Source organism: Peribacillus sp. GL_122, assembly GCF_057835005.1.
Genome location: NZ_CM174415.1, coordinates 3348332 through 3809704, shown reverse-complemented (window position 1 = coordinate 3809704; position 461373 = coordinate 3348332). Strand labels below are relative to the sequence as shown.

Genomic DNA, 461373 nt, shown 5'->3' with positions numbered 1-461373 from the left:
TTGAGGAGGAAATCAAGCGTGAAAAAAATTAAGGTGTGCGTTGTAGATGATAATAGAGAACTTGTTGGCCTTCTGGAAGAATACATTTCTGCACAGGAAGACATGGAAGTAATTGGGGTGGCACATAACGGTCAAGATTGCTTGGGGATGCTTGAAAGCGTTGATCCGGATATATTGATCCTCGATATTATCATGCCTCATTTAGATGGGTTAGGTGTACTTGAAAAACTTCGTGAAGTAAAACGGGGTGCTATGCCTAATGTGATTATGCTTACTGCCTTTGGTCAAGAAGATGTAACGAAAAAAGCTGTTGATTTGGGTGCGTCTTACTTTATCCTGAAACCATTCGATATGGAAAATCTGGCCAATCACATACGTCAGGTAAGCAGTAAAGGGCAGGCGGTTTTAAAAAATCATAGTCAATTTAGCTATCGTCCCCAAAATGAATCCAAGCCGAAGAACCTCGATGCCAGCATCACGAGCATCATTCACGAGATTGGAGTGCCTGCACATATTAAGGGCTATTTGTATTTAAGGGAAGCGATATCAATGGTATATAATGATATTGAACTATTGGGTTCTATCACCAAAGTTTTATATCCGGATATCGCAAAAAATACAATACTACAGCCAGCCGTGTTGAACGTGCTATCCGGCATGCGATTGAAGTGGCCTGGAGCCGTGGAAATATAGAATCCATATCATCTCTTTTCGGATATACCGTAAGCATGACTAAGGCAAAGCCTACAAATTCGGAATTCATTGCCATGGTTGCCGATAAGCTGCGCCTCGAACATAAAGCTTCTTGACAGGGGTAGGGAAAAACCAGTTGTAAGGATTCAGGGTAACAATTGACCATATAAAGGCTAGAGCCGCTAAATATAAATAGGAACTCTCCGTCTGGAGGTAAAGGACAGGAAGAAGTTGCTTCTTGATTTTTTCTAATCGGCAACTTCAAATTTTTTATGCCGGTTAAAAAAAATTAAACGCCTTTTATTTATTGGATTTTGAAGGAAATCCCATAAATAAAAGGCGTTTTTGTTTTGTGAAAAAGCGGTACAAATCATTTTAGACGAAGTAGGTGTTATATAGCTCCCTTTTCCTTAACTTTTAGATATATATAATTATGGGTATATATGACCACTGCGAAAAGAGGGGAGTTAATGGTTTATGAAAAAAATGAGCATTTTGTAATGGAGGCGGATAAAGATATGGTTTTTATCACCGTTTGTCAAAAAGGCTTTTCCATTCTTCAGTTGAATCCTATCCTATTGGATTTTTCGCAAATCATGCTTAGATCGTCAAAGACTTGAAGGATGCACTGACAGAGGCAAGCGGGGAAAGAATTCAATTGGGAAGACGGACGTTTACTTAGTTGGACATAGCGGCTGATAAAATGTCCGCAAGTGTAAAACTCAATTGTTCAGAAAACTACCTGAAAGAGAACCATTCAGTAATTATGGGGAATATTTTAGAGAGTCTTCAAAGCGAAGGAATTTCCGAAGGGATTTTAATGCATGTATTGCAAAATGAGCTGAGCATCAAAGAGCCAACAATTAACGCGAAAGGAACATTCTATGCAGAAAATAATCACCTGCATTTTGATTGAAGGATTGATTTAAATAAAAATAATTTGCTGTTTCTGTTCATAAAATTGGGATATAACAATTATTGAGAGAGGCGGCGTTTCATCATGACCTTAATCTTTGCGCATCGAGGCTCTGCAGGAACACATCCGGAAAATACGATGTCGGCGTTCAAAGAAGCTGCCCGTGTCGGGGCGGACGGAATTGAAACGGATGTCCAACTCTCGAAAGATGGAGAAGTGGTCATCATTCACGATGAAAAGCTCGATCGGACCACGAATGCCTCGGGGTATGTAAAAGACCGGACCTTGATGGAGTTGAAAACACTTAATGCTTCTGCAACCCATAAGGGTAAATTGAGTAAAGAAAAGATTCCGACGCTTGAAGAACTATTTATTTGGCTTTACGATAATCAGCTTTTTTGCAATATTGAATTAAAAAATATGCTTTTTCTGTATCCAGGCTTAGAAGAGAAAGTCATCCGGCTCATCCGTACATACGAAATGGAGGAAAGGGTAATCCTTTCTTCATTCAATCATTACAGTTTGGTCAATTGCCATCAATTGGCACCTGAATTGGAAACCGCACCGCTTTATAGGGATTGTCTATACATGCCGTGGATATATGCAAAGGCAATAGGCGGAAGTGCAATCCACCCAAATATCAGGGCTGCCCCTGATGCATTAATTCAAGCATCGGAGAGCATGGATGTTCCTGTACGGCCATATACCATTAATAAAGAAGCAGAGATGAAGCGGTTATTCAAACTGGGGTGCAGCGGCATCATTACCGATTTTCCCGAGGCAGCCGTACGGATCAGAGAAGGATTGAAATCAAGATAAAGAAAGAAGGTGCCATATGATACATGGCACCTTCTATTTACGTTTAAAATTTAGTGAACCTGCTTTGGACCTTATTTTGTTTTCGATCTCGATGAAGGACGAAGCCGGCGATAAAGGCTATTCCGCCAATCGTAATGAGCAGTCCTATTAAAAATTGCAGCCAAAGGAATGGATAGGGAGGCTGTAAAATACCGAACACCATGTCCCTCATTATTTTTATGCCATAGGCAGCAAAGGCACCAGGTATAAAAAGAATCAAAAAAGCGATTAAACGTTTCATGCGGTCAAATCCCTTCCGAAAATTCCGTCTTTAAAAAATGATAAAGGATATAAATTATTTGTCAAGTTTCGGGAATCTAGATAATGACTGGGAGTTGGCGGCTGTTTTTAAAGGGTACCGATATGGTAAAATGGTTGGGAGTATGAAAAAAATTGCAGGGAATGATCTATTAAAAGGGTTAATTATATCTTAAGGGGGATGGCTCATGCAAAAGGTCATGATAGTAGGGGGAGGAGTGGGAGGGACAACCGTGTTGAAACTCCTATCGGAAAGTGAAGTATTCTCCATTGTTTGTATGGCTGATACGAATGAATCCGCTGAAGGGATGCTTGCTGCAAAGGAACGAAGGATTCCTACAGTGACTGATTGGAGCATGGGATTGGAGCGGGATTTGGACATCATTTTTGATACGACCGGAGACCCATCTGTCTATAAAAAGATAAAAAGGGACATGGGCGAACAAACGATTCTCATTCCTGGAAGTGTCGCCCTCATTATGACTAAGTTGTTTGAAGAGAAAAATCGATTAATAAGTAAATTGGAAAATACCTCGGCAAAAATGGACTTGATCCTTAATACGACCAGTGAAGGAATGGTGGTGATTGATCATGAAGGATTCATCATCATGTTCAATGATAGTGCGGAACGTGCATCTGACACAAAGCGCGAAGATGTGATAGGCAGACATATCAAAGATTTCATCCCTTCAACTGGATTGCTGCGAGTGATGCAAACGAACCAAAAAGAAGTGAATCAGGAAATCACCCTTAGCAATGGGATGGAACTCATAACGACAAGGATACCTCTTGTGAATGCTGATAAGGAAATCATAGGGGCTTTTTCCGTGTTTAGGAATAAAACGGAAGCTGTACAATTGGCAGAGCAGATCACTGATTTAAAAGAGATACAGACGATGCTCCAGGCGATCATTCAATCCAGTGATGAAGCCATATCTGTTGTGGATGATCAAGGCAGGGGGCTTTTGATCAATCCGGCATATACAAGAATCACCGGCTTAACAAAGACCCAAGTAATCGGTAAGCCGGCTTCCATCGATATTTACGAAGGTGAAAGTATGCATATGAAAGTGCTTCAAACAAAAAAGCCTGTTCGGGGTGTCAATATGCGTGTCGGCCCAAAACATAAGGAAGTGATCGTGAATGTTGCTCCAATCATTGTGGATGGGTGCCTGAAAGGGAGCGTTGGCGTCATTCATGATGTATCGGAAATTCAAGCCTTGACCCACGAATTGAATCGGGCAAGACAGATTATCCGGACGTTGCAGGCTAAATATTCCTTTGATGATATAATTGGGGCTTCCGAAGAGATGAAGCTTCCCATTGAACAGGCGAAATTATCGGCAAGAACACCTGCTACTGTCTTATTAAGAGGGGAATCAGGGACGGGCAAAGAGTTATTTGCACATGCCATACATAATGCGAGTGATAGGAAATTCAATAAATTCGTACGGGTAAATTGTGCGGCCATCTCGGAATCATTACTTGAAAGTGAACTGTTCGGTTATGATGAAGGAGCCTTTACCGGGGCAAGCAGGGGGGGAAAGGTCGGTTTTTTTGAAGAGGCAAATCAAGGGAGTATCTTTTTGGACGAAATTGGTGAATTGCCGGCCAACATCCAAGCTAAATTACTTCGGGTATTACAAGAAAAGGAAATCATCAGAGTGGGGGGGACGAAGCCGATCCCCATCAATGTCCGGGTGATAGCCGCTACGAATATCAATCTTGAACAGGCCATCGCAAACGGATCATTCAGGGAAGACTTGTATTTCAGGCTGAACCGCATGCCTATTTTCATTGCACCATTAAGAAAGAGAAAAGAAGATTTGAGAGAATTGGCGGAGCATTTGATTAATAAAATCAATCAGGAGTATGGACGGAGCATAGAGGGAATTACAGCAGCAGCTATACATAAAATGCAAATTTACAACTGGCCGGGTAATGTCAGGGAACTGGAAAATATCTTAGGACGGGCAATCATTTTCATGAAATTGAACGAGACGGTCATTGATATACATCATATTCCGGATTTTATCGAAGAGATTCCATTAAAGCAGGAGAAATTATTAATGAAGCCTTCTGGCTACGTATCGGGGAAACCGCTCTCGGAGATAATAGACCAGTATGAAGCCGAAATCATTCAGCAAGCGTTCCATACCCACAAGGGAAATAAAACACTTACGGCAAAAGCGCTGGGGATTTCAGTTAGAAATCTATATTACAAAATGGAAAAACTAAAATTGTGAAAATTTTTGCACGCAAATATTTGCGTACTATGAAAAAAACTGCGTGGAATTTTCTGATTTATTTTAATTTAAGCGAGACTCCACTTCTAACATGAAATTTTTTTGAATTTGTTATAGGCTATAGTTGCCCAACATATTAACCAGCATCTCCTTTATTTGGATAAAAAGGCTCTCATTATGTATTTTATTGGCATGTTATTTGCATATTTAAAAGTGCATGGATCTTTCAAGGGAACCATTCCCCATGGGGAAAATATCATGCTAGTAGCGGATTTTATTTAAAATGAACGTAGTAACAAGTAAGAATGAGGAGTAATACAGTGTCCTCATATCTGACATGTATTAAAACATCTAGGGAGGATTCCTTTATGGAAATTTTTAAATATCTTGAGAAGTATGATTACGAGCAATTGTTATTCTGTCAGGATAAACAATCTGGTTTGAAAGCGATTATTGCCATTCATGATACGACATTAGGGCCTGCGCTTGGAGGCACTAGGATGTGGACGTATGCATCTGAAGAAGATGCCATTGAAGATGCCTTAAGGCTTTCAAGAGGAATGACATATAAGAACGCAGCTGCCGGCTTGAATTTAGGCGGGGGAAAAACCGTCATCATCGGCGATCCCCGTAAGGATAAAAATGAAGAAATGTTCCGTGCATTCGGAAGGTATATCCAAGGACTGAATGGGCGTTATATAACAGCGGAAGATGTAGGTACAACGGTTGAGGATATGGATCTCATTCATGAGGAGACGAATTTTGTCACTGGAATTTCCCCTGCATTCGGTTCTTCGGGAAATCCTTCCCCAGTAACTGCCTATGGGGTATATCGCGGTATGAAAGCTGCTGCAAAAGAAGCATTCGGAACTGATTCCTTAGAAGGCAAGGTGGTTGCAGTCCAAGGCGTCGGGAATGTTTCTTATAACTTATGCCGTCACCTTCATGAGGAAGGCGCCCAGCTGATCGTTACGGATATCAATAAAGAAAGTGTGGCCCGTGCGGTTGAATCCTTTGGGGCGACTGCAGTTAATCCTGATGAAATTTATGGAGTAGACTGTGATATCTATGCACCTTGTGCGTTAGGGGCTGTCATAAATGATCATACAATCAATCAAATCAAGGCGAAGGTCATTGCAGGTGCGGCCAATAATCAATTGAAGGAACCTGTTCATGGCGATCAAATTCATGAAAAAGGTATTATATATGCACCTGATTATGTTATTAATGCAGGTGGAGTCATAAACGTGGCCGATGAGCTTTTAGGATATAATCGGGAAAGAGCCCTTAAGAAAGTGGAAACGGTTTATGATACAATTGAAAGAGTCATCGAGATTGCAAAACGCGATCAAATCCCAACATATAAAGCAGCGGATAGGATGGCAGAGGAGCGAATTGCTCGCATGAGGAATTCAAGGAGCCAATTCTTGCAAAATGAAAAACATATCTTGAATGGAAGAAAATGATTGTAGTTTTACAAGCTAAAGATTCCTGTGTTTTTTTAAATAAACACAGGAATTTTCAACATGGATAACGTAATAAATATATGCCAAGTAAAAATGGTGACAAATAGTATGTATTTGTGAGGAGGAGTGGTTTTGGCTGAAGAATTTGACCTCGTTATCCTCGGAGGAGGAACAGGCGGGTATGTGGCGGCAATAAGGGCTGCTCAATTAGGATTGAAAACGGCTGTCGTGGAGAAAGGCAAGCTCGGCGGAACGTGTCTACATAAAGGTTGTATCCCTTCGAAAGCACTTTTAAGGAGTGCGGAAGTTTATCAGACTGCAGTGAAAAGTGAGGAATTCGGTATTGTTACCGGGGATGTAAAGGTAGACTTCCTTAAGGTGCAGGAAAGAAAGAATAAAGTGGTCGATCAACTCTATAAAGGTGTTCAGCACTTGATGAAACAAGGAAAGATAACGGTTTATGAAGGGTTAGGGCGTATACTTGGTCCTTCTATATTTTCACCGATGCCTGGGACAATTTCCGTGGAAATGAATAATGGCAGTGAAAATGAAATGCTCATTCCTCAGAATGTCATCATTGCTACCGGTTCGCGTCCGAAGACACTGCCCGGTTTAGCGATTGATGGGGAATTGGTGCTTACATCGGATGAAGCTCTAAAGCTTGAGAGCCTGCCAAAATCTATGATTATTGTAGGCGGCGGTGTTATCGGCATTGAATGGGCTTCGATGCTCAATGATTTTGGTGTGGAAGTGACAGTACTGGAATATGCAGATAGAATCATCCCGACTGAGGACCATGATATTTCCAGTGAAATGCTTCGTCTCCTAACGAAAAAAGGCGTCAAATTCGTTACAGGTGCGAAGGTATTGCCTGAAACCCTGAAAACGGATGTTTCAGTTTCCATATCTGCAGAAGTCAAAGGTTCGGTAGAGGGATTCACAGCTGAAAAAATGCTGGTTTCCGTAGGCAGATCAGCAAATGTTGAAGGGATCGGCATTGAAAATACGGAAATTATGAAAGAAAAAGGCTTTATTGAAACCAATGACTTCTTCCAAACGAAGGAATCACATATCTATGCAATCGGTGATTGTATTGGCGGTCTCCAATTGGCTCACGTTGCCTCTCATGAAGGCATTACGGCCGTTGAACATATCGCAGGCCAAAAACCGGAACGGCTGGATTATTCGCTCATTTCAAAATGTGTGTATTCAAGCCCTGAAGCTGCAAGTGTCGGTTTGACGGAAGAACAGGCAAACAAGGAAGGCTATGACCTTAAAATTGGGAAATTCCCATTCCGTGCAGTTGGTAAGGCCCTTGTATTCGGGGAAGCGGATGGCTTTGTCAAAATCATCGCCGATAAGAGAACGGATGATATACTGGGCGTTCATATGATCGGACCACATGTTACGGATATGATTTCAGAAGCCGGACTTGCAAAAGTGCTTGATGCGACACCTTGGGAAATAGGCAAGACAATTCATCCGCACCCAAGTCTTTCTGAAGCAATCGGAGAAGCGGCCCTTGCTGTCGATGGACGTGCCATTCATTCATAAAGAATAAGGTCAGGAGGTTTTATGATGGTAGAAAAACGTCATGAACAATTAGGCTTAAATGAGGAAACGGTTTTAGATATGTACCGGACAATGCTTTTGTCCCGCAGAATTGATGAGCGCATGTGGCTTTTAAACCGATCCGGGAAAATTCCCTTCGTGATTTCCTGCCAGGGGCAAGAAGCTGCACAGGTTGGGGCTGCGTTTGCGCTTGATCGGCAAAAGGATTATGTACTGCCTTATTATCGGGATGTCGGTGTGGTACTTACCTTCGGAATGACCGCAAAAGACTTGATGCTTTCAGGTTTCGCGAAAGAGGAAGATCCCAATTCCGGCGGGCGCCAAATGCCTGGTCATTTTGGTCAAAAGAAAAATAGGATCGTCACTGGTTCATCGCCTGTAACGACACAGGTCCCGCATGCTGTTGGAATTGCCCTTGCAGGGAAGATGGAAGGTAAGGATTTGGTGACATTCGTAACGTTTGGGGAAGGTTCATCCAATCAGGGCGATTTTCATGAAGGGGCCAACTTTGCAGGTGTGCACAAGCTACCGGTCATTTTCATGTGTGAAAATAATAAATATGCGATTTCAGTTCCTATTGAGAAACAGCTATCGTGTGAAAATGTTTCCGACAGGGCGATTGGCTATGGGATGCCTGGAATAACGGTGGATGGCAATGATCCATTGGAAGTGTATGCAGCGGTGAAAGAAGCGGCTGACCGTGCACGAAGGGGAGAAGGCCCTACACTTGTAGAAACCGTTTCATACAGGCTTACACCTCATTCAAGTGATGATGATGACCGAAGCTACCGGACTGCGGACGAAGTGGCCGAAGCCAAAACGAAGGATTCGATAATGACATTTGGAGCGTATTTAAAAGAAGTGGGAATCATGGATGATAACCTTGAGAAACAAATGAATGATGAAGTCATGAAGATAGTAAACGAAGCAACAGATTATGCTGAAAATGCTCCATATCCGAAGGCTGAAAGTGCTATGAATCATGTGTATGCACAAAAGTAAGGGGGTAATAGAATGCCAGTGATTTCTTATATAGATGCCGTGACAATGGCAATGAGGGAAGAGATGGAACGTGATTCCCGTGTGTTCGTATTGGGAGAGGATGTAGGAAAAAAAGGTGGGGTCTTTAAAGCCACTAATGGTTTATACGACCAATTCGGTGAAGCCAGGGTCATCGATACCCCGCTCGCTGAATCTGCAATTGCAGGAGTGGGAATTGGAGCCGCCATGTATGGGCTTCGGCCGATAGCTGAGATGCAATTTGCTGATTTCATCATGCCTGCCATTAACCAAATAGTTTCAGAGGCAGCCAAAATTAGATACCGTTCTAATAATGACTGGAGCTGTCCTATGGTTATCCGTGCTCCGTATGGAGGAGGGATTCATGGAGCCCTTTATCATTCACAATCGGTTGAAGCAATCTTTGCCAATCAGCCGGGCTTGAAAATTGTGATGCCTTCCACTCCGTATGATGTAAAGGGGTTGCTTAAAGCCGCCATTCGCGATGAAGACCCAGTACTTTTCTTTGAACATAAACGCGCTTACCGCTTGATCAAGGGTGAGGTACCGACTGAAGATTATGTACTTCCCATCGGTAAGGCGGAAGTGAAAAGGGAAGGGGAAGACATTACTGTCATCTCCTATGGCCTTTGTGTGCATTTTGCCCTTCAGGCAGCAGAAAAATTAGCTGCAGATGGAATTTCTGCACATGTTCTTGACTTGCGTACGGTCTACCCTTTGGATAAGGATGCTATCATAGAAGCAGCTTCTAAAACGGGGAAAGTATTACTGGTTACGGAAGATAATAAAGAAGGAAGCATCATGAGTGAGGTCGCAGCCATCATTGCCGAGCATTGCCTTTTTGATTTGGATGCCCCTGTAAAACGATTGGCCGGACCTGATGTACCTGCCATGCCATATGCGCCTACGATGGAAAAACAATTTATGGTGAATCCTGATAAAGTGGAAAAAGCAATGAGGGAATTGGCAGAGTATTAATGACTGTTAAGAAGGAGGAACGAATTATGGCTATGGAATTAATGAAGATGCCTCAACTAGGCGAAAGTGTCACAGAGGGAACCATCAGTAAATGGCTTGTGAAGCCTGGGGATCATGTCACGAAATACGACCCGCTAGCTGAAGTAATGACGGATAAAGTAAATGCTGAGGTTCCTTCTTCCTTCACCGGCATCATCAAGGAATTGAAAGCGGATGAGAATCAAACATTGGCAGTCGGGGAAGTCATTTGCTCGATTGAAGTTGAAGCGGCAAAGACGGATAACGGAAATGCTGGGCAAGTTTCTCATAGTGAGGAAAATGCTGATGCACCTGTTACAAGAGATGTGCAGCAAGCGTCGGCCGAACCATCAAGGAAATCTCGCTATTCGCCAGCTGTGTTAAAACTTTCCCAGGAGCATGGAATAGATCTTTCAAAAGTTAAAGGAACGGGGAATGAGGGACGGATCACCCGTAAAGATTTACTGAAACTTGTTGAATCAGGGAATCTTCCTAAGGCGGAGGAGCCTTCCGCAATAACCGATTCAGCTCCTGTAGAGATCGCCCCTCAAGTTAATCGTCAAACCAGTCCAGTAACAAACGTGCCGACTGTGGCTGGGGACAAGGAAATACCTGTTACCGGCATCCGTAAGGCAATTGCGTCCAATATGTTGAAAAGTAAGCACGAAATTCCGCATGCTTGGACGATGGTGGAAGTTGATGCAAGTAATATGGTGAAGTTGCGTGATAATCTTAAATCCGAGTTTAAACAAAAAGAAGGCTATAATTTAACGTACTTTGCCTTTTTCGTAAAAGCGGTTGCTCAAGCCCTTACGGAATTTCCAGAGCTCAATTCGATGTGGGCAGGCGAAAAAATCATACAAAAGAAAGAAATCAATATATCAATAGCCGTTGCAACCGAAGATGCCTTATTTGTACCGGTCATTAAAAATGCCGATGAAAAATCAATCAAAGGTATAGCAAGGGAGATACAGGAACTTGCATCCAAAGTAAAGGCGGGTAAGTTAAAAGCAGAGGATATGCAAGGTGGTACGTTCACTGTTAATAACACTGGCTCATTCGGTTCTGTCCAGTCCATGGGAATCATCAATTATCCACAGGCGGCCATTTTACAAGTTGAAACGATTGTAAAACGCCCAGTGGTCATAAATGATATGATTGCAGTACGAGATATGGTGAATCTCTGTTTATCACTTGATCATCGTGTTTTGGACGGACTGGTATGCGGACGATTCCTTGCAAGGGTTAAAGAAATCATCGAAAAGATTTCCAAAGATAACACTTCCATATACTAAAATGAAGAAAAGGAAGGCCGGAAGGTTATTCCTTCAGACTGTAGGCAAACTTGATGAAAATCGAGTTTGCCTACAGTTTTTTTGATTGGTACAATTTGAACGTTAGTTGGAACTCCAGGCACTCGATTTCCCGGGCGGGTCCGCCCTTGGCGCCTGTGGGGTCCCTCCTTGGACAAGCTATTCCCGCTGGAGTCTCACACACCCGTACCAATCACCTTTTTTTAAAAAAATTTGATAGAAACCATAACTATGGGATGATGGTGGTTCCTGATCATCATTTAGTCCAGCAGTTATTGATTCCCCCTTGCTTTTTGATTTGGTGAAAGATGCGTATGCCGAAGTCGATCGCCAAAGTTTAGACTCTGTCATTTCTCTTTTCCGTAGAAAAACATCGACAAAAATTTTATTTTTGCTATTATTTTATTAAGAGCTGTTCTAATACAGATCAGAGACTGTACTTGATTTAAAAAAAGGCGAAATAGGCTAGTGGTTTCCTTAATAACAGATTTGCTAATTTCTATTGTCTTAAATTTCAAGAAAATTATGGTAGAATGTTAGTATAATCCAGATTAAATTGACGGGAGGGTGGTTTTCTTATCCAAAACTGACTGAGCGTTCGTTCTCCCAAAGAAAGGACAGGGCGTATGAGGCGGCAGAAGATAAGAAAGCGATTACAGATGGAACTGAAAGATGTAAAAAACATAACCTTTCCAAAGCCTTCTTTTGAAGAGTGGAAAGAAGCTGCGGAAGCAAGTTTAAAAGGGAAAAGTGTAGAAAAATTAAAAACGAATACATATGAGGGCATCACTTTACATCCGCTCTATACAGAAAAGGCGGATTCAACGGAAAAAGTAGCTGAATTACCAGGATTTTTCCCTTTCACCCGAGGAACGTCCCCAACGGGATATCACGAAAAACCTTGGCTTGTCGTTCAACCTGTAAGCGGTATCACGGCTGAAGAAGCAAATGAAAAGATGAAGGCTTCATTCAAGCGCGGTCAAAATGTCGTGGCATACCCTGCACGATTGCTTGCCGAGGGCGCAAGGGCAGAAAAATTGTTTAAGGATATCCCATTAAAAGAAATCCCGATTTTCATTGACCTTAAGGGGAAACAAAAAGGATTATTCCCTCAATTCAAAGCTGTTGCCGAAGCACAAAATACCCAATTGACAGGCGTTATTGCTGAAGATCCCATTGCAGAATGGCTCATTTGCGGTCAGCTGCCAGAAGATACGGATAACTATTTTGCAGACTGGCTGAAGACGATCCAAGACTATCAGAATGTAGGCAGGGATTTAAAAACAGTTTTGATTAATACGGCAGTCTACCATAATGGAGGAGCTAATGCCGTACAAGAAATAGCTTACGGATTATCGGCTGCTGTCCAATATCTATTGGAAGGTCAAAAACAAGGGCTTTCTATTGCTTCGGTTTCCGAAAAAATAGTATTCTCTTTTGCTTTGGATTCAAATTACTTCATGTCCATCGCTAAACTGCGGGCTGCCAGAAGGCTTTGGGCAGGACTTGCAGAAGCTTTCGATACGGCATCGGACCATTTTAAAATGGCGATACATGCCGTTACTTCCGAGTTGACAGAAACGCTTTATGATCAGCATGTCAATATTCTTAGAACCACAAATCAAGCTTTCGCTGCAGCTATTGGAGGCATTCAATATCTTCAAATTCATCCATTCACACACGCAACTGGTGAAACCGATGATTTTTCAGAAAGAATTGCCCGTAACACTCACTTGATTTTAAAAGAAGAAACAAATATCACAACAGTGGCCGATCCTGCTGGCGGTTCATGGTATGTTGAGCAATTAACGGATGAATTGGCTGAAAAGGTTTGGGCGAAATTCCTTGAAATCGATGCAGTTGGAGGGATTCTTGAGCTAATTAAACAAGGCACGCTTCAGAAAGAAATAGCTGAAGTTTACCAAGGCAGAGTCCAAAATGCGGCCTTCAGAAAAGAAAGCATCATCGGAACCAATGTCTATCCGAATCCCGCTGATAAGATTAAAACCCCGACACGGAATAACCATGTGTCATATATGAAAGTGGAGAAGCCGGTTGGCATTACCCCGCTTGACTTGGATCGGGTATCCATTCAGTTCGAACAGATAAGGCTACGCAGTGAAAAGTATAAAGAATTATGTGGAACGGCTCCAACTATTGGTTTGATTAATTTGAAAAATCTCAAATCCTATAAACCTCGTGCAGATTTCGTAAAAAGTCTTGCTGCAGCAGGTGGTATTGAAACAATCGGCAGTAAGGGGTGTCAAACCGTTGAGGAAGCAGTCGATTATGTAGCTGCGACCAAGCTCCCTATCTATTGTGTTTGCGGCAGTGATGCGGACTACTCGGAATTAGCGCCATTAACCATTAAAGAAATTAAAAAGCAATTCCCTGAAATCACTATTTATAGTGCCGGTAAGCAACAAGAAGAATTGGAGATTACACTAAGTGAAGCCGGAGTCAAAGATTTTATCCATGTTAAAACGAATGCAATAGCCATTTTATCGGAATTATTGCAGAAGCTAGGGGTGAACTGAAATGAAAAAACCGAATTTTTCTGCTATAAATCCTGCTAAGTCTGAGATTAAAGGTACAGTGGAAGCATGGAAAAAGGAAGCCGAAAAAGCAGTTGGGAAAAACATTGAGGATCTTCTGTTTGAAACAAATGAACAAATAAAAATCAAACCGCTTTATGTTGAGGAAGATAATCGCGATTTGGAGCATATGGAAAGTGTGCCAGGCATCGCTCCTTTTACAAGAGGGCCGTATCCTTCGATGTATGTCAATCGTCCTTGGACGGTACGTCAGTATGCAGGTTTTTCGACTGCCGAGGAATCCAATGCGTTTTACAGGCGTAATCTGGCGATGGGGCAAAAAGGGCTCTCAGTTGCTTTTGATTTAGCGACACACCGCGGTTATGACTCCGATCATCCGCGCGTTGTCGGTGATGTGGGGAAGGCGGGGGTTGCCATTGATTCCATTCTTGACATGAAAATCCTGTTCGACGGCATTCCGCTTGATCAGATGTCCGTGTCAATGACGATGAACGGTGCTGTATTACCCATCCTTGCATTTTATATCGTGACAGCTGAAGAACAAGGCGTAACACAGGATAAGCTTTCAGGCACGATTCAAAATGACATCTTAAAGGAATACATGGTTCGGAATACGTATATCTACCCACCTGAAATGTCCATGAAAATCATAGCTGATATATTTGAGTATACATCCAAATATATGCCCAAGTTCAATTCCATTTCCATTTCCGGTTATCATCTGCAAGAAGCGGGGGCGCCGGCTGATATCGAACTTGCCTATACGTTGGCGGATGGGCTTGAGTATGCACGTACCGGAATGAAAGCAGGTATTGATATCGATAAATTTGCACCACGCCTGTCATTTTTCTGGGCTGTAGGAATGAACTATTTCATGGAAGTGGCGAAAATGAGGGCGGCTCGTTTCATTTGGTCAAAACTGATGAAACAATTCGAACCGAAAAATAATAAAGCGATGGCATTGAGGACTCATTCCCAAACCTCCGGCTGGAGCCTCTCCGAGCAGGATCCGTTTAACAATGTCGCAAGGACCCTTATTGAAGCGCATGCGGCTGCACTTGGGCATACACAGTCCCTGCATACGAACGCATTGGATGAGGCCATTGCCCTGCCAACTGATTTCTCGGCACGCATTGCACGTAACACACAGCTATATCTGCAGGAGGAAACCGGGATCACAAAAGTAATCGATCCATGGGCGGGTTCATACTATGTAGAATCGCTTACTAATGAATTAATCGAACGGGCTTGGGCTCACATAGAAGAAATCGAAGGTCTGGGAGGAATGGCGAAGGCAATTGAAACCGGACTTCCAAAAATGAGGATCGAGGAAGCCGCTGCAAAGCGTCAGGCTAAAATCGATTCTCAAGATGAAACGATCGTAGGCGTCAATAAGTATCGTTTGAAAAAAGAAGATCCTATTGAAATACTGGAGATTGATAATACAGTAGTTCGCGAAAGTCAGCTTAAGCGTTTAAGCGAATTAAAAGCGAAACGTGATCAGGCAAGGGTGGATGAAGCTCTTCAAGCGCTATCCATGGCTGCCAGAACTGGCGAAGGTAACCTTCTTGAACTGGCTGTGCAAGCTGCAAGAGTACGGGCTTCATTAGGTGAAATCTCCGATGCGATCGAAGAGGTGGCTGGACGTCACAAAGCAACGATCCGTTCTATCAGCGGCGTATATAGCTCGGCATACTCAAAAGAAGCGGAAATTGAGGAAGTCGTCCGCATGACGGAAGAGTTCCTTGAAAATGAAGGAAGAAGACCGCGTTTGTTAATGGCTAAAATGGGTCAGGACGGTCATGATCGTGGAGCTAAAGTAGTAGGAACGGGGTTTGCGGATTTAGGCTATGATGTCGATATCGGTCCATTATTCCAAACACCGAAAGAAACCGCCATCCAAGCCGTGGAAAATGATGTGCATGTTGTCGGAATGAGTTCCCTTGCTGCCGGCCATAAAACTTTGTTGCCGCAGCTTATGACGGAACTGAAGAACTTGGGCCGTGAGGACATTATAGTGATCGCAGGCGGCGTCATCCCTGCACAGGATTATGATTACCTAATGGAAAATGGGGCTACAGCCATTTTTGGACCTGGTACGGTCATTCCACAGGCAGCGAAGAAAGTGCTTCAGGAAATATACAATCGCCTCGGATATGAGGAAGTGGCCCAATAATGAGTGAAGACAAGAGGCCGGAATGGGTCGATCTTAACAATCAGGAAGGTTTTGCTTCTTCATTAAAGCCAGGTGTGGAATTAGCAGCCAGCCAAAACAAACCTTCAAAAAGCAAATTCGTCAAAAAACATAATGTAAACATACCGGTCCATGAACTTAAAGAGGGAATCATAAAAGGGGACAGGGCCAAGCTAGCTAAAGGGATTACATTGGTTGAAAGCAATGCATCCCACCACTTAGATCATGCACAGGAATTATTGCAGGCCATCCTACCTCATACAGGGAGCTCGATTCGCATCGGGATTTCCGGAGTGCCCGGTGCCGGAAAAAGTACCTTTATCGAGACGTTCGGAACCTACTTATGTGACAGGGGCCATAAGGTTGCCGTTCTAGCCGTCGATCCAAGCTCTTCGATCAATGGCGGAAGTATACTAGGTGATAAGACAAGGATGGAGGAATTGGCAAGAAACCCCCATGCCTTCATAAGACCCTCACCATCTGAAGGAACTCTAGGCGGAGTTCACCGCAAAACGAGGGAAACGATGTTGCTTTGTGAAGCGGCAGGATTTGATGTGATACTGATAGAAACTGTCGGTGTCGGTCAGAGTGAAGCCATAGTTCGAAGTATGGTCGACTTCTTCATGCTCCTTGTCCTAACAGGTGCCGGAGATGAATTACAAGGGATGAAAAAAGGGATTCTGGAACTTGTGGACGGAATTGTGGTCAATAAAGCCGACGGCGAGAACATTCCGCTGGCGATTAGGACGAAGTCCGAATATAGCAGAATCTTGCACTTCCTTCAGCCAGCAACAAAGGGATGGGCAGGGAAGGCATATGCTTGTTCCGCCATAACCGGTAAAGGAATTCCTGAGCTTTGGGATGTATTGAATGAATTTTCCGATATGACCAAGGAATCGGGTGTTTTTCAAGAACGGAGAAGAATGCAATCTAAGGAATGGCTTTATTCATTGATTGATCACCAGCTTAAAACGATGTTTTATAAAAATGAAACCGTCAAAGGTCTTCTCCCTATACTCGAGAATCAAGTGATGTCAGGGAATAAAACGGTCACTGCTGCTGTTAAGCAGGCCTTTGAATCTTTTACAGAAACATTTAAATCAAATTAAAAAAGAAATAGGATGGGGCAGCGTGGAATGTCTCCTAGCATGCCCCATCCTTTTGTAAGTCCTGTTGGTTTCACACGTGATTCTCGCTTCTATTTAAACATGTTCGGAACGGTTTATGCGGTTTAACAGGTAAATTTATTGAATCACGAAGTGGCAATTGTTATGATAGGATTGAAGAGAAAACTTGGAAGGAGCAAATGCCATGAATATGGATTTTAATTTTTTAATGAACGACGTAGTCAAACAGGCTCGCGATGAGATAAAGACTGCTGGATATACAGAATTGACTACTCCCGAGGAAGTAGAGGAAGTATTTGCACAAAAAGGAACGACACTTGTTATGGTAAACTCCGTTTGTGGCTGCGCTGGGGGAATTGCTAGACCTGCAGCTGCTCATGCAATCCATAATGATAAACGTCCAGATCAGCTTGTAACCGTTTTTGCTGGGCAAGATAAAGAGGCGACCGAGAAAGCCCGTGATTATTTCGAAGGGTATCCGCCGTCATCCCCATCATTTGCATTGCTGAAGGATGGAAAAATCATCACCATGATAGAGCGTCATGAAATTGAAGGGCACCACCCGATGTCTGTAGTAGAAAAATTACAAGACTACTTCGATCAATATTGCGAAGAAGTGTAAGCCCATAGCCATAGCTAAAAAAAACCGCCCTTTCGGCGGTTTTTTTTATTCATGATTTTGCATAAGTCAGGGGCATTTAGGAAAGAAGATAGATAAGGATGCCGATATATTCCCTTTGGAGCTCAAAGCGCGGAACTTAGAAATGAAATTATAGCAATATTCTGAAAAATAAATCTATTATTTACGTTATTGAATAATTATAAGAGTGTGTTAAAATACACATTAGTGTATGAATATTAGTTATTCAAATTTTAACTAAACCAAATTCAATAACAAGAGAATTGAAAATATCATTTTGGAGGAATAATAATGAAGTTGAAAAAGCAGTTAGCATTGTTGCTTACTTCTGTTTTATTAGTAGGTATTTTAGCAGCATGCGGAACATCCGGGAAAGAAGATAAGGACACAGCTGGTACAGAAGACAAAAAGGTCCTGGTAATGGGAACATCTGCGGATTATCCGCCATTTGAATATGTTGAAACATCTAAAAGTGATGAAATCAAAGGATTTGACATCGATATCGCTAAAGCAATCGGAAAAAAATTAGGTTATGAGGTTCAAGTGAAGGACATTGACTTTAATAGTCTTGTGCCTGCTCTGGAAAATAAATCGGTCGATTTCGTTATCTCTGGAATGACTCCAACAGAAAAACGTGAGCAATCAGTCGATTTCAGTGATATTTACTATACAGCTAAAAACATGATCATCACGACAAAGGACAGTAAAATCAAAACTGTTGAAGATTTAAAAGGGAAAACCGTAGGCGTACAGCTTGCATCCATTCAGGAGACATTGGCAAATGACTTGAATAAATCCCAAGATATCGGGATGAAAGTTGAAAAACGGAATCGTATTCCTGAGGTTGTTCAAGAAATGTCAACAGGACGTTTTGATGCCGTGATCATGGAAGATACTGTGGCAAAAGGCTACTTGAAAGATAATAAAGAATTGGTGGGCCATTTGATTGCATCTGGTGAACAAGATGCCGGTTCGGCAATCGCTTTCCAAAAAGGAAGCAAGTTAACTGAAGAATTCAATGCCGAGTTGAAAAAAATGATGGAAAATGGTGAAATGGAAAAATTAATATTAAAATGGTTCGGTGGCAGTGAAACTGAATAATACAGAGAGATGAAAAGCGTTCAGAAGAGATTAGTATGCCTTCTGAACGTTTTTCCGCGCTTTATTGTTATTAAAATGAAGCAGGAGGAAGGACCTAAGATAAAGGCCTTCATAAGAGAGGATGAATGGAGTGAATCTGGAATTTGAAAGGATTATACCTTCCCTTCCATATATCCTGGAGGGGATACCGACTACATTAAAGGTTGTAGCGGTAGCGGCAGTAATCGGATTTGTTTTGGGAATATTATTATCTATACTTAAAATCAGCAGAATCAAGCCCTTAAATTGGATTGCTGACTTTTATACATCCATTTTTCGCGGTACCCCTTTGGTGCTGCAATTAATGCTGATATATTTTGGTTCACCACAAATATTAGGGATTCAAATCGAAGCGTTCCAAGCAGCATTTTTAGCATTCGGGCTAAATTCAGCGGCATACATCTCTGAAATTATCAGGGGAGGCATTTTAGCTGTCGATAAAGGCCAACGAGAGGCTTCGCTTGCACTTGGGGTTCCCTATTCAGGGATGATGCTTAATATTATCCTTCCGCAGGCCATCAAGAATATCCTGCCGTCCCTTGTTAACGAATTGATTTCCTTAACGAAGGAATCAGCCGTTGTCACAATTATTGGATTAGGGGATATCATGCGCCGTGCTTATATTGTCGGCGGTGAGACATATAAATTCTTCGAGCCGATATTATTTGCCGGCCTCATTTATTATGTGATGGTCATGGTTCTCACCATCTTAGGCAAAGTGATTGAAAGGAGAATGAGACGCAGTGATTAAAATTGATGGACTCAAAAAAAATTATGGTAAGCTCGAGGTATTAAAAGGAATCAGCACCGAGATAGGGCAGGGTGAAGTGTTAGCGATCATCGGTCCTTCCGGTTCGGGAAAATCAACTTTCTTACGCTGCATCAATATGCTTGAAATTCCAACTGATGGTCAAATCAGGTTTAAAGATCAAATCATCACTGAAAAAAAGACCAATATCATGAAAGTGCGTGAAAATGTCGGAATGGTATTTCAGCATTTTCATTTATTTCCACATAAAACCGTACTGGAGAATCTGACATATGCACCTATGAAGGTGAAAAAACTATCAAAGGCCGAGGCTGTAAAACAAGCTCGTGAGCTCTTGAATAAAGTCGGTTTGTCCGATAAAGAATCGGCTTATCCGAATCGTCTGTCAGGCGGGCAAAAACAAAGGGTCGCGATTGCACGGGCATTGGCAATGAACCCGGAAGTAATCCTTTTCGATGAGCCGACTTCAGCGCTTGATCCCGAGATGGTAAAAGAAGTGCTCGAGGTTATGAAGTCACTGGCACATACGGGGATGACCATGCTGATCGTAACGCATGAAATGGGATTTGCCAGAGAAGTGGCCGATCGTGTACTATTCCTGGACGGGGGTCTGCTCGTTGAGGAAAGTGCTCCGGAAGAATTCTTTTCCAATCCGAAAAGCCAGCGTGCAAAAGACTTCTTGGAAAAAGTTTTATAAGCTAAAGAAAATAGTATATAATTGTGAAAAAAGGTAACGTTTAGGTTACCTTTTTTATTTTTTTCCTATAACGTATTTTTGCGTGAATGTATTTAGAAAAATTGGAAATTTAACTCGCAAAGGACTGTGAAAATTTCTGATTTCCTGATAGTATTATAATAGATAGAGAAAGAGCCAGGTGATACATAACAATGTTTAAAATCGGATACAGGACGATTAAAACTGCTTTGGGGGCTACCCTGGCAATTATTATTGCACAAATGCTTAATCTCGAGTATTTCTCTGCTGCGGGAATAATTGCGATCTTATGCATTCAAGTTACAAAAAAGAAGTCGGTGTATGCCTCCTGGCACCGGTTTTTAGCTTGTTTGATCGCAATGGCCTATGCATCCCTATTCTTTCATTTCATCGCATTCCATCCGCTGATAATAGGTTTGATCCTCTTGATTTTCATTCCAACGACTGTTGCCTTGAAGATTAATGAGGGGATTGTGACGAGCAGCGTCATCATCATGCATCTATACGGGGCGGGTGACATCACTTTTTCCCTGCTGATCAATGAAACGATATTAATCGCAGTTGGAGTTGGAGTGGCGCTTGTCATGAATCTGTACATGCCCAGTGTCGATGACAAACTGCTGGCCTACCAGGAAAGCATCGAAACGAACTTTAGTGCGATCTTGATGGGAATTGTCCGCTATTTAAGGGATAATGATCACACATGGGATGGTAAGGAAATCACTGAAACAGCCAATCTTCTTAATCAAGCCAAAAGCCTTGCCTTCAGGGACGTGGAAAATCATTTTTTAAGGGAAGAAGACCTGTATTACCATTATTTCAAAATGCGTGAAAAGCAATTTGAAATAATTGAACGAATTCTGCCCCTGGTCACGAATATTCCACTGGTCGTCAAGCAAAGCGGGATAGTGGCTGATTTTATAGAAGATTTAGCAGAAAACGTCCACCCACAAAATACGGCCATCCTTTATCTGAAGAAACTTGAAGAAATGGAGATTCATTTTAGGGGAATGGCACTGCCGCAGACACGGGAAGAGTTCGAATCCAGGGCCGCATTACTGCAGCTCATGAAGGAAATGGAGCGTTATTTATTGTTGAAGCATTCCTTCAAGGGACTACCCAAGCTGAACAGCAACCGAATGAAAAAGAGGCACTTGGCTTAAACTAAGCAAAAAAGTGAAGGAATTGATACAAATGAAATGGATCCTTTCTTTGTTGCTTATGCTACCTTTGTGGCCGTTGCAGGTACAAGCCCAACCTCAATCGGTTATGCCTGGCGATCCGTTTATCATCATCAATAAAGCTAACAATAAATTGGCGTTTATTGATGATAATGAGGTCAAGGAGATTCTGCCGGTCGGTACGGGAAAGAGTCAGGAACTTACACCCGAAGGGATTTTCACGGTCAAAGTAAAAGCAGTCAATCCATATTACCGGAAAAAAAATATTCCTGGCGGCGATCCCAGGAACCCTCTGGGGTCGCGGTGGATTGGATTCGATGCACGAAATACCGATGGGAGGATTTACGGCATTCATGGTACGAATCAGCCATCATCAATTGGTAAATACATTTCAAATGGCTGTGTACGGATGCTTAAATCCGATGTAGAGCGTTTGTACGAAAAAGTCCCCATCGGCACTAAAGTGTTAATCACCATATCGAACGAGGATTTCAAAACGTTGGCAAAGAAAAATGGAGCGATAAAATAAAGAGAGGGAAGCTTTGCTCCCCTCCCAATTACTACGGTTCTATTACAAAAGAAATGCGATACCTGATAATAAGCTCGTTAATAACATTGAGATAAGCATTAAATACACGACGATTTTTCTAATTTTCTTGTTTCCCATATGCTCTCTCCCTTAAAACAGTTTAATTGATTTTATTTTAACTTGAACATTTAGTAGAAACAAGTAAAAGTATAATGTTCATATTATTCCGAATCTTAAAAGGCTTTAATGCAAGATTAGTAGTATTTTAATGGAGTCATCCAATAATACATAGCATGGGGGTTTTTATGATGATTAAAAATATCGACCATATAGGTATTGCCGTCAAGTCACTGGAGGAAGCCTTGCCACTTTACACGGAAACGTTGAAATTGAAACTTGAAGGAATCGAGACAGTTGGGAGCCAAGGAGTGAAAGTGGCCTTCATCCTGGCAGGCAATACCCGTTTGGAATTGTTGGAAGCGTTGTCACCGGCAAGCCCAATCGCCAAATTCATCGAAAAACGCGGTGAAGGGATTCATCATGTGGCACTTGGCGTCGATGACATCGAAGAGAGAATAAAAGAAATCAAAGAATCTGGATTGCGCATGATTGATGATTCATCAAGAAAGGGAGCGCACAATGCGGATGTTGCTTTCGTTCATCCCAAGTCTACCGCGGGTGTATTATATGAGCTTTGTGAACAAGCATTATCAAAGGAGGAGCAGGAATGACAGACATATACGATACGATCAATGACCTATATGACAGACGCCGCAAAGTGGAAATGGGCGGCGGTGAAGAAAGAATCGATAAGCAGCATGAAAAGGGCAAACTTACTGCAAGGGAAAGAATTGAACTTTTAGTTGATCCGGGTACTTTCATAGAGCTTAATCCTTTTATCAAACACCGTAATACCAATTTTGGCATGGAAAAGGAAGAAGGGCCAGGAGAAGGGGTTGTCACCGGTTACGGAAAGGTCAACGGCCGTGACATTTATCTGTTTTCACAGGATTTTACTGTTTTTGGCGGCGCACTCGGTGAAATGCATGCTCTGAAAATTGCCAATGTTATGGATTTGGCAGCGGAAAATGGAGCCCCTTTCATAGGTTTGAACGATTCTGGTGGCGCACGTATTCAAGAAGGCGTGGTTTCTCTTGACGGATATGGGCAAATTTTTTACCGGAATTCCATTTATTCAGGGGTCATTCCGCAGATTTCGGTTATTATGGGACCTTGTGCAGGTGGAGCCGTATATTCCCCGGCAATAACCGACTTTGTCTTCATGGTTGAAAAAACGAGCCAAATGTTCATAACAGGTCCTAAAGTCATTGAAACGGTTACAGGGGAAAAGATTTCATCTGAAGGATTGGGTGGAGCGACAGTACATAATACCATAAGCGGTAATGCCCATTTCAAGGGAGCATCTGAGGAGCAAGTATTGGCGGACGTTAGACGTCTCCTGAGTTATCTTCCACAAAATAATCAAGAGAAGCCGCCTGTTTTGGAAGCCGACGATGAAGATGACTACCGTCCGGACTTAACGGATGTAGTCCCTTATGAAGGGATCCGTCCATATGATGTTCGGAAAGTATTGGAGCAAGTTGTCGATGAGGGTTCCTTTATGGAAGTTCAAGAGGGTTTTGCGAAAAACATAGTGGTCGGCTTGGCGCGTATCAAAGGGAAATCAGTGGGGCTTGTATGTAACCAGCCAAAGGTATTGGCTGGGGGACTTGATATTGATTCATCAGATAAGGCTGCCCGTTTTATTCGTTTCTGTGACTCATTCAACATTCCGCTAATTACGTTTGAAGACGTTTCAGGTTTTTTCCCTGGCGTTAAACAAGAACATGGCGGGATCATTCGCCACGGTGCAAAGCTGCTATATGCTTATTCGGAAGCAACAGTACCAAAATTGACGATCATTCTGCGTAAAGCATACGGAGGAGCTTACGTGGCTCTTAATAGTAAATCCATCGGTGCGGATCTTACGTTTGCATGGCCGAATGCTGAAATCGCGGTAATGGGTTCTGCTGGAGCGGCAAATATCATTTTTGCCCGTGAAATTCAAAATAGCCAAGATCCGGAAGCGACACGTGCAGCTAAAATTGAAGAATACCGTGAGAAGTTCGCCAATCCATATGTTGCCGCAAGTCTTGGAATGGTGGATGATGTTATTGATCCCCGTGAAACCAGGATTAAAATCATTCAATCTCTTGATATGCTACGCAACAAAAAAGAAACCCGACCATGGAAAAAACACGGAAATATCCCGTTGTGATACAACATTGCAAGGAGCCCAAACTATCTGTTTTGGGCTCTTTTCCATACTGGGGAAGATATCATTTTTAAAGAAACCATTTATAAGTCAACATTCACCTTTTTAAAACGACCTATTGGCAGGGAAATGACCAGCATGCCATTCTGGGGTCTTCCTTTTCACATTATTTGCCGAGGTGCCGCTTTTAGAAGTATAATTAAAGAGGAAAACTTTTTTGGAGGTTTTATTTTATGATAAATGAAGAACGTTTAGTTAATGAATTTATGGAGTTGGTGCAGATTGATTCCGAAACGAAAAATGAAGCAGCCATCGCCAAAGTGCTGAAAGAAAAATTGGGGGCACTGGGTGTAGAGGTTTTTGAAGATGATACAACAGCAGTTACTGGTCATGGTGCAGGGAATTTAATATGTACTTTAAAAGGAAATAAAGAAGGCGTAGATACCATTTATTTCACCTCCCATATGGATACGGTTGTACCTGGGAACGGAATCAAGCCTTCCATCAAAGATGGATACATAGTGTCAGACGGAACGACCATTTTAGGTGCGGATGACAAAGCTGGATTAGCGGTCATGTTAGAAACGCTTAAAGTGTTGAAAGAACAGAATATCGAACATGGTACAATCGAATTCATCATTACAGTCGGTGAAGAATCTGGCTTGGTAGGGGCAAAGGCATTGGATCGCTCCCTTGTAACGGCTAAATTCGGTTTTGCACTTGATAGTGATGGAAAAGTGGGCAATGTGGTTGTTGCTGCACCTACTCAGGCGAAAGTAACTGCAACCATTTTAGGGAAGACTGCTCACGCTGGTGTCGCTCCTGAGAAAGGCGTTTCGGCCATTACGATCGCTGCCAAAGCAATCTCTAGAATGCCATTAGGCAGAATCGACGAGGAAACGACAGCTAATATCGGACGTTTCCAGGGGGGACAGCAAACCAATATTGTTTGTGACCATGTTGAAATCCTTGCAGAAGCAAGATCCTTGATTCCTGAAAAAATGGAAATACAGGTAGCGAAAATGAAAGAGGCATTCGAGACTGCAGCCATTGAAATGGGCGGACGTGCTGAAGTTGAAGTTAACGTCATGTATCCTGGTTTTAAATATGGTGCTGGTGATCATGTAGTCGAAATCGCAAGAAAGGCAGCAGAGAAAATCGGCCGTCCTTGCGAGCTGGTTAAAAGCGGCGGAGGAAGCGATGCGAATGTCATTGCTGGCTTTGGCATCCCTACTGTCAATCTCGCAGTGGGCTATGAAGATATCCATACTACGAATGAAAGAATCCCAGTTGAGGAATTAACCAAGCTAGCTGAAATGGTTGTCACTATCATCAAAGAAGTATCAGGGGAATAATCACCCGAAATATGACAGGGAGATGGAGGGGAGTTTCCTGAGTAAATCGAAAATGGCTGACGTATTTCTTGCAGAATGACGATGAATATGCCTTGCCGATTGAATTCATGTTTCCATCGAAAGGCCTGATGCCTTGCTTGCCGGGATATCCTGCAACTAGGTAAATCAGCTCCCGGCTATGATGGTCAAAGGTGGATTGCAATAAAGACGGATATCCTCTCCATCAAACTATTGTCCAGGAACACGTGAAATCTTGATTTTATCGAATATATTCAAGGTGTTGCCGTTTGATTACGATCATTTATCAGCAAAAACTCGTATATATTTGCCAAGGTGTTAACAGTATTGAAGGAATATATTTACAGTCATCAATGACATGATGGCTGTTTTTCTTGGAGTGGAAGCATCTTTCAACGTGGTTACCAAAGATAAATAGGGGTACCTTAATAGAAGTGGTTTTTTATTGGGCCTATTATCCGGTATTTTTTAATTTTACAAGGATGTGACGGTCAAACATGAAGGACATGTATCCCAAAAATGGCAGGGTCATTCTCCATGTAGACATGAATAGTTTCTATGCTTCAGTAGAAATGTCATATGATGTTTCATTAAAAGGCAAACCGCTTGCCATTGCAGGCAATGTTGAAGAAAGAAGGGGCATAATCGTCACCTGCAGCTATGAGGCGAGGAAGTTCGGGGTTAAAACGACCATGCCGATTTGGCAGGCGAAAAAACTATGTCCTCAATTAATCATTCAGAAACCGAATTTCGAGCGTTATCGAAAGGCATCACTGGCTATTTTTGATGTTTTAAGGCAATATACAGAGATGGTTGAACCGGTTTCGATAGATGAGGGGTATCTGGATATTAGTGAATGCGCCGAATTGGGTTCGCCTTTAGATATAGCCAATAGCATTCAGGAAAGAATTTTTAATACGATGGATCTCCCTTGCAGCATCGGGATTGCCCCTAATAAATTTTTGGCCAAAACTGCTTCTGATATGAAAAAGCCAATGGGAATCACCGTGTTAAGGAAACGGGACATTTCGGAAAAGCTCTGGCCTTTACAAGTGGACCAAATGCATGGCATCGGGGATAAGACCTCGGAAAAGCTTCAAACTATCGGGATAATGACGATCAGGGACCTTGCACACGCCAATGATAGTCAACTTAAACAGCTTCTAGGGATCAATGGCATCCGTTTGAAAGATAGGGCTAATGGAATCGACCCAAGGGCAGTGGATCCCGAAGCGATTTTTGAGCATAAGAGCATTGGAAACTCGACAACTCTTCCGCATGACTCCACCAATCAAAAAGAACTGATAGGTGTATTGGATAAGCTTTCCGGAAAGGTAGCCGTCCGTTTGAGAAATAAACGCCTGCTTGGTCAAAAAATAGGTGTGACGATCCGTTACAAAGACCGCCGCACAATAACGAGAAGCAGAACGGTCCCTAATCCAGTTTTTGAAAAAAAGGATATTTTGGATGGAGCTATCGATCTCTTTATGAAAAATTGGAATGGGGAAGGAATCAGGCTTCTTGGTGTCACGGCCTATGATGTCATCGAAAAAGAGTCGGCCTTCAAGCAACTGGATATTTTCTCCTTTCAAGAGGATGCAGAAAAAGAACCTCTGTATGAAGCGATGGAACACTTGCAAAATAAGTACGGAGAAAATATTATTAAAAAGGGATTACCCTTGAAAAACCGTTCAATTGGAACAGACACTAGCTTCAGCAAAGATTTCTTTGGGCAATCCAGGAGGAATGATCCTTCTTTTGACAAAGAATAGCGTACAAGCTGTGTAAAGATATAGAGAAGGGAAAGATGAAGCATGACAAAACAACAGATTGGCGTTATCGGACTAGCCGTAATGGGCAAGAACCTTGCATTTAATATTGAAAGCAGGGGATATTCAATTTCCGTGTATAATCGCTCAGGATCAAAAACGGACGAAATGATGAAGGAAGCGGAAGGCAAAAACGTAACAGCCGCTTATACGCTTGAAGAATTCGTCAATTCTTTGGAAACGCCACGCAAAATTTTATTGATGGTTAAAGCCGGAGCGGCAACGGATGCAACGATCGAGCAATTAAAACCGTTACTTGAAAAAGGTGATATCGTTATTGATGGAGGGAATACCTTCTTCAAGGACACTCAGCGCCGCAATGAGGAATTAAGCAAGCTTGGCATCCATTTCATCGGTACAGGCGTGTCAGGAGGGGAAGAAGGAGCTCTAACAGGTCCATCCATCATGCCTGGTGGTCAAAAAGAAGCATATGAACTTGTTGCACCGATCTTGAAGGATATTTCAGCTAAGGTCGATGGTGATGCTTGCTGTACGTATATCGGACCGGATGGGGCAGGTCATTATGTTAAAATGGTACATAATGGTATTGAATACGGGGACATGCAATTGATTTCCGAATCTTATTTCCTTCTGAAAAATCTCCTTGGACTATCTGCTGAAGAATTCCATGAAGTCTTTACTGAATGGAATGAAGGGGAACTTGATAGCTATTTAATTGAAATTACTGCTGATATTTTCAAAAAATATGATGAAGAAACCGGCAAGCCGATGGTCGATGTCATTTTAGATAAAGCTGGCCAAAAAGGTACAGGGAAATGGACAAGTCAAAGTGCGCTTGATCTTGGTGTTCCGCTTCCAATCATTACGGAATCCGTGTTTGCACGGTTTATTTCAGCAATCAAGGACGAGCGTGTTGAAGCGAGTAAAATCCTTCGTGGTCCAAAAGCCGAATCATTTACAGGCGACAAAAAGGCTTTGATTGAAAATATCCGTAAAGCACTTTATATGAGCAAAATCTGTTCATATGCACAAGGATTTGCACAAATGAAAGCAGCATCAGAAGAAAATGACTGGAACTTGCAATATGGGGAAATCGCGATGATTTTCCGTGGCGGCTGTATCATTCGTGCACAATTCCTCCAAAAAATCAAGGAAGCGTACGATCGTGAAGCGAACTTGAACAATCTTCTTCTAGATCCATACTTCCAAGGGATCGTCGAAAGCTATCAAGGAGCTTTACGTGAGGTAGTGTCAACGGCTGTGATGAACGGAATTCCGGTTCCTTGCTTATCATCAGCACTTGCCTATTTCGACAGCTATCGCACAGAAACGCTGCCAGCTAACCTGATTCAAGCTCAACGTGACTATTTTGGAGCTCATACTTATCAACGCATTGATAAAGAAGGAACGTTCCATACCGAATGGATGGAAAAATAAAAAGTTCAAGCCGGCTTAAAAGGGGATTCCCCTTTATACCGGCTTTTTTTGGTTGTAATTTTCATCATGTTAAGGACCTCGAATGCACAGAAAAAAGGGCGCTTTTTTGCGCCCTCTTTTTTTACTATCTCCGATGCCCTACAAGATCAATGACCCCTAATACAACATGTGCCAAACCGAAACCAAAAACCGTATTAGCTACCATTTTGTTTGAACCCCGGGTCTGCTTCATTGCATAACCCGCAGCTGTCACGGCTGTGCCCAACGCTGTTGGAATTAATCCTTCACGAATGTCCATAAGTTTAATCCCTCCGCACCGAAGTTAGTGGTGCCGTCCTCTGGCACCTTTTCTAGTGTAACCTTAGCAAGGATTTAGCATTCTTTTTCCATGAGGGTGAAAATGGTAAAAATGAACTAGTTGTAAATAGTTCCAATTTATTTACCTTTTTTAGGGAAAATGTAGTATGATGTATGTCATTCATCCTTGCTTTTTAGGTTTAAACATCTGCGGAAAAAGGAATATAAACATTGAAAGAGTTGGACGGACCGTAGGATACAGTAGGCATAAAGAAGAGAGAAGGAGCGGAGACTTATGTTCATCATCTGGTGGGCTGTAGCCATTTTTTTATTTTTCATTGCCTTAGAATCTGGTGTTTCCTTTTGGCTTAATTCAGAAATAGAGGAAGAAATGTCTAAGCCCAAGGAAATGTTTGATATTATCCGGAATAAATTGCTGAGGAAGAGTGTTTCATGAATGAAGAAGGGATGCAGATTCAAATCTGCATCCCTTCTTCATTTCAATCTACATCATTTTGGTTATTCTTGATTTCCCACCAAATATGTCCATCTTCTTCCAGGAGTTCATCGGATGCCAGCGGACCTGTGGATCCCGCTTCATAGTTAGGGAAAGACTCGTCCTTAGTATTTTCCCATGCATTGGAAATGGTATCGACGAACTTCCATGATAGGGCAACCTCGTCCCAATGCGTAAAGTTTGTAGCATCCCCGCGCATGCTGTCAAACAATAGCTTTTCATATGCCTCAGGAGAATTGATGTGTTCGATGCCTTTGTTGGAGACGGTCAGCTTCACTGGCTTTGTATTGGATGTCGTCCCGGATTTCTTAACATTTAAGTACAGTGTGATACCTTCGTCAGGCTGGATATGGATAACGAGAAGATTCGGGTTCAGCGTTTCTTCCGTTTTATAATACAGATTCATTGGGATATCTTTGAATTGAACGACGATATTCGTTGATTTGACATCCATCCTCTTACCGGTACGGATATAAAAAGGAACACCGGCCCAACGGAAGTTATCAATCATCAATTTACCCGCCACATAGGTCTCTGTGTTGGATTCGGGATCTACGTTATGTTCATTGCGGTAGGCCGGAAGTGTTTGACCGTCTATCGTTCCTTCACCATATTGGCCACGGACGAAGTATTGATTGACTTCGTCCACTTTCATTGGTCGAAGTGAGCGCAATGCCCGCACTTTTTCGCTTCGAATCTCTTCTGTCGTCAAAGCGATCGGGGGTTCCATGGCAAGCAAGGCCACCATTTGCAGCAGATGGTTTTGGACCATATCCCTTAGGGCACCGCTGGTTTCATAATAACGCCCACGTTCTTCAACGCCAAGTGTTTCGCTTGAAGTAACCTGGATATTGGATATATATCTGTTATTCCAAAGCGGCTCGAATAGGGCATTTGAAAAACGTATTACCTCAATATTTTGTACCATTTCTTTACCTAAATAATGATCGATACGGTAGATTTCATCTTCAGCGAATGCAGTCCGAATCTGCTCATTCAATTTTTGTGCTGTTTCGAAACTGTGTCCAAATGGCTTTTCTATGACAAGGCGCTTATATCCATTCGTGTCGGTCAGGCCTTGAGCTTTAATCTGTTCGGCAATCGTTCCGAAAAACTCGGGTGCCATTGCCAAATAGAAGATCCGGTTTCCTTCTAATTGATATTGTCCGTCCAACTTTTCGGCAATGTCTTTTAACTGCAGGTATGATTCCGAACTGGAGACATCATGGGAGTGATAATGGAAATGGGAAATGAATTCGTCGACCTTTTCTTCCGCATGTCCGAACGTAAGTATGGAATCCTTGACACTTGTTTGGAACTCCTCGTTCGTCAAGGGCCTCCTTGCTACTCCAACGACGGCGAACTTATTGATTTTCTCTTTTTGAAATAGTCGATATATGGAAGGAAACAATTTCCTTTTCGCTAAATCTCCGGTAGCACCAAAAATCATGATCAATGCTGTTGGTTTATTATTTTCTGTCATGTTAAAACCTCAACTTTCCGTTAAATCTATCTATAAAGTTGGAATTCCCGTATGTGTACCAATTTCTAATTTTACGTTTAGCTTTCCCTCAAAGCAATCAATTTGCGCATTTTTTCTCATATTTCATTAAATGTTTAATTTGGTTTCGGTTTTAATGAGTCATAAATGAAAGAGCACCTTGGTTATGCTATAGTTAAGTCATAAAGTATTTGCAACGGAGGTAGTATGAGTGGATTTCGTTTTATTGGGTACAGGCGCTGGCGTTCCGGCTAAAGCGCGTAATGTGACATCAATCGCCCTTCAATTATTGGAAGAACGAGGGACGGTTTGGTTATTCGATTGTGGGGAAGCAACACAGCATCAAATATTAAAAACGGCGGTCAAACCGCGAAAGGTTGAAAAGATCTTCATCACCCATTTACATGGTGACCACATCTTCGGACTGCCTGGATTTTTAAGCAGCAGATCTTTTCAGGGCGGAGTGGATAAATTGACCGTATATGGTCCACAAGGCATAGATGCATTTATTAAGACGAGCTTGCAGGTGAGTGGAACTCATTTAAAATATCCCTTGGAAATCATCGAAATAGAAGAAGGCGCAGTGTTTGAGGACGAAAAATTCACGGTGACGGCCATGTCGCTTGATCATGGCATTTACAGCATCGGTTACCGAATTGTGGAAAAAGACCGTCCGGGAAGCTTACTGGTCGACCGGCTGCGGTCTGAAGGTGTGAAGCCGGGGCCTCTTTTTAAAGCATTGAAAAATGGACAAACGGTCCGTCTCGATGATGGCCGTGTTTTAAATGGGAAGGACTATCTCAGTGCTCCGCAAAAAGGCCGGATCATCACGATTCTTGGTGATACAAGAATGTGCAGCAATGCGCTCATTCTTGCTGAATCGGCGGATTACCTTGTTCATGAAGCTACATTTTCAGCGGAAGAGTCCGAAATGGCATCAGCCTATTATCATTCGACCACCGTTCAGGCTGCAGAAACGGCTTTGAAAGCGGGAGCTAAGCATCTAATCCTTACGCATATCAGCTCACGGTATACTCCGGAGGATGCCGAGAGGCTAAAAGAGGAAAGCAAAGCGATCTTTGCAAACACGATTATGGGTGAAGATTTAATGGCAATTAAAGTTCCTTTGTATTCAGAGGAATCGGGCAGCTGAAATCAAAGCCAATGTTTGGTATAATTAATCAATTGTTCATTGGATATTTAAAGGAGTGTAAATATGACTGACAAAAGTGACCTACATACTAAAGCAATGGATTTTCTCCTAAAAACAAGCCGTACTTTTTTCATTCCAATCAGCTATCTTCCAAAGGGATTAAAAGAGGCTATTGGAGCTGCATACCTTTGCATGCGCGCCATCGATGAGATCGAGGACCACCCAGGTCTTCCTTCAGATATTAAGGTTTCCCTTTTACAGGCTCTTAGTGAGCTGCTTGATGCGGATTTCAGGGAAGAAGACCTTAAATCGTTATTTGAACCATATAAGGATGATCTTCCCGAGGTGACCCTGTTTCTTTCGGATTGGATTGAATTTTGTCCTCCCGGTGCAAAAGACAAAGTCTTGGAGTCGACAAAGGAAATGGCCGAAGGCATGGCAAAATGGGTTACGAAGGACTGGCAAATCCATAATGAAGAGGAACTCGATGATTACACATATTATGTTGCAGGTTTAGTGGGGGTCATGCTGTCTGATATGTGGAACTGGTACGATGGAACCGAAACGGACCGTGAACTTGCCATCGCATTTGGCCGTGGTCTTCAAACGGTCAATATCCTGCGTAACCGTGAGGAAGATGCAGAACGCGGTGTAAACTTTTATCCGGATGGCTGGGGTTTCGACGAGATGCTTGCCCATACGGAACATAATCTTGCATTAGCCGATGCATACATTGGAGAGATTGAAACGAAAGAGATCATCCACTTCTGTAAAATCCCCTTGGAATTGGCAAAAGCCACATTGAAAGCCCTAAAAGAAGGCAAAGAAAAAATCGATCGTACTACAGTTACCGAAATTGTCAGCCAGGTTGTCGAACACTGATTTTTCATAAAGCTGCTGTGAAAGTTACCATACCTTTCACAGCAGCTTTTTTCATGTTTTACATTCAGAACTCAAAAAATTCTAAAAAGTTAAAAAATATATTGGAATAATTGGGACTAAACGATTATAATTTAGGAAATAAAAGCGAAAAAGTTGACGTCGCTAGAAAAAACCTAATCTTAAATAAGAAAAAAGCGGGGGGAAAATATGAAAAAGAAATTATATTCAACTGCAGCTATGACATTGGTCGCAGGGTTATTATTGGCTGGGTGTGGAAATGACAAGGAAAAAGATGCGGCAAAGGATGACAGCAAAAAGGATACCTTCAACATTGGGGTAACACAAATCGTTCAGCATGATTCGCTGGATCAGGCTTATGAAGGATTCCAGGCGGCATTGAAGGATAGTGACATCAATGCCAAATATGATCTTCAAATTGCACAGGGTGACCAAAATAACAGTCAAACGATCGCCAATAACTTTGTTGGGGATAAAGTGGATTTAATCTTTGCCAATTCTACTCCTAGTGCTCTTAGCGCTTTGAATGCGACAAAGGATATACCAATCGTTTTTACATCGGTTACCGATCCTGTAGCGGCGGAGCTCGTTACATCTTTGGATAAGCCAGGCGGAAATGTGACGGGTACGACGGATTCCCATCCTGAAGCCATTGCCAAATCAATGAAATTCCTAGCGGAAGAACTTGGCGCCAAGACAATTGGGACCGTTTATAATACAGGGGAGCAAAATTCCGTCGTCCAAATAAAAAACGTAAAAGCGGAAGCGAAAAAAGCGGGATTGAAAGTCGTGGAAGCATCCGTCTCCACTTCAGCCGAGGTTAAACAGGCAACGGAATCATTAATCGGAAAAGCCGATGCTTTCTATATCATTACTGATAATACCGTTGTCTCCGCACTGGAATCGGTCATTTCGGTGGCAAATGATAAAGATATTCCATTGTTTGTTGGTGAGCTTGATTCCGTGAATGCTGGTGGTTTTGCAGCATATGGCTTCAGTTACTATGATATTGGTTATGAAGCGGGGCAAAAAGCGGTTGAAATCTTGAAGGATGGCAAAAAGCCTGGAGATATCCCGGTTCAATATCCACAAAAACTGAAATTGGTCATCAATGAAAAGGCAGCAAAAGATATGGGTGTTGAAATAAAAGAAGAATGGAAAGCAGATGCTGAGTTTGTAAAATAAACTCTGCTTTTGTTCGGGGAAGGAAGAAAAAAAATGTTCTCAGCTTTATTCAACTCTTTTGAGTCGGGAATGATTTATGCGATCATGGCACTAGGTGTGTATTTAACATTCAGGATTCTCGACTTCCCGGATATGACAGTGGAAGGCAGTTTTGTGACAGGGGCCTCTGTGGCCGCCATTATGATCGTTAACGGTTTCTCGCCAGTCATGGCCACGTTTTGTGCCATGGTAGCAGGGTTCATCGCGGGGACAATAACGGGATTCCTGCATACGAAAGGAAAAATCAATCCACTTCTGGCAGGTATCTTAATGATGATTGCCCTCTATTCCATCAATTTAAGGATCATGGGTGCATCTAATATTCCGTTGCTTTCTCAAACGACCATTATCACGAATATCCAGGATGCCTGGGCTGGCACTGGTATGGACAATATGTTGAATGGTCTTTTATCGATCGTGGGCCTTGGTGATAGTTTGCCAAAAACGTGGGCCATACTAATTGTTATGTTGATCGTGGCTTTAATCATTCAAGCTGGAATGTCAGCTTTTTTAAAAACGGAAATCGGTCTTGCTTTACGTGCGACGGGTGATAATGAAGCAATGGTCAAGAGTTTTTCCGCCCATACAGGAAACATGAAGATCCTGGGCCTTGCGATCGGAAATGCACTTGTGGCGTTCTCGGGATCCTTGGTTGCCCAATATAACGGGTTTAGCGATATTGGCATGGGGATTGGAATCATCGTCATCGGATTGGCATCCGTTATAATTGGCGAAGCATTATTTGGCTCAAAAACGATTGCACGTGCGACCCTTGCGGTCATTGGAGGAGCAATCATTTACCGAATTGTCGTAACATTGGCGCTGCGCGTAGAATTCCTTGATACGGGTGATGTTAAATTAATTACGGCACTTATTGTGGTAGGGGCACTTGTCATTCCGAAAATTACCGATAAACAAAAGGAAAAAAGCCGAAAGAAAAGGCGTCTCAAAGAAATACAGATGCGCCATGGTGGGACTTTATCGAAAGGGGGAGAAGGATATGCTTCAGTTAAATCAGATTTATAAGGTCTTTAACGAAGGGACACCAGATGAAAAGCTAGCCCTTGGGAATCTGGAACTGCAGATGACAAAAGGCGAATTTGTAACAGTCATCGGGAGTAATGGAGCAGGTAAATCGACGCTGATGAACATGATATCCGGCAAAATTCTCCCTGATGCCGGTGAAGTCATCATTGATGGTGAAAATGTATCGGCCATTGAAGAACATGCCCGTGCTAAAATGATTGGCCGCGTTTTTCAGGATCCCATGCTTGGTACGGCACCACATATGACGATTGAAGAAAATATGGCGATTGCCTATGGCAGAACCAATAGAAGAGGTTTGGGCTTTGGGGTGACAAAAAAACGGAAAGAACTTTTTAAAGAATGTTTGGGTACCCTTCATTTAGGCTTGGAAAATCGGATGACTGCAAAAGTGGGATTATTATCAGGAGGGGAGCGCCAAGCATTATCATTGTTGATGGCGACCTTCACCGATCCTAAAATCCTGCTTCTTGATGAACATACAGCCGCTCTCGATCCTTCCAGGGCAGAGCTTGTTACAAATCTGACGAAGGAAATCGTCGAAAAGAACAAGCTAACGACATTGATGGTGACTCACAATATGCAACAGGCAATCGATCTTGGAAATTCCTTGATCATGATGGATAAAGGACAAATCATTTTTGAAGCAAGAGGTGCTGAAAAGCAGAAGCTTACCGTTGAAAAACTGCTTAACGAATTCCAGCGCATCAAAGGCGAAAAAATGCTCAATGACCGTGCAGTGTTGATTTAAGATGAGAAAAGGCCCGACCCAGGTGAGATTAATCCTTGGGTCGAGCCTTTTTATTTTTGGGGTGATTAATTAGATCAGGTCCTATTACTGAAGAAATGCTCGGCATAAGAAAAATGGCTATCGTGGGGTGCTTTTATGATCCATCTTGAATGATAATCGATGTTAATCGCTGTCGGCTGTGCTCCATGATGAACTATCGTTCTTTCTGTTTCCAAAAATCATTTTTATGAATGGCTTTTTCTTCGTCTTTTTAGTGGCAGCAGCTTCTTCAGCCGCAAGGAAATAATCAAACGGCTGACCCATTGGTGTTTCTAACGCTTCGATACGGGCTTCGAGTTTCTTAACGAGTTTGTGCATTTCTTCCATTTCACTTCTGTGCTGTAAAAGCTGATAGGATACAACATCGTCCGCTTTTGTTTTCAGACCATTTTCAAGCCTGGTGACCCGTTCTAGCAGTTGATCATGTTCTTTATCCGGTTCGGAGTGTTTCTGGATGGTTGCTTTTCTAATCTTTTTCTCTGAGATGCTGACCTTTTGGAGAATGATGCCCTCGTTCAGCTGATCTTGGATTTTTCTCAATAATGCAATGTCTTCTTCCGAAAACTGGTAGTGGCCAAGCTGATTCCGTTCTACTTCCATGTTCAATTGGGTGACCCAGCGTTGAATCGTACTATGGGAAACATTCAGTAACCGGGCAACTGCACTTGTATTCATCGAGATTCCCCCTTTTAGTTGTTGAATTCGATAAGTATGAGGGAATTCCTTTACAGATGACAAAACATGTATTCATTCGGCAAAGAAAGTGGAATTCCTACGTAATTTGCATAAGGAGCGTTGTTAGGAACTTTAAGAAGCATTTGTGATGGTGTGGCTGATGGTCAATCAAGCTATAAAGGGAAAAGTGATCCAGATGTCGAATTTACCCTTAAAACATTGAAAAAGGAGGACTAGTATGAACAGGATCAATATTATAACTTTAGGTGTCAGGGATATTACTGAATCATTAAGGTTTTACCGGGACGGGTTGGGGTTTCGTACATCGATTAAAGAGGACGAACCCGCAATCGTTTTTTTTAATAATGCCGGAACGAAACTTGCTTTGTATCCTTTAGAGGAGCTGGCCAAAGACATCAATGAGAAGGAACCGCCTAAGAAAAAGGGTTTCCCGGGTCTTACGCTCGCTTATAATGCTAAATCAATTGAAGAAGTGGATGATGTGATCAACAAGGCTGAAAAGGCTGGGGGAACAATCGAGAAATCACCTCAGGATGTTGTTTGGGGAGGATACAGCGGATATTTTTCAGACCTCGATGGTTACTATTGGGAGGTTGCGTATTCAAAGGATTGGAGTTTCGATGAAAATGATATGTTGATTATAAAGTAACGCTCACTCCGGAAGGATTACCCTTTATAGGATGTCCGGATCATAAAAAGGGCTGTTGCCTGGCCGCTGCCGTAGGAGTGGCCAGGCAACAGCCGATCATCATGCGGCTTACTGCGAAACTACATATTTGGCTAGTTCTTTACTTATTTGATTGCCCATTCGCTTTGATTGCTCTGTCGCTTCTTGTACACAGGCAATGAATGCTTCTTCCACTTGATGTGCTTGAAGTGCTTTCAGACCTGCTTCAGTCGTTCCACCTGGTGAAGTTACTTCCTTTCTTAGTACGGCAGGCGTTTTAGGTGATTTCTGTAACATATCGGCCGCACCCATCAGTGTCTGTAGAATCAATTGCTTGGCGGTTTCGGAATCGAGACCTATTTTTTCTGCTGATTTTTCCAATGCCTCGACTAAGTAATAAATATAAGCCGGACCGCTGCCTGATAAGCCTGTTACCGCATCTAGCTGGGTTTCTTCGACCACTGCCACCGTACCTACCGTTTCAAAAAGGGTAATCGCCGTTTGTAATTGCGAGTCTTTCGTATGACCGTTAGCCGCAAGGGCCGTTGCTGATTTTCCTACAGCTGCCGATGTATTAGGCATGGCACGGACGATCGAGAACCGCTTGTTGGCGATTCCTTCCAAGCTTGTTGTATGAACCCCGGCAACAACGGAAATGAACAGCATTTCCTCACGAATGTATTCTTTTATTGATTGCATCGTTTCTAAAATATCTTTCGGTTTCACCGCCAGTACGACAAGGCTTGCATCCTGTACTAATTGCTGCAGCGATCTTGTGGCAGTTACACCATATTGGTTCTTTAAATAATCAAACCGTTCATCATTTGATTTATTTGTTACAAAAATATTTGCTGGTTCAATTACCTGTTGGGTCACCAGCCCCGAAATGATTGCTTCTGCCATCGATCCAGCTCCGATAAACGCGATTTTTTTCATATCTCCCGCTCCTTTTTCTTTTAAATTTTCGGCCTTTTTTTAAAAAACAAAAAGACCCCTCATCCAATAAAGGACGAAAGGTCTAGCTTCCGTGGTACCACCTTTGTTCAACTTTTCCATAACAAATAAATAGAAAAGCTGCACTTGAATCCTCTAACGCGGGAATTACGTCAGGTTTTCCTGAAGGCTCATAAGGTAGGTTCAATAATGAGGGGGCGATGAAGCCTTTCAGCACATTCCGAGCTTCACTCTCTTTACGCCATCATAAATTTACTTGGCCTTAATCAATGCCACGCCGTCTTTAATTACTTGTGATTATGAAGGATATATCAGTACTCTGTCAATGATAATATATGCAAGGACGATAAAAAGTAGACATGAATTATGTGAAAATAATGACAGTGATTTAAAATACATGTAAAATGGTAATTATACATGATAAGTGTACTAGGAATCTTGTTTAGCGTATAAAAAGATTTATATAAATATAATTTTCTAAGGTGGAAAAGATTATGGCGAATTGGAATGGAGATATTGCAAAACTTGCTTTGCCCACGCCGTTTGCAGTGGGTGATGTGAATGTTTATGTAGTTAAAGGTGATGCTTTAACGTTATTCGATACTGGAGTGAAAACAAAACGATCAAAGGAAGCCCTGACTAACGGGCTTGGGGATTTGGGTCTGAAACTGACTGATATCGAACAAATCATTTTAACCCATCATCATCCTGATCATGCTGGTGCACTCGATTTCTTTGAAAAGGAAATCCCGGTTTATGGACACAAAAACAATCAGCGCTGGCTGACTATCAGTGATGAATTCCTTGAAACCCATAATCGTTTTTTCCTTGATTATGCCACAAAGTTCGGGGTGGCAGAAGAGTTGAAAAATAAACTGATCCATAATCGCGACGAAATCAGTTTCCTTAGTGAACGGAAGCTTCAAGGATATTTGGCTGAGGGTGATGAGCTCCCTGGTCTTCCAGGCTGGAAAGTGATCGAGACTCCAGGGCATGCTCAAAGCCATTTATCTTTTTACCGGGAAAGTGACGGTGTCATGATCGCAGGCGATCACTTGCTTGCCAAGATCTCACCTAATCCATTAATGGAACCACCTTTACTTCCCGGAGGCATGAGGCCTCGTCCGTTACTGCAATATAATGCATCACTTCAGAAATTATTGGATTTTTCCATATCCACTGTTTACTCTGGACATGGATCTGAAGTGGAAGGAGATGCGGTTGCCGACTTGATTCAATATCGATTTGAGCGGCAGCATAACCGTGCCATGCAGGTGAAAAGCATGCTTCAAGATAGGCCTTTATCTGCCTTTGAAGTGTGTCAGCAGCTTTTTCCGAAAGTATACCTTCAGGAAGTGGGCCTGACACTTTCGGAAACGGTCGGACAGCTGGACTATTTAGAAGACTTGGGTGAAGTCGAAACAGAAATCCAATCAGGGGTCATTCTGTATTCAATCGCTTAATGTTCGCAAGGAGGCTCACTTTTTTGAATAAGTTGCAAGGCAAAGTTATTGTTATTACCGGTGCTTCCGGAGGGATTGGCAAGGAAGTTGCCATTCAAAGTGCAAAGCAGGGAGCCCGTCTCGTCCTCTTGGCCAGAAGCCTGGATAAATTACTGCAGCTAAAGAATGAACTGATCACCCAATATGGGATTGATGCATATGCCTATAAGCTTGATGTTGCAGATACTGATCAGGTGACAAATGTATTTAATGATATCCATGCGCAAATAGGAGAAGTGGATGTGTTGGTCAACAATGCTGGTTTCGGCACATTTAAAGAAGCACAGGATACGGAATTAAATGAAACGAAAGCAATGTTTGCTGTCAACGTCATTGGATTAATGGCCTGCACAAAGCTGGTTCTCCCGTATATGAAGCAGAGAAAAGCGGGGCATATCATCAACATAGCTTCACAGGCCGGTAAAATCGCCACTCCTAAATCAACATTGTACTCTTCGACCAAGTTCGCTGTTCTTGGTTATTCAAACGCACTTCGGCTCGAGCTGATGGATGATCATGTTTTTGTGACTACCGTCAATCCTGGCCCTATAGAAACGAATTTCTTTAACATTGCGGATGAATCAGGTACATACTTAAAGAATGTTGAAAAATTCATGCTTAAGCCTGGAGATGTCGCTGCCAAAATCGTAGCGGCGATGCTGACCAATAAGAGGGAAATCAATCTCCCTGGCTGGATGAATTTAGCTGGGAAATGGTATAACATGTTTCCAAAGATCACTGAAACATTAGGAAAAAAAGCATTTTTTAAAAAGTAGGCTAGACCTTCGATACCGGAAAAGGAGAAAGTTGGTCTAATGATAGGCAAAGGGGAATGTCGATGACATTCCCCTTTTTGAAATGACCGAAGTTTTCTATGTTAAATAATTTGGTAACTATTTCAGGGGGAATTCGTCTATTTCTATTAGGAGGGATTTGTATGAAGATGATAGTGAACCTTTATATCTCTATATTCGTTGCCCTTATTCTGGGTAGCTGCCAATCTCCTGATTGGAACATGGAGGAAGTCATTGATAAGGGGGAAGAAGGTTTCATTACGGATCTGGACGATAAAAGGATTTTGATTAAAGGGACGTATTATAAGGTGACCAATGATACATATATTCAAGATCAACATGGTAATGACCTCGAGTATTCCGACCTGGAAATCGGGATGAAAGTGAAGCCATGGCACCGGGGCGGGGTGAAGAAATCATTTCCTGGGAAAGCGGAAGCGGAACTGATTCTTGTTTTGACGGATGAAAAAAGCTTAGCCGAACAAAGAGCGGTCACTGCTGCCATCAATCATGTCAGCAAAGCGGAAAGTCAGCGATTCATGGTTCTCGAAGTCGTCCATTTACCATTAGAGCATGTTTATAATATCGAAATGATGAATCGTTCAAACTTAGACTCTTCATTCATCGTGACAGTAGAGGATTTAACGGATGAAATATTATATATAAAATAAAACAACCGGACTGAATCACTTTGGTTCTGTCCGGTTGTTTTATGGGGATTCGCTTACAAGAATAAGATCTTGTCCTGATTTTATAAAGTTTTCGCACCTAAATATTTTGGTTTCCAATAAGAATTATCCATATCCGTGATGGTTATTCCTTTAGAAGACGTAGCACTAATGAATTGACCATTTCCGATATAGATCCCAACATGGGATACTCCTGTTCTTCCAGAAGAAGTATCAAAGAATACAAGATCGCCCTTAGCTGGTGAAGATACTTTTAAACCTGTATTGGAATAGAGCAATGATGTTGTACGCGGTAAGGTAATTCCTTGTGATTTCTGGAATACATAATAGACGAAGCCCGAGCAGTCGAATCCAGTCGGTGTCGTCCCGCCCCATTTGTAAGGTTTGCCTATTAAGGTTTTTGCATAGCTTACCAGGCTTGTATTATTGACATTATAAACACCAAGCGCATTAAATGTGCCTCGGCCGGCAATCCCATCGGCAGTTAACCCTTTGGCTTTTTGGAATTTTTTTACTGCAGATACAGAATAGGTGCCGTAATATGTAGTCAGTGAACCTGTATATGTGAAATAACCTTTGGTTTTTAAAAGTTGTTGTAGTTGTTTGACATCGCTGTGTGTCATTCCGGGTCTGAGGGTTTGATCTCCAATATTTGCAAAGGCTTGCAGTGGGGTTAGCATCATGGCAGATGCAACAGCAGCTGAAGCGATCCATTTCTTCATAATTTTCATTTCCTCTCTATCTATCTCTCTATAATTCTTAACAATATTATCCTACAATACCATTATGACAATTAGACATAGATTTGGTTACAGTTTCATTACAAAAAATGAGCAGTAAGACTAAAATATAAGCGGACGAAAGCCTGTTGAAAAGGGTGGACGAATTTAAAAAAACTGAGCATAAGGATCCATTAAAAAATATTCAAGCTACTAATGATTCTCTTTTAAAAAAACAATTTGGATATGGAGTTTAAATTTGGTATTTTATCCATTTTCAGTATCGATTATATTTTTCAAGGAAATTACAATAAAAAGTAGAAATTTGTATGAAAACTTCCATTGAATAAGAACGTATATTCGGTTAAAGTTATGAATATAATAAAAGCGAACGTATATTCTTGTTAGGGTGAAGAAATGATGGATTATGGAACGATGCCGAAACAATCAATTATGTGTATCGATATGAAAAGTTTTTATGCAAGCTGTTCAGCAGTCATGCTTGGTCTGGACCCGCTTGATTGTTATCTGGCAGTGGTTGGTGATTTGAAGAGGACAGGGAGCATTGTGCTCGCGGCTTCTCCAAAAATGAAGAAGGAATTTGGCATCAAGACAGGGTCGCGGATGTTTGAGATCCCGAATGATCCGAGGATTGTCGTCGTTGAACCTAAAATGGCGACCTATTTAAGGGTTTCGACGGAAATCACCCGCTTGTTCAACCGTTATGTGCCCAAAGAAGCGATTCACGTATATAGTGTGGACGAAAGTTTTGTGAAAGTCGATGGTGCCGCTTCTTTATGGGGAGATGCCCGGATGATAGCTGAAAAGATAAAGGATGAAATCGAACGCGAATTACAGCTCCCTTGTGCAATTGGAATTGGACCGAACATGCTTATGGCAAAACTTTGCCTTGATTTGGATGCCAAACATAAAGGGATTGCCGAATGGAAGTATGAGGATGTGCCAAGCAAACTTTGGCCGATTTCCCCGCTTCGTGAAATGTGGGGGATCGGCAGGCGCGTTGAAAAAACCCTTCATGGAATGGGGATATTTACAGTTGGGCAGCTTGCCAATTATGATCTTGAATTACTTGAAGCGAAGTTTGGAATTATGGGCAATCAGCTTTACCACCATGCGTGGGGAATAGATTTATCCGATATGGGGGCAGCGATCATCGAAGGGCAGGTAAGCTTCGGCAAAAGTCAAATCCTGCTGCGGGATTATAAGGAGGAGCATGAGGTAAAGCAGGTCATGCTGGAAATTTGCGAAGAAGTTGGAAGAAGGGCACGCACCCATCGCAAGGCAGGGAGAACGGTGAGCCTAAGCATTGGTTACAGCAAGGATGAGTTTGGCGGAGGTTTCCATCGTTCGCGTTCGATTAGCGAACCTACCAACATTACGATGGAGTTATATAAAGTTTGCCTGGAGCTTTTTCATGAGAACTATAAGCAAAAAACGGTTCGGAGCATAGAGGTCAGACTCTCGAATATTGTGGATGATAACGAAATGCAGCTGACTTTATTCGATGCTTCGCGCTGGAAGAAGCGGGAATTGAGTTACACGGTTGATCGAATCCGCCATAAATATGGAGCCAAATCGTTATTGCGTGCGGTTTCGTATACGGAAGCGGGTACAGCCGTTTACCGAAGCAGGCTGCTTGGTGGGCATAAGGCGTAAGGGTGACTTTGAAGGGAGGGAAAAGAATGATTCGTGATCGCGGCCGTATCAAATGGACATCGATGATGTTACCGGAGCATGTGAAGATGCTGCGGGATTGGGTGGTGGAGGATGGCTATGAAACGAAGCGCATCCTGGATGAGCAGCAACTGGAAGAAATGAATGCGGTAATGGGGGAAGCGATGGAGGAAAGAAAGGATGTTACGATTGCTCATTATGAAGGAAACCGGTATCAGCTGTTAATCGGCAGGATCCATTATTATAATGAGCCCACCCAAAAGCTTCATATCGTTGATCGGTTTCAGCAGGTTCACTATATCAGGCTTTCCGATATAGCGGATGTAAGGATAATGGAATGATGAGCGGAAAGGCTGTTCCAGGGGACAGCCTTTCATTTTCGAAACGGCATCGTGATGAAAGGGATCACGGGGCGTAAGAGAATCGGCATTGTTAGCACGGTCTTCGTGTGGCTGATCTTGCAAAAGGAAGCAGGCAGTTTCTTTAACAGAAGCGTTTTTATCGTTTATAATAGGGAAAGGAAAGACATCGGGAGGCGTGCAATCATGTATATTGAATGGACGGAAACAGCGGCTGAGAAAATAGTCGATAAAGTACAGGGACAAGAAGGATATTTACAGTTGAAATATGATACTGATGGCTGTGGCTGCGTGGTAAGTGGTGTGACCGCGCTATGGTGGGTCAACGAACCTGAAGAAGGTACCGAAAAAGTGGAAACAAACGGGATTCCTCTATATGTGGAGAAATCAAAAATGATTTTTCTTGATGAAGTCATGAAAATAGACTTTGTTCCGGAAGCGAACAGCTTTCAATTAAAAAGTCCGAATCAAATCTTAAATCCGAGGATGAGCTTTTTTAATAAAATCTAAATGAAGCAAAGAGGGAATCTTGGATTCCCTCTCTTTCTTCTCAGACAAGTTTTAAAAACTGATCGATTTGATCTTCATATTCTTTTGGATTTTCATTATAAGATTGAGCGTGGGCCCCTTTTTTAGCGATGTACAGCTGCTTTGGGCCCTCTTTTGCTGCATATAATTCCGCTGTCATGTAAGCGGGAATGAAACTGTCGTTTTCACTATGGATGAAGAGCACGGGGTTTCGGATATTTTTCATATAATCGATTGGTGATACTTCATTGGTCCAATACCCATCCCGGAGTTTGATGAACGTACGCCCAAGCGGAAACACGGTCCAAGAGGGAAGTGGGACTACATGTTTAAGCTGGTGTTTGATCTGATCCTCGAAATTTGAAAATGGACAGTCGGCAATGTAAAAATCAGCACCATCTTCAAGCATTCCGGCATATAAAAGCAGGGTTACAGCCCCCATGGATTCTCCATGAATGCCAATATGAAGGTCGGGACCTTTACGTCTTTTCAATTCATCGATTACGGCCTTCAGGTCGAATTTTTCATAATGTCCATAACTGCTCGTCTTGCCACCGGAATCCCCATGCCGGCGGTGGTCATAAATGATAGCATTGAAGCCCCGCTTAAGAAAAATATTCATGTACTTAATCGAATTGACTTTGTTCTCCGTCACACCATGAGAAATGACCACCCACTTATTAGTATCATGCGGTTCGATAAACAAGCATTTCAAGGAATATCCGGATGGTGACGATACCCAAATTTCCGTTTTAGGCAGATTATCAAAATCCTCCGTGATCAGGCGTTTAGCCATGATTTCACGATTCTGGATAAAATCATCTTCCTTCTTTTTCATGTACATGATCCGATTGGAAAAATAAATGCCGACGCCGATGATATACGATAGGATTCCAGCCAGTGTAAACCACCATTTCTTCATGAGAGGTCCTCCTCGGTTGATTTTCTTTATTTTACCATGAGGGAAATGGGAAAACACTGTTTGAAAACCATGACGAGGAAAACGGCAGTCGTGATATAATAATTTCATAAATGGCCAGGAGGTTTTAAGGGTGAAAAAGAAACAGCAGCGAAATCAAAATCAAAGCAAAAACCAAGATAAAGATTCATCTTCATTGAAACTTGGTGATATGATCAATCAAGATATCATGTCCCAGCTTCGTCAAAAGCAAAAGGAACTTAATGAGGCTGAACAAGAAAAAAGGGCAGCGGAAGAAGAAAAAAAACGCGAAGAAAGAAAGCGTCGGGAGAAGAATAAATCATTCGAAGAACTATTGGGTGAAAGCAATCTGAACTGGAAGAACTATAAATGAAGAACAGGGGGCAGTTTAAGTTTTAAGAGGGCTGGCTCCCTTTTTCCGTTCAGGAAGACCATTCCTTGCTGATATTCCTTTATTTTATAAAGTATAACGATTATATTAAAGATAAGTTCGATATGCTTTCATATCGGATGGACTTCAATTAGCTGGTGATATGATGCAAAGTAAAATAGAAAAAGTACTGGAAGACCAATTATGTTTCCTGCTTTATGCAAGTTCAAGGGAAATGACGAAGAAATATAAACCGCTGCTTGATAAACTCGAAGTGACATATCCTCAATATCTTGTTCTTCTTCTATTATGGGAACAGGATACACTTACAGTAAAAAAACTAGGGGAGCTCCTTGCCCTCGACTCAGGAACGCTTACCCCCATGTTGAAACGAATGGAGCAGAATGGCTTGATTGTCCGTGAACGTTCGTCTGAAGATGAACGGTCTGTCATGATTAAGTTGACGGAAAAGGGACTTGGTTTACAGGAAGAGGCCTGTTTCATTCCAGATCGCATTTCGGCAATGTCGGGTGATGATAAGAAGGTGGTTGAGGATTTAAAAGCTTCGTTGCTCCAACTATTGAAAACATTACAGGAATTTTAGCAAAGAAAAGACGCTTGGTGACCCTAAGCGTCTTTTTGTCGACAAAAGGAGATTCGGAATGGTCTGTACCCCGGACCATGACTATAAAAGAAGACTTGGTTATTCTTCAGAATTTTTACCTTTCTATATGGAATGAAAACTCACTGGATTGAAGAAATTTGCGACATTCCTGCCGAATAACTGGCTAGCCGAGACACCAAAGGCGCTTGCTTTGATGAGGCTTGGCAGACAGTCGGCGGAAAGGGAACGGATTTCTGAAAGAGGGTTTGTGAAATGATTTCCACTCCAGGCACTCGCTTTCCGCGTCCAGGGAGCCTCCTCGGCGCCTTTGCGCCTGCGGGGTCTCCCCTGGACGCGCTTTTCCCGCAGGAGTCTCGTACCTTTCATTCCAATCAACGTTGTTTTTCTTTTAGATAGAACACGAATAACCCTAAAAAAAACTGTAGACCGACAATAGAACATGCCTGTCTCAACTGAAATCAACTGCAACTTTTTTAAATAAAAAACTGCAGGCAAACTCGCTTTTCTTCGAGTTTGTCTACAGTCTGAGACACTTGGTAACCCCAAGCGTCTTTTTGTCGGATTTAATCTACATCTATTTCAAAGGCGACGTCCACATTGCCATTGATTGCTTTTGAATAAGGACACATTTGATGTGCTTTATGAACAAGAGTTTCGAATGTCTCCTTGTCGACCCCGGATTCCTTCACGGCCAAAGTTACAGCTAAGCTGTACTGATGCATCTCACCCATCAAAAGACTGACGCTTGCAGTGACTTTGGAATCGAAAGAAACGCGTTCAATTTTACCAACTGATTGCAAAGCACTATCAAAACATGCAGCATATCCAGCTGCAAAAAGCTGTTCCGGATTAGATGCTTCAGGCATCTGTTTAGCCCTAGGTGTTCCAGGCATCGCAATATCAACCGTGAAGTTGCCATCAGCAGAAATTGCCGTTCCTTCTCTTCCGCCATCAACTGTTACAGACGTTGTAAATAATGTTTTTGTCATCATTTTTTCTCCCTTATCTTCTTATTTTTTAATTGTGCACAATTGAATTGTACAATATTAATTTTGGAATGTCCAATGAAAAAGTTAAAACGTTGGTATGAAGTTAAATTGGTTTGGAAAGGGATTAGAATGATGGGAAACTTGAAAGCGGTACAGAAGCAGTAAGACGAAAAAAACGAAGGAACGGAAAAAGGCTGCCTATCACGTTGGTTAAACGGAGATAGTGCAGCCTAAAGGTTGTCCTGATATTCCTTTGAAACATTTAGTTTAGTTCTATTCTTTTTACTCCCGGTGACTTTCATATTTGTTCGCTTTGGTCAACCGCTTCAAGATATCCAACTCGGTTTTGGACAGTGAAGGGCTGTTAGCGGCCTGGCAGTTCTCACGGAGCTGCTGTACTGAGCTTGCTCCTGGTACAACGGTAGCAACGCTTTGATGTGACAATACATATTGAAGTGCCGTTTCATTCAACTTCCTATCAGAAAGTTTGTCCTTTATTTGCGGAAGCAAATCTTTAAGTTCGTGATAGCTATAGTCAAGGTATCCATCCTCATTTGCCTTTTCAAGCATTTTTTCACTGAGCAGCCCTTTGGCAAGGGGGCCACGGGCGATAATGCTGATCTGGTTGTTGGCCAAAAGGGACAGCCACTCTTCTGGGCGGCGGTCGAGTAGATTAAACTGCATCATCACGGAATCAAGCTCAGACTTTTCAGTGAATTCCTTGATTACATTCGGACGAATCGAGGAAATTCCATAATGTCGGATATAGCCTTCTTTTTTCAAATCTTCAAATGCTTCTACCGTTTCTCCGATATTGTCTGAAATGGTGCCGCCATGTAACTGATAAAGATCAATATAATCAGTACCCAATCGCTTTAAGCTATCTTTTACAGCCGTTTTAATATAGGCGCCAGAAGGATCCCAGCTCCAGGAATCTTTATTTTCATTCCAGCGGTTTCCGACCTTGGTGGCTATGTATACCTTATCGCGGACCGATTTTAAATTCTTTCCGACGATTTCTTCATTCATACCGAAATCATATAAGTCAGCAGTATCAAAATAATTGATTCCTTCATCTAAAGCGGCCTGTATGATTTCGGATGCCTGATTTTCAACAGTCCCCAATGACATGCATCCGAGACCGATTTCAGAAACTAGCAAGTCAGAATTTCCTAGTCTGCGTTTTTTCATGTTATCCACTCCCTTTACATTCATTGTAAAGGAGAAATCCATTTCACTCAAAGAATTCACTTGATCCGTTTTAGATGAGTGGGCGGCACCTGATCATGTATGTCGGCAATCCAATCATTGATATAGACATATTGATTTTGTAATTGTTTTAGTTTTTGAAGGATTTCCCAACTCTTTCCGGATAAAGTAACGCTTTTTTCCAATACGTAAACTTTCATTAAATCGCCCTCCATCTCTATTATGGTAAAATGTATGAGAAATCATGCTGCAATTAGAACAGAGGAGTGGTCAGGATGAAAAAATTTGAAGAAAAAACGCTGTCATCGAAAAAAATCTTCACGGGAAAGGTAATCAGCCTACAAGTGGATGATGTAGAGCTTCCAGATGGGAAAATGGGTAAACGTGAAATAATCAAACATCCGGGGGCGGTTGCCATCATAGCTCTCACGGCAGACAATAAAATCATCATGGTTGAGCAGTACCGTAAAGCGCTGGAGAGGAGCTTGGTGGAAATTCCTGCAGGAAAGCTGGAAAAAGGCGAAGAGCCGGTTCTGTCGGCTAAACGGGAGCTGGAGGAGGAGACAGGTTATGAATGTGAAAAAATGGAGCACATCATATCCTTCTATACATCCCCGGGTTTCGCCGATGAATTGGTCCACCTGTATGTGGCCCACAATTTGAAAAAGAAAGAAAATGCGGCCCCACTGGATGAAGATGAATTTGTCGAGATGCTTGAACTCACGTTGGAGGAAGCTCAAACTTATATGGATGAAGGGAAAATCCAGGATGCCAAAACGGCATATGCAGTTCAGTATCTGCAGTTGAAAAAGGCCATGACATCATAAATGAAAGAATTTTACGCTGACCTGCATATCCATATAGGCAGAACGAGAAGCGGAAGGGCCGTGAAAATAACAGGCGCTAAAACGCTAACCTTCAGCAATGTGCTGCAAGTGGCAAGTGAAAGGAAGGGCCTTGATCTAATCGGGATAATCGATTGCCATTCTCCTGAAATTATCGAAGAGATCGAAGCGGGGATTCTTGATGGCGAAATCACGGAAAAGATTGAAGGCGGACTTCAATACAAGAATACAACCATCATTCCAGGCTCGGAGATTGAAATTTATGATCAGAATTGTAATGGACCGATCCATGTCCTCGCCTATTTTCCCACTTTAAAAGCGATGAAGGAATTCTCCTCATGGATGAGCGGACATGTTAAAAATATCACCTTGAGCTCCCAAAGGATTTATTGTGATGGAAGAAAGCTGCAAAAGGTCGTGAAGTCACTGGGCGGCCTGTTTATCCCGGCACATGTCTTTACCCCATTTAAAAGCTTATATGGAAAAGGGGTGCGATCCAGTCTGACAGAAGTATTCGATCCGAAGCTAATTGATGCCATCGAACTTGGTTTAAGTTCAGATACAGAAATGGTCAAGGATATCGAGGAGTTGCACTCCTATGTATTCGTGACAAATTCCGATGCGCATTCGCTTGGGAAAATCGCCCGTGAATATCAAAAAGTCCTGCTTGAAGAACCAAGTTTCAATGAGCTGGCAAAAGCCCTTAAAGAAAAAGGGAATCGTAAGGTGGCCGTTAATTATGGATTGAACCCCTTATTGGGAAAGTATCATCAAACCGTATGTTCAGGGTGTTTACACCAGGTATTGAGGGATGATGAACAATGTCCCGAGTGTGGTAATAAATCCATTATTAAAGGGGTATCGTCAAGGATCGAAGAACTCTCCATTTCCGAGTTGGACGGAAGAAAAGGAAGGGAAAGGCCACCGTATATCCATCAAGTGCCACTCGATTTCATCCCAGGACTCGGACCGAAATCCATGGGAAAACTGCTGGCGGCATTTGGAACAGAGATGAATATCCTTCATGAAGTTACGCTTGAACAGCTCATGGAAATCGTTCCTGAAAAATTGGCGCGCTACATCGATTCTGCCAGAAAAGGGACGCTTTCTTTTGAAGTGGGGGGCGGAGGAAAGTACGGAAAGGTCAAAAAGGAATTAATCTGAAAAAAGTCCTGACAGATGAGATCTGTCAGGACTTTTTTAGTTTGTTGTTTTTGCATAAATGGAGGTGTCCCGCACTTCCTTGCCGTCTGCACTAAGGCAGTCATTACGCAAAATACCTTCAAGGGTATATCCCAGCCTCTCAGGAATCCGTTTGCTGGCAATATTATTAGGGTCACAGCGGATTTCGACTCTTTTTGCGCCATAATGGTAAAAGGCAAATTTAGTTAACTTTTCCACTGCCTCCGTTATGTAGCCTAGTTTACTGTATCTCGTATCAATCCAATAGCCAATTTCGAATTTAGGGATATCCCAGTTAATTCGGTGCAGACCAGTGGAGCCGAGGAATTGATCGTCTTCTTTCCTATAGATATGGAGTCTGATATCCTCTTTTAAAATAAAGTCCGCAAAGGACTTAAGGACGTTCTGTTCAGAAGTTTCCAACGAAACATCTTGATGTGCAAACGGCAGCCACTGTTTCAATTCAGGTTTAGAATGGACAATGGCTTCGTAAAGGTCCAGGCCATCGCCAGGCTGACAAGGTCTTAGATATAATCGTGGGGTTTCAATTTTTTCGGGAAAATCCATTAATATAGCTTTCATATCCTGCCTCCATATATCATTGATATGGAAAATTATAACACGAATTGGGTTCAAGGCGTTCGGCTGATGGGGAAAGTTTTCTTAGCATAAATGAGAGAGTGAAAACATAGATTCTAGTAAGCGGAGTTGGGAGGATGAAAGATGAAAAAAAAATCTGTCGTACAAAATGCCGTAATGAAACATATTAACGAACATTCCTCATTATATGTCTTTATCACTGTGCTTTTTTTGATGGGTGTCATTTTTGGGGCAATATTGGTGAATAGTTTGAGCTTTACCCAAAAGGAAGACTTGTTCTATTATTTATCGCAATTTTTCGGACAAGTATCCAAGGGTGAATTTGCATCTTCGCATGATATGTTCAGCCAAAGTATTATGCATAATATAAAATATATCGGGGTCATCTGGATTCTCGGAATATCGGTCATCGGTTTGCCTGTCATCCTGGTTTTGTTATTTATAAAAGGGATGGTTGTTGGATTCACAGTCGGCTTTTTAGTCAATCAAATGGGATGGAGCGGGTTCTTATTATCGTTTGTCGCTATTCTGCCCCAAAATATATTCATCGTCCCGATATTCATCGTAATAACTGTCCTTGCCGTCTCTCTATCAATGAAAATGATCAGCCGGATTTTCCTAAAGCAGGTTCGTGAACCGCTGAAGCCGATAATTTCGCGGTATATTTTCTCATTGGTTTTGTCGGGTTTATTTTTGATTACGGCTGCCGTGTTTGAAGCGTACCTATCCCCTTCTTTAATGAAAAATGTCGTAAGTTTATTGGGTCATTGATGAAAATTTACCGTTCCCGCAAATTTTTTTATCATTAACAAGAAATCTATTTTGACAGTTTTCCCTCTTTTGATATAATGGATAGGATAGCGGCGCGGGAGGGAATATTAGGTATGGAAATAGAAAACAGAATTGATAGGATAAAAAAGCAGTTACACTCGTCCAGCTACAAATTAACGCCTCAGCGAGAAGCGACCGTCCGCGTTTTACTTGAGCATGAAGAGGATCATTTAAGCGCAGAAGACGTTTACCTCCTTGTCAAAGAAAAGTCGCCGGAAATTGGATTGGCAACAGTTTACCGTACGCTAGAGTTGCTGACTGAATTGAAGATAGTAGATAAAATTAACTTTGGAGACGGGGTTTCCCGTTATGATTTAAGACAAGAAGGAGCTGCGCATTTCCATCATCATCTTGTTTGTGTGGAATGTGGTGCGGTAGATGAAATCCAGGAAGACCTACTTGAAGACGTAGAAGACATTGTGGAACGCGACTGGAACTTCAAGATTAAAGACCATAGATTAACCTTTCATGGCATTTGTCATCGATGTCATGACAAAGAAGAAAATTAAGGTGAATGAAGTCGGACCTTTTCCATTTAATGGAGAAGGTTTTCTGCGTTTTAAAAACCTATTTTCTCAAGGAAGAGCTGTTTTTGTTTTCTCCTTTCCGAAACACGTATAAAACTTGTCCTGTTGGGCATAGATTGATACAAAGGATCGAATGGGAGGGGAAAGATGATGAAAACATCATTATCGCTTGTTTTGCACACGGCTAAAGTGATGGTTCTCTTTGTTAGCTTCACTGTTCTTTTTTATATAGGAATGGTATGGTTAAATCAGGAATATCAAAGTTATCATCGTTATGATGAACCGAAAGGCATGGCCGTAAAAGTATCAAAGGCTGTTGATACGGGTGATGATGCATGGCTTGAACGCTTAATGTTGTTTTATTTAAACGGGGAGTAATGAATATGGAGAATCAAATTAGGGATTTCATTCATTTTTTAACCATTGAAAAAGGACTTGCCAAAAATACGCTCGTTTCGTATGAGCGTGACTTAAGATCATATTGGAGCTATCTGAAAGATGTTGAAACAATTGAAGCTTGGAATGATTCACGGCGGGTGAACATCCTGCACTTTCTCGTGCATTTGAAGGATCAAGGGAAATCATCGAAGACGGTGGCGCGTCATATAGCTTCCATTCGGTCTTTTCATCAATTTCTTTTAAGGGAAAAAGTATCCGAGCAGGATCCGTCCATACATATAGAAACGCCAAAACCTGAACGAAGCCTTCCAAAGGTATTAAGCATGGAAGAGGTGGAAGCACTATTGGAAGCCCCGAAGAAAATGGATGAATTCGGTTTACGCGATAAGGCGATGCTAGAACTGATGTATGCGACGGGGATGCGTGTCAGTGAGTTGATATCCATGGATGTGAGTGATGTCCATGCATCGATGGGTTTTGTCCGATGCGTAGGGAAAGGAAATAAAGAGAGGATCATTCCGATTGGACAAACTGCATTGGGTGCGATTGAACATTATATGGAAAGTTCCCGGGGGAAAATGGCCAGTCCCAAGCACAGGACAGATTCACTTTTTTTGAATCATCATGGAAACAGGCTGACAAGGCAGGGATTTTGGAAGATTCTAAAAAAACTTGTAAAATCGGCACAAATTGAAAAAGAAATTACACCGCATACACTAAGACATTCTTTCGCGACACATCTATTGATGAACGGGGCTGATTTACGTGCCGTCCAAGAAATGCTTGGTCATGCGGATATTTCGACAACTCAAATTTATACACATATTACGAACGTACGGATCAAGGATGTATATTCAAAATTCCATCCGCGAGCTTAAAAGAATAGTAGAATGATAGAAAAGGTTGTGAATTTAACTGCGAGGCAGTTGGAGGAGCAGCCTTTTTTCTCCGTTTGTACTTGACTGGTAAAAGGGCTGCAAATGATTCCAACGTGCATCTTAAGGCACTTTGTTTCATTCCGAAATATATTATTTGTCTCCATCATGGTAATCGTTTACAATGTAGAGAGGTCAGACTTCTGACGTTCTCAAACGATTTCATTTAAATGAAGAGTAACTGAGCAGAATAAGGGTATTATAGAGAGTATAAAAAGTGATTTACTATTTTAGGAGGAATGACTCATGAAAGGGAATTCAGCATTTAAACGAATATTTGTAATAGTTATGGATTCAGTTGGGATTGGCGAATCACCTGATGCAGATTTATTCGGCGATAAAGGGGCGGATACACTTGGCCATATCGCAGAAAGAATGAATGGATTGAACATGCCGACACTCGCAAAATTGGGTTTAGGCAATATCCGTGAAATCAAGGGGATTGATAAAGCTCAACAACCTCTCGCATACTTTACGAAAATGAAGGAAGCCTCTACAGGAAAAGATACGATGACTGGACATTGGGAAATCATGGGGTTAAATATATCGACTCCATTCCGTGTATTTCCAGATGGTTTCCCGGAGTTATTAGTCAATGAACTCGAGGCGAAGATGGGTCGGGGAATTATTGGGAACGTCCCGGCAAGCGGCACGGAAATCATTGAAAGGCTTGGCGAGGAACATATGAAAACGGGTGCGCTGATCGTTTATACATCAGCTGATTCCGTATTACAGATTGCTGCACATGAAGATATCGTTCCGATAGACGAATTATACAAGATTTGTGAAATTGCCCGTGAAGTGACGATGGCTGATGAGTTCAAGGTTGGACGCGTGATTGCCAGACCGTTCACAGGTGAACCAGGCAACTTCAAAAGAACGCCTAACCGTCATGATTATGCGTTGAAGCCTTTTAACCGGACAGTAATGGATGAATTGAAGGATTCTGGATATGATGTGCTCGCAATCGGGAAGATCTCTGATATCTTTGATGGGGAAGGCGTCACTGAATCATTGAGGACCGTATCCAATATGGATGGAATGGATAAATTAATCCAAACGGTAGAACAGGATTTCAAAGGGTTAAGTTTCCTTAATCTAGTCGACTTCGATGCTTTATACGGTCACCGCCGCGATCCAGAGGGATACGGAAAGGCATTGGAAGAATTCGATGCTCGGATGCCGGAAGTCCTTGATAAACTGAATGAGGATGATTTATTGATCATCACTGCCGATCACGGGAATGATCCGGTCCATGAAGGAACCGATCACACACGTGAATATGTACCATTATTAGTTTATTCCAAACGATTTACAGAAGGTGCCGAACTCCCGATAAGAGATACATTTGCTGATATTGGGGCGACGGTCGCTGCTAATTTTGACGTGAAAATGCCTGCCTTTGGGAAAAATATATTGGGCGATTTAAATTTAGGGGAGATTAAATAGATGTTTAATAAAATAGAGACTGCTGCGTCATTTATAAAAAGTAAAATTGAAGGCTCTCCGGAGATAGGGCTGATTCTTGGTTCCGGTCTTGGAGTATTAGCGGATGAAATTGAAAATCCGATAACTATTCCATACCACGAAATCCCGGAATTCCCGGTATCGACTGTTGAGGGACACGCTGGACAGCTTGTCATTGGACATTTAAGTGGTAAAAAAGTTGTAGCCATGCAAGGACGTTTCCACTTTTATGAGGGCTACTCCATGGAGAAAGTCACTTTTCCTGTACGTGTAATGAAGCTACTTGGTGTTGAGCAGTTAATTGTAACGAATGCTGCCGGAAGCGTTAATGAAAGCTATGAACCAGGTGACTTGATGCTCATTACGGATCATATTAATTTAATGGGGGCAAACCCATTGATTGGCCCTAATGAAGAGCGTTTCGGCCCTAGATTCCCTGATATGTCGGAGGCTTATAATAAAGACCTTCGGACACAAGCAAAAAAAATAGCAGCTTCACTAGGATTGGATATTAAAGAAGGTGTCTATATCGGAAATACAGGACCGACCTATGAGACACCGGCAGAAGTGAAAATGGCAAGGATCCTTGGCGGGGATGCAGTTGGTATGTCGACAGTTCCGGAAGTTATCGTAGCTAGGCATAGTGGTATGAAGGTGCTCGGAATTTCATGCCTTACAAATATGGCCGCAGGCATTCTTGATCAGCCTTTGTCGCATGAAGAGGTAATTGAAACGACTGAAAAAGTGAAAAGCAGTTTTCTTGAATTTGTTAAGCTTATCGTTAAAGACATATAAAACGAACAAAAAAATCCAAGTACACCTAAGAGAAGCGGTGTCTTTGAAAAAGTGGGGATTCTAATATGAGAATGGTAGATTTAATCGAGAAAAAGCGTGATGGAAAGGCTCTTACTACAGAAGAAATACAGTTCATCATCAAAGGGTTTACCGATGGATCGATTCCGGATTACCAAATGAGCGCTTGGTCAATGGCAGTTTATTTCAAAGGCATGAATGAGCAGGAACGTGCTGATCTAACCATGGCAATGGTCGAATCAGGAGATCAAATTGATTTATCGATGATTGAAGGAATTAAGGTCGATAAACATTCAACAGGCGGTGTTGGTGATACCACAACTCTAGTGCTTGGACCATTGGTTGCTGCTGTAGGTGTTCCAGTGGCAAAGATGTCAGGACGCGGTCTTGGTCATACAGGAGGAACGATCGATAAGTTGGAGTCTGTAAAAGGATTTCATGTCGAAATAGAAAATGACGAGTTCATTCGACTTGTTAATAAAAATAAGATAGCTGTCATTGGACAAAGTGGTAACCTGACTCCAGCCGACAAAAAGTTATATGCATTGCGCGATGTTACGGCTACCGTTAACAGTATCGGTTTGATTGCTGGCTCGATCATGAGTAAGAAAATCGCCGCTGGTGCTGATGCCATCGTACTTGATGTTAAAACGGGAGCGGGCGCTTTCATGAAAACTCTCGAAGATTCCGAAGAGTTGGCGCATGCAATGGTTAGCATTGGAAACAATGTGGGCCGAAACACGATGGCCGTCATTTCCGATATGAGCCAACCTTTGGGTTACGCAATCGGAAATGCTTTAGAAGTGAAGGAAGCCATCGATACGCTTAAAGGAGAGGGACCGGAAGATTTAACGGAACTTTCTTTAACACTAGGAAGCCATATGGTATACCTTGCCAAAAAGGCAAGCTCGCTGGAAGAAGCAAGAACCTTGCTGGAAAATGCGATTAAGGATGGTTCTGCACTTAACTCATTCAAGGTTTTCCTAGAAGCGCAGGGAGGCGATGGTTCGGTTGTGGATCATCCGGAAAAACTACCGCAGGCTGCTCATACTTTCGAGCTGGAAGCGAAAGAGGACGGATATGTATCGGAAATCATCGCTGATGAGGTAGGAACGGCAGCCATGCTGTTGGGCGCCGGGCGGGCAACAAAAGAATCAGAGATTGATTTGGCAGTCGGACTGGTACTTCGTAAAAAAATCGGGGAAACCGTGGCAAAAGGTGAATCCCTAGTGACGATTTACAGCAATTTTGAAGATGTTTCAAAGGTAAAGGAAAAATTGTATGAAAGCATTGCGATTTCAAAAGAGAAAATAGAAAAACCTACATTGATCTATAAAGAGATCATGGAATAAACATTTTCCAAAAAAAGGCCGCTTTTGAGCGGCCTTTTTTTACGTTTATCCCATTGAATGTTAAAAGAGGATGCCCATGCGCATCCTCTTTTAATTTGGTTCAATTTGTTACCCTATATCCAGTATATGTTTCAAAATTCATCTTTATTTGTATAAAAATGGGTTTAATGGAAAAAATAAAATCTATAAAGATTGGAGGGTATGGAGATGAAGCGGATTCTTTCTCTATTTTTAACCGTTTTGGTAGCATTGGGGTTTAGCATCCCGCATACAAAAGCAGCTGAAGAAAAAGGAGTCGAATTGGCGGCAAATGCTAAATCCGCTATATTGATTGAACGGGATACAGGTACTGTTCTCTATGATAAAAATGCAGACGTTCGTCTTTCACCGGCAAGCATGACGAAAATCATGACGATGCTGCTGATCATGGAAGCGATCGATAAAGGCGAACTTAGCATGAAGGAGAAAATCAGAACTAGTGAGTATGCAGCATCGATGGGCGGTTCCCAGATCTTTCTCGAGCCGGGTGAAGAAATGACCACAGAACAAATGCTCAAGGGCATCTCGATTGGTTCGGCGAATGATGCATCGGTGGCGATGGCTGAACATATAGCTGGATCGGAAGAAGAGTTTGTTAGGAAAATGAACAAAAAGGCGAAAGATCTCGGGTTGAAAAATACAAAGTTCCAAAACGCAACAGGCCTTCCTGTTAAAGATCATTACAGTTCGGCACATGATATGTCGATCATGGCAAAGGAATTATTGAAATACGATACGATTACAAGGTTCACGGGTACATATGAAGATTATCTCCGTGAAAATACCGAAAAGAAATTCTGGCTTGTAAACACGAACAGATTAGTGAAATTTTACCCTGGGGTCGATGGATTGAAAACAGGATTCACAAATGAAGCGAAGTATTGTTTGACAGCGACTGCTAAAAAAGGGAATATGCGTGTCATTGCCGTCGTTTTCGGAGCCGTTTCTCCAAAAGAACGAAACGCTCAGGTCACCAAGATGTTAGATTATGCATTTTCACAATACATCACATACCCGATTTATAAACGCGGCGAAGTGTTAGGTGAAGCCAAGGTAAGTAAAGGACACAAAAAATCCGTGGTGGGAGTCACAAGTGAACCGATTTCAGTTTTGACAGCCAAAAACGGAACGGCAAAGGACTTTACAAAAAAAATCACGCTTGATAAAGATTTGGATGCCCCGATTAAAAAAGGGGATGAAATTGGTACGCTTGAATTGAAGAAAAACGGTAAAGTGTATGTCGAATCTCCGATAGTTGCGAAGGAAACTGTTGAAAATGCCAGCTGGTGGCAATTGTATAAAAGGGCTTTCGGCATGTTTACCCAGGCGAAATAGAATAAATTGTCGCATTGCCTGTTAATCGTACTAATTTAGGCGAAACTCCACTAGTTTTGCTAATAAGGAGGAATCGGCAGGTGAAAAAGAGAATTTGACTCTTTATAAGACAGTGAAGGAGGCTGTATATAATGAGTCTTACGATTAATATGGAGGCGAAAAACAGCGTATTGTGCATTCGTCTCAAAGGTGATTTGGATCATCATACAGCAGAAAAATTGAAAAATCAGGCAGAGGCAGCCATTCAAAAGCATAACATCAAGCATATCATCCTTAACATGGAAGAATTGGATTTTATGGACAGTTCAGGGCTCGGAGTTATTTTAGGGCGCTATAAGCAGGTAAACAAAAAGCAAGGTGAAATGGTGGTCTGTGCAATATCTCCAGCAGTAAAGCGGTTATTTGAGATGTCAGGGTTGTTTAAAATTGTTAAAATGGAACTATCCGAAAAAAACGCTTTGCAAAGACTGGGGGTTGCCTGAGATGAAAAATAAAATGGAAACGAAATTTTCTGCACTTAGCCAAAATGAATCTTTTGCCAGGGTAACTGTTGCGGCTTTCATTGCCCAATTGGACCCGACGATGGATGAATTGACAGAAATCAAGACTGTCGTGTCAGAAGCCGTTACGAATTCGATTATCCATGGTTATGAAAGTGACCCGGAAGGCTGGGTCTACATTTCAGTGGTCATCGAAGACGATACTGTGGAATTGACCATCCGGGATGAAGGACTGGGCATTGAAGACGTCGAGGAGGCTAAACAGCCGTTATTTACGACAAAACCCGAACTTGAACGTTCCGGTATGGGATTCACCATCATGGAAAACTTCATGGATGAAATCAATATAATTTCCCACAAGGGCGAAGGCACGATCATTCGATTAAAAAAGCACTTAACTACAAGCAGAGCTTTGTGCAATTAAGGGAGACTTGCATATGGATGTGGAGGTTAAAAACGAGAAGAGCAAGAAAGGCCAGCCCCATTTAAAAGATGAGGAATTGCGGAATTTAATCCAACGCAGCCAGAGCGGTGACCAAGATGCGAGGAACCTGATTGTCAACAGCAATCTGAGGCTTGTATGGTCAGTGGTGCAAAGGTTCCTCAATCGAGGTTACGAACCGGATGACCTTTATCAAATAGGCTGTATTGGCCTGTTGAAGTCCGTGGATAAATTTGATTTATCGTTTGAAGTGAAATTCTCAACGTATGCTGTGCCTATGATCATTGGTGAAATCCAACGTTTTATCCGTGATGACGGAACGGTTAAAGTAAGCCGGTCATTAAAGGAAATGGCGAATAAAATTCGCAGGGCCAAAGAGGAACTTTCAAAGACGTATGGCCGTGTTCCGACTGTCAATGAATTGGCGGAACATCTAGAGCTGTCTCCAGAGGAAATCATCATGGCCCAAGAAGCTAGCAGGAGCCCTTCATCCATCCATGAAACGGTTTACGAAAATGATGGAGATCCGATTACTCTTCTTGACCAGATTGCCGACAATAATGAAACATCCTGGTTCGATCAAATCGCTTTGAAAGAAGCCATCCATGAATTGAATGAACGTGAAAGGCTGATTGTTTTCCTGAGGTATTATAAAGATCAGACGCAATCGGAAGTGGCGGCAAGGCTTGGCATTTCCCAAGTCCAAGTGTCAAGGCTGGAAAAGAAGATTCTTCAGCAAATGAAAAACCACATGAATCAATGATTCATGTGGTTTTTTTATTGAGCTGAAAATAAATCTTGATTTTAGGAAAAAGTAAAAGTGATTCCTTATCAGGTAAGGAGAAAATATGAATGGGGTCGAATTTTTAGTTGAATTTAGGAATAAAAACGAATATTATAGTAAAGGTCGCGTTTCTCATTCGTTTTTTTATATTTCTTTCAATGAATAACGATCAGGAAAAACGTCGATGCAGTACAATATTAGGACACCTTGTCTTTTCGTGCAAACGGTTGTCGGTGTTTCCTTTAGATCTGGAGGTCTAAAATATGTTTTTGGAAAAGTTTTTCTCCCTGAAAGAAAATGGGACGGATGTCCGCACAGAAGTCATGGCGGGTGTTACGACATTTTTAACTATGGTTTATATCCTTATTGTGAATCCGGCTTTATTGTCTTCAATCGGAATTCCATTTGAACAAGTTTTCATGGCAACGGTCATTTCAGCGGTGATTGGTACCCTTATCATGGGGCTTGTTGCAAAATACCCGATTGCGATAGCACCAGGGATGGGTTTGAATGCTTATTTTGCCAGCGTAGTGGGGGCACAGGGCCTTTCATACCAGACCGTATTCGGTACGGTTTTCATTGCTGGTTTGCTATTTCTATTAATTAGCGTGACAAGCTTGCGTAAAATGATAATTGATGCGATTCCTAACTCATTAAAATATGGCATCACATCCGGAATTGGTTTATTCATTGCGTTTATCGGATTGAAAAATGCTGGAATCGTAGTGCCTAATGAATCAACGATGGTGACGCTTGGAGATTTGCACCAGCCTGGAACCGTTTTAGCGCTGGCAGGTTTATTCATTACCTTGATTTTTATGGCCCGTAATATTAAAGGGGCAATTTTCATTGGTATGATCATTACGGCAATCATTGGCTACTTTATCGGTTTGCTCAACTTTGACGGGGTCTTATCTGTACCTCCAACACCGGTATTTTTCGATATCGATATTGCTGGGGTCTTCACGAATTCATTATATTCAATTGTTTTCGCCTTTTTACTTGTGACGATCTTTGATACGACAGGAACCTTGATTGGTGTGACGGAACAGGCTGGTCTAACGAAGGATGGGAAAATCCCTCGTGCCAAGAAAGCCTTTTTAGGTGATGCGATTGCGACGACAGTCGGCTCGATGTTTGGTACAAGTCCTTCGACGGCCTATGTTGAATCGAGTACGGGAGTGGCCGCAGGCGGACGTACGGGATTAACCGCTACTGTCGTGGCAATCTTGTTTGCTGCATCGATTTTCTTTTCTCCATTGATATCGGCAATTTCTTCAGTTCAAGCAATTACAGCTCCCGTCTTGATTATCGTAGGATGTTTCATGATGGAAGGACTGGCTAAAGTCAATTGGAAAATTTTCGATGAAGCATTTCCTGCATTTGCGATCATTTTAACGATGCCGCTTACTTCAAGTATATCTACAGGGATTGCAATTGGGTTCATTACATATCCCCTTATGAAGGTATTCAGTGGAAAAGGAAAATCGGTACATCCGCTCATTTATATTTTTGGATTGATATTTTTGGTTCAGCTGATTTTCTTCCCCACTCATTAATGTATGAATGTAAATCAAAAAGACATGCTGTCATTGCAGCGTGTCTTTTTTTGTTTTCAATTTAGTAATATTTGGACATGATTCACTTTCTGCATTTTCAATCAGTTTCCAATCCATACTACTAGCATAAGGAAATAAAAGGTCGGGATGTGATGATAGTGGCAGTTGTATATATCAGGATGAGGAACCGTGTACAAGTAAAGGGAAATCAAACGGTGAGGATAAAAGATATTGCAAGGATAATCGGACCTGAAGAAGTGATTCCCATTATTGAAGAAATCATATTATTAACGGTCAAGAAGGAAGATAGGAATATTATTGTCATTGATTTGGCTCAAGTTATCATGGCCATCCGCAAGATGGATCAGACTATTGAAGTGGAGACATTCGGGCCCTCCCAAACGATCATCGAAATCATCCTCTCGAAAAAGAAAATGTCATACCTGACATTCGCATTGGTTTGGTTTTTGTTATTTGTCGGCGGCGGGATGACGATCATGAATTTTCATGTAGATGTCAGCATGGGGGAAGTGCATCAAAAAATCTTTACTATAATAACGGGAAAAGTGGAAGATAAGCCGTTATTGATCCAAATCCCATACAGCTTCGGTCTTGGTATAGGCATGATTCTATTTTTTAATCACTTCTTTAAAAAACGCTTCAATGAAGAACCTAGTCCGCTCGAGGTTGAAATGTTCAACTATCAGCAGGATTTGGACAGTTATGTAATCATGAATGAAAATAAGGAGAACGTGCGCCGCCTTGATGACCGGTAAAATCATCTTCGGAATCTTTGTCGGTTTAGCCGGGGGGTTTGCGACAGGTGCTGGTTTTGTAGCGTTTTTAACTGTACTTGGGGTGATTCCGAGACTGACTCAGCTGACAAAAACAATGAAAATGATACATTACTACGAAGGAGCTATCATTGCCGGCGTTGTCGCAGGAACATGGTTAGGATTACAGGAAACGGAATTTTCCCTTCCGCATTTTTTATTAATTCCGATCGGTTTGGCTGACGGGATCTTTAATGGGATGCTTGCTGCTGCCTTAACTGAAGTCCTGAATGTATTTCCGGTTCTGTCAAAGCGAATCGGAATTCAAGAGAAAATCATTTATCTGTTAATGGCACTCGTATTGGGAAAAATAGCCGGATCATTATTCCAATGGATTTATTATGTCGATTTATAAGTTTATGAGGTAACTATTCCTGATGATGAAAGGTAGGCCCAAGATGGTGACCAAACGAAAAGTGATATTGATTACGGATGGAGATGAGTATGCGAAACGGGCTGTCGAGCATGTAGCCAAGGAAATTGGAGGAAGATGTATCTCCATGTCCCAAGGTAATCCATCACGATATACGGGCTTGGAGCTAGTTGAATTAATAAAAAAGGCGAAGTATGATCCTGTATTGGTCATGTTTGATGATAGCGGTTTTATCGGTGAAGGATCAGGCGAACAGGCAATGAAGGTGGTTGCCGGTCACCCTGATATTAATGTCCTTGGTGTGATAGCGGTCGCTTCGAAGACTAGAAGGGAAGAATGGACCAAGGTGGATATCTGTATTGACCGTGATGGTAACCTGACACCGAACGGGGTTGATAAATACGGCGCCGAAGAATTTGAACTCGGCAAGATAACTGGAGATACGGTGTATTGCATCGATCAATTACATGTTCCCATAGTAGTGGGGATAGGGGATATCGGAAAAATGTCCCATCAGGACGATTTTAAAAGAGGAGCACCAATAACGAAGCTAGCGGTTGAAATCATATTGGAAAGGAGTGGTCATGATGACTTCAGAAAAACCTGAAAACATGAAACCGATTCCGAGTAGGGTAGCGGAAGTTGACGCGTACATGAAAGAGAAAGTAGGTCTGGGCGTCAGCTTCGACTTAGGAGTAAGAAGGATAAAGGTTTTAAGAAAAGATGTGCATATTTACTATATAAACGGGCTGACGGATTCAGAGTACATCATTGATATCCTCGATTCTCTTATTCATAACAAAAATGCCGAAATCGTGTCTACTAAAGTTTTTGATGTAGTCAAAAACTTGCTCGTACACCAATCCGTTGAGGAAATAAAGACGATGGATGAGCTTGTTGATCAGGTATTATCCGGTTTAATCGTCGTTGTTGTCGATGGAAAACCAATAGGGTTGGTTGTGGATGTCAGGAGTTATCCCGGGAGACAGCCAGTAGAACCCGATACGGAAAAAGTCGTCCGTGGATCAAGGGATGGTTTTGTTGAGAATATCATCATTAACACAGCGATAACCAGACGAAGAATCCGGGATGAAAGATTACGTTTCGAAATGTTGCATGTAGGGGAACGATCGAAAACGGATATATCCATCGGCTACATTAAAGATATTGCCGATCCCGATTTGATAGAAATCGTTCGTAAGGAATTGAATAGTATTGAGGTTGATGGCATAACGATGTCTGATAAAACGATCGAAGAGTTCGTCGTTAAGCAAAGATATAACCCATACCCGCTTGTCAGGTACACGGAACGGGCAGATGTAGCTGCAACACATTTACTTGAGGGGCATGTCCTTATTTATGTGGATACGTCACCGAGTGTCATCATTACTCCGTCTACTCTTTTCCATCACATGCAACATGCTGAGGAGTATCGGCAGGCACCTACTGTTGGAACCTTGGTGCGCTGGGTACGTTTTTTGGGGATTTTCGTTTCGTTATTCTTACTGCCGATTTGGTTATTGTTTTGTTTAGAGCCTTCCCTCCTGCCGGAGAAGTTCGAGTATATCGGGCCGAATGAAAAAACGCATATACCCATTGTGATCCAAATCTTCATTTCCGATATTGGGATAGAATTTTTAAGGATGGCAGCCGTTCATACCCCGACCCCGCTTTCTACGGCAATGGGCTTGGTTGCGGCAGTTTTGATAGGACAGATAGCGATAGATGTTGGCCTTTTTGTTCCTGAGGTGGTTCTCTACGCTTCAGTAGCGACAATCGGTACATTTGTCACTCCAAGTTTGGAATTAGGGGTTGCAAATAAAATTTCCCGTTTAGTCCTGATAGTGTTGGTTGCTTTATTTAAAGTGCCTGGTTTAATTATAGGCATCACACTCTACATTATTATGCTTACTAGTATAAAAACGTTAAATACGCCTTATTTATGGCCGCTTCTACCGTTTCAGCCAAAGGCCCTGTCACATATAATATTAAGAAGACCTTATCCTGGTACTATAGAACGTCCGAGTATTGTACATCCCCAAGATCTATATAGGCAGCCGAGAAAATCTAAAGGTTGATGTTGTCGAAAAGTTGTGGTAATTTAATTTTATTCGGATAAAGAGGTATTGTTAGGCTTCACAAAGAGATAGAGCTACTATGACTCTTTGGAGTTTAAACCAATCTGTCTTTCCTTTCGAACTACCAAGCAGTCATAGAGAACAATATTTACATGGATATCGATTCGGATGAGGCTTGTTCATATAGAGGACCTTTTACAGCAGGGTTTCTTTATTTGAGGCTGCCTCATTTCTTATTAATCTTTAGTTTTAAGTCAGGAAGGTGAGGCTATCATGCATTTGTACGGAACCGGTGGTGTAAATGAACGTGGACATCTGGAGATTGGCGGAGTGGACACGATCGAATTGATCGAGCAATTTGGAACACCATTATATGTTTATGATGTAGAGCTAATTCGCGAACGGGCAAGAGGGTTCAAGAGAACATTTGAGGAATTGGGGATTTCAGCTCAAGTTGCTTACGCAAGTAAGGCCTTTTCTTCGATTGCCATGATCCAGTTGGCAGAGCAAGAAGGACTTTCTCTCGATGTTGTCTCAGCAGGGGAATTGTATACGGCAATTAAGGCAAATTTCCCAACAGAACGTATTCATTTTCATGGAAATAACAAAAGTGATGAAGAGCTACATATGGCTTTGGATCATGACATTGGCTGTATAGTAGTCGATAATTTTTCAGAGTTGACACTGTTGGAAGAAATTTGTACAAACCGTGAACAAAAGGTGAAAATCCTTCTTCGTGTAACACCGGGTATCGAGGCCCATACGCATGATTATATATTGACAGGACAAGAAGATTCGAAATTTGGTTTTGATCTTATTAACGGCCAGGCCGAAGCTGCTCTTCGGCAAGCGCTGCAAAGTGAATTCCTCGAAGTGCTGGGGCTTCACTGTCATATCGGTTCCCAGATCTTTCAAACGACCGGTTTCCTTCTTGCAGCCAAAAAAATTATCGGCAAGCTGAATGATTGGCACGGCTCGGTAGGGTTTCAACCAAAGGTATTGAATCTCGGAGGAGGTTTCGGGATTCGGTATACACAAGAGGACGACCCGCTACCGGCGTCTCAATATGTTGAGGAAATCGTTAGGGAAGTGCAGAACCTGATTGCGGATTCTGATTTAGTGATGCCTGAAATCTGGATCGAACCTGGCCGTTCATTAGTCGGTGACGCCGGTGTGACACTGTACAAGGTCGGTTCTGAAAAGGAAGTTCCTAATGTCCGTAAATATATTGCCGTTGATGGGGGCATGAGTGATAATATACGTCCCGCTCTTTACGAAGCGAAATATGATGCAATTCTTGCAAATCGGCCGCTTGACCCTGTAGAAGAGACAGTGTCCATTGCCGGGAAATGCTGTGAAAGCGGAGATATGTTGATTTGGGATTTACCATTGCCAAAAGCCGGCCGCGGTGATGTCTTGGCGGTATTTTGTACAGGGGCATATGGATATTCCATGTCGAATAATTACAATCGTATTCCAAGACCGGCTGTCGTCTTTGCCGAAAATGGAGAAGCCCGGTTGGTTATCAAACGAGAGACGTACGAAGATCTTATCCATTTGGATTTGGCCCTTCATGAAGCGGCAGTCGTCACTAAAGAATAGAAAAAAGGATGGCAGTTGCCATCCTTTTTTTATTTGAATCAGCTGAAAAGTGACTTGATCGCGTCTATTAAACTACTGAAGACTTCTTTCAATTTATCCAGAAATGATTGACCCTCTTCGGATTCAAGAAAATTTGAAAGTTTATCTTTAGCTGCAGTAAGCTGATCACCGACAGCGTTCCAATCAATATCCAATTCTTTTAGCTTATTGAATAAATCAATTAAACTTTGAGTTTGAGCATCATTTAAGGTGATTCCAAGGTCTTTTGCTGAAGACTCGACAACCTCGCGGACCTCTTCAGTATTGGCTGGTGGATTTGCAGCCATTTCCTCTTTGATTTTCGTAACCAGTGAAGAGGCTTCTTCTGTACCGATTTCGTCACCCAATTTTGCTGTTTTCACCATTTCTTCATTCGCTGCCTGTTTCACATCTTCAGGAATCTTCTTGTCGGCAGAGATTTCATAGGCTTTAATGACTCCTGTCAAAGCGGCTGTACCGGAAACGGGTATAGGTGCTGTGACATAAACGGTAGCATCTTTTACTCCAGCAGTAGCTAGTGCATTGATATACATTTCATCGGTAACCCAGTTAATGTTTTTCGACTCCAGTTTAAGTCCGGTACCTTTTTCCTCCAAAGTAATGGCAGAAGATGAAATCGCTTTTGTACCGATCAGACGGCTAGCGATATAGTCTCCTAAGTACTCATGTTCTTCCGCATTTGTAACCGTTAGAACCTCAACATCGTTTGGTGCTTTCATTTCTGATAAGATCATATTTTTTTGTTCATTTGTCAAATTCTCACCAAGTGTGACGATCATTTCACCAACAGCTGCATCTGCAAAAGCTTTATATGGCAATAATAGACATAACAAAATGGTCACAATGACCCATTTATTCATTTTTTTCATGATAATCCTCCTTAACTTTTCCTTCTGAATTGGGAATCTTTCAATAAAAGGGCGGCACTTTAAATCAGATTCATAGTATTTGACGAAACAAAGGATAAAAAAGATACATATTTTCCTGAAAAAAATTTATATAGCCCAAGATAAGCTACGTTTTTTTAACGAAAAAGTTTGGTGTATCTTTGTCTTTTATACCTAAGAGGGCACTCTATGAACCTAGATCACTTTACCAATGTAGTAAAATCGAAGCAAGATTGCAAGGATATTTGTCAGTTTGTGTTAAGTTATAGTAGAATGAATTCGTTATTTAAATATTTGGACCATTCATAAAGGGAGTATGGAATGAGGAAAAGTAATAAGGCTCTTTTACTTATGATGCTTATTATCGCTTTGATGTGGGGAATCGTATATTGGCTGTTTATCGCTTAGCACATAGCACAGCGATAAATCAAGTGCTGAAAGTGATGTTGAAACGAACGAGGTTTTTATGTATGATGTAAATGTTATATGTGAGGATTATTATTCAAAGCAAATTAATCGGAAACAGGAAGATAATAAAAACGTTATTTAGTAACGAGGGATATTATGTTGATTAAGTATAAGAAAAGTTATGAGAAGTTTGCCATGGGATTATTATCTTTCATGCCAAATGAAAAAGAGATAAAAACGCTTCGGAATACGATGAAGAATTATGAAACGGATGAAAATCTACAGCTGTTCTTATGGAAAGATGAAGAGATTACGGGCTTGATCGGGATAGAAGTCTCTCCAAACCACATTGAGATACAACATATATCCGTAAATCCATCCTTCCGGAAGCAAGGTATCGGTAAAACGATGGTCAGGGCCATCAAGGAGCAATATCCTGACAAAGAATTAAAAGCAAATGAGTTTACGGAAAGCTTTCTTGACAGGTGTGAAGATTTTTGAATAGGAAAGCTTGAATGGAGGACCACCTTTAAGGGCGGTCCTCCATTCTTGTTTTTCGAAGGGAAAGCTGCCGAGCCCTTTCGGAAATGACATCCGAACGGTCACGCATTAGATGCTTATCAACTATTGCTGAATTAGCCATGTCGCTAACTGTACCCCATATGTACCCTTCTTGCAAACAGATGGACTGGCATTTTTCAATCAAGCTTTGATCGGCTATCGGCAGATTAATGCTTTTATATGGCTTTTGTGATAACATTCGCTCATGGGTGTCCTCGAGCAATTTGAACAGTCGTTCTGGATCGAGTCCCAACTTCAGGAGCTCGGCCTTTTTAAGATGGAGATTTGCCAGGGCTTTAGACAGGGTCCTTGCAGCCCCTTTATTGTTTCCCCTGCGATCATGATACAGGGCAACCGCAATTTGAATGAGTCCGACCCAATGAGAGTCACGCTCTTTTGGTGCGGTTTCCTTCCAATATTCTTCAAGAATTTCATGACATTCGAAGTAATCCCTTGGCCCATGGAAATGGACAAGGAAAGAAAGGTAGTCTTCCGCGTAATTCAATAGGAGCACCCCTTTTGTTTGATGGAATCATCTAAAGTAAGGCAAAAAGCCATTTTCTTTTAGCTTAACACCCGCTATGTATACTCACTAAGTTTAGCATAGAATTTTTTCCAGGAAAATAAAGAAAGCCGATTGCAAGGCAATCAGCTTGATTCATCAGTCATGAATTAACACCATGAAGCACCGACGATAACTAATAATATGAACAATACTACAATAAACGCGAATCCGCCGCCGTGTCCAAAACCACCTGCACCCATAATGAGTACCTCCTTTGTTCTGCTATTCTTACATTTCTAGGTTATGTTGGATTTCGGAATGTGATTGGGCAACGACCCATTTGATGGTAATCCCAAATAAAAACTTTTCTAAGGTCAGTAAATTATTATTTGGATAAAGGGCGGCAATCCACTATACTTGATTAGTAAAAGAAATAGGTCTATATCGGCCAATTAGATTTAAATGAGGTAATTTAATGGGTTATAATATAAAAATTGACGCTTTCGAAGGACCGATGGATTTACTTCTGCATTTGATTAATCGCCTGGAAATAGACATCTACGATATTCCGATGGCTGATATTACAGATCAATACCTAAGTTACATCCATACGATGCAGCATCTTGAATTGGATGTCGCCAGCGAATATCTAGTGATGGCTGCAACGCTGCTAGCCATCAAGAGTAAAACGTTGCTTCCAAAGCATGAAGATGAACTAATGATTGATGAAGATGGGGAAATATTTGAAGAAGATCCACGTGATGAGCTTGTGGAAAAACTATTAGAATATAAAAAGTATAAAAATGCAGCCGAAGAATTTAAAGGGATGGAAGAAGAAAGAAGCTTGATTTTCACCAAACCCCCAAGTGATTTATCGGTTTATGTAAAAGAAGCGGAAAGTGATAAGCAAGAGTTGAATATAAGTCTATACGATATGTTGGGGGCTCTTCAAAAACTGCTGCGAAGGCAAAAAATTCAAAAGCCGCTTTACACGAAGGTAACGAAACAAGAGATATCGATAGAGAAACGAATGGATGAAATCATGATTGAGTTACAATCGATTAAAGGAAAGAAAAGTTTTTTTGAACTGTTCTCGCTCCCGGTTAAAGAGCATATCGTCATCACTTTTATGGCGGTGCTGGAACTGATGAAATTAAATGAAATCATCGTTGAACAGGAAGATAATTTTTCGGATATCATGATTGCTGCTAAGGAAGGTGTAGAACCAGTTGGAAGTTATTAATTGGAAAGGGATTCTTGAGGCATTATTGTTTGCTGCCGGAGATGAAGGGCTATCCGTCAAACAAATTGCCTCTGTCCTGGAAATTACGGAATATCAAGCAACGGACATCGTTGAAAGTTTAAAAGAAGAATATATATCGGATGTACGCGGGATTCAGGTAATCGAAATAGCGGGTGTTTATCAAATGACGACAAAGAAAGAGCACTCGGATTACTTGAAAAGGCTGGTGGAAACATCAAGCACTCAAGGATTGTCCCAGGCGGCTTTGGAAACACTCGCAATCATTGCCTATAAACAGCCGATTACTAGAGCTGAAATTGATGAAATTCGCGGAGTGAAAACGGATCGCCCCATTCATACACTTGTCACTAAAGTCTTAATAAAAGAGGTCGGACGTGCTGAAGGCTCGGGCCGGGCTTATTTATATGGGACAACAAAAGAGTTTTTGGATTACTTCGGCCTGAATTCCATTGATGAATTACCGCCTCTCGCCGATAATTCGGATGATGGCTTTGAAAATGATGAAGCCGATCTGTTTTTTGAAAAATTTCAGCAAACAATCGAATAACATTTTTCAATAAATTGTGATAATATAGAAAAAAATGAATGCGGGGGGATTGCGGGTGCGAATTGTAGCATGCAATGGATTTGGGCTTGAAAAGGAAAAGTCAAATTCACCTGAGGACTTCTTTAATCGATCCGTTATACAATACATAAAGGATGGAGAAGATAAGACGCTGAATGTACTGTATCTTCGCTATTTTGATGAGATGGTCACTCGTTGGACCCCATATCCCGCCAACCCTATATTCAAAAGCCCTAACAGAGATATTTATATGGCTGATATCATTGCAATGGTCTGTCTACTCAAAGACCCGAGCCTGGTTAACCGAAAACGTATTTATATAAATGCAGAAAAAGAGATGGCTGGTTATTTCGAAAATATAGATTTTGAAAAATTGGAGAAAGTGTTTATATCTATTGACCAAGCTAAACCATATGATATAGAGTCACATGTTGACTATTATATTCAATCTTAATCATTTTGAGGAGGGTTCACGGTTGGGGAATACATTGGTAAAATCTCAGCTTGAAGATGTAAAAGGGTTTTTAGAAACGACAGTGGCTCAACTAGAAGAATTTATGAATGAGACAACCTATTCTAAGCTGCAAGAGGAAAAAAGCGGGGATGAAACCTATTATAAAGGAATCCTTTCTAGTTTAAGAAGAATGCTTGTAAGTTGTGAAGAGGGCTTGGAGGCTTGCCAAATCGTTCTGAAAAATGATGTTTTCAATAAAGCTGCAGCTGAAAAGACGCTTTATAGAGTTTATCATCAATGTATCGAAGAATACTTTTCCCCAAAATCAGATCGGTGGTTTGAGGACAGCAGATCTGCCTATACAGGAAAAAACTCGATTAAATTTCACCAAAGTGTACCTGACAGCATAATATCCATTCTGAAGGCCGTGGAAAGTGGATTCCAGACCATGCGTGAAGAATTGGAGTTTTATGAAACGGATTACCGGACGAAAATGTTACAGTCAAGATAATGAAACAGCTGGGCTTAAGAGGCCTAGCTGTTTTTTTGCTATAAATGGAATCTCCGCTTAATCGAAACATAAAATACTTTGATGATTCATGTGCATAAAGGTTAAGAGGAGGTTGCAAGATGTCCGATGAAAGAGATTATGCTAAAGAGGTAAGTGATTGGGTTGATGGAGTGATGGAATATCTTGAGAAGATCGATATCACCGATTCGCCATTGCTGTCGAATATTGAACGGCTTTCCCAGTTGACAAAAGATATGGATGAGGAAGAAATGGATTATGAGGATATGGTCCTGATTGAAGAAGAGATGGCTCGGGTCTACGAGGAAATTGAAGAACTCGCTAGAGAATTCAGTATACAGGATAGGCAATCAGTGCCAATTGGGAATCATACGCTACCGCCGTTACCTTATGCCTATGATGCGCTGGAACCGACGATTTCAAGGGAAATCATGTATCTGCACCATGATAAGCATCATCAAGCATATGTCGATGGTCTGAATAAAGCGGAATTGATGATGAAAAAAGCGAGGGAAACGAAAGATTTTTCCTTGTTGAAACATTGGGAAAAGGAAGCAGCCTTTCATGGGTCAGGCCATTATCTCCATACGCTGTTCTGGGAAGAGATGATTCCGGGAGGGGGCGGACAGCCAAGGGGGGATTTACTCAATCAGATTGAGACGGATTTTGGAAGCTTTGCAGCTTTTAAAAGTCATTTTAGTGAAGCTGCCAAACAAGTAGAAGGAGTTGGCTGGGCGATTTTAGTCTGGGTTCCGCGTGCGCGGCGGCTAGAAATACTTCAATCGGAATTGCATATGGTTTTGACCCAGTGGGATACGATCCCAATCCTTGTTCTTGATGTATGGGAACATGCTTATTACCTGCAATATAAAAATAATCGGGCAGCCTATGTGGACAAATGGTGGGACGTTGTAAACTGGCCGAAAACTGCCGTAAGGTTCACCGAAGCGAAAAAGCTTATCTGGAAAAAGCAATAACTGATAAAATATAGGAAAGTCTTTTGAGAACCAATTGCAAATATACGAGCCGTGAAGGTTCGTTTTTTTTTGCCTGAAATATTGTATCAAGAATTTTTAGGGAAAATATGGGAAGGATAAGAAGGGGAGCTGCAAATTTTATTTTGGAAGCGACTTATGATTCTCATTTGGATATTATAATTAGATTGAAAAGGAGATGATATCATATCACGAAATAATGAGCATGTGTCTTAGTTAAATCCTTGAAATAACATTGGAAATGTGTTAAGTAGGCTACTTTGAAGTACTATGGGTTTTTAAAAATAATTAATTTATATCAATATAAAAACTGTGACCAATTTGTGAACTTAAAAATTATTAAGGTATATTTATTGACTAATTTCTATTTAATAATTATTATAAACAGGAGCAGATAAAAAAATTAGCTATTGGAGGAATTTATTATGTCATTGATCAATAAACAAGTTGAAGATTTTAAAGTACAAGCTTACCATGCAGGAGAATTCAAAGAAGTTACACTTGAAGATGTTAAAGGAAAATGGGCAGTATTCTTTTTCTACCCAGCTGACTTCTCTTTCGTATGTCCAACTGAATTAGCTGATCTTCAAGATAACTATGAAACATTCAAGGAAATTGGTTGTGAAGTTTACTCAGTTTCAACAGATACTCATTTCAGCCACAAAGGATGGGCTGATGCCACTGATACAATCGGTAAAATCCAATATCCAATGTTAGCTGACCCAGCAAACGTTTTATCCCGTCAATTCGGTGTATTGATTGAAGAAGATGGATTGGCTCTACGTGGAACTTTCATCGTTAATCCAGAAGGACAAATTAAAGCATACGAAATTAATGACCTAGGAATTGGCCGTAATGCTGAAGAACTTGTAAGAAAAGTTCAAGCTGCACAATTCGTAGCAGAACATGGAGATAAAGTTTGCCCTGCAAAATGGACTCCAGGTGAAGCCACTCTTGAACCAAGCCTAGACCTTGTAGGTAAACTTTAATTTTTAATGGGATGGTCCATTTCTACAGGTAATGGACATACCGAGCATTGATTACGATTACTGGGACAACTCGTCCAGCAAGATCTTATGACAAAAGGCACTTACCTAAAATAAGTGCCTTTTGTTTTTCAAAATAATCAGTTTAGCACGTATTATCATTCAGCAAGGAGTACAAAAGATGAAAAAAATATATGATTTATTAATTATTGGTGGCGGACCTGCAGGCCTCTCAGCCGGCGTTTATGCAGGAAGAGCTAAGGTAAAAACAATAATTCTTGAAAAAGGAACTGGCGGCGGACAAGCTGCAACTACATCGGAAATAGCCAATTATCCTGGTATCCGTCATATATCGGGCCCTAGGTTAGTTGAAGAAATGAAGCTTCAAAACGAAGATTTTGGCGTTGAATTCGCCAAAGCTGATGTAACGGGCGTGGATTTCTCCGGTGAGGTGAAAGTCGTTAAAACCCTTGGCGGGGATTACCATGCCCGCTCCGTCATCATTGCAACGGGTGCTTCTCCAAGAACACTAGGATTTCCAGGTGAAGAGGAATTTACTGGCCGCGGTGTAGCATATTGTTCAACATGTGATGGTGAATTCTTTGAAGGGTTGGAAGTTTTCGTTATCGGGGCAGGATATGCAGCCGCTGAAGAAGCTATATTCCTGACACGCTTTGCTACAAAAGTTACAATCATCGCCCGGGAATCAAGCTTCTCGTGTGCCCCGTCCATTGTGGATAAAGTAATGGCAAATGATAAGATTGAAGTGAAATTCAATACGGAGATCCTTGGGGTATATGGAGACGGGATGATTCAAAGTGCCCGTTTCATCAATAATGCGACTAAAGAAGAATTTGAATATAAGGCGAAGGAAGAAGACAGTACGTTTGGAGTTTTCGTTTTCATAGGATATGAGCCGAAAACAGAAATTTTCAAGGGCCATATCGAAATGGATCATGCTGGTTACATTTTAACCGATGATGATATGAAGACTAATGTGAAAGGTGTCTATGCAGCGGGCGACCTAAGGCCAAAATCCTTACGCCAGATTATTACAGCTGTATCTGATGGGGCGATTGCAGCAACGGATGCCGGTAAATATATTGAAGAAGAAAAAGATCGCCTAGGAATCAAAGATGAACCTGAAGTTGAAAAACCGGCGAAAAAAGAACAGGCCGCTGTCCCGGCAGGTAAGAGCGCTTTATTAAGTGATGCGTTACGCGGCCAATTAAAGGGAATCTTCGGCAAGATGGAGAGCGAAGTAACGTTGGTGTCCATCGTCGATGAAAGTTTGCCAAAATCAGTCGAATTGCGAGACTTCTTGTTGGATGTTGCGGAATTAGGAGACAAGCTGCATCTTGAGTTATACAACAAGGGAGAAAGTCCGGAAATTGAAGAAAAAATCAATGCAGATAAGTTCCCTGTCGTTTCCCTCTTAAATTCGAATGGTGAATACAGTGGCGTCAAATACCACGGTGTACCAGGCGGCCATGAGTTGAATTCCTTCATTTTGGCTATCTATAACCTGGCCGGACCTGGTCAAGCATTGGATTCAGTCGTATTGAATTCAATTAAGGGAATCAGTAAAAAAGCGAACATTAAGGTTATGGTTTCATTGGCATGTCACTACTGTCCAGACGTTGTAGTGGGTGCACAGCGCATTGCGATTGAAAACCCTAACGTTGAAGCTGAAATGGTCGATATAAGCAATTTCCAGGAAATCAAGAAGAAATATAAAGTCATGAGCGTGCCCGCCATGATCATCAATGATGAAGAAGTGGTATTCGGAGCTAAGAAAATCGATGAAATAGCCGCATTATTAGTATGATAGAACACTAAATCGATAGGGGGCCCCTATCGATTTTTTTTATGTTGAAAATCAATAGATATCATGAAGGTTTACATTCTTTTATTCATAACCCTTGTCCATTTGCATAAACTTGTACAAAAACAAGTAAAGAGACGAGGGGGCACTCATGCGTTTTCCATATAAAGGGTTATCAAGTTTGTGTATTGTCATTCTCCTGTTGTCTTTTATTGCACCCGTACAAAGCGCCAATGCAAATGTATCCGTAAGTGCCCATAGTGCGATTTTAATGGATGAGGATAGCGGAAGGGTCATATATGAAGTGAATGCTCATGAAAAGAACCGCATAGCAAGCATTACGAAAATAATGACGGCTATCTTGGCTATTGAATCGGGACTAATGGATGAAACAGTGAAGGTGAGCAGCACTGCCTTCGGGACGGAGGGCTCGTCACTTTATTTAAAAGAAGGAGAAAGAATTAAGCTCGAAGATTTGGTTTATGGCTTGATGCTTCGTTCGGGTAATGATGCAGCAGTCGCAATCAGCGAAAAGGTTGGTGGAAGCCTAGATGGATTCGTGTGGATGATGAATCAAAAGGCGGAAGAAATCGGGATGAAAAATACCCATTTTTCAAATCCACATGGTTTGGATAATACGAAGAACCATTATTCAACCGCATATGATATGGCCATACTCACTCGTTATGCCATGCAAAATGAAACGTATGCAAAGATTGCCGGCACAAAGGAACACAGGGCACCTAATTCCACAGAACAATGGGATTATGTATGGAAGAACAAAAACCGCCTACTTACACAATTGTATGAGTATTGCACAGGGGGGAAAACAGGGTATACCAAACTAGCAAAACGTACCTTGGTCACGACCGCAACAAAAAACGGGCATGACCTGATTGCTGTGACATTGAATGGTCCGGATGATTGGAATGATCATATTCAAATGTACGAATCCGCATTTAAGGATTATAAGCCAACAGAAATTTTACCTGAAGGCATGGTAAAGAATATGGAAAATAAAATATATAAAGGGCATGTCTACATTAAAAATGATTTCTCGTACCCACTGACAAAAGAAGAGAGAAAGTTGGTCAATGTGAAAATGAAATTGTTGAAGCCACAGAGGGCTTGGAAGGATAAAAGGAAAATCCCAGCAGTGGTCGGCAGAGCATCCATCTATCTCGATGGAAAGAAAATAGGTAGTCGTTCGATTTTTTATGGGGAAGCAAAAGAAAGCTTCAAGCAACAATCATTCCAATCTTCATGGGCTGAGGTATTTGAAGCGGTATTGGGAATCGGACGCAATGGTTAATTACATTTGGGTCGGGATGTTTGTGATCGGTATTGTCTTTGGCATGATTAATGGGACGATGGATCAGGTGAATGAAGCTCTATTTGTCAGCGCAAAGGAAGCGGTCACCCTTTGCCTGGGACTGATGAGCATACTTGTCTTTTGGCTGGGTTTGATGAAAATAGCGGAGGAATCGGGGCTGTTAGATAAACTATCCAATTTGTTCAAGCCGTTCATGAGATGGCTATTCCCTGAAGTGCCTCCTAATCATCCCGCTATGGGGTATATACTTTCCAATATGATGGCAAACACATTTGGATTGGGGAATGCAGCTACGCCTCTTGGTATAAAAGCCATGGAACAGCTAAAGAAACTAAATGGGGGAAAAGCAACGGTCAGCCGCTCGATGGTCACTTTTTTAGCCATCAATACCTCAAGCGTAACGTTGATTCCAACTACTGTCATTGCTATCCGCATGAATTACGATGCCCACTCCCCGACGGACATCGTTTTTCCGACCATAATAGCAACGGCCATTTCTGCAGTTGGAGGAATCGCGATAGATCGATATTTTTATTACAAGAGAAAGAGGAGCGGGAGGGAATAGGATGTTGCACTGGATGACCACCATTTCAATTTGGATGATACCGATTTTGATCCTCTGTATATTACTGTACGGCACATTGAAAAGAGTTCCCACCTATGAGACCTTCGTTGAGGGGGGGAAAGAAGGAATCAGCATGTCTTTTTCCCTCATCCCTTTCCTGGTAGGGATGCTAGTGGCGATTTCAGTATTTAGGGCATCAGGGGCCTTGGATTTTATTGTACAATCACTGCACCCCTTGCTTTCCTTTCTTCATTTTCCATCTGAGGTTTTACCCCTTGCGATTATTAGACCAATATCCGGAACAGCCGCTTTAGGAATAACCAGCGACCTGATATCTGTTTATGGACCGGATTCCTTTACTGGGCGATTGGCTGCCACGATTCAGGGAAGTACAGATACCACCTTCTATGTATTGACCGTTTATTTTGGAGCTGTCGGGATCAAAAAAATGGGTGATGCCCTAAAGGTCGGTCTTTTGGCAGACTTGATCGGTATCATAGCTGCCGTTATCGTCGTCACATTGGTTTTTGGTATGAATTAAAGACTAGGGAAATGGGCGATTCCATTTCTTTTTTTTTTGTCTTTTTTCTTAAACAATCGGCTATGTTAAGTTCTCCATTTTTAAACGAAATCGAACTTTCATCCAAAAGAAACATTTTTTTGTATGGAAAAATAAGCTATGTTACACTCATTATGGAAACCAACCCATTTAACCGTCCCATTATTGGTGTAATAATAAAAGAAAAGCTCTTATTCGCGAAAAACCTTTTGTTTTTGCCTCTCAATATGTAATAATTGTATGATTGTGTATGTATAGACAATAACAAACGAATGATTATACTATGGGGTGAAGATAGATGGAACGATTACAAAAGGTGATAGCACATGCTGGACTGGCTTCCCGCCGTAAAGCAGAAGAGTTGATTTTAGAAGGTAAGGTAAAAGTGAACGGCAAAGTAGTGAAGGAATTAGGTGTGAAAGTTGGGCCTAATGATAAGGTTGAGGTTAATGAAGTCCCGCTAGAAAAAGAAGCCCCAGTTTATTTCCTATTCTATAAACCGCGCGGCGTCATTTCGGCAGTTTCTGATGATAAGAATAGAAAAGTCGTAACTGACTTTTTCCCTTACATCAATGAACGGATTTATCCAGTTGGCCGCTTGGATTACGATACTTCAGGCTTATTGATTTTAACCAATGACGGGGAATTTGCAAACACGTTAATGCATCCGAAGCATGAAGTGGATAAAGTGTACGTGGCAAAAGTGAAAGGGATGCCTTTGCGTGAAAGCTTGAAAAAGTTGGATAAAGGTATCAAGTTGGAGGATGGCAAGACTGCACCAGCCAAGACAAGGGTATTGTCTACCGACAAGAAAAAGGAAACGGCGATAGTTGAAATCACAATACATGAAGGCAGGAACAGGCAAGTCCGCCGGATGTTCGAAGCAATTGGCCATCCCGTCATTAAATTGAAGAGGGAACAATATGGTTTCTTGACCTTGGACGGTTTAACAGCAGGAGATTCCCGGGAGCTGACTCCACATGAAGTTAAATTAATGCGGACTTTAGCAACAACCGAACCTAAACAGCGGAGAATGTAAGAAAGAATTTTCCTGTATTAATAGGTTGAAACCACTACCCCATTCTTCCCCTGGAGGAATGGGGTAGTGGAAAACAACCTGTAAATACCTTTTCCTTCATGAATCAGGAAAGAATGTCACAAAACCTTCAGAAATGTAAATAAAAAGGACATGGCGTTAAATGGTATAATGGTATGGTTAAATTTAGTGTGGCCTTAGGAGGATCTCTATGGATAAAAAGAAGCGACGCCTAATTAGCAGAACCATCATTCTCCTGCTTTTAGGTGCAGCTTTAGTGTTTGCCCTTTATACGAACTTCACTAAAGATAAGAATGAAAGTCTGAGAAAAGGATCAGATGCACCCAATTTCGTCTTGACTGATATGGAAGGCAAAGAGCATAAACTTTCCGATTACAAGGGAAAAGGCGTCTTCCTGAACTTTTGGGGTACATATTGCAAGCCGTGTGAATACGAAATGCCTTATATGGAAAATCAATATAAAAACTTTAAAGACCATGGCGTAGAGATATTGGCGGTTAATGTCGGGGAATCTGACTATGCTGTCAATAATTTCATTACAAAGCATGATCTGACCTTTCCTGTCATGATCGATAAAGGTAGGGAAGTGGAAAATGCTTATCGCGTGGATATATTGCCTGTCACCTTTTTGGTCGATAAAGAGGGGAAAGTGATAGATATCATCACCGGAGCTTTGACAGAAGAGAGCATCCAAAAGCATATGGAGAGAATTAAACCATAATATTGGGGAGTTTTTGACATGAAAGAAGTAAAATGCGATTGTGGTCATATAAATCCGTTTGGCACAAAGATTTGTGGTAAATGCGGGATGGTGCTTGGTAACGAAAAAGAAAACAAGCTTATTGATATGAGATATGAGGGAAGTGCCAGGCGTTCACAAACATATAAAAAAACGATCATCGATAAAATATGGAACTTCTTTTCTTCCGTTAAGGTAGGGGTAACGCTCATTGTCATTGCGTTGATCGCTTCAGCTATCGGGACGATTTTACCTCAGGAAATGTACATACCTTCAACAGCTACGCCTGCTGAGCATTATGAACTGGAATACGGCTGGTTCGGAAGAGTGTATTATGAACTCGGGTTTCATAACTTATATAGTTCATGGTGGTATTTGATTATCATAGGCATGCTGGGCATATCACTATTGATTGCCAGTATCGATCGGTTCTTTCCATTATATCGATCGTTAAAAAAACAAGGGGTCACACGTCATGACGGTTTCATGAAACGTCAGCGGATTTATGGGGTGACAAAGCTTGAAGACCAAGATATAAACCTTGAAGAAGTAAAGGATAGACTAAAAAGGCAGCGTTATCATATACGGGAGGAAAACGGTCATATACTTGCCGAAAAGGGTCGTTTTTCACGTTGGGGACCATATGTTAATCATATTGGACTTATCATTTTCTTAATTGGAGCATTATTGCGTTCTGTCCCTGGGATGTATATCGACAAAGTACTTTGGCTGCGTGAAGGCGAGAGAAAAGAAATCCCGGGTACAAATGGTGAATATTACCTCCAGAATAATGAATTTACCTTAGAGGTGTATGACAAAGAGAATCAAGAAGATGCGCAGTACAGTGCTGCAATCGATAAAACCGGTACGATCGCAAAAACCTATCAATCCGATGTTACGTTGTATGAGCGCAAGGGAGAAACCTTACCAGGGGAAAAAGTGGACCTTGAAAAACTTAAAGATTATAAAATCAAAGTCAATGAACCTCTGAAACATGATCATTATGCCCTCTACCAAGTAGACTATAAACTGGATGAGCTCAGTACGATGGCTTTTAATTTGATAAATAAAAAAACCGAAGAGAAATATGGAAGCTTAAAGGTTGATTTGAACAATCCACAAAAGAAATACGAGTTGAAAGAAGGATATTCCGTTGACTTGATCAGTTACTTCCCCGATTTCGAGTTCGATGAAAAAGGTGAACCTAGAACGATATCGAAGATTCCGAATAATCCGGCATTTATCTTTAAAATGCATACTCCGGATAAGCCAGAAGGTGAGGTCAGTTTCGTAGCGATTAAAGAGACTGTGGAGCCTTTAGGGGAAAACACTTATAAAATGGCTTTTAATGGTGTGGAAACCCAAGATGTCACGGCTTTGACCGTAAGGAAGGATTTAACGCTTTGGATCTTATTCACGGGTGGAATCATTTTCATGATCGGCGTTGTCCAAGGGTCTTATTGGAATCACCGGCGTATATGGATTAAGAGGAAAGATGATGAGATATTAATGGCCGGCCATACAAACAAAAACTGGCACGGTATTAAAAGAGATATAAAACAAGCGATAGAATCAACATCACTTTCCGAACCAATGGATCAACTTGAAGATGAGAAATCTTCTAGTAAGGGGGAAGTTTTAAATGGCTGAATTAAGCAGTAACTTTTTATATGCAGCTTTCTTATTATATCTTGTCGCAACCTTTTTATTTGGGGGATCGATCAAGGATAAACGCGGAGCGGAGGAAAAGAAACAAAACATATGGGCTAAACTGGGCATTTTCATCACCATTCTCGGTTTCGCGGCGCAAATTGGGTATTTCATCACTAGATGGATTGCTGCCGGCCATGCTCCGGTAAGTAACCTGTTTGAATTTACGACCTTTTTCGGAATGATGCTGGTCGGTGCTTTCATATTAATTTATTTCCTTTATAAAACACCTGCCCTTGGGCTATTCGCTTTACCGATTGCGTTATTGATAATCGCATATGCAAGTATGTTCCCTACAGAAATTTCGCCACTCATTCCTGCTTTGCAGAGCGATTGGCTTCATATTCATGTAACGACTGCAGCGGCAGGACAGTCGATCCTTGCCATAAGTTTCGTTACTGCCATCATTTATTTAATCAAATTCGTCGATCAGACACAATCAAGCAAAAGAACGTTCTGGCTTGAAGGCATCATGTTCACATTAGTCTGCACCATTGGATTCGTCATCATCACTTCTTCTTTTGCTGCGATGGATTATAAGGCGAATTTTGATTGGGTCGATAAACACGGAGCCGAGGTCAAACAGGAATTCAACTTACCGGCTTTGGTTGGTCCCAATGAAGGGAAACTTATCGAGACGGATCGATTTGAACCACTGGTGGACATGCCTCCACTGATCAATGCCAAGAAACTGAATACTGTACTTTGGTCATTCGGTATGGGGCTCGTCTTGTATGGTTTAATAAGGTTGATTGCTCGCAAAAGAGTGGCAGCATTGATTAAACCGATCGTTAAAAATGTAAATTTGAATTTATTGGATGAGATTAGTTATCGTTCGGTCCTTATCGGTTTTCCGATTTTTACACTCGGTGCCCTCATTTTTGCAATGATCTGGGCTCAAGTGGCCTGGACACGATTCTGGGGCTGGGATCCGAAAGAGGTCTGGGCACTGGTTACTTGGTTGTTTTATGCAGCTTTCTTACATCTGCGCATGTCAAAGGGATGGCAAGGGGAAAAATCAGCTTGGCTTGCCGTCATCGGTTTTGCCATCATTATGTTTAACCTGATATTCGTCAATCTTGTTATTGCTGGTTTGCATTCATATGCTTGATTCTGTATTGTAATATTTAGATGAAGGGGGTCTTTTGAAAGAAACATCGAGGAGTTGGCTTATCGATTTTTCTGGAGAATGATCCTTTTTTTCGTCACTCCCTTTAATTAAGGATATTTCGGTGAAATAGCATTCATGAACTTTTAGTGAGCGGTCGAAGTCTTTTTTTGTGACAAAATGGTGAAAGGTTCATGGAAGCCATGCAAAATAGGCTCTTTATCGTACTTTGTGCGGAAAAAGTATTAGTCATGGAAGTTTTCATTTTGTAGAATATATGATAGGAGGCTGATTACATAATGTATAATGCTATAAAAATTCTCGTGGTGGATGATGAGGAAAGAATCCGCCGGCTGCTAAAGATGTATTTGGAAAGAGAAGAATACATAATCGATGAAGCTGAAAATGGAGATATGGCTTTAACAAAAGCCCTTGAAAATGATTATGATTTAATTTTATTGGATATTATGATGCCTGGTAAAGATGGAATCGAAGTTTGCCGTGAATTAAGGGAAAAGAAAACGACACCGATTATCATGCTGACTGCTAAAGGGGAAGAAGTGAACCGCGTTCAAGGGTTCGAAGTGGGGACAGATGATTATATCGTAAAGCCGTTCAGTCCCCGGGAAGTCGTATTAAGGGTTAAAGCTTTATTACGTCGCTCTTCAAGCACTAGTTACATGCAGACGGAAACGACGGCAAAAGATGTGATCGTCTTCTCGCATTTAACCATTGATAATGATGCCCACCGAGTACTTGCTGATAACAAAGAGGTTTCATTAACACCAAAAGAATATGAATTATTATATTTCTTGGCGAAATCCCCAGATAAGGTTTTCGACCGGGAGCAATTGTTAAAAGAAGTGTGGCACTATGAATTCTTTGGGGATCTTCGAACTGTTGACACGCATGTTAAACGCTTACGTGAAAAATTAAACCGCATATCCGAAAACGCAGCCAAGATGATTGTCACTGTTTGGGGTGTAGGTTACAAGTTCGAAGTCATTAATGACTGATGCTATGGGGCAGTGTTGTAGGGAAGCTATGGGCAACGATCCTATTGCTCGTGTCGTTTGTATTAATTGTTTTAACCGTTCTGCTGGTCGAATTCTTTGAGAATTTCCAGATTGAAAATATTGAAAATGATTTAACCAAAACTGCTGAACAAATCATTAAGGTAACGAATGAACATCAGGGATCCAGCAATGAGGTTTTACAAATAGCTTCGGAATTAATAGGCAACGAAACGAAAATGATCATTCTTAATGATGACAAAATGATATTCTCATCAATCGGAGGAGATAATGAGTACGAAATCACGCCGGAACTCATAAAAAAAGATTCCGAATTGATCAAGGTTTTTACTGAAAGAAAGACTGTAAAAAAGGAAATGGCGCTATCCGATGATGCAGGCAATGAGGAATTGTCCGCAATCGTAGTAGGCATTCCACTTGAATTGAATGGGGAACAGGATGAAGTTTTCCTATTTCAATCGTTGGAGTCGATGGAAGAAACCACAAAATCGACTACACAGTTCATATTATTGGCAGCAGGCATCGCCATTATTTTGACAACGATTTTTGCTTTCTTTTTATCTACAAGAATCAATGCCCCATTGGTGAAGATGAGGGAAGCCGCACTAGCGATTGCCCGGGGGAAATTTGATACAAAGGTCCCGATCTTGACTCAAGATGAGATCGGCGAGCTTGCCATAGCGTTTAACCAGATGAGAAAACAGCTGAAATTCAATATGAATGCACTTAGTCAGGAAAAGGAACATCTCTCAAGCATTCTTAGCAGTATGGCAGATGGGGTCATTACCTTCAATAAAGATGGCACAATTCTTGAAACGAATCCGCCAGCAGAAAGATTTCTGCAATCCTGGTACTTTGAAAAGGGCTATAACCGGGAAGATAATGTCAATGTCCCATTGGTTTTGATGAATCTTTTTGATGAATCAGAGTCCTTCCATAAGGAGCAAGTCGGTGAAATTACTTTGCAGGGCCGTGATTGGGGATTCATTGTCAGTCCGCTATATACAAATGCCGACAATATTCGGGGAGCGGTGGCCATCATACGGGATATGAGTGATGAAAGACGTATGGACAAACTTAGGACTGATTTCATAGCGAATGTCTCCCATGAGTTAAGAACACCGATTTCAATGTTGCAAGGATATAGTGAAGCGATTGTAGATGACATTGCGAGCAGTGAAGAGGAAAAGGTGGAAATGGCCCGCATCATCTATGATGAGTCTTTGAGAATGGGCCGTTTAGTCAATGATCTCCTCGATCTAGCTAAATTGGAATCGGGTAAAATGAACCTTAGCTATGAATACGTACCTATTTCTCCTTATTTAAAGAGGATTACAAGTAAGTTTTCCGGGCTGGCTAAAGAAAAGGGGATCACAATATCAGCCAGCATGCAAGACGATCAAATTCAATGGCATTTCGACCCGGACCGCATTGAACAGGTTTTGACCAATTTAATTGATAATGCGATTCGTCATACTCCTCCGGGCGGTAACATTGATGTCATTCAGAGGACAAGTGATCGAAGGGGTCTGATCATTGATGTGAGGGACTCTGGATCTGGAATTCCCGAAGAAGATTTGCCTTTTGTATTCGAGAGGTTTTATAAAGCGGATAAAGCAAGGACCCGCGGCCGTTCGGGCACCGGTTTGGGTTTGGCAATCGTAAAAAATATAATCAATGCCCATGATGGCTTCATTTCGGTAAACAGTTTACCTAATAAAGGGACGACTTTCAGTTTTATTCTGCCTCGAATTATGGAAAATGCTGAATGACGGGTGGCTTGCCAAAAAATCTTGTTTCATGAGGAACTTAGAAGACAAAGGCAATTGGATTTCTTTCCAACTTGTCTTTGTTTTTTTTCGGAAACAAAATAAGAAGTCCCTGATATGTGGAAATTAACGGAATTTTATAATAAGATTAAAGCCGAAGTATGTAACTTTTGTTTAGGATTGACGACTATATTTATGAACGGATGTGGGGAAATGATGGATTCCGTTTTCCACGATCTATATGAAAAATATCATCAGGAAATATATCAATTCATTTTTTATATGACTAAAAATCGAGAAACGGCTGAGGACCTTGTTCAGGAAGTCTATATCCGGGTGATGAAGGCTTATGAACGCTTTGAAGGAAAAAGCAGTGAAAAAACGTGGATGTACTCGATTGCAAGAAATGTGACGATTGATTACTTTCGGAAACAAAAAGGGTGGAAAGAAAAAATCTTTCCTAACTTTGATTGGGATAGGCAATTGATAAAAGATAAAGAGCCCATTCCGGAAGAAGTGGCTATCATGAACGATGAAATCCAAGATATTTATCAATGCTTAAACCGGTGTACCACGAATCAAAGATCGGTCATCATTTTACGATATATTCAGGGATTGTCCATTACGGAAACTGCTGAAGTATTGAATTGGAGTGAAAGTAAGGTAAAAACGACCCAGCACCGTGCTTTGAAGGCTATTAAAAAGTTGATGGAAGATTTATCAGGAAAGGAGGGCCACCGCATTGAGAAGATCCCGTTGGAAAGAAAGCGAAATTGAAGACCTGCTGCGCGAGCTTCCGAAATTAAAAGATGACCGAACCAAGGCAGAGGTGTTTTCGAGAATACATGATAAGAAGAAAAAGAAACACTGGATACCTCTATTTGCGGGTGTTGCCTCCTTATTCTTAATGGTAGTTTTGGCATCATCTTTAATTATTGAAAAAAAAGGAACGACAAGTCAAGAGGACAGCGGCAGTAGTGGGAAATTATCTCTATCTGAAAATATGGAAATGGCAGATCTTGAACGGCAGGATGGAAGTAACAAAGAAAATCATTCAGCAGATAAACAGGATAATCAAAAGTTTTCGAGTAAGCAAGCGGAAATCGAATCTAAAGACAAGGTTTCAGAAATGGAACTCCGAAAAGGGGAAAAGGAAAAAACATTTGCACGAGCGATCTATCAAGATGACCTTAAAAATGCATCGATCATTACGATGGGTGTCCCAGATGATCAAATGAATTTCATCGTTCCCATTTCAATTAAACTCAAACATTATGACGAAAGTGATAAACTGAATCAGTTAGTTAATCAAATGTCCGATATGGATGAAGAGCAATATGGGCTATCTGACTATTTTCCACTTGATATAAAGATCAGCAAAGGAAATGATAGGACCACTGCTCATATTGATTTTCAAGAAAAAAGCCGACTATTGGATGAAGATACACTTTTTCTCCATTCGATGGAGGAAACGCTTTCATATAACAATATAGAGAAAATGACATTTTCTACAGATGGTAAGCAAGGTGCCATGTTTGCGCACGCGGGATATTTAAAGGAGGTGGACATACCTCATCAAAAAAATCGCACATACTTTCTTTACCAAAGGGATCAGTCCTCCCCAAGGTTCCTTGTTCCAAGCAATATGGGTTATCAGGACTTTGAGGAGGCGCTGCAAGCTGGAAAAGGGGAGGCGGACATCGAGGGAATTTCACCTGCAATCCCGCATGACCTGACATGGGAAAGGGTAAGCTCTAATGGAGATCTTGTGATCATTCAATTATCAGATCAAGCTGCCATTGAAAATAGTAAGGAATCCCTTCAAGCTTTAGAAGCCATACTTTTCATTGCCAAGGATTTTGGTTTTGAAAAAGTGAAGTTTGAAAATGCTCCTATTGAAGAGGTAGGCCAGCTGAATTTAACTGAAGACATAGTGGTGCCCAAAGCACCGAACCAAGTGAATTGATGGTGCGTTAAAAACACCCTGTCTATGGTTGGCAAAAGCCCCTTGCATTCACAGAAAAAGTGCCCGCGCTGGACGGGCACTTTTTTCTTCTTATAATGAGATACGGGCCATGAATGTAATTTCTTCTGTTTCCATTAAAAATTGTTTCATGTTGTCTTCTAATGGTAAATCAAAGCTCAAAACCATGATGGCTTCCCCGCCAGCTTCTTTTCGGCCAACCTGCATGGTGGCGATATTCACTCCGTGATCACCTAGGACCTTACCTACGTTACCGATTACACCAGGTTTATCGGTATGCTGGATATAAAGTAAATTCGGTTCTGGTTGAAAGTCGATTTTGAAACCATTCAAACTTACAATTCGAGAACCGTAATTTTCGATATAGGTTCCACTGATTGTTAATTCACGGTTGTCACCTTTTACTTTAAGGCTGATCAAATTCGAGTAACCTAAAGAGTCCGTAGAGATTTTTTCACCAACGGTTATGCCACGCTCTTTTGCGATCAACAAGGCATTCACTTCATTGACTGATGCATCAACTCTTGATCTGAAAAAGCCAGAGATTAGACTTTTTGTAAGAATCGCAGTATCGAAATCCAATGATTCTCCTGCATACGTAACGGAGATTTCCTGAATTCCTTCATTCATGCACTGAGAAGCAATCGATCCCATTTGCTGAACAAGTTGATAGAAAGGCTGTACTTTTTCAAACACTTCTTTAGATATGGCTGGAAGGTTGATTGAACTTGAGACTGGGTTTCCTTCAAAATAGGTCAATACTTCTTGGGCAACCTGTACGGCAACATTTAATTGGGCTTCTTTCGTGGAAGCACCAAGATGCGGTGTAGCAATGACGCTATCCAGTTCAAGCAGTTTATGGCCAAGTGGAGGTTCTTCGACGAAAACGTCCAGTGCCGCCCCTGCAACATGTCCTTCGACTAACATTTCATATAAATCATCTTCGTCTAGAATTCCACCACGGGCGCAGTTTAGTACATATACCCCCTTTTTACAGGTAAGCAGTTTTTCTTTATTGATTAATCCTCTAGTATCATTCGTTAGTGGTGTATGAACAGTAATGATGTCTGCTTTAGGAAGCAATTCATCTAACGGCAGGGCCGTTACGGACATTTTCTTTGCACGATCGACAGTCAGGAACGGATCATAGACAATGACATCCATGCCAAACACTTTAGCACGTTTTGCAATTTCCCCTCCGATACGTCCAAAGCCAACTATACCTAATGTTTTACCACGAAGTTCAGTTCCCGTATATGAAGAACGTTTCCACTCCCCATTCTTCAGTGAAGCGTAAGCTTGCGGAATGTGGCGCATTAATGAAGCCATCATCGCAAATGTATGTTCAGCTGTTGAAATGGTATTGCCGTCAGGTGCATTAACCACGACAATCCCGCGTTTTGTCGCCGCGGGGATGTCTATGTTATCAACACCGACACCAGCGCGTGCTATAATTTTTAACTGCGGCATACGGTTCATTAAATCTTCCGAAACCTTCGTTGCACTTCTCACAAGAATTGCATCGATCCGATCAAGTTCGTTTGCAGCTTCCTCTACGGTTTTCTGAATGAGATGAATATTGGATGCCTCTGATAGCGGTCCGAGTCCTTCTGGTTTAATGGCGTCTGCTACTAAAATCCGATACACGTCTAAACACCTTCCTAGGGAAAAGAATTATCTTAAATTTCAGTTAATTTTACAATTGAAATGCTGATTATGTCAATTTGGCTTAACTCGATGTAAGCGCTTAATAACATGATTATCATCTGATCATTTATTTAATATCGTGATATAAATGGCTTCGTCTTCGTTTGCATAGTATAAAAAAATTTTCGTTATTTGTTTTAAACCATTCACTGCGACGATCGATATTCATCCTAAACGCATCTACTGAGAAAAAATGCTATCAAAAAAAAGGAATTTCAGATATAATGGGAAGTATAAAAATTTTATAGGTCTATCTTCGGGGCGGGGCGCAATTCCCCACCGGCGGTGATGAAGGAATTTCTTCTTCTAAGCCCGCGAGCCTTACAAGGCAGGATTTGGTGTGATTCCAAAGCCGACAGTATAGTCTGGATGGGAGAAGATGGAGGTTCCTGAGTGCGTTTCAACAGTTATTTGCTGAACGTTTGTTTGATGTAACCTTTAATTTATCCCTTTAATTCTATTGGAATTAAAGGTTTTTTATTGAGCATCAACATATTTTGGAACCCAAACCTCTTTTTCAGGTAGATCGGAAAAGAAGGAGAGAGAACTATGAATAAGAACAAAGTGAAAAAAACGGTTACACTTGCGATGATGGGAAGCATTTCTTATTTATTGATGCTTTTAAATTTCCCGTTTCCAGGATTCCCGCCTTTTCTAAATGTCGATTTTAGCGACATACCAGCACTGATGGCGGCATTGATTTTCGGTCCGATGGCTGGAATTCTAGTCGAGTTCATTAAAAACCTATTGGATTTAGTCATGACAGGGACCTTGACTGCTGTACCTGTGGGGCATATCGCTAACTTTATAGCCGGAATACTGTTTGTCTTGCCAACTTATTATGTATTTAAGAAAATCAATTCAAAAAAAGGGATGACGTTCGCTTTACTTGCGGGGACAGTTTCCATGGCAGTATTCATGAGTGTTTTAAACTATTTTGTCTTTTTACCGGCATATACCTTCTTTATGGGATGGGATGCAATGTCGGCGCCCGAGTCAAGAAAGTTCGTCACGACGGCAATCTTGCCTTTCAACGTGATTAAAGGCGTACTCATCACATCTGTATTCATGTTGCTGTTCATTAAATTACAGACATGGATCAATAAGCAAATATTATATAAAAATGCTTAACGGCATTGACGATAGAAATGAAAAAACAACCGGATATCCATATTCGGTTGTTTTTTATGTTTGTTTTTTTGTATGAGGAGATGTAATCCAACATTGGCCAAAAGAAAAAGCCATTCTCGATTGAAAATGGCTTGTTCCGTTATTCGAATTTTAGTGCATCTCCGTCAAATGCCTCGTCAGCAACTTTAATGGAATCCGTTGGGCATCCTTCAAATGCATCCATCATGTCGTCTATAAGTACATCTGGAATTTCAACGATTCCCTCGTTATCGTCAAGGGTAACAAATGCAATCCCTTCGTCATCATAATCATATATATCTGGTGCCGCTGCTCCGCATGCTCCACAAGCTATGCATGTTTCTTTATCCACAATTGTAAATTTAGCCATGAATATAACCCCTCCTAAGTTGATTAACAACTGATAATCTTTTTATTTCAGATTATTATCTCTTTCTTATTGTAAGACCGAATGCCAAACTTTTCAATAGAAATTGTATTGATAATAACTATCATGTAGCTGAATGTCAACGAAAAACATCGAAATAATTAACTTGGTTCTCTCCATGGTTCGTCATTTAGTCACATAATTTCCCTTGTAATCATTAATAATAACGGCGATTTTTGCAGTTTTTTGTTACAATGGGGTTATTGGTTAAATGAAACAAGGATGTGAGTCCCATGAAGAATTATCTACAGGCCATCATTCTATATGCGATAAAAAAATTTCAAGGCGAACGTTCCATTTATGCTATATACCATATGCTGCAGGGTAAGAAATCGTCACAAACAATCCAGGATGCCCATTTATTCGGGTTAACTGATATTTTTGGGACAATACCCCGATTTACCCGTCAGCAATTAAATCAAAACATTGAACATTTACTTAAGCATGACATGATTAATTTAACGGATAAACCAGATGCGTATGAAATTAGTATGCAAGGTGAGAAAATGTTAGGCGATTACTTTAAAAGTAATCCTTTTCCGACGTATATAAATGGCTGGAAGTATCACAATATCACCCCGGTTTTCTGGGGAAGGTTAAACTTACTCATTCAAACTATATCCCATATTGTCCACAATGAAAGACGTTTTTATCCGATACAAAGAAATCCCAAAATCCAATTCTTCGTAAAGGAATTTTTACATGTCAATCGTGAGGATCGAGCGGTGATTGCCCAACATCTATATGATGAATTGATATCCCTTTTAGAAAGTCAAAGTGATATGAAACGAGATATTTTCATTTTGAGGTTAACCGGAATAAACAGGATTGGACTTACGTTTGAACAGATTGCAAAAAGGAAAGATGTAGAAGAAGAGTATGTTCGCTTTACATTCCTTGACTCATTGCATCAAATGCTTGCAGAAATGGAAACGGGAAAGGATTACCCTCTCTTGTCCTCATTAACCAATGATTGGAAAAGAAGTGGGAATCCTCAATTGACACAATCTACAAATACAACTTTACGATACATCCAGGAAGGGAAAAATCTGGGTGAAATAGCTGAAATCCGCAGATTGAAAGTCAACACCATCGAAGATCACCTCGTAGAAATTGTCTTATCGGAAAAAGATTTTCCGATTTCCGATTATGTAACTATCGAGGATGAGAGGGAAATTGCTGAAGCTATTAAGGAACTTGGTACGAAAAAGCTTAAAGCAATCAAGCAGATGGTCGATAATAAACAAATAAGCTTTTTCCAAATAAGACTTGTACTTGCGAAAATAGGTGAGTGATGATGAACATAGAACGAGTCCTCAAAGAAAAATTCGGATTTGATGAATTCCGCCCTGGACAAAAGGAAGTGGTTGAATCATTGATGTCCGGCCGTAATACCTTAGCGATGCTCCCAACCGGATCAGGTAAATCATTATGTTACCAGCTGCCTGCTTATCTTTTAAATAAGACTGTCCTAATTGTCTCCCCGTTATTATCTTTAATGCAGGATCAAGCAGATCAGCTAAAGATGAGTGGCGAAAAAAGTGTATTGACCCTCAACTCTTTTTTGACGCTAAATCAAAAAAGGAAAGCTTTCGACCGGTTACATAGTTATCGTTTTATTTTTTTATCTCCTGAAATGCTAAGCCTGGATGGCGTGATAAAATCCTTGAAATCCATAGACATAGGTTTGTTCGTCATAGACGAAGCACACTGCATCTCACAATGGGGGTATGATTTCCGTCCGGATTATTTAAATTTAGGAGAAGTGAGGCGTGAATTGAACAATCCGTTGACTCTTGCCCTGACGGCAACTGCAACCGATGAGGTCCGGAGGGACATCGTTGGTAAACTCAACATTGGGCAGGCCAAGGAAATGGTATCATCTGTTGATCGGGAAAATATTGCAATTATTGTCGAGCGAATGTTCAGTTACGATGAGAAGCTAGCCCGTGTACTGGAACTTGTCAGGAAATTTACCGGAAGCGGAATTATTTATTTTTCCTCTAAAAAAGTGGCGGAATCAGTCACTGGGTTTTTACAGGATAACGGGATCGATAGTGTCAATTATTATCACGGTGGAATGGAACAGGAGCAAAGGATGCTCATTCAGCAGCAATTCATTTCCGGCCAGTTGAAAATTATATGTGCAACAAGTGCTTTTGGAATGGGTGTGAATAAATCGGATGTCAGATATGTTATTCATTTTCATATCCCGTCCACGATGGAAGCATATCTTCAGGAGATAGGCAGGGCTGGACGAGATCGGAAACAAAGTGTGGCTGTCTTATTATATAGCGAAGGGGATGAAGGGCTTCCCCTGCATTTGATGGAGCAACAGTTGCCTACGGATTCGCAAATCGATGGTGTATGTTCTTTCCTTAATGCATCACACAAAAATATGGCGAATTTGACCCTCTCGGAAAAAGAACAGCTGTCTCAATCCTTTTCGTTGAACGAAATCCAGCTCCGTTTTTTTACGCAGCTTATCACGGGCAATAACCTAGATCAAATGGCAGAGATGAAAGAGTATTGTCAAAAGAGAAAATCAAGGAATCAGGAAAAGCTGCATAAATTCCTTCACTGGATTTATACACAGGAATGTCGCCGTTTAGGGATACTGGACTACTTTGGAGAAAAGCATCGGGAAGTGAACCACATCTGCTGTGATATCTGTGGGATGGATGTCGAAAAAATGGCTGATGTATGGCCGGAAGTCAAGGTGGACCCGGTCAATTCCTTTTCCACTTGGAAAAAAGAATTGGCTTATATCTTATTAAAGAAGGAAAATGGCAATGAAAAATAAGCAAGCTGAAATTATTAAACAACTTACAGATAAACAGTTGCTATATAATTTGTTTCTTACGCAAATTATTCTCTTAACGTTAGCCTTCTTTTTAGGTATTATTTTATTTAAAGACCGTTCAGCTTTTTTCGACTTATTTATCTTTGATGACCTGAACATTTTGCTTATTGGAATTCCCGCTGGAGTCATTGTCGTGTTATTTGACATATTGTTTATGAAAGTGACACCATCTTCCTATCAGGATGATGGTGGTATTAACGAACGCATTTTCAGTAATTTGTCATACCCGATGATTTTTGCCGTAACTTTAGTGGTTGCGATAAGTGAAGAAGTATTATTCCGTGGAGTGCTGCAAACACATTTTGGTTTGCTTCTTACGAGCCTCATTTTTGCAGCCGTTCATTATCGTTACCTTTTTAATTGGTTTTTATTTTTAAATGTTTTGGTTTTGAGCTTCTTTATCGGTTTTCTATTTGAAATGACCAATAATCTCATCGTGACGATAACAGCTCACTTTTTGATTGACTTTATCCTTGGTATTTTAATCAGGAACAAAAAGCAAAGAGGGTTTAGCAAGAAAGGGGGTGACTTGAATGAGCCGAGTGCAAAAGAATGAAAAAGAAAACGATCAGGCTGGTGAACTTCGTTCGCGAATTGAACGTCAGAAGGCTAAGTCCTCATTGCCCAAGCGGAGCAAAGTCCACCAGAATAAAAAGAAAAAAAGTAAAGTGAAGAAGTTCCCAATGATACAATTATTAGCATTATTTTTTATTTTACTTCCAATTGGATTTTACGCCCTTTATACATATCTGCAGGATAGGCCTGTACCTGTTGTGAAAAGTGACCAAGTCGTCTTTAGTGAGGAAGCTACTGAATCGATTCCAACTACAGCTACTGCAGATGATTTAAAGGAAAAAGAATCGGCAAAGGCTGAAGCGGAGAAAGAAAAAGAAGAAGCTGAGGAAAAAGCCAAAGCGCAGCAAGAAGCTGAAGAAAAAGCCAAAGTGCAGCAAGAAGCTGAAGAAAAGGCCAAAGTGCAGCAAGAAGCTGAAGAAAAGGCCAAAGCACAGCGAGAAGCTGAGGAAAAGGCCAAAGCGCAGCAAGAAGCTGATGAAAAAGCAAAGAAGGCAGAAACAGAAAAGAAAAAGGCTGCCGAAAATGTTCAAGCTGCGAAACCGGATAAAGAGGGATACAAAGTTGTCTTACATACTGTTCAAGGTGAAGAAACATTATTTCGAATTTCCATGAATTACTACAAATCACAGGAAGGGATTGCTCTGATCAGGGAGTGGAATGGGCTGAATGGCAATGAAATTTCCAAAGGACAGGTATTGAAAATTCCTATCAAGAAATAACGATGGCACTCTGTCTTTATAGGCAGGGTGTTTTTAAGATTGGTTGACTTAGTTCAGTGTGAAGGTAAACGTGACAGGTACTTTATCATTTTTTCCTCTACTCTTTCATATCATGATTTGAAAGAGTAGAGGAGGAAATGCGATGGAATCGACAATCATTTTATTGGATGAGAAGACGGATCAAGCAACAAAGCAAATGCTGCAGAATGTCGTGGATCGAAAGAAAAAATTCGAGGCACTTAAAAAGAAGCACCTTCAAAGCTTATGGGCAACCATGATTGTTGCTGCTCTTTTTATGATTTATCTATATTTTTATATCGTTGTACCTTATTCCTATTCCTTTTTCAGTATGTTTAGTGTTTTCGTCGACCATTTTAGTCATTTCCTTTTTTTGGCATCGGCGATTGGTCTATATGGATATATGGTATTAATTAAAAAAAAGCTTGATAAAGCTGAAAAGGAGTTTCAACTGCTACGCTGTGAAATCATTAATAAAAGTAAGCAATTGTGGGAAAAAGAGGAAGAATGGAAAAGCCGCCATAAGGTATTTGAAATGATGAAGAAGAATTATGATATTAACTTATATCATGAAAATAAATGATGATCGCGTTAAATCATATTTAATTGCGGGTAATATGGTTTTATGGTTATATGAAAGTACGTTTGGGATAAGGATGGAAAGAAGGTTTAACTAAGATGTTATGGTTATCTGGATTATTTTTAGTCATCATTCTGCTGTCATTTGCCACGATCTTTTACATGTGGCGTACGGCTATGCTAGATAGGGTGATTTCTCAAGACTTATATTTCAAAGACTTTCCTGAAGGCTTTGGAGATGTTCGGATCTTTTTTATATCCGATCTTCATCGGCGGATCGTTGCGGATAAATTAATTGAGGACGCTCGTGACAAGGCAGATTTGGTGATAATCGGCGGTGACATTAGGGAAAGCGGGGTTCCCTTAGAACGCGTGGAAAAAAATATATTGAAACTAAAAGAACTTGGTCCCCTTTATTTTGTTTGGGGTAATAATGATTATGAAGGAGACTTCCATGAACTGGATGCGACTCTTTTGAAACATGGTGTGAAAATCCTTGATAATACAGCTGTTTCTTTTGAGTCTCAAAATGGAAGCAAAATCGCTCTTCTGGGCATTGATGATATATCAGAAGAACGTGATAGGCTTGACCTTGCCCTGTCGGATTGCGGGAATGAAGATTTTCGGATTTTGGTGAGCCATAATCCATTGGTCAAGAAACAGTTGACTCCGGAACACCATATTAGTCTTGTCCTGTCAGGTCACACCCATGGCGGGCAGATTCGTATATTCGGATTCGGGCCCTATCAGATCGGCAGCATTGAAAAAGAGGGGGACTGTTTATATATGACCAGTAATGGCTATGGGACAAGCGCAGTGCCTTTAAGGCTTGAGGCTAAGCCGGAAACGCACCTCTTCACCCTGAAAAGGGGGACAGACACTGAAATAGGCGAAGCTGTGGAAAAGACCTATTAGGCTGTTATTAATCGAGCATATCGGAATTTTACAGACCATGAAAAATCCACTATAATTTCAACAAATGATCGTACAGTTATTGGAGGCCTTGTAAAACCATGCAAGAAGGTAAATATAATATAAAGGCAGTTTCAAAACTGCTGGACATTCAGTCGGGAACCCTTAGAGCATGGGAAAGGCGCTATAAATTTATCGAGCCTGTCAGGAATGAATCGGGGCACCGGCTGTATACTGAAAAACATCTGCAAATCCTTAAGTGGCTCATCAATAAAACAAAGCAAGGTTTTACAATAAGCCAAGCCGTTTCACTTCTTGAAAGTACTGGCACTCTAGCTCCTGGAGTTCCTGAAACGAACCGTAAGGATGAACAAGCGATTAAGTTTTCGGATGAATTAATCGAAGCTCTATTGAATTTCAATGAAAATAAAGCTCATATGCTGATAAGCCAAGCATTCAGTATGTATACAATCGAACAAACCATAGTTGATGTACTTGGCTCAATATTGGTTCAGATTGGGGATAAGTGGGAAAGGGGAGAAATTACTTCCGCTCATGAACACTTTGCGTCCAACATCCTGAAATCCAGGATCAGTTCAGTTATGCATACCATTCCGACTAATGGTTTTCTTCCGAAAGCCCTTACCGTTTGTGCTCCCGGTGAAAAACATGAATTTGGACTGTTGGTCTTTACCGTTTTTTTGAAGAGGAAAGGGTATGAAACCATTTATTTAGGTGAATCCATTGCTGATAATGACCTTTTCACCGTTTTAAACATCATAAAACCCTCTTACCTATTCATGTCATGTTCACTGGAAGAGAATCTTGATGGAACATTTAGGCTGGTTGAAGCATTAATAAAGGATTTCCCGGATTTGAAGGTGGGCCTTGGCGGTGCGGCGCTGAGCCTTATTTCCGAGGAAAACCGTACGGACTTCAGCGGAGTTTTAATGGGGGACACGCAATCGAAATGGGAGGAATGGCTGAAAGGTTAGCGGCGGCCGGCTTAAGAGAAATAATGGATATGCACCCTGCGACCAAGGCTTCATATGATGTATGAAGATGGTAACCAGGGGGCATTTTTTTATGAAGCTGGAGCGATTAACTAATAATAAAATCAAGATTTTTTTGACCCTTGATGATTTAATTGATAGAGGCATAACAAAAGAAGATATTTTAGGGAATTCCTTAAAGGTCCACAAGCTATTTCAGGATATGGTCGAAGAAGCGTGCGAAGAACTCAGCTTTAAAATGAGTGGCTCCATTGCAATCGAAATTTTCTCTTTGCCTGCACAAGGGTTGATAATCATCGTGACAAAGGACGAAGAGGAATTATTGACTGACGAAGAGGAATTCTTGGATTTACAAGTGAAAATAGATGACTTCCCCCATATTCTGTATGTATTCAATGACTTTGAAGATATCGTTCAATTATGTCGTAGATTATCTTTTCAAGGTTTGCTTAATAGTACTCTTTATCATTTTGAGGGAAGATACTATTTACTTATCGAAAATGTTAAAGACACGACGTATGACACGGTCATATCTTTAGCGGCTGAGTATGGCCATGCATCTACATTGACACTCAGCCGCATCAATGAATATGGAACATGTATAATCGAAAATGAAGCGATACATGTTTTGCTCACACACTTTAGCTGATGTAAAACAAATGAGACGAGGCAGCCACATTATGGTAAAAACAATGCGGTTTGCCTTTTTTGTCTCAACTTTCTGCCGAAGAAGATATACGCAAAAGGAGTAAGAAAACAGTTGATATGATAACGTTTTCATTTTTAGAATATTTCCAACTTTTAAATTCCCATTTTTACTCTTGCATTAATGTAACGAAGGTGTATACTAGCACATGAAGAGGACTATTTGTACATTATAATTTTATATATGGAGATTTTCTAGGAGGTACTTTTAATGGAATCGGCAAAAGGCAATAGCCATGTAAATGAAGAAGAAAAACACGACGTACTGAGGTCTACCCAAACTGTAATACATAAAGCCTTGGATAAACTGGGTTACCCGGAAGAAGTTTTTGAGCTGTTGAAGGAACCATTGCGTTTATTAACGGTGAAGATACCGGTCCGCATGGATGATGGCTCGGTTAAAATTTTCACAGGTTACCGTGCCCAGCATAACGATGCTGTTGGGCCTACAAAAGGTGGTATCCGTTTTCACCCTAATGTAACGGAACGTGAAGTGAAGGCATTATCCATTTGGATGAGCTTGAAATGCGGTATCGTTGATTTGCCATACGGCGGGGGTAAAGGCGGTATCGTTTGTGATCCTCGTAATATGTCATTCCGTGAACTTGAAAGGCTGAGCCGGGGCTATGTTCGCGCAATTAGCCAAATCGTGGGGCCGACTAAAGATATCCCGGCACCTGATGTATTTACAAATTCCCAAATCATGGCTTGGATGATGGATGAATACAGCCGTATGGATGAATTCAACTCGCCAGGATTCATTACTGGTAAACCGCTAGTGCTTGGTGGTTCTCATGGCCGTGAATCAGCCACTGCTAAGGGTGTGACGATTTGTATCAATGAAGCTGCCAAGAAACGCGGCATCGATATTAAAGGTGCACGGGTAGTCATTCAAGGTTTTGGTAACGCAGGTAGTTTCTTAGCTAAATTCATGCATGACGCAGGTGCTAAAGTTATTGGGATTTCGGATGCATATGGTGCTCTTCATGATCCTGAAGGATTGGATATCGATTATCTTCTCGATCGGAGAGATAGTTTCGGAACCGTAACGAAATTGTTTAAAAGCACAATTTCAAATAAAGAACTGCTTGAATTGGAATGTGATATTTTAGTTCCGGCTGCAATTGAAAACCAAATCACTGAAGAAAATGCTGCTGATATCAAAGCATCAATCGTTGTCGAGGCAGCTAACGGACCTACAACGATTGAAGCGACACAAATCCTAACGGATCGCGGAATCCTTCTTGTTCCTGATGTCCTTGCTTCTGCTGGCGGTGTAACGGTTTCTTACTTCGAATGGGTACAAAATAATCAAGGGTATTACTGGTCAGAAGAAGAAGTTGACGAAAAGCTGGAAAAAATCCTTGTGAAATCTTTTAATAACATTTATGAACTTGCACAATCAAGACGTGTTGATATGCGCCTAGCGGCTTATATGATTGGTGTAAGAAAAATGGCTGAAGCATCTCGCTTCCGTGGTTGGATCTAAAAGATTCGAATCATGTATTGATTTATAGTTAAAATCATGTTCATTGCATTATCATTGAAATGATTTGTAAAAACTCCTATCATGTATTGATAGGAGTTTTTATTTTTTATACGAACGAATTACATAGTGCATGGAAAGGCAGTGGAATAAAGATGAATGTTGAAGAAGTCATTATCATAGGTGGGGGCCCTTGTGGATTGGCTGCTGCGATTGCTCTTAAGGAAGTGGGAATACAGTCCTTGATCATTGAAAAAGGCAATGTGGTTGATTCCATTTACCGTTATCCGACACATCAAACATTTTTCAGTTCGAGTGAAAAACTCGAGATTGGTGATATTGCTTTTATAATCGAAAACCGTAAACCGGTCCGCAATCAGGCGCTTGCCTATTATAGGGAGGTAGTCAGAAGGAAAGAATTGCGGGTCAACACATTCGAAAAAGTGGAAAATGTGGAAAAACGAGAAGATGGGAAGTTTTTAGTCAAGACATCGAAAGGTGAGTATACAGCTTTGCATGTGATCATATCGACCGGTTACTATGATCATCCTAACTATATGTGCATACCGGGTGAACAGCTCCCTAAAGTGTATCATTACTTCAAGGAGGGCCATCCCTACTTCAATTGTGATGTTGCAGTCATCGGTGGCAAAAACTCAAGTGTGGATGCCGCTCTGGAATTGGTCAAATCAGGAGCAAGGGTTTCAGTCCTTTATAGAGGATCGGATTACTCTCCAAGTATCAAACCTTGGATTCTTCCTGAATTTGAAGCATTAGTCCGCAATGGAACCATCAAGATGGAATTTAATGCAAATGTTGACAGGATAACGGAAGACAGCGTCATCTACCATGTGGGGGATGAGGAAAAAGTCATTAAAAATGATTTTGTATTTGCAATGACTGGTTACCATCCTGACCATTCCTTTTTAGCTTCAATGGGCATTACTATTGATAAGGAGACTGGAAGGCCCGCATATAACGAGGAAACGATGGAGACGAACGTTAAAGGTCTTTATATTGCAGGAGTTCTGGCAGCCGGAAATAATGCGAACGAAATCTTCATCGAGAACGGCAGGTTTCATGGTGGATTGATTGCCTATCATTTGGCTGTTAAAGAAAAGTGAATTATTTAAATGAGGAGCAGTGACAGTATGGAAAAAATATCGTTAATAACGACTGGTGGGACTATTGCCAGTAAAGAAACTGTGAATGGTATGCTGGCCTCTGGTGCATTGACTGGCCATGAGTTGGCATCACTTTGCGAATTGCCCAACGATATCGAGGTAAAAGTGGTTGATCTTTTCCAGATCTCAAGCATGTCCATGTCCTTTGAGAAAATGCAACAGCTTAATTCAGCCATTCAAAAGGAATTGGAGGATCCCGAAGTTACGGGAATCGTCGTGACCCACGGTACGGATACACTTGAGGAAACTGCTTATTTCCTTGATGTCACGAGTATGGATCAACGACCTATCGTATTAACCGGCTCCCAACGTTCTCCTCAAGAGGTGGGCACCGATGTATATTCCAATCTTAGGAATTCGATATTATGCGCTGCGAGTGATCTTATTAGGGATGTTGGAGTAGTGGTCGTTTTTAATGAGCGGATCTATTCTGCAAAATATGTCAAAAAAGTTCATGCTTCCAATTTGCAGGGGTTCGAATCTTTTGGCTATGGATATTTGGGGATAATTGATAATGATGTCGTCAGCATCTATCAAAAACCTTTACATAGGGAGTGTTATGATATTCAGAATAGCATCCCAAGGGTGGATATCATCAAGTGCCATACAGGCGCTGATGGCCTCTTTATTGATGCTGCGGTTGCAAACGGTGCGAAAGGAATTGTGCTCGAGGGTGTAGGAAGGGGACAAGTTACCCCTGTAATGGTTACTTCCATACAAGCTGCAATCGATAAAGGAATTACGATCATCATGACTACAAGTGCAGAAGAAGGAAAAGTTTACCCAGCTTATGATTATGAAGGCAGCGCATTTGATTTAAAACAACGCGGTGTGATATTAGGAGCTGATTATGACAGCAAGAAGGCTCGAATCAAGTTAGCTGTCATGCTGGCAAGTGAAAACCCTATAGATGAGACCTTCTTTAAGTACTGAAGGATTAAATAAAATTTGGAAGACTTGATTCTTGGATTCAGTTTTTCTTCATTCCATGGTACGATTAAGGAAAAGAAGATGAAAAGAGGGTCAGCTAATGCTGGTCATGTTGTCAGCGGCTATTGCGCCAGGATTGGCGCTACTGAGCTATTTCTATTTGAAAGATCAATATGAAACCGAACCGATATCGGTTGTGGTCAAAACATTTTTATTCGGTGTATTTCTTGTATTGCCGATTATGTTCATACAGTATGTGCTCGAAACCGAACATATCCTGAATACTGATTTAGCAAATGCTTTTTTATGGGCTGCACTGCTTGAGGAATTCTTCAAGTGGTTCATACTCATTTATGTTATTTATCAGCATGTGGCATTCGATGAGCCATATGATGGGATTGTTTACGGAGCTGCAGTCTCCCTTGGATTCGCCACAATGGAGAATATTTTATACCTGCTGGCCAACGGGGTGGAACACGCTTTTCTCAGGGCGGTACTCCCTGTATCCAGTCATGCTTTGTTCGGTGTGATCATGGGATATTATTTGGGCAAGGCGAAATTTTCGGCTTCGAATAATAGGGTCTATTTATTATTGGCATTGATCATACCGATTTCGTTACATGGGGTTTACGATTATATTTTAGTTTCCCAAAGATTTTGGGTGTACTTTATTATGCCATTCATGATTTATCTATGGTGGTTAGGCATGAAAAAAGTAAAAAAGGCACGTTTGTTGTCTGACTTTCACGCGAAAAAACTTTCACAAAATCATTACCTTAGCAAATGACGAATACTATCAAAACGGAGTGCTGGCATATTTTGCCCGCTCCGTTTTTTTTATGTTTGGAATAAAAAAACCCGAAAAGAAGAAAATAGAATTACATTAATTCAAGAAAAAGAGGAGTGTTTTTGATGAAAGGAATTTCGTCAAAATGGAAATGGCTTTTGCTGTTTTCGTGTATAACTATATGTTTCGTAATTTACCCGGAAACAAGAACAAATGCCTTTTCGGGCCAAGTCATTCAAAAGGGTGCGGTTGGAGATGATGTAATTGAGCTGCAGGCACGCCTGCAAAACATCGGTTACTATAAAGGAAAGATTGATGGAGCCTATGGATGGGGCACTTATTGGGCACTTCGAAACTTTCAACAAGATTACGGGCTTCCAATCGATGGTTTGGCAGGGACAACAACAAAACAGAAGTTGACGAATGCGTCTAATTTCAATAAACAATTTGTTCACGAACAGATCAATAAAGGGAACGAGTTCACCTATTATGGGGGAGTCCCCATTGAAAAACAGGTAAAAGCGAAAGGAAATAAATCTACTTCCGGAGGGGCCGCTTCCGGAAAGGCCCCTTCCAAAACAACGACATCAGCCAATCTTCCAGGAGGATATTCTCAAAACGATATTCAGCTGATGGCCAATGCCGTTTATGGAGAGGCACGAGGGGAGCCATATACTGGTCAGGTTGCTGTTGCAGCAGTAATTCTGAATAGAGTGGAAAGCGCTGCCTTTCCTAATACCATTTCGGGAGTGATTTTTGAACCTGGGGCCTTTACGGCTGTTGCGGATGGGCAGATTTGGCTGACACCGAACGAAAGGGCGAAAGAAGCCGTGGTGGATGCTATCAACGGGTGGGATCCAAGCGGTAATGCAGAATATTACTTTAATCCTAATACAGCAACAAGCAAATGGATCTGGTCAAGGGAACAAATTAAAAGAATCGGAAAACATATCTTTTGTAAGTAAAGAGGTGAAGGAAAATGATCAGGAATATAGTGATTGCCCTGCTTGTTGTAGTTGTTGCGGGAACTGCATTCTGGGGCTATCAAGAACATAAGGAAAAAAATGCTATATTAATCAACGCGGAAAATACGTATCAGCGAGCCTTTCATGATTTAAGCTATCAAGTGGATTTATTGCACGATAAGGTCGGCAGTACTTTGGCCATGAATTCACGTTATTCATTAAGTCCGGCTTTAACAGATGTTTGGCGTATCACTTCCGAAGCCCAAAGTGATGTCGGGCAGTTGCCATTGACCTTGCTTCCTTTTAATAAGACAGAGGAACTTTTATCTAAAATTGCGGACTTCAGTTATAAAACAGCGGTGCGTGACCTTGAAAAAGAACCATTGAATGATAAGGAATATGCGACTCTCCAATCCTTGTACACACAGGCCGGGGACATCCAGGGCGAGTTAAGAAAAGTGCAGTATCTAGTCCTTAAAAACAATTTAAGATGGATGGATGTCGAAATGGCTCTTGCATCAGGGAAAGAAAATTCGGATAACACGATCATCGACGGATTAAAGACTGTAGAGAAAAAAGTATCTGGGTACGGGGAAACGAATGAGATGAATCCGACTTTTACTTCTGCACAACAGAGGGATGAAAATTTCAAAAATTTGCAAGGTGAAACCATTACGAAAGAAGAAGCAATTGCGACGGCAAAAAACTATGCACATTCAAAAAGCAAGAATTTGAAGGTGAATGTGGAAGAGAACGGAAAAGGTTCCGATTTTGGATTTTATAGTGTGAGCATCCTCGATAAAGATTCCGACACCGAATTGAATATGGATTTGACAAAAAAAGGCGGTTACCCTATTTGGTATATAAATAATAGGGACGTGAACAAAACAAATATTGATTTGAATCAAGCCTATACAAAAGCCGAAGATTTTTTAAAGGAACATGATTTCAGTTCACTTGAATTATTTGAAAGTGCTCAATACGATAATATCGCATTATTGAATTTCGTAACATCAGAAAATGGCGTCAAGATTTATCCAGATTCAGTCAAGATCAAAATCGCATTGGATGATGGATCCGTTATAGGGTTTTCAGCCGACGAGTATTTAAAATCACATAAAACCAGGGAAATAGGGAATCCGAATATATCCGAAAAAGAAGCTAAGGACAAAATCAACAATAATGTAAAAATAATGGAAGAAGGAAAGGCGTTAATTATCAATGATATCGGTGAAGAAGTTCTTTGTTATGAATTTCTCGGTACGATTAAAGATGATACCTACCGTATTTTCATTAATGCAGATACCGGTCAAGAAGAAAAGGTGGAAAAATTAAAGAACTCCGAACCGATATACGAGAATATAATTTAATTTTAAAAAATGAATCATTAGTTGTAGGGAAATGTGCTTGGTCACTTTCCCTTTTTCTTATTTCATGACATAATATTTTAAAAGATAATTGGATTATATCGGAAAAATAGTAGGTAATATTATGCAGTTTCATTCCGATCAAAAAGGACGTGGACGACGATGGTTAAAATTGGTGATATATTAATGCTCGAACCGAAATACTCACAACAGTAGGAAAAGTTCAATTGTATGGTTGTCGAAATGGGACCGGGTTGTGTATATACCGACTTTCCCATCAATGTAGGGACTGGAAAAATAGCATTTCTCATGGATGGGACGAAGTTCAAAGTCACATTTTCCAATGAAGGGCAGGCTGTTTATGTATTCGATTCAGAAGTGCTTGGAAAAGTGAAAGGTAGAATACCCATGATGCAACTATTGCTGCCCGAAGCAGAAACGTTTGTGAAAATCCAAAGGAGGCAATACGTGCGCCTGGATGTAACCTTGGATACAGCCATTCATCCAGAACATACCGAGTTTACCCCTTTTCGCGCATTAACGGAGGATATCAGTGCAGGCGGAGCTTCAATAAGGCTTTTAAAAGGAACTAATATTCAATCGGTTTCGCAATTATACCTGTGGATGGCGCTTACGTTAAAATAAGGTGAGATTCATTATTTAAGGCTAAAAAGTAAAGTCATTCGCATTGATCCTGCTAAAAATGATGTACAGACAGTAATGAGATTTATATTTGAAAAACAGGTGGATTTAAAGAAAAATGGCTTGTATGTTTAACATGATTGAATGAAAAACAGCGATTCCATCCATACTGCTAATATAAACGGATGGAGGGTGCGGCTTATGAAAACATTTGAAAGACTATTAATTAAAGTGATCGTCATCCAATTGGCCTGCTTATTTTTTTTCCAGTTCCTTTTGAGCAGGGAGGATCAAATCTTTGATTTGACCAAGCTCTCGAGGTATGAAGGTGTAACCAGCAATAATTATACGAAAATCATTGAAACATTCAATGGGACCCAAAAGTAAAGCGGTGATCCGCTTTTTTTGTATGAAGATTTTCAGGTAAAGGATAACTTTTGATGGCTGTAGCGATCAAGAAAAGAACAAAGGTTATTTTGAAAGTACACATCCCTTTTATTAATGATTTTTCCGCTAGTTGTGATAAAATGAAAGGGTACTAAATAATCAGCATGATTGTAGGATTCTTGGGAGGATTTATGGAAAAAAAATTATCAGTCGCAATCGATGGACCAGCTGCTGCTGGAAAAAGCACGGTTGCTAAAATTGTTGCAGAAAAGTTCAATTACATATATGTGGATACAGGTGCAATGTACAGGGCCCTTACCTATAAGGCCCTTAATCAAAAGATTCGCCTGGATGATGAACAAGCATTATCAGAAGTTCTCATCAATACGGAAATCGAATTAAGACCAAGTGAAAACGGACAGTTGGTGTTCTTGGATAATGAGGACGTGACAGCCCAGATCAGGAACAATGAAGTGACTGGTTCCGTTTCGGAAGTTGCAAAGCACCGGAGCATCCGGGAAGAATTGGTTCGCAGGCAGCAAATCTTTGGTGAAAATGGCGGTGTCGTCATGGATGGCAGGGACATCGGTACACATGTTTTGCCAAACGCCGAAGTAAAGGTATTTCTAATCGCTTCTGTGGATGAAAGGGCACAGCGGAGGCATCAGGAAAATATATCGAAAGGTTTTCCATCAGATATCGAAAAATTAAGGAAAGAAATCGCAACACGGGACAAGCTGGACTCCGAGCGCGAGGTATCGCCACTGAAAAAGGCAGCGGATGCTATCGAAATCGATACGACTTCATTATCGATTCAGGAAGTTGCAGAAAGTATCATGTCTTTAATAGAAGAGAGGAAAAGATGACATTGGATTTTTACACATTTGCCAAGAACGTCGTAAAAGGCATTTTAATGCCTTCGTTTAGGGTTAAAGCGCTCGGAAAGGAACATATCCCTAAAGAGGGCGGAGTATTGATCTGTGCCAATCACATTGATAATTTGGATCCGCCCATAGTTGGCATGACATCTCCAAGGGATATCCATTTCATGGCGAAAGAAGAGTTGTTTCAAGCACCTATTTTAAAGGGTATATTACCCAGAGTAAATGCATTTCCCGTGAAGCGGGGCAATAGCGATCGGGAATCCCTTAGAAAAGGTTTGAAGCTTTTGAAGGAAGGCAAGGCGATTGGTCTGTTTCCCGAGGGAACCAGAAGTAAAACTGGTGAATTGGGAGAAGGTTTGGCGGGGGCTGGATTTTTCGCGTTGCGGTCTGATGCCGTTATCATACCGTGTGCAATCATCGGCCCGTATAAATTTTTGCGTCCGTTGAAAGTCGTTTACGGTCCTCCAATAAATTTTACCGAATATCGCGAACAGAAAATATCAGCCGATGAAGCTACAAAAATCATCATGGACCATATTCGGAAATTGATTTCCGAGCATAAATAGTCCTTCATACTTGACAATTTTCTGTTTTTGTTAGAATTTATAAAATAAGGGTATTGTTCCTTATTGCAGATGAAAAGGAATATAACTTTATTACTCTAAAAAAACTGTTTTTATCTTTATTAGGAAAGTGTTTTTATTGAACCACTTTAAATAAAATATGTGGCCGATGAAGAGGAAATTTGCTGATCAGTCATGGGTTAAGGAGGAGTTAGTAATGACAGAAGATATGAACCAGGTAGAAGTGAACAATTACAAAGTAGGGGATCAAGTTAAAGCAACCGTTTCAAAGGTAGAAGAAAAACAGGTCATTGTCGATGTGGAAAACAGCAAGACGGATGGAATCATACCCATCAGTGAGCTTTCAAGCCTGCATGTCGAAAAGGCGTCAGATGCCGTTGCGGAAGGTGATGCATTGGAGCTGGAAGTCATTAAAGTCGAAGAAGAAGCTCTTATTCTATCAAAACGTAAAATTGACGCTTTAAAAGCATGGGATGACCTGGAATTGAAATTTGAAAATGGAGACGTATTTGAGGCAGAAGTTAAAGATGTCGTCAAAGGCGGGCTTGTTGTAGATCTAGGCGTACGTGGTTTTGTTCCAGCTTCTCTAGTAGAAGACTATTTCGTTGAAGACTTTTCTGATTACAAAAACAAAACTTTAACATTCAAGATCGTTGAGCTTGAGAAAGACAAGAATCGCTTAATCCTCTCACATCGGGCAGTGGTCCAAGACCAAAAGGAAAAGCAAAAAGCAAACGTTTTGGATAAGATTGATAGCGGGCAAGTGCTTGAGGGAGTGGTCCAAAGGATTACCGATTTTGGTGCATTCGTGGATATTGGAGGCGTAGACGGCCTTGTCCACATTTCCCAGCTTTCCCATCAGCATGTTGACAAGGCATCCGATGTCGTTTCCGAAGGGGATAAGGTGCAGGTGAAAGTACTATCCATCGATCGTGATAATGAAAGGATTTCACTTTCCATTAAGGATACCCTTCCGGGACCTTGGGCAGGCATTGCAGAAAAAGCGGCCAAAGGCTCTACACTGGAAGGTATCGTCAAGCGCCTTGTTTCTTTCGGTGCATTCGTGGAGATTTTTCCAGGGGTAGAAGGGCTTGTCCATATTTCACAGATTTCGCACAAGCATATTGCCACACCGCAAGAAGTACTTAAAGAAGGCCAGTCTGTCAAAGTGAAAGTGCTGGAAGTCAATGAAACGGATCAACGTCTATCATTGAGCATTAAGGAACTTGAAGAACCTCAATCCAATTACAACACATCAGATTATGAGCTCCCAGAAGAATCGAAGGGCTTTCAGCTAGGTGAAATGATCGGTGATCAATTGAAAAAACTAAAATAAGATAATAATGGTGATGGCCTTGGAGAGAAAACAACGAAAATTAGATCATATAGAATTTGCACTAAAGACAGGACAGCAGCATAAAACCGGGCTAGAAGATATTTCGTTTATTCACCAAAGCTTACCAGGTATTTCCTTGAATAATGTGAAACTCACAGCAGAAGTTGGCGAACTTGAATTAAGTTCGCCAATTTTTATAAATGCCATGACCGGAGGCGGAGGCCCTGAAACCGAGAAATTGAATGGTGACCTAGCCATTGCAGCACGGGAAACGGGAATCGCCATGGCGGTAGGATCGCAAATGGCAGCCATCAAGGATTCTGGCCAGCAAGCTTCTTTTAAAGTTGTAAGGAAGGAAAATCCTGATGGTGTGTTGATTGGTAATCTCGGTGGTGAAGCAACAGTCGAACAGGCTAAGCGGGCAAGCGAAATGATCGGGGCCAATGCCCTTCAGATTCATATTAACGTCATCCAGGAATTGACGATGCCTGAAGGGGACAGGGATTTTGCGGGCACCCTTTCGAGAATAGAAAAAATCAACAGAACGATCGGAATTCCTGTCATCGTAAAAGAGGTTGGATTTGGGATGAGTATGGAAACGGTGCGGCAATTACATTCCGTGGGTGTTTCGATCATTGATGTAGGCGGGTTTGGCGGAACGAATTTTGCTAAAATCGAGAACGAAAGACGAGCAAAAATACTCGGATATTTTAATGAATGGGGCATACCGACAGCCGCTTCGATTGTCGAAGCAGTTAATGTTTCACCACAGCTTTCAGTCATTGGGTCGGGTGGCATTCAAAGCCCTTTGGAAATTACAAAAAGCTTGGCATTAGGAGCGAAAGGAGTCGGATTGGCCGGACATTTCCTCAAGATCTATAAAGAGTTGGGCTTGGAACAATTGATTAAAGAAATACATTACATACATGAAGATTTGAAGGTCATCATGACTGCACTCGGGTGCGGTAATATCCCAGAATTAAGGAAATCGAAATTAGTCATCAAAGGAAATACCTATCATTGGTTATCTCAAAGAGGCATTGATTGTTCGGCGTATGCTAAGTGAATGACCACAAAAGGAAGCATCTCAATTGAAACGAATTGAGATGCTTCTTTTTGTTCAGGGACAGACTTAACTATTCCTTTTTCGTGCCTCTTCAGGGCCTTCCATTCTTGTAGCTCCTTTATGATCCAGTGATTGGTCCCTGTCGGACTCCACCCGTTTACTTTCTTTCAATTTCTTCTCTTGCCGATCTTTTCCCATGTTCACACCTCCTTTTAATTGATAGGGGGAAGGTTTTCCTCATTAAATGCCGTGCTTTATGTTTATACTTTGAATAAACAAGCCATAATGTTCCTAAAAGGGGGGACGTTGCATGGATGGAATTATATTTTATTGGATTTCATGGATAGTTTGGGTCATTGTCATGTTTTTTATTCCGAAAACGGTTCCCTTTCGTTTTGATTTTCTTTTTCATCTATTAGCCGTTATGATATTAGCGGGCTATAAACTGGAGGTTCCATTGGTTTCCGTTCATTTGAGCGGTCCGTACCTTTTCTTTATACTGTGTGTATATATTAGGAAGAAATCAATCATCAAGATGATGGAACTGATCAGCGGAAGTCTTATTATCACTCTCGCTTATGCCAGTTTTCAACTATTTTCTTTGCTTGATCCGATATGGCTCATCATGAAGCCCTCTTATCTTTTGTGTATTTTCCTGAATTATCTTATCCTATTACTTTTTAAAAATTGGAAATATCGATTGTTCGTCCTTTTAATTGGGATGATGATGGGAGATATCATATATTCTGGATTACTTGCTTACCACTCTTTACCTTATGTGGCCCTTGCTTACCCATGGCATGATGATGCAGTTCTGGTATTGGGCGCAAACATACTGTGGAGAATGTTGGAAATGGTTGGCCAATACATTTATTTAATATCCCAATCGAGATTTTTATCAAAACAAGGAAAAGAGAATTTTAATCAATGAAGTGTATGGTGAAAAATGGTATGGGGTATTAGCCGCTTTATCAAAAGGTAGAAGTATAAATGGAACCAATTGGAATTGGAAGGCTTTTATTCATACAATCATTGTTGATTGGCGAGAAATTTGTTACTATAGGATAGTTAGAGGTCTGTAGATAAATCGTAAAATGCTCTAAACAATTAAAAAGGAAGCCGTATGTCGAAGCTTTCTTCATTTTTTTGGGCTGTTTATAATCAAGTTTGAGCATGCAGGGGTTCGGCTTCACGTCACTTTAGGAACCGGGGCGTCAAGTGGACAAACTGCCCGTGAATTCTTGATGAGTTTTACTGAACATCAGTTAGGATTTTCTTACTGATAAAAGATTCCTTTAAATGATGATGGATACAGCCTTTTCCTTTAAAAGGAAATGATGAAAATCAATAATGCAAAGCAACCGTAATAAATGCATTCATGAATTTCGTGACTTTGACAGAGATATAGTAGCAGAAAGGGTGAATAGCAATGCCAAAACCGGTAATTGCGATAGTCGGTCGTCCGAACGTGGGAAAATCGACAATCTTTAATAGAATAGTTGGAGAACGGGTTTCGATTGTCGAAGACGTTCCTGGAGTAACTCGGGACAGGATTTATAGTTCTGGTGAATGGTTGACACATGATTTTAACATAATTGATACAGGTGGAATTGATATCGGTGACGAGCCGTTCCTGGAACAAATTCGCCAGCAGGCTGAAATTGCCATCGACGAAGCTGATGTGATAATTTTTATGACGAATGGTCGTGAAGGGGTAACGGCTGCTGATGAAGAAGTAGCTAAGATACTCTATAAATCGAGAAAGCCAGTTGTTCTTGCAGTAAATAAAGTTGATAACCCGGAAATGAAAGATCAAATTTATGATTTCTATGCGTTAGGTTTTGGGGATCCATTCCCGATCTCCGGGTCTCATGGACTTGGTCTTGGTGACCTTCTGGATGAAGCGGCCAAACATTTCCCTAATTTCAGCGGCCAGGATTATGCTGATGATGTCATTAAATTCAGTTTGATTGGAAGACCGAACGTAGGTAAGTCATCTCTGGTCAATGCATTGTTAGGTGAAGAACGTGTCATTGTAAGTGATATTGAAGGTACGACTCGCGACGCGATTGACTCTCCTTATAAATATAATGGCAAAGAATATGTCATTATTGATACAGCAGGGATGCGGAAAAAAGGTAAAGTGTATGAAAGCACGGAAAAATATAGCGTACTTCGTGCATTAAGGGCAATTGAGCGTTCAGACGTTGTTCTTGTGGTCCTAAACGCTGAAGAAGGTATTCGTGAGCAGGATAAAAAAATTGCCGGATATGCCCATGAAGCGGGTAGGGCGGTCATCATCGTCGTCAATAAGTGGGATGCCATCGAGAAAGATGAAAAAACGATGAAGGATTTTGAAGAAAATATCCGTGCCCATTTCCTATTCTTAGATTATGCGCCAATCATTTATCTTTCTGCTTTAACGAAAAAACGGACACATACATTAATACCGGTCATTGATCAGGCTAGTGAGAATCATGCTATCCGGGTTCAAACAAATGTCTTGAATGAAGTGGTCATGGATGCCGTTGCGATGAATCCGACACCGACTCACAATGGCAACCGTTTGAAAATTTATTATACGACTCAGGTAGCGATCAAGCCGCCAACTTTCGTTGTATTCGTTAACGATCCGGAGTTACTGCATTTTTCATATGAGAGATTTTTAGAAAATCGAATTAGGGATGCCTTTGGTTTTGAAGGAACACCAATACGAATTTTTGGACGCCAGAGAAAATAGTAAAGGTGGTTATATCATGGTGAAAGATAAAGAAAGTATCGCAGTGATTGGAGCTGGGAGCTGGGGAACTGCTTTAGCGCTCGTAATCGCCGATAATCAGCATGAAGTGAGATTGTGGGGACATAATCAGAAACAAATCAATGAAATAAATCAAAATCATACGAATGAAAAATACTTGCCTGGGATTGAATTACCTTTGGGGATTAAAGGTTATTCTTCCCTTAAGGAAGCGTTGGCCGGGATTGAAATAATTATTTTGGCTGTGCCGACCAAAGCCTACAGGGAAGTGCTTGGTCAGATAAAAGAGGCTCATGATAAACCATTGACAATCGTTCATGTGAGTAAGGGAATTGAACCTGATTCACTGCTTCGTATATCAGAAATGATTGAAGAAGTGTCTTCGGCTGAATGGCTTAAGGATATAGTGGTTCTTTCAGGACCGAGCCATGCAGAGGAAGTAAGTCTGCGTCACCCGACAACAGTTGCCGTTTCTTCAAAGAATATGAAGGCTGCCGAAAGGGTTCAGGACATCTTTATCAATAATAATTTCCGTGTATATACAAATCCGGACATGGTTGGTGTTGAAATCGGAGGGGCATTGAAGAACATCATTGCTTTGGCCGCCGGCATTACGGATGGTTTAGGCTATGGGGATAATGCCAAGGCTGCATTAATGACACGAGGATTGGCTGAAATATCCCGTCTAGGGGTGGCCATGGGGGCTAACCCACTAACGTTTTCAGGTTTAGCTGGGATTGGCGACTTGATCGTCACTTGTACAAGCGTTCATTCCCGTAATTGGAGAGCTGGGAATATGCTTGGTAAAGGGCAAAAGCTTGAAGAAGTTTTGGAAAACATGGGTATGGTCGTTGAAGGTGTCAGAACCACTAAAGCTGCCTATCAACTAGCCAAAAAGTACGAAGTGAACATGCCGATCACAGAAGCTTTGTACGATGTTTTATTCAATGGGGAAGAAGTGAAAAAGGCTGTTGACCTTTTGATGAATCGTTCAAAAACGAATGAGATGGAAGAACTTTACAACATATTGGATAGCAGGCAGCAGGATTAACCTCCAATTTGTTGATTTTCGTAAAAGAATTTCATTAAATTAGGCATTTGATGATGCGCCTTGCCGTGTATCAGCATACAATGCAACGAAAGTAAACTAGTAATTTGACCACGGCACGGGGGATTTAGTCAAATGAGCAGAAGATATTCAGATATCTTCTGCTTTTTTTTATGGTCAAAAAATCATCTGTTCTCTGTGGATTTATGCAATAGTGAATGGTTTATTCAGTATTGCATAAATCATTCTACATATTTCCTTGTTTTTAGTTAAAAATCGACTATTTTTTTTGGTATGAAAATTGCGAAGTGTAATATGACCAAAGAATTATAAGGGAGGCCAGAAAAGTTGGTTTACTTTTCTCGCTAAAAAAGGAAGGGGAATGATACATGCAAACAGGAAAACTGAAAAGGTCCTTAAACTTATGGCATATCGTATTGCTTGGTGTTGGATATATGACGCCGATGGTTGTTTTTGATACATTCGGGATAGTTTCCGAAAAAACAGGGGGGCATGTGCCAACCGCATATGTCATTGCTCTTTCAGCGATGTTGTTTACTGCATCCAGTTATGGAAAAATGGTGAAAATCTATCCACAGGCAGGTTCATCCTATACTTACACACAAAAAACGATTAATCCACATTTAGGCTTCCTTGTCGGGTGGTCTTCGTTACTTGATTATTTATTTTTACCGATGGTGAACGGCATTTTAACAAAAATATACTTAACTGCTCTTTTTCCGGAAGTATACCCGTGGATATGGGTGGTGGCATTTGTCCTTTTAATGACAGTCATTAACTTATTCAATGTTAATTTTGCAGCCAACTTTAATAGCTTCCTTGTTTTTTTTCAAATGTTGGTCATCGTTATTTTTGTGGCACTTGTCGTTAAAGGAGTCATGAGTGGAGAAGGCAATGGAGAGGTCTTGTCGGTTCAGCCATTCTTCGGGCCACATTTGGAAATGTCGACACTCATATCTGGTGCTACAATCCTTTGTTTTTCATTTTTGGGGTTTGACGCAGTCACTACTTTATCGGAAGAAACATCGAATCCATCCAAAACGGTTCCCCGGGCCATCTTTTTGACTGCCCTTATCGGAGGGGGGTTATTTGTGACGGCATCATTCTTTACACAGTTATTTTTCCCGGATGTTTCCCGTTTTAGCGATCCTGAAGCAGCTTCTCCCGAAATTGCCCTTTTCGTTGGCGGGAAGTTATTTCAGGCTTTCTTTCTTGCAGGAACCTTATGCGGTACCCTTGCCTCCGGTCTTGCATCTCATGCTAGTGTTTCTAGGTTGCTATATGTCATGGGGCGTGACCAAATGATCCCGAAAAAACTATTTGGGTTTATCCACCCCAAATACAACACGCCATTTTTTAATGTCATATTTGTCGGGTCCATATCAATGGTTGCCTTATTCCTTGATTTGGTTACGGCCGCTTCCCTCATAAACTTTGGGGCTTTAATCGCTTTTACCTTCGTGAATATTTGCGTAATCGTCCACGCAATAAGAAACAAAAGCTTCAGAACGATTAAAGGATTTCTTTCAACTATTCTTTCCCCGGTATTAGGCGCGGCTTCGGTCTTCATCCTTTGGCTTAATCTCGAGATGAGTTCATTAATTTTAGGAATTGTCTGGGCGGTAATTGGGATTGGCTATCTTCTGTATCGGACAAAATGGTTGACGGAATCCCCTCCGCTATTCCATTTTGAAAAAGCACAGTGAATCTATTGTATTCATGAAACAAGGGTGGTTGTTATATGGCTGATGAAAAAATGAAGAGGACGTTAATGCCCATGCCTGTTGTTCTAATTTCGTTCATGGCGTCAGCGACTTGTGTTCAGCATTTATGAGCAAGAATATGTCACTTGGTATGGTTCGGGGAGCCTGCTGGCTCGCTTTTATGGTGATGCTTTTCACAGCGTACAGTTATGGAAAAATCATTCCTTCGGCAGGTTTGGTATATGCGTACATCTGCCGGTTTTCTTGTAGGTAAGTCGATACTGATGGATTAATCATTCATTCGAATGGTCAATTAATTGTTGTTCCGCATTTTCTTTACAGGATTACTTCCGTACCGGCTTATGCATGGGTGTTGAATTTACTGATTATTGTGACGTTTATCAATCTCATGGGGATGTGGCTACGAAAGCAATTGCTATACTAACGATAGTCGCCTTGCTATTCATGGTCATATTCATCGTTTAATCCATCTGTGATATTACATATGGGGAACAAGGAAAAGTGTCGCTAGCAGAAGTTTTGAAAGCAAATACCATTAAGTTCTTATAGTGTTTTTAAAACTTTGCAAACAGGTATGGAACCGTAATGACGGTATTGTGGAAGCTGCCCTATCTTTATAAAAAACCTAGGGCGAGGACGACCATCCTCGAATCATAACAAGCAGGGGTTTGAAAAAGGCTAAGAAAAGGTGAGCGGTCCTTTATAAAATAAGTCTAAGGTGCATACCATATTTTTAGGTCAAAAGCGTCCGTTAAAGGACCCTTTTGCTGTGAAAAGAATAAAGGTAAATGATGGATATTGAGTAATGGTGCATGTTATTTTTTATCTTGCAATTCAGAATTGTGATAAAATGTAGGTTAGGTTACAAAAGGAGAGTGAAAATGTGTTATCTATTCCGGATGATAAAATAAGACCATTCATAACTATAACAATTGATCAGCCTACATTTTCAGACCAAAAAATTCATGAGATACAAGAACCTTTCTTCTTTCTTATGAAGGAAAATCAAGTGTTTGCGTATATCCGCATGGATGACCTCCCGTTAAATGAAAAAATAACGACAGTCGATCAGCTTTTACAGTATGCTTTTTCGATTGATAATGTCTGTAAATTGCACCCTAACATATCCTTGCCGCTTCTGTTTCAAATTATCGGTGAACCTATCGTGCTGATTAAAACGGATGAAGGCCTGCTAACCGGTTATGTAAAAAGGGAAGATGTATTAGCTGAATTATTCAAGCAGGACAGCAAACAAAATTTAGACCTGCTAAATGTGATTTTAACCTCCATTCCTATGGGGATTTTTGTGGCTGATAAAGAAAAAAATATCGTGAACTTTAATGAATCAGGCTTGAAGATGATAAAAAAGCCTTCTGATCAAGTCCTTAATGAACCTGCTGCGAACATCTTCAATAAGCAGCATATACATAGCGTGTTTGCCAGCGGGAGCAGTATTCTGAATCAGCTGGAGATTACTGATGTCATGAGTGTGCTTGTCGACTATAGCCCAATTCTGAACCATGAAAAGGAAGTCGAAGGCCTGATCATCATCGTTCAGGATTTACCGATGGTTGAGGAAATGGCCATGGAAATAGAATTGATAAAAAGCTCGAATAAAGACTTGAATGCCATTTTGGCGAATATCTATGATGAAATACTTGTAGTCAATCAAAAAGGAGAGCTGCTGCGCTATAGTGACAGCATCATCTCAGGATTCTGGGGGAAGAACTTAAAAGATTATATTGGGAAGAATCTCTTGCAATTAGAAGATGAAGGGATTTTTAATCCTTCGGTCACCCGGTTAGTCCTTGACCAAAAAAAGAAAGTATCGATTGTCCAGGATACGAAAATGAATAAGAAAGTCCTATCCGTGGGCACCCCTGTGTTCAATGAAAAAGGCGATATAGATCGAATAGTCATTGCATCAAGGGATATAACGGAAACGACCCAATTGAAATCGGAATTAAATGAAATGAGGAAAGAACTGGACTCTTTCAAAAAACAAGATCAATTTTATAAAGAGTTGGTTTTTGCAAGTCCTAAAATGGAGCAGATAATCAGCCAAGTCAAGAAAATCGCTCATTTTTCATCTACTGTATTAATCAATGGGGAGTCGGGAGTAGGTAAAGAAGTGATAGCCGAAGCCATCCATAAAATGGGCAGGCGATCTAAAAAGCCTTTCCTGAAGATAAATTGCGGGGCGATTCCGGAAAACCTCCTCGAAAGTGAATTGTTTGGTTATACGAAGGGTTCCTTTACAGGAGCGGATAAAAATGGGAAGGTAGGATACTTTCAACAGGCCAATAAAGGTGTTTTATTCCTTGATGAAGTGGGTGACATGCCAATACATCTGCAAGTCAAACTGCTGCGGGTCCTCCAGGAACAGGAAGTGATTCCGATTGGCAGCACTACGCCCATTTCCATTGATGTTCAAATTGTTGCAGCCACGAATAAGAGTCTGGAAAAAATGGTCGAGAAGGGCACGTTCAGAGAAGATTTATTCTATCGATTGAACGTCATACCCATACATGTGCCCCCTTTAAGGGAGAGGCCGGAGGATATACCACCGCTAGCCTTTCATTTCCTGCAAAAACTGAATGAAAGGTATCAGCGGAATTACCACTTTTCCCCCGATGCATTAAATATACTGGAAGTCTATACCTGGCCGGGGAACATTCGTGAGTTGCAGAACATGATAGAAAGATTGGTTGTTTCTGCAGATGAAGAGATGATCGATGCTGACTTCATTCAAAGGTTCATACCTGTAGGCAGTGACTTTAAACAAACGAAACCCATCATTACGAGAATTCTTCCATTGCAGGAAGCACAGGATCATGTCGAAGAACAATTGATCATGCTTGCCATGAAACAGTATAAAACCACGACCAAAGCGGCTAAAGCGCTCGGGATAAGTCAATCGTCAGTGAGCAGGAAGTATCAAAAAGTGTTAGCTGAACAGAGTAAGAAAATCGAAAACAATGCATTTTGAATAAAAGCCGTTGCCGAGTGATGAAAATCACTTGGCAACGGCTTTTATTTTTATTGACGGCATTAGGGAAGCTATTAATGATTTTTCAAGATGATTATGCAAAGTGAAATAATACTATGCATATTTGCATAGTATCGGAGTGATTTATCAAAAAGAAATGCGATTTTATTGGTTAATTAACTTGGCATGGTTCTTGCTTGATTAATAAGTATAAGAAAAAAGGGAGGTAAGCATCAAAGTTTCATAAAGAAGCAATCTTAATTAACCATCCACTAAAGTTATAAAAAAAAGGAGATTAAAAAAATGTCAATTAACGTAGAAAGTAAAAACACTCAAGCTAACCAATCAGCAACCCAAGATTATATTAAAAAAGTGCTTCAATTAATCGAACAAAAAGAAATTTCAAAAGAAGATGCACTGTGGGTAACGAAAGAAACGGTCGAGAATTTCCGTGACCATGTAAACCCAGGGTTTTTGGAATACCGTAAGACGGTCACTAAAGACACACAATTCGCTTCGGTTGAGTGGTCTGATCAAGATTCCTGTTTTACGGATGTAAATGGAAAAAATTATATTGATTGTTTAGGTGGATTTGGTATTTATAATGTAGGCCACCGTAACCCTAAAGTTGTAAAGGCTGTAACCGATCAATTGCAAAGACAAGCCCTTCATAGCCAGGACTTACTTGATCCATTACGTGCAATGCTTGCCAAGATCCTTGCCGAAATCACGCCGGGAGATTTAAAATACTCGTTCTTTACGAATAGCGGTACCGAGAGCGTGGAGGCTGCGCTTAAGCTGGCCAAAATGTACAGTGACCGACACACGATCATTTCCACGACAAAATCATTTCATGGGAAAAGCCTTGGTTCACTATCGGCAACGGCAAAGGGAATGTTCAGAAAACCGTTCATGCCATTGATCCCAGGTGTGCGTCATGTACCTTTTGGTGATGTGGATATGATGAGAAAAACGTTTGAAAGTTGTGCGTTGGTCGGTGAAGATGTTGCTGCTGTACTATTGGAGCCAATCCAAGGTGAAGGTGGGGTCATCCTTCCTCCGCAAGGTTATTTAAAGCAGGTTCGGGCATTATGTGACGAATATGATGCGTTATTAATATTGGATGAAGTGCAAACTGGAATGGGCCGTACAGGTAAAATGTTCGCTTCCGAGCTATATGATGTTGTTCCGGACATTATTTGTTTAGCGAAAGCATTTGGCGGCGGAGTAATGCCTGCAGGGGCTGTTGTAGCCAATGAGAAAGTGTTTAAAAGCTGGTTCGACAATCCATTCATGCACACTACGACATTTGGCGGAAATCCACTAGCTTGTGCTGCAGCCATTGCTACGATCGACGTACTTTTGGAAGAAAACTTACCGCAGCGTGCTGCAGAAGTTGGTGAATACTTCTTAAATGGGTTAAGGGAAGTGGCTGATGAGCACAAAGATAAGGTTTTGGAGATCCGCGGCCAAGGTTTGATGATTGGTATTGAGTTCCATAAAGATGAAGTGGGTTATGAATTCTCAAAAGCCCTCTTTGATAAAGGCATCTTGGTAGCAGGTACGCTCATAAATTCCAAAACAATAAGGATTGAGCCGTCATTGACTATTAAGTTGGATGAAGTCGATACAGTCATTAAAGCGTTTAAAGAGGTCTTGCCGACGCTTCAATCTTAATTTAAGTAAGAAGAAAAACAGCCTTTGGGCTGTTTTTTTTTGATTGGAGGAGGGGGTGTCGGGATTACTCACATATTTTTCGTTTTAGTACTGCACCTCAGAAGTTTTTTTTCATCAAAATGAGTCATGAAAACGGGAATTACACAGATTGGACAAGGATTTAATTCCTTTAACGTAATTTGGTATGTTATAATAATTTCTGGAAAAAGGAGTGATGAAGATATGACACCTGCTCTGCAAAAAATGTGGATATCCTTTATAGCTATGGGCTTTATGGTTATCTCTATATTTCTAATCTACTTAAGCCGTTATAAATTAAAAGGTTTTTGGAGAGTCTTGACAGCAATTATCGCATACATACTTATGATTCTAGCCGGCTTGATCATCCTTATCGTTGTTCTTAGCGGGCCAACCACTTGATAGGTGAGGAGAAATGATGAGAAATTTTTTCAAAATATTATGTTTATTATGCATCTCTGTATCATTATCTGGCTGCTTATATCCGGAGAAGCAAAAAATGCAAAACCAACTGCCTTATAAAGAGCAAATACAATCAGTCCAAAGTGCAGTGGATCAATTTCAGAAAGATGAAGGCGGCATACTGCCCATCGTTACAAAAGATGCTGAAACACCGATTTATCAAAAATATGTCATAAAATTTTCTAAGATTTCACCGAGGTATATGGCTGAACCGCCAGACAATGCCTTTGAATCGGGAGGCGTCTTTCAATACATCCTCGTAAATGTTGAAAAGAATCCGACTGTAAAGCTGTTGGATGTCAGGATGGCGCAGAAGATTCAGGATGTTTCCTTGAGATTGACTGCTTATCAGCAAAGCAACGGATACCCGCCATTTAAGGAAAGGTTATCCGATAATGTCTTCACTCTTGATTATGAGAAAATGGGCCTGAAGGAAGCTCCGACGGTCACGAGCCCATTTTCACAAAAAGACTTATATCTTGTAGTCGATGGTCAAGGCAGTATTTTTGTTGATTATACCCCGGATTTACTTGAGGCATTAAAGAAGCATGAGGGGGAAATTAAGCCAGGTGAAGATATCCGGGAACTGCTGGTTCAGAGTTCGGAGTTCGTCCCTGCCTATTCATTGCCATATACAATTGATGGAAAAACAAATAATCCAATATTTCTTACAAAATAGGCATAACCCTTCTTCTGCAAAATATATTGTAGGGGAAGGGTTATTTCTTTTATCTTTATTTCATCTTACTTTTAAAATAACAACCCTTATATAAAATTTCTGGTGGAGGAAGGGATTGAACCAGGGAAATAATTGGAATAAATTTTTAGGACAACATCATAGATATATAATGTCCTAAATAAATGCAAATGGATAAACGAAATCCCAAAACTCTAATTCGGGAGGGGATACCTTGGAAAAGGTAGATATTTTTAAAGATATAGCTGAACGGACCGGTGGCGATATATACTTGGGGGTGGTCGGTGCCGTCAGGACTGGGAAATCCACATTTATTAAAAAATTCATGGAGCTAGTTGTCATTCCGAATATTCCGTCAGAGGCGGACCGTGCCAGGGCACAGGATGAATTGCCTCAAAGTGCAGCCGGAAAGACAATCATGACGACGGAACCAAAATTCGTACCGAACCAGGCAGCATCGATTCAAGTAGCTGAAGGCCTCGACGTGAACATCCGTTTAGTCGATTGTGTCGGTTATACAATTCCCGGGGCTAAAGGGTATGAAGATGAAAATGGTCCCCGCATGATTCACACGCCTTGGTATGAAGAACCGATTCCGTTCAATGAAGCGGCTGAGATCGGTACCCGCAAAGTAATTCAGGATCATTCCACATTAGGCGTAGTCGTTACGACAGATGGATCGATAGGAGAAATTCCGCGAAGTGATTATTTAGAGGCCGAGGAAAGGGTTGTCGAAGAATTGAAGGAGGTTGGCAAGCCATTTATCATGATTGTCAATTCCGTTCAGCCCCACCACCCGAATACGGTAGCACTGAAGGAATCCCTGCAGGAAAAGTATGATATCCCTGTATTGGCCATGAGTGTCGAAGGAATGCGGGAATCGGATGTTTATAGTGTACTGCGCGAGGCCCTGTACGAATTTCCTGTTCTTGAGGTCAATGTTAATCTCCCGAGCTGGGTAATGGTTCTGCGCGAGGATCATTGGCTGAGGGAAAGTTACCAGGACGCGGTCAAAGAGACCGTCAAGGACATTAAACGCCTGAGGGATGTAGATCGTGTAGTCGGTCATTTCAATGAATTCGAGTTCATTGACCGTGCCGCGCTTGCAGGCATTGAGATGGGGCAGGGTGTTGCAGAAATAGACCTATACGCCCCTGATGAACTCTATGATGATATCCTGAAGGAAATTGTCGGTGTAGAGATCCGGGGCAAGGATCATCTGTTATCATTGATGCAGGACTTTGCGTACGCTAAAGCAGAATATGATCAGGTGGCCGATGCATTAAGAATGGTCAAACAAACTGGATATGGTGTTGCAGCCCCATCCCTTAATGATATGAGTCTTGATGAACCGGAAATCATCCGTCAGGGAGCCAGGTTCGGGGTTAGGTTAAAAGCCGTAGCTCCTTCCATCCATATGATCAAGGTCGATGTCGAATCCGAATTCTCGCCAATCATCGGTACGGAAAAGCAAAGTGAGGAATTAGTCCGGTATCTGATGCAGGATTTCGAAGACAATCCACTTTCCATTTGGAACTCCGATATTTTTGGCAGAAGCCTAAGTTCCTACGTAAGGGAAGGCATACAAGTGAAATTAGCGATGATGCCAGACAATGCGCGCTATAAATTGAAAGAAACACTGGAGAGGATTATTAATGAGGGCAGTGGGGGATTGATTGCCATCATATTATAGAAAACGTTTAAAAGCTGGACCAACTCCATTTATGGATTGGTCTTTTTGCATGGGATGAACGGCAGGATCGCAGGGAAAATATCATTTATGAATGCTAATATTTGAAATGATCTGCTGTTTTTTAGTATAATCTTGAAAAAACCCTGTGGTTAAGCGATTTTCAGCAATATAATAAGTTTAATTTCTATAAAAAAGGGAAATGATGAATAGCGAAAGACAAAATTTATAATATATACAATTATTAATGAAAAGATTCCCATTATTTTTTGAATTCCCTTGCTAAGCTAATAGGATTTGTGATAATCTACATACAGAAAACGCGTTATAACAGCGATTTCAACCTATTTATAAATTTCTGGATGAATTATTTGGAAATTAATCGGGCTTGGTAATCCATGATTGTCAGGGAATGAAAATTTTTTGACCGAAACTAATATCAAATCACTATTATAGTGTTGTAATAATGATTTTTTATAAAGATCCCTTTTGGGAGGAGGTGAATGGCATGAACAAAACAGAATTAATTAATGAAGTTGTTACAGCAACTGAAATTTCTAAGAAAGACGCTACAAAAGCTGTTGATGCTGTTTTTGATACAATCTTAGAAGCTCTAAAAAACGGTGATAAAGTCCAATTGATAGGTTTTGGTAACTTTGAAGTTCGTGAACGTGCGGCTCGTAAAGGCCGTAACCCACAAACTGGTGACGAAATCGAAATTGCAGCTAGCAAAGTGCCAGCTTTCAAACCCGGTAAAGCGCTGAAAGATGCAGTGAAGTAATTCTACCATTACATACGGGTGCTTAACCGAAAAGGGCCGCGTGAAAACGCGGTCCTTTTTTTGCTTCTTAATTTCCATCTGTGATAATATAAAAGACAGTGAATATTTTCGAAACGCTGCAGATGGTAAATCCGTCACAAGGAAATGACCATCCGAATACCGCTTCCGGCGAAACTGCCTTTAAATGGCGCCAATGTATGGGGGAAGAGTCGCTTTAATAATTGCAATTATGGATATCCGGGTGCAACGCCTTGGATTTTTTATCTGAATACATAATATTATTGATTTTTTAGGAGGTACAAAAAATGGCTAATGTTGATCATGCCAAATTAGAAGAAGCAGTTAAAATGCTTCTTGAGGCTGTAGGGGAAGACCCAACGAGGGAAGGACTGCTGGATACTCCTAGCCGTGTAGCCAGAATGTATGAAGAAATTTTTTCTGGACTTAATCAAGATCCAAAGGAATATTTCGATACTGTTTTTGGGGAGGACCATGAAGAACTCGTACTTGTAAAGGATATTCCGTTTTACTCAGTATGTGAACATCATTTAGTCCCTTTTTACGGGAAAGCCCATGTAGCATATATACCGAAAAACGGAAAAGTGACTGGCTTAAGTAAATTGGCACGGGCGGTTGAGGCTGTATCGAAGCGTCCGCAACTTCAAGAGCGCATCACTTCTACAGTTGCTGACTCGATAATGGAAAAGCTCGAGCCTCATGGTGTAATGGTTGTAGTAGAGGCTGAACATATGTGCATGACCATGCGCGGTGTAAAAAAACCCGGATCTAAAACAGTGACTTCAGCTGTAAGGGGAACGTTTGCGAAGGATCACCGTACTAGAGCTGAAGTGCTGGCATTCATTAAAGACTAAGGACATGGGGGCAGGAAAAAATGAATGAAAAAAAGATTCTGAATGATTTTGTCGTAATCAAAGCCATTGAGGATAGTGTGAATGTCATCGGGTTGACAAGGGGAACGGACACCAAGTTTCATCACTCCGAAAAACTTGACTCAGGAGAGGTGATGATTGCACAATTCACGGAACATACCTCGGCAATTAAAATCAGGGGCCATGCAAAGGTCTATACTCCATTCGGAGAGATAGAAAGTGATTCCAAAAAGAATTCTCCTGACAAATGATAGCTTCTCATTGCTTGGTTAATTAGTAAATCAATCATCTGATTATCGGGTTTAACAAGCTGTAAATTTCCCGCATCCATTTTTTGAAGGGCAAAAGACGATGGTTTCCTTATTTTTGGAAGTTTCATTTTATAAACGTTGACCATTTCATCTGATTGTTTTTATGGTATAATAATGTGTATTTTACACAGACAGAAACCAATATGTATAAAAAAAATTATCTTTCGGGGATGCAAGGGTGATCTCAATTGTTAAACATTACGGACGACATAAGGCAATTAAAACGATTAATAGAAACGAAAGCTCAACATCCATATTTATTGAAGTATATACAAAAGCCAAGCTTGGACGAAGATAAACTGATATTGCTTTGGGGATTGTTTAACGATTTGGACGTTACAAGCGAAAAACGGAATCAATATATCAGTTCAACCATGTTAGTGCAAATAGCTCTGGATACCCATGAAATCGTCTCGAATTCGGGTGAAGGAATCGAGTCGCCCGAGGTATTGAAAAATCGTCAATTACAAGTGCTTGCCGGAGATTACTATAGCGGCTTATATTATCAAGGGCTTGCCAGTGTAGGTAATGTTGATATGATCCGTATACTTTCAAGCGCGATAAAAAAAATAAATGATAATAAAATCATCCTTTACCAACAAGGGTCCATTAATGATGTACCAACGCTTTTAATGACGATAAAAGCGATCGAGGCTTCGCTGATTCATAAACTGGGGGATTATTATAGTGAGCCTGCCTGGATGGAACTATCGGAAGATCTGCTGCTTTTAAAACGGTTGCATGCCGAGAAGTGCAGTTATATGAAGTCGGGTCAATCGATAGTTTTTGATGTCCTAAGGGAAATGACTTTTGATGACTCGATTGGTGGGGAAGTTTCCATAAAAGAAGAACAGGTACGCACCCAATTCGACAAGTGCCTGTGGGATGCAAGGCAATCCGTAGAGCGCTCGATGCGGAAGCTTGCAAAGTTGGATGATGAGCTACTGGAAAGAGTGAAGGCCATCTTGGAACAAACAGAGAGTATAGCAAATTCATATGTGAAAGAAGGGTGAATCATGGAGCAGTCTAAAGAGCAAAAAGTTCATCATGTCTTTGAAAAGATCTACGGAAATTATGACAAGATGAATTCCCTCATCAGCTTTAAACAGCATCTTAAATGGCGGAAGGCTACAATGGCCATCATGAATGTCCCAAAAGGCGCCCATGCACTGGATGTATGCTGTGGAACAGCGGACTGGACCATTGCCCTTGCTAATGAAGTAGGACCAGAAGGAAAGGTTGTTGGTCTGGATTTTAGTAAGAACATGCTGAAAATCGGCGAACAAAAGGTGAATGAACTCAATCTAGATCAAGTTTCCCTAATGCATGGGAATGCAATGGAACTTCCTTTTGAGGATAATAGCTTTGACTATGTCACGATCGGTTTCGGGCTGCGGAATGTCCCTGATTACATGAAAGTGCTTAAAGAGTTAAACCGTGTAGCCAAGCCGGGTGGAATGGTCGTTTGCCTGGATACATCACAGCCAACGATGCTAGGCTTTAAACAGGGCTATTATTTTTATTTCCGTTTCATTATGCCCATGTTCGGCAAATTATTCGCAAAAAGCTATAGTGAATACTCATGGCTGCAGGAATCAGCCCGGGATTTCCCAGGCATGAAAAAGCTTGAAAACATGTTTAAGCAGGCAGGAATGGAAAATGTCAGTTATAAGGCCCATTTCGGTGGGGTAGCAGCAACACATTTCGGGTACAAGCCTTCAAAATAAGCAGAATAGCAATGGACAAAGCTGGGTGGAATGTATGAAATTTAAAATGATGTATTCATTTTTGAATGCAGATTTGCAATTAATAGAAAAAGAACTGGAAGCCGCAATTGAAGCGGATTCCTCGGTTTTAAGGGAAGCTTCCCTGCATTTACTGCAATCCGGTGGAAAACGGATCCGTCCGGTATTCGTCCTATTGGGTGCGAAGTTTGGCAACTATGATATTCATGTCGTAAAGCATGTCGCAGCGACTTTGGAACTCATCCATACGGCCTCCCTTGTACATGATGATGTTGTGGATGATGCGGATTTACGCAGGGGATCGGCTACCATTAAGTCAAAATGGGATAATCGTGTCGCCATGTACACAGGCGACTTCATTTTTGCTCGTGCACTGGAAATGATGGCGGTTATCGAGTCTCCGCTTGCGCATCAAATTCTCGCAGATACTATGGTTGAACTATGTCTTGGGGAAATTGAACAAATAAAAGATAAGTACAATTTCGAACAGAATTGGCGGATTTACTTTAGAAGGATCAAACGGAAAACGGCATTGCTCATTGCATCCAGCTGCCAGTTGGGAGCCATTTCAGCAGGTGTTGAAGAACGGGTTCATCAAAAGCTATTTAAATTCGGATATTATGTCGGTATGTCCTATCAAATCACCGATGATATATTGGATTTTACGGCTTCGGAAGAAGAGCTTGGGAAACCAGCCGGCAGTGATTTGATTCAAGGTAATATCACTTTGCCCGTTTTGATTGCTATGGAAGATCCCAAGTTAAAAAAGCTTATCGAAACAGTTCGGGAAGATACGCCAAAAGACGAAATGTCCCATATAATCAATGCGATAAAAACTTCCGGTGCCATTGAACAGGCAGCGAGGATCAGTGATATGTATTTAGAAAAGGCTTTTACTGAATTGAAAGGCCTTCCTGCCATTAAAGCTAGAAAAACTTTATCGGACATCGCGAAAAATATCGGAAAAAGAAAGTTTTGATAATGGGAGTTGCGAAACTCATCAAACAATGGTAATATTCTAAAAGTATTGCCTTATATAGGCAAATAACAATGATACATATTAGGAGTGACATTCATGGAAAGAACATTTTTAATGGTTAAGCCTGACGGCGTTCAACGCAATCTAATCGGTGAAATCGTTTCCCGTTTTGAAAAGAAAGGCTTCCTTCTTGCAGGAGCAAAATTAATGGTAATTTCTCAAGAATTGGCCGAGCAACATTATGGTGAGCACAAAGAACGTCCTTTCTTTGGCGAATTAGTGGACTTCATTACTTCAGGTCCTGTCTTCGCAATGGTTTGGGAAGGTGAAAACGTAATCGCTACTGCACGTCAAATGATGGGTGCGACTAACCCTAAAGATGCAGCAGCAGCAACAATTCGTGGCGATTTTGCCGTAACTGTCGGCAAAAACATCATTCACGGATCTGATTCAGCTGAAAGCGCTGTACGTGAAATCGGTTTATTCTTCAAAGAAGAAGAAATTGTTGAGTATTCTAAACTTGTAAGCGAGTGGGTTTATTAATTAATACGATCACTCTATAAAAAGCGGGTTCCATCGTCATTATGCGATGGAGCCCGCTTTTTTTTGTATTGCTTATTTAGTTTCCCGGCAAGGTTAGTTTAAAGAAAATATGGCACTCTCCGATATATAAAGGGAAGGACCACTTAAAATAATTATGTGCAGGGGAGTCGTAGGAATGCCTCAAGAATATGAAGAGTTTATTCGTAATATCAAAATGTTGACAGGCATTGATTTGGCATTATATAAGGAAGGGCAAATGAAAAGGCGACTAACAAATCTATATGAAAAAAGAGGGTATCATTCCTTTCGTGAATACTTTAAAGACATTCAAACCAATCCCGGAGTTTTAAATGAATTTTTGGATAGAATGACAATCAATGTTTCCGAATTTTATAGAAATGCGAAAAGATGGGAAGTGTTGGAGCGGAAAATCCTTCCTGGATTATTAGCAAGCAAAAAAAAGTTGAAAATTTGGAGTGCAGCCTGTTCAACTGGCGAGGAACCATATACGATTGCAATGATATTATCCAATCTGGTTCCACTTAGCCAGATAGAGATATTGGCGACGGATCTGGATGAAAATGTATTGGCGCGAGCAAAATTGGGGATGTATCCTGAACGTTCCTTAAATGAAGTACCTGAAGAAATCAAAAGGAAATACTTTGAAAAAAAGGCGGAGTTTTATCGTGTCGATGATGAAATCAAGAGTAGGGTGACATTTAAAAAGCAAAACCTTCTCGCTGACCGGTTCGAACTGGGATTCGATTTAATCATTTGCCGCAATGTTTTAATTTATTTCACTGAAGAAGCCAAAAATTTATTATATGAAAAATTCAGTGCATCACTAAAAAGCGGCGGGGTCTTTTTTGTAGGAAGTACAGAGCAAATATTCACCCCAGGAAAATATCAATTTGAAACGGTCGACACATTTTTTTATAAGAAAAAGTAAATACTTTGGATAAAAAGGGACTGATTCTGTACATGAGCATTCAGTCCCTTTTCGTTTGTCGTGTAATAGCAAATCCAGTAGAACTCAAATTTGAAAGATTAAACTATATCGAAAATGTTTAAGTACTTGTAAAATAGAGAGAAAAGTGATTAAATTCAAACAATATGGTTTTTACGTTTTACATATACCCACATTTCATAAAATTGTGGTATATTGATACATATACACTTTAAAGTGCTAAAAGGGGGCTGGAAGATGAGATATTTAACAGCGGGAGAATCACATGGTCCGCAACTGACTACTATCATTGAAGGATTACCGGCAGGAATGCCGATTTCGAATGAGGATATTAATCAAGAATTAGGGCGCCGGCAAAAAGGGCATGGACGTGGAAGAAGGATGCAGATCGAGAAAGATCAGGCATTTATTTCTTCGGGAATCCGACATGGCTACACACTCGGTTCACCGGTTGCTTTGGTGGTTGAGAACGATGACTGGAAGCATTGGACAAAGATTATGGGAAGTGAAGGGCTTTCAGAAGAGGAAGCTGAAGAAATTAAACGTAAAATCACCCGGCCTCGTCCTGGTCATGCCGACTTGAACGGCGGGATTAAATATGGGCACCGCGATTTGAGAAATGTTCTGGAACGCTCTTCAGCCCGTGAAACGACAGTAAGGGTGGCAGCAGGTGCTGTCGCTAAAAAGCTATTGTCATTATTGGGGATAGAAGTGGCATCGCATGTTTTGGAAATTGGCGGAGTGAAGGCAGAACCGCCAAAATACGAAACGATTCAGCAATTGCAACAAGTAACGGAAGAATCTTCTGTTAGATGTTTTGACAAAAACGTAGAGCAGCAAATGAAGGATGCAATTGATGAAGCGAAACAAAAAGGAGATTCCATTGGCGGAATCGTTGAAGTCATTGTAGAAGGAATGCCGGTGGGTGTGGGAAGTTATGTGCATTATGACCGTAAGCTTGATGCAAAACTAGCCGCAGCGATAATGAGCATCAATGCATTTAAAGGTGTGGAAATAGGTCTTGGCTTTGAAGCGGCCCATCTATTCGGCAGTGATGTCCATGATGAAATCGCATGGGACGAAGGTCAGGGTTATTACCGTAAAACCAATCGCCTTGGCGGTTTTGAAGGCGGTATGACAACTGGAATGCCGATAGTTGTACGCGGTGTGATGAAGCCGATCCCGACTTTATATAAACCTTTGAAAAGTGTTGATATTGATACGAAGGAAGTGTTTGAAGCAAGTGTCGAACGTTCCGATAGTTGTGCGGTTCCTGCAGCAGCAGTAGTTGCTGAGGCGGTAGTGGCATGGGAGCTGGCGGCTGCCATCGTTGATCAATTCCCTTCAGATCGGTATGAGCAATTAGCAGAATACATGAGATCATATCGGGAAGAAGTAAAGGGGTTTTAAATCATGGAATCCATCCAAATAAAAACGGCTTCCAAGCAATATCCGGTTTTAATTGGCAAGAAGGCAATAAATGAATTGCCAGAATTAATAACACATGAATTAAATCACCTAAACAAGATTCTGATCATAACTGATGAGAAAGTGGCGGCACTTCATTTGGAGACTGTGAAAAACGCCCTGATCAAGACCGGAAAACCGGTCCTGCATCATGTAGTGCCAGAAGGGGAGCATGCTAAAACTTTCGATGTGTTTTATGAATGCCAAAGCTTCTGCTTATCCCATCAGATTAATCGCAAGTCATTGATTATCGCCCTTGGCGGTGGTGCAGTCGGTGACTTGGCTGGATTCGTCGCGGCCACTTTTATGAGAGGGATTCCATTTATACAGGTTCCGACGACTATGCTCGCCCATGATAGTGCAGTGGGCGGTAAAGTTGCCATCAATCACCCGCTAGGGAAAAATATGATTGGGGCCTTTCATCAGCCTGAAGCGGTCATTTATGATCTTGAATTTCTTAAAACTCTGCCTCTTAAAGAATTAAGGTCAGGTTTTGCGGAAGTCATTAAACATTCCTTGATAGCAGATAATGAATTTTATCTATGGTTAAAGTCGAATATTATTGATTTAAATAATATAACGGATGAGCAATTCCTGACAATGATTACAAAAGGAATTGGCATTAAAGCTAAAATTGTCGAAGAGGATGAGAAGGAAAATGGCATTCGTGCCTTTTTGAATTTTGGTCATACGCTTGGACATGCAGTGGAAAGTTCAATGGGATACGGAAACTTTACGCACGGGGAATCAATTTTAATCGGGATGGTATATGCTCTTAAATTAAGCAGAAAGAAAGTGGATCTCGATTTTAAGCTAGATGAGTTTATTGGCTGGGTTTCTTCTTTAGGTTATCAAATAACCATTCCAACCCGACTTGAACATGCAATGCTGCTTGATTTAATGAAAACAGACAAAAAATCGGTCAATGATGCAGCTACCTTTGTTCTGCTAAACGAAGTGGGGTCACCGCTATTAATGGATTTAGCCGACTCTGAGCTGATAGAGGAAATGGCTGATATGATATAGAGTTCTGAAGAAGGGGGACTATGTGTGATAAGAGGAATAAGGGGTGCCACTACAGTAGAGAGAGACACAGAAATGGAAGTGATTTCAGCTGCCGAAAAGTTGATGGTAGAGATCATTCAGGTTAACGAGATTGATCCCGATATGGTAGCTTCTGTATTTTTTTCTGCGACGGAAGAGATTCGTTCTGTCTTCCCTGCCAAAGCCTTGAGGAAATTCGAAGGCTGGACTTATGTACCGGTTACATGCATGAAAGAAATACCGGTGAGCAATTCCTTGCCATTTTGCATCCGGGTCATGATCCACGTAAATACGACGAAATCTCAAAAAGAGATACATCATGTATACCAGGCAGGGGCTACGGTATTACGGCCAGATTTGACAAAGCAGATATAAGATGATTTTAAATCTATGAATATGATATACTATTCTCGCACTTTCTTACTTTAAAGTGATAAAAATATATAGAGGTGATTGACATGAAATGGAATGAAGCGGTCCTTTCCTTGAAGTCTTATCAACCGGGAAAATCCACTGATGAAGTGAAAAAATTATACGGGCTGGAAAAAATCACGAAATTAGCTTCAAATGAAAATCCTTTTGGCTGTTCGGAAAAGGTCAAGGAATCCGTTAGGAATTCAACCCATTCGTTTGCCATCTATCCGGATGGATATGCAACGATGCTTAGGGAAGCTGTTGCAAAACATACAGGTGTGAAAGAAACTCAGCTTATTTTTGGGAATGGATCTGATGAGAACATTCAAATCATCTCCAGGAGTCTATTGGGAGCTGGAAAGAATACGGTCATGGCAACAGGCACTTTTTCGCAGTATCGCCATAATGCCACGTTAGAAGGTGCGGAAATCAGGGAAGTTCCTCATATTGACGGTGCTCACGATCTAGAAGGAATGCTTAAAGTAATAGATGAAAAAACGGCGGTAGTCTGGCTTTGTACACCAAATAATCCAACTGGTAAATACATTTCGGAACATGACTTAGTATCGTTCATCGAAAAAGTGCCGGAAGATGTTCTTATCGTTTTGGATGAAGCTTATTGTGAATATGCAACGGCTGAGGATTACCCGAGAACGAATCAATGGATTAATAAATATAAAAATTTGATCATACTCCGGACATTCTCAAAAATTTATGGACTTGCCAGTTTTAGGGTAGGGTACGGTTTGGCGGATGAGGATATTATTCAGAAACTAGATCCATCCCGGGAACCATTCAATGTGAACACATTCGCACAGAATATTGCTATCGTCGCTTTGGAGGATCAAGCCTTCATTGAAAAATGCAAGGAAGAAAATCAAAAAGGGCTCAAGCGGTACTATGAATTTTGCAATAAGGAAAATTTAGCTTATTACCCGTCACAAGGTAATTTCATCTTTATCCATTTTAAACAGGATGCCGATGTGGTGTTTCAATATTTGCTTGAGCGCGGGTACATCGCAAGGTCGGGGAAATCTTTCGGTTTTCCTAACAGCCTGAGGGTAACGATTGGTTCAACTGAAGAAAATGAAGGAATGATTAATGCTATTAAGACTTTTTTGAATGAAGTTGAGGCACCTTCTGATTCGCTGCTTTAACGTTTCATCAAACCTAGAGGAGCATAAAAGATGCGGGGGAGAGAAGAGTGAAGGGTAAGGTTTTTGTAATAGGTCTAGGTCTAATTGGCGGATCACTGGCCATGGCTGTACGCCATGCACATCCTGAAGCTGTGATTGTTGGTACGGACCTAAGTGAAAAGAATATTCAACTTTCGATGCTATTGGGAATCATTGATGATTCTGTATCATCTTTGGAAGCGGGAGCACGTGAAGCTGATTTAATTCTACTTGCTGTGCCTGTCAATGAAACCGTGAAGATTTTAGCTCAATTGGCCGATATGGAGTTAAAAAGTGATGTCCTCATATCGGATGCAGGAAGTACGAAGGATACAGTCGTTAAGGCAGCAAAACCATTGATAGATAAAGGGGTGGCCTTCATCGGGGGGCACCCTATGGCTGGTTCCCATAAAAGCGGCGCTGGGGCAGCCAAATTGCATTTATTCGAACATGCATTTTATTTGCTTACTCCCGGAGATTCCATTGAAGAAGAAAAAGTTGAGCAGCTGAAAGGGTGGCTGCAAGGGACAAGAGCTAACTTTCTGGTTGTGAGTCCTGCCATGCATGATAAGCTGACTGGGGTCATTAGTCATTTTCCGCATATTGTCGCATCGGGGCTCGTTAAACAGGCAGAAAATTACAGTAAGGAAAACAAGTTGATTTCAAGGCTTGCAGCAGGCGGATTCCGAGATATTACAAGAATTGCTTCAAGCAGTCCGGAAATGTGGCGTGACATTTTGTTACATAACCGGGATGTGCTACTTGAATTAATGAATGATTGGCTGAATGAAATGGAGCATATAAAAGGTCTGGTTGCGAATGAAGATAGTGAAGAAATCCTTCGATTCTTTACCGATGCCAAGATTTTCAGGGATGATTTGCCAACACATGCAAAAGGCGCCATACCAGCGTTTTATGATTTATATATCGATATACCGGATTATGCCGGAATAATTTCTGAGATTACCGGATATTTGGCTCAAGAAGGTATCAGCATTACAAACATAAGGATCATTGAAACCAGGGAAGAGATATACGGTGTGCTGGTCATCAGCTTTCAAACGGACGTTGATCGCATAAAAGCTGCGGAGTGTATTTCTAGACATACAGATTATGAAACGATCCTGGCATAATATTGATAGGAAAGGATGGTTTTATGAATACAAAAAAATTACAAACGAACATCCAGACATTACGTGGTTCGATTGCCATACCTGGAGATAAGTCGATCTCCCATCGTTCGATAATGTTCGGAGCACTAGCCGAAGGGGAAACGACAGTCACTAATTTTCTTCCAGGAGCCGATTGTTTAAGTACGATTTCCTGTTTTAAGCAGCTTGGAGTCCATATTGAACAAGATGGCCAGAACGTTAAAATTGAAGGCAAAGGTTTTAATGGATTGAAGGAACCTGAATCTGTACTGGATGTCGGAAATTCTGGTACGACGATCAGGTTAATGATGGGCATTTTGGCAGGACAGAAATTTTCGGCCGTTTTGGCAGGTGATGAATCGATAGCCAAACGTCCAATGACCCGGGTAGTCAACCCTCTTCGTCAGATGGGAGCAGTCATTGATGGCCGAAAAGGAGCCGAATACACCCCGCTCTTCATAAGAGGTGGCAAATTAAAAGGGTTTCGCTATGAATTGCCTGTAGCAAGTGCGCAGGTAAAATCAGCGATAATCTTGGCTGGTTTACAGGCAGAAGGTGAAACGATCATTATCGAACCGGAAGAGACCCGTGATCATACAGAACGAATGATCCAAGAGTTTGGCGGGAAAATCGAAAAGGACGGTCAAACGATTAAAGTAAGCGGAAACCAAGTCTTCAAAGGGACCGCCATCCATGTGCCGGGTGATATTTCTTCGGCGGCTTTCTTCATGGTGGCTGCAGCGATTACGGAAAATAGTGAAGTGGTGTTAAAGAATGTGGGCCTTAATTCGACAAGGACTGGAATCATCGAAGTCATGAAATCGATGGGGGCGGATATTACGATAGAGAAGAAGACGAGCGAGGGTGAACCTGCAGGAGACATCACTGTCAGAAGCTCCCGACTAAAAGGGACGACCATCAGCGGTGATCTAATTCCCCGCCTCATCGATGAAATACCGGTAATTGCACTTCTGGCAACACAGGCTGAAGGGATAACGACAATCAAGGATGCAGCAGAACTTAAAGTGAAAGAGACGAATCGAATTGATACTGTTGCAAATGAGCTCTCCATCCTTGGGGCAGATATAACCCCGACAGCAGACGGATTGATCATCAAAGGACGTAAAGCCCTTAATGGAGGTATGGTTACAAGCCATGGAGATCATCGTATCGGGATGATGCTCGCTGTAGCGGCTTTGATAACGGATGGGGAAGTGGAACTTGCTGACCCTGATGCCATAGATGTATCATATCCACAATTTTTTGGGCATTTGAGCCAATTGATAAAGTAAATATAAAAAAAGTTTACATACCTTATTTGGTCTGTAAACTTTTTTAAATGCTTAAAAGTGTTGAAAGCGCTAACATCCGGGCTTTTTTTACCTGTATGGTCATGAAAATAATGAAAAAGGGGTTCATGATCAAAAAGGAGATTTACCGTAGCGTGGAGAATTAACTAGTAACCTTTTTTTAATGAGAATGGGAGGGGACTTCATCAATGGAATACAGGGCTACAGTATGGTAAACTAATGAATACTGTTTACTATGCATCTCGCGATTACATGGTATTTTGTTCTTAATGGAAGAATATGTTACATTATGGCGTGAGTGTGTATGACTAGGGACCAAGTCTATCATGCAAAAGGAAGGATTCAACAATGAATACAGTGGAACAAGTTATACAGCATTTAAAAAAAGGGGAATTAACAGAAGCTCTTAAACATATAAATCGAATTAAATCATCAGAGTCAGCAGAGGACATATTGTTGCTGGCCGAAGAAATGCTCCAGCTTGGTTTTGCGGAGGAGGCAAAGGATCTTTTTGAACATCTGCTGCAACTCTATCCCAATGAAGGAGAATTGATTGTTTCGTTGGCGGAAATCCTTATTGATATGGACCAGGAAGATGAAGCGATGCTGATGCTTGAAAAAGTAAGTGCAGATGATGAAGTATATCCAAGTGCTTTGCTTTTGGAAGCAGACCTTTATCAATTACAGGGGATGGATGAGGTCAGCGAACGGAAATTACAGCAAGCCAAGGAAATGCTTCCAGATGAGATCATCATTGATTTTGCACTAGCTGAACTGTTCTTTCATCAAGGAAGGGATCAGGAAGCCATTGCAAATTACATAAAGGTTTTGGAACATGAACAAGAAATCGCTGGTGTTAATGTCAATCAGAGGCTTGCTGAAGCATTAAGCAGTTCAGGGAAGTTCGAGGAGGCCCTTCCGCACTTTGAAAAGGCCTTACAGGATGGACTTGAAATCAATACCCTATTTGAATATGCATTTACAGCTTTTCAGGCAGGCCTTTATGAGACAGCCGTACGAAAGTTTATTGAACTGAAAGAATTAGATCATGAATACCATTCTCTATATTTGTACCTGGCAAAGAGTTATGAACATCTTGAAGATCTGGAAAATGCCTTGAAAACGGTCAAAGAAGGAATCAAGGCTGATGAATTCAATAAGGAACTTTACTTCTTCGGTGGAAAAATAGCCTTGAAAAGCGGGCTTGATGAAGAGGCGGAAAATCTATTTAAAGAAGCACTTGCCATTGATCCGGGATACCTGGAAGCTGCACTCACCCTATTGAAACTGTATATGCACCACGAAAGGTATGAAGATGTATTGGAGTGTATTGGTGAAGTAAGGCGATATGGAGAGGATGATCCGCAGTTTGAATGGATAGCTGCTGTATCTTATCAGCAAACCGAGCAATTTAAAGAGTCATTAACCAGCTATCATAAAGCATATAATTCATTCAAGAACAATCAAGATTTCCTTGAAGATTATGGTTTCTTTTTAATTGAAGAAGGAGACAGAGCCACATCTAGAGAAGTATTTAATAAGCTGCTTGAGATGAACCCGGCGAATGATGAGTATGCAATGATTTTGGAGCGGCTAGGTGAAAGCACGGATGAAATGTAGATAAGTGAAACAAAACTAAATCAAGACAGAGGAGGGAATTCATGGTGGCTGCCCCTGTTTCTGTGAATGAGAAGAAGGATTTTATTCGGTGGTTTTTAAATCATTATCAATTGAAACGAAGAGAATGCGTATGGATATTGAATTACTTAATGAGTCATGATCAACTAATGAAAAAGGTTCATTTTGTAGAAAATGCACAATATTGCCCACGTGGACTGATCATGTCGACACATTGTGTGGATGAAGTCCCTTTCAGGTTCTATAAGTCCAATATCATGACGACCGATGCAGAGAAATCTTTTCATGATATCCGTTTAAATCGGGATGAAGACATTTATATTCAGCTCAATTTTAAATCGTCTTACTCTTCCTATCAGTATGCAGCGGTACTCGAGCACAATCCCTTCATGCCGAAATCAACTGCATCGAATGAAAAAGATCAGCTGCTGGCTGAACAATTTTTAGAAAGAAGCATGTTGTATTTTCAAAGGGATCGACTGCTTAAGGAAATCGATGAAGCACTTGATAAGCATGATGAACAAGCATTTAAGAACTTAACAGAACAATTGAATCAATTAAAAGTACTTGGATAAAATAAATTGACCTTTCCGTAATCAGGAAAGGTTTTTATTTTTTATAAAACATTGATAAAATCCACATTTCTGTAAAGACTATGGGTATATGGTAAATATGTTATAAAAATAATGGTAAAATGAAAAGGAGTTGATTCAAAAAATCGGGAGTGAAGTAGACATGAAGTGGACAGCAAAAGATCTTGACATGTATATGCAGTCAAAAGAGTATGTGGATACCGTTTTGATTCCTTTGGTTCCCCTATCTTTTAAAGGTCAAATGAAGCAATCGGGCTCAATGAATGAATTTCTTACCATTCTAAGCTTGGAAATTGAAAAGCAGATGAAAGGAAGAATTCTTTTATTGCCAACATTTCATTATATAAGTGATGAAATGGATAAGGTTGAGCGGTTAAAGCGTTGGGCCAATGAAGTGAAAGAAAATGATTTCGAGCATGTTTTTTTTCTTACATCGGATTTTGAGTGGAAAAAGGAAGAGCGGGAATTAGAAAATAATTTAGTATGGATTCCTGCCATCCCCCTCGATGGGCTTGAAATTGAACAAGCAAGGGAAATGATTAACCAGCAAGTTCTCCAAATCCTTGATATTTTCTCTTATAATTGGAAAAATGAAAAAAAGTAGGATTTTTCGCAATATTTGACACATTGTTGCCACCTTTTGGGTTTTACAAATATTGACCTTGGTAAATTATTGAGATATCATGGAAATGTCCTAGTTTTATAGTGTCGCTATTTATTGGTCCTTTGGGCTCTCAGTATAGTAATAGAGGGGGGGAAAACGCATGAGCAAGCATAATGTTTCACGACGTCAATTCCTTAATTACACACTTACTGGCGTTGGTGGATTTATGGCGGCCGGTATGTTGATGCCTATGGTTAGGTTTGCAATTGATCCTGTATTATCAGCTGATAAAGGCGGGGATTACGTTGCAACTAAACAGAAGGTAAGTGAACTGACTACCGAACCAACCCGTGTCGACTTTAGTTTTAAACAGGTCGATGGGTGGTATGAGTCTGAAGAAACAAATACAGCATGGGTTTACAAAACGGATGATGGTAAGATCGTTGCTTTATCTCCAATCTGTAAACATTTAGGCTGTACGGTAGGTTGGAATACGGATAAGACTAATCCGAATCAATTTTTCTGTCCTTGCCATTATGGCAGGTATACGAAAGATGGGATGAATGTGAAAGGGACACCGCCGGTTTCACCATTGGATGTCTTTGACACGAAAGAAAAAGACGGAATACTTTATTTGGGTCAACTAAAACCGCATGGGGAGGCGTAAACATTGCTAACAAAGTTATATGACTGGGTGGACGAGCGTTTAGATATTACGCCATTATGGCGGGATATTGCTGACCATGAGGTTCCTGAACATGTTAACCCCGCACATCATTTTTCTGCATTCGTATATTGTTTTGGTGGGTTAACTTTCTTTATTACGGTCATCCAAATCTTGTCAGGCATGTTCTTGACGATGTACTATGTCCCGGACATTAAAAACGCTTGGGAATCTGTTTATTATTTGCAAAATGAAGTTGCCTTCGGTCAAATTGTCCGTGGTATGCATCACTGGGGAGCAAGTCTAGTTATCGTTATGATGTTTTTACATACTCTTCGTGTCTTCTTCCAGGGAGCTTACAAAAAACCGCGTGAATTGAACTGGATGGTCGGCGTATTGATTTTCTTCATCATGCTGGCATTAGGCTTGACTGGTTATTTATTGCCATGGGATATGAAAGCGCTATTCGCAACGAAGGTTACTTTAACAATTGTCGAATCGGTACCATTGATGGGACCGGCACTCAAGACATTGATAGCAGGAGATCCAACCATCGTTGGAGCACAGACATTGACACGATTCTTTGCAATTCATGTATTCTTCCTGCCAGCAGCATTATTTGCTTTACTAGCGGCTCATTTCCTGATGATCCGAAAACAAGGTATTTCAGGTCCACTATAAAAGAATGGTGAACCAAAAACCAAAAAAACCTTTTCATAAAGGAGGGGAATTGTTCAATGCATCGTGGGAAAGGTATGAAATTCGTAGGTGACTCGCGTATCTCCGCGGACCGTAAACCGAATATTCCGAAAGATTATTCAGAATATCCTGGGAAAACTGAAGCATTTTGGCCTAATTTCCTTTTAAAAGAATGGATGGTAGGAGCTGTATTTCTTGTAGGTTATCTTTGCCTGACAATCGCACATCCGTCACCATTGGAAAGGATAGCAGATCCAACAGATACAGGGTACATTCCGCTGCCGGACTGGTATTTCCTATTCCTTTACCAATTACTTAAGTATACTTATGCTTCAGGTCCTTATAATGCAATCGGGTCCATGGTAATACCTGGTTTGGCTTTCGGGGCATTGCTCTTGGCACCTTTTCTAGATCGTGGTCCAGAGCGGAGCCCGGCGAAACGTCCTTTTGCTGTAGGCTTCATGTTATTGGCAATGGCCGGCGTTTTCTATTTAACATGGGAGTCCGCAGCCCATCACGATTGGGAAGCTTCCAAGAAGCAAGGAGCAATCGTTGAAGGTGCAGACATTGATAAAGAGAGCGATGGGTATAAATTAATGGATTCTAATGGCTGTATCAGCTGTCATGGAGCAGAATTAACTGGTGGAGCAGGAGCACCAAGCTTAATTGACACTGGTTTAAAACCAGAAGAAATCTCTAAGATCGCAGTCAAAGGCCAGGGTGACATGCCAGCTGGCATGTTCAAAGGTACAGATGAAGAATTGAAAACATTAGCTGAATTTGTATCAGGTTTATCGACAAAATAATATAGCCATCAACAGATTTTCTTTCATATGCTGCAAAAAGAAGCTGACGACCACGGTTGTCGGCTTTTTTATTGGTAAATTGAAGTGTTAATGAGAAGAAATTGAAATGAATACTTGGTTTTCTGGTTGATGGCCTGTAAAATGAGTATACATAAGAATGTAAGTGAGGGTAAAAGAATGAATGTAATTTACAGTTGGCTTGCAAATCGGCAAATGCTCGCTTTGTTATTATTAATAAATATATTCGGAACTGCCTATGGATATTATTGGTACGGTAGTCAATTGGAAAACACTCCGGCGATTTTTTTGGCATTTGTACCGGATAGCCCGACTGCCAGCCTGTTTTTTGTATTTGTTTTAGTTGGGTTCCTATTAAGAAGGAATTTCGGACTTATGGAAGCATTGGCGATAATGACACTATTCAAATATGGCATATGGGCAGTTGTAATGAATTTGATGACCTTGGTGACAACAGGTTCATTGCCATGGGAAGGTTATATGTTAATGGCTTCTCATTTGGGGATGGCGATTCAAGGTGTATTATATGCACCATTTTATCGAATAAAACCTTGGCATATGATAGTGGCAGGGATTTGGACCATACATAATGACATTATCGATTATGTTTTTGAAATGATGCCAATATACCGTGATTTATTGGTATATATGAATTCGATAGGCTATTTCACTTTTTGGCTCAGCATACTTTCCATTTTTGTCGGCTGGTACTTTGGATATAGAAATAAGCGAATCACCCTATCCTTCATCCCTTAAAAGTTAACTCTAAATACAGCTTTGTAAAAGCAGGGTTAACTTTTTTATGTTGAACGAGGTCTACTCATGTTTTTTCTTTCATATCGTTTTAGTAGAGATATGAGGAGGGACGAGTAGCATGTTGAAAAAATTCATATTAACCATTGCTGTTTTATTTGTCGTCTTACATTTCCCTGTCTATGCAGCATCCTCTTCAAGTTTGGAGCAATTAGATGACATTTCCGATAGAGCCTTGGAAATGACCAAGTTGAAGCGATATGGAGATTCGGAAAAGATGCTGACGTTTTTTTCTGACCGGTTTTTAAAAGAGACAGCGAAAGAGCAGATTCTTGACATGGACGAACTTCGAATTATCACTGTAGCTCATAATGAGGCGTTGATGACAATAAAGGATATGAACAAGGGAGATTCCGAAAAGGTTAATTCTGTTACAAAGTTCCGGCTTGTTGTTGATGCGGTCAAGTCTACCCATCAGCCCCTTTGGACAGAGATGGAGGATCAAATGATGAATTCCTTCCAGCAAACAAAGAACGCCGCGATCAATCAAGACACAATTACATTCAATAGCCAATTGAACTTATTCCTATCACAATATGAAATGATATATCCAAGCTTGAAAGTCGACCTTTCTAAAGAAACGATGCAGCAACTGGACACGAGGATCCAATACATCAACCAATACCGTCCTGAGGTAATCAGTGATGGAGAAAGTCAAAAGGAACTGGATGCGCTGCAAAACGAACTAAGCACCATTTTTGATGAAATGGGGGAAGATGATACAGATCCTTCCCTTTGGTGGGTCATCATATCGACAGGCTCAATCATTATCATGACGCTTTCATATGTAGGCTGGAGAAAATATAAAGGTGATAGGGAAAAACCAAGGAAAGAGCATAATGATTAAAAAGACACGGGAAGAGAACACTATATTTGACATGGTTGCCTTCAATCCATAGAATTAAGAGTAATAATAGTTATAGGAGGATACCATGTATTTCATTTATTTGGCGATTATCATTTTAATCCCGATTTATGCACAAATGAAAGTGAAAAGCACGTATAAAAAATATTCAAAGGTATCGGCCTCTTCTGGTATGAATGGTGCTGAGACGGCGCGGGCCATCTTGGATCAAAATGGACTGTTCAATGTCAGGGTCGAAGAGACACCTGGAATGCTTTCAGACCATTATGACCCAAGGGATAAAACGGTGCGTTTATCATCTGATAACTATCACGGCCATTCAGTTGCCGGTGTAGCGGTTGCAGCCCATGAAGTTGGACATGCGATTCAAGATAAAGAAGCATATGCATTCTTGCGTTTCCGCCATGCATTAGTACCGGTAGCTAATTTTGGCTCTAACATATCTTGGATTTTGATTTTAATCGGGGTGTTAGCCAGAATCCCAGGCTTATTAATAGCGGGTATCGTATTTATGGCAGCTGCAGTATTATTTCAAGTAATCACGCTGCCGGTGGAGTTTAATGCTTCCTCTCGGGCGATGGATCAACTCGTTTCCGTTGGGGTCATCCGGAATGATGAAGAACGGGAAACGAAAAAAGTATTAAATGCCGCTGCGATGACTTATGTTGCTGCTGCTCTTGTAGCCGTTCTGGAATTAGTTCGTCTTCTGCTTATGTATACAGGAATGAGGGAAGAGGATTAATTTGAAAAAGGACACCATCTTGGGATGGGGTCCTTTTTTATTTTTAAAAGTATTTGCTTCACATTGCTAATAAAATTCAGTTAGTAGGGCAACATTCATAAGGATTGCATTCCATCTGTATGCCACAAATAAAAGGATTACCTTTCAATGGGATTCTTGTTTTCATCAAGGGTAAAGCCCTCACCCAATACATCATGCACTTCACTTACAGATACAAATGCATGAGGGTCCACCGATGTTATGGCAGTCTTTAAGCGGACTAGTTCATTTTTACCAACAACACAGTAGAGTACTTCCCGGTCATTGCGTGTAAAGGACCCATATCCCCTTAATACGGTTACGCCCCGCTCCATATCATTCATGATTTTTTCAGCAATTTGCTTGTTTTTATCACTAATGATCATTGCACCTCTAGCAGCATAGGCCCCTTCTTGCATAAAGTCGATTACTCTGGCACCTATAAATACGGCAACGAGGGTATACATCGCTTGCCGGTAATCAAGGTAGGTTAGGATGGACAGGCCAATGACGACGGCATCAAAGATGAACATGGTCCGTCCCATGCCCATCCCCAAGTAACGATGGGCAAAACGGGCGATGATATCCACTCCGCCTGTTGTCCCGCCGTAGCGAAAGATGATGCCCAGCCCGATACCAACAGAAACCCCGGCAAACAATGCCACCAGCATCAAATCGTTTCCGAGATCGATTTCAATTTCGTATCTCTCGAATATCCAAAGCCAAACGGAGAGGCCGACCGTGCCGATAATCGTATAAAAGAAAGATGTGCGCCCTAAATATTTCCACCCAATTAAAAATAAGGGAATATTCAAAATCAAATTAGAATAAGAAGGATTTATCCCGATAAGTTGATATATAATCAAGGTGAGACCGGTGAATCCGCCTTCGGCCAAGTTGTTCTGCATGTTAAAATGCACGAGGCCAAAGGCGAATATTCCAGCCCCAAAAAGGATGAATATAATATTTTTCAATTTTAAGCCCAAAAGCATGTCCCATACCTCCAAAGGTTTGCATATCATCAATTTACTTATTATAACTAATTAACCAACTATGGGCAATTTTGATTCGCGAACGTATCTGTTGTCTTCTGTTTCACTTTTAGCTAACATGGAGAAGGTATGATGTTTGAAAACGAAAATCAAGAATGGGTGACGATATGGAAAAGCATAAGACGATCCAACAAATGCAAGCGGAAGTCGACCAATACATAGGACAATTTAAAGAAGGATATTTCAGCCCTCTAGCCATGCTCGCCCGCTTGTCTGAAGAACTTGGTGAATTGGCTAGGGAAGTCAATCATTACCATGGTGAAAAACCAAAGAAGGCAACAGAGGAAGAGAATTCGATTGAAGCGGAATTAGGGGACATGCTTTTTGTGTTGATTTGTTTTGCCAATTCTTTAGGGATTGACCTTCAAAACTCGCATGATTTGGTCATGGAAAAGTTTACAACCCGCGATAAAGATAGATGGACAAGAAAAGAAGAGAAAATGGAGGAGGAAGGTAAAGATGAGTAAAGTGAAAGTGATTGTAGCTGGTCCACGTGGCAGAATGGGAAATGAAGCGGTGAAGCTTGTACATAGGACAGAAGGGTTTGAATTGGCAGCTGTCATAGATCGCAAGCATAACGGGGAAAGCATCTCCGCGATAGAAGGTTTTCACGGTATTGAAGCGCCGGTTTTTTCGGATATAAATGAATGTTTTTCTTCTATAAAGGCGGACGTATTGATCGATTTGACCACACCGGAAGTGGGGATGTTCCATACCGAAACGGCACTTAATCATGGTATCCGCCCTGTAGTGGGAACGACTGGTTTTACTAAGGAAGATTTAGCGAAACTGGATTCATTAACAAAAGAAAAGGGCATTGGTTGCATCATCGCGCCAAACTTTGCAATTGGAGCCATTTTGATGATGAAGTTTTCCCAAATGGCTGCAAAGTATTTCCCTGATGTAGAAATCATAGAAATGCACCATGATCAAAAACTGGATGCACCTTCTGGCACTGCTTCCAAAACGGCAGACATGATTGCAGCGGTACGTGAAACAAAACAACAGGGGCACCCTAATGAAAAAGAAACCATCCAGGGGGCAAGAGGTGCAAATGTAGATGGCATGCATATCCACAGTGTACGGCTACCGGGACTGGTTGCCCATCAACAGGTGCTTTTCGGAAGTGATGGAGAGCTATTGACGGTTCGGCATGATTCCTTTAATCGAGCGTCCTTCATGTCAGGAGTCAAACTTGCTGTCGATACCGTCATGAAATTGGATGTTCTTGTATACGGCCTGGAAAATATTATCGAATAGGGATCAGGAGGATTTACGATGAAAATTGCCTTAATTGCCCATGATAAGAAAAAAGAAGATATCATTCAATTTGTAACAGCCTATAAAGCTGTATTTGAGCAGCATGAATTATTTGCAACAGGTACGACCGGGAAAAGAATCATGGAAGAAGTATCACTGCCTGTCCATCGTTTTCATTCAGGACCTCTTGGCGGGGATCAGGAAATAGGTGCAATGATTGCACGCGGAGAAATGGACATGGTCCTATTTTTCCGCGATCCTTTGACATCACAGCCTCATGAACCTGATGTATCGGCGCTTATACGACTATCAGATGTATATGAAATTCCCTTGGCGACAAATATGGGCACAGCAGAAGTGCTTATACAAGGATTGAAACATGGGTATATGGACTGGCTAAAACTACGGCAAAAACAAGGTGAGATAAATGAAAAACAAAAGTAACATAGATATCCTGGCTTTTGGCGCACATGCGGATGATGTTGAAATCGGTATGGGCGGCACAATCGCTAAATATGTGCAACAAGGCAGGGAAATTGTCATTTGTGATTTGACAAAAGCTGAAATGTCATCCAATGGAACCGTTCCATTGCGGCAAGAGGAAGCGCATAAGGCTGCTGAAATCCTTGGGGTGACGAGGATTTCCCTTGATTTACCCGACCGGGGACTATACATGAAAGCGGAATACATAAATCAAATCATTACGGTCATTCGGCAATATAAACCTGCCCTTGTATTTGCCCCATTTTTGGAAGATCGCCATCCGGATCATGGTAACTGTGCCAAATTAGTGGAGGAAGCAGTTTTTTCGGCAGGAGTAAGAAAGTATATGGAAGAAGAAGGCCTGGATTCTCATCGTGTCCAAAATATGTACTATTATATGATCAATGGGTTTCACAAACCGGACTTCGTCGTGGACATCACTTCTACAATATCGAAAAAGCTGGATAGCCTTAGGGCATATGGCAGCCAATTCGAAAAAAGTCAAATATCTGTAGAAACACCGCTAGTTAATGGATATATCGAGACTGTAGAGTCACGGGAGCGGATGTTCGGTAAAGAAGTGGGTGTCGCCTATGCGGAGGGATTCATGACAAAAAAACCGTTACTGATCGATGCCGACTTGTTAGGAGAAAAATAAGCTTATGAAATTAAAAATTGGAATTACCTGTTACCCTACAGTTGGGGGTTCTGGTGTCGTAGCAACTGAATTAGGTAAGATGCTTGCAGAAAAAGGACATGAAATACATTTCATTTCTTCAAGCCTCCCTTTTCGCTTGAATAAGATGTACTGTAATATTTTTTATCACCAGGTTGAAGTGAACTCGTATTCAGTTTTTCAATATCCACCATATGACCTGGCTCTTGCTAGCAAGATAGCGGATGTCGTAAAACGGGAGAAATTAGATATCCTTCACGTTCATTATGCAATTCCACATGCTGTTTGTGCGATCCTTGCAAAGCAGATGTCAGGTAATGAAGTAAAGATCGTAACCACACTGCATGGTACGGACATAACCGTATTAGGCCATGATCCCTCATTGACCAATTTAATAAAATTCGGGATAGAGCAATCAGATGTCGTTACAGGAGTATCTAATTCCCTTGTTCAGCAAACGCACGAATTAATCGCGCCGGAAAAGGAAATCAAAACCGTCTATAATTTTATTGATGAGAGAGATTACCATAAATCTAATTCCGATTACCTTAAGGATGAATACGGAATCAGTGAAGATGAAAAAGTGATCATCCATGTTTCGAATTTCCGTTCGGTCAAGCGAGTGAAAGACGTTATCCAGGCGTTTTATTTAACTCAAAAGAAAATGCCTGCAAAGCTTCTACTTGTAGGAGACGGGCCAGAAGTGACAACCGTATTGAAATTGGCTAAAGATCTTGGAATCGATGATTCGGTCTTGTTTCTTGGTAAGCAGGATAACCTTGCCGAATTATATTCAATCAGTGATTTGATATTCCTGTTATCGGAAAAAGAGAGTTTCGGACTTGTGTTGCTTGAGGCGATGGCATGTGGAGTTCCTTGTATCGGGACGAATATCGGAGGAATTCCTGAAGTCATCGTTGATGGGGAGACTGGTTATATTTGTGAATTGGGAGATGTCAATATGGTTGCTGAAAAAGCGGTTGGACTTTTAAGCGACCCGATTTTACATAAACGCTTTTCTGAAGCTGCGATGGAAAGGGCCAATACTGATTTTCACTCCGATACGATCATGTCAGAGTATGAAGCCATCTACATTCAAGCACTTGAAGGTAAATCCATGGAATAGGGAGGGGATGCTGATGGATCGGTTATTCTTAAAATCAGTACCCATTCTTGAAGTGATTGAAGAAGCTGGATACGAGGCTTATTTCGTTGGCGGCTCTGTAAGGGATTATATCCTTGGCAGGCCCATAAACGATGTGGACATGGCCACTTCCGCAACACCCCAGGAAATCAAAAGGATTTTTCCTAATACGGCTGATATTGGAATCGACCACGGAACCTTGCTTGTCATTACGGATACGGGTACATACGAAATTACGACGTTTAGAACGGAAAGCGGGTATTCGGACTTTCGCAGACCCGATTCTGTACAATTTGTCCGTTCTTTGACTGAGGATTTGCAAAGAAGAGATTTTACGATGAATGCAATGGCAATGGACAAGACCGGAAAGATCATCGATCCATTTAATGGTAAGCGTGATTTGACAGAAAAAAGGATTATCACGGTTGGCAACCCGCATGAAAGGTTTCATGAGGATGCATTGAGAATGATGCGTGCTTTAAGGTTCGTCAGTCAACTTGATTTTGACCTGGATCAAGAAACCTTTGATTCCCTTAAAGAGAACGCCCAGATCATCAGTGAAATCGCTGTCGAAAGAATCCTGGTTGAATTTGAGAAGCTAGTGGCCGGCTCCAATAAGATAAGGGCTTTCTCACTCTTGCTGGAAAGCGGATTATATCAATACCTGCCTCTATTCTCCAGTAAAAAAGATCATTTAATGGACTTACTGAACCTGCCTCTTCATCAGCTAAAAGCGGCAGAAATATGGTCTATAATCATGGTTCACACAAAGGATCAGGAACTGGAAAAGGCTTTGAGGTCATGGAAGCTGCCATTGAAAACGATAAGAAACATTCAACGTACGATACAGCTAGTGAAGAAAGAACCATCAGCCATCGATGTATTTCAGGCAGGTCATGGCGTAACTGTACAAGCTGCTAAAGTCAAGGCGGCCCTGACTGGCGGTAATGTATCGGATGCGGAGGAGAATGCACATCGGCGCTACAATGAACTTATTATTAAACAAATGTCGGATCTTGCCGTTACGGGGACGGATTTATTGAATTGGAATCAAGAAAAGCCAGGTCCATGGGTCAAAGAATACTTGGAAAAAATATTGAAAGCGGTCTTGAATGAGGAATTAAGAAATGATAAAGAAGAAATTAAGAGGTGGCTGGTGAAATGCAATCTGAGTTAAGAACAAAGCTGATGGAAGCCCTCTCGAAAGCGGATGGTGCGTTCATATCCGGTCAGGAAATTGCTGAATACATTGGCTGTTCGCGCACAGCTGTCTGGAAGCATATAGAAGACCTACGCAGTGAAGGATATAACGTGGAAGCCGTTAGGAAAAAAGGCTACCGGATCATATCAGCTCCGGAAAAAGTGTCAGAGAGCGAAATACAACTTGGCTTGGAAACAAAAACGATCGGCAAGATGATCCACTATCAGGAAACTGTAGAATCCACTCAAAAAATTGCGCATCAACTAGCAAATGAAGGCGTTCAGGAGGGAACCCTCGTCGTTGCCGAGGAGCAGTTATCCGGAAAAGGAAGGCTAATGAGATCTTGGCATTCCCCGAAATTCAGCGGCATATGGATGAGTCTGATCCTAAGACCGAAAATCCCGATTCATGAGGCTCCGCAACTTACATTATTGGCAGCAGTCGCTGTGGCTCAGGCTATAGAGGATACCACTGATTTGAAGCCACAAATAAAGTGGCCGAATGATATTTTGGTGAATCGCAAGAAAGTGGTGGGCATCCTGACGGAGATGCAGGCGGAGTCAGATAGAATCCATTCTGTCATTGTCGGAATTGGAATGAATATCAATCAGCAATTGGAGGATTTTCCTGAAGAACTGCAGGAAAAGGCTTCTTCCCTTCTCATAGAAAGTGGAGGGACGGTTTCAAGGTCCAAGGTCATTCAACGAGCATTGTTCCGTCTCGAAAATTTGTACGAACTCTATTTAGATCAAGGCTTCATGCCAATAAAGGATTTATGGGAAAGTTATGCGATCAGTCTTGGCCAGGTTATCAAAGCCAGTACCGTTAATGACACAATTGTCGGAAAAGCATTGGGCATAACGGATTCAGGCGTTTTACTTCTTGAAGACGGAAAAGGAACCGTACACTCGATATATTCTGCAGATATTGAAATTCAGTAGATTTTGTCAAATTCGTAAAAATTAAATAGAAATTTTTAATTTGGCTTGATATAATGCAATTGGGCAGTATCTAATGTGAACTGCACCCCCATAAATACCAAATTATTTGAAAATCTGCCTTGATCCAGAGAACTGGACGGGGACGGAGGGATGAAACTTCTGATGAAACAAAGATTGACTAAAAGATAAGTCTGTGTCGATATTTGGCTTTTTAAGCCATTTTTCGTAGCGAAACAGATACTTTTTTAGTCAGTCTTTTTTTTGCGCATGAATGTATAGACACCAGTTTTCGCTGATGTTTTCATCTCCTCCATCAAAAGGAGGAAACGTAATGAAATTGTCCGGAGATTTTTTGAAGATGAAACAAAATCAAGAGAAAATTGTCATGCTGACGGCTTATGATTACCCGTCAGCAAAGTTAGCCGAACAATCAGGTGTGGACATGATTTTAGTCGGCGATTCTTTAGGAATGGTCGTATTGGGATATGAATCAACGATTCCAGTTACGGTGAATGACATGATCCATCATACAAAGGCAGTAAAACGCGGGGCACCAAATACATTTGTCGTGACGGACATGCCCTTTATGAGCTATCACCTATCTATGGATGAAACACTCAAGAATGCAGCCCGAATCATGCAGGAAGGTCATGCGGATGCCGTGAAGCTTGAGGGCGCGGATGATGTTGTTGAAAAAATATCAGCATTGACGAAGGCGGGCATCCCTGTTGTAGCCCATCTTGGCTTGACTCCTCAATCAGTCGGAGTTCTGGGCGGATATAAAGTGCAAGGAAAAGATGCCGAAAGTGCAGCACAGCTCTTGGAAGATGCGAAAAAGTGTGAAGCGGCAGGGGCGATGGCAGTAGTATTTGAATGTGTTCCACATCAAGTGGGGGAACTCGTCACACGGAACCTGGAAATTCCAACCATTGGAATTGGGGCAGGAGCAGAAACGGATGGTCAAGTCCTCGTTTACCATGATGTCATCAAGTATGGGGTAGACCGGCTAGCGAAATTCGTAAAAGTTTATGGAGATGCAAATGAACTGATTGGTCAATCGATTACAAGCTTTGTGAATGAAGTGAAATCTAAAGATTTTCCGTCGGAAGAACATACTTTTACAATGAAGGAAGAGCAGCTTTCTGAACTTTATGGAGGGAAAAGATGAAAACTTTTACATCAGCTGCTGATTTGCAACTGGCACTCAGAGAGGAAAAAAACAATCACAAAAGCATTGGCTATGTAGCGACAATGGGGTTTTTACATGAGGGGCATGCAACCCTTTTGGAAAAGGCCCGCAAAGAAAATGATATTGTGGTATTGAGTATTTTTGTGAATCCGATGCAATTTGGACCTAATGAGGATTTTGAAACATATCCGCGGGATTTGGAACGGGATGAAAATGTCGCAGCAAATGGCGGAGTGGATTATATCTTCTATCCAACAGTCCACGAAATGTACGGTGAAGAACCATCTGTGAAGGTTGTTGTCCAAAGCAGGACGGATGTTTTATGCGGGAGACAAAGGCCTGGACACTTTGATGGTGTAGCGACGGTCTTAACGAAATTCTTCAATATCATCCTTCCTGATAGAGCTTACTTTGGTAAGAAGGATGCCCAGCAAGTCGCCGTGATAGATGGACTGATCAAAGACTTTAATTTCCCTATCCAGCTTGTTGCTGTAGATACCGTTCGCGAAGAAGATGGGTTAGCAAAGAGCTCGCGAAATGTTAACCTATCAGATCAAGAGCGCATGGAGGCTAAAGAGCTGTACCAAAGTTTATTAAAGGCCAAAGAGGCGGTTGAATCAGGTGAAAGAAATGCAGCAACCGTCACGGCCTTAGTAAGAGAACATATTGCTGCCCAAACAAGTGGAGTGATCGACTATATTGAAGTCTATCAATATCCGGAACTTAAACCACTTGAATCGCTTGCAGGAAACGTCATCATTGCATTGGCTGTAAAGTTCAAGCATGCAAGACTAATTGATAATATCACCTTATATGTAGAATAATTCATGAAAATCAGGGGGAATTGAGATGTTTCGAACGATGATGAATGGAAAAATTCACCGTGCACGGGTAACTGAAGCTAATTTGAATTATGTAGGCAGCATTACGATTGATGAAAACATAATTGATGCGGTGGGTATTCTGCCTAACGAAAAAGTCGCCATCGTGAATAATAATAATGGTGCACGACTTGAAACGTATGTGATTGCGGGTGAACGGGGTAGCGGTGTAGTGTGTTTGAATGGAGCGGCAGCTAGACTGGTGCAGCCGGATGATATCGTGATAATCATTTCTTATGTAATGGTTTCAGAGGATAAACTGGGAGAGCACAAACCAAAAGTTGCGATCATGGATGAAAACAACAAAATCATTGATTTGATTTCAAACGAACCTGCAGCTACAATCATGTAAGCGGGGGGCCGGCACATGTGCATGAATCATGCATACAGTTGCCGGCCCTTTTAGTCTTTTGATGAACGGCTTGTTTCCTTTATTACGATTATTATGGTATAAAAAAGATAAGAGAATTCCATCAGGAAGTGGAGAAAGCGAAGTTTGAGGTGTACAATTCATGATGCAACGATATGTAGTGGTTGATTTGGAAACAACAGGGAATTCTCCGAAAAAAGGAGATAGGATTATACAATTTGCTGGCGTGGTCATCGAAAACGACCAAATTGTGGATGAATACTCGACATTCATCCACCCTGGACAGGAAATTTCCTTGTTTATTGAAGAATTGACCGGAATAAGCAACGAGACGGTAAAAAATGCACCTGACTTTGAAGATGTTGCAGAAAATATTGCCCGGCTTATAGAAGGGGCTTGTTTTGTTGCCCATAATGTTTTATTTGATTTATCTTTTTTACAGGAAGAACTAGTACGATGCGGGTTTGAGCCGTTTTATGGTTCCACCCTTGATACAGTAGAGTTAGCGAAAATATTAAAACCAACATCCGATGGATATAAGCTGCACCAGCTGGCTAAAGAAGAAAACCTGGATCATTCCAGGCCCCATCAAGCGGATAGTGATGCATATGCCACCGCTTTATTATTGTTGGAATTGAAAAAAAAGCTGATGAACCTTCCAGTCATGACACTTAAACAGTTATATCGATTATCTTATTCCTTACAAAGTGAGGTTTCCGAATTAATAGATGCTTGCATTGCAAGCAAACTTGCTAAAGCAGAAGTCCATTCACCTGATCTTATTACTTATAGGGGCCTTGCATTTAAAAAGGCCGAAGACGAAGGTAATCATAAAGACACGGAATCGAAATTCCCGCTCGATGATGAGGAAAAAATAGCCATGCTTCAAAGTGCATTCCCTGCCTTTGAAGCAAGAAGCGGACAACTTGATATGATGAACATGATTCACCATTCCTTCGAATCCAGCCAGGATGCAATCATTGAAGCTGGGACAGGTATTGGAAAATCCATAGGCTATTTGCTTCCGGCTGTTTATTTTGCAAAAAAACATCATAAACCTGTTGTCGTTTCGACGTATACGCTTCAGCTACAGGATCAACTTCTTCAAAACGAGGTTCCTAAGCTTAAGAAAATCCTTCCCTTTACATTTCAAGCTGTTTTACTTAAGGGGAGAAGTAATTATTTGAGCTTGGCAAAGTTCGAAAGGGCATTGCGTGAAAAGGAAGATAATTATGAAACGGCATTAACGAAAATGCAGATATTGGTTTGGCTCACTGAAACCGTAACAGGCGATAAAGATGAATTGAATCTCACTAGCGGCGGTCAGTTATTTTGGAATAGGCTTCAAAGTGATGGTCTTACATACGCCGGTTTAAAACAGCCCTGGCTTGAATTGGATTTTTTTGAACGGGCAAAAAGAACAGCTGCCAAGGCGGATATCATCATTACTAACCATTCGTTTTTAATGACGGATCTGCTTACAGAAGACGCCTTGATTCCAAAAAAAGGGTATTTGATTCTCGATGAAGCACACCATTTGGAACAGGCTGCATCTAAACAGCTTGGGAGCAGGCTTAATTACATTTCGGTGAAGACGGTTTTGAACAGACTAGGGACATCAGATCAAAAGCAATTATTATATAAATTGGACAGGATGCTCTTAAATAATGGACTGACGGATGGGAAGTCTACGCATGAATTAGATCAAAAGCTTAGTGATTTTTCGTATGAATTCGAACAGCTTTTTTATTATATCTCCAATCAGGCGGAAAAACTTTCACGTTCCATGAGTCCGAAACGGCTTTCATTCAAAATAGATGATGGAAGATGGGGTAAAGCGATTCTGGTCGCTGAGCGATTGGTGGATTTATTAGGATACATCATCACGCAGTTAGAGAAAAGATTGGCCCTTTTATTGAATAATGAGTCCCCCTTAGGAAAAAATTCATTATTTCACTTGAATGATATAGAGGTGCTGCTTGGAAATTTACAGGATACCAGGGACTCCTTGCATGAATTTTTCATCAAGCCGCATGAAGAAAATATTTATTGGCTTGATTATACGAATGCAGCACCCCAGCATGGGGTGACTTTGACGGTTCAGCCGATTGCAGGAAGTAAACGGCTATGGGATTCCTATTTCGGGCGCCAAAAGAGTGTGGTCATGACATCGGCAACCCTCGTGGTGAAGGATTCTTTTAAGTATTTTAAAGAACAACTCGGTTTAGAGAATGAGCCAATGCAGACAGCAAGTTTACCTTCACCCTTTCCATATAAGGAACTCGTAAAGGTACTGGTTCCAAATGATCTACCAGATATCAATTGCTTATCGGTGGAGGAATTCTCCGAAACAGCGGCAAATCATATTATTGCTGCCGCTCAGGCAGCGAAAGGGAGAATGATGGTATTATTCACCTCGCATGAAATGCTGCGGGCAACCTATCATTCCATCAAAGACAGTGGCGTACTGGATGAGTTCACGCTGTTTGCCCAGGGGATTTCTGGCGGAAGCCGGATGAGGCTGCTCAGGAATTTCCAAAACTTCGAGAAAGCCGTCCTGTTTGGGACAACCAGCCTATGGGAAGGCGTCGATATCCCCGGCGAGGATTTATCTTGTTTAATCATTGTCAGGCTTCCTTTTTCGCCACCGGATGAACCAGTGACAGCTGCAAAATGCCAACTTCTTGAGAAGCAAGGGCGCAATCCTTTCTCTGCGTATTCATTACCTGAAGCCCTATTAAGGTTCCGGCAAGGTTTCGGCAGGCTTATACGCACTCCAAAAGATAAAGGGATTTTGGTAATTCTTGATCGCCGCATCATCACTGCCAAATATGGACCTGAATTTCAAAAGGCCATTCCAGAAGTGGACTGGCACCAAGCCTCAATAACAGAAATGGCTGAAATGATAGAAGAGTGGATTTAAAGAATCTTTAAATCATTCTTAATCTAAAATGAATTTTTAAGAATTTATAAAGAAAAATAATCTTTGAGCTGGTATAATGTGATAGGTGGTAAAGCCTTCAAATCCTATTCATACCAGTGGTTGTTGACAAATTATTAAAATGGAGGGGCGTTTTCATGGAAAGTAAAATCGAAGTAATTTCAACAGTCAGGTTGCAACATTCTCCTGATCTGTATAAAATTGTGGATTCTTTGAATCGAACATTGAAAAAAGATGACTTAATGTTCGGCCTGGCACTGGATTCCCAAGATCAAGAAAAAGCGATATTTACAATTTATCGTACATAGAAAGAAGGAAAAGCAGCTTTGAAAAAATGGTTGATTATTGCTTCTATCCTGGTCCTTTGTTTTATCGGATTTGTCAGCGGGGCATATATTAAAGCGTTGCAGCCTAAAAAAGAGGCTGGTAATGAAGCTTTCAAAAAGGCAAAGGAAGAGGGCGGCCTTGTGACCATGGAAGAATTTTACCTTTATAATGGGCAGGATTCATACTCTGTAATCATTGGTAAGGGAGAAAAAGGGACTAAAAAAATAGTCTGGCTTCCTGAGGACAAGAAGAAAGAAATAGTAGTGGAAAACTATAAAGATGGTAAATCAAAACAAGAAATCTTAAACATTGTCAAAGAAAAGCTTAATCCCCAAAAAATTATTTCGGTTAAGCTAGGCATGGAAAAGAACGTTCCGCTTTGGGAAGTAACGTATCTTGATGAATCCGAGCGTTTTAACTATGACTATTATGATTTTAAAACTGGGGAATGGTTGAAGTATTATCGAAGCATTTAGAATGGAGGATTAAATTAAAATGAAATTAGCGAACCGCGTTCAGTCATTAACGCCATCAACAACATTGGCCATCACGGCAAAAGCAAAGGAACTTAAGGCCCAAGGTCTAGATATAATTGGTTTGGGTGCTGGTGAACCAGACTATAATACGCCCAAACATATCATAGATGCAGCACTGCTTTCCATGAATGAAGGTCAAACTAAATACACGCCATCCGCTGGTCTGCCGAAGCTAAAAGAAGCAATTGCGGCTAAATTGAAGCGTGATCAAGGCTTGGATTACAAGCCGTCTGAAATTGTAGTTGGCTCTGGTGCAAAGCACGCGCTTTACACATTGTTTCAAGCTATCCTGGATGAAGAAGATGAAGTCATTGTTCCGATACCATATTGGGTTAGCTATCCTGAGCAAATCAAGCTTGCTGACGGTAAACCAGTTTATGTAGTCGGTACGGAAGAAAATCAATATAAAATCACTAAAGAACAATTAGAACAAGCAATTACCGAAAAAACGAAAGCGGTTATCATCAACTCTCCAAGCAATCCAACGGGCATGCTTTATTCCAAGGAAGAATTGGCAGCTATCGGGGAAGTTTGCCTGGCTCATGATATCTTGATTGTTTCCGACGAAATTTACGAAAAATTGGTTTATGGAAATGCTAAACATACATCCATTGCAGAGATTTCACCTGAATTGAAAAAGCAAACGATCATCATCAATGGTGTTTCTAAATCGCATTCGATGACTGGCTGGAGAATTGGTTATGCAGCCGGTGATGAGTCCATCATTAAAGCAATGACGAACCTTGCAAGCCATAGCACATCCAATCCTACCACAACTGCTCAATATGGTGCGATTGCCGCTTATGAAGGCACACAGGAGCCTGTTGAAGAAATGCGTCAGTCATTTGAAGGCCGTTTGAATAAGATATATGATAAATTGGTTGAAATTCCAGGGATCAGCTGCATTAAACCACAAGGGGCATTTTATTTATTCCCGAACGTTAAACGTGCAGTTGAATTAACAGGGTACAGCAATGTCGAGGAATTTACGACTGCGTTGCTGGAAGAAGCTCAAGTGGCTGTAATTCCAGGTTCAGGGTTTGGTGCACCCGATAACATCAGACTCTCTTATGCAACTTCATTGGAGCTGCTGGAAGCAGCAGTTGAAAGAATACATTCATTCGTTAAATCAAAAATGGCATAATTTTTAAATAACCTGCAGACTACCTGGCTACATCAGGGTCTGCAGGTTTTTTTGTTTGTATTTCGATATGGCACTTTCGGGAAGAAGACATGATAAGCGTTTTAGCTCACTTCACTATGGAAAAGGAAAAGGTCATTATTTATGGCAAAACAAGCTTGTAAAGAAAAGTAAAAATCATATATGATTTTTAATAAAAATCGATTGCAATCATATATGATTTCATATATGATGAAAATATGGAAGAGAAAAACAAAAACCCCAGCAAAAAGCAAATAGCTTATGAGCACCTTCGTAAATTAATTTTGGATGGAACATATGGTTCTGGACAGCGGATCATTATCGATCAAACGGCAAAAGAACTTAGTTTAAGTCCGATTCCTGTCAGGGAAGCGATCAGACAACTGGAATCTGATGGCCTTATTCAATATAAGCCTTATAGTGGAGCGGTGGTTACAAGCATTAATGAGAGCGAATACATTGAAACTCTTTCTGTTTTATCTTTGCTTGAAGGATATGCTGCTGCCTTAAGTTCTTTAACTATGAATGATCATGATTTTGAAAATCTAATTAATTTAAACAAAGAAATGGAAAAAGCCCTCCATAACTTTGAATTAGAGCTGTTTGGTAAGTTAAACGAATGTTTCCATGCGGAAATTTATGAAAAGTGCGGAAATTCCTTTTTAAAGGAAGAAATTAAACAGGCGCAACAAAGAATGAATAGGGTCAGAAAGTCCATGTTCACCATGGTTCCGCAACGCGCAGTCCAATCGATTCGCGAACATGAAAGCATCATAAAGCTTCTAAAGGAAAAAGCATCTTTTGAAGAAATTGAATCATTGGTGAGAAAGCATAAACTGAATGCCATCAGCACATTCAAGCAGAGGGCGGAAACTAAACACGATCAGGCACTTTGATGACCTAGGCTTTGTTTTATAATAGTCGATCGATTATTCATAAAAGCAAAGCCGATTTTTTCACTTAAATTATTCCGAATATTCCAATAATTAAAAGGTGGTAGAAAAAATGTACGAGGAAATCAAAAGTCGTTTAAGAGGATCCATCGCTCCCGTTATCACTCCGTTTGATGAAAAGATGGAAGTTGATGTAAAGGCAATTGAAAATCTAGTAAACTGGCACATTGAAAGCGGTTCCCATGGAATCTCGGTTTGCGGTACTACCGGCGAGCCGAGTTCACTTACGATTGAGGAACGGGAATTAGTGATGGAAACGGCTATTAAAGCAGCAAAAGCCCGTGTTCCAGTTGCACCAGGTACTGGATCTGCCAATCAGAAAGAAACGTTGCATTTGACAAAAAGGGCACAGGAAATGGGCGCGGATGCTGCTTTAGTCATCGTTCCTTATTACAATAAACCGAATCAACAGGCACTTTACAATCATTTTAAAACGGTAGCCGATTCTGTTGATATCCCGCTTATCGTTTATAACATTCCCGGAAGAACGGCGACGAATTTAGAAGTGAAGACATTGGCACGTCTTGCTGAAGATTGTAAAAATATTATTGGTGTAAAGGAATCTAATAAAGATTTCGAACATGTGAACCGTGTCTTATTGAATTGCGGAAGGGATTTTCTCTTATATTCGGGCATCGAATTATTATGCTATCCAATGTTGGCTATTGGAGGGGCAGGACATATAAGTGCTACTGCAAATATCACTCCTAAAGAAGTTGCGGAAATTTATAACCTTTGGGTGGAGGGTGACGTGGATAAGGCACTTGACCTCCATTACAAATTAATGCCATTGAATGATGTCTTGTTTAAAGAAACCAATCCAGGACCATTAAAAGCTGCGATGGGGATGATGGGGAAAATCAATCCTGCATTAAGGCCGCCTATGGGACCGCCTTCGGAACCATTGGAAAAAGAACTGCGTGAAACCCTTCAATCATACGGGTTGATTGACCAAATAATCCAGTCATAATTGCTAGATTGGGAAGATTGCACAAATCTAATCGATTATTGTCATCTTCCCAAAATTATTTTTTAAAGGAGGATTTATCATGCAAACTTTTCCCGTGCAAGATGTCAAGCATTACATCAATGGTCAATTTGTCGATGGTATCTCAGGAAAAACATTTGAAAATCTAAGCCCTTTTAATAATCAAGCAATCAATAATGTGGCAGAAGGGTTTAAAGAGGATATTGATCAAGCGGTAGCTGCCGCAAGAGCTGCATTCGATAATGGCCCATGGAGAACGATGAAAGTGGAAGAAAGATTGAAGTACATTAATAGGATTGCTGATTTAATTGAAGAAAATGCAGAAGAAATTTCCTTTTTGGAATCCCTTGATACAGGGTTGCCGATTAGCCAGACAAAAAAACAGGCGGCAAGGGGAGCGGAGAATTTCCGTTTTTATTCTGAGATGGTGAAAAGCAGGCTAATAGGAGAGTCGTATCAAGTGGATGACACTTTCATCAATTATACGATCCATAAACCGATAGGAGTGGCAGGATTAATCACTCCTTGGAATGCGCCATTCATGTTAGAAACCTGGAAGATCGCCCCCGCCCTGGCTACAGGTAATACATGTGTCCTTAAACCGGCGGAGTGGTCCCCACTGACTGCCAATAAATTGGCACAAATCATTGACCAATCCGGTCTGCCGAAAGGCGTATTCAATATCGTTCACGGTTTTGGGGAAACAGCAGGGGCGTCCTTGGTTGCCCATCCTGAAGTCCAATTGATATCCTTTACCGGAGAAACGACGACTGGCGCTGAAATCATTAAAAATGGTGCGGATACAATGAAACGTTTTTCCATGGAACTCGGAGGTAAATCGCCAGCGGTCATTTTTGAAGATGCCGATCTAGAAAAAGCCCTGGATTCTGTGGTTTGGGGAATTTATTCATTTAATGGGGAGCGCTGCACAGCCAATTCCAGATTATTTGTCCATGAATCGATAATAGACCAGTTCGTTGCAGAGTTGAAGGAACGTGTTCACAATATCAAAATTGGAAACCCAATGGAGCCAGAAACGGAAATCGGACCGCTGATCCATCGTAACCATTTTAATAATGTCTCCCGTTATCTGGATATAGCAAAAGATGAAGGGGCGGAAATCGTAAGCGGTGCCATACCGAGTGCGTTCAAGGAAGGGAATTATATTGCCCCGACGCTTCTCTTGAACTGTACAAATGAGATGACGGTAGCACAAGAAGAGATTTTTGGGCCTGTCATGGCAGTCATTCCTTTCAAGACTGAAGAGGAAGTACTGAGAATGGCTAACGATGTAAAGTATGGTCTCGCTGCTTATGTATGGACCAATGATATGAAACGTGGACATAGATTTGCACAGGCTGTAGATAGCGGGATGGTCTGGGTGAATTCCCAAAACGTAAGGGATTTGCGGATACCATTTGGAGGATCGAAATATAGTGGGGTAGGACGTGAAGGTGGCCATTATAGCTTTGAATTCTATACGGAAACACAAGTTATCCACGTAGCAATTGGCGAACATCACATTCCAAAATTTGGAGACGTGAAACGGAATGCCGTTTCTTCTGCTGAAAAATAATCCGTGTTTCATTAAAGAAGGGGAGAATACTATGAATTTTTCTATTATTCGTGTTGCGAGAACGATACTTAATGTAACAGATTTAGATAAATCAAGAGCCTTTTATGTGGATGCTTTAGGTTTCATTGAAACGGAAAGAACGAATGATCACATATATTTACGTGGTTTAGAGGAAGCGCATCATCACTCGCTTATCTTGCAAAAGGCAGAAAAGCCAAGCGTTGAAGCAATAGGATACAAGGTTGAAAAAGAGGAAGACCTTGAAGAATTGGAATCTTTTTTCCTGTCCAAGGGAATGAAAATGAAGTGGATGCAGGAAGGAACACAGCATGCACTAGGCAAGTCGCTACGAGTTCAGGATATTTCAGGATTGCCAGTGGAGTTTTTCAGCAAAATGGATAAAGCCGAGAGATTGCTTCAACGATTCGATATGCATAGGGGTTCAAGGGTCCAAAGAATCGATCATGTGAATTGTTGTGTACCAAATGTGCAAAAAGCCCATGATTTTTATGTGAAAGAATTAGGTTTTGCATGCTCGGAAGACACAGTGGATGAATCGGGCAAATTATGGGCAACGTGGCTACATAGAAAGCAAACGGTCCATGACCAGGCATTCATGAACGGAATCGGTCCAAGACTTCATCATGTAGGCTTCTTTCTGCCTGACCCCCTTGCACTTATCCATGCCTGTGATGTACTGGCATCACTGGGATATGCCGAGTCCATCGAACGCGGACCAGGAAGGCACGGCCTATCCAATGCATTCTTCCTATATTTAAGAGACCCGGACGGTCACAGGATCGAATTATACAATGGGGATTACTTAACAGCTGACCCGGATACCGAACCAATTCATTGGGATTTGAATGACCCAAGACGCCAAACATTCTGGGGAGCCAAAGCGCCGGATTCATGGTTTGATGAGGCATCTGCCGTACTTGATATAATATCAGGTGAAGAAGTTCCTCTTAAAGAACCGATTCTGGCAAAAAGCAAGCCTGAATTCATCATATAGAAGCGGGATTTAGGATGAATGATCGAACGTTCTTAAAAACATACATTGACTCCCCTGGTCATTAGGATATGGCGCTAGTGCATATTCCAAGACCAATTGTCACCATTTAAGGGAACAGAACGGGTGAATGGTTGATGGAAACTGCTGGATTATGGAAGGTCCGTTTACAGAGTTTATAATGTAACCTTTCAAGAAGCAAAGGAAGGAAGATGGATTTGGATATCATTCATGTTCAGCACCCACTTTCCAGTATATATACAGCAGTAGCAGAACCGTGTGTGCTGGCTCTTGGATTTTTCGACGGAGTTCATCTTGGCCATCAAGAATTGATAAATCTAGCCAAAAGGATTGCCATACAGCAAGATTTGAAATTGGCAGTCATGACATTTTTTCCGCATCCAAAGCAAATCATAGGAAACGCTCAACCCCAAACATATATTACTCCTTTAGAGCAAAAAGCAAAAATCATGCAAGATTTAGGTGTAGAAACCTTGATAGTCGTGAACTTCGATTCCGCATTTGCCCATCTTTCACCTACTGGTTTTATCGAGGATTATCTATGTGGATTTAAATGCAAACATGCCGTGGCTGGATTCGATTTCCGCTATGGACATAAAGGGGAAGGGAATATGGAAACGCTGAAAATCGAAGGTAAGCGATTTTTTGAAGTGACGGAAATGAAGAAGTTTGAAATTGATCATGAAAAAGTAAGTTCCACTAAGCTTAGAAACTTGATTGCAGAAGGTCGGTTCGCAGATATCCCGTCATTCCTTGGCACATACTTTGAAAGTCAAGGAACAATCCATTCCAAGGAAAATCAACACGTCATCGTTACATTATCGGAAGCATTCCTGAAACCCCCGCCAGGAGTTTATTTAATCGAAATCCAGAACGAAGGAAATGTTTATGAGGGAATTGCCTATCAAACAATGGACGGATCATTTCATGAGAGTTGGCACTTACATTTCAATGATTCTCTTCCCTTGGAAGGAAAAAAGATTCATATCAAATGGAAAAGTGAAAGGATAATGAAGTCGAAACAGATGACGGATATGCGAGCCAAGTCTATTACGAAAGTGCAAGCCTTCTAAAAAAGATATGGTCTGGGACAGGGCAGCAGTGGGAACTTACTGCTGCCCTACCTGTGAGCGTCACGGTTAGACAAAAGGAGTACGGAAAGCTTAGGGAATGGGCTTTAGACCTCTTTGTGCAGATGAGTTTGTTTGGATTTTGGGATGGAGGGGATATGTGCCATTGAAGAAAGCGGCTGACATTGGAGAGACTCAACACTACTAGTACCGTCCTTGCAAAAATAAAAATCAGAAGAGGTGTGTAGAAATGGTTCGGTTGGAAAAAAACCTTGATGAATCGGAACAAACTAATCTAGTGGATTATGAAAAGATTGTTGCCTCCAAAGAGTTTCAGAATATGCTTTCCGATAAAAAGAAATTCGTTATCCCTTTTACGATTTTCTTTATGGGATATTCCCTGCTTTTGCCCTTCTTAGTTTTTTACACAGATATCCTGGATCACCCTTTCATAGGAGACATAACCTGGGCGTGGGTGTACGGTGTCTCCATTACGGTTATGTCTGTATGGGTTTGCAGCATATATGTAAGGAAATCAGAAAGAATCGATGAACAAATAAAAGAAATCATCGAGAAAGAAGGGCTTTGAATCATGAATTGGACAGTTATTATTCTCTTTGCGCTAATGTCGATAGGTACCCTTTTCATCACGTATTTCGCTTCCAAAAAAACTAAAACGGCAGGCTCTTTTTATACGGCCGGGGGAGGGTTGACCGCTAGGCAAAATGGACTTGCATTGGCCGGGGATTTTATGTCGGCCTCCACGTTTTTAGGGTTGATTGGGGCATTTTCCTTAACGGGGTATGATGGATTTTTCCTGATGTATGGAGCACTTGTTTCATTTCTTGTCGTGTTATTCCTAGTGGCTGAACCTTTAAGGAACTTGGGGAAATACACATTGGCTGATATGGTGACTACAAGGTTTAAATATAAACAGGTCCGGGGAGTGACCGCATTTAATACCTTGGTGATATCAGTCATGTACATGCTGGGGCAACTTGTTGCGGCAGGTGCTTTATTTAAATTGCTTTTAGACATCCCGTATAATATTTCTGTCATCATCGTAGGTATTGTCATGTTGGTATTTGTTCTATTTGGGGGGATGACGGCGACGAGCTGGGTGCAGATCATTAAAGCTATCCTGCTGATAGGCGGAGTGTTTATATTATTCATGATCGTCATGTGGAAATTGAATTTTAGTTTCATCGGAATTTTCACTGATATGAAAACGGCGACACCCATGGGTGCAGATTACCTGAAAGCAGGTATTAAATATGCCAGTGGGTGGGATGCAGCTTCCTTATCACTGGGACTAATTCTGGGAACGGCAGGTCTACCTCACATTTTAATACGTTTTTTGACTGTCCCGAATGCACGAGTGGCAAGAAAGTCTGTTGTTTGGGTGATGTGGATTATGGGTGCTTTTCATATCATGGTCATTTTTCTCGGATTCGGTGCTGCGAAGTTGGTTGGAACATCGAATATCATGGCCGCTAATCCAGCGGGTAACATGGCTGCACCTTTATTGGCAAAACTTGTGGGCGGGGACATCTTATTCGCATTTATTGCGGCCGTTTCCTTTGCAACGATACTCGCAGTTGTTGCGGGAATCGTTTTAACGGGTGCTACGGCTTTTTCACATGATTTTTATAATGAAATATTAAAAGATGGAAAGGCGACGGAAAAACAGCAAATGACGATGGCTAGATGGGCATCAGTTGGTGTTACTGCACTTGCGATCGTTTTATCATTAGGTCTGCAGGAATTCAATGTAGCGTTTCTGGCATCGATTGCCTTTACACTGGCGGCTAGTTCGAATTTGCCGGTAATCCTTCTTACGATCTATTGGAAAAAATTCAATAAAACCGGAGCGATAGTCGGTATGATGACAGGTCTTATTGGTACGCTTTTGCTCGTGGCTCTAAGTCCAAATGTCTGGAACCCGGCCCCCGGAGCCACCATTATGACAGGTGACCCGATTTTTCCTTTGAATTCACCAGGAATCGTTTCCATTCCGCTTGGGTTCCTCGCATGCTATTTAGGTGCCCTGTTCGGTAACCGCAGGACAGCGTTGAAAACGGTTACAGAAGACGATTATAATGAAATCCTCGTAAAGTCCAACACCGGTCATGATGTTAAGGGGGTTTTGCGACATTGAATGATGTGAAAGCATGCCTATAAATAAAGCGCAGGTCATCGCACTTATGAATGGATTTGAAAAAGCAGCCATCAAATGATAGGTTGCTTTTTTCTTTTCATTGGATAAAGAAATTCAAACAAACACTAAAGATTAGAAAGAGGTACAGATGAACTAATATACTAATATTCAAGGATAACTGGCCATTCATTCAGAAAATGTTTCTAGAAATTTGACGGCGCCTTTGGAAAGATAGCGTTCTTCGAGCCAAATAAGGGCGGCTTCCGATTGTACTTCACAATCTATCAATTCGATTATTTTAATACCTTGGGTTGAAAACGATTTGGATGTGGTTCGTGGCATGATGGTAGCGCCTATTCCTTCCTTCACCAAAGATAAAATCATTGCAGCATCAGGACATTCACATACAATCGTCGGTTCAAATCCATGTCTGAAACACTCATCCACTATAAGTTCATAAGTTCCCTGTCCGCTTACCCTATGCAGCAATAGGAGGGGATAATCCTTAATTTGTTTAAATTCGATGGAGTCTGGGATATCCCAATCTTTTGGGGTGACAAGCACAAAATCTTCCGGCGGAAGGTTAATCGATGAGAATTGCTTACCGTTAATTGGAAGCCGTACAATGGCCAACTCGATTTCCCTGTTTATTAAGCCTTCTGTCAAACGGAACGTATCACCTTCCATTAACTTGAAGCGTATGTCAGGGTATTTTACTCTAAAGGCCCTCATCCTTTGCGGAATGTAAGAAAAGCAAGTTTTTACTGACCCTATGGAAAGAGTGCCCTGTACCCCTTTACTGACTTCCTTAACTTCCAGTAGTGATTCTTCAAACTGGTTTAATAGAGCTTCGGCCTTTTTATATAGGACCTTGCCAGTTTCAGTGAGTTCAAGTTTCTTTCCATTCCGATCGAAAAGTTTTTCACCGATTTCCATTTCCATTAATTTAAGTTGCTGGCTAAGGGGGGGTTGAGCCATATGTAATTTTTTTGCGGCTTTGGTTACTTGTTCTTCCTGAACGATCGTCACAAAATACTTTAACTGCCGGATGTCCATTATATACACCTCATACATATGATTTACATATACATATTGAATTTTTTAAGTATTATATATATATCATAACATATGGTATATTTTGTTATAGGAATTAATTGAATTTTTGGAATTTATTTAATTGTAAGCGCTTCATTTAGATTGATACTAAAGGGGGATGTAAGCATGCCAGCTAAAACAGGTAAAGAATATATCGATAGGGTAGATAAAGCAAAGGCGAATGTATGGATCAATGGAGAGCAAGTAAAAGATAAGATCAGTCAACATCCAGCTTTTAAAGGGGTCATGAAATCACAGGCCGAATTATATGATTTGCAGCATGATTCCGCGAAAACTGACATCATGACTTATATTTCACCAACTTCAAACGAAAGAGTAGGGACTTCATTCATGCAGCCGCGGACTAAGGAAGACCTTGAAAAAAGGAGGAAAATGATTCAAGAATGGGCAAGGCATAATAATGGAATGATGGGACGTTCCCCTGACTATATCAACAGTGGGATGATGGCGTACGGTACTGCAGCTGATATGTTCGGCACTCAGGATTCGGCATTTGCTAAAAATATGAAAGATTATTATGAGCTCTGCAGGGAAAAGGATTTGTCGTTGACACATACCTTGATTCAACCCCAGGTTAATAGGGGAGTTAGTGCCGCAAAGCTTCCGGACCCTTACATCGCTGCACGGATTGCTGGCAAGAATTCAGAAGGGCTTATTATAAAGGGAGCCAGATTATTAGCTACACAAGGAGGAATAACGGATGAAATCATGGTTTTCCCTTCAACATTGCTTAAACAATCGGAAGAAGAAAATCCTTATGCATTCGCATTCTCCATACCAAATAATACACCAGGGTTGAAATTCATCTGTCGTGAATCATTCGACTATGGCAAATCACATTTTGACCATCCTCTTGGTTCAAGGTTTGAGGAAATGGATACGATTATCGTTTTTGATGATGTAGTCGTTCCTTGGAATCGGGTATTTGCATATGGGGATGTCGGCATTTGCAACCAGGCTTATAATGAAAGCAATGCAGTTGTTCATATGACCCATCAGGTGGTAGCGAAGAATATCGCCAAAACCGAGTTCATTCTGGGGATTTTGCAACTAATGGCGGAAACCATCAATATCGGGCAATACCAGCATGTTCAGGAAAAAATCTCGGAAGTCATCATAGCGCTTGAAACGGTAAAGGCTTTCATTACAGCTTCGGAGGCAAACGCGAAAGTGGATAAGTGGGGAATGATGACACCCGATTTCACACCGTTAAACATAGCCCGTAATTATTATCCGAAGATTTACCCTAGATTCAGTGAAATAATGCAGCTTCTTGGAGCTAGTGGCTTAATGGCGATACCAAATGAAGCCGATTTCAATTCGGAGCTTCGACCGGATTTGGATAAATATCTTCAAGCCGCGAATGGTGGAGCCTATGACAGGGTTAAATTGTATCGTCTCGCATGGGATGTATGCATGAGTTCATTTGGATCCAGGCAAACGCTGTACGAAAGATTCTTTTTTGGGGATCCGGTCCGTATGGCGAGCGCTTTATATAACGGCTATGATAAACAGGAATATGTGGACCGTGTCAAGGAGTTCTTGAACCGTACTGAAAACCTTGCAGAAATCAACTGAGCCCGGTAGCATTGGCAAAACATATTAATTTAAAGGCCTTCACGATAATGAGGAAGGCCTTTAAATTTGAAATATTGTTCATTAATTATATCGATCATGGATATTATTCTTTTTATATGTGCCAAAATCACTGAATTCAATAAGTTCCATGGAGAGGGCTAGATATCTTTTTGAAAAGAGGGATGCCAAATGGGATTCAATCGTTTCGAAAAGTTGGTCACATACTTTGGTTTTATCACTGTCTTTGCGTCCAGCGCCAATTTTTAGTATGGCATGAACAAAGGCATCATCCTCTGTACCATCGGCAACACGATAATGCTTCAATTCAATGGCCCGGGATCGAATGCCGCCAATCGGAAAGATGGAAGGATAGGATATCAGTACATCATTCACCTTCCTTAATAAGCCGTCAATCTGGATTTCATCTTTGATATTATCCGTATATTCAATAATGATATGAGGCATGTGATCAGTCCCTTCCGTTAATTATGGATTTTTAGATGCGGCCGATCCCCGCCTTCAGTAAATATATCGTCACCGACTATTGTGTTAACGAGTTTCCCGATACCTTCAATTTCAGTGATGATTTCATCGCCTACTGCAGTATCCGCCAATCCTTCAGGTGTGCCTGTCAATATGATATCCCCTGGGCTCAATGTCATGAAGCTGCTAAAATATTCAATTAAATCAGCAATGCCGAAAATCATGTCTTTCGTGTTGCCTTGCTGAGTCAATTTTCCGTTGACGTAAGTTTTTATGGCTAGATTCGAAGGATCTGGAATATCCTCGGCATCGACAAGCCAAGGCCCAATTGGGGTGCAGGTATCGCGATTTTTGACCTTTAGGTTAGGTCGGTAGTAATTCTCCAGATAATCCCGTATTGCATAATCATTTGCAATCGTATATCCACTTACATACTTAAAGGCTTCTTCCTTTTTTATGTTCTTCGCCTTTTTACCTACGACGACTGCAAGTTCACATTCATAATGCATATAAGCTGCATCAGCAGGCCGTCTTGTCTGTCCCCGGTGGCCGATAAAGGTATTGGGACCTTTTAAGAACGCAAGGGGTTCTTCCGGGGCTTTAAAAGCAAGCTCTTTCGCATGGTCTGCATAATTCAAGCCAAGCGCGAAGACAGTTCGTGGTTCCACAGGGGGAAGCCAGACAACATCCTGCTCATTGACAATCCTGCCATCCGCCAATTGGAGCTGGCCATAATATTCACTTGCTGAATGTATGGCACCTGCATAGGCTACACGTGCTCTCTTCATAAAATCCCCTCCAGTGATAGTTTTTTCTCGGAAATGATGGTATTTTCCAAATATCCGATTTCGTCTATTTCTATTCTGACATGATCATTGGCTTTTGCCAGCGGTGCATTCTCTGGAACACCAACTAGAAGGACGTCACCCGTACTCAAAGTCATGAAGTCAGTTACATCCTCAATAAGGCGGGATATGGAGCGAATTAGATTTGAAGTTGAATTTTCCTGTCTTAACTCTCCATTTATATATACACGAATTCCTAAAGAATCGGGGTTGGAGATGGATTCCTTGGATACGACCCATGGACCGATCGGGCAAAATCCATCACGGGCTTTATGGCGGATAGCAGGACGGAAAACGCTCTCATGCGGAATGCTAATATCATTGGCGATCGTAAAACCTTCTATATAATCTAATGCATGTTCTTTCTTGACTCTTGTGGCCGTTTTACTGATTACTATTCCAAGTGCGGCCCCGATTTCCAATTCATGTATGCCGTTTGGAAGGGGAACTGGATTTGAAAAAGACGAAAACGTGTTTCTAGGTTTAATATAAAGGATCGGCCCTTTAGGAGGTTCATTATAAGGAGGATGGTAGACCTTTTCCTTCAATGCTTCCAATGATCCTTTATAGTTTAATAATGTTCCATATACGGTTCCTGAAATAGGGTTATCCAACTTGATTTGTGATACCTCATACTTATCGCCGTTCATTAATATATAGCGGTTCGACAGTATTTCCATTTCTTCTGAATAATCTGACTTTTGGAGTTTCACTCTTGCTTTTGCCATGGACACTCACCCCTCGTTTTTATTATTAATCATATATGATATCGTATATGATTTATTGTTTAAGTTCAACATATTTAGATTATTCAGTATAATTAGACAAAAAATGTTAGAAAAAAGATGGGTTTCAACAGATAAATGCCTTGAACATTTAGTTAGTATGAAGCTAGGAATTCAAATTGAAAGATTGTGAATGGGGGATGTTCCGATGATGAATGGTAAAGAGTATTTAGAAAGTTTACGAGATGGAAGAACGGTATTCTTGAACGGAGATAAAGTAGATGATGTGACGACACACCCAGCATACCGCAATTCCGCCAGGTCAATTGCCCAACTATATGATGCTCTCCATGATCCGGTTACTGCACGGATTTTAACGGCCAAGACAGATGAAGGTCATACTACCCATAAGTTCTTCAAGGCCTCAAAGAACGCAACAGAGCTGCTTGAAGCAAGGGATGCGATAGCACAATGGTCAAAATTGAGCTATGGTTTCATGGGTCGTACCCCTGACTACAAAGCTGCTTTTACAGGATCATTGGGACCGTATAGCGATTTTTATAAGGGATTTGAAGATAATGCGAAAAGATGGTATGAAAAAACCACAAGGGACGTTCCCTTCTGTAACCATACAATTATAAATCCGGCAATGGACAGGAATAAACCGCTACATGAAAATAAAGAGGTATTTGTGCGTACGGTGGAAGAGCGGGATGATGGGATAATCGTAAGCGGAGCCAAAATGGTTGGAACTTCTGCAGCACTGACGAATTATAATTTTGTCGCGAATTATTCTCCTGTCGATCTTGGGGAAGGAGATAGAAGCCATGCATTGATTTTCTTTGTGCCGATGAATGCGCCGGGATTAAAAATGATCAGCAGACAGTCTTTTGAAGAAACGGCTGCCAAGTCAGGCACTCCTTTCGATTACCCGCTTTCCAGTCGGTTCGACGAAAATGACGCAGTCATCGTCCTTGATCATGTATTCGTCCCATGGGAGAATGTATTCGCCTATAATAATGTGGAAATTGCAAATGGGTTTAGATCCAAGACTGGGTGGATGAATCGATATACATTTCATGGCTGCACACGCTATGCGGTGAAATTGGACTTTATGGCTGGGCTTCTGATGAAAGCTACGGAAATGGCAGGAACGAATCAATTTAGGGGAGTTCAAGCCAATATAGGGGAAGTGCTTGCTTACAGGAATATGTTTTGGGCTATCTCGACAGCGATGGCTACGGATCCGATGGAAGGGCCGAATGGCACTGTTCTACCCAATAGCACATATGCAACTGCATATAGGGTGTTCGCACCAATGGTTTGGCCAAAGGTGAAACAGATATTTGAACAAGTTGTAGCAGGTAATCTCATTCAACTCCCATCAAGCTCCAAGGATTTTTTAAACCCTGAGGTCCGTCCGTATCTCGATAAATATTATAAGGGTACAGGCGGGGTTTCGGCAGTGGAAAGGGTAAAACTGATGAAACTTATATGGGATTCCATCGGCACGGAATTTGGTGGCAGGAATGAATTATATGAAATCAATTATGCAGGTAACCATGAAAATATTAGGCTTGAAACCATGAAAATGGCAGATTTAAATGGACAATCGGATAAATTCAAAGCGTTTGTGGACTTGGCAATGGACGATTATGACCTCCATGGCTGGACAAATGATAAGTGGATAAATGCATATGAAGGCATTAATGCTGATTTGATCCAGCTCCGAATGAATTAATCTGATTAAGAAAACGTGAAAAAAAATGGTTTGTATCGGACTCCCACCGGTTTTTCCGCCACTGCATGATATGAATGCGTTTACATTCATCTTGAAAGGAAAGGTATGGAAAAAGTATAATATTATGTAAAAGGAAAGCCGGAGGGAATCATGACGAATCTTTTGAATCTTAAGAATGATGATGGTGAAATTCATTTAAATGATGAGAGGATGATCCTGACTTCCTCTTCGATTTTCGGTACTTTAAGAAAGGACTTGATCGAGAATATTGGATTTGAAAGAATGAAGTCTTTTTTAATACGTTATGGCTGGAATATCGGAGTCAATGATGCTAAAAAGGCACTAAAAGGGAATATGTCAACGGTTAAGGAGATACTGAGGCAAGGCCCCATTTTACATATGCTGCAAGGTTATACAAAAGTTAATACTATGAATCTGGAATTATCGATGGATAGTCAAGCGGAAGTGCACTCTGTAAAGGTGGAAGGGGTTTGGGTGAATTCCTATGAAGCAGAGGAACATATCACCCAGACAGGCATCGCGGAAAAGCCAGTCTGTTATACATTGACGGGATATGCAAGTGGATTTTATTCAACGGTCTGCGGTCATGAAGTGATTTTCAAGGAAAGTGCCTGTAAGGGAGCAGGGCAATCAGAGTGTAGATACGAAGGGAAATCGATACATTTATGGGGCATGGAGATTCAGGATGAGTTGAAATATTATAAAACCGAACCGATTGTACAAGAGCTTGCCGAAACATATGAAAAGCTGCTGGAGGAACGCAATAGTTTGTCAAAAGTGATGGATATTCATAATTTGCTGACAGAAGAGTTAATTAACGGAAGAAGCCTTCAATCCATAGTGAGGATGGTTTATCAGAAAACAAAAATACCTTTGTTGATGGAGAATTTCAATGGCAATCAGGTTTATCATGCTGGCTTTCAGAAAGGGAAGGTGAGGGAAGTCAGGAATCAGCTTAAATTAATGAGGGAAAATGGCCCTGTCACTTTGGAGACCGGAAGAATCGTAAAAGATGGGATGGAGCTGCTTTATACTCCCATAACGTTACAAAATAAAACTTATGGCTATTGTGCCTTTGTGCAGTCTGATCGAGTCGAAGGAAAAACGAACCTGGAAATCAATCGAATGATTCTTGAGAGGGTTTCCATGACTGGTTCCTTATTCCTCTTAAATGAGAAAAGCAGTTTTGAAGCCCTTGAAAGGGTAAAAGGTTTATTTCTTGAACAAATATTAAATAGAGAATTTGCTTCTAGAGAAGAAATAATCAAAAAAAGCATGTATATAGACGCTTCATTGGATCATCCTTTCACCATTGCGGTGCTGGGCTATCATTTTTCCTCCGATCGGGGGACAGAGAATGACTATTTCATTCAGCAGAAAATCATCGAAGAGATATATAGTTTCTTTAAGAAGCGGAATCAAGTCGTCTTAACAGCATTAAGGGATGGTAATATCGTATTGCTTATACCATTGAGTCCTGGAAATGAATTTCAATTTCTAACCAAGGAATGCATCAATCACTTATATACTGTTTTCAGCGGATATAATTTTAAAATGGGACTTAGCACAACAAGTGATGAATTGGAACGGGCTCACGATGTTTTTCAAGAAGCTTTAACCGCTTTGAATATGAATGAAGGAACTCGGGATATTACCAAATTTGAAGAAGTCGATCTGCTATCCATTTTAATGCATACTGGTAGTACTCCAGCGGTCCTGCAAAAAGCTGAGAAAATGCTGGGTCCTTTATTGATGAAAGAAGATCCAAAAATGAATGAATTATTGAAAACGCTTTATGTATTTCTGCAATGCGGTGGAAATCTTGAATGCAGCATGAAAGAATTGAACATTTCAATGAGTGGTTTACGCTATAGGATCAAAAGACTTGAAGAGCTGCTTTCCTGCCAAATAAGAAACCCTAAAAGTGCTTTTCAATTATATGCATCATTTGAAACCTTGTTAAAGGCGAAAATGATTACCATTGGTTGATTGGATTCAATCCTTTGTTTAAAAGTAGAAATGTCGATCGATACATATACAGAGATGACTTTCCTGTAATAAGAGCATGGGCATTAGTGAAAAGTAATCTACCATACAATCTGGCGAATACGCGACAAAAACATAATAAGAGTGATTTAAAAGGGCATGGAACTTCCGCTTCAAGTGATTTATTTGCTTGTAAGCAGGGCTATGGGTATAATAAGTAGAGTAAATTCATTAGTAAGTTAAGCTATTTTTGGAGGTAAATTCCGTGAAAATTACAATAAAAGATGCTAGCAAATTCGTCGATCAAGAAGTTACCATTGGAGGCTGGCTTGCCAGCAAACGTTCCAGTGGGAAAATTGCTTTCCTTCAAATCCGTGATGGCTCTGGTTTCATTCAAGGTGTGGTCGTGAAAGCTGAAGTGGGTGAAGAAATTTTCGCTCGTGCGAAATCGATTTCGCAAGAGTCATCCTTGTATGTAACAGGTGTCATTCAAAAGGATGAACGATCGCCGTTCGGTTTTGAGTTACAGGTGAAAGATATTGAAATCATACATGAATCATTGGATTATCCCATTACACCTAAAGCTCATGGTCCCGAATTCTTAATGGATAACCGCCATTTGTGGCTGCGTTCAAAACGGCAGCATGCAGTCATGAAAATCCGGAATGAAATAATCCGTGCTACATATGAATTCTTTAATGAAGAAGGTTTCGTTAAAGTGGATCCCCCAATTTTAACTGGAAGCGCACCAGAAGGAACGAGTGAGTTGTTCGCGACTAAATACTTTGATGAGGATGCATACCTTTCACAAAGTGGTCAGCTCTATATGGAAGCGGCTGCCATGGCACTTGGGAAAGTATTTTCCTTTGGTCCTACCTTCAGGGCAGAAAAATCCAAAACAAGACGACATTTAATCGAGTTCTGGATGATTGAACCAGAAATGGCTTTTATCGAATTTAAAGAAAACCTGGAGGTCCAGGAGCAATTCGTTTCTTCCATCATCCAATCCGTATTGAAAAACTGTCAGCTTGAGTTAAATACACTGGGCCGTGATACAGCGAAGCTTGAACAAATTAAAGCTCCTTTCCCGCGGATTACATATGATGAAGCCATTAAGTTCCTTCATGAACAAGGATTTGATGATATCCAATGGGGTGATGATTTTGGAGCTCCGCATGAAACTGCGATAGCGGAAAGTTATGATAAGCCTGTTTTCATAACTCATTATCCAACCAAAATCAAGCCTTTTTATATGCAGCCAGATCCTGACCGGGAAGAAGTGGTTCTTTGTGCCGATTTGATCGCTCCGGAAGGTTATGGAGAAATAATTGGCGGTTCAGAGCGGATTCATGATCAGGAATTGCTTGAACAGAGAATCAATGAGCATGGCTTGAGCGAAGATGCTTACAAATGGTATATGGAATTAAGAAAATATGGCTCTGTACCGCATTCAGGCTTCGGTTTGGGATTAGAACGCACCGTTGCATGGATCAGTGGAGTCGAGCATGTCCGTGAAACCATCCCGTTCCCACGTCTATTAAATCGATTATATCCTTGATTCCGTAAATGAAGCGGTTATCTTGCCATATTTGGCAGATAACCGTTTTTTGTTAAAATTATAAACTTATTCGGAGAGCCTTATTCATGTTATACTTAACCAGAGGTGTCCAAATACATGAATAAAGAACATTTATATGCGTGGTTTAAGGAAGGAACGATAACGATTCCATCCTTTTTGTTGACTAACTATAGTACAATGGGGCTGAATGAACAAGAAATGGTCCTATTATTACAATTGCAAAGCTTCATCGATAAAGGTAACCATTTCCCTGCACCATCCCAACTTTCTGACCGAATGACATTGCAGGAAACGGAATGTCTATTCTTGATTCAGCGTTTGGTCCAAAGGGGATTTGTTGAAATGGTGGTTGAGGAGAGCCAAGAAATCGGACAGGAAAAATATTCGTTGTCCCCACTTTATGAAAAAATGATGGACTGTTTCTTGAAAACTTTGAAACAGTCAGAGTCTGCTGAAATCCAAAAAGCGGGGGAGAGCCTTTATACGATATTTGAACAGGAGTTCGGCCGCCCTTTATCTCCATTTGAATGTGAGACATTGGCAATGTGGATGGAAGACGACCATCAACCTGAGATCATTAAGTCAGCTCTGAGGGAGTCTGTCATTTCCGGAAAATTGAATTTCCGATACATTGATCGAATTTTATTCGAGTGGAAAAAGAATGGAATTAAAACCTTGGAACAGGCAAGGGAGCAAGGACAAAAATTTAGAGTTCACCAAAAGAGGGACCGAAAGACGGAGACTGCACAACCGTTGAAAGATGTGCCTTTCTATAACTGGCTCGAGCAGTAATGTAAATTGAAGGAGAACCAATATGTTGAATAAAGCTCAAATACGATATTGTCTGGATACGATGGGTGAAATGTTTCCGGATGCCCATTGTGAGCTGAATCACTCCAATCCATTTGAATTGGTGGTTGCTGTTGCCCTGTCAGCTCAGTGTACGGATGTATTAGTCAATAAAGTCACGAAGGATTTATTTCAGAAATATAAAACGCCTGAGGATTACATAAGCGTTCCGATAGAAGAGTTGGAGAATGACATTCGCTCAATCGGTTTGTTTCGTAACAAGGCGAAGAACATACAAAAGTTGTCGCACATGCTGATCGAAGAGTACGGTAAAGAAGTCCCCAGAGATCGTGATGAGCTAGTTAAATTGCCTGGCGTTGGCAGAAAGACGGCGAATGTAGTCGTTTCCGTTGCTTTTGATGTGCCAGCGATTGCTGTGGATACCCATGTAGAGCGTGTTTCCAAGCGTCTGGGATTATGCCGTTGGAAGGATAGTGTCCTCGATGTTGAGAAAACGTTGATGGCTAAGATACCAAAGGATGAATGGTCCGTTACGCATCACCGCCTGATATTCTTTGGACGCTATCATTGCAAGGCCCAGTCACCAAGATGTGAAACCTGCCCGCTTCTCGAGTTATGCCGTGAAGGTAAAAAAAGAATGAAAAGGAAAGAAGCCAATTGACGCAGTCCATATCATTAAAAGTTCCTAAAGAACTGGACCATTCTTTGTTTTTTCCTGAAAAGGAACCCATCTTGGAAAAAGAGCGATATGCAGGTTGGAGTGAAACGATCCCATTCGAGGCTTTCCCGTATGAGTTACTTTATTATAATAATGTAGAGGCGTATGCTCCTTGGAATAAGGGGGCAATGCATGTAAAGGAACTTCTGGAAATATGGAAGGGAATTGATTCAGAATGCAGTTTGCTATTTTCTGAGCGAAAAGTGGGACAGACTTTGGGACTCATGAAGAAGGGGATCGGTTTGTTTTTAACCGCAGTCTACTGGATGCATGGGAAGCCAGTGATATTGAATGATTTCCGGGTCCAAATAGAATCCTTTAACAATATTCCGGTAAATATGGATGAAAGGCTTTCATTCATCCTTGCAAGACCTGCTTTTTTTCATTCTTATAGACAGCTTAGTGAGTTGTTCCGAGAATTTGAAAAACAATATGTGAAGTTCATGATCAAAAATAAGAACAGCCAAAAAAACGTCTAAGCTAAAAGCTTAGACGTTTTTTTAGTCAATCTTTATATATTTATTCCGTATCTTTGTTTGGATCTGGGTCCGGGTTAGGGTCAGGTTCAGGGGTTTCGACTGGTTTTTCCTCTTCTACCGTTCCGGGGTCAGTGACATCATCCCCGCCTTCGACGTCCTCATCACCCTTATTGCCATTTCCGTCATCAGTGTTGTTGCCATTTCCATTCCCATTACCATTATTATCATTGTTGCCATTTCCATTATTTCCGTTATTGTCGTTATTGCCGTTTTCACTATTTTCGCCATTGTTATTTTTGTCTTTGTCTTTGTCTTTGTCTTGTTTATCCTCTTCGCCTTCTGCAGGAGCTTCTTGTTCCGGATTTTCACCTTCGGCAGGATCTTTAATCTCCTCGTCCTCAGTACCCTCAGGGACTTCCACTTCAGCAGGTATTTTGACAGATGTACTCGCAGGATCACTTTGTTGGTTATCAACTAGAGCTACCACTGAGAAAGTATATTTACTTCCAGGGGTTGGATTAGGGATCGTTAAACTAGTATCCTTCGATTTTTTTAATACGCTCTGTGCACCGCCGTCCACGGACATCTTAACCTCGAATTGGGTATTCCCATTACCTTTAGGATATGACCATGATAGATTGATTTCATTGCTTTCCTGGTTGTAAGAAGCGTTAATGCCAGGTGAGTCGATTTTTTCATATTCTGTCGTCACTTGTGTTGGCTCGTGGCCTTTAACATAATATTCATAAGTGATTTTACTGCTTGGTGTATATTCATTAGCTTTAACAGCTGGATTCGAACCTTTGATGACTCCAACCTTCACAACACTGTCAGGTTGATCAAAGTCTTTCGTTTCTTTTGATTGAGCCATATGTTCCATTAAATTCTTAAAGATGAATTTAGGGATCCTTTGAGATGATTCACCCAGATATTCCATTTGCTCACCAGATGCATTATCATAACCAGCCCAAACCGCGACTGTATAATTCGTTGTATAACCCGCCATCCAGCTGTCTTTTACACCGGAAGATGGGATGTTATTCGCTGCACGCTGTTCAGGCGTGAAGTTGGTTGAACCTGTTTTACCGGCTACCGGGAGACTAGGTATATTGGCTAACCTTCCTGTTCCATAAGGTTCTTTCATTACGCTTTTCAACATGTCCGTCACGATGAAAGCTGTTGAATCTTTCATGACAGGCTTTGATTCCGTCTTATTTTTGATGGTTGTTTTATCACGTAAAACAATCTTTTTCACACTATGCGGTTCATTATAGATACCGTTGTTTCCGAATGAACTGTATGCACCGGCAAGTTCAAGTGTAGAAACATCCTTACCGCCGCCCAATGCTGCCGATTCGGTAATTTCCTTGTCAAAAGGAATGCCAAGGTCAGTGGCAAAATCACGTGCCCGGTCCAATCCGACTGCTTGAAGCGTTTTTAAGGCAGGAATATTTAATGACCGTGCCAGTGCTTCACGAGTGGTTACAGTACCATAATGTCGTCCTGAAGCATTTTTAAGCGGTGTTCCATTACTGTAAGTATATTCCTCATCCTTGATTTGTTGGTAGGTGGACCAGTTTAAATATTCCACGGCAGGACCATAATCCAGAATCGGCTTAATGGTCGAACCAGGTGACCGCTTGGCATCCGTTGCATAATTCCAGCCGCGTTTAACCGTCGTGTTCCTGCCGCCGCCCACTGCTTTAATTTCACCAGTTTCTGTATCGAGTAATGTGACTCCTGCTTGGAGATCTTTACTTGGATAATTGATGATTTCATCACTGTTCAACATGTTATAGACATATTCTTGGGCATCTTTATCAATGGTCGTTTGGATTTCCAAACCGTCGGTAAAGACGTTATAGTCACCCATATCCCCGACTTCCTCAATTACCAAATCGATGAATGCATCGTATGCGGTCGTATCGATTTGGCTCTTATCGATTTCTTGAAGTCCTTCAGTTATATCGATGCTTTGTGCATCTTTCATTTCTGTTTCGGTGATATATCCATGTTTATTCATTAAGTGCAGAACAATATCACGGCGTTCTTTCGCACGTTCAGGGTGTTTATACGGGTCATACCTGCTTGGGCTTTGCGGTAATCCTACAAGCATGGCCGCTTCGTTCAATTTCAATTCGCTAAGATCTTTTCCATAATAAGTTTGCGATGCAGTTAAGATCCCGTTGGCGCGGTTTGCAAAGAATATCTTATTCACATACATTTCGAAAATTTCTTCTTTTGTATATTTTCTTTCAAGCTGAATGGATAGCCACATTTCCTGGACTTTCCTTTTAATGGTCTTATCAGGTGTTAAATAAGAACGCTTGATAACCTGCTGGGTCAATGTACTTGCACCCTCTGAGCCGAATCCGTTTTTGAAGTTAGCTATGACGGCACTGCCCAGACGTAAGAAATCGACCCCGTGGTGTTCATAAAAACGTGAATCTTCCGTTGCCAGGAAAGCTTCTTCGACTAAATCGGGAATATCTTCATAATTTACATAATCCCGGTTTTCCTTTCCGATTTCAGCTAGCAATTTACCATTTTCATCGAGAATCTTGGATGTGACCGGATCTTTCAAAAGCTTTTCGTCAAGTTTTGGAGCGTCGCTTATAAAGTAAGCCATTGCAGCTCCACCGGCAACAAGGCCTATTATTCCGATTGTAACAAGTATAAGGAAAATTCGCTTAAGCATATTGGTTGGCTTTTTAGGACCTTTATTCTGTCCGTTTTTTTGAGTCTGCCCCTGCTTTCGGCGTTCTTCTCTAGTATTATATTTTTCAGCCATTACAGCTAACCTGCCTTTCTAAAAAAACTAAAAATTTTCTGCGATGAGCGAATCTACTACTTTAATATAGTCAATTCTCGGTTGAAAGCCAAGAGTAATCTTTCGTGAACTGCTTTCAACCTCTTGAAGAGTTATAGATTTGCGTCCGCCTTCTTTCATTCTTTTCCAATAAAAACTCAGTTGTTCAGAACTCATTAGATATATATCTTCCATTGCGGAAAACCGGATGATGACAAACGCAATTCCGTCATGCTGAACGATATGTTTCATATGTTCAATTTGATGGTCATGAAAATTCTTCAAAGGGAACGAACTGCTGTTTTTCGTTTCCTTTGCTTCAAAATCAATGTACTTTCCTTTATAAACACCATTGTAATCGGTGGTCGATGCTTGTTTGAAATAAGCCTCTTTAATGACTGCAGCACTTCTTTTCGGATAGTGGACATCGACAATTTGAATGGGTGTCGGTTTTTTATGGATGACGGCAATGCCGTGTGCTAAATAATACTGATTGGTTTCGTTCAAATCGTCTTCCAATGTTTTTCCCCGGTTGCTGTAACTGATTTTTTTTAGTGGGCTTTTCTTTTCTTCCATAGCCTGCGGTACAAACTTTCGTCCATTGGGATAATGAAATGCCACTTTTACCCCTCCTTTTTTTTCACTTTTCTATATTAGCAAAAAAAGAATCCAATATGTGAATAAAAAGAATTGTTTCTTAGAACGATAGGATTTATGTACAACTATATGTCACAATTCATCGCTATGGAAAGGCTGGACTCATAGATGCGAATGTTAAAGACGGAAAAGCAATTGCTCCATTCCATAAAAGCCCAAACCGCTAAAGGGAATAGGGATAATATATCAAGAACAAAAGCATATGAACAATTTTTTAGAATGCATCCAGAAATACAATGGTCTTTTTTAGCTGGGATGGTTTCTAGGAATGCAGGCTGGAATATGTGTGATCTTGAAGGAATTTGGTTTTCCCATTTGCTTGGCCTTAAATATAGGCATCACTTATTCCTAACGTATGAAGAAGCCAACTGGAGAATATTCCAAGATGCGTATCCGCAATTACTTCTCTATCATTATTCGACGAAGTATGGACGTCCTTTGTTTCACTTATGTCATTATTTTTTTATTACCAAATTCATGAAGAACGAATGGTATTCCTTTTGGAAACATGGAGATCGTGAAAAATTAGTCACTGCGCTTATCATAAATGAACAAAACATCATTGAAGAACCGGTTATTAAAAAGCAATCTTTCGTTTTTCATTCTCTATTATTTTTCCTGCAGGACTGGATGCATTTTAGCACCGTTTTATTTCCAACTTGCAATGGAGAACTGTATGGCTCGTCGGTTTCGCATTTTAGAAATATAGATAAAAGGATTGAATTGGGGAAAAGGTTGGCTGGCCTTTTGTTTTCTGAAGATTTGTTTCCGCGCTTTTTTGAATTTTCCTGCAGGACTGAACCAACGGGTGCCAGATATGATTATGAACAATATCGAAAAAAGCCTAGGTACCATGAAACCCCGATGCTGAGGGGCGTATATCCTGTGATTCATCATCGAGCAGGGGAGACAGAGCAATGGGATATGAAAAAAAGGGTTAAAAAAAAATGGTTTATTGAACCCAAATGGGAAGAAGAGCCGTATTTGACCGATTGGTATGACCATAAACAAAAGCAGCTGCACACGGCAGCAATAATCAAAAATTTGATTTTATAATAGGAAACAGGGAAGGCGTCGATTAAGCCTTCCCTGTTTATCGTTCAGTATTTATGTCTTACGTAGAGGGGCGGTTTTCTCCACTAAGTTTCGGGTTTCCCGTTCCTGCCTTTTTAGTGGGCGCCTTTTGTCGTTTTTCGTTTTTTTGCTGTCTGCTTTCATTCGACTGCATAAAATCACCTCCTGTCTGTATTCTTGTTTAAAACTTCATTCTTCATTCTGCCATTGTTGTCGAAGGGCATAATAAATTAAGTGAATTGCACTTTCTTTGCCGATTCCCTTCTAGTTTTGTCAGTCATGAAGGGCTTTCAGATAAAAAAAAGAATAGTACAGGTAAAGAATGGGAGGGATCAGCATGGTCAATAAAAGTGTCGCAACAGAAGAGATATTAAGGATGATAGCTGAGATCAGTACCAGCCTGGATCGTTTGGAAATTTCATATGGGGAAACTGTAAATACAGTGCGGTGCAAACTATGGGCGGAGCAATATACCTTAGTTAATGAAGCCCAGGAAGCCATTGAGAAAGCCGAGGATTATTGGGTAAATGCTGAAGGTCCAAACCACTCCTTTTCCATTGTCCCGGAAAAAAGAATGATAAAGCACAAGGTTTTCACGGAATTGCCCGTATAAGCCAGAGGAATATCATTTTATAAAGAACTGGATTATACTTAGGGAAACAATTGTACGGAGGAATTTAATGTGCAAAAAGAAAAAATGCAGCTATTAACAGAACAATTAATACAATATACGGTCAATGCGGATGAGATTTATGAGGGTGTACGCAAGGAAGGAAAGGAAAAGGATTTCTTTTCGGAAGTCAAGCCGTTTGCAGACCTGGTCAGGACCGCATGCATCGAATGGGAAACCGGAATGAAGGAGTGGATGAAAGAAACCGAATTCAGGCATCTTTTCCCCGAGCAAATCGAACAAACCGCCCATAACCTTTCTGATGTGGCCGTTCAGGCATTTTTTCCTAAAACAAGTTATAAGCGATTTAAAAGCCACGTCCAATCGGTCGAATTCATCCTTAATAATGTAAAAATGGAAATCGATCGGATTTTATCATAAAAACACCTACACTATATTACCTCTTTTTTCATATATTATCAGAACCATGTAATGAAAAAAGAGGAGGGCTCATTGACATGATGAGATCCGGTTTTAACCAAATCTCCCCAAATCAAGGACAGTTTCCTCAACCAATGCCGGAATATTGGGGAGGGTACCAACAGCCAATGCCGTATCCTCCGCAAAATAATCATAATCTTGAACAATCATTTATGTATCCATATCATCTCCAGGATACAGGGGGCTATATGACGCCATATCATGATCCTTATCAGCAGGCTGCCTATCATCCATTCCAACAAGTCCAGCAGCAGGCGATGCCTGTGGGTGCTTATCCGGGCAACAGTGTAATGCAGCCAATGGCACAAATGCACCCAATCCAGTCCAATCAACAGCCGCAAGCTTTTAGTCCGTTCGCCAATCCGTTACAGCCAGCTAAAAGACCTCCAAGTCAGCAGCAGGCCCATAATCCATATCCTAAGCAGCAGTTCATGCAAAAACCCCAGCCATCGGGTTTCAAATCGGTCATGAATCAATTCAAAACACAAGATGGCTCCATGGATATAACGAAGATGATGAATACAGCCGGACAAATGATGAATACTGTTTCACAAGTATCTTCAATGGTCAAAGGTGTAGGGGGCTTCTTCAAAGCTTAGATGGTGAATAAAGGAAAAGCAGACTTATAAGTGACCAGCCACTTTTTTAAGTCTGCTTTTATTCATGCCTAATGAATTTCAATCCGATTCCCTCTGATTTTGGGTAGGTTAAGCGTGAGGATGCCATCGCGATGTCGCGCGGTCACATTTGCTTCATCAATCGGCTTTGGAAAGGAAATGGTCCTTGATAAAGTACCGGCTGCAACTTCCTTTTGGAACAATCCTTGATTTTTATGCTTTCTATCTACATGCTTTGCAGATATGGTTACGGCATGGGACAGTACATCAATTGATATTTGGCTGCGTGCAATTCCGGGCAGGGTGGCAGTAAGGGTATATTCTGAATGCGTTTCGTGAACATCAACCGGAAAGCTGCGTTCTTTCGCCGAACCGAAGAACTCGTCAAGAGATTGCAGCATGCCTTTAGGGGGCCTCTCGGAAAACAGCCGATCCATTTTGTTAATGAAATGGGTAAAGGGTTCTATTCGATTCCGATTATTATTTTTTTCAGAAGAGGTCATCACGGTGCTCCTTTCTAAAAAATCCTTTGCCTATAGGCTATGTGAGAAATGAAGAAATGTGAATGCACTGTTGGGTTTCAGATACAGGTCTATAGGGAATAACGTTACTGAATGATTAGTAAAGGAAATGAGGGGTTAATATGACAGATGGCAAGCTTTCCTACATAGACACCGGGAAAGGTAATGAAACATTGTTGTTTATCCATGGGTTTTGCGGAAGCCATGAATATTGGAGTGACATCATTGCTGAATTAAAGGGTGAATACCGGATTATTGCCGTTGATTTACGGGGGCATGGTGCAAGTGAGGAAATAGATGGATCTTTCTCGATTGAAGATATGGCTGCTGATATTGCTTCATTTTTGGAAGAACTGGAAATCGGGCAGGTCTATATGTTTGGTCATTCGCTTGGGGGATATATCACCTTGGCATTCGCAGAAAGGTTTCCTGGGAAATTGTCTGGTTTTTCATTGGTACATTCCACCGCTTTCCCGGACGATGAGACTGGAAAGGCTGGGCGCTTAAAGTCTGTCGAGAAAATCGAAAGTGAGGGAATCCCCGCTTTCATTGACGGACTTATACCAAAGCTTTTCGCTAATTCCGATGATCCCAATATTGACCATATAAAGGAAATCGGATATAAAACAAGTGAAATTGGTGCAATAGGGTCTTTACATGCTATGAGGAACAGAATTGACAGAAATCATGTACTCAAAGATACGGAGTTGCCAGTCCTATTGGTTGCAGGTGAACAGGATAAGGTGATTCCCGTTGATAAAACCTTCTCTGTAAAAGGGAGCCATATCAATGAAGTTATACTTAAGGGCAGCGGCCATATGGGAATGTTGGAAGCTCCAAGCAGGCTAATCGAAGAAATCATTCGCTTTGTCGAGAAGAATTAAATGAAAAAAGACCGAGCTGGAAACGAGATGGTGACGTTTCCAGCTTTTTTTTTTTGAAAAGGAAATAGTTTCCCTTTTGCATAGAACGTTCATTCGGTAGAATAGGAGTATGAGGTGGTCATATGAAACTGCGAAAAAATTTACAAGAAGTCATCAATGATTTAAAAACAAATGAGGATTTTAAAGATAATATAGCACATTGGCAAGTAATTGAAGCAAAAGAGGCAAAACATGTACCATTTCCCGATGCAATGAATGATAAAATCAAGCATGCTCTTGAATTACGGGGGATAAATGGATTGTATACCCATCAGGCAACTGCATTTGATACTGCTGTCGGTGGGAATAGCCTTGTAGCGGTCACACCTACTGCTTCTGGAAAAACATTATGCTATAATTTGCCGGTCCTTCAAAAAATACTGGAAGATAAAAAAACTAGGGCGCTTTATATTTTTCCGACAAAAGCGCTGAGTTATGATCAAAAGAGCGAATTGAATGAAATGATTCATGAAATGGATGCTGAGATAAATAGTTATACATACGATGGGGACACACCTTCAAATATCAGGCAAAAAATCCGCCAGGCAGGGCATATCGTGATCACCAATCCTGATATGCTCCATTCCGGAATCCTGCCCCATCATACGAAATGGGTCTCTTTGTTTGAAAACTTGAAGTATGTGGTAATCGATGAACTTCATATTTACCGCGGCGTTTTCGGAAGTCATACAGCCAACGTCATAAGAAGGTTAAAAAGGATCTGCAAGTTTTATGGAAGCGACCCTGTATTCATCTGTACATCGGCTACGATCAATAACCCAAAAGAGTTGGCAGAAGAGCTCACGGAAAAACAAATGGTCCTAATCGATAATAACGGAGCCCCAAGTGGTAAAAAGCATTTTGTGTTTTACAATCCCCCAATAGTAAATAAACCGCTGAACATACGAAGGAGCGCGGTTTTGGAAGTCCGGAAACTGGCAAATGAATTTTTGAAAAATAAAATTCAAACAATCGTTTTTGCGCGAAGCAGGGTTCGTGTGGAAATTCTATTGACATATTTACAGGAACTTGTGTCAAAGCAATTGGGGCCAAAGTCGATCAGGGGCTATCGCGGTGGATATCTGCCAACACAGCGCAGAGAAATTGAACAAGGACTCAGGGATGGTTCCATTTATGGAGTGGTTTCCACAAATGCGCTTGAGTTGGGCGTCGATATCGGCCAGCTTCAGGTTTGCATAATGACTGGTTACCCTGGATCCATATCGAGTGCTTGGCAACAGGCGGGACGAGCAGGTAGAAGGCATGGTGAAGCATTGATCGTCATGGTCGGCAGTTCTAGTGCCCTAGATCAATATATCGTACAGCATCCCGAATATTTCTTTACCAGAAATCCAGAAACTGCCAGAATCAATCCGGATAATCTTTTGATCTTGGTTGATCATGTAAAATGTGCAGCATATGAGCTTCCATTTAAAAAAGGCGATACCTTTGGGAAAACAGAGATTATGGACGTTCTTGAATTCCTTACGGAAGAAAGGGTCTTACACTTAAATGGGGACAAATGGCATTGGATGAATGATGCTTTTCCCGCAAGCAATATCAGCCTGCGTTCAGCGGCACAGGAAAATGTCGTGATCATCGACCAAACGAATGCACCGGTTAATCGGGTCATAGGGGAAATGGATACGTTCAGTGCAATGACCCTCCTCCACGATGAAGCCATCTATTTGCACCAGGGAATTCAATTTCAGGTGGAAGAACTTGATTGGGATGAAAAGAAAGCTTATGTACGTGAAGTCAATGTGGACTATTATACGGATGCCAACCTTGCTGTTCAGTTGTCTGTATTGGAAGTCGATAAACAGCGAACTTTCGCTTCCACAGCAGCTGCTTTTGGTGATGTCGCAATCCGGGCGATGCCTACGATCTTCAAAAAAATCAAATTCGAAACTCATGAGAATATTGGTTCAGGACCAATCAGTCTCCCGGAGATGGAACTGCACACGAGTTCAGCCATGCTTTCCATGGATCCCGATATATTTAAGTGGGACGAAAATCGGATAGAACAAGGAATGATAGGTGCCTCCCATGCTCTTAATTACATGATTCCGCTACATGTTATGTGCGATCCGCATGATATTCATGTTTATCCGCAGGTTAAGGCAGCACATAATGAAAAACCGACCATTTTTATCTATGATAGTTATCCGGGAGGCATAGGGTTAAGTGATAAAGTATATGAAAACTCTGAAGTCATTCTGCTTGAAACAATATCAATGATCGAAAATTGCGCTTGTGAAAGCGGCTGTCCTTCCTGTATCGGGACGGAATCCGCAACGAAAACAGCCAAGAGTGATGCCAAACAATTATTGGGTCAATTTTGTAAGCAAAAACATTAATAGATTACAGTGATAAGTGAAAAGAGGTGTAATTTTATGTCCTTAAAAAATAAATTGAACCGTATGAAAACGCATATGAACCTAGGGGAACATCCTACTCCTGTAAAAGAAGATGACCAGACAGTGAATGAAGAAATTCCTTACTATGAAAAGTGGCTGGAGAATGATACCGTTTCCTTTCATTTCGATGGTGACTATTGTTTCATTAGGGAAGTCCGCTACCCTATAAATCACAAACACGGGTTATATGCATTTTCCGAGCTGAAAAAGGTTGTAAAAGAGTGGAATCAAACTTCATTGGAGCATCCACTATCCGCTAGGGGCGTTAAAAGTGAAGATCTGTTTTTCTTCGATACGGAAACAACAGGGCTTGGAGGTGGAGCCGGCAATACCATTTTTTTACTTGGCTATGCATATTTAGAAGGTGAAGAAGTAGTCGTGAAGCAACATATCCTTCCGCAGCCTGGAAGTGAAATCCCGCTTTATCAAAGCTTTCTGGAAAACATCAATTACGAAACACTTGTCACATATAATGGTAAATCCTTTGATTGGCCCCAGCTAAAAACCAGACATACCTTGATAAAAGAGCATGTACCAAAACTACCGGAATTCGGACATTTCGATTTATATCATGCTTCAAGACGCCTTTGGAAAAACAAATTGGAACGAGTGAAATTATCAGCAGTTGAAACAGATATTCTAGGTGTTTATAGGGAGGATGATATTCCTGGATATTTGGCGCCGATGATTTATTTTGATTTTGTTGAGCGGAAGAATCCGGAAATTCTGTTTGGAATCATGAAGCATAATGAATTGGATATCTTATCACTGATCACATTGTATATTCATTTATCCCGAAAAATCCTCCAAATCGATGGATATACGGAAGAGTCCATGGAAATTGCACGATGGCTCGCTTATTTGGGAAAAAAAGAGGAGTCAGTTGAGACATATCAAAAAATATTGGAAGCAGGAAATGAGGAAGATCGGATAATCGCTGGCCATGCCTTAGCCTTCCAGAAAAAGAAGCAAAAACTATTCAATGAAGCTTTGGAGATTTGGAAGGAAGCCGCCTTAAAAGGAAATGTGCAAATAAGGATACAGGCACAGATTGAATGTGCAAAATTATATGAACATCAATTTAAGGACGTCGGTCTTGCTCTAAAATGTTCAATAATCGCACTTCAAGAGATGGTGAGCGAAGGGACCCTGCCAGGGAAAAAACAATCGGAATTGGAAAAGAGGATCCATCGGCTCGAAAAGAAAGAGCAATCTAAGGGTATTTCTATATAATATATGGGAATTGAATTGGTCTTTTAGTGCAAAAGGATTAAAATAAAAAATATGTATACAATTATTGTAGCCTTCAACTATTATGTGTAAAATGGAAAGAGTTGAGGGTGAAATTCTGAAGCGTTCATTTCATTCCTTTACATCATAAATTCAAGGTGAAAGCGGAGCGAAGAAATGTATAAAACGACTTTATTTCTATTTTTTGTTGTCCTTTGTTTAACAATTGTTTTATTTACTTCATTAAAAGACAGTCTCTATTCCTTTTTATAGAAAATTACCCTCAGTACATTTGAAGGGATAGCATTAATATAATAGTGTACTTATCGACAGCCATACATCGTTTTATACTTATTCTGTATAATTAGGTCATTTCATCAGTACACGTATCCCCTTTTTTTCATAGTCTGTAATGGTAAGACAAAACTTATCATGATGAAAGGGGACGTATTATAATGTATTTTCGTAATTGTGGAGGAAATAAACCCAATGTAATGGGAGCATACGGGAACGCACCTGGAGTTATGGGCGCATCAACCGGTAAACACCCCCACCACGTAATGGGAGCGTCAACCGGTAAACACCCTCACAACGTAATGGGAGCGTCAACCGGTAAAAAGTCTAACGTAATGGGAGCCTATAGTCCATCGGCTGTGTCTCCAGCGCAATATGGTCCATCGGCTGTGTCTCCAGCGCAATATGGTCCATCGGCTGTGTCTCCAGCGCAATATGGTCCAACACAAACATCTCCATCTCAAGTTGCCCCAGCGCAAGTCTCTCCGACACAGCAATTTGTCAATACGAATGTATCGAACACAGTGATTCCTGTCGTTCATCCATCACATACTACAAATGTCAATAAACATGTGAACACGTTTAAACATTATTTCCCGCATACTCAATCCGTGGTGAACGAGTGCTATAATCAACACTTGATTTGTGGAAGGCCGCCGCAAAACCCATGCTGTCCGCCTGGTCATTTCGGATATTAAAAAATAAGGGCTTATAAGCCCTTGTTTTCTTACATAAGATCATGTTAAAAGGAGATTAGCCAAGCGATGAAGGTTTTGTATATGACGGGCTATAAGGCTTTTGAATTCGGGATATTCAAAAATGACCATGAAGCCGTAAAATATATAAAGAAAGCGATGAAGCAGCGTCTCCTTCCATTGGCGGAAGATGGGCTGGAATGGGTGATCATCTCAGGTCAATTGGGTACGGAACTATGGGGTGCAGAAGTGGTGTTCGAATTACAGGAGGAATATCCTCAGCTTAAATTAGGGGTGCTTACTCCTTTCCTGAAACAGGAAGAGTCATGGAACGAGACGAATCAAGACTATTACCGATCCATATTGGCCCGTGCCGATTTTGTTGAGTCCATTTTCAATAAACCATATGAAGGGCCACAACAGCTGAAAATCAAAAATAGGTATATGGTCCATAAAAGCGATGCCATGCTCATCATTTTCGAAGCTGAAAAAGAAGGATCATCCCGATATCCTTATTTCGAGGCGATGAAAAAAGCTGAAACACAGCCATACCCCATCTTTCAGATAAACTTTGATGATCTGCAACTGGCTGCTGAAGAAGCGAGCTGGTCCGAAGAATGATGGAGTGAAAATAATTATGGATTAAAAGTTGTTTCTAAAGCATAATCATATTATTATGAAATTTAGATACAGATTTAATGGGAATACATATCGTTCACTAAACAGTATGCATACAAAATGGTGTTTCGTTGACAAACCCAAGCAGATTTGAAAAAATAATAAAAAGTCGATTGTATTGGCGAAAGTATTGAGGTGAAGTCTTATGCTATCCGATAAGATAAAATTAACGGCTAAAGATATTCTTGAAAAAGATTTTAAAACAGCCATGCGCGGTTATAAACCTGAAGATGTGGATCAATTCCTGGATCTGATCATTAAAGATTATGAAGTGTTCCATCAGGAAATCGAAGATCTTAAACAAGAAAATCTTAAATTGAAAAAACAAGCCGCCGAAGAGAGTACAAAACGTCCAAATCAACCTGCTCCAAGTGCCACTCCGGGAACCACTAACTTTGATATCCTTAAACGGTTATCCAACTTGGAAAAGCATGTTTTTGGTAACAAGCTTTTTGACTGAGATTTTGCATTGTAAAAAGTGAAAATTATTTTGGTATTGTTTTTTCATGAGTAATGGAGTATAATCAATTATGTTATGTTAACGTTTGGGTAATTGCTGCTGCATTTATGCAGTAGAGGAAAGTCCATGCTCGCACGGACTGCGATGTCCGTAGTGTTCGTGCCTGGCGAAAAAATAAGCTTGGGCAGCAATCTTGGATTGCTGACGGCTGGGAAAATGCCTAAGTCCTTTTGGATATGGCATGAATACCTATAAAAGTGCCACAGTGACGTAGCCTTTACAGAAATGTAAAGGGTGGAACGAGGTAAACCCCACGAGCGAGAAACCCAAATTAATGGTAGGGGCGCTTTCTTCCTTGGAATTGAACGAGGAGAAGGACAGAAGCATATGCTTCTGTAGATAGATGATTACCGCCGAAGTACGAGACGCGAGTCGCTTGCAGTACTGAGGAACAAAACATGGCTTACAGAACGTTATCATATTACACCAAAAGCACAACTCTCCTTTTAAAAGGGGAGTTTTTGTTTATGGAGATTGCCTGATTATAAAAAGATTGGGCATTTCCATTTATTTTTCGTTTTCTGAAACACCGCTGTGTTAAACTAAGAACTTGGCAAGTTTTTCATTCCATTTCGAAAAGTGTCAAGCGGAAAGAAAAATGGGCTTGAATGAAGTCAGTCGGTAACGTTTTAAAAAATAGTGTCGGAATGTAAAGCATTTCCTTGATTCTGGGTATCCTATTTTTAAAGGTTCCTTAACTCTTCTGTTAACCCTAAAATGAAGGTATCAAGACGGAAAACTTCAAATTTCAGGCTAATGAATGGGAAGCATACATAATTGGTTTTGATGATTTCAATCATATGATTGCAGCGTGTATCTTAAGGTACATGGATAATTGAGTAGTGCTGTATTTAATTATTGAATGTTCTCGCTACATGATCATGAAATAAGCTAAGCAAACAATGAAGAATTCTAACTGAAATATAAAAAAGCGGTGGACCTTTTAAATAAGGTTTACATGTAAAAAATCAATGCCTGATTCTTAAATACATAAATGAAGAAATTCGGGAAAAGGTGCCATTGATTTGGATTAATGGAAAGAAGGTGCAAGATTAATGAAACAATTCGATATTATCGCAACATCAGCAATGGGATTGGAATCAATTGTTGCCAAGGAGGTTAGGGATCTTGGTTACGATTGTCAAGTCGAAAATGGTAAAATCACATATAAAGGCGACCAATCCGCCATTGCCCGCTCTAATTTATGGCTGCGCAGTGCCGATAGGGTGAAAATTAAAGTCGCGGAATTTAAAGCATATTCATTTGATGAGTTGTTTGAAAAAACAAAGGCATTGAATTGGGAAGATTACTTATCAGCCGATGTAGAGTTCCCTGTGAGTGGAAAATCCGTTAAGTCAAAGCTTTACAGTGTCCCTGATTGTCAGGCTATTGTCAAAAAGGCGATTGTTGATAGATTGAAAAGTAAATATAAGCAAGTGTCTTGGTTTGCAGAGACTGGTCCTTTGTTTAAAATTGAAGTGTCTATTTTAAAAGATGTAGTGACACTTACCATAGATACTTCAGGTGCAGGTTTGCATAAACGGGGATATCGGACAGGGCAGGGGGAGGCACCCCTTAAAGAAACATTGGCGGCTGCCTTGATCATGCTGACCAATTGGAAACCGGATAAACCTTTCATAGATCCATTTTGTGGATCTGGAACGATTCCCATCGAGGCAGCCTTAATTGGGCAGAACATAGCACCTGGGTTTAACAGGGAATTCGTATCTGAAACCTGGGCATGGATGGACAGCAAGGTTTGGGATGAAGCACGGATTGAGGCTGAAGATTTAGCCGATTATGATCAGTACTTGGACATAACCGGTTGTGATATTGACCATCGAATGGTCGATATAGCTAAAGCGAATAGTTTTGAAGCGGGTCTTAGTGATCTGATTGAATTCAAACAAATGCAGGTGAGGGATATCTCGACAAGGAAAGAGTATGGTGTCATTGTCGGGAACCCGCCTTATGGAGAACGTCTTGGTGAGAAAAAAGAGGTTGAGCAGATGTATAGAGAAATGGGTCAAGCCTTCAAGAAGCTTGATACATGGTCAGTATACATGATTACCTCAAATCCTGACTTCGAACAGCATTACGGTAAGCCTGCAACGAAAAAAAGGAAATTGTTCAATGGTTTCATCCGTGCTGACCTTTATCAATATTGGGGGAAAAGGCCGCCAAGACAGCCTCAAGGTGAATAAGTAGGTAGAATATAGCGGAGGATTTTGTTGGTCAGGACGATTTATTCATAATAGGTTCCAGTCTTGCTTATCATTTCCTTTTCTGTTATTCTAATAATGAATTATTTTTGTTCAGATTTAAGGAATACCTTAATATTCTTTTGAGCAAGGATAGTAATATAATGTGTGGAGAACACACTAGGAGGCAACAAAAATGGAACAAGGTAAAGTAAAATGGTTTAACGCAGAAAAAGGTTTTGGATTCATCGAACGTGAAGGTGGAGACGATGTATTCGTACATTTCTCAGCTATCCAAGGCGAAGGTTTCAAAACACTTGAAGAAGGCCAAGACGTTACATTTGATGTAGAACAAGGTCAACGTGGACCACAAGCATCAAACGTAAACAAAGCTTAATTCAACCCTATATTATTTACAGACAGGCTCTCTTTTGGAGCCTGTCTTTTATTTTACGAATCGGGCAACCAGGCAGCATACATAGAAAAACAGACATAATACGCTTCATTTCTGATGGTTGGTAAATATCTTGACTATTAATATGAAATAAAGGATAATATACTTTTGCCTAGATAAGTAATGATTCGGATACTATATACTGATGATAGATAAAAGGGGAGACCATGATGCTTAAAACACTGCCTTTTTCGGTAACAAAGGAAGATTCTTTTTACGATAAGCTTTCAGAATGGATCGGTGATGTTTTTTACGATATTCTTCCCGAAAAAGGATTTGAGCTGCGTGACGAACAAATCTTCATGGCTTTTCAGTTAGAAAAAGCCTTTAAAGAAAAGAATGTAAGTTTTGCTGAAGCAGGGGTAGGGACCGGTAAGACTTTGGTCTATTTACTATATGCGATTTGTTATGCGAGATATACGAATAAACCTGCAATTATTTCATGTGCGGATGAAACGTTGATTGAACAGCTTGTCAAAGAGGAAGGCGACATCCAAAAAATCAAGAATGCTTTAGGTATTGAAGTGGATGTTAGGCTTGCCAAGTATCACGATCAATATGTATGTCTTAAGAAATTGGATTACGCAGTGAATCATGAAGATTCAGAGGGAATAGATCAGCTATATGATGAACTTCCCAAGTTTGTCCATGATAACTCATCCATGAACGCCTATACAGCGTATGGGGACCGTAAACAGTATCCATATTTAAATGATGAAGACTGGTCTAAAGTTGGCTGGGATCAGCTCCAAAACTGTTTTACTTGTGATAAACGCCATCGTTGTGGGCAAACCCTATCACGGGACCACTACCGAAAATCAAGTGATTTGATCATTTGTTCACATGACTTCTTCATGGAGCATGTATGGACTAAGGAAAAGCGTAAGCGAGAAGGACAGTTACCATTGCTGCCTGATCATAGCTGCGTTGTCTTTGATGAAGGTCACCTATTAGAGTTTGCTGCTCAAAAGGCTTTAACTTATAAAGTTGGGGAACAGACCCTTGCTTCGGTTTTAGAATTGCTTACAGCCAATCAGGTTCGTGAAGAAACGTTATACATCATTGAGGATTTAATTGATATCAATGAAGAATTTTTTGATTTGTTGGATGAAAAGGCGATACATGTCAGCGGATCTAATCGTTATGAAATTCCGATGTCCAAAGAAATTACAAGCTTCGCTCAAAAGCTTCACAAAAAGGTTGAAGAGTTAGAGGAGAACCTTGTTTTTGAAGCGGAAATGTACACGATCAATGACTATGATTTAAAAGTGACGGAAGAATATTTAGAGCAGCTGGGCTACTCCCTTTCTCTATTTGTGAAGGATGAACAGGCCGTTTCCTGGTTTGAAGAAAATGAAATGACCAAAACATTGGTCATCATGCCAAGGCTTGTACAGGATATTTTGTCTGAACAGGTATTCTCTAAAAAAATCCCTTACATTTTTTCATCTGCAACATTATCGGATAATAAATCCTTCCAATATATTGCAGATAGTTTAGGGATAGAAAAGTATGACAGCTTCTCCGTTGAATCACCATTTGATTACGATGAAGTCATGAAAATGAACATGCCGGTCTTCGAAAATGGAGATCAAATGGCAAAACTTCAATATACGATGAAGACAATCGAGGAAAATGAAGGTCGAACACTAGTGTTATTTCATTCGAAAGAAGAGTTGCATTGGTTCAAGGAAAACTGCCCAATATCTTCTTATCCATTTTATTTTGAAGGGGAAGCGGAAATCAGCGAGCTTGTTAAGAAGTTCCAAGAGGATGAGCAATCTGTCCTTTTCTCCTATCATTTATGGGAAGGGCTTGATGTTCCAGGTCCTTCATTACAAAATGTAGTGATACACTCACTTCCATTCCCGCCACGCGATCCAGTTTTCGAGGCCAAACGCAACTCGGTTACCGACGCATTCGAAGAAGTGGATCTTCCATACATGCTCCTTCGGTTGCGCCAGGGAATAGGGCGATTGATCAGGACGAGCAATGATTCGGGAACAGTCCAGATTTTGACTGAAAAGGATCTTTCGGAACAGGTGAAAGAGAAGATAGTATCCATTCTTCCTGTAACGCTTTAACTAAAGTCCAATCCAAAATAAGAGCCAAGGTGCCCCTTGGCTCTTATTTTATTTTAATTTATTAATCGAAGTGGTTCTGATATGAAAGATTTTTGTATAATATGGTAAAGTGTAGTTGGAAGGAGCAGTGAATATGAAAAAAAAGGGTATAGATCTGATAGAAAAAGAGTTTAGAGAATATGTAAAGAAAATCTCGGCCTATAATGAAGCTCTCGCGTTAATTTTTTGGGATTTGCGTACAGGTGCACCGAAACAGGGAGGTGAGCAGCGTTCCGAAGTTATCGGCGTGCTTTCCTCCGAGGTGTTTAATATGAGCACAAGTAAAGAAATGGAATCCTTCATTGCAGAACTTTCGCTGGAGAAAGCCACTCTTAGTGAAACGACGAATAAAATGGTACAAGAGTGTAAAAAAGAGTTTGAAAGGAATAAGAAAATTCCTGCCAAAGAATATAAGGAATTCGTCATTTTACAATCGCGTTCTGAAAGTGCATGGGAAGAGGCAAGGGAAAAAGCTGATTTTTCATTATTTCAACCTTATCTGGAGCAAATTGTAGCTTATACCCGTAGGTTCGTAGAGTACTGGGGATATGAAGGGACGAAATATAATACCCTTTTAGATATGTATGAACCTGGCATGACCGTAGATATACTTGACAGCGTATTCAGTGAGCTTCGGGCGAGGATCGTTCCATTGGTAAAACAGATTGCCGAAAGCGAACATAGACCTGAAACAGCGTTCCTTTATAAAGAATTTCCAAAAGAAAAACAGCATCAACTTAACTTGGAAATTTTAAAACAGCTAGGATACGATTTCAAGGCTGGCAGGCTGGATGAAACAGTTCACCCTTTTGAAATTAGAATAAACAGGGGCGATGTCCGGGTGACGACCCGATACGATGAAAATGATTTTAGGGGGGCAATCTTTGGTACCATCCATGAATGCGGACATGCCATTTATGAGCAGAATATCGCCGAAGAATTAACTGGAACACTTCTCGATGGCGGGACATCAATGGGAATCCATGAATCACAATCATTGTTTTTCGAAAACTTCATTGGACGGAACCATAGCTTCTGGAAAAATAAATTCTCCTTATTAAAAGAATATGCTCCCGAACAATTCAATGATGTGACACTGGATGAATTTTACCGGGGAATTAACGAATCAAAACCATCGTTCATCCGTATTGAAGCAGATGAACTGACGTATCCTCTACATATTATGATTCGGTATGAACTGGAAAAGGCTCTCTTTAATGGAGAACTTGAAGTGAAGGATTTACCGGAAGTCTGGAATGAAAAATACAAGGATTATTTGGGAATTGTGCCCGAAAATGATGCCATGGGCGTGTTGCAAGATGTGCACTGGGCAGATGGCAGCTTTGGTTATTTCCCTTCTTATGCATTGGGATATATGTATGCAGCCCAAATCAAGCAATCGATGCTTAAAGATTTGCCTGATTTTGATGGCCTGTTGGAAGCGGGTGATATTGCTCCAATTAGGAAATGGCTTAATGAAAAGATACATAAATACGGAAAAACAAAAAAGCCTCTTGAGATTTTGAAAGAAACGACAGGAGAGGGCCTGAATGTTCAGTATTTAATAACGTATCTTGAAAATAAATATAAAGAAGTTTATAAAATCAAATGAATTAATAGAAGAAGGACTTGGTTTAAATGCCAAGACCTTCTTCTTTTTTATGGGTCGCTACAAAAGTGACGTGTATGATACCAGTAAATGGAACATGAAGATGGAGTGATTTTTTCTTTTTGAGAGGAAAATCCCTGTTATTTAGGCTTTGTGATTTCGCAATTTTCTAATAATACGAATGATGATTTAATTTTTTAAATGAAAGTTCGGTTTTTATCAAAAATTACTTTTCAAATAGAGCCAGCGTTGTTATAATTCATATATTAATAAAATATAAAGTTTCACTCGTATAATAGCAGGGATATGGCCTGCAAGTTTCTACCGGATTACCGTAAATAATTCGACTATGGGTGAGTAATAGATCTTGTTGCATAATGAAGGCTTTTGCTGATTCATTTTTCATTCATGCCCAAGAAGTATTGCTTCACTCCAAAAAAGTGTCGCAATGTTTCTTGGGCTTTTTTATATGCCGGGAAATGATTGCGTGGTTTATGGGTCAATAATCATCCAACTTTGGGAGGAACCTTCATGCAACTTTTAAAGGAAAAAATCTTGTCCGAGGGTCAAGCTTTATCAGAAGATATCTTAAAAGTAGATTCATTCTTAAATCATCAAATGGATCCTATACTAATGAAAGAAATTGGTAAAGAATTCGTAAAACGTTTCGAACTAAAGGAAATAACGAAAGTGCTGACGATTGAATCTTCAGGCATTGGACCTGGTTTGATGGCCGCGTTGGAATTGGAAGTTCCGCTAATTTTTGCCCGTAAACGTAAATCACTTACTTTAACAAATGATTTAGTGTCCGCGTCCGTTCATTCCTTTACAAAAAAAGAAACCAATACTATTACGGTTTCCAATAAATATATTGAAGCTGGAGATAAGGTTTTGATCATCGATGACTTCCTTGCGGTCGGTCAGGCAGCCAGGGGCTTGGTGGAAATCTGTAGGCAGGTTGGAGCAGAAGTGGCCGGAATCGGCATCGTGATTGAAAAGGCATTCCAAAGTGGTGGTAAGGATCTTAGGGAACAAGGTTTTCAAGTCGAATCACTTGCGAGGATTGCTGAGTTGAAATTCGGTGAGATTACGTTCGCCGAGGAAATGGAAGGAGCAACCGTCAATGTCTAATCAATCACCTTTAAAGGTTGCTTCCTTAGGATTACAACATGTCCTTGCCATGTATGCCGGTGCAGTCGTCATTCCATTGATTGTCGGTGGGGCGCTGGGATTGACTGCAGCGCAGTTGACTTATTTAGTTTCAATAGACATTTTGATGTGCGGGATAGCAACTTTATTGCAAGTGTGGAAAAATAAATTCTTTGGAATTGGGCTTCCGGTCGTCCTAGGCTGTACATTCACAGCAGTTAGCCCGATGATTGCAATTGGTACGCAATATGGAATCAACTCCATTTATGGATCTATATTGGTGTCGGGATTGATCGTCGTTATCATTAGTAAATTCTTCGGAAAACTGGCAAGGTTTTTCCCACCCATTGTCACTGGATCGGTCGTTTTGATTATTGGCATAACGCTCATTCCTGTTGCCATCAACAATCTTGGTGGAGGTCAAGGTGCTGCTGATTTTGGAGACTTGAATAATGTAGCTCTTGGTTTTGGAACTTTGTTATTCATTATATTCATGTATAAATTCTCATCGGGATTCGTACGCTCCATTTCTATTTTATTGGGGCTGTTAGTCGGAACATTTGCAGCTTTCTTCCTTGGAAAAGTGGATTTTAGCTCAGTGGTCAGTGCCACTTGGCTGCATATGCCTCATTTTTTCTACTTTGGAGCGCCGACATTTAACGTCACGGCGATCATTACGATGACATTGGTGGCGATCGTCAGCTTGGTGGAATCGACTGGTGTTTATTATGCCCTTGGTGAAATCACGGATAAAGAGATATCAGAAGACGATCTGGCTCGCGGATATCGTGCTGAAGGTCTGGCCATCATGATTGGCGGTTTATTTAATTCGTTTCCGTATACGGCATTTTCACAAAATGTCGGATTGATTCAATTGTCAGGCATTAAAACAAGGAATGTCATATACACAACAGCGGGCATTCTCATTTTCATAGGATTTGTTCCTAAAATTGGTGCATTCACGACGATTATTCCTTCCTCCGTGCTTGGCGGTGCAATGGTTGCAATGTTCGGGATGGTAATTGCCGCTGGAATTAAGATGTTGAGCAAAGTGGATTTTGCTTCTCAAGAAAATTTATTGATCATCGCTTGTTCAGTAGGTATGGGACTTGGTGTGACGGTCGTTCCTGAACTATTTGCGCAAATTCCGGAAAGCTTTCAAATCTTAACGGAAAACGGTATTGTAGCCGGAAGTTTGACAGCCATTTTCTTGAATATCGTCTTTAACATCGTCCCTACAAAAGGGAAAGTGAAGGAAGCTCGTATTGAAGGGCAAAAAGTAGCCTGATTAAAAATAGATTCGGTAAACTTGATAGATTCAACCATTTAATGCCCAAAATCCTCAGGTGATGAGGATTTTAGGCATTTTTTCATTTATGCCGAAGCAAATCATTGATAATGAAATTGGAGTTTTGTCAGATAAAAGGAAACTCTCTTCACTTTTTGAATATATTGATAGTATATGTTCAGGAAAGTAGTGATAGGGATGGAGAAAAAATATTGTATTCATTGTCGAACCATTTTAAGCCAGGAGTTTAGGTGCAGCGTTTGTGGAAAAGAGGAGTTTCAAAATATCATTATTCAAGTTCAAAATCAATCTTCTGTAAAGAAAGAAGAATGAAAGCGCCCCCTTACCGATTTTAGGTAAGGGGGTTTAATATTTCATGATTACATTTCGATCATCAAGATGATATGAGGAGTACCTACGCCTTTTAATGACATGGGTAGATGGATTGCTTCATGAAACCCATACATTTTGGGCGTCCATATTGGCATGACAGGGGATATCCGTGGGAGAATAATGATTGAGTGAACAAACGGGGATGCATGAGCAATTTAGGTGAAAGCATGTTTTGCATGCCGTTAGAAGGTGAGATGCTAGAATCTGGATTCCTGTTCGAAAGGCTGTTTTATGTTTAGGCTTTGTTAAAGATTAATGTTGATTTTTGAACAAATAAAAGAGACCACCTAATAAGTGGTCTTCTTTAGTGCATCCGCACCTGTTAGTTCATTAAAGAATCGCGCCCTTTTCTTGAATAAGCAAGAAGCTCATATTAGCCGGTATTGTGGAGGCAATTAACTTATTCTTGCTGGTAATGTTAAATATCGTAGAAGAGTGAGATTACTTTGGATCAACTATTGTTTGATTAAAGTTATTCGTTAGCTCAAAGAAAGATCTGTGTAAACATCTCTCGATCCTCAACTAACGTCACCTTTTTGAAGAAAAAATGGATTACTCTTCTCTTGCCTATTTATAATGAATAACATTTCAAGAATACCAATAAAAAGCATAATCAGTCATAACTGAAGAATCACCCAACTGATGTAACATAGCTGAAATATTCCCTCTATGATAGGTTCCATGATTCACAACGTGTAAGACCATTTCAGATATACTTGTTTCTCTTAATCCTGCCCATGGATTATCCAACATTATTCTCCTTTCCATATCTTCCTGTCTGTTCAAAAAGGATTTAAACCGAGATGTTAAAGTGTGAAATTCCGTTTCTAAGTCTTCAATGGGCATTTTCTCAATCTTTTCTTGAATTTGAAATGAAGATTGCATTGCTTCATTCATACTCTGACCCTCGAGGGTATTAAGCCATCCATATTCCACCAAATAGAGATGAGATAAAACCTTTGAAACAGAAGAAAAGACACTTTTCATTTCCTTTTGATATTTCTCAGGAGAAAGTGTCTTAAGATGATCAATAATCCGTTGATTTGCCCATACATGATAGTTATATAGATTTTCTACATGATTTGCCATACAATCGCCTCCTTATCATCACGTTTTTTAATATTCTTTATCAGAATGAATTATTCCTTTAAATATTATTACTTATCTTATGAGATCTTCAACTAAATGGCCCAATTGTTGAACAAAGGTCAAAGCAATCTTCAACTAACCTGCCCCGTTAGTTCATCAAGAAAATCAACAACATCCTTTAACAGAGCCTATGTTTAAAGAGAAAGGAATAACGGACTTAACGGCCACGATGGTTCCATTTAACACTATTGTGATTATAGCGTTGATTCCATTTTCGTTCCTCCGCTTGTATGATCATGTTCTCTATGTTATCAATTTCTTAGTCTTTTTCATCTAGTTTTTTAAGAAAAAAGAAAAAATATTCTGAACCATCAATAAATATGACCGTTTATCGATAGGGCATAATTGATATCCTGGTGGGTATATTAACCATATCATGAATAATAAGGGGTGCAATCATGCCGTATTTATTATCTGCATCACATATAAAGCTGCCACATTTACTTTCTCAGGAGAAAATCATGGAATTTTCGAGAGAAATATTTGGAGCCTCATTTAAGAATATAGAACGGTTACTTAAAGCCTTTAAGAATGGACAAGTGGAAAATCGATATTTTTCTAATGATCTTGATTGGTTTAAAGAGGATCATTCTTTTGCTGATCGGAATGATTTATATATTCAACAGGCAGTCAAGTTTGGGAAAGAAGCTATAGAAAAATGCTTAGCCAACACAGAATTTTTAAAAGAAGAACTGCAGGCAAACGAGCTAGATGCTTTCTTCTTTATCTCAAGCACGGGTATTGCTACCCCGACCATTGATGCCAGGATAATGAATGAACTTCCATTTAGCCCGCATGCTAAAAGGATTCCGATTTGGGGACTTGGCTGTGCAGGGGGAGCAAGTGGCCTATCGCGTGCATTTGAATATTGCCAAGCATACCCCACGGCGAAGGTCATTGTTTTATGTGTGGAGTTATGCAGTCTGACATTTCAAAGGAATGATATCTCCAAAAGCAATTTAATTGGAACTTCTTTATTTTCTGATGGAGTAAGCTGTGTTTTGGTTTGCGGTGATGAGGTGCCTGATGAGCAATTTTCCAAAAAAGCAAGACATCTGCAATTTTTGAATTCGCAATCCACGCTAATGCCGAATTCATTGGATGTAATGGGTTGGGATGTTAAAGATCAAGGTTTATATGTGATTTTTTCAAAAGATATCCCTACAATCATCAAAGATTGGCTTAAACCGAATGTTCAAGAGTTCTTAATGGAGAATGGATTCGATCTCAGTGATATAAAAGATTTCATTGCTCATCCTGGAGGCAAAAAAGTAATTGATGCTTATCACGAAGCCCTCGGGTTCGATGAAAGCATGACGGCAGAGTCAATGAGCGTATTGAGGGAATTTGGTAATATGTCCTCAGCAACTATTTTGTACGTCCTGGAGAGGTTCATGCAGCGTGGCGGGAATAAAGATGAGGTGGGCTTGGCTGCTGCATTGGGGCCTGGGTTTTCGTCTGAACTTGTGTTAATGAGGTGGAAGTGATGATCTTTGCCATTTTCATTATTTTGATCGCTATACAGCGCATGTTTGAATTATATATCGCCAAACAAAATGAAAAACAGTTAAAGGCTGCAGGAGCAGTGGAATATGGTGAGTCCCATTACAGTTGGATGGTTCTAATGCACCTTAGTTTTTTTATTGTTCTCATTATTGAAGTGGTCGTGCTTGAAAGGGATGTGTCTGGACTTTGGCCAATTTGGCTGACCCTTTTTCTAATAGCACAGTCAGGCAGGATTTGGGTAATCCGTTCATTGGGAAAACATTGGAATACAAAAATCATAGTGGTTCCTGATGCCGATGTAGTCATTAAAGGTCCCTATAAATATTTCAAACATCCGAACTATATCATAGTGGCAACTGAGATAATAGTTATTTCTTTATTATTCAATGCATATTATACTGCTGTCATCTTTAGTTTATTGAATGTTTGGATGATGACGGTAAGAATCCCATTGGAAGAGAAAGCATTAAAGGAACATACGGAATATTCTACGGTTTTTAAGGGAAAATAATAAAAAATGTTAATTTCTTATTGAAAACGATTATCGTTCGTGATAAGATTCTAAATGAAGATGAAAATTATTCTCATTCGGATTTCGATAAATTTATTTTAATAACTAATAACTAAAAGCTAATCAATATATAAGAGGATGGTGTTGGTAATGGTTTGGGTATTCATTTTATTGACAATCGCTACATATGGTTTTGTGATGAAACATGTATTGAATAATATTCAAAAACCGGCAAAGGCTGTAAAACCTTATACCGAGTCACCAATGGAAAACCGAACTGCTTTTAACCCCACCCCTACAACCAGGTAAACATCCTGGTTTTTTTTTGCATTCAAAGTCAATATGAATAAAACTGCATGAATCCACCAATCGGTGGTTTTTTTTTGAACATGGCCAGTAATGAATCATATAGTAAAAATAAAGCTGATGGTATGAATAACAAACGAAATCGTTTACAATAAGAATATCAAAATGACGATAGATTAAGGGGTATGGATTCATGATTCAAGAAACATTAAAGCAACAGTCCAAATTGGGGATTTTGACTGCCATGTATGAGAAATTTCAATCGGCAGGTGATACAGGAAATGCGGATAAACTAAAACAGTTAATCATGAAAGTGAATAATGAAGAGTTCATCATTGCTTTTTGCGGGCATTTTTCAGCGGGGAAATCTAGTATGATCAACTTTTTCCTCGGTGATCAAGTATTGCCTTCAAGCCCGATTCCAACAAGTGCAAATACGGTAAAAGTCCAAAAAGGGGAAGACTATGCCAAAGTCTTTTACCATCATCAACCACCAGTCTTATTTCCTGCACCTTATGATTTTAAAGAGGTCAAGAAATTTGCCAAGGATGGAGATTCAGTATCGGCAATAACGATAAGTTCCAATGATTTTTCACTGCCGGATTCATGCGCGATCATGGATACGCCAGGAATTGATTCGACAGACGATGCACATAGAGTTTCTACGGAATCTGCCTTGCATCTAGCTGATGTAGTATTCTATGTCATGGACTACAATCACGTCCAATCAGAAGTGAACTTCCTATTCACGAAAGAATTGTTAGAGGCTGAAAAACCGACATACTTAATTATCAATATGATAGATAAGCATGATGAGAACGAGCTTAGCTTTCAAGACTTCAAGCTTTCCGTTTCTGAGGCATTTGCGAACTGGAATGTATATCCTGATGGTATTTTTTATACATCCGTAAGAGACTTGAACAATCCTGAAAATGAAATAGAAGTGGTCAAGCAATTCATATCTGATATTGCGGGCAAAGGTCTAAATGATGGGAAAGATGCCATCATGCAATCGGCTAATGCCCTGGTCGAAAGGCATCTTAATTGGCTGAAAGAGCAGTATGAAGAGGAACATGCCGATGATTTTGAAGTATTATCAGAACTTCCATATGAAGAGCGAATACACCTGACGAATCAGGTGGACAGCCTATTGAAGGAAAAAAAATCATTAACTGGACGTATAGAGGAAATCAAGGTCCAATATGCTGATGCATTAGAAACCATTTTGAAAGGTGCATACATCATGCCCGCGGCAACACGGGACCTAGGTAAATCTTTCTTGGAATCGGCTCAGCCGGACTTTAAAATGGGTCTATTATTTGCCAAGAAAAAAACGGATGCCGAACGTGAGGCACGTATTAAGGCGTTTTTGACCGATTTACAAGAAAAGGTGAAGACCCAGCTTGAATGGCATCTTAAAGAACTAGCCGTTAAAACGCTTAACCAAGCGGAGATTCATGATTCAACACTTGAAAGTAAGGCTCAGGCACTTCAGATCGAGGTAACGGAATCTTACATAAAAAACTCTTTGAAGCCTCAAGTAGATATTACGGGTGAATACGTTTTAAACTATACGAATGACTTGGCATCAGCCATCAAAAAGAAAGCACGTGATGTATCAGAAGGATTTTTGAATAATATGGTTACCGTTATGGAAGGGATAGTAGAACAGCAGTCCATATCCATCGATAAGGAACTTGAAGGTTTTTCCGAATTTGCGGAAGCCCTTAAAGTTACTGCTGCGATGAACGCGGAAATCGAGTACCAAACGGAACGATTAGAAGCCATTGCTCATCAAACTGAATCATTAGTCGAAGAGCGCGATATCGATATGCTTTTAACTCAATGGAATGAAGAGGAAAAAAATATTACAGTCAAAATCATGAAAACCGATACAGGAAGTAATTCAAGGTCCGTCAACGAACAACTTGAAACGGATCATGATAAAGAAAACAAGGAAGCTGTACCTTCCGTGACTGTTTCTTCATCTGATGCTACTGATTTACGCGGAAAAGAAAAGCTGATGGAGACTGCAACGAGTTTACAACAGGCTGCCAAGCTAATTCAACCTTTGAGAGGGTTTCAATCACTTTATAAAGAATTGAAAGAGAAGGCAAATCGCTTGGAACAGCAGACGTTCACGGTTGCGCTTTTCGGTGCATTCAGTGCGGGTAAATCTTCCTTTGCCAATGCGTTGATGGGAGAAAGCGTCCTTCCTGTTTCACCAAATCCAACAACTGCCGCAATCAACAAAATCATGTCTTCAGACGCTGAGCATCCACATGGAACGGCAACCGTCAAATTAAAGACGGAAGCGATGCTGTTGGAAGATGTAAGCCTGGCCTTGGCAGCTTTTGATAAATCGGCAAAAACTCTAGATGAAGCACTTCAACTGGCAGGACAAATCATTGCCAAGGCGGGGGAAGTTGATAAGGGGAAAACGCATTTATCCTTTCTAAGGGCTTTTCATCAAGGGCTGCCGGAGCACCAAAATGATTTAGGAAATGTGGTTACGGTAGATCTTGAAGGATTTAAACGTTTTGCTGCAGAAGAGTCCAAGTCATGTCTTGTTGATCTGATTGAATTGCGTTATGACTGTGAAATGACTAAGCAGGGGATGGTCCTTGTTGACACACCTGGGGCCGATTCAATAAATGCACGACATACAGGAGCAGCTTTCGAATATATTAAGAATTCGGACGCCATCCTATTTGTGACCTATTATAATCACCCATTTTCACGGGCAGACAGGGAGTTCTTGATACAACTTGGACGTGTGAAAGATTCTTTCGCTATGGATAAGATGTTTTTCATCGTCAATGCCGTCGATCTGGCACAAACCACTGACGAATTGGACGAAGTGATGGATTATGTCACAGATCAATTGAATGGATTCGGAATCCGTTTTCCAAAACTGTTCCCGCTTACGAGTAAGGGAGCATTGATGGAAAAACAAACGCCTGGTTCATTTAAGCATTCGTTCCTTCCTAATAGCGGAATCTCGGAATTCCAAGGTCAATTCGATTCTTTCATAGAAAACGATTTAACGGGACTTGCGATTGAATCGGCTCAAGCTGCTGTAAAAAGAACCGAAGAACTGCTACGAGATGTAATTACAGCTTCAAGGCAGGATGAGAAAGCGAAACGAAATGCACTGGAGACCCTTTCTCATGAGGCACAGTCCATTTCGGAACTGCTCTCAGTCATTAAAGGGGATGCCGAAAAGCAACGTTTGAAAAAAGAGATAGACGAATTGACTTTTTATAGTAAACAACGGGTCTTCTTCCGGTTTAATGATTTCTTCAAAGAATCGTTCAATCCGGCTGTTTTAAAGGATGATGGAGGCGATCTGAAAATTGTCCTCAAGCAATCTATGAAGAACTTATTGGATGCTTTAGGCTTTGACCTTGCCCAGGAAATGCGGGCAACGGCTTTAAGGACGGAAATGTTCGTAAATAAATTACTGAATGAGAAACAAAGCAGTTTGCTTTTGCAAATGCAAAAAATAAGAAGAAACCTTTCATTACAGCCATATGAACCTAATGAGAGGGAGTCCCTTGAATTTACAGGAGCTTTTGCCCAATTAGATACGGGGGAATTCAAAAAGGAATTGGCATTATTTAAGAATCCAAAATCTTTCTTTGAAAAAAATGAAAAAGCGAAAATGAGCGAAGGGCTTCAGAAGCGTTTGGATGATCCTGCCCTTGTATATGTAAAAGAACAGGGCGGACGGATTTTCGAAATGTATAATGAAGTCCTCGATCAAGAGTTACTTGCGATTCAAAAAGAGTTTAAGACGGAAATATCGGATATCTTTGCAGGTTTACGTGCAGCATTGGAGGAAACGGTCGATTTACCGTATTATGAAAATGCCGTAGCGGAATTGGCTAAAATGCATTCAAAATAGAAACGAGGTCTCGTTCATGAAAGAAAACCTTATTTCACGATTGAGATACCTGGAAAAGAAAGAAGATATGACCATTTTGATGGCTGCTGTTACTGGCAGCCATTCTTTTGGTTTATCATCCGGCCAATCAGATTACGATGTTCGGTTTATATATGTTCATAATGATAAGCGTTCATACCTTAGCTTGAGTCAGCCAGTTGAAGTCATTCAAATGAAAGAAGACCTATTTGACATGGAAGGCTGGGATTTATTTAAATCATCACGTCTTATCTTAAAAAGTAACCCTGCTCTATTTGAATTATTTCAGTCGCGAATCAAGTTGATTACGCATCCGGATTATTATAGGAAGATGAATCGATTGATAGCTGATTGCTATTCCAAAAAGGCACTGGGGCACCATTACTATCGGATGATGAGCGACAATCTTCAACAATTGACAAAAACAAGGGGGGCCGAAAGAAAAGAACTAAAAACATGGGTACAAGTATACCGTTCGTATTTAATCCTTGAATATATTATCCAACTGGGTTCGCTGCCACCTTTGTCGGTATGGGAATTACTTGATTTGGTTTCAATTGATCAAGAATTGAAAGACAGGATTACCCGGATATTTAAAGCAAAACAAATGGAGGAATATATAAGCAACAATGAAAGTGAAAAGAATCTTTCGATAATAGAAGGGAAATCACTTTCCTTAAAGAATGAGATAACTAGGCTACATCAAGGAAAGAAGATGGAAACGGAGCTTAATGAATTAATTTGGACCATTTTGGAATAGGGGGTTTTTCAGATGAGTTTTATAATTGAAAAAGAAGAGCTGTTGCCGATGTTGAATTCTCAAGATATCAGAATTTGTGACTGCCGCTTTCAGCTAGGTTCTCCTGATGCGGGGTATAATGAATACAAAAAAGACCATATTTCCGGCGCTGTTTATTTCGATCTTGAAAAGGACTTATCGGGGCAGGTTCAAGAACATGGCGGAAGACATCCTCTTCCTGACCTGGAAACCTTTAAATATAAATTGGAATCAAATGGAATAACCAATGATACGGTACTTATTGCTTATGATGGCGGGGAAGGTTCTTTTGCTTCCAGGTTTGTCTGGCTGCTCAGCTATCTTGGGCATCAGAAAGTTTTTGTTCTTAACGGGGGCTTTCGCGCCTGGAGGGATAATGGCTATCCAATTGACTCGAATCAAACGAAATATGTGCCAACAGAATATCATATCGATTTAAATGAGTCCGTTTTTGCATCTTTTCAAACAGTGAAGGATTACACTATGAATAGGCCTGACGACGATCTCGTATTAATGGATTCAAGGGAATCTAAGCGCTACGAGGGAATCGAGGAGCCGATTGATAAAAAAGCCGGACATATACCTGGTGCAGTAAATAAGGTGTGGACGAACGTTCTCGAAAATGGCTATTTTAAAAAGAAGGAAGATCTTCAGTCGAGTTTTACAGGCATCGGTAAGGATAAGGAAATCATTGTGTACTGCGGTTCAGGTGTAACGGCATCACCCAATTATATCGCCCTGAAAGAAGCTGGCTTTAAAGATGTGAAGATTTATATTGGCAGTTTCAGTGACTGGATCTCGTATGATGATAATCCAATTGAATAATATTTTTTCCAATTAAACGATCCTTAAAAAAGGGGACAGTTATGTTAAAATGGAAGTACATCATGATAGAGGTGATAATGTGTTAATGAAAGAAAACGAGCAGCATCCTTCCTTTATGCTTGTCGATGGGATGGCGCTTTTATTTAGAGCTTTTTATGCAACGGCAGTTACTGGTCAATTCATGATTAACTCAAAAGGCATCCCGACTAATGCCGTTCAAGGTTTTTTGAAGCATATGCTGACGGCGGTGAATCACTTTTCACCTAGTCATGTAGCGGTGTGTTGGGATATGGGCAGCAAGACTTTCAGAAATGAATTATTTGATGGATACAAGGCTAATCGATCAGAAGCTCCAGTCGAAATGATCCCTCAATTCGGCCTAGCGAAACAAGCGGTTGAAGCATTTGATATCCCTAACATAGGGCTCTCTGGATATGAGGCGGATGACTGTATCGGGACAATTGCCAAGGCATCTGCCCAACATAGCCGGGTGGGTATATTGACTGGCGATCAAGATATGCTTCAGTTAATAGATGAAAACATTTCCGTGCTATTGTTAAAAAAAGGATATGGTAACTATGAAGTTCATAATCCCGATAGCTTTTTTGAATGGAAAGGTATCACACCAAGACAAATGATCGATTTAAAAGCTTTAATGGGTGATACAGCTGATAACTATCCCGGAGTTAAAGGAATTGGGGAGAAGACAGCGTTGAAATTATTGATCCAGTATCAAAGTATCGAAGGGATTCTTGAAAATGTTGCTTCATTGACGAACGGGCAGCGGGCTAAAATTGAATCCGCCGTCGATATGCTTCATTTATCCAGAAAGCTAGCAGAAATAAAATGTGATGTACCAATTTCATGTTCTTTGGACGATGCGGTCTATCAGTATGATAGCGAGAAGGTCAAAAATCTGGCTAGGGATCATGAATTCAGGGCTTTACTGCGAATGATTTAATACTATAAGCGGAGCTTCCAATGGGAGCTCTTTTATTTTGTATGGTGATTTTTTTGTCGAAAAATGGATAGTCAAAATCTATGATATACGGTAAGATGAAAATAAGGCATGAAGTATGGAGTGGATGCAAAAGTGGCGAAGTCAACTGAAGAGTATGTTAGTTTTTTAGAGGGTAAGGGATTCACTTTTGGTAATGACGCTATTGGTTTTATTTATTTTGGTAAGCGCTACACGGATGCGAGTGATATTTTAGTCAATGCAGCAATAGAATTGACATTGAAGGTACAAAAGAACTTTGATGGCAGCTTTTATATCTCCTTTTTGGAAAACTTAAAACAAAATGGCATTGAAACGCGTAGTGCAGCGGTATCTTTTGCAAAAGAACAGGGGCTGCTAAAATAAATCGGACTTCGTAACTGGAAGTCCGATTTATTTTATTGGCCTTTTCAAGAAAAGTCCTGTGTCACGGTTTTCTTTTTCTTAACAGGCAGTTCAGCGAAAATCATCCCCAAGAATATGAATGCGCAGCCGATGATGGAGGCGGCAGTCAATTTTTCCCCTATCAATATGTATGAGGATAACGCGGCAAAAACCGGTTCCATTGAAAAGATAAGCGCCACTCTTGTAGGTGTCGTATAGGCTTGGAAGAAGGTTTGTGCAAAAAAGGCGAACGCAGTGGCAAGGGCTGCCGTAACCAATAAAGCAGTCCATACGTCCTTCTGTAACATGACCTCCGAGCTGAAGATGACGGAATGATTCTCTTTGAAAATGAAGGCTGAAACAAATGATAATAAGGATACGGTGGAAACCTGAATCAGCGTCAACGGTAAAGCAGGTAAGGTCTTGGCATATCTAGCGGTAGTAATAATCTGCATGGCAAAACTGATTGCGCATAAAAATACCAGTAAATCCCCGATATTCAAATTGGAGCGGTCAGCGAAAGTCATTAAATAAAGCCCGATGGTTGCGGCTGCGACACCAATTATTGTATTGCGGGAAAGCCTATGTTTTAAAAGCAGCAGGGAAAACACGGGTACCATGACGACACTTAATCCTGTTATAAAGCCTGTCTTCGCAGGAGTTGTATAATTCAATCCGATCGTTTGAAGCCCATACCCCAGAAAAAGCCAAACCCCAATATGAAACCCAGCCATAAAAAGACCCTTGTTCCAAGTTTTCCCCTTTTTGTGTAAAGTCGATATATAAGGGATGAGCAAGAAAACGAATGCCATGAAGAAACGGACCGCATTAAACGTGAAGGGGTCTAGAAAAGATAGGGCGTTTTGGACCATGACAAAAGTTACACCCCAGATGAATACAACGAATAATAACGAAAAATCAGCTGTCTTGTTCATGAATTTCCTCAGACTTATTCAATCGAATGGCTCGTCTCGCCAACTCATCCGCGGACTTGTTTTCGAGATTTGGAATCCATTTCATGAAAAATAATTCAAGCTCATCGGAAAGCTTTAGCGCCCGTTCCAACAAAATGGCATACTTATTCTTTGCAAATCTTTTTTCAATGGCCTGGTTGATGGCTTGGGAGTCAGTACGAAAAGAAACGATTTGATACTTATTGGCTACACAAATTTCCAATGCTTTGATTAAAGCATGGTACTCCGCTTCATGGTTTTCCATATTTCCAAGCGGAAAGGCATGCCGCTCGACCACACCATTATTATTTATGAAAACACCTGCGCCGCTCGGCCCTGGATTGCCTGCACTGGCACCATCAATATACACTTCGATCAAGATGTGCTCCTCCTCGAGTTTAACTGTCAATATGCTATGATAATAAAACGTTTCATATAAAATAAAGATTGAAACATGAGAATTTCAGGCTGATCTGGGAACTATAATTAAAAAAAGCGATACAAATGCTTACAATATATTATAAAGGGTAAGACGAAAAAAAGGTATGAAAATTGTTAGCTGTTCTGCATGAATGGTGAATGGATAAGGAGCTGGAAATCTTTGAAGGTAATTATGCAATGGACATATCATGCTTCAAAAAAACCATCTGCCGATTTCGTTTCGGATTGGCTTGATGCCGGAACTGCACTGGTCATTACGGAAGATCTTGAAAAGGCAGGAAGGCTGAAAGAAGTGGAGTTCAAGGATGAATTCGATACAACTTGGACAAAGAAGGAGCTAAAGAAACTCCTGACGGAAGTTGAGGAAGAACCGCAGGATGTGACTGTTTTTTTTGATGGCGGTTATCAAAAAGATGAAAAGGTGGCAGGAATCGGTGTTGCCATTTATTTTCGTCAAGGTAAGAAGTTCTGGCGGTTACGCACCAATGTGAAATTGGAGCAATTCGAATCCAATAATGAAGCGGAATATGCGGCCTTTCATGAAGCGGTCAGGCAGATGGACGAACTTGGAATCCACCATCAAAGCTGTGTCTTTAAAGGGGATTCTCTCGTTGTCTTAAATCAACTTTCCGGTGAATGGCCCTGTATGGAAGAAAACTTAAATAAATGGCTTGACCGCATTGAAGCGAAACTGGATAAATTAAAGATTATTCCTGTCTGCAAGCCAATTTCTCGAAAGGAAAACCAGGAAGCCGATCGCCTGGCAACACTTGCACTGCAGGGAAAAGCCATTTTCAGCAAAATGGAAATTGCTGAGTCAAAGGAGCCATAACAACAATGAACAGGAAAAAAATATATGAAGAAGTGGAAGATGTTCTCGCTTCATTTTGCCAAGATTGTTTTTTACGAAAGCATTTTCGAAAAGAGAAAGGGCGGACGTATGCCCATCAGTTCTGTATTTCAGAATGTACGGTTGGTGAAAAATTAAAACACCTGGGAAATGAACTTAGTGACCGATCTTAAGAGCCCAAAAATGCTTTCGTTATGACACAAGTGCATGAAGGATATGGTATTATAGGTAATAAATGGATAAAAGTGTGAGAGTAATGAAAAATAGAAGAGGGAAGCTGAATATTTAAAGCGAATACGCCTCTTACCATACCTGAAATTGATTTCATAATGGAAGAATTGAAAAAAGGTGAATCTTCTATAACGGAGAATCATGTACAACCTAACGTAAAGATTCATGAAAGAATCAACGAAGCTTCTCTTCAAATGAAAAACATCTTTCAAGATATACGTAAAATGCCGTTTTATAAGGTGATTGAGCAAATGAACCGCGACATGTTCGGTAAATTCAATCCGGAAATCCTGCTGGAATTTGTAAATCGTTTAATGGCCACATTGGTCGGAAAAGAAGTCATGCTTACTAATGAACGAATCGGGACGGTCGTTATGATCAATCCATACGATCCCCTTAAAGTTTTATTGAAAACCAGTATAGGAATCATGGATTTGCGAATGGAAAAGGAATGTCAGATCGAACGAATCTTCGGTTAATGAAAAAGAGCCCGATTATAAAAAATCGGGCTCTTCGTCATTCTTCTTTACCGAATCGAAATAGGTTTTGAGCATCACTTTATTTTCACTGAAGTCTGCAATCGTATATTGATCAAGGACCTTTAGAAAAGCATCCAAGGCATTATTAAGAACAAATTTCAATGAACAAACGGGAGAAATCACACAGTTATCGTGATCTTTAAAACATTCCACTAGATAAAAATCCTCCTCGGTTCGCCGTACAAGTTCCCCTACATTTATTTCTGCGGGTGATTTTGCAAGCCGAAATCCGCCATTTCTTCCACGAATCGTCTCAATATAGCCTAATTTTCCAAGATTATGAACAATCTTCATCAAATGATTCTTAGACAGTTGATAGACTTCAGAAATCTCTTTAATATTTGATAATTTGCTTTGGTCGTGGGAAGCCAGGTAAATCAACACTCTAAGTGAGTAATCGGAATAACTCGTCAACCTCATGTTTATCGCCTCACATTCTATCCCCATTTGACTATATCATAAATGTGAACATTTTATAAACATGAAAACTTATTTTTGAAAAAGATGTATTAAATATATTGCTTTTAATGCATTTAAGTTCTAATATAAACATGTATTTAAAATACTTGTTTATGAAGAGGGGTTTACCTATGCTATCCCAAAAGACTATTGACGTTATTAAATCTACCGTACCTGTATTAGAAGTGCATGGTGCAACAATCACAACTGTATTCTATAAAAATCTTTTCGAAGCACATCCTGAATTATTAAATGTTTTTAATCACGCCAATCAAAAAAAGGGGCGCCAGCAAAATGCACTAGCCAACACGGTTTTGGCAGCAGCTAAATATATAGATCAACTCGAAACGATATTACCTGCCGTGAAGCAAATAGCACAAAAACACAGAAGCCTTGCCGTTAAAGCCGAACATTATCCCATTGTTGGAGAATTTCTATTAGGTGCAATCAAGGAAGTGTTACAAGATTCAGCTACAGAAGAGATCCTCCAAGCTTGGGGAGAGGCCTATGGGGTCATTGCCGATGCTTTCATTAGCATCGAAAAGGAAATGTACGACGAAGCTTCCAATCAGGTCGGAGGATGGTCTGATTTCAAACGATTCACAGTGGTGGAAAAAGTACCGGAAAGTGACGTAATCACATCCTTTTATTTAAAACCGTCAGATGGAGAGAAGGTTCCATCATTTCTTCCTGGACAATATATTACCATTCGGATCGAGATACCGGGTGAACGCTATTTATTCAACCGTCAATATAGCTTGTCTGATGTTCCGGGAAAAGATTATTTCCGGATTTCCGTTAAAAAAGAAAAGCCGGGAACCTCTCCTGATGGAAGGGTCTCTAACTACTTGCATGAATCCATTCAGATTGGTGACAGTATTGACGTAACGGCTCCTGCAGGAGATTTCACCATCGATTTGGAAAAACGAACACCTGCAGTATTCTTGAGCGGAGGCGTTGGCATAACACCTTTCATGAGTATGGTCCATGCGATAGCTGAACAAACACCTGAGCGTGATGTACAATTCATTCATGCTTCCGATAATGGTCGGTTACAGCCGTTCAGAATGGAACTGACAGAACTAGCCCACAAGCTTACCAGCTATCAATTATCCTTTGTCTTTAAAAATCCGGGTGAGGATGATAAGAAGCTGCCGAATTTTAAAAAGGAAGGGTATATCGATAAGGAATTATTGAGCGGTTTTGTTAAACCTGAAGCTGATTATTATGTATGTGGCCCTGTTCCTTTCATGAAGGCCATCATTACTTATCTAAATGAGCTGGGGATAGATACGGATAAAATTCACTATGAGTTCTTCGGCCCGGCAATAGCGTTATAAGGTTTATTCATCGTAGGAATGTTATTGACATCAAGCAGATAATTTTGCATACTATATTAAAACAATGAACGTTGAGAGAAGATTAGTATGCGAGAATCACTGTGACAGAGAGCGGCGTCAATTGCTGGAAGACCCGCGACAGGAAAACGCAGAACCTGCTTCTTGAGTCCTATGCAAAACATAGGCGCAAATCCTGGCGTTATCAGGCAGAGTGGAATGCATGAACTTGCATTCAATGAAGGTGGTACCACGGAGAGCAGCCCTTTTCGTCCTTATTTCGAGGATGAAAAGGGCTTTTTTTCATGTCTTAGATATTTATTGGAGGAAGTAATCGATGGAAAAGAAACGCATCGTTGTAAAGATAGGAAGTAGTTCTTTGACCAACACAAAAGGTGAAATCGACCAAAATAAATTTTCCGATCATATCCAGGCAGTGGCAGCTTTAAGGAAAGCGGGACATGAAGTTGTCCTTGTTTCATCAGGTGCTGTAGCAACAGGTTTTCGCAAGCTCGGCTATCCTACGAGACCTGTCACTCTCAAGGGGAAACAAGCTGCTGCAGCGGTCGGGCAAAGCCTATTGATTCAATTATATATGGAACAATTGGGGCATTTTGGAATCGTTCCTGCGCAGATTTTGTTAACAAGGAAAGATTTCTCGAAAAAAGATAGATATAAAAATGCATATGCGACATTGATGGAATTGCTTGAACGCGGCATCCTTCCGATTATTAATGAAAATGATACAGTATCGGTCGAGGAGTTGACTTTTGGTGATAATGATATGCTATCTGCCTTAGTAAGCGGGCTGGTCCACGCCACCAACTTGATCATATTAACGGACATTAATGGGCTTTATGATTCCAATCCACAGACAAATCCAGGGGCGAAACGATTTGACAAGCTATCCGAAGTAACGGCGGATTTATTGCAAATGGCAGAAGGTGCAGGATCCAATGTCGGAACCGGGGGTATGAAATCTAAGCTGATTGCAGCGCAAACTGCATTGTCTCTAGGGGTGAAAGTATTCATTGGTTCTGGTTATGGGAGTGATAAACTTCTAACAATCCTTGAAGGCAAAGGTGATGGCACGTATATTGGGAATGATGTCTTGACGACGGTAACGAAAAACAAACAATGGATATCCCTTCATTCACAAGTATCCGGGAAAATTTTCGTTGATGAGGGTGCCGAAAAGGCCTTAGTTTCAAATGGCAGCAGTCTGCTGCCAGCTGGAATTTATGAAATTAAAGGAGTCTTCAATAAGGGGGATGTTGTCGAAGTCTTTGGTGCAAATGGATTATTGGGGCGGGGTGAGGTCCTTTACTCCGACGAAGAATTAAAGCAGGCGATGGGAAAGAGGACATCCGAGCTTGTGATCACTTCCATAGAAGTGATTCATCGCGATAAATGGGTGAAAGCATAAAAATCAATTTTAGTGAAGGAAAAGGGGGCATTTGGAAATGAGTGAAGTGACGGCGAAAGGAAAGGCAGCCAAAAAAGCCAGTTATCAGTTAATAGGATTGAGTACGGAAAAAAAGAACGAGGCACTTGGAAACATTGCTAAGCAACTCATTATCGATAAAGATTTTTTGATAAAAGAAAATCAAAAGGACCTGGAAGAAGGCAGGAAAAAAGGCTTCAATGAGTCTACATTGGATCGAATTATGTTAAATGTTAACCGTATTGACGACATGGCTGAGGCCATTATGCTTTTAATTGATTTAAATGATCCGGTTGGGGAACAATTGGAGACGATCGAAAAAGAGAATGGTTTATTAATTAAAAAGTTACGGGTGCCGATCGGTGTAATCGGGATGATTTATGAAGCCAGGCCTAACGTGACCATCGATGCAGCTACATTGTCCTTGAAAACGGGGAATGCCGTCCTATTAAGAGGCAGTTCGTCAGCCAAAAACTCCAATATTGCACTAGTCTCATCCATTCATAAGGCATTAGAGAATACGGAAATTCCTGTAGAAGCTGTTCAATTGATCGAGGATACGAGTCGTGAAACCGCTAAGGAACTTTTTCATCTTAATGAGTATTTAGATGTTTTGATTCCACGCGGCGGAAAGAATTTAATTGAAACGGTCATTAAGGAGTCCACTGTTCCCGTTCTTGAAACAGGAGCAGGCAATTGCCATATCTTCATCGATCAGACCGCAGATATCACGATGGTCGAGAAAATTGTCTTAAACGGTAAAACTCACCGTCCATCCGTATGCAATGCTATCGAGGGGCTTCTAATTCATGAAAAATGGTTTGAAGAAAATGGTGTGCGTATTTTGGAACTCCTGGACGAAAAGGGTATTGAAGTATATGGAGATGAAGCGGTTTGCAGCGCCTTTCCGAGAGCGAAAACAGCTACAGAGGAAGATTGGTCAACGGAGTACCTGGCTTTAAAAATCAGCGTTAAAACTGTAAAAGGTGTATTCGATGCGATTGAACACATTAACCGATACGGTACCAAGCATTCTGAAGCAATCCTGACGAGGGATGAACAAAACGCCTCCGCATTTTTGAATAAAGTAGACGCCGCAGCAGTTTATCACAATGCTTCCACCCGTTTTACCGACGGCTTTGAATTCGGTTATGGCGCAGAAATCGGCATTTCGACACAAAAGCTGCATGCACGTGGACCAATGGGTTTACCTGCATTAACATCAAGCAAGTACTTCATTTACGGCCAGGGGCAAATCCGGGAATGAAATTCATTTCTTTCATGGAAGGTTATTAAAACTCAATTAAGGGTATTGTATAATACATTACTTTTAAAGGAGCAGATACCATGGAGAAGAGGTTTATAGCAATATATGAAAATGCAAATGAAGCGACTTCAGCAGTCGAAAACTTAAAGGAACAAGGATATACATCCGATCAAATATCAGTAGTGGCAAAAAACATTGATAAATTACCTAGTGAAGCCGAGGAAGTCGGCCCGGCAAAGACTGATGGATTAGTAGCTGGGGCAGCAGCCGGCGGAGCTGTCGGATTAACAGGTCTGCTTATTGGAATGAGTGCATTGGCCGTACCAGGAATTGGTCCAATATTGGCAGCAGGACCGATTTTCGCCACTTTTGGCGGAGCCGCAGCCGGGGCAGCATCGGGAGCAGGCGGATTGAGAAAGCCATTATTGGATATTGGACTTGAGGAAGCCGAAGTCGAACAATATGTGGAGGATATTAAAGCAGGGAAAATCCTTGTCATCGCCGATCCTTTTTAAGTTCGTAAGTAAACCCACCTTGAATGAACAGATTTACGAAGTTAGATAACTGCTCAATGCCCGCAAAAACTCAAAATAATATTTATTGAAAAACCCCGTTCAGGATTTCTTGAACGGGGTTAATATGTTTGTAGACTAATTTTATTGTCAGTAACTATAAAATCAAAAGGAATTCCACATTTGTATGAAGAATTAAAGGAATATAGTCCTATTACCTAGAGAGGAAGGGGAATTACGGAAAATAAAGTAGATGACGATGCACTTAAGAAATTAAAGAGGATATTTTCTTGATGATTTTCACCTTTAGAATCATTATACTGATGATAATGTTAAAAAGCGTATTCTAGTGAAGAAAAGCAAGTTTTAATGTAATGACCTGGATGACCAGACTATTATGATATTAAATACCAATCGAAATCCTTATGATGAAAAAACCCACGATAAAGGGTTTTTTATTTTTCAAAGTCATTTTCTAAATTCTAATATCTAAATAAAATGCAGAATTACTTTTTTTAAGTCTCAATTGTACTCAAGATATTACATTTCTTATTGCGGCTAAACCAAAATGATTTACGTTGGAGGTGGGTGTTTTGATAAAAATAAAACTCGTTGTTCCTCGAAAAGGGTATATTACGGATGCTTTTGAAAGATTTGAGGAATTCAACAAGTTGGAAGAATCGGACAACAATGATAACGGTTCAGTGAAGTTTGTTTTAGAGGAGGTAGTTGAGGATGCCGATAAGATTGGGAAGTTGAAGCTGGATGCTGATGTGATCATCTCAAGGGGATTAATCACGAAACTATTAAAAGAAAGCAATGAATTCATTCCAATCGTTGATATACCTGTACAAGGTATTGACCTCATTCGTTCCCTGTATGATTGCAAGGCCCGTTTTGGCAGTAAAAAAGTGGCCGTTATAGGAGCGTTAAACATGATTTATGGCGTGGAGAACCTTTCGGATATTGTTGATTTGCCAATTCAGTCCTATATATTAAATGATATCGAGTCCTCAGTCAGTTTAGTGGATTTGGCAGCCAGAGATGGCTGTGAGGTGGTGTTAAGTGGTTTAAGTACCTGTAAATATGCTGAAGAGATAGGGTTGGGAGCCATTCTTGTTGACACTGGAAAGGAATCATTTCGGCAGGCGTTGATTGAGGCAAAAAGAGTGGCTCTTGTCAGCAGAAGGGAACAGGAGAAGACCAAGCGTTACCAAACGATTCTTAATTATGCCTATGAAGGGGTTATTGCTATAGATTTAAAAGGACAAATATCTGTATTTAATACGGCGGCTCAGGAGATATTATCCATTTCCAAGGGGAGCTTAATTGGAAATTCTATATACGATATAATAAAGCCCGGGAAATTTCGTAATATGCTTTTAAGCGACGATGAATACGAAAAAGATACCGTTGCTTACCAATCGATTCAATTATCGGTAAAAAAAGTTGGGATATTTTTAAAAGGTAAAAAAGTGGGGGATATGGTCGCCTTTCAGGATGTTACCCGCATTCAAGAGATGGAAGGGAAGTTCTTTAGAAAACTTCATTCACGCGGACATGTGGCTAAGTACACATTTGATGATATATTGTATCGAAGTCCCGAAATTAAGAGGACGATTGAAACAGCTCAACGTTATAGTGAAGTAGATTCAAACATTCTTATAATTGGAGAAACTGGAACGGGCAAGGAAATATTCGCCCAAAGCATACATAATCATAGCAACCGGAAAAATAACCCGTTTGTAGCCATTAATTGCGCGGCGCTTCCCGAAAATTTATTGGAAAGTGAGCTTTTCGGATATGCAGAAGGAGCTTTCACGGGAGCCATGAAAGGCGGAAAGCAAGGATTTTTTGAACTGGCTCATAGAGGTACGATTTTTTTAGATGAAATAGGGGAAATCTCCCCAAAAATGCAAAGCCGGCTGCTACGTGTCCTCCAAGAGCGGGAAATCATGCGCATCGGTGATGATAAAGTAATTCCGGTTGATGTGAGAATTGTGTCGGCAACGAACAAAGACCTCATGCAAATGGTGAAAAGCAATGACTTTCGGGAGGATCTGTATTATCGCTTGAGTGTACTGGACCTTGTATTGCCTCCACTTCGGGAACGCAGAGAAGATATTCCGTTATTGGTGAATTCTTTTATTCAGAAAGGTCATTCGGATCAAAAACAAATTAAGATTACGGATACTGCCATGAAAAAGCTGAGCGAAGAGAATTGGGAAGGGAATATTCGCCAATTGCAAAATTTTTGTGAGCGATTATGCGCTCTTTATAAAGACAAGTTAATTGATGTGTACGATATTGAATTGTATTTCCCCAATAGAAGTAAAAAGAAAATACAGCTGTTGAAACAAGACGAAGAGATGGATATGTCACCTGGGATGCATTTATCCGAGCGTGAAAGAATTGTTCAAATGTTAATTAAGGTTAATTTTAATAAAGGAAAAGCTGCCTTTGAGTTAGGGATGAGTCGCACGACTTTATGGAGAAAGATGAAAAATTTGAATATTGAAACAAATTGAAACGTAATGAAACTAATTAATTCATTTTGAAACAATTTGTTAACTTTATTTATGTCTTAATATATGAACTAATTGGCTTCTTTCCTTTATAAACTGATGTTTTTTATGTTGGCACAATAATTGTATATATAACAATGCAGTAGGAAAGATTTTTCCTTCAAGGTTAATATGAAAGGTTGGTGTTAAGGTGAGTCATTTAGTGTATATTCCTCAAGATATTGAGAAAGAGGGGAAAAGTTATTTAGTTGAAAAAGGCTATAAGATTAAAGTAGGGTCTGATCTATCGCAAGAAATTCTTATGCAAGAAATCAAGGGTTGTGATGCAGTACTAACGAGATCAACGGCTGTAATAAATAAAGAAGTTATTCAAGCAGCTGAAAACCTCAAAGTGATTGCCAAGTATGGTGTGGGCTTGGACAATATTGATATCGAAGCTGCTACAGAGCGTGGCATTTATGTAACAAATACCCCAGAGGCAAATGCGAATTCTGTAGCTGAACATGTAATGGCATTAATTTTATCATTGTCCAAAAACTTAAGCTTGGCTGATAAAGAACTGCGCAGCGGGAATTTTGCTATTCGTAATCAACTTTTTGGCATGGACTTGGAAGGCAAGACTTTGGGGATCATCGGACTGGGGAGAATCGGTAGAATACTGGCAAAAAAGGCTTACCAAGGCTTCGATATGAAAGTGATTGGCTACGACCCCTATGTTACAGCCAGAACGAATTCGGAGTTGGAGATAGTAACAGATTTAGAATGGGTATTCAGAAACTCTGATGTTATTAGCTTGCATCTGCCGTTAACGAAAACCACAAAAGAGATAATAGGAAGCCGTGAGTTTTCCTGGATGAAACCTTCTTCCTATTTTGTAAACGCTTCCAGGGGCGGTGTAGTGAAGGAAAGTGATTTAGTAAATGCTTTGCAAGCGGGCCAGATTGCCGGCGCTGGAATAGACGTATTTGAAGTTGAGCCTCCTGATAAATGGAATCCCCTTTTTATATTGGATAATGTGATTGTCAGTCCTCATAATGCGGCATTGACGAAGGAAGGCTCGATACGCATGGCTGTACATGCAGCAATGCAAGTGGAACAAGTTCTTACAGGCCTGAAACCGAATTGGGCTGTAAATGAGCCCTTAACTAAAGGGCTGTCAAGGTAATAACACTGAAAAAAATATCTGTTTTTTCAGAAAACGAAGGATTGGATGGTTCAAGTTTGGCATTTGTTGATAAGGATGGTGAACAAATGAAGAAAATAATCTTTGTGATAAGTGCAATACCGGCACTTGGCTCGCTTGTGGTTATCAATCGGATTGAACCTTATGTTTTAGGGATGCCATTTGTTCTTTTTTGGGCCATATTATGGGTTTGTCTTACATCAGTGTTTTTAATAATTGCTAATAAACTTGATCCTGCAACCGAGGAGGAAGAAGACTGATGAATGAAGCCCTGCTTGTTATCCTTTTCTTTCTGGTTCTGTGTATTTGGTTAGGGCTTCAAGCTCGAAAAGGTAAAAATATGAGTTTGGAACAATGGGCTATAGGCGGTAGAGGTTTCGGCAGCTTTTTGCTCTTCTTCTTGATAGCAGGTGAAATGTTTACGACATATACGTTTTTGGGGGCAAGCGGCGGAGCTTATAGATCAGGTATGCCTCCTGCCTTATACGCTTTCAATTGCTTCTATTTTGTAATCGCCTATTGGCTGTTGCCGCCTATTTGGAGATATGCAAAAAAAAATAATGTCATATCTCAATCTGATTTTTATGATAAAAAGTACAATAGTCCGGCTTTAGGAGTTCTTGTGGCGGTAATTAGCGTCATTTCAATTATTCCATATTTGATCATGCAGTTAAAAGGGTTAGGAATTATCGTATCGGAAGCCTCCTATGGGTCCATTTCGCCAAATGTGGCTATAGTTGTAAGTGTCATTGCGATCACAATTTATGTAACTGCTTCAGGGATGCATGGAGTAGCGTGGACCGCGGTCATTAAAGATATCATGATTCTGACTGTTGTCGTCTTCATGGGGATTTATTTTCCTATTCATTATTACGGTGGTTTACAGCCGATGTTTGAAGCAATCGATACAGCAAAACAAGGTTTTTTGATTTTCCCGGAACAAGGTTTGAGTATCTCTTGGTTTATTTCAGCTACGATTATGACAGCACTGGCATTCTATATGTTTCCTCATATGTTGGCGGGAGTGTTCTCTGCAAAAAGTCCAAAATCACTTCGTTGGAATGCTGGGGTTATGCCAATTTATCAAGTAATCATCATTTTTTCGTTATTTATTGGTTTTTCTGCGATTCTCCAAGTTCCGAATTTACAGGGGGCAGAAGCAGACTTAGCTTTATTTAAAATGGCGAAGATGTCATTTGATCCCTGGTTTGTTGGAGTTATTGGAGCATCAGGGGCGATGGCCGCCCTTATACCTAGTTCACTCGTGTTGACGGCTACTGCCACGATACTTTCCAAAAATGTATATAAGGTGTGGAAGCCGAATACATCAGATGAACAGCTTCAAAGACTGAGCAGGATGTTAGTACCTGTCATTTCTATAGTGACTCTATATTTTACGTTTAATGGCGGGGAGTCGATTTTTACGTTGTATCTTATGGCATATAGCTTCATGGCACAGTTGTTTCCAGCATTATTTTTTAGTCTGTGGAAAAAGAATCCCGTTACCGTTCAAGGAGCTTTTGCCGGAATGGTCGTTGGCATTCTAATTGTCATATACTCGACTACTTCAGGTACGACACTTGCTACTTTATTTCCATCTCTACCGCAAGTAATACAAGATCTTGATGTAGGGTTAGCTGTATTATTCATCAACATTGCAGTAACTTTGGGAGTGAGTGCCGTTACAAGAAAAACATCTATTGGGATGGAAGAAGATAATAAACAAGCTTCAGGAATGGACAAAACTAGTTAAATGATAGTGGGAATGAGTCCAATTTTAATATAATCATAAATTACTAGAACAATAACACGTACTTGAAAGCGGGAGGCTTGATTATGAAAGTCAGTGGAGGAAGAGCAGTCGTAGAAGTAATGGCTAAAGAAGGGGTAAAAAAAGCTTTTTGTGTACCAGGTGAAAGTTATCTTAGTGTAATGGATGCACTATATCAACATCCTGAAATAGAACTTATTTCCGCCAGGCATGAAGGGGGTGCTTCTTTTATGGCGGAAGGGTATGCCAAGGCTTCGGGAGAGGTAGGAGTTTGTATGGCAACGCGTGGAGTGGGTGCTACAAACTTAGCTATCGGCATTCATACTGCTGCTCAAGACTCAACCCCTTTGGTTGCGCTTATTGGCCAAGTCGAACGCCCTTTTAAAGAAAAGGAAGCATTCCAGGAAGTGAATTTGACGGGTTTTTTCAGTCATTTATGTAAATGGACGGTAGAGATCGATCGTGTGGAAAGGATCCCGGAATTATTGCAACGGGCGTTCCATATTGCGCGATCGGGGCGTCCGGGCCCTGTATTGGTGGCTTTGCCGCATGACATGTTAGAAGATGAGGCAGAGTTGAACATTAATCCTTCTTATCGCTCGCTTCCTCCTCAACCACATATGGAAGATGTGAAGCAGGCGCTGGATATGATACGAAACGCGGAGCGTCCCGTATTGATTGCTGGTGGAGGTGTGATTCATGCTAAGGCCAACAGGTTGCTTGTACAGTTTGTGGAGGCAATGAAACTTCCTGTCGTTACAGCTTTCCGTCGATTTGACGCGTTTCCGAACTCACATCCTTGCTATGCAGGATGGCTTGGGTTTGGGACACCACAATATTTACTTGATGCAATCCGGGATGCAGATGTAGTTTTGGCATTAGGGACACGGTTCTCTCAAGTAGGAACACAAGATTACACATTGCTTTCTAAAAATTCAAAGCTGATCCATGTGGATATTTGTCCCGATATTTTTGGTAAAGTGTATGCACCTTCTCTTGCAATTGAGGCAGATGCCAGGAACTTCTTGGAACAAGCACTGCAAGCGCCAGAACCAGGATCTATTATTTCAAGCGAAGATCATTTGAAAGAATTGCATGATAAATATATGGAATTTTCTGAACCGAAGGCCGATTACACAGAAGAATTCGTGGATATGGATGGATTGATGCATGATCTTGCCGTCTGTCTGCCGAAGGATACCATCATTACTAATGATGCTGGCAACTTTTTCGGATGGCTATCCAAATATTACCGTTTTGAACAAGAAAACACATACGTAGGGCCAACGTCGGGTGCGATGGGATATGGGCTGCCTGCTGCTATTGGGGCAAAGCTGGCGCAGCCTCACAAACATGTTGTATCAATTTCAGGAGATGGCGGCTTTATGATGACTCTCCAAGAGATTGAAACCGCTGTACGGTATAAAATTCCGACCATATCAATTGTTGTCAACAACAATACTTACGGAACAATTCGTGTACATCAAGAAAAGCATTTTCCAAATCGGGTCGTTGGAACTGACTTGTCTAATCCTGATTTTGCCGAATTGGCCCGCTTATTTGGAGCATATGGTGAAAAGGTTGAAAAAAATAGTCATTTTGCGCCAGCGCTGCAAAGGGCGATTGCTTCTGGGCTGCCGGCTGTAATCGAAGTTGCAGTCAATCCAAAGATTCTATCTGTAGGCCAAGACAAGAAGGTAGTAAACGAAAAGCTGGTATCAAACAATTAATTACCGGCATGACTGCTTTGGTATTGTTTGCATTGGAAGTTAGCAGGAACCAATAAAAGTAAGATATTTTAAGGGAGGTTTCATAGTTGTTAAAACCATATTTAGTTGTGGAATGGAATGATACGGAAACAGATGCTAAAGGCTGGCTGGTCGTCCATAACTTTGTAAAAGGCTACACAGGCGGCGGTACAAGAATGCACCCAACGGTTACAAGAGAAGAGGTCGAAAGGTTGGCCGAGGCTATGGCTTATAAGTATGTAGCCTGTGAGTCTGAGACGACTGGCGGTTGTAAAGCGGGCATTGCCTATGATTATAAATCGCCAGATGCATATGCAGTGTTAAGAAGATTTCTGATTGCGATGATGCCTTATATAGATATAGGGGTATCTTTAGGCAGTGATTTAGGTACCAAATATGAAGATGTGCTCAAAATATTTAATGAATTTGGTATTGATATCCCACTAACGAAATCAATGAAGCAGAATCCGAATGTTCTGCAAGGGATAAAAGACTTCGATGAACTGTTGACGACAAAAATCGACGGGTTGTTTTTAAACGATGTCGTAACAGGCTATGGTGTGGCATTTTCCGCAGATGAGGCATGGAAATTTAAAAGCGGAAAAGGTGGAGCGAGAGTTGTCATTCAAGGATTCGGCTGCGTAGGAGCAAGCTGTGCATTGAAAATGTCCCAGTTAGGTTATAAAGTTGTGGGAATTTCCGATGCAGCTCTTTTGGTAACGTGTGAAGAAGGATTAGATGTCCAAAAGCTAATTGATCATAAGAACATGTACGGAGAAATGGATAAAGAATTTTTTGAACCGCATTATGATGTAAGGCCAAACACGGAATGGCTCGACATAGAGTGCGACATTTTAATTCCGTCCGCACTGGAGGATGTCATCCACAGATCTAATGCTAAAAGCGTAAAAGCGAGCTTGATTGTGGAGGCGGCAAACATTCCCCTTTCTTCTGAGGGAGACGAAATCATTAAACAAAGAGGAATTGATGTTGTCAATGATTTCGTTGCCAACCTGGGGGCGATAAGATTTTATGATGTGGTTATTTTCGGACTAGTTAAACCAAATCCACAAGCTGTCGTTGATGATATTGAAAAACTATGCAGGAAAAATACGTATCACTTGTTTACACAAGCTAAAAACCAAAATAAATATCAAAGAGAAGTAGCTTATGAAATATTTAAACCGACAATCAGCGACTTGCCGGAATATGCAGAGCCTTCCGAAGTGTTATCGGGGAATTCCCGTTAACTTGTGTTAATCATAAAAGTGTTCAGGCAGTTTATCGATCAGAAACGGGAGGGAATTCATGCAAACAGAACATGAAAATCAGCCAAAAGAATTACAGCGTTCAATGAAGAGTAGACATTTATTCATGCTCTCCTTAGGTGGGGTAATTGGAACAGGTCTTTTCCTGGGATCAGGATATGCAATCAGTGAAGCTGGACCCTCAGGAGCGATTGTTGCCTATTTGGTCGGTGGTGTATTAATGTACTTGGCGATGATTTGTCTCGGTGAATTATCGGTAGTGATGCCTGTGTCCGGTTCCTTTCAGGTCCATGCAACGAAATTTATTGGACCCGCCACTGGTTTTGTAATTGGCTGGATTTACTGGCTGAGCTGGGCTCTTTACGTAGGATTGGAATTTGTAGCGGCCGGTTTGCTCATGACTAGATGGTTTCCCGATATACCAGTATGGATATGGTGTGTGATATTTACGGTACTTTTATTCACTATAAATGCTTTAACAACGAGAAGTTTCGCAGAAACAGAGTATTGGTTCTCCGGGATTAAAGTACTTGCCGTTATTTTATTCATAATTATCGGTGCGGCAGCGATGTTTGGATTGATTCATATGGAGGATGCAAAACCAGCCCCCTTCTTTTCCAATTTTATAGGTGATGGACTATTCCCTACAGGATTCACTGGTGTGTTTATATCGATGATGACAGTCGTATACGCATTTCAGGGATCGGAAATCATGGGTGTTGCAGCAGGAGAGACGGAAAACCCGCAACAAAGCATTCCGAGAGCGATTCGAAACATCGTAATACGTGTGCTGCTTTTCTATGTCCTAGCAATCTTTGTTCTATCGGCTATCGTTCCGTGGCAAGAAGTCGGGGTACTGGAAAGCCCATTTGTTACCGTGTTTGAAATGGTAGGCATTCCTTATGCAGCTGACATTATGAATTTTGTAATTTTGACGGCGGTACTCTCTGTTGGGAACACGGGTCTGTTTGCTTGTACCAGGATCCTTTTCTCCCTTTCCCAAAATGGTATGGCGCATTCTGCATTTGGAAAGCTCAATCGGCGCGGTGTACCTTTTAATGCCTTACTCGTCACCATGGTCTTTGCCTTGCTGTCGCTACTTACTAGTGTAGTAGCGGAAGAAACGTTATTTGTTGTGCTACTTTCCATAAGCGGTGTTGGAGGGGTGCTTACTTGGATGGCGATTGCGTTCGCACAGTACAGATTCCGTAAACAGTATATCAGAGCAGGCGGAAAGGTTGAAGATCTGAAGTACAGAGTACCTTTCTTCCCATTTGTCCCGATTCTCTGCATTCTTATGTGTCTAGGTATTTTCGTTTTCACCGCTTATGACCCGACACAGCGTAATTCGTTGTATTGGGGATTAGGTTTCGTCATTGCTTGCTATATATTTTACTATTTTAGATATACGAGAAGGAGAATAGAGGTTCCGGCATTATCGAATGAACCGCCCAATGATTTCGTTCAATAGAAATTATTGTTCATATGCCGACAAAGTGCAACCATAAAGAAAATCTACCATCAATAGAAAGTGGGAGGAAATCGTATGCGTTACTTAAATTATATTAACGGAAAATGGCAAGAACCAACTACTAGGGAGTATAAGGAAAATCTTAGTCCCCATAATGGAGAAAATTTAGGGGAATTTCCATCCAGTGCGGCCACAGATTTACATGATGCAGTGGCTGCCGCAAAAAGTTCATTTCCTGCTTGGAAAAAACTATCGTTTCAGCAACGGGCTTCATACTTGCAGAAAGCAGCTGATATTTTGAAAAAGAATATGCAGGAAGTAGGTCGGGATTTGATAAAGGAAGAAGGAAAAACATTCTTGGAAGGGATGGGGGAAGCCAATCGAGCTGCTAGCATTCTTGAATATTATGCTGCTGAAGCCCGGCAGCCACTTGGGGAAGTGATTCCTTCAGCGAATGCCAATACATTTTTGTACACAACCCGTACCCCGCTCGGTCCGGTGGGGTTGATTACACCATGGAACTTTCCAATTGCCATCCCTGTGTGGAAATTGGCGCCTGCCCTGATTTACGGAAATACAGTCGTGATTAAACCGGCTGATCTTACACCTAAGTCGGTTTATCATGTGATAAAAGCATTTGATGAAGCGGGTCTTCCGGCTGGAGTCATTAATTGTGTATTCGGAAGGGGTTCCGTCATTGGTGCTGCATTAGTGGAACATCCTGATGTGAAGGCTATATCTTTTACCGGCTCGAATCAAGTAGGTCAGCAAATTCAAAAACAAGCCATTGAACATGGGAAGAAAGTGCAAGTGGAAATGGGAGGGAAAAACCCGCTCGTCGTACTAGCCGATGCTGATCTAGAAAAAGCAGTGGAAATTGCTGTAGGCGGAGCCTTTAAGTCCACTGGGCAAAAATGCACAGCCACTAGCAGGGTGATTGTGGAAGAAGGAATATATGAAGCATTCCGTGACCGTCTTGTCGCCCGTACGAAAGAATTAAAAGTGGGCGACCCGCTCAACGAAGAAACATATGTTGGTCCCGCTGTATCTAAATCACAACGCGATGGCGTGCTTGAAATGATTGATGCTGGGAAATCAGAAGCAACGCTATTGTGTGGAGGAGAGATTCCGACTGATGAGGAATTGGCGAACGGTTATTATGTCCGACCGGCTATCTTTGAAAATGTTGCACAGCATGCCCGCATTGCACGTGAAGAAATCTTTGGACCAGTCATCGCCCTGTTTAAGGCAGGAAATTATGAGGAAGCAGTTATGATGGCGAATGATACAGAGTATGGATTGAGCGCAGCAATTTGCACGAATAATTTAACGGCGGCTCAAAGGTTTATTGAAGATGTCGAAGTGGGTCTTGTCCATGTCAATTCGGAAACAGCAGGAACTGAACCGCAAATGCCATTTGGCGGATGCAAAAATTCAAGTGCAGGCAGCCGTGAACAAGGGAAGAGTGCCGTTGAATTCTATACAGAAGTCAAGACAGTCTATATGGATCGGGTATAACAATAAATTGTACCAAGCGTTTTTTTAACTTTAAATTAGATCATAATACAGGAGGGATTTTCAATATGTCCACTAAAGAAAATGTACAGTTCAGCCCTACACTTCCATATTCACGGTATGTTGATCCAAAGGTATTCGATGAAGAAAGAAAAAAAATTTTTAGAAAGAGCTGGATATTAGCGGGGCATGCAAGCCAAGTTGAAAAAGTGGGTGATTTCATGACATTGGATATCGCTGGAGAGCCTATTATCGTTTCTCACGGTACCGATGGTGAACTGCGTGCTTTCTACAATATTTGCCCTCATCGCGGAATGAAAGTAGAAAACTCCGATAAAGGAAATAAAAAAATTTTACAATGCGGATACCATGGATGGACGTTCAAATTAGATGGAAGTGTTTATAGAGCTCCTAATTTTAAAACGAATGAACTGGGCATACACAGCTGTATGAAATCCATACGCTTAGAAGTTCAGAATGCTATGATTTTTGTCAATCTAGACAAAAATGCACCTTCTATGGCAGAAGCATATCAGGAATTTTTAGAGGAAATGAAAGAGTATCCCTTCTTTGATTCACTGAAACTAGTTAGGGAAACCCGCCGTGTAGTTAAAGCTAATTGGAAAGCTGTTGTTGACAATTACCTTGAATGTGATCATTGTTCCATTGCTCATCCTGGCTTTGCGAAATCTTTTGATTTATCAAACTTTTGCACAACGACACACGACAAATTCACCTATCAGTATATGACGGTAAGCAAGAATGGTGAGGGTGACCAAGCACGTTTTTATTGGGTTTGGCCAAATATGATGATTAACGTTTATCCAGGAGACGGGAATGTGAATACCATTCAAGTAATTCCTGTTGATGCTGAGACGTCGTTAGGTATTTATCGTGATTACTCCCTCGATGAAAAAACAACCATAGAAAAAGAAGAATATTTTAAATTTGTTGATCAAGTACGGCAGGAAGATTTTGAACTGGTGGAAAAATTGCAAAAAGGATTAAGTTCCGAGGCATTTACAAATGGTATCTTTTCTCCAACTGAACATGCTGCAGTTTATTTTCATGAACTTATTGATAATAACCTCCAGAACTAACTAGCTGCCAATTGGAAAGCATTTAAAAAAGAAACGTTAATAGGGAAATTCGTAAATTTAATAGCTCTTAAGCAACCAACCAGTGTGATTCGGTAGTTTACCGGAGCATACTGGTTGAGTTGTTTTATTTGTGATGACTTTCTTTGCTTATTTGAACGACCGATAAAGTTATGAAATTTGCGAACTGCCTTTTATTTATTCCGGGTGTGAGGACTTGTTCTTCCATTGTTGTTCTTCAGCAAGAAACTCAAAAAAAACATTCATGGCAGTAAGCGGATGCTCATTTACTCTTTTAAAGTAATTACTTTTTCTGGCATCTGTTAAATAGCTGCTTTTTTTGATTCTCTCCAACATATATTTTTGACTCATTTTCACTATTTCCCTTTTGTTGTGTTTGTTTTCTTTTAATAATGCAAATCCAACAGCTCCCACCAATGCATAGATTCCAAGTGCGATTTTCGAGATGGGTATAGATTCGTTCTTAAATAAAAGAAAAAAAAGATTAATGATGGAAAAGCCTATCATCACCGTCGAAAAAAAACCGTATTTCATATTTTTCTTCAACAAGGGGGACAATGTTGATTGAAGTTGTTCGAGTTCGGCTTGCATGAAGCCCGGTATATTATTTATTTTGATATTCATTGTTTCCTCCTTATTATCTTGCATGAACCCAATAAGTATATGGCACTAAAAAAAATTGTACCTATTTAATGAAACAGGAAAAGGAACCTGATAGTATATATTTTATCGTTTGGAAACGTGTTTGTCATTTAATATACCCCATGGACTTTTTTAGGGAAAAGTAAACGAAATTGACGTATGTGGGTGATGAATGGAATGCCTAATTATATGTGTTGAACTAACTCAGATAGACAGCGTTCTTGCAGTATGAGGATGCCAAATAAAGATCATTTGCCTTAATATATTAACAATGGTATAAATGATGGATGGATTATGGTAAAATGGTCCTCAAATGGAAGTCATGTTTTTCGTTTTTTCATCATTAATAGTTATGGATGGCCACCCTGCGCCTTTTTTTGTCATAAATACGTGACTATTGTGGTATTTTGTTCTTTTAAATCGAGTTTTGGAACAAATCAATATATAATTAGAAAGCGAGATATTAGATTCAAAGATTAAGGAGGGACATAGAATGATGGAATGGGCTCTGATCATTTTGTTTGCTGCAGCAGTATTACTGTTCATTTTATCGTTTATTAAAAAGGATTCTGTAAAAGTGGACAGTCAATTGGAACAGGTTGCTATCACTTTTGGAGATGAAATGAATGTATTACAGGAAAAAATCAGGAACATCGAGATAGATGCTGAAATTACGGTGCAAGAGGCAGGCGTTCTAGCAATGTCTTCCGAAACGCGGATCTTGTTGCGTGAAGTACTCGACCTACATAAGCGAGGCTATTCATTTGAAAGCATCGCACTGAAGACAAAACAGCCGGAAGATGAAATAGAGCGCATGCTTACTCCTTACATAAAAACGAAGAATGAAAGGAGAAATGTGGCCAATGACATCTAAATCAATGCGCAGCTTTGCCGGAGGCATTGTTGTTGCAGCAGGCTTATGCGGTGCAGTGTACTTCTTTGGTCCAGGTGAAGCGACCGGCACATCGGAGAAACTATCAGAAGATGAAATGAAAGAGTCTCTGGCTTCAGAAGGGTATGTCATACATTCCGAAAAAGAATGGGAAGATCAGATTGCTGAAGCACAGTCGGTTAAAGATAAAGCGGAAGCGGAAAAAGAAACGGTAAAAGAACCAGCAGAAAAAGTCATATACCGTACAGTTCTTACTGTGTCTAAAGGCTCGACAAGCATCGATGTGGGTAAAAACCTACAAAAGGCAAAAGTCATTAAAAATGCCAATGATTTTTTTGACGCGGTTGAAAAGAAAGGCAAGGCCAACGGATTACGACCTGGAACGTATGTGGTAGATAGTGCGATGACGACGGAAAAAATAATTTCCATCATATTTAAATGAACATCAAAACGACCATCGATATGATGGTCGTTTCTGTATGTCGACAAAAGGGTGTTATTAATGGTCTCATCCCGAACCCTTTTCTCGTTTTGCTGAGGGAATGATTACCTATGTTTGTTTACTGTTTTATATGGGATGAAACCTCATTAGATTGAAGAAATTTGCGACACTCCTGCCGAATAACTGTTTAGCCGAGACCGTAGAGGAGGCGTGGCAGACAGTCGGCGGAAAGGGAGCGGATTTCTGAAATCAACTGGAACGTTTTTATGTTTTCTTTAACTTAATCTTTGTCCGCACTCCGGCCCACACTGCAATGATAAGTCCTCCAATAGTATCCGCGATTAAATCTATCATTGTATCTTTATTTCCCCCGCCTTGTAGTGTCATTCCGAATAATTGATCAGAACTGAATTCGTAGATCTCCCATATGACACCACCAAGTGCTGAGAAAGAGAGGGTAAATAAAAAGACAAACCAAGGGGAAATCTCTTTGCCTGCATTTCTGTATACCATTCGTTCATATAAAGCAATTCCCGTAAAAGCAAGAAGGGAACCGCTTAGTAAATGTAATAATGTGTCCCACCACCCCAGACCATACCAACCTAAAATAGAACCTAAAAATTGTGAACCAAATAAGAAGATTAAATAGGAAATGATAATTGGCAGATTGAATTGAAGCTTGGTAAATAGGGCCAGTAATAGGGGAATTGCCCCACATACCACACCGCCTATCGAAACCAGAGATTTGAAAGTTTCATCGGCTGTATAGTGAAAAATAGATAATGCTGCCATGAAAAGTACATACACTAAACTTAATGAAATAACTAGCTTACGTTTCATATGATTACCTCAACAAATCATCATAATTTTAATTTTTGTACACTAGAATAAATGGAAATAAGCAATCCGCCTGTAAGACCGAAAATTATATCGTACATGGTATCTTTATTACCGCCTCGCTGCATGGTTTGAGTAAAAGTGAGATCTCCTGCGAACTCATATATTTCCCAAAGAACAGTGGCAATGACTGAAAGTGAGAGAACAAAAAGAAAGATGAGCCACCTTGAAACATCTTTTCTCGCTTTTTGCGGGATGAATAGTTTATAAAGAACAATCCCAACAAAACCTACGAAGATACCTTTGTAAAAGTGAACGCCAGAGTCCCACCATTTAAAATCAACATAAAAATTTGCGATAGATCCTAAAAATGTCGTACAGAAAATAAAAACATAATAACCGATTATGATTGGAATGTTAAAGGGGTTATTTTTTACAAACAGTAATGAAATGGGCAAGGCACTTACCAATATTCCCCCTAGAGCCACCATCCATCGCGAAGAATCATCTTTTATGAGATAAAAGATGAGTAAACCAGTCATGAATGCTATAAAAACCAGACTAAAAATAATGATTATTTTATGTTTCAATATACTCACCTCATTCGTAAATATTCATTACGATCATATCCAATTCAGCCAAATGCAACGCGGCAAATTGAATTTTGGGGGTATTTTTATGATGTTCTTTTTTTAATCCTCTAACTCACATCAGTGTTATCATTGTTGGCTACCATGGTGCTTTTTACTGATATTTTTAAATTTAGCCGTGATAAACAATAATAAAGGCATGACCAGACCTAAAATCGATACTCCTTATTTTTGGCTATTCATTTTAAAGTTATTCACACAGAAATTAATTGCCTTTCTTCAACAATCCATCCCCGTTTCATTATCCGGGCCCGTTTTTCCCAGGATTCACCTCAACATTCCGACATGTCATTAGAATCAATTTCATTGGTAAAGGTATAGAAATATATCGCGAAATCGCTTTAAAAGAAATATAATGAATTGCCAATTATTTAGTAGTGCTAGATTCAAAATAGAAAATAAACAACCTGTATTTTAAAAAGTGCCGCACTCCTATATGTATTATGTATGCTTGTTTATAACCTGCACAATTCTCAAAACCGAGACAAAATGTTCATGCATTGTAATGAAAAACATACAGGAAGATATTCTTGTCCAAGAGAAAGTATTAATTTCTTAGTCCCGAACCTTAATGTTCAGTGAGTATTTTTTTTAACTGCCACCTAATTTTTCACTGATGCGCTCCTTCGCGATTTTTGAACTGGTACAATTCTTGCATATTATTTTTGTGTATGTCTCTTGTGTGTATATTGAGTAAGGAAAAGAATAGGAATCTGTTAAACACACAATTATTGAAAAATATTTATTTGACGTTTAATTTGCCCTTGGTTATATGTCAGAAAATTAATCCGGATTCATAAAGGGAAGGCGAAGCAATTAAATTTAAAAAGGTTAGGAGAATTTTCGTATGAAAATACCAGTGGAAAATATTGTAGAGTTAACTGTAGAACATCAATTCTTACAGGCTTATCCTATATTGAGTCAGTTACGAACTGATTTGACTTTAGAGGAATATCTAGAATTATTAAATGATATGCGTAAGGAGGGTAAACAGTTATTTGCTTTATATCATGATACAAGCATCGTAGCTTTAGCAGGTATTAGCTGGCGTGAAGATTCATATAATGAACGCTATGTTTTTGTACAAGATTTGGTTACTGATGTAAATCATCGTCCTAGTGGCCTTGGATTTAGTCTGCTCAGTTATATACATAATTGGGCAAAAGAACATGGAGCTGAATATATTACAATGGAATCTTGAATTCGGTGCCTTGATACCATAAATTGTTCATTTCCTATTTTTTTTAGGATGGGCTAGCACCTACTGGGTGTAGCCTTTTTTTTGTACATATGCACCAGCAATGAAATTTTAAACTATTTATAGAGTGCGGGGAAAATGGGAACAAAACATTTATGAAATAAGGGTGAAAAGACCAGGTATTTATAAACTTATAATCAAAAAAAATTGAACAAGTTTAAGGGAGAATTCTTTGCCATATTCAAAGGCAAGTTGCCCTGTCACCCAAAAATTTAGTTGAAAGCTCATAAAAACTCTGTGGAGGTCTGCAGAGTTCTTCTTCATGTTTTTATGCCCCAAAACCATCCAACTTTCTGTCACTTAGTTCAACAAAAAAATAGAAGTTTTTGCTCTCAAAAATGAAAAAAGAACAAAATAATTATGCAAAATTGGCGATTTATGCATTTACTCATAGAATTCCACTAATACGACTTTTTCATTTTTCTGATTTCCACAGTGTAATCAAAAAGCAGCGACATTCCTGTCATTAATCTTTCTCAACAAAACTAGGTTCAGAAAGGTTAATCCGAGGCACCTCCAGCAACCTTTAATTAAATGATCGATCTTCACGAATAAGCGTTTTTTTGTTGAACAAAAAAGTAGAATTTTGATAAAGATTATCATGTCTACAATGATTTAGCTCTTTATAATTGCAATTAATTTTACTTAGATGGATATAATTGCAGCCAAGGTGAAAACATAATTTTAATAGGCTATTGGTTATGAGGGGGTAAGCATTGAAATCTCGAGTTCCTATCCCATTGAGGAAGTTAATTGAAGGTAAACAATCAGTGAAAAATAAAAACCAACAAGAAGACTTAAATCAAAGCAAAAATCCAAACTCCAGCAAAACTAAAAATCTAAACCAAAATCCAATTCAAGCCGAAAATCGAAGTAAAGACTCAAAGAATCATGAAACAAAACTTATATCCTCTGATCTTCAATATAATTTAGACCATATTAAGAAAACGTTAGGGAATAGTTCAGACTTAGTTATAAGGGATTTTCAAGCAGGTAAAAATGGGGAAATTAAGTTAGGCATCGTTTACACAGATGGATTAACGGATTCGGTATCCGTCCAAGACTTCATCCTCGACACTTTGATGATTGAAATTAGGAACTCGGATTTGGACGTAGCGGTCTTTAATCCCGCTGACTGTTTTGAAATGATAAAATCACATACTCTTCCTGTAGGGGGAATAGGGGAAATAAATGATTTCCAAAAACTTTTTAACCATGTTTTATCGGGAGACACGATGTTATTGATGGATGGCTCCCCAAAAGGAATAGCACTCGGCTCAAGAGAATGGGTCGATCGCGGAGTTCAGGAACCTTCCTCACAAACAGTAGTAAGAGGCCCGAAGGATGGGTTCACTGAAACGCTGCGAACAAATACGGCTTTAATAAGACGGAGAATCAAAGATCCTAACCTTTGGCTTGAAACAAAACAGATTGGTGAAAAAACGCAAACAGACGTTGCAATTATGTATCTGAAAGTATCACTCTTTAGCACTGCCTTATGTTCAGCTTGTTTTCTTTTTAATGCTCACGCCATATATAAAAGAAAAGGCTGAAATGAAGAAAAGCTTTTATTTAGGGACTTTATTAGGTGGCGGCGTTCTATTGTTAGTGATCATTTTCAGTATCCTCGTATTGGATGCTGATAATACAGCAAGATTAACCTATCCTTCTTATAAACTGGGGATGAGGATAAGCATTGGTAATTTTTTTGAAAGGGTCGAGGACATTGTGGCATTCATTTGGGTTTTTACAGAGTATTTTAAGTTGACCATTTGCTTTTATGGACTCGCCTTAGGACTAGCTCAATTGCTAGGTATGCAAAATTACAAAATTCTTCTATTCCCATTAGCTTTTCTAATTCTCGCTTTTACCATCTTTTCGCATCCCGATATAGTACATTATCAAAACTTTATAGCTACAGCTTGGACACCTTTTTCCTTAACGATTTGTTTTTTTCTGCCATTGTTATTATTAGTGGTTGGGAAAATTAGGGGAAGGTAGGAGCAGCTTGCATCACATTAGATATTTTCAAGCGGATGTTGCATCTGGATGCGGCTTACAGATTTAATCCCAAATGGGAAAGGATTCGCTACCACATGGCGAAATCACAGCCTAAATTTTACATGTTAAAGGACTTCCGGGAACTATCCGTGATACACATGTCTCGGATCTTTTTGCATGGAAAAATCGGCACTTTTTTCAAATCGCAGATAAGCATGACCTGAATAATGATGTAGCGGAAATCTTATAGTTACTTGGCGATTTGGAAAGTTTTGCTGCTTCATAGATAAAACCTGTACAGATGAAGAGGAGGAGGGATATAGAGAAAGGCAGTAGTGGTACGGTTTAGTCAGTTCGTCTTGGTAGTATGATTTAAGTCCGTCCAAGTGGACATTACTACAATGTTTAAAAACATATGCCCGATCATTAAAACCCATAATACGACATCAAATTCCAACATATTTCTCCTTTGCCATTTTGTATAATGAGATAGAAAAATATTAAGGGAGTGATTGTTGTAATATGAAAAACAGGAAACTTGTTTCAACTCTAGGAGTTGCCGTTTTATCGGCGGGTATTGCGGCACCAACATTTGCAGCTAATGAAGTATCCCCAGGAACACCCATTCAACAAACTTATTCGGTTTCAGGTTTTACAGATCATGCTGAACTAGGGAAAAAGCTAGAACAAATTGCGAGTAATAGCCAAGGTAAAGTAAAAGTGGATGTAGCTGGATATTCTAATAGAAATAGAGAAATCTATAAAGCAACCGTGGGAACAGGTGACAAAGTCGTTTTAATTCAAAGTGAGATTCATGGAAATGAGAAAACTGGTACGGATGCCATCTTGAATATCTTGAAGTTTTTGGGGACCAATTCTCCTGAAGCGGAGAAAATTCGCAAAGAAATTACCCTGGTGGCTTTGCCTAAAATGAATCCGGATGGTGCTGAATTGAACCGTCGGGGAAATGATATGACCTGGTCAGAGGTCGTGGAACAGTTTCCACAGTTAGCAGGAGCGAATCCATCTTGGAACTATTATACATACAAAAATGAATCATTCGATTATGAGTCCAATCCTGGTTTCGATGTGAATCGTGACTTTAATCCTGATTTAAATTATATTCCTCAAGCTAAAGACTTCCCTGGAAAATCATCCACCCCTGGTTGGTTCATAACACCTGAATCACAAACAACGCGTGATGTTTACAAGTCTCTCCTGAAGCAATACGGAAAGGTGGAGATTTTTGTGGACTTGCACCACCAAGCTCCCTATTATGAAGTTGATGGAACGGATGATTTAGTCACATACTCGCTTTCCGCTCAATTTGTTCCTGATCCAAGCTCGCCTTCAGGACAAGAGTATGCCAAATATGCAAAAAACTATAATTATGATTTTTCCAGACAATTGAATGTAGCGGTATATAATGCGATGAAAGAACAAGGTAATTCTCCATATGGAAATATATCCTTATATCCGCAAAACCAAAACCTTCCTGGAACGGCTTTAGGAGCCTTTGCTTTAAACGGAAGTGGGACAGTACTCTTTGAAGTCAGAGGCCAAACACAGTCTTTTGGCCAAAAGAAAAAAGGCATGCTTATTAAAGCAGTGGAAAGAGGGTTATATGGAATAATTGATGGAGTTACTGATGGCTCAGTATATAAAATCAATCCGGAACAATACGAGTCAATTCCACTGACGGAGGGCAGGCAATAATAAAAATTGATAGTTTTATCAACTTAGTAACCAGACGGGTACCCGCCTGGTTTTTCTTCATGATTGGTTTCGTCAAACAGAAAATGCCTTTTTGAATATCGCCATTGTAGAAGTAATTCCTTTCAAGTTATATGGTGCAGAAGAAAACTTTTTGAAACATAGTTATTTTTCACTATTAACACAAAGTGTTAAAAATGTCAGAATATTAGTAATAGTTATTTTTTAGTAATTGAATTATAAGGAGGGTTTTTATTGAATTTTAAAAAGAAAGTCCTATCAGTTTCATTATCTAGTTTAATGACATTAAGCGCAGTTACAGCTGTTGCGCTGCCAGTCGGAGCGGTTGGAAATGGTCCCAGTGCTGGAAATGGTCAAGTGACAACTTCAAATCTTCATACATATGAAAGCCTGGTAAGCTATCTTAAAACGCAGGATGCTAAACAAGAAAGGCTGGCACTGGAAGTAATCGGCGAAACGGTAAAAGGGAGGGATATTTACCTAGCGAAATACATTTCAAATCCCAAGAATCCTACTATACTATTTTTAACTCAACAGCACGGAAATGAACAACTGACTACTGAAGGTGCACTCGAATTCATTAAACATCTAGGCACGAATAAGACTAAAGGTTTATTGGAAAATGTTAATATACTGATCATTCCCATGTTAAATGCAGATGGGGCAATGGGAGATGTTAATTTCCCTCTTGATGACTATTTAGCAAAAGGTGATCGACATCTAACACGGGCAAATGCAAATGGGATCGACTTAAACCGTGAGCATGATAAAAAAACTGATTCCATGCAAGTGGAGGTAAAGGCTTTACACGAAAATGTATTTGCGAAATACGATATAGATTACATGATAGATTTACATCATCAAGGGACGCTAAGCGAAACAGATGGTGAACTTGTTTCAGGTTCAATTCTTTATCCTACAAACGCTAATGTAAAGCCTGAAGTATTAGAAGCGTCAAAAAAACTGGGTGCTGTTGTATATAACTCCATTGAACCAACTGGTTGGGGGCATATTGGTAGGTATGATGGCGGTTCTGGAGAAAATATAGGACGTAATGGTGCAGCCGTTCGTTATGATATTGCCACACTGCTCTTTGAGATGCGAGGTATGTCGGACCACAATATCGAGTCAGTGGCGCTTGGACAAAAAAGTAATGGCTATCTAATAAAGCAAACGGTAACCACTTTGGATGCAGCTGTCAGAGCTATTGCCGATGATTCAATAGAAACTGTTGATGCAAGCTTTTGGGATACCCTGCCAACACAATACAATCGTCCTGGGGCAGAATCAGACGAATAAAATGATGACACATCCCATTCTTTCAGATGGGATGTGTTTTTTTAATTTTCCCACATCGATAGCTCGAACTTGTTCATCAGTTTATATGAAATGATTTATAGAGGAAATGCAGGACAAGATTAAAGATGATATAGAAAAAAGGCATCTGCTTTCACTACAAGCAGATGCCTTTTGAACGATAACGTATCGACCTGAAATATCCCTCTTTAATAATTACCGCTTGCTTCTATAAACTTTTTTCGGATGAATTCTCCTTTTTTTGTTCTTCTTTTAGCTGTAAGGCTACTAAACTGGCAAAGTCATGAATGATGGTGGCTGCCAATAGTGATGTAATTTGTGTTGGATCGTACGGCGGGAGGACTTCTACCAGGTCGAACCCAATAAAGTTGAATCCTTGCAGAGAACGTATCATCTCTAGGGTATCAAGGCTATTTAGACCGCCGACCTCCAAGGTGCCAGTTCCAGGAGCACATGATGGATCTACAAAATCAATATCAAAGGTCAAGAAACAAGGTGTATCCCCAATGGTTTTCTTGACTTCCTTCACGACATCTTCGATTCCTCTTTTCTTCAGCTCGGGAGTTGTTATCACATTGTAACCTAGATCTGTACTTGAATCTATATCTCCTGGATGATTGAGCGTACCTCTGATGCCAATCTGGAAAACTTTATCCGTTTGGAGCAAGCCTTCCTCATATGCACGGATAAACGGGGAACCATGCCAGTATTTTTCATCATAATAAGTATCCCAGGTATCTGTATGTGAATCAAAATGAAGAAGTGCAACAGGACCGTGTATTTTTGCGGCAGCTCTTAGATTAGCCAATGTTACGGAATGATCTCCCCCGATGCCTATTGGAATGATACCGTTTTTCATCAAGTCAGCCATAGCCTTTTCAATTAACTCATAGCTTCGATGTATATTATGGGGAATCACCGAAACGTCCCCAATATCAATTGCATTACATTCGTCAAACGGAAATACCTTGTGAATGGGATGGTAAGGAAATAACGTCATGGATGCCTGGCGGACAGCCTGTGGAGCAAACCGGGCTCCTACCCTGAATGATGCAGCTGTATCAAAAGGCATACCTATCACTGCCAATTTGGCATTTTCCCTTGAAGAAGGTAAGCGCATAAATGATCCGGTGGTACAAAACTCTGGTTTAACATCAGGGGATAAAGGATATTTCATTTTTCTATTCCTCCATTTTCTTATAACGATAATAGTTTTGAAACTCATATAAATGAATTCCTATGGATGATTAATTATGCAATTATCATGCCAGGTCACAGTAAGTGATTTAAAGAGGGTTTTTCCAGTTATCATTGGCTTGGGTTATGCAAAGGCGAATAATTTATGGGAAATTGAATCGCCGATGAAGAGATGCTACAAAACTTCATTTCTATGAATCAATCATGTGCCGTTAAGAATACAGGAATTAAGTAGCGTTTTTGGCGTTTTTCGTTTGTAGAGTAAACCTAAATCATGTGGCACAGAAATTGCATTAAGGTATACAGGTAAAACTTTTAAAAAAGAGGGAGGCATGGGGATTTATCTAGTTAAGAAATTGAACTTACTGATTTGAAAGCGGTTTCAAGGAGGAATGATAGGTGGAAAATGAGGTTACTTTGAAAAGATCACTGAAATTATGGCAAATCGTTATGATGGGGTTAGCATATATGACCCCCATGGTCGTATTTGATACATTTGGAATTGTATCTGGGATTACGGGAGGCCATGTGCCGACTGCCTATATCTTTGCATTGGTGGGGATGCTTTTTACAGCGGCAAGCTATGGAAAACTTGTAAAGGTTTTTCCTGCTGCAGGTTCTGCATACACTTATACGCAAAAGGCCATAAACCCGCATTTAGGATTCCTGGTAGGATGGTCTTCGTTGTTAGACTATTTGTTTTTACCTATGGTCAATGCATTGTTGACCAAAATTTATCTTACAGCATTATTTCCAGGAGTTCCCACGTGGATTTGGGTCGTATTGTTCGTAGCAATCGTCACCATTCTCAATCTACGGAGTGTCAATGTACTTGCAAACTTTAATGCGCTTTTTGTTTTAATCCAGATTGCCATCATGGCAGTGTTCATCATTCTTGTCGTCAAAGGTTTAAATGATGGAGAAGGTACAGGAGAAGTGTTTACGATAAAGCCTTTCGTAAATGAAGGAATGGACTTTTCTGCAATAATAACCGGGGCCACAATTCTTTGTTTTTCCTTTTTGGGATTCGATGCGGTAACGACACTATCTGAGGAAACCCCGGATCCGAAAAAAACGATTCCAAAAGCGATATTTTTAACTGCACTTTGGGGTGGAATCATCTTCATTACCGCATCTTTCTTTATTCAGCTCTTTTTTCCGGATATATCCCGTTTTAAGGAACCGGATGCTGCATTACCGGAAATCGCCCTTTATGTAGGTGGGAAGCTTTTTCAATCCATTTTTCTTTGTACGACTTTCGTCAATACGCTAGCCTCGGGACTAGCATCGCATGCCAGCGTTTCCCGTCTTTTGTATGTTATGGGACGTGATAAAGTGTTTCCGGAAAAATGGATTGGGTTTATTCACCCTAAGTGGAAGACGCCAGCCATTAATGTACTCATAGTTGGAGTCATTTCATTGTCGGCTTTATTCTTTGATTTAGTGACAGCAACGTCACTGATCAACTTCGGTGCATTAATGGCATTTACCTTTGTAAATCTGTCAGTGATCAGCCATTTTATCATTCGGGAAAAGAAACATCGAACGATAAAAGGGTGTATTCAATACTTAATCATGCCTTTAATTGGAGCTATAGCAATTGGCATTCTTTGGATCAACCTTGAGACAAGTTCCCTAATAATGGGGACAAGTTGGTTCATTATTGGTTTTTGTTATCTATTATATATCACAAAGGCATTCCGGAAGGCTCCGCCCCAATACCAAGTTGAAGAAATTCAGCTATAAGACTTTGCAAGGATAAAACGCATCCTAATAAGGATGCGTTTTTTTGTATTTAATCATCACTGTTTACATATGCAAACCTGAATTGCTTATGAATTAATACATATGTCCTGATGGTTGTATGTGTGATATTGATGATTGCAAATGGCGGTATATGGCTATCCACACGATATCTTCAAAGCTGGCATGAAAGTTGCTTAAGTAAGTTATAAGAATAAAAGTGAGGTGCTAAAATGACAGGGGAAATTAAGGTGATTGAAAAACGCCAATCGGATAATCCACTGCAAGAGTTCCAGGATATCTTAAAAGAAGCGATTCATGTTTTGGACTATCCAGATCAGGTTTTTGATTTTTTGAAAGTGCCAATGCGTTTTCTGGAAGTCAGTATTCCTATTCAAATGGATAATGGGGAGACAAGGATGTTTCAAGGGTATCGGGCTCAACATAATGATGCAGCCGGTCCAACGAAAGGGGGGATTCGGTTTCACCCGGATGTCACTCCTGAAGAAGTTAAGGCATTGGCCGGATGGATGAGCTTGAAATGCGGAATAACCGATCTTCCATATGGAGGGGCAAAAGGTGGCATTGTGTGTGATCCCAGACAGATGAGTTCATCTGAGCTAGAACGATTAAGCAGAGGGTATGTCAGGGCAGTTAGTCAAATAGTGGGCCCTACAAAAGATATTCCGGCACCTGATATGTATACAAATTCACAAATCATGGCCTGGATGCTGGATGAATACGATCACATCAGGGAATTCGATTCACCCGGATTCATTACAGGAAAGCCTCTGAGATTAGGAGGATCGAAGGGCAGGGAAAAGGCCACTTCCAAGGGAGTATTATATACACTTCAAATGATATGTGATTTAAAGGGGATTCCTATTGAAGGCATGCGGGTAATCATTCAGGGATTCGGGAATGTTGGCAGTCATTTAGCGTTATATTTACATGAAATGGGGGCTAAGGTTGTCGGTATTGCGGATGAGCTTGGAGGCTTATATGATCCGGATGGCTTGGATATTCCTTACCTTTTGGAGAATAGGGACTCTTTTGGGGTTGTTTCGAACTTATACAAAGATTCATTATCCAATCAAGAATTGTTGGAAAAAGAGTGTGATGTGCTGATTCCCGCAGCTATAAGCGGAGTGGTGAATAAAGATAATGCAAACCGATTAAAATGTGAAATCCTGATCGAAGCAGCAAATGGGCCGACAACAAAGGAAGCGATTAAGATTCTCGATGATAAAGGTATAGTGCTAGTCCCGGATATTTTGGCGAATTCAGGAGGGGTGATAGTCTCGTATTTTGAATGGTGCCAGAACAACCAAGGTTATTACTGGACGGAAGAGCTTGTGGATGAACGATTGAAGGAAAAGATAACGGCCAGCTTTTTGAATGTATACCATACTTCACAAAAATATTCCGTGAACATGAAGGTGGCTGCTTATATTGAAGGGATTCGCAAAATAGCAGAAGCATCCCAGCTTCGAGGTTGGGTCAGATTCTGAGCGAATTACGGCTTACAAGAAAGGAGGCAATCCGTTGAATTTTGATATTCTTTCCGAAAATAAAGAAAACCAGGCTATTCATCATTATTGCTTATTGTCACAAGATTATAGATATGATGTGACCATTGTATATTCGGCCCAGTTTTTCGGTAAAGCAATGGTGACTTCCATGCAAAGCGGAAGAATGATCCTGCTTTGTGCCAATGATATTAATTTAGATCAGTACTGGGCTCCGACCCTTGGGATTGAACATGAAGATATACATGAGTTCCAAAACTTTCTCAAGTTGGTCTTACAAACCCCATTTCATTTAGAAGAATACTGAAGGAAGGAATGATGTAAATGTACGTTGATGTGATTCTTAGCCCATGTGAAGGCAGGATTGAAAAAATTTCAATATCCAAAAATTCCAGATTTTACGAATGGGAACAATTATTTCAGATTAAGAAGGCAGATGGACGTTTGGAAATCATTGATATTGGTGTTAGCGGGAAAATAGAATCATTGGAGGTATTGGAGGGTGAGCCAGTCGTGGCCGGCGAGGTCCTCGCCTATTTTAAAGAAGATTTATTTGTGACCGGCAGCGATTAATATAAAAACGAAAAAGAAGATGAAATGATTCATCTTCTTTTTCGGCTTATCCGATAATCCTCCACTGCTCTCTTATTCATGTTCCCCTATACCCCAATTTTGCAGAAACCCGATTGCCAGTTTCCATAACATTCTTAATGAGGAAATCAAGTCTTTCATCTGTCAGGTTAAAACTGACAAAACCTATGCTCACCGCACCGTGAACTTCCCCAAAATGGTTCAGTATCGGCACGGCAACAGAACATGTTCCCTCTGTTCTTTCACTGTGGCTGATTCCATGTCCCTTCATTTTAGTCTCTTGCAATATATCCCAAAAAGCTGCTCTTTCTTGAATTGGCAGAAGAGCATCCACGATTTTTTTAGCTTGATTATATGGCATATAGGCGAGCATCGCTTTATTGGCAGCCCCAATATGCAAAGGTACTCGTGAGCCAAGCTGGTCATAAACCCGGATTTGGCTTTTTTCACTGTCGATTCGTTCGATTACGAGTGATTCCATTCCTATTGGCTGGCTAAGATAGACGCTTTCCTCCACTTTGTTCATCAGCCTTTCCAGTTCAGGCCTTATTTGGCTGATGTAATCCATTTTGTCATACATACGTAAACCATATTCGAGCCAAATATTCCCCAAACCATATTGTTTGGATTGCCCGTCCTGTTGGATTAATCCATGCAAGGACATCGCTTTTAACAAACGATGCATGGAGCTGACAGGAAGATCACATTCTTGGGAAAGTTCCGTAATTGACAGCCAGTTTTCCGATGAATTGGAAACTAGCACCTTTATAACGTTCATGGCACGGTCGATCGATTGCATAAACAAACCACCTATCTTTCATTACAAGTTGAATAAAACTTTGATTTATTTGAATATTTAAAACATATTGACATTATACCAAAGTTAATTTTATAATAAAAGAAAAATTCCTATTAGCGGAAACGTTTTCCACTATGCGGAAAAGGAGGGGGAGGCAGTGACATATTGTTCGTCCATGTACAAACCATTGGAACGTGTCATTGTAAAACATCCGAAAGAAGCGTTTATTAGTCAAGAGCATTTAAGCAAAGCATGGCGGAACTTCAACTTTGCGGAAGAGCCAGATTTCAACGAAGCACTAAAAGAGTATGGTGACTTTATTTCCATTTTGGAGAAATATGTTCCAAACATCGATTTTTTGCCAGCATCTTCGGTAGTCGGCATTGACTCCTTATATGCGCATGACCCGGTCAAATTCACTAGCCAAGGAGCCATCATTTTAAAGTCCGGGAAAGAATTGAGACAGCCTGAAGCTAGTGTATACAAGGAATTTTGTAAGGAAAAGAACATCCCGATTATTGGGTATTTAAAGGGTGATGCGGTCGCGGATGGCGGTGATATCGTTTGGCTTGATGATAAGACCCTAGTTGTCGGACATGGTTATCGTACAAATGCTGAAGCTATTCGGCAACTAAAAGAAATGACCGCTCATCTTGTGGATGAATTCATCGTAGTTCAGCTTCCGCATGATCAAGGAGAGGGAGAGTGTCTCCATCTTATGTCTTTCATCAGTATGGTCGACAAGGATTTAGCAGTGGTTCACTCCCGCCTTATGCCTGTCTTTTTCAGAAAACTGCTGATTGAACGAGGCATACAGCTTATTGAAGTGCCGGTTGATGAGTACTTGACCTTGGGCTGTAATGTTCTTGCCATTGCTCCGCGGGTTTGCCTGTTATCTTCTGGTAACGCTTACACGAAGCAAAAGCTTATTGATGCGGGAGCAACAGTTTATGAGTACAAAGGAACTGAGATCAGTTTCAAAGGCACTGGCGGTCCAACTTGTTTAACCTGCCCGGTGGTCCGTACAAATATTAATGAAGGGGGATTGGAATGAGTCAATTACTATGGGGTACTCCAGAAACGCTCCGTACCTTGTTATGTGAACTTGTTAGCTGGGAAAGCCGTACTCTTACATTAGGGGAACGGATGTTTCCGTATAAGGTGCAAGATAAATTGAGGGAGCTTGATTATTTTAAAAGGAATCCGGCACACTTATCGCTTCACGAGGCTGATTTAGGGAGGAATTTTGTCAATGCTTTCTATAAACATCCTGATGCAAAGGAGACCGTTGTATTAATTAGCCATTTTGATACGGTTCATACTGAAGAATACGGTGACCTTGAGACTCTTGCATTTCAACCAGAGGAGCTCACGAAAAAACTTCATGACAGGAAAGATGAACTACCGGAAGAAGCGCGCATTGATCTTGAATCAGGAAAGTACTTGTTTGGTAGAGGAACGATGGATATGAAAATGGGGCTTGCCCTTCATATGGCTATCATCGAAAAGGCAAGCATCGAACAATGGCCGATCAATCTCCTGCTGTTAACGGTTCCTGATGAGGAAGTGAATTCTGCGGGAATGAGGGCTGCAGTTAAAGAACTTGTGGCTTTACGTGATAAATATGACCTTTCCTATAAAATGTTTTTTAATAGTGAACCGTCCTTTTCACAGAAACCGGGCGATAATAGACATTATATTTATTCCGGAACTTTGGGGAAAATCATGCCCGCTGCCCTTTTTTATGGGAAAGAAACTCATGTAGGTGAACCATTAAAGGGCATGACGGCTAACTATATAGCCTCGTTCCTCACGCAGCTCATGGAGTGGAACACTCTTTTTCTGGAAAGTGATCTTGGTGAGGAAACACCATTACCGGTATCGCTTCAGCAAAAAGATCTAAAACTACAATATTCAACACAGACACCTTATCGGGCAGCCGCGCTTTATAATGTGTTCATTATGAAAAGAACAGCTGCAGAAATAATGGACCTATTCGAGCAGGTTGCAAACGAAGCAGCGATGAAATGCAATGAATCTTATAAAGAGCTATGTATGCGTGAACAAATTGAAGGTGTAGGTGAAGTACAAGTATTACGCTATGAAAAGTTACTTTCATATGCCGAGGGCAAATTTGGCGGGAGTTTTGTTGAGAAAATAAAGAGTGAAGTTAAAGGAAACATGGACTTGGATGAGCGGGAAAAATCAGTGCGGATCGCTGAAAAATTGATGATACAATGTCAGGAGCTTTCACCCGCCATTGTATTGCTGTTCGCACCGCCATATTATCCAGCCGTCAATACGTCCGATGATCCGCTTATCATGGAATCTGTGAAATTAATGAAGGAAACTGCCAGCATGCTTGGTGAAGAAGTCAGCCAAATTCATTATTTTAATGGACTTTGCGATTTAAGCTATGTTCAATATAGTGACGAGTCTGATGGCTGGACGGCTTTTGAAAAAAATACACCAGTCTGGGGCGATACTTACAGCATTCCTTTTGCTGATATGCAAAAACTTCAGGCACCAGTACTTAATGTGGGTCCGTTCGGCAAGGATGCCCACCAGCGTACTGAGCGCCTTCACATCGATAGCGCCTTCGTCCATACGCCCGTCATGCTGGAGAAGTTAATAAAGAGTATGTTTAAGTGTTTGGTTGAGAAGTGATGGTCCGACAGGAGAACTGGATTAAAAGTATAAAACTTTAACTGGGGGTATTTATATGAATGACCTGCCTAATGGTCAAATCACTTCCGAGCCGCTTAATCAGAATAATAAGCCACTTAACCAACTGACGGAGTTACCTGAAAAAGGGATAAATCCTTTTGTATTAATGTTTATCGTAATTGTAATAGTGACGGTTTTAACCTATATCTTACCCGCTGGCCAATATGAAAGAATTGAAAAGGATGGCCGAAGTGTAGTCGATCCCACTTCTTTTGAATTCATTGAATCAACACCAGTGGGATTATTGGAAATGTTCAGCAGTATTCACGCAGGGATGATTGAAGGAGCGTCAATTATCTTGTTCGTCTTTTTGTTTGGCGGAGCACTGGGAATCATGCAGGCAACGGGAGCACTGGATTCTTTCATTAAGTTTGTGGCCGTCCGATTCGGAACAAAAGAGAAGTTGCTTATTCCGTTGATGGTATTAATCTTCGCATCATTAGGGACACTGATCGGCTCTGCTGAAGATGCATTAGTTTATATCGCAATCATAGTTCCGATGACGATTGCATTAGGCTTTGATGCACTTACAGGTTTTGCGATCGTCATCCTTGGAACATTGGCGACTGGATTCATTTCTGGCATTACGAACCCTTTTAATGTAGGAGTTGCCCAAAGCATTGCAGAACTGCCCATGTATTCGGGAATGGGATTGCGGATCGCTCTTCTTGCAGTGTTTTATGTCGTTACAGTATTGTACATCTATTTCCATGCAATGAAGGTTAAAAGAAACCCTGAACTGGGGGAGTATGGGAAATTCAAGCGTGAAGAACATGCACATCTTGATAAAAACTTTAGGATGAGTAAAAGACATAGCGTTGCTTTAATTATTTTATTGGTGAATTTCATCCTATTAGTATATGGAGTTATTAAATTAGGATGGTATATAAGTGAAATTGGCGGTTTGTTTTTATTAAGCGGGATCATAATGGGCCTAATTGGTGGCTTGACTCCATCAAGGATGGCTAATGGTTTTATTTCAGGAGCGGGCGATATGGTTTCCGGGGCATTGATAATAGGTGTTGCACAGACAATCTTGGTCATCATTACAAGTGGCGGATTGCTGGATACCATTTTATATTATGCTGCAGGATTGGTTGAGCAGCTTCCTCCCGCCATAAATGCAATCGGTATGTTCATTGTCCAATTATTTCTTAACTTCATTGTTCCATCCGGAAGTGGACAAGCAGCATTGACGATGCCGATTATGGCTCCATTGGCGGATTTAATGGGTGTGACAAGACAAACGGCAGTATTAGCTTTCCAATTAGGGGATGGGATCTCGAATATGATATTTCCGACTTCTGGAGTGCTATTGGCTGGACTGGCAGTGGCAGGCATATCATTTACGAAATGGGTAAAATGGGTGTTTCCGTATCTTTTGATTCAGGTTGCGGTAGCGATTATCTTTTTGATCATTGCACAAAGCATACAGTATGGCCCTTTTTAAAGATCTGAAAAGTCTGAATATTAGCACTAAGTGTTGAAGGAGGCATTTATGATGAAGACAATACAGGAGCCAGTTGTCGATGAAGTGATTTCATGGAGACGTCATTTTCACGAAAATCCGGAGCTCTCTTATCAGGAGCACCAGACTTCTGAATTCATTTATAGGAAATTAAAAACCTTTACAGGATTAGAAGTGACGAGACCTACCGAAACGAGCGTTTTAGCGGTTCTCAAAGGAGCTAAAAAATCTGCCCGAAAATCGAATACCATCACCTTTCGTGCAGATATTGATGCACTCCCGATTCAGGAAGAAGCAGAAATTGAATATAAATCAAAAAATCCTGGGGTTATGCATGCATGCGGACATGATGCACATGCTGCGATGTTATTAGGTGCTGCTAAAGTCCTCTCTGGGAAAAAAGATGCGATTGATGGAGAAATCAGGTTTATTTTCCAACACGCCGAAGAAGTTCTGCCAGGGGGAGCTCAGGAATTGGTGAAAAAAGGGGTCATGGAAGGAGTGGATTATGCATTTGCACTGCATGTTACTCCTTATGAACGAACAGGAACAATATGTTTAAGGGAAGGGGTATTCTGTGCAGCAGCCGATGATTTTGAAATTAAAATTATTGGTCAGGGCGGTCATGCCTCGACTCCGGAATTAACGGTAGATCCGCTACTCATTGGTGCAGAAATTACTACGAATCTTCAACATATCGTTTCCAGAAAAATTTCAGCTCTTAGGACACCCGTCATTTCAGTCACTCAGTTCCATTCAGGTAGTGCGCTCAATGTCATACCTGAATATGCGGAAATCGGTGGTACCATTCGTTCCTTAGACTCTGATAGCCGATTGAAAGCAAGGGAATATCTAGAACAAATCGTTAAGGGGATTTCAGAAACGCATGGGGCAAAATGTGAAATTACTTGGTATTTAGGGTATCCAGCCGTGGTAAATGATAAAGCAGCTGTCGATATTTCAAGAACGGTCATGGAAGGCATTTTTGAAGGTGATAATATCATCCAGGTTGATGACCCTATGTTCGGGACAGAAGATTTTTCGGCTTTTTCCGAAATCGTACCCTCTTCCATGCAATTTTTAGGCGTTCATAATGATGAGTTTGGAAAAGCTTACCCGTTACACCATCCTAAATTTAAAATCGATGAGAAGGCTTTAGGGTATGGAGTAAGATATTTTGTAGGAATAGCGGATAAATTATGCGGTCACCAAAATAATTGTTAAAGCATTGCTGGAAGAGACACCCGTTATAGTTTAAGAGAAGCTTTCGGTTGTCTTTTCTCCCTATCATGACTATTTTTCCATGGTTTCCGCTTCTGGAATAGTTAAGTGCAGCAAAGTGATGAAAAGAAACTTCATTTAAAGAACGGCTGGTTCAAAAGGGTTAATATCCTACATTTTTAAAAAATAAGCTACCTATTTAGGAGGAATATATATGTTTAAACACGCGATTGTAAGGAAGATTGGAAAAAGTTTTGTAAATGGCTTAACAACATCGGATTTAGGAAACCCGGATTATGAAAAAGCTCTAGTACAACACGAGGCTTATGTAGAAGCATTAAAGCGCAGCGGTGTGAAAGTGACCGTTCTCGAATCGGATGAGAGACACCCGGATTCTACGTTTGTGGAAGATACAGCCGTGTTGACGCCAAAATGTGCCCTTGTAACCAATCCTGGTGCAGAAAGCCGGAATGGTGAGATTAATGAAATGAAAGAAGTTTTAAAGGACTTTTATGACACAATCGAATATATTCAATCTCCAGGTATGTTAGATGGCGGAGATGTAATGCAAATTGAAAATCACTTCTATGTTGGCCTTTCAACGAGAACAAATGAAGCAGGTGCTCTTCAGTTCAAGGATATTATGACTAAGTATGGTTATGATACGACCATCATTCCCCTTAAGAAGTTCTTTCATTTAAAAACGGGTGTCAATTACCTGGGAGACAATAATTTATTAGTGGCCGGGGAATTCATTGATCACGACGCTTTTTCTGGCTTCAATCAAATAATCGTAAAACAGGAAGAAGAATATTCGGGTAACTGCGTCAGAATGAACGACTGCGTTATTGTCCCTAAAGGGTTTGATGGTACAAAGAAAAAAATTGAAGATTTGGGATACACAGTGATTGAAGTGGAGATGACTGAATTTCAAAAACAAGATGGCGGACTTAGTTGTCTCTCTTTGAGGTTCTAAGATAGTTTAGGAGAAGGCAAGGCATAGGATAATAGATAAGATAAGGAAGTGATTACATGGGGTATGGACTGGAGAATAATGATCAGCTGCAACGCTCAATGAAAAGACGCCATTTATTTATGCTGTCACTCGGCGGCGTAATTGGTACAGGCCTTTTTTTAAATGCAGGCTATACAATTAACCAAGCGGGGGCAGGAGGGGCCCTGGTCGGTTATCTAGCCGGCGGTCTTATTTTGTATATGGTAATGGTCTGCCTTGGCGAGCTAGCCGTTCATATGCCGGTTACAGGTTCTTTCCAGAAATATGCTGCCGAATATATAGGGCCTTCCGCTGGTTTCTCTCTAGGATGGATGTATTTCGTAGGTTCAGCCGCAACAGCAGGAGTTGAGTTCACGGCTGCAGGAATTTTGATGAAACAATGGTTCCCCAATAGTCCTACCTGGATTTGGTGTGCTGTGTTCATAGTGCTTTTATTTACTTTGAATGCATTAACGACAAAAGGTTTTGCAGAGGCGGAATATTGGTTCGCTGGAATAAAAATCGTTGCAGTGATTTTGTTTATCTTGATTGGAATCGCGGGCATCTTTGGTTTTGTCTCTTTATCTGATCGTCCAACCCCATTCTTTGAGAATTTGGCTCCTTCTGGTCTATTTCCAGCAGGGGGGATTACAATCATCTTTGTGACAATGATGAATGTAATATTTTCTTATCAAGGCTCAGAACTAATAGGAATAGCGGCAGGGGAAAGTGAAAAACCTGAAGAGAATATCCCTAAAGCCATTCGAAACGTACTATTTAGAATCATTATTTTCTACATTTCGTCCATTATCATCCTTTCTGCCATATTCCCTTCTTCGGAATTAGGCTTATTGGAAAGTCCTTTTGTAACTTTGATGAAGATAGCCGGGATTCCTTATGCAGCAGGTATCATGAATTTCATTATTTTGACAGCCATTCTTTCTGTGGGGAATTCATGTCTTTATGCATCCACAAGGTTACTTTGGTCGATGGCTCATGACGGAATGGCACCCAAGGTGTTTGGTCTATTATCCAAGAGGAAAGTGCCATTGAATGCCCTTCTTTTTACGATCTGTTTTTCGCTCCTATCGTTATTGACTAGCTTCATTGCAGCGGATACAGTGTTCGTGATACTTATGTCCATAGCGGGTATTTCCGTCACGATCTCATGGATGGGAATTGCTTTATCGCAATATATGTTTAGAAGGAAATTTATAAAAGCGGGTGGTAAAACGGAAGATTTACAATACATAGTACCCTTTTACCCATTTGTCCCGTTGTTTTGTTTAGGCTTTTGTTTGCTGATTCTAGTATTCCTTGCCTTTGATCCTACTCAACGTGTCGGACTGTTTTATGGGATAGGATTTTTGATAGCCTGTATATTATTCTATAAATTTAAATTGGCTAAGAAAGTAGAGTCAAACACTAACTTTGAAAATGAAAAAATATTGTAATTGAGTTACACCAAAGGCTAGCCAGTTTTTACTGGTTGGCCTTTTTAAATCTTGAAATTGCAGTCACTTGGATGATTATTTACTGAATCGGAAGGGGAAAACTTACATTTTAACGAAATGGAAGGAATATCTTAGAAAATAGGAAGGGGGAATTAACAAGCTTGATTACAAAGTGACTAAAAACATCACAAAGAGCCTGCTGAAAATTAACTTTTTTACCGAGAGACGGAAATAAAACAATAATATTAAAATTGGGGGAAGTAATGAAGATCAATCATATAAATTTAACAGTTAATGATGTTACAGCATCAAGGGAGTTTTTAGAAAGATACTTTGGATTGTCATGTGCAGGAAGCCGAGGCGATGGGTTCGCCGCAATGAAAGATGATGATGGATCCATATTGACACTAATGAAAGGAAGCGATGTACAATACCCCAAGACTTTTCATGTTGGATTCATACAAGAAAATGAAGAGCAAGTTAACAGGATCAATCAACGGTTGAAGGATGATGGATTCATGGTGAAACCTCCAAAACACCTACACAGATATACGTTCTATGTAGAAGCGCCTGGAGGATTTAACGTTGAAGTACTGTGTTAACGAAGCTACTTGGAGATAAATCGTAAAACTACTATAAGAAAGGATTGTGGAAGAACAAGATATAATATTGCCTATATAAGTGTGGTCAATATGAAAAACCAGTTGGATTAAAAACGCTGGCGTTAATGCCATTTTAATTAACGGTCATGATGTATATGGAAGAAAATAACGAAAAAGCTGACTGCAAAAGCCTGTTCAAGAAGGCTCCTGTTATCAGCTTTTCTTTTTTTTGCTTTAGTCCCCAAACGGTTTGATCCTGCATGACTGCATCCTGAAATCAAACATGTATATTGAGTTGCTTACGGAGACGTTGCATTTCCGAATTGAAATAGGATTTGCTGTAATCACATCCTACAATAGCGACGATATTGCCGTCATCATCAATAATTGGCGCAAAGCTTGTTTTCCACTCACCGTACCTGTCTTCGTATATCGGAGTCACACCAGCTTTACCATTAAACGCATGGTAAGCGACATTAACCATTTCCGGGGGACCAATATATTCTTCCCCCGGTTCAATTACAAAGCCTTTGTCTGCAACGAGGTGAATCAGACGTCCATCCTCCGTCATGATAAATATAAAGACCCATTCAATTACGCCTTCCTTTTCTTGAATCATGGTAAGTTTTTGTTTTAATTTCTGGGAATAGGAAGTTTGCCGGTTCATATTTTTTTGTAGACTGATAACCTCTTCAGCTGGAATGATAGCTGCGGTTACTACGGCAATGGAACGAAGCCGTTGATTTATTTGTTCCTCTAAAATGGCCCGTTTATCCACTGGTGAAAAGCGTGCCTCTTCCATTTTATTACGTAATTTTTTATATTTCCTGCTCATCGTAGGCTGGCTTACTTCCAATACCTTCGCTGCTAGTTTTAATGATTTGTATTGTTCCATCGCCATGTTGATAAGCTGTTCCTCCACAAGGTCGACTGCTTCCTGCATAGGCATTAGAAAATCGATAACAGGTATTGAAGTGGGTTTGGGCCCTTTAAATGGAAGGACCTCTTTAACCAACACCACATCTACTTCCGGCATTCCGCTAGTAATCACAAGCCTTTCAACTGTATTTTCAAGTTCGCGCACATTACCGGGCCATTGATAGATACATAGCAAGTCGATTGCATCCGGGGTGAAAGTTACATTTCGATTGTATAGTGTATTGTACTTTTGTAAAAAAAACTGAACCAGATGGGGGATTTCATCTACACGATTCCTAAGCGGCGGAAGATGGATAGGTACGACATGAAGACGATAATATAAGTCTTCTCGAAATTCACCTTTTTTCACCATTTTTTCGAGCGATTTATTTGTTGCGGCAATCACTTGAATATCAACAGGGTGTGATGTCGTACTTCCAATTGGTGTGACAACGCGTTCCTGAAGGACGCGAAGCAGTTTTACCTGTACGTTAAGCGGTAACTCGCCAACCTCATCCAAGAATAAGATACCTTTATGGGCGAGTGTGAATTTCCCTTTGGCGCCGTCTTTCCGTGCGCTGGTAAAAGCCCCTTCTACGTAGCCAAAAAGTTCGCTTTCAATCAGGTTTTCCGGGATTGCACCGCAATTGACAGGTATAAACGGACCGTCGCTTCTGTTACTCATATTATGTATGGCCCTGGCGGCTATTTCCTTTCCTACACCGGATTCCCCCAATAAAAGGACTGTTGCGCTAACATCAGAAACCATTTGCATTTTATGCAGGACATCAAGCATCGGTTTACTGCGGATCACAAATGGAAAAGATGGCTTCTTCGATTCCAACAAAGGCCCCGATTGCCCCCTTGATGTATCTGGATAAGAGTCTTTAATTTCTTTGTAGGCCCAAACCCATGCCCCAGATTCAATCGGGTATGCCGTCATCAGCATCTCTGGACCCTGCCATGAGGACTGCATGAAAGATCTTTTTTCATTTTTGCCCATTATCTCTTCTGCCAAGCTTGTGGAAAATAAATCTTGTTCAAAATCCTTGATGGAACCGCCGACATTAGCGGATTTGACTGTTTGGAATAAGGAATTCCCTGTTCCGGTCGATTTCAGTATGGTGCCATTTTTATCTGTCACAATAAGCTGATCGTAAATAGACAAGAGTGCAGAGGTGAAGTGATCCATTTATGTCTACCTGCCTTTCATTTAACTTCCTAGTTTTTATATTACAGAAATTTCACAATTGTTCAATAGTTTCAAAAATGAATATTCTTCCTTTTGAAAACCCAGTAAGCATGGTGTTTTCTGATTGGCATGTTTATTGCATTAAAGTAAAGAGAAGGGACTAGAAAGCATGATTGCAAAGGAGGGAGAAGCTATTTTGAATAAAGAGAATCAGTTCCAACAGAATATCAATTCTGAAGATCCCTTTATTAAAAATCTATATTCAGATTTGAATGAGCGGATCAATGCGTATGAGCAGGAAGATGCCGTGAAAATCGACAAAATGAAATGGAAGGATGCGACAGGTTCTATTTTTCTCATGATTTTAATCATCTTTTACCTGGTCTATACACTTTTCTAAAGTAGTTTTGTTTAGCTCACCCAAAACAAATACAGCCTTATTTCCAAGCGATACAATCATTATTTTATAGTTGGGAGAGAAGCGAGTGAGTAAAGAGAATTCCTCCATTTCAAAGGATGTGGCCTTTGGCTTTTTACCGGCAAGTAAAAGTGACCGGATTTTTAACCTTCGGGATTTAATTTTAGTTCAGGTTGTTATTGGCCTCTCATCTTTTGGGCTGTTAACTGGTGGATACACAGGTACAATGCTTGATGCGAAGCAGTCACTTGCAGCGATTTTATTCGGTAACGCCTTCCCTATGCTGTTGATTGTTCCCATTACCCTTTATTTTGCGCGGTATGGCATAGATACTTTTGTAGGGTTTCGAAGTTCACTAGGGTATCTAGGATCCAATATCTTTTTCTTTGTTTTTCTTATTTTAACTCTCGGCTACATTTCCATTGCGCTTTTCATGTCCGGCCAGGCTTTAGCAGAGGCTGCTAATTGGATGGGGATGCCCGACATTTTCTCAAGCCAAGCAACTGGAGCGCCGTTTTTCTCGATTTTACTCTTCATCTGTGCATTCCTTGTAACGGTGAGGGGACCGATAGCGATTCAAAAATATACCGCAGTAGCCGTTCCGGTATTTATGGTTCTCATGTTTGGCCTTCTCGCAATAGTCTTGTTTGGCCAGGGATTCACTAACGTTGCTCATATACTTCCTTCTGAGCCATTTGAATCGACTTCTCGTTCATTCGCGACTGCCCTGGAATTAAATATCGGTCTCGGCTTCTCATGGCTTCCATACCTTGGCCAATACAGCCGTTTATCTAAAACAGAAGGAGGAGCATTTAAAGCAGGATTCTACAGCTATGGAATTATCGTCTGTATCGCTGCTTTAGTTGGGGCCCTTGCTGCATTAGTCGCTGGTTCACTTAATCCTTCTGACTGGATGTTTTCCATCGCAGGAAGTTGGGGTGGCTTCATTGGCTTGATTTTACTCTCGGTTGGGAATGTCGGTGCAGCCATTTTCCTTATGTACTCACAAGCTGTCAGCTTTAAAACTGTATTCCCGAAAAAGTCATGGATGATTGCGATGGGTACGACCGTACCGACTATATTCTTACTTCTAAGCTCGACGTTCTACGATGCATTTGGTTCATTTATTGCTGTCATTTCCTTTATTATGGCTGTTCTTGGCGGCATTGTCGTTGCAGATTACTTTTTTGTAAAGCGACAACGCATTTCAATAAGGGATTTGTATGACACACAAGGCTCTTATACCTATTGGAAAGGCATTAACCCGTCGGCAGTTCTCACGGTGGTAATTGGAACGATCGTTTACTGGGCACTCTATAATCCATTGACTTTTGAAGCTAGTGACTTTTTCCTTTATACAGCTGCCGGAATTCCAACATATTTTGTCGCTTTAGTCACCTACTATGTTTCATCTAAATACATTTTCCGTTTTGAAGTTGACATGGAGCGTACATCCGTTGAATTAAAGGAAGCTAAATAGAAAAATCGCAATTTAAAGAATCTAGGGAACGAGAGGAGATTGTTCAATGTTTACACAAAGTTTAGATTTCAAAACAACTGATTTAGATACATTCCCATTTCCATTCACTTCAGGTAACTATCGTTATTCAAACGATTTGAAAAGACTCTCAAACATTAACTGTATTGAAGTTACACCAGAATACAGACTCCAAGTGGAAACGAAGCGTCGTCTCCTTCAAGAACAGCCGCATATAAGGTTTCAATCTTTTTCACACACAATGGAAATGCAATGGGAAGTGTTGGAAATGCTCATCGACATGGCAACTGATCGTTATCCGGAGCATTTCGAGGTCATTAAAGATGGAGACAACTGGACTTTCAAGAACCACATTTTCGGGGAATCCGATTCATTCGTGTATGGCGATGCCACCACGCTTCCATATGAGCCGCTTGATTATATAGGCCGTCATTTCCACAATGATTTTGTTTTAATGGTTCATCGCGATAGTAATTTCTATTTGGAAGTGGGACAAGTTTCATACGCCGCACTCTTCTCAGCTAACTGGAATAAAGGCATGTCCTTTGATGAGATTCATGCACCTGTTCCATTTGTATCGCGGAAAGGCGATGAACTTGCAGATCGCGTTCGTAAGTTTTTATTATCCATTTTGCCAGGAAAGCCATGGACACGCATCAACTGGAACCTGATGGCGGACCGTTGGGATGTCAACTATGAAACGATGGATGTATGGGGACCTCAGCGTTCTGGGATAACACCGGAAAATGCAGGTAAACTTGTTCGTTTGCGTGTTGAAGAACAAAAATTTTATCGCATGCCACGAAGTAACGCCATTCTATTCGTATTGAATACGCAGTTCCTGCCACTGGAGGATTTGACATTACGCCAGGAGTGGTTTGATCTGACATATAGCGTACTGCAGGATATTCCGGATCCTATGGCTGCGTACAAAGGAATTGCCCCGTTTCTTCCGCAATCGGTTGAATATTTGAGGCGTATTGATGAAAAACAAAAAAGCGAAGATAAACAATAAGTAGGAGGATAGGGCCTTGTACAATAGTCCAGTATTGTTTGATAAATCAATTACGATCGTAAATCAATTTACTCCTCGGAATGAGCGAAGAAAGTTTGTCGTCATTTCTGATCAAGCCGGATATGAAAAGGCGAAAAGTTTCACTTCTGAACTTGCAGGTACAGTGCCTTTTGAATGTCTTTCCATTAACGGAATGGAAGATAAAGAGGAGATTAAGAGAGTCATCTTGTCACAAAAGATGGGCACCCAATTTTATATTGCGGCTGCATGGAACAATGCCGTAATGATCTTCTCGCTCGGGGTGGAAGCTGGCCTATCTGAAGCTGAGATCCAGACTGTGATTATCGGGCCTAAACGGCGGTACGTATATTGCATGAAATGTTTCGAAGTGTCGGAAGTCGCAGAAGAAGCAGAGATTGCAGAATGTGACCATTGCAGAGCAAGTCTTGAAATAGGACCTTTTTATTCCATAGTACGGGAAGGTTATATTGGTTACCCATTCATCTCAATCGGAAAAGAAGAAGTAGGGAGCTGATCATCATGCGGATAGTAGGAAATATTCAAATGAAAGTAAACAAGATTATTCAAGAAACAGCATTCGTAAAACAGTTCGAGTTGATTCCAGTTGATGGAAACCCATTGCCTGCATTTACTGGCGGTTCGCATTTGACCACATTCATGCCGGCCGGGGATACGATATTCGAGAGAGAATACTCCCTTATCAGCAACCCAAGGGACCGTAAAAAATATGCAATTTCCATTCGGCGTGATGAGGCGTCACGCGGAGGTTCCGCTTTCTGGCATGATCATGTACAGATAGATTCCAGGTTGGAAGTCAGTTTCCCTAAAAACAACTTCCCTCTCAGCTTTCGAGCAAAGCATCATGCCTTTTATGCAGCTGGAATCGGCATCACCCCATTTCTGGCAATGATGGAAGACATGGCTGCCGAAGGCCAAACCTTCGAACTCCATTATGCAGCACGCACACCGGAATTATGTGCTTTTTATGATCTGTTGAAAGCCAAATATCCTGATCAATGCACCTTTTATTTTTCGCAGGCAGAAAACAAACGCAGAATGATGCCTGAGACGATGAAGGATCATCGCATTGGCACGCATGTATATTTTTGCGGACCAATCGAGATGGTTCAAGAGTATCGAAAAGCCGCCAGTTCCTATGGTTATCCGGAACATGCGATCCACTTCGAATTATTTGCGACAAAAAATGATGGGCCGCAAGATCCTTTCATTGTCGACCTTTCAGACAGCGATCGGTCCATCCGCGTTCATGAAGGCGAAACACTGCTTGAGGCGCTTTTAAGGGAAGGAATTGATGCACCTTATTCTTGTAAAGTGGGCGGGTGCGGAAGTTGTGAGGTAGATGTTGCAGAAGGTGAAGTGGATCACCGGGATTTCTTTCTTAGCGAACAAAACCGTCAATCACGTAAGTCAATCCTGACATGCTGCTCACGTGCAAAGGACGACAGACTTGTATTAAAACTTTAACGATTTCGTACAGGCTTTAAAAAAATAATGAAAACCGGAGGCAAAAAACATGACAATTTTAGAAACGGCAGTTATAGAGCTTAAAAATTACATCGACGGTAAGTGGCAGTCCTCATCTTCAAATGAAGTAATCCCTGTAATCAATCCTGCAACACAGGAAGTCATTGCAAGGGCTCCGCGTGCCACCAAGGAAGATACAGAAAATGCAATCTCAGTTGCGAAAGCAGCTTTTGAAAGTGGAATCTGGTCAGGACTGACGGCACAGGAGCGAGCTTCCTACCTATACAAAATCGCTGATAAAATTGATGAACGTGCGGAAGAGTTAACGATTCTCGAAACAATGGACAACGGGAAACTTAAAGCAGAGGCAGGTTTCGATATTGCCGATGCCGCCGCGTGTTTCCGTTACTACGCTGGTTTGATTCTTCATCCAGAAGGGGAAACTTATCAAGTTCCCGCTCCCGTGCAAGCGATGGTCGTTCGTGAACCAGTAGGTGTAGCCGGTTTGATTGTACCTTGGAATTTCCCTCTTCTAATGAGTGTCTGGAAAATCGCACCTGCCCTTGCGGCGGGTAACACCATTGTATATAAACCGGCTGAAGTGACACCTGTAACAGCAATGAAATTATTTGAAATCCTAGAGGAAGTCGGCATCCCTAAAGGTGTGGCTAATATGGTGATGGGGCGCGGCACTGTTGTCGGTCAAACCATTGCAGAAAGCAAGGACGTTGACATTGTTTCATTTACGGGAAGTACGGATGTTGGCCGCACTATCATGAAAGCGGCCGCGGGCAACTTAAAGAAAATTTCCCTTGAGCTTGGCGGTAAATCACCTAACATCGTTTTTGCTGATGCAGATTTAGAGACAGCCATCGATTACGGATTATTTGGCATCTTCTTCGGTGCCGGCCAAGTATGTTCATCAGGTAGCCGCATACTGGTTGAAGAAAGCATTTATGATGAATATGTAAAACGCTATGTGGAACGCGCAAATAAAATCAAAGTTGGACCTGGCCTTGCAGAAGACAGCAACATGGGGGCAATTGTCAGCGAAGCGCAAATGAATAGCATTTTAAATTATATTGAAATCGGCAAACAGGAAGGTGCGACACTTGCAGCAGGCGGTTACCGTCTTGTTGATGACGGCCTTGACAAAGGATACTTCATTGCACCGACTGTCTTCACCGATGTAACACCAGACATGCGCATCGTACAAGAGGAAATCTTCGGTCCAGTCGTTGTCATTCAAAAGTTTAAAGATGAAGAAGAAGCTATTAAACTTGCAAATGATACAGACTACGGCCTTGCAGGCGGCGTCTTCACTAACGATGGCGCAAAAGGATTGCGTGTGATCAAGAAAGTGCGTGCAGGGATTACATGGGTAAATGATTATCATCCAACATATGTCGAGGCGCCATGGGGCGGTTACAAACAGAGCGGGATTGGACGCAGTTTAGGCAAATACGGCTTGGATGAATACCAGGAAATTAAGCAAATCAACATTAATCTCGATGTAAAACCGGTAGGCTGGTTCCCCAATTAAGCATATGATTAGAGATGAAGCAATCAACATTCTTTAATCAAACAAAAAAACCTAATCCAAATATGGATTAGGTTTTTGGTTTGTAACGAAAGGGGTGCGGAAATAAAAAATCCGAACCCCTTTTTAAATTTCCTTTGAAATTTTGGCCCAAGGTTAATCAATGGCAGCCTTAATTTTACGAACCAAATGGTTCGCTTGCATTAGTTGGTCTAAAGTAATATTTCAAGTTGATTTAGCTGAATGGAAATATGTTAAAAAAGTATCCTCATTATCTCAGGTTTTAATCCTTCTATTTTAAAAAGATTATAGGCAAAAGAGTTCTATCTAAATGTTAAAACAAAGTTGATTGGAGAGGAAGGTCCGAGACTCCTGCGGGAAAAACGCGTCCAAGGGAGACCCCGCAGAAAGCGAGTGCCTGGAGTGAAAGCAACGTTCAAATTGTTCAAGCCAAAAAAACTATAAGCTAACTCGATTTTCATCGAGTTTGCCTACAGTCTGAAACGTAATTCTAAATACGGATTGGTTTTTTGCAGATAAACTTTTTAAAACCCTCAAAAAATTTTTCTTAAGCTATAAATAACGGAGAGTTTTTCGCAGTTTTTCTTCCTATACAACAAAAGGGGGAGTTTTCCATTGGTGAGTGAAAATGGATTTGAGCATAAAAAACACCATTGGTATGATAAAAGTGTCATTCCAATGCATATTTATCGCTTTAATCAGAAATAGCATATATGGATTGATTTGTTTTACCGGTGCAGCATTTATACATAGTATCATATAGGAATCAGGTTAGGAGTGAATATTGATGACTAAGTTTTATTCGGATATGACAGTGGAGGAAGCAATATCATGTTTTCCCATAGGAAGCACTGAAGTGGAAGTTTTGGATGATTCAGAAGGTTTCATCGGGTTTTTGACAATAGAGGCGTTATCTGCGGCAGTGCAGCAGAGTGATTTGACGAAGCCTATTTCCCATTTCATTACTGTGAATGCACCGCTGCAAAATTTACGCAATTACTCAATACCATATGAACAATTTCAAGCATTCTTTGAGAGTGATTTATGCAGGGTTGTATTTAATGCCCTTTATGATGGCGTATATATCACGGATGGTGCTGGAACGACATTATTTATCAATCAAGCTTACCAGCGTATTACCGGAATAAGAGAAGAGGAAATTATCGGAAAACCGATGAGTTATTTAATTGAGCATGGTATGATATCCGTTTCTGCTTCATTGGACTCAATCCGGACGAAGAATCAAGTTACTTTGACACAAAGAATCCGAAATGGAAGAAAGATTATCGTATCGGCCACACCTATTCTATCGCCACAGAATGAAGTCATATTTGTCATAAATAGTGTAAGGGATATAACTGAATTAATCCGGATGAAGTACACGATCGATAGCCAAAAGCTATCTTTCCAACCTATTTCTCAATTATTGCCTGGCTCGGAACAGGTCAATTTACAAGAAATAATCATTGGGCCTTCTACAACTCCCTTATTTAAACTGGCTGATAAAGTAGCTAAAACGGATGCGAAGATCTTGTTACAGGGGGAAACGGGAGTAGGGAAAAGTTTAATCGCCAAGTACATACATGCCAAAAGCTCCAGGAAGGAAAAAATCTTTCTTGAATTAAATTGCGGAGCCATCCCAGCGAACTTGGTGGAATCTGAACTTTTTGGATATGAACCAGGGGCATTTACCGGATCCCTTAAGAATGGGAAAATGGGGATTTTCGAGAAAGTGAATGGTGGCACGTTATTTTTGGACGAAATTGGGGATTTACCTTTAGAGTTACAGGTAAAACTTTTGAAAGTGGTAGAAGAAAACAAGTTTATGAGAGTAGGATCTACCGAAATGAAAGAGGTGGATGTCAGGTTAATTACAGCCACTCATCGGGATCTTGCCTCCCTCGTTCAAGAAGGGTCTTTCCGTGAAGATCTATATTACCGGCTTAATATCGTATCATTTGAAGTCCCGCCCTTACGCCAGCGAAAGGAAGAAACGATCCCACTTTTAGAAATGTATTTAAAAAAATTCAATGAAAAATATAATGAAAAGAAAAAGATGACACCGGAATGCTATGAATGGCTGACGAACTATTCGTGGCCTGGTAATATACGTGAGCTCGCTAGTCTTGCAGAGCGACTGGTCGTCACGACTTATGATGATACGATTGATTTGCCTAATTTACCATCCTTCATCCAGCCGGTCTTATCAAAAAAACCTACAACACATTCATTGAAGGATGCCGTTTCCGAGCTGGAGCGATCCCTGATCCTGAATGCGATGAAAAAATATGGGACTACAAGGGCTGCGGCCATCTCTTTGGATATCAGTCAAAGCGCTTTGGTGCAAAAAATGAAAAAATTTCACATTCGATTAGAAAACGAATCAAAATAGTTTTATTGATTTGATTTCTACTCATTATTTCTTTTGTAATCCATGAAAAAAAGGTTATCCCCCTTATAAATTAAGCGTTTTCAATTTGGCATGATTCCTGCATTAGATAATACATGAAAGGGGAGATAACCATGAATATTTCTATTTTTTCAATGGCTAACAAATTGGTGACAGGAGCAGATTCTTTACAGCAGCTGACTGATGAGGTTAAGCGATTAGGGATGAAGAATCCGTTGATAGTTACAGATAAAGTTTTACTGGATGCCGGGGTAGTGCAAAAGGTTGAGGATTTACTTTCATCAGCATACGGTATTTTCTCGGATGTGAATCCTGAACCGGAAATTGAAATCGTAGAGCTATGTGTGCGGTCTATCAGGGAGGGAAATCATGATGGACTGATTGCGGTAGGCGGGGGAAGTGCGATGGATATTGCGAAAGCCTCTTCCGTTATGGCTACAAATTCGGGTAGCATCGAGACATATTTCGGAACAAATTTGATTGAAGTTCCGGGTTTTCCTTTAATAGCCATACCGACGACTGCCGGAACCGGATCTGAAGTGACGAATATTTCAATTTTATCGGACAAAAAAGAACAAGTGAAGAAGGGAATTGTTAGTTCATATCTTTTACCGGATGTAGCGATCGTATCACCCGTGATGACGCTGACTTGCCCGCCAAGTGTGACGGCTGCGAGCGGAGTGGATGCACTTGTCCATGCGGTAGAGGCTTATATTTCCAAATTTGCTTCGCCCGTTACAGATGCTTTGGCAATTGGGGCCATGAAGTTGATCGCAAAAAATTTACCAAAGGCTTATGCTGCACCAGATAATCTGGAAGCACGAGAAGCCATGATCACGGGAAGCCTAATGGCAGGGTTAGCTTTTGGAAATGCCGGTGTTGGAGCTGTCCACGCCTTAGCTTATCCGCTTGGAGGCCGCTTCCATTTATCACATGGAGTCAGCAATTCATTATTACTGCCATTTGTCATGAAGTGGAATAAAATTGCATGTTTGGAAAGGTTCAGAGACATTGCTGAAGCACTTGGAGAGAAAGTCAATCATTTAAATGATGATGAGGCAGCGGATAAAGCTATAGAAGCGATGACCAGAATATGCCGTTACGTTGATATACCTGAGTCACTAAGTGAATTTGACATTCCTGAATCGGCTTTAAGTGAAATGGCTGCTGAGGCCATCAAACAAGTTCGTTTACTTCGCAATAATCCCCGTACATTAAACGTTCGGGATATCGAAAAAATTTACCGTTCAGCCTATGGCTTTTAAGTGGAGGAAACAATATGAAATGGAAAAACCGTCGCTACGGAGATGAGACATCGTATATACCTGCGGGACCTTTTAAAATTAGACTTCCATTTGTCCATTATCGTTTTGAGTGGCCTGACTATGTTCAAGGGTTATTGATGTGTGCAGTTGACCTTGGAGCGATTACACTGCTTGCAGACCATCTGGGGATGCCTTTTGATGTAGCTCTAGCCGTCGTTGTCTTGAATGGATTATTGTATTTAGCACATCATTTACTCGGGGACCCAGTTATACCAGGTTGGATTACACCTGCGGTTCCATTGCTTGTATTGTTCGTCGGGCAATTTCCGGAAGGACCTGATCGGGTCTATGCACTCGTTGCATTTCAATTAACATTAGGTATTTTATCGATAGTGCTTGGAATGACCGGACTTGCCAGTAAGGTCGTACGATTAGTGCCGAATGCAATTAAATCAGGCATCATTTTAGGGGCAGGAATTGGTGCTGTCGTATCCATTTTCGAAGTGGGTGGAAAGTTTGATTTATTTCCTTATACAATAAGCATTTGTATCGGATTTGCCTTTTACTTGCTTTTTTCGAAAAATTTCGGAAAGTTAAAAATGCGAAACAAAGTTTGGGTATTCATAGGCAATTTAGGGATATTGCCAGCAATCTTGCTTGCGGTCTTTGTAGCCCCTATTTTTGGTGAAGCAAAATGGCCTGATATTCAATGGGGATTCAGCAGTCCGGACTTTGCTACGCTTTGGTCGGACTATACTGTGTTCGGTTTAGGTTTCCCTGCCTTGACCTTCTTTTTAAGTGCGACTCCAGCTGTTTTTGCCACTTATTTAGTTGTATTCGGGGATGTGCTGAAAACAAAAGCATTGCTTTCTGAATCAGATGAGGTCAGGGAAGATGAAAAAGTGGACTATAATCCAAACAGAGCTCATTTAATTTTTGGCGGCCGAAATGTGATCATGAGTTTTATCGGACCTGATATAACAATGTGCGGTCCGTTGTGGGCAGCCATGCAGGTCGTGGTTGTAGAACGGTTCAAGAATGGCAAGAAAGCCATGAATTCTTTCTTCGGCGGTGCTGGCTCGTTCCGTTGGGGTACGAATACAGGGTTATTCTTATTGCCGGTAGTCAGCTTGGTTGAACCAATTCTCGGTGTGGCCTTGGCCCTAACGCTTTTGGTTCAAGGATATGTTAGCGTACGCGTCGGTGTGATGCAGGCGAAGAGCCAACGTGACCTGGGAATTGCAGGGGTCGTCGCTGCCATCCTTGTTATAAAAGGTGCTGGAATGGCGTTTGCAGCGGGAATTCTATTATGTGTCCTTCTATATGGCAAGGACTTTTTCAAAGGTGAGAATGATAAGACTTTTACAGATCATGCAGAAGAAGAGGAGATTAAAGCAGGATGAAAAAAGTAGTGGAAAAATGGCCAATTTATATAAACGGCGAACCTGTTCATACAGAGCGTCATTTTGTAGTGGAAAATCCAGCAACATTGGAGCCTGTGGGGTATGTTCCGGACGCTAATGAAAAAGAGGCAAAGGCTGCTGTGGATGCAGCTCAAGCTGCTTTTCTGACTTGGTCGAGAACCAGTGCATATCATAGGGCTGAATTACTTGAGAAGTGGTACACGATCATTGAGAACAGGCTGGATGAAATCGCAACGATCATGACACTGGAACAAGGAAAGCCATTGGCCGAAGCAAAAGGTGAAATGAAATATGCTTCAAGTTTCGTGAAATGGTTTGCTGAAGAGGCAAAGCGTAACTATGGGGAAATCATTCCAGCCTCTGTTGCTTCAAAGCGTATTTTAGTGCAAAAGCAGGCAGTCGGTGTCGTTGCTGCCATTACCCCGTGGAACTTTCCTGCTGCCATGATCACGAGGAAAGTGGCGCCAGCCCTTGCTGCAGGATGTACCGTGGTCATCAAACCCGCGGAACAAACACCTTTGACCGCTTTGCTATTAGTTGAGAGTGCCCAGGAAGCAGGGATTCCGGCAGGTGTGATAAATATTGTAACAACACAAAAACCGGGAGATGTGTCAGACGTCTGGATGAATGATTCACGTGTTAAAAAGATCACATTTACTGGCTCCACTCCTGTAGGAAAACATCTAATGAAAAAGGCGGCAGAAACAGTAAAAAAAGTCTCGCTTGAACTCGGTGGATTGGCTCCGTTCATCATTGCTGAGGATGCTAATATCGAAGAAGCAGTAAATGGTTTGATTCAATCGAAATTCAGAAATGCTGGACAAACATGTATTTGTGCGAACCGAATATATGTCCATGAGACAATTGAACAGCCGTTTTTAGAAGCTTTCGAAGAAGCCGTCTTAACTTTGAAGGTTGGAAATGGAATGGAAGGAACCGATCTTGGTCCATTGATAGATGGAGCCGCAGTAAAAAAAGTTCAGTTTCAATTAGAGGATGCTGCAAGTAAAGGGGCTATCATCCATAAAACCTCAAAAGTAGATGAAAAACAAGGCTATTTTATAGCACCAGCCATACTTTCCAATGTAACGGATGATATGCTGTGCATGCAGGAAGAAACATTTGGGCCAATTGCGCCAGTCAGTACATTCAAAACCGATCAAGAAGCGATCGATCGTGCCAATAACACGAATTTTGGCTTGGCAGCTTATGTGTATACCGAGTCATTAAATAAGGCAGTTGCCTATTCGGATAGTCTTGAATATGGGATTATCGGTATTAATGACAGTGCCCCATCCACTGCCCAAGCACCATTTGGAGGCATGAAGGAAAGTGGTTTAGGCAGGGAAGGTGGACACTACGGCATGGATGAATATTTGGAAGTGAAGTATGTCTCCATGCAGCTTGGTAAGTAAATAAAATAGAAGAGTCCGTCATGATTCTTCAGGCAAAAAAAAGAGCAGAAGGCACATCAAATATCGATGTGCCTCCTGCTCTTTTCCAATGGTTAAAAAGCATACGTTCCTTCAATGGCAAATCCAAATATGACGTTATTTTCTTCAAATAGCTGCTTCAGAATAAATACTCCAAGTGGGGGGGACGTATACAGATATGTAAGGGGGATCGCAATCATACTAGGTGATTGCCATTAAAGTGAATTTATGACGGATCAAATGAAAAAACCCCCTAAGAAATCTAAGGGGGAAGGGAGGCATTTATTAAACATATTTTATCTTATGTTTACTTACTAATTCGATATAAAGGAGGGAAGGTCATGTTTCCAAGGATGACATCGAAGTCAGCACCGGTAGCCTTGGGAACGTTACTTGTATTACCATGGAAAGTCTCATTTGCAAGTAATGCAAAGGCCACCGCTTCTTTCGCTTCGGAAGAGTATCCCAAATCTTCTTGAGTCAAGACTTGAATAGAATTTCCAAGCAGTAATTGAATCATATTTAATAACGTTTTGTTATAGCTTCCACCGCCGCCAATAATCACTTCTTCAATATTGGTTTTTGGAAAGATGAAATTTCGATAGTTCTCCACAATGGACTTTGCTGTAAACATCGTTACTGTTGCTAAAATATCTTGACTTGGAAGTGATTCAAACATCTTTAATAGTTTTAATACATATTCCTTGCCAAACAATTCCCTGCCAGTTGATTTTGGAGGAGGGCTCATAATAAAAGGATGACTGATGCAATAAGATAAAAGTTCGTCATTGATTTTTCCTTGTTTAGCTATGTTACCACCTTCGTCATAGCTTATATTGAACAATTGGCGGCATACTTCATCAATGATCATATTTCCAGGCCCTGTATCAAAAGCATACATGTCATTAAGAGATGCTTGCTTGGGTAAGACGGTTACATTTCCAATGCCCCCTATGTTTTGAAGTAATCTTCCCTTCACTTCACTTCTATAAAGAATGTATTCGGTAAAAGGAACAAGAGGAGCTCCTTGTCCACCAGCTGCCATGTCCATCGTACGAAAATTAGAGATTACAAGTGTGTTTGTATCGTGAGCAATTACTGCGGCTTCCCCAATTTGCAAAGTGGAGGGTATATAATTTTGGTCCTTTAAAGGCTGGTGGTAAATGGTTTGTCCATGGGATCCAATTAGATCCAGTTTATTAATGGGAAATCCAGCTTTATGACAAACTTCCTTTACCGCAGTGGCAAATAATTTTCCTAATTTAAAATTCAAACTGCATATTAATTGAACATTGGATGTGACTGCAGATAAAGACTGGATAATTTCTTTTTCAATATCCTTTGGGAAAGGGCATGTCATGAACTCAATCATTTCCATTTCAGTCTCGAGTCCACTATTATTCACCCGAACAAGTGCGGCATCAATTCCATCCAGCGATGTTCCGGACATTAATCCAACTATGTACATCGTCATTCCACCTACTTCGATTCTTTTATAATCCTGATTTAGCATGAACAGTATATGATACTAAGATAAGACCATTTCTAATATATTGTTTAATATATACCTTACGTCCATTGTTCACTGACATGCGCCACTTGAACTGTAAAGCTATTTCTTGAAGATTATTTTACTTTTATATTAATCTGTTTAGTTTGTTTACTTTCATTGTGGGTTCGGTCTAAGGCAGTCACAACATATGTGTAAGTCTTTCCTTTTTCTACACTGCCGTCAATAAACAATTGACGTTTATTTTCTTTATGCACTGTGGCAAGTAAGTTCGTTGAGTCTTCTATGTTTCCTTTTTTCTTCCCATCAAAACGATAAATAGCATAATAGGATGCATCTGATTGCTTGTGATCGTGAATTTCAAATTGTATTCCATCTCCTGCTTGTGTTGCCTTGCTCACCTTTGGAGCCTTTGGGGCATGATCATCAATCCAAGGCATGGCAGGAACCAATGCGGGATGCTTATAAATATCCTCGCTTAAGCGATCCGCTATCCCAAGGGGGTTTTTCCGTAAATCTTTGGCACTGAAATGCATGCTTCCATCAAATTCCTTATATGTTCGATTCAGTTTTAACTGGTTTGGCATTTCTTCAGGATTGAACCAGTTTTGGACACCATTGGACTCTGTATTAATTTTATAGTCTCCTTGTCCAATATAGAGTTGAACATTTTTACCTTCGACTTCTTTTGTCCACCAATCAAGAAGTTTGGCATAGTCAGCTACTGGCAATCCTATATTCCAATATAATTGAGGGGCAATATAATCAATGTATCCATTATTGATCCACGTTCTGGTATCCGCATATAAATCATCGTAATTCGTTTGTCCAGCGGCAGTGTCAGATCCTGTGGGATCAACTGCTTTGTTGCGCCAAACTCCAAATGGGCTTATACCAAACTTCACATATGATTTTTCTGCCTTGATTTCTTCATTTATATTCTTAACAAGGTTATTTACATTATCCCTTCGCCAATCTTCCACATTTGTAAATCTATCTGCTCCATATTTTTGATAGGAAATTTCATCTGGGAAAGGTACTCCTGCAATTTTGTAAGGATAGAAATAATCGTCCATATGGACTGCATCAATATCATAATTCTTAACAACTTCCATTATTCCATCGATCACAAACCGTTGTACGCCAGGAATGCCTGGGTCAAAGTACAACTGTTGTCCATATGGTATGACCCAATCAGGGTGCTTTCTAGCAGGATGAGATTCTGGAAGATTATCAATATCCGATAATTCAGCTGTCTTACCTAAAGGCATAGTAATGCGATATGGATTAAACCATGCATGAAATTCCATATTACGATCATGTGCTGCCTCTACCATGAATGCAAGAGGGTCATACCCAGGGTCTTTTCCTTGGACTCCTGTTAAATATTTTGACCAAAGACCGTATTCAGAAGGGTAAAAAGCATCTGCAGTTGGTTTAATTTGCATAACTACAGCATTCATCCCCATTGCTTTTTGTTCATCCAAATATTTTATGAATTCTTCTTTCTGTGCTGATATGGATAAACCTGGTTTGGACGGCCAGTCAATATTTAATACAGTTGCAATCCAAGTTGCGCGCAGTTCCTGTTTTACATAAGTAGTTTGCTGAGGGATAGTCCCCGTTTCTGCATGTGCAATCAAATCGGATGGAAGGAGAAGTGATCCTCCCACCAAAGCGGCTAGCGCCAGTGAACCAAATCTTGTCTTTGTAATTCTTTCATTCATCAATAGTACAACCTCATTTCATTATAATATTTATATTTAATTATTTGTAAGCGTTAACAAATAATGAATATATGAATTTGTTACATATGAATAGTGAGATAAGATTTAAACAATAAAAAGAATCGGAGGTTTGGTTCATAAAATGGCTAGTCAATCATTTCTAATTTTTAGTAGAAAGATAACAATCATTTAGCTATCTACCGTTTATTTTAAAATTAATTTTTAAAAATGTATACACAATATTGAAATTAATTTTTAATAATGATATATTCTCTATAGCTAAAAAAGTTTCACCACTTTCACCACTGAAATAAAAAAGGATGATATGTATGCTAGAGCATTTAACGACAGAGCGTCGTAATGAAAAGACCATGAGTTTGGATGAAATGGGAACACTTGAATTTTTAGAGGTAATGAACGAAGAAGACATTAAAGTTGCCCATTGTGTAAAAAAAGAACTTCCGCAAATTTCTAAAGCCGTGGAGATGATCGTCGAAGCCATGAAAAAAAACGGCAGATTAATTTACATGGGTGCAGGAACAAGCGGGCGCATCGGGTTATTGGATGCAGTAGAATGTCCCCCGACATTCAATACCGATCCTAGTGAAGTAGTGGGTCTTATAGCCGGTGGGGAAAAGGCTTTCATTAAGGCAGTTGAAGGTGCTGAAGACAGTTTTGAATTAGGTCCTGAAGATTTGAAGAAAATCGAATTAACAAACAGGGACGTGGTAGTGGGCATTGCAGCTAGTGGACGCACTCCATATGTTATTGCTGGATTGGAATATGCCAATCAAGTTGGTGCAGGAACTGTGTCGATAAGCTGTAACAAAGGTTCTGAGATAGGTAAGATTGCAAAAGTTGCGATTGAAGTTGTAAACGGGCCTGAAGTCCTGACGGGTTCTACCCGTTTAAAAGCTGGAACATCGCAAAAGTTAGTATGCAACATGCTTTCCACCGCCTCAATGGTTGGAGTTGGTAAAGTTTATGGTAATTTAATGGTAGATTTACAGTTAACTAATGAAAAGCTAGTTGAACGCGCAAAACGTATTATCATGGATGCTACTGACTGTAGCTATGAAATTGCAGATGAATTTTTAAAAAAGGCAAATGCCCAGCCTAAAATTGCAATTGTCATGATTTTAACGAATGTTTCATATGAAGAAGCCTCAAATCGTTTAGTGAAAGCACAAGGATTCATAAGAAAAACGATTTAACGCTTTTTATAAAAAAAATAAAAAAATTGGAGGAACAAAGAATGAAGGTATTATTCGTATGCTCAGGTGGAATGTCTAGTGCAATCGTTGTAAGCGCTTTAAAAAAGGAAGGGGAAAAACAGGGTGTAACCATAGAAGTATTGGCAGTCGGCACTCAAGAATTTGATGCAGAAGTACGAAATGGCTGGGATGTTGCGATGGTAGCTCCGCAAGTCAAACATCGTTTCGATGGCTTTAAGGCATCGGCAGATGAAGCGGGCGTCCCATGTGAAGCCATTCCAGCCCAAGCTTACAGCCCTCTTGGCGGACCTAAACTATTAAAACTGGTAACGGAACTAGCAAAATAATAAACTAATTACTATTTCTTTTCACTAAACGTAAAAGGGGAAAACACGAATGGACAAGTTTGTAGCTTTTTTAGAAAATAATCTTTCAACACCTATGGCTAAATTGTCTGAGCAAAAACATTTACGCGCGATTCGGGATGGTGTGGTTTCTGCGTTACCTTTCATCATCTTTGGCAGTTTATTCTTGATCATTGCATTTCCGCCCGTTGCAGCAGATACTGCATTAGGTGAATGGTCTGCAAAACATATAGCTGAAATTTTAATTCCATATCGATTAACGATGTTTATCATGACGCTATATATTACTTTTGGTATAGGCTACAGTTTATCTCAAAGCTATAAACTTGATCCGCTATCTGGAGGTTTACTATCATTAGCAGCCTTCCTGTTCACAATTGGTGTAAAGATGATGGATGATGTGGGGTTTGTTTTGCCAATGACAAATCTCGGAGGCCATGGTCTTTTTGTAGGAATGATTGTATCCATTTTTGCTGTCGAAATTTTACGTCTTTGTAAGACAAAAAATATCACAATCAAAATGCCTGATTCTGTTCCAACTTCAGTGGCCCGTTCATTTGAAGCATTAATACCAGTTTCAATTGTACTGCTTGTTATGACTTTAATTACTGTCGTTTTTGCTGTTGATTTACATTCACTTGTCGATAAAGCGGTTGCACCACTCATCAGTGCAGGCGATACATTGCCAGGTGTATTAATTCCAGTATTTTTGATTACATTCTTTTGGTCATTTGGTATTCATGGCGTATCAGTCGTAGGTGCCGTAGCTCGCCCGGTATGGGAAGTATACTTGGGGAATAACTCTGCAGCGGTTGCAGCTGGAAAGGCAATTCCCCACATCGCTCCTGAAACATTCTTCCAATGGTTTATTTGGATTGGTGGGTCTGGTGCAACATTGGGTTTAGTAATAGCCATGCTCTTAACGGCAAAGTCTACCTATAGTAAAGCAATGGGGAAAGCAACAATTGTGCCAAGCATTTTTAACATCAATGAACCTGTCATCTTTGGGATGCCAATTGTACTAAACCCGGTACTGATTATTCCATTTATCATTACACCGCTAATTGGTGCAACACTTGCATATATAGCAACGTCCATCGGACTGGTGAACCCGACATATGTAATGGTTCCCTGGACATTGCCCGCTCCAATAGGTGCCTACCTTTCAACAGGCGGTGATTGGAGAGCCATTGTTCTAGTGATGGTGAATTTAACTATTTCCGTTATTATTTATCTGCCATTCTTTAAGATGTACGATAAAAAGCTTTTAGCGCAGGAAAACATGGTGGAAACAACGGATAATAAAAATATCGCTTTATAAGGAATACCTAAAAGGGAGTTTGGGACTAAATGCTCCAAACTCCTTTTATGAATTGAGAGGGGGGAAAGGACATGAATTCAACTTCTAGAATCCACTTTTTTAGTTACAAAAGTGCCTTTCTATTTTTTAGCTTCATTCTTGTTTTTAATTTTATCTTTAACAGATTCATGGATGCCTTTGAGATAAATAAACAATTATCACTATACTTGGGAAATACCTTTGCCATAAGCGCAGGATTGACGATGGTTGTTTGTTTTGTTGAAGGTAAGTTTAAAAACAAGAAACAAGCATCACTATTATTCTTGTCTTTATTAGCGGTAAGCGCACTGGTTTGTTATGCAATCATCTATAAATAAATATGAAGAATTCAGATTAGCTTACTATGAGGTGTTAGGGGAATGGAAATGAAAAACGGGTTGAAGATTGCCACAATTGGTGGAGGCTCCAGTTATACACCAGAATTAATAGAAGGTTTTATTAAACGATATGATGAGTTGCCTATTAGAGAACTGTGGTTAGTGGATATTGAGGCAGGAAAAGAAAAACTGGAGATTGTAGGAACATTAGCAAAGCGTATGGTTGAAAAAGCAGGACTTCCAATGGAAATACATTTAACGTTAGACCGCCGACAAGCCTTGCAAAATGCTGATTTTGTCACAACGCAAATGAGAGTGGGTTTACTTGATGCACGAATCAAGGACGAGCGGATCCCATTGGAATTAGGCTTAATTGGTCAAGAAACAAATGGTGCAGGAGGATTGTCCAAAGCATTACGAACTATCCCCATACTTCTGGAAATTGCAGAAGAAATGCAGGAGCTCTGCCCTGATGCATGGTTAATTAATTTCACAAATCCTGCTGGGATGGTAACGGAAGCCCTTCTCCGCTACAGTAAGCATAAAAAAGTCATTGGGGTATGCAATGTTCCATTTAATATGCATATGTCTATTTCTAACATGCTTGGTGTTGATATGAAGAGAGTGCACATAGATTTCGCCGGGTTAAACCATATGGTTTTCGGGATGCATGTGTTCGTTGATGATCAAGAAGTCACAGATAAAGTGCTTGAAATGCTTGGCAATCCTGAAATTCAATTGACGATGAAGAATATTGCCCCATTGGCTTGGAACAGAAGATTTTTGAAATCTTTAGGAGTGGTGCCTTGCCCGTACCATCGTTATTATTACAAAACAAAAACGATTTTAGAAGAAGAGTTGGAAGCATTCAAATCTGGGGAAACTCGAGCAGAAGTTGTGAAAAAATTAGAAGAAGGTTTGTTTGACCTATACAAGGATGAAACCCTTGACATCAAGCCTCCACAATTAGAGCAACGCGGTGGAGCTTACTATAGCGATGCAGCGTGTAACGTCATTTCTTCCATTTATAATGATAAAAAAGACATTCAAGTGCTAAATGTACAAAACAAAGGATCGATTACTGATATAGATTATGATTCAGCAGTCGAAGTAAGCTGTATCGTCACCAAAAATGGACCAATTCCTTTGTCTATGGGTAAGTTACCCATACAAGTGCTTGGCTTAATTCAACAAATCAAATCATTTGAAAGAATTGGTGCTGAGGCAGCCGTTACAGGTTCTTATGATAAAGCGTTATTAGCTTTAACGATTAACCCGCTTATTCCAAGTGATGACTTGGCGGAAATTGTTTTACAAAAACTTTTAAAAGCGCATCAAGAATACTTACCACGATTCTTCAGTGAAAATGCTGTACCAAACATCAAGTGAATGGTGTTTTAAACAGTAAATATGGATTACAGGAATCCAATGAACCTTCAAAATCTAACATAAAATAGGAGTTTAATGATATGTCAACTGAAATGAACAATAACGAAATGGAGATTTTTGAAATAATATCACATAGTGGAAATGCGAGAAGTTTAGCATTCGACGCACTGAAAGAAGCGGAAGAATTCAATTTTGAAAAGGCAGAGGATCTAATTAAACAAGGTCAGGAAGAATTGAACTTGGCCCATAAAACACAAACCAAACTGATTCAAGCAGAATTGAATGGAGTTCCAAGTGAGAAAACTCTATTAATGATTCATGCTCAGGATCACTTGATGACGGCAATGAGTGAACAAAAGCTAATTGAACATATGATTCGCATTGTAAAAAAGCTAGCTCCACAACAGTAAAGAGGTGATTAAATAATGGGTAAACTCGGTATTTCTATCTATCCAGAGCATTCAACCGTTGAAAAAGACATGGAATACATTGCACTTGCACACAAATATGGATTCAAAAAGATCTTTACTTGCTTGCTATCAGTCGAAGGTGACAAAGAGAAGATTTTAAAAGAATTTAAAGAAACAATTCGTTATGCCAATCAATTGAATATGGAAGTGATGGTCGATATTGCTCCCCGAGTATTCGGTTCGCTAGGCATTTCTTATAATGACTTATCGTTTTTTGCAGAATTAGGTGCGTATGGGATCAGGCTGGACATGGGCTTTACAGGTAACGAAGAGTCGATTATGACACATAATCCATATGGTCTCAAAATTGAAATAAATATGAGCAATGCAACAAAATATTTAGAAAATATTATCGATTACAAACCAATTAAAGAGAATTTAGTCGGATCGCATAACTTCTATCCTCATCGCTATGCAGGATTGAGCTATCCTCATTTTATAAAATGCTGTGAGTCATTCAAAAAGCATAATATCCGCACGGCAGCTTTCATAAGCTCGCATGCAGCAACGTACGGACCTTGGCCAATAATGGAAGGTTTATGTACATTAGAAATGCACCGGGAATTGCCCATTACAACACAAGCAAAACACTTGTATGCGACAGGGTTGATTGATGATGTAATTATTGCAAATGCCTACGCATCCGAAGATGAATTGAAGCAGCTAAGCCTGTTAAATAGCGCTCTGTTAACATTTAATGTTAACCTTCACGAAACCATAACAGCTTTAGAGAAAAAAATAGTATTGGAAGAATTCCATTTTTACCGTGGAGATGTTTCCGATTATCTTATTCGCTCGACTCAATCACGCGTGAAATATAAGGGCAAAGAATTTAAACCAACATATACGCCTGACATTAGACGCGGTGATATTTTAATTGAAAATGAGCTCTATGGACAATATAAAGGGGAATTGCAGATTGCATTGAAGGAAATGAATAATTCGGGGAAAACAAATGTAGTTGGCCGAATAGCGGAAGAGGAAATTTTTCTCCTCGATTATTTGGAACCATGGGGTAAATTCCAATTCAATGTTAATTGAGAATCTACAGGGAAGGAAAGGTGATATTCCTTCCCTTTTTTACTGAATAGGAGAATGATATGAATTATATTATCGGTGTTGACGGCGGTGGCACCAAAACTGAAGCAGTGGCCTATGATTTAGAGGGAAATAAAATAAGTGAAGGCAAAGCGGGGTATGGTAACCTGCTAATAAATGAAAAACAAGCCATCGCTAACATTATACAGGCAATTGAACAATGCATAACGCCTATTGATAAGGGAAGCTGCGGTTACATTTGCTTAGGTTTAGCCGGGTATGGAGGAGTTGAAAATCCGCAGGGTATAAAAAGTGCATTAAGCAGGGCATTTAATGCCCCGTTCACGATCGTAAATGATGGAATTATCGCTCATGCTGCTTTACTAAAAGGAAATGATGGCATTTTGACCATATCCGGAACTGGATCTGTAAGTATCGGCATTCATAAAGGTATCGAGAAATCGGCTGGTGGCTGGGGACACATTCTTGGGGATGAAGGAAGTGGCTATTGGATTGCCATGCAGGCTTTTATAAAAATGACGAAAGAAGAGGATGAGGGATATGAATATAGCCATTTAACCGAGACAATACTTAAAAAACTTGGGCTTCATAGTGTAATGGAACTGAAGAAATTCATTTATTCCGCCACGAAATCCGAGATTGCCGCGTTTGTTCCCCTAATTGTCCAACATGCGGAGAAGGGCGATGGTTTCTCGCAAAATGTGCTGAATCAGGCCGGGTACCACCTTTCAAAACAAACGCTTGAGGTTATCAAGAAGTTAAAGTTAAGTAAGAATGTTACAATTGCAATAAAAGGTAGCATATTGACAAATATACGATTGGTGCAAAACTCTTTCATCAATCATATTAAACTTGAAAAACCAAATGTGAAATTTGTTTTGGATGACGTATCAGCTACCTTGGGTTGTTACTACATAGCAATGAAGCAGTTAAAGTAAGTAAAGATCAAGGAGAGTAAACCATATGCACGTTGAAAATATTTTATTGAGAATTGAAAGCTTATTGAACCAGTTGCCTAATTCAGAAAGGAAAATTGCCCAATATATCTTAGAAAATCCACAAGATATTATTAGAATGACGATACATGAATTAGCTGAACATGCCAATGCCAGCAGTTCTGCAGTAACGAGATTCTGTCATTCTATAAAAGTTAACAGTTTTTCAGAACTGAAGGTATCCCTATCATCACTGATTTCCCAACCGGAGAAAAAAGGTTTCCATGACATAGAGCCTAATGAAACAATAGCGTCCATTAAAAATAAAATAGTGTCCAACTCTGTCCAAGCTATACAAGAAACGGCACATTATTTGGATGAGACCGTACTTGACAAAATCATTGAAACCATGAGGAGTGCAGATGTGATTTATGTCTATGGATTAGGGGCGTCATGGCTTGTTGCTGAAGATATTACACAGAAGTGGTTACGGTTAGGAAAGATTGTAAGTGCTAATCAAGACCCGCATATTACGGCCACTGCACTCGCTGCATCATCAAAGAATACCGTTTTTTTCTGTATTTCCAATAGTGGCGAAACTGAAGAAGTTCTGGAACTCGTTGATATTGCTAAAGCATATGGAATTAAAACAATTGGTTTATCACGATTGGGGAACAATGGGCTAACTAAAAAAGTTGATATGTCCCTAAATCATGTACGTGCACCGGAGGCAAAATTCCGAAGTGCTGCAACAAGTTCGCTTTTTGCACAATTTCTAACGGTCAGCATTATTTTCTATGCGTACGTTTCAAAATTCTATGATGAAAATAAAAATGAAATTGAACGTTCAAGGGAATCGGTATTGAAATTCACAAAAAGGAATTTGGATACTTAAATGTGAGTCTTATACTTATCGTGTTTATTAGCATGGATAGGGTCAACGAACGGAATTTTAGCTTGAGATGTTTCCGAACAGGATGCCTTGTAAAATTTACATCACGATGAAAGGAAGATGTACGCTAAATGATCCAAAAGAATTCTCCGAGTCCCATTTATCATCAACTTGAAGAGGAGATTAAAGGAGCGATTCAAAGTCTTGAATTGGTGCCAGGAGAGATGATTCCTTCAGAAAAAGAATACACTGAAAAATATGGAATAAGCAGGATGACGGTGAGACAGGCCATTTCTAACCTCGTAAATGGCGGTTATTTATACAGGAAGCGGGGAAAAGGAACATTCGTTGCTCAACAAAAATTAGAGCAACCCTTGCAAGGATTAACAAACTTTTCAGAGGATATGATTTCAAGAGGACTTAAACCAAGTACAGGAGTCATCAGTTTTACAGAGGTCAATGCTGATCATGAACTTGCTGCAAAGCTTGAGGTTGAAGAAGGAACTTCTATTTTCGAACTGGAACGTGTGAGGCTTGCTGATCAGTTGCCGATGGCATATGAAAGGCTATACATCTCAAAAGATCTTGCCCCGGATCTAACGGAAGAAATAGCCGTGAGTTCCATTCATGATGTTGAAAAAAACTTTGGCTTACAAATCGAGCATGGCAGACAGGTAATTGAAGCCGCCATTGCTCAAAAAAAAGAGGCGGAAATGCTCGAGGTAGCCGAAGGCTCCCCTTTATTGCTGATAGAACGAAGATTTATCCTAGATACCAATCGACCCCTTGGGGTTGTCAGATCTGTCTACCGTGCAGATCGATATAAATGCAGGATTAATTTGGAGCGTATATCATCAGCAATGAAAAACAGAATCCCACTCTTAAATAATAATAGCAAAAATAACTTATCTGGATAAGTTAAAACCCCATGCCAATATGGACAAGGGGTTTTTTAGTAGAATATCACTTTTCAAGTTTGAGAGTTTTCTAGCTCGAAAAGGAAGGGTACTTTGAAAAATTAAGGAATTACAATGCGGGACATTAATATTTCGCTAAGCTTTCTGTCAATCGGTTTTCTTTCCAAATGACTGTAATGCCCAGGCCAATGACGATAATGACAGCAGCAAAAAGATAAGGGTAGTGGATGTTTACGTCAAACAGCAATCCTCCAATAGATGGCCCGGCGATATTCCCTAAGCTCGTATAGGTGGAGTTCATTCCAGCAACGAATCCTTGTTCTTTCCCGGCAGCTTTTGATAAAAATGTCGTCAATGCCGGACGAAGCAGGTCAAATGCAAGGAAGATGAAGCAAGTTACCACTAGAACTGCCAAAAAGCTAGAAATCATAGTGGACGCTACCGCAAAAATGGCACCGACGATTAAACATAATTGGATAAGCTTCTTTTCGCCGAGAATATCCACCAGTTTTCCAAACATAAATACTTGCACAACAACTCCGAAAATAGAGCTTATTGTAATGATAATTGCAATATCCTTCGGTGTGAAGCCGAATTTATGATCAGAAAATAGGCTAAACACAGTTTCATAGGCTGATAAACCAAAAGCGAGTACAAATACGATGATGAACGCAATAAAGTAAAGCGGATTAAGTGATCTTTTTAAATCGCCTATAAAGTTTGTTTGCTTTGTACTGGCAGAAACTTTTGCAAGCTGTTCCTTTGTAAGCGGCTCTTTTAAAATGAATATTGATGAAAGGCAAGCTACAAAAGCAATGGCCGCCGCAAGGAAGAAGGGCAATCGTATACCATATTCTGCAATAAAGCCACCGATACCGGGACCTATTATAAAACCTAAGCTAATGGCAGCTGAAATATAGCCCATTGCTTTTGGTCTTTCCTGGACGGATGTAATATCTGCAACATATGCAGTAACACCTGGCATGATAAAGGCGGCACTGATTCCCCCTAGGATCCTTGATAAATAAAACACCGATACGTTTGTCCCTACACCGAAGATAAGTTCTGAAACTCCAAAAAGGAATAAGCCGATGATGATGATTTTCTTTCTGCCGTAACGGTCAACCCAACGACCTGCGAATGGTGACATAACAAGCTGTGATACCGCAAATACGGCAACCAGATAGCCCATCGTACTTCCTGATAAATGCATGATATTCATAAATGACGGCATAACGGGGATGATGAGTCCAATTCCCAGAAAAGCAATGAATATATTGCTTAGAAGAATAATCAATACCGCCTTTTGTTCTTTAATTGGTTTATTCATGTGTTAACACCACTTTCTTTGTGAATCATTCTTGTGAAATACCTCTCCAAAACACTTTCCAAGAGGCTGCCAATTTATCCTTCAGCCGTTTCTCATCATTGCCGTACACAAGCTCAAGCAAAATGGAATCCACTACTCCCAAGAAAGCATAGGTCGGAGTTATGGCTGCATCTTCGACAATTAATTTGGCATTGATCCAATCCTGGAATTTACATTCCAGAATTGCCTGCACCTTTTCCTCGATATCTATGACCTCCTGCCCGATCTCTTTTTCAAGATGCGCTGGCGGAAAAAAGGACATACGCAGCCAAAACTTTATATGCTCATTTTTTTGGAAAAGATCGATGACCAATTGCAGGAATCCATATAAATCTTTTTCAGGATTTTTTGAATCGACTTTACTGAAATATTGGAGTTTCGAAGATAGCTCCGTCTCTTTCGCATCACGTAAAACTTGCAGAAAAAGATCATCCTTGCCTTTAAAATGGGCGTAAATGGATTGCTTTTTCATGCCCACTTCTTCAGCTATTAGAGAAAGGGACGCTCCTTCATAACCATGAATCGTGAAAAATTTTAGAGCGGCTTCCTTAATTTCATTACTTTTCAATAATATCACCTCATAATTTAACGAACGTTCGTCAGTTATAATAGCAAATTAAATAAATATATGCAAGCAAAAAAAGTTCATAAAGAGGTATTAGGCAACAGAAATCATTCATAATAAGGGCGCTATATTTGAAAAGGACATTATTGTTGTTTCCAGCAATAGATATGTACTCAAGATTATTCACTAAATTCCCGCATATAATTCATATGGATAATAAAGAGACAGGGGGGATTAAGGTGGATACGTATGACATCAGAAAAGTGATCCATTACTATTACACAAAAATACAAGAAACGAATGACCCCTATTATTGGTACTGTTTGGCTGAGACTCAAAGTATGGCCGGTTTAACAAGTGAAGCGATGCAAACGATTGATAACGCCTTGTCGCTTCCAAATCCTTATCCTTCAAAGCAGGAACTGCTAGATATGCAATTGAGCTTTCAATCTGCTCTTTCAAGGGAAATGAACTTGTACAGAACAGCCACAGTGACCTCAAAGCAAGGCGATATTGATGGGGACGGGACAAAGGACAATGTTTTTCTTACCGCAAACAAAACCCCTGATAGCCCCTTATGGAGGAATGTAACTTTGGTTATCCAAAATGGGAGGACTAATCAATATGAACAAGTTCCCATGAAAAATAACGCAGGATATAATCCGACCCTTTTTCTGGGTGATTTTACAGGTAACAAAGGGGATGACATTTTAGTGGTCATTGATACAGGAGGAAGCGGTGGTTCCATTTATGCGTATGTTTTTTCATATCTTAACGGTCAACTGATGACCATTTTTAATTCAGACGCATTCAATGAAACCTATAAATACGATGTTAATTATGAAAACCAATACAAAGCAAAGGTGAATAGTTATTACCTAAAAGAAAGGTACATTCTTGACCTTACTTATAAGGATAAGGAATATTTATCTGAAATTTATGACAAGGATGGTGTATTGAAGGCGCCGATAGAAGGATGGGTCAATCCTTTATCTGGTTTATATCCGGTTGATTACAATAGGGATGGCATATATGAGCTCGAAGCGTATCAGAGGATCGCAGGGAGATATAATGCCGACTCACTGGGATTTGTACAGACTGTATTGAAATGGAACGGGCTAGCGTTTGCTCCTGACAGGCAGAATGTGGCTATTTTTGGAGGGGAAATATAGCACATTGGAATAGAAAGTTCATTAACAAGGTAAGGGCGTAATCTTCGCCCAAAAGAAACCGGTAAATATTCTTGGCAATTGTTCAGCGATTGTGTACTTTTCGAAGATAATTGAACCGGCTAAGCGGACGTGATGGTTTCCTCACCTCATCTACGATTTCAAGGGGAGTAATGCTAGTAGGAATGGTTAGTAGGCAATACCTACTCGTGATTTTAAATAATCGCTACTTTTTATTTGGCTAAATGCAAATTCTGCTGTATCCGGCACGGATATTTCAGCCCCATTCTCCGGTAAAAAGTCACCTTCTACACGATATGTACCAATACTTTCTCCATCCGGCAAATACGTAGGACAGACAATAGTCCATTGAAGTGTTGATTGTTTAAGCATTTCGTAAACTATATGATGTTCTTTCGCTGCGCGGGTAGACCTACGCTTTGAATCACTGGACTGATAACGCAGAGTATTTGGGGTTGTTCTACTTTGCAGGATTCCTGCTGTTCCAATGGTAATAATTCGTTGGATACCTTCGTTTTCCATTGCTTCGATAATTAGTGGCATACTTGCTGATAAAGTGGTAGTCCCATCGGTATTCAGTGCACTAATAACTACATCAATCCCATGCATGGCACGTCCGATATCATCTTTAATTAGTACATTACCTTGAATAATGGTTAAATTGGCATCGTTCATTCCAATCTTTTCAGGAGTGCGAGCCAAAACTGTAACATGATGTCTGTCTTGAAGACCATAAGTAACTAAGTGCCCCCCAACTCGACCAGTTGCACCCAATATTAAAATGTTCATAGAAACGAACCTCCTTTTGCTAATATAATCATTCCACTAACATTATATCGTCATTTTCAATTAATGGGAGCTTTAGTGCACTAGGACATCATAATTCAGCACTTGCTGGCCGGTATCTCAAGAAGAAAAATGTTCGTAGATAAAGATACAAAATGGGCCGCTCAAAAGCTTCCTGAGGGCCCATTGAAATGGAAAAATATAAAAACGTTTTAAAAAAGGACAATGGCGACCACAATTCCTTCTCTAATATTCCTGTCCTTCTTTCGATTTTAGAAAAGAATCAACTGATTCATCTAATAATTTTTCCCGATTAGGATCTTCATTGACATCAGTATCCACTTCCATTCCGTTGTAATTTAATTTACTAACCTGACTTTTATGTTGAGCTGGATAATGGTTATTATTTTTTTTGTTTGTCATATAAACTCCTTTTTTAACAGATATTTTCTCTTTAGTATGAACAATTGATCCAATATGAAATCCAATATTCTGTAAGATTATTTCAGCTTGAGTCTTGTTGTCTTGATGGAAGGTTGAATTAGTATACATGATTTTACTTTGGATATTATTGACTGAATATTATAAATATTGTAACATTCAGTTTGTGGACCTATTTCCGAAACTGTGTTTTACATTTAAAACAGGAATTTGTTCTTCTTTGAGTAAAGAAAAAATAATCTGACAGGAGGTTTTTGTTATGAAGAAAAGAATAAGGAATACTTCTTTTGTTTTTTTGTTGGGAGTTTCAATAATTCTATCATTATCATTATTTCTTCCTTCTTTTGGCCAAACAGCTGAACAGCAAACGGACTTTAAAGTAACTCTACTAGGAACAGGTTCTCCTCTTTTAAGTACCACCCGCTCCGGTCCATCTACACTTGTAGAAGTTGGTGATGAAAAACTCCTCTTTGATGCTGGACGTGGTACTGCTATACAATTATATAAAGCGAATATGTTACCGGGCAGTATTGACAAGTTATTTCTTACTCATTTGCATTCGGATCATACAATCGGCATACCAGACGTATGGCTTACAGGTTCTTTACCAACAGGAGGGAAAAGAGAGCAAGCATTTAAGATTTGGGGACCTAAGGGAATCGAGAAAATGATGTTACATATGAATAAAGCATTTAAAGCCGATTTGGATGCAAGAGATGATTCTGGAAATGGAAACGTTGAAGGAGCAAGTATCGTCGCAAATGATATCAAGGAGGGGGTTGTCTATAAAAAAAAGGGAATTGAAGTAATAGCCTTCAAGGTTGACCATAAATCAATTGAGCCTGCTTTCGGTTATCGGGTTAATTACAAAGGACATTCAGTAGTCATCTCAGGTGACACCCGCTATAATGAAAATCTAATTAAATTTGCTAAAGGCGCTGACGTAGTTATTCATGAGGTTGCAGCTGCAAGACCTGATAATGAATCAGAATCAATAGCCAATATACTTGATCTTCACACTACACCGGAAGAAGCAGGTAAAGTCTTTAGCCAAATACAACCAAAACTTGCTGTGTACTCACATATTGTATTATTGGGTGGATTAACAGAAGAAAAAGCTAATTTGCTCGAAAGAACAAAAAAAACATATGATGGAACAGTTATAGTAGGTGAGGATTTGTTGTCCATTGAAATAGGGGACAAGGTACAAGTAGAACAGCCGGGAAACGAGGCGAACTCGGGGAACTAAAACAGACCAGCTTCAGCTATATAATGAAAGCGAGGAACTCTTCCTAAAAGAAATAAACGTTTCTATTCTACCTCGGCTAGGGGAATAAATCATAGCTTCTTTCTAGCTATTTAACAAAAGGACAGATTGATTGAAGAAGCCGACCATTAAAAGGTCGGCTTTTTCATATACTATTTTTAGCAGAAACCGCAATAGCCTTTAATGGGGGAGGAACGCCACCGTAAACTCCAAAATCACAAAAAATATGACCTTGAGCAGTCGGTGCGAATGGAAAAATCTCGGACAGACCTGATCAACTTTTTAGCTAGGCTAGTAGGTATAGATATTTATGGTAAATAGGGAAACAGGGTTATGTTTGTTATGACACACGAGACCTGGTTAGAATGGAAGATGGCTACCGGACCAGTTCTAATCCTATTGACTGGAAGGTCAAAGTGGAGTGAGAATCCTTTGCTTGTTAACAAAGTAAGCCCACTCAGAAAAGCCGATTTCCTTTAGTCTTTTTTTAACTTGTTCAAATTCATCGCCAATACGTTCAGGTGTATGCGAATCTGATCCAAATGTTACCTTCACATTATAGAAAAGAGCTCGTTCTAAAATGCCATCTGCTGGATACCACCCACCACACTCTTTTGTTTTACCAGAGGTATTAATCTCAATGGCGATATCTTCTTGACTAATGATTTTTAAAGTTTTTTCAATACTGTCTGTTTCAATGGATGAAAAGGCAGGATAAAACCCTTTCATTGCATCAATATGGCCTAAGATTTGAAACACTCCGCTTTTTGCAGATTTCTGTATTAATTCATAGTATTCATCTTTTAATCTTGCCTGTTCTTTAGAAGTTAAACCATTCCAACGCCCTTTTTTAAAAATGCTAATGTCTTGAACATAATGAACAGATCCAATTATGTAGTCAAAAGGGTGTAAAAGATATTGATCACGGTAGACTTCAATGTGGTCAGGGAAGAAATCACTTTCCATTCCTAATAACACCTGAATTTTACCTTTATATTCCTCTTTTAAGCGAAGTACTTCCTCAATATAAGGGACAAGTTCACTTTTTGCCATTGCAATAGTTGGGTAGAGATGGTCGTCCTCACTATAAAAATATGGAGAATGATCAGAAATCCCAATATATTGCAAGCCGTATTCAATGGCTTGCTTTACATAATCCTCAATTGTGCCGATAGCATGTCCACATCGTTCATGGTGAGTGTGCAGATCAAATTTTATTGAATTCGTCATTTCCTTAAGCCTCCTAAAATAACCGGGTTGTCTTGTTATATCATATCCAAAATTCACACTCTTTCTCACAACTTGAAAGAAGATTTATACCTGCATTAAATCTGCCGTTTTATGGGCGGGTAACGGATAATTTTATACATATCAATTAAAGATATTTTAGTTCGAGCAATTGTATAAATGTTGAATTTCCAAGACAAAATAGAATGTTCAAATATGTAAAAAGAAAGGAAAGATACAGAATGACTAAAGTATTGTACATTACAGCTCATCCTCATGATGATAAACAATCTTACAGTATGGCCGTTGGAAAAGCATTTATTGACACTTATAAAGAAGTAAATCCTAGCCATGAAATTGTGAATATTGACCTTTATAAAGAAAATATTCCTGAAATTGATGTAGATGTTTTCAGTGGTTGGGGGAAACTTCAATCTGGAAAGGGCTTTGAAGAACTTTCGGCAGAAGAGAAAGCAAAAGTTAGTCGACTCTCAGAGTTATGTGAGCAATTTATAGCTGCCGATAAATATATATTTGTAACACCTTTATGGAATTTTTCATTCCCGCCAGTAATGAAAGCTTATATAGATTCCGTAGCTGTTGCAGGTAAATCATTTAAATACACCGAACAAGGCCCAGTTGGTCTTTTAACTGATAAGAAAGCCTTGCATATACAAGCTCGTGGTGGTATTTATTCAGAAGGACCAGCAGCAGAAATGGAAATGGGTCACCGGTATCTAAATATCATTATGCAATTCTTCGGAGTGCCTTCCTTTGAAGGTGTATTCGTTGAAGGACATGCAGCAATGCCTGATAAAGCACAAGAAATAAAAGAAAATGCTATAGCACGATCAAAAGATTTAGCTTCTACTTTTTAAGCTAAGAGTCAAAACTGTAGGCAAAACTCGAGGAAAAGCAAGTTTGCCTACAGTTTTTATTTAAAAAGTTGTTGATTTCATAAATCCGCTACCTTTCTGCCGACTGTCTGCCAAGCCTCATCAAAGCAAGCGTCTGTGGGGGCTTGGCTAGCCAGTTAATCGGCAGGAGTGTCACAAATTTCTTCAACACAGGAAGTTCATTACAATTAGGTGAAAATTCATGAAGGATAACCAAGTTTTCTAATATAAAATCATGGTTCGGGGTGAGACCACTCCGAACCTCTTTTTGTTTGTCAAAATAAAAAATAATATGTGGAATTTTTCTTGCCTCACCAATCAAGGGCATCTCTAATAAAGGATTATGGTTTTTTTATTTTGTGCGGCTATTCATTATTGTTGCTTTTGTATTCTGGATTGGTTTAAAGATGCAAACGATATGCCAATGCTTTTCTGTATATGCTAGTGGGGTAGAGGGGGGCCTTTGTAATTACTCTATCCAGTGGGATGAAATCCTTAATTAATTGAGGGAGCTCCTATAAGAAGAAGTAAAAAAATCGATTCCTTAACATAGCGGAGATCGACTTTGGAATTCTCTGTACTTTTTTTGTTTTAACTTCCATACTTTTATGTATGTAGTATATTTTTATCAAACTCTGCTAATGGATAAGCAAGTCAATAATTGTACTTGAAAACGGAGTGATACGATGAATAAGATGTATGACGTCATCATTACCGGTGCTGGATGTGCCGGCTCTGCACTGGCAATTTATCTTGCTAAGGCAGGTTTCCATGTGTTGTTAGTGGACCGATCGACTTTTCCAAGGGACACATTATCAACCCATACCTTTTTCAATAATACTGTCGCTCTTCTTCGAGAAATAGGTGTCCTGGACAAGCTGCTGGAAACAAAAGCACCACCGGTACGGGATATTAAATTTCAATTTGAGGATACCGTGATAGATGGTCTCATCCCTGTGGTTTACGGAGAGGACAGCTGTTATTGTATTAGAAGGACTTATCTCGATCAAATCCTATTTGAACAGGCCAAATCTCAAATGAATGTAACCGTTTTAGAAGGTTTTCGTGTGACGGATGTCATCCGTGATGACGAAACAGTAATAGGCGTGAAAGGCTTAGACGGCAACTACGAGAAACAAGAATTTTTAGCTCGCCTGGTAGTGGGGGCAGACGGCCGATCCTCTATTATTCGCAAGCTGGTAAAAAGTGAACTCAAAATAAGTATTCCGGCAACAGTCGGTATTTATTTTGGGTATTTTTCTGGATTTCGCCACGATGATGTCCCTAAATTTGAAGTATACAAGATAAAAGATAACACAGCCATTCTCTTTCCAACGAATGATGATTTATATGTTATTGTCGGCATTTTCCCATTAGAAAATAAGGAATTGATAGAACGGTTGAAATTAAATCCGGAAAACGGTCTACGCAATCTCTTGACAGATAACTTTCCTAATACAACAATTGGTGCTCGCTTGAAAAATGCTGAAATCGCAGAACCGGTCAAAGGCATACTAGGATATGATAATTACTGGTATAAAGGAATGGGAAAAGGATGGGCGTTGGTTGGTGATGCGGTTTGTTTTAAAGATCCTGGCATGGCGCAGGGGATCCATGATGCTATATGTGGAGCACGTATTTTATCAAATATTCTATTAAAATATAAGGGACAATCCGATCAATCGAATCAAATGTCTGAAGAATATCAAAAGGCAATAGAAGATGAGTTTATGGTCCGGTTTCACATGGGATGCCAAATTTCGAAGAATGAACGCATATCTGAACAGCAGGATGCTGTCAATAAGCTAATCAGTTCCCATCCAGAGGCCATAGAGAAGTTTTTAGGGATTTACAATTACGCAAACGAGCCCGCTGTTTTAGAAAAGGAACTCGCACGAATTATGCGGTCTATCTAGCAATGATTTAATGATCCAAGTACAAAAATAATTCGCTATAAACATAGAGCAACAATATGCTGTTAATTTTAAGGTAGGACAACTAATTCAAAAAAATATAAATCAGTTCAATCTCATTTTGGATAGCGTTTCCTCTTTGGTGAAGTTGCCCGGGTTACACAATACAGCTTACTCTTGAGCTTAGACTTAGTATAGGGGTAGCGCGTCAGTGGAGCTGCCCTTAATATGGGGTTTACGAGGAACATTTAATCAATCTTTGCTTCAAAGCTGTAGTGGGTACTTTTTTTAACAGATCTATAACCCAATAAGTGAATAAAAAAATCATTTCCTAACGGCAGGAAACCGCTTTTTCGCTGGGATTTGCTAGCGGACAAAATACAAAGTTTGGCGGTCCCCCTTCTATATCGATGGAAAAAAGCGACAAAACAAATGAATGGGACGATGTTATTTGTGTAAATAAAGAACTGATTTTGAAGGTTGTTTATACACTTTATAAAGGCAAAAGAAGAGAACGCAATAAATCTGGTTTATGTTCCACCAAAGAATGTGAAAAATTTCATTATAGTTATTCTTCTAATCCGTTATAATTATTTTTGCATATTGTACGAACATGAAATTATGTTATCTAAATGGATTTTCTTTTAACAGGTATAACGGTTGTATAAAAAGTCAGAAAAATATAAAATATACTTAAATCGGAGGATTTTTTCTTATTTACTGTAACAATTTGTGATTACTAATCTGGCTGACTATTAAACCACGATTGTCATGACTAGAGAAAGTTGCAATCATTTCTTAATATTTACCTTTTGCTATTCATTAATTTTTATTTCTAAAAAGAAAAGAGTGAGTTTTATGATGAAAGACATTAAAAATATCTATTGTGTAGGTCGAAACTATGCTTTGCATGCAAAAGAGTTGAATAATGAAATACCAACTTCCCCTTTTTTATTTTCAAAACCAACTCATTCGCTTGTGGAAGCAAAAGGTCAGTCAATTACTTTGCCGAGTAATCAGGGTTCCGTTCATTTTGAAACTGAACTTGTCATACATATCGCAAAGCAGTACGAATCAGGAATGAAAGTAGATGAAATGGTTGATGCGATGGCCATTGGGTTGGATTTAACACTTAGAGATGTTCAATCACAGTTAAAACAAAAACAGCACCCTTGGCTTTTGGCTAAAGGATTCAAAAATTCAGCTGTTGTTAGTGATTTTATTCCGTTTCCAGGTGTCGAAGCATGTGAACAATTAGATTTTTCCCTGTTAAAGAATGGAGAGCGTGTACAAGTCGGAAATATTAAAGACTTACTATTTGATTTGCAAACCATTATAGAATTTACAGAAGAGCATTTTGGGCTTGGGAAAGGAGATATTATTTTTACCGGTACTCCAAGCGGCGTAGGACCACTATCAGATCAAGACAAGCTTTCACTAAACTGGGGTGGAAATGAAATAGGATCCTGTTCAGTTACACTGAATTCATGAAAAAAGAGCAGTCATTTTGACTGTTTTTTTTTATGGAATAATTCAATCTTAGACAAAAGGTAGAAACTCGTCTAAAATGAAGAGAACAATATATCATCTTTAGAACAAAGTCCCGAGCACTAAAATTAAATCCATGACGATGATCATTTAAAGTGCCATATATTAATTATAAAGGATAGAACAGGGTGGAATGGGCATGACAAACAACCAAGAAAAGAAGTATTTAGATAATTGGCTATCTCTTACTAATATTCAAATGAGCATTACCAATGAGCTGGAAAGTGCTTTGCAAAAAAATCATAACCTGTCGTTAAAAGAATTTTACGTTCTATACTTTTTATCCAAAACAAGCGATAAACAATTGAGGCTACAACAATTACAGGAGATGGTTGGATTAAGTCAAAGTGCTATTTCAAGGCTGGTAGGCAGGCTGGAAGCAAAAAGCTGCGGAGCATTACAAAGGCATATATGTGAAGATGATCGAAGAGGTATCTACACACGATTAACTACATTAGGTGAAGAAAAACTACAAATTTCCTTAAATACTTTTCATGAAATTCTGCACGCTGCTTTTTCAAAAGGAAATCTTCAGGATGAATTACAATCTTTAATCCAGAAATTGTAATATGGTTCTTGCATCTATTAAGCTGTAAGTGAAGTCTGTTATTTCTATATATATTAGCTAGGAATATTCATTTGCACAGAGTACTGATATTATTTAAAGCTGAGTGTTGCCTTTCGCTTTTGTTGACAAAAGGGGAAGTGTAAATGCGGAATTGAATGTAAGCGCATGCATATAAAGAAGATGGAATGGCCAATAAAGTTATGGGAAATGGAGAATTTGACCATTATAAATAGCTTAATAAAGATGAGCTTCTTGTTATTAAAGTACTTTCAAAAAAATGCCAGGGGCAGAAGTGTTAGCCCCTGGCATTCTCTTTTTCATTTATTGTGTTTTAACTCTCTTTAGAAGGTGAGACGTGCGATTCAAATTGCTGCTGCCTTTGATCCGCCACTTTATATCCTTGCTTCCTCAAATAAGCATCTTCGCCAATAGTCCATCACCAGCATCGGAAAAAAGATGACGTACCCCATTATCTTATAAAGATCACCTACTGCAGTAAAATCATTTGAAACTATTTTCATTTTTCGACGTATTACTATCAAGGGTAATTTAGAAATTTCCTGAAATACGAATAGATTTCTTGTCATTTCTTATTACGCCCAATTTTACTTACATATTCTTAAGGCGGATTGAGATAATTTCGAAAGGAAGAGGAAGCATGTTCAAAAAAATTTTAGCAAGTTTAGGAAAAGGAGCCGCAACTGTAGATTTACAATGTGGTAATCGTAATTATAAAGCTGGAGAAAGCATTCAAGGGGAGGTTGTCATTCAAGGTGGTGAGGTGGAACAGAAAATTAATCAATTGACTGTCCGCTTTATGATGAATGTGGTATTAAAACAAGGAAGCGTTTCAAGGGAAGTTGCCCATATACCATTAATTAATCGAGATCGTATTCACCCTAAAGAAAGTAAGGTCATTCCTTTTCATTACGTCCTACCTACGAATATACCTATTTCTAGTGGAACTGTTTCATACTATTTGGATACACATCTTGATATTGAGGGTGGGGTTGACCGCAAAGATGTAGACCGGCTAGTCATCCAATCCCAAAAATCTATCCAATCCATTTTTAATGCAATGGCTCAATTAGGTTTTCGCGAGGCAGCCGACTCGGGTAAACTTGACCAATATGGACAGGAATTTGCTTTTTTTCCCACTCAACAATTCATGGGACAAGTAAATGAAGTTGAAATGCGGTTTGCCAATGAAGAATCAGGTATCCGGGTCTGGATGGAAGTTGACTGTAAAAGCGGCTACAAGGAAATTGAAGCAAAACGTGAGTTTCATTTAAATCAAAATGTTCTTGAGCATGAAGCCGGACTTGAAAAACTATTAGGAAAATTTATATCGGAAGCTATTGATCAGCCTTATGCTTTTAATCAGCCTTTCTCTTATTCCGCAAACCAGCATCATGGTCGCGCTTCCCAAATGGGAAACGCTATACCTGGAATGGTTGGTGGATTAGCAGTGGGTGTTTTAGGGACGATGTTATTTACTGAGATGATGGAAGGTTTTGATATTGAGGAAATGTTTGAAGAGGCAACAGAGGATTTTGATGGGGGATTTGATTCTTTTTTTGATAATGGAGATGGGGAATCCTAATAAAGCCATTAGAGAGTCCTGTGTCAACCAATATTATTAGTTTGTTTTTTTGTAGAAAAGAAAAAGTACCCACTAATCATTGCTTAGGTAAGGATTGGTAGACAAGCGTTACTTACTTTGATCAGTAAGTAACGCTTGTTTTAATGTTGTTTTGCCAGGAGGGCACATTTAATTGTGCAACTTGCTTTCTTTTACATATGCTCCGATTTTCCCCTAAACCGTAGTTTTTTTGCCTATTAATACTCCTATAGTAAAAACTTCTTCATTTGATGATATTTTACCGTTAATTCAATGTAAAAAGTGTGGAGTGACACAAGTATTCTTGGAAACTAAAAAATTTTTATATAAATATTCAGAATTTTAAAATAAATATATTGTGCATTGTATACAATATGGCATATAATGAGTTTAATATACAAAAGGAGGGGAAATGGATGCGATGAAGTTAAATAAAATTAAATCTGTTTCAATCGCTTCAGAAGTTTTTGATCAACTTAGATTAAAGATAATCAATGGTGAGTTGAAAAATGGAGAGCGATTGGTTGAAATGAATCTAGCCAAAGAAATGGGAGTAAGCAGAACTCCTGTTAGAGAAGCGGTACAACGATTAGAACAAGAAGGTTTAGTAGAAATTCTCCCCAGAAAGCACTGCGTTGTGAAAGGCATAACCTTTGAAGCCATCAATGAAATTATCCTCATTCGTTCGTTATTAGAGCCTACTGCTGCTAGAGTTGCCGCGTCCAAAATCACCGATGAACAGCTATTGAAATTAAAAAGTTATCTAGAACAGTCTGAAATGTATTTTCAACAAGGTAGAATTGAAGACCTTATGAAGGTTCATGATTTATTTCATGCGGAAATCATTAAAACTTCTGGGTTAAACAGACTGATCAATATGCTAGAAAACTTACATGATTATATTGTTCATTTTAGATATTCCTTTTTAAGTAGACCCCACCTTGTTGAAAGATCCATCAAAGAGCATTCTGAAATCTATGAAGCTTTATGTAGCCGTGATGAAGACAGAGTAGAAAAAGTATTTATCAAACATCTGAGCGGAATTACAGATTATGAAAAAGTGGTATTGGACGATATGCCTTCCGAACAAATTGGTTTGGAAAAATGATGTATTCAGAATAGGGGGATTGTAATGAGCAATATGAAAACGAAAAGTATCCGTGAGGAAATCAAAGAAACGATTCGAGTTTTGAGTGATGAAGTCGGGCAACGATTCGCTGGAACAGAAGGTGAGTGGAAGGGTACAGATTATATTCACCGAAGACTTAGCGAATTAGGAGTGGAAACTGAAAAGCAAGTGTATCCTTTTGTGGGGTGGGAGCCTGAAGGAACACCTGAGCTTGAAATCCTGTCTCCAATTTCTAAAGTGTTAAAAACGGCATATCTCCTTTTCTCTGGATCTACTCCATGTACAGGAATTAAAGGGAAGCTTACATATCATGGAATAAAAGGCTTAATTCCGGGCGTTTATGATATGCCTTGTTACAATGTTTTAGGTGCTGAAGGAGAAATACTGGCACAGGTTGTTGTAAATAGCGGCGGTGACCCAATTGCATTATTGAATCCAAGAGCAAAATTCCCAATTCCTGCTGTAGTGATGAGTTATGAAGATCATCTTCGTGTACAGGAGTTATTAAATGAAAATCATGACATTGAGGTATTTGTAAAGGTAGAGGGAAAAATAAAGGAATGTAAATCGGCAAACATCATTAGTCATCCATATAAATCGAAAAATACAGACGAAAAGAAAAAAGTAATTGTTTGTGGTCACTCTGATACTACGTTAAATACTCCTGGAGCCTATGATAATGGTTCAGGTATAGCAGGAATCGTTGAAGTTGCCAGAAGACTTAAAACCGAAAATCATGATTTTCCTTTTGATGTAGATGTCATAGCATTTTCCAATGAAGAAGTTGGATTCATAGGAGCCGATTATTATGTAAATGATTTAAAAGAAAAAGGAACACTTAATGAAGTAGCGGCAGTTATCAATCTTGACCAAATTAGTGCGGGAGACAAGATATGGTCCTGGGTAGGGCCGGAAGATTTCCGTCAAAAGGTAAAAGAAAGTTTCAGAGAAGCTGGAGCTTATGATAGCGATGACTTCGAAGTTGATGTTGATACTCCTAAAGCGGGAGCAGATGAATGGATGTTCCATTTAGAAGGGATTCCAACGGCGCTCCTTATGTTTTGGAGATTGCCGGACTATCATCGTCCGACAGATACTATGGAAAAAATCGAATATGACAAAGTGGAGCTTATTATCGAGACTGTTTTCAACTTACTCAATCGAATAGAGTAAAGGAGAATTCCTATGTCCAAAAAAACTGTTTTTTTCTTATTGGCTCCATCCGTATTGATCTTATTAGGACTTTTTGTTATACCTTTAATTGTTGTGCTAAATAATTCCATCTTGGATGAAAGCGGAAGAATAACGTTTCAGCATTATCTTTTATATTTTAAGGATCAACACTATTTATCTATTACCATACGTTCAATAAAAATTTCCTTAATAGCTACTTTTATCACCTTGTTGGTCGGTTATTTTATCGCCTACTTCATTACCAAATATATCAAGAGTAAGAAAATTAAGCGTATTGCCTATATCGTGATCATATCACCATTATTTACGAGTGCTGTCGTAAGGTCATTTGGATGGATGGTCATTTTAGGAAATAACGGATTTATCAACAAAACTCTATTAGGGCTGGGTATCATCTCCCAGCCTCTAAGACTTCTGTATAACGAGACTGGTATAATAATTGGTTTAGTTTATATATTGGCTCCCTTTATGATTTTATCCATTACGACAGTTTTGGAGAATATAGACAGCAGGCTGGAAGAGGCTGCATCGGATTTAGGTTTAGGTCGTTTACAAACCTTTCTAAGGGTAACGCTTCCATTGACAGTCCCAGGAATATTAGCAGGCAGTGTTATGGTTTTCTCCCTGGCAATTAGTGCGTATGTAACGCCTGCTATGCTATCCGGTGGAAGGATCCAATTGATCGCGACCGTTATCTATGAACAGATGATGCAGGTATTCAACTATCAGTTCGGTTCTGCGGTTGCTTTTGCTGTGTTAGTCTTTAGCTTTTTGATTATTGGATTGAACCATTATTTATTAAGGTCTGACTGGATAGAGGAGGGAAGACGTTGATCTCTAAAGTAGTAATGTGGACAATAGGTGGCTTCCTGCTTTTATTTCTGGCCTTTCCATTATTGGTATTGATTAATGTTTCGTTTACTGAACTAAATTATTTAAGTTTTCCTGGACAAGGTTTTACATTGAAATGGTATCAAAAGCTTTTTGAGGATATATCTTACTTAGAATCCTTCATATATAGTTTTAAACTATCGGGTGTCGCTACTCTAGGTTCGATATTAATTGGTATTCCAGCCTCATATGGTTTGGCAAGGAATAATTTTAAAGGCAAGGGGATTGTGATGAGTCTTATCTCATCCCCTCTCTTGCTCCCTCAAATCTTCTTAGGCTTGGCACTGCTTCAGTTTTTTTACTACTTTACTAATAGCCCACAGAATTTCTTAGCCCTAGTTTTAGGTCATATCATCATTACTTTGCCTTATGTGGTTCGGACGTGTGTGAATAGCTTTCTTGGGATAAGCCCATATATTGAAGAAGCTGGAAGGGATTTAGGTGCGGGTGCATTGAAAACCTTTTTCATCATTACATTGCCACAGATGAAATCTAGCATTATCGCTGGAACACTGTTTTCCTTTGCGGTTTCGTGGGTAAATGTTGAAGTTACGATTTTCTTGACCTCTGCCGATCAGATGGCACTTCCGGTTAAAATGTTCAATTATGTTCAGTACAATATCGATCCAATGATAGCTGCTGTTTCAGCCGTGACGATTTATATTGCATTTTTCTTAATTCTTGTCATTGATATGTTAGTAGGCATTGAGAATGTTGCTTCAAAATAAAACATGAGACTAGGGGATGTTCTATGAAGAAGTTAAGTGTTTACACCATTTTGTTGGCGATTATTTTAGTAGCTGCTACTGGTTGTGGAAAGCCCATTCAACCAAAAAGTGGGGCGACAGAAGCCAATTCAGATGTACAAGAACAAGAAATATCCATTGCCATTTTCGGTGGTGATTGGGGTGAAACTATCAAAAAGCATATTATTCAACCTTTTGAAAAAGAGACTGGTATCAAGGTGAGAATCATTGAAGGCAATTCAACTGCAACTTTTTCCCGTCTATTACAGGAAAAAGGGGCTCCTACCATCGATTTAGCCTTAATGGATTCCGGAATTTCTGAACTAGCTCACGAAAAAGGAATTGTTGAAAATATTGATATTAGTAAACTAAAAGAAAACGCTGCCCTTCTGCCTGAAGCATATCAAGGTAAAGGTGAAGAAGTATATGGAGTAGCTCTAGGGTATTGGGGACTAGGGATTGTATATAACAAGGACGTAATTAAAAACCCACCAAGGTCGTGGAAAGACCTTTGGAAGGAAGAGTATAAAGGAAAAATAACGGTTCCAACACCTGCTACTACCGGAGGACTTCCTTTATTGGTACAAGTTTCTGAGCTTGAAAGAGAAGCAAAAGGGAAAGTGGAAAAAGGATTTCAGAAAATGAAGGAATTAGAAGTAGTAGCATACTTCGATGGTTCTGGAACAGCCACTAATCTATATCAAAGCGGGGAAGCATCAGTTGGAGCTCACTACGGAGGACCTACATATGTAATGCAAGACCAAGGTCAACCAATTGAATTTGTTGTACCGAAAGAAGGCGTTCTAGGTGCAGGTAGCTTTTGGCATGTTGTGAAAGGCTCGAAAAAGTCTGAGCAGGTTTATTCCTTCTTAAACTATGCTACTACTAAGATTGCACAGGAAGGCATTGCGAGTGATTTATATTTGGCACCAGTTCATAAGGATGTAGAATTAGATGAAAAAACACTTGAAAGAATGCCATATGGCAAAAACGGCACCTTAAAGGATATGAACATGCCTGATTATAATCTCATAAACCAACATCGAGATGAGTGGACCGAGCTATGGAACAGAGAAATCGGAAATTAAGGAGGTTTCAATCATGTCAGTGGTTCCGATTGTAGAAAACAATATAGCACTTGTAGCCGATGAAAAAGTCAGCATTATCGAGTTAAAGAGCATCACTAAGAAATATAGTCAAGCGATAGCTGTAGACAACATTTCCCTTAATATAAAGGAGGGTGAGTTCCTTTCGCTTCTGGGTCCAAGCGGATGTGGGAAAACCACTACCCTTAGAATGATTGGCGGTTTTGAGCTTCCAAATCAAGGGAGTGTTAAGATCGATGGGAAAGAAGCCGGGAATTTGCCACCCAACCAACGTCCGGTTAATACGGTTTTTCAAAACTATGCTTTGTTTCCTCATTTAAGCATTTACAATAATATTGCTTTTGGATTAAAGCAAAAAAAAATATCAAAGGCGCAAATTGCAAGGGATACAACCGAAATTATCGAAATTATGGGGTTGCAGCATCACAAGGATAAATATCCAAGGCAACTATCAGGTGGGCAGCAGCAAAGGGTTGCACTTGCAAGAGCTCTGGTAAATAAGCCAAGAGTGCTCCTTCTGGATGAACCATTAGGAGCACTAGATTTAAAGCTAAGAAAAAAGATGCAGTTTGAATTAAAAAAACTTCATGAACAATTCGAAATCACGTTCATATATGTCACTCATGATCAAGAAGAAGCATTAATCATGTCCGATCGAATTGCTGTTATGAACCAAGGGAGAATTGAACAAATTGACACGCCTCAGCAAATCTATAACAATCCAAAGACTCTTTTTGTTGCCGACTTTATTGGGGAAACCAATGTAATAGATGTGGAATTATTAGAAAGCCAGAATAGAGAAAATCTATTAAAAGAGTTTTCGCAAGTTAAGAATTCAGATAAAAAGCTTGTAATAAGACCTGAACACTTAAACATTACCCAAAGTCGCTTTCAGCCTAATCGAATTACGTTTGAGGCTAAATTAAAAAAAGTCCATTTTGTTGGTTCAAAAAGAGTGGTAGAGTGTGTATCAGGCTCTCAGGAGATTGTTGTTAACCTATCTGATGAGGAGCAAATGGAGCATCTAGGTGAGAATATTTGCTTGAGTGCTAGAAAAGACTTAGTGAAAATACTTTAATATGTTGGTACGCTCTGTTAAAGGAAACTTTACAGAGTTTTTTTATTGAAGTAACTAGACAGCGGCGCAAACTCTTCACCGAAATTTAGCATTCATTTTATGCGTTCCCGGAACAGTTCAGTAAAAACGAAGTCATATATAGCCGATTGTGATAAATGGATTAGGTGAAGCTGATTATGAAGCTGATCATTTTATGTAGTTAATAAGAGTCATGAAAGAAAAAAACATGTAGGTAACCTAATTCATTCTTACTTAATGATTGAGTTTAATATATAAAGTCAATCTACACATAAGGGGTTTTTGGTTATATAACCTTTTGAGGAAATTATTATTATTTTAATAATGAAGAAGTGAAGAAGAGAAAATATGAATGCTCAACTATACCTATATAACTCCCTTAGAGATAACCACAAAGGTAATGATGGTATCGACTTTTTGATTTCTGATTTGTTTTAATGCTTTCATCTCCTGGATATAACCCTTCAGTTTTTGATTTAGGGTGAAAAAAATGAATAAACAATCATATAAAGCCAATTCTATATACAAGAATGATAAAAAGGAGATTACATCGTGAAGCCATATGAAATAAAAAATATGATTATTGATGACGAGTTTGATGGTGAAGAATCGGTTACAGCTGATTTTACTCACAATGATAAAGAATATAGCATTACTTTTAAAAAAGAAGATCTTGAAATAATTAATACATGGGTTTTTGAGGATGGTTCATCTCTTCCAGCAAATTTATCAGGTACTATCATTGAATTGATAAGGGAAGATATTAAAAAGAAAATCTAGTCATTTGCACTAGATCTTTTTTATGGTCATATTCTTAATCAAAGAAAAATTTAGCCTTGTTTATATTGATGAAAAAAGATAATGAAGAATTATTGCTTGTGGTGCAATACCAATAAGAGTGGAATAAGCATTAAATAACTAAAATGTTTACTTCAGAAAACTATCGTGGACAAGGAATCTTAACTATTTTGTTAACTAAATTAGTCGATGTAGCTAAAGGTATAAGAAAAATATGCCTTTATGAACAAGAGACAAGCCCTTAATTGATGAAAAAAGGGCTTTTTCGTAGTTAATTACCTAAAAGATCCATTAAGGTAACTAACTAAAGTTTCTCTTGAGGATCTTTAATTTTAAAAATACGATGCGAGAGTTAATTCACTCGTATTTTTTTAAAACGATTGCTGCATTATGTCCTCCAAAACCAAATGAATTGGATAGACCAGTACTTATTTCCACCTTACGGGCAATACCCGGTACATAATCTAAATCACATAATGAATCAGGCTTTTCTAAGTTGATGGTTGGAGGGATAATTCCTTCCTGTAAACTTTTTGCCAAAGCAATTGCTTCCACGCCTCCAGCTGCTCCTAACATGTGACCAAGCATAGATTTATTAGCTGTTATTGGGATTTGATAAGCTTTTGATTCAAATAGTTTTTTAATTGCCAGTGTCTCAGAACGATCTCCAACTTCTGTACTTGTTGCATGAGCGCTAATGACATCAATCTCTTCAGGGGAAATTTTTGCGTTTTTCAAAGCCATTTTCATTGCAAGATAGGCTCCTTTACCTTCTGGGTGTGTAGCTACCATATGATAGGCATCAGAACTTGCACCATACCCAATGACTTCTGCATAAATTTTTGCATCTCTACGTAAAGCGTGGGACAAAGATTCCAAGATTAAAATTCCTGCTCCTTCTGACATGACAAATCCATCTCGATTTACATCAAAAGGGCGGCTAGCTTTAGTTGGATTATCGTTTCTCGTTGATAATGCTGTAGCATTGCCAAAACTAGCTAAAGATAAATCTGTTATAGCTGCCTCTGCTCCTCCTGCAAAAACGGCATCAGCTTCTCCAAAGCGAATAAGTCTGAATGCTTCACCGATAGCTGTATTACCAATCGCACAAGCAGAAACAGGTGACATAGTAGGCCCCATTGCGTTCCACTTGATACTAATTTGAGCTGCGGCAGCATTTGAAATCATGGCTGGTACCAGTGTTGGACTAACTCTTCTTGGACCTTTCTCTCGAAGAGTATCCACATTATCAATCAATGTTTCAATTCCTCCTATCCCCGAACCAACATATACGCCAAGTCTTTCCAGATTGATATCATCAATATCTAAATTAGAATCAGTCCAAGCTTGTTCAGCAGCAGCCAAAGCAAATTGAGTAAAGCGATCTAGACGTCGTGCTTCATTTTTTCCTAAGATATCATCTGCATTAAAATCACGAATAATTCCTGCAATTTTTGCTTTATGATTGCTTACATCAAATGTATCAATAGAGGAAATGCCCGACTTCCCATCAGTCAGATTTCTCCAAAATTTTTCTACGCTGTTTCCAATAGGAGAGACTACTCCCATTCCTGTAATAACGACTCTTTCCATTTTTCATCACTCCAAATGAATAGTATACTTGTATTATACTTCGGAGTTATCCTATTACAAGTGAGTGTTTATCCTGGTATAATAACTACTAGGTTAAATTGTTATGAAGGGGGTTTTAGAAATGAATGATAAAACCAGACTTGAAGCATTGTCTTCATTTTTGAAAACGAAGCGATCCCAAATAAAGCCTGAATCTATAGGTATACCTGCTGGTACACGGAGAAGAACACCTGGCTTACGAAGAGAAGAAGTTGCACATTTGGCGGGAGTCAGTACTACTTGGTATACGTGGCTAGAGCAAGGTCGGGATATAAAGGTCTCTACAAGCGTATTGGATTGCATATCTACAGCCCTACAGTTAAAAAATGATGAACGGGAGTATCTATATGATTTAGCTTTAGAAGTGAAATCATCCATTATTCATCGAAAGAAGGATCAGCCAAAACTTAGTCCTTCTTTGGAAAGAATTTTAGCTGAGTTAACGTATTGCCCTACTATCATTACAGATCGACATTGTCATATTGTAGGGTGGAATAATGCTGCTGCTCATGTATTTTTAGATTTTGAACAACTCCCGGATGACCAACGAAATTTGATCCATCTAATATTTACAAGAAAAGAATTAAAAGCATTAGCTGTGAATTGGGAACATTTTGTTAAAGGATTTCTTGCCATTTTTCGTGCCTATTATGGTCACTACTTAGGGGATGAATGGTATAGCTTATTTATTAATGAAATGAGTAGTTCTCACCCGGAATTTCAATCTTTATGGCAAGAAAGTCAAGTAAGCAAAGCTCCAGAAATGATGATTGAATTTAGACATGCTAAAGCCGGAAAGATGCTGTTTAATTTAACTTCTCTCCAAGTCCAGGGGGACATGGACTTAAGGTGCAGTATCTATACACCAGTAGAGGGAACAGCTACAGAAGATAAATTAAAACGATTAATGAAGAAAATCTCCATTGAAAGTTCATAAACCAGCATATTCACTTTCTTTTATAGATAGATTATCATGGTCAAACCTTACTTAAACTGATCAACAATTAGTAAAGCTCTTTTTGCCTATTAATCTTTAGGACAAGTTTTATAATCGGCCTGATATTCCGCGAGAGTGTTATGTAGTTCTGTCCTAGCCGATCGGTTCAAGGGGCATGGGAAAAGTCAAAAAAAATAATGGACTCCGCATCTCGAAATCCATTCCAAAAAAACGTGTATGAAAGTCACGTAAGCAATCTTCGTATGTATATTGAGTTGATTTTTCATTACCAGGGACACCTCTCTGATTTGGAAGGTCGTATTGTGGCCCTGGCAAATGAACTGGAAGAATATAAGATCATCCAATCGCTTCCCGGTATAGGAGAAAAAATCGCACCCACGATTATCTCTGAAATTGGTGAAATCGATCGGTTTAATCATCCGAAAAAACTGGTTGCCTTCGCTGGAGTAGATCTAAGTGTTCACGCATCGGGGAAGTTTACGGAAACCATTAATCGTACAACTAAAAGAGGTTTGAGCAGGCTAAGTCATTCTCTGTATCTTGCCGTACTATCGGCATAAGAAGTTCATGGAACAAAAAGCTTAAAGCAACCTATGATAAGAAAAAATCAGAAGGAAAACCTGCCAAAGTACAATCGTTGTCTGTATTAATAATTTGTTTCATTGGATTTACTCACTATTAAAGAGAAAAGAAACGTTCCTAGATTTAGCCTAATTAACGGTTTTGTGAAACAGAGAAAAATCCTTCCAAAAGGGTTTTAGAGGGATTTTTGGCATGGCCAAAAATAGTATATCATAAGGGAAATGAAATTTTTAGAGAAAGATATTGACATCCTATTAGCTGGTTTACTTCAAAAAATTGGGGTGATGCTGCAGTCTTTTTTATGGAACTAAGGGGGGATCTTCCCTAGGTGTAGAGTGACAATTTTGTTCATTAATACAACTTATATTCCTTTAAATTTCAGAAGCTTCTGGTTGGATACCTTCTATATTTCTTTCTTCGACTACCATGCGCAATCCACGTTTCGGTCTGAGTGTAATAGACGGAAGTGGTTTTACTTCATGATGGTCCGGCGCAAGCCTTATCCGATATCGTTGAGCAATGCACGCTAAGACAAGCACAGCTTCCATCATTGCGAAATGATTTCCGATACAAACTCTCGCCCCTCCGCCAAACGGAAAATAAGCGAACGGAGGTAGAGTTTTCACAAAGTTGTTTTCAAATCGCTCAGGATTAAAAGACTCTGGATTATCAAAATACTCTGGCTTGTGGTGCATCACATACTGACTTAACAGAATCATCTCGCCTTTTTTAAAATGATATCCTCCTATTACCACATCCTCATCCACTTTCCGTGATATTATAAAGCCAGGCGGGTATATGCGCATTGATTCATTGATAATATTTTGTGTGTACGTTAATTTCATATAATCGCCAGGAGTAGGGTTACGATTGCCGATTACGCTATCTATTTCATTGAAAAGTTTAGTTTCCACTTCAGGGTGTTGTGAAAGCAAGTATAAGGTCCAGGAAAGCACGTTTGCAGTTGTTTCGTGACCGGCAAGGAAAATGGTCATTAGCTCATCACGTACCTGCTGGTTTGTCATAGCTAAGCCATCCTCATCATCTCGAGCAGCCATTAGAATCCCAAGCATGTCCTCATGTCTCTCTGCATCTGCCCTACGTTTTTCAATAAAGTTATAAATCACTGTATCAAGTCTTTGTATCGAATTTTTAAATTCACGGTTATTTTTAGTCGGAACCCATAGTGGCAATTGAAGAAGTGTTCTCATCCTTTTAACAGCAATTCTCATAGATGCTTCTATTGGTTCCCCGAGCTCGTCATATCCATCTTTGAGGTTCATACTGAACATGGTCTTGCTGATAATTCCGAGAGCAAGGCTCATCATATCCTCCGTAATAATCCTTTCTTCTTTGTTTTTCCAAGTGGAAATATAGTCCATTGTTATATCAATCATATCCTGACCATAATTGCTAATATGAGACTTTTTGAAAGAGGGTTGAATAAGCCTTCTTTGGCGCATGTGAATTTCCTTTTCACTTGTAAGAAGGCCTTCTCCAAGTAATGGTTTTAAAGCTTGGAAGTCATTTGATTTCAAGAAGGATTTTTGTTTTGTTACAAGTACCTGCTTAATTAAATCTGGATTTGAAATAAAGTAAACATTTTGGAAAGGTCCAAAACGAATTTTAGCAACATCTCCATATTCATTTGCTAACCGGGTAAGAAAGCCAAGTGTATCTGAAATAAACTCCTTTGAATGGCCAGTAATTAGTCTTCCTTTTGGGCCCTTGGGAGAATCATGTGAAAAATCTGTGTCACTCAATGGTTTGTTTCCTCCATTTCGATATAATTACTTTTAATCATCCTATGAGGAAATTATTAATTGGTTTGGACAGGTTGTTAATAAGAAGACCAATAAATACAATATTTTTTAAAGATAGTTAATCACTTTGAATTCAAAGTGTTTATGAAATTGTAAAGGCACCCATCCCTTGGTTGTCACTTTTTTTTGATGAAAGCAGGTATGTATGGAACTAACTTACAAAAGTTAATCTTGTTGAACTAACAAATATGGGGTTGGAAACAGCTCCATTTTCTTATGCAACTTCCGGGGCAGGATAGTGGAACAAGGAATTTCAATAGATATCAGAAATTACATGGTAAAATAGTTAAAAAAAGGCTGTGTTATATATGAAAGTATCTTTAATTGCTGCGATGATAAGAATAGAGTCATTGGCAAGGAGAATGACATCCCTTGGAGAATCCCGAAGAATTGGGAGTATGTTAAAAATACTACAAAGGGACATCCAATCGTATTAGGCAGAAAGAACCTTGAGTCAATCGGAAGGGCTTTACCTGACCGAAGGAATATTATTTTGACTAAGAGCTTTACCTTTACCGGTTGTGATATTGTCCATTCAATTGAAGATGTTTTTGAGTTATGTAAAAATGAAGAAGAGATTTTTATTTTCGGGGGAGAAAAGATTTATAATTTGTTTTTGCCTTATGTTGAGAAAATGTACATTACAAAGATTCATCATGAATTTGAAGGCGATACTTTTTTTCCAGAAGTTAATTTCGATGAATGGAAAGAAATATCAGTTGAAAAAGGGATTATGAATGACAAAAACCCTTATAACTACTATTTTTATGTCTGCGAAAAAGAAACTTTTTTCAGCTAGATGCAGAAGAATATAAAAGTTTAATGGCACTCATAAACATAAATTCAATATACTTTTCATTAGTGCTATTGTTAACCAGTCAATTGATATTCCATCCATAAATTAGGGTCATAATAAATACCAAAATCGTTTTCTCTATCAATTTGTAGGCTGTAAAGCACCTTGAATAACATATCTGCCACTCTCACGAAAATGCATACTTGTCCATTCTTCGCAATCCTTTATGGTCCCAGTAACAGTAAAAGCTTTATAAATTGGTCTTACAATCTTTGCCCCCAGCTTCCAATGAGTTCGAATCCAAGGGTCAAATGGTGTATTATCCTCTCGTTTCCAATGGACGTAGTCATCAAAAGGTGTAAGTGGATAATCCACTTTAAAACTAGGCCGAACGGGTACAATTTTTTCTACCCCTTTTTTATTTGCTAACTTTTTAAATTCCGATAAGAGTCTTTGGCTTAATCCAGATTTCTGATAGTCGGCATGGATAGCGATATTCATGGCAAACAAAGTATTTACTGAATCTGGCTCTTTGTTCTCAACTCCTTGAATCAATGTATCTGTCCATTTAACAGGAGAATGAGATTTTATTCTTAATGAACTTACGGGTGCTTTACTTCATTAAGGGAGTTGCTTTGGCAGCTCTTTTTCTTATAGAGCTAATGTGGCAGTTAGTCTGATTCCTTAGTGTTTTAAGAAATTAGTTTTTCATTTGGGATTATCAAAGTCACCATTGATCAATGGGAGATAGAATCAAATATGGGATAAATCATAATAGAACTATGCTTTTGAGGCACAATAAATTGAAAAGATATAAAAAGGATGCAAAGCGAGGGATTTTATGAAAAAGGTTGTAATGTTTTTCCTATGTCTTCTTATCTTAATTCTTCCATCACAAGTTTTTGCTCAACGAAAAGTACCTATTTTAATTTATCATTCGATTGACGAGTTTACTGGGCAGGGCTCTAAGGAGCTATATGTAACTCCTGATAATTTCCAGAAACAAATGATTTATTTAAAAGACCATGGTTACACATTATTAACTTTTGATCGTTGGCAAGACATTTATAAAGTAAATAAACCCATTTTCATTACCTTTGACGACGGATACAAAAACAATCTGAATGCATTTGCTATCTTTCAAAAACTTAAAAACGAACGTTTTAAACCATGTGGTACCATTTTTGTTATTTCTGACTTTATCGGTCGTTCAAACCGATTATCTAAATCGGATTTAAAAATGATGGCTGATTCGGGTATAATCTCAATCCAGTCTCATACTGCTACACATCCTGATTTGACGGAAATAAAAAATTATGAATATGAACTGAAAGAGTCCAAAGAAAAAATTCAAAAAATAACAGGCAAACCAGTTATTGCTCTTGCGTATCCATACGGAAATTTCAATGACAAAGTCGTAGAAGAAACGAAGAAATATTATTTATTTGGAATTACGACAACTCCTGAACTATTTTCTGAGAAGGGCATAAAAGACGAACTTTATCTTTTACCACGAATTTATATCAAGTATTCAACTACTATTGATGACTTTGCAAAGATAGTTGAAGGCGGTTCCTATAACAGGTAATCGCTTTTTCTTTTGGAACCAAGGGAAAAGTACTTAATATTGTTTATAAGCAAATGGGTACGGAAAATAGGAAAACATCAAATATAATTCAAAAGTTTAAGGAGATAGATATTGAACTAATTGGGTGATTTATGATTGAAGTTCTTTAAAAACAATGGAGTTGATAATTTGATGACGAGAGTCGCCAAACTCATTTAATATCTTTACTGTATTAGTAATTAGCGATAAGTTTTGCTTTTCATATAATGTTTTGACCAATTCGAAAGTTGCAGAACTAGGATTTCTATCCGTGAATTATTTGGGTGTAATTACAATTCCGTTGATACATATAACTTGTACGAAATTCACCTGTTTTCTATTGGGTGAATATAATAGTATATTATGATATTTGGAAGTTTTTGGTCGCAAGGGTCCTCATATTTTAATTTATTAGTGACAAGTGTTCAATTGTCTCTTTTGCTGCTTGATAACTATTTGATTCCTGAAGAATTTTCTGGTGTTATAAAGATAATACTTAAGAGTTTCCTCAGCACAAGCAGCAAGGTACTCGCCTTGAGGAGTAAAACGGACACCGCTTGAAACACGCTCTTTTTCTGTTCTTTTTTAGAGAGAGTTAATATCGATTTTGATCAAAGCTATCATACTGAGGGAGTTCAAAAGGTTCAATGGTCATATTTAAGTATGTAGTCTTACTCAAAGATTGGCTACTTGGATATTCACTAAAAGGCATAAAATAAAAAGAAACATAGGCGATGGTTAATAGGACTATTGGGTGAGCAGTTAGGAATAAAAAATCAAATAGATCTCGACTGGGGGATAGTTAAACCTTGGGTAGATATGAGAAGTGGTCAGTCGGAGATTCATATTTCCTTTTAATAAAATGCTAGGTGAATATTTTTTTGAGCCTTGTTCAACTAAAAGGTGCAAGAGTTGAAGATCCAGCTGCCAAAGATTCTTGGTGGCTTTTTCTTATTAAGCTAACGTGGCAGGTTAGCTTAATAAGAAAATAATAACTGTCGAAATCTACATCTAAAGTTATATGGAAAATTCAGCCTTAAGATGTATCAAAGATTTCCATTAAATTGTTATATTTAAATAAGTGGAAAGCGTTTTATTTAATGAGTGTGTATCGATCGTCAGTTCTTTTTTATTATGCTAACGGTGCAGTTTAGTTGAAGAAGGAATGTAAATGAATATCTAATTTTTGTAAACCATAAAGGATTTTAGTATACCCAATTGAAGTAGTAAAAGATACTGGGTTTAGCAGAGGAAAGAGTGAGTATTAATAAATATCTTTTTATATGTTTAACGTTGATTTTGTCATTCTTGCTTAGTACTTGTTTTGGAAATGAAAAAGTTATAGAAATAGAAAAAATATTATCTATGTAGGAAGGAGGAAAAATTTTGTTTTTAAAAATTGTAAAGAATGATTTCATCAGGAATAAAATTTTAAATATATCAGTATTTGTATTTATAACTATGGCAGTTATTTTGGCAGCTAGTGCAACAAATATCATTGCCAATCTGATTCAGTCGATGTCGGAACTTCAGGAAAGTGCAGTCCCAGCTGATATTACGCAGATGCATTCCGGGGAATATGACCAGGAAGAAATCGATCAATTTACGGAAGAACACCGTGAGAATATAGCGATGCAGGAGACGATGGTTCTTTTGACTTTTGATGGAAGTAATATTCATTTTGACCAAAATCAAACGATGGCTGGAACTATACAGGATATTTCATTTGTCGTACAGAATAAAAATTTTGATTTTATATTGGATCTGGATAATGAAAAGCTGGATGTAACAGAAGGGGAAGTGGCGGTTCCCATCTATTTCATGCAGCAATATGACTTAAAAATAGGTGATACGATTACGGTGAAAAGCGGAGAGTATGAGAAAGGGTTTGTCATTTCAGATTATGCAAGAGATTTTGAGATGAACTCTTCCCTTACTTCTTCGAAACGGTTTGTGATTAATCAGGCAGACTATAATGAAATGCTTTTAAGGCAGGCAGGGGAACTGAATATCTGATCGAATTCAAACTGCATGAAAACGGGGATTCTCAAGGACTTCAGACGGCATATATCGAAGAAGGACTTCCAGCAAACGGTCCTACAGTCGGAGGAAAGGTATTTCTGTTGTTTAATGCCATGTCAGATGCGGCAGTTGCAATGATTATTATACTTATCAGTATTCTGCTGATTATTATCGCTTCGCTCTGTATCAGACTTACGTTTCTGGCAACGATTGATGAAGATTTAAGAGAAATCGGTGTGATGAAAGCAATCGGAATATCCAAAAAGGCTATAAAGAAGGTTTATCTTAATAAATACAGAGTCATGTCAGTAGCAGCAGGTATCATAGGCTATCTGCTTTCCTTTGCAGCAGTAAATCTGTTTAACGGTAATATGAGACTTTACCTTTCTTCGGATTTATCAGGAAACTTAAAATATGTACTATCTTTTATCGCTCCATTATTTGTATATTTTATGATTGTGATTTACTGCAAGAATGTACTGAAAAGAATCGATAAGATTTCTGCGGTGGAAGCATTGCGTTCAGGTATCATGGACCGTGGAAAGAACCGAAAATACAGTTTTCCACTGCTTAAGAACAAATTCTTCAGCACCAATATTTACATGGGACTAAGGGATGTATGGAAACGATTCAAATTATACAGGTTACTGTTCTTTATTTTTATCGTATGTACGTTTATTGTCATACTTCCCATAAATATTTATAACACCATGAATTCACCGGAATTTTCCACATACATGGGAATAGGAAAATCCGACATGAGAATCGATCTTCGAAGGACAGATACGATTACAGAAGATTTTAAAAAGCTGCAGGAAGAGCTGAAAAATGATTATGATATTGAAAAGTATGCGGCCTACATCACATGTTCCTACCAGGTCAAAAATGCGGCAGGTTCCTGGGACTATATTACTATTGAAACCGGAGATTTTTCAGTATTTCCATTAAAATATCTGGAAGGAAGAGCACCGCAGGGTGAAGGGGAAATCTCACTTTCCTATGCCAATTCGTCAAAAGATGGATTAATCAAGAAAGTGGGAGATGAGGTAGTCGTAAAGGTTGCCGGGACAGAAAAGACTTTGAAAGTAACGGGAATTTATCAAGATATTACAAATGGCGGGAAAACAGCAAAGGCGCATACCAGTCTTGGTTTAAATGAAGAGACCGTTCTTTGGTATATTGTGAGCATGGATGTGGCTCCAGGCGTTGATATTCGTGAGAAAATGGACTACTACCAGAATACCTATGATTCTGCGCAGGTAAATGATATCAAGGAATATACCCAACAGACTCTGGGAAATCTTATTGATCAGATGAGCACAATTGTTATAGGCGGAATCGCAATTGCAGTAATCATTGCAGTATTGATAACTGCATTATTCCTTAAGATGATATTGTCAAAGGATATGTCTCAGATTGCAATCATGCGAAGTGTGGGATTAACTTCTAAAAATGTTAGTCATCAATATATGTCAGGAACTTTGATGGTACTGATATTGGGAATCATATTTGGAGTGTTGGCTTCTAATTATTTAGGGGAGTTTCTTGTAAGTATGGCCATGTCCTCTATGGGAGCTGCAAAAATTGAATTGGTTCATGTTGCATGGCAGACTTGGCTGCTATGTCCGTTAGCGCTGATTGTAGTAGTTGGATTTACTATATCTGTGTGCTGTAAGGTAACAGTAGAAGATGATTTATCAGCAGTTTTAAGAAGTTAGAACGGCTGAAAAAGGTCCGGGCAGGAGGCGTAACTGCGAAGGTAGAAGAGGTCTCCTGCGTGAAGGCACCGATGCAGAAAAGAATGCAGATTCTTGAAAAATAAGGCGATTCTGGGGTGCCTCTGTGGATATAGACTGTGATTAAATGTTTGACATTGGAGGAATATTTATGAGCACTATATTAGAAGCAAGAAGTATGAACAAAAAAGTAGAATTAGGAAAAGATAATGAGCTTGATATCTTAAAAGATGTAAGCTTGGAGATAGAAGAAGGTGAATTCGTATCGGTCATGGGGCCATCCGGAAGCGGGAAATCAACACTGCTATATAATGTAAGCGGTATGGATAGAATGACTTCTGGTAGTGTGAAATTTAAAGGCCGCGAAATCGGCAGACTAAAAGAAGAAGAACTGGCAAAGATTCGACTGAATAACATGGGATTTATCTTTCAGGATATTAATCTTTTAAAGTATCTGTCAGTGATTGACAATGTTATGTTTCCTGCTCTTGTATCAAAAGATGCGGATAAAAATGCGGTACATCAAAAAGCAAAAAAACTGTTAGAAATGACAGGAATTAAAAATCTTGCAGATAATAATATCACCCAGGCATCTGGTGGACAGCTGCAGAGAGTCGGCATATGCAGAGCATTGATAAATGATCCGGATATCATATTTGGAGACGAACCGACCGGATCATTAGATTCCAAATCGACAGAAGAGATTATGTCAATTCTTGCAGAGATTAATAAAAAAGGGACAACCATAATGCTCGTTACGCATGATGCAAAGGTGGCAGCAAAAACCGAAAGAGTATTGTTTATGGTAGATGGAAATATTGTGGCACAGAAGAAAATGCGTAAATACGATGCGCAGCATGACGATATTAAGGGAAGAGAAGAAAGTATTATGAAATGGTTAGTGGAAAATGGATTCTAATTTTTCATTTTTTATCAATATCCCAGGCTTTTTTCAAGATGAAGGTCGTCTTTTTTATTCCACAAGATAGTTTGTGAAATATTGTCCTTAAACTATCGGGTGCGTTAGCTGAAGATAGGGCTGTCTTTAAGGCAGTTTTTTCTTATGGGGGTGTCACCAAAAAGGTCGGGCAAATACTGCCCGACCTTTCAACTATACCACACGACATAGTTAATGGGATATTTATAATACGAAACTATAAAAATATCATTCCTCAATATGTATGTAGATTAGTTTTACTTTGCAAATAAGTGGTTGCCTATTCTAATGACTGTTTTCCTTGTGAAAATCCATTCATCTGTTGCCGAGAACGGATTATAATAATAAACAGAACCATGAGTAGGATCCCAACCTTGTAATGCATCAATAACAGCTCGATAAGAATAGCTATTTGGGGTCAAATAATATTGCCCATCATGTACAGCTGTAAAAGCATTTGTCTGGAAAATAACATCGTAAGTATTTTTAGGAAAACCTGGCGTTGACATTCGGTTCAAAATTACTGCAGCGACAGCTACTTTTCCTTCATAAGTTTCTCCTCGAGCTTCTCCATAAACAACCCTGGCCATCATTTCAATACTATTTAATTTTTGTTGTGTTTGGAATCCAAAAACTCCATCTGGTAATATTCCAGAATCTAGTTGAAGTTGTTTCACTGCATGATCAGTAATTGAACCATAATACCCTGTTGGTTGACTGTTAAAGTAACCCATTTTCTTTAAATTTTCTTGTAAGTCATAAACTGCTTGTCCTTGACTTCCATTGTGTAAAATTTCTTGAGCATAGATTGAATTTGGTATAAAAAACATGAAACAAATAAAAACAACAAACGACATTTTTTTTACATTTAACATCAAATAATACCACATCCTTCGATTTATTTTCCTACTATTCTACTTTATCATACAAATAAAATAGATTTATCTTACATTATTCCTATTTTAAACCAAAAACCGAAGAAATTTTCAGACGAATTTGCCTGTTTATTGGGGTACCGCCTATCGCCATCAAGCTAAGAAAAAGGATTATATCCATAACGAAAAAATAAGCTATTCTTTCTGTAAATGCTGCTGAAGATAGCTTTTTTTGTTTTAGGGTATAAAGAAATTTTAACTTGATGGGCATGCGGCAAGACCCCTTATGCAACTAATGGGGCAGCATTCCTGTAATTAAAGAAATGTGAAAAAGGACAAGTTTGTGAAGAAGTGTACTTAAACTAAAGGGTGCGTTAGCTGAAGATCAGAGCTGTCTTTAAGGCAGCTTTTTCTTTATGGAACTATCAGGGCAAGATAGTTCAAGAAGGACTGGTGCAAAGTTTATCCGAAATAAGACATAAGAGTTTATGAAACTTTTTCCATTTCCATTCTTAATATATAATGAATGAGGTGAAACTATTTAATTAATAGTAAATAATCGTCATAGGAGGGAAAAAATGAGAATAGTTGTATTAGCAGGCGGATTAAGTGATGAAAGGGATGTTTCTCTTGCTTCTGGTGCTCAAATTTCTAACGCTTTAGTTTCAAAAAATCATGATGTATTAATACTAGATATTTATAAAGGTTTACAAGATGTTTCTGATTTTGAATCAGCTTATAAAAAATATAGAAAAGAAACATATACTTATAATGTGCCTAAAGAAAAACCTAATTTGGAAGTATTACGAAAACAGCAAAATAATCAAAAGTCTTTAATTGGTCCTAATGTGTTAGAAATTTGTCAAGATGCCGATATTTGCTTCCTTGCTCTTCATGGTGGAATTGGTGAAAATGGACAATTACAGGCCTTATTCGATATATACGGTATTCAATATACTGGTAGTTCCTATGAGGGCAGTCTATTAGCGATGAATAAAGTAATTTCAAAAGAATTAATGGCTTTTAATGGGATAAAAACGCCAAAATGGGATATTTATGATTTCGATAAAGAATTACCAGAAATTAATTATCCAGTAGTTTTCAAGCCAAATGACAACGGTTCTAGTATAGGAGTGATAATTCTTAATAATTCTGATGAACTTCATAAAGCATTAGAAGAAATAAAGGACATTTCAAATACTATTCTAATTGAAGAAAAAATAGATGGTAGAGAGTTTTCTGTTGGCATAATTGGAAATGCTGCTTTACCTGTTATAGAAATTATTCCTAAGAAAGGTTTCTTCGATTACCAAAGTAAGTATCAAGTAGGTGCAAGTGAAGAAATATCTCCTGCAAATATTCCAAATAGGCTAGCTGAAGAATTACAAAACACGGCGTTAAAAGTACATAATTTATTAGGATTAAAAGTCTATTCTAGAATTGACTTTATTGTTGATCAGGATAATGTAATTTATTGTATTGAAGCGAATTCTCTTCCTGGTATGACGCAAACTAGTTTATTACCTAAAGAAGCCCATGCTAATCAAATAAGTTATGAAGATTTATGCGAATTACTAATAATAGAATCTTTCAAGAAATACTCATAAGAACAAGATATATCATACGTAAACAAAAGCAGTGTGTAGTCAGTGCTTTTGTTTTTAGAGTCTTACAGTTTAATATCGTATTATTAGTAGGTACGAATCTGTAGTAAGAATTAAGTGATTTTATAAGTGAGGTCAGATTTTAGTTATTCAATTAAAGGGCGCGATTCTTGAATAAGGTTCGCTTTTCTTATCGAACTAACGGGTGCGTTAGTTGATTAAGGCACAAAAAAATAATCAATTATACTCAAATCACTCTTTCTTATTTTTATAAAAAGAGATAGGTTATTAAACATAGAATAATGAACAGAGTTTTGTTACGAGAAAGGCAATAAAAAACGTCCTTTTCATAACGAACAGTGGTGTGTTCAGAAAAGGACGAGTTTTGGAACAAATAATAACCTATTTATAATATCGTGCTTAATCGATAAAAATCAAATAAACGCCAATCCCTTATAGATATGGGATTGGCGTTTTGGCGTACTTCTTAAAGTTACAAATATGTTAAGTTCATTTTATAAACAACATTTTAAGAAATGTTTTTCAATTCCTCTGTTAATCGTAGGAATTCTTCTTTGTTTTGATCCTGTAATGACTGGTCAATCTCTTTTCGGATTTGCTCTTTTCGGAAATTAAGAAGGGATTTGTTTAACACCATTTCAGCAAATTCAGAATCCATGACGTTTATTTCAGGTTGTGGTGTTGTATTAGCCAAATTCTTTTCCATAGGAAACCAACTCCTTTACCTTTTTTCTATTATACCAATAATTTTCAGACTATTCAAATATTTTGCTTAGTAGTTCCAATGAAATAATTATCGTGTAAATACATTTAATTATCACCAAACAGAAAAATACTAGTTTTAGAACAAATAATAACTTATTTATGAAATGTTTGCTTTTTTACTTTTGTTCAGCAATCGGGCCAGATTGTGGAAGATCATTTTAAAAGAAAATTCGATATTTGTTGGTGAGATTTTGAAGGATTGTACTTAAGCTAAAGGACAGAATAGTTTAAGAAGGAAATCAAGTTTATATATATTTTGTCCATCAACTTTTCATTGTAATGTAATCCTTCTTTCTATCGTTTTATAAGATTAAAATGGAATTATTACATCAATTGGGTTCTAACTCCTCCAAAAGTAGCAAGATAAGCGAATAAAAAAGCAGTACCACCGCTATAAAAGTGTTGGTACTGCTATATTGAGTGACAAGTTTTGTATTAATTAGAACGTACTTGCTATTTTAACAGCTTTTTCAAGCCCTGCAGCAATAATTTCTTCTGCTTTATCTGAGAATTGATTGTGACCTTCAATCACTACTTTCTCTATATTTTTTACACCGAAGAAGCTCATCATACTTGCTACATATTTAACAGCCATTTCTACTTCAGCTTTTGGTCCTTCAGAATATACACCGCCACTTGCGTTTAATAATACAATTTTCTTATCTCCAATCAGACCTACTGGACCTTCTGGCGTATATTTAAATGTTTTGCCTGCGCGGTTTAAATAATCAATATATGTGTGTAGTACAGCCGGAATTGTTAAGTTCCATAATGGGAATCCAAACACAACTTTATCAGCTGCAAGGAATTGTTCTAAATATTTATCAGCAACAGTTACTGCTTTTGCTTCTTCTGCTGTTAAATCAAGTCCTCTACTAGCCTTAAATGTACCGTTAATCATATCTGCTCCTACATATGGCAACTCTTCCTTGTATAAATCAAGTTCTACCACTGTATCATTTGGATGTGATTCTTTATAGCTTGCTAAAAAAGCCTCATATAATTTCACACTCACCGCTTGGTTTGCGGGGCGATTGTTTGCTTTTACAAATAAAACTGTTGTCATTCTCTTTTCCTCCTGTTACTCGCTCTTATGTTGTTATATATTTATTCACTAAAAAGGGAATCCTATTGTCTTTACAATATCTTTTTAAAACTATATTCCATGTCTCCACCTAGAGCTTCAGCTGTATCACCAGTTTCTCTGAAGTCATGTGTATGAATCTTTTCAAACAGACCAAAGTTTACTTGCTTATAAAATTCATAACAAGGGAATCCGTCATGTGCACCTTGAATATCGATAGTACCATCTTTTTTGACATGTATAGTTAATAGATAATCAACGGGAGGTGCATATACATTTAATGGGTTGCTAGCACTAGCACTCATTTGAAATTTGACGTCATCTGACCTCCATACAACATCAGTGCACAAAATACCTTCCGTACTAGCTTTTCCTGTTTTTTTATTAACGGAACCATCAGGAGTTGTGATTCTTTCTGTTGTTATGCCAGTATTCGCAAATGTGAAGATTTCTTTTTTATAAAAATCTACAACTACTTCTTGTTCAATTCTGGAACGCATAGCGTTTACAGCATATGGTGTAAATTCACGTGAGTCACCTTCGAATTGAATCACGTTTCCTGTTTGAGTATCCTTCTTAGGTTCAGTCCAAGATATTGGAATAAATACACTTGCTCTAACTTTAACAATGTTAGTCATAAGAACCACCTCTGTAATTCTAATTTTATTTTGGGTAATTCATAACTTTGAGCCATTCAGCAAAACAGGCCGCAATTTCTTTCGTATAAATTATTGCTTTTCCTTTAATATTTGCTGCTTGTAAACTTCTACTTAGTATTTATATCTAGATTGTCGTTTTAAAACTGTATTCCATTTCCCCAGCTAGCGCTGCTGGAGTGTCACCAGTTTTTCTGAAATCATGTGCATATATTAATTCAAATGGACCAAAATCTATTTGTTTATAAAATTCATAGCAGGGGAACCCATCATGTGCACCTTCAATTTGTGAAACACCACTCTTGTTAACATGTATAGTTAATAAATAATCAGCCGCAGGTGCTGCTGCATTTAAAGGATTGCTTGCACTTGCCCTCATTTCAAAAGAAACTTCATCAGTGCCCCACACAACATTAGTACATACAATATTTTCTGTACTTGTTTTTCCTTTTTTATAATCAATAGAACCATCTGGATTTGTAACTTTTACAGTTACGATACAAGCATTTGTATATGTGAAAATTTCTTTTTTATAAAAATCAATAATCACTTCTTGCTCTAATCTTGACCGCATAGTGTTTACAGCGTTTGGTGTAAATTCACGTGCATCACCAGTGTATTCGAATATCTTTTCTGTTGCAGGATCTTTAATAGGTTCCAACCAAGCATACGGTGCAAATACACTTGCTCTAATTTTAACGATGTTAGCCATGAGAACCCTCCATAATGTATTAATTTTGTTTCGGTGAATCCTATTTCTTTTATAATTAAACTATAGTCAACTTGATTGACTACATTGCGTATAGTACAATGAATTTTAAATAAAGTCAACCTGATTGACTTTATTTAAGGAGGTTTTATGTATGAATCATGAAGTATTTAGTGAATTGGATCTTACATCACTTTTATCATTATCCTTTAGTACATCAATTAATGAATTACATGACAGATTGAGTGAATTTGGATTTGGAGATATTAGACCTGCACATGGTTTTATGTTTAAATGCATCACTCCCAATGGAGCAACAGGTATAGAACTAGCCGAATATCTAGGAATTACAAAGCAAGCTGTGAGTAAAATGGTGGATTATCTTGAGAAAAGTGGCTATGTAATGCGCAAAGCTCATCCCACTGATAAGAGAGGAAAAATTATTGTTTTGACCGAACGAGGTTGGTTAGTAGTGAAAGCAAAAGAGAAGATACTAACTGAGATTGAGCAACGTTGGATTGAAATCATAGGTGCTGAACGCCTGCAAATGCTCAAAGAAGATTTAACAAAATTAGTTTATGAAGAAAATGAAGATAAACTATCATCGAGGTTAAGACCTGTCTGGTAATTATAGAGTATGAAGGGAACTTTTAATCGTGCTTAAATTCGTACTAACAGTACAGCATTCATGTAATGATAGCACCAGAACCCTTAATCTGATAGACACTGTAGTGATGAAAATAAGCTTGGTTTGGCGATAATTAATAAGAAGAAATCTATCATTAAGGGAGTACCTGTATGGTTAAATTGTTAATTGCTGATCGCGATCAAAATGAACGAACAGGGATTGGCTGGCTAGTTTCTTCGTTTTCGATTCCATTTGATCACATTCTATTAGCAGGCTCAGTATCTGAGGTATTTCATCTAATAGAGGCCGAAGTACCAGATGTTGTTTGTATTGAACTCGATATGATTCCAAAGGATACGTGGGACAGCTTTAAGGAGCTGACCAAACGGTACATACAAAAGGTCATCGTCATGACGGCTGAAGCCACATTTGAACGTGCGCTTCAAGGCATCGAGCTTCATGCCTATGATCTATGGGTAAAACCTCAGTCGCCTGACCATATCAAACGAGTATTAACCCAGTGCTGCAAGGCCGTTTCAAAAACTGAGGAGAAACGAGAGCCATCGGCTCAAATTGAGGTTCCTTCCGTATCTTACAGTTCTCTATTCGTGCATCAAGAAACGTTAGGCGCCAATTTCCGATTAATGCTGATGCAGTTGGAAAATTCGAAGAAACAACCTATACTGCTATCTTTTTTACAAGAATATCCATTTAAGAACCGACCGGTTGTATTGCCGCTAAGCGACATGATCGTTTCTGTTTTTTCATTCGATAACCAGCAGCCACAGCCACTCAAACAATTAAAGCACATAGGCAATCGGATTCTAACCGAATGGGAAGAGCAGTTTTCGGAGCCCATGTCACTAGTTTTATATGATACTAATGACCCGTTGCTTTCGTTAAATGAAAAATATCTTCATGCGAAGCAAGCGCTAGAAATTCGTTTTTTCAAAGGATATCGGCAGCTTTCGGTCATTGAGGATAAGGTGAACTGGGTTATGATCGATCCGTTTTTAACCCCGTCTGAACAGCGCGAATGGATTGACATGCTGAACGAAGGTGACAGGGACAAAATTAAGCAGTGGATGTATAAAGAATTTTTGAATAAGGAAGATCCCTATCCCGAGCCAGGTTTATTGCGAACCCGGTTAACAAGCTTATTAGCCCAAGTCCGACGCTTCATGAAGTCATTTTACCTTGACGAAGGGATGCTTGAGAGACGTTATCATCAAGTATTTGAATCCATCCTATACAATCCGATTCTATATCGGATCGTCCAGGAGTTATTGCTGTTCTTATATGAAGTTCTTGATCGGGCAAATAACAATCAAGAAAACGCTCGTACAAATGTGATTGAGCAGGCCATCCGGTACATTGAGGAGAATTTTACTAACCCTGAGCTAAGGCTTGAGGACGTTGCGAACCAAGTAAACAGAAGCGCAGCGTATTTTAGCTCGCTCTTAACAAAAAAACAAGGAAGCTCGTTCCGACAGCTATTAACAAAGACACGGATAAACGAAGCGCAGCGTCTATTGATAGATACAAAACTCTCGATTCAAGATGTAGCAAATAAAACAGGATTTATAAATGCAAATTACTTTAGCAAAATTTTTAAGGAAAAAACCGGTACAACCCCCCGTTCATTTAGAAATCGTAAAAAAGTATAGAAATCTAAAATAATTATAGTTTTCAAATGTAAGCGTTTTACATTACACTTTAAATTCGAAAAAAATTAGAAAAATTCAAAAAATAGACGTCTGTTTTCAATCGCTTTCCTTCTCTAAACTAGAGAAGTAGGAAGTGTCCCAAAAATCAAATATTGAAAAGGGGAAAGACGCTTATGACCGAACAAAAATTTAAGATGGATGACGCTCCACTTAACAAGTTCCATATGAAAATTACAGCGCTTACTTTTGGCTCAAATTTCTCTGATGGGTATGCTCTTGGGATTATAGGAGTGGCTCTTACTCTCCTTAGCCCACAAATGGAACTCAATTCGATGTGGGTAGGACTAATTGGAAGTTCTGCTTTGATCGGACTCTTTTTCGGTAGTCTAGTACTTGGAGGGTTATCTGACCGCATAGGCAGACAGAAAATATTCCTGCTTAACTTTTTATTGGTCACTATAGCTTCGTTGCTGCAACTATTTGTGGATGGTCCCGTAGAGTTGTTAATTTTGCGGTTACTGATAGGTTTTGCTCTCGGAGGCGATTATGCAGTCGGATCGACTTTACTTGCCGAGTTCGCGCCTAGAAAGTATAGGGGGTTCTTACTGGCTTCTCTAAATGTGCTCTGGACGGTTGGTTACGTCTCTGCAACCATTGTCGGATATTATTTAGGACAAGCTGGTCCGGAATCATGGCGTTGGATGCTTGCTAGTGCTGCAATCCCTGCATTCATTGTGCTGCTACTGCGAATCGGAACGCCTGAATCACCACAATGGCTCATCAGCATGGGACGTATTGATGAAGCACGCCATATCGTAAAGAAGTATATCGGGCCTAATGCGGAAATCGACGAAACTATTATTGAGACTCAAAATAAAAATGGCTTTCGTGCTCTTTTTAACAAAAAATTTAGGAAGCGAACAGCTTTTGGAAGTCTATTTTATGTCTGTATTGTCATTCCGTACTTTGCCATCTACACATTCCTACCGTCTATCTTAAAAAGTATGGGTTTAGCAGAAAACTTCACTGTAGACTTGTGGTTAAACATATTCCTAATCTTGGGTTCGGTTGCTGGTCTTTGGCTTATGGAGAAATTTTCTCGAAGAGGTTTCACGATTAGTACGTTTGCAATCCTGACTGTCTGCTTGCTTATGCTTAGCATTTTTCACGAACCTAAACTTTTAGTAATTCCGATTTTTCTGGCTTTTACTTTTATATTATCAGCAAATTCAAATCTTACGCTAACATATCCGGCCGAACTTTTCCCAACCGAAATTCGCGCATCTGGGGTTGGTTTTGTGACAGCGTTCAGCCGAATTGGTTCTGCTATCGGGACATTCCTCCTGCCCCTTAGTATGAACACTATAGGGTTGGATGCCTCGATGATTGGAATGACGGCTATTCTGTTAATTGGTACTATCATTTCGATTGCCTGGGCACCGGAGACAAAGTCACTCTCTTTAAGCGAGGCAAGTAATCCTTTTAATGAAGCAAGTAATTCAAATTCAAACTTAAACCCCTTGAACCATAAGAAGATTAATTGACATGAAAAAAGGAGTACCTCTCCAATTCTCGAAAGAGAGGTCTCGTTGCGAAATTTTACTAATCCAAAGGCTTAAACATTATAAAAGTTAATGTTTTGTCAAGCTACACAATATAGGAGATGAGTTTATTATGAAAACACAAGAAAAAGTAATGATAACTGAAGATGATTTTAGTATCGGGGATTTGATTTCAGTAGCAAGGCATCATGCCCCTTTGGAGCTGTCTATGAGTGTAAAGAAAAGAATTAGCCAAGGAAGGGATATAGTCGAGCGTTTTGTCGAGGAAGAGCGAGTCATATACGGAATTACGACCGGAGTAGGAGAGAATTCAAAAATAAAAATTTCAGCCTCTGATTCGAGAGAATTGCAAAAAAATATAATTATGAGTCATGCTTGCGGTATGGGCGATCCGTTGGAGAAGGAAATAGTAAGGGCAATTATGGTGATGATGATCAAAAATTTATCCCTTGGTTATTCTGGTGTAAGACTTGAAACGGTAGAGAGATTAGCAGAGATGGTGAATAAAGATGTCATACCATTCGTCCCTCGAGAAGGTTCCCTAGGTTACTTAAATCATCAGGCACATATCAGTTTGGTCCTTTTGGGTATGGGTGAGGCCTATAATCAGGGCGTACTAACAGATGGCGAGACGGCTTTGAAGAAGGCCGGAATCAAGCCAATCGAACTGCATGAAAAGGAAGGGCTTTCTTTGATTAATGGCACGGTAGATATGACTGCAATTGGCGCTCTGGCCGTTTATGATGCCATTAATGTTCTTAAGGCGGCAGACATTGTTTCGATAATCAGTTTTGAGGCGCTGAAAGGTACATACTATGCCTTTGATCCCAAAATTAGTAAAGTAAAACGTCATCCTGGACAAAAAAAGACAACTGATAATATTCATAAGCTGATAGAAAACAGTGAGATCACGGAAAAATTTAAAGATTACCGCACACAAGATGCTCTTAGTATTAGATCCATTCCACAAGTGCATGGAGCTTGTAAAGACGCTGTTGATTACGTTCGGACGATTGTGGAGAGAGAAATGAATTCAGCCTCAGATAATCCGTTGGTGTTTGATGATCAAGAGGGTGCAAGAGCGATATCCTCTTCCAATTGTCATGGAGAAGCGATAGCCTTAGCCATGGACTTTCTGGCAATCTCTCTATCTGAATTGGCCAATATTTCTGAACGAAGGATTTTTAGACTCGTCTCGCCTCAGCATAGCGAGCTGCCCCCGTATTTGATCGAGCAAAGTGGGCTTAACTCGGGCTATATGATTCCTCAATATGTCGCGGCGTCATTGGTTTCTAACAATAAGGTTTATTCACATCCGTCGTCTGTGGATTCCATTCCGACAACCGGGGGTCAGGAAGATCATGTAAGCATGGGGACATCTGCAGCTTTAAAGGCACTGAAAGTAATCGCCAATACTGAAAAAGTGATTGGGATCGAATGGATGTGCAGCTGCCAGGGGATTGAATTCCATCAGCCGTTACAGCCTGGAACAGGAACGACTGCAGCCTGCGATTTGTTTAGAAAATATGTGCCTCGCCTTGAGCAGGACAGAATTTTATACAAAGACATGCGTACAGCTGCGGAACTGGTTCATTCAGCAGAAATTGTAAAGCATGTAGAAGCAAAAATCGGTCCTTTGCAATTTTAAAGATATGATTCATAGCTGAAGTTGCAGTTTGAATCAATAAAAGAATATGAAGGACAAGATATTCGTTTAGAAATAAAAAAATTTAACAATATATGATGACCACGAGACTCGTAAAGTAAAAACAATATGGCCACTCGGTTTCATGCTTGATCAAACGGCAATCCTAGAAAGAGTAACAGTAAAAATAAATAAGGAATTCAATTTCGGAAAATAAAACATACAAGATTAAAAGGGTAGAGTTTTCACCATTAGAAACAAGAATTGTCGTTACTAAATCTGACACGAAACTCCTAACAGATGAGAGTGGGTTGAAATACAAAGTATTAAGCAAACTGGAACATAAACTCCTTAATTCAAGGAAACATGGTAAAGAACACGGTTATAGTGTTGAGTATAAAAAATCTGGTGTATTTTTAAAATCAGCTGGTGAAAAAGTTGAACCCATTTTTAGTAAGTCTGAAGTAGCAGGTGAAGATGACGAATATGTAATGATTTTTGCTCCGGTTAAAGACCGGCAAGACTGCTTGCTAGGAGTTGGTGATGATATAAAGATTAATTTTAACAAAGTAAATTATATTTACTTAATCCTTATAAATATATTAAATTAATCTTCCGTAATAGGGCGCGATTCTTTAATAAGAATCGCTTTTCTTATAGAACTAAAGGGTGCTTTACTTCAATAACAGGGTGTTGCTTTGGCATCTTTCTTATTGAACTCTAACGGGGCAGGTTAGTTCCACAAACACAGTGTATTCGTACTGTGACGTAGCAAAATAACAGCTACTGATGTTTCTATTTCTTTTTTTAAAAATTTGTAAAATTATAAATAGGGATAGTCCAATCACTATCCCTAACATTACATATGATTTCGATTAACGAGTTCTTCCGCCTAATTGTTGTTCAGCCATTTGCACTAAACGTTTTGTAATTTCTCCACCAACAGATCCGTTTGCACGAGATGTTGTATCAGCGCCAAGTGTAACACCGAATTCACTAGCGATTTCGTATTTCATTTGTTCTAGAGCTTGCTCTGCACCATTAACTACTAATTGATTACTGTTGTTATTTCTAGCCATGTTGTCAGCTCCTATGAATGTAATGTGTTGCTAGTCATAGGTTTTGATATTGTTAAGAGTTATATACATAGAATTTAAAATAAATTAAGACAGTGATTAAGTGAAATTAAAACTCATCTGTAGCTCTAGAAGGGAAGAGCACAGGAACCACATTGAAGCCACCGGGTCGCAAGGTAAGGGTTTCAGAAGCTCCGAAAAGCAAATAATCTGAGGCAGGTGTAAATCATGCCGGTGAATATCCGTAGGGAAGCGTGTTCATCCATAGCCTATGCTTACCGAATCCCGTCAGAGGCTTTCTCCTCCTATTGCACAGTTTGTGTCAACTATACACTAAGCCTTATATAACTAACGGTTGCGTTAGCTGAAGATCGGAGCTGTCTTTAAGGCAGTTTTTTTTTTGGGGGCAGGTTAATTCAATAAAGTGCATGCAATAAGGGAGGGTAATGTGTGAGAGATAGAGGTTCGGTTGTGCTTGTAGAAAATAACATGGTTGGACTGATTAAAAGAATTAGGAACGGTTCTGTTTACTATGTTTTTCCTGGTGGTGGAATTGAAGAAGGTGAAAATCCTGAAACAGGGGCAAAAAGAGAAGCCTTTGAGGAATTAGGTGTAAAAGTCAACGTTAATGAGTGCTTTGCAAAGGTTGAGTTTAACGGCACACATTACTTTTTCTTAGCTGAAATTATCGAAGGAACTTTTGGTACTGGACAAGGTAAGAATACACCAATGAAAATAGAGATAGAGGTACATATTTGCCAATATGGGTAGATATAGAAAAACTATCACTCCTTGACGTTAAACCGAAAGAAGTTGCTTTAAAAGTACAATCCATTTTCACCTAACAGGTTCTCAATAAGGAAGGTTGCGTTTGCAGCCTTTTTCTTATAGAACTAACGGGTGCTTTAGTTGAAGATCGATCGGAGTTGTCTTTAAGGCAGCTTTTTCTTTATGCAACTATCGGGGCAGTATAGTTGAAGAAGAACTGAATAAATAAATAAAAACAGCCAGGTTCTGGCTGTTTTTTTATAAAAAATCCAAATGCTTGCAATAAAAACAAAAATTCAATCAGATTTATGGGATAATTTTATTAATTCCAGTTTTTCTCTATAAATTGAACTGCAGGTTGTAAATTTGTTTTGTTAGCAATTGAAATGACAGTGGGAACCACAGAAGGGTCCGTTTTGGATAAATTAGGGATCCGTGGATTTAACCGAAAAAAACGATTTCCTAGAAGCTGAGAACTGACCATGGATTCATAGTAGCCGGATCCACTAGCGACTATCTGAAGAAATGGCAGTAAGGGTTCATTGGGCGATCGGTCCCAAAGAACTCCCCAATTTGGGGGAAGGTTCTTCATATTTTCGGGGCGTATGTTATCTGCACTCACCATCCCCCACCCCTTCGTATCTCTTCTTAATTGAGTCGGCTCTTCACCTGTTCCAATGGATAATACCGCAATTTGATCCAACGGCTGTTTGGCTTTCCCCACTGCAAACGCGATACTGGCTGTACTGGGGTTAGTTGCTACTGTATACCCATCCACGTAGTTTTGATAGGCTCGTTGCGTCGCGGGAGCACCACTGCTCCGTAGTATTACATCACTCGCTTTCTCATTTAAATAGGGAGAGCCAGGAAAGTTGTGGAATAACACAGGAGTCCAACGATTCAGCTCAGGTGAGAATAAATGAAATGCAGGGACAACAATTCGTCTTTTTAAGTCTTTGAGGAGAAGATCTGGTGGAAAAAATGTTTGTACCGCTTTAATGAAACTGGAATATGGTAATTGTTGGTTAAAAACAGGTCCGCCTGGTCGGGAAACGCTGAATGCCGGCAGGATTTTATCCTTAAAAAACTGGAGTGTCTCCTTCGGCGATCTTCCACTTGCTAACGCAAGGGCAGTGAATGAACCGATTGAATTTCCCGAAAAAACATTGGTTCGACTAATTAATTTTGGGTTTTGCTGAGCCAGTCTGTTCAAAAGTTGTAAACTTAAAGCACCTAAGGTGCCGCCTCCATCAAAGGACATGATTCGATATTTTGTCAAAGCTGATTTCTCCTTTCTAATCTGGTCAAAAGTATCATTCAGTATATGTTTATTTTTCAGGAGCCGGATTATGTAGCTAAACATCCAAGGAAAGACTCCATCGAGTATATAAAAAATACTACGACGAGGATAAGGAGACTACGTTTGAGTGGCAGTACGGGCAAGCCAAACGGGAATTTATTATGCACGTACTCTGTTTGTAATGGGTGATGAGAAAGGCAGAAAGTACAGCCAAAAAAACTTGAAAGAAAAAAAAGCCATAGCGGTGGGCTACGGCTGCCTGTTCCGTCCTCAAACAGGTTATTTTGCAACCCTGTGCACAAAAGGTTATTGATTATTATTAAATATCGTGCAATCCTTCAAGATGGAGATCGCTTTTTCCAACAACAATATTGTGAAGAATTACACTTAAACTAAAGGGTGCATTAGTTCTAGAAATCGACTTTTAATATTGGAATTTTTCTTAGCATATATTCCGGAATGGGCGGTATAGCATTCTTGCTACCATACGTAAAAGAACACTTTCTCGAAGGTGGAGTTTCTTCTCAAAACAACCATTATTCGCATTCGTTAAATCGTAACACCAAGATAAGGAGGGTTTGTATGTCTTCTGCACAACAATTTTTTTTAATAATCATGATAATATTAACCATATTTTTCTTAAATGCTAAAAGTGCTCCAAAGAGGTCTAAGTATAGTATTGCAATATTCTTATTAGTAACTTTTATATTAGTATCTAGTATAACTTTTATCATACTTTGAGAGATTAATTTAAAATGAAAAATCAATACAACCCCAGTCGACATAACATCTAATTAACGGAAGTTACCAAACGAACAAAACCCTAAATTTGGCCAAGATCGGTCATATTCAGGTTTTTTTTGTTGGAAAATATGGGTTAAAGAGTTCCTGTAATCTAAAATTACGATTCTTAACAAAATCATACATACAAATTAAAGTAAAAAAGTACCCTTTATTAACTAACGGGGCAGTTTAGTGCAATAAGCATTATACTATGTATCAGGAGGTCGATAATAATGCCTGTTCATGATTTTGGAATAATTGATAATATCGAAAATCTGAAAAGAAATATTGCTTATGAACCACAAAAATATAAATGTATTTCTGTTGATGATGAAATTATTAATCACTTAAATGAGCATTTATCTATTATGAGAACCTACTTTCATTCGCTTGAACGCACAGAGTTTGGGTTAGCTTACTGGGGAATTACAATTATTCCACCTGATTCTTTATCAATGTTTTATGATGTGATTACATCTTCAACGATGTATAAAAAATCTGCTGAACTTAATGAGTTAGCTTCTAAAATATTTCAGGCTAAAGAGGAAAATAAATACATGATACACTTTGGAATATAAGCCTTTTTGTTTTTATCTTATCTAAATTAACGGGTGCTTATATTAAAGAAGGGATGGCTGCGGCTAACGGCTTCCCTTTTGAGGTGCAAACAATGCAAATCACATCACATTTTTTGTCACTAATATCAATGCAATTCTCTAATTAAATATCAATTATAAACGCAGAGAAGGGATAGCTTAATAGCTATCCCTTCATCTTAATTTCACTATCTAATCCCGTTGGTTGAAGAAAGTTGTTGTCTGTTTCATTGAGTGTCTTCGTTGCCCTTGTACTCCAAAATATCACCTGGCTGACAATCCAAAGTCTTACATATCGCTTCTAATGTAGAATAACGAACCGCTTTTGCTTTTCCATTTTTCAGAATGGAGAGATTCGCCATAGTAATTCCAACCCTCTCCGAAAGTACTGTTACGCTCATTTTCCTTTTTGCCAACATCACATCAATATTGATGATAATCGCCATGATATTCACCTCAGATCGTTAAATCATTTTCTGATTTTATATTAATAGCTTCTTGTAAAAGTCTTTGGAGAACAGCAGCAAAAACGGCGATCACCATTGAGGCGAAAATAATGACCAATCCGATTGGTATGAAACTTGGAGGGTCAACTCTTTTCGCCATGAGATAGTAGAGTGGCATACCTAACAGGTACAAGGTACTGATCGTGATGGCACAGTGCTTTATATTCTTTAAAGCCTTTACCGATAATTCCGAGAACGCTTGGTTCTTATCAATATAGCTTAAAAGTTTAAAAGCTTGATAAAGAGCGAAATAAAAAGGAATCGCTGCCACGTACATATCGATTAAAACGAGAGATTTCATATAAGCAATATCTGGATACAATTCCCCAGCAAAATTCCCGATCTTAGGCACCAAAAATATGCACAATGCAAGAACTGCAATTCCAACCAGAAAAATAATTACCTTTAAGAAAGTGGTTGAACCTCGTTTAACATTCATTTTAAATACCTCACTTATTTAATGACAACATGATTTTATCATATGATTTATCGTTTTACAATAAATTTATATTGTTTTTTATTGTATTATTATTGTTACATCAAGTCCTTCGATATACTTGTTTCTTTGATCAAATTCATGATGGGCATTCAAATATTCCGAGTAAGACTCCGTATCATTCTTTGTTGGTGGTTGAGGAGAGAAAGAGAAGCGATGTCTTGCATTCTTTTGAGTGAAATCATCAAGATATATATAAGCTGGAGCAAGAGAATAAACAGAATTTGTGGAAGAGTCATCTCTTGCTCTCATATAGACGGGCAGCATTCATGTAATAAATGAAGTGATAATTGAGTAGGTTTGTGAAACATTGTACTTAAACTAAAGGGTGCGTTAGCGCCATGAGAAGGCCGCCAATTGACGGCTTTCTTAATGTATGATACTTCCCATTATCGTACATTCGAAAAATGAAGTTAAACCCCCTTAACTATAGGCACAGGTTAGTTCAACAATTTATTTGCTTTTTTTTGTAATATCATAAAGGTGGTGAGGAATTATGAAAAAGAATTATACGATTTTCTTTTTACTTTTGTTTATTGTAGCTATTTCTAGTGGTATGGCACTTAAAAATTATTTCGACTATTCTATGATTATTGGAGTTGGTTTAGCGATAGTATCTTTATTAGCTGCTGGGTTTTCGCTTGGAAAAAGGTACAAGGTAAATAATTCACATCATTAAATTGTTTGTTAAGCTAAGGCGTGCTTTACATCAATAAGGGAGGTTGCTGAAGCAACCTTTTCATTAGGGAACTAACAGGTGCAATAGTTCTTTAAAGAGCTGTGACGATCACTCTTTTTTTTTTGGAGCTAATGGGGTAATTATTAATATAATAAGAATTATAGATAGTATAAAGGACCGGAAATTCACTATATTAAAGGTGGGAAATGGCATGGCAAGAAAGTACCGATTATATCAAATTGATTCATTTACGAAAGAAAAATTATCAGGTAATCCTGCTGGTGTAATTACAAATGCAGATGGTTTATCTTCAGGTGAGATGCAGAGGATTGCTAGAGAGCTTAACAATTCGGAAACGGCATTTATATTTAAATCAGACAATAGCGAATCTGATGTACATATTCGTTTTTTTACGCCTACTCATGAGGTTCCCATCTGTGGACATGCGACGATTGCTGCTCACTATGCTCGTGCAGTTGAAAATAGTTTAAATACAGGTAAAGTTTTTCATAAAACTGGTGCCGGCATTTTACCAGTCGATGTGATTAATGAAGATAATGATTACAAAATTATAATGACGCAGGGGAGTATAAGTTTTGATGCGGTGATTGATGGTCTAGCTTTAGAAAACATATTTACAGCTTTCAATATTAGTGAAAATGATTTATTAGAAGATTGTCCCGTACAAATCGTTTCTACCGGGCATTCCAAGGTGATGATTGGAATTAAAAATTCGGAACTTCTTCACCGATTAAACCCTAATATGGATTTACTAACAAAAGTCAGTGGATTAATTAATTGCAATGGTTTCTATGTGTTTACGATGAATGCTCCCTACTCTGAAATCTTAATTCATGGAAGAATGTTTGCTCCAGCAATTGGTATTAACGAAGACCCTGTTACAGGTAATGCGAACGGCCCTTTAGGCGCATACTTAATACACCATGGACTTGTCAAACATGATAATACTTTATTTAGTTTTAAAGCAGTGCAGGGCGAAGCTATAAACCGGGCGGGTGTCATTGATGTTCAAGTGAAAATTTGTAATCAGGAACCAGAGGAAGTAAGGATTGCGGGAAATGCTGTAATCGTATTTAAGTCCGAGTTATTACTTGAATAGCCATTCAACGTGCGTTAGCTTAAGATCGAAGCTGTCTTGTCTTAAGGCAGCTTTATCTTATGGAACTAAAGGGGCAGTTTAGTTGCATAAAGAACCGGATAGCTATAAAAAGCAAACTCACCAAAACTTCGGTGAGTTTGCTTTTTTAAAATGCCAATAACGAAGTCAAAACATCTGTCATTTTTGTTTATAAATTCGAAAAACCACTTCAAAACGGAACCCTTAATAAATAAGTGGCTTTTTTTTATTCTACTCTTTATGTCTCCTTTTTAAAATTTTTTAACGAAGTAAATCTAAAAGATCGTTAATCGTCATATGCAGAAGAATTACAATTTTTTGACTTAGAGTAAGCTCTAAGTATTATTCTTTCTTTATGTCACAAATTAAAAAAGAAAGAAGAAATAGACATATCAGATTTAATGGAGGCGGTTATATTGACATATTCTATTGGGGAATTTTCTAAAATAGTTGGGTTAAGCGAACATACATTGAGGTTTTATGAAAAAGAAGGGTTAATAAAAGTAAATAGAGACGATAACAATGTCAGAATCTACTCGGATGAAAATAAATTATGGATTGAATCCTTGCTCCACCTAAAAAATACAGGGATGTCACTAAAAGACATGAAACGATTTGCCATGTGGGGGCATATGGGGGATAAAACAATGGAGGAAAGGTTAGCTCTGCTTAAAAAGCATCGCAAAAAAGTAGTGGAAGAATTGGAGAAGATTCGTCAAAGTTTAGAGCATTTGGATAATAAAATAAATTTTTATGAAAATGAAGTAGGAGACTGTTTCTCTTAGAAATTAAGGAGCCAGGTGTTTTTTCATTTGCATCTTTTGGATAAACCTCGTACAGACAACTTTCTACATCGTGTTTTTATCGAAAGTAAAAATAAAAAAAAACTTGCGTTAGAGTGCTCTCTAGGGATTAACCTATTCTTGCACCATTTAAAATACATGAAGGGTTAATCACCCTTTACAAAATACGACAAACTAACAATGTTTGATCAATTCAGAAAGAGGTTAAAAAATGAACGAAAAATATAGCAACTTATTTAAATCTTTTACATTTAAAAACGGGATTACCCTTAATAATAGAGTGGTTATGGCACCAATGACAACTTGGTCCAGTAATGATGATTACACGGTTTCAAATGAGGAATTAACCTATTACAAAAAAAGAGTAAACGGAGTAGGACTTGTGATTACAGGTTGTACACATGTGACTCCAAACGGGATCGGTTTTACAAATGAATTCGCAGCTTATGACGATAAATTTATGCCGGGCTTACGTAAATTAGCTGAGGCCGCGAAAAGTGGCGGAGCTCCTGCGGTCCTTCAAATTTTCCATGCAGGTAACAAAGCCCTACCAGATCATGTTCCAAATGGTGAGGTTGTTAGTTCCAGCGCTTTAGAGACTGAAGCTACTGGATTTGCTCCTTCAGTTTTGCCTAGAGAACTTTCACACGAGGAAATTTTAGATATCATCCATGCATTTGGAGAAACAACAAGAAGAGCAATTGAAGCAGGTTTTGATGGCGTTGAACTTCATGGTGCTCATGGGTTTTTAATGCAAAACTTCTTCTCACCTTACTTCAACAGACGAGAAGACCAATGGGGAGGATCATTAGAAAATCGCATGCGTTTCCCACTGGCAATCGTTCAAGAAGTGAAAAAGGTGATTGAAAACCGTGCAACAAAACCGTTTATTTTAGGATACAGAATATCTCCTGACGAACACCAAGAAGGCGGTTTGAAAATGAAGGATACCTATGAATTAATTAATCGTCTTATTGAAGCAGATGTTGATTATGTACATGCTTCGTTGGCTAATGCCCTATCCTCAAAGCCCGTAAATAGTAAAGATGAAAAAACATATCTTGAATTAATTGTTGAACATGTAAACGGCAGAGTTCCTGTAATGGCTGCTGGTTCTATGGTAACTCCGGATGACGTTTCAACAGCATTAGATAAGGGTCTATCCCTAGCAGCGATTGGTCATACGTTAATCATGAATCCAGACTGGGTAGAAAAGGTTCAGACTGGAAAAGTAGCTGAAATTGAGACAGCCATTAAGACGTCAAAAGTAAGCGAGCTTGAGCTTCCTGAAAAACTTTGGAATATAATTCAAGCTTCAGGTCCTTGGTTTAAGATTGAGGAATAACATCGTAATAGAAAAGTTTACTGTTTTTTATCACGTTTCTATTAAGAGAGGATGTTTTTTATTTGTTCGTTTAATGTGTTAGTGGGCAATTAAGACATTAATATAATTTAGATAGAGATTAAATTTTTTAATATGTGAAGTATCATACTTAAACTAACAGGTGCGTTAGCGCCATAAAAAGGCCGCCAATTGGCGGCCTTTTTAATGTACGATCATTACAATAATCATACTTTCAAACTAGAAAAAATATAAATATATTGAAAGGAGTGAGATAAATAATGGAAGTAAGTGCCTTTTTAGGGCTGTTTTGGGGATGGATGACGGTTGTCGTATCGGGAATACTTTTCGTACGTCCATCAGTACTACGTGAACTGAAAAAATTAGTGGTCGAGGACAGAGGATTTGGGATTATGTATGGCTTTCTATCGATTTTCCTAGGATTAGGCACTGTTATCCTGCATAATGTATGGGCATTAAACTGGCAGGGATTCACCACAGTCATTGCATGGCTCGCACTATTAAAGGGAATTTACGTAATTGCATATCCTGAACCATCCAAGAAAACCGACTTTGAAGTACGGATACTATCTACGCGTATAGCACTTGCTATCGTTGGTGCTTTGGCTTTATGGATGCTTGTAGTAATCTATATGAAATAATCAGTATTTCGAAGGAATGAATAATTGGCAACGGGTGCGTAGCGTCATAAGAAGGCCGCCAATTGGCGGCAATCTGAATGTCCGATATATATATAATCATACATTCAAATTCAAGTGAAAAACTACCCTTAATTAACAAACAGGTGCGTTAGCTGAAGATCGGAGCTGTCTTTAAGGCAGCTTTTTCTTTATGCAACTATCGGGGCAGGTTAGTTCAACAAGAATTCACCCAAGATTACAAACCGGATGGTGAAATATGGAAAAAATATTAAATTGGTATAATAATAGATGATGCGAAATTTATAGTATCAGGAAGTGAATTGGCTTATGAAGAAAGAGCAATTAATCCAAAAGTTTAATAAACAAGCTGCCAAATATTCAAAAGAGCTTAAAAAACAAGAGCAAAATAAATGGAGAAAGCAAATTTTCCAATCGGTTAAAGGAAAGACTTTAGAAGTGGCTGTTGGGGCTGGAATGAATTTTTCCTTCTATCCAAAAGGTATAGAATATTTAGGAGTAGATTTCAGCCCCAAAATGATTGAACATGCTAAAGAATCTGCAAAAAAATATGGGGTAAAAGCCAAATTTATTTTATCTGATGTTGAATGCCTTGATTTTCCTGATAATTCCTTTGATACAATTGTTTCATCCGGTTCTTTTTGCGGTTATGAAAATCCAGTACATGTTTTAAACCTTTTTAATAAATGGTGTAAAGAAGATGGACAGATATTACTTTTGGAACATGGGCTCTTTTCCGTCCCACCCCTGGCTTGGATTCAAAAGAAACTTGATAAGGCTGCAGTTAATGCTATTGGATGCCATCAAAATCGAGATATCTTAGAAATAGTTAAGCAATCCAATTTGATAATTAAGAAGCATGAACGTGGGATTTTAGGATATCTTTATTTAATCTGGGCAAAACCACAAAAGTTAGAACAATTTAATAATTAGACACTAATAAAAATACGAATAGACTAAGTTTATCTTTTATTCTTTTTGAAATAAAAGGAGGCGATGCCTTAAATAAAGCAATGCTCTTTCCTAGTTCGACTATCGAAGAAGATTGTGAAGAATTGTACTTAAAGTAACAGGTGCGTTAGCTGAAGATCGGAGCTGTCTTTAAGGCAGCTTTTTCTTATGGAACTAACGGGGCAGGATAGTTCCATAAGGGATATGTTTTTTAACAGAATTAGCGTAAAATGGTAAATGTAAATTTATTGAAATAAGGGTTGGGGAATATGAGGCATCTTAAAATAACACTTAAAATAAGCGCAAATTACCTCTTAAAGTGACAATAAAGGCATGATAGTACGTAAAAAAATTCGAACTAACATAGGTGTAAGAATGTTACTCCGTTGAAGAACCATTAAAAACATTTTAGGTGTAGGCAGCCAACAATCATATTTAGGGCCAGTTAGGAGAAATTCAGCTCTGGTTTATAATGCTTCTATTTAAAAAATTCGTTTTCTCATTCCAGTCGAAACATGTAGCCCATCAGGAGAAATCTTTGCTCGTCGTGACTTTAAAAACTCCCCAAGCACTTTTATATTTCTGTTTTCCATCCAGATTTCTCTCCTTATGGTGTTACTGAAATACTAGTATAATGAAAAACTCGTAATAATATTGGTAGCTATTAGAATAAAATCATTGATAAGAAAATAAACAAAAAATGCCTAGTAATTATCAGGCAAGCGAAAGGGGAAAGAGAAAAAATGAAGGCTATTATCATTCCACAATTTGGAGAAGCATCCGTACTTACACAGAAAGAAGTAGCAACTCCACAACCTGGGATTGGAGAAGTAACAATTGATGTTGCTTATGCAGGTGTTAACTATGCGGAGGTATTATTTCGTAAAGGTGTTGTAGAGGATTTAGCGCTTCCATTTGTTCCGGGAATTGAGGTATCTGGAACAATTCGAGAAATCGGTGAAGGAGTAACGGGAGTAAGAGTAGGTCAACCTGTTGCAGCTCTAACAATTGTAAATGGTGGTGGATATGCAGAGGTAGTGAAAGTGAGTGAGGATTTGGTTATCCCGTTGGATCAAGAAACAAAAACTGTAGATATGCGAGTAGCAGCAACATATCCATCCAATGTAACGACCGCGATGATGATTTTATCCAGTGTGGCACATTTACAAAAAGGCGAAACGGTACTGGTACATGCTGCCGCTGGTGGAGTAGGAAGTGCGATCGGGCAAATGGCCCGTGCCCTTGGAGCAGGTAGGGTGATTGGAGTAGTAGGAAGCAAACAAAAAGTAGCATATGCCAAAAGTTTAGGCTATGACGAAGTTTATTTACGAGATGAATACGCACAAACTATTGCAGGTAGTGGTATAGATATTGTCATTGATCAAGTAGGAGGAGAAGCCAGAACAACAGGATTATCTCTCTTGTCCCCATTAGGACGATTGGTTGTCATGGGCAATGCAAGTGAAGCAGCAGACGTTACCCCATCTGCGAATGAACTTTGGTTTAGTAGCAAAGCAGTCCTTGGATTTAATCTACAGTTACTAAGTGTGTACCATCCAAAAATCGTTGCACAAGCAGCACGAAAAGCCCTTTCTTATGTGGCAAGTGGCGAAGTGAAGGTCGATGTAACAGAAGTACTGGATTTATCTGAAGTAGCAAAAGCTCATGAGAGTATCGAAAATCGGACATCCAAGGGAAAAATAGTGCTTCGGGTGAAATAAACAATACCTGTTTTGAATAGGTGAACTACCCACCGCCTAAGAGGCGGAAGTTTCCTGCTTCATCGACCAACTGTCAACCATTTAGTAGGTCTTACATGATCCCCACAAACGTAACTTTGACGTGAACCATACTTAGAATACGATAGCAATTTCAATGCAAGAGATTTCCTAAAAATATGTCAGACATTCGAGGTGGTTAATGACCACAGAAATCCGCATTCCACCGTTTTTTCAAACAACTATATTTCCTAAATGAGCATCATGCAGTCTTGTTGACTGTGCAAAATGAAACAACTTTATGGTAAGAATCGAGACCATTACTTACGTAAGAATATGCCTTGAACAGCTTATTTTTAAACGACTTTATTGTCACTGCACAACGTTGTTAAATCAATCAAGCAGCCTTTCCATATTTCAATATTCCAGAATCGGGAGCAATTGTTGAAGCTTAAGCAGATTTAATCGACTTTATTGTTATTTATTTTTTGTAAAAATGAGTACAGGGTGAAGATAATTAAATAACTATTTTTTTGAACACTGTCCCATTTACGAACGGTGTAATGTATGGAATATTAAAATTAAACAACTTTGTTGTAAGTGAACACTAAAGAAAAAAGTTAAGGTAAATTCAACAAAATAAATGAATTTGCCCTAGCTTTTTGTGAGTGGCCCAAAAAAGAACGAATCGTTGCCGTACCCCAATTTGTCTTGAACTAAAGGGTGCTTTACTTCATTACCAGGAGCTGATCAGCAGCTCCTTTTCTTATGCAACTATAGGGGCAGGATAGTTCAACAAGGAGTTATAATATAAGCTTTTAAAAGTGGTGGTAACGAGATCCATCTAAAATAGGAGAGGAAAATTAAATTGAACATAGATATAGGGTTTCTCTTCCTTATTCTTTTATCTCTAACAGGATTAATATTGTCCATTCTATATACTAAAGAGCAAGATAAAGAGCAGAGTGAAGTAGTAAGTGGAGCAGGAATCTTCGGTATTTTTGTTTATCTTTTGATAACTTCACTACCATTTAGGGTTAGATAGGCGATATATATTATAGTGTGCCTTCTTATGGTCCTTTTGTTTTCTATTGGCTTATGGGAAGTATCAAAGGTTTAGTTATTGAACTTACAGGTACTTTACTTCAATAAGGGAGGTTGCTGCGGCAACCTTTTTCTTACGGAACTAAAGGGTCAGGATAGTTGAAGAGTGCTGTTTGATCTTTATTCAACAAATGGGCCATTTAATTGAGTAAGAGGATGCATTAACCCCCACTTTTTTATGCAGCATCAAGCACAATTGAGAGAGCGTAATAGTTATTTAGTAAAACATCGCAAAAAAAGGGCTTGTACACCTTAAAATTGAATTATATAAATAAATATATATATGTTTTGAAGGGAATGAAGCATACATGAATTACAAAATCATCTCAACACTAGATGAACAACAAATCATAGAACTCTACGAATTATACCAACAAGAATGGTGGACAGATAACCGAAAGTTTGAAGACGTGTTGGTAATGCTCGAAAACACAGACATCCTCATAGGAATATGTGAAAAAAAAACTAATAGACTCATTGGTTTTATACGTGTTCTTTCAGATTTTGTCTATAAAGCCTTAATATTCGATGTTATTATCCATGAAGAGTATCAAGGAAAAGGTTTGGGACGAATATTGTTAGATCAAGTAACGACACACCCTAAACTTCAATCTGTGCAACACTTTGAATTGTATTGTAAATCTGACAAAATATCTTTTTATGAAAAATGGGGATTCACTAAAGAAATTGATGATATTAACTTCATGAGAAAAACCGTCAAATAGCATGGGGCTGTCATTATGGCAGCTTTTTCTTATGCAACTAAAGGGGCAGTTTAGTTGAAGAGTGCTGTTTGATCTTTATTCAACAATTGGACCATTTTCTTGAAAAGAGAAGGGTTTTTTTGTAAATGAAGAGAATTATATTATTAGGAGGAGATTGAATTGAAGTTATTACAAATCAGACTGTTGGTTAATGATTTTAAAAAAATCTCCAATTTTTGCAAAGATCTATTAGGACTTTCAATAAGTTGGTACGAGGAAGAAATGGAATATGCACTTTTCAATAACGGAGAAACGAAAATCGAGCTTTTATCCCGAAAAGCCATGGCAGAAGTGGTCGGAGAGGAAAATTAATTTTTAGAAGGGGAATCTCAATCAAAATTTTTACTTCAATTTGAAGTAGAAGACGTTGATAAGACTTATAACCGTTTAAGAGAAAATGGGATTGAATTTATTACTAAACCACACGATCGTAAAGAATGGAGATCACGTATTGCACATTTTCTAGACCCAGATAGGAACCTTATTGAAATATATAAAATGCTGTAATTGATTAGAAATTTTTCAACACAAATAACTCGGTTCGAATAAATTGAAGCGGAGTTATTTGTGTTGCTACCGATAACAACGAATTATGTTAACTGAAAATGCCCCGTATACAAAACTTTTTTTCGTAAGAATTAAATTATTTTATAACGAATTACTAGAATAATTTTATACAAGAAAAAGGAGGAATTAACGTGAGAATAAAAATTGAAGAATTTGAGCTTCCTCATATAGATTCAGGTCCTTATGGAATTACTACGGGAAAAGATGGTGCCCTATGGTTTACACAACATAAAGCGAATCAAATAGGTCGAATGACTGTTGATGGTAAAGTGGCTTATATTGATCTTCCTACTGTCAATGCAGGTGTGCTATCTATCACTTCTACAGATCAGGGTGATATATGGTTTACTGAAAATAGGACAAATAAAATTGGAAAACTAACAGTAACAGGTGAAATTACTGAATATACGCTACCGAACAGCGATTCGGGACCTTTTGGTATCACGCAAGGACATAATGGAGACATTTGGTTTACAGAAATGAACGGAAATAGAATAGGGAGAATCTTATCATCAGGTGAAATTATTGAGTATAGTTTGCCAGTTCCTGATTCTTATCCCTCTTTTATTGTGGCTGGATCTGATCATGCTCTATGGTTTACTCAGAATCAGAGTAATCAAATAGGTCGGATTACGATAGGCGGGGAAGTGACTACATATAAGTTACCCACAAAACAGGCTGGTCCTGTGGGTATTACAAATGGACCGGATGGTGCACTTTGGTTTGTAGAAATTAACGGAAATAAAATTGGCAGAATTACTACTTCTGGAATAATAAGTGAGTTTACCATTCCTACTCCGAATGCTCGTCCACACGCAATTGTAACCGGCCCTGATTGTGCTTTATGGTTCACTGAATGGGGAAGTAATCAAATAGGTCGAATTACAATAAACGGTGAAATTACGGAATATCCTATTCCTACGAAAAATGCGGAGCCACATGGTATGGTAGTAGGACCTGACAAGGCCTTGTGGTTCGCTGAGGAATGCAATAAGTTAGGCCGGTTAAGCTTTGTATAAAAACCTTGAAAGGTAGTGAATATCTATGGAATCAAATAAGCAGCATGGACCGAATCCTACAGATAAATATCCGATTAAAGGAAATAATATTTTACAATTTATTAAAAATACAATTACTAGACCAAATATTATTGCAGGTGAATATTCTTATTACGATGCAAAAAATGGAGAATCCTTTGAAGATCAAGTCTTGTATCATTACGAATTTTTTGGTGATCGACTTGTTATAGGGAAATTTTGTGCCATAGCACCCGGTGTGACGTTTATTATGAATGGAGCTAATCATAGGATGGATGGCTTCTCCACTTATCCGTTCAATATTTTTGGACAAGGTTGGGAGAAATACACACCAACGCTAGATCAATTGCCGTTTAAAGGGGATACGATAATTGGAAATGACGTCTGGATTGGGATGGATACGGTCATTATGCCTGGAATCAACATAGGTGATGGTGCTATTATAGCAGCCAAATCAGTTATTACTAAAGATGTGAAACCATATACAATTGTTGGAGGAAATCCTGCAAAGAAAATTAAAACCCGTTTCTCAGAAGAAATCATTAGCAAATTGCTAGAAATAAAATGGTGGGATTTAGATATTGAAGTTATTTCCGATCATATTGGTTTGATAGTAAATGGAGATATAGACAATCTAGAAAACCTGAAAAATAAAATATGACAAAATAAAAACTGTCTATAAGGCCTAGTGACAGGGTTCTTGCTCTAACCCGTCAAATGTTTAATATAAAATGCAAACTAATAGGAGGATTATCATGGTCTATGTCGCACTGCTTAGGGGAATCAATGTTGGTGGGAAAAATAAAATTAACATGAAGTTGCTTAAACAAGCTTTTGAACGAGTGGGTATGAGCTCTGTAGCTACATATATCAATTCAGGTAATATTATTTTCACAGTGAATGGCCAATCAAAAACAACAATATCCCATATTTTAGAAGAGGCTATACATACAAACTTCGGATTACAAATCAAAGTTTTAGTCCGTAGTTTTGATGATTTTAAAAAAGTCATACACTCCCTTCCAGAGTCATGGACGAACGACCAACAGATGAGAAGCGATGTGCTGTTTTTATGGGACGAAATTGATGATGAGTCAGTGCTCAATAAGCTGGTCATCAAACCAGAAATTGATACGGTGAAATACGTTCCTGGAGCCATTCTATGGTCGGTTGAAAAAAAAAATATTACCAAATCCGGTATGACTAAACTCGTTGGTTCAAAGCCATACCAACAAATAACAATCAGAAATGTAAATACAACTCGCAAAATATACGAACTTATGCAAGCTGCAGAGGTGTGAATTACATGATACTAGCAAGAATTATTTTCTAGTAATTGGAAACTATCTGACGGATAACTATCAGAACCCTGTCACTGGGCCTATAACACTCGTTATGGTAACAAAAAAGGTTAGGTACTTTTTTAGATATCCAACCTTTTTTTTGCTGATAAGACACTTTATGAAAGCTCTGCAATAAACACCAGTTGAATTAAATTAATCGATCTTCAACTATAGGGCGCGATTCTTTAATAAGGTTCGCTTTTCTTAATGAACTAACGGGTGCGTTAGCTCTAGATCAGAGCTGTCTTTAAGGCAGCTTTTTCTTTACGGAACTAACGGGGCAGGGTAGTTTAAGAAGCATGGTGTACTCGTACACTATCTGGAGTTAGCATAGTTTCATGGACACATTTTAGTTAAGTCCTTACAATGATTTTTGAGAGGATGTGTCCGTCTTGGAAGGTAAGAATACAGGTAAAATATAATAATGAATTCAAGAAGACTATTGTAGATCTTCATTCGGGTTCGGGGTCGTTTCCTAGCCTTGGTCGCAGCAAGTTATTACATGCTGAAAATGATAAACGAACACCATTGGATGTTAAATCCGAGGATGATATTTCCAGTTAAGAAGCCTCGTGCCATTTCAATAAAAAGATGAGTGATACGAGTTATTTTATTATAAGGATTTAGGGACATCATCTAGTTTAAGGAAATTTAATCTACGTTCATCACTCTAGCTATGCCGAGTGTGTTTCACATTAGTTAAATATATTAGACACTAATTAAAGTTGTGCATAAATTGTGGACAAATCAAAGTGAGATAAAGAGAGATCTTCATCCCTCAGATATTTCCCCCAACTTGTGCATGGCTTTTTTTTGAGGAAGAAAAGAACAGTTATTGTAGAAAAATGCTCAATAAAGGTATGGAGTATTCCAAGTATTTCCTCTGTTGGATCATGAGATTTTAACTATCTGGTTCATTACTCCTATGTAAATGTTGTTGGGATATAATTTGTAAAATATGAACGGTTTATTTTGTGCATATAAGCTCTTAAAGATTTTTAAGTATAATGTTAAAGAGAAAATGATTATATTGATGTAGCATGTGTTCTGAAAATCGAATGTTTGTTTTTGAACTTTAATTCACCTGATTTTTTCAAATTAAAAAGAATATTGATAGGGAATTACGAAAAATCAATGGGGGTATTTATAAAATATAAATATTTTTCAAGTATTGTGAAATTTAAAATAATCCTATATACTATAAAAAAAACTATTTTCCTATATGTAACTGGCGCAACATGGAGTACCATGGGGGAGCATATAGAGTATAAGCCGCGCGCCTGGGCAAACACTTGATTTATAGATCAAGTGTTTTTTATTTTCCTAGGAAGAGGTGTAGGTAGAGATGAGTAATATGCATAGAAAGATGGGGACTTTTGCTTTAACTATGACAGGTATTGGTTCTATTATCGGCTCTGGTTGGTTGTTCGGAGCGTGGAAAGCTGCCCAGATTGCTGGACCAGCAGCTATTTTTTCTTGGATTATCGGTATGGTTGTAATTTTATTTATTGCATTATCTTACGCAGAGCTTGGGGCAATGTTTCCTGAAGCTGGAGGAATGGTTAAGTATCCTCAATATTCGCATGGCTCTTTTATTGGATTTTTAGCTGCGTGGGCGAACTGGATATCTATCGCTTCGACTATTACAGTTGAGGCAATTGCTTCAGTACAATATATGAGTACGTGGCCTTGGGAATGGGCCAGTTGGTCTCATTCTTTAGTTGATAACAATATCTTAACGACTAAAGGATTATTCATAGCTTCTTTACTATTATTGTTCTATTTCTTCGTCAACTATTGGACAGTTAACCTTTTTGCTAAGGCAAATTCATTTATTACTATTTTTAAATTAATTGTTCCAGGTGTAATGGCAGGATCCTTATTTTTTGCTGGATTTCATGGTGAAAACTTTACAAGTTCTCAAGGTATCGCACCATATGGTTGGGCAAGCGTTTTAACAGCAGTAGCTACTTCTGGTATCGTGTTTGCGTTTAATGGATTTCAAAGTCCCGTAAATATGGCAGGAGAAGCGAAGTCGCCGAATAAGTCTATACCTATTGCTGTTATTGGGTCTATTCTAATTGCAGGTTTTATATACGTTATTTTACAAGTTGTGTTTATCGGTGCAGTTGATCCGTCTATGATCGTGAACGGATGGAGTCATCTGAATTTCAATTCACCTTTTGCTGATTTGGCAATTGCTCTTAGTCTAAACTGGTTAGCGATTGTATTGTATGTAGATGCGTTTGTATCACCGTCTGGTACAGGAGCTACTTACACAGCTACAACTTCGCGTATGCTTTATGGAATGCAGAAAAATGGGTACTTACCGAATATCTTTGGTACATTACATCCACTTTATGGTGTTCCTCGTCCAGCGATGTTATTAAACTTAGGCGTATGTTTTATCTTTTTATTTTTATTCCGCGGATGGGGCGTACTTGCTGAAGTGATTTCAGTTGCTACACTTATCTCGTACATCATGGGGCCAGTTGCATTGACAACATTAAGACGTACAGCTTCTCATTTTAATCGTCCATTTCACTTAAAAGGCGCTTCTATTATTGCACCTTGTGGATTTGTTTTCGCATCGCTTACTTTATACTGGGCGCGTTGGCCATTAACAGGAGAAGTCGTTTTCATCATTGCCATTGGACTACCTATTTACTTTTATTATCAAGCTAAAAATAAGTGGAATGGATTCAAAAAACAATTTTTATCAGGTGTTTGGATGCTTCTTTACTTAGGTTGTATGATTTTCATTTCTTATATTGGAAGTGAGAAGTTCGGCGGAAAAAATATTCTTACATTTGGTTGGGATATGGTGGTCATCGCATTTTTAGCACTTGGTTTCTATTGGTGGGGAGTCAAGAGCGGGATTAAAACAGAATACATGGCTGAGGCTGAAAAAATTAACAAAGAATTTATCAATAAATAACTTTTATAGTAGACACCGCAAAATGAGTAAAAAGAAAACATGGTTATTTTTTTACCATGTTTTCTTTAGTTTATAAAAAATTTTTTATAGGTGGATTCATCATGGAATATTATAAAATTATTTAAAATAGTGGTAAAGAATCGAAAATAGTGCTTATACTGGGTTGTTAGTTTAATAAGAATAACTAAAAAAGTCGATTCCTTGAGATGGAAATCGGCTTTTTTAATAGGTGACATTTCCTTAGCGTTGTAAATCCGCATTCTCCTGACGCTACCCCAATAGGGGGTAGCATCGAGAAAACCTTCAAGAAAGCCACGCTACGAACTGCATCTTAAAATTCATTCCCCAGAAATAGGAATCAAATTTGAAGAAGCCGACCAATAAAGGTCGGCTTTTTTCATACTATTTTAGCAGCAGCCTCCATAACCGCCCCCGTAACCATAGCCACCGCCGCCGTATCCACCAACAAAGCTAGCTCCAACAATGATTAAGAGTATAAACAAAACGACTATAAAGGCGAAACCTCCACCAAATCCAAAACCGTCATCACAACTTGATTCACAACGTGACATATAGAAACATCTCCTTAATTGTTTTTAAGGAGGAAATTAATTGGGTAATATCACCTTATGCTCTAATTAGGAAAATGACACAATAGTCTCCATCTCTGTTCATTGGATAAAAAAACACCCCGTAAGGTGCTAAAAGGGTAATGCGGTATATACTGTACTTGCCATATTTATTGGGTGTCGGACTAGTTCTGGCTTTGATTAACCTTGCGGTACACCTGGCCTGGAGTGAAAATGCTTCAGGCTTTTTTCTTTTTAGGGAAAGTTGGGATTCCTTTTTTTCTGAATGAGTGAGAATTTTTTTTAATAATTCTTTTCCTTCTTCTTTAGTCATGTTCACTTTTTGTTTAGCCATGATTCATACTCCTTTTTATGTACTTTGATTGTACAAGTATGGGTGAAATTCAGAATTATTAAACATCTTCCTTTCTACTGGAATAGTTCAGATTTCAGGTTCATATGGATAGTGTACATAGGGTATTTTCACTTTTGGGAGGGGAAAGGGCATATGAAAGAGGGAAGCCAAATATTAGGTCAGATAAAAAAAGGGATATCAAACCAACAATCTCACAATCTTTAAATGAATGTGTACATAACTTATCGTACATTTTTACGAACGTGTTACGTGAGATGGAAGAAGAATTAAAAGAAGTTGAGAGCATGAATGTAGCAGACACAAAAGTGTCTGCTACAAGTGTAAAATAATGAAGGATGACTTGAAATGTCATGTGGTAACAGAATATGCACAATTAAAAAATTCGGTTACTAAACTAAATGAAATGAATAACTATCCAACATGTGTTTTAAGTTGCAATACAACAAAAACCTATGCATCCTGCAGGATCACAGCGATGGCCATTTAGCACAAAACACCAAACAGAAGTTATGACATTACCAAAAAGTAGCCCAGATAGCCTCCATAACATGCCAGATTCGTCATTAATCTCCCTTCTTGCCGACCAGGTATTACGTGTAGCAAGGCATTTACATGATTAAGGCATTGGAAAAACGATTGAATGCTAAGAAAATGTGAACAGTAAAAAAATAACGACCTATATGTATGGAAAAAGTGATAGTTAGGAGTGGTTGGATGGGATTTAACCTCTAACTCAAAGGCATGGAATGATTATCATTCCATGCCTTTATTTGTCTGGATCCTTTTTGATTTGTCCAAAATGAATTCGGATTAGGATACTTCTTCAGCTTTTGTAGATTTTCACTTTACAAGCGCCTGGTTGGCAACCTACATAGGATAGAGAAGATCAGTCGTACCGTTTATAAAAAAGATGAACCGAAATGATCTAATTTCGGTTTTTCTTAATGAACTAAAGGGGCAGGTTAGTTGAAGAGTGCTCTTTGACCTTTGTTCAGCAATTGACCATATTCTTGAATAAAATAGAAGGGATTATTTGTAAGTAAGTCGAAGTTAATGTCAGAAGATGTTATTTAGTTTAGCATTGGGACGTACTACTCAACATTAAGGAGAAAGAAAATTATAAAGAAAGTGGGAAATCTATTGGATACAAAAGAGATATTGAAGCGATTCGAACAGGTGGCTACATACTATATTGAAGAGTTAAGTAAATATTCGCTAGATGAGTTTACAAGGAAGCCTTCTGAGGATGAATGGTCATTAGGACAAATGTACAATCATTTAATAAAGAGCACCCTTCATCTTCATTTGAAAGCCATTAAGCAATGTGTTAATGGCACTACTTCCGATGGCGGTAAAAAAACAGAAATAGGCGAATCGATTTTCAAAGAAGGAACGTTTCCTCCAATCAGGTTAAAAGGTCCGGATACACCGGATTTCACACCGCCAAATCCTACAGGAAAAGAAGAAGTAAAGGAAGGACTGCTTCAAATCATTGAGAAAATGCAAGAGATAGAGAGAAAGCTCTCTGACATTCCGGCCAGCCAGAAAGTTCAGCACCGGAGAATGGGATATTTAAATGCAGAGGAATATTTTCAGCTAATCGAAATGCATTTCCGGCACCACTTACGGCAAAAAGAACGTATCGATCAGTTTCTTTTAAAAGTAAGTAAGTAATCTTTATTGTTGAAGCAGTTATTGACCGTCGGAATATCAGCAGGAGCCCAGTTGAGGGAGTTTAAAGAGCTGAGAGGATGCCATTCAAGTTAAACCAATAAGCAGTTTACAACGAAGGTTGATTATGAAACTGTTGAATGACGAATAGAATTGTTCCGTTAAAAAGCGCTTTAATGGAGTAACGAAAAAATCCCAATTTCTCAATTTTAATGCTGAGAAATTGGGATTTTTAGTATCGAAATTTCCTTAACGATATAAATCCGCATTTTCTTGACGCTACCCCTTAAGAACTCCCATGAAAATTAAAAATGCTCAAAATCCAGAAAAAACCACAACAAAATAGACCCAGTAAAAACGCTTTTTAAAAAAGGCTGAGCCTTATGAGTGATCTGATTGAGTTTGGTAAATCGTTAAACAAAAACCTCCAATCATAGCAAATTAAGTAGAGGCTAGCGCGACGACCAAAAAAGGATTAATCTCCCATGAGTGCTACCCATAAAGGGCACGACAGTCGGTGGTACACCGTGGTCGTCGGAGTCAGACTAACGGATGGGCTCAAAGACACCATAGTTCAACGACCTTCTTCGCCAGCCATAAAAAACATTATCGACCTAGAAACCAATTTTCATTCTCTGTGGTGAAGCGCTGATTTTTGCGCTTCATGGATGGCTAACGGGTGCTTTAGCTTAGGATTGGAGCTGTCTTTAAAAGGCAGCTTTTTCTTTATGCAACTATCGGGGCAGGTTAGTTGGGAAAGAGTTAATAAAAGAGGGGAATAACCATATCAAAGAGAATGATTAAAAGTAAATAAAGGTATTTAAATTCTGATAAACCTTAAGAAGGAGTGTGGAGAGCATGTTTCATGCAAAAGACGTCTTATCCGATCAGTTATTAGCTAATGCTAATGATCCTAGCTGGTACCTTCCATTTTCTGACTCGGTCGAAAATTTGTCAGAGGAAGAAGCGTTTTGGAAGCCTAACGAAAATTGTAATAGTATTGCTGAAATTGTGCAGCACCTACTTTATTGGAATGAAACATGGCAAACTAGGTACCAAAAATCTCATGTTAATGCTGTACCTTCCATAGGTGATAATAATAAAAGTTTTATAATTCCCGAAAATAAAAGTTTTAGTGACTTAAAAGAACGACTTTTAGAGGTGTTGTTACAATGGCAAGATTTATTAACGGAAGAAAAAGTTGAGAGTGAAGTAAATGGCTTCCCTGCACATGCGAAGTGGTGGGAGATACTTGGAAATGTATCCACTCATAACGCATATCACATTGGTCAAATCATCTTTATTCGGAAGATACAAAAGAGCTGGAATTATAGCAAGAAGAAAAAGTGAGATATTTTATAGTTATAGAACTAACAGGTACGTTAGTTTGAGACTAGAGGGGCTGCTCTAATGAAGATAATTGGAGAAGATAATGTGAAGATAGATATGGTATTTGATTATGAGATGGGTAATGATTTAACTTCAAATATACAAGAATTGTTAAGCGAATGTTTTCAAGAAGACTTTCCAAAAAACAGAATTTATTTTAAACAATTACCTCATTTTAGATTTGTAGTTTTTAACGAAAAAAATCAACTTGTAGGACAGGTAGGAATAGATTACAGAGTGATGAATCTTAACGGAAATCCTATAAGAGTGCTTGGTCTAATTGATTTATGTGTCAGTCAAAACACTCGCTCACAGGGGATAGGCTCGATGTTACTTTTAGAAATTGAACAGTATTGTAGCAATAGAAATATTGACTTTTTATTGTTATTTGCTGACAACAAAACGTTGTATTTAAAAAATGGGTACAAGTCAGTTACGAACAAATGTAAATGGTTAAAAATTGACCATGTAAGTCAAATTACAAGGGATATAGGTTATGAAGTAATTGAGGGGTTAATGATTAAAGAAGTTGGTAAGTCTGGTTGGAAAGAAGGAGATCTAGATTTTTTAGGCTATCTTTATTAAGGGGTGCGCTAGCTGTAGATCGGAGCTGTCTTTAAGGCAGCTTTTTCTTTATTCCACTATCGGGGCAGGATATTTCATCAATAAAAAAATACATAATTTCTATAAGGGGGGAAATCATGAAAAAATATTTAGGGGTTATTTCGTTTGCTTTAATTATCATGGTTATTTGTTTCTTGGCTGCAAATATAACACAAGTAATTGATTCTGGAGTAACAACTTGAGTTTTAGTGGGAATGGCCAGAAGTGGATCTGACTATTCCCCAGAAAAAGTTTACCCGATCACTCCAGAAGCAGCCTGAAACTTACCTTTTGATATTGTCATTCACGAGCATTGGCTTATTCGTAGGAATTCAAAGAAAGCACGAGTACTGGATGTAATGAACAAAAGGGCAATGACCCGTTCCGTTAGCAAAACCGGCCTCCACCCCTTGGATAGGCATGACGAAGGAATGAAAGGGCATATGAATATGACTCGTTAAGACATGGGAGGGAAAGCCTCCAAGGGCAGCGTGGAAAATGCGTGCAGTATATGTAATAATATGGGATTTTCAATAGATCCCCTATTTCAATCTGCCCTCATCTTATCAAAACGGTCCTATCTCTTTCGTTCATCTAAAGCAACCTATACCATGTGGTTTGAAATCCTGCGAATAAGCGAGTATTCGTGAGCATTATCTATTAAACTGAGGGAGTTCATTAAGAAGAATAAGTAAAAAAAGTCGATTCCTTAACGTAGAGGAGATCGACTTTTTAGGTTAATTGTCACACAGATTATGTACGCCAAATAAGCGCGTGATGTTCGAGAAAATGGAATGGAAATAAACAAGAGTTGCAGCTTGTTTTACCGAAGCAGCAACTCTTTGTTTTATAAGATGGGATATAGGAAATCCCATACATTTTAACTCATTATTTTAATGGTTGTCCTTCAAATGCGTTAACATTTAAAGGTGAAGAAAGGAATTCTTTAGCTTTACCAACAAACGAGGTGAAGTGCTCACTTGAATTATGGCTTGCAACCGCTAGATGATCTTGCCAAACTTCAACCATTGTAAATTCATTGTCTTTTTCTGTAGCTTTGTGAAGAGTGTAAGAAACATTTCCACTTTCCGCTCTTGAAGCTACGATTAGCGGTTGAATCTCCTCTAGAAATGCATCTTGTTTTGCTGGATTAATATTAAATACGGCATGAATGATAATCATTAAACGTCATCCTCTCTTTTGTTAAGCATAATAAACTTAATATATAATTAAAGTAAAAATAACATACTCGGTTGAAATTTAATGAATGGATTCTTTATTACATTACTTCCATTGTGCGACTTTATCAATTGGAAGACGAACTGATTGATGGCCATTATCTGCTGCTTTACCGATTGAAATTAGCATAACTGGTACGTATCGATCTTTATCTAATCCAAAAGCTTCTGCGATTTGGTCTTTTTCATAGCCACCGATTGGATTTGTATCATAGCCATAAGCACGAGCCGCAAGCATTAGTTGCATGGATACAAGACCACCATCAACTAGAACGACCTCTTTCATTTCTTCACTAGTGATTTTTTCGAAATATCCAGCAAATGAGGCTAATATGTTTTCTTTTACTTCTAAAGGCATAAGCCCTAAATCTACAGCTTTACCGTAGATTTCTTCGCCGTTATCAAAATTGTTCATATCACCAAATACGGCAATTACTGCGGAAGATGTTTCGACTTGATTTTGGTTAAAGCGAGCAAGAGGTGCAAGTGTTGCTTTTCCCTCAGGACTATCAATTACAAGGAAGCGCCATGGTTGCATATTAACTGAAGAAGGAGCAAGTGTCGCTAAGGTAAGTATTTCCTCCATTTCTTCCCTACTGATTTTTACGGATTTGTCGTAATTTTTTATGGAGCGGCGTCCAGTGACAATTTCTTTGAAATCATTTGTTAATTGTGCTGTAGTAGTCATAGTTGATAGTCTCCTCTTTTTAACTTTAGTAGTTTAATTTATAGTTATTCTCATTTCAAATTGTAACGAATCAAGTGTTAGACTTGGCTTATATTTTTTTGAATGCGTGTCAGCATATCTGTTAACTCTTGACGTTCTTCTTCTTTAAAATCTTTAAGCATCAAAGTGACAAAACGAGCCTTTTCAGCTTGGTAGAGAATAATTTGTTTGCGACCATGATCTGAAAGACAGACAAGAGTAAATCGATTATCCTCCGGATCTTTGCGTCTTAAAATCATCCCAGTCGCTTCAAGTTGTTTTAAATGCCGGGTAATCGCTGCACCGTCAATGTTAACCTCTTTTTGAAGTGCTGTTTGACTAATTTCATCAACTTGATAAAGCTGATATAAGATATCATGTCTTGATTGACTAATGCCCGTACAACTTTCAAATTTTGAACTTATCTGTTTGTTAAGGCAGTTCATTATATATAAAATAAAAGATTCATTAGAACATGAATTCGTCAAGAAACACCCTCTTTTCATACGTTAGACAAAATAATTGATAGCTCAATAGTTGATGTGTCAATTAATATACTATACCCTAAATAATAAAGCAAGTATTTTAGTACTGCAACTTTTGCTTAAATATGATCTAGACCAAAATGTTGCTCTATCTCCTTTTTGATTAGGCAATCTTTTCAAGAAAGCTCAGTAAACCTTTAGAGCTTTTAGCCAAGGTATAAGTATGATAAAACTGCCCTTAAATAAGGTGGAAAAGTTCATCTGATAGTCGTAGACCAAGACTATTCTTCGATTTATGTGCCATAATACAGAAAGTGAAGGAGCGAATGCTCCATCCTTTTCTGTATGCTACTTCAATCAATTAAATTTCATTGAGTACGATGCCTGTAAATGATATTCAAGTTCTTTGTCAGTTAGCTGAAGATCGGAGCTGTCTTTAAGGAAGCTTTTTCTTTATGCAACTAATTGATGGAGGTTTGAGTAATCAAAAAGCAACAATAATTACTACTGCTTCTCATAAAAAACAAAATAATAGATTCGCAATGAAAGCAAAAGAAGACCTCTTAGGGTTTGGATTTAAGAAGGTTGATTTTAATGATATAGAATTCGACAAACCAGAACTGCTTGAGAAATATAATGTAATCTATATCAACGGAGGAAATCCGTTTTATTTGCTGTATCATATGAAAAAAAGTGGAGCTGACTTAATATTAAAGGACATAGCAAAACAAAACACTATAATTGTAGGGGTAAGTGCTGGAGCGATTATTCTTGGACCAAACATTGAAGTGGTCAATTATTTTACACCTCAGATAAATACAGTAGATATGCAGGATTTAACAGCACTAGGATTAACTAATAAAGCTATTTTCCCTCATTATGATAGGGAAGATTTGTTTCTAAATAACTCTGGCAGGTCAATAGAAGATAGGTTGAAAGTGTTCGAAAATATAAATAAATGTTCTGTTGTTAGACTCAAGGATGACGAATCTGTACTTATACAATAAAAATGTCTATTCAATTAACAGGTGCTTTAGCTGTAGATCGGAGCTGTCTTTAAGGCAGTTTTTTTAAAGGGGCAGGTTAATTAAATAAAGTGCATGCGATAAGGGAGGATAATGTATGAGAGATAGAGGTTCGGTTGTGCTTGTAGAAAATAACAAGGTTGGACTGATTAAAAGAAATAGGGACGGTTCTGTTTACTATGTTTTTCCTGGTGGTGGAATTGAAGAAGGTGAAAATCCTGAAACAGGGGCAAAAAGAGAAGCCTTTGAGGAATTAGGTGTAAAAGTCAACGTTAATGAGTGCTTTGCAAAGGTTGAGTTTAACGGTACACAATACTTTTTCTTAGCTGAAATTATCGAAGGAACTTTTGGTACTGGACAAAGTGAAGAATACACCAATGAAAATAGAGATAGAGGTACATATTTGCCAATGTGGGTAGATATGAAAAACTATCACTCCTTGACGTTAAACCGAAAGAAGTTGCTTTAAAAGTACAATCCATTTTCAACTAACATGTTCTCAATAAGGAAGGTTGCGGTTGCAGCCTTTTTCTTATAGAACTATAGGGTGCGTTAGCTGAAGAGCGGTGCTGTCTTTAAGGCAGCTTTTTCTTTTATCGAGGCAGGTTTGTAAAAGAATGCAGGCACAAAGATTTTTCTGAAACTGAAAAAATTAAAATCTTGAGGGAGAGTAAAATGAAAGATATTCATGATGAAAGCACATGGCCCGTTTGGGCTAATGAGACAATAGACATTGTCGAACCAAATCCCAAGTGGGTAGAAAAAGGTAATCAGGAAAAAGCACTTCTTCTTAATCTTCTTTCAACTTTCGGCATAACGGAAATTCAACATTATGGAAGTACATCTATTCCAAATTTACCAGCTAAACCAATCATTGATTTAATGGCTAAAATTGATTCATTTCAAAAAATAAAAGAAATATCTTCATTGTTAGCTAATCACGACTGGAATTATGTACCACCTAACATAGACAATCGACCTTGGCAAAGATTTTTTGTGAAAGTAATTAACGACAAACGAGTAGTACATTTACATATTTTACTTGAGGGAGAAGAACGGTGGGATAATCAGCTACTTTTTCGTGATTTATTACGGAATAATCAGCAGTTTATTGATGAATACGCTATTCTTAAAAGAAATTTAGCAAAAAAATATAGCAATGATCGTGAAGCGTACACTAAAGAAAAAACAGAATTTATCAATTATGTTCTTAAATCTTAGTTGCGAACTAATATAAGTTTGTGAAGAAATGTACTTAAACTAACGGGTGCGTTAGCTGAAGATCGGAGCCGTCTTTAAGGCAGCTCTTTTCTTATGGAACTAAAGGGGCAGTTTAGTTCAACAACAAAGGGAAGTTTCCTTGAAGGGAACCGTTATTCTATTTACTTAGATTTTAATGATGAACCTTATTAATTCCTTTTTGGAATAAAGAACAATAAAATCTTAAATGGTAAAATGAATTTATTGAAAATTGCAATAAACACAGGGAAGGGGAATCACGTTTGGATACAAAAATGGCTCGAAATCGTGCTGAATTTTCTGGAAAGTTAACAAATGTAATAGATTCCAGAACGTTAACAAACTCACACAAAAGGCTTGCAGAAATTATTACGGAAGGCATGGCAATTCTTGATGGAAATCGATTTTTCGATAAGTGTATTTGAGACGCTTTAAAGGCTTGATGACAGGGTAGCTGTTCTAGTCCATAGGATTACTACCAATAAAAGTAAATTGATTCTATAAATTTGTGAAGTATTGGTGATAACTCCCTAAAATTCAAAAGGTGTTCTAAAAATACCAATCAACGAAGTTTATTGGGAACTTTTTCAGTTCCTTTGTAATATTCTTCGAATAATGACCTGCTCTGAGGGTAATCTAACTATTGGTGATATTTCATTTTGTTGAAATTTCATTATCACATTAATAGGAGGAAAATATTAATGACACAACATCAACACTCTCACAAAACAGGTGAATCAGTTATGGAAACAGGTCACTATATTGACGCGGATGGTGATCATGTTGAATTAACAGCAGGACAAAAATTTCCTAGTTGCCCTTCTTCAGGACAATCTACAAGTTGGAAACATGAACAATAAAAAATCGTTTTAAATAAAAAGACAGCTTACGATAAAGTAAGTCTGTCTTTTTATGTAGATAGAAATACATAGAAATATAAATAAACAAAGATTAGTCCTAATGACATTTTTCTCATTTCATCTCTTACTCTTAACTCACTCTCTCCTACTTCCCCTCACACTCACTTATACTCGGGGTTTGTGTAGTAACGGAATGTATTTGATTAGGGATATTTTCAGAATACTTTTTGAATTCTACGGATTTTTCATCAACAATTCTCCAAATTTATAATTTATTTTATTAATTCCATAATTTTTGCATATTTTTTTGTTACAGTTTTTTTGTAATAAACAGAGGGAGGAAGTAAGATGAAATCGAAATTATGGACTTTTACATTATTAATAAGTGCAGCCATCATTGGCGGCTGTAGTGCAAGTGGTTCAGATTCTGATGGAAATGCAATGGACAATTCCAACATGACCGAAGAAGAAATGGCCGATATGGAAGGCATGGATCATTCCAACATTACTGAAGAAGATATGGCTAATATGGAAGGTATGGATATGGAAAATGGCGATGCAAGTCATACAAATCAATTAGCATTAAATAACTCTACTGGAGAAAATGAACTTGCACTTCCGCCATTAGTTGAACCAAAGGATGGAATTGTTGATATTACTGCTCAACAAGGAACAACTGAAATATTTAAAGGAGTTCAAACAGAAACATTAGGATATAATGGTTCATTCTTAGGACCGGTTATTCGTATAAATAAAGGTGAAAAAGTAACATTTAGAACAGGGAATGAGATGTCGGAACCAACAACGTTTCACTGGCATGGAGTCGAGATACCTGGAGAAGGCGATGGTGGACCACATCAAGTAATACAACCTGGTAAAGCTAAAGATGTTGAATTTACAGTAAATCAAGGTGCTGCGACATTATGGTTCCATCCACATCCAGTAGGTGCCACTGCAGAACAAGTATATAAAGGTTTAGCAGGTTTCATTTATGTAGAGGATGAAAATTCTAAAAAACTTAGGTTACCCGATGAATATGGGGTAAACGATTTTCCAGTAGTATTCCAAGATAGACAATTTACTGAGGAAAAACAATTCGATTACCAAGCTGTTCTTAATGAAGATGGTACAATTGGAGATACATTATTAATTAATGGTACGTTGAATCCAAAACTTACCGTTGGGAAAGAAAAAGTTCGTTTACGTTTATTGAACGGCTCAAATGCGCGTAACTATACTTTTAAATTAAATACAGGAGATTCATTCCAACAAATTGCAACGGATGGTGGTTTGGTGAATGAACCAAATGAGATGAATGAAATTACATTAACTCCAGGTGAAAGAGCAGAAATTATTGTAGATTTTTCAAAATATAATGCAGAAAGTGACATTGCTCTTGTAAATGAAGAGGATACAATTTTATTACCATTCAAAATCGAAGGACAAAAAACAAACTCAATTGAGATTCCGGAAACATTAAATGATTATGTTGTTACAGAAGAGGAAAAAAATCTACCTGTTACGAAAAAGCTGGAGCTATTCGGTATGGGAAAAATGGTATATATTAATGGAAAACAATTTGATATGAACCGTATTGATTTCACGCAAAAACAAGGTGAAACAGAAATTTGGGAAATATATAACAAGCCTGATAAGATGGGTGGTATGACTCATCCATTCCATATTCATGGTACACAATTCAAAATTGTTTCAATCGATGGAAAAGAACCACCAATAAGTCAACAAGGATGGAAGGATTCCATTGGAGTTGAAGCTGGACAAACAGTAAAATTGGCAGTGGAATTCAATAATAAAGGTGTCTATATGTTCCACTGTCATATTCTTGAACATGAAGAAAATGGTATGATGGGTCAAGTTGAAGTTATTTAATTAAACAAACCCCTCTAATTAAATATAGATTAATCTCCAAGCATTCGAGTTGGAGATTTTTTATAAATGATATGCTTATCTTTAACTGATATGAACGAAACTGTCAACCCACCACACCCAAATGGTTTTAAATGGGGTTTCATTCAGAAATGGATACAATCCTAAAAGTTGAAAAGGAAAACCTTAAAGACTTGGCACGAAGGCAAAAATGCTGACGGTGGTATACAAACTGATATGCGTGGGTTGGCTACCACATTTCATTCCATCCGTCACGGAGCTGCTGATCAGCGGCAGGTTAGTTCAACAAGCGTAGTGTATACGAACTGTGCATATTTAGATTTATTAACTTATCGATTTCCTCTCTTTCAAAAGTTGAATAAAAAGCACTTTCTATTCAACTTTTCTAGAAATATAATTAAACGGAAAGGAGGCAATAAGAATGAAACATAATTCTATGCACCAATGGCATAAAGAGCATAATAAACGGGTAACAGAATTTCACAAAAAACACGCTGCTCAAGTAGCTAATGGAGAAAACGGAAACGGTTGGTTAGCCAAGCTCGAAACGTCTTTTTTTAATAAAGTACTTGTTCCTCTTAAAGTTGTGAAATAACATCTTTTTTTCTGCTCCTGTTCTTTGAGGAGCAGTTATTTTTTGATTTTATGTAAATACTTTGTGACACAGTATGTGTCAACTCTGCAATAAGTCTTATAGAACTAACGGGTGCGTTAGTTGCGTAAGGAACACAAAAATGATCAATCTTTTTTATAAGAATAATCCAATTAATTAGTATAAAGGTATGTTTTGATCAATCTTTTTTCAAAACATGCCCTTTCTATTTATTCATATATCAAGGTTTCTTGTATTAATTTGATCAAACTTTGTTTCAAAGCTACAATTACGATCAAAAACAACATTAAAGTTCATAAAAATAATTAGAATGAATAATTGACAAAAAATGAGAATAGTAGTAATCTAACGTAAAACATACGCTACCGTATTTTACTGGAGAGATGACATGCAATTAACGAGGGAAGATTGGATAAAAGCAGGATTACAACAATTAGCTGTTGAAGGAATACATAAAGTTCGCATTGAAGCACTTGCTCGATTGCTAAAAATAAGCAAAGGGAGCTTCTATCACTATTTTCGTGACCATCAAGAGCTTTTAGATTCTATGCTCGACTATTGGGAAATACATGCAACAAAACTGATTGTTCAAAGTATGGAGCAACAGGATGCCTCATTAGAACAGCTATTACAGTTTAGTTTTAATCGAGATAAAAAAATGGAGATTGGCATTTATACTTGGGCTAAATATGATCCTGTTGTGGCAGCACGTTTAGTAGATATGGAAGAACAAAGAATTTCTTGTGTTGCAAAATTGTATCAAAAAATCGGTATAGACGAAAATGAATCAATTGATCGAGCGAGACTTGCCTATTTAACGTATGTAGGTTGGATGACAAGGTTTGAAGCAAATCCTAATTTTGATATTGATAAAATGGTTGAGTTTTTAATAAACGATAATAAATGTCCCTAATATGGTTATAAAACCTGAAGGGACAAAATTTTCACTATAACATACGGTAGTGTATGTTTTGTTTGAAGTTACGACATTGGGGGCGAATAAATGAAATTACTATTAATATTAGTAGCTGTAGGGCTCCTTTGGTTTATCAGTTTTTTGCATATTTATTGGGCTTTTGGAGGTCGATGGGGTTCTGCCGCTGTTCTCCCAGTAAAAGAGGGAGAGCATAAACCTGCTTTTACTCCGAGATTATGGGGAACATTATTCGTAGCCATTCTTATTCTAATGGCTAGTCTCATTATTGTTGTTCAAGGAGGTTATTTGCAGGGGTTCCAAGCAAATAGTTTTTCTAAAATCGGAAGTATTGTTTGTGCTTTAGTTTTCATTATTAGGGCAATTGGTGATTTTAAGTTTGTTGGATTTTTTAAAAAAATTAAACATTCTCAGTTTGCTAGATACGATACTTGGTTCTATAGTCCATTATGTTTATTCTTTTGCTTTGTCTATATCATTCTATTGTTTTAATATGAGTTATAGTTGTCGAGAATAAACTCTGATACTTTGAAAGTGATTGAACTTTTTTATAAAGACCAAACTTAAATATACTGAATAAGAATCTATTTTGATCGATCTTTTTTCAAAATAGATTCTTTTTATTTATCGTAAAATTTTGGTTTTCGAGATATATTTGATTAACCTTTATTTAAAAGCTACAATTACGGAATAGCAAAATTTCACAATATGAAAGTTGGAAGATTTGGTAGATATTCGTGATAATTTTACAGGGCAATGGGTAGAAGGAAAAAACAACACTTATAGGGGTATCGTCAGGGTAGAGTCAGGAAAATGCGCATTTACAACGCATTTTGATATAAGTCTTATTAGACATTATAAAGCCTAATTTAGAGGTACTTTGAATGTCTCTCAATAGTTTCTACTCTATTGAGATTGTGAAGGTTTCTACTTAAACTAACGGGTGCGTTAGCGTCATAAGAAGGCAGCCATTTGGCTGCCTTTTGAACGTGCGATTCTTTACATTATCATACATTCAAATCAAGTAAAAAAAAATTCCCTTGTTCAGCTAAAGTGTGCGTCGTACTAGAAAAGGGTCATTGATTATCAAGACCGCGATCTATATGAGCGAGCAAAAAATGAAGGCATCCTCATAAGAGAAGAAGAAGTCGTGTCAGAAAATAAATAATTCCCTATCAAAAAACCACACATCATGGTGTGGTTTTTCATTTTTCTTCCTTTTATGCTTCTTTTACATCCATTCCTTTCATCATCGAACGGTCTTGGAGGCTTTCGGAACGCATGCTATATGCCACAAGCTTCTTCTTGTCCTGTTTTACGACATCCACATGGTCGCCGTACACGAACACCAATAACCGAATATCCTTTTTGCCTTTTTTCGTATCGATGACCAATGGCTTCACACCGCTCTTTGGCTGTAAAAACAAGGAATCGTTTCCAGGAAATATATGATTTTTCTTCAAAACCATCGCGTGGTTAACATCCTGAATCACTTGGTACTTCTCTTCCCCTTCCAATCGTTTTCCGTCCATCGTGATCACGGTATTCCCGTCACTAAGTGTTGGATGCATCTTAAATTTATTCAAAAGCCAATTGACGACATCGGTTGGAAGGCAGGTAACAACTAGTTTAAATATCGTTAAAATAATGGTCAAAATTAAAACGGGTCCTGTCATTTTTTCATCATCTCCGTATGTTATAAATGCCTCATTATAAACAGCTGCCTCTATATTACCAAAAGAATGGACATTTTTTCTTCGAAAATATGTCCATTCTCGTAACGTTTTCCTTTTGGGCCGTGCGATATAAACTAACGGACAGGGGTTGCTTCCGCAAAGGAAAGGGGGTTCAACACATAACCTTGTTTAGACCGGATATCCGCCTGTTGGCGGTGGCCAAGCACTAAATAATCTGCGAATCAGTACAATTTCTCCTAAATGGTAGGAGTTGTGTGATGCAATATTGCGTAGCACACCGCCTGGGGTTTCACCAGGCCAGCTCTCCAATGGTTTGTCCAATTGAACAGTTTGGGCAATCGTGCATGCCTGTTCAATCCCTTGAAGAAAATACTGAATCGTCTGTTTCCACTCTTCCTCACTACCAGGACATTCTTCTTCAGGCCAGCTCTCTCTCACATGGGCAGGCAGTGCAGGTTTTTTGTCCTGAGCGGCTAATAAGAGAAAACCTTGCCAATAGGTCATATGTTTCACTAATTGATAAATAGAATAAGGCAGTTCCTCTCTGTATTTTCCCGCAAGAGCCATGTCTATATCCGACAAAGCATTCTTGATAGGAAGATGTCCTCGTTCTCCCCTTAACGATTTTACTAATGCCTCGCTAAACGCTTTATTTGATTGCTCCATAATATTCGACTCCCATCATGTTTTATTTTCTAATTTGCTCATTTTATTGTTCCGTTTCTTTTATGAACATTACGAGAAAAAAATATCAAGAATCACCGGCTTCTTAGCCGTACACTCTTCTTTTTTGTTCGTATCAAGCCTATAGCCTTTTTCTTATATCTATCATAAAAGAAAAAGGCTATGTTTTAAATTATTCTACTATTTATTAATTCAACGCCATACGTTTATATCATTACCAATCTTAATATCGATTACCAATCGTACCACCAATTGGCGCAATCGTATTTAAATATGCTAGTTCTTCTTTTGTTAAAGTAACTTCAAGAGCTGCTGCATTTTGTTCCAAATATTTCACTCGCTTTGTACCCGGAATTGGTACGATTCCTTCGCCTTGTGCAACAACCCAAGCAAGTGCTAATTGTGCAGGCGTGCATTCTTTCTTAAGCGCAAGCTGTTTAATTCCTTCGACAATTTTCATATTAGAAGCAAATGCTTCTTCTGAAAAACGTGGATTATAATATCTCCAATCATCAGACGTTAATTGATCACGGCTTGTTATATTACCTGTTAAAAATCCACGACCAAGTGGACTATACGGAACAAATCCAACGCCTAATTCACGACAAGCCTGTAAAATATCTTTTTCTGGGTCGCGAGACCAAAGGGAATATTCTGTTTGAACAGCTGAAATTGGATGAATTGCATGAGCTGTTTTTAATTGTTCACCCGTTACTTCAGATAGTCCAATATAACGCACTTTTCCTTCTTGCACTAACTCTGCCATCGCCCCTACAGTTTCTTCAATTGGTGTATTTGGGTCAACGCGATGTAAATAATATAAGTCGATGTAGTCTGTTCCTAATCTTCTTAAACTTGCTTCACATGCTTCTTTTACATATTGAGGAGAACCGTTATATCCTAGTTGCTGCGTTTCATTTCGTAGCGATCCAAACTTCGTTGCAATTTTCACATCATGCCGAACTCCTTGTAACGCTTTCCCTACTAGTTTTTCATTTGTTCCGATTCCCTCTTCATCATACCCATAAATATCCGCTGTATCGAACATTGTAATTCCAAGTTCAAGAGCACGATGAATTGTTTTTATCGCCTCTGTCTCATCTGTTTGACCGTAAAATTCAGACATCCCCATACAACCTAATCCGATTTCCGCTACTTCTAAACCTTGTGAACCTAGTTGCTTCTTTTTCATAAGTTCGCCTTCTTTCAAAAGTTGATATAAAAAGAGAATATCATACACATAAAAATAAGTAAACTATTTTTACGTTTTTAGTTTAATTAGTTCAATTTGTATAAAATCATAAATTAACTTATAATAAAATGAATCGCAAGGAGGGTTGTTATGTTAAATAACAATATTGATAATCAAGCGGAAATGAGAAAAAAGCTCATTTTTAAATTATTACCAATCGTAAAAAAACAAGGTATAAGCCCGTTACGAACAGATGATATTGCTCGTTATATGGATATTAGCAAAGCAACTATGTACAAATATTTCTCATCAAAAGATGAGATTATCCAATACATCGTCAAGATTTATGCCGAATATATTACTAGTATTGACCAAACCATTTTTGAAGAAACAGTCCCATTCGGGGAGCGATTTCAAAAAACATTTGAGCAGTCATTACTCATTGCCTTTTATATATCTGATACCTTAATATTAGATTTAAAACATAGTGCTCCTGCGCTATATGAGCAAATCATTCAAGCTCAAAACGAACGGAATAATAAATTAAAAAATTTCTATGAAGAACATATAAAAAAAGAAGTGTTCAACGCTATAAACCCTGCACTTATCCTTATCCAAGATGATGTACTACTGCGGAAGCTCTTTGAACCTACAATTTTAATTCAAAACAATATGACTTTATATCAAGCACTTTTTGATTATTACATTCTAAAAAAGCAACAAGTCATTCACCATACATATAAGGACGAGATAGATGATTCGAAAATGGAATCCACAATACAGTATATTGTTCAAAAAGTATCGAATTATATATAGACAGGATGCCAACTAACACTTTTTTTACATCCATTTCTTTCAACATTTAAAGACCTTATAGGGGGCTATCAAGCTAATACAACAAAATATCCCCTAAAATGAAAAATTCGCTATTCTTTCTATAAGAATCATAAGAAAGGGTAGCGTTTTTGTATGTTACTTTCTGTGTCTAATCCTGGAAGGATGGGGCTAGATAGTTTATTACAAGAAATAGAAAAGCTCCGAATTGTACGGAATATACAGCTTTCACCAGGTTTATTTTATGGTGTTCCGCCTAAGATAATCGGAACGTACAAAATCCGTATGCATTCAAATTAAATATGAAGGAGCGTCTAACAATTCAAAGATCTTCTTAAAGTTTTTCACATGAAAAGAAACTTCCTTACAAATAAATAGGAAGTTTCTTTTCATTAAATGGATATTCGCGTTTTGTAGGCAGAATCCCGTATAGTGAACTTATCAATTTATCTTAGCTTAATAGTAATGAGATTGATCAGATAAATTATTTTTATGCTTGTTGTCTTGTTTGCGCCAGTACAACTTCTCGAATATATACACTTTGAGGTTGATTAAATACAAAGTAAAAAACGATTTGGAGAGCTTCAAAGATATATTGAGGATATTTCACATAAAACACTATCAAGACAATTAAGGGAATTAGAAAAGGATGGATTAATTATAAAAACTGTTTATCCAGAAGTTCCTCCTCGAGTAGAATATTCCCTAACTAAAAAAGGATTATCCCTTATTCCTTTACTCAATATGAATTGTGAATGGGGACTTACTCATATAAAAAGAGAACATTTAGAACGTGTGTTATGTGTGTATAAAGAGGAGTAAATAAACAACCGATTCCTTGTTCATTAAAGAATCGGTTGTTTTGTGTCTAAACGTACGATTTCCCCAAAATGGTATTGTGACTAATAGATTTTTTAATGTCTACTAATGTTTATTGGAATTATTCGGTTCCGTTGCTACGCAGACCACAGTAATGGAATGGGTAGTTTCGTGTGCATAAGATAAGTAATAATATTTAAAGGAATAATTCATTCTGATAAAGAATATTAAAAAACGTGATGATAAGGAGGCGATTGTATGGCAAGTCATGTAGAAAATCTATATAACTATCATGTATGGGCAAATCAACGGATTATTGATCATCTTAAGACACTTTCTCCTGAGAAATATCAAAAGGAAATGAAAAGTGTCTTTTCTTCTGTTTCAAAGGTTTTATCTCATCTCTATTTGGTGGAATATGGATGGCTTAATACCTCGAGGGTCAAAGTATGAATGAAGCAATGCAATCTTCATTTCAAATTCAAGAAAAAATTGAGAAACTGCCCATTGAAGACTTAGAAACGGAATTTCACACTTTAACATCTCGGTTTAAATCCTTTTTGAACAGAAAGGAAGATATGGAAAAGAGAATAATGTTGGATAATCCATGGGCAGGATTAAGAGAAACAAGTATATCTGAAATGGTCTTACACGTTGTGAATCATGGAACCTATCATAGAGGGAATATTTCAGCTATGTTACATCAGTTGGGTGATTCTTCAGTTATGACTGATTATGCTTTTTATTGGTATTCTTGAAATGTTATTCATTATAAATAGGCAAGAGAAGAGTAATCCATTTTTTCTTCAAAAAGGTGACGTTAGTTGAGGATCGAGAGATGTTTACACAGATCTTTCTTTGAGCTAACGAATAACTTTAATCAAACAATTGTTGATCCAAAGTAATCTCACTCTTCTACGATATTTAACATTACCAGCAAGAATAAGTTAATTGCCTCCACAATACCGGCTAATATGAGCTTCTTGTTTATTCAAGAAAAGGGCGCGATTCTTTAATAAGAATCGCTTTTCTTAATGAACTCCCTCAGTTTAATAGATAATGCTCACGAATACTCGCTTATTCGCAGGATTTCAAACCACATGGTATAGGTTGCTTTAGATGAACGAAAGAGATAGGACCGTTTTGATAAGATGAGGGCAGATTGAAATAGGGGATCTGTTGAAAATCCCATATTATTACATATACTGCACGCATTCTCCACGCTGCCCCTGGAGGCTTTCCCTCCCATGTCTCAACGGGTCATAATCCTATGCCCTTTCATTCCTTCGTCATGCCTATCCAAGGGGTGAAGGCCGGGTTTTGCTAACGGAACGGGTCATTGCCCTTTTGTTCATTACATCCAGTACTTCGTGCTTTCTTTGAAATCCTACGGATAAGCCAACTTTCGTTAAATAACAATGTGAATGTAAATTTACGCTGCTAGTTGTTCAAGTGGGAAGATCATTTCCGGTTTATAGGCAGAGCCATTACGAGCTATCCCTACTAGGACACGGGCTAGTTTTCCACAAAGTTTCATGATGGATTTCATTTTCTTAATCTTCTTCACTTTAACATTATTCGAGTGTAGGGCTTTAAACTCAGGGTTATTCATCACCAGACTCATGGTCGCAAGGAAGAGGTAACGCCGCAGGCGTGATCTTCCACGTTTGGAAAGAACAATTTGGCCTTTCCACTTCCCAGAACTTGCTTCAGCGAGATGCAATCCTGCATGACGAAGGAGCGCATTCCCGTGAGCGAACCCACTCAGATCTCCAGCTTCTCCTAAGATTCCCGCTAGTGAAATCTCGCTGATTCCTTTAATGGCAAGTAGTTGCTTAACGAATGGAATCTGTTCCAAGACTTTTGTGACTTCTTGCGTCACTCTTTCGAGTTGGAATGATGCGAGATCATATTCCTCTAATAACTGTCCCAAGTGAAGTTTATACGCATCAAGGGCTTGTTTTGTACCAATTGAACGCTTGGCCAATACAAGGAGGGAACGGGCTTTTTTATGCCCGGAATGTCGCTTCATACATGATTTCCAACCGGTTACGATATCTTGAGGCTGTAAGAAACATAATTCAGCTGGGGTAGGAAAGAGGCGTAGGGTTGCGATTGCCCCTTTACATGATACGTCTTTAAACACTTGCCGGAGCTCGGGAAAGACAACATCCACCCAGCGATTAATTTGGTTGATGGAGCTAACAAGACGCTTAACGATCACATCTCGGTTAGCCATAAGGACACGAAGTTTTTCAAATGATTCTGAAGTGGAACGAACGAAGGCATAGTAGCCATTCTTCACCATATCAGCGATGACAAGGGCATCTTTTTTATCACTTTTGGATTGCGTATTATCACGATTTTCTTTGTTTCTTTTGACATGGTGAGGATTGACGGTGACGACATCCATGTTTTGTTTGACTAGCCACTTTGAAAGGTTTATCCAATAATGTCCGGTAGGTTCCATTCCGACTATCGTTGTGTCTAAGTTTTTCATTTGTTTTAGTTCCTGGATCCAGTTTAGTAATCGAGTAAAACCCTCTTCGTTATTTTCAAAAGACAAGGGTTTCCCGACCACAATGCCCCGAAAGTTTACAGCACGGGCCACGTGTACGTGTTGGGCAATATCCACACCAACAACTAGATGTTGATCCGTAATTCTCTCAATTAGTTGATTTTGTTTGTTTTGCATTTTAAAATTCATAGTAGGGCTTCCTCCTTAAGACTTTGAGTTAGATTGGTCTCTATACTCGTATCTTACTGAGGGGCTCTATTTTTTTCAAACCTGATATTTAACGATCTACAGGAATGCTAACAGGTGCTTTACTTCCATAAGAGAGTTGCCTCAGCAGCTCTTTTTCTTATGGAGCTAACGGGGCAGGGGTGCGGAAGAAAATATGTGAAAATCATACAAATTATGTGTTGAGATTAAGCTGTAAGATACAAAAATCCAGGGAGGTGCTCATATGGAAAAACCTATACATTATACAATAGAACCACCTGAAAATTTTAAGCAATTACTAACCTTATATGAATCTTTAGGATGGAATTCACTTAAATTAACAGTTAATGATTTGAAACAAATGTGCACTCAAAGTTGGTATGCAATTTATGCTTTTGATGAACAACAGTTAGTGGGTATGGGACGTGTTATTTCAGATGGTGTGATTACTGGAGTTGTATGTGGAGTGTGTGTACTACCGAGCTACCAGTCCAAAGGAATCGGCAAAGAAATGTTGAATCGAATAATTGAACATTGTGAGCAAAATCGAGTAATTCCTCAACTTATGTGTGTAGAAAGTTTGGAATCATATTATGAAACTTTTGGATTTGAGAAGTTTACCATTGGTATGACAAAGAATATAAATCGATAAGTTTAATTTGTTGTCTAATTAAAGGGTGCTTTACTTCATTTTCTTATGGCACTAACGGGGCAGCATTCCTGTTAGGAGGATGTTCGAAGTCTTGAAAGAAAAAGAGCCCTCTTGTATGATGCATGAGTGTCAACGACCATTGACTCAGGATCAAACAAGGAGGACTTCTCTATGCAGTTTAAATGGAATGAAAAAATTAATCAAGTTACTGAAAATACACTCGTTGTTGGTATGGATATTGCCAAGCGTGTTCATTACGCTTGTTTTGTTGATGAACGAGGGCGCGTGATAGAAAAAGCCTTCGCAGTACATCAATCAAAAGAGGGCTTTGAACACCTGTATGAAAAGATTCGTCAAACGATGAAGGAAGCTAAGAAAACAGAAGTAATTGTTGGAATTGAGCCAACAGGCCACTACTGGATGAACTTAGCTAATTTCTTAGATCATTACGGCATACCACTAGTCATGGTGAATCCAATGCATGTCAATCGATCGAAGGAACTGGACGATAATTTACCGACAAAGAACGATAAAAAAGATGCATTAGTCATCGCTCGTTTATTGAAAGATGGGCGTTTTAGCTATCCACGTTTATTAAAAGAAGTAGAAGCAGAACTTCGTATCGGATCTACTCTTCGTTCAAAGTTAACGGAAGATTTAGCGAGTATTAAAAACCGAATCATTCGTTGGCTTGATCGTTATTTTCCCGAGTTTACTCAAGTCTTTCCGGCTTTCGGAAAGATGGCTCTAGCTACATTGGAAATGACTCCGTTGCCACAGGATATCGATGGAAAAAGTGCTGAGGAGCTTGTCTTTCTTTACCGTAAGGTAAAGGGAATGAGAGCCCCACAGCTACCAAAAGCAAAGCTACTTATTGAAGCAGCGACGAACTCAATTGGACTGACAGAAGGGACACAGATGGCCCGACATGAAATTGCCACGCTCCTGCGTCAGTATCGCTTACTAGAAAACGAAATTGAATCTGTGAATAGTCAATTATCCGAAATGGCCCAAACAACTATGGAATATGAGCTGCTGGCTTCAGTTCCTGGATTAGGAGATGCAACCATTGTTGATTTGCTTTCAGAAGTTGGAAGTTTTTCACTTTATGAAAATCCACGCCAATTGATTAAACTAGCGGGATTAACATTACGTGAAAACTCATCTGGTCAACATAAGGGACAAAAACATATCTCCAAACGAGGAAGAAAGCGACTTAGATATATTCTTTTCAAAGTAATAGTACCACTCATTCGTCACAACGAGGGGTTTAAACAGCTTCATGAATATTACACAACACGCCAACAAAATCCCTTACGCGGAAAGCAATCGATGGTGGTACTCTGTGGTAAATTGTTGAAAGTATTGCATGGTATTTGTAAAAAGAAAGTCCATTTTAATGAGCAGAATATGATGAAGGATCTCTACTGCCTCTCAGAGGAAGCGTAAGCATTTCTAACTATCGATTTATAACAAGAAGGATGACACGGAGAAGCCAGCAACATTACTAAACTAAGACCAAGAGTCCCCGGGGCAGCTTAAGCAGGCCTCTGCCTTATGAATAGACCGAACGAAGGAATGTAAGCGCAAATGACGCTAAGAGACATGGGAGGGTACGTCATCATAAGTTTCGCAGAGATCTATTGTGCATCACATAGTGGAGAAAATAGCTGATGATTTCCATTAGTTTTAGCGAAGCGTATGCTCAATTTAGTAATAAAAACCAGAATTTCAATACTCTGTTTAAAAGTAGAATGAAAAAATAATTACCCTAATACACCGAGTGGTGCAAACCGTTGATACATCAATGTTTATAGAGGGAGGTTAGTTCAAGAGTGCGTTTTGATCTTTGTTCAACAATTGGGCCAGATTGTTGAATGTTTTTTAAAAAAAATTTTTTTGTTTATATTATTTAAATCATTGGTCTCGGTGGAAAAGTTTAAGAGCATTCAGCTACTGTTTAAAACTTTTTGACATACAAAACAAATGAGGCATGAGTCCGATTGAATACCGAACTCATGCCTCATAAAGGCAGTCTTTTATAACTGTATACTTGACAGGTACCTGTTGATTAATCATATTTTAGTTCTGTATAGTGCAAGATTTTTGGATAACTATTAAAGAAGTATCTGAGCATAGAGTCCCATTTCTTGAATTTAGCACTCCCTACAAAGCCATCAATATGGTCTTCTAAACTATTCCAATTAACAACGAGTAAAAAATGAGTTGGATTCTCTTTATTTCGGAGCAGTTTGTGAGATAAGTACCCCTCAGAACTGCTTAAGATAGGGAATGCTTCGTTAATTTTTCTGTATAAATTCCTCCACTAACTCTTCTTTGATGAATAACATGGCATGTTCGACAACCATTTGTTTATAAACTCCTTATTTTTTTAAGAAACGTTTTACTCCCTCGACAGCATAATCGTGATCAAGTTGAGGTGTAAGCCCTGCTACTGTTACACTCCCAATTACGCCTATGTCTTTAATACGTATAGGGAAAGATCCGCCTATAGCTTGATAATCAGATGATTGAAGAAGAGAGCTTTCATCATGGGGCGTTCCTTGCTTTTCGAATCTTGCTCCAATATAATGTGAGCTTCTGTTGTAATGATCCACTACGCGTTTTTTTCGATATAGCCAAAATACATTTTCTTCAGAAGTACCATCCATTAGATGGGTGAATAAAGGTACTCGATTACGCTCAATATGAATAGCTACTGCTTTGTTATTTTCTTTGGCATAATTAATTAATGTCATACCAAGATTTAGAGCATCTTCATTTGTAAATGTTTCAAATTGTAATTCCTTTTCTACGTTTTCTAGTTGTTGTAAGTTCATAAATAAACTCTCCCTTAAAATAATTTTTGTTTTTTATCTAATTTATAATTCAGTACGGATAGAAGAAATGCGAATGCCACCATAATGGCACCAATCCATGCCGTATCTAAATACGTTAAATAGTCTACTGCTAATCCACCAAAGGTAGATCCTGCAGCGATCCCTACATTAAAGGCTGATATATTTAGTGCAGATGCAATATCTATTGCAGAAGGAACCAATTTTTCAGCAAGCGTTACAATGTACGCTTGAACTCCTGGAGACATCATAAATGCAAATAAACCTAACAAAATAATAGATAAAATACTTAAACCTTTATTAGGTAGTAATATCATTTGTAATAAAAGTACGATACCTTGGAGTAAAAAGACGAAGCGTAATGATTTAACTGGATGCTGATTGGCCATTTTCCCACCTACTATATTTCCAATGGCAACGGCAACTCCATAAACTAAAAGCAGCAATGAAATAGATCCAGCTGAGTACCCACTGATTTTTTCCAGTATAGGAGCGAGGTAGGTAAATAACGAAAAAGTTCCACCAAAACCTAATGCGGTCATTAATAGTGCCAGTAGAATTCGTTCATTTTTCACAAGTTGCCCTACATCTTTAAGAGTAGGAGGATTTGTTTGTCTGTTCACTTTATCAACGGCAAATACATTTACGATTAGCCCAATAATGCCGAGTACAGCTACCACACCAAATGTAGCGCGCCAACCAAACTGTTGTCCGATATAAGTCCCCATTGGAACACCAGCTATGGTTGCTACTGTTAATCCGGTAAACATAATTGAAATAGCTGTTCCTTTTTTGTTTTCTGGTACGATATCGGCAGCAACTGTAGCTGCAATTGCAAAAAATACACCATGTGCGATAGCAGTAATAACTCGTGAGATAATTAATACTTCATATGTTTCTGCAATGGCCGAAACTGCGTTACCTAAAATGAAAACAATCATTAAGATTAGTAAAAATCCTTTTTTCGGAATACGCCCTGTAATAGCTATTACAATTGGAGTTCCAACAGCTATTGCTACTGCATAACCAGAAATTAAAGCGCCAGCTTTTGTCACCGAAATAGATAGATCATCAGCAACTGTTTGAAGTAAGCCTACAATGACGAACTCAGTTGTTCCAATGGCAAAAGCACTAATGGCCAAAGAAAATAATGCAATGTATACTTTTGTTGACATCTCTTTAATCTATTCCCCCTCCTCAAATTTTAGGGTGTTTTCCATCAAAGCATTTTCGATATACGCGAACTACATTGAATAAGTTTTTTACTTAAAGCTTTATCTAATTTTTTATTCAACCGAAGGGCTGGACCAGCTATCGCAACTGCTGAAATCATATTTCCCTCAAAGATGACAGGAGCAGCAATACAGCGTAAACCTATTTCTGTCTCTTCGTCATCTACTGCGTATCCTTGCTTACGAATGACCTTTAGGTGTTCTTTTAATAAATGCAAGTCTGCAAATGTATTTTTTGTATTTTGCACTAATGTTAATTCTTTAAGGATTCTTTCGAGCTTGGTTTTGTCTAAAAAAGCTAATATGACTTTTCCTAGAGCGCTTAAGTGGACAGGAGCCCGGTCACCAACCTCTGAGTGTGCCCTCATAGAATGAGGTCCGTCAACAACTTGTACGGTGACTACATCCGTTCCATAAAGGATTCCAACATAGGCTGTTTCTCCAACTTCGCTACTCAACTCATGTAAAGGTGGAACCGATAACCAATTTGCTTTTGAGTTATAGGAAGTGGATAAAGATCCCATCTTATTAGTAAGACTATAGGAATTATCAATTTTTTTGACATAGCCCATTATTTCAAGGGTATATAACAAACGAAAAGCCGTTGATTTATTAAATGAGAATGTTTGTATAACTTCACGAAGTGTCATATCCTTTTCTTGCAAAGCATCTAAAATTAGAAGTCCTTTTTTCAGTGTAGCTACTTCGTATTGCTTCAATGGATTCACCTCTCTTTCGTACGTTGTTCATAATAAAATATTGAGAAATAAGATTCAAAAAAAGAGAAAAAGTTTCTATATTTGAAACAGAACCTTTGAATAACGATAGTATTAAGTAACATTTTCCTTCATTAGATTTAGCATTCAAAATATAAAATGAATTATTCACCCTTGATGGGATATGAATAGTGGGAGTTCCGGTAGATATTGGATATATTATATAGAGTTCGGCAAGGAAGTAAAAAGGAGAATAGAGAGAATGGAAGATAAACGAAGTACCTATACCTTTAGCTTTTGTATGAATAATATCAATAAATAACTAAACAGTGAAAAACTATGGGCGAAGTTTAACATCGCGCTTGTTTCTTTTGTATATACTCCGATTCCCCCTAATCTATACTGACCATCCAATAGTGAAGCTTTTTTTTTTTACCTATTAATCCTCCTATATTAAGACAGGTTTATCATCTGCCTGAAAACCTCACTATTCACCGAAGTTAAGCAATCATTTAATGTTTCCTATAGAACAGTTCAGTAAAAACGAAGTCATATCTAGCCGATTGTGATAATTAAGGTATAATGATAGGGGAAGATATTTTTTAACGGATTAGGTGAAGATGAACATGAAGCTAATCATTGCGGAGAAACCAGATCAAGGTTCAACGCTAGCGGCTCAATTTAAAACGAAGAAACAGCAAGGCTATATAGAAATTATGCCGAATGAACTTTTTCCCGATGGAGCTTATGTAACTTGGGCAGTCGGTCATTTATGTCAACTCGTTTCGCCGGAAACCTATCATTCAAAATGGAAAAAATGGTCGATGGAAACGTTGCCGATGATTCCTGAGAAATTTCAATATGAAGTGACCCGACAAAAGGCAAAGCAATTCAATGTTGTAAAGACTTTGCTCAGGAAACAGGAAGTCGATGAAATCATTCATGCAGGTGATGCCGGGCGTGAAGGAGAATTGATTGTCCGCAACATCGTTAATCTATGCAATGTCAATAAACCGATGAAACGTTTATGGATTTCCTCTTTGACCCCAAAAGCGATTTATGAGGGATTCCAAAATCTGAAGAGCGAGGAAAAAACCAGGCCGCTCTATTATGAAGCATATACGAGAGCTTGCGCGGACTGGGTTGTGGGAATGAATGCGTCGAGAGCATATAGTATTTTATTGAAACAAAGGGGCGTTTCGGATGTGTTTTCAGCTGGAAGGGTTCAGACACCGACTCTCGCCTTGATTGTGAAGCGGGAAATGGAAATTGAGCAATTCAAGTCTGAACCGTTCTGGGAAGTGTTCGCTGACTTCAAGATGGATGGAAAGAAATATCAGGGAAAATGGCAGCAGAACAATGATCCGAGAATCAAGACAAAAGAAATGGCGGATAAAATTGCCGCTTTTTGCAAGGGTAAGGAAGCTGAAATAGCTGAAATGGATACAGAAAGGAAAGAATTTCAGCCGCCTTTGTTATTTAATCTCTCGTCATTGCAAGCGACAGTGAACAAGATTTATAAATATTCGCCGAAACAGACGCTTGATATAGTACAAAGTTTATATCAAAAAGGGATCGTTTCTTATCCACGTTCAGATTCCAATTATGTGACGGAGGGGGAAGCTGAAACATTTCCCGATATTTTGCAAAAACTAAGCGGATTTTCGGAATATGAATCCCTGTTTCCTTTGCCACAACCGAACATCATGAATAATAAACGGTTTGTAAATGAAAAGAAAGTGACTGATCACTATGCCATCATCCCGACGGAGCAGGTAACCGACCCAAAGCGGCTTTCCGCTGAAGAACGGAATATTTATGACTTGGTGGTACGCCGCTTGATTGCGGCCCATTATGAGAAAGCCATTTTCGATTACACCACCATTAAAACGCTTGTCGATAAGCGTGCCGAATTCATTTCTAAAGGAAAGCAGCAGATTCAAGAGGGATGGCGCAAAGTGATTTTCCAAAATGACAAGGAAGACGATGATATCATTTTGCCGTCCGTCTCAAAAGGGGATTCTGGAAAGGTCGCCAATATAAAGGTGAAAGAAGGAAAAACCCAGCCTCCTAAGCGCTATACAGAAGGTCAGCTGATCACTTTGATGAAGACTGCCGGAAAGCATCTGGATAATGAAGAGTTAGAAAAGGTGCTGATGAAAACCGAGGGTCTTGGAACCGAAGCAACCCGGGCTGGCATCATTACCATGCTCAAAGACCGTAAATACATCAATGTCAAAAAAAACCAGGTATTTGCGACTGATAAAGGGAAAGTGCTGATTACCGCGATTGGGGAGAAAATCCTGGCTTCACCCGAGATGACAGCCAAATGGGAACAGCGTTTAAGGGAAATCGGTGAAGGGAAGGCTTCAGCTGGCGGATTTATGGAAGCTGTTAAAAAGATGTCAGCAAAAATAATCAGTGATGCCGTGGAATCATCGGAAAGCTGGGATTTTCAAGGGCTGGACACCGAGTCGATTCAACGGAGCGGCCCTAATAAGAGAAGTTCAGCATCTGTGGGCAGCTGTAAACTATGCGGTTCTAAGATTGTCGATAAAGGGGAATTCTATGGATGTGTAAGTTATCAAAAAACAAAGTGTAACTTTACAATCTCCAAAAAAATCCTTAATAAGAAAATTAGTCAAGCAAATATAAAAAAGCTGTTGGCGAGCGGTGAAACGGATTTGATAAGCGGTTTTAAAAAAGGGGAAAAGACCTTTGATGCCATATTATCTTGGTCCGACTCTGAAAAGAAGATCAGTTTTACATTCCCAACAGAACAAAACGTCAAGCAAACTTGAGAAGAAACATCATTAAAGGCGCCCTGAGACTTATATCATCTTGTTTCAGGGTCGTTTATATAGTAAAATTTTTAGATATGCGTTTGAATGGGAGGATTCCGAATGCCTACACCGAGCATGGAGGATTACATAGAACAAATTTATTTACTTATTGAAGAAAAAGGATATGCAAGAGTTTCCGATATTGCCGAAAATCTTTCCGTCCACCCTTCTTCAGTTACAAAAATGGTTCAAAAACTTGATCAAGAAAAATATTTGATATACGAAAAGTACCGAGGTCTCGTTTTAACTGCAAATGGGAAAAAAGTTGGTAAAAGGCTCGTATACCGGCATGAACTTTTAGAACAGATGCTAAGGTTGATTGGGGTCAAGGAAGAAAATATTTATCATGATGTAGAGGGGATCGAACACCACCTTAGCTGGAATGCCATCGATAGGATTGGAGACCTGGTTGAATTCTTTGAAGAATCTCCTGACCGTGTCGAGGATTTACGAAAGATACAAAAAAGAAATGAAGAAAATTCAAAATAAGCTGCCGTTGGCAGTTTTTTTTTATGTATTTGAAAATCATCTGTATTCCTGAACGAAGTTATAAAAGAGGATTTTTTAATTTTGAGCAGAATAGCTATAAAGAAGCCCCGTTATTTTGATTCTGGAAACTGAGTGTTTTTAATATAGTAGGAACTTGCTTAATTAGGAGGGGGAATTTCTGATGAATTTACATACATGGCATAAAGAATCGAAAAAGGAATGGGATGTTTTTGCACCTATGTGGGTGAAGAACTCGCAAGAAATGTGGGAAACGGGGAGCCGGAAAAACATTATTCCTTTCTTTTCTGAATATGTACCTTCGAAAGTGAAGGTGGCTGACATTGGCTGTGGAGATGGAGTTGGTTCCTTGAAATTGGCCGAAGCGGGATTTGAAGTAACCGGAGTTGATTTATCCAATGTGATGATTGAATTTGCAAAGGGGAAAACCGCTCAACAACCAGAACTTTCTTTCCTGCAAGGGGATTTTTATAATCTTCCATTCAAAGATGAAGAACTGGATGCGGCAATGGTCATTAATTCTTTGGAATATACGGGTGAACCATTAACGGTGATGAAGGAAATTCAACGGGTAATAAAGCCTGGCGGTTATGCCTGTTTTGGTATACTTGGTCCAACAGCTGAACCACGAAAAAAATTCAGTTTTCAACGGTTATTAGGAGATAAAGTCATCATGAATACAATGCAGCCTTGGGAATTTGAAAAAATGGCTTTAGAAACCGGATGGAAGGCAGTGGCTGATACCGGCGTTGCAAAGAGAGGGGTGGACTATACAAAGCTGGGGCATTTTTCAAAGGAGTTAAAGCAAGCTGTATCGTTCATGTGGCTTTTCCTCCTTCAAAAAGAGGTGGGGCAGTGATGGAGAAGTATCAAATCGATCAATTTGTTGAAAAGACGAAACAGCAGGATAAAGGGCAAGGTTTATTCGAACTTGAAACGGAACGAATCCTGGAGATTAATTTGGAACAGCAGATCTGGGCAAAAATGGGGACGATGGTTTCTTATCGCGGACAAATTAAATTCGAGCGGGAAGGTATCTTGGAGCATGGTCTTGGTAAACTCTTCAAAAAGGCTTTGACTGGTGAGGGTGCATCTTTGATGAAAGCGACTGGAAGCGGAAAGCTATACGTCGCGGATCAAGGAAAGAAGATTTCCATTTTACAGTTAAATGGGGAATCGATCTGTGTTAACGGAAATGATTTACTTGCATTTGAGCCGGGGATTCAATGGGATATAAAAATGATGCGGCGCATTGCCGGATTATTGGCGGGGGGATTGTTCAACGTAAGGCTCGAGGGGAGAGGCATGGTCGCATTCACTTCCCATTATGAGCCGCTTACTTTAATGGTGGAACATGGGAATCCAGTCTATACTGACCCGAATGCCACAGTGGCTTGGTCTGGGGAATTGCAGCCTGAATTCGTAACGGATGTTTCACTGAAGTCGTTTTTTGGTAGGGGAAGCGGAGAATCCGTTCAAATGAAATTCGAAGGTCAAGGATTTGTGGTCGTCCAACCTTTTGAAGAGGTTTATTTCGGCAATAAGGAATCATGAAACAAACAACCTGAGTCAGAAACTCAGGTTGTTTCCCATGATAATCGGAAGTGGCTGACCAAAAAACGATTCACTTAAACGTGAAAGCTTCTTTTTTCTTACCCTTTCAATCCCACTCATAAGGGGTTGATTGGTAGACATAATAGTTCAGCCAATTCGAGAACATCAGGCTGCAATGGCTCTTCCAGCGGTGAAGAGGTACCTTGGTCGGATCGTTATCAGGAAAGTAATTTTCAGGGAGTTGCGTATTGATTCCACGCTCCCTATCGCGCTTGTATTCTTCACCAAGGGTATCGGCATCATACTCAAAATGGCCGGTAACCATAATTCTTTTTCCATCAACTGAAGCAGCAATCAATACACCAGCTTGATCGGACTGTGCGAGAACCTTCAGTTCTGGATGGTTAACTAATTTTTGATAGTCAATATCCGTATGGCGAGAATGAGGGGCCATAAAATAATCATCGAATCCGCGGACTAGATTTTCATTCGGTTCAAGGACCTCATGGGTGTATATCCCGAAGCATTTCTCTGGAAGTTCGTATTTGCCTATTCCATAATGATGGTACAGGGCAGCTTGTGCCCCCCAACAAATATGTAGGGTGGATGTGACATTTTCACTTGACCAGTTCATGATACTCTGCAGTTCTTCCCAATAATTAACATCTGAAAATTCGAGCTTTTCTACTGGAGCACCTGTAATTATCAAGCCGTCATACTTCTTCGTGCGGATATCATTAAATGATTTATAAAATTGATCTAAATGAAATTTACTTGTGTTTTTTGATTCATGTGTGCTCAAGCGCAGGAATGATATATTTACTTGAATCGGAGTATTGCCAAGAAAGCGCAGTAACTGGGCCTCCGTTTTTTCTTTCTCTGGCATCAGGTTTAATATTAATATATTCAATGGACGGATTTCCTGATTGGTAGCTCTTTCCTCATCCATTACGAAGATATTTTCCTGTTCTAAAATTTCCCTTGCTGGCAGTTGTTCCGGAATTCTGATTGGCATGATTAGCCTCCTTCTTCAAAAATCATAATATTTTAATTATATAGAAAATTATTGAATAGAAAAGCTATTTTAATAATTTCTTGTAAATCCCGAAGGAAATGGCCTGGGAATGGTAAAATGGGAAGTTCATGAATACATAAACTATGAAGTTGGAGAGGTGTTTGGAGATTGTTTGATCCTACAGCATTTGAGAACATGAAAGTGGTTTTGGAAGGAGCGGTTTACGATCGTGACTTCATTGGAGATATATTGGTCATAAAACGTGATGATATAGTTAATCTCTCGACTATGTCCAGATCATATAAGATTGAGATGGAATTGAAAAAACCAAACGCGCCTATTTCGATTAGCGGTGCGATTGAGTTACAGGCTTCACTCAAGAACTTAAGTTCGGAGTTACTCGATGCAGCTATTGATGAAACTCATTCGGGCTGCACAGTCGATATTTTCATTACTTTTCCCAAAAAGCTGGATGAAGTGAATGCTGAACAATTGTTAAATGAACTGGAAAAAATTTGGGGAGATCAGAGAATCATTACAGTGACGACCAGCGATACGGTGAGTAAAAAAATGCAACACGTTACTTCTTCTATATATAAAGTTTCATTTGGAAGGCTTGTAAAAGAAGAACAAATGGATGATTTGGAAGACATGGTAGAGTATTTGATTCAATCCATACAAGCAGTGAAGATTCAGGGATGAAAGGAAAGGATAAAAGTTGGTAAACCTACCTTTAAATACGGTAAAATGAATCATCATACTAAAGGGAGAGATCATACATGTCCATTTACGAATTTGAAGTCAATAAAATCAATGGCGAAACCATCTCGCTTGAGGAATATAGAGGGAAAGTGATGATTATAGTGAATACCGCAAGCAAATGCGGTTTTTCGCCACAGTATGATGATTTGCAAAGCCTGTATGTGCGATATAAAGAGGATGGGGTAGTCGTGCTTGGTTTTCCTTGTAATCAGTTTTTGAATCAGGAGCCTGGTGATGATCTGGAAATCGACTCATACTGCAAATTGAATCATGGTATAACATTCCCGATGTTTGCAAAAGTGAATGTCAATGGCAAGGAAGCCCATCCCTTATTCAGCTACCTGACTGAAAATGCTCCTGGAGTGATGGGGTCCAAATCGATAAAATGGAATTTTACAAAGTTCTTGATTGATCGTAATGGAAATATAGTGAGCCGGTATGCACCTAAAACAAAACCTCTGGAAATGGAAGAGGATATAAAAAAATTATTATGAAGAATGATATCGAGTCCAACGGAAGCTCCAGTTGGGCTCTTTTTTTGAGGTAAGATATTTATATGCATCCATATTTAAAAGGGGACAGATGGTTGGGATGTTGAATATAATGGAAGACACAAATGAGGGGGGAAACCATGGAACGAATTGCATGGGTAATAGATAGTACGGGAACTTTGGACGAAGAATTATCATTGAATGAACACGTATACGTCGTTCCGATGGTCGTCATCATTGATGGGAAGGAATATGAAGATGGTGTCGACCTATTACCTGAGGAATTATACCGGCGGATGAGTGAAGAAAAAATCACCGCCACTACTTCACAGCCCTCGGTCGGCAGATTCCAAGAGTTATATAAGGAGCTTGAAAAACGCTATGATCGAATCATAGCCGTACATCTTTCAAGTGAATTGAGCGGGACAGTTTCCGCGAGCAGGCAAGCTGCACAAATGGTTTCGATCCCTGTTGACGTTTTTGATACTTTACTTATTTCCTTTCCAATGCTATTAATCTTGAAAAGGCTCATGCATTATATTGATAATGGCGATTCCATCAATGAGGCTTTCGTCAAAACGAGAATGTATGCGGATAACCATGAAACCTATGTATTAATTGGTTCTTTAGATCAGCTTCATCGCAGCGGCAGGTTAACGAACGCACAGTATATTCTAGGAAGCCTATTGAGCTTTAAACCCATTATTTCAATCGAAAATGGTGTGCTTCATACTAAATCTAAACCTCGGAACCTTAAAAAAGCGGAAAAACAGATCTTCGCTGATTTTCGCAGATCAGTCGAGGCGGGAAAAGTAAAAGAATGCACCATATTATATGGTGCAGTGTCGGAGCAGGCACAAAGATGGAAAAAGATGATTACCGAAGAATTTCCTCATGTGTTGATCCATGTATCCCCACTGGGCAGTGCCATCGGGGTGCATACCGGTGAACAGACGATTGGGATCAGTTGGTTCAATGAAGATTAAAGCACACCATTTTTGAGAACCATGGTAAAATAGAAGGGACTTGGAGTGGTGATATGAAACAAACGATGATTGAATTGACGGAGAAGTATGTATATGACCAATTGAATTCTGATGCCAGCGGTCATGATTGGTTCCATATCGATCGTGTTCGTAAGCTGGCTTTACATATTGCAAAAGAAGAACGAAAAGGAAATGAGTTTATCATTGAATTGGCGGCTCTGCTTCATGATATCCCGGATGATAAACTAAACCAGGAAGCCGATGAAGGCTGGAAAAAGCTTGACGTTTGGTTTGATGAAATAAAGTTGGATATTGATAGTGTTGATGCCATCAAACAGATCATCAATACAATTTCATATAGTGCAGGGCAGTTGAAGCTTCCTTCGATCGAGGCTGAAATTGTTCAGGATGCGGACCGCTTGGATGCAATTGGTGCCATTGGCGTAGCCAGGACATTTGCATTTGGCGGAAAAAAGGGACAACTTATGTATGATCCTTCATTGCCCATAAGGGAAAACATGACCAAGAAGGAATACAGGAGTGGCAAAAGCTCATCCATTCATCACTTTCATGAGAAATTATTGCGTTTGCAAGATATGCTCAATACTTGTACAGCCAAGAAGATTGCAAGTGATAGGCATGAATATATGGTTGGATTTTTAGAGGAATTTAATAAGGAATGGGATGTACGATTATGAAAGTTTTTAGCATGGAACATGTAATGAAAACCCAAGGGGAAAAGCTGCTTTTTAAAGATGTCTCTTTTTCCATTACCGAAGGGGAAAAAATCGGGATCGTTGGTATAAACGGCACCGGCAAATCGACATTATTGAATATCATCGCAGGCTTGGAAGACAGTGATTTAGGAACGAAGGATCATCCGAATGATTACACGATTTCCTATCTATCCCAAGATCCGCATTTTGATGAGGATTTGACGATCATGGAATATATGTATGAAAGTTCAACTCCTGTATTTTCATTGATTAAGGAGTATGAAAAGACGCTCGTTCAACTCCAGGTAGATCCACAGAATAGTGTAATTCAGGACCGTTTGTTAAAGCAGCAACAGGATATGGACACGCTTGGTGCCTGGGATACAAGTGCCAATGCCAGAACGATACTGACCAAGCTTGGTCTTCCTGATCACTCAAGAAAATTGGGGGAACTGTCAGGTGGCCAAAAAAAGCGTGCGGCCCTGGCAAAAACCTTGATTGAGACCCCTGATTTACTGATTTTGGATGAGCCGACGAACCATCTCGATTTTGAAAGCATCACTTGGCTTGAAGAATATTTGGGGAAATATCAAAAGTCCGTTTTATTTGTGACCCATGATCGATATTTCCTTGATCGCGTGTCCAATAAGATTTGGGAAATTGCCCAAACGCAGCTTTTCGAATACAAAGGAAACTATGCGGATTATTTAGAATCAAAGGCCATTCGTGAAGAGAATGAAACGGCTGAAAGATCGAAAAAGGAAAGTCTATTCAAAAAAGAACTGGCTTGGATCCGGAAAGGCGCAAAGGCCCGTACAACGAAACAAAAGGCCAGGATCCAACGCTTCGAAACATTGGAATCAGGTGTAAAGGATAAGCAGAAAACAGAGAACCTGGAAATGGAATTAAGCGGTGCCCGCCTTGGGAAAAAGGTACTCGAGATGCAGGATGTTTCTAAATCCTTCGGGGATCGAACCATCATCAACCATTTTTCCTTCCTCTTCAAACCGGGTGATCGAATTGGGATCGTCGGTAATAATGGCAGTGGAAAATCAACCTTGTTAAATATCCTGGCCGGACGGGAATCTATAGATGAAGGAAACCTGGAAAAAGGGCAAACCGTGAAAATAGGGTACTATACGCAAGAAAGCGTCGATATGGATGAGAATTTGCGCATGATCGAGTATATTCGGGAAACGGCGGATTCAATCGCCCTTAAAGATGGCAGTTTCATATCGGCTGCGCAGATGCTTGAAAGGTTCTTGTTTCCAATGGGCTCTCATGGGACGCCTATTCGCAAGCTTTCCGGAGGGGAGAAAAGGCGTTTATATCTTCTTAATATTTTGATGTCGGCACCTAATGTCTTGCTTTTGGATGAACCGACAAATGATTTGGACACGCAAACCTTGACCGTTCTGGAGGATTATTTAGAAACGTTTTCAGGTGTAGTCATTACTGTATCACATGATAGGTATTTCCTGGATAAGACGTGCCATCAGCTTCTTGTTTTCAAGAATAAAGCTGAAATTGATTTCTATTACGGCAGTTATTCAGAGTTCTTGGAAGAAAAGACTGAAGAGGCCGTGCCAGTAAAAGCACCAGAACCTCAGATGAACCGGACCGAAAAGAAAAAGAAAAAACTAACTTATGCGGAAAGTAAGGAATGGGAAGAGATAGAAGGGAACATGGAACGGGTCGAGTTGCGCCTGAAAGACATAACATCAGAAATGTCAGCAGCGGGAAGCGATTTTGAAAAAGTCCGCCTGCTGCTTGAAGAAGAAAAGGAACTAACGGATAAATTAGACCATTTGATGGAAAGATGGACGTATTTAGCGGAAAAATTGGAAGAGGAATGAGCGGGATGACCGGTCCAAGGGAGCAAACTTGGACCGGTCTTTTTTTAGCCAATCTCAATTGCATGAGAATCTGTTGCCGATGTGATAATATCTAGTACATGGAAACGTCTTGTTAAAGGAGAGAAATGCATTGAAAATTAAGTCGATAGAACCTACACCAAGTCCGAATACAATGAAAATCAATTTAACTGAAGAGCTATTAGCTGGTAAAAGCAATAATTATAAGAAAGATCAAGCTGACCAAGCACCCCAGCTGATTAGAGATTTATTTACGATCGAGGGAGTGAAAGGGGTATATCATGTTGCGGACTTCTTAGCCGTTGAGCGAAATGCAAAATATGATTGGAAAGATATCTTGGTCCAAATCCGTCAAGTTTTCGGGGAAAAAACCGAAGAACAAAATCAACAAACGGCATTAAATGAACATTACGGTGAAGTAACTGTTGCCATTCAACAATTCAAGGGCATTCCGATGCAAATTAAAGCAAGTGATAGCCAACACGAAAAACGTTTTGCCTTACCGGATTATTTCATAAAGGGCATTTCCGCTGCTCAAAAAGAAGATGACAATGTAGTACTGCTTCGAAAATGGAAGGATTATGGCGTAAGATATGGTGATATGGAAGATATCGTGAAGGAAGTATCCGATGAGTTGATTGCAGCTTACCCGGAAGAACGAATTAATCGGCTGGTAGCCGCTGCAAAAGAAATGGTGGATACGAAGGAAGCAATTTTGAAACGACCAAAAATTAAACTGACTGCAGAAATGCTGAATGACGAAAGCTGGGAAAAGCGTTATCAGGCTTTAGAACAAATGGAAGATCCAACGGTTGATGATATACCCGTATTGGACATGGCACTCTCCGATAGTAAGGTCTCCATTCGAAGGCTCGCGGTAGTATACTTGGGTATGATCGAAGATAGAAAAGTGCTTCCGAGCTTGTATAAAGCATTGAATGATAAAAGTGCGGCCGTAAGACGTACGGCTGGGGATTGTTTATCCGATCTTGGCTTTGAAGAAGCGATGGGAGAAATGTCTCAATCACTTTCGGATAAAAATAAATTGGTTAGATGGAGGGCGGCGATGTTTTTATATGAAGTGGGAAATGAGACGACCCTCCCTTATCTTAAGCAAGCGGAACAGGACCCTGAATTCGAAGTGGCCCTGCAGGTCAAGATGGCCATTGACCGTATAGAAAATGGGGAAGAAGCAAAAGGTTCGGTTTGGAAGCAGATGACAGAATCAAGACAAGCGAATGACAAGTGATATTTGTTGGGAATAACTTAATGGAATCTAAAATGGTTACAGGCAAAAGGCATGCGGATGATTTAATCCGTATGCCTTTTTATTATTGAAGCGGATCTTCAAGTCATTTGACATTCGTTCCCCTAGGTCGGAATCCAAAACATTCAAAATGGCTAATTTTTCGATATACAGAAGTTTTTATGATATAAATTTGATCTCTATTATTTTAGTAAAATGATTTTTGTAGATATTTTGTGTTGAATGGTTGCATTTGTATGTAAATATGTTAGAATTTTTAGAGTATACTAAAAATTATATTATATTGAATCATTAAACATTTAGTGAAAATTGGGGGTACAACAAATGTCTACATCAAATATGAGAAGTGACATGATTACAAAAGGGGTCGATCGAGCTCCACATAGAAGTCTGTTGCGGGCAGCAGGGGTTAAAGAAGAAGATTTCGGTAAACCGTTCATCGCGGTTTGTAATTCTTACATCGATATCGTTCCAGGTCATGTCCACCTTCAGGAATTCGGAAAAATAGTGAAGGAAGCGATTCGCGAAGCTGGCGGTGTTCCTTTCGAATTTAATACGATTGGGGTAGACGATGGAATTGCAATGGGTCATATTGGTATGCGCTATTCTTTGCCAAGTCGTGAAATCATAGCGGATTCCGTGGAAACTGTTGTATCAGCACATTGGTTTGACGGTATGGTTTGCATTCCAAACTGTGACAAGATAACGCCGGGAATGATGATGGCAGCACTTCGAGTCAATATTCCAACAATATTCGTAAGTGGCGGACCCATGAAAGCAGGTAAAGACAAAAACGGTAAGTCCCTTTCATTAACATCCGTTTTTGAAGGTGTGGGCGCTTATCAAGCAGGTAATATCAATGAAGAAGATTTGCAGGAAATCGAGCAAGTTGCCTGCCCTACTTGCGGTTCTTGTTCAGGAATGTTCACGGCAAACTCCATGAACTGCTTGGCAGAAGGCTTAGGACTTGCGCTTCCGGGAAATGGAACGATTTTGGCGGTAGCCGAAGAACGTAAGGAATTCGTTAAGAAATCCGCTAAACAGTTGATGGAGATAATCAAACAGGATATCAAGCCTCGTGATATCGTAACGATTGATGCAATTGATAATGCATTTGCATTGGATATGGCGATGGGCGGTTCGACCAACACCGTTCTTCATACACTTGCATTGGCACATGAAGCAGGTTTTGAATATCCAATGGAACGCATAAATGAAATAGCTAACCGAGTACCGCATCTAGCGAAAATCGCACCGGCATCCGATTATCATATTGAAGATGTACATAATGCCGGTGGTGTAAGTGCCGTCATTAATGAGTTACTCAAAAAACCAGGTGCCTTTAATGGGGACTGCCTTTCTGTCTCAGGTAAAACGCTCCGCGAAAATGTTGCCGGTTGTGAAATATTGGACAAGGATGTTATCCATCCGTTAGATAATCCGCATTCTGAGCGTGGTGGGCTTGCGGTATTATTTGGTAACCTTGCTCCTCAAGGCTCCATCGTAAAAGTAGGGGCGGTTGACGAGTCAGTTGGTGGCTACCACAGGGGTCCTGCCATTTGTTTCGATTCCCAGGAAGATGCACTTTCAGGAATCATTACTGGAAAAGTAAAAGAGGGGAATGTAGTTGTCATTCGTTACGAAGGACCTAAAGGAGGGCCGGGTATGCCGGAAATGTTGGCACCCACTTCCCAAATCGTCGGGAGGGGACTTGGAGCTAAAGTCGGTTTGATCACTGATGGCCGCTTTTCAGGCGCATCTCGAGGTATCAGCATTGGTCATATATCCCCCGAAGCAGCTGAGGGAGGCCCGATTGCCTTTGTTGAAGATGGAGATATCATCGAATTGGATTTGAATAATCGTAAAATCGAATTGGAAATTTCCGATGAAGAATTCGAAAAACGCAAAGCCAATTGGAAAGGCTTCGAGTCAAAAGTCAGGACAGGCTATTTAGCACGTTATTCCAAACTTGTGACGAATGCCAGCTCAGGCGGCGTGATGAAAGTTTAGTTAAAAGGAAGATTAAAACATGGGGGCAGAATGAAAGTGGATTCTGTCACCATGTTTTTTTGTGAAGAACAATGAAATTTTACAAAGCTTTAAGCGTCATTTTTGCATATGCGCTCAAGAATATAGTATGATTATACTAATTGAAGAATTGTAACCAAGGAGGTTTTTTTATGTCGATGGCATATGATGAATATATGAAACAAATGGTGAAGCCAATGCGCGCGGAACTGGTGCAAGCAGGTTTTGATGAGTTGGAATCCCCTGAAGCGGTTGAAAGCTTTATGGAATCGGTAGAAGGTACGACACTTGTGGTCGTGAATTCAGTTTGTGGCTGTGCTGCCGGGTTAGCCCGTCCAGCTGCTACTCAAGCCGTACTTCAATCAGACAATAAGCCAGATCATTTGGTAACTGTATTTGCCGGCCAAGATAAGGACGCGACAGCTAAAATGCGGGAATATTTCGATGGAATAGAACCTTCTTCACCATCCATGGCTCTTTTAAAGGGAAAAGATGTTGTACATTTCATTCCACGCCATGATATAGAAGGACAGCCAATGGAAGCTATCATGGAAAATTTATTGGCAGCGTTCAGTCAAGTAAATAAGTGATGAAGCGGAATGCCCTGGAAACAGGGCATTCTTTTCAAATTTTAGAGAGTATGAAGGGGTAGGGTACATGTTTGTCACAACAGTAGGAAGAGCCGGTAAAGAAACGATGATATTAGCTAAAAGTTTAGCTGAAGAATTACAAATCCCCTTTATAGCCAGAAGAAAAAGATCGGTCAGAGATATCCAAGCGGAACAGAATGAAGATGATTGCCTTGTTTTTGGTAAAAAGCGGATGGAGTTATATCGATACCAGGAAAAAGAACCATTCTTTTTTCACCCGAACCTAGCGATGATCCGTATAAAAAGAATAATTCGCGGAGAGAGTGACCCATTTCTCATTGCCGGAGATATAAATGAAGGGACCGCTGTGCTTGATTGTACCATGGGTTTGGGCTCGGATGCGATAGTCGCAAGTTTCGCAGTGGGGGAATATGGACAGGTTGTCGCATTGGAAGGAAATCAATATTTGGCATTGCTCGTGGACCATGGGATGAAGACATGGGAGGATGCAGAAGAAAAGATGATTTCTGCGATGCGAAGAGTTGAGGTCATGTACGGTGATCATTACGAAATTTTGAAAGCATTGCCGGATAATCATTTTGATGTCGTATATTTCGATCCCATGTTTGAAGAAACGATTCAGGAATCGAATGGAATCAGGGGACTGACTCATTTTGCGGTAGGTAAGGATTTATCTGTGGAAATAATGAATGAAGCCAAGCGGGTTGCACGCAAGAGAGTCGTGTTGAAAGACCATTTTCGCAGCTCCCGCTTTGAGGAATTTGGATTTGAGATAATAAAGAGAAAAACATCCAAATTCCATTTTGGCTTCATTCAATCCAGTGATCACGATTTATAATCTGTTTCGTCCAGACCCATGGCACAGCCTTCTCGGCTTGAATCGGCAGCACCATAGTTCGAGCCATCAGGGTTGATTTGAATCGCTTGGACATTCCCTATAGAGTGGGGAACTTCATTAAAGGCGAAGCCCATCGCTTCCAAGTGGCCTTTGCTAGTCATATCCATTCCAGGCTCCCATTCAATATGAGGGCCCATTGGAGTGAAAATTCTAGGTTCCTCGATGGCTGCTTTCAAATCCATTTTTAAATCGAGTACATTAATGATGGTTTGTACGACTGAACTGATGATGGTCGGTCCACCAGGTGAACCTAACGTCAAGATCGGCTCGCCGTCTTTAAAGATGATGGTCGGGCTTTTACAGCTGACGGGGCGTTTATTGGGCTGTACTTCATTCATGCCGCCTGGAATGGAATCGAAATCAGTCAGTTCGTTATTCAGCATGAAACCATAATCGGAAACCATGATCCCTGATCCGAATGGATGTTCCACTGTAGAAGTGCATGCTGCGATATTACCCCATCTGTCACGGACAGTGAAGTGTGTCGTTTCACTGATATCTTCTTCATTAGGCTGCGGAATGACTTCCCTTTGTTTCACGGAATCATAAATCCAAGGGTTTCCGAAGTCAATGGCATTATTTCTTGTTTTGAAATTAATGAATGAGCGGCGTTTAGCTATATACTCATCATGCATGAGACCCGCCAATGGCAATTCGGCAAATTCAGGATCAGCGAGAAATGCCTTTTTATCTGTAAATGCCAGTCGCATCGCTTCTGCTATTAAATAATATTTTTCCCAAGAACGGACATCATATTGTTCTATATGGAAGCTCTCCAATATTTTCAGGATTTGGATGACCGTGAATCCGCCAGCGCTTGGTGCATTTGATGATGCAATTAGATAATCCTTATAAGTCCCATACATGGGTACATCGATTGTAGCTTTATATTCCTTTAAATCAGAAAGCTCCATGAACCCTCCAAGTTCCTGTATGCAGGAAATGATGCCCTCTCCGATTTCACCTTCATAAAAAGCGGAAATACCTTCACGTTGTAATATCCGATAGGTATTCGCCAGTTTTTCTTTTATGAGAAGATCGCCATCTTGATACGCTTTTCCATTTGGCATGAAGAACTTACGCGCTTCATCACCCAATCGATATTCAAAGTTTTTAAGAGCATCGCAAAGAACCCAATTGACGGGAACTCCTTTTTCTGCAAATTCAATGGATGGCCCGATGAGGTCCGCTAATGGCTTGCTTCCATGTTCGTTGAGTGCTTCATCCATAGCTTTCAGTATTCCGGGGATGCCAACCGCTGTAGCTTTGATTGATCTTTCTTTAAATGGGATGACCTCCCCTTTATCATCAAGAAACATGTCTCGATGAGCGGCTTTAGGTGCCCTTACATGGCCATCGTATATTTTCGTTTCCTTATCTTTTGCGTTATATACCATAAGGAAACCACTTCCTCCAATACCAGTCATCATGGGTTCCACAATATTTAGGGCAAATTGGATGGCAACCGCCGCATCGACAGCATTTCCACCTTCACGTAATATTTTTTCCCCAATGGAAGTGGCTACGGGATGAGCTGTAACGACCATTCCGGCGTTCCCTTTATCTGTTTCCCTTTTGTAATCCTTTTCTTTAATGATTTCATTGTTGTTTTCCAAAATGATTCCCCCATTATTCAGTCCTTTTATCTGCCAAAAGGTTAGGCTTATGTTTGAGTGAAAAGAAAACCTTGTCATTGTAGAAAAATGACAAGGAGATTTTTCGTAGGTATTCATTTATTCTTAATCAGCAAATGATAAATATACGAAAAATGCTAATGTTACAAGACATAAAGCCACCATGGCAGTCGAAGCCATATAAGACCCCTCCTTAAAAAGACTTGAATCTAATTAATTTCTCCAATAATCGTCAAAATCCTTCATTAAAATGTAAAATTGTTGATATTTAATAAAAAAGTTCTGGTTCATAAAGTTTATATAGGTATATATCCTTTTTTTTGATTTTCAAAACATGGGTAACTATATATTCGTAATTACCAAAAAATAAAAGTATACTAAATATAAAGACAATACAAAAAAGGAGGGGGAGTGTGAGTTGAAAGCAGCGGTTTGGTTCAGGAAAAGTCTCGTCATTTTAGTATCCGTTTTGACGTTTGGTCTTGTCACTCCTTCAGATCTGGCGTGGCTAGCGGAAGCCGATTCGTTAAAGGATACTAAAAAGGGATTAGTGGAAGAAGAGGGATTAGCCTATCTTTCTTCGCAGAATTCAACTGAACTTGAGGAAGAATTCAACAGGGAAGAATTTTTATCTGGCATTCTGAATAAGGCAGAGGAAAACGCATTTATGAAATTTGGCGAAAAGATCAATCCTAAAATTGGCGATGAGTTCAAAATGGCCATATTACCGAAAATGGAAGAAGCCATTACAGAAATGGCTGCACAATTTCCAGATGAAAAATTACAGCAATTAACCATCACTGAGCAGCCGAGTGCAGGCAGGGCCGAGAAGATATTTCATATTTATGATTCAATTAGCGGGAAGGATATCATCAGATTCCATGTCAGGCAGGAAAATCCTCCACTGGAAGGCTATTGGTTCGATTTTCACTATCATACCCATCATGATTCATTTGCCACCCATTATAATATCGGGAAAATATATTGGGATAAAAATACGCCGCCAGAGTGGACGAGTAAACAAAGGCTCTCATAGTGGTTGGTTTCGTTGATTTTATTTAAATGTAAGAGTAAGATGAAATGTAAATGATTTTCTAATAAGCATCAAATGATACGTTGTCATGCAACGTATTTATTTTGTGTTTAAATAAAAGTAGAGTTTTTATCATAACGGGGAACAATGTTATTTTAAAAGGTTTTCTAATTTTGCTGTTATAGTAGCAGAGGAGTCTTTATCATGTCAGAGTTGTTAAATAACATCATGCAAACGTATGCTCAATTTTTTGACTGGCATATGTGGGTGGAGGTTTTATCCGACCCGGTGAGCTGGGGATTGATTGGAACGCTCGTATTAATGGAAGGATTACTATCAGCGGATAACGCTCTGGTATTAGCTGTAATGGTCAGGCACCTTCCTGAAAAACAACGGAAAAAAGCCCTTTTTTATGGTTTATTAGGTGCTTACGCTTTTAGATTCATTGCGATAGGAATCGGTGTTTTCCTCATTAAGCTTTGGTGGGTGAAGGTGATTGGAGCCGCTTACCTTGGCTGGCTCTCATTTAAATACTTTAGGAATAAAAGAAAGAAACAAGATGGGATCGATGAAGATATCCAGGGAATGAGTAAAAACAGCATACTGATCCGTATGTTTGGTACATTATGGGGAACGGTTGCGGCAGTGGAATTGATGGATATAGCATTTTCCGTCGATAGTGTCTTGGCCGCATTCGGGGTAAGTGAAAAAGTCTGGGTCCTTTTGACAGGCGGTATGATTGGTGTCTTGATGATGCGGGGAGTGGCGGGGTTATTTCTAAAATTGATAGATAAGGTTCCTGAATTGGAAACTGCCGCATATGTCCTTATCGGATTCATCGCTATAAAAATGCTAATGGCCGTTGCAGGGATCGAAATCCCGTCTGCGATCTTTTTTGCCTTTATTTTGCTGATTTTCGGCACCACGATTGTACTTCATTTGAAGAAAAGTAAAAAGCTCAAGGAACATGGTTGAGCACAATTAAAAAAAGCTGACATCAAAAATGATGTCAGCTTTTTTTTAGGAAAATATCAAGTAATTGAAGAAGTCCGGTAAATGAAGTGAAGAAAAGCAAAGGCAATAAAAAGTTAAGCCAAAGAGAAGACATTAGCGGATGCAGCAGTATGCCAAAGAAAATGGAGAACAGAAAAAGGTCGAGAATGATGAACACTTTTAAACTGTAGATATCAAGGACTTCTTCAGCAAGTTCACGGTGCTCATCCAAAATGGCTTTTTTATTGTTGGTTTCCATGCGATCACCTTAAACCTTTTACGATTATATATTGTTGATATATGAAAAGACTGGATCAATTGTTCTTCTCCGAATGAATGTGCAACCGAAAATACCAAAAAAACATAGATTTTTAACACTAAGTCAATATGTTATACTAATATAATAGTATGTAAGGTTTAGAGATTTTAAATTACTTATATTTTCTTAACGATAATGAGCAATGAAGAAAGGGGAGAAGAGTGTGAAAAGGAAGAAATGGATATCCATAATTGCATTATTTGTCTTTTTATTCTCCTTGCTCTCCTATACGTTAGCGAAGGATGAATCGGTAAAATGGCGCAATTTAAACAAAGATAATCTTTTAAGACAAGCTGAACTTTTTAAGGGGAATAAAGAATTACAAAGGATATTTTTATTTCCGGAAGAGGAGTTCGATCAAAGGGAAGCACTCAAAATTGCTGGAACCATTAATAAACTGCCTCATTCCCTTTTGGTGAAAACTGCTGAAAGTGGTGTGAGAATCAAACTATTTGATGGTGATATAACAGAAAATCAATCCGCGGCCAAATTAAAGGGGAAAACTCCGCGTGGTTATTTGAATAAAGAAACAACTTGGGATGATGTGCCTGGTATGGGCGGATCACATACGGTATTGGTTAAAATCGGAGCAAGTGACAAGGGCAACGGACATGGCTCCGTTAATTTGGAACTGCATGAGCTGGGGCATTCAATTGATAATATAGTGTTTGATGGAATCCGTGAAGACATGGATTATTTGAAGATTTGGGGTAAGGAAGTGGATGGGCTGTTTCCTGGACAGACGTATTTTTCCAATTACCCTGAGGAATACTTTGCAGAAACGTTTGCCATGTTTTATGTGAACAATGAACAAAATCAATTGCTTAGACAAAAAGCGCCCGAGACTTATAATTTTATTAAACAATTAGATTAAACATTGGGCAATAATACGTTAAAATAAGGAGAATGAAAGTAGAAAAGGTGGTTTATCATGAAGCAATATTTAGATTTATGTAAGCATGTACTCGAAAATGGAACGCAAAAAGGTGATCGTACGGGAACGGGAACGATCAGCACCTTTGGATATCAAATGAGATTCAATTTAAAAGATGGATTCCCTGTACTTACAACGAAAAAAGTTAGTTTAAAAGCGATTATCCATGAATTATTATGGTTTTTGAAGGGTGATACAAACGTTGGCTACCTTCAGGAAAATAGCGTGCGGATTTGGAATGAATGGGCTGATGAAAATGGAGAATTAGGTCCGATTTATGGTCATCAATGGCGTTCATGGGGAACGGCCGATGGAAGGCAAATCGACCAAATCAGTGAATTGATCGAACAAATAAAAACGAATCCAAATTCAAGAAGATTGATAGTCAGTGCTTGGAATGTTGGGGAACTGGACGAAATGGCCTTGCCGCCTTGCCATGCTTTCTTTCAATTCTATGTCGCTGATGGAAAGCTTTCATGCCAGCTATACCAACGTTCAGCGGACGTCTTTTTAGGTGTTCCTTTTAATATAGCTTCGTATGCGCTCTTAACGATGATGATCGCCCAGGTGTGTGATTTGGAAGTTGGCGAATTTGTACATACTTTCGGGGATGTCCACATCTACTCTAACCACCTTGAACAAGTGGAACTGCAGTTGACCCGTGATCCCAAACCATTGCCAATCATGAAAATCAATCCAGATGTAAAAAATATCTTTGATTTTAGCTTCGAGGACTTCGTTTTGGAAAATTACGAAGCCCATCCCCATATAAAAGGTGAGGTTAGCATATGATATCGTTGATAGTGGCTATGGATCAAAATCGTGTGATAGGTAAAAACAATGAACTGCCATGGCATTTACCGGCAGATTTGCAGTATTTTAAAAAAGTGACGATGGGCCATCCGATCATCATGGGCCGAAAAACATTTGAATCGATCGGCAGGGTCCTGCCTGGCCGGGAAAATGTCATCGTTACCCGCAATCAGGATTTTAAAGCGGAAGGCTGCGTAGTTTTACGTGATATCGAACAAATCAAAACGTTTGCAGATAGCCGTGATGAGGAAGTTTTCGTGATTGGCGGAGCCGAAATCTTCAAGGAAATCCTTCCTGTTACCGATCGCCTGTATATAACGGAAATTCATGAAACCTTTGAAGGTGATACTTTCTTTCCCGTGATTGATGAAAATCAATGGGATAAAATCTCCTCAAACTCAGGCAGCATCGATGAAAAAAATCGTTATGCACATGATTTTATTATTCTACAAAAAAAATAAAGTGCTAATCCGATTATGGGAAAATGACCATAATCGGATTTTTTTGGTATGGAACGAACAAAAGCAAGAATTTTTAGAAAAATCAATTACATTAATAACAGTAAAGTGCTATAATGATTGAATTCATTAAGGGAAGGAAATGAGGGATTGTTATGAATCAGACTGCATCTAAGAATAGGGGGATTCAATTGGAAGATATTCTAATTGCCTATAGAGAATTGAAAGAAATCGTTTTGCATACTCCTTTACAAAAAAATCAGAGGCTCTCTGAAAAATATGATTGTAATGTTTATTTAAAACGCGAGGACCTACAACACGTACGTTCCTTTAAATTAAGAGGGGCTTACTATAAAATGAAAAGCCTGACCGAGGAAGAGACGAAGAATGGAGTCGTTTGTGCCAGTGCAGGAAACCATGCACAAGGAGTAGCTTTTTCCTGCAGCCAATTAGGTATCCATGGGAAAATTTATATGCCTGCTACAACTCCAAGGCAAAAAGTCGATCAAGTGCAGTTATTCGGAAGGGATAATGTGGAAATCATCCTTGTCGGGGATACTTTCGATGATGCATTTGCCATGGCGATGGAATGCTGTGAAAAAGAAGAGCGTTCCTTTATCCATCCATTTGACGATGAGAAGGTAATCGCCGGGCAGGGTACAACGGCTGTAGAAATCCTGAATGATTGTGAAGATGGAATCGACTATGTATTTGCCGCTATGGGCGGTGGCGGTTTAATGGCCGGAGTATCGAGTTATTTCAAATCGGTTTCCCCAAATACGAAATGCATTGGAGTTGAGCCGCAAGGTGCTGCTTCGATGGAATACTCCTTCAAGGAAGGAAAAGTTTCTGAACTTGAAAACATAGATACATTCGTTGACGGGGCAGCTGTCAAGTGTGTGGGACAGTTGACATATCAGCTTTGTAAGGAAAACCTGGAAGATATCGTTGTCGTACCTTCGGGCCAAATCTGCACGACGATTCTTGATTTATATAATCAGCATGCGATTGTCGCTGAACCGGCAGGGGCTATATCTGTAGCCGCGTTGGATTTATACAAAGAACAAATCAAAGGCAAAACGGTTGTATGCATGGTCAGCGGAGGGAATAACGACATTGGGCGTATGCAGGAAATTAAGGAGAAATCCTTATTATATGAAGGGCTGCTTTATTATTTTATCGTGAATTTTCCACAACGTGCTGGAGCTTTAAGGGAATTCCTTGATGAGGTGTTAGGACCGAATGACGATATAAGCCGTTTTGAATATACGAAGAAAAATAATAAAGAAAGCGGACCGGCCCTGGTTGGTGTAGAATTAAAAGATAAAAATGATTATGAAGGGCTCATTCAGAGGATGAACAAGAAAGGATTCTCTTTCGTAGAGGTCAATAAAGACAGTAATTTATTTCACTTATTGATTTAATCATGGATTAAATGTTAAATTAGGATAGAATAATACCTATGTTTTTACATTTAATTCTGCCGGCCAGTCGTATATGGGTGTACTGTCGATAATTGTTACCATTCTATGACGAATTGCCAGTTCCCTTTCTATTGGTTGGAAATGGTATTATAATCGGAGTAGGTCTAATTACAACACCAAAGGGGATGTATCCATGTCGAACATTGGAGTACCTGGTCTAATTCTCATCTTAATATTGGCTTTAATTATCTTTGGTCCGAAGAAACTTCCAGAAATTGGACGTGCTTTTGGACAAACACTTCGTGAGTTTAAAAAGTCCACGAGTGATTTAACAAAAGGTGATTATGAAGAAGATAAGAAGCTACAACAAAAAAATCATGAATGATTGAATGCTGGGCGTAAGATGCAATCGTCTTGCGCCTTTATGCTGGAACAAAGATACGGATTTTCAGATGAAGGCGTGATCAACTTTGGAAGATAAAGAATTAAATATCATCGATCATCTCGATGAATTGAGAAAACGGCTCATCATTACTGCTGTTGCTTTTTTGATCTTTTTTATCGCCAGTTTTATTTATGTTGAGGAGATTTATAATTGGTTCGTGAAAGATCTCGATTTTGACCTGATGGTATTGGGACCGAGTGATATTATCTGGATTTACTTTATGCTTTCAGGTGTCGTAGCCATTGCGGCAACCATACCTGTAATTGCTCTGCAAATCTGGTTATTCGTCAAACCCGCTTTGATGCCAAATGAAGTAAGGGCCACCCTTGCCTATATTCCATCACTTTTCCTGCTTTTTATCGGAGGGCTTGCTTTCGGTTATTTTGTCATCTTCCCGACCATTCTTCAATTTTTGATTGAACTGGGCGATGGGATGTTCATAACCAGTTTTACAGCGGATAAGTACTTTTCATTCGTATTTAATATGACGATACCTTTTGCTGTTTTATTCGAGCTTCCTGTCGTTACCATGTTTTTGACTTCCCTTGGCATAATAAATCCTTATGTGCTTCAAAAGTTAAGGAAGTATGCATACTTTGTATTGGTTGTCATAGCGATATCGATTACGCCGCCTGACTTTATGTCAGACTTTATGGTGATGGTTCCATTGCTGTTATTATACGAAATCAGTATTTCGTTATCAAAAGTCGTCTATAAACGAAGGGTGAAACGTGAAAGCTTGCGGGAAGACACCTATGAGGAAGGTTTATAAGAAGAAGCCCATAATGGCATTTTGCCCTTATGGGTCTTTTTTTTTATGAATGTCAATCTGATTTCTCTGTTTTTTTACACATTTGAATATTTATACTTTTGGATTTATTGTGTATAATATAAGCAATCGGTTAAAAATGAGGATTGATATTTTGATGTTCAAATGCTTGGAATTCAAAGATTGTTTTGGACATAAGGTCACAATTTCAGAAATACCTGTCTTACTGCCTAGTGATCCGAATTTTTTTATGTTGACCGTGCGTTTGGAAGTTTTTGTTAAGAAGGTTTTTGCCAATAAAGATCATAAAGAAAATTACTCATTTAAGCATTATTTAGCATCCGTACTCAAATGGCCCGTTTATAACAAGCTTTTTTTTGGAAGTTTACTCAATAATGCTTAATGCGGACTATTCCATAGCTAACTTCTCCTTTCAAAGAGATGACACAATGCCATGCAATATCGAATGAATCGGCGTGTGTTCAGGTTAGCTCATGGAACGGTCTTTTTTTGTGTATTCATTTCAATAGAAATGTATCACTTCACTTGAAAAAGAATACCTTTGGTTTGAATGCGTACCTTGAATAGGTATAATACAATAGATATGTTAATTTAGGGATGTGTAATGATGAATAAAGTAAAGATAGTAACAGACTCGACAGTAGATATGACACCAGAGGAACTGAACTTTTATGATATAACAATGGTCCCTTTATCAATCTTTATAGATGGGGAGACTTTTTTGGATAAGGTTGAAATCGAACAAGAAGAATTCCTGAAAAGGATGAACCAGTCAAAAGAACTGCCAAAAAGCTCACAACCAGCCGTAGGTACCTTTGTGGAGGTATATGATGAGCTCGGAAAAGACGGCAGCGAGATTATTTCCATACATATGACTGGTGGCATGAGCGGCACAGTTCGCTCAGCGGAAAGCGCAGCAAGCATGTCTGAAGCGAAGGTTACCGTTCTTGACTCGAAGTTCATTTCTAAAGCGATGTCATTTCAGGTGATCGAGGCAGCGAAGATGGCGAAGGAAGGGAAATCCGTTGCTGAGATAATTGAACGATTGGAACATATTAAAAAGCAGTCAAGTTTAATCATTGTCATAGAAACACTTGATAACCTCGTTAAGGGTGGAAGGATTGGCAAAGTTTCTGCTTTTATCGGTTCATTGCTGCACATAAAGCCGATTGCACTTCTGGATGATGGTGTACTGAATCCTGTATCCAAAGCCAGGAGCCAGTCACAGGTCGTGAAGTTCATCATCAAGAAATTCAAAGAAGATACACAAGGAAAAAAAATTAGAGGCATTGGTTTTGTACATGCGAATGGTCTTGAAATAGCGGATAAGGTCCGCCAGGCCATTGCAGACTTAACAGGATATCAAGACATAAAGATAGAAGCAACAACGGCCGTTGTCAGTACACATACAGGTGAAGGCGCCATGGCAATCATGTATTATTGGGACTGATATGGATGAACCATATGAAACTGCATATTGCGGAGGTTTTGTCACTTTTACAATTGTCTTTAATTCGTAGAAATAGTTGCTGTTCTCATTACGATTGGTCTGTTAGAATAAATGAAGTAACAGAATATTTTATACATAAAGGACGGGGTAGGGATGAGAAAGCTGCATTTGCTTATGGCAGCTATGGGAGCATCAATTGTTTTGCTGTTGACAGCATGCGGTTCCAATGGTGTACCTGATGCTAAAAATTGGGATCTTGAAGATTTCAGTTACATTGATCAGGAGGGTAAACCTTTCTCAAAAAGCGATCTTAAAGGAAAGGTTTGGGTAGCGGATTTTATATTCACAAGCTGCGAGACTGTCTGTCTCCCCATGACTTCGAATATGACGAAGCTGCAGCAGCAATTGAAGGATGAAGGTATTACGGATGTTGAGTTCGTTTCATTTTCCGTGGACCCGGAAATTGACAAACCTGATGTTTTAAAAAGGTTTGGCGACCAATTTAATGTGGATTACGGCAATTGGCACTTTCTGACCGGTTATGGTCAGGAAGAAATCGAGCAGTTTGCATTGGATAACTTTAAAACGATCGTCAAAAAACCTGAAGCAGAAGATCAGGTGATTCATGGGACCAGCTTTTTTCTAATTGATCAAGAAGGAAAGATCATCATAGATTATACAGGTCTGCAAGATATTCCCTTTGATGAAATCATTAAGCATATTAAAATTTTACAGAATTATTGAACAGGTTAAATGACCTGTTCTTTCTGTTTTCATCCATCATTTAATAATGATTTCATTAGGGCTTTAGCGATGGTGAAAATAAGGCAATTTGTTTTTGAAGAAACAGCGGAAGTGAAGAATGATTTTGCATGCTCAGTACATGCTAATTTTTATAGGACTAGCTTTAATTCACTGCATTTTTCATATTGTATAGTAAGGAAGGCTCAAGCTAAAAGTACAATGAAAATGAAGGTATATTGTTTGCAATCATTCGTTTTCTGCATGATATAATATATGGGTAGGAAGGTGAGGGTCATGAGGTACAGAATCACCTGTCTTTTCATATGCCTAGTTTGGATCTCAGGCTGCGGCCAAAGTGAACCAGCCTCAAATCAGCCATCTGTTCAGCAGAAAAGCATAGTTGAGCTGAGTAAAAAGGAAACCATTCCTGCCAGCTTTTTTCCGGACCCTGTGAAAATCGTATCTATTGGCGATTCCTTGACTCAAGGTGTCGGTGATAGTAAAGATAATGGCGGGTATCTGCCTTATTTACAAAATAAGCTGGAAAAAGAACCATCGATTACTTCCGTTGAGATGATTAATCATGGCATACGTGGAAATAGGACCGACCAACTATTGAAAAGACTGGATAAAGCTAGGATTAAAGAAGACATAAAGCAAGCTGATTCGATTGTCGTCACAATCGGTGGAAATGATATCATGAAGGTCTTTAAGCAGAATTTCTCGGACTTGGAACTGAATCAGTTTGATTCGGCAAAAATAGGGTATGAAAAAAGATTAAGGCAGATACTTGATAAGGTTCGTTCCGAAAATGATCATGCGCAAATTTATCTTGTGGGCGTCTATAATCCATTTTCCAAATGGTTCGCAGATTTTTATGAACTTGATATGATCATGAATGATTGGAATGAAAGCGGGAAAGAGATTATCGAAGAATATGATTCAGCCTATTTTATTGATATAGCAGACATTTTCGAGAATTCCGAAGAAGATTTGCTGTATGCCGAGGATTATTTTCACCCAAATGACCGCGGATATGAATTAATCGCGACAAGAATCTATAATGATATGGATATTACCACTATCGGAAAGGACACATTGGAAGCGAGTGCCAAAGGAGATGATGACCAAGAATGACAAATGTCAAATGGAAGACTTTGTTTATTTCCCTATTAGCCCTAAACATCCTGGTCATCCTGTTTGTAACGATTTTAGTTAATCTGCCGACTAAAGATAAAGAGCTGATACCCAAAGTAAGCCATGAAGAAGATATCCAATTTCAAGTTCACACGAATCGGGAAGATTTGACGAGATTAATCAACCAATATCTGGATAAAGAGGGGTTGACGGGATCCATTCACTACGAAGTGTATTTGACGGATGAGGTCGAGTTATATGGAACGATGCCATTTTTCAACCGTGAAGTGGAAATGAAATTGACTTTTGAACCAATTGCCCAAAAAAATGGGGATTTGATCTTAAAGCAAAAATCAATTGCAGTCGGAAAAATGAACCTTCCTGTTTCATATGTAATGAATTTAATAAATGAGCGTTATAATATGCCGGATTGGGTTAGCATCAGTCCCAATGACGAAAGTATTTATGTGTCATTACAGGATATGGAACTGAAAAGTGATATCAGGGTGAAGGCGAAAGAATTCGACCTTGAAAATGATGACATTTCATTTTTATTGACCATCCCATCATCTTTACAGTGATAGCGAATAAATGGATATAAGACCAGGTTAGATGTGTTAAATATTTGTTGATAAAAGGACCACGCATTTTAGATATGTCTAAAATGCGCGGTTCTTTTTTTACGCCCCTTTGGTTGATTAAAAACCTAAAACCTTGATTATTAGATAGATTTCTTATCAATTTCTGAGATAAAGTAAGGGATAAGCACAGACTTTTATAATTTATTTAAATCAAAAGAAATATCAAAAAAATGAAATGGATCCCACTTATAATTTCCATTGGAGGTGAATTATATGAATATACAAATTATGATTGGATTGAAAACCATATAAAATATAAATTTTCTATAGATGAACTTGCCAATGATCTGGGATACTCGCCTTATTATTGTTCGTTTAAATTCCACCAAATGACAGGTATAAATATTAGGCGCTATATGCTTCTTAGAAGGCTTTACTTATCTACAAATGATTTAGAAAGTGGTAAGAGAATAATTGATATTGCTTTTGATTATTCTTCGCAAGAAGCATATAGTCGGGCGTTTAAAACTTAGTCCTAGAGAATTTCAACTTAACAGGATGCCGGTTCAATCATTCAATAAGCTCACTATTCATAAAAAAAAAGGGTGGTGCAGAATGGATTTTTCGAGAAAAATCGAGGTTGATCAGATACAAAACCAACAAAGAGAGTTGTTTGACGAATATGTACTCAATATATTGAATGGCCAAGCTATGTATGATGAGTTTAAAGATAAAAAACTAATGAGGAATACAGACTATGCTCCATTTAACGAAGCTATGTGTGTAAATACAACTACCAAGAATATTTTTAATGAGGAATTCATAAAAACAAGAGCAATAGGACACCATGAATTAGTTGTAAATTATATCGACAAGGTAATTAATCCATTAAATAATCTATTTAACAAAGATTATGAATGCATCGTTTTGTGGTTTGGTGAAGATATGTTTTGCCAAATGAACCTTCTTACAATCCTTGCTTACCTTGAACAGGCCGATTATAGAGGTAGAGTGTTCTTGAACAGTTTTAGAGAGGATGAATTTAAAGTAAGGCAAACTGAACTTAGATTAGGCAACTATTTAACTGTATATGAAGATGTATTATTAAATCATAAAAAAACATCAATTGAAGTATTGCCAGTAATGTATCAGGCAATAGACATATATTTAGAAATGTTAAAAGAAGATAATCCAGTAACAAATTATATTTCTAAAAATATAAGCTTGCCTGAATCACAATTGATTAACAGGCTATTTATCCACTTCCCAACAATAGGATATGGTGATTTACAGTATAAAAAACTTATTAGTAAAATTAAATAACAGCCCAAAATAGATGTTGGATCTGAACAAATGGTAAGTTACCTTACTATTTCCATACTAATGCTTTTTATCCATATTTTTAACGTTATGCATTTGGTGAAATATGAAAAAAGGATGTTTAGCCCCATTATAGACTAACTATCCTATGTTTTGTTATCTAAATATATCGATTCGTCCTGGGTTTTTTTTCCATTTATGGAGAGAGCGTTAGGGTTTCTAGTGAGGATGATTCCCGATTCGATCCGATTATATAAATGGTTGAGGGAGTATTATCTTGGAAAGCCTTGTTTGGCAAAGGGAGTGCGATTTCTTTTGTTCCCGCTATCCTCACTTCGAAGTCTACTATCATTGGATGAATATTAAGATATTCGCTTGCTTTCCTGAAATGGAGTTGATCAAAAACGACATCTCCATCTTTGACGGCAATATCCACCGAGAGTAAATCATGTGAAAGCTGGATGAATCGAATCTTTGCTTCATTCGGAGGAACAAATGGATTATCTTCGAAAGGTAATATTTTCAACGATTCATTAGCCTGGGTAGGTGCTAGAGCAATGGTATAGGAACTTCCGCTTTCGAGAGCCAATTTACGGCTTAAAAGAGGTAAGGTGCTTTGCCCGCTGCGGTATATATCCAATTGGCACTTGCCAGGAAGCAGTGGTAAATAACCATTGTTCTCTTTATATGAGAATCTTTTGAGGATACGCATTTCATTTACATAAACATCAAATGAGGAAGCTGCCGGGTCAGCATGTAAAAAGCGAACTTGTGCAGGCAGTATGACATTCATTTGTTCATATCCCAAATGTTGTGTTGCTTTTTCGAGACTTTTCAGATGCTTATGGTAATAATAATCATGCAATTGCGGATCGCTGTTTTTATTATAAGACGATAGTAAATCATATGTTACCGATTTTTGTGAATATGATTGTTTATCGCTCATTTCCAACACCTCTCATTTTTCCATTATGTTTTTACCATATGTAATTATGCTTGGGCATGTGTCTCCTTTTTAAAAAGGGAATGGACCATTTGCGTAAATAGGTTCGATCGGCATATTATTTTACAGGTTAAAATAAAAGCGTTAAAATGCATTCAATGGATTGTTTGCAAAAAAGGAGGATATTCATTTGACAAAGCAATTAGAGAAAGCAACATTCGCAGGTGGATGTTTCTGGTGCATGGTGAAACCGTTCGATGAACAGCCTGGCATCGAATCCGTTATCTCTGGCTATACAGGCGGGACTACGGAAAATCCCACATACAAAGAGGTTTGTTCTGAAACCACGGGACATTATGAAGCTGTTCAGATCACCTTTGATCCAAACGTATATCCATATGAGAAGATAATCGAGTTATTTTGGCAGCAAATTGACCCGACGGATGCTGGCGGGCAATTTCATGACCGGGGAAGTTCTTATCAAACGGCTATTTTCTATCATGACGAAAACCAACGGGAAATTGCAGAAGCATCCAAAGCCAAGCTGCAGGCGAGCGGGAAATTTTCTGGACCGATTGTAACTCCGATAATACCAGCCAAAACGTTTTATCCAGCTGAGACATACCACCAGCATTATTATAAAAAACAACCTGAACATTATGAAAGATATTCGATCGGCTCAGGACGCAAAGCATTCATACAACATCACTGGGGGGAAAAAAATGAAAAGTAAAGAAGAATTAAAAAAGAAACTCAATCCGATTCAATATGAAGTCACACAAAATAATGGAACGGAACCAGCGTTTAACAATGAATATTGGAACTTGAAGGAGGAAGGATTATATGTGGATATCGTTTCAGGTAATCCTCTTTTCACTTCAAAGGAAAAGTTCGATTCAGGCTGCGGTTGGCCAAGCTTCACTAAACCGCTTAAAGAAGATGAAGTGGTGGAAAACCTCGATACGAGTTATGGTATGAGAAGGATCGAAGTTCGCTCAAAAACGGCCGATTCCCATCTGGGTCATGTTTTCAATGATGGGCCGGGACCGTCGGGATTACGTTATTGCATCAATTCTGCTTCATTAAGATTCATCCCGCTCCAAGATCTTGAAAAAGAAGGATACGGAGAATACAAAAAGCTTTTTGATTGATTGGAAAACCCCCTATCAGAAATTGATAGGGGGTTATTATAATATTAGGTGGGATTCAATCCGTGATGATTGATGCGATCCGGACAAATGGAATGGTGGTAAGTTCCATTGCTTTAGTCCTGCCAGTCACCTCAAAACGGACAGTATGTGAACCTGGACGGAGCCCATTCGTGACAAATAAATATCTTTCACGGGCAAATGGCCACCACGTATTCAAAGTCGTGATTTCATTTCCATCGATCCATACATTCACTTCCCCGCCATCAGGACTTCTAAGCAGTTTCACACCAAGCATACTCCCTTTGAAGGTATATTCAATCACACTGCCCTTTTCACTACTAGTGAAATAGCCGCCCCTTGGACGGAAACCGCTCATTTTTTCATAGTGGTCAATTTCCGATAATTCAAATCCAGAACGGGCATGCAGCTTAGATGGAAGGCCTGCTACAGCCTTTTCCCGTTTGATGTTATCAAGGAACCGTTCATAAATTGCATCAGCATATAATTTATATCCAAGTCCATTTGGATGAATCAAATCTCTGGTCAGCTGTTTTTCCGTATATCCTGAATTTTTGAATATTGGTCGCATATCCACATTCGTTGCACCGTAGTGTTTGGATAAAAGTCCGATGGCTGAAGCAAATTCCTTATATTTCAAGGAACTCTCTGTTATTGTGAATAATTCAGCATTAGGGTGGAGACGTTTAGCCTTCCTCATTAACGCTTCATATGTCATGGTAAAATCATCGACATTCATATATTTGCGGTCATTTTCACCAAAAACGAAGAAAATCAGATCTTTATGATCATGCTCCCTTCTTTGGGAGAGCTTGAATAGACCTTCAAAAGCAGTGGATCCGCTTTGGACCACGTAGTCACCGTGTAAAGGAATATCATTGGCATCATTCATCTTATTTTCTAACTGTTTGAACCATGTTAGATTAGGATTTTCAGCTCCGGACCCTCTTCCGATACTGTCACCAATGACGAGATACTGAATGGGCTGGCCTGATTGGAATTTTTGATAAACATTTATCGAATCATCTGATCCATATGTTTTAGGGACTTTTTGAAGGATATAGCTGATTAGAAGGATCGTGGCAATTGCAGCGAAAGGGATGAAGGATTTTGCGTTCGTTTTCAATTATGTTCCCCCGTATTGCCTTTTATGTATCCATGTAGGTATGAGATAGCTTAAAAAGGCTAAGAATTGTTTTTTTCCTTATTATATCCCAATTTTGAAGTAACACAATAAATATAAAACGTTTTTTTGACATTTTTCATGGTTAATCGTGGTATTTCAGACATTGAATGATTAGCGGTGAAGATGGTGTTGATTGAAGTTTTTTCTTAAATTCAGAAAAATAGGCAAATGCACAGACCGAGGCGGGCGTATTGACATATGGTAAGGTGTAAAGAGAAATCAGAATTCTAAAAGGAGTGAAACTTTATGTACGGATATGGTGGAAACGTTGCAGGACCAGGGTACGGATATGGTGGAGGTGGATACGGATACGGCGGCGGTTGCTGCGGATTTGGATCAGGTTTCGCATTAATCGTTGTCTTGTTCATTCTATTGATTATCATCGGTGCTTCATTCTGCTGCTAAGACAATAACCCAAAGACCAGCTGAAAGCTGGTCTTTTCTTTATGTAAGGAAATTGGTGGGGTGACGGTAGACCTTTTAGATTCCAGGTGTCTGACTGAAAAAACATGTAATCCAAATGGACAGGAGATGCATAACCATTCCTTTTTCCAATCCTGATTATGGCACAATGGGAATGACGAGAGAATGCCATTGAGGAGGGGAATTAGGCCAATCAGGAAGGAAAATGAGTTGTGTGGATGACATTAAGGGTCTTGGTTTTTCTTTGTTCACCATTTCTGCTAAAATAACGACAGAATGTAATTAATTTAGGGGGATAAAGATATGAAACCTTCCCGTTTAAAAGCAGGGGATGAAATTCGCGTAATCGCTCCTTCAAGAAGCTTGGCGATTGTCAAAGGGGAACAACGCAGATTGGCAGAAGAAAGATTGACTGAGCTTGGTTTTAAAGTGACATATGGTGAAACGGTTTTGTACCATGATGACTTTTTCTCGAATTCGATCGAAGACCGGATCGAGGATTTGCATGATGCGTTCAGGGATCCGAATGTGAAGGGGATTTTTACAGCCATCGGGGGATATAACGCTAACCAATTGTTACGGTATATCGACTATGATTTGATTAGGGAAAATCCAAAAGTGTTGATGGGGTATAGTGATATAACCGCAATTTTATTGGCCATATATAATAAAACAGGCTTAACTACATATTCAGGTCCTCATTTCTCGACGTTCGGGATGAAGGCTGGTCTGGAATATACGATGGACTATTTTAAAAAGGCTGTAATTGAAAGTGAAGGCTTTTATCTTGATCCAAGTGAAACGTGGAGTGATGATTCTTGGCATTTAGAACAGGATGACCGCACTTTCCACCCGAATGCTGGATACATGGTCATTCAGGAAGGTGAAGCTGCTGGGACAATCATTGGGGGAAATCTTTGTACACTCAATCTATTACAAGGCACAGAGTACATGCCATCTTTAAAGGACAGTATCCTTTTCATAGAAGATGACGAAGAAAGCCATCCATTCAGTTTTGACCGGGATTTACAATCCCTGCTCCATCAGCCAGGTGCAAGTGGGATTAAAGGAATCGTCATCGGCCGTTTCCAAAAGGATTCAGGAATGACTGAATATGCGTTACAGGAAATCATCGCCGCCAAAAAGGAGATAAATGGCATACCCGTGATCGCTAATGCCAACTTTGGTCATGTTCATCCATTTGTAACGGTGCCGGTTGGTTCAAAAGCAGTAATGAAGGTGAAGAACGGAAAAGCGATGATCCAGATCCATCCATGACACAGTTTGAAGACGCCGTTCAAAAGTGGACGGTGTTTTAATCTGTTCGGGATATGTATGAATATATTTTGCATTAGGGTGTATTTTAGGAGTCTTTCCTCTTGTCAGCCCTGGAAATAGTCCTATTTTACAAGCATTATTAGGGAATATGAGTCTAATAGTTCAAATTCTATATTTTTCTGATATAATACTAAGAGATTTAAAATAGAAAAGGTGATTATGTGTTATTAACAATTCCAGCATCCATTCGTTTAGAAGGGGCATTGGCCGAGTATAATAAAAAAGGCCGTGTGAGCCATACATGTTTCGTTTGTAACGAAGATACTTCTAATGGGGATGCAAGTAACTTGAACTACTATAAGTTAGGAACTAAAAAAGTTTGTCATTCCTGCATGAAAAATGTTTTGCGTCATCCGTCTTTAAAAGAGTATGAATATGTGCATACTTCAGTTATCGATAAAACTGCTTTTTATAAAAATGTGCTGGCTGTTTTAAAGGATGAAAGTTTTTTGGAGTCAATTCGTGAAGAAAAACTAAATAGCGCATTGTAAGAAAAAAGTGTATCTCTTGCGGATACACTTTTTTTGTCGCCATTTTTGGACGATCACCCATGAAAGCAAGAAATTTATCCGTTAACATGCTTAGGCCAATTTCTTTAGCAAGATTGCTTTCATCTGGACATACACTTTACTATATTGCATTTGTTTTTAAAGAGAAGGAGTGTGTGGGCTTATGGAGCAGTCTTCATTGATCAAACCGGTCCTGGGAGGAGCCTACCCGACTATCAGTCATGGTCAGGGAGTTTTTTTATACGACAAAGATGGAAAGGAATACCTTGATGCTTCTTCAGGTGCTGTTACAGCCAATATTGGCCATGGAGTCCAGGAAATCATTGAAGCGATGGTAAAACAGGCTAAACAGGTTTCATTTGTGTATCGTTCCCAATTTACCAGCGATGCTGCAGAGAAACTTGCCGGAAAAATTGCAGAATTGACCAAAGGGGAACTGACATACAGCTTTTTTGTAAACAGCGGCTCCGAAGCGACTGAAACGGCATTGAAAATTGCCATTCAGCATTGGCAGGAAAAAGGGAAGCCAAAGAAACAGAAAATCATATCGAGATGGATGAGCTACCATGGCATCACGATGGGAGCTCTTTCAATGTCTGGACATCCGATTCGCCGGGAAAGATTTACTCCTATGCTTGAATCATATCCTTCTGTATCTCCTCCATATTGTTACCGATGTCCACTTCAACTTGATCCACATACATGCGGAATGTCCTGTGCTTCGGAATTGGAAGCATCAATCCGGCGTATTGGCAGTGAAAATATAGCGGCTTTCATTGCAGAACCTGTTATCGGCGCAGCCGGAGGGGCCATTGTTCCTCCTGATGGTTATTTTCGAAAACTCAAGAAAATCTGCGAAGAGAATGATATTTTATTCATTGCGGATGAAGTAATGACCGGATTTGGACGCACAGGTAAGATGCTTGCTTCCGAATATTGGGATGTGGATCCTGATATTGTAACATTCGGTAAAGGTATGAGCGGGGGGTATACACCGATAGCGGCCGCAGTAATGACCAAAAACGTGATGGAGCCCATAATGAAAGGCTCGAAGTCAATTATAGGAGGCCATACTCTAAGTGCAAATCCGTTATCGTGTGCGGTATCTTTGGCCGTTTTAGAATATGTCGAAAGGAATGAACTTGTGGAAAAATCAGCCGACAGAGGGAATTACCTGATTAGGGGCCTGAAAAAGTTGGCAGGGAAGTATTCCTTTATCGGAGATATACGCGGGAGAGGTTTATTAATTGGCATCGAATTTGTCCAGGATAAAGCAACTAAGGCTCCATTTCCGAAGGAGGCAGACGTGACTAATGAAATCATTGAATTGGGAATGAGGAATGGAATCCTTCTTTATCCCGCAGCTGCAGGCCTTGACGGTGTAACAGGGGCAGCGATCATCATCTCCCCGCCGTTAACGATATCGGAAGTGGAGTGTGCTGAATTGTTAATGAGGGTCGATATAACTTTTTGGCAATTTAATGAATTGATAGGTAAACGGGCATCACAACAAGGAAGTGAGTCATAGTGGTGGAAAATACATTCCAGAAGATTTGTTGTTTGGAGGATGTCCGCCATCACTTTAAAGATAAACAGTCCATCCTGTTTGGGGGATTCGGTGGCATAGGGACGCCTCCGGGATTGATCAATCTGATTTTGGAATCAGGTATTAAGGATTTAACCTTGATTGGGAACGATACAGGTTTCCCCGATATCGGAATCGGAAAACTGGTCACCCAACGCCGTGCGAAAAAAGTCATCGTTTCCCATATCGGTTCCAATCCAAATGCAGGACTATTAATGAACAATGGAGAACTCGAAGTGGAGTTCTCTCCCCAAGGGACACTTGTCGAACGCATCCGGGCCGGAGGGATGGGACTCGGCGGGATATTGACTGATATTGGAATTGAAGCTGGTATCGTCCGGGACGGCAAGCAAACCGTAAAGCTAGGTAAGAAAAATTATCTGGTGGAACCGGCATTAACTGCGGATATCGCCATTGTTTACGCAGAAATGGCAGATCCTTATGGAAATCTTATATTTGATAAAAGTGCCAGGAACACGAATCCAATCGTTGCTGCGGCCGGTCAAATCACTATAGTCGAAGCCATGCAAATCGTTCCGCTTGGCACTTTGGATCCAGAGGACATCATTGTACCCGGTGCCTTTGTGGATTATATCATTCCATCAAAAGGAGTCGATTGGAAATGGGTTTGGGAACCGGAGATAGAAACAGAATAGCGAAACGGGCAGCAGCAGAAATAAGCGATGGGATGCTGGTCAATTTGGGAATTGGCATTCCATCACTTGTACCGAATCATCTTTTGAATGATCATAAAGTTATGTTTCATGCAGAAAATGGCCTCGTGGGAATTGGCAGTACTCCTGAAATGGGGAAGGAAGATGCGCATCTTTGCAATGCTGGGGGACTGCCGATCACCATTAGAGCCGGGGCTTCTTACTGCGACAGTACTGTTGCATTTGGGATGATACGACGAGGCAGGGTGGATATCACGATTCTAGGAGCCCTTCAAGTAAGTCAAGTGGGGGATCTCGCTAATTGGATTGTCCCGGGAAAGCGGGTGCCAGGCATGGGCGGTGCAATGGAACTGGCTGCGAAGGCAAAAAAGGTCATTGTCTTGATGGAACATAACGATAAAGCGGGCATGTCTAAATTAGTCAAAAAATGTACGTTGCCGTTAACTGCCAAAAAATGCGTACATATGATCATCACCGAATTAGGCGTGTTTTCCGTAACTTCGGAGGGCCTCCTATTAACTGATGTATTTGATACGTCCAGCATTCAGGAAATCAGGAATCGGACCGAAGCCTCGTTTACCGTCTCTGAAAACATCCATAATTTAAAAGAATGAGAGAGGAGAATGGATATGTATGAGGAAAAAATAAGTACATGGTTGAATGAACATCGGATGAATGGGGTTCAGCTTTTGCAGAAACTGGTTCAGGAACCGAGCAAAAGGGGGCAAGAAGGAAGTGCACAAGCAATAGTGGTCGAGAAGTGCAGACAACTTGGACTAGAAATAGATCTTTGGGAGATCGGGGATGAACAATTAAGAAAACATCCCCATTTTTATTGCGACCGAAGGGATTTTAAAGGTAATCCGAACCTTGTGGCTATTAAAAGAGGAACAGGCAAGGGGAAATCCCTTATTTTAAACGGACATATTGATGTAGTTCCTGAAGGAGATCATGCAGCATGGCACGATGATCCGTATAGCGGCAAGTTGATAGACGGGAAAGTCTTCGGGCGGGGAACGACGGATATGAAAGGCGGCAATGTATCCTTATTACTGGCCATCGAAGCGATCGTCGAATCTGGAATCAAATTGAAGGGAGATGTGATATTCCAGAGTGTGATTGAAGAAGAAAGCGGTGGTGCCGGCACACTTGCGGCAGTCTTACGGGGGTACAAAGCTGATGGTGCAATCATTCCGGAGCCTACAAATATGAAACTATTCCCTTTACAGCAAGGTTCGATGTGGTTTCGACTGAGAATAAAAGGCAAGTCTGCACATGGAGGCACGAGGTATGAAGGAGTCAGTGCAATAGATAAAGCGGTTGGTGTAATGAAAGAAATCAAGTTGCTTGAACAAGAACGGAATGAGTCACTCCGTCATTCACTCTATAAAAATGTCCCTATCCCGATTCCAATCAACATAGGTAGCATTCAAAGCGGGAATTGGCCTTCCTCTGTGCCGGATACAGCCGTTCTAGAAGGTAGATTCGGCATCGCCCCGACAGAAACCATGGAAGAGGCACAAAAATCGCTGAAGGAGCGAATAGATGCTTTAAACCGGAGTGATGCATGGTTCGAAGAAAAACCTATTGAATTAGAATGGTTTGGGGCCAGGTGGCTGCCTGGCAATCTCGAAATAAATCACCCGCTAATGAAGACAATTGGCACATACTATGAAAAAGTGGTAGGGGAAGAACCGCTTGTCGAAGCGTCCCCTTGGGCGACGGATGGAGGGTATCTATCATCGGTTGGCTCTACCCCCGTAGTTGTGTTTGGACCAGGGGAAACGAAGATGGCCCATGATTCGAACGAATATATAGAGGTCGATAAAATGATGGAGGTTGCGAAAATCATCGCATTGACCATTATTGAATGGTGTGGGGTGGACCAGGAATAATCATTTTTACCAAGGTCTGATTCCAGGTAGGGTCAGGCCTTTCGCAACACATTTTCGAAGATGTGAAAGGAGCGGACAAATGGAGGCTGGAATCATTGAAAAAAGAATTCAAAAGCCAAGATGCACCATACATATTACGATCGATCATTTTAATAAGCGAATCAGGGTTGATGATTATCTAGGTCATTTTCAAGATTGCGTGGAGGAATCTTTGAAGGTGGCTAAAGGCATATCAGCAGAAAAAATCATCTTCAAGTCACGCAGGGAAAACGTTATGGCATTGCTTTCTCAAGGCTTTCTATATGAAGGAAGCATCGATAAATTCTTCTTGGGAAGCGATTGTTTCTTCCTTGTTAAATATAACCGGAATGAAAGGCGCAACAGTGCAGAATGGGAGAAGGAAGATCAAATCCTTAACGATGTTCAGAGACTGCCGACAAAATCCGGACTAGATGATCCGCCGTCAGCCTATCAAGGCCGTAAAGCAGAAGTTACCGATGCACTTCAGCTGGCCCAATTGTATGGTAAGGTTTTCGAAGTGTATCCCACACCGATGAATGATCCGGTATATGTGAAAAAGTGCATGGAAATGGGAACGGTTTTTTATATTTATGTCCATGAAGAGAGGATCGTCAGTGCTGCTTCCGCAGAAATTAATTCCTTTTACCATAATGCAGAAATAACCGATTGTGCGACAATGCCAGAACATCGGCAGTACGGCTTGATGAAACACTTGATTTCCTCGCTTGAAGACTATCTTATTTCACAGGGCATTTATTGTATCTATTCGATTGCCCGGTCGCTCTCATTCGGCATGAATGCTGCATTGCATCAGCATGGTTACTCGTACCGCGGACGTTTGGCAAATAATTGTTATATCTTTGATAAACTGGAAGATATGAATCTTTGGGTGAAAAATTTAACTTGAATGCTCATTTTTAGGCGGTTGATGACAAGTTTTTGGCATTTCCTCATATACATTTAGCAAGAAGGTCTTGAGGAGGGATATCTTGCCAAGTGAATTTTTTAATACAAGTGAAGTGTTGGAAGCGATATTAGAAACCATTGATGAAGGCATTCATGTGATAGATCCAAAAGGACAGACCATCTTTTATAACGGAGTGGCGGCCAATCACGATGGGATGAAAAGAAGTGAGGTACTTGGGAAACCGTTGCTTGAAGCCTTTCCATCTTTGAATCATAAATCATCAACCTTACTCCGGGTCATTAAATCTGAAAAACCAATCTACAACTATAGTCAATCGTATGTAAATGCACATGGGCGAATCATTGAGACGCTAAATACGACACTTCCCATATATGTTGATGGGTTTATGATAGGTGCAATTGAAATTGCCAAGGATTATTCAAGCTTGAAGCAATTATCTGAAAGGTTAGCTGATCTGGAAAGCTCGCTCAAGACGATCAAAAGTCCTGAAAGGAAAAAGCCTGCGAACGGCGGATTATATTCTTTCACGGAAATCCTGACAAATGATAGTGAGTTTAAAGGTTTGATATCACAAGGGAAAAAGGCTGCTCGCTCCTCCTCATCGGTATTGGTTTATGGGGAAAGCGGTGTAGGAAAAGAGCTTTTTGTTCAAAGCATCCACCAGGATTCGAGCCGAGGTAAAGAACCTTTCATCGCGCAAAATTGTGCTGCCCTACCAGAAAGTTTATTGGAATCGCTTCTATTCGGTACGGCAAAAGGAAGCTACACTGGTGCTGTGGAACGTCAGGGATTGTTTGAGTTAGCCAACGGCGGAACCTTGTTTTTGGATGAATTGCAATCGATGCCGATTGACTTGCAGGCAAAGCTTCTGCGTGTACTTGAAGATGGGTTCATCAGGAGGATAGGCGGCACAAAGAGTGTACAGGTGGATGTCAGGATCATGGCAGCGATGAATATAGATCCGAAAAAGGCGGTATCGGAAAACAGGCTAAGGCCGGATTTATTTTACCGATTGAACGTATTGAGCTACGAGCTGCCTCCGTTAAGGGAGCGGATTGATGATATAGAGCTTCTTTCTGAACATTTCATATCAATATTTAACAGTAAATTAGGACTGTCGATAAAAGGCATGGATGAGAAGAATAAGGTTTTTTTTCGGAAATATCATTGGCCTGGAAACGTCAGGGAGCTTAAACATACGATAGAATTCATGATGAACCATACGGAGAATGATGTTTTGAATCTTGAAGATTTGCCCCAATTTTTAAAAAAGCCCACCCCATCAGAAAAAATACTTCCGCTTCGTGAGGCCATGATTGAGATGGAAACAAAATTGATTACCGAGGCCCTTCTACAAACGAAGGGTAACGTTTTCCAGGCATCGAAGCTATTGCAAATTCCAAGACAGACCTTGCAATATAAAATAAAAAAACATATTTGAATAAAAAAATCCGGATGCAGCCAGCAGTCCGGTTTTTTTTATGGGTACTCGAATTTTTAGGTCATTTTGGCACCCTTCTTGCATTTAATACTACTATCATAACTCAGGAGGTATAACCATGTTATTTGACTTATATAAGCCAGATCGCAACTGGAAAGATATAGAGCTATGGAAAGATGTAACCGAAGAACAATGGAACAACTGGCTTTGGCAGCTTACGAATACGATCCGAACTGTTGATGATTTGAAAAAAGTGATAAACCTGACTCCGGATGAAGAGGAAGGTGTGAGGATTTCCACAAAAACCATTCCATTGAATATCACCCCTTACTATGCTTCTTTAATGAATAAAGATGACCCAAGGTGTCCAATCAGAATGCAATCGGTCCCAATCTCGGAAGAAATGCATAAAACCAAATATGACATGGAAGACCCCCTTCATGAGGATGAGGACTCCCCTGTACCGGGACTGACCCATAGATATCCGGATCGCGTTCTTTTTTTGGTGACGAATCAATGCTCCATGTACTGCCGTTATTGTACGCGAAGACGCTTTTCAGGCCAAATTGGCATGGGCGTGCCAAAAAAACAATTGGACGCAGCAATCGGTTATATACGTGACACGCCGGCAGTTCGGGATGTCCTTATTTCCGGCGGGGACGGATTATTGATCAATGACACGATCCTTGAATATATCCTCAAAAACTTAAGGGAAATTCCTCATGTTGAAATAATCAGGATAGGTACGCGGGCTCCGGTTGTTTTTCCTCAAAGAATCACTGAAAATTTATGTGCCATTTTAAAAAAATATCATCCAGTTTGGCTGAATACTCATTTCAATACCTCGATAGAAATTACCGAGGAGTCAAAGAAAGCATGTGAGATGCTTACCGATGCAGGTGTACCTGTGGGCAACCAGGCAGTTATTTTAGCGGGGATAAATGACAGTGTCGCAATCATGAAAAAGCTGATGCATGATCTTGTTAAGATCCGTGTCCGCCCTTACTATATTTATCAGTGCGATCTCTCGGAAGGCATCGGTCATTTCAGGGCTCCCATTTCAAAAGGGATTGAAATCATCGAGGGGCTGCGAGGCCATACATCCGGGTATGCTGTACCGACATTTGTTGTAGATGCACCAGGGGGAGGCGGGAAAATCACACTGCAACCGAATTATATTCTTTCACAATCACCGACAAAAACAGTGCTTCGTAATTTTGAAGGAGTGATTACAACATATCCCGAACCTGAGAATTACGCACCAGGACTTGCTGATGATTATTTCAAAGGGATATATCCTGATATGGAAGAAAAACGGTCAGATATAGGAATAGCTGGTTTGATGAACGACAAGCAATTCAATTTAGTGCCTGAAGGGCTGAAGCGAATGAATCGCCGTGAAAATTACGTTACCAACCCGGAGCATGCTTCATTAAAAAATCAACGTGAAAAGCGAGATCAATTAAAAGAAAAGAAATTCCAGGCACAACAAAAGAAGAGTACTCCAAAAGGGGATGAATAGCATGGAAACTTGTCCATGGTGTGAGATAGGAAAACTTTCATCGGTAACTGGTACGGTCTATTGGGAATTACCAGATGGGACGCGAGCCGTTGAAATTACTGAAACTCCATCTTCCCATTGCGAGAATTGTAAAGCTCTTTTTCAGAGTGATGAAATTGTAAAAGAAATTGAAGATCAGCTATTTTTAATTGATTCGAAACAGTTAGGGAAACAGACGACGTATGACGAGTTATTGAAGATGAAGCGGGTGTTAAAGCGGAATTATTTTGATTTTGGGAAATAAAAAAATAATTATAAGTTGCCTCATCTACTTTTTTTTGGTGAGGTTTTTCTGTGCGCCCGGCGGTGCGGTCTATAGGGTGTACATCTCGAACGGTGAAGGCATTAGTAGCGATTGCTTTCCGTGGTGACGCGGAATTCCGAAGGAAGCAAGCGGTAAATTGAGATATATTATTTTGGAAGCCTCTTTTGGAGAGGTCTTTTGAAATTTCTTCAATGGGTATTAGGGTAGATGAAAAAGCACTGTTAAAACAACTAATATTTATTTTCAAAATACGAAGAGCAGAAATAATAATGAAAGACCAATTGAACAAAATTAAGATACCTGCGGCTGTCGTAATGTACTCGTAAATTTAATGAAGGAAGAGGGAGTTCCTTAAACTTTTTTAGCTTTTTAGAGAACAAAGCTTGAGCATCACCGCCATCTGCGATGGTCACAAGGAGTGTTGTTACCTGAAATAATGAAACGGTCATCGTTGAAAAACCAGCTAAGATAATAGTTGCATTAAATACATGTGGAAAAAAGAAAAATGATATTTATCTAGTGCCGTTACAAAAGGACTTTCCTTTTCATTAAACTCCCCATGTGCAGTCATATAAACTGCAAGTCCGAGTGAAATGATATAAATCACCACTAGTACTATTAACATTATGATTCCCGCTTTGGGAGCATCTTCTTTCTTTTTTAAGTCTCATGGCCATAAGTCCAATTACTTCTATTCCTCCATAAGCGTAAAGGCATAGATTAAGGAAGACCAAAAACCTTTCCAACCTTCGGGAAATAGTTCATTGACTGAATTAGGAAAACCAGCATGTTTTACATCCCCGTGAATCCATCCGAACACGGCAGCCGCTGCAAGAATAATAAATATAACAATAGCCGCCGTTTTGATAACGGCCAGTAAATTCTCTACTTTATCAAAACCCTCATTGCCGGTTAAAACGACAATAATCGTGAGAATGGCGTATCCAGCTGCAAAGAGCCAAAGAGGAACATTTGGAAACCAAAATCTTGATAAAATCGATGAGCCGTTAATTGGCTACCCATAATCAGGATGTTTGAACTCCAATAGTTCCAGCCGCAGCTTAATCCGGCCCAACGCCAATAAGCTTTGTTAACATAGTAGCAGAAAGATCCATCTTGAGGATCTTCAGCCGACATTTTAGCTAATAGGCTGTATACAATATAGGTTCCAATAGCTGCTAAAATAAAGGAAAGGACAATTGAAGGGCCTGTTATTTTTATACCAATGGCCGATCCAAGAAAAAATCCAGTACCAATCGTGCAGCCAACCCCTATTAAGGACAATTGCCACCATTTTAAATTTTCATCTTCACTCACTCCCTTTACTTTGACCACTATGAATAAAAATATCCGTGCAGTATCTCCTCACATATTCAAATTCCTTTTCAAAGCAAGTAGGTATTTAGATTACCTGTTTCTCTGAACATGAACATGCCCTCAAATGAATTCATGCATTTTTATCACGCCTTAAAGTGTCTATGTTAGAAATTACCATCATCGATAAACATTATTTGGGATAACTTAGAAATGAAATCTTAAAAGAAAGGATACATATATGAAAATAAAATGGGTTTTATTAGCTATTCTTTCTACCATAGTTAATGTGCTTTCTGGCTGTGAATCATTAGCGGTCTTAGATCCTAAAGGACCTCAAGCCCAAACGCAAGCCAATGTGATTTGGCTATCAATTGCGATCATGGCGGTTATTGTTATTGTTGTTTGTGCCATTTTAGTCTTTGTGTTAACGAAATACCGTGACTCTAAACTACCTAAAGATTATGAACCACCCTACATTGAAGGGAATCATGTTGTTGAAACGATTATTGTTGGGGTGCCAATTTTAATCGTCATTTTCTTCTCCGTTGTTTCTGTAATTTCCAATAATAAAGTGGAAGCCACTCCGGAAGGGTACAAAGGTCAAGATCCATTAGTTATTTACGCTTCGTCATCTGACTGGAAGTGGCATTTTAGTTATCCAGAAAACGATATCGAGACAGTAAACTACTTGTATATTCCAACAAATCGACCACTTGAATTTAAACTTTATTCATTCGGGCCTATCACGAGTTTCTGGATTCCACAACTTGGCGGTCAAAAATATGCCATGTCTAACATGGTGACCACATTACACTTAGCAGCGGACGAATCAGGGGAAATGATGGGACGAAATGCAAACTTTAGTGGGAAAGGATTCGCTGAAAATACGTTCCACGTCGAAGCGATGTCTCAAGATAAGTTTGATGAATGGGTAAAGGAAGTTAAAGACACTGCGAAACCTATTACTGAAGTAAGATTCAATGAATTATTAAAACCGGGTCATGAGGGACAGTTAACGTTCACTGGAACCCATTTAGACTTCTCACCAGCTCCAGAAGGTGAAAATGCTGGACATCATCATGGCTCAAGTGACTCTAACGCGAATTCAAAAGGTGAACATATGGAGCATGATCATAAGTCAAGTAATAGTAAGGAAAAATCAGCACACAATCATGAATAATTTCTTAGTCTATCTCAAGAAAAATATGTTCAGAAAGGAAACACAAAAGTATGGGTTTTTTCTCTAGATTTCTTATACCTAATCCTAGTCCCGTCATTTACTCATCAATGGTGGCCATTGGTGTTACTGTTCTCTTGATCATTGTTGGTATAACCCACTTTAAAAAATGGTTTTATTTATGGAGTGGCTGGCTAACAACAGTCGATCATAAAAGAATAGGTATTATGTATTTAATATCTGCTTTGTTGATGCTGTTTCGTGGTGGGGTAGATGCTGTGATGATGCGTGCGCAACTTGCCGTACCGGATAATAAATTATTAGATTCACAGCACTATAATGAAATTTTTTCAACACACGGGGTTGTGATGATTCTCTTTATGGCGATGCCGTACATTATGGCCTTAATGAATTTCGTAGTGCCATTACAAATTGGAGCCCGAGATGTAGCATTCCCACGTCTAAATGCCATAAGTTTCTGGTTATTTTTTATGGGTGCGATGCTATTCAACATCTCTTTTGTAATTGGTGGTTCGCCTGATGCAGGGTGGTCATCTTATTTCCCGCTTGCAGGTAATGAATTTAGCCCGCATGTTGGAACGAATTATTATATGATTGGTATTCAGATAGCCGGAATAGGTACATTAATGACGGGGATTAACTTTTTGACGACTATTCTTAAAATGAGAGCACCCGGTATGACATTAATGAAAATGCCAATGTTTACATGGTCTGCTTTAGTCACAAGCATTATTATCATTTTCGCATTCCCTGTATTAACAGTGGCGCTGATCATGGGAACAATGGATCGACTATTCGCAACCAAGTTTTTCACGATGACTGATGGCGGTATGGATATGCTTTGGGCTAACCTGTTCTGGGTTTGGGGACATCCTGAAGTATATATCTTAATCTTGCCTGCATTTGGTCTTTTCAGTGAGATTATCCCAACCTTTTCACGACGTAACCTATATGGCTATCGATCAATGGTTGCTTCAATGGTATTTATCTCTATATATTCATTCTTCGTTTGGACGCACCATTTCTTTACAATGGGGCAAGCAGCATATGTTAATAGTATTTTCTCGATTACAACGATGGTAATTGCTATTCCGACTGGAATCAAGATCTTTAACTGGTTGTTCACGATGTGGAAAGGTAGAATCAGATTTACCGTACCTATGCTTTATTCAATAGGTTTCATACCTCTTTTCACAATCGGTGGAGTTACCGGGGTTATGCTTGCGATGTCAGCGGCGGATTATCAATACCATAATACAATGTTTTTAGTAGCTCACTTCCACAATGTCATTATTCCGGGTGTAGTATTTGCTGTGCTTGGTGCCGGAACTTACTACTGGCCGAAAATGTTTGGTTTCATGTTGAATGAAAGGATTGGGAAATGGGCGTTCTGGTTTCTAACCATTGGTTTTTGCTTAGCATTCTTCCCTATGTATATCACTGGTTTAGATGGTCAAGCACGTCGTATATACACATACTCTGAATCGACTGGATTTGGACCATTGAATATGATTTCGTTTATCGGGGCAGCTTTAATGGCAATCAGCTTTGTATTAATCGTATATACGATTTACTATAGCATTCGCCATGCTCCAAGAGATGTTAGTGATGATCCGTGGGATGCACGTTCCCTTGAATGGGCTACTCATAATCCAGTACCAGAATATAACTTTGCTATTATTCCACAAGTGAACTCAAGGGAAACGTTTTGGGATGCTAAATATAAAGGTCATGAATTATTCAAGGGTGACTATGAAAAAATTCATATGCCCAATAACAGCGGCGTACCGTTTATCATGTCCTGTATCTTCTTTGTCTTTGGATTTGCGTTAGTATTCAGCATATGGTTTCTTGCGATTATTGGGTTAATCGGTATCTTTGTTTGCATGGCTCATCGCTCATTCGAAATAGATCATGGGCATTACATTTCTGTAGAAGAAATTAAAGAGACAGAAGCAAAATTTGGGGGTGTTAATAAATGGAAATAGATCACTCGCAACCTCTTGAATATAGTACGGAACAAAATCGTCTAAATATTTTAGGCTTCTGGATTTTCCTTGGAGCCGAAATTATGCTTTTTGCAACACTCTTTGCATCATATTTTACATTAGTTGATCGTACGGGTAACGGTCCTACTGGAGCAGAAATTTTTGAAATCACTCCAGTACTTGCTGAAACATTCTTGCTCTTAACAAGCAGTTTTGTCATCGGGCTTGGAATTCATGCCATGCGACTCGGCAACAAGAAAGCCATGTTGACATTCTTCGTAATCACTCTCCTTCTTGGATTAGGATTCTTAGGATTTGAAATTACTGAGTTCATTACCTATTATCGCGAAGGAGCTACACTGCAAACTAGTGCATTTACATCGATGCTCTTTACAACATTAGGGACACATGGAGCACATGTTACATTAGGACTTTTCTGGGGGTTATTTATTATCCTTCAAGTGAAAAAACGTGGGTTGACACCTGAAACAGCCAATAAATCCTTCATTTTCTCTCTTTACTGGCATTTCTTAGATATCGTTTGGATCTTCATCTTCACCTTTATCTACATGAAAGGAATGACATAAACATGAAGGAATTATTCCCGGCTAAACAAGTATGGGGTTTTGTATTTTCATTGATTTTGACGTTTGTAGCTCTTTTGGTTTACTTCTTCAGTATGTCAAAAGCAACAGGCATGACGATTTTTATATTGACAGCATTCATACAAGCAGCTGTTCAACTAGTTGTGTTTATGCATGCTCGTGAAACTGATGATAGCAAATCAATTTTTATGACTCTATATTGCGCTATATTCCTAGCTCTAATTACTGTCTTCGGTACAATACTATGTATGGTCTGGGGTTGGAGTTATTGATTCGAAACAGCTTGAAAAACAAACGAAGTACAGTGAGTTAATGAACATGAAAAGACTGTTGAAACGTAATTACTTTGACTTTTAGTGGCAGGGTGTATTACTTTTCAATAAATGAATAAATCCCCTCATTTTAGACTGAACAGTGTAAACCACTATTTCTATCTTAGATGAAGGGGATTTTCCCTTTTGCATAATGAAAGCCTGCGGGTAAATTGGATAATGAGGTTTTGTAGAAATTCCCCCATCCTTCAAGCGGCATGACAGAACATGCTTAGCGTATTTATTATGGGACCTGTGTATAGGTTAAACAAGATTGAAGCACTTCGTTTCCTTTATCGAATCATGAAGAACTAAGTCGTTAAAAGTAAAAAAATTCTTTAAAAGGATGTAATAAATATGGAATGAGTACGATATTTTAGTGTAATTCCGAAATATAACGAATGCATTTTGTGTTGAAAAATCGTGGATTTCTTAAAATGAGGAAGAAAAAACCAAATTGATTTTAAAAAAAGTGGACGGAAGCGAAAGTTTCCGATATATTAAAGCAGAAATCATAGTTATTTTAGGGGGGCTCGACATCATGAGACCATTTTATTTATATTTAATGAAATTTCGACAACCGAAGGAAATTGATGCAATCACTAAATTTGCCAATCATGCCTATGAGGACCATGGCTTCCCAAAACAATCGACTGATTATAATGAACTGAGCAGTTATTTAGAATTGAATGCAGACTATCTCGAAAGTATGTCAGTATTCGATCAAGCGTGGGAACAGTATGTCCAAATAGAAGAAGGGCTCATATTGGGAGATCAGGAATAGGGAGGATCGGAAGGATGCTTAAAAGCCTTCAAACCCGAATTTTGCTTTACTCTTTACTTATTGCAAGTGTTCCTCTTCTGATATTGGGAATCATATCCTATGGATCACAACGATCCCTTCTGGAGAAGGAAGCAAAAAATGCCCTGAATGCAGGTTCAATGAATATTGTAAATGAAACATACAACTATTTGAACGAACGAATCAGTGATGTGAAGTTTATGAGTGCAAATTCGTTAATCATCAATCCTGGCTATTCAAAAGAAGAGAAATCAGATGAACTAAAAAAGTTTATCGATGCAAAAGGTAATTATTACGGTGTCTTGCATTTGGATATGGAAGGCAATGTCATTGCAGATACATCAAATAAAATGATCGGGGACAACCTCTCGAAGAGAATATGGTTCAAAGAGGCCATAGAAGGTCATGAATTCCTTTCTGACGTTTATAAAACCCGGACTTTTTCAAAACCCATAATGGTTCTAAGTGCGCCGGTATATGATGATGCAGGGAAAATGATCGGTGTCGTATCCCCAGCTTTCCGGTTGGAAGGGCTTTGGGAGATGATGGAGAAGAAGGCTAATGAAATTAGCGATAAATACCCAGTGAACTTTTTCATGATCAATCAAGAAGGCATCATGATTTCGAAAAAGGACCCGCATGGCGTCATGCAGGATTCTGCCTTGAAAGAAATGGGATTAACTAAAGGTAAGCTGATGGAAGCTTCGTTATCGGATGATTTGTACAGTGCAGAGAATGGGGAAAAAATATATTCCATCCAGCCTGTCCATACGATTGCAGAAACGGAGAATAAATGGTTTGTTGTTGTGGGGGCTGATAAGAAACAGGTGTTTCAACCTTTGAATGACCTATTAACACGGTACCTGACAATCTACAGCATCGTTTTTGTTTCTATCATTCTGGCTGTCTATTTATTAACAAAGACCCTCGTACGGCCAGTTCAAGAACTTGTCGAAGCGACAGAGGATTTCATAGGGGGAAAGGAATTCATCATATCCGACAAAAGAAGCTTCGAGGAAATGGAAAAATTGAACCTTGCTTTTCTAAGAATGATGGAAACGATAGAAGAACGTGAGAAGGAAATAGTCCGTACGGAAAAATTGAAATATGTTGGCCAGCTTGCTGCCGGTGTCGCCCATGAAATCAGGAACCCGTTGACGACAATAAAGGGCTTTTTCCAATTAATGAAGAGCCAGGATCATGATAAAACATTAATAGAAAAATATAGTGATGTCATGCTTCATGAAGTAGATCGGGTCAATGCATTCGTGACACAACTTCTTGATTTGGCAAAACCGCATCAACTGGAATGGGAGAAATTCGATTTAAAGGATTTCCTTGAAGAAATTATAGATACCTATACCCCCTCAAATCCGAGTTATCATGTAAGAATAATTAATGAAGTGACACACTCCGTCTTTGTTTATTCAGACAGAAATCGGTTAAGGCAGGTTCTCTTGAATGTCTTGAATAATTCTTGTGAAGCCATCGAAGCAATGGGGCAGATTGAACTGCAACAGACTTCCATGTCCCAATATGTAAAATTAGTGATCAGCGATGATGGAAAAGGCATCAGTCCCGAGGATTTAAAAAATATCGGTATGCCCTTTTATACCACCAAACCGGATGGTAACGGATTAGGTGTGGCGACGTGCATTCAGATAATGGAGGAATTAAAAGGTAAATTCCAAATAGAGAGCGTCCGCGACGAAGGAACGAAAGTGACTCTCATCATTCCCACTACGAACCGTCTCATTAAATGAGGCGGTTTTTGTTTGGTTGCAGTGCCCTTTAATAAATGGGCCGGTTACTTAGTTAAATGAGCAAAATGCCCTCTCATTTCCATTAACCTCCATGTTTGTTTGTGCATATAATTTACTAATCAAACGATAAGGACCATATTGGGGGATGTCTCTTATGGGCAAAAAAAAACAGCCGAAATTTAAATTAGGCGATACAGTCGTAATAACAATGTATGGGACAGTCGGGAATATAACCGATGTAAAATTTCTCGATGGTGCTTATGTGTATGAAGTGAACTATAGTGAAGGTCTTTATATCGAAAAAACATTGCAATCGATAAATGAATATGAAGGAGAAATCCTTTATCCAAAAGAACAAATCGATATTGAATATAAATATTTATTAGGTGACTTGGTCCAAGTGGATGGATATGAACAGGATTATTTCAAGATTATTGGCTATCGAACGGAAATTTGGCGCTATAAGGAAAATGCCTGGGAGGATGTAATCTATGAGTTATCAAGAATCTCGGATGGTGAATGGCTTGAAGCGCATGAAGAAGAACTGACTTTGATAGCCGATGCTAAACGTGCAGATGGAATTATAAAAAAGTTGGGTCTGCTGCTTCCTAAAAAGAAAAATGAGCTTGCTATCATTTCTAAACAAAACAACCCTGGTAAAGGTGAGCGAGATATGACAATGACAAAAAATGAAAAAAAGGAAATGATTGATGGACTGTTAGATTTATATAATGATTATTGTAAGCTCTACGAACATTTTGGAGATGATGAATACCGCCATATCATGAAGATTGCCCTAGCGAAAATTGAAAAAGCGGCAGAGGAAATTTATCCAGATCATAAAAAGAAGCAAACGAAGTGAAAGGTATCCCAAACTTTTTAAAGGGCAATTTCCAAATTCCCTATAGAAGCTTCCATTCAAATTGAACAGAAATGGACCATGATGACTATAGGCCCTTCATATGATTTTCCATTATGGGATGCCTTACTGGTATATTTGTCTCTACACATTCATAGACCTTTAAATAAGGGGGCGATGATTTGCGAGAAATTGAGGTTTTTATTGATACAGAAGAGATAGCGGAATTCTTTTTTCAAGAATTAATAAGACGGGGCTATCTTCCAACAGAAGCTGAAGTTGAAGATCTTGCTGACATCACATTCGAATATCTTCTTGAAAAATGCATAATTGATGAAGAAGTCGATGAGTAACCTGTCATAAGACGGTTAGCAGCTTCCTTTCCCTTAATTTTATTAACGATTTAAAAAAAGACGGCGGACCACCGCCGTTTTGTTTGCGGTTTAGAGTAAGGGTGCCAAAAGTCTTTTCGTGATTTCCAGTTTTTCAAGTTCTAGGATAAGGTTCAATTTTCCTAACTTGTGGTTGATATGGTATAGTAGTTTTTGAATATCATTTCAACCACAAGTTAAGGAGGACATAGTCGTATGAGCGTACATATTGGTGCAAAAGAAAATGAAATTGCGGAAACGGTCTTACTACCAGGGGACCCGTTGCGTGCAAAATATATTGCTGAAACATTTTTAGAGGATGCTAAACTTTATAATGAAGTTCGTAACATGTTTGGATATACAGGGACATATAAAGGGAAACGAATTTCTGTACAAGGTACAGGCATGGGGGTTCCATCCATTTCCATTTACGTGAATGAATTGATGAATAGCTATAATGTCCAGAAGCTGATTCGTGTGGGAACTGCAGGAGCGATTCAAAAAGATGTAAAAGTCAGGGATGTGATCCTTGCCATGAGTGCTTCCACCGATTCCCAAATGAACCGCATGACTTTCGGTGGGGTGGACTTTGCCCCAACCGCTGATTTCGAATTACTAAGAAAAGCGTATGACGCCGGTACGGCTAAAGGCTTGCAATTGAAGGTCGGTAATGTATTTACGGCCGATCAGTTTTATAACGATAATAGTGAATTGGAAAAATGGGCAAAATACCAAATACTTGCAATAGAAATGGAGTCAGCTGCCCTATACACGCTTGCCGCTAAATTTGGCCGCCAAGCTTTATCTGTATTAACCATTTCCGATCACATTTTAACCGGTGAAGAAACGACGTCGGATGAGCGCCAGTCAACTTTTAACGAAATGGTTGAGGTGGCATTGGAAGCAGCTATCAAGGATTGATAATCGGATGTAAATGTCAGGCGGGTTACCAGGAATAAGTGATGCTGTAGAATGACAGTCGGGATACAGGCTCAGTTATTCCTTGGTATCCGTATTGTTGTAATGTCAGGAGATAGCTATTGCCCTTGGAGCTTTCTCTATATTAACGTTTGTGAAGCGGTAAAAAAATACATATGGTCATAAGTTGTTATTTTTGATAACTATTATTTTTCGATTGGCATGAAAGCTGATAAAATAGGAATGAAATCGTTTATATCGTCATGAAGAATGAAAGTGGTGAGGCTTCAGTGGAAGAAGAAAATCAAAAACAGCCAAAAGAGGCAGGGAAATTCATTAAAATAAAGAAGTTTACGTTCATTATGGGGATTTTCTTAGTCATATTTCTAACTGCAGGGATTACTACAATAGCCTTGACCTTTGGAGATGAAAAAGTAGAGTCATTAGCACCGGATAAACATTCGGAATTTGAAAAGCTGTATTCTACATACGATACGATAAAAGATAACTATTATGAAGAGATTGATCAAGATAAGCTGGTTGACGGGGCAATTAATGGAATGATCAAATCATTGGATGATCCCTACTCTGCTTATATGGATAAAAAGGAAGCATCGAGTTTCCATGAGAGCATCTCTTCATCCTTTGAAGGAATCGGTGCCGAAATTCAGGAGCAGGATGGAAAAATCATGGTCGTCTCACCGATAAAAGGGTCCCCAGCAGAAAAATCAGGGGTAAAACCGAATGATATCATTTTAAGTGTGGACGGTAAAAGCGTTGAAGGACTAAGCTCTTCTGAAGCTGTCCTGAAAATAAGGGGCGAAAAGGGAACGAAAGTGGATTTATCCATCTCAAGAGCTGGTGAGTCGGAACCGATTGAGCTCACAATTAAACGGGATACAATTCCAATTGAAACGGTTTATGCGGAAATGCTTGATGATGGAGTTGCAAAAATTCAAGTGACCAGTTTTTCCGAACATACAGTCCAAGAGCTGAAAACGGCGCTTGAAGAAATGTCGAAGAAGGATATGAAGGGTCTCGTATTGGATTTGCGCGGAAACCCAGGGGGACTTCTTGACCAAGCAATAGAAATGGCAAGCCTGTTCATACCTAATGGGAAAGTGGTCCTTCAAGTAGAGGATCGCAGCGGGAAAAAAGAAGTCTATAAATCGAAGAATGATGGAGAACTGAAAATCCCGGTAGTCGTGTTGATTGATGACGGAAGTGCCAGTGCTTCTGAAATCGTTGCAGCGGCTGTCAGTGAGTCTGCGGACATTCCATTGATCGGTGTCAAGTCATTTGGGAAAGGGACAGTTCAGACTGCCCAAGACTTTAAAGATGGATCTAACTTCAAATATACGGCAGCTAAATGGTTGACTCCTGAAGGCAATTGGATTCATAAAAAAGGGATCAAGCCGGATATTAATGTAAAGCTTCCTGATTATGCCAGCCTTCCGTACATTTCACCTGATAAGGAATTGAAAGCATCCGATTCTTCGAGTGAAGTGAAAGCAGCTGAAGAGATGTTGAAGGAAGCAGGACATGATCCAGGAAAGATAGATGGATTCTTTGATGAAGCAACCACGAATGCGGTCATAGCATTCCAGAAGGAACAAAAAATTAAAGAAACTGGGACTATTAAAGATGATACTACCGTGAAATTGATGCAGGTCATCCGCGAGAAGATCCTTAAAAACGACACACAAGTGAAAAAGGCAGTAGAAGTATTAAAGAAAGAAATCAAATAAATGATTATGCCCGAAAAGCCTATCAGCGATTATCGTTGGCAGGCTTTTTGTCGTTAAATGCATAAAATTCCAATATTAGACAGAGAATAGGGGTAATTTTCCGATGAGGTGAGGTAATGAAAGAAAAGGTATTTTTCATATATCTATTGATCTTGATTCTGGCAGGCTGCACCTATGCCCCTTTACCCAAACAAAATGGAAATGCAGGTACGGAAAAAAAACTAACCAAAGAAGAGGACCAGGAAAGCGTGAAAACATTTCTGTTAATTGGTGTTGATACAAGGGGAGAGCAAAAATCTCGATCAGATGCGATTATCCTGGCAAAATACTTTCCTGAGCAGGAGAAACTGAAGCTGGCTTCCATCATGCGTGATAGTTATGTGAAAATGCCCGGGAATAAATCAGGATATAACAAAATAAATGCCGCTTATTATTATGGTGGAAGGGAACTGCTCAAGAAAACCATACAGGAGAACTTCGATATCAAGGTCGATCATGTAGCGGTAATCGACTTCCAGGGATTTGTGAAGATGGTCGATTTACTTGCCCCTGAGGGGGTAGCGGTGAATGTGGATCAGGAAATCATTGATGATATGAGCATTCAAGCAAGTGTTGGTAAAAATGTTTTACATGGTGAGGAAATATTGAAATATGTCCGTTTTAGGCATGACGATGAAAGTGATTTTGGAAGGGTAGAGCGTCAACAAGAAGTAATGGTCCAATTAAAAACAGCGTTCATAAATCAAATCTCATCCTTCGAAGGGATGGCAGCTCTTCCTAGTATCATCGAACAAGGACTCTCGTACCTGGATACAGATATTGGACTGAAAACAATAATGGAAATGGGTCCAAAAGCCGTCTTCCATACACCGGACACCGTCGAAACTTTAAGGGTTCCAGTGGAAGGAAGCTTTAAGGATGAAATATATCCCCAGTCCGGAGCCGTTTTGGAAATGGACTACACTAAAAATAAAAGGGCACTTCAGGAGTTCTTTTCAAAATAATAAGATCTATTATTGAAAACAACCTTATATTAAGTGAATATGTTCGAATTCACTTGAATTATTGTATTATAGACCTCGTAAGAATAATCATGATCATCTTTAAAAAACGAGAGGGATACGAAATCCTTCTCGTTTTTTTATCATCAATAAGGAACCTGGATCAATTAACAAAATGAGGAATGTTTTTAATGAAATCCGGTGTTATGATGCCGTTTTCGGTAATGATGCTCGTAATAAGATGATTTGGTGTAACGTCAAAGGCTGGGTTGAAAGTCTTCACGTTTTCCGGAGCGATCCTTACACCTTGAATGAAGGTGATTTCCGCTTCATTCCGTTCTTCGATCGGAATGGATGTGCCGGATTCGATAGAAAGGTCGAATGTGCTTGATGGTGCGGCCACATAAAAGGGGATGCCAAAGTGCTTGGCTAATATGGCCAATCCCAATGTCCCGATTTTATTGGCTGTATCTCCATTAGCCGCAATCCTGTCGGCCCCGACGATAATTCCATTTATTTGTTTCTGGTGAATCGTATGTGCAGCCATATTATCTGAAATTAAGGTGACATCAACCCCCGCTTGCATCAATTCCCAAGCCGTCAAACGCGCACCTTGCAGGACAGGCCTCGTTTCACATGCGAACACTTTTAGCGGAAAGTCCCTTTCTTTAGCCAGGTGGAAGGGAGCTAGGGCTGTGCCATACCGAGCTGTGGCAATTCCCCCAGCGTTGCAATGAGTGAGAATGGAATCTCCTCTAGTGAATAAGGATAAACCATGTTCCCCGATTTTCCTGCACATTTCTTCATCTTCAGCAAAGATGGCTTTAGCCTCCGATACAAGTGCTTCCTTTGCAGCTGAAATGCTTTGCGCAGCATGCAAGGTGTTCTCCATCCTCCTTAACGCCCAAAAAAGGTTGACTGCAGTTGGCCGTGAAGAGGCGAGTTTTTCAATATGCCTCGTGACATTTCTCTTGAAATCCCCTAATTCAGCGGTTGTTTCCTGTTTGGCACCAAGAGCAACACCAAATGCTGCCGTCAGTCCAATTGCTGGGGCACCGCGAACTTTTAATGTCAAAATGCTGTCAAATACATCATCAACAGAATGAAGTTCAATAAATTCAGTTATGGAAGGAAGGGCTTGTTGATTTAATAATGTAATATGGGTATCATCCCATTGTACCGAATATGGTAAGGGTGCTAGTGTAGTCATGTGCAGGTCTCCTTTTAAATGGTTGAATAAGATGGCAGTGTACGTTGCTTCAATGCTTCAATGACTGCTGGAACATCCAATTCTTCCCGGTTTTTAATTAAAAATGCACCAATTTCCAATGTTGCAGTTTTGGCAGCAATCCTTGTTTCTTTATTTTCAATGACGTTTAAATCGGCAACATTGGAAAGGCCTATGGTTCGCCGAATCAGTTCACAGCCGGCAAAACCGAAAGCATCTTTTTTGAATTTTGTCAGTAAGTAAGGCAGATAACCTTTCACATGGCGGAATGGGCTTTTATTTTGACCTTCCCATAATTCGGTATAAGTTTCTTCAAAGGCATTCCAAAATTCATGAAGGTGTGTGAAAATCTCTTCCTTTCCAGCGCCATTGCGTGTGACTGCCTGGAAGAGAAGGTTCGCGGTGTATTGACCAAGGTCAAAACCAACGGGCCCATAAAAAGCGAATTCCGGATCAATAACCTTTGTTTCAGTTTCACTTGCAAATATACTTCCAGTATGTAAATCTCCATGAAGTAAGGCCTCCTGCTCGGTTTCAAAGCCTTGTTTCAGCTTAGCGACCTCAAGTATTACTTCTTGATCATTCCAGATATTTTTGGCGGCATCAGTCAATTCCACCTCGAAGTCTCCCGGGAGTTCCTCAAAAAATGGATCCGTGAAAATAAAGACCTCAGTGATTTTGCAGAGTTCCGGATTCGTGAAATGTCGGGCCACTTCCTTTTTCGCAGATGGTTCTAAATGATAATCGGATGTATAAAATGCCGTCTTCGCAACATACTCACCAATATGCTGTGAAAGCAATGGATATGAATCGCCATCGATCAATCCTGTCCTAACGATTTTCAAGTGAGATAAATCCTCCATGACCGTGATGGCAAGCTGTTCATCCGAATAATAGACTTGCGGTACGAATTCGGGGCAATAACTTCTGAAATGAATCAGCGCATTCGCTTCAATGGCAGCCCTTTTCAATGTGAGCGGCCAGCTTTCACCAAGTACCTTGGCATAAGGGACCGCTTGTTTGATGATTATTCCTTTATTTGTGTGCGTGTCTGTAATATGAAAAACATAATTTAAGTTACCATCGCCGATTTCTTTACATTTTAAACTTTCATCCGCATTGACCAACCCAAGTTTTTTTGCAAGGGTTATAGCTGTTTCGTTTGTCAATCTCTTAAAATTTGAATGGTTTTGCGTCATTCTTTTCCCCTCCAGATTCAAAATAAGAATAAAAAAGCCTCTTTCATATAGAAAGAGGCAGAAGTTTTGGCTTCGGACCTCTTATCTTCCAGAATATGAATTCTGGTGGAATTAGCACCGTGCTCTGTGGATTTTATAATCCGGCGGTGAATCCGCCCCATTTCACAATGGTATTACAGTCGGTTGCTGGGCTTCATAGGGCCTTTATCCCTCAGCCTGCTCTTGATAAGAGTAAATGTTTTCTGAAATTTTAATCTTCGGGAAAATAATAACAACTTTTTAAATAGTTTGTCAATGGGTAAATTAATAAAAATCAGGGCGGCGATCTTCGAATACAGGTATTTTGTTACGGGCTTCCGTAACTTTTTTGAAGTCCAGGGTGCCTGTCAAGAGTTGGTTTTCTTCTCCGGCTTCACTTATGATATTCCCCCATGGATCAATAATCAAGGAATGACCCGCAAATATATTATTGACATCCGAACCTGAACGATTAACGGCTACAACATAGGCTTGGTTCTCGATGGCACGGCTAATCAACAAGGCTCTCCAATGATCGAGTCTCGGCTTTGGCCATTCAGCCGTTACGAATAGAACTTCGGCGCCTTGAACGGTATGGGCTCGCTGCCATTCAGGGAAACGGATGTCATAACAAACGAATCCAGCACATATTTTTTCATCAAGAGTAAATAAACCATCTTTTTCTCCTGGCTGCAGGAAATGATGTTCATCCATTAACTGAAATAAGTGAAGCTTATCATATTCTTTAATGAGATTTCCATGTTTATCGATGATGATCATGGTGTTATAGATTCCCTTGCTTGTTTTTTTCGCAATGGAACCGCCTATGATGTGAATCTGGTGTTTCTGTGCCTGTGTTTTAAAAAATTCAATCGTTTTTTCTGCCTCATGATCAGCAATCTCATTTAACCTGGTCAAGTCGTATCCTGTTGTCCAAAGTTCCGGTAAAATGACGATATCGGGTTCTGAGCGTGCCGCTTTTTCCATCCATTGTTCTGCAACCTGAAAATTGATATCCGGTTGCCCGAAGGCTATATCCATTTGAATACAAGCTATTTTCCACTTCATCGTTTAAAACCCCCACATGTAAAAAATACTTTACAAGACTATGATAAACATATATCATTTGTGACTAGAATTTCAAGAAATTTCAGAGAAGGTGTATAAATGGTGCAATTCGAAAAATCCGGCCAGCTTCAGGACCTGCCCAAGCAGTTTTTTGCTTCACTAGTCGCAAAAGTCAATGCGATCACGGAGCAAGGACATGATGTCATTAATTTAGGCCAGGGAAACCCTGATCAGCCGACGCCAGAACATATCGTGAAAAGTTTGCAGTCTGCCGCTGAAAAAACGATAAATCATAAATATTCGCCATTCCGGGGGCATCAATATTTAAAAGATGCTGCCGCCGTCTTTTATGAACGAGAATACGGTGTCAAGCTGGATCCGAATAGTGAAGTGGCGATTCTCTTCGGGGGGAAGGCAGGTCTTGTAGAACTGCCGCAGTGTTTATTGAATCCAGGTGATACGATCCTTGTTCCAGATCCAGGCTATCCGGATTATCTTTCCGGAGTTGTTTTAGCCCAGGCAAAGACCGAACTCATGCCCTTGACAGAAGAAAATGATTTTCTTCCGAAATACGATGACATACATAAAGAAGTACTTGATAAAGCCAAAATGATGTTCTTGAACTATCCGAATAATCCCACAGGTGCTTCTGCAACTGAAAGTTTCTTTGATGAAACCGTCACCTTCGCAAAAGAGCATTCCATTTGTGTGGTCCACGATTTCGCTTATGGTGCGATCGGATTCGACGGAAAAAAACCGATAAGCTTTCTCCAGGCAAAGGGAGCGAAGGATGTAGGAATAGAAATATACACACTATCGAAAACATACAATATGGCAGGGTGGAGAGTCGGCTTCGCAGTAGGGAATAAGAGTGTAATAGAAGCTCTTGAACTATTACAAGACCATCTTTATGTGAGTCTTTTCCCGGCGATACAAGAAGCTGCGGCAAGCGCTTTGCTTGACTCGCAGAGCTGTGTAGAGCAGTTAGTGCAGATGTACGAAGGACGAAGGAATGTTTTCATTAAGGGATTGAGGGCAATCGGCTGGGATGTCAAAGCGCCTGCGGCATCGTTTTTTGCCTGGCTCAAGGTACCTAAAGGTTTTACGTCAGAGAGTTTTGCAGACTATTTATTAACGCATGCCCACGTAGCTGTTGCCGCAGGGAATGGATTCGGTGAATTTGGCGAAGGTTACGTCAGGGTAGGGCTATTGACTTCCGAAGAACGGCTTGAAGAGGCTGTGGAACGAATACGTACATTAAACTTATTTTAACGATGGAATGAGGTATCCGATTTATTCACCGTTAAATAGTTAAAACTTATTGACAAAGTAGGGATTACCTGTCAGAATACAAAATAAATTCTTAATCTTTCGATACTTGAATGCAATTTATATATCAGCGTTTTCTTATTTTGAGCAGGTGGAGGGACTAGCCCTATGAAGCCCAGCAACCGACCGTAATTCCATTGTAAAATGGGGCGGAATTCTTCGCCGGATTTTCTTTAAATCCACAAGGCACGGTGCTAATTCTTGCAGCCAATGGCTGGGAGATAAGAAGATGGCTTTTTAAAGCCTCTTCTTTATGAAGGGGCTTTTGCCATTTTGAGAACATTTCAGGTTAATGACATCGAGAGTTTACTAACGTGTTATAGGAGTGATTCAGATGAGCGAGATAGTCGCTACTTATTTAATTCATGACTTCAATGGAAATCATGAGAAAAAAGCAGAGAGCATCGCCTTAGGTTTGACTGTCGGGACATGGACGGACCTGCCACATTTGGTCCAGAAACAACTGGAAAAACATAAGGGGCGCGTCGTATCGGTGACACCACTATCTGAAGAAGAGAGGGCAAACAGCTACTTTAATCGTAAAGTATACCGTTCGCTTATTAAAATTGCCTATCCGGCAGGGAATTTCTCCATTGATTTACCTGCAATCCTCACGACGGTCTTCGGCAAACTTTCATTGGACGGAGAAATAAAACTTATCGACCTGGATTTTGTCGGTGATATTCAAAAAGCTTTTCCCGGGCCGCAATTTGGTATTGGAGGCATAAGGGAAAAGATTGGCGTATTTAACCGGCCCCTGGTGATGAGCATCTTTAAAGGTGTATTAGGAAGGGACCTGACATTCCATAATGAGCAACTGAGGCAACAAGCATTAGGGGGTGTCGACCTAGTTAAAGATGATGAGATCCTCTTCGACCAGGAACTGACTCCATTTTTCGATAGAATAAAAACGGGAAAAAGAATATTGAATGAAGTCCATGAAACCACTGGCCACCGAACTTTATATGCTGTCAATCTATCAGGGAAAACATTTGAATTACTGGATAAGGCAGAGCAGGCGGCTGAAGCAGGGGCAGATGCTTTATTGTTCAACGTTCATACATATGGTTTGGATGTATTGCAGGCCTTGAGTGAACATGATCGTATCAAGCTGCCGATCATGGCGCATCCCGCATATAGCGGGGCATTGGCATCTTCATCATTTTATGGGATCGGCTATCCGTTATTGCTTGGTAAATTAGTAAGGTTATCAGGTGCGGATTTATCCTTGTTCCCATCCCCTTATGGAAATGTCGCACTAGAAAAAAAGGAGACCTTGGCGATTGCTGAAGCTCTGACAAAAGATGAATTTTCATGGAAAAAAGCCTTCCCTGTTCCTTCTGCAGGCATTCATCCAGGCATGGTTCCGGACTTAATCAAGGATTTTGGGCTCGATAGCGTGATTAATGCAGGGGGCGGAATTCACGGGCACCCTGACGGAGCAGAGGGCGGGGCCAAGGCTTTCCGTTCTGCTGTGGAAGCCGTTCTAGCAGGAAAGGACCTATCAGAAGCGGCGGCTGAGGAAGAAACACTAAAAAAAGCTCTTGTGTTATGGGGAGGCTTATAAGAAATAATGAAACCGATCATCTTTTGTGATTTTGACGGAACGATCACCAACACGGACAATATCATTTCCATCATGAAAAAATTTGCGCCTCCGGAATGGGAAGCGTTGAAAGACGGTGTCCTTCAGCAAAAAATCAGTATATCTTCAGGAGTTGGGGATATGTTTTCACTGCTTGATAGTGGCATGAAGGATGACATCATCCAATATGTAAGAAAAACGGCCGGCATTCGTCCAGGGTTTTATGAATTCGTTGAGTATACGAAACAAGCCAACATCCCTTTATATATAGTAAGCGGGGGCATGGATTTTTTCATTGCACCGCTTTTAAATGATATCTTGCCAACAGAGTCCGTTTATTGCAACCATGCATTTTTTGATAAGGAAAAGATTTATATAGAGTGGCCACATGCTTGTGATGATCAATGTAATAATGATTGCGGTTGCTGCAAGCCATCCATTATGAGGGAAATAGCGGGTGCGGAAGATTTTAAATTCGTTATTGGAGATTCAGTAACGGATTTTGAAGCGGCTAAACAGGCCGATTTTGTCATAGCCCGTGACATACTGCTTGAAAAATGCGATAGGGAAGGAATTCCACATCAAGGATTTGAAACATTTTTTGATGTAATTGACATTTTAAAGCGGCAGGAGGCGGTTAAAGCGTGAACAATCATTCTAAAGAATGGCGGGAGTTGGCAGATATTAAAGCTGAACTGGCCGAAAGGGATTGGTTTATGGGAACAAGCGGGAACTTGTCCATCCGCGAGCCCAAAAGCCCTTTCTTTTATATTACGGCAAGCGGTAAGGATAAAAGGAAGCAAACGGATTCGGACTTTTTACTGGTGGATTTAAAAGGAAAACCAGTTGAAGAAACGAACCTAAGACCATCGGCCGAAACTTTACTTCATACAGTCATTTACCGGAAAACAAATGCGAACTGTGTACTCCATGTCCATACAGTTGAAAATAATGTGATATCAGAATTGTACGGAGATGAAGGCCAGGTTTCATTTTGTAATCATGAAATCATTAAAGCGACCGGTCGGTGGGAGGAAGATTCGGAGCTTCGGATTCCAATCATATATAATCACGCTGACATTCCGCTGTTATCCGATAAGTTCAAGCCACATGTCGAAGAAGACTCTGGCGCCGTGCTGATCCGCAATCATGGCATTACGGTTTGGGGTAAAAGCGGACTCGAAGCAAAAAGAATACTTGAAGCTTGCGAATTTTTATTTCAATACCAACTGTTGCTTAATCAACAAAAGGCGTTTGCAGGTTCTTTAAGATAAACACTCATAGAGGAGGTATGAATGATGGCGACGATCAAATTCCATGAAACAAACGAGGTTATTGAAAACGGTGAACAGGTAAAAGGGTTTTTAGAAACACAAGGGGTTATTTATGAGCAATGGGACATTTCTAAATTACCGGCCCATCTTGTGGAAAAATACGATCTAACAGATGCTGACAAGGAGGAAATCCTTGTAACATTCCAATCAGAGATAGCGGAAATTTCTGAAAGAAGAGGCTATAAAGCGCATGATATCATCACATTATCAGATGCAAATCCGAACTTGGATCAAATGCTTGAAAACTTTAAGCAGGAACACCACCATGAAGATGATGAAGTGCGTTTCATAGCGGGAGGTACGAGTATCTTTGCCATTGAAGGCAATGATAAACAGTGGTTTGATGTACGTCTTAATCCCGGAGATCTTATTAGTGTACCAGAATCAACAAGACATTATTTCACGCTCGCAGAAGATAGGAAAACTGTTGCTGTCCGTATTTTCGTAACAGCGGCAGGATGGGTGCCGATTTACGAAAAAGATGAAGTTCAAGCATGAATCATTGTTGAAAAACCAGCTTAAGGGCTGGTTTTTTTATGTGGATCCGGCAAGTGCTTTAGTAAGATAAGTATGATAAAATTTAACGGAATCGAATTTAACCGGATCATAGGAGCAGATAAGAATGAAAACAACCGAAGTATACATATTGGGCGGCTTTCTCGGCAGCGGGAAAACGACGCTTCTTCGAAATATTTTAAAACAGGAAAGTGAAGCGGGTAGAAAAGTGGCCGTGCTTTTAAATGAGCTTGGCAGTGTATCGGTTGACAGCGGACTCCTTGGTGATGGAGTGCCACTTAAGGAGTTATTTGACGGATGCATTTGCTGCACAATTCAAGATAAACTGGAGGTTCAGCTTCATGAATTGCTAACGGAAAATGAACTGGATGCGGTTTATATTGAAACGACGGGCGCAGCTCATCCAGTTGAAGTATTGGATGGCATCATGTCGCCGATTTTCGCCAAAAGGCTGGAGTATAAAGGGATTATCACTGTCGTCGATTTATTAAGGTGGCGCGATCGGGAGGAACTGTCTCCGCAGCTTCGACAGTTGCTTGTCGAGCAAATCCACCATGCCGATTTCATATTATTGAATAAAGCGGATTTAGTAAGTGAGATGGAGGCCGCACAGCTGATTTATACGATACAGGCGCTGAATCCGGATGCCGTATGTTTATTGACGGAGTATGCAGCCGTATCCTTGGCATCATTGCAGCAGATGCAAAGAAAACGGCATAATGGCCATCAAAAGCTTGATGTACATGACCATTTGCATTTAACTGCAGTCGTTCATACATTTGAAGGTGCCGTGGCACAAACCGACTTTGAAGAGTGGCTTAGGGCTCTACCGGAAACGGTCTATCGAATGAAAGGATACATTTCCTTTACACATTCACAATACCCCCATTTATTCCAATACTCCTACGGAATGCCGATGTATATGAATGAAATGATGAAAATGCCATTGAATATCGTCATGATCGGGGAAAAGTTGGATAAGGAAATGTTGATCGCTCAGTTGAAAGCTTTGGAATTGAAAGCGGCCCGATAAAAGTTTACCGCCCTTTAAAGAAGGGAAACATAAAAAGGAGACTTTCTTATCAAGGAGGCGGTATTAGTGCCATGGAATAAGAACGATTACCCAAACTCGATGAAGAATCTAGATAAAGATGTAAGGGAAAAGGCTATAGAAATCGCCAATGCATTATTAGATGAAGGATATGAGGATGGAAAAGCCATTCCAATCGCCATAGACCGGGCTAAGATGTCAGTAGGAAAAGATTGAAAAAATGGTCAGACCCATTTAGGGGTCTGACCATTTTTATTGTTGCATTCCAAAGGCGGCAAATGTCTTTTCGTCTTCTATTAATCCGCAAGCAGCACATTGAACCCGAACTTCAGGACCATTATATGCTAGATGGAATGGCTGAAGGGAATCATTCGAATATTGTTCAATAATCTCACCTGACTGCGGATCCTTTTTAATGGGGGTTGCTACTTGCTGAATGAGATTGAAGCGAGATTTATTTGTCCGGCAATTCGGACAGCGGTATACTTGAGACATTGTACTCACTCCCTTTTTGAATTTTAAAAAGCGTGATCGTATTATTAAGATAGTCTTTACAAACTCGAACATTAATATGTATAAATTAGTAATGGATGGAAGGGATACTATGAAAGAAAATGTCAGGCAAGAAGAATTACTGGTGGCTTATTTAAGCATATGGAATAATCGTAAGATGACCGATGGAGGTGGAGGGGAAGTGTTGTCGGAACTCATCCGCCGTGAGCTTTTGGATGAAAATGCCCATCCCCGTGCCCGAAAACCAGTATTGGAGAAATTTTACCTCTGTATTAAACGCGTGATGGAATCTTCGCTTTCTGAAGAAATGAAAAATGCGATCGTCATGGCCTATATCACTGAATTGGAAAGAATATGATTTCCGAGGTGTAACAGATGCTTGTTAGCAAATATTCTTTTCTGCTTCATACTTTTTTCACAAATCATTGTTAAAATCTTTAAAAAATAGATATTTAATGAATAAGGAGCTTAAAATATGAAGTGGGGCATTGGGCTTTTTCTTGCCATCGTACTGCTTACTGGGTGTAATAGCGGTAATGCATTTACTAAAATCAATAAAAGTGAATCTTTCCTGGCGACTGTCAATATCAAGGATACCTCACTGACTTTCATAGATGAAAACTATCATCCATTTGCAAAATGGGATATTTCAGAACCATTTACCGGAGCTCTGCTCCTGGCAGACAAAGATACTATCCTGCTTTATGGAAAAGAGATGGAGAAAGTCCAAGTGTACTCTTTATCAGCAGGAAAACTGATAAACAGTTGGGAAATTGGCAAAGGGATCGTTAATATGCAGTTGTTACGTGATGGAAAAAGCATCGTGGCGGTCAACCAATCGAATCACTCCATCTATTTTTTAAATACAGATGGGGAGAAACAGGATATTGTCAAGGTTGGTAAAAGCCCCCTGACCGTTCTTCAAGGAGAGCAATCGAATCGTTTGTATGTTATTAATTTTGGTGATACCAAATGTTCTGTAATAAATCTTGAAACGAAAAAGGTCGATTTTGAATTTCCCGTACATAGTTCCAGCACAGGCACATTATTAAGGGAAGAAAAGGATGAAATATGGATCGGAGGACACGGTGATGGGGACAAAGTGGAAGAAGATCTATATATTTATTCGGCACAAACGGGAGAGTTGAAGAATAAGCTGAAGGCCCCAACCATGCCGATAAAGTTCCTTGAGAATGCAGAAGGCATATTTGTCCTTAGTCATGGTACAAGCTCCTTATATAAATTGAATGATCAATATGAGGAAGTGAAAAGCAAAGTGGTCGGCGTCAACCCTTTTGAAATGGCTAGCTTTAACGAAGATGTGATCGTGGCGGGATATGATAGTGATGAAGTGTATGTAATGGATGCTGAAACAGTCGATGTTAAAAAAACGATCAAAGTCGGCGAAGGTCCGTTCCAATTGATGTTGAGGGAGTAGATGACATGCATGTTTACACCATTTTAGTCGTGGATGATGAAGAAGATATGCGAAATCTAGTTGAAATGTATTTACTGAACTCAGGTTATCGATGCCTTCAAGCTGCGAATGGAAAAGAAGCTATTAGTATGGTTGAAACAGAGGAAGTTGATTTAATTCTATTGGATATCATGATGCCAGGTATGGATGGTTTCTCCGTTTGTGAAGAAATTCGTGAAAATTGGGAGATTCCTGTGATATTTGTCAGTGCGAAAGGTGAAGAATGGGATAAGGTGAAAGGGCTGAAGCTTGGCGGCGACGATTATATCGTCAAACCGTTCAATCCAGGAGAATTGGTTGCAAGGGTCGAAGCGGTATTGCGGAGGACAGGGAAATTATCATTGAATGAAGAGAGTCAAAACCATGTCCGGTTCGGTAAAATTAGCTTGAACTTACAATCCAGAACGGTTTTGGTGGAAGGGAAGCCAATCAATTTAACCTTGAAGGAATTCGAATTGCTTTTATTCCTCATGCGTCATAAAAGCCAGGCACTAAGCCGTGAACAACTGCTTGAAAATGTATGGAGCGGGGAGTATGGAGGATCTTTACGGACCGTGGATACCCATATCAAAACGTTACGAATGAAATTAAGAGCGGCCGATTACATTCAAACCGTCTGGGGAATCGGTTATAAGATAGAGGAAAAGAAATGATCAATAAATGGCGAACCCTCTCTTTTAAATTATGGCTCACCATCATCACCGCCATCATCCTATCCGTGCTGTTCGCTTATTCACTTTCTCAATATTATTATAAAAATCTATATGTGGAGAAGCTTAAAACAGATTTAGTCAATGAAGCGTCATTGCTAGGGGCGGATTACTCCGGCGGTGAAATCAGCGAAGATTTCAAGGAAAAAGTTGAATGGTTTAACAGTAAGAATGACAGCGAGATCTTTGTCGTCAACAATCCGAGGGAATTGAGTGCCTGTCTGCCTTTTGAAATCAATTATGACACCCTTATTTCTGAAGAAGAACGGCAAATGCTTTTAGATGGGAAAGCCGTTGAAAAAGAGGGATATGAGAAAAGATTTGAAAAGAACATCGTAGCGGCGATCATACCCCTGATTGACGAAAATCGGCTCGAAGGTATCATCTATACATATATTCCTGTAGATTCCATTACGGTATTACTTAAGGAATTTGCCGCAAAATGGATGGCGGCCGTTCTATTATTTTTGATTGTCGCGATTTTGTTTACTACGAAATGGTTGAAAAAGCTAGTCAGTCCGATTAAGGAAATCGAGACTGCAGCCCATCGTGTCTCAGAGGGGAATTATGACATACAGGTCGAGGTAAGGAGTCATGATGAAATAGGGAAACTGGCAATGGCCTTTAATGATATGGCCAATTCCATCCATATGGAAGAAGAAAGAAAAAAAGAATTTTTAGAAAATGTTGCACATGAGCTCAGAACCCCGCTTAGTTACGTAAAGGGCTATACGCAGGCCATATTGGATGGTGTCGTGAAAAATGATGAAGAGCAACGGAAATACCTTCAACTCATTTCAAGGGAGGCTCTTAGGCTGCAGCGGCTTGTGGGAGATCTGATGGACTTATCAAAAATGGATAGTGATCCATTCATGTTAAATAAAACCCCTATTGCCTATGCGCAATTCATTGAAGACGTACTTGTGAAATATGAACCGATAATAAAAGAAAAGCAATTGGGCTTGCAGCTAGACCTGGATCCAGACCCGATTATTTTGGGGGATGAAGGAAGGATGGAACAGATCCTACATAACATTATTGATAATGCCATTCAGTACACGGATCCCGGAGGGGCGATCCATATTACCTTAATTCAGCATAAAGATGATTGCGAACTGCTGGTTACTGATACGGGTAACGGGATTCCGGAAGCGGATCTGCCATATATCATGAATCGTTTTTACCGAGTGAACAAGGCACGCAGCCGTTTTGATGGCGGGTCAGGGCTTGGACTGTCCATTGTTAAAAAATTGGTGGAATTACAAAATGGTAAAATCGAAATAGAAAGCAAGGAAAAAAGGGGCACAAAAGTCAGGGTCATCCTACCGATTATAAAAGAAGAATGGAATTCATAAAAAGGGGATACGTTCAAAAATGAAAAAAATCCTGTTATTTTGCATGGCGTTAATTTTTTTGGCTGGATGCAGCAAGGAAGAGGAAATTCCGAAAATGTTAAATGTCGATTTAGCTGTCGATCCAATTCAGGGTAAAGTGAATGATCCTGTGAAATTTCAGGCAAAAGTAACATATGGGGACGAAGCCGTGACAGATGCAGATGATGTCAGTTTTGAAATTTGGCTTGCGAATAGCGATGATCATGACAAGATCGCAGTGAAACATAAAGGGAACGGCATATATGAATTGGAAAAGAATTTTGATAAAGAAGGAACCTACTATGTATATGCCCATGTAACTGCAAGGGATATGCACAACATGCCAAAGAAAGAATTCGTAATAGGCAAACCAAGCACTCCTGAACAAAGTGGCGAAAAAAAGGAAATGGACGAGATGAATGATGAAGAAATGAAATGATGAATATACCATCGAAATCAAAACAATTCGGGTTTAAAACCGGATTGTTTTTTTATTTGGAAAAATATTCAAGGTGATAGGGAGAATATGACGAAATGTCGAAGTTAAACCGAAAAATTTGTAACATAAAAGTAAAGAAAGTCATAAAAATCAGGTTGGAAATGATATGTCAATTAAAATTTATTAGTATTCAATGGAAATAGTTCTATGTAACTACCATTGACAAGAAATTACTGGGAAAATATGAGTATTTATACTACTGGCAGAAACATAGATAGTTAAAGCATTTTTGCAAGATTTCTCTTAAACTGGATCATAAATATATTTTCATTCGCACCCTGTGAATTTGATGGAAATTGATGGAGCCTTTATTACAAAAAGTGCATGTTATGATAATTCCAGAAGCAAAGCACAACAAAAAATGAACATCACAGGAGGAAATACGAATGAAAAAGAAAATGTTTATGTCAGCAGCAGCGGCTGCAGCTATTATATTCACAGGAGTAGGAGCTAACCAAGCTGAAGCAGCCAACTGTGATACTGTGAAACAAGTAACTTTTAAATCTACTAATAAAGAGGATATGCAACAAGTCCTTAACCAATACCTAGCTAAATACAATATCACTTTACCGGCAGCGCAGGCACAACAAACGCCACAACAAACGCCAGTTCAAAAACCAGTTCAAAAACCAGTTCAAAAACCAGTTCAGCAAGAAGCTGGAACAACGAACCAAGCAAAACCTGAAGCAAAACCAGTTACACCTAATAAATCAACTGATGAAAAACAAGAGACAAGCTCTGAATTAAGTGCTTTTGAACAACAAGTTGTTAAATTAACAAATGCAGAACGTGAAAAACAAGGTTTGGCAGCTCTTAAAATCGACACTGAGTTGAGCAAAGTTGCACGTATTAAGTCTCAAGACATGAAAGATAAAAACTACTTTGATCACAATAGCCCAACTTACGGCTCACCATTCGATATGATGAAACAATTCGGAATCAGCTATACAACAGCTGGCGAAAACATCGCACAAGGTCAACAAACACCTGAAGAAGTGGTACAAGCTTGGATGAATAGCCAAGGACACCGTGAAAACATCATGAACCCTAGCTTTACTCATATCGGAGTAGGTTACGTAGAATCTGGTAACTACTGGACTCAACAATTCATCGGAAAATAATAGATTAATAGAAAAGAGCATCCCATTAACATGGGGTGCTCTTTTTTTTGCGAGAATGGATCATTCCATGAAATAAAATACAGCGAAATCTAAAAAAGGTTGGCACCAAGAAAATAACAGGAACCGCACCTTATTATCAGCGAGGTCCCGGTGTGTAGCAGCTTATATCTCGGATACATCGATTTCTGAATACTGGGTATTGAAACTTTTCTGAAGACGTATTTCCAACGTTGATTCTTTATATTGGGCCGATGCCCCTTTTTTCTTAACAAGTGCGGGGAGTGTAATGACATGCCGATCTGACTCTTCAGGAATCCCCTCGATGATGGATTGGTTAGATGTATGGTAAAGTTTCATATTTTTTAGCCAAGATTCATCTTCTATAGGAATTCTTACAAAGACATATAAGTGGGTTTCAAATACTTCTGCATGTAAAGGATGTTCAGATCTGGCATTTACTGTTTGTGAGCCGCCATCATTTTGGTTCATCATACCTTGCATATGGTCAGGGATGACTTGTGAAAATACTTTTTCGATGAACGATTGTACATCACTTTGCTGCATATTTTTCATGAAGTCCTTCTGGTTCGGATTATTCTTAAAAGAAAAAAGTGAATTCCAGGGAATCATATTGAATTCCTCTCTCCTGCTTTTGGTCTGGCAGGTTTATTTGTTATATTTTATGCAGCTAAAGCCCATAGGTTCTTTTTTATAATTACTAAATTATAGAAAATGGAATAAACTTATGTATAATTAAGTAAAATCCATTAGATAAAGAGGGTAAAGCCTGTGGATGACAAAGTAGCTTTTATTACTGGTGGAGCAACGGGAATCGGCAAAAGGATGGCACTTTCACTCGCGGATAATGGAATGTCCATTATCATTACTTATCGAAAAAGTAAAAAGGCAGCTTTAGCATTAGTGGATGAATTACAGGATAAGTACCATGTTAAGGCAATTGCGATTCAAGGTGACTCGTCAAGTGAGGAGGATTGCCTGAATATTTTGCAAAAGATTTCGGAGTCATTTGGCCATGTTGATATTTTCATTCATAATGCAGGGCCATATATGCATGACCGTAAGCCCATGACTGAATATGGCAGTGATGAATGGAAGTACATCATGGATGGAAATTTAAATGGTTTTTTCTATTTTGCGAAAGAGCTTATTCCACATATGCGCAGTAGAAACTGGGGTAGAGTCATTACATTAGGGTTTGAACGGTGTGAAACTGCACCAGGTTGGATCTATCGTTCTGTATTTGCTGCTGCAAAGAGCGGCTTGACCTCCTTGACAAGAACTTTAGCTGCCGAAGAAGCTACACATGGCATCACCGTGAATATGGTCTGTCCCGGTGATATCGTAGGTGACTGGAAAGAGGAGGAAATTAGGGTCGCGAGAGAAGAAAAGGATGATACGGTTCCAGTCGGCAGACCGGGTACAGGGGAAGATATAGCGAGGGTCATCACGTTCCTTTGTGATGAAAAATCAGATTTCATTACCGGCAGCATCATACCGGTAACAGGCGGTAAGGATGTTCTTGGGAAAATATATAAAGCCTAGTGGTTTAGGGGTTGAATTCAGAATGAAAAAGGGTGAGGCCGGTATAATCCAGCCCCACTCTTTTTTTACGCCATTTTTTTATATTTTACTTGCTGTATGAACCGTAAGCGAGCCGCCAAGCCTATAGCTCCGAGAGCCAAGCCGGAAATTAAGCCGATCCAGTACCCAAAGGCTCCCATATCCGTATACTTTGCAAAGAAATAGCCAATGGGAAGCCCCAGAATCCAGTAGGAGACAAGTGACATCGCAAATGTGACATTTACATCTTTATATCCACGCAAAATACCCTGAATAGGTGCCTGCAGGGCATCCGATATCTGAAAGAAGATGGCATATATCAAGAAATGTGATGTCAGCATCATAACCTCATGGTCTTTTGTGTATAAAGCGGCCACAGGTTCGCGGAAGAGGAATAGGATGGTCGACAAAACGAGCGACATCGTCAATGCCATCGAAATGCCAATCCAGCTATACTCTTTGGCGTCTTTATAACGGGCCGCTCCAATTTCAAATCCAATGACGATCGTCAATGCCATGGAAATACTTAGCGGGATCATATAAAGCAGTGACGCAAAATTCATGGCAATCTGATGCGATGCAATTGTCACGGTATCATACTTACTCATTAAAAGGGTGACGGCCGAGAAAATGCTTGTTTCAAAAAAGATAGCCAGTCCGATGGGTACCCCAATCAATAATAAGGCCTTCCATTCTTTCCAGGAAACCCGGAAAAATTCACTGAAAACCTCATATGTCGAAAATGGGTTGATTTTTATCACAACAAGGATGGCCACAAGGGCAATTAACCAATACGTAATGGCAGTGGCGTAACCGGAACCGACACCGCCAAGTTCAGGGAATCCAAACTTCCCGTATATTAACAGGTAATTAAAAAGGACGTTTACCGGGAGTGCACATAAGGTGATGATCATGGAAATCCTAGTCTGTCCCAGAGCATCGATGAAAGCTCTCAACGCATTATAAACGAATAAAGGAATGATACCGAGTGAAAGGGCGATCAAGTAATCATGAGCCACCATGTGGACACTATCTTCAAGGTCCATGGCACTCAATACGGGGTTCAAAGAAAACGCCCCAATGATTAAAATGATCAAGGCTAAAGCAACAGCTAAATAAATGGCCTGCATCACGGAATAGGAAACGGATTTAGACTGCCTGGAACCTACCAGCTGTGAAACCACCGGCGTCAAGGCAATCAATATCCCGCTCAGCCCCGTGTACACTGGTGTCCATAGCGAACTGCCGATGGAGACGCCAGCAACGTCCTGAGTGCTGTATTGTCCCGACATCATCACATCAAAAAAAGTCATGGCATACATGCTGATTTGGGTGATCAGGATAGGTATCAATATATAAAATAACAAGCGGAGCTTTTGTGATTTAGTATAAGTCTGATTCATCAAAGTACCTCAATATCAATATTTGGAATTTTCAACACAATGAAAGAATTATATCACATAAGCATGTGATGTTTTAAGAGTTTTTATTTGAAGCTAAAAAAGACTTGCCGTATTGGGCAAGTCCTTTTGTCAGTCACGCATGGATTCAAAATCATTCATGGCTTCCAAATTTGAGTCTTTTTGAAGAATGAATGCCTGTGAAGGAATGGCAATTTGTACATCTTCCTGTTCCAATATCTCCATTATTTTAAAGTTCACATCTTCTTTGATTGATAAATATCCCCCAAAGTCCGTCGCTTTCGTGAAGAAATAAAGGTAAAGGTTGAAACCGGAATGACTGAACTCATCAAATTTAACCAAAATCGTTTCCGGATGTACTTCAGGATGATCAATGAGCATTTTTTCAATTTCCTTAATGACATTTTCCAATTTTTCTTTTGGTGTCGTGACATTCACTCCCAAATGAAAGGCAATCTGTCTTTTGCCCATCTTGGACCAGTTGATGATCGGTTCATTCGATAGGGTCGCATTTGGGACTGTAACTAAAGCTTGGGCAAAAGTCCGAACTTTTGTGCTTCGGAATGTGATGTCTTCAATAGTTCCCTCCACACTTGGAGTTTTGACCCAATCTCCTATGGTAAAAGGTTTTTCGGTAACGATGACGATACCTCCAAAGAAATTGCTGACGGTATCTTTAGCGGCAAGAGCGAAAGCCAATCCACCCAAACCAAGCCCTGCAACAAATCCATCGACATTAAATCCCCATTCTTCCGCAATGATGGAGGCACCAAAAGCAATGATGATTAATTTTATGATTTTCGTAAAGAACGGCATGACGATTTCATCGACTTCAAGTCCGAATTTACCTACCAATTTCGGAAATAATATAGTTAAGATCGAACTGATATTAAAAATCGTCCAAAAGAATAAGAAGACAAAAAACGATCTGTATATTTTCGATCTGAATTCAACCGAAGGTGAGTCGATTGGAAAATAGTGCATGGATATAATGACACCAATCAAAACGATAAGCAATCTTACCGGCTGTTCTATAGCGAGCATTAAGTTGGCGGCAAATTCTACTTTACGTTTTTCTGCAATTCGTAGAAAGAACTTGAATATATATGTAGTAAATACTTTCCGAAGCAAAAGGAAAATTAGAAAAATGCCAATGGAAATTCCTAATTTGGTCCAGGCTTCGATTCCATCAAATTGATCGAGTGATTCAGAAACTTCTTGCAATGTATTACTCCTCCAATGTATCTTGTAGTATTGTAGAATACTAAGATTATAATATATTCATGCTGAAAAAGGAAAAATAATCGATGATTACATTCATCATTGGGATTTAGCGATTCACTGAATACTTTTTCAAGTTATTAATGGCAAGGATATATGGTAATATGGATGCAAAGTGATTTTTTAAGTTTGGAAGGTGGAAATATTGACTAAGAAAATAGTATTTACCGGAGGCGGTTCTGCCGGTCATGTATCTGTTAATGCAGCAATCATCCCGGAATTTTTAAAGCATGAGTGGGATGTTACTTATATTGGATCAAAAAAAGGCATTGAAAAAAATATCATCGAAACGGAATTTCCCGAGGTCCGTTATGAAACGATTTCAGTTGGGAAATTCCGGCGTTATCTATCTGTTGAAAATATGAAAGATCCTTTCCGGGTCATAAAAGGGATTTTTGATGCACGAAAAATATTAAAAAAGACCAAGCCGGATTTCATTTTCTCTAAAGGTGGATTCGTTTCGGTTCCAGTCGTTTTGGCAGGCAGGATGCTGAGGATACCGATCGCGATACATGAATCGGATTTTACGCCTGGTCTGGCTAATAAGATTGCCATGCCGCTTGCATCTAAAATCTTCACTACTTTCCAGGAAACGGAAAAAGATCTTCCTAAAGAGAAGGCTATGTATCTTGGCGCTGTATTGCGCGATGGGATTTTTACTGGAAACGCTTCTGCTGGAAAGGCATTTTGTGGATTCACGAATAACAAACCGGTGTTGCTCGTTATGGGAGGAAGCCTTGGGGCCGTTAAAATCAATAATTTAATTACAGATAACCTTGATGCCTTATTAAAGGATTATCAGATTATTCACATTTGCGGGAAGGGAAATGTGAAAACGGAATTGAAACAAAGGGGATATGCTCCTTTTGAATTCGTACATGAAGAATTGTTCGATCTATTGGCGGCTGCTGATGTCGTTGTGTCAAGGGCAGGTTCAAATTCAATTTTTGAATTCCTTGCTTTGCAAAAGCCGATGTTACTTATCCCTCTAAGTGCCAATGCATCCCGTGGAGATCAAATCCTGAATGCGTCAAGCTTTGAAAAACAGGGTTTTTGTAAAGTCATCGAAGAAGAAGAGCTAAATGACCGGATTTTTAATGCTACATTAGCGGATTTAGTGAAACAATCGGATGAATATCAGGAGAAAATGCGTCAAAAACGCCCATTCAAAACGGCAGCTGAAATGTATGAATTACTACTTAAAGTAATGGGTGCAAAAAAATAAGTATCATTCCCCTCTATGTAGCATATCTTTTTCGAACAGAGGAGGGGGTAGAATGGCTTATGAATATTCCAAAGGGTGGTTCATTCAGCAGCTGAAAGCCGCAGGGATTAGCTATCATCCAATTGAGAAAAAAAAACTGGAGCTGTATAAAACGTATATTCTAAGGCGTTTATACGACGATCTGCAAAAAAAATCATAAAAAGAACCGCAACGTCGTTGACGTTGCGGTTCTTTTTTATAGGAAATTACTTATAAAAGGAAAGAAACAGGAAATAAGGATACCTGCGATAGCCATTGCCGCACCTGCGACAGCCCCGGTAAACTCACTTTCCTGGGCAGCTTGAGCCGTACCGAGACCATGAGCGATCGTACCATAAGCGATACCGCGTGCGAAGGGCATCGTAATGTTCAGTTTATCCATCATTTTTGGAGCGATCATCGTACCAAGTACCCCTGTCAAAATGACGAAGGCTGCTGATATATTGGAATTTCCGCCATAAAGTTCGGTGATTTCAACAGCGATGGGCACTGTAATGGATTTAACCGCCAATCCTTGGAGTATGAATTGCGGAAGTGAAAATGCTTTTGCAATGGCAAAGGCAATGATCAATGTGACTAGAAGGCCAAAAATCATGCCGCTAATTGCGGGCATTGCATATTTAACGATTATTTTTCTATTTTTATAAAGTGGTACGGCCAAAGCAACGGTAGCCGGTCCTAGGAAATAGGTGATGATGTCTTTTCCTGGTGAATAGTCTTCGAAGTCCAAACCGCTGATCAGCAGTACTAGAATAATTGTAACCGTACTGAAAAATACGGGCGTCGTAAAAGGTGATGGATGTTTAGCATATATTTTCCTTCCAATGAAATAGGCAAGTATGGTTATCAAGATGCTATAAGTTGTGATGAACGCTGTCATGCTGCTTAACCTCTCCTCTATGGGATAGCTTCTGAACAGTCCAAGCTGAAACGATGAATCCAAAAATCAGGCTGACTCCCAACGTTAGTGCCAATGGCAAACCGAATTCAATGAAAAGCCATCCCATGGTCATTAAACTGATTGAAATGGGAATGAAGAAAAAGGCTAAGTGCTTTACCAAAAATCCTGAAGTAAGTTCAATCCATTCGACTTTTATAACCTTCGTCTGTAATAAACCGAATAATAAAATCATGCCGATGACGTTGCCTGGTATGGGTAAATGAAGTAAATTGGCTAAATAATAGCCGAGCTTGCAAATGATGAGCAGGAAGATAAGCTGCACGATAAAAGCAAATGTTTTTTTCATGATTAAGTCCTTTCAATGACGATTTGAATATATTATTGAATTGGTCAATTGTATTCATTATAAAAAAATATCCCTAAAAAGAATAGGGATTTGCAGCAATCTATCTTAAACATCCTGTGAAAATGGAAAAAAGAGCTTTCCAGGTTTGGAAGCTCCGGCCATTATATTAAAAGATAAACAAAGACATGCTGAAATGTTCTTCGCTCTATGCTTCAAGTAACTGCTGTTCGTCATCATCATGCTGTCTAAGGATATGAAAGGTGTATAAATCTTTAGGGATTTCATACAAATCGTAGATATCTCCTTCATGATTGACCTGATCATAAAGGGATTTTCTTGTTTCGTTGGCATTGACGGCATAGGGAAGCTTTTCTGCGGCTTTTATAGAGCGGATATTTTTTTTGCGAATACGCATGAAGACCGTTTCCAAACCGAGCTCGAAAAAAAGCTCTTTAAAGAAAGCGTCTTTTGCAATGGCATTATACCCTTTTCCATGATAAGGCTTGCCAAGCCATGTGCCTAAGAAACCTGCACCATTTTCAATATCGTATAAAGAAATACAACCGATGGGATTTTCCCATTCATCCAAGATTGTTCGTGAAATGAGTTGCCCAGCATCTTCGGCTTCGATCGTTTGCTTAGTAATGAAAACATATTCTTCATATGAATCTACCTTATGGCGCACGAAAGGGAAGACATCTGGATGCGTCATTTGTTCATAAAGAGAAAAACAATCTGTGAAATCTCTCTTTTTTAACATTTCCGTCCCTCCGTTTGAGGGCAGTTCTTATGCGTAGTCGCTGCCCACCCTCGAAATTTTTTAAGTCGCTCATCAAAAAATTTCGGGGTGGGAATCGAACCCACTAGAACCGGAAACCGGTGGCGCACCATTTGCCTTCCCTATTTTTATTGTCAGAAAATATGCAAATCAAAAGAACCTTACGAAGGTATAATACTAAAAAAAAAACGGTTTGGGAATAGGTTTTTTGCCTTTTTTTTTCGTCAAATTTCAACTTTTTCAACAAGGGTGAAATCGGAAGGCAAACGCGTGCATTTTTCCATGAAAAACTGCTTTTTTCTTTAAAATTCACCTGTGAATTGCATGAATAAAATGATTGCGCCGAGGGCCCATACATAAATGGAGAATATTTTCAGTGATCGCTTTTTTAAGAAATCGATCATCCATACTACGGCTATATAACCAAAGATTGCTGCGGCAAGGGTTCCGACGAAAAGCGCAGTGAGTGGCAGCCGTTCAACTTCTCCTGTAAAAATCGGTTTCATCTGAAATACGATGCCCCCGGTAATGGCAGGAATTGATAGCAAAAAGGAAAAATAGGCTGCAGTGGCCCTATCAAGCCTGCAGAATAGACCAGCGGCTATCGTCAGGCCGGAACGCGAAAGGGCAGGCATGATGGCAGCAGCTTGGAAGGTACCGATGATCAAGGCATCTTTAATCGAAATTTCATTAAGGGATTTGCCGCCTTTTCTTACTCCGTCCGCTACCCATAAAATCAGTCCAGTTGCTAAAAATTCCCATCCTATGGTTACACCTGTTTTTGAAAGGCCATCAAACCAATCCCCGAGTAAAATACCGGCAATCACTGCAGGGATTGTCCCGGCAATGAGAAGCAGAGTCATTTTGGAGAAAGGGTTTTTCAAAATGGCAATAATGTCATTCTTATAGACGACCAATAACGCCAGCAAGGTTCCGATATGGAGCATGGTATCCAGAAAAATGCCGGCCTCGTCAAGATGGAAAATATGCCGTCCTAAATATAAATGTCCAGTGCTCGAAATAGGTAAAAACTCAGTCAAGCCTTGAATGATCCCAAGGATGAAGGCTTGAAATTCGTTAAGCAAAAAAACATCACTCCATTCTAGAAGGTATGGGACATCCATTATTTAAACTGTATGCACAAGACAGATGAACATATTCTGATTTTTTGTCATATGTTTTGCCAATTGGGTTTTATGAAGAAAAGGTAGTCCAATTTTACCTTTTTCGAATATAATGAGAGGGAAAATGAAACTATTTTGCCCTTGATTCGTAATTATTCATATGAGAAAGGAGGAGAAGACACTATGCCTACTAAAGATGAAAGAGTGTTTGCTGCCCTTATTTATGTGATCAGCTTTTTTACAGCATTTATCGGTCCTTTAGTGATTTGGTTATTGAAGAAGGGCTCGTCACAATTTGTGGATTATCACGGAAGGGAATACCTGAATTTTTTCATTTCCTACACCGTATATTCAATAGTTGCAGGGATACTCACTATAGTATTGGTTGGATTCTTGCTATTGCCGGTTATCGGGATAGCTTTAGTCGTATTCACCATCATTGCTGCCGTTAGGGCTTATGAAGGAACGGATTATAGGTTCCCGTTGATTTTCAGGATATTATAGTATTGATGTAAAAGGATTCCGTTCAATTAGGAGTCCTTTTTTATATGAACCAAGTTGGGAATTGCCCTACATTAAAAAGGGAATAGATCACATTAAAGCGAATAAAGTATTATGATAACTACTTCAATGCACTTTTAGGAAGTGGATGCCGGGCGGCTTGTAGTATTGCTAATCAATGTTCGTTCAAGGCGGCAATCTTTCTTGTAAGGAGTGAGGAGCAGAGCAGGATATGAATATACGTGAATATTATCAGAAAACGAGCAATTCAAATTTTCATGCATCTTGGATATCACTTCTTTTGGCCATTGTATTTTTCATTTGCCATATTTTTGCGATGATACCGGGCAATATATTATTGATAACGTCTCCTTTTATTTTCTTTAGCATTGCCCAATTTGTCAGTCATCGTATATATGAAAATAGAATGAAGGAATTGCCTGATGAACACATCGGGACAAATGCTGGGTTATTTAAAAATGAACATGTTTTGTTGACTTTTATGCCAGCACCGACATTGCGCCTGCTTCTCTTTGCGCCGGACGGGTCTCTAATGGGCGAGGTACGGGATTCGAATATGAAGTGGTTCATGTGGATGATACCCAATTTCTTGTCGATGCTCCTGGCCAAGCGTTATGAACTGGTGGACCATGAGGGGCGTTTGCTGGCTAAGTACCATATCAAAAGGGGACTTTTCAATAAATTGACGATCATGGATGATCAGGGCGGCATTATTGGATCGTATCAAGAAAATCGGTCATTCGTGAAGATTAATGGTATGATATATAAGGAAGATGGTACGGAATGGATGCCCATTGAAACGCCGGGAAGTGTGAATTCATTCGAGATTGCCACAAAAGAAGGGGAAAAAATAGTTTCATACCAAGAGGGCTGGATGCCTTTGGAGTGGGGGAAACGATTCAAGACAAATACACCCATACTTTCATTTTCATCAAATGTTGATGAAATTCCTAAAATCATCGTCTTGGGCTTCTGTGCAGCCACTTTAAATCATCGTTCAAATTGACAAGGATAACCCTTTAGCAAATCTTTTAAATATTTGATATAATCATAGTGGAATACATAGATTAAATACTTATAAAAAGGTGGTAAATATGAGTTTACTTAATGAGATTCTTGATTATAATGAACAGTTTGTAGAAAAAGGTGAATATGTTAAGTATAGAACGGATAAGTTTCCTGAGAAACGTATGGTCATCATAAGCTGTATGGACACTCGGCTCGTTGAACTATTGCCAAAATCCTTGAATGTCAAAAATGGCGATGTCAAAATCCTGAAAACTGCCGGGGCAATCGTCTCCCACCCATTCGGAAGTGTCATGCGGAGTATCCTTGTTGCTATTTATGAGCTAAAGGCAGATGAAGTATTGGTCATACCTCACCATGACTGCGGGATGGCATCAGTCGATGCCGATTCTGTAGTAGACAAGATGATCGAACGTGATATACCTAAGAGCACCATCGATACACTGGGAGCTGCAGGAATCGATATCCGCAGTTGGCTTCGCGGATTTGATGATGTTTATGAAAGTTGTAAGAACAGTGTGGAAGTGATTAAAGGACACCCTTTGATCCCTAAAAATATTCCTGTACATGGTCTAATCATTTCGCCTGATACAGGGAAGTTGGAATTGGTAGTCGACGGGTACGCAGAAGGACAAAAATAATAAATTCATCGAGGCTGTCGGGATTATTTCCGGCAGTTTTTTTCGAATTTTGATCTTTTCTATTTATTTTTATCCTTTTTTTTGTTAAAATCGCCAAGTGTAGTTTGTCACTAATACAAACGGGTGGGCGAGGGACAAAATTAATAAGGATACAACATGAAGAAATTAAACTTGGAAACGTTTTTTCATTTTTCCGACTACGGAACGAATGGAAAACGTGAAATCCTTGCTGGAGTGGTCGGCTATTTTACAATAGTCTATATTCTCATCGTGAATTCCCTGATTTTATCGGAAGCGGGCATTCCGATTAATGGTGCAGTGATTGCGACGATTCTTTTATCTGCTTTAAGCTGTGTCATGATAGGACTTTGGGCGAATGTCCCAATTCTCCTCGTTCCAGGAATGGGCGTAAATGCCCTATTTGCTTATACCATGGTTCAAGGAATGGGTCTATCTTGGCAATCTGCTCTTGGTGCTGTGTTTATCTCAGGGGTTATTTTTGTAGTCATCGCTTTTACAAAATTCTCTAAGGTAATCAGTGATTCGATTCCAAGTTCAATAAAAGAAGCCATATCTGTCGGTCTTGGCTTATTCTTGATGCTAATCGGGCTCGAGAAAGGCGGGATAATCACGAGAGGTTCATCATCTATCGTCGCACTGGGAGATTTAAGCGATCCAGCAGTGTGTGCAACGGTGTTGACCTTTTTACTGGCAATCACGCTGTTCATCAAGAATGTCCCCGGTAATTTCATGATTACCATCCTGGCAGGTAGCCTCATAGCCTATTGGTTCGGGACGGTTCAACTGTCAAATATCCATTTATCAGGCATAGACACAGCTTCCTACGGTGATCTCTTCTTTTCATTATCGTTCTTGGAAGCGAACCGGATTGAATTCTGGATAAGTGTATTTGCGATGACGATGGTTCTTGTTTTTGAAAATATTGGTCTTGTACACGGGCATGTAGACAGTATAAACCGCCAGGATGCTTATAAAAAGTCGCTGCAGGCTACAAGTGTGTCCGTTCTGCTTTCAGGCATATTCGGTTCGAGCCCTACCGTTGCTACAGTTGAAACGGCAGCTGGAATCGCATCAGGAGGCAGAACTGGTTTTACTTCAGTGGTGACTGGTGTGCTATTCATTCTATCACTGCTATTTATACCAGTGATTAAAGTAATCCCTGATAGCGCCATTGCCCCCATCTTAATTATCATTGGCATTTTGATGCTCGGAAATATAAAAAAGCTGGATTTCAGCGATTTAACCGAGAGCATACCTGCAATCATGATTATCACGATCATTCCTTTCACTTACAGTATTGCCGATGGAATGGCATTCGGTTTCATCCTGTACCCGTTCTTGAAGCTTGTAACCGGAAAAGCGAGAGAAGTGTCAGCCCCGATGTATGTGAGTGCCGGAATGTTTATCGTCTATTTCATCATTGGTATGATCGGTTAATATTTTGGAAGAGCGGATGGAATGAGTTAATTCTTATTCAACCGCTCTTCTGTTTTTTTCGTCGGAAAAAATGGATTTATTGTGATTTACGCGATGACACATCCATCTTGAAAATGCTATGATATAGAATATTAAAAAAATGATAAATGACAAGCAGCATATTAGAGGATGTGACAGGATGATTATTGAAGGTTTAAAAAGCCATGGTTCAGGAAATGATTTCTTAATCATTGATGAATTGACTACGACCCTGACGTTTACTGAAGAAGAGCGGGAAAATTTCGCGAAGGCCCTATGTGATAGGGAGAGGCTTGGAGCGGATGGTATTTTGTTCGTAATGAAAAGTGAACATGCTGATTGCCGAATGCGTGTCTTTAATGCGGATGGATCGGAAGCCTCGATGTGCGGCAATGGACTTCGCTGTGTTGCACGTTACGCGAACGACGTTCTAGGGCTTGATAAAATGATCGTGGAAACGATGAAGGCAAATTTACTCGTGGAAAAAACGGAAGATATTTATGAGGGAATTCCAACTTTCAAGGTGGAAATTTCCCCGGTAAGTTTTAATGTGAAGGATCTACCTCTTTTATTGGCTAAAGAACAATTGCAAAACGAATTATTGCCGGAACTTCATGATACCTTATTATTTTCGGCATTGGCGGTTCCTAATCCACATTTGATCACGCTCGTCGATAGTGAGGTTTTACAAAGTGATTTGCAGGATGAACTTTCAACAAAGGTCAATCAACCGAATGATCTTTTCCCTGATGGTGTCAATGTCAGCTTTGTGAAAGAGCTGGAACCAGGGAGCATTTATGTGCGGACATTCGAACGGGGAGTAGGCTTTACGAATGCATGTGGAACGGCGATGTCGGCTTCAAGCCTAGTAACATGCTCTGTTGGATTGAACACGTTGGAAAGTGAAATATCTGTCTACAATAACGGCGGAAAAGTTAAATGCGTGGTCCACCATGATGAAGAAAGCCAAAAGTATTCAATTGATTTAATCGGGAACGCAACCTATGAATTCAAGGTGTCGATTGACCTAGACTTAGACCACTCGGAAAAATTCAAAATCCTGGAAAAACAGGACTTTGAAGCGGAAACAAGCTTATATGCTAAGTTGCAGGATGAAGTTCAAAGTTATTTGAAAACTACATTATAAGGAAAGTACCGACTAGGTATTAATCTAAATTAAAAAGGGATTCGGAATGTTTTAATTCCGAACCCCTTTTTCAATTTGGTTAAAAGTTAGAGATTGTGCAAGGCATTCAATGAACCTTAACAAGTCGAAAACTCAAGAGATTGCGAAACTCACGAGTAAAAGCGCGAAACTTACGAGTAAAAGTGCCAAACTCACGAGTAAACGCCTGAAATTCACGAGTAAAAGTCCAAATTCACGAGTAAATACCTGAAACTCACGAGTAAACGCCTGAAATTCACGATCAATCGTAAGCGAGCGTGCCGATCTATTGTTTTTTGATTCATGTCAACAGAAAATTATAAGATATATTCACTACTTTGATCAACAACAAATCAAAGTGCATGCGCCCGGTAGTTCATACCCTAAAGGGCTGCTTTAATAAATGGAGTGTCTAACTTTATCTTCTTTAGTTGGTCTTTTTTTGTTTTAGGAACGACAATACTTCCAAAAAGGCTGGTCCATTATCGACGAGTCTGTAATCCATAAATGGACACCCTTCCCTTTTTATTCTATTTGGTATGGTTTCAATCGTAAAGTCCTCTAACTGGAGACTATCGTCCACTTCCTCCCAAAACAAAGGTGTAGCCACACCAGCGAAAGAATTTCCCCGCGGGGAATAAGGAAGGATGATGGTTTTTCCTTCACTATGCTGCACAAAGTCCAAGTATAGTCGATTATGCCGATTAATTTTCATTCTTTCCGTTGTAAAATTATTTGGGTTGGAACTTGTTAAGTAGTCACCGAGAAAGTCGGTGAAAATCCGTGTCTCCTGATAAGTAAATCTGTCTTCAGGCAGTGGGATGTGAATTTGCAGTCCTTTGTTACCTGAAGTTTTTACAAAGGCTTTTATCCTTAATGATTCCATCACCTTTTTTATTTCCTGTGCGGCCTTTTTCGCTAAGGAGAAAAATTCGATGGAAGGAGGATCCAAGTCCAGGACGATTTCGTCGGGTCGTGTTCTACCCGCTTTCTGAAATGGCGCATGGAATTCCAATGCAAGTTGATTGCCAAACCAAAGAAGCGTTTCAATATCGTTACATAGCATATACTCGATATCGTCATCAATGAACGTTTTAATAAAGGACGGCGCATAATCAGGTTTGTTTTTCTGGAAAAATCTTTCTTTATCCAAAGTGCCATGAGGATAGCGGATCGTCGTAAGCAGTTTATCCTTCAAGAAGGGTAAGAAGAAAGCTGAAACCTCCCGTAAATAGTGAAGGTATTCAACTTTTACCACCTGTTCATCTCCTGTTATCCAAAGCGGTTTATCCCTGGAAGTTATTTGTACAGTATCTGGAAATGTGTATTGACCTAGCACGAATTTCTCCCAGGTACATTCTTCGGGAGCCGTTTGTAAAAGCCATTGCGAAAATTGAGGTTCACGCAATTCATTTACCTCATACACGTGTAAGTATTGAACTTCGATGCAAATGGATGGCTGGATATAAAAAAATTGTGCGTCTTCGTCTGATGCATTTTGCTTGATCAGTTCATGCAATATCCTTTTATCTTGAGCGCTCAGTCCATTTTTAACACTTCCGATTTTCGTTACGGCACCTTCTTTTAAAACTGCTAGGGAAACGTAACCATTTTCTTTGTGCAATGCTGTAATGAAACAAGAAACGGTCTTCCAATTTTTCACCTTAATCCAAGAGGTAGTACGTTTTCCTTCTTGCCAAGTACCCCGAATTTCCTTGGCGACAACCCCTTCGCCATCTAATAGGGCGACCTTATTCAAGGCATTATCCAAAACGTCAAAACTCTCTATTAATTGTATCAAAGCCTTATCGTTGGGATCAGGAGGCATAGGAAAGCCAAGATTTGCCCCCATATTCAACATCAATTTCCTTCGTTCTTCCATAGGTTTAGCCGCTACGTTTTTTCCGCTGATGCTAAGCAGGTCAAACGCTATAAACCGGCATGGGGAAAAACGGGCTTTTTCTGAAATTAAGGATTGTTTTCCAAGGCGCCCTCGCCACTGTATTTGAAAAAAGTCGGCTTTCGCCTGATTGGTAAGCCAGACCAATTCTCCATCTAACTGAAGCGGGAGATATTCTTCCAGGTCCAGATCTTTGATGTAAGCAATGATTTCCGGGAATTGTGGTGATAATTCCTTTTCGTTCCGACTTGAAATGCTTATGGTATCGGAGTCTATCGTTAAAATAGCCCTAAAGCCGTCATATTTGAC

448 protein-coding genes, 1 other RNA gene, 11 pseudogenes and 5 riboswitches (1 of these 465 running past the window's edge) are annotated in these 461373 nt (G+C 39.6%); of the genes and pseudogenes, 373 read left to right on the top strand and 87 right to left on the bottom strand.

Features of this window, described 5'->3' with window-relative positions; all coding sequences use genetic code 11:
- Positions 1 to 18 precede the first annotated feature (18 nt).
- From spo0A to AC3ISB_RS18365, 4 genes and pseudogenes are all read left to right on the top strand, one after another.
- Positions 19 to 809: pseudogene (gene spo0A / locus AC3ISB_RS18380) on the top strand (sporulation transcription factor Spo0A).
- 354 nt (positions 810 to 1163) lie between these two features.
- Positions 1164 to 1313 (top strand): hypothetical protein, encoded by a 150-nt coding sequence (locus AC3ISB_RS18375; protein ID WP_489273807.1) that lies wholly within the window; start codon positions 1164 to 1166, stop codon positions 1311 to 1313.
- A gap of 83 nt (positions 1314 to 1396) precedes the next feature.
- A complete protein-coding gene (locus AC3ISB_RS18370) occupies positions 1397 to 1609 on the top strand; it encodes a hypothetical protein (RefSeq protein WP_480338656.1) in 213 nt (70 codons plus the stop codon).
- An 84-nt stretch (positions 1610 to 1693) separates the two neighbouring features.
- Positions 1694 to 2428 (top strand): glycerophosphodiester phosphodiesterase, encoded by a 735-nt coding sequence (locus AC3ISB_RS18365; RefSeq protein ID WP_489273806.1) that lies wholly within the window; start codon positions 1694 to 1696, stop codon positions 2426 to 2428.
- A gap of 43 nt (positions 2429 to 2471) precedes the next feature.
- Here the strand turns inward: AC3ISB_RS18365 and AC3ISB_RS18360 are convergent, their stop codons facing one another.
- The gene (locus tag AC3ISB_RS18360) at positions 2472 to 2708 is read right to left on the bottom strand and encodes a DUF2627 domain-containing protein (protein ID WP_098369850.1); all 237 of its coding nucleotides are present in this window, start codon (positions 2706 to 2708) and stop codon (positions 2472 to 2474) included.
- A gap of 205 nt (positions 2709 to 2913) precedes the next feature.
- Between AC3ISB_RS18360 and AC3ISB_RS18355 the strand changes: the two genes are divergently transcribed.
- The 15 genes from AC3ISB_RS18355 (at position 2914) to AC3ISB_RS18285 (ending at position 22188) form a co-directional block, all read left to right on the top strand.
- Positions 2914 to 4971, top strand: a complete 2058-nt coding sequence (locus AC3ISB_RS18355) for a sigma-54 interaction domain-containing protein (protein ID WP_141993857.1) — start codon at positions 2914 to 2916, stop codon at positions 4969 to 4971.
- A gap of 368 nt (positions 4972 to 5339) precedes the next feature.
- The gene (gene bcd / locus AC3ISB_RS18350; RefSeq protein ID WP_480338660.1) at positions 5340 to 6437 is read left to right on the top strand and encodes a branched-chain amino acid dehydrogenase; all 1098 of its coding nucleotides are present in this window, start codon (positions 5340 to 5342) and stop codon (positions 6435 to 6437) included.
- A 132-nt stretch (positions 6438 to 6569) separates the two neighbouring features.
- Complete coding sequence (lpdA, locus tag AC3ISB_RS18345) at positions 6570 to 7991, top strand: dihydrolipoyl dehydrogenase (protein WP_141993858.1); 1422 nt, start codon at positions 6570 to 6572, stop codon at positions 7989 to 7991.
- A 24-nt stretch (positions 7992 to 8015) separates the two neighbouring features.
- The gene (locus AC3ISB_RS18340) at positions 8016 to 9011 is read left to right on the top strand and encodes a thiamine pyrophosphate-dependent dehydrogenase E1 component subunit alpha (RefSeq protein WP_098369854.1); all 996 of its coding nucleotides are present in this window, start codon (positions 8016 to 8018) and stop codon (positions 9009 to 9011) included.
- A gap of 12 nt (positions 9012 to 9023) precedes the next feature.
- Entirely contained in the window at positions 9024 to 10007 is a 984-nt protein-coding gene (locus AC3ISB_RS18335; protein WP_098369855.1) for an alpha-ketoacid dehydrogenase subunit beta, read from the top strand.
- 26 nt (positions 10008 to 10033) lie between these two features.
- Entirely contained in the window at positions 10034 to 11320 is a 1287-nt protein-coding gene (locus AC3ISB_RS18330; protein WP_141993859.1) for a dihydrolipoamide acetyltransferase family protein, read from the top strand.
- Positions 11321 to 11964: 644 nt separating this feature from the next.
- Positions 11965 to 13875 carry a methylmalonyl-CoA mutase family protein gene (locus AC3ISB_RS18325; protein WP_141993860.1) on the top strand — a complete coding sequence of 637 codons (1911 nt, stop codon included), beginning with the start codon at positions 11965 to 11967 and terminating at the stop codon, positions 13873 to 13875.
- 1 nt (position 13876) lies between these two features.
- Positions 13877 to 16069 (top strand): methylmalonyl-CoA mutase, encoded by a 2193-nt coding sequence (gene scpA, locus AC3ISB_RS18320; protein WP_141993861.1) that lies wholly within the window; start codon positions 13877 to 13879, stop codon positions 16067 to 16069.
- Positions 16069 to 17196 carry a methylmalonyl Co-A mutase-associated GTPase MeaB gene (gene meaB, locus AC3ISB_RS18315; protein WP_489273805.1) on the top strand — a complete coding sequence of 376 codons (1128 nt, stop codon included), beginning with the start codon at positions 16069 to 16071 and terminating at the stop codon, positions 17194 to 17196. The genes scpA and meaB overlap by 1 nt, the downstream gene beginning before the upstream one ends.
- Positions 17197 to 17398: 202 nt before the next feature.
- The gene (locus AC3ISB_RS18310; protein WP_034308239.1) at positions 17399 to 17836 is read left to right on the top strand and encodes a BrxA/BrxB family bacilliredoxin; all 438 of its coding nucleotides are present in this window, start codon (positions 17399 to 17401) and stop codon (positions 17834 to 17836) included.
- 315 nt (positions 17837 to 18151) lie between these two features.
- Positions 18152 to 18955, top strand: coding sequence for a transporter substrate-binding domain-containing protein (locus AC3ISB_RS18305; protein WP_181762271.1), 804 nt, complete (start codon positions 18152 to 18154; stop codon positions 18953 to 18955).
- A 130-nt stretch (positions 18956 to 19085) separates the two neighbouring features.
- A complete protein-coding gene (locus AC3ISB_RS18300; protein ID WP_063233181.1) occupies positions 19086 to 19745 on the top strand; it encodes an amino acid ABC transporter permease in 660 nt (219 codons plus the stop codon).
- A complete protein-coding gene (locus AC3ISB_RS18295; RefSeq protein ID WP_141993864.1) occupies positions 19738 to 20460 on the top strand; it encodes an amino acid ABC transporter ATP-binding protein in 723 nt (240 codons plus the stop codon). The genes AC3ISB_RS18300 and AC3ISB_RS18295 overlap by 8 nt, the downstream gene beginning before the upstream one ends.
- 191 nt (positions 20461 to 20651) lie before the next feature.
- The gene (locus AC3ISB_RS18290; RefSeq protein WP_144549734.1) at positions 20652 to 21641 is read left to right on the top strand and encodes an aromatic acid exporter family protein; all 990 of its coding nucleotides are present in this window, start codon (positions 20652 to 20654) and stop codon (positions 21639 to 21641) included.
- A gap of 31 nt (positions 21642 to 21672) precedes the next feature.
- Positions 21673 to 22188, top strand: a complete 516-nt coding sequence (locus AC3ISB_RS18285; RefSeq protein ID WP_098369863.1) for a L,D-transpeptidase — start codon at positions 21673 to 21675, stop codon at positions 22186 to 22188.
- 42 nt (positions 22189 to 22230) lie between these two features.
- Here AC3ISB_RS18285 and prli42 read toward each other — a convergent pair whose 3' ends face one another.
- The gene (prli42, locus tag AC3ISB_RS18280; RefSeq protein WP_155726463.1) at positions 22231 to 22326 is read right to left on the bottom strand and encodes a stressosome-associated protein Prli42; all 96 of its coding nucleotides are present in this window, start codon (positions 22324 to 22326) and stop codon (positions 22231 to 22233) included.
- 167 nt (positions 22327 to 22493) lie between these two features.
- On the opposite strand from prli42, the gene mce reads away from it, so the two are divergent.
- From mce to gndA, 5 genes are all read left to right on the top strand, one after another.
- Positions 22494 to 22919 (top strand): methylmalonyl-CoA epimerase, encoded by a 426-nt coding sequence (gene mce, locus AC3ISB_RS18275; RefSeq protein WP_141993866.1) that lies wholly within the window; start codon positions 22494 to 22496, stop codon positions 22917 to 22919.
- Positions 22916 to 24466 (top strand): acyl-CoA carboxylase subunit beta, encoded by a 1551-nt coding sequence (locus AC3ISB_RS18270; protein ID WP_480338664.1) that lies wholly within the window; start codon positions 22916 to 22918, stop codon positions 24464 to 24466. The genes mce and AC3ISB_RS18270 overlap by 4 nt, the downstream gene beginning before the upstream one ends.
- 230 nt (positions 24467 to 24696) lie before the next feature.
- Positions 24697 to 25818 (top strand): tripeptidase T, encoded by a 1122-nt coding sequence (locus AC3ISB_RS18265; protein WP_480338665.1) that lies wholly within the window; start codon positions 24697 to 24699, stop codon positions 25816 to 25818.
- Between the two features lie 515 nt (positions 25819 to 26333).
- Positions 26334 to 27608, top strand: a complete 1275-nt coding sequence (locus AC3ISB_RS18260) for a DNA polymerase IV (RefSeq protein WP_377408324.1) — start codon at positions 26334 to 26336, stop codon at positions 27606 to 27608.
- A gap of 42 nt (positions 27609 to 27650) precedes the next feature.
- Complete coding sequence (gene gndA / locus AC3ISB_RS18255; protein ID WP_098369868.1) at positions 27651 to 29063, top strand: NADP-dependent phosphogluconate dehydrogenase; 1413 nt, start codon at positions 27651 to 27653, stop codon at positions 29061 to 29063.
- 124 nt (positions 29064 to 29187) lie between these two features.
- Here gndA and AC3ISB_RS18250 read toward each other — a convergent pair whose 3' ends face one another.
- Entirely contained in the window at positions 29188 to 29361 is a 174-nt protein-coding gene (locus tag AC3ISB_RS18250) for an asparagine synthase (protein WP_489273804.1), read from the bottom strand.
- A 294-nt stretch (positions 29362 to 29655) separates the two neighbouring features.
- On the opposite strand from AC3ISB_RS18250, the gene AC3ISB_RS18245 reads away from it, so the two are divergent.
- Positions 29656 to 29817 carry a hypothetical protein gene (locus tag AC3ISB_RS18245; protein ID WP_179890982.1) on the top strand — a complete coding sequence of 54 codons (162 nt, stop codon included), beginning with the start codon at positions 29656 to 29658 and terminating at the stop codon, positions 29815 to 29817.
- 43 nt (positions 29818 to 29860) lie between these two features.
- On the opposite strand, the gene zwf is transcribed toward AC3ISB_RS18245, so the two are convergent.
- Positions 29861 to 31360: a glucose-6-phosphate dehydrogenase gene (gene zwf, locus AC3ISB_RS18240; protein WP_098369869.1), complete on the bottom strand. Its 1500-nt coding sequence runs from the start codon at positions 31358 to 31360 to the stop codon at positions 29861 to 29863.
- 229 nt (positions 31361 to 31589) lie between these two features.
- Here zwf and rnz point away from each other — a divergent pair, with 229 nt between their 5' ends.
- The 5 genes from rnz to AC3ISB_RS18215 all read left to right on the top strand — a co-directional run bounded on the left by rnz (position 31590) and on the right by AC3ISB_RS18215 (position 36450).
- Complete coding sequence (rnz, locus tag AC3ISB_RS18235) at positions 31590 to 32531, top strand: ribonuclease Z (protein WP_098369870.1); 942 nt, start codon at positions 31590 to 31592, stop codon at positions 32529 to 32531.
- Between the two features lie 63 nt (positions 32532 to 32594).
- Positions 32595 to 33413 carry a squalene/phytoene synthase family protein gene (locus AC3ISB_RS18230; protein ID WP_339200283.1) on the top strand — a complete coding sequence of 273 codons (819 nt, stop codon included), beginning with the start codon at positions 32595 to 32597 and terminating at the stop codon, positions 33411 to 33413.
- 207 nt (positions 33414 to 33620) lie between these two features.
- Entirely contained in the window at positions 33621 to 34616 is a 996-nt protein-coding gene (locus tag AC3ISB_RS18225) for an ABC transporter substrate-binding protein (RefSeq protein ID WP_063233125.1), read from the top strand.
- Between the two features lie 33 nt (positions 34617 to 34649).
- Positions 34650 to 35681 (top strand): ABC transporter permease, encoded by a 1032-nt coding sequence (locus AC3ISB_RS18220; RefSeq protein WP_098369872.1) that lies wholly within the window; start codon positions 34650 to 34652, stop codon positions 35679 to 35681.
- Complete coding sequence (locus tag AC3ISB_RS18215; protein ID WP_076365488.1) at positions 35656 to 36450, top strand: ABC transporter ATP-binding protein; 795 nt, start codon at positions 35656 to 35658, stop codon at positions 36448 to 36450. The genes AC3ISB_RS18220 and AC3ISB_RS18215 overlap by 26 nt, the downstream gene beginning before the upstream one ends.
- Before the next feature lie 162 nt (positions 36451 to 36612).
- Here the strand turns inward: AC3ISB_RS18215 and AC3ISB_RS18210 are convergent, their stop codons facing one another.
- On the bottom strand, positions 36613 to 37164 hold the full coding sequence (locus AC3ISB_RS18210; protein WP_489273803.1) for a MerR family transcriptional regulator: 552 nt from the start codon (positions 37162 to 37164) through the stop codon (positions 36613 to 36615).
- A 238-nt stretch (positions 37165 to 37402) separates the two neighbouring features.
- On the opposite strand from AC3ISB_RS18210, the gene AC3ISB_RS18205 reads away from it, so the two are divergent.
- Positions 37403 to 37834: a VOC family protein gene (locus AC3ISB_RS18205; RefSeq protein WP_480338666.1), complete on the top strand. Its 432-nt coding sequence runs from the start codon at positions 37403 to 37405 to the stop codon at positions 37832 to 37834.
- Between the two features lie 108 nt (positions 37835 to 37942).
- Here the strand turns inward: AC3ISB_RS18205 and proC are convergent, their stop codons facing one another.
- Positions 37943 to 38788 (bottom strand): pyrroline-5-carboxylate reductase, encoded by an 846-nt coding sequence (proC, locus tag AC3ISB_RS18200; RefSeq protein WP_098370097.1) that lies wholly within the window; start codon positions 38786 to 38788, stop codon positions 37943 to 37945.
- A gap of 512 nt (positions 38789 to 39300) precedes the next feature.
- On the opposite strand from proC, the gene AC3ISB_RS18195 reads away from it, so the two are divergent.
- The 3 genes from AC3ISB_RS18195 to AC3ISB_RS18185 all read left to right on the top strand — a co-directional run bounded on the left by AC3ISB_RS18195 (position 39301) and on the right by AC3ISB_RS18185 (position 41773).
- A complete protein-coding gene (locus AC3ISB_RS18195) occupies positions 39301 to 40269 on the top strand; it encodes an MBL fold metallo-hydrolase (RefSeq protein ID WP_098369876.1) in 969 nt (322 codons plus the stop codon).
- A gap of 23 nt (positions 40270 to 40292) precedes the next feature.
- Entirely contained in the window at positions 40293 to 41084 is a 792-nt protein-coding gene (locus tag AC3ISB_RS18190; RefSeq protein WP_260399628.1) for an SDR family NAD(P)-dependent oxidoreductase, read from the top strand.
- A 161-nt stretch (positions 41085 to 41245) separates the two neighbouring features.
- Entirely contained in the window at positions 41246 to 41773 is a 528-nt protein-coding gene (locus AC3ISB_RS18185; RefSeq protein ID WP_098369878.1) for a DUF3221 domain-containing protein, read from the top strand.
- 80 nt (positions 41774 to 41853) lie between these two features.
- Here the strand turns inward: AC3ISB_RS18185 and AC3ISB_RS18180 are convergent, their stop codons facing one another.
- Complete coding sequence (locus tag AC3ISB_RS18180) at positions 41854 to 42513, bottom strand: C40 family peptidase (protein WP_098369879.1); 660 nt, start codon at positions 42511 to 42513, stop codon at positions 41854 to 41856.
- A gap of 414 nt (positions 42514 to 42927) precedes the next feature.
- Here AC3ISB_RS18180 and AC3ISB_RS18175 point away from each other — a divergent pair, with 414 nt between their 5' ends.
- From AC3ISB_RS18175 to AC3ISB_RS18165, 3 genes are all read left to right on the top strand, one after another.
- Complete coding sequence (locus AC3ISB_RS18175) at positions 42928 to 44187, top strand: Y-family DNA polymerase (RefSeq protein WP_098369880.1); 1260 nt, start codon at positions 42928 to 42930, stop codon at positions 44185 to 44187.
- Between the two features lie 26 nt (positions 44188 to 44213).
- A complete protein-coding gene (locus tag AC3ISB_RS18170; RefSeq protein WP_141993873.1) occupies positions 44214 to 44546 on the top strand; it encodes a YolD-like family protein in 333 nt (110 codons plus the stop codon).
- 204 nt (positions 44547 to 44750) lie between these two features.
- Positions 44751 to 45074, top strand: coding sequence for an iron-sulfur cluster biosynthesis family protein (locus AC3ISB_RS18165; RefSeq protein ID WP_098370098.1), 324 nt, complete (start codon positions 44751 to 44753; stop codon positions 45072 to 45074).
- A gap of 40 nt (positions 45075 to 45114) precedes the next feature.
- Here the strand turns inward: AC3ISB_RS18165 and AC3ISB_RS18160 are convergent, their stop codons facing one another.
- Positions 45115 to 46014, bottom strand: a complete 900-nt coding sequence (locus AC3ISB_RS18160; protein WP_480338667.1) for an alpha/beta hydrolase — start codon at positions 46012 to 46014, stop codon at positions 45115 to 45117.
- 130 nt (positions 46015 to 46144) lie between these two features.
- Between AC3ISB_RS18160 and AC3ISB_RS18155 the strand changes: the two genes are divergently transcribed.
- From AC3ISB_RS18155 to AC3ISB_RS18145, 3 genes are all read left to right on the top strand, one after another.
- Complete coding sequence (locus tag AC3ISB_RS18155) at positions 46145 to 46405, top strand: YqkE family protein (protein WP_098369883.1); 261 nt, start codon at positions 46145 to 46147, stop codon at positions 46403 to 46405.
- Positions 46406 to 46568: 163 nt separating this feature from the next.
- Positions 46569 to 47006, top strand: coding sequence for a MarR family winged helix-turn-helix transcriptional regulator (locus tag AC3ISB_RS18150; protein ID WP_098369884.1), 438 nt, complete (start codon positions 46569 to 46571; stop codon positions 47004 to 47006).
- Between the two features lie 148 nt (positions 47007 to 47154).
- Positions 47155 to 47283, top strand: a complete 129-nt coding sequence (locus tag AC3ISB_RS18145) for a hypothetical protein (protein ID WP_339200278.1) — start codon at positions 47155 to 47157, stop codon at positions 47281 to 47283.
- Between the two features lie 307 nt (positions 47284 to 47590).
- Here AC3ISB_RS18145 and AC3ISB_RS18140 read toward each other — a convergent pair whose 3' ends face one another.
- The 3 genes from AC3ISB_RS18140 to mciZ form a co-directional block, all read right to left on the bottom strand.
- Positions 47591 to 48016: an Ohr family peroxiredoxin gene (locus tag AC3ISB_RS18140; protein ID WP_489276965.1), complete on the bottom strand. Its 426-nt coding sequence runs from the start codon at positions 48014 to 48016 to the stop codon at positions 47591 to 47593.
- Between the two features lie 282 nt (positions 48017 to 48298).
- Positions 48299 to 49207: an aldo/keto reductase gene (locus AC3ISB_RS18135; protein ID WP_098373677.1), complete on the bottom strand. Its 909-nt coding sequence runs from the start codon at positions 49205 to 49207 to the stop codon at positions 48299 to 48301.
- 56 nt (positions 49208 to 49263) lie between these two features.
- Complete coding sequence (gene mciZ / locus AC3ISB_RS18130; RefSeq protein ID WP_141993604.1) at positions 49264 to 49425, bottom strand: Z-ring formation inhibitor MciZ; 162 nt, start codon at positions 49423 to 49425, stop codon at positions 49264 to 49266.
- 75 nt (positions 49426 to 49500) lie between these two features.
- Here mciZ and AC3ISB_RS18125 point away from each other — a divergent pair, with 75 nt between their 5' ends.
- Complete coding sequence (locus tag AC3ISB_RS18125; RefSeq protein WP_098373676.1) at positions 49501 to 50052, top strand: NUDIX hydrolase; 552 nt, start codon at positions 49501 to 49503, stop codon at positions 50050 to 50052.
- Complete coding sequence (locus AC3ISB_RS18120) at positions 50053 to 51234, top strand: endonuclease Q family protein (protein ID WP_489273802.1); 1182 nt, start codon at positions 50053 to 50055, stop codon at positions 51232 to 51234.
- A gap of 36 nt (positions 51235 to 51270) precedes the next feature.
- On the opposite strand, the gene AC3ISB_RS18115 is transcribed toward AC3ISB_RS18120, so the two are convergent.
- Positions 51271 to 51834 carry a GNAT family N-acetyltransferase gene (locus tag AC3ISB_RS18115; protein WP_098373674.1) on the bottom strand — a complete coding sequence of 188 codons (564 nt, stop codon included), beginning with the start codon at positions 51832 to 51834 and terminating at the stop codon, positions 51271 to 51273.
- A 141-nt stretch (positions 51835 to 51975) separates the two neighbouring features.
- On the opposite strand from AC3ISB_RS18115, the gene spoIIM reads away from it, so the two are divergent.
- From spoIIM to lysA, 17 genes are all read left to right on the top strand, one after another.
- Entirely contained in the window at positions 51976 to 52623 is a 648-nt protein-coding gene (gene spoIIM / locus AC3ISB_RS18110; protein WP_048680177.1) for a stage II sporulation protein M, read from the top strand.
- A gap of 119 nt (positions 52624 to 52742) precedes the next feature.
- Positions 52743 to 53192: a ferric iron uptake transcriptional regulator gene (gene fur, locus AC3ISB_RS18105; RefSeq protein ID WP_034311309.1), complete on the top strand. Its 450-nt coding sequence runs from the start codon at positions 52743 to 52745 to the stop codon at positions 53190 to 53192.
- Positions 53193 to 53357: 165 nt separating this feature from the next.
- Positions 53358 to 53588 (top strand): YqzK family protein, encoded by a 231-nt coding sequence (locus AC3ISB_RS18100; protein WP_370662551.1) that lies wholly within the window; start codon positions 53358 to 53360, stop codon positions 53586 to 53588.
- A 5-nt stretch (positions 53589 to 53593) separates the two neighbouring features.
- A complete protein-coding gene (gene xerD, locus AC3ISB_RS18095; protein WP_141993602.1) occupies positions 53594 to 54487 on the top strand; it encodes a site-specific tyrosine recombinase XerD in 894 nt (297 codons plus the stop codon).
- A gap of 303 nt (positions 54488 to 54790) precedes the next feature.
- Complete coding sequence (gene deoB / locus AC3ISB_RS18090; RefSeq protein WP_141993601.1) at positions 54791 to 55993, top strand: phosphopentomutase; 1203 nt, start codon at positions 54791 to 54793, stop codon at positions 55991 to 55993.
- Positions 55994 to 56806 (top strand): purine-nucleoside phosphorylase, encoded by an 813-nt coding sequence (locus AC3ISB_RS18085; protein ID WP_098373672.1) that lies wholly within the window; start codon positions 55994 to 55996, stop codon positions 56804 to 56806.
- Between the two features lie 65 nt (positions 56807 to 56871).
- Complete coding sequence (locus AC3ISB_RS18080; RefSeq protein ID WP_141993600.1) at positions 56872 to 58176, top strand: pyrimidine-nucleoside phosphorylase; 1305 nt, start codon at positions 56872 to 56874, stop codon at positions 58174 to 58176.
- Positions 58177 to 58383: 207 nt separating this feature from the next.
- On the top strand, positions 58384 to 59550 hold the full coding sequence (locus tag AC3ISB_RS18075) for a D-alanyl-D-alanine carboxypeptidase family protein (protein WP_098370830.1): 1167 nt from the start codon (positions 58384 to 58386) through the stop codon (positions 59548 to 59550).
- Between the two features lie 131 nt (positions 59551 to 59681).
- Positions 59682 to 60032, top strand: coding sequence for an anti-sigma F factor antagonist (gene spoIIAA / locus AC3ISB_RS18070; RefSeq protein ID WP_076365535.1), 351 nt, complete (start codon positions 59682 to 59684; stop codon positions 60030 to 60032).
- 1 nt (position 60033) lies between these two features.
- A complete protein-coding gene (gene spoIIAB / locus AC3ISB_RS18065; RefSeq protein WP_098370829.1) occupies positions 60034 to 60474 on the top strand; it encodes an anti-sigma F factor in 441 nt (146 codons plus the stop codon).
- Between the two features lie 13 nt (positions 60475 to 60487).
- Positions 60488 to 61255: an RNA polymerase sporulation sigma factor SigF gene (gene sigF, locus AC3ISB_RS18060; protein WP_098370828.1), complete on the top strand. Its 768-nt coding sequence runs from the start codon at positions 60488 to 60490 to the stop codon at positions 61253 to 61255.
- A 284-nt stretch (positions 61256 to 61539) separates the two neighbouring features.
- Complete coding sequence (locus AC3ISB_RS18055) at positions 61540 to 62835, top strand: NCS2 family permease (RefSeq protein ID WP_141993599.1); 1296 nt, start codon at positions 61540 to 61542, stop codon at positions 62833 to 62835.
- Positions 62836 to 62990: 155 nt separating this feature from the next.
- Positions 62991 to 63611, top strand: a complete 621-nt coding sequence (locus AC3ISB_RS18050; RefSeq protein WP_098370851.1) for a stage V sporulation protein AA — start codon at positions 62991 to 62993, stop codon at positions 63609 to 63611.
- A complete protein-coding gene (locus AC3ISB_RS18045; protein ID WP_430097112.1) occupies positions 63601 to 64023 on the top strand; it encodes a stage V sporulation protein AB in 423 nt (140 codons plus the stop codon). The genes AC3ISB_RS18050 and AC3ISB_RS18045 overlap by 11 nt, the downstream gene beginning before the upstream one ends.
- Before the next feature lie 43 nt (positions 64024 to 64066).
- Positions 64067 to 64648, top strand: coding sequence for a stage V sporulation protein SpoVABEA (gene spoVAEA / locus AC3ISB_RS18040; RefSeq protein WP_098370826.1), 582 nt, complete (start codon positions 64067 to 64069; stop codon positions 64646 to 64648).
- Between the two features lie 4 nt (positions 64649 to 64652).
- Positions 64653 to 66119: a spore germination protein gene (locus AC3ISB_RS18035; RefSeq protein WP_480338757.1), complete on the top strand. Its 1467-nt coding sequence runs from the start codon at positions 64653 to 64655 to the stop codon at positions 66117 to 66119.
- Positions 66120 to 66392: 273 nt separating this feature from the next.
- Positions 66393 to 67721 (top strand): diaminopimelate decarboxylase, encoded by a 1329-nt coding sequence (gene lysA, locus AC3ISB_RS18030; RefSeq protein WP_098370824.1) that lies wholly within the window; start codon positions 66393 to 66395, stop codon positions 67719 to 67721.
- 38 nt (positions 67722 to 67759) lie between these two features.
- Here lysA and AC3ISB_RS18025 read toward each other — a convergent pair whose 3' ends face one another.
- A complete protein-coding gene (locus AC3ISB_RS18025; RefSeq protein WP_098370823.1) occupies positions 67760 to 68629 on the bottom strand; it encodes a DUF1002 domain-containing protein in 870 nt (289 codons plus the stop codon).
- Positions 68630 to 69211: 582 nt separating this feature from the next.
- Here AC3ISB_RS18025 and AC3ISB_RS18020 point away from each other — a divergent pair.
- Positions 69212 to 69556 (top strand): GNAT family N-acetyltransferase, encoded by a 345-nt coding sequence (locus tag AC3ISB_RS18020; RefSeq protein WP_076365552.1) that lies wholly within the window; start codon positions 69212 to 69214, stop codon positions 69554 to 69556.
- 28 nt (positions 69557 to 69584) lie between these two features.
- Here AC3ISB_RS18020 and AC3ISB_RS18015 read toward each other — a convergent pair whose 3' ends face one another.
- Together AC3ISB_RS18015 and AC3ISB_RS18010 are read right to left on the bottom strand one after the other, a co-directional pair.
- Positions 69585 to 70121, bottom strand: coding sequence for a DUF309 domain-containing protein (locus AC3ISB_RS18015; protein WP_480338670.1), 537 nt, complete (start codon positions 70119 to 70121; stop codon positions 69585 to 69587).
- Positions 70122 to 70288: 167 nt separating this feature from the next.
- Positions 70289 to 70381, bottom strand: coding sequence for a YjcZ family sporulation protein (locus tag AC3ISB_RS18010; protein ID WP_081108854.1), 93 nt, complete (start codon positions 70379 to 70381; stop codon positions 70289 to 70291).
- Between the two features lie 215 nt (positions 70382 to 70596).
- Between AC3ISB_RS18010 and AC3ISB_RS18005 the strand changes: the two genes are divergently transcribed.
- The 18 genes from AC3ISB_RS18005 to AC3ISB_RS17920 all read left to right on the top strand — a co-directional run bounded on the left by AC3ISB_RS18005 (position 70597) and on the right by AC3ISB_RS17920 (position 88579).
- Positions 70597 to 71364: a segregation/condensation protein A gene (locus tag AC3ISB_RS18005; RefSeq protein ID WP_098370821.1), complete on the top strand. Its 768-nt coding sequence runs from the start codon at positions 70597 to 70599 to the stop codon at positions 71362 to 71364.
- The gene (scpB, locus tag AC3ISB_RS18000) at positions 71351 to 71932 is read left to right on the top strand and encodes an SMC-Scp complex subunit ScpB (protein ID WP_098370820.1); all 582 of its coding nucleotides are present in this window, start codon (positions 71351 to 71353) and stop codon (positions 71930 to 71932) included. The genes AC3ISB_RS18005 and scpB overlap by 14 nt, the downstream gene beginning before the upstream one ends.
- Before the next feature lie 55 nt (positions 71933 to 71987).
- On the top strand, positions 71988 to 72404 hold the full coding sequence (locus AC3ISB_RS17995) for a hypothetical protein (protein ID WP_260399630.1): 417 nt from the start codon (positions 71988 to 71990) through the stop codon (positions 72402 to 72404).
- A 22-nt stretch (positions 72405 to 72426) separates the two neighbouring features.
- Complete coding sequence (locus tag AC3ISB_RS17990) at positions 72427 to 72915, top strand: YpuI family protein (protein ID WP_141993594.1); 489 nt, start codon at positions 72427 to 72429, stop codon at positions 72913 to 72915.
- Between the two features lie 119 nt (positions 72916 to 73034).
- The gene (locus AC3ISB_RS17985; RefSeq protein ID WP_098370817.1) at positions 73035 to 73910 is read left to right on the top strand and encodes a superoxide dismutase; all 876 of its coding nucleotides are present in this window, start codon (positions 73035 to 73037) and stop codon (positions 73908 to 73910) included.
- Positions 73911 to 74353: 443 nt separating this feature from the next.
- Positions 74354 to 74917, top strand: a complete 564-nt coding sequence (gene ahpC, locus AC3ISB_RS17980; RefSeq protein ID WP_063233159.1) for an alkyl hydroperoxide reductase subunit C — start codon at positions 74354 to 74356, stop codon at positions 74915 to 74917.
- A gap of 178 nt (positions 74918 to 75095) precedes the next feature.
- On the top strand, positions 75096 to 76742 hold the full coding sequence (locus AC3ISB_RS17975) for an FAD-dependent oxidoreductase (protein WP_141993593.1): 1647 nt from the start codon (positions 75096 to 75098) through the stop codon (positions 76740 to 76742).
- Between the two features lie 148 nt (positions 76743 to 76890).
- Positions 76891 to 78051: a D-alanyl-D-alanine carboxypeptidase family protein gene (locus tag AC3ISB_RS17970; RefSeq protein WP_098370815.1), complete on the top strand. Its 1161-nt coding sequence runs from the start codon at positions 76891 to 76893 to the stop codon at positions 78049 to 78051.
- A complete protein-coding gene (locus AC3ISB_RS17965) occupies positions 78044 to 78637 on the top strand; it encodes a nucleoside recognition domain-containing protein (RefSeq protein ID WP_076365572.1) in 594 nt (197 codons plus the stop codon). Before AC3ISB_RS17970 ends, AC3ISB_RS17965 begins: the two co-directional genes overlap by 8 nt.
- Before the next feature lies 1 nt (position 78638).
- Positions 78639 to 79178 carry a spore maturation protein gene (locus tag AC3ISB_RS17960; RefSeq protein WP_141993591.1) on the top strand — a complete coding sequence of 180 codons (540 nt, stop codon included), beginning with the start codon at positions 78639 to 78641 and terminating at the stop codon, positions 79176 to 79178.
- A 316-nt stretch (positions 79179 to 79494) separates the two neighbouring features.
- Entirely contained in the window at positions 79495 to 80235 is a 741-nt protein-coding gene (gene rluB, locus AC3ISB_RS17955; protein WP_034308106.1) for a 23S rRNA pseudouridine(2605) synthase RluB, read from the top strand.
- Between the two features lie 208 nt (positions 80236 to 80443).
- Positions 80444 to 80974, top strand: a complete 531-nt coding sequence (gene resA / locus AC3ISB_RS17950; protein WP_098370814.1) for a thiol-disulfide oxidoreductase ResA — start codon at positions 80444 to 80446, stop codon at positions 80972 to 80974.
- An 18-nt stretch (positions 80975 to 80992) separates the two neighbouring features.
- Positions 80993 to 82642: a cytochrome c biogenesis protein ResB gene (gene resB, locus AC3ISB_RS17945; protein WP_098370813.1), complete on the top strand. Its 1650-nt coding sequence runs from the start codon at positions 80993 to 80995 to the stop codon at positions 82640 to 82642.
- Positions 82635 to 83813, top strand: coding sequence for a c-type cytochrome biogenesis protein CcsB (gene ccsB, locus AC3ISB_RS17940; protein ID WP_098370812.1), 1179 nt, complete (start codon positions 82635 to 82637; stop codon positions 83811 to 83813). The genes resB and ccsB overlap by 8 nt, the downstream gene beginning before the upstream one ends.
- Positions 83814 to 84109: 296 nt before the next feature.
- Positions 84110 to 84826 (top strand): response regulator, encoded by a 717-nt coding sequence (locus AC3ISB_RS17935; protein ID WP_098370811.1) that lies wholly within the window; start codon positions 84110 to 84112, stop codon positions 84824 to 84826.
- Positions 84823 to 86616 (top strand): ATP-binding protein, encoded by a 1794-nt coding sequence (locus tag AC3ISB_RS17930; RefSeq protein ID WP_098370810.1) that lies wholly within the window; start codon positions 84823 to 84825, stop codon positions 86614 to 86616. Before AC3ISB_RS17935 ends, AC3ISB_RS17930 begins: the two co-directional genes overlap by 4 nt.
- A 213-nt stretch (positions 86617 to 86829) precedes the next feature.
- The gene (gene sigX, locus AC3ISB_RS17925) at positions 86830 to 87390 is read left to right on the top strand and encodes an RNA polymerase sigma factor SigX (protein WP_430097114.1); all 561 of its coding nucleotides are present in this window, start codon (positions 86830 to 86832) and stop codon (positions 87388 to 87390) included.
- Positions 87356 to 88579, top strand: coding sequence for a GerMN domain-containing protein (locus AC3ISB_RS17920; RefSeq protein ID WP_480338673.1), 1224 nt, complete (start codon positions 87356 to 87358; stop codon positions 88577 to 88579). The genes sigX and AC3ISB_RS17920 overlap by 35 nt, the downstream gene beginning before the upstream one ends.
- Positions 88580 to 88669: 90 nt before the next feature.
- On the opposite strand, the gene serA is transcribed toward AC3ISB_RS17920, so the two are convergent.
- On the bottom strand, positions 88670 to 90244 hold the full coding sequence (gene serA / locus AC3ISB_RS17915; protein ID WP_377408383.1) for a phosphoglycerate dehydrogenase: 1575 nt from the start codon (positions 90242 to 90244) through the stop codon (positions 88670 to 88672).
- A 308-nt stretch (positions 90245 to 90552) separates the two neighbouring features.
- Positions 90553 to 90689: riboswitch (FMN riboswitch) on the top strand.
- A 164-nt stretch (positions 90690 to 90853) separates the two neighbouring features.
- Here serA and AC3ISB_RS17910 point away from each other — a divergent pair.
- Positions 90854 to 91435, top strand: coding sequence for an ECF transporter S component (locus AC3ISB_RS17910; protein WP_141993586.1), 582 nt, complete (start codon positions 90854 to 90856; stop codon positions 91433 to 91435).
- Between the two features lie 139 nt (positions 91436 to 91574).
- On the opposite strand, the gene AC3ISB_RS17905 is transcribed toward AC3ISB_RS17910, so the two are convergent.
- Positions 91575 to 91823: a ferredoxin gene (locus AC3ISB_RS17905; protein WP_034308087.1), complete on the bottom strand. Its 249-nt coding sequence runs from the start codon at positions 91821 to 91823 to the stop codon at positions 91575 to 91577.
- Between the two features lie 290 nt (positions 91824 to 92113).
- On the opposite strand from AC3ISB_RS17905, the gene AC3ISB_RS17900 reads away from it, so the two are divergent.
- The 20 genes from AC3ISB_RS17900 to fni all read left to right on the top strand — a co-directional run bounded on the left by AC3ISB_RS17900 (position 92114) and on the right by fni (position 110883).
- Positions 92114 to 93175, top strand: a complete 1062-nt coding sequence (locus AC3ISB_RS17900; protein WP_480338674.1) for a YpbB family protein — start codon at positions 92114 to 92116, stop codon at positions 93173 to 93175.
- The gene (locus AC3ISB_RS17895; RefSeq protein ID WP_141993584.1) at positions 93175 to 94683 is read left to right on the top strand and encodes a RecQ family ATP-dependent DNA helicase; all 1509 of its coding nucleotides are present in this window, start codon (positions 93175 to 93177) and stop codon (positions 94681 to 94683) included. The genes AC3ISB_RS17900 and AC3ISB_RS17895 overlap by 1 nt, the downstream gene beginning before the upstream one ends.
- Positions 94673 to 95299 (top strand): CPBP family intramembrane glutamic endopeptidase, encoded by a 627-nt coding sequence (locus tag AC3ISB_RS17890; protein ID WP_141993583.1) that lies wholly within the window; start codon positions 94673 to 94675, stop codon positions 95297 to 95299. Before AC3ISB_RS17895 ends, AC3ISB_RS17890 begins: the two co-directional genes overlap by 11 nt.
- Positions 95277 to 96038, top strand: coding sequence for a LysM peptidoglycan-binding domain-containing protein (locus tag AC3ISB_RS17885; RefSeq protein WP_430097012.1), 762 nt, complete (start codon positions 95277 to 95279; stop codon positions 96036 to 96038). The genes AC3ISB_RS17890 and AC3ISB_RS17885 overlap by 23 nt, the downstream gene beginning before the upstream one ends.
- Positions 96039 to 96180: 142 nt before the next feature.
- Positions 96181 to 96639: a YpbF family protein gene (locus tag AC3ISB_RS17880; protein ID WP_141993581.1), complete on the top strand. Its 459-nt coding sequence runs from the start codon at positions 96181 to 96183 to the stop codon at positions 96637 to 96639.
- Between the two features lie 95 nt (positions 96640 to 96734).
- A complete protein-coding gene (locus tag AC3ISB_RS17875) occupies positions 96735 to 97550 on the top strand; it encodes a metallophosphoesterase (RefSeq protein ID WP_141993580.1) in 816 nt (271 codons plus the stop codon).
- 98 nt (positions 97551 to 97648) lie between these two features.
- Positions 97649 to 98542: a MerR family transcriptional regulator gene (locus AC3ISB_RS17870; protein ID WP_141993579.1), complete on the top strand. Its 894-nt coding sequence runs from the start codon at positions 97649 to 97651 to the stop codon at positions 98540 to 98542.
- A 91-nt stretch (positions 98543 to 98633) separates the two neighbouring features.
- The gene (locus AC3ISB_RS17865) at positions 98634 to 99209 is read left to right on the top strand and encodes a genetic competence negative regulator (RefSeq protein ID WP_098370799.1); all 576 of its coding nucleotides are present in this window, start codon (positions 98634 to 98636) and stop codon (positions 99207 to 99209) included.
- 267 nt (positions 99210 to 99476) lie between these two features.
- Positions 99477 to 100754: a Glu/Leu/Phe/Val family dehydrogenase gene (locus AC3ISB_RS17860; protein WP_048681753.1), complete on the top strand. Its 1278-nt coding sequence runs from the start codon at positions 99477 to 99479 to the stop codon at positions 100752 to 100754.
- 152 nt (positions 100755 to 100906) lie between these two features.
- On the top strand, positions 100907 to 101875 hold the full coding sequence (locus AC3ISB_RS17855; protein WP_141993577.1) for a YpdA family putative bacillithiol disulfide reductase: 969 nt from the start codon (positions 100907 to 100909) through the stop codon (positions 101873 to 101875).
- A gap of 27 nt (positions 101876 to 101902) precedes the next feature.
- A complete protein-coding gene (locus tag AC3ISB_RS17850) occupies positions 101903 to 102868 on the top strand; it encodes an asparaginase (RefSeq protein WP_098370797.1) in 966 nt (321 codons plus the stop codon).
- Positions 102869 to 102965: 97 nt separating this feature from the next.
- On the top strand, positions 102966 to 103652 hold the full coding sequence (prsW, locus tag AC3ISB_RS17845) for a glutamic-type intramembrane protease PrsW (protein ID WP_098370796.1): 687 nt from the start codon (positions 102966 to 102968) through the stop codon (positions 103650 to 103652).
- A gap of 134 nt (positions 103653 to 103786) precedes the next feature.
- Entirely contained in the window at positions 103787 to 104617 is an 831-nt protein-coding gene (gene sleB, locus AC3ISB_RS17840) for a spore cortex-lytic enzyme (protein ID WP_480338758.1), read from the top strand.
- Positions 104618 to 104631: 14 nt separating this feature from the next.
- Positions 104632 to 105987 (top strand): germination protein YpeB, encoded by a 1356-nt coding sequence (gene ypeB, locus AC3ISB_RS17835; RefSeq protein ID WP_489273801.1) that lies wholly within the window; start codon positions 104632 to 104634, stop codon positions 105985 to 105987.
- A 228-nt stretch (positions 105988 to 106215) separates the two neighbouring features.
- Positions 106216 to 106629, top strand: a complete 414-nt coding sequence (locus AC3ISB_RS17830) for a flagellar brake protein (protein ID WP_489273800.1) — start codon at positions 106216 to 106218, stop codon at positions 106627 to 106629.
- Between the two features lie 198 nt (positions 106630 to 106827).
- Positions 106828 to 107013: a YpfB family protein gene (locus AC3ISB_RS17825; RefSeq protein ID WP_098370792.1), complete on the top strand. Its 186-nt coding sequence runs from the start codon at positions 106828 to 106830 to the stop codon at positions 107011 to 107013.
- 191 nt (positions 107014 to 107204) lie between these two features.
- Positions 107205 to 107879, top strand: coding sequence for a (d)CMP kinase (gene cmk / locus AC3ISB_RS17820; protein ID WP_141993573.1), 675 nt, complete (start codon positions 107205 to 107207; stop codon positions 107877 to 107879).
- A 2-nt stretch (positions 107880 to 107881) separates the two neighbouring features.
- On the top strand, positions 107882 to 108463 hold the full coding sequence (locus tag AC3ISB_RS17815) for a lysophospholipid acyltransferase family protein (protein ID WP_098370847.1): 582 nt from the start codon (positions 107882 to 107884) through the stop codon (positions 108461 to 108463).
- Between the two features lie 214 nt (positions 108464 to 108677).
- Positions 108678 to 109817 carry a 30S ribosomal protein S1 gene (rpsA, locus tag AC3ISB_RS17810; RefSeq protein WP_098370790.1) on the top strand — a complete coding sequence of 380 codons (1140 nt, stop codon included), beginning with the start codon at positions 108678 to 108680 and terminating at the stop codon, positions 109815 to 109817.
- A 19-nt stretch (positions 109818 to 109836) separates the two neighbouring features.
- On the top strand, positions 109837 to 110883 hold the full coding sequence (gene fni, locus AC3ISB_RS17805; RefSeq protein WP_098370846.1) for a type 2 isopentenyl-diphosphate Delta-isomerase: 1047 nt from the start codon (positions 109837 to 109839) through the stop codon (positions 110881 to 110883).
- A gap of 66 nt (positions 110884 to 110949) precedes the next feature.
- On the opposite strand, the gene AC3ISB_RS17800 is transcribed toward fni, so the two are convergent.
- Positions 110950 to 111081 (bottom strand): YpzI family protein, encoded by a 132-nt coding sequence (locus AC3ISB_RS17800; protein WP_076365623.1) that lies wholly within the window; start codon positions 111079 to 111081, stop codon positions 110950 to 110952.
- Between the two features lie 112 nt (positions 111082 to 111193).
- On the opposite strand from AC3ISB_RS17800, the gene AC3ISB_RS17795 reads away from it, so the two are divergent.
- The 32 genes from AC3ISB_RS17795 to AC3ISB_RS17640 all read left to right on the top strand — a co-directional run bounded on the left by AC3ISB_RS17795 (position 111194) and on the right by AC3ISB_RS17640 (position 144186).
- A complete protein-coding gene (locus AC3ISB_RS17795; protein WP_098370789.1) occupies positions 111194 to 111814 on the top strand; it encodes a YphA family membrane protein in 621 nt (206 codons plus the stop codon).
- 498 nt (positions 111815 to 112312) lie between these two features.
- A complete protein-coding gene (gene der / locus AC3ISB_RS17790; protein ID WP_098370788.1) occupies positions 112313 to 113623 on the top strand; it encodes a ribosome biogenesis GTPase Der in 1311 nt (436 codons plus the stop codon).
- Between the two features lie 16 nt (positions 113624 to 113639).
- On the top strand, positions 113640 to 114692 hold the full coding sequence (locus AC3ISB_RS17785) for an NAD(P)H-dependent glycerol-3-phosphate dehydrogenase (RefSeq protein WP_141993572.1): 1053 nt from the start codon (positions 113640 to 113642) through the stop codon (positions 114690 to 114692).
- Between the two features lie 386 nt (positions 114693 to 115078).
- Positions 115079 to 116416 (top strand): APC family permease, encoded by a 1338-nt coding sequence (locus tag AC3ISB_RS17780; protein ID WP_141993571.1) that lies wholly within the window; start codon positions 115079 to 115081, stop codon positions 116414 to 116416.
- A gap of 901 nt (positions 116417 to 117317) precedes the next feature.
- Complete coding sequence (locus AC3ISB_RS17775) at positions 117318 to 119423, top strand: sigma-54 interaction domain-containing protein (RefSeq protein WP_489273799.1); 2106 nt, start codon at positions 117318 to 117320, stop codon at positions 119421 to 119423.
- A gap of 303 nt (positions 119424 to 119726) precedes the next feature.
- The gene (locus AC3ISB_RS17770; protein WP_480338681.1) at positions 119727 to 121100 is read left to right on the top strand and encodes a putrescine aminotransferase; all 1374 of its coding nucleotides are present in this window, start codon (positions 119727 to 119729) and stop codon (positions 121098 to 121100) included.
- Between the two features lie 222 nt (positions 121101 to 121322).
- A complete protein-coding gene (locus tag AC3ISB_RS17765; RefSeq protein ID WP_048681698.1) occupies positions 121323 to 121520 on the top strand; it encodes a DUF2768 domain-containing protein in 198 nt (65 codons plus the stop codon).
- A 13-nt stretch (positions 121521 to 121533) separates the two neighbouring features.
- Positions 121534 to 122259, top strand: coding sequence for a hypothetical protein (locus AC3ISB_RS17760; protein ID WP_377397449.1), 726 nt, complete (start codon positions 121534 to 121536; stop codon positions 122257 to 122259).
- A gap of 232 nt (positions 122260 to 122491) precedes the next feature.
- Positions 122492 to 123970, top strand: a complete 1479-nt coding sequence (spoIVA, locus tag AC3ISB_RS17755; RefSeq protein ID WP_098370783.1) for a stage IV sporulation protein A — start codon at positions 122492 to 122494, stop codon at positions 123968 to 123970.
- 505 nt (positions 123971 to 124475) lie between these two features.
- A complete protein-coding gene (locus AC3ISB_RS17750; protein ID WP_034308023.1) occupies positions 124476 to 124748 on the top strand; it encodes an HU family DNA-binding protein in 273 nt (90 codons plus the stop codon).
- A 305-nt stretch (positions 124749 to 125053) separates the two neighbouring features.
- Positions 125054 to 125620 (top strand): GTP cyclohydrolase I FolE, encoded by a 567-nt coding sequence (folE, locus tag AC3ISB_RS17745; RefSeq protein WP_076365641.1) that lies wholly within the window; start codon positions 125054 to 125056, stop codon positions 125618 to 125620.
- A gap of 20 nt (positions 125621 to 125640) precedes the next feature.
- Complete coding sequence (gene mtrB, locus AC3ISB_RS17740) at positions 125641 to 125889, top strand: trp RNA-binding attenuation protein MtrB (protein ID WP_076365643.1); 249 nt, start codon at positions 125641 to 125643, stop codon at positions 125887 to 125889.
- A gap of 248 nt (positions 125890 to 126137) precedes the next feature.
- Complete coding sequence (locus AC3ISB_RS17735) at positions 126138 to 126962, top strand: heptaprenyl diphosphate synthase component 1 (protein WP_141993570.1); 825 nt, start codon at positions 126138 to 126140, stop codon at positions 126960 to 126962.
- A 3-nt stretch (positions 126963 to 126965) separates the two neighbouring features.
- Complete coding sequence (locus tag AC3ISB_RS17730; RefSeq protein WP_098370781.1) at positions 126966 to 127676, top strand: demethylmenaquinone methyltransferase; 711 nt, start codon at positions 126966 to 126968, stop codon at positions 127674 to 127676.
- A 34-nt stretch (positions 127677 to 127710) separates the two neighbouring features.
- Positions 127711 to 128673, top strand: coding sequence for a heptaprenyl diphosphate synthase component II (gene hepT / locus AC3ISB_RS17725; protein WP_098370780.1), 963 nt, complete (start codon positions 127711 to 127713; stop codon positions 128671 to 128673).
- A gap of 96 nt (positions 128674 to 128769) precedes the next feature.
- Complete coding sequence (ndk, locus tag AC3ISB_RS17720; RefSeq protein ID WP_076365651.1) at positions 128770 to 129216, top strand: nucleoside-diphosphate kinase; 447 nt, start codon at positions 128770 to 128772, stop codon at positions 129214 to 129216.
- A gap of 175 nt (positions 129217 to 129391) precedes the next feature.
- Positions 129392 to 130165, top strand: coding sequence for a CheR family methyltransferase (locus tag AC3ISB_RS17715; RefSeq protein ID WP_489273798.1), 774 nt, complete (start codon positions 129392 to 129394; stop codon positions 130163 to 130165).
- A 255-nt stretch (positions 130166 to 130420) separates the two neighbouring features.
- Complete coding sequence (gene aroC / locus AC3ISB_RS17710) at positions 130421 to 131593, top strand: chorismate synthase (protein WP_098370778.1); 1173 nt, start codon at positions 130421 to 130423, stop codon at positions 131591 to 131593.
- Between the two features lie 3 nt (positions 131594 to 131596).
- On the top strand, positions 131597 to 132676 hold the full coding sequence (gene aroB, locus AC3ISB_RS17705) for a 3-dehydroquinate synthase (RefSeq protein WP_489273797.1): 1080 nt from the start codon (positions 131597 to 131599) through the stop codon (positions 132674 to 132676).
- 24 nt (positions 132677 to 132700) lie between these two features.
- Positions 132701 to 133069, top strand: coding sequence for a chorismate mutase (aroH, locus tag AC3ISB_RS17700; protein ID WP_489273796.1), 369 nt, complete (start codon positions 132701 to 132703; stop codon positions 133067 to 133069).
- Positions 133070 to 133152: 83 nt separating this feature from the next.
- The gene (gene hisC, locus AC3ISB_RS17695) at positions 133153 to 134265 is read left to right on the top strand and encodes a histidinol-phosphate transaminase (protein ID WP_098370776.1); all 1113 of its coding nucleotides are present in this window, start codon (positions 133153 to 133155) and stop codon (positions 134263 to 134265) included.
- A 47-nt stretch (positions 134266 to 134312) separates the two neighbouring features.
- A complete protein-coding gene (locus AC3ISB_RS17690; RefSeq protein ID WP_141993566.1) occupies positions 134313 to 135416 on the top strand; it encodes a prephenate dehydrogenase in 1104 nt (367 codons plus the stop codon).
- A 23-nt stretch (positions 135417 to 135439) separates the two neighbouring features.
- Entirely contained in the window at positions 135440 to 136726 is a 1287-nt protein-coding gene (gene aroA, locus AC3ISB_RS17685) for a 3-phosphoshikimate 1-carboxyvinyltransferase (RefSeq protein ID WP_489273795.1), read from the top strand.
- 366 nt (positions 136727 to 137092) lie between these two features.
- Complete coding sequence (locus AC3ISB_RS17680; protein WP_141993564.1) at positions 137093 to 138364, top strand: tetratricopeptide repeat protein; 1272 nt, start codon at positions 137093 to 137095, stop codon at positions 138362 to 138364.
- 41 nt (positions 138365 to 138405) lie between these two features.
- On the top strand, positions 138406 to 138957 hold the full coding sequence (locus AC3ISB_RS17675; RefSeq protein ID WP_063233222.1) for a ReoY family proteolytic degradation factor: 552 nt from the start codon (positions 138406 to 138408) through the stop codon (positions 138955 to 138957).
- A gap of 160 nt (positions 138958 to 139117) precedes the next feature.
- Positions 139118 to 139579: a YpiF family protein gene (locus tag AC3ISB_RS17670; protein WP_141993563.1), complete on the top strand. Its 462-nt coding sequence runs from the start codon at positions 139118 to 139120 to the stop codon at positions 139577 to 139579.
- A gap of 160 nt (positions 139580 to 139739) precedes the next feature.
- Complete coding sequence (locus AC3ISB_RS17665) at positions 139740 to 140246, top strand: QcrA and Rieske domain-containing protein (RefSeq protein WP_098370771.1); 507 nt, start codon at positions 139740 to 139742, stop codon at positions 140244 to 140246.
- 3 nt (positions 140247 to 140249) lie between these two features.
- Positions 140250 to 140924, top strand: a complete 675-nt coding sequence (qcrB, locus tag AC3ISB_RS17660) for a menaquinol-cytochrome c reductase cytochrome b subunit (RefSeq protein WP_034307974.1) — start codon at positions 140250 to 140252, stop codon at positions 140922 to 140924.
- A gap of 56 nt (positions 140925 to 140980) precedes the next feature.
- A complete protein-coding gene (locus AC3ISB_RS17655; protein ID WP_364279416.1) occupies positions 140981 to 141748 on the top strand; it encodes a menaquinol-cytochrome c reductase cytochrome b/c subunit in 768 nt (255 codons plus the stop codon).
- 177 nt (positions 141749 to 141925) lie between these two features.
- Positions 141926 to 142522: a lipoprotein heptaprenylglyceryl N-acetyltransferase LhaT gene (gene lhaT, locus AC3ISB_RS17650; RefSeq protein ID WP_098370769.1), complete on the top strand. Its 597-nt coding sequence runs from the start codon at positions 141926 to 141928 to the stop codon at positions 142520 to 142522.
- 118 nt (positions 142523 to 142640) lie between these two features.
- The gene (ypjB, locus tag AC3ISB_RS17645; RefSeq protein ID WP_098370768.1) at positions 142641 to 143426 is read left to right on the top strand and encodes a sporulation protein YpjB; all 786 of its coding nucleotides are present in this window, start codon (positions 142641 to 142643) and stop codon (positions 143424 to 143426) included.
- A gap of 85 nt (positions 143427 to 143511) precedes the next feature.
- Complete coding sequence (locus AC3ISB_RS17640) at positions 143512 to 144186, top strand: zinc metallopeptidase (RefSeq protein ID WP_347939837.1); 675 nt, start codon at positions 143512 to 143514, stop codon at positions 144184 to 144186.
- 137 nt (positions 144187 to 144323) lie between these two features.
- Here AC3ISB_RS17640 and AC3ISB_RS17635 read toward each other — a convergent pair whose 3' ends face one another.
- Complete coding sequence (locus tag AC3ISB_RS17635; protein WP_098370766.1) at positions 144324 to 145196, bottom strand: YitT family protein; 873 nt, start codon at positions 145194 to 145196, stop codon at positions 144324 to 144326.
- A 167-nt stretch (positions 145197 to 145363) separates the two neighbouring features.
- On the opposite strand from AC3ISB_RS17635, the gene AC3ISB_RS17630 reads away from it, so the two are divergent.
- The 21 genes from AC3ISB_RS17630 (at position 145364) to AC3ISB_RS17530 (ending at position 166145) form a co-directional block, all read left to right on the top strand.
- Entirely contained in the window at positions 145364 to 145723 is a 360-nt protein-coding gene (locus AC3ISB_RS17630) for a nucleotide pyrophosphohydrolase (protein WP_098370844.1), read from the top strand.
- A complete protein-coding gene (gene dapB, locus AC3ISB_RS17625) occupies positions 145716 to 146516 on the top strand; it encodes a 4-hydroxy-tetrahydrodipicolinate reductase (protein ID WP_098370765.1) in 801 nt (266 codons plus the stop codon). The genes AC3ISB_RS17630 and dapB overlap by 8 nt, the downstream gene beginning before the upstream one ends.
- An 18-nt stretch (positions 146517 to 146534) precedes the next feature.
- Positions 146535 to 146960: a methylglyoxal synthase gene (locus AC3ISB_RS17620; RefSeq protein WP_141993559.1), complete on the top strand. Its 426-nt coding sequence runs from the start codon at positions 146535 to 146537 to the stop codon at positions 146958 to 146960.
- On the top strand, positions 146944 to 147657 hold the full coding sequence (bshB1, locus tag AC3ISB_RS17615) for a bacillithiol biosynthesis deacetylase BshB1 (RefSeq protein ID WP_489273794.1): 714 nt from the start codon (positions 146944 to 146946) through the stop codon (positions 147655 to 147657). The genes AC3ISB_RS17620 and bshB1 overlap by 17 nt, the downstream gene beginning before the upstream one ends.
- 4 nt (positions 147658 to 147661) lie before the next feature.
- A complete protein-coding gene (bshA, locus tag AC3ISB_RS17610) occupies positions 147662 to 148801 on the top strand; it encodes an N-acetyl-alpha-D-glucosaminyl L-malate synthase BshA (RefSeq protein WP_480338687.1) in 1140 nt (379 codons plus the stop codon).
- Positions 148802 to 148814: 13 nt separating this feature from the next.
- On the top strand, positions 148815 to 149996 hold the full coding sequence (locus AC3ISB_RS17605) for a CCA tRNA nucleotidyltransferase (RefSeq protein WP_489273793.1): 1182 nt from the start codon (positions 148815 to 148817) through the stop codon (positions 149994 to 149996).
- Complete coding sequence (locus AC3ISB_RS17600) at positions 149981 to 150961, top strand: biotin--[acetyl-CoA-carboxylase] ligase (protein ID WP_098370760.1); 981 nt, start codon at positions 149981 to 149983, stop codon at positions 150959 to 150961. Before AC3ISB_RS17605 ends, AC3ISB_RS17600 begins: the two co-directional genes overlap by 16 nt.
- 331 nt (positions 150962 to 151292) lie before the next feature.
- Positions 151293 to 152129, top strand: coding sequence for a 3-methyl-2-oxobutanoate hydroxymethyltransferase (panB, locus tag AC3ISB_RS17595; RefSeq protein ID WP_098370759.1), 837 nt, complete (start codon positions 151293 to 151295; stop codon positions 152127 to 152129).
- Positions 152126 to 152974: a pantoate--beta-alanine ligase gene (gene panC, locus AC3ISB_RS17590; protein ID WP_098370758.1), complete on the top strand. Its 849-nt coding sequence runs from the start codon at positions 152126 to 152128 to the stop codon at positions 152972 to 152974. The genes panB and panC overlap by 4 nt, the downstream gene beginning before the upstream one ends.
- Before the next feature lie 25 nt (positions 152975 to 152999).
- Positions 153000 to 153383 (top strand): aspartate 1-decarboxylase, encoded by a 384-nt coding sequence (gene panD / locus AC3ISB_RS17585; protein WP_098370757.1) that lies wholly within the window; start codon positions 153000 to 153002, stop codon positions 153381 to 153383.
- Positions 153384 to 153543: 160 nt separating this feature from the next.
- Positions 153544 to 156324, top strand: a complete 2781-nt coding sequence (dinG, locus tag AC3ISB_RS17580; RefSeq protein WP_480338689.1) for an ATP-dependent DNA helicase DinG — start codon at positions 153544 to 153546, stop codon at positions 156322 to 156324.
- 155 nt (positions 156325 to 156479) lie between these two features.
- Complete coding sequence (locus tag AC3ISB_RS17575; protein WP_065310840.1) at positions 156480 to 156650, top strand: YpmA family protein; 171 nt, start codon at positions 156480 to 156482, stop codon at positions 156648 to 156650.
- Positions 156651 to 156668: 18 nt separating this feature from the next.
- Positions 156669 to 157145 carry a cell wall elongation regulator TseB-like domain-containing protein gene (locus AC3ISB_RS17570; RefSeq protein ID WP_098370755.1) on the top strand — a complete coding sequence of 159 codons (477 nt, stop codon included), beginning with the start codon at positions 156669 to 156671 and terminating at the stop codon, positions 157143 to 157145.
- Between the two features lie 19 nt (positions 157146 to 157164).
- A complete protein-coding gene (locus tag AC3ISB_RS17565) occupies positions 157165 to 158349 on the top strand; it encodes a pyridoxal phosphate-dependent aminotransferase (RefSeq protein WP_098370754.1) in 1185 nt (394 codons plus the stop codon).
- Positions 158350 to 158585: 236 nt separating this feature from the next.
- Positions 158586 to 159263, top strand: coding sequence for a GntR family transcriptional regulator (locus AC3ISB_RS17560; protein ID WP_098370753.1), 678 nt, complete (start codon positions 158586 to 158588; stop codon positions 159261 to 159263).
- A gap of 109 nt (positions 159264 to 159372) precedes the next feature.
- On the top strand, positions 159373 to 160290 hold the full coding sequence (hpaI, locus tag AC3ISB_RS17555) for a 2,4-dihydroxyhept-2-ene-1,7-dioic acid aldolase (protein ID WP_098370752.1): 918 nt from the start codon (positions 159373 to 159375) through the stop codon (positions 160288 to 160290).
- Positions 160291 to 160369: 79 nt separating this feature from the next.
- Complete coding sequence (hpaE, locus tag AC3ISB_RS17550; protein WP_141993552.1) at positions 160370 to 161884, top strand: 5-carboxymethyl-2-hydroxymuconate semialdehyde dehydrogenase; 1515 nt, start codon at positions 160370 to 160372, stop codon at positions 161882 to 161884.
- A gap of 31 nt (positions 161885 to 161915) precedes the next feature.
- On the top strand, positions 161916 to 162899 hold the full coding sequence (gene hpaD, locus AC3ISB_RS17545; protein WP_141993551.1) for a 3,4-dihydroxyphenylacetate 2,3-dioxygenase: 984 nt from the start codon (positions 161916 to 161918) through the stop codon (positions 162897 to 162899).
- A 209-nt stretch (positions 162900 to 163108) separates the two neighbouring features.
- Positions 163109 to 163990, top strand: a complete 882-nt coding sequence (locus AC3ISB_RS17540; protein WP_489273792.1) for a cytidyltransferase — start codon at positions 163109 to 163111, stop codon at positions 163988 to 163990.
- A 247-nt stretch (positions 163991 to 164237) separates the two neighbouring features.
- Complete coding sequence (locus tag AC3ISB_RS17535) at positions 164238 to 164576, top strand: DUF485 domain-containing protein (RefSeq protein WP_052137282.1); 339 nt, start codon at positions 164238 to 164240, stop codon at positions 164574 to 164576.
- 3 nt (positions 164577 to 164579) lie between these two features.
- Positions 164580 to 166145, top strand: coding sequence for a solute symporter family protein (locus tag AC3ISB_RS17530; RefSeq protein ID WP_144549653.1), 1566 nt, complete (start codon positions 164580 to 164582; stop codon positions 166143 to 166145).
- Positions 166146 to 166331: 186 nt separating this feature from the next.
- Here AC3ISB_RS17530 and AC3ISB_RS17525 read toward each other — a convergent pair whose 3' ends face one another.
- The gene (locus AC3ISB_RS17525; protein ID WP_179891027.1) at positions 166332 to 167201 is read right to left on the bottom strand and encodes a LysR family transcriptional regulator; all 870 of its coding nucleotides are present in this window, start codon (positions 167199 to 167201) and stop codon (positions 166332 to 166334) included.
- A gap of 165 nt (positions 167202 to 167366) precedes the next feature.
- On the opposite strand from AC3ISB_RS17525, the gene hpaB reads away from it, so the two are divergent.
- Positions 167367 to 168839: a 4-hydroxyphenylacetate 3-monooxygenase, oxygenase component gene (hpaB, locus tag AC3ISB_RS17520; protein WP_098370747.1), complete on the top strand. Its 1473-nt coding sequence runs from the start codon at positions 167367 to 167369 to the stop codon at positions 168837 to 168839.
- Positions 168840 to 168920: 81 nt separating this feature from the next.
- On the opposite strand, the gene AC3ISB_RS17515 is transcribed toward hpaB, so the two are convergent.
- Genes AC3ISB_RS17515 through AC3ISB_RS17505 form a run of 3 tightly spaced genes read right to left on the bottom strand, consistent with a single transcriptional unit; the run spans position 168921 to position 170895 of the window.
- Positions 168921 to 169304, bottom strand: a complete 384-nt coding sequence (locus tag AC3ISB_RS17515; protein ID WP_141993549.1) for a 5-carboxymethyl-2-hydroxymuconate Delta-isomerase — start codon at positions 169302 to 169304, stop codon at positions 168921 to 168923.
- Positions 169305 to 169321: 17 nt separating this feature from the next.
- Entirely contained in the window at positions 169322 to 170110 is a 789-nt protein-coding gene (locus AC3ISB_RS17510) for a fumarylacetoacetate hydrolase family protein (protein WP_098370745.1), read from the bottom strand.
- A complete protein-coding gene (locus tag AC3ISB_RS17505; protein ID WP_141993548.1) occupies positions 170107 to 170895 on the bottom strand; it encodes a fumarylacetoacetate hydrolase family protein in 789 nt (262 codons plus the stop codon). Before AC3ISB_RS17505 ends, AC3ISB_RS17510 begins: the two co-directional genes overlap by 4 nt.
- Before the next feature lie 205 nt (positions 170896 to 171100).
- Here AC3ISB_RS17505 and AC3ISB_RS17500 point away from each other — a divergent pair, with 205 nt between their 5' ends.
- The 6 genes from AC3ISB_RS17500 (at position 171101) to AC3ISB_RS17475 (ending at position 178226) form a co-directional block, all read left to right on the top strand.
- A complete protein-coding gene (locus tag AC3ISB_RS17500) occupies positions 171101 to 172633 on the top strand; it encodes a 4-hydroxyphenylacetate 3-hydroxylase family protein (protein ID WP_141993547.1) in 1533 nt (510 codons plus the stop codon).
- A gap of 150 nt (positions 172634 to 172783) precedes the next feature.
- Positions 172784 to 174643 (top strand): XylR N-terminal domain-containing protein, encoded by a 1860-nt coding sequence (locus AC3ISB_RS17495; RefSeq protein WP_489273791.1) that lies wholly within the window; start codon positions 172784 to 172786, stop codon positions 174641 to 174643.
- 262 nt (positions 174644 to 174905) lie between these two features.
- Positions 174906 to 176198 (top strand): asparagine--tRNA ligase, encoded by a 1293-nt coding sequence (asnS, locus tag AC3ISB_RS17490; protein ID WP_141993545.1) that lies wholly within the window; start codon positions 174906 to 174908, stop codon positions 176196 to 176198.
- Between the two features lie 117 nt (positions 176199 to 176315).
- Positions 176316 to 177011, top strand: a complete 696-nt coding sequence (locus tag AC3ISB_RS17485; protein WP_098370740.1) for a DnaD domain-containing protein — start codon at positions 176316 to 176318, stop codon at positions 177009 to 177011.
- Positions 177012 to 177033: 22 nt separating this feature from the next.
- Positions 177034 to 177690: an endonuclease III gene (nth, locus tag AC3ISB_RS17480; RefSeq protein WP_076365732.1), complete on the top strand. Its 657-nt coding sequence runs from the start codon at positions 177034 to 177036 to the stop codon at positions 177688 to 177690.
- Positions 177687 to 178226, top strand: coding sequence for a YpoC family protein (locus AC3ISB_RS17475; RefSeq protein ID WP_141993543.1), 540 nt, complete (start codon positions 177687 to 177689; stop codon positions 178224 to 178226). The genes nth and AC3ISB_RS17475 overlap by 4 nt, the downstream gene beginning before the upstream one ends.
- A gap of 40 nt (positions 178227 to 178266) precedes the next feature.
- Here the strand turns inward: AC3ISB_RS17475 and AC3ISB_RS17470 are convergent, their stop codons facing one another.
- Entirely contained in the window at positions 178267 to 181017 is a 2751-nt protein-coding gene (locus AC3ISB_RS17470) for a PBP1A family penicillin-binding protein (protein ID WP_489273790.1), read from the bottom strand.
- Positions 181018 to 181044: 27 nt separating this feature from the next.
- Positions 181045 to 181656 carry a Holliday junction resolvase RecU gene (gene recU, locus AC3ISB_RS17465; protein ID WP_076365738.1) on the bottom strand — a complete coding sequence of 204 codons (612 nt, stop codon included), beginning with the start codon at positions 181654 to 181656 and terminating at the stop codon, positions 181045 to 181047.
- A gap of 144 nt (positions 181657 to 181800) precedes the next feature.
- On the opposite strand from recU, the gene AC3ISB_RS17460 reads away from it, so the two are divergent.
- The 4 genes from AC3ISB_RS17460 to AC3ISB_RS17445 all read left to right on the top strand — a co-directional run bounded on the left by AC3ISB_RS17460 (position 181801) and on the right by AC3ISB_RS17445 (position 184476).
- A complete protein-coding gene (locus AC3ISB_RS17460; protein WP_098370737.1) occupies positions 181801 to 182748 on the top strand; it encodes a DUF2515 family protein in 948 nt (315 codons plus the stop codon).
- 355 nt (positions 182749 to 183103) lie between these two features.
- Positions 183104 to 183379, top strand: coding sequence for a hypothetical protein (locus AC3ISB_RS17455; RefSeq protein WP_098370736.1), 276 nt, complete (start codon positions 183104 to 183106; stop codon positions 183377 to 183379).
- 69 nt (positions 183380 to 183448) lie between these two features.
- A complete protein-coding gene (locus AC3ISB_RS17450) occupies positions 183449 to 183817 on the top strand; it encodes a YppE family protein (RefSeq protein ID WP_489273789.1) in 369 nt (122 codons plus the stop codon).
- A 77-nt stretch (positions 183818 to 183894) separates the two neighbouring features.
- The gene (locus AC3ISB_RS17445) at positions 183895 to 184476 is read left to right on the top strand and encodes a YppG family protein (protein ID WP_489273788.1); all 582 of its coding nucleotides are present in this window, start codon (positions 183895 to 183897) and stop codon (positions 184474 to 184476) included.
- A 68-nt stretch (positions 184477 to 184544) separates the two neighbouring features.
- On the opposite strand, the gene AC3ISB_RS17440 is transcribed toward AC3ISB_RS17445, so the two are convergent.
- A complete protein-coding gene (locus AC3ISB_RS17440) occupies positions 184545 to 184997 on the bottom strand; it encodes an Hsp20/alpha crystallin family protein (protein WP_489273787.1) in 453 nt (150 codons plus the stop codon).
- Positions 184998 to 185137: 140 nt separating this feature from the next.
- Between AC3ISB_RS17440 and AC3ISB_RS17435 the strand changes: the two genes are divergently transcribed.
- From AC3ISB_RS17435 to AC3ISB_RS17375, 13 genes are all read left to right on the top strand, one after another.
- On the top strand, positions 185138 to 185899 hold the full coding sequence (locus AC3ISB_RS17435; RefSeq protein ID WP_098370733.1) for an alpha/beta fold hydrolase: 762 nt from the start codon (positions 185138 to 185140) through the stop codon (positions 185897 to 185899).
- 122 nt (positions 185900 to 186021) lie between these two features.
- Positions 186022 to 188298 (top strand): DEAD/DEAH box helicase, encoded by a 2277-nt coding sequence (locus AC3ISB_RS17430; protein WP_480338698.1) that lies wholly within the window; start codon positions 186022 to 186024, stop codon positions 188296 to 188298.
- 36 nt (positions 188299 to 188334) lie between these two features.
- Positions 188335 to 189591 (top strand): ribonuclease H-like domain-containing protein, encoded by a 1257-nt coding sequence (locus AC3ISB_RS17425; protein ID WP_098370731.1) that lies wholly within the window; start codon positions 188335 to 188337, stop codon positions 189589 to 189591.
- 452 nt (positions 189592 to 190043) lie between these two features.
- Positions 190044 to 190580 (top strand): CotD family spore coat protein, encoded by a 537-nt coding sequence (locus AC3ISB_RS17420; RefSeq protein ID WP_286176972.1) that lies wholly within the window; start codon positions 190044 to 190046, stop codon positions 190578 to 190580.
- 66 nt (positions 190581 to 190646) lie between these two features.
- The gene (locus AC3ISB_RS17415; protein ID WP_098370730.1) at positions 190647 to 191198 is read left to right on the top strand and encodes an SLOG family protein; all 552 of its coding nucleotides are present in this window, start codon (positions 190647 to 190649) and stop codon (positions 191196 to 191198) included.
- Between the two features lie 202 nt (positions 191199 to 191400).
- Entirely contained in the window at positions 191401 to 191715 is a 315-nt protein-coding gene (gene gpsB, locus AC3ISB_RS17410; protein ID WP_098370729.1) for a cell division regulator GpsB, read from the top strand.
- 81 nt (positions 191716 to 191796) lie between these two features.
- Positions 191797 to 192186: RNase P RNA component class B (gene rnpB / locus AC3ISB_RS17405), an RNA gene on the top strand.
- A gap of 644 nt (positions 192187 to 192830) precedes the next feature.
- Positions 192831 to 193979 (top strand): THUMP domain-containing class I SAM-dependent RNA methyltransferase, encoded by a 1149-nt coding sequence (locus AC3ISB_RS17400; protein ID WP_480338699.1) that lies wholly within the window; start codon positions 192831 to 192833, stop codon positions 193977 to 193979.
- 193 nt (positions 193980 to 194172) lie between these two features.
- Positions 194173 to 194373, top strand: coding sequence for a cold-shock protein (locus tag AC3ISB_RS17395; protein ID WP_034307871.1), 201 nt, complete (start codon positions 194173 to 194175; stop codon positions 194371 to 194373).
- 224 nt (positions 194374 to 194597) lie between these two features.
- Complete coding sequence (locus AC3ISB_RS17390; RefSeq protein WP_489273786.1) at positions 194598 to 196514, top strand: ATP-dependent DNA helicase; 1917 nt, start codon at positions 194598 to 194600, stop codon at positions 196512 to 196514.
- A gap of 133 nt (positions 196515 to 196647) precedes the next feature.
- The gene (locus tag AC3ISB_RS17385; RefSeq protein ID WP_489273785.1) at positions 196648 to 198165 is read left to right on the top strand and encodes a carboxypeptidase M32; all 1518 of its coding nucleotides are present in this window, start codon (positions 196648 to 196650) and stop codon (positions 198163 to 198165) included.
- Between the two features lie 265 nt (positions 198166 to 198430).
- Positions 198431 to 198532, top strand: a riboswitch (purine riboswitch).
- A 161-nt stretch (positions 198533 to 198693) separates the two neighbouring features.
- Positions 198694 to 199293: a xanthine phosphoribosyltransferase gene (locus AC3ISB_RS17380; RefSeq protein ID WP_489273784.1), complete on the top strand. Its 600-nt coding sequence runs from the start codon at positions 198694 to 198696 to the stop codon at positions 199291 to 199293.
- Complete coding sequence (locus tag AC3ISB_RS17375; RefSeq protein ID WP_141993534.1) at positions 199286 to 200599, top strand: nucleobase:cation symporter-2 family protein; 1314 nt, start codon at positions 199286 to 199288, stop codon at positions 200597 to 200599. The genes AC3ISB_RS17380 and AC3ISB_RS17375 overlap by 8 nt, the downstream gene beginning before the upstream one ends.
- Positions 200600 to 201580: 981 nt before the next feature.
- Here AC3ISB_RS17375 and AC3ISB_RS17370 read toward each other — a convergent pair.
- Positions 201581 to 202081 carry a DinB family protein gene (locus tag AC3ISB_RS17370; protein WP_489273783.1) on the bottom strand — a complete coding sequence of 167 codons (501 nt, stop codon included), beginning with the start codon at positions 202079 to 202081 and terminating at the stop codon, positions 201581 to 201583.
- Between the two features lie 458 nt (positions 202082 to 202539).
- Between AC3ISB_RS17370 and AC3ISB_RS17365 the strand changes: the two genes are divergently transcribed.
- From AC3ISB_RS17365 to AC3ISB_RS17330, 8 genes are all read left to right on the top strand, one after another.
- Positions 202540 to 203628, top strand: a complete 1089-nt coding sequence (locus AC3ISB_RS17365) for a type III polyketide synthase (protein ID WP_141993532.1) — start codon at positions 202540 to 202542, stop codon at positions 203626 to 203628.
- Positions 203628 to 204158, top strand: a complete 531-nt coding sequence (locus AC3ISB_RS17360; RefSeq protein WP_144552456.1) for an isoprenylcysteine carboxyl methyltransferase family protein — start codon at positions 203628 to 203630, stop codon at positions 204156 to 204158. Before AC3ISB_RS17365 ends, AC3ISB_RS17360 begins: the two co-directional genes overlap by 1 nt.
- Before the next feature lie 144 nt (positions 204159 to 204302).
- Entirely contained in the window at positions 204303 to 204467 is a 165-nt protein-coding gene (locus tag AC3ISB_RS17355) for a hypothetical protein (protein ID WP_179891026.1), read from the top strand.
- 190 nt (positions 204468 to 204657) lie between these two features.
- A complete protein-coding gene (locus AC3ISB_RS17350) occupies positions 204658 to 208371 on the top strand; it encodes a dynamin family protein (RefSeq protein ID WP_489273782.1) in 3714 nt (1237 codons plus the stop codon).
- 16 nt (positions 208372 to 208387) lie between these two features.
- Entirely contained in the window at positions 208388 to 209149 is a 762-nt protein-coding gene (locus AC3ISB_RS17345; RefSeq protein ID WP_489273781.1) for a nucleotidyltransferase domain-containing protein, read from the top strand.
- A gap of 12 nt (positions 209150 to 209161) precedes the next feature.
- Positions 209162 to 209992: a sulfurtransferase gene (locus tag AC3ISB_RS17340; protein ID WP_480338702.1), complete on the top strand. Its 831-nt coding sequence runs from the start codon at positions 209162 to 209164 to the stop codon at positions 209990 to 209992.
- Positions 209993 to 210077: 85 nt separating this feature from the next.
- Complete coding sequence (locus AC3ISB_RS17335; protein ID WP_489276960.1) at positions 210078 to 210953, top strand: 5'-3' exonuclease; 876 nt, start codon at positions 210078 to 210080, stop codon at positions 210951 to 210953.
- Positions 210954 to 211061: 108 nt separating this feature from the next.
- Entirely contained in the window at positions 211062 to 211355 is a 294-nt protein-coding gene (locus AC3ISB_RS17330) for a DUF6123 family protein (RefSeq protein ID WP_098370717.1), read from the top strand.
- A 44-nt stretch (positions 211356 to 211399) separates the two neighbouring features.
- Here AC3ISB_RS17330 and AC3ISB_RS17325 read toward each other — a convergent pair whose 3' ends face one another.
- Positions 211400 to 212308, bottom strand: coding sequence for a DMT family transporter (locus tag AC3ISB_RS17325; protein ID WP_489273780.1), 909 nt, complete (start codon positions 212306 to 212308; stop codon positions 211400 to 211402).
- Positions 212292 to 212705, bottom strand: coding sequence for a reverse transcriptase-like protein (locus AC3ISB_RS17320; protein WP_098370715.1), 414 nt, complete (start codon positions 212703 to 212705; stop codon positions 212292 to 212294). Before AC3ISB_RS17320 ends, AC3ISB_RS17325 begins: the two co-directional genes overlap by 17 nt.
- A gap of 222 nt (positions 212706 to 212927) precedes the next feature.
- On the opposite strand from AC3ISB_RS17320, the gene AC3ISB_RS17315 reads away from it, so the two are divergent.
- From AC3ISB_RS17315 to AC3ISB_RS17305, 3 genes are all read left to right on the top strand, one after another.
- Entirely contained in the window at positions 212928 to 213599 is a 672-nt protein-coding gene (locus tag AC3ISB_RS17315; protein ID WP_286176971.1) for a reverse transcriptase-like protein, read from the top strand.
- A 5-nt stretch (positions 213600 to 213604) separates the two neighbouring features.
- The gene (locus AC3ISB_RS17310; RefSeq protein ID WP_098370714.1) at positions 213605 to 213790 is read left to right on the top strand and encodes a zinc-finger domain-containing protein; all 186 of its coding nucleotides are present in this window, start codon (positions 213605 to 213607) and stop codon (positions 213788 to 213790) included.
- A 156-nt stretch (positions 213791 to 213946) separates the two neighbouring features.
- Positions 213947 to 214327 (top strand): hypothetical protein, encoded by a 381-nt coding sequence (locus AC3ISB_RS17305; RefSeq protein WP_489273779.1) that lies wholly within the window; start codon positions 213947 to 213949, stop codon positions 214325 to 214327.
- A 15-nt stretch (positions 214328 to 214342) separates the two neighbouring features.
- Here the strand turns inward: AC3ISB_RS17305 and AC3ISB_RS17300 are convergent, their stop codons facing one another.
- The gene (locus tag AC3ISB_RS17300; protein WP_076365790.1) at positions 214343 to 214807 is read right to left on the bottom strand and encodes an RrF2 family transcriptional regulator; all 465 of its coding nucleotides are present in this window, start codon (positions 214805 to 214807) and stop codon (positions 214343 to 214345) included.
- A 170-nt stretch (positions 214808 to 214977) separates the two neighbouring features.
- Here AC3ISB_RS17300 and hmpA point away from each other — a divergent pair, with 170 nt between their 5' ends.
- From hmpA to AC3ISB_RS17235, 13 genes are all read left to right on the top strand, one after another.
- Positions 214978 to 216186 (top strand): NO-inducible flavohemoprotein, encoded by a 1209-nt coding sequence (gene hmpA, locus AC3ISB_RS17295; RefSeq protein ID WP_489273778.1) that lies wholly within the window; start codon positions 214978 to 214980, stop codon positions 216184 to 216186.
- A gap of 334 nt (positions 216187 to 216520) precedes the next feature.
- Entirely contained in the window at positions 216521 to 217609 is a 1089-nt protein-coding gene (proB, locus tag AC3ISB_RS17290; protein ID WP_489273777.1) for a glutamate 5-kinase, read from the top strand.
- 37 nt (positions 217610 to 217646) lie between these two features.
- A complete protein-coding gene (locus AC3ISB_RS17285; RefSeq protein ID WP_489273776.1) occupies positions 217647 to 218894 on the top strand; it encodes a glutamate-5-semialdehyde dehydrogenase in 1248 nt (415 codons plus the stop codon).
- Positions 218895 to 218974: 80 nt separating this feature from the next.
- Positions 218975 to 219409 carry a general stress protein gene (locus AC3ISB_RS17280; protein WP_098370708.1) on the top strand — a complete coding sequence of 145 codons (435 nt, stop codon included), beginning with the start codon at positions 218975 to 218977 and terminating at the stop codon, positions 219407 to 219409.
- Positions 219410 to 219999: 590 nt separating this feature from the next.
- Positions 220000 to 221934, top strand: coding sequence for a sigma 54-interacting transcriptional regulator (locus AC3ISB_RS17275; protein WP_489273775.1), 1935 nt, complete (start codon positions 220000 to 220002; stop codon positions 221932 to 221934).
- A gap of 199 nt (positions 221935 to 222133) precedes the next feature.
- A complete protein-coding gene (locus tag AC3ISB_RS17270; RefSeq protein ID WP_489273774.1) occupies positions 222134 to 223096 on the top strand; it encodes a hydroxyacid dehydrogenase in 963 nt (320 codons plus the stop codon).
- Between the two features lie 86 nt (positions 223097 to 223182).
- Entirely contained in the window at positions 223183 to 223374 is a 192-nt protein-coding gene (locus AC3ISB_RS17265) for a DUF3311 domain-containing protein (protein ID WP_098370837.1), read from the top strand.
- Positions 223374 to 224867, top strand: a complete 1494-nt coding sequence (locus tag AC3ISB_RS17260; protein WP_141993517.1) for a sodium:solute symporter family protein — start codon at positions 223374 to 223376, stop codon at positions 224865 to 224867. The genes AC3ISB_RS17265 and AC3ISB_RS17260 overlap by 1 nt, the downstream gene beginning before the upstream one ends.
- An 83-nt stretch (positions 224868 to 224950) precedes the next feature.
- Complete coding sequence (locus AC3ISB_RS17255) at positions 224951 to 226615, top strand: thiamine pyrophosphate-dependent enzyme (protein WP_489273773.1); 1665 nt, start codon at positions 224951 to 224953, stop codon at positions 226613 to 226615.
- An 86-nt stretch (positions 226616 to 226701) separates the two neighbouring features.
- Complete coding sequence (locus AC3ISB_RS17250; protein ID WP_489273772.1) at positions 226702 to 227883, top strand: Glu/Leu/Phe/Val family dehydrogenase; 1182 nt, start codon at positions 226702 to 226704, stop codon at positions 227881 to 227883.
- A gap of 58 nt (positions 227884 to 227941) precedes the next feature.
- On the top strand, positions 227942 to 229372 hold the full coding sequence (locus AC3ISB_RS17245; RefSeq protein WP_098370702.1) for an amino acid permease: 1431 nt from the start codon (positions 227942 to 227944) through the stop codon (positions 229370 to 229372).
- Between the two features lie 75 nt (positions 229373 to 229447).
- Positions 229448 to 230890, top strand: a complete 1443-nt coding sequence (locus tag AC3ISB_RS17240; protein WP_489273771.1) for an aldehyde dehydrogenase family protein — start codon at positions 229448 to 229450, stop codon at positions 230888 to 230890.
- A 65-nt stretch (positions 230891 to 230955) separates the two neighbouring features.
- A complete protein-coding gene (locus tag AC3ISB_RS17235; protein ID WP_141993513.1) occupies positions 230956 to 231987 on the top strand; it encodes an aromatic ring-hydroxylating oxygenase subunit alpha in 1032 nt (343 codons plus the stop codon).
- Positions 231988 to 232182: 195 nt separating this feature from the next.
- On the opposite strand, the gene AC3ISB_RS17230 is transcribed toward AC3ISB_RS17235, so the two are convergent.
- Entirely contained in the window at positions 232183 to 232629 is a 447-nt protein-coding gene (locus AC3ISB_RS17230; RefSeq protein ID WP_098370699.1) for a DUF5392 family protein, read from the bottom strand.
- 511 nt (positions 232630 to 233140) lie between these two features.
- Here AC3ISB_RS17230 and AC3ISB_RS17225 point away from each other — a divergent pair.
- Both AC3ISB_RS17225 and AC3ISB_RS17220 read left to right on the top strand, forming a co-directional pair.
- Positions 233141 to 233521, top strand: a complete 381-nt coding sequence (locus AC3ISB_RS17225; protein WP_260399844.1) for a hypothetical protein — start codon at positions 233141 to 233143, stop codon at positions 233519 to 233521.
- Positions 233511 to 233981, top strand: coding sequence for a hypothetical protein (locus AC3ISB_RS17220; RefSeq protein WP_480338713.1), 471 nt, complete (start codon positions 233511 to 233513; stop codon positions 233979 to 233981). Before AC3ISB_RS17225 ends, AC3ISB_RS17220 begins: the two co-directional genes overlap by 11 nt.
- Before the next feature lie 264 nt (positions 233982 to 234245).
- On the opposite strand, the gene AC3ISB_RS17215 is transcribed toward AC3ISB_RS17220, so the two are convergent.
- Positions 234246 to 234821: a DUF2238 domain-containing protein gene (locus tag AC3ISB_RS17215; protein WP_489273770.1), complete on the bottom strand. Its 576-nt coding sequence runs from the start codon at positions 234819 to 234821 to the stop codon at positions 234246 to 234248.
- A 20-nt stretch (positions 234822 to 234841) separates the two neighbouring features.
- Complete coding sequence (locus tag AC3ISB_RS17210; protein WP_489273769.1) at positions 234842 to 235417, bottom strand: DUF2238 domain-containing protein; 576 nt, start codon at positions 235415 to 235417, stop codon at positions 234842 to 234844.
- An 898-nt stretch (positions 235418 to 236315) separates the two neighbouring features.
- On the opposite strand from AC3ISB_RS17210, the gene AC3ISB_RS17205 reads away from it, so the two are divergent.
- The 5 genes from AC3ISB_RS17205 (at position 236316) to AC3ISB_RS17185 (ending at position 241760) form a co-directional block, all read left to right on the top strand.
- Positions 236316 to 236669, top strand: a complete 354-nt coding sequence (locus tag AC3ISB_RS17205) for a GNAT family N-acetyltransferase (protein WP_141993509.1) — start codon at positions 236316 to 236318, stop codon at positions 236667 to 236669.
- A gap of 773 nt (positions 236670 to 237442) precedes the next feature.
- Positions 237443 to 238279, top strand: coding sequence for a spore germination protein (locus AC3ISB_RS17200; protein WP_489273768.1), 837 nt, complete (start codon positions 237443 to 237445; stop codon positions 238277 to 238279).
- The gene (locus tag AC3ISB_RS17195) at positions 238248 to 238727 is read left to right on the top strand and encodes a GerAB/ArcD/ProY family transporter (RefSeq protein ID WP_489273767.1); all 480 of its coding nucleotides are present in this window, start codon (positions 238248 to 238250) and stop codon (positions 238725 to 238727) included. The genes AC3ISB_RS17200 and AC3ISB_RS17195 overlap by 32 nt, the downstream gene beginning before the upstream one ends.
- A gap of 522 nt (positions 238728 to 239249) precedes the next feature.
- Complete coding sequence (locus tag AC3ISB_RS17190) at positions 239250 to 240443, top strand: M14 family zinc carboxypeptidase (protein WP_489273766.1); 1194 nt, start codon at positions 239250 to 239252, stop codon at positions 240441 to 240443.
- Between the two features lie 252 nt (positions 240444 to 240695).
- On the top strand, positions 240696 to 241760 hold the full coding sequence (locus AC3ISB_RS17185) for a M14 family zinc carboxypeptidase (protein ID WP_141993504.1): 1065 nt from the start codon (positions 240696 to 240698) through the stop codon (positions 241758 to 241760).
- Positions 241761 to 241986: 226 nt separating this feature from the next.
- Here AC3ISB_RS17185 and speB read toward each other — a convergent pair whose 3' ends face one another.
- Complete coding sequence (gene speB, locus AC3ISB_RS17180; RefSeq protein WP_098370686.1) at positions 241987 to 242955, bottom strand: agmatinase; 969 nt, start codon at positions 242953 to 242955, stop codon at positions 241987 to 241989.
- 419 nt (positions 242956 to 243374) lie between these two features.
- On the opposite strand from speB, the gene AC3ISB_RS17175 reads away from it, so the two are divergent.
- The 4 genes from AC3ISB_RS17175 to AC3ISB_RS17160 all read left to right on the top strand — a co-directional run bounded on the left by AC3ISB_RS17175 (position 243375) and on the right by AC3ISB_RS17160 (position 246820).
- Positions 243375 to 244721 (top strand): APC family permease, encoded by a 1347-nt coding sequence (locus AC3ISB_RS17175; protein WP_286176965.1) that lies wholly within the window; start codon positions 243375 to 243377, stop codon positions 244719 to 244721.
- 230 nt (positions 244722 to 244951) lie between these two features.
- A complete protein-coding gene (locus AC3ISB_RS17170) occupies positions 244952 to 246229 on the top strand; it encodes a Glu/Leu/Phe/Val family dehydrogenase (RefSeq protein WP_480338717.1) in 1278 nt (425 codons plus the stop codon).
- Between the two features lie 34 nt (positions 246230 to 246263).
- On the top strand, positions 246264 to 246554 hold the full coding sequence (locus AC3ISB_RS17165) for an SAV0927 family protein (protein WP_098370684.1): 291 nt from the start codon (positions 246264 to 246266) through the stop codon (positions 246552 to 246554).
- A gap of 17 nt (positions 246555 to 246571) precedes the next feature.
- Positions 246572 to 246820, top strand: a complete 249-nt coding sequence (locus AC3ISB_RS17160) for a biotin/lipoyl attachment domain-containing protein (RefSeq protein ID WP_098370683.1) — start codon at positions 246572 to 246574, stop codon at positions 246818 to 246820.
- 76 nt (positions 246821 to 246896) lie between these two features.
- On the opposite strand, the gene AC3ISB_RS17155 is transcribed toward AC3ISB_RS17160, so the two are convergent.
- The gene (locus AC3ISB_RS17155) at positions 246897 to 247637 is read right to left on the bottom strand and encodes an IclR family transcriptional regulator (protein WP_098370682.1); all 741 of its coding nucleotides are present in this window, start codon (positions 247635 to 247637) and stop codon (positions 246897 to 246899) included.
- 175 nt (positions 247638 to 247812) lie between these two features.
- Between AC3ISB_RS17155 and AC3ISB_RS17150 the strand changes: the two genes are divergently transcribed.
- The 7 genes from AC3ISB_RS17150 to AC3ISB_RS17120 all read left to right on the top strand — a co-directional run bounded on the left by AC3ISB_RS17150 (position 247813) and on the right by AC3ISB_RS17120 (position 256103).
- A complete protein-coding gene (locus tag AC3ISB_RS17150; RefSeq protein ID WP_489276958.1) occupies positions 247813 to 248691 on the top strand; it encodes a dimethylarginine dimethylaminohydrolase family protein in 879 nt (292 codons plus the stop codon).
- The gene (locus tag AC3ISB_RS17145) at positions 248688 to 250304 is read left to right on the top strand and encodes a M20/M25/M40 family metallo-hydrolase (protein WP_141993500.1); all 1617 of its coding nucleotides are present in this window, start codon (positions 248688 to 248690) and stop codon (positions 250302 to 250304) included. Before AC3ISB_RS17150 ends, AC3ISB_RS17145 begins: the two co-directional genes overlap by 4 nt.
- Before the next feature lie 166 nt (positions 250305 to 250470).
- Complete coding sequence (locus AC3ISB_RS17140) at positions 250471 to 251814, top strand: YfcC family protein (protein WP_375781424.1); 1344 nt, start codon at positions 250471 to 250473, stop codon at positions 251812 to 251814.
- Between the two features lie 51 nt (positions 251815 to 251865).
- On the top strand, positions 251866 to 253056 hold the full coding sequence (locus tag AC3ISB_RS17135) for an amidohydrolase (protein ID WP_480338719.1): 1191 nt from the start codon (positions 251866 to 251868) through the stop codon (positions 253054 to 253056).
- 211 nt (positions 253057 to 253267) lie between these two features.
- Positions 253268 to 254029 (top strand): dimethylarginine dimethylaminohydrolase family protein, encoded by a 762-nt coding sequence (locus tag AC3ISB_RS17130; RefSeq protein WP_141993497.1) that lies wholly within the window; start codon positions 253268 to 253270, stop codon positions 254027 to 254029.
- Positions 254030 to 254085: 56 nt separating this feature from the next.
- A complete protein-coding gene (locus AC3ISB_RS17125) occupies positions 254086 to 255501 on the top strand; it encodes an amino acid permease (protein ID WP_141993496.1) in 1416 nt (471 codons plus the stop codon).
- Positions 255502 to 255764: 263 nt separating this feature from the next.
- Entirely contained in the window at positions 255765 to 256103 is a 339-nt protein-coding gene (locus AC3ISB_RS17120; RefSeq protein ID WP_063233316.1) for a VOC family protein, read from the top strand.
- Positions 256104 to 256236: 133 nt separating this feature from the next.
- Here the strand turns inward: AC3ISB_RS17120 and AC3ISB_RS17115 are convergent, their stop codons facing one another.
- A complete protein-coding gene (locus AC3ISB_RS17115; protein WP_480338720.1) occupies positions 256237 to 256365 on the bottom strand; it encodes a hypothetical protein in 129 nt (42 codons plus the stop codon).
- A 15-nt stretch (positions 256366 to 256380) separates the two neighbouring features.
- On the bottom strand, positions 256381 to 258213 hold the full coding sequence (locus AC3ISB_RS17110; RefSeq protein WP_480338721.1) for a sigma 54-interacting transcriptional regulator: 1833 nt from the start codon (positions 258211 to 258213) through the stop codon (positions 256381 to 256383).
- A 196-nt stretch (positions 258214 to 258409) separates the two neighbouring features.
- Between AC3ISB_RS17110 and AC3ISB_RS17105 the strand changes: the two genes are divergently transcribed.
- The 10 genes from AC3ISB_RS17105 (at position 258410) to AC3ISB_RS17060 (ending at position 270725) form a co-directional block, all read left to right on the top strand.
- Positions 258410 to 258613 (top strand): hypothetical protein, encoded by a 204-nt coding sequence (locus AC3ISB_RS17105; RefSeq protein WP_141993493.1) that lies wholly within the window; start codon positions 258410 to 258412, stop codon positions 258611 to 258613.
- Between the two features lie 85 nt (positions 258614 to 258698).
- Positions 258699 to 260111 (top strand): purine-cytosine permease family protein, encoded by a 1413-nt coding sequence (locus tag AC3ISB_RS17100; protein ID WP_141993492.1) that lies wholly within the window; start codon positions 258699 to 258701, stop codon positions 260109 to 260111.
- A 46-nt stretch (positions 260112 to 260157) separates the two neighbouring features.
- Complete coding sequence (locus AC3ISB_RS17095) at positions 260158 to 261144, top strand: heme-dependent oxidative N-demethylase family protein (protein WP_480338723.1); 987 nt, start codon at positions 260158 to 260160, stop codon at positions 261142 to 261144.
- Between the two features lie 16 nt (positions 261145 to 261160).
- Positions 261161 to 261679 (top strand): hypothetical protein, encoded by a 519-nt coding sequence (locus tag AC3ISB_RS17090; protein ID WP_480338724.1) that lies wholly within the window; start codon positions 261161 to 261163, stop codon positions 261677 to 261679.
- Between the two features lie 29 nt (positions 261680 to 261708).
- A complete protein-coding gene (locus tag AC3ISB_RS17085; protein WP_480338725.1) occupies positions 261709 to 262650 on the top strand; it encodes a PDR/VanB family oxidoreductase in 942 nt (313 codons plus the stop codon).
- A gap of 49 nt (positions 262651 to 262699) precedes the next feature.
- The gene (locus AC3ISB_RS17080; protein ID WP_480338726.1) at positions 262700 to 264193 is read left to right on the top strand and encodes an aldehyde dehydrogenase family protein; all 1494 of its coding nucleotides are present in this window, start codon (positions 262700 to 262702) and stop codon (positions 264191 to 264193) included.
- Between the two features lie 805 nt (positions 264194 to 264998).
- Positions 264999 to 266603 (top strand): sigma-54 interaction domain-containing protein, encoded by a 1605-nt coding sequence (locus tag AC3ISB_RS17075; protein WP_489273765.1) that lies wholly within the window; start codon positions 264999 to 265001, stop codon positions 266601 to 266603.
- 131 nt (positions 266604 to 266734) lie between these two features.
- Positions 266735 to 267886, top strand: a complete 1152-nt coding sequence (locus AC3ISB_RS17070; RefSeq protein ID WP_489273764.1) for an iron-containing alcohol dehydrogenase — start codon at positions 266735 to 266737, stop codon at positions 267884 to 267886.
- Between the two features lie 14 nt (positions 267887 to 267900).
- Positions 267901 to 269289, top strand: a complete 1389-nt coding sequence (locus tag AC3ISB_RS17065; RefSeq protein WP_489273763.1) for a hypothetical protein — start codon at positions 267901 to 267903, stop codon at positions 269287 to 269289.
- Positions 269286 to 270725 (top strand): NAD-dependent succinate-semialdehyde dehydrogenase, encoded by a 1440-nt coding sequence (locus AC3ISB_RS17060; RefSeq protein ID WP_489273762.1) that lies wholly within the window; start codon positions 269286 to 269288, stop codon positions 270723 to 270725. The genes AC3ISB_RS17065 and AC3ISB_RS17060 overlap by 4 nt, the downstream gene beginning before the upstream one ends.
- Before the next feature lie 325 nt (positions 270726 to 271050).
- Here the strand turns inward: AC3ISB_RS17060 and anmK are convergent, their stop codons facing one another.
- The gene (gene anmK, locus AC3ISB_RS17055; protein ID WP_480338729.1) at positions 271051 to 272211 is read right to left on the bottom strand and encodes an anhydro-N-acetylmuramic acid kinase AnmK; all 1161 of its coding nucleotides are present in this window, start codon (positions 272209 to 272211) and stop codon (positions 271051 to 271053) included.
- Between the two features lie 158 nt (positions 272212 to 272369).
- A complete protein-coding gene (locus AC3ISB_RS17050) occupies positions 272370 to 273980 on the bottom strand; it encodes a glycoside hydrolase family 10-like protein (RefSeq protein WP_430097088.1) in 1611 nt (536 codons plus the stop codon).
- A gap of 329 nt (positions 273981 to 274309) precedes the next feature.
- On the opposite strand from AC3ISB_RS17050, the gene murQ reads away from it, so the two are divergent.
- From murQ to AC3ISB_RS17000, 10 genes are all read left to right on the top strand, one after another.
- A complete protein-coding gene (gene murQ, locus AC3ISB_RS17045; protein WP_098370662.1) occupies positions 274310 to 275194 on the top strand; it encodes an N-acetylmuramic acid 6-phosphate etherase in 885 nt (294 codons plus the stop codon).
- Between the two features lie 41 nt (positions 275195 to 275235).
- The gene (locus tag AC3ISB_RS17040) at positions 275236 to 275541 is read left to right on the top strand and encodes a PTS sugar transporter subunit IIB (RefSeq protein ID WP_061463755.1); all 306 of its coding nucleotides are present in this window, start codon (positions 275236 to 275238) and stop codon (positions 275539 to 275541) included.
- Positions 275542 to 275590: 49 nt separating this feature from the next.
- Complete coding sequence (locus tag AC3ISB_RS17035) at positions 275591 to 276880, top strand: PTS sugar transporter subunit IIC (protein WP_098370661.1); 1290 nt, start codon at positions 275591 to 275593, stop codon at positions 276878 to 276880.
- A gap of 71 nt (positions 276881 to 276951) precedes the next feature.
- Positions 276952 to 277236 (top strand): hypothetical protein, encoded by a 285-nt coding sequence (locus AC3ISB_RS17030; RefSeq protein WP_098370660.1) that lies wholly within the window; start codon positions 276952 to 276954, stop codon positions 277234 to 277236.
- Between the two features lie 42 nt (positions 277237 to 277278).
- Positions 277279 to 278625, top strand: coding sequence for a 6-phospho-beta-glucosidase (locus AC3ISB_RS17025; RefSeq protein WP_430097089.1), 1347 nt, complete (start codon positions 277279 to 277281; stop codon positions 278623 to 278625).
- An 80-nt stretch (positions 278626 to 278705) separates the two neighbouring features.
- Positions 278706 to 279035 carry a PTS lactose/cellobiose transporter subunit IIA gene (locus AC3ISB_RS17020; RefSeq protein WP_098370658.1) on the top strand — a complete coding sequence of 110 codons (330 nt, stop codon included), beginning with the start codon at positions 278706 to 278708 and terminating at the stop codon, positions 279033 to 279035.
- A gap of 15 nt (positions 279036 to 279050) precedes the next feature.
- The gene (locus tag AC3ISB_RS17015) at positions 279051 to 280136 is read left to right on the top strand and encodes a DUF871 domain-containing protein (RefSeq protein WP_098370657.1); all 1086 of its coding nucleotides are present in this window, start codon (positions 279051 to 279053) and stop codon (positions 280134 to 280136) included.
- A 59-nt stretch (positions 280137 to 280195) separates the two neighbouring features.
- Positions 280196 to 281092 carry an N-acetylglucosamine kinase gene (locus tag AC3ISB_RS17010; RefSeq protein ID WP_489273761.1) on the top strand — a complete coding sequence of 299 codons (897 nt, stop codon included), beginning with the start codon at positions 280196 to 280198 and terminating at the stop codon, positions 281090 to 281092.
- A 25-nt stretch (positions 281093 to 281117) separates the two neighbouring features.
- Complete coding sequence (locus tag AC3ISB_RS17005) at positions 281118 to 281984, top strand: MurR/RpiR family transcriptional regulator (RefSeq protein WP_098370655.1); 867 nt, start codon at positions 281118 to 281120, stop codon at positions 281982 to 281984.
- A 128-nt stretch (positions 281985 to 282112) separates the two neighbouring features.
- Positions 282113 to 282898: a GntR family transcriptional regulator gene (locus AC3ISB_RS17000; RefSeq protein ID WP_489273760.1), complete on the top strand. Its 786-nt coding sequence runs from the start codon at positions 282113 to 282115 to the stop codon at positions 282896 to 282898.
- Positions 282899 to 283022: 124 nt separating this feature from the next.
- On the opposite strand, the gene AC3ISB_RS16995 is transcribed toward AC3ISB_RS17000, so the two are convergent.
- On the bottom strand, positions 283023 to 284228 hold the full coding sequence (locus AC3ISB_RS16995; protein ID WP_098370653.1) for an MFS transporter: 1206 nt from the start codon (positions 284226 to 284228) through the stop codon (positions 283023 to 283025).
- A 25-nt stretch (positions 284229 to 284253) separates the two neighbouring features.
- Entirely contained in the window at positions 284254 to 284835 is a 582-nt protein-coding gene (locus AC3ISB_RS16990; RefSeq protein WP_098370652.1) for a TetR/AcrR family transcriptional regulator, read from the bottom strand.
- Between the two features lie 428 nt (positions 284836 to 285263).
- On the opposite strand from AC3ISB_RS16990, the gene AC3ISB_RS16985 reads away from it, so the two are divergent.
- Positions 285264 to 286004, top strand: a complete 741-nt coding sequence (locus AC3ISB_RS16985) for a VCBS repeat-containing protein (RefSeq protein WP_489276956.1) — start codon at positions 285264 to 285266, stop codon at positions 286002 to 286004.
- Positions 286005 to 286190: 186 nt separating this feature from the next.
- On the opposite strand, the gene AC3ISB_RS16980 is transcribed toward AC3ISB_RS16985, so the two are convergent.
- Together AC3ISB_RS16980 and AC3ISB_RS16975 are read right to left on the bottom strand one after the other, a co-directional pair.
- Entirely contained in the window at positions 286191 to 286811 is a 621-nt protein-coding gene (locus tag AC3ISB_RS16980; RefSeq protein ID WP_489273759.1) for an NAD(P)-dependent oxidoreductase, read from the bottom strand.
- Between the two features lie 243 nt (positions 286812 to 287054).
- Entirely contained in the window at positions 287055 to 287231 is a 177-nt protein-coding gene (locus AC3ISB_RS16975; RefSeq protein WP_185151520.1) for a hypothetical protein, read from the bottom strand.
- A 277-nt stretch (positions 287232 to 287508) separates the two neighbouring features.
- Here AC3ISB_RS16975 and AC3ISB_RS16970 point away from each other — a divergent pair, with 277 nt between their 5' ends.
- Positions 287509 to 288498, top strand: a complete 990-nt coding sequence (locus tag AC3ISB_RS16970; protein ID WP_489273758.1) for an MBL fold metallo-hydrolase — start codon at positions 287509 to 287511, stop codon at positions 288496 to 288498.
- 429 nt (positions 288499 to 288927) lie between these two features.
- Here AC3ISB_RS16970 and AC3ISB_RS16965 read toward each other — a convergent pair whose 3' ends face one another.
- On the bottom strand, positions 288928 to 289746 hold the full coding sequence (locus AC3ISB_RS16965; protein ID WP_181762245.1) for a histidinol-phosphatase: 819 nt from the start codon (positions 289744 to 289746) through the stop codon (positions 288928 to 288930).
- A 239-nt stretch (positions 289747 to 289985) separates the two neighbouring features.
- On the opposite strand from AC3ISB_RS16965, the gene AC3ISB_RS16960 reads away from it, so the two are divergent.
- The 13 genes from AC3ISB_RS16960 to AC3ISB_RS16900 all read left to right on the top strand — a co-directional run bounded on the left by AC3ISB_RS16960 (position 289986) and on the right by AC3ISB_RS16900 (position 303494).
- Positions 289986 to 290621, top strand: a complete 636-nt coding sequence (locus AC3ISB_RS16960; RefSeq protein WP_141993481.1) for an FMN-dependent NADH-azoreductase — start codon at positions 289986 to 289988, stop codon at positions 290619 to 290621.
- 704 nt (positions 290622 to 291325) lie between these two features.
- Positions 291326 to 292555 carry an NAD(P)/FAD-dependent oxidoreductase gene (locus AC3ISB_RS16955; protein WP_489273757.1) on the top strand — a complete coding sequence of 410 codons (1230 nt, stop codon included), beginning with the start codon at positions 291326 to 291328 and terminating at the stop codon, positions 292553 to 292555.
- A gap of 858 nt (positions 292556 to 293413) precedes the next feature.
- The gene (locus AC3ISB_RS16950) at positions 293414 to 294043 is read left to right on the top strand and encodes a fumarylacetoacetate hydrolase family protein (RefSeq protein WP_098371727.1); all 630 of its coding nucleotides are present in this window, start codon (positions 293414 to 293416) and stop codon (positions 294041 to 294043) included.
- 196 nt (positions 294044 to 294239) lie between these two features.
- Positions 294240 to 294668: a MarR family winged helix-turn-helix transcriptional regulator gene (locus tag AC3ISB_RS16945; RefSeq protein ID WP_347939783.1), complete on the top strand. Its 429-nt coding sequence runs from the start codon at positions 294240 to 294242 to the stop codon at positions 294666 to 294668.
- 658 nt (positions 294669 to 295326) lie between these two features.
- Positions 295327 to 296271: a sporulation protein gene (locus tag AC3ISB_RS16940; RefSeq protein ID WP_489273756.1), complete on the top strand. Its 945-nt coding sequence runs from the start codon at positions 295327 to 295329 to the stop codon at positions 296269 to 296271.
- A gap of 430 nt (positions 296272 to 296701) precedes the next feature.
- On the top strand, positions 296702 to 297397 hold the full coding sequence (locus tag AC3ISB_RS16935) for a GntR family transcriptional regulator (protein WP_141993476.1): 696 nt from the start codon (positions 296702 to 296704) through the stop codon (positions 297395 to 297397).
- A gap of 24 nt (positions 297398 to 297421) precedes the next feature.
- Positions 297422 to 298591, top strand: a complete 1170-nt coding sequence (locus AC3ISB_RS16930) for a M20/M25/M40 family metallo-hydrolase (RefSeq protein WP_489273755.1) — start codon at positions 297422 to 297424, stop codon at positions 298589 to 298591.
- A 12-nt stretch (positions 298592 to 298603) separates the two neighbouring features.
- On the top strand, positions 298604 to 299446 hold the full coding sequence (locus tag AC3ISB_RS16925; protein WP_141993474.1) for an ABC transporter permease: 843 nt from the start codon (positions 298604 to 298606) through the stop codon (positions 299444 to 299446).
- A complete protein-coding gene (locus AC3ISB_RS16920; protein WP_452450308.1) occupies positions 299443 to 300231 on the top strand; it encodes an ABC transporter permease in 789 nt (262 codons plus the stop codon). Before AC3ISB_RS16925 ends, AC3ISB_RS16920 begins: the two co-directional genes overlap by 4 nt.
- Positions 300232 to 300254: 23 nt before the next feature.
- Entirely contained in the window at positions 300255 to 301337 is a 1083-nt protein-coding gene (locus AC3ISB_RS16915) for an ABC transporter substrate-binding protein (protein WP_141993472.1), read from the top strand.
- Between the two features lie 13 nt (positions 301338 to 301350).
- Positions 301351 to 302433 carry an ABC transporter ATP-binding protein gene (locus AC3ISB_RS16910; protein ID WP_489273754.1) on the top strand — a complete coding sequence of 361 codons (1083 nt, stop codon included), beginning with the start codon at positions 301351 to 301353 and terminating at the stop codon, positions 302431 to 302433.
- 570 nt (positions 302434 to 303003) lie between these two features.
- On the top strand, positions 303004 to 303231 hold the full coding sequence (locus AC3ISB_RS16905; RefSeq protein ID WP_489273753.1) for a hypothetical protein: 228 nt from the start codon (positions 303004 to 303006) through the stop codon (positions 303229 to 303231).
- Positions 303232 to 303374: 143 nt separating this feature from the next.
- Positions 303375 to 303494 carry a GNAT family N-acetyltransferase gene (locus AC3ISB_RS16900; RefSeq protein ID WP_452450311.1) on the top strand — a complete coding sequence of 40 codons (120 nt, stop codon included), beginning with the start codon at positions 303375 to 303377 and terminating at the stop codon, positions 303492 to 303494.
- Between the two features lie 112 nt (positions 303495 to 303606).
- Here the strand turns inward: AC3ISB_RS16900 and fabF are convergent, their stop codons facing one another.
- Positions 303607 to 304842, bottom strand: coding sequence for a beta-ketoacyl-ACP synthase II (gene fabF, locus AC3ISB_RS16895; protein ID WP_141993468.1), 1236 nt, complete (start codon positions 304840 to 304842; stop codon positions 303607 to 303609).
- Between the two features lie 121 nt (positions 304843 to 304963).
- On the opposite strand from fabF, the gene AC3ISB_RS16890 reads away from it, so the two are divergent.
- Positions 304964 to 305818 (top strand): helix-turn-helix transcriptional regulator, encoded by an 855-nt coding sequence (locus AC3ISB_RS16890; RefSeq protein WP_098371678.1) that lies wholly within the window; start codon positions 304964 to 304966, stop codon positions 305816 to 305818.
- A gap of 146 nt (positions 305819 to 305964) precedes the next feature.
- Positions 305965 to 306553: pseudogene (locus tag AC3ISB_RS16885) on the top strand (transposase); the annotation flags it as partial.
- A 239-nt stretch (positions 306554 to 306792) separates the two neighbouring features.
- Here the strand turns inward: AC3ISB_RS16885 and AC3ISB_RS16880 are convergent.
- Positions 306793 to 308184, bottom strand: coding sequence for a cytochrome P450 (locus AC3ISB_RS16880; RefSeq protein ID WP_480338737.1), 1392 nt, complete (start codon positions 308182 to 308184; stop codon positions 306793 to 306795).
- Between the two features lie 368 nt (positions 308185 to 308552).
- On the opposite strand from AC3ISB_RS16880, the pseudogene dfr reads away from it, so the two are divergent.
- A pseudogene (gene dfr / locus AC3ISB_RS16875) lies at positions 308553 to 309043 on the top strand (DfrD/DfrG/DfrK family trimethoprim-resistant dihydrofolate reductase).
- A gap of 138 nt (positions 309044 to 309181) precedes the next feature.
- On the opposite strand, the gene AC3ISB_RS16870 reads toward dfr, so the two are convergent.
- Positions 309182 to 309595, bottom strand: a complete 414-nt coding sequence (locus tag AC3ISB_RS16870) for a hypothetical protein (protein ID WP_489273752.1) — start codon at positions 309593 to 309595, stop codon at positions 309182 to 309184.
- Between the two features lie 286 nt (positions 309596 to 309881).
- Here AC3ISB_RS16870 and AC3ISB_RS16865 point away from each other — a divergent pair, with 286 nt between their 5' ends.
- The 4 genes from AC3ISB_RS16865 to AC3ISB_RS16850 all read left to right on the top strand — a co-directional run bounded on the left by AC3ISB_RS16865 (position 309882) and on the right by AC3ISB_RS16850 (position 315323).
- Entirely contained in the window at positions 309882 to 310628 is a 747-nt protein-coding gene (locus AC3ISB_RS16865; protein ID WP_489273751.1) for a polysaccharide deacetylase family protein, read from the top strand.
- A 1404-nt stretch (positions 310629 to 312032) separates the two neighbouring features.
- Complete coding sequence (locus AC3ISB_RS16860; protein ID WP_489273750.1) at positions 312033 to 312662, top strand: hypothetical protein; 630 nt, start codon at positions 312033 to 312035, stop codon at positions 312660 to 312662.
- Between the two features lie 140 nt (positions 312663 to 312802).
- On the top strand, positions 312803 to 314386 hold the full coding sequence (locus tag AC3ISB_RS16855; protein ID WP_489273749.1) for an FtsX-like permease family protein: 1584 nt from the start codon (positions 312803 to 312805) through the stop codon (positions 314384 to 314386).
- A 169-nt stretch (positions 314387 to 314555) separates the two neighbouring features.
- Complete coding sequence (locus AC3ISB_RS16850) at positions 314556 to 315323, top strand: ABC transporter ATP-binding protein (RefSeq protein WP_480338740.1); 768 nt, start codon at positions 314556 to 314558, stop codon at positions 315321 to 315323.
- A 275-nt stretch (positions 315324 to 315598) separates the two neighbouring features.
- Here AC3ISB_RS16850 and AC3ISB_RS16845 read toward each other — a convergent pair whose 3' ends face one another.
- The gene (locus AC3ISB_RS16845; RefSeq protein ID WP_377408626.1) at positions 315599 to 316216 is read right to left on the bottom strand and encodes a cell wall hydrolase; all 618 of its coding nucleotides are present in this window, start codon (positions 316214 to 316216) and stop codon (positions 315599 to 315601) included.
- A gap of 578 nt (positions 316217 to 316794) precedes the next feature.
- On the opposite strand from AC3ISB_RS16845, the gene AC3ISB_RS16840 reads away from it, so the two are divergent.
- A complete protein-coding gene (locus tag AC3ISB_RS16840; RefSeq protein WP_489273748.1) occupies positions 316795 to 317823 on the top strand; it encodes a D-alanine--D-alanine ligase family protein in 1029 nt (342 codons plus the stop codon).
- A 526-nt stretch (positions 317824 to 318349) separates the two neighbouring features.
- Here AC3ISB_RS16840 and AC3ISB_RS16835 read toward each other — a convergent pair.
- The 4 genes from AC3ISB_RS16835 to AC3ISB_RS16820 form a co-directional block, all read right to left on the bottom strand.
- Positions 318350 to 318547, bottom strand: a complete 198-nt coding sequence (locus tag AC3ISB_RS16835) for an IDEAL domain-containing protein (RefSeq protein ID WP_098371696.1) — start codon at positions 318545 to 318547, stop codon at positions 318350 to 318352.
- 498 nt (positions 318548 to 319045) lie between these two features.
- The gene (locus AC3ISB_RS16830; RefSeq protein WP_489273747.1) at positions 319046 to 319672 is read right to left on the bottom strand and encodes an FMN-dependent NADH-azoreductase; all 627 of its coding nucleotides are present in this window, start codon (positions 319670 to 319672) and stop codon (positions 319046 to 319048) included.
- A gap of 71 nt (positions 319673 to 319743) precedes the next feature.
- Entirely contained in the window at positions 319744 to 320328 is a 585-nt protein-coding gene (locus tag AC3ISB_RS16825) for a DUF3238 domain-containing protein (protein WP_489273746.1), read from the bottom strand.
- A gap of 145 nt (positions 320329 to 320473) precedes the next feature.
- A complete protein-coding gene (locus AC3ISB_RS16820) occupies positions 320474 to 321058 on the bottom strand; it encodes a DUF3238 domain-containing protein (RefSeq protein WP_489273745.1) in 585 nt (194 codons plus the stop codon).
- 151 nt (positions 321059 to 321209) lie between these two features.
- Between AC3ISB_RS16820 and AC3ISB_RS16815 the strand changes: the two genes are divergently transcribed.
- From AC3ISB_RS16815 to AC3ISB_RS16795, 5 genes are all read left to right on the top strand, one after another.
- Positions 321210 to 321683, top strand: coding sequence for a MarR family winged helix-turn-helix transcriptional regulator (locus AC3ISB_RS16815; protein WP_144529982.1), 474 nt, complete (start codon positions 321210 to 321212; stop codon positions 321681 to 321683).
- 170 nt (positions 321684 to 321853) lie between these two features.
- On the top strand, positions 321854 to 323350 hold the full coding sequence (locus tag AC3ISB_RS16810; RefSeq protein ID WP_489273744.1) for a helix-turn-helix domain-containing protein: 1497 nt from the start codon (positions 321854 to 321856) through the stop codon (positions 323348 to 323350).
- 173 nt (positions 323351 to 323523) lie between these two features.
- Complete coding sequence (locus AC3ISB_RS16805; protein WP_098371702.1) at positions 323524 to 324894, top strand: MFS transporter; 1371 nt, start codon at positions 323524 to 323526, stop codon at positions 324892 to 324894.
- 130 nt (positions 324895 to 325024) lie between these two features.
- Positions 325025 to 326560, top strand: a complete 1536-nt coding sequence (hutH, locus tag AC3ISB_RS16800; protein WP_098371703.1) for a histidine ammonia-lyase — start codon at positions 325025 to 325027, stop codon at positions 326558 to 326560.
- Positions 326561 to 326868: 308 nt separating this feature from the next.
- Positions 326869 to 327168, top strand: coding sequence for a hypothetical protein (locus tag AC3ISB_RS16795; RefSeq protein ID WP_489273743.1), 300 nt, complete (start codon positions 326869 to 326871; stop codon positions 327166 to 327168).
- A 264-nt stretch (positions 327169 to 327432) separates the two neighbouring features.
- Here AC3ISB_RS16795 and AC3ISB_RS16790 read toward each other — a convergent pair whose 3' ends face one another.
- A complete protein-coding gene (locus AC3ISB_RS16790; RefSeq protein ID WP_034304517.1) occupies positions 327433 to 327636 on the bottom strand; it encodes an alpha/beta-type small acid-soluble spore protein in 204 nt (67 codons plus the stop codon).
- A 486-nt stretch (positions 327637 to 328122) separates the two neighbouring features.
- Here AC3ISB_RS16790 and AC3ISB_RS16785 point away from each other — a divergent pair.
- Positions 328123 to 328478, top strand: a pseudogene (locus AC3ISB_RS16785) (NUDIX hydrolase).
- A 245-nt stretch (positions 328479 to 328723) separates the two neighbouring features.
- Here AC3ISB_RS16785 and cotR read toward each other — a convergent pair.
- Positions 328724 to 329680, bottom strand: coding sequence for a sporulation hydrolase CotR (gene cotR / locus AC3ISB_RS16780; RefSeq protein ID WP_489273742.1), 957 nt, complete (start codon positions 329678 to 329680; stop codon positions 328724 to 328726).
- A 148-nt stretch (positions 329681 to 329828) separates the two neighbouring features.
- On the opposite strand from cotR, the gene AC3ISB_RS16775 reads away from it, so the two are divergent.
- Positions 329829 to 330014 (top strand): hypothetical protein, encoded by a 186-nt coding sequence (locus AC3ISB_RS16775; RefSeq protein ID WP_098371705.1) that lies wholly within the window; start codon positions 329829 to 329831, stop codon positions 330012 to 330014.
- A 703-nt stretch (positions 330015 to 330717) separates the two neighbouring features.
- A complete protein-coding gene (locus tag AC3ISB_RS16770; RefSeq protein ID WP_098371707.1) occupies positions 330718 to 331062 on the top strand; it encodes a short-chain dehydrogenase in 345 nt (114 codons plus the stop codon).
- A 245-nt stretch (positions 331063 to 331307) separates the two neighbouring features.
- On the opposite strand, the gene AC3ISB_RS16765 is transcribed toward AC3ISB_RS16770, so the two are convergent.
- Together AC3ISB_RS16765 and AC3ISB_RS16760 are read right to left on the bottom strand one after the other, a co-directional pair.
- Positions 331308 to 331526, bottom strand: a complete 219-nt coding sequence (locus AC3ISB_RS16765) for a helix-turn-helix domain-containing protein (RefSeq protein WP_489273741.1) — start codon at positions 331524 to 331526, stop codon at positions 331308 to 331310.
- Positions 331527 to 331536: 10 nt separating this feature from the next.
- Positions 331537 to 332025, bottom strand: a complete 489-nt coding sequence (locus AC3ISB_RS16760; protein ID WP_141993448.1) for a DUF2975 domain-containing protein — start codon at positions 332023 to 332025, stop codon at positions 331537 to 331539.
- Between the two features lie 553 nt (positions 332026 to 332578).
- Between AC3ISB_RS16760 and AC3ISB_RS16755 the strand changes: the two genes are divergently transcribed.
- The 13 genes and pseudogenes from AC3ISB_RS16755 (at position 332579) to aimA (ending at position 347146) form a co-directional block, all read left to right on the top strand.
- On the top strand, positions 332579 to 332761 hold the full coding sequence (locus tag AC3ISB_RS16755; RefSeq protein ID WP_489273740.1) for a hypothetical protein: 183 nt from the start codon (positions 332579 to 332581) through the stop codon (positions 332759 to 332761).
- 211 nt (positions 332762 to 332972) lie between these two features.
- Positions 332973 to 333881, top strand: coding sequence for a PhzF family isomerase (locus tag AC3ISB_RS16750; protein ID WP_141993446.1), 909 nt, complete (start codon positions 332973 to 332975; stop codon positions 333879 to 333881).
- A 434-nt stretch (positions 333882 to 334315) separates the two neighbouring features.
- Positions 334316 to 334684, top strand: coding sequence for a MerR family transcriptional regulator (locus AC3ISB_RS16745; protein ID WP_098371712.1), 369 nt, complete (start codon positions 334316 to 334318; stop codon positions 334682 to 334684).
- Positions 334685 to 334913: 229 nt separating this feature from the next.
- Positions 334914 to 336047: an NADH-dependent flavin oxidoreductase gene (locus tag AC3ISB_RS16740; RefSeq protein ID WP_489273739.1), complete on the top strand. Its 1134-nt coding sequence runs from the start codon at positions 334914 to 334916 to the stop codon at positions 336045 to 336047.
- Between the two features lie 278 nt (positions 336048 to 336325).
- Positions 336326 to 336706 carry a hypothetical protein gene (locus AC3ISB_RS16735; protein ID WP_141993444.1) on the top strand — a complete coding sequence of 127 codons (381 nt, stop codon included), beginning with the start codon at positions 336326 to 336328 and terminating at the stop codon, positions 336704 to 336706.
- A 327-nt stretch (positions 336707 to 337033) separates the two neighbouring features.
- Positions 337034 to 337657 (top strand): class I SAM-dependent methyltransferase, encoded by a 624-nt coding sequence (locus AC3ISB_RS16730; RefSeq protein WP_489273738.1) that lies wholly within the window; start codon positions 337034 to 337036, stop codon positions 337655 to 337657.
- Between the two features lie 761 nt (positions 337658 to 338418).
- On the top strand, positions 338419 to 339396 hold the full coding sequence (locus AC3ISB_RS16725; protein ID WP_141993442.1) for a quinone oxidoreductase family protein: 978 nt from the start codon (positions 338419 to 338421) through the stop codon (positions 339394 to 339396).
- A gap of 1409 nt (positions 339397 to 340805) precedes the next feature.
- The gene (locus AC3ISB_RS16720; RefSeq protein ID WP_489273737.1) at positions 340806 to 341222 is read left to right on the top strand and encodes a GNAT family N-acetyltransferase; all 417 of its coding nucleotides are present in this window, start codon (positions 340806 to 340808) and stop codon (positions 341220 to 341222) included.
- 159 nt (positions 341223 to 341381) lie between these two features.
- Positions 341382 to 341768 (top strand): annotated as a pseudogene (locus AC3ISB_RS16715) (VOC family protein).
- Positions 341769 to 341959: 191 nt separating this feature from the next.
- Positions 341960 to 342847: a Vgb family protein gene (locus tag AC3ISB_RS16710; RefSeq protein ID WP_489273736.1), complete on the top strand. Its 888-nt coding sequence runs from the start codon at positions 341960 to 341962 to the stop codon at positions 342845 to 342847.
- Positions 342848 to 342872: 25 nt separating this feature from the next.
- Complete coding sequence (locus AC3ISB_RS16705; RefSeq protein WP_480338750.1) at positions 342873 to 343526, top strand: Vat family streptogramin A O-acetyltransferase; 654 nt, start codon at positions 342873 to 342875, stop codon at positions 343524 to 343526.
- Between the two features lie 94 nt (positions 343527 to 343620).
- Positions 343621 to 344166: a DUF1697 domain-containing protein gene (locus tag AC3ISB_RS16700; protein WP_141993438.1), complete on the top strand. Its 546-nt coding sequence runs from the start codon at positions 343621 to 343623 to the stop codon at positions 344164 to 344166.
- A gap of 1256 nt (positions 344167 to 345422) precedes the next feature.
- A riboswitch (ZMP/ZTP riboswitch) is annotated at positions 345423 to 345501 on the top strand.
- Between the two features lie 52 nt (positions 345502 to 345553).
- Positions 345554 to 347146 carry a glutamate/serine transporter AimA gene (gene aimA / locus AC3ISB_RS16695; protein ID WP_377408632.1) on the top strand — a complete coding sequence of 531 codons (1593 nt, stop codon included), beginning with the start codon at positions 345554 to 345556 and terminating at the stop codon, positions 347144 to 347146.
- 455 nt (positions 347147 to 347601) lie between these two features.
- Here aimA and AC3ISB_RS16690 read toward each other — a convergent pair.
- Positions 347602 to 347718, bottom strand: a pseudogene (locus AC3ISB_RS16690) (YjcZ family sporulation protein); the annotation flags it as partial.
- A gap of 55 nt (positions 347719 to 347773) precedes the next feature.
- On the bottom strand, positions 347774 to 348070 hold the full coding sequence (locus AC3ISB_RS16685) for a hypothetical protein (RefSeq protein WP_489273735.1): 297 nt from the start codon (positions 348068 to 348070) through the stop codon (positions 347774 to 347776).
- Between the two features lie 1161 nt (positions 348071 to 349231).
- Between AC3ISB_RS16685 and AC3ISB_RS16680 the strand changes: the two genes are divergently transcribed.
- The 3 genes from AC3ISB_RS16680 to AC3ISB_RS16670 all read left to right on the top strand — a co-directional run bounded on the left by AC3ISB_RS16680 (position 349232) and on the right by AC3ISB_RS16670 (position 351736).
- Positions 349232 to 349765, top strand: a complete 534-nt coding sequence (locus AC3ISB_RS16680; protein ID WP_144553789.1) for a DinB family protein — start codon at positions 349232 to 349234, stop codon at positions 349763 to 349765.
- A gap of 855 nt (positions 349766 to 350620) precedes the next feature.
- A complete protein-coding gene (locus AC3ISB_RS16675; protein WP_141994624.1) occupies positions 350621 to 351112 on the top strand; it encodes a DinB family protein in 492 nt (163 codons plus the stop codon).
- A gap of 60 nt (positions 351113 to 351172) precedes the next feature.
- The gene (locus tag AC3ISB_RS16670; protein WP_480340674.1) at positions 351173 to 351736 is read left to right on the top strand and encodes a GNAT family N-acetyltransferase; all 564 of its coding nucleotides are present in this window, start codon (positions 351173 to 351175) and stop codon (positions 351734 to 351736) included.
- A 906-nt stretch (positions 351737 to 352642) separates the two neighbouring features.
- Here the strand turns inward: AC3ISB_RS16670 and AC3ISB_RS16665 are convergent.
- The 3 genes from AC3ISB_RS16665 to AC3ISB_RS16655 form a co-directional block, all read right to left on the bottom strand.
- Complete coding sequence (locus AC3ISB_RS16665; RefSeq protein ID WP_056529674.1) at positions 352643 to 352936, bottom strand: putative quinol monooxygenase; 294 nt, start codon at positions 352934 to 352936, stop codon at positions 352643 to 352645.
- Positions 352937 to 353038: 102 nt separating this feature from the next.
- The gene (locus tag AC3ISB_RS16660; RefSeq protein WP_056529677.1) at positions 353039 to 353680 is read right to left on the bottom strand and encodes a nitroreductase family protein; all 642 of its coding nucleotides are present in this window, start codon (positions 353678 to 353680) and stop codon (positions 353039 to 353041) included.
- Between the two features lie 77 nt (positions 353681 to 353757).
- Positions 353758 to 354186, bottom strand: coding sequence for a MarR family winged helix-turn-helix transcriptional regulator (locus AC3ISB_RS16655; protein ID WP_056529680.1), 429 nt, complete (start codon positions 354184 to 354186; stop codon positions 353758 to 353760).
- Between the two features lie 452 nt (positions 354187 to 354638).
- On the opposite strand from AC3ISB_RS16655, the gene AC3ISB_RS16650 reads away from it, so the two are divergent.
- The 9 genes from AC3ISB_RS16650 (at position 354639) to AC3ISB_RS16610 (ending at position 361254) form a co-directional block, all read left to right on the top strand.
- Positions 354639 to 355190, top strand: a complete 552-nt coding sequence (locus AC3ISB_RS16650; RefSeq protein WP_489273734.1) for a Type 1 glutamine amidotransferase-like domain-containing protein — start codon at positions 354639 to 354641, stop codon at positions 355188 to 355190.
- Between the two features lie 115 nt (positions 355191 to 355305).
- Entirely contained in the window at positions 355306 to 355677 is a 372-nt protein-coding gene (locus AC3ISB_RS16645; RefSeq protein ID WP_353617943.1) for an NUDIX hydrolase, read from the top strand.
- 206 nt (positions 355678 to 355883) lie between these two features.
- The gene (locus AC3ISB_RS16640) at positions 355884 to 356429 is read left to right on the top strand and encodes a GrpB family protein (RefSeq protein ID WP_430100381.1); all 546 of its coding nucleotides are present in this window, start codon (positions 355884 to 355886) and stop codon (positions 356427 to 356429) included.
- 281 nt (positions 356430 to 356710) lie between these two features.
- Positions 356711 to 356872, top strand: coding sequence for a hypothetical protein (locus tag AC3ISB_RS16635; RefSeq protein ID WP_489273733.1), 162 nt, complete (start codon positions 356711 to 356713; stop codon positions 356870 to 356872).
- Between the two features lie 276 nt (positions 356873 to 357148).
- Positions 357149 to 357307, top strand: a complete 159-nt coding sequence (locus tag AC3ISB_RS16630) for a hypothetical protein (RefSeq protein WP_157443972.1) — start codon at positions 357149 to 357151, stop codon at positions 357305 to 357307.
- A 348-nt stretch (positions 357308 to 357655) separates the two neighbouring features.
- Positions 357656 to 359197 carry a multicopper oxidase family protein gene (locus AC3ISB_RS16625; protein ID WP_489273732.1) on the top strand — a complete coding sequence of 514 codons (1542 nt, stop codon included), beginning with the start codon at positions 357656 to 357658 and terminating at the stop codon, positions 359195 to 359197.
- A 439-nt stretch (positions 359198 to 359636) separates the two neighbouring features.
- Positions 359637 to 359810 carry a hypothetical protein gene (locus AC3ISB_RS16620; protein WP_181762315.1) on the top strand — a complete coding sequence of 58 codons (174 nt, stop codon included), beginning with the start codon at positions 359637 to 359639 and terminating at the stop codon, positions 359808 to 359810.
- 406 nt (positions 359811 to 360216) lie between these two features.
- Complete coding sequence (locus AC3ISB_RS16615; RefSeq protein ID WP_141994627.1) at positions 360217 to 360741, top strand: TetR/AcrR family transcriptional regulator; 525 nt, start codon at positions 360217 to 360219, stop codon at positions 360739 to 360741.
- A 90-nt stretch (positions 360742 to 360831) separates the two neighbouring features.
- On the top strand, positions 360832 to 361254 hold the full coding sequence (locus AC3ISB_RS16610; protein WP_141994628.1) for a DUF3995 domain-containing protein: 423 nt from the start codon (positions 360832 to 360834) through the stop codon (positions 361252 to 361254).
- 728 nt (positions 361255 to 361982) lie between these two features.
- On the opposite strand, the gene AC3ISB_RS16605 is transcribed toward AC3ISB_RS16610, so the two are convergent.
- The 3 genes from AC3ISB_RS16605 to AC3ISB_RS16595 all read right to left on the bottom strand — a co-directional run bounded on the left by AC3ISB_RS16605 (position 361983) and on the right by AC3ISB_RS16595 (position 364335).
- Positions 361983 to 362438: a YfmQ family protein gene (locus tag AC3ISB_RS16605; protein WP_480339400.1), complete on the bottom strand. Its 456-nt coding sequence runs from the start codon at positions 362436 to 362438 to the stop codon at positions 361983 to 361985.
- Between the two features lie 189 nt (positions 362439 to 362627).
- Entirely contained in the window at positions 362628 to 363125 is a 498-nt protein-coding gene (locus AC3ISB_RS16600; RefSeq protein WP_480339401.1) for a DinB family protein, read from the bottom strand.
- Positions 363126 to 363366: 241 nt separating this feature from the next.
- The gene (locus AC3ISB_RS16595) at positions 363367 to 364335 is read right to left on the bottom strand and encodes an aldo/keto reductase (protein ID WP_480339402.1); all 969 of its coding nucleotides are present in this window, start codon (positions 364333 to 364335) and stop codon (positions 363367 to 363369) included.
- Positions 364336 to 364485: 150 nt separating this feature from the next.
- Between AC3ISB_RS16595 and AC3ISB_RS16590 the strand changes: the two genes are divergently transcribed.
- The 3 genes and pseudogenes from AC3ISB_RS16590 (at position 364486) to AC3ISB_RS16580 (ending at position 366746) form a co-directional block, all read left to right on the top strand.
- On the top strand, positions 364486 to 365151 hold the full coding sequence (locus AC3ISB_RS16590; protein ID WP_480339403.1) for a TetR/AcrR family transcriptional regulator: 666 nt from the start codon (positions 364486 to 364488) through the stop codon (positions 365149 to 365151).
- Between the two features lie 573 nt (positions 365152 to 365724).
- Positions 365725 to 365991 (top strand): winged helix-turn-helix transcriptional regulator, encoded by a 267-nt coding sequence (locus AC3ISB_RS16585; protein WP_489276953.1) that lies wholly within the window; start codon positions 365725 to 365727, stop codon positions 365989 to 365991.
- A gap of 255 nt (positions 365992 to 366246) precedes the next feature.
- Positions 366247 to 366746 (top strand): annotated as a pseudogene (locus tag AC3ISB_RS16580) (DinB family protein).
- Positions 366747 to 367420: 674 nt separating this feature from the next.
- On the opposite strand, the gene AC3ISB_RS16575 reads toward AC3ISB_RS16580, so the two are convergent.
- Positions 367421 to 368695, bottom strand: a complete 1275-nt coding sequence (locus tag AC3ISB_RS16575) for an IS110 family RNA-guided transposase (protein WP_489273731.1) — start codon at positions 368693 to 368695, stop codon at positions 367421 to 367423.
- Positions 368696 to 368957: 262 nt separating this feature from the next.
- On the opposite strand from AC3ISB_RS16575, the gene AC3ISB_RS16570 reads away from it, so the two are divergent.
- Together AC3ISB_RS16570 and AC3ISB_RS16565 are read left to right on the top strand one after the other, a co-directional pair.
- Entirely contained in the window at positions 368958 to 369365 is a 408-nt protein-coding gene (locus AC3ISB_RS16570; protein ID WP_268592925.1) for a GNAT family N-acetyltransferase, read from the top strand.
- 171 nt (positions 369366 to 369536) lie between these two features.
- Complete coding sequence (locus tag AC3ISB_RS16565) at positions 369537 to 370814, top strand: IS110 family RNA-guided transposase (RefSeq protein WP_489273730.1); 1278 nt, start codon at positions 369537 to 369539, stop codon at positions 370812 to 370814.
- Positions 370815 to 371436: 622 nt separating this feature from the next.
- Here the strand turns inward: AC3ISB_RS16565 and AC3ISB_RS16560 are convergent.
- The 4 genes from AC3ISB_RS16560 to AC3ISB_RS16545 form a co-directional block, all read right to left on the bottom strand.
- Positions 371437 to 371652 (bottom strand): antibiotic biosynthesis monooxygenase family protein, encoded by a 216-nt coding sequence (locus AC3ISB_RS16560; protein WP_489276951.1) that lies wholly within the window; start codon positions 371650 to 371652, stop codon positions 371437 to 371439.
- 97 nt (positions 371653 to 371749) lie between these two features.
- Entirely contained in the window at positions 371750 to 372205 is a 456-nt protein-coding gene (locus AC3ISB_RS16555; protein ID WP_141994630.1) for a heme-degrading domain-containing protein, read from the bottom strand.
- Between the two features lie 14 nt (positions 372206 to 372219).
- Complete coding sequence (locus tag AC3ISB_RS16550; RefSeq protein WP_141994631.1) at positions 372220 to 373398, bottom strand: MFS transporter; 1179 nt, start codon at positions 373396 to 373398, stop codon at positions 372220 to 372222.
- A gap of 44 nt (positions 373399 to 373442) precedes the next feature.
- Positions 373443 to 374174 (bottom strand): IclR family transcriptional regulator, encoded by a 732-nt coding sequence (locus AC3ISB_RS16545; protein WP_141994632.1) that lies wholly within the window; start codon positions 374172 to 374174, stop codon positions 373443 to 373445.
- A 623-nt stretch (positions 374175 to 374797) separates the two neighbouring features.
- Between AC3ISB_RS16545 and AC3ISB_RS16540 the strand changes: the two genes are divergently transcribed.
- The 4 genes from AC3ISB_RS16540 to AC3ISB_RS16525 all read left to right on the top strand — a co-directional run bounded on the left by AC3ISB_RS16540 (position 374798) and on the right by AC3ISB_RS16525 (position 379075).
- Positions 374798 to 376972 carry a DNA topoisomerase III gene (locus AC3ISB_RS16540; protein ID WP_489273729.1) on the top strand — a complete coding sequence of 725 codons (2175 nt, stop codon included), beginning with the start codon at positions 374798 to 374800 and terminating at the stop codon, positions 376970 to 376972.
- Positions 376973 to 377074: 102 nt separating this feature from the next.
- A complete protein-coding gene (mntR, locus tag AC3ISB_RS16535; protein ID WP_063234342.1) occupies positions 377075 to 377503 on the top strand; it encodes a transcriptional regulator MntR in 429 nt (142 codons plus the stop codon).
- Positions 377504 to 377684: 181 nt separating this feature from the next.
- A complete protein-coding gene (locus AC3ISB_RS16530) occupies positions 377685 to 378380 on the top strand; it encodes a class I SAM-dependent methyltransferase (protein ID WP_098369305.1) in 696 nt (231 codons plus the stop codon).
- Complete coding sequence (locus tag AC3ISB_RS16525; protein WP_098369306.1) at positions 378380 to 379075, top strand: AIM24 family protein; 696 nt, start codon at positions 378380 to 378382, stop codon at positions 379073 to 379075. The genes AC3ISB_RS16530 and AC3ISB_RS16525 overlap by 1 nt, the downstream gene beginning before the upstream one ends.
- A gap of 106 nt (positions 379076 to 379181) precedes the next feature.
- Here the strand turns inward: AC3ISB_RS16525 and metA are convergent, their stop codons facing one another.
- Positions 379182 to 380090 carry a homoserine O-acetyltransferase MetA gene (metA, locus tag AC3ISB_RS16520; protein WP_098369307.1) on the bottom strand — a complete coding sequence of 303 codons (909 nt, stop codon included), beginning with the start codon at positions 380088 to 380090 and terminating at the stop codon, positions 379182 to 379184.
- Positions 380091 to 380258: 168 nt separating this feature from the next.
- Between metA and AC3ISB_RS16515 the strand changes: the two genes are divergently transcribed.
- The 9 genes from AC3ISB_RS16515 (at position 380259) to AC3ISB_RS16475 (ending at position 389663) form a co-directional block, all read left to right on the top strand.
- Entirely contained in the window at positions 380259 to 380792 is a 534-nt protein-coding gene (locus AC3ISB_RS16515; protein WP_141994635.1) for a hypothetical protein, read from the top strand.
- 77 nt (positions 380793 to 380869) lie between these two features.
- Complete coding sequence (locus tag AC3ISB_RS16510) at positions 380870 to 381346, top strand: glutathione peroxidase (protein ID WP_098369309.1); 477 nt, start codon at positions 380870 to 380872, stop codon at positions 381344 to 381346.
- A 137-nt stretch (positions 381347 to 381483) separates the two neighbouring features.
- Positions 381484 to 382329, top strand: a complete 846-nt coding sequence (locus AC3ISB_RS16505; protein WP_098369310.1) for a DegV family protein — start codon at positions 381484 to 381486, stop codon at positions 382327 to 382329.
- 53 nt (positions 382330 to 382382) lie between these two features.
- Positions 382383 to 383027: an HD domain-containing protein gene (locus tag AC3ISB_RS16500; protein ID WP_480339407.1), complete on the top strand. Its 645-nt coding sequence runs from the start codon at positions 382383 to 382385 to the stop codon at positions 383025 to 383027.
- Positions 383024 to 384901, top strand: coding sequence for an ABC-F family ATP-binding cassette domain-containing protein (locus AC3ISB_RS16495; protein WP_098369312.1), 1878 nt, complete (start codon positions 383024 to 383026; stop codon positions 384899 to 384901). Before AC3ISB_RS16500 ends, AC3ISB_RS16495 begins: the two co-directional genes overlap by 4 nt.
- A gap of 130 nt (positions 384902 to 385031) precedes the next feature.
- Entirely contained in the window at positions 385032 to 386168 is a 1137-nt protein-coding gene (locus AC3ISB_RS16490) for a conserved virulence factor C family protein (RefSeq protein ID WP_098369313.1), read from the top strand.
- 342 nt (positions 386169 to 386510) lie between these two features.
- Positions 386511 to 388196: a dihydroxy-acid dehydratase gene (ilvD, locus tag AC3ISB_RS16485; RefSeq protein WP_185150912.1), complete on the top strand. Its 1686-nt coding sequence runs from the start codon at positions 386511 to 386513 to the stop codon at positions 388194 to 388196.
- A 170-nt stretch (positions 388197 to 388366) separates the two neighbouring features.
- Positions 388367 to 388804, top strand: a complete 438-nt coding sequence (locus AC3ISB_RS16480; protein WP_098369314.1) for a BrxA/BrxB family bacilliredoxin — start codon at positions 388367 to 388369, stop codon at positions 388802 to 388804.
- A gap of 67 nt (positions 388805 to 388871) precedes the next feature.
- Positions 388872 to 389663, top strand: a complete 792-nt coding sequence (locus tag AC3ISB_RS16475; RefSeq protein WP_098369315.1) for a class I SAM-dependent methyltransferase — start codon at positions 388872 to 388874, stop codon at positions 389661 to 389663.
- Here AC3ISB_RS16475 and ggt read toward each other — a convergent pair.
- A complete protein-coding gene (gene ggt, locus AC3ISB_RS16470) occupies positions 389651 to 391339 on the bottom strand; it encodes a gamma-glutamyltransferase (protein WP_489273728.1) in 1689 nt (562 codons plus the stop codon). The two genes, AC3ISB_RS16475 and ggt, sit on opposite strands and share 13 nt — an antisense overlap.
- A 436-nt stretch (positions 391340 to 391775) precedes the next feature.
- Between ggt and AC3ISB_RS16465 the strand changes: the two genes are divergently transcribed.
- Both AC3ISB_RS16465 and AC3ISB_RS16460 read left to right on the top strand, forming a co-directional pair.
- Entirely contained in the window at positions 391776 to 392393 is a 618-nt protein-coding gene (locus tag AC3ISB_RS16465; RefSeq protein WP_480339409.1) for a YpjP family protein, read from the top strand.
- Positions 392394 to 392594: 201 nt separating this feature from the next.
- Entirely contained in the window at positions 392595 to 393365 is a 771-nt protein-coding gene (locus tag AC3ISB_RS16460) for a TerC family protein (protein WP_141994641.1), read from the top strand.
- A gap of 34 nt (positions 393366 to 393399) precedes the next feature.
- Here the strand turns inward: AC3ISB_RS16460 and AC3ISB_RS16455 are convergent, their stop codons facing one another.
- Positions 393400 to 393642, bottom strand: coding sequence for a hypothetical protein (locus AC3ISB_RS16455; protein WP_098369318.1), 243 nt, complete (start codon positions 393640 to 393642; stop codon positions 393400 to 393402).
- Positions 393643 to 393865: 223 nt separating this feature from the next.
- Here AC3ISB_RS16455 and AC3ISB_RS16450 point away from each other — a divergent pair, with 223 nt between their 5' ends.
- From AC3ISB_RS16450 to AC3ISB_RS16395, 12 genes and pseudogenes are all read left to right on the top strand, one after another.
- The gene (locus tag AC3ISB_RS16450; protein WP_141994642.1) at positions 393866 to 394576 is read left to right on the top strand and encodes an anthrax toxin lethal factor-related metalloendopeptidase; all 711 of its coding nucleotides are present in this window, start codon (positions 393866 to 393868) and stop codon (positions 394574 to 394576) included.
- A 57-nt stretch (positions 394577 to 394633) separates the two neighbouring features.
- Positions 394634 to 395428, top strand: coding sequence for a thymidylate synthase (locus AC3ISB_RS16445; protein WP_098369320.1), 795 nt, complete (start codon positions 394634 to 394636; stop codon positions 395426 to 395428).
- Positions 395425 to 395910, top strand: a complete 486-nt coding sequence (locus tag AC3ISB_RS16440; protein WP_489273727.1) for a dihydrofolate reductase — start codon at positions 395425 to 395427, stop codon at positions 395908 to 395910. The genes AC3ISB_RS16445 and AC3ISB_RS16440 overlap by 4 nt, the downstream gene beginning before the upstream one ends.
- A 152-nt stretch (positions 395911 to 396062) precedes the next feature.
- Positions 396063 to 397331, top strand: a complete 1269-nt coding sequence (gene ilvA, locus AC3ISB_RS16435; protein ID WP_141994643.1) for a threonine ammonia-lyase IlvA — start codon at positions 396063 to 396065, stop codon at positions 397329 to 397331.
- Positions 397332 to 397524: 193 nt separating this feature from the next.
- Positions 397525 to 397716, top strand: coding sequence for a twin-arginine translocase TatA/TatE family subunit (tatA, locus tag AC3ISB_RS16430; protein WP_034307557.1), 192 nt, complete (start codon positions 397525 to 397527; stop codon positions 397714 to 397716).
- A gap of 85 nt (positions 397717 to 397801) precedes the next feature.
- Entirely contained in the window at positions 397802 to 398548 is a 747-nt protein-coding gene (gene tatC / locus AC3ISB_RS16425; RefSeq protein ID WP_489273726.1) for a twin-arginine translocase subunit TatC, read from the top strand.
- 136 nt (positions 398549 to 398684) lie between these two features.
- On the top strand, positions 398685 to 398948 hold the full coding sequence (locus tag AC3ISB_RS16420; RefSeq protein ID WP_306804680.1) for a DUF2535 family protein: 264 nt from the start codon (positions 398685 to 398687) through the stop codon (positions 398946 to 398948).
- A gap of 225 nt (positions 398949 to 399173) precedes the next feature.
- On the top strand, positions 399174 to 400016 hold the full coding sequence (locus AC3ISB_RS16415) for a DegV family protein (protein WP_141994644.1): 843 nt from the start codon (positions 399174 to 399176) through the stop codon (positions 400014 to 400016).
- Positions 400017 to 400169: 153 nt separating this feature from the next.
- On the top strand, positions 400170 to 400760 hold the full coding sequence (locus AC3ISB_RS16410; protein WP_489273725.1) for an SCO family protein: 591 nt from the start codon (positions 400170 to 400172) through the stop codon (positions 400758 to 400760).
- Between the two features lie 294 nt (positions 400761 to 401054).
- The gene (locus AC3ISB_RS16405) at positions 401055 to 401897 is read left to right on the top strand and encodes an SGNH/GDSL hydrolase family protein (RefSeq protein ID WP_179890957.1); all 843 of its coding nucleotides are present in this window, start codon (positions 401055 to 401057) and stop codon (positions 401895 to 401897) included.
- Positions 401894 to 402478 carry a YpmS family protein gene (locus tag AC3ISB_RS16400; protein ID WP_098369327.1) on the top strand — a complete coding sequence of 195 codons (585 nt, stop codon included), beginning with the start codon at positions 401894 to 401896 and terminating at the stop codon, positions 402476 to 402478. The genes AC3ISB_RS16405 and AC3ISB_RS16400 overlap by 4 nt, the downstream gene beginning before the upstream one ends.
- A gap of 230 nt (positions 402479 to 402708) precedes the next feature.
- Positions 402709 to 403801 (top strand): annotated as a pseudogene (locus tag AC3ISB_RS16395) (helix-turn-helix domain-containing protein).
- Positions 403802 to 403994: 193 nt separating this feature from the next.
- On the opposite strand, the gene AC3ISB_RS16390 reads toward AC3ISB_RS16395, so the two are convergent.
- On the bottom strand, positions 403995 to 404744 hold the full coding sequence (locus tag AC3ISB_RS16390) for a DUF4397 domain-containing protein (RefSeq protein ID WP_480339410.1): 750 nt from the start codon (positions 404742 to 404744) through the stop codon (positions 403995 to 403997).
- Between the two features lie 238 nt (positions 404745 to 404982).
- On the opposite strand from AC3ISB_RS16390, the gene msrA reads away from it, so the two are divergent.
- The gene (gene msrA, locus AC3ISB_RS16385; protein ID WP_377414216.1) at positions 404983 to 405474 is read left to right on the top strand and encodes a peptide-methionine (S)-S-oxide reductase MsrA; all 492 of its coding nucleotides are present in this window, start codon (positions 404983 to 404985) and stop codon (positions 405472 to 405474) included.
- Positions 405464 to 405892: a peptide-methionine (R)-S-oxide reductase MsrB gene (gene msrB, locus AC3ISB_RS16380; RefSeq protein ID WP_480339411.1), complete on the top strand. Its 429-nt coding sequence runs from the start codon at positions 405464 to 405466 to the stop codon at positions 405890 to 405892. Before msrA ends, msrB begins: the two co-directional genes overlap by 11 nt.
- Before the next feature lie 55 nt (positions 405893 to 405947).
- On the opposite strand, the gene AC3ISB_RS16375 is transcribed toward msrB, so the two are convergent.
- A complete protein-coding gene (locus AC3ISB_RS16375; RefSeq protein WP_144551949.1) occupies positions 405948 to 407036 on the bottom strand; it encodes an SGNH/GDSL hydrolase family protein in 1089 nt (362 codons plus the stop codon).
- A 306-nt stretch (positions 407037 to 407342) separates the two neighbouring features.
- On the opposite strand from AC3ISB_RS16375, the gene AC3ISB_RS16370 reads away from it, so the two are divergent.
- The 12 genes and pseudogenes from AC3ISB_RS16370 to AC3ISB_RS16315 form a co-directional block, all read left to right on the top strand.
- Positions 407343 to 407501, top strand: coding sequence for a YjcZ family sporulation protein (locus tag AC3ISB_RS16370; protein ID WP_098369332.1), 159 nt, complete (start codon positions 407343 to 407345; stop codon positions 407499 to 407501).
- 321 nt (positions 407502 to 407822) lie between these two features.
- Positions 407823 to 408797 (top strand): S66 family peptidase, encoded by a 975-nt coding sequence (locus tag AC3ISB_RS16365; protein WP_480339412.1) that lies wholly within the window; start codon positions 407823 to 407825, stop codon positions 408795 to 408797.
- 221 nt (positions 408798 to 409018) lie between these two features.
- Positions 409019 to 409348, top strand: coding sequence for a hypothetical protein (locus AC3ISB_RS16360; protein ID WP_076366028.1), 330 nt, complete (start codon positions 409019 to 409021; stop codon positions 409346 to 409348).
- A gap of 181 nt (positions 409349 to 409529) precedes the next feature.
- Complete coding sequence (locus AC3ISB_RS16355) at positions 409530 to 410894, top strand: aspartate aminotransferase family protein (RefSeq protein ID WP_098369334.1); 1365 nt, start codon at positions 409530 to 409532, stop codon at positions 410892 to 410894.
- A 23-nt stretch (positions 410895 to 410917) separates the two neighbouring features.
- Positions 410918 to 411607, top strand: a complete 690-nt coding sequence (locus AC3ISB_RS16350; protein WP_260398130.1) for a 3-oxoacid CoA-transferase subunit A — start codon at positions 410918 to 410920, stop codon at positions 411605 to 411607.
- On the top strand, positions 411574 to 412239 hold the full coding sequence (locus AC3ISB_RS16345; RefSeq protein ID WP_098369617.1) for a 3-oxoacid CoA-transferase subunit B: 666 nt from the start codon (positions 411574 to 411576) through the stop codon (positions 412237 to 412239). The genes AC3ISB_RS16350 and AC3ISB_RS16345 overlap by 34 nt, the downstream gene beginning before the upstream one ends.
- 9 nt (positions 412240 to 412248) lie before the next feature.
- Positions 412249 to 413520, top strand: coding sequence for a peptidase (locus tag AC3ISB_RS16340; protein WP_452450375.1), 1272 nt, complete (start codon positions 412249 to 412251; stop codon positions 413518 to 413520).
- Between the two features lie 79 nt (positions 413521 to 413599).
- Positions 413600 to 414448 carry a putative beta-lysine N-acetyltransferase gene (ablB, locus tag AC3ISB_RS16335; RefSeq protein WP_098369336.1) on the top strand — a complete coding sequence of 283 codons (849 nt, stop codon included), beginning with the start codon at positions 413600 to 413602 and terminating at the stop codon, positions 414446 to 414448.
- 82 nt (positions 414449 to 414530) lie between these two features.
- A complete protein-coding gene (locus AC3ISB_RS16330; protein WP_489273724.1) occupies positions 414531 to 415910 on the top strand; it encodes a sigma-54 interaction domain-containing protein in 1380 nt (459 codons plus the stop codon).
- A 118-nt stretch (positions 415911 to 416028) separates the two neighbouring features.
- On the top strand, positions 416029 to 417432 hold the full coding sequence (kamA, locus tag AC3ISB_RS16325) for a lysine 2,3-aminomutase (RefSeq protein ID WP_098369338.1): 1404 nt from the start codon (positions 416029 to 416031) through the stop codon (positions 417430 to 417432).
- A gap of 1 nt (position 417433) precedes the next feature.
- Positions 417434 to 417715 carry a YokU family protein gene (locus AC3ISB_RS16320; protein ID WP_144528986.1) on the top strand — a complete coding sequence of 94 codons (282 nt, stop codon included), beginning with the start codon at positions 417434 to 417436 and terminating at the stop codon, positions 417713 to 417715.
- A 212-nt stretch (positions 417716 to 417927) separates the two neighbouring features.
- Positions 417928 to 417984, top strand: a pseudogene (locus AC3ISB_RS16315) (hypothetical protein); the annotation flags it as partial.
- Here AC3ISB_RS16315 and AC3ISB_RS16310 read toward each other — a convergent pair.
- A pseudogene (locus AC3ISB_RS16310) lies at positions 417972 to 419071 on the bottom strand (amino acid permease); the annotation flags it as partial. The pseudogenes AC3ISB_RS16315 and AC3ISB_RS16310 overlap by 13 nt on opposite strands.
- Before the next feature lie 220 nt (positions 419072 to 419291).
- Here AC3ISB_RS16310 and qoxA point away from each other — a divergent pair.
- The 12 genes from qoxA (at position 419292) to AC3ISB_RS16250 (ending at position 430620) form a co-directional block, all read left to right on the top strand.
- Positions 419292 to 420233 carry a cytochrome aa3 quinol oxidase subunit II gene (gene qoxA / locus AC3ISB_RS16305; RefSeq protein ID WP_480339414.1) on the top strand — a complete coding sequence of 314 codons (942 nt, stop codon included), beginning with the start codon at positions 419292 to 419294 and terminating at the stop codon, positions 420231 to 420233.
- Between the two features lie 50 nt (positions 420234 to 420283).
- Positions 420284 to 422239: a cytochrome aa3 quinol oxidase subunit I gene (qoxB, locus tag AC3ISB_RS16300; protein ID WP_480339415.1), complete on the top strand. Its 1956-nt coding sequence runs from the start codon at positions 420284 to 420286 to the stop codon at positions 422237 to 422239.
- Complete coding sequence (qoxC, locus tag AC3ISB_RS16295) at positions 422230 to 422826, top strand: cytochrome aa3 quinol oxidase subunit III (RefSeq protein WP_098369342.1); 597 nt, start codon at positions 422230 to 422232, stop codon at positions 422824 to 422826. Before qoxB ends, qoxC begins: the two co-directional genes overlap by 10 nt.
- Before the next feature lie 2 nt (positions 422827 to 422828).
- Positions 422829 to 423116, top strand: coding sequence for a cytochrome aa3 quinol oxidase subunit IV (qoxD, locus tag AC3ISB_RS16290; protein ID WP_098369343.1), 288 nt, complete (start codon positions 422829 to 422831; stop codon positions 423114 to 423116).
- Positions 423070 to 423201, top strand: a complete 132-nt coding sequence (locus tag AC3ISB_RS16285) for a YokU family protein (RefSeq protein ID WP_141994685.1) — start codon at positions 423070 to 423072, stop codon at positions 423199 to 423201. The genes qoxD and AC3ISB_RS16285 overlap by 47 nt, the downstream gene beginning before the upstream one ends.
- A 495-nt stretch (positions 423202 to 423696) precedes the next feature.
- Entirely contained in the window at positions 423697 to 423939 is a 243-nt protein-coding gene (locus tag AC3ISB_RS16280; protein WP_098369618.1) for a YozE family protein, read from the top strand.
- A gap of 14 nt (positions 423940 to 423953) precedes the next feature.
- Entirely contained in the window at positions 423954 to 425720 is a 1767-nt protein-coding gene (locus AC3ISB_RS16275; RefSeq protein ID WP_480339416.1) for an ATP-binding protein, read from the top strand.
- A 154-nt stretch (positions 425721 to 425874) separates the two neighbouring features.
- Positions 425875 to 426582 carry a hypothetical protein gene (locus AC3ISB_RS16270; protein ID WP_098369345.1) on the top strand — a complete coding sequence of 236 codons (708 nt, stop codon included), beginning with the start codon at positions 425875 to 425877 and terminating at the stop codon, positions 426580 to 426582.
- Positions 426583 to 426761: 179 nt separating this feature from the next.
- A complete protein-coding gene (locus AC3ISB_RS16265; RefSeq protein WP_064505166.1) occupies positions 426762 to 426932 on the top strand; it encodes a YozD family protein in 171 nt (56 codons plus the stop codon).
- A 234-nt stretch (positions 426933 to 427166) separates the two neighbouring features.
- Positions 427167 to 427871, top strand: a complete 705-nt coding sequence (gene deoD, locus AC3ISB_RS16260; RefSeq protein WP_076366058.1) for a purine-nucleoside phosphorylase — start codon at positions 427167 to 427169, stop codon at positions 427869 to 427871.
- Positions 427872 to 428158: 287 nt separating this feature from the next.
- The gene (locus tag AC3ISB_RS16255) at positions 428159 to 429616 is read left to right on the top strand and encodes a lmo1851 family serine protease (protein WP_480339417.1); all 1458 of its coding nucleotides are present in this window, start codon (positions 428159 to 428161) and stop codon (positions 429614 to 429616) included.
- A 116-nt stretch (positions 429617 to 429732) separates the two neighbouring features.
- Positions 429733 to 430620: an LCP family protein gene (locus AC3ISB_RS16250; RefSeq protein ID WP_489273723.1), complete on the top strand. Its 888-nt coding sequence runs from the start codon at positions 429733 to 429735 to the stop codon at positions 430618 to 430620.
- 160 nt (positions 430621 to 430780) lie between these two features.
- Here the strand turns inward: AC3ISB_RS16250 and mtnA are convergent, their stop codons facing one another.
- The 3 genes from mtnA to AC3ISB_RS16235 form a co-directional block, all read right to left on the bottom strand.
- Entirely contained in the window at positions 430781 to 431827 is a 1047-nt protein-coding gene (mtnA, locus tag AC3ISB_RS16245; protein WP_144552026.1) for an S-methyl-5-thioribose-1-phosphate isomerase, read from the bottom strand.
- Positions 431828 to 431841: 14 nt separating this feature from the next.
- A complete protein-coding gene (gene mtnK, locus AC3ISB_RS16240) occupies positions 431842 to 433044 on the bottom strand; it encodes an S-methyl-5-thioribose kinase (RefSeq protein ID WP_489273722.1) in 1203 nt (400 codons plus the stop codon).
- Positions 433045 to 433122: 78 nt separating this feature from the next.
- A riboswitch (SAM riboswitch) is annotated at positions 433123 to 433276 on the bottom strand.
- 71 nt (positions 433277 to 433347) lie between these two features.
- Positions 433348 to 434130 carry a carbon-nitrogen family hydrolase gene (locus AC3ISB_RS16235; protein WP_489273721.1) on the bottom strand — a complete coding sequence of 261 codons (783 nt, stop codon included), beginning with the start codon at positions 434128 to 434130 and terminating at the stop codon, positions 433348 to 433350.
- 99 nt (positions 434131 to 434229) lie between these two features.
- Between AC3ISB_RS16235 and AC3ISB_RS16230 the strand changes: the two genes are divergently transcribed.
- The 7 genes and pseudogenes from AC3ISB_RS16230 to AC3ISB_RS16200 all read left to right on the top strand — a co-directional run.
- Entirely contained in the window at positions 434230 to 435402 is a 1173-nt protein-coding gene (locus AC3ISB_RS16230) for a pyridoxal phosphate-dependent aminotransferase (protein WP_489273720.1), read from the top strand.
- 132 nt (positions 435403 to 435534) lie between these two features.
- A riboswitch (SAM riboswitch) is annotated at positions 435535 to 435687 on the top strand.
- 106 nt (positions 435688 to 435793) lie between these two features.
- The gene (mtnW, locus tag AC3ISB_RS16225) at positions 435794 to 437026 is read left to right on the top strand and encodes a 2,3-diketo-5-methylthiopentyl-1-phosphate enolase (RefSeq protein WP_489273719.1); all 1233 of its coding nucleotides are present in this window, start codon (positions 435794 to 435796) and stop codon (positions 437024 to 437026) included.
- A gap of 6 nt (positions 437027 to 437032) precedes the next feature.
- Positions 437033 to 437692: a 2-hydroxy-3-keto-5-methylthiopentenyl-1-phosphate phosphatase gene (locus AC3ISB_RS16220; RefSeq protein ID WP_098369353.1), complete on the top strand. Its 660-nt coding sequence runs from the start codon at positions 437033 to 437035 to the stop codon at positions 437690 to 437692.
- Positions 437689 to 438318 carry a methylthioribulose 1-phosphate dehydratase gene (locus AC3ISB_RS16215; RefSeq protein ID WP_098369354.1) on the top strand — a complete coding sequence of 210 codons (630 nt, stop codon included), beginning with the start codon at positions 437689 to 437691 and terminating at the stop codon, positions 438316 to 438318. The genes AC3ISB_RS16220 and AC3ISB_RS16215 overlap by 4 nt, the downstream gene beginning before the upstream one ends.
- A 24-nt stretch (positions 438319 to 438342) precedes the next feature.
- Positions 438343 to 438876, top strand: coding sequence for a cupin domain-containing protein (locus AC3ISB_RS16210; RefSeq protein WP_141994663.1), 534 nt, complete (start codon positions 438343 to 438345; stop codon positions 438874 to 438876).
- Between the two features lie 124 nt (positions 438877 to 439000).
- Positions 439001 to 439927, top strand: a complete 927-nt coding sequence (locus AC3ISB_RS16205) for a CobW family GTP-binding protein (protein ID WP_098369356.1) — start codon at positions 439001 to 439003, stop codon at positions 439925 to 439927.
- Positions 439928 to 439993: 66 nt separating this feature from the next.
- Positions 439994 to 440140: pseudogene (locus AC3ISB_RS16200) on the top strand (DUF2188 domain-containing protein); the annotation flags it as partial.
- A 57-nt stretch (positions 440141 to 440197) separates the two neighbouring features.
- Here AC3ISB_RS16200 and AC3ISB_RS16195 read toward each other — a convergent pair.
- Positions 440198 to 440440, bottom strand: a complete 243-nt coding sequence (locus tag AC3ISB_RS16195) for a DNA alkylation repair protein (RefSeq protein ID WP_076366082.1) — start codon at positions 440438 to 440440, stop codon at positions 440198 to 440200.
- Positions 440441 to 440549: 109 nt separating this feature from the next.
- Between AC3ISB_RS16195 and AC3ISB_RS16190 the strand changes: the two genes are divergently transcribed.
- The 6 genes from AC3ISB_RS16190 (at position 440550) to AC3ISB_RS16165 (ending at position 445638) form a co-directional block, all read left to right on the top strand.
- Positions 440550 to 440816 (top strand): hypothetical protein, encoded by a 267-nt coding sequence (locus AC3ISB_RS16190; protein WP_144552038.1) that lies wholly within the window; start codon positions 440550 to 440552, stop codon positions 440814 to 440816.
- Positions 440817 to 440933: 117 nt separating this feature from the next.
- The gene (locus AC3ISB_RS16185; protein ID WP_141994665.1) at positions 440934 to 441896 is read left to right on the top strand and encodes a YncE family protein; all 963 of its coding nucleotides are present in this window, start codon (positions 440934 to 440936) and stop codon (positions 441894 to 441896) included.
- Positions 441897 to 441901: 5 nt separating this feature from the next.
- Complete coding sequence (locus tag AC3ISB_RS16180; protein ID WP_098369359.1) at positions 441902 to 442588, top strand: response regulator transcription factor; 687 nt, start codon at positions 441902 to 441904, stop codon at positions 442586 to 442588.
- The gene (locus tag AC3ISB_RS16175) at positions 442585 to 444000 is read left to right on the top strand and encodes a sensor histidine kinase (protein ID WP_489273718.1); all 1416 of its coding nucleotides are present in this window, start codon (positions 442585 to 442587) and stop codon (positions 443998 to 444000) included. Before AC3ISB_RS16180 ends, AC3ISB_RS16175 begins: the two co-directional genes overlap by 4 nt.
- A gap of 19 nt (positions 444001 to 444019) precedes the next feature.
- Entirely contained in the window at positions 444020 to 444457 is a 438-nt protein-coding gene (locus AC3ISB_RS16170) for a FixH family protein (RefSeq protein ID WP_489273717.1), read from the top strand.
- A gap of 446 nt (positions 444458 to 444903) precedes the next feature.
- Entirely contained in the window at positions 444904 to 445638 is a 735-nt protein-coding gene (locus tag AC3ISB_RS16165) for a CAP domain-containing protein (RefSeq protein WP_141994668.1), read from the top strand.
- A 162-nt stretch (positions 445639 to 445800) separates the two neighbouring features.
- Here the strand turns inward: AC3ISB_RS16165 and AC3ISB_RS16160 are convergent, their stop codons facing one another.
- Positions 445801 to 446211, bottom strand: coding sequence for an Hsp20/alpha crystallin family protein (locus tag AC3ISB_RS16160; protein WP_489273716.1), 411 nt, complete (start codon positions 446209 to 446211; stop codon positions 445801 to 445803).
- Positions 446212 to 446427: 216 nt separating this feature from the next.
- Between AC3ISB_RS16160 and AC3ISB_RS16155 the strand changes: the two genes are divergently transcribed.
- Positions 446428 to 447201 (top strand): SDR family oxidoreductase, encoded by a 774-nt coding sequence (locus AC3ISB_RS16155; protein ID WP_098369364.1) that lies wholly within the window; start codon positions 446428 to 446430, stop codon positions 447199 to 447201.
- A gap of 65 nt (positions 447202 to 447266) precedes the next feature.
- Here the strand turns inward: AC3ISB_RS16155 and AC3ISB_RS16150 are convergent, their stop codons facing one another.
- Positions 447267 to 448622, bottom strand: coding sequence for an MATE family efflux transporter (locus AC3ISB_RS16150; protein WP_098369365.1), 1356 nt, complete (start codon positions 448620 to 448622; stop codon positions 447267 to 447269).
- A gap of 129 nt (positions 448623 to 448751) precedes the next feature.
- Positions 448752 to 449864, bottom strand: a complete 1113-nt coding sequence (locus AC3ISB_RS16145) for a mechanosensitive ion channel family protein (protein WP_286178815.1) — start codon at positions 449862 to 449864, stop codon at positions 448752 to 448754.
- A 193-nt stretch (positions 449865 to 450057) separates the two neighbouring features.
- On the opposite strand from AC3ISB_RS16145, the gene murG reads away from it, so the two are divergent.
- Both murG and AC3ISB_RS16135 read left to right on the top strand, forming a co-directional pair.
- On the top strand, positions 450058 to 451146 hold the full coding sequence (gene murG, locus AC3ISB_RS16140) for an undecaprenyldiphospho-muramoylpentapeptide beta-N-acetylglucosaminyltransferase (RefSeq protein WP_260398123.1): 1089 nt from the start codon (positions 450058 to 450060) through the stop codon (positions 451144 to 451146).
- 52 nt (positions 451147 to 451198) lie between these two features.
- A complete protein-coding gene (locus AC3ISB_RS16135; RefSeq protein WP_098369367.1) occupies positions 451199 to 451345 on the top strand; it encodes a DUF2639 domain-containing protein in 147 nt (48 codons plus the stop codon).
- Between the two features lie 36 nt (positions 451346 to 451381).
- Here AC3ISB_RS16135 and AC3ISB_RS16130 read toward each other — a convergent pair whose 3' ends face one another.
- From AC3ISB_RS16130 to AC3ISB_RS16115, 4 genes are all read right to left on the bottom strand, one after another.
- A complete protein-coding gene (locus AC3ISB_RS16130) occupies positions 451382 to 452065 on the bottom strand; it encodes an LrgB family protein (protein WP_069981733.1) in 684 nt (227 codons plus the stop codon).
- On the bottom strand, positions 452040 to 452432 hold the full coding sequence (locus tag AC3ISB_RS16125) for a CidA/LrgA family protein (RefSeq protein WP_098369368.1): 393 nt from the start codon (positions 452430 to 452432) through the stop codon (positions 452040 to 452042). Before AC3ISB_RS16125 ends, AC3ISB_RS16130 begins: the two co-directional genes overlap by 26 nt.
- Before the next feature lie 205 nt (positions 452433 to 452637).
- Positions 452638 to 453192 (bottom strand): GNAT family N-acetyltransferase, encoded by a 555-nt coding sequence (locus tag AC3ISB_RS16120; RefSeq protein ID WP_489273715.1) that lies wholly within the window; start codon positions 453190 to 453192, stop codon positions 452638 to 452640.
- Between the two features lie 320 nt (positions 453193 to 453512).
- Positions 453513 to 454334, bottom strand: coding sequence for an undecaprenyl-diphosphate phosphatase (locus AC3ISB_RS16115; RefSeq protein ID WP_141994672.1), 822 nt, complete (start codon positions 454332 to 454334; stop codon positions 453513 to 453515).
- A gap of 183 nt (positions 454335 to 454517) precedes the next feature.
- Here AC3ISB_RS16115 and AC3ISB_RS16110 point away from each other — a divergent pair, with 183 nt between their 5' ends.
- From AC3ISB_RS16110 to dapF, 5 genes are all read left to right on the top strand, one after another.
- Positions 454518 to 454838 (top strand): DUF4870 domain-containing protein, encoded by a 321-nt coding sequence (locus tag AC3ISB_RS16110; protein ID WP_403164797.1) that lies wholly within the window; start codon positions 454518 to 454520, stop codon positions 454836 to 454838.
- Positions 454839 to 455067: 229 nt separating this feature from the next.
- Positions 455068 to 455862, top strand: coding sequence for a hypothetical protein (locus tag AC3ISB_RS16105; protein ID WP_141994673.1), 795 nt, complete (start codon positions 455068 to 455070; stop codon positions 455860 to 455862).
- Between the two features lie 88 nt (positions 455863 to 455950).
- On the top strand, positions 455951 to 456523 hold the full coding sequence (locus AC3ISB_RS16100; protein WP_098369372.1) for a beta-class carbonic anhydrase: 573 nt from the start codon (positions 455951 to 455953) through the stop codon (positions 456521 to 456523).
- Positions 456524 to 456679: 156 nt separating this feature from the next.
- Entirely contained in the window at positions 456680 to 457981 is a 1302-nt protein-coding gene (locus AC3ISB_RS16095; protein ID WP_489273714.1) for an NCS2 family permease, read from the top strand.
- A gap of 178 nt (positions 457982 to 458159) precedes the next feature.
- Positions 458160 to 459146, top strand: coding sequence for a diaminopimelate epimerase (gene dapF, locus AC3ISB_RS16090; RefSeq protein WP_489273713.1), 987 nt, complete (start codon positions 458160 to 458162; stop codon positions 459144 to 459146).
- Between the two features lie 445 nt (positions 459147 to 459591).
- On the opposite strand, the gene AC3ISB_RS16085 is transcribed toward dapF, so the two are convergent.
- Positions 459592 to 461373, bottom strand: partial view of a DNA ligase D gene (locus tag AC3ISB_RS16085; protein WP_489273712.1) — the 3' portion only. Its footprint extends 63 nt past the window's final position; 1782 of the gene's 1845 nt are visible here — the last part of the coding sequence; the start codon falls outside the window, past its right edge; it ends in the stop codon at positions 459592 to 459594.

Coding starts and splice junctions, on each gene's coding strand:
- AC3ISB_RS18375 (WP_489273807.1), top strand. CDS start 1,164: ATGGTTTATGAAAAAAATGAGCATTTTGTAATGGAGGCGGATAAAGAT.
- AC3ISB_RS18370 (WP_480338656.1), top strand. CDS start 1,397: ATGTCCGCAAGTGTAAAACTCAATTGTTCAGAAAACTACCTGAAAGAG.
- AC3ISB_RS18365 (WP_489273806.1), top strand. CDS start 1,694: ATGACCTTAATCTTTGCGCATCGAGGCTCTGCAGGAACACATCCGGAA.
- AC3ISB_RS18360 (WP_098369850.1), bottom strand. CDS start 2,708: ATGAAACGTTTAATCGCTTTTTTGATTCTTTTTATACCTGGTGCCTTT.
- AC3ISB_RS18355 (WP_141993857.1), top strand. CDS start 2,914: ATGCAAAAGGTCATGATAGTAGGGGGAGGAGTGGGAGGGACAACCGTG.
- bcd (WP_480338660.1), top strand. CDS start 5,340: ATGGAAATTTTTAAATATCTTGAGAAGTATGATTACGAGCAATTGTTA.
- AC3ISB_RS18340 (WP_098369854.1), top strand. CDS start 8,016: ATGGTAGAAAAACGTCATGAACAATTAGGCTTAAATGAGGAAACGGTT.
- AC3ISB_RS18335 (WP_098369855.1), top strand. CDS start 9,024: ATGCCAGTGATTTCTTATATAGATGCCGTGACAATGGCAATGAGGGAA.
- AC3ISB_RS18330 (WP_141993859.1), top strand. CDS start 10,034: ATGGCTATGGAATTAATGAAGATGCCTCAACTAGGCGAAAGTGTCACA.
- AC3ISB_RS18325 (WP_141993860.1), top strand. CDS start 11,965: ATGAGGCGGCAGAAGATAAGAAAGCGATTACAGATGGAACTGAAAGAT.
- scpA (WP_141993861.1), top strand. CDS start 13,877: ATGAAAAAACCGAATTTTTCTGCTATAAATCCTGCTAAGTCTGAGATT.
- meaB (WP_489273805.1), top strand. CDS start 16,069: ATGAGTGAAGACAAGAGGCCGGAATGGGTCGATCTTAACAATCAGGAA.
- AC3ISB_RS18310 (WP_034308239.1), top strand. CDS start 17,399: ATGAATATGGATTTTAATTTTTTAATGAACGACGTAGTCAAACAGGCT.
- AC3ISB_RS18290 (WP_144549734.1), top strand. CDS start 20,652: ATGTTTAAAATCGGATACAGGACGATTAAAACTGCTTTGGGGGCTACC.
- AC3ISB_RS18285 (WP_098369863.1), top strand. CDS start 21,673: ATGAAATGGATCCTTTCTTTGTTGCTTATGCTACCTTTGTGGCCGTTG.
- prli42 (WP_155726463.1), bottom strand. CDS start 22,326: ATGGGAAACAAGAAAATTAGAAAAATCGTCGTGTATTTAATGCTTATC.
- mce (WP_141993866.1), top strand. CDS start 22,494: ATGATGATTAAAAATATCGACCATATAGGTATTGCCGTCAAGTCACTG.
- AC3ISB_RS18270 (WP_480338664.1), top strand. CDS start 22,916: ATGACAGACATATACGATACGATCAATGACCTATATGACAGACGCCGC.
- AC3ISB_RS18265 (WP_480338665.1), top strand. CDS start 24,697: ATGATAAATGAAGAACGTTTAGTTAATGAATTTATGGAGTTGGTGCAG.
- AC3ISB_RS18260 (WP_377408324.1), top strand. CDS start 26,334: ATGAAGGACATGTATCCCAAAAATGGCAGGGTCATTCTCCATGTAGAC.
- gndA (WP_098369868.1), top strand. CDS start 27,651: ATGACAAAACAACAGATTGGCGTTATCGGACTAGCCGTAATGGGCAAG.
- AC3ISB_RS18250 (WP_489273804.1), bottom strand. CDS start 29,361: ATGGACATTCGTGAAGGATTAATTCCAACAGCGTTGGGCACAGCCGTG.
- AC3ISB_RS18245 (WP_179890982.1), top strand. CDS start 29,656: ATGTTCATCATCTGGTGGGCTGTAGCCATTTTTTTATTTTTCATTGCC.
- zwf (WP_098369869.1), bottom strand. CDS start 31,360: ATGACAGAAAATAATAAACCAACAGCATTGATCATGATTTTTGGTGCT.
- AC3ISB_RS18230 (WP_339200283.1), top strand. CDS start 32,595: ATGACTGACAAAAGTGACCTACATACTAAAGCAATGGATTTTCTCCTA.
- AC3ISB_RS18225 (WP_063233125.1), top strand. CDS start 33,621: ATGAAAAAGAAATTATATTCAACTGCAGCTATGACATTGGTCGCAGGG.
- AC3ISB_RS18220 (WP_098369872.1), top strand. CDS start 34,650: ATGTTCTCAGCTTTATTCAACTCTTTTGAGTCGGGAATGATTTATGCG.
- AC3ISB_RS18215 (WP_076365488.1), top strand. CDS start 35,656: ATGCTTCAGTTAAATCAGATTTATAAGGTCTTTAACGAAGGGACACCA.
- AC3ISB_RS18210 (WP_489273803.1), bottom strand. CDS start 37,164: ATGAATACAAGTGCAGTTGCCCGGTTACTGAATGTTTCCCATAGTACG.
- AC3ISB_RS18205 (WP_480338666.1), top strand. CDS start 37,403: ATGAACAGGATCAATATTATAACTTTAGGTGTCAGGGATATTACTGAA.
- proC (WP_098370097.1), bottom strand. CDS start 38,788: ATGAAAAAAATCGCGTTTATCGGAGCTGGATCGATGGCAGAAGCAATC.
- AC3ISB_RS18195 (WP_098369876.1), top strand. CDS start 39,301: ATGGCGAATTGGAATGGAGATATTGCAAAACTTGCTTTGCCCACGCCG.
- AC3ISB_RS18185 (WP_098369878.1), top strand. CDS start 41,246: ATGAAGATGATAGTGAACCTTTATATCTCTATATTCGTTGCCCTTATT.
- AC3ISB_RS18180 (WP_098369879.1), bottom strand. CDS start 42,513: ATGAAGAAATGGATCGCTTCAGCTGCTGTTGCATCTGCCATGATGCTA.
- AC3ISB_RS18175 (WP_098369880.1), top strand. CDS start 42,928: ATGATGGATTATGGAACGATGCCGAAACAATCAATTATGTGTATCGAT.
- AC3ISB_RS18170 (WP_141993873.1), top strand. CDS start 44,214: ATGATTCGTGATCGCGGCCGTATCAAATGGACATCGATGATGTTACCG.
- AC3ISB_RS18165 (WP_098370098.1), top strand. CDS start 44,751: ATGTATATTGAATGGACGGAAACAGCGGCTGAGAAAATAGTCGATAAA.
- AC3ISB_RS18160 (WP_480338667.1), bottom strand. CDS start 46,014: ATGAAGAAATGGTGGTTTACACTGGCTGGAATCCTATCGTATATCATC.
- AC3ISB_RS18150 (WP_098369884.1), top strand. CDS start 46,569: ATGCAAAGTAAAATAGAAAAAGTACTGGAAGACCAATTATGTTTCCTG.
- AC3ISB_RS18140 (WP_489276965.1), bottom strand. CDS start 48,016: ATGACAAAAACATTATTTACAACGTCTGTAACAGTTGATGGCGGAAGA.
- AC3ISB_RS18135 (WP_098373677.1), bottom strand. CDS start 49,207: ATGAAAAAACGCAGACTAGGAAATTCTGACTTGCTAGTTTCTGAAATC.
- mciZ (WP_141993604.1), bottom strand. CDS start 49,425: ATGAAAGTTTACGTATTGGAAAAAAGCGTTACTTTATCCGGAAAGAGT.
- AC3ISB_RS18125 (WP_098373676.1), top strand. CDS start 49,501: ATGAAAAAATTTGAAGAAAAAACGCTGTCATCGAAAAAAATCTTCACG.
- AC3ISB_RS18120 (WP_489273802.1), top strand. CDS start 50,053: ATGAAAGAATTTTACGCTGACCTGCATATCCATATAGGCAGAACGAGA.
- AC3ISB_RS18115 (WP_098373674.1), bottom strand. CDS start 51,834: ATGAAAGCTATATTAATGGATTTTCCCGAAAAAATTGAAACCCCACGA.
- spoIIM (WP_048680177.1), top strand. CDS start 51,976: ATGAAAAAAAAATCTGTCGTACAAAATGCCGTAATGAAACATATTAAC.
- AC3ISB_RS18100 (WP_370662551.1), top strand. CDS start 53,358: ATGATGAAAACATCATTATCGCTTGTTTTGCACACGGCTAAAGTGATG.
- xerD (WP_141993602.1), top strand. CDS start 53,594: ATGGAGAATCAAATTAGGGATTTCATTCATTTTTTAACCATTGAAAAA.
- deoB (WP_141993601.1), top strand. CDS start 54,791: ATGAAAGGGAATTCAGCATTTAAACGAATATTTGTAATAGTTATGGAT.
- AC3ISB_RS18085 (WP_098373672.1), top strand. CDS start 55,994: ATGTTTAATAAAATAGAGACTGCTGCGTCATTTATAAAAAGTAAAATT.
- AC3ISB_RS18080 (WP_141993600.1), top strand. CDS start 56,872: ATGAGAATGGTAGATTTAATCGAGAAAAAGCGTGATGGAAAGGCTCTT.
- AC3ISB_RS18075 (WP_098370830.1), top strand. CDS start 58,384: ATGAAGCGGATTCTTTCTCTATTTTTAACCGTTTTGGTAGCATTGGGG.
- spoIIAA (WP_076365535.1), top strand. CDS start 59,682: ATGAGTCTTACGATTAATATGGAGGCGAAAAACAGCGTATTGTGCATT.
- spoIIAB (WP_098370829.1), top strand. CDS start 60,034: ATGAAAAATAAAATGGAAACGAAATTTTCTGCACTTAGCCAAAATGAA.
- sigF (WP_098370828.1), top strand. CDS start 60,488: ATGGATGTGGAGGTTAAAAACGAGAAGAGCAAGAAAGGCCAGCCCCAT.
- AC3ISB_RS18055 (WP_141993599.1), top strand. CDS start 61,540: ATGTTTTTGGAAAAGTTTTTCTCCCTGAAAGAAAATGGGACGGATGTC.
- AC3ISB_RS18045 (WP_430097112.1), top strand. CDS start 63,601: ATGACCGGTAAAATCATCTTCGGAATCTTTGTCGGTTTAGCCGGGGGG.
- spoVAEA (WP_098370826.1), top strand. CDS start 64,067: ATGGTGACCAAACGAAAAGTGATATTGATTACGGATGGAGATGAGTAT.
- AC3ISB_RS18035 (WP_480338757.1), top strand. CDS start 64,653: ATGAAACCGATTCCGAGTAGGGTAGCGGAAGTTGACGCGTACATGAAA.
- lysA (WP_098370824.1), top strand. CDS start 66,393: ATGCATTTGTACGGAACCGGTGGTGTAAATGAACGTGGACATCTGGAG.
- AC3ISB_RS18025 (WP_098370823.1), bottom strand. CDS start 68,629: ATGAAAAAAATGAATAAATGGGTCATTGTGACCATTTTGTTATGTCTA.
- AC3ISB_RS18020 (WP_076365552.1), top strand. CDS start 69,212: ATGTTGATTAAGTATAAGAAAAGTTATGAGAAGTTTGCCATGGGATTA.
- AC3ISB_RS18010 (WP_081108854.1), bottom strand. CDS start 70,381: ATGGGTGCAGGTGGTTTTGGACACGGCGGCGGATTCGCGTTTATTGTA.
- AC3ISB_RS18005 (WP_098370821.1), top strand. CDS start 70,597: ATGGGTTATAATATAAAAATTGACGCTTTCGAAGGACCGATGGATTTA.
- AC3ISB_RS17985 (WP_098370817.1), top strand. CDS start 73,035: ATGTCCGATGAAAGAGATTATGCTAAAGAGGTAAGTGATTGGGTTGAT.
- ahpC (WP_063233159.1), top strand. CDS start 74,354: ATGTCATTGATCAATAAACAAGTTGAAGATTTTAAAGTACAAGCTTAC.
- AC3ISB_RS17975 (WP_141993593.1), top strand. CDS start 75,096: ATGAAAAAAATATATGATTTATTAATTATTGGTGGCGGACCTGCAGGC.
- AC3ISB_RS17970 (WP_098370815.1), top strand. CDS start 76,891: ATGCGTTTTCCATATAAAGGGTTATCAAGTTTGTGTATTGTCATTCTC.
- AC3ISB_RS17965 (WP_076365572.1), top strand. CDS start 78,044: ATGGTTAATTACATTTGGGTCGGGATGTTTGTGATCGGTATTGTCTTT.
- AC3ISB_RS17960 (WP_141993591.1), top strand. CDS start 78,639: ATGTTGCACTGGATGACCACCATTTCAATTTGGATGATACCGATTTTG.
- rluB (WP_034308106.1), top strand. CDS start 79,495: ATGGAACGATTACAAAAGGTGATAGCACATGCTGGACTGGCTTCCCGC.
- resA (WP_098370814.1), top strand. CDS start 80,444: ATGGATAAAAAGAAGCGACGCCTAATTAGCAGAACCATCATTCTCCTG.
- resB (WP_098370813.1), top strand. CDS start 80,993: ATGAAAGAAGTAAAATGCGATTGTGGTCATATAAATCCGTTTGGCACA.
- ccsB (WP_098370812.1), top strand. CDS start 82,635: ATGGCTGAATTAAGCAGTAACTTTTTATATGCAGCTTTCTTATTATAT.
- AC3ISB_RS17935 (WP_098370811.1), top strand. CDS start 84,110: ATGTATAATGCTATAAAAATTCTCGTGGTGGATGATGAGGAAAGAATC.
- sigX (WP_430097114.1), top strand. CDS start 86,830: ATGGATTCCGTTTTCCACGATCTATATGAAAAATATCATCAGGAAATA.
- AC3ISB_RS17910 (WP_141993586.1), top strand. CDS start 90,854: ATGAATAAGAACAAAGTGAAAAAAACGGTTACACTTGCGATGATGGGA.
- AC3ISB_RS17905 (WP_034308087.1), bottom strand. CDS start 91,823: ATGGCTAAATTTACAATTGTGGATAAAGAAACATGCATAGCTTGTGGA.
- AC3ISB_RS17900 (WP_480338674.1), top strand. CDS start 92,114: ATGAAGAATTATCTACAGGCCATCATTCTATATGCGATAAAAAAATTT.
- AC3ISB_RS17895 (WP_141993584.1), top strand. CDS start 93,175: ATGATGAACATAGAACGAGTCCTCAAAGAAAAATTCGGATTTGATGAA.
- AC3ISB_RS17890 (WP_141993583.1), top strand. CDS start 94,673: ATGAAAAATAAGCAAGCTGAAATTATTAAACAACTTACAGATAAACAG.
- AC3ISB_RS17885 (WP_430097012.1), top strand. CDS start 95,277: ATGAGCCGAGTGCAAAAGAATGAAAAAGAAAACGATCAGGCTGGTGAA.
- AC3ISB_RS17880 (WP_141993581.1), top strand. CDS start 96,181: ATGGAATCGACAATCATTTTATTGGATGAGAAGACGGATCAAGCAACA.
- AC3ISB_RS17875 (WP_141993580.1), top strand. CDS start 96,735: ATGTTATGGTTATCTGGATTATTTTTAGTCATCATTCTGCTGTCATTT.
- AC3ISB_RS17870 (WP_141993579.1), top strand. CDS start 97,649: ATGCAAGAAGGTAAATATAATATAAAGGCAGTTTCAAAACTGCTGGAC.
- AC3ISB_RS17865 (WP_098370799.1), top strand. CDS start 98,634: ATGAAGCTGGAGCGATTAACTAATAATAAAATCAAGATTTTTTTGACC.
- AC3ISB_RS17860 (WP_048681753.1), top strand. CDS start 99,477: ATGGAATCGGCAAAAGGCAATAGCCATGTAAATGAAGAAGAAAAACAC.
- AC3ISB_RS17855 (WP_141993577.1), top strand. CDS start 100,907: ATGAATGTTGAAGAAGTCATTATCATAGGTGGGGGCCCTTGTGGATTG.
- AC3ISB_RS17850 (WP_098370797.1), top strand. CDS start 101,903: ATGGAAAAAATATCGTTAATAACGACTGGTGGGACTATTGCCAGTAAA.
- prsW (WP_098370796.1), top strand. CDS start 102,966: ATGCTGGTCATGTTGTCAGCGGCTATTGCGCCAGGATTGGCGCTACTG.
- ypeB (WP_489273801.1), top strand. CDS start 104,632: ATGATCAGGAATATAGTGATTGCCCTGCTTGTTGTAGTTGTTGCGGGA.
- AC3ISB_RS17830 (WP_489273800.1), top strand. CDS start 106,216: ATGGTTGTCGAAATGGGACCGGGTTGTGTATATACCGACTTTCCCATC.
- AC3ISB_RS17825 (WP_098370792.1), top strand. CDS start 106,828: ATGAAAACATTTGAAAGACTATTAATTAAAGTGATCGTCATCCAATTG.
- cmk (WP_141993573.1), top strand. CDS start 107,205: ATGGAAAAAAAATTATCAGTCGCAATCGATGGACCAGCTGCTGCTGGA.
- rpsA (WP_098370790.1), top strand. CDS start 108,678: ATGACAGAAGATATGAACCAGGTAGAAGTGAACAATTACAAAGTAGGG.
- AC3ISB_RS17800 (WP_076365623.1), bottom strand. CDS start 111,081: ATGGGAAAAGATCGGCAAGAGAAGAAATTGAAAGAAAGTAAACGGGTG.
- AC3ISB_RS17795 (WP_098370789.1), top strand. CDS start 111,194: ATGGATGGAATTATATTTTATTGGATTTCATGGATAGTTTGGGTCATT.
- der (WP_098370788.1), top strand. CDS start 112,313: ATGCCAAAACCGGTAATTGCGATAGTCGGTCGTCCGAACGTGGGAAAA.
- AC3ISB_RS17785 (WP_141993572.1), top strand. CDS start 113,640: ATGGTGAAAGATAAAGAAAGTATCGCAGTGATTGGAGCTGGGAGCTGG.
- AC3ISB_RS17780 (WP_141993571.1), top strand. CDS start 115,079: ATGCAAACAGGAAAACTGAAAAGGTCCTTAAACTTATGGCATATCGTA.
- AC3ISB_RS17770 (WP_480338681.1), top strand. CDS start 119,727: ATGTCAATTAACGTAGAAAGTAAAAACACTCAAGCTAACCAATCAGCA.
- AC3ISB_RS17765 (WP_048681698.1), top strand. CDS start 121,323: ATGACACCTGCTCTGCAAAAAATGTGGATATCCTTTATAGCTATGGGC.
- AC3ISB_RS17760 (WP_377397449.1), top strand. CDS start 121,534: ATGATGAGAAATTTTTTCAAAATATTATGTTTATTATGCATCTCTGTA.
- AC3ISB_RS17750 (WP_034308023.1), top strand. CDS start 124,476: ATGAACAAAACAGAATTAATTAATGAAGTTGTTACAGCAACTGAAATT.
- folE (WP_076365641.1), top strand. CDS start 125,054: ATGGCTAATGTTGATCATGCCAAATTAGAAGAAGCAGTTAAAATGCTT.
- mtrB (WP_076365643.1), top strand. CDS start 125,641: ATGAATGAAAAAAAGATTCTGAATGATTTTGTCGTAATCAAAGCCATT.
- AC3ISB_RS17730 (WP_098370781.1), top strand. CDS start 126,966: ATGGAGCAGTCTAAAGAGCAAAAAGTTCATCATGTCTTTGAAAAGATC.
- hepT (WP_098370780.1), top strand. CDS start 127,711: ATGAAATTTAAAATGATGTATTCATTTTTGAATGCAGATTTGCAATTA.
- ndk (WP_076365651.1), top strand. CDS start 128,770: ATGGAAAGAACATTTTTAATGGTTAAGCCTGACGGCGTTCAACGCAAT.
- AC3ISB_RS17715 (WP_489273798.1), top strand. CDS start 129,392: ATGCCTCAAGAATATGAAGAGTTTATTCGTAATATCAAAATGTTGACA.
- aroC (WP_098370778.1), top strand. CDS start 130,421: ATGAGATATTTAACAGCGGGAGAATCACATGGTCCGCAACTGACTACT.
- aroB (WP_489273797.1), top strand. CDS start 131,597: ATGGAATCCATCCAAATAAAAACGGCTTCCAAGCAATATCCGGTTTTA.
- hisC (WP_098370776.1), top strand. CDS start 133,153: ATGAAATGGAATGAAGCGGTCCTTTCCTTGAAGTCTTATCAACCGGGA.
- aroA (WP_489273795.1), top strand. CDS start 135,440: ATGAATACAAAAAAATTACAAACGAACATCCAGACATTACGTGGTTCG.
- AC3ISB_RS17680 (WP_141993564.1), top strand. CDS start 137,093: ATGAATACAGTGGAACAAGTTATACAGCATTTAAAAAAAGGGGAATTA.
- AC3ISB_RS17675 (WP_063233222.1), top strand. CDS start 138,406: ATGGTGGCTGCCCCTGTTTCTGTGAATGAGAAGAAGGATTTTATTCGG.
- AC3ISB_RS17670 (WP_141993563.1), top strand. CDS start 139,118: ATGAAGTGGACAGCAAAAGATCTTGACATGTATATGCAGTCAAAAGAG.
- AC3ISB_RS17665 (WP_098370771.1), top strand. CDS start 139,740: ATGAGCAAGCATAATGTTTCACGACGTCAATTCCTTAATTACACACTT.
- AC3ISB_RS17655 (WP_364279416.1), top strand. CDS start 140,981: ATGCATCGTGGGAAAGGTATGAAATTCGTAGGTGACTCGCGTATCTCC.
- lhaT (WP_098370769.1), top strand. CDS start 141,926: ATGAATGTAATTTACAGTTGGCTTGCAAATCGGCAAATGCTCGCTTTG.
- ypjB (WP_098370768.1), top strand. CDS start 142,641: ATGTTGAAAAAATTCATATTAACCATTGCTGTTTTATTTGTCGTCTTA.
- AC3ISB_RS17640 (WP_347939837.1), top strand. CDS start 143,512: ATGTATTTCATTTATTTGGCGATTATCATTTTAATCCCGATTTATGCA.
- AC3ISB_RS17635 (WP_098370766.1), bottom strand. CDS start 145,196: ATGCTTTTGGGCTTAAAATTGAAAAATATTATATTCATCCTTTTTGGG.
- AC3ISB_RS17630 (WP_098370844.1), top strand. CDS start 145,364: ATGGAAAAGCATAAGACGATCCAACAAATGCAAGCGGAAGTCGACCAA.
- dapB (WP_098370765.1), top strand. CDS start 145,716: ATGAGTAAAGTGAAAGTGATTGTAGCTGGTCCACGTGGCAGAATGGGA.
- AC3ISB_RS17620 (WP_141993559.1), top strand. CDS start 146,535: ATGAAAATTGCCTTAATTGCCCATGATAAGAAAAAAGAAGATATCATT.
- bshB1 (WP_489273794.1), top strand. CDS start 146,944: ATGAAAAACAAAAGTAACATAGATATCCTGGCTTTTGGCGCACATGCG.
- bshA (WP_480338687.1), top strand. CDS start 147,662: ATGAAATTAAAAATTGGAATTACCTGTTACCCTACAGTTGGGGGTTCT.
- AC3ISB_RS17605 (WP_489273793.1), top strand. CDS start 148,815: ATGGATCGGTTATTCTTAAAATCAGTACCCATTCTTGAAGTGATTGAA.
- AC3ISB_RS17600 (WP_098370760.1), top strand. CDS start 149,981: ATGCAATCTGAGTTAAGAACAAAGCTGATGGAAGCCCTCTCGAAAGCG.
- panB (WP_098370759.1), top strand. CDS start 151,293: ATGAAATTGTCCGGAGATTTTTTGAAGATGAAACAAAATCAAGAGAAA.
- panC (WP_098370758.1), top strand. CDS start 152,126: ATGAAAACTTTTACATCAGCTGCTGATTTGCAACTGGCACTCAGAGAG.
- panD (WP_098370757.1), top strand. CDS start 153,000: ATGTTTCGAACGATGATGAATGGAAAAATTCACCGTGCACGGGTAACT.
- dinG (WP_480338689.1), top strand. CDS start 153,544: ATGATGCAACGATATGTAGTGGTTGATTTGGAAACAACAGGGAATTCT.
- AC3ISB_RS17575 (WP_065310840.1), top strand. CDS start 156,480: ATGGAAAGTAAAATCGAAGTAATTTCAACAGTCAGGTTGCAACATTCT.
- AC3ISB_RS17565 (WP_098370754.1), top strand. CDS start 157,165: ATGAAATTAGCGAACCGCGTTCAGTCATTAACGCCATCAACAACATTG.
- AC3ISB_RS17560 (WP_098370753.1), top strand. CDS start 158,586: ATGGAAGAGAAAAACAAAAACCCCAGCAAAAAGCAAATAGCTTATGAG.
- hpaI (WP_098370752.1), top strand. CDS start 159,373: ATGTACGAGGAAATCAAAAGTCGTTTAAGAGGATCCATCGCTCCCGTT.
- hpaE (WP_141993552.1), top strand. CDS start 160,370: ATGCAAACTTTTCCCGTGCAAGATGTCAAGCATTACATCAATGGTCAA.
- hpaD (WP_141993551.1), top strand. CDS start 161,916: ATGAATTTTTCTATTATTCGTGTTGCGAGAACGATACTTAATGTAACA.
- AC3ISB_RS17540 (WP_489273792.1), top strand. CDS start 163,109: ATGGATTTGGATATCATTCATGTTCAGCACCCACTTTCCAGTATATAT.
- AC3ISB_RS17535 (WP_052137282.1), top strand. CDS start 164,238: ATGGTTCGGTTGGAAAAAAACCTTGATGAATCGGAACAAACTAATCTA.
- AC3ISB_RS17530 (WP_144549653.1), top strand. CDS start 164,580: ATGAATTGGACAGTTATTATTCTCTTTGCGCTAATGTCGATAGGTACC.
- AC3ISB_RS17525 (WP_179891027.1), bottom strand. CDS start 167,201: ATGGACATCCGGCAGTTAAAGTATTTTGTGACGATCGTTCAGGAAGAA.
- hpaB (WP_098370747.1), top strand. CDS start 167,367: ATGCCAGCTAAAACAGGTAAAGAATATATCGATAGGGTAGATAAAGCA.
- AC3ISB_RS17515 (WP_141993549.1), bottom strand. CDS start 169,304: ATGCCTCATATCATTATTGAATATACGGATAATATCAAAGATGAAATC.
- AC3ISB_RS17510 (WP_098370745.1), bottom strand. CDS start 170,110: ATGAAGAGAGCACGTGTAGCCTATGCAGGTGCCATACATTCAGCAAGT.
- AC3ISB_RS17505 (WP_141993548.1), bottom strand. CDS start 170,895: ATGGCAAAAGCAAGAGTGAAACTCCAAAAGTCAGATTATTCAGAAGAA.
- AC3ISB_RS17500 (WP_141993547.1), top strand. CDS start 171,101: ATGATGAATGGTAAAGAGTATTTAGAAAGTTTACGAGATGGAAGAACG.
- AC3ISB_RS17495 (WP_489273791.1), top strand. CDS start 172,784: ATGACGAATCTTTTGAATCTTAAGAATGATGATGGTGAAATTCATTTA.
- AC3ISB_RS17485 (WP_098370740.1), top strand. CDS start 176,316: ATGAATAAAGAACATTTATATGCGTGGTTTAAGGAAGGAACGATAACG.
- nth (WP_076365732.1), top strand. CDS start 177,034: ATGTTGAATAAAGCTCAAATACGATATTGTCTGGATACGATGGGTGAA.
- AC3ISB_RS17470 (WP_489273790.1), bottom strand. CDS start 181,017: ATGGCTGAAAAATATAATACTAGAGAAGAACGCCGAAAGCAGGGGCAG.
- AC3ISB_RS17460 (WP_098370737.1), top strand. CDS start 181,801: ATGCGAATGTTAAAGACGGAAAAGCAATTGCTCCATTCCATAAAAGCC.
- AC3ISB_RS17455 (WP_098370736.1), top strand. CDS start 183,104: ATGGTCAATAAAAGTGTCGCAACAGAAGAGATATTAAGGATGATAGCT.
- AC3ISB_RS17445 (WP_489273788.1), top strand. CDS start 183,895: ATGATGAGATCCGGTTTTAACCAAATCTCCCCAAATCAAGGACAGTTT.
- AC3ISB_RS17440 (WP_489273787.1), bottom strand. CDS start 184,997: ATGACCTCTTCTGAAAAAAATAATAATCGGAATCGAATAGAACCCTTT.
- AC3ISB_RS17435 (WP_098370733.1), top strand. CDS start 185,138: ATGACAGATGGCAAGCTTTCCTACATAGACACCGGGAAAGGTAATGAA.
- AC3ISB_RS17430 (WP_480338698.1), top strand. CDS start 186,022: ATGAAACTGCGAAAAAATTTACAAGAAGTCATCAATGATTTAAAAACA.
- AC3ISB_RS17425 (WP_098370731.1), top strand. CDS start 188,335: ATGTCCTTAAAAAATAAATTGAACCGTATGAAAACGCATATGAACCTA.
- AC3ISB_RS17420 (WP_286176972.1), top strand. CDS start 190,044: ATGTATTTTCGTAATTGTGGAGGAAATAAACCCAATGTAATGGGAGCA.
- AC3ISB_RS17415 (WP_098370730.1), top strand. CDS start 190,647: ATGAAGGTTTTGTATATGACGGGCTATAAGGCTTTTGAATTCGGGATA.
- gpsB (WP_098370729.1), top strand. CDS start 191,401: ATGCTATCCGATAAGATAAAATTAACGGCTAAAGATATTCTTGAAAAA.
- AC3ISB_RS17400 (WP_480338699.1), top strand. CDS start 192,831: ATGAAACAATTCGATATTATCGCAACATCAGCAATGGGATTGGAATCA.
- AC3ISB_RS17395 (WP_034307871.1), top strand. CDS start 194,173: ATGGAACAAGGTAAAGTAAAATGGTTTAACGCAGAAAAAGGTTTTGGA.
- AC3ISB_RS17390 (WP_489273786.1), top strand. CDS start 194,598: ATGATGCTTAAAACACTGCCTTTTTCGGTAACAAAGGAAGATTCTTTT.
- AC3ISB_RS17385 (WP_489273785.1), top strand. CDS start 196,648: ATGAAAAAAAAGGGTATAGATCTGATAGAAAAAGAGTTTAGAGAATAT.
- AC3ISB_RS17380 (WP_489273784.1), top strand. CDS start 198,694: ATGCAACTTTTAAAGGAAAAAATCTTGTCCGAGGGTCAAGCTTTATCA.
- AC3ISB_RS17375 (WP_141993534.1), top strand. CDS start 199,286: ATGTCTAATCAATCACCTTTAAAGGTTGCTTCCTTAGGATTACAACAT.
- AC3ISB_RS17370 (WP_489273783.1), bottom strand. CDS start 202,081: ATGGCAAATCATGTAGAAAATCTATATAACTATCATGTATGGGCAAAT.
- AC3ISB_RS17365 (WP_141993532.1), top strand. CDS start 202,540: ATGCCGTATTTATTATCTGCATCACATATAAAGCTGCCACATTTACTT.
- AC3ISB_RS17360 (WP_144552456.1), top strand. CDS start 203,628: ATGATCTTTGCCATTTTCATTATTTTGATCGCTATACAGCGCATGTTT.
- AC3ISB_RS17350 (WP_489273782.1), top strand. CDS start 204,658: ATGATTCAAGAAACATTAAAGCAACAGTCCAAATTGGGGATTTTGACT.
- AC3ISB_RS17345 (WP_489273781.1), top strand. CDS start 208,388: ATGAAAGAAAACCTTATTTCACGATTGAGATACCTGGAAAAGAAAGAA.
- AC3ISB_RS17340 (WP_480338702.1), top strand. CDS start 209,162: ATGAGTTTTATAATTGAAAAAGAAGAGCTGTTGCCGATGTTGAATTCT.
- AC3ISB_RS17335 (WP_489276960.1), top strand. CDS start 210,078: ATGAAAGAAAACGAGCAGCATCCTTCCTTTATGCTTGTCGATGGGATG.
- AC3ISB_RS17330 (WP_098370717.1), top strand. CDS start 211,062: ATGAAGTATGGAGTGGATGCAAAAGTGGCGAAGTCAACTGAAGAGTAT.
- AC3ISB_RS17325 (WP_489273780.1), bottom strand. CDS start 212,308: ATGAACAAGACAGCTGATTTTTCGTTATTATTCGTTGTATTCATCTGG.
- AC3ISB_RS17310 (WP_098370714.1), top strand. CDS start 213,605: ATGAACAGGAAAAAAATATATGAAGAAGTGGAAGATGTTCTCGCTTCA.
- AC3ISB_RS17305 (WP_489273779.1), top strand. CDS start 213,947: ATGGAAGAATTGAAAAAAGGTGAATCTTCTATAACGGAGAATCATGTA.
- AC3ISB_RS17300 (WP_076365790.1), bottom strand. CDS start 214,807: ATGAGGTTGACGAGTTATTCCGATTACTCACTTAGAGTGTTGATTTAC.
- hmpA (WP_489273778.1), top strand. CDS start 214,978: ATGCTATCCCAAAAGACTATTGACGTTATTAAATCTACCGTACCTGTA.
- proB (WP_489273777.1), top strand. CDS start 216,521: ATGGAAAAGAAACGCATCGTTGTAAAGATAGGAAGTAGTTCTTTGACC.
- AC3ISB_RS17285 (WP_489273776.1), top strand. CDS start 217,647: ATGAGTGAAGTGACGGCGAAAGGAAAGGCAGCCAAAAAAGCCAGTTAT.
- AC3ISB_RS17280 (WP_098370708.1), top strand. CDS start 218,975: ATGGAGAAGAGGTTTATAGCAATATATGAAAATGCAAATGAAGCGACT.
- AC3ISB_RS17265 (WP_098370837.1), top strand. CDS start 223,183: ATGAAGAAAATAATCTTTGTGATAAGTGCAATACCGGCACTTGGCTCG.
- AC3ISB_RS17260 (WP_141993517.1), top strand. CDS start 223,374: ATGAATGAAGCCCTGCTTGTTATCCTTTTCTTTCTGGTTCTGTGTATT.
- AC3ISB_RS17255 (WP_489273773.1), top strand. CDS start 224,951: ATGAAAGTCAGTGGAGGAAGAGCAGTCGTAGAAGTAATGGCTAAAGAA.
- AC3ISB_RS17245 (WP_098370702.1), top strand. CDS start 227,942: ATGCAAACAGAACATGAAAATCAGCCAAAAGAATTACAGCGTTCAATG.
- AC3ISB_RS17240 (WP_489273771.1), top strand. CDS start 229,448: ATGCGTTACTTAAATTATATTAACGGAAAATGGCAAGAACCAACTACT.
- AC3ISB_RS17235 (WP_141993513.1), top strand. CDS start 230,956: ATGTCCACTAAAGAAAATGTACAGTTCAGCCCTACACTTCCATATTCA.
- AC3ISB_RS17230 (WP_098370699.1), bottom strand. CDS start 232,629: ATGAATATCAAAATAAATAATATACCGGGCTTCATGCAAGCCGAACTC.
- AC3ISB_RS17225 (WP_260399844.1), top strand. CDS start 233,141: ATGATGGAATGGGCTCTGATCATTTTGTTTGCTGCAGCAGTATTACTG.
- AC3ISB_RS17220 (WP_480338713.1), top strand. CDS start 233,511: ATGACATCTAAATCAATGCGCAGCTTTGCCGGAGGCATTGTTGTTGCA.
- AC3ISB_RS17215 (WP_489273770.1), bottom strand. CDS start 234,821: ATGAAACGTAAGCTAGTTATTTCATTAAGTTTAGTGTATGTACTTTTC.
- AC3ISB_RS17205 (WP_141993509.1), top strand. CDS start 236,316: ATGAAAATACCAGTGGAAAATATTGTAGAGTTAACTGTAGAACATCAA.
- AC3ISB_RS17195 (WP_489273767.1), top strand. CDS start 238,248: ATGCTCACGCCATATATAAAAGAAAAGGCTGAAATGAAGAAAAGCTTT.
- AC3ISB_RS17190 (WP_489273766.1), top strand. CDS start 239,250: ATGAAAAACAGGAAACTTGTTTCAACTCTAGGAGTTGCCGTTTTATCG.
- speB (WP_098370686.1), bottom strand. CDS start 242,955: ATGAAATATCCTTTATCCCCTGATGTTAAACCAGAGTTTTGTACCACC.
- AC3ISB_RS17170 (WP_480338717.1), top strand. CDS start 244,952: ATGACAGGGGAAATTAAGGTGATTGAAAAACGCCAATCGGATAATCCA.
- AC3ISB_RS17160 (WP_098370683.1), top strand. CDS start 246,572: ATGTACGTTGATGTGATTCTTAGCCCATGTGAAGGCAGGATTGAAAAA.
- AC3ISB_RS17155 (WP_098370682.1), bottom strand. CDS start 247,637: ATGCAATCGATCGACCGTGCCATGAACGTTATAAAGGTGCTAGTTTCC.
- AC3ISB_RS17150 (WP_489276958.1), top strand. CDS start 247,813: ATGTACAAACCATTGGAACGTGTCATTGTAAAACATCCGAAAGAAGCG.
- AC3ISB_RS17145 (WP_141993500.1), top strand. CDS start 248,688: ATGAGTCAATTACTATGGGGTACTCCAGAAACGCTCCGTACCTTGTTA.
- AC3ISB_RS17140 (WP_375781424.1), top strand. CDS start 250,471: ATGTTTATCGTAATTGTAATAGTGACGGTTTTAACCTATATCTTACCC.
- AC3ISB_RS17135 (WP_480338719.1), top strand. CDS start 251,866: ATGAAGACAATACAGGAGCCAGTTGTCGATGAAGTGATTTCATGGAGA.
- AC3ISB_RS17130 (WP_141993497.1), top strand. CDS start 253,268: ATGTTTAAACACGCGATTGTAAGGAAGATTGGAAAAAGTTTTGTAAAT.
- AC3ISB_RS17125 (WP_141993496.1), top strand. CDS start 254,086: ATGGGGTATGGACTGGAGAATAATGATCAGCTGCAACGCTCAATGAAA.
- AC3ISB_RS17120 (WP_063233316.1), top strand. CDS start 255,765: ATGAAGATCAATCATATAAATTTAACAGTTAATGATGTTACAGCATCA.
- AC3ISB_RS17115 (WP_480338720.1), bottom strand. CDS start 256,365: ATGCAGGATCAAACCGTTTGGGGACTAAAGCAAAAAAAAGAAAAGCTG.
- AC3ISB_RS17110 (WP_480338721.1), bottom strand. CDS start 258,213: ATGGATCACTTCACCTCTGCACTCTTGTCTATTTACGATCAGCTTATT.
- AC3ISB_RS17095 (WP_480338723.1), top strand. CDS start 260,158: ATGTTTACACAAAGTTTAGATTTCAAAACAACTGATTTAGATACATTC.
- AC3ISB_RS17085 (WP_480338725.1), top strand. CDS start 261,709: ATGAAAGTAAACAAGATTATTCAAGAAACAGCATTCGTAAAACAGTTC.
- AC3ISB_RS17080 (WP_480338726.1), top strand. CDS start 262,700: ATGACAATTTTAGAAACGGCAGTTATAGAGCTTAAAAATTACATCGAC.
- AC3ISB_RS17075 (WP_489273765.1), top strand. CDS start 264,999: ATGACTAAGTTTTATTCGGATATGACAGTGGAGGAAGCAATATCATGT.
- AC3ISB_RS17070 (WP_489273764.1), top strand. CDS start 266,735: ATGAATATTTCTATTTTTTCAATGGCTAACAAATTGGTGACAGGAGCA.
- AC3ISB_RS17065 (WP_489273763.1), top strand. CDS start 267,901: ATGAAATGGAAAAACCGTCGCTACGGAGATGAGACATCGTATATACCT.
- AC3ISB_RS17060 (WP_489273762.1), top strand. CDS start 269,286: ATGAAAAAAGTAGTGGAAAAATGGCCAATTTATATAAACGGCGAACCT.
- anmK (WP_480338729.1), bottom strand. CDS start 272,211: ATGTACATAGTTGGATTAATGTCCGGAACATCGCTGGATGGAATTGAT.
- AC3ISB_RS17050 (WP_430097088.1), bottom strand. CDS start 273,980: ATGAATGAAAGAATTACAAAGACAAGATTTGGTTCACTGGCGCTAGCC.
- murQ (WP_098370662.1), top strand. CDS start 274,310: ATGCTAGAGCATTTAACGACAGAGCGTCGTAATGAAAAGACCATGAGT.
- AC3ISB_RS17040 (WP_061463755.1), top strand. CDS start 275,236: ATGAAGGTATTATTCGTATGCTCAGGTGGAATGTCTAGTGCAATCGTT.
- AC3ISB_RS17035 (WP_098370661.1), top strand. CDS start 275,591: ATGGACAAGTTTGTAGCTTTTTTAGAAAATAATCTTTCAACACCTATG.
- AC3ISB_RS17030 (WP_098370660.1), top strand. CDS start 276,952: ATGAATTCAACTTCTAGAATCCACTTTTTTAGTTACAAAAGTGCCTTT.
- AC3ISB_RS17025 (WP_430097089.1), top strand. CDS start 277,279: ATGGAAATGAAAAACGGGTTGAAGATTGCCACAATTGGTGGAGGCTCC.
- AC3ISB_RS17020 (WP_098370658.1), top strand. CDS start 278,706: ATGTCAACTGAAATGAACAATAACGAAATGGAGATTTTTGAAATAATA.
- AC3ISB_RS17015 (WP_098370657.1), top strand. CDS start 279,051: ATGGGTAAACTCGGTATTTCTATCTATCCAGAGCATTCAACCGTTGAA.
- AC3ISB_RS17010 (WP_489273761.1), top strand. CDS start 280,196: ATGAATTATATTATCGGTGTTGACGGCGGTGGCACCAAAACTGAAGCA.
- AC3ISB_RS17005 (WP_098370655.1), top strand. CDS start 281,118: ATGCACGTTGAAAATATTTTATTGAGAATTGAAAGCTTATTGAACCAG.
- AC3ISB_RS17000 (WP_489273760.1), top strand. CDS start 282,113: ATGATCCAAAAGAATTCTCCGAGTCCCATTTATCATCAACTTGAAGAG.
- AC3ISB_RS16995 (WP_098370653.1), bottom strand. CDS start 284,228: ATGAATAAACCAATTAAAGAACAAAAGGCGGTATTGATTATTCTTCTA.
- AC3ISB_RS16985 (WP_489276956.1), top strand. CDS start 285,264: ATGCAATTGAGCTTTCAATCTGCTCTTTCAAGGGAAATGAACTTGTAC.
- AC3ISB_RS16980 (WP_489273759.1), bottom strand. CDS start 286,811: ATGAACATTTTAATATTGGGTGCAACTGGTCGAGTTGGGGGGCACTTA.
- AC3ISB_RS16975 (WP_185151520.1), bottom strand. CDS start 287,231: ATGACAAACAAAAAAAATAATAACCATTATCCAGCTCAACATAAAAGT.
- AC3ISB_RS16970 (WP_489273758.1), top strand. CDS start 287,509: ATGAAGAAAAGAATAAGGAATACTTCTTTTGTTTTTTTGTTGGGAGTT.
- AC3ISB_RS16965 (WP_181762245.1), bottom strand. CDS start 289,746: ATGACGAATTCAATAAAATTTGATCTGCACACTCACCATGAACGATGT.
- AC3ISB_RS16960 (WP_141993481.1), top strand. CDS start 289,986: ATGACTAAAGTATTGTACATTACAGCTCATCCTCATGATGATAAACAA.
- AC3ISB_RS16955 (WP_489273757.1), top strand. CDS start 291,326: ATGAATAAGATGTATGACGTCATCATTACCGGTGCTGGATGTGCCGGC.
- AC3ISB_RS16950 (WP_098371727.1), top strand. CDS start 293,414: ATGAAAGACATTAAAAATATCTATTGTGTAGGTCGAAACTATGCTTTG.
- AC3ISB_RS16945 (WP_347939783.1), top strand. CDS start 294,240: ATGACAAACAACCAAGAAAAGAAGTATTTAGATAATTGGCTATCTCTT.
- AC3ISB_RS16940 (WP_489273756.1), top strand. CDS start 295,327: ATGTTCAAAAAAATTTTAGCAAGTTTAGGAAAAGGAGCCGCAACTGTA.
- AC3ISB_RS16935 (WP_141993476.1), top strand. CDS start 296,702: ATGGATGCGATGAAGTTAAATAAAATTAAATCTGTTTCAATCGCTTCA.
- AC3ISB_RS16930 (WP_489273755.1), top strand. CDS start 297,422: ATGAGCAATATGAAAACGAAAAGTATCCGTGAGGAAATCAAAGAAACG.
- AC3ISB_RS16925 (WP_141993474.1), top strand. CDS start 298,604: ATGTCCAAAAAAACTGTTTTTTTCTTATTGGCTCCATCCGTATTGATC.
- AC3ISB_RS16915 (WP_141993472.1), top strand. CDS start 300,255: ATGAAGAAGTTAAGTGTTTACACCATTTTGTTGGCGATTATTTTAGTA.
- AC3ISB_RS16910 (WP_489273754.1), top strand. CDS start 301,351: ATGTCAGTGGTTCCGATTGTAGAAAACAATATAGCACTTGTAGCCGAT.
- AC3ISB_RS16900 (WP_452450311.1), top strand. CDS start 303,375: ATGTTTACTTCAGAAAACTATCGTGGACAAGGAATCTTAACTATTTTG.
- fabF (WP_141993468.1), bottom strand. CDS start 304,842: ATGGAAAGAGTCGTTATTACAGGAATGGGAGTAGTCTCTCCTATTGGA.
- AC3ISB_RS16890 (WP_098371678.1), top strand. CDS start 304,964: ATGAATGATAAAACCAGACTTGAAGCATTGTCTTCATTTTTGAAAACG.
- AC3ISB_RS16865 (WP_489273751.1), top strand. CDS start 309,882: ATGAAAAAGGTTGTAATGTTTTTCCTATGTCTTCTTATCTTAATTCTT.
- AC3ISB_RS16855 (WP_489273749.1), top strand. CDS start 312,803: ATGATTATTATACTTATCAGTATTCTGCTGATTATTATCGCTTCGCTC.
- AC3ISB_RS16850 (WP_480338740.1), top strand. CDS start 314,556: ATGAGCACTATATTAGAAGCAAGAAGTATGAACAAAAAAGTAGAATTA.
- AC3ISB_RS16845 (WP_377408626.1), bottom strand. CDS start 316,216: ATGTTAAATGTAAAAAAAATGTCGTTTGTTGTTTTTATTTGTTTCATG.
- AC3ISB_RS16840 (WP_489273748.1), top strand. CDS start 316,795: ATGAGAATAGTTGTATTAGCAGGCGGATTAAGTGATGAAAGGGATGTT.
- AC3ISB_RS16835 (WP_098371696.1), bottom strand. CDS start 318,547: ATGGAAAAGAATTTGGCTAATACAACACCACAACCTGAAATAAACGTC.
- AC3ISB_RS16830 (WP_489273747.1), bottom strand. CDS start 319,672: ATGACAACAGTTTTATTTGTAAAAGCAAACAATCGCCCCGCAAACCAA.
- AC3ISB_RS16825 (WP_489273746.1), bottom strand. CDS start 320,328: ATGACTAACATTGTTAAAGTTAGAGCAAGTGTATTTATTCCAATATCT.
- AC3ISB_RS16820 (WP_489273745.1), bottom strand. CDS start 321,058: ATGGCTAACATCGTTAAAATTAGAGCAAGTGTATTTGCACCGTATGCT.
- AC3ISB_RS16815 (WP_144529982.1), top strand. CDS start 321,210: ATGAATCATGAAGTATTTAGTGAATTGGATCTTACATCACTTTTATCA.
- AC3ISB_RS16810 (WP_489273744.1), top strand. CDS start 321,854: ATGGTTAAATTGTTAATTGCTGATCGCGATCAAAATGAACGAACAGGG.
- AC3ISB_RS16805 (WP_098371702.1), top strand. CDS start 323,524: ATGACCGAACAAAAATTTAAGATGGATGACGCTCCACTTAACAAGTTC.
- hutH (WP_098371703.1), top strand. CDS start 325,025: ATGAAAACACAAGAAAAAGTAATGATAACTGAAGATGATTTTAGTATC.
- AC3ISB_RS16790 (WP_034304517.1), bottom strand. CDS start 327,636: ATGGCTAGAAATAACAACAGTAATCAATTAGTAGTTAATGGTGCAGAG.
- AC3ISB_RS16770 (WP_098371707.1), top strand. CDS start 330,718: ATGCCTGTTCATGATTTTGGAATAATTGATAATATCGAAAATCTGAAA.
- AC3ISB_RS16765 (WP_489273741.1), bottom strand. CDS start 331,526: ATGGCGATTATCATCAATATTGATGTGATGTTGGCAAAAAGGAAAATG.
- AC3ISB_RS16760 (WP_141993448.1), bottom strand. CDS start 332,025: ATGAATGTTAAACGAGGTTCAACCACTTTCTTAAAGGTAATTATTTTT.
- AC3ISB_RS16755 (WP_489273740.1), top strand. CDS start 332,579: ATGAAAAAGAATTATACGATTTTCTTTTTACTTTTGTTTATTGTAGCT.
- AC3ISB_RS16750 (WP_141993446.1), top strand. CDS start 332,973: ATGGCAAGAAAGTACCGATTATATCAAATTGATTCATTTACGAAAGAA.
- AC3ISB_RS16740 (WP_489273739.1), top strand. CDS start 334,914: ATGAACGAAAAATATAGCAACTTATTTAAATCTTTTACATTTAAAAAC.
- AC3ISB_RS16735 (WP_141993444.1), top strand. CDS start 336,326: ATGGAAGTAAGTGCCTTTTTAGGGCTGTTTTGGGGATGGATGACGGTT.
- AC3ISB_RS16730 (WP_489273738.1), top strand. CDS start 337,034: ATGAAGAAAGAGCAATTAATCCAAAAGTTTAATAAACAAGCTGCCAAA.
- AC3ISB_RS16725 (WP_141993442.1), top strand. CDS start 338,419: ATGAAGGCTATTATCATTCCACAATTTGGAGAAGCATCCGTACTTACA.
- AC3ISB_RS16720 (WP_489273737.1), top strand. CDS start 340,806: ATGAATTACAAAATCATCTCAACACTAGATGAACAACAAATCATAGAA.
- AC3ISB_RS16705 (WP_480338750.1), top strand. CDS start 342,873: ATGGAATCAAATAAGCAGCATGGACCGAATCCTACAGATAAATATCCG.
- AC3ISB_RS16700 (WP_141993438.1), top strand. CDS start 343,621: ATGGTCTATGTCGCACTGCTTAGGGGAATCAATGTTGGTGGGAAAAAT.
- aimA (WP_377408632.1), top strand. CDS start 345,554: ATGAGTAATATGCATAGAAAGATGGGGACTTTTGCTTTAACTATGACA.
- AC3ISB_RS16685 (WP_489273735.1), bottom strand. CDS start 348,070: ATGGCTAAACAAAAAGTGAACATGACTAAAGAAGAAGGAAAAGAATTA.
- AC3ISB_RS16675 (WP_141994624.1), top strand. CDS start 350,621: ATGTTTCATGCAAAAGACGTCTTATCCGATCAGTTATTAGCTAATGCT.
- AC3ISB_RS16670 (WP_480340674.1), top strand. CDS start 351,173: ATGAAGATAATTGGAGAAGATAATGTGAAGATAGATATGGTATTTGAT.
- AC3ISB_RS16665 (WP_056529674.1), bottom strand. CDS start 352,936: ATGATTATCATTCATGCCGTATTTAATATTAATCCAGCAAAACAAGAT.
- AC3ISB_RS16660 (WP_056529677.1), bottom strand. CDS start 353,680: ATGACTACTACAGCACAATTAACAAATGATTTCAAAGAAATTGTCACT.
- AC3ISB_RS16650 (WP_489273734.1), top strand. CDS start 354,639: ATGCAACTAATTGATGGAGGTTTGAGTAATCAAAAAGCAACAATAATT.
- AC3ISB_RS16645 (WP_353617943.1), top strand. CDS start 355,306: ATGAGAGATAGAGGTTCGGTTGTGCTTGTAGAAAATAACAAGGTTGGA.
- AC3ISB_RS16640 (WP_430100381.1), top strand. CDS start 355,884: ATGAAAGATATTCATGATGAAAGCACATGGCCCGTTTGGGCTAATGAG.
- AC3ISB_RS16630 (WP_157443972.1), top strand. CDS start 357,149: ATGACACAACATCAACACTCTCACAAAACAGGTGAATCAGTTATGGAA.
- AC3ISB_RS16625 (WP_489273732.1), top strand. CDS start 357,656: ATGAAATCGAAATTATGGACTTTTACATTATTAATAAGTGCAGCCATC.
- AC3ISB_RS16620 (WP_181762315.1), top strand. CDS start 359,637: ATGAAACATAATTCTATGCACCAATGGCATAAAGAGCATAATAAACGG.
- AC3ISB_RS16615 (WP_141994627.1), top strand. CDS start 360,217: ATGCAATTAACGAGGGAAGATTGGATAAAAGCAGGATTACAACAATTA.
- AC3ISB_RS16610 (WP_141994628.1), top strand. CDS start 360,832: ATGAAATTACTATTAATATTAGTAGCTGTAGGGCTCCTTTGGTTTATC.
- AC3ISB_RS16605 (WP_480339400.1), bottom strand. CDS start 362,438: ATGACAGGACCCGTTTTAATTTTGACCATTATTTTAACGATATTTAAA.
- AC3ISB_RS16600 (WP_480339401.1), bottom strand. CDS start 363,125: ATGGAGCAATCAAATAAAGCGTTTAGCGAGGCATTAGTAAAATCGTTA.
- AC3ISB_RS16595 (WP_480339402.1), bottom strand. CDS start 364,335: ATGAAAAAGAAGCAACTAGGTTCACAAGGTTTAGAAGTAGCGGAAATC.
- AC3ISB_RS16590 (WP_480339403.1), top strand. CDS start 364,486: ATGTTAAATAACAATATTGATAATCAAGCGGAAATGAGAAAAAAGCTC.
- AC3ISB_RS16575 (WP_489273731.1), bottom strand. CDS start 368,695: ATGAATTTTAAAATGCAAAACAAACAAAATCAACTAATTGAGAGAATT.
- AC3ISB_RS16570 (WP_268592925.1), top strand. CDS start 368,958: ATGGAAAAACCTATACATTATACAATAGAACCACCTGAAAATTTTAAG.
- AC3ISB_RS16565 (WP_489273730.1), top strand. CDS start 369,537: ATGCAGTTTAAATGGAATGAAAAAATTAATCAAGTTACTGAAAATACA.
- AC3ISB_RS16555 (WP_141994630.1), bottom strand. CDS start 372,205: ATGAACTTACAACAACTAGAAAACGTAGAAAAGGAATTACAATTTGAA.
- AC3ISB_RS16550 (WP_141994631.1), bottom strand. CDS start 373,398: ATGTCAACAAAAGTATACATTGCATTATTTTCTTTGGCCATTAGTGCT.
- AC3ISB_RS16540 (WP_489273729.1), top strand. CDS start 374,798: ATGAAGCTAATCATTGCGGAGAAACCAGATCAAGGTTCAACGCTAGCG.
- mntR (WP_063234342.1), top strand. CDS start 377,075: ATGCCTACACCGAGCATGGAGGATTACATAGAACAAATTTATTTACTT.
- AC3ISB_RS16530 (WP_098369305.1), top strand. CDS start 377,685: ATGAATTTACATACATGGCATAAAGAATCGAAAAAGGAATGGGATGTT.
- AC3ISB_RS16525 (WP_098369306.1), top strand. CDS start 378,380: ATGGAGAAGTATCAAATCGATCAATTTGTTGAAAAGACGAAACAGCAG.
- metA (WP_098369307.1), bottom strand. CDS start 380,090: ATGCCAATCAGAATTCCGGAACAACTGCCAGCAAGGGAAATTTTAGAA.
- AC3ISB_RS16510 (WP_098369309.1), top strand. CDS start 380,870: ATGTCCATTTACGAATTTGAAGTCAATAAAATCAATGGCGAAACCATC.
- AC3ISB_RS16505 (WP_098369310.1), top strand. CDS start 381,484: ATGGAACGAATTGCATGGGTAATAGATAGTACGGGAACTTTGGACGAA.
- AC3ISB_RS16500 (WP_480339407.1), top strand. CDS start 382,383: ATGAAACAAACGATGATTGAATTGACGGAGAAGTATGTATATGACCAA.
- AC3ISB_RS16495 (WP_098369312.1), top strand. CDS start 383,024: ATGAAAGTTTTTAGCATGGAACATGTAATGAAAACCCAAGGGGAAAAG.
- ilvD (WP_185150912.1), top strand. CDS start 386,511: ATGTCTACATCAAATATGAGAAGTGACATGATTACAAAAGGGGTCGAT.
- AC3ISB_RS16480 (WP_098369314.1), top strand. CDS start 388,367: ATGTCGATGGCATATGATGAATATATGAAACAAATGGTGAAGCCAATG.
- AC3ISB_RS16475 (WP_098369315.1), top strand. CDS start 388,872: ATGTTTGTCACAACAGTAGGAAGAGCCGGTAAAGAAACGATGATATTA.
- AC3ISB_RS16460 (WP_141994641.1), top strand. CDS start 392,595: ATGTCAGAGTTGTTAAATAACATCATGCAAACGTATGCTCAATTTTTT.
- AC3ISB_RS16455 (WP_098369318.1), bottom strand. CDS start 393,642: ATGGAAACCAACAATAAAAAAGCCATTTTGGATGAGCACCGTGAACTT.
- AC3ISB_RS16445 (WP_098369320.1), top strand. CDS start 394,634: ATGAAGCAATATTTAGATTTATGTAAGCATGTACTCGAAAATGGAACG.
- AC3ISB_RS16440 (WP_489273727.1), top strand. CDS start 395,425: ATGATATCGTTGATAGTGGCTATGGATCAAAATCGTGTGATAGGTAAA.
- ilvA (WP_141994643.1), top strand. CDS start 396,063: ATGAATCAGACTGCATCTAAGAATAGGGGGATTCAATTGGAAGATATT.
- tatA (WP_034307557.1), top strand. CDS start 397,525: ATGTCGAACATTGGAGTACCTGGTCTAATTCTCATCTTAATATTGGCT.
- AC3ISB_RS16420 (WP_306804680.1), top strand. CDS start 398,685: ATGAGGATTGATATTTTGATGTTCAAATGCTTGGAATTCAAAGATTGT.
- AC3ISB_RS16415 (WP_141994644.1), top strand. CDS start 399,174: ATGAATAAAGTAAAGATAGTAACAGACTCGACAGTAGATATGACACCA.
- AC3ISB_RS16410 (WP_489273725.1), top strand. CDS start 400,170: ATGAGAAAGCTGCATTTGCTTATGGCAGCTATGGGAGCATCAATTGTT.
- AC3ISB_RS16405 (WP_179890957.1), top strand. CDS start 401,055: ATGAGGTACAGAATCACCTGTCTTTTCATATGCCTAGTTTGGATCTCA.
- AC3ISB_RS16400 (WP_098369327.1), top strand. CDS start 401,894: ATGACAAATGTCAAATGGAAGACTTTGTTTATTTCCCTATTAGCCCTA.
- AC3ISB_RS16390 (WP_480339410.1), bottom strand. CDS start 404,744: ATGAGCGATAAACAATCATATTCACAAAAATCGGTAACATATGATTTA.
- msrA (WP_377414216.1), top strand. CDS start 404,983: ATGGTGAAACCGTTCGATGAACAGCCTGGCATCGAATCCGTTATCTCT.
- msrB (WP_480339411.1), top strand. CDS start 405,464: ATGAAAAGTAAAGAAGAATTAAAAAAGAAACTCAATCCGATTCAATAT.
- AC3ISB_RS16370 (WP_098369332.1), top strand. CDS start 407,343: ATGTACGGATATGGTGGAAACGTTGCAGGACCAGGGTACGGATATGGT.
- AC3ISB_RS16365 (WP_480339412.1), top strand. CDS start 407,823: ATGAAACCTTCCCGTTTAAAAGCAGGGGATGAAATTCGCGTAATCGCT.
- AC3ISB_RS16355 (WP_098369334.1), top strand. CDS start 409,530: ATGGAGCAGTCTTCATTGATCAAACCGGTCCTGGGAGGAGCCTACCCG.
- AC3ISB_RS16345 (WP_098369617.1), top strand. CDS start 411,574: ATGGGTTTGGGAACCGGAGATAGAAACAGAATAGCGAAACGGGCAGCA.
- AC3ISB_RS16340 (WP_452450375.1), top strand. CDS start 412,249: ATGGATATGTATGAGGAAAAAATAAGTACATGGTTGAATGAACATCGG.
- ablB (WP_098369336.1), top strand. CDS start 413,600: ATGGAGGCTGGAATCATTGAAAAAAGAATTCAAAAGCCAAGATGCACC.
- kamA (WP_098369338.1), top strand. CDS start 416,029: ATGTTATTTGACTTATATAAGCCAGATCGCAACTGGAAAGATATAGAG.
- AC3ISB_RS16320 (WP_144528986.1), top strand. CDS start 417,434: ATGGAAACTTGTCCATGGTGTGAGATAGGAAAACTTTCATCGGTAACT.
- qoxA (WP_480339414.1), top strand. CDS start 419,292: ATGAAAATAAAATGGGTTTTATTAGCTATTCTTTCTACCATAGTTAAT.
- qoxB (WP_480339415.1), top strand. CDS start 420,284: ATGGGTTTTTTCTCTAGATTTCTTATACCTAATCCTAGTCCCGTCATT.
- qoxC (WP_098369342.1), top strand. CDS start 422,230: ATGGAAATAGATCACTCGCAACCTCTTGAATATAGTACGGAACAAAAT.
- qoxD (WP_098369343.1), top strand. CDS start 422,829: ATGAAGGAATTATTCCCGGCTAAACAAGTATGGGGTTTTGTATTTTCA.
- AC3ISB_RS16280 (WP_098369618.1), top strand. CDS start 423,697: ATGAGACCATTTTATTTATATTTAATGAAATTTCGACAACCGAAGGAA.
- AC3ISB_RS16275 (WP_480339416.1), top strand. CDS start 423,954: ATGCTTAAAAGCCTTCAAACCCGAATTTTGCTTTACTCTTTACTTATT.
- AC3ISB_RS16270 (WP_098369345.1), top strand. CDS start 425,875: ATGGGCAAAAAAAAACAGCCGAAATTTAAATTAGGCGATACAGTCGTA.
- deoD (WP_076366058.1), top strand. CDS start 427,167: ATGAGCGTACATATTGGTGCAAAAGAAAATGAAATTGCGGAAACGGTC.
- AC3ISB_RS16250 (WP_489273723.1), top strand. CDS start 429,733: ATGAAAGAAAAGGTATTTTTCATATATCTATTGATCTTGATTCTGGCA.
- mtnA (WP_144552026.1), bottom strand. CDS start 431,827: ATGACTACACTAGCACCCTTACCATATTCGGTACAATGGGATGATACC.
- mtnK (WP_489273722.1), bottom strand. CDS start 433,044: ATGACGCAAAACCATTCAAATTTTAAGAGATTGACAAACGAAACAGCT.
- AC3ISB_RS16235 (WP_489273721.1), bottom strand. CDS start 434,130: ATGAAGTGGAAAATAGCTTGTATTCAAATGGATATAGCCTTCGGGCAA.
- AC3ISB_RS16230 (WP_489273720.1), top strand. CDS start 434,230: ATGGTGCAATTCGAAAAATCCGGCCAGCTTCAGGACCTGCCCAAGCAG.
- mtnW (WP_489273719.1), top strand. CDS start 435,794: ATGAGCGAGATAGTCGCTACTTATTTAATTCATGACTTCAATGGAAAT.
- AC3ISB_RS16220 (WP_098369353.1), top strand. CDS start 437,033: ATGAAACCGATCATCTTTTGTGATTTTGACGGAACGATCACCAACACG.
- AC3ISB_RS16210 (WP_141994663.1), top strand. CDS start 438,343: ATGGCGACGATCAAATTCCATGAAACAAACGAGGTTATTGAAAACGGT.
- AC3ISB_RS16205 (WP_098369356.1), top strand. CDS start 439,001: ATGAAAACAACCGAAGTATACATATTGGGCGGCTTTCTCGGCAGCGGG.
- AC3ISB_RS16195 (WP_076366082.1), bottom strand. CDS start 440,440: ATGTCTCAAGTATACCGCTGTCCGAATTGCCGGACAAATAAATCTCGC.
- AC3ISB_RS16190 (WP_144552038.1), top strand. CDS start 440,550: ATGAAAGAAAATGTCAGGCAAGAAGAATTACTGGTGGCTTATTTAAGC.
- AC3ISB_RS16185 (WP_141994665.1), top strand. CDS start 440,934: ATGAAGTGGGGCATTGGGCTTTTTCTTGCCATCGTACTGCTTACTGGG.
- AC3ISB_RS16180 (WP_098369359.1), top strand. CDS start 441,902: ATGCATGTTTACACCATTTTAGTCGTGGATGATGAAGAAGATATGCGA.
- AC3ISB_RS16175 (WP_489273718.1), top strand. CDS start 442,585: ATGATCAATAAATGGCGAACCCTCTCTTTTAAATTATGGCTCACCATC.
- AC3ISB_RS16170 (WP_489273717.1), top strand. CDS start 444,020: ATGAAAAAAATCCTGTTATTTTGCATGGCGTTAATTTTTTTGGCTGGA.
- AC3ISB_RS16165 (WP_141994668.1), top strand. CDS start 444,904: ATGAAAAAGAAAATGTTTATGTCAGCAGCAGCGGCTGCAGCTATTATA.
- AC3ISB_RS16160 (WP_489273716.1), bottom strand. CDS start 446,211: ATGAAAAATATGCAGCAAAGTGATGTACAATCGTTCATCGAAAAAGTA.
- AC3ISB_RS16150 (WP_098369365.1), bottom strand. CDS start 448,622: ATGAATCAGACTTATACTAAATCACAAAAGCTCCGCTTGTTATTTTAT.
- AC3ISB_RS16135 (WP_098369367.1), top strand. CDS start 451,199: ATGGCTTATGAATATTCCAAAGGGTGGTTCATTCAGCAGCTGAAAGCC.
- AC3ISB_RS16130 (WP_069981733.1), bottom strand. CDS start 452,065: ATGACAGCGTTCATCACAACTTATAGCATCTTGATAACCATACTTGCC.
- AC3ISB_RS16125 (WP_098369368.1), bottom strand. CDS start 452,432: ATGAAAAAAACATTTGCTTTTATCGTGCAGCTTATCTTCCTGCTCATC.
- AC3ISB_RS16120 (WP_489273715.1), bottom strand. CDS start 453,192: ATGTTAAAAAAGAGAGATTTCACAGATTGTTTTTCTCTTTATGAACAA.
- AC3ISB_RS16115 (WP_141994672.1), bottom strand. CDS start 454,334: ATGGATGTCCCATACCTTCTAGAATGGAGTGATGTTTTTTTGCTTAAC.
- AC3ISB_RS16110 (WP_403164797.1), top strand. CDS start 454,518: ATGCCTACTAAAGATGAAAGAGTGTTTGCTGCCCTTATTTATGTGATC.
- AC3ISB_RS16105 (WP_141994673.1), top strand. CDS start 455,068: ATGAATATACGTGAATATTATCAGAAAACGAGCAATTCAAATTTTCAT.
- AC3ISB_RS16100 (WP_098369372.1), top strand. CDS start 455,951: ATGAGTTTACTTAATGAGATTCTTGATTATAATGAACAGTTTGTAGAA.
- AC3ISB_RS16095 (WP_489273714.1), top strand. CDS start 456,680: ATGAAGAAATTAAACTTGGAAACGTTTTTTCATTTTTCCGACTACGGA.
- dapF (WP_489273713.1), top strand. CDS start 458,160: ATGATTATTGAAGGTTTAAAAAGCCATGGTTCAGGAAATGATTTCTTA.